The 392,673-nt window shown below is 67.5% G+C and carries 348 protein-coding genes, 18 tRNA genes, 4 other RNA genes and 6 pseudogenes (1 of these 376 cut by a window edge); 125 read left to right on the top strand and 251 right to left on the bottom strand.

From position 1 onward, the window contains the following. The first annotated feature begins 313 nt into the window (after window positions 1–313). Genes D9R12_RS09420 through D9R12_RS09400 form a run of 5 tightly spaced genes read left to right on the top strand, consistent with a single transcriptional unit; the run spans window position 314 to window position 4,393 of the window. Window positions 314–1,105, top strand: a complete 792-nt coding sequence (locus D9R12_RS09420; RefSeq protein ID WP_122229933.1) for a class I SAM-dependent methyltransferase — start codon at window positions 314–316, stop codon at window positions 1,103–1,105. Beyond that, window positions 1,102–1,386: a DUF4190 domain-containing protein gene (locus D9R12_RS09415; protein WP_122229931.1), complete on the top strand. Its 285-nt coding sequence runs from the start codon at window positions 1,102–1,104 to the stop codon at window positions 1,384–1,386. Before D9R12_RS09420 ends, D9R12_RS09415 begins: the two co-directional genes overlap by 4 nt. Window positions 1,387–1,392: 6 nt before the next feature. Continuing rightward, the gene (locus D9R12_RS09410) at window positions 1,393–2,448 is read left to right on the top strand and encodes a quinone-dependent dihydroorotate dehydrogenase (RefSeq protein ID WP_122229929.1); all 1,056 of its coding nucleotides are present in this window, start codon (window positions 1,393–1,395) and stop codon (window positions 2,446–2,448) included. Beyond that, complete coding sequence (gene murB / locus D9R12_RS09405; RefSeq protein WP_122229926.1) at window positions 2,445–3,485, top strand: UDP-N-acetylmuramate dehydrogenase; 1,041 nt, start codon at window positions 2,445–2,447, stop codon at window positions 3,483–3,485. The genes D9R12_RS09410 and murB overlap by 4 nt, the downstream gene beginning before the upstream one ends. Beyond that, window positions 3,479–4,393 (top strand): DMT family transporter, encoded by a 915-nt coding sequence (locus D9R12_RS09400; RefSeq protein ID WP_122229924.1) that lies wholly within the window; start codon window positions 3,479–3,481, stop codon window positions 4,391–4,393. The genes murB and D9R12_RS09400 overlap by 7 nt, the downstream gene beginning before the upstream one ends. 147 nt (window positions 4,394–4,540) lie before the next feature. Here D9R12_RS09400 and D9R12_RS09395 read toward each other — a convergent pair whose 3' ends face one another. The 6 genes from D9R12_RS09395 to D9R12_RS09370 form a co-directional block, all read right to left on the bottom strand. After that, window positions 4,541–13,885 carry a Tle-like phospholipase domain-containing protein gene (locus tag D9R12_RS09395; RefSeq protein ID WP_122229922.1) on the bottom strand — a complete coding sequence of 3,115 codons (9,345 nt, stop codon included), beginning with the start codon at window positions 13,883–13,885 and terminating at the stop codon, window positions 4,541–4,543. A gap of 681 nt (window positions 13,886–14,566) precedes the next feature. Beyond that, window positions 14,567–15,739, bottom strand: a complete 1,173-nt coding sequence (locus tag D9R12_RS09390; RefSeq protein WP_170159208.1) for a hypothetical protein — start codon at window positions 15,737–15,739, stop codon at window positions 14,567–14,569. Between the two features lie 95 nt (window positions 15,740–15,834). After that, a complete protein-coding gene (locus D9R12_RS15585) occupies window positions 15,835–16,431 on the bottom strand; it encodes a hypothetical protein (protein WP_147475071.1) in 597 nt (198 codons plus the stop codon). Window positions 16,432–17,000: 569 nt separating this feature from the next. Next, window positions 17,001–17,966, bottom strand: a complete 966-nt coding sequence (locus D9R12_RS09380; RefSeq protein ID WP_122229916.1) for an IS1595 family transposase — start codon at window positions 17,964–17,966, stop codon at window positions 17,001–17,003. A 548-nt stretch (window positions 17,967–18,514) separates the two neighbouring features. Next, entirely contained in the window at window positions 18,515–19,939 is a 1,425-nt protein-coding gene (locus D9R12_RS09375) for an HlyD family type I secretion periplasmic adaptor subunit (protein ID WP_014161095.1), read from the bottom strand. Beyond that, window positions 19,936–22,110, bottom strand: a complete 2,175-nt coding sequence (locus D9R12_RS09370) for a type I secretion system permease/ATPase (protein ID WP_122229914.1) — start codon at window positions 22,108–22,110, stop codon at window positions 19,936–19,938. The genes D9R12_RS09375 and D9R12_RS09370 overlap by 4 nt, the downstream gene beginning before the upstream one ends. Window positions 22,111–22,545: 435 nt before the next feature. On the opposite strand from D9R12_RS09370, the gene D9R12_RS09365 reads away from it, so the two are divergent. Then, the gene (locus tag D9R12_RS09365; protein WP_122230000.1) at window positions 22,546–23,238 is read left to right on the top strand and encodes an aspartate/glutamate racemase family protein; all 693 of its coding nucleotides are present in this window, start codon (window positions 22,546–22,548) and stop codon (window positions 23,236–23,238) included. A 92-nt stretch (window positions 23,239–23,330) separates the two neighbouring features. On the opposite strand, the gene D9R12_RS09360 is transcribed toward D9R12_RS09365, so the two are convergent. Next, a tRNA-Leu gene (locus D9R12_RS09360) sits at window positions 23,331–23,416 on the bottom strand. Window positions 23,417–23,728: 312 nt separating this feature from the next. Here D9R12_RS09360 and D9R12_RS09355 point away from each other — a divergent pair. Beyond that, window positions 23,729–25,483 carry a vWA domain-containing protein gene (locus D9R12_RS09355; protein WP_122229912.1) on the top strand — a complete coding sequence of 585 codons (1,755 nt, stop codon included), beginning with the start codon at window positions 23,729–23,731 and terminating at the stop codon, window positions 25,481–25,483. Window positions 25,484–25,592: 109 nt separating this feature from the next. On the opposite strand, the gene D9R12_RS09350 is transcribed toward D9R12_RS09355, so the two are convergent. Beyond that, window positions 25,593–28,487, bottom strand: a complete 2,895-nt coding sequence (locus tag D9R12_RS09350; protein WP_122229910.1) for an EAL domain-containing protein — start codon at window positions 28,485–28,487, stop codon at window positions 25,593–25,595. A 245-nt stretch (window positions 28,488–28,732) separates the two neighbouring features. Here D9R12_RS09350 and D9R12_RS09345 point away from each other — a divergent pair, with 245 nt between their 5' ends. The 8 genes from D9R12_RS09345 (at window position 28,733) to D9R12_RS09310 (ending at window position 35,199) form a co-directional block, all read left to right on the top strand. Continuing rightward, window positions 28,733–29,287: an RNA polymerase sigma factor gene (locus D9R12_RS09345; protein WP_122229998.1), complete on the top strand. Its 555-nt coding sequence runs from the start codon at window positions 28,733–28,735 to the stop codon at window positions 29,285–29,287. Next, window positions 29,284–30,372 carry a hypothetical protein gene (locus tag D9R12_RS09340; RefSeq protein WP_122229908.1) on the top strand — a complete coding sequence of 363 codons (1,089 nt, stop codon included), beginning with the start codon at window positions 29,284–29,286 and terminating at the stop codon, window positions 30,370–30,372. Before D9R12_RS09345 ends, D9R12_RS09340 begins: the two co-directional genes overlap by 4 nt. Beyond that, complete coding sequence (locus D9R12_RS09335) at window positions 30,369–30,989, top strand: IMPACT family protein (protein WP_122229906.1); 621 nt, start codon at window positions 30,369–30,371, stop codon at window positions 30,987–30,989. Before D9R12_RS09340 ends, D9R12_RS09335 begins: the two co-directional genes overlap by 4 nt. A 73-nt stretch (window positions 30,990–31,062) precedes the next feature. Beyond that, the gene (locus D9R12_RS09330) at window positions 31,063–32,865 is read left to right on the top strand and encodes an ABC transporter transmembrane domain-containing protein (protein WP_244671942.1); all 1,803 of its coding nucleotides are present in this window, start codon (window positions 31,063–31,065) and stop codon (window positions 32,863–32,865) included. Between the two features lie 64 nt (window positions 32,866–32,929). Continuing rightward, window positions 32,930–33,115: a DUF3606 domain-containing protein gene (locus tag D9R12_RS09325; RefSeq protein ID WP_170159207.1), complete on the top strand. Its 186-nt coding sequence runs from the start codon at window positions 32,930–32,932 to the stop codon at window positions 33,113–33,115. A gap of 65 nt (window positions 33,116–33,180) precedes the next feature. Then, window positions 33,181–33,696, top strand: coding sequence for a histidine phosphatase family protein (locus D9R12_RS09320; RefSeq protein ID WP_122229994.1), 516 nt, complete (start codon window positions 33,181–33,183; stop codon window positions 33,694–33,696). Next, window positions 33,693–34,388: a deoxyribonuclease V gene (gene nfi / locus D9R12_RS09315; RefSeq protein ID WP_122229903.1), complete on the top strand. Its 696-nt coding sequence runs from the start codon at window positions 33,693–33,695 to the stop codon at window positions 34,386–34,388. Before D9R12_RS09320 ends, nfi begins: the two co-directional genes overlap by 4 nt. Window positions 34,389–34,737: 349 nt before the next feature. Further along, window positions 34,738–35,199, top strand: a complete 462-nt coding sequence (locus D9R12_RS09310; protein WP_147475070.1) for a hypothetical protein — start codon at window positions 34,738–34,740, stop codon at window positions 35,197–35,199. 84 nt (window positions 35,200–35,283) lie between these two features. Here the strand turns inward: D9R12_RS09310 and D9R12_RS09305 are convergent, their stop codons facing one another. The 7 genes from D9R12_RS09305 to rlmD form a co-directional block, all read right to left on the bottom strand. Continuing rightward, entirely contained in the window at window positions 35,284–36,138 is an 855-nt protein-coding gene (locus D9R12_RS09305) for a pirin family protein (protein WP_122229899.1), read from the bottom strand. Window positions 36,139–36,460: 322 nt separating this feature from the next. After that, the gene (locus D9R12_RS09300) at window positions 36,461–36,667 is read right to left on the bottom strand and encodes a cold-shock protein (RefSeq protein WP_014161120.1); all 207 of its coding nucleotides are present in this window, start codon (window positions 36,665–36,667) and stop codon (window positions 36,461–36,463) included. A 92-nt stretch (window positions 36,668–36,759) separates the two neighbouring features. Beyond that, window positions 36,760–37,506: an S-methyl-5'-thioinosine phosphorylase gene (locus D9R12_RS09295; protein WP_014161121.1), complete on the bottom strand. Its 747-nt coding sequence runs from the start codon at window positions 37,504–37,506 to the stop codon at window positions 36,760–36,762. Continuing rightward, entirely contained in the window at window positions 37,503–38,069 is a 567-nt protein-coding gene (locus D9R12_RS09290) for a hypoxanthine-guanine phosphoribosyltransferase (RefSeq protein WP_122229898.1), read from the bottom strand. The genes D9R12_RS09295 and D9R12_RS09290 overlap by 4 nt, the downstream gene beginning before the upstream one ends. Beyond that, window positions 38,069–39,070, bottom strand: a complete 1,002-nt coding sequence (gene nagZ / locus D9R12_RS09285) for a beta-N-acetylhexosaminidase (protein ID WP_122229897.1) — start codon at window positions 39,068–39,070, stop codon at window positions 38,069–38,071. Before nagZ ends, D9R12_RS09290 begins: the two co-directional genes overlap by 1 nt. A gap of 13 nt (window positions 39,071–39,083) precedes the next feature. Further along, a complete protein-coding gene (locus D9R12_RS09280) occupies window positions 39,084–39,602 on the bottom strand; it encodes a CYTH domain-containing protein (protein ID WP_122229896.1) in 519 nt (172 codons plus the stop codon). 45 nt (window positions 39,603–39,647) lie between these two features. Then, a complete protein-coding gene (gene rlmD / locus D9R12_RS09275; protein ID WP_244671941.1) occupies window positions 39,648–41,006 on the bottom strand; it encodes a 23S rRNA (uracil(1939)-C(5))-methyltransferase RlmD in 1,359 nt (452 codons plus the stop codon). Between the two features lie 98 nt (window positions 41,007–41,104). Between rlmD and D9R12_RS09270 the strand changes: the two genes are divergently transcribed. Then, complete coding sequence (locus D9R12_RS09270) at window positions 41,105–41,800, top strand: response regulator (RefSeq protein ID WP_122229894.1); 696 nt, start codon at window positions 41,105–41,107, stop codon at window positions 41,798–41,800. A gap of 106 nt (window positions 41,801–41,906) precedes the next feature. On the opposite strand, the gene recO is transcribed toward D9R12_RS09270, so the two are convergent. The 9 genes from recO to rpoE all read right to left on the bottom strand — a co-directional run bounded on the left by recO (window position 41,907) and on the right by rpoE (window position 50,990). Next, entirely contained in the window at window positions 41,907–42,644 is a 738-nt protein-coding gene (gene recO / locus D9R12_RS09265) for a DNA repair protein RecO (RefSeq protein ID WP_122229893.1), read from the bottom strand. Window positions 42,645–42,955: 311 nt separating this feature from the next. Beyond that, complete coding sequence (era, locus tag D9R12_RS09255) at window positions 42,956–43,864, bottom strand: GTPase Era (RefSeq protein ID WP_122229891.1); 909 nt, start codon at window positions 43,862–43,864, stop codon at window positions 42,956–42,958. 10 nt (window positions 43,865–43,874) lie between these two features. Next, entirely contained in the window at window positions 43,875–44,561 is a 687-nt protein-coding gene (gene rnc / locus D9R12_RS09250) for a ribonuclease III (RefSeq protein WP_014161129.1), read from the bottom strand. After that, entirely contained in the window at window positions 44,542–44,925 is a 384-nt protein-coding gene (locus tag D9R12_RS09245) for a DUF4845 domain-containing protein (RefSeq protein ID WP_014161130.1), read from the bottom strand. Before D9R12_RS09245 ends, rnc begins: the two co-directional genes overlap by 20 nt. Before the next feature lie 32 nt (window positions 44,926–44,957). After that, window positions 44,958–45,755, bottom strand: coding sequence for a signal peptidase I (gene lepB / locus D9R12_RS09240; protein ID WP_122229890.1), 798 nt, complete (start codon window positions 45,753–45,755; stop codon window positions 44,958–44,960). Between the two features lie 169 nt (window positions 45,756–45,924). Beyond that, window positions 45,925–47,718, bottom strand: a complete 1,794-nt coding sequence (gene lepA / locus D9R12_RS09235) for a translation elongation factor 4 (RefSeq protein WP_014161132.1) — start codon at window positions 47,716–47,718, stop codon at window positions 45,925–45,927. A 144-nt stretch (window positions 47,719–47,862) separates the two neighbouring features. Beyond that, on the bottom strand, window positions 47,863–49,431 hold the full coding sequence (locus D9R12_RS09230; protein ID WP_122229889.1) for a Do family serine endopeptidase: 1,569 nt from the start codon (window positions 49,429–49,431) through the stop codon (window positions 47,863–47,865). A gap of 75 nt (window positions 49,432–49,506) precedes the next feature. Further along, the gene (locus D9R12_RS09225; RefSeq protein WP_014161134.1) at window positions 49,507–50,376 is read right to left on the bottom strand and encodes a sigma-E factor negative regulatory protein; all 870 of its coding nucleotides are present in this window, start codon (window positions 50,374–50,376) and stop codon (window positions 49,507–49,509) included. Then, window positions 50,373–50,990, bottom strand: coding sequence for an RNA polymerase sigma factor RpoE (gene rpoE, locus D9R12_RS09220; protein WP_122229888.1), 618 nt, complete (start codon window positions 50,988–50,990; stop codon window positions 50,373–50,375). The genes D9R12_RS09225 and rpoE overlap by 4 nt, the downstream gene beginning before the upstream one ends. 233 nt (window positions 50,991–51,223) lie before the next feature. Between rpoE and D9R12_RS09215 the strand changes: the two genes are divergently transcribed. Continuing rightward, window positions 51,224–53,305: a 3-hydroxyacyl-CoA dehydrogenase NAD-binding domain-containing protein gene (locus tag D9R12_RS09215; protein ID WP_122229887.1), complete on the top strand. Its 2,082-nt coding sequence runs from the start codon at window positions 51,224–51,226 to the stop codon at window positions 53,303–53,305. Between the two features lie 94 nt (window positions 53,306–53,399). Next, entirely contained in the window at window positions 53,400–53,573 is a 174-nt protein-coding gene (locus tag D9R12_RS15775; RefSeq protein WP_170159205.1) for a hypothetical protein, read from the top strand. 86 nt (window positions 53,574–53,659) lie between these two features. Here D9R12_RS15775 and D9R12_RS09210 read toward each other — a convergent pair whose 3' ends face one another. The 12 genes from D9R12_RS09210 to D9R12_RS09155 form a co-directional block, all read right to left on the bottom strand. Beyond that, the gene (locus tag D9R12_RS09210) at window positions 53,660–54,007 is read right to left on the bottom strand and encodes a PilZ domain-containing protein (protein ID WP_014161138.1); all 348 of its coding nucleotides are present in this window, start codon (window positions 54,005–54,007) and stop codon (window positions 53,660–53,662) included. Next, entirely contained in the window at window positions 54,004–54,963 is a 960-nt protein-coding gene (locus D9R12_RS09205; RefSeq protein ID WP_122229886.1) for a DNA polymerase III subunit delta', read from the bottom strand. The genes D9R12_RS09210 and D9R12_RS09205 overlap by 4 nt, the downstream gene beginning before the upstream one ends. Next, window positions 54,960–55,607 carry a dTMP kinase gene (tmk, locus tag D9R12_RS09200; protein WP_122229885.1) on the bottom strand — a complete coding sequence of 216 codons (648 nt, stop codon included), beginning with the start codon at window positions 55,605–55,607 and terminating at the stop codon, window positions 54,960–54,962. Before tmk ends, D9R12_RS09205 begins: the two co-directional genes overlap by 4 nt. After that, the gene (gene mltG, locus D9R12_RS09195; protein WP_425479088.1) at window positions 55,604–56,737 is read right to left on the bottom strand and encodes an endolytic transglycosylase MltG; all 1,134 of its coding nucleotides are present in this window, start codon (window positions 56,735–56,737) and stop codon (window positions 55,604–55,606) included. The genes tmk and mltG overlap by 4 nt, the downstream gene beginning before the upstream one ends. Before the next feature lie 55 nt (window positions 56,738–56,792). Next, window positions 56,793–58,163 carry an aminodeoxychorismate synthase component I gene (locus tag D9R12_RS09190; RefSeq protein ID WP_122229884.1) on the bottom strand — a complete coding sequence of 457 codons (1,371 nt, stop codon included), beginning with the start codon at window positions 58,161–58,163 and terminating at the stop codon, window positions 56,793–56,795. Between the two features lie 79 nt (window positions 58,164–58,242). Then, complete coding sequence (gene fabF, locus D9R12_RS09185) at window positions 58,243–59,481, bottom strand: beta-ketoacyl-ACP synthase II (RefSeq protein WP_122229882.1); 1,239 nt, start codon at window positions 59,479–59,481, stop codon at window positions 58,243–58,245. 130 nt (window positions 59,482–59,611) lie between these two features. Then, entirely contained in the window at window positions 59,612–59,851 is a 240-nt protein-coding gene (acpP, locus tag D9R12_RS09180; protein ID WP_014161144.1) for an acyl carrier protein, read from the bottom strand. A gap of 115 nt (window positions 59,852–59,966) precedes the next feature. After that, window positions 59,967–60,716: a 3-oxoacyl-ACP reductase FabG gene (gene fabG, locus D9R12_RS09175; protein ID WP_122229990.1), complete on the bottom strand. Its 750-nt coding sequence runs from the start codon at window positions 60,714–60,716 to the stop codon at window positions 59,967–59,969. Then, entirely contained in the window at window positions 60,713–61,660 is a 948-nt protein-coding gene (gene fabD / locus D9R12_RS09170; RefSeq protein ID WP_122229880.1) for an ACP S-malonyltransferase, read from the bottom strand. Before fabD ends, fabG begins: the two co-directional genes overlap by 4 nt. A gap of 317 nt (window positions 61,661–61,977) precedes the next feature. After that, complete coding sequence (locus D9R12_RS09165) at window positions 61,978–62,973, bottom strand: beta-ketoacyl-ACP synthase III (RefSeq protein WP_122229988.1); 996 nt, start codon at window positions 62,971–62,973, stop codon at window positions 61,978–61,980. 79 nt (window positions 62,974–63,052) lie between these two features. Beyond that, window positions 63,053–63,244 carry a 50S ribosomal protein L32 gene (rpmF, locus tag D9R12_RS09160; RefSeq protein ID WP_014161148.1) on the bottom strand — a complete coding sequence of 64 codons (192 nt, stop codon included), beginning with the start codon at window positions 63,242–63,244 and terminating at the stop codon, window positions 63,053–63,055. A gap of 45 nt (window positions 63,245–63,289) precedes the next feature. Next, window positions 63,290–63,796: a YceD family protein gene (locus tag D9R12_RS09155; RefSeq protein ID WP_014161149.1), complete on the bottom strand. Its 507-nt coding sequence runs from the start codon at window positions 63,794–63,796 to the stop codon at window positions 63,290–63,292. A gap of 117 nt (window positions 63,797–63,913) precedes the next feature. Between D9R12_RS09155 and D9R12_RS09150 the strand changes: the two genes are divergently transcribed. Then, the gene (locus D9R12_RS09150; RefSeq protein WP_014161150.1) at window positions 63,914–64,483 is read left to right on the top strand and encodes a Maf family protein; all 570 of its coding nucleotides are present in this window, start codon (window positions 63,914–63,916) and stop codon (window positions 64,481–64,483) included. 1 nt (window position 64,484) lies between these two features. On the opposite strand, the gene D9R12_RS09145 is transcribed toward D9R12_RS09150, so the two are convergent. Next, on the bottom strand, window positions 64,485–66,353 hold the full coding sequence (locus tag D9R12_RS09145) for an ArnT family glycosyltransferase (RefSeq protein ID WP_122229878.1): 1,869 nt from the start codon (window positions 66,351–66,353) through the stop codon (window positions 64,485–64,487). Window positions 66,354–66,397: 44 nt separating this feature from the next. On the opposite strand from D9R12_RS09145, the gene D9R12_RS09140 reads away from it, so the two are divergent. The 4 genes and pseudogenes from D9R12_RS09140 (at window position 66,398) to D9R12_RS09125 (ending at window position 70,865) form a co-directional block, all read left to right on the top strand. Further along, the gene (locus D9R12_RS09140) at window positions 66,398–67,351 is read left to right on the top strand and encodes an AAA family ATPase (protein WP_122229876.1); all 954 of its coding nucleotides are present in this window, start codon (window positions 66,398–66,400) and stop codon (window positions 67,349–67,351) included. A gap of 3 nt (window positions 67,352–67,354) precedes the next feature. After that, window positions 67,355–68,320, top strand: a complete 966-nt coding sequence (locus D9R12_RS09135) for a DUF58 domain-containing protein (protein WP_170159204.1) — start codon at window positions 67,355–67,357, stop codon at window positions 68,318–68,320. Then, window positions 68,317–70,297: pseudogene (locus D9R12_RS09130) on the top strand (transglutaminase TgpA family protein). The gene D9R12_RS09135 and the pseudogene D9R12_RS09130 overlap by 4 nt, the downstream one beginning before the upstream one ends. 16 nt (window positions 70,298–70,313) lie before the next feature. Continuing rightward, the gene (locus D9R12_RS09125) at window positions 70,314–70,865 is read left to right on the top strand and encodes a Slp family lipoprotein (RefSeq protein ID WP_122229874.1); all 552 of its coding nucleotides are present in this window, start codon (window positions 70,314–70,316) and stop codon (window positions 70,863–70,865) included. A gap of 90 nt (window positions 70,866–70,955) precedes the next feature. On the opposite strand, the gene D9R12_RS09120 is transcribed toward D9R12_RS09125, so the two are convergent. The 4 genes from D9R12_RS09120 to dnaX all read right to left on the bottom strand — a co-directional run bounded on the left by D9R12_RS09120 (window position 70,956) and on the right by dnaX (window position 74,276). Next, window positions 70,956–71,312 (bottom strand): histidine triad nucleotide-binding protein, encoded by a 357-nt coding sequence (locus D9R12_RS09120; protein WP_122229872.1) that lies wholly within the window; start codon window positions 71,310–71,312, stop codon window positions 70,956–70,958. Window positions 71,313–71,377: 65 nt separating this feature from the next. Beyond that, window positions 71,378–71,974, bottom strand: coding sequence for a recombination mediator RecR (gene recR / locus D9R12_RS09115; protein ID WP_014161157.1), 597 nt, complete (start codon window positions 71,972–71,974; stop codon window positions 71,378–71,380). 58 nt (window positions 71,975–72,032) lie between these two features. Then, complete coding sequence (locus D9R12_RS09110) at window positions 72,033–72,353, bottom strand: YbaB/EbfC family nucleoid-associated protein (RefSeq protein WP_122229870.1); 321 nt, start codon at window positions 72,351–72,353, stop codon at window positions 72,033–72,035. A 6-nt stretch (window positions 72,354–72,359) separates the two neighbouring features. After that, window positions 72,360–74,276: a DNA polymerase III subunit gamma/tau gene (dnaX, locus tag D9R12_RS09105; RefSeq protein WP_122229869.1), complete on the bottom strand. Its 1,917-nt coding sequence runs from the start codon at window positions 74,274–74,276 to the stop codon at window positions 72,360–72,362. 141 nt (window positions 74,277–74,417) lie between these two features. Between dnaX and D9R12_RS09100 the strand changes: the two genes are divergently transcribed. Both D9R12_RS09100 and ffs read left to right on the top strand, forming a co-directional pair. Then, window positions 74,418–74,510 (top strand) — tRNA-Ser (locus tag D9R12_RS09100). A 577-nt stretch (window positions 74,511–75,087) separates the two neighbouring features. Next, window positions 75,088–75,184: signal recognition particle sRNA small type (gene ffs / locus D9R12_RS09095), an RNA gene on the top strand. A gap of 270 nt (window positions 75,185–75,454) precedes the next feature. Here ffs and D9R12_RS09090 read toward each other — a convergent pair. From D9R12_RS09090 to D9R12_RS09065, 6 genes are read right to left on the bottom strand one after another with little or no spacing between them, the layout of a single operon-like run. Continuing rightward, entirely contained in the window at window positions 75,455–75,886 is a 432-nt protein-coding gene (locus D9R12_RS09090) for a molybdenum cofactor biosynthesis protein MoaE (RefSeq protein ID WP_014161206.1), read from the bottom strand. Further along, window positions 75,887–76,129: a MoaD/ThiS family protein gene (locus D9R12_RS09085; protein ID WP_014161207.1), complete on the bottom strand. Its 243-nt coding sequence runs from the start codon at window positions 76,127–76,129 to the stop codon at window positions 75,887–75,889. Continuing rightward, window positions 76,126–76,629, bottom strand: a complete 504-nt coding sequence (moaC, locus tag D9R12_RS09080) for a cyclic pyranopterin monophosphate synthase MoaC (RefSeq protein WP_014161208.1) — start codon at window positions 76,627–76,629, stop codon at window positions 76,126–76,128. The genes D9R12_RS09085 and moaC overlap by 4 nt, the downstream gene beginning before the upstream one ends. Then, a complete protein-coding gene (gene moaA / locus D9R12_RS09075) occupies window positions 76,630–77,655 on the bottom strand; it encodes a GTP 3',8-cyclase MoaA (RefSeq protein WP_122229867.1) in 1,026 nt (341 codons plus the stop codon). Continuing rightward, window positions 77,655–78,410, bottom strand: a complete 756-nt coding sequence (locus D9R12_RS09070; protein ID WP_014161210.1) for an MBL fold metallo-hydrolase — start codon at window positions 78,408–78,410, stop codon at window positions 77,655–77,657. The genes moaA and D9R12_RS09070 overlap by 1 nt, the downstream gene beginning before the upstream one ends. Beyond that, complete coding sequence (locus tag D9R12_RS09065) at window positions 78,407–79,156, bottom strand: 3-deoxy-D-manno-octulosonic acid kinase (RefSeq protein WP_014161211.1); 750 nt, start codon at window positions 79,154–79,156, stop codon at window positions 78,407–78,409. Before D9R12_RS09065 ends, D9R12_RS09070 begins: the two co-directional genes overlap by 4 nt. An 18-nt stretch (window positions 79,157–79,174) precedes the next feature. Between D9R12_RS09065 and D9R12_RS09060 the strand changes: the two genes are divergently transcribed. Continuing rightward, complete coding sequence (locus D9R12_RS09060) at window positions 79,175–80,227, top strand: glycosyltransferase family 9 protein (protein ID WP_122229865.1); 1,053 nt, start codon at window positions 79,175–79,177, stop codon at window positions 80,225–80,227. Between the two features lie 58 nt (window positions 80,228–80,285). On the opposite strand, the gene D9R12_RS09055 is transcribed toward D9R12_RS09060, so the two are convergent. The 3 genes from D9R12_RS09055 to D9R12_RS09045 all read right to left on the bottom strand — a co-directional run bounded on the left by D9R12_RS09055 (window position 80,286) and on the right by D9R12_RS09045 (window position 82,555). Next, a complete protein-coding gene (locus D9R12_RS09055) occupies window positions 80,286–80,696 on the bottom strand; it encodes a DUF6165 family protein (RefSeq protein ID WP_014161213.1) in 411 nt (136 codons plus the stop codon). 63 nt (window positions 80,697–80,759) lie between these two features. Next, complete coding sequence (locus D9R12_RS09050; RefSeq protein ID WP_122229863.1) at window positions 80,760–81,572, bottom strand: SDR family NAD(P)-dependent oxidoreductase; 813 nt, start codon at window positions 81,570–81,572, stop codon at window positions 80,760–80,762. Beyond that, complete coding sequence (locus tag D9R12_RS09045; RefSeq protein ID WP_122229981.1) at window positions 81,569–82,555, bottom strand: aldo/keto reductase; 987 nt, start codon at window positions 82,553–82,555, stop codon at window positions 81,569–81,571. Before D9R12_RS09045 ends, D9R12_RS09050 begins: the two co-directional genes overlap by 4 nt. Window positions 82,556–82,952: 397 nt before the next feature. Here D9R12_RS09045 and D9R12_RS09040 point away from each other — a divergent pair, with 397 nt between their 5' ends. Beyond that, entirely contained in the window at window positions 82,953–85,367 is a 2,415-nt protein-coding gene (locus D9R12_RS09040; protein ID WP_122229861.1) for a phosphoketolase family protein, read from the top strand. A 139-nt stretch (window positions 85,368–85,506) separates the two neighbouring features. Here the strand turns inward: D9R12_RS09040 and D9R12_RS09035 are convergent. Beyond that, window positions 85,507–85,596 (bottom strand) — tRNA-Ser (locus D9R12_RS09035). A 253-nt stretch (window positions 85,597–85,849) separates the two neighbouring features. On the opposite strand from D9R12_RS09035, the gene D9R12_RS09030 reads away from it, so the two are divergent. Beyond that, window positions 85,850–86,554 carry a PP2C family protein-serine/threonine phosphatase gene (locus D9R12_RS09030; protein ID WP_014161217.1) on the top strand — a complete coding sequence of 235 codons (705 nt, stop codon included), beginning with the start codon at window positions 85,850–85,852 and terminating at the stop codon, window positions 86,552–86,554. A gap of 22 nt (window positions 86,555–86,576) precedes the next feature. Here D9R12_RS09030 and dnaQ read toward each other — a convergent pair whose 3' ends face one another. From dnaQ to D9R12_RS09015, 3 genes are all read right to left on the bottom strand, one after another. Next, the gene (gene dnaQ / locus D9R12_RS09025; protein WP_014161218.1) at window positions 86,577–87,326 is read right to left on the bottom strand and encodes a DNA polymerase III subunit epsilon; all 750 of its coding nucleotides are present in this window, start codon (window positions 87,324–87,326) and stop codon (window positions 86,577–86,579) included. Between the two features lie 255 nt (window positions 87,327–87,581). After that, on the bottom strand, window positions 87,582–88,040 hold the full coding sequence (gene rnhA, locus D9R12_RS09020) for a ribonuclease HI (protein ID WP_122229859.1): 459 nt from the start codon (window positions 88,038–88,040) through the stop codon (window positions 87,582–87,584). A 16-nt stretch (window positions 88,041–88,056) separates the two neighbouring features. Further along, window positions 88,057–88,695 (bottom strand): class I SAM-dependent methyltransferase, encoded by a 639-nt coding sequence (locus D9R12_RS09015; protein WP_122229857.1) that lies wholly within the window; start codon window positions 88,693–88,695, stop codon window positions 88,057–88,059. A 46-nt stretch (window positions 88,696–88,741) separates the two neighbouring features. Between D9R12_RS09015 and gloB the strand changes: the two genes are divergently transcribed. Both gloB and D9R12_RS09005 read left to right on the top strand, forming a co-directional pair. Then, window positions 88,742–89,518: a hydroxyacylglutathione hydrolase gene (gene gloB / locus D9R12_RS09010; RefSeq protein WP_122229855.1), complete on the top strand. Its 777-nt coding sequence runs from the start codon at window positions 88,742–88,744 to the stop codon at window positions 89,516–89,518. After that, window positions 89,515–90,729: a lytic transglycosylase domain-containing protein gene (locus D9R12_RS09005; protein ID WP_122229853.1), complete on the top strand. Its 1,215-nt coding sequence runs from the start codon at window positions 89,515–89,517 to the stop codon at window positions 90,727–90,729. The genes gloB and D9R12_RS09005 overlap by 4 nt, the downstream gene beginning before the upstream one ends. 371 nt (window positions 90,730–91,100) lie before the next feature. Here D9R12_RS09005 and D9R12_RS09000 read toward each other — a convergent pair whose 3' ends face one another. From D9R12_RS09000 to tig, 9 genes are all read right to left on the bottom strand, one after another. Next, window positions 91,101–93,071, bottom strand: a complete 1,971-nt coding sequence (locus tag D9R12_RS09000; protein WP_122229851.1) for a SurA N-terminal domain-containing protein — start codon at window positions 93,069–93,071, stop codon at window positions 91,101–91,103. 140 nt (window positions 93,072–93,211) lie between these two features. Next, a tRNA-Asp gene (locus D9R12_RS08995) sits at window positions 93,212–93,288 on the bottom strand. Window positions 93,289–93,371: 83 nt separating this feature from the next. Continuing rightward, window positions 93,372–93,448, bottom strand: a tRNA-Asp gene (locus D9R12_RS08990). 24 nt (window positions 93,449–93,472) lie between these two features. After that, window positions 93,473–93,547 (bottom strand) — tRNA-Val (locus D9R12_RS08985). Between the two features lie 11 nt (window positions 93,548–93,558). Beyond that, entirely contained in the window at window positions 93,559–93,975 is a 417-nt protein-coding gene (locus D9R12_RS08980; RefSeq protein WP_158308238.1) for an HU family DNA-binding protein, read from the bottom strand. 65 nt (window positions 93,976–94,040) lie between these two features. Further along, window positions 94,041–96,485, bottom strand: coding sequence for an endopeptidase La (gene lon / locus D9R12_RS08975; protein WP_122229849.1), 2,445 nt, complete (start codon window positions 96,483–96,485; stop codon window positions 94,041–94,043). A 141-nt stretch (window positions 96,486–96,626) separates the two neighbouring features. After that, window positions 96,627–97,913, bottom strand: coding sequence for an ATP-dependent Clp protease ATP-binding subunit ClpX (gene clpX, locus D9R12_RS08970; RefSeq protein WP_014161227.1), 1,287 nt, complete (start codon window positions 97,911–97,913; stop codon window positions 96,627–96,629). Between the two features lie 246 nt (window positions 97,914–98,159). Next, window positions 98,160–98,786 (bottom strand): ATP-dependent Clp endopeptidase proteolytic subunit ClpP, encoded by a 627-nt coding sequence (gene clpP, locus D9R12_RS08965; protein WP_014161228.1) that lies wholly within the window; start codon window positions 98,784–98,786, stop codon window positions 98,160–98,162. 124 nt (window positions 98,787–98,910) lie between these two features. Beyond that, complete coding sequence (gene tig, locus D9R12_RS08960; RefSeq protein ID WP_122229848.1) at window positions 98,911–100,203, bottom strand: trigger factor; 1,293 nt, start codon at window positions 100,201–100,203, stop codon at window positions 98,911–98,913. Between the two features lie 250 nt (window positions 100,204–100,453). On the opposite strand from tig, the gene D9R12_RS08955 reads away from it, so the two are divergent. From D9R12_RS08955 to D9R12_RS08940, 4 genes are all read left to right on the top strand, one after another. Further along, window positions 100,454–100,530 (top strand) — tRNA-Pro (locus D9R12_RS08955). Window positions 100,531–100,579: 49 nt separating this feature from the next. Beyond that, a tRNA-Arg gene (locus D9R12_RS08950) sits at window positions 100,580–100,656 on the top strand. A gap of 38 nt (window positions 100,657–100,694) precedes the next feature. Beyond that, window positions 100,695–100,771: transfer RNA gene (locus tag D9R12_RS08945), tRNA-His, on the top strand. A 72-nt stretch (window positions 100,772–100,843) separates the two neighbouring features. Further along, window positions 100,844–100,919 (top strand) — tRNA-Lys (locus D9R12_RS08940). Between the two features lie 107 nt (window positions 100,920–101,026). Here the strand turns inward: D9R12_RS08940 and D9R12_RS08935 are convergent. The 13 genes from D9R12_RS08935 to grxC all read right to left on the bottom strand — a co-directional run bounded on the left by D9R12_RS08935 (window position 101,027) and on the right by grxC (window position 115,203). Then, window positions 101,027–101,803, bottom strand: a complete 777-nt coding sequence (locus D9R12_RS08935) for a Bax inhibitor-1/YccA family protein (protein ID WP_014161230.1) — start codon at window positions 101,801–101,803, stop codon at window positions 101,027–101,029. 27 nt (window positions 101,804–101,830) lie between these two features. After that, a tRNA-Leu gene (locus D9R12_RS08930) sits at window positions 101,831–101,917 on the bottom strand. A 71-nt stretch (window positions 101,918–101,988) separates the two neighbouring features. Further along, window positions 101,989–103,821 carry a carboxypeptidase regulatory-like domain-containing protein gene (locus D9R12_RS08925; RefSeq protein WP_147475069.1) on the bottom strand — a complete coding sequence of 611 codons (1,833 nt, stop codon included), beginning with the start codon at window positions 103,819–103,821 and terminating at the stop codon, window positions 101,989–101,991. After that, window positions 103,818–105,983: a hypothetical protein gene (locus D9R12_RS08920; protein WP_122229979.1), complete on the bottom strand. Its 2,166-nt coding sequence runs from the start codon at window positions 105,981–105,983 to the stop codon at window positions 103,818–103,820. Before D9R12_RS08920 ends, D9R12_RS08925 begins: the two co-directional genes overlap by 4 nt. Next, window positions 105,980–107,146 (bottom strand): BatA domain-containing protein, encoded by a 1,167-nt coding sequence (locus D9R12_RS08915; RefSeq protein WP_122229844.1) that lies wholly within the window; start codon window positions 107,144–107,146, stop codon window positions 105,980–105,982. The genes D9R12_RS08920 and D9R12_RS08915 overlap by 4 nt, the downstream gene beginning before the upstream one ends. After that, window positions 107,143–108,039 (bottom strand): DUF58 domain-containing protein, encoded by an 897-nt coding sequence (locus D9R12_RS08910; protein ID WP_122229842.1) that lies wholly within the window; start codon window positions 108,037–108,039, stop codon window positions 107,143–107,145. Before D9R12_RS08910 ends, D9R12_RS08915 begins: the two co-directional genes overlap by 4 nt. Before the next feature lie 12 nt (window positions 108,040–108,051). Further along, window positions 108,052–109,044 (bottom strand): AAA family ATPase, encoded by a 993-nt coding sequence (locus D9R12_RS08905; RefSeq protein ID WP_014161235.1) that lies wholly within the window; start codon window positions 109,042–109,044, stop codon window positions 108,052–108,054. A 121-nt stretch (window positions 109,045–109,165) separates the two neighbouring features. Then, window positions 109,166–109,870, bottom strand: a complete 705-nt coding sequence (locus D9R12_RS08900) for a DUF4159 domain-containing protein (RefSeq protein ID WP_122229840.1) — start codon at window positions 109,868–109,870, stop codon at window positions 109,166–109,168. A gap of 55 nt (window positions 109,871–109,925) precedes the next feature. Beyond that, window positions 109,926–111,260: a TldD/PmbA family protein gene (locus D9R12_RS08895; RefSeq protein WP_122229838.1), complete on the bottom strand. Its 1,335-nt coding sequence runs from the start codon at window positions 111,258–111,260 to the stop codon at window positions 109,926–109,928. A gap of 18 nt (window positions 111,261–111,278) precedes the next feature. Continuing rightward, on the bottom strand, window positions 111,279–112,913 hold the full coding sequence (locus tag D9R12_RS08890) for a TldD/PmbA family protein (RefSeq protein WP_122229836.1): 1,635 nt from the start codon (window positions 112,911–112,913) through the stop codon (window positions 111,279–111,281). A gap of 375 nt (window positions 112,914–113,288) precedes the next feature. Further along, window positions 113,289–114,296: an isocitrate dehydrogenase gene (locus D9R12_RS08885; RefSeq protein ID WP_122229834.1), complete on the bottom strand. Its 1,008-nt coding sequence runs from the start codon at window positions 114,294–114,296 to the stop codon at window positions 113,289–113,291. Window positions 114,297–114,538: 242 nt separating this feature from the next. After that, window positions 114,539–114,937 carry a carboxymuconolactone decarboxylase family protein gene (locus tag D9R12_RS08880; RefSeq protein ID WP_122229832.1) on the bottom strand — a complete coding sequence of 133 codons (399 nt, stop codon included), beginning with the start codon at window positions 114,935–114,937 and terminating at the stop codon, window positions 114,539–114,541. After that, entirely contained in the window at window positions 114,934–115,203 is a 270-nt protein-coding gene (gene grxC / locus D9R12_RS08875) for a glutaredoxin 3 (protein ID WP_014161242.1), read from the bottom strand. The genes D9R12_RS08880 and grxC overlap by 4 nt, the downstream gene beginning before the upstream one ends. Window positions 115,204–115,370: 167 nt before the next feature. Between grxC and D9R12_RS08870 the strand changes: the two genes are divergently transcribed. From D9R12_RS08870 to D9R12_RS08840, 7 genes are all read left to right on the top strand, one after another. Further along, entirely contained in the window at window positions 115,371–117,014 is a 1,644-nt protein-coding gene (locus tag D9R12_RS08870; protein WP_170159203.1) for a M48 family metalloprotease, read from the top strand. An 86-nt stretch (window positions 117,015–117,100) separates the two neighbouring features. Continuing rightward, window positions 117,101–117,790: a phosphate regulon transcriptional regulator PhoB gene (phoB, locus tag D9R12_RS08865; protein WP_014161244.1), complete on the top strand. Its 690-nt coding sequence runs from the start codon at window positions 117,101–117,103 to the stop codon at window positions 117,788–117,790. Between the two features lie 149 nt (window positions 117,791–117,939). Continuing rightward, window positions 117,940–119,274, top strand: a complete 1,335-nt coding sequence (gene phoR, locus D9R12_RS08860) for a phosphate regulon sensor histidine kinase PhoR (protein ID WP_122229828.1) — start codon at window positions 117,940–117,942, stop codon at window positions 119,272–119,274. Next, a complete protein-coding gene (gene ppk1, locus D9R12_RS08855) occupies window positions 119,271–121,352 on the top strand; it encodes a polyphosphate kinase 1 (RefSeq protein ID WP_122229826.1) in 2,082 nt (693 codons plus the stop codon). Before phoR ends, ppk1 begins: the two co-directional genes overlap by 4 nt. A gap of 62 nt (window positions 121,353–121,414) precedes the next feature. Beyond that, on the top strand, window positions 121,415–122,935 hold the full coding sequence (gene ppx, locus D9R12_RS08850; protein WP_122229824.1) for an exopolyphosphatase: 1,521 nt from the start codon (window positions 121,415–121,417) through the stop codon (window positions 122,933–122,935). A gap of 163 nt (window positions 122,936–123,098) precedes the next feature. Next, window positions 123,099–124,247 carry a glycosyltransferase family 4 protein gene (locus D9R12_RS08845; RefSeq protein WP_043291273.1) on the top strand — a complete coding sequence of 383 codons (1,149 nt, stop codon included), beginning with the start codon at window positions 123,099–123,101 and terminating at the stop codon, window positions 124,245–124,247. Then, complete coding sequence (locus D9R12_RS08840) at window positions 124,231–124,776, top strand: phosphatase PAP2 family protein (RefSeq protein ID WP_014161249.1); 546 nt, start codon at window positions 124,231–124,233, stop codon at window positions 124,774–124,776. The genes D9R12_RS08845 and D9R12_RS08840 overlap by 17 nt, the downstream gene beginning before the upstream one ends. 28 nt (window positions 124,777–124,804) lie before the next feature. Here the strand turns inward: D9R12_RS08840 and D9R12_RS08835 are convergent, their stop codons facing one another. Together D9R12_RS08835 and creD are read right to left on the bottom strand one after the other, a co-directional pair. Next, entirely contained in the window at window positions 124,805–126,388 is a 1,584-nt protein-coding gene (locus tag D9R12_RS08835) for a M20/M25/M40 family metallo-hydrolase (RefSeq protein WP_122229822.1), read from the bottom strand. A gap of 249 nt (window positions 126,389–126,637) precedes the next feature. Further along, the gene (creD, locus tag D9R12_RS08830; protein ID WP_122229820.1) at window positions 126,638–127,960 is read right to left on the bottom strand and encodes a cell envelope integrity protein CreD; all 1,323 of its coding nucleotides are present in this window, start codon (window positions 127,958–127,960) and stop codon (window positions 126,638–126,640) included. Window positions 127,961–128,091: 131 nt separating this feature from the next. On the opposite strand from creD, the gene D9R12_RS08825 reads away from it, so the two are divergent. From D9R12_RS08825 to pyrC, 3 genes are all read left to right on the top strand, one after another. Further along, a complete protein-coding gene (locus D9R12_RS08825; protein ID WP_122229818.1) occupies window positions 128,092–129,387 on the top strand; it encodes a DUF445 domain-containing protein in 1,296 nt (431 codons plus the stop codon). A gap of 122 nt (window positions 129,388–129,509) precedes the next feature. Beyond that, entirely contained in the window at window positions 129,510–132,182 is a 2,673-nt protein-coding gene (locus D9R12_RS08820) for a M1 family metallopeptidase (RefSeq protein WP_122229816.1), read from the top strand. Between the two features lie 374 nt (window positions 132,183–132,556). Next, a complete protein-coding gene (gene pyrC, locus D9R12_RS08815) occupies window positions 132,557–133,606 on the top strand; it encodes a dihydroorotase (RefSeq protein WP_122229814.1) in 1,050 nt (349 codons plus the stop codon). 39 nt (window positions 133,607–133,645) lie between these two features. Here pyrC and rlmKL read toward each other — a convergent pair whose 3' ends face one another. The 3 genes from rlmKL to D9R12_RS08800 form a co-directional block, all read right to left on the bottom strand. Next, complete coding sequence (gene rlmKL, locus D9R12_RS08810; RefSeq protein ID WP_122229812.1) at window positions 133,646–135,787, bottom strand: bifunctional 23S rRNA (guanine(2069)-N(7))-methyltransferase RlmK/23S rRNA (guanine(2445)-N(2))-methyltransferase RlmL; 2,142 nt, start codon at window positions 135,785–135,787, stop codon at window positions 133,646–133,648. An 82-nt stretch (window positions 135,788–135,869) separates the two neighbouring features. Then, complete coding sequence (locus D9R12_RS08805; protein ID WP_014161259.1) at window positions 135,870–136,397, bottom strand: alpha/beta hydrolase; 528 nt, start codon at window positions 136,395–136,397, stop codon at window positions 135,870–135,872. Further along, complete coding sequence (locus D9R12_RS08800) at window positions 136,394–136,885, bottom strand: MOSC domain-containing protein (protein WP_122229810.1); 492 nt, start codon at window positions 136,883–136,885, stop codon at window positions 136,394–136,396. Before D9R12_RS08800 ends, D9R12_RS08805 begins: the two co-directional genes overlap by 4 nt. An 89-nt stretch (window positions 136,886–136,974) precedes the next feature. Between D9R12_RS08800 and D9R12_RS08795 the strand changes: the two genes are divergently transcribed. Continuing rightward, entirely contained in the window at window positions 136,975–137,562 is a 588-nt protein-coding gene (locus D9R12_RS08795) for an N-acetylmuramoyl-L-alanine amidase (RefSeq protein WP_122229808.1), read from the top strand. Window positions 137,563–137,711: 149 nt separating this feature from the next. Here the strand turns inward: D9R12_RS08795 and hflX are convergent, their stop codons facing one another. The 4 genes from hflX to D9R12_RS08775 form a co-directional block, all read right to left on the bottom strand. Then, on the bottom strand, window positions 137,712–139,070 hold the full coding sequence (gene hflX, locus D9R12_RS08790) for a ribosome rescue GTPase HflX (protein WP_122229977.1): 1,359 nt from the start codon (window positions 139,068–139,070) through the stop codon (window positions 137,712–137,714). Between the two features lie 128 nt (window positions 139,071–139,198). After that, a complete protein-coding gene (gene hfq / locus D9R12_RS08785) occupies window positions 139,199–139,483 on the bottom strand; it encodes an RNA chaperone Hfq (RefSeq protein ID WP_014161263.1) in 285 nt (94 codons plus the stop codon). A gap of 133 nt (window positions 139,484–139,616) precedes the next feature. Further along, window positions 139,617–140,570, bottom strand: a complete 954-nt coding sequence (miaA, locus tag D9R12_RS08780) for a tRNA (adenosine(37)-N6)-dimethylallyltransferase MiaA (RefSeq protein WP_122229806.1) — start codon at window positions 140,568–140,570, stop codon at window positions 139,617–139,619. Window positions 140,571–140,617: 47 nt separating this feature from the next. After that, the gene (locus D9R12_RS08775) at window positions 140,618–142,069 is read right to left on the bottom strand and encodes a bifunctional 2-methylcitrate dehydratase/aconitate hydratase (protein WP_122229804.1); all 1,452 of its coding nucleotides are present in this window, start codon (window positions 142,067–142,069) and stop codon (window positions 140,618–140,620) included. Window positions 142,070–142,222: 153 nt separating this feature from the next. Here D9R12_RS08775 and D9R12_RS08770 point away from each other — a divergent pair, with 153 nt between their 5' ends. The 3 genes from D9R12_RS08770 to D9R12_RS08760 all read left to right on the top strand — a co-directional run bounded on the left by D9R12_RS08770 (window position 142,223) and on the right by D9R12_RS08760 (window position 145,245). Then, on the top strand, window positions 142,223–143,905 hold the full coding sequence (locus D9R12_RS08770; RefSeq protein WP_122229802.1) for an electron transfer flavoprotein-ubiquinone oxidoreductase: 1,683 nt from the start codon (window positions 142,223–142,225) through the stop codon (window positions 143,903–143,905). 273 nt (window positions 143,906–144,178) lie between these two features. Then, window positions 144,179–144,901: a glycosyltransferase family 2 protein gene (locus D9R12_RS08765; protein WP_122229799.1), complete on the top strand. Its 723-nt coding sequence runs from the start codon at window positions 144,179–144,181 to the stop codon at window positions 144,899–144,901. A gap of 2 nt (window positions 144,902–144,903) precedes the next feature. Further along, window positions 144,904–145,245 (top strand): lipid-A-disaccharide synthase N-terminal domain-containing protein, encoded by a 342-nt coding sequence (locus D9R12_RS08760; protein ID WP_122229797.1) that lies wholly within the window; start codon window positions 144,904–144,906, stop codon window positions 145,243–145,245. Between the two features lie 315 nt (window positions 145,246–145,560). Here D9R12_RS08760 and D9R12_RS08755 read toward each other — a convergent pair whose 3' ends face one another. The 23 genes from D9R12_RS08755 to uvrB form a co-directional block, all read right to left on the bottom strand. Next, window positions 145,561–145,893, bottom strand: coding sequence for a killer protein (locus D9R12_RS08755; RefSeq protein WP_147475068.1), 333 nt, complete (start codon window positions 145,891–145,893; stop codon window positions 145,561–145,563). 249 nt (window positions 145,894–146,142) lie between these two features. After that, entirely contained in the window at window positions 146,143–147,513 is a 1,371-nt protein-coding gene (locus tag D9R12_RS08750) for an XVIPCD domain-containing protein (protein ID WP_122229793.1), read from the bottom strand. Between the two features lie 47 nt (window positions 147,514–147,560). Then, window positions 147,561–148,292, bottom strand: coding sequence for a hypothetical protein (locus tag D9R12_RS08745; RefSeq protein ID WP_244919637.1), 732 nt, complete (start codon window positions 148,290–148,292; stop codon window positions 147,561–147,563). 284 nt (window positions 148,293–148,576) lie between these two features. Then, window positions 148,577–148,951: a DUF4189 domain-containing protein gene (locus D9R12_RS16260; RefSeq protein WP_425479087.1), complete on the bottom strand. Its 375-nt coding sequence runs from the start codon at window positions 148,949–148,951 to the stop codon at window positions 148,577–148,579. 419 nt (window positions 148,952–149,370) lie between these two features. Then, window positions 149,371–149,919: a type IV secretion system protein gene (locus D9R12_RS08735; protein WP_425479078.1), complete on the bottom strand. Its 549-nt coding sequence runs from the start codon at window positions 149,917–149,919 to the stop codon at window positions 149,371–149,373. A 173-nt stretch (window positions 149,920–150,092) separates the two neighbouring features. After that, window positions 150,093–150,983: an XVIPCD domain-containing protein gene (locus D9R12_RS15915; RefSeq protein ID WP_122229787.1), complete on the bottom strand. Its 891-nt coding sequence runs from the start codon at window positions 150,981–150,983 to the stop codon at window positions 150,093–150,095. 15 nt (window positions 150,984–150,998) lie between these two features. Then, window positions 150,999–151,751, bottom strand: coding sequence for a hypothetical protein (locus D9R12_RS08725; protein ID WP_147475067.1), 753 nt, complete (start codon window positions 151,749–151,751; stop codon window positions 150,999–151,001). Window positions 151,752–151,815: 64 nt separating this feature from the next. Beyond that, window positions 151,816–152,379: a DUF4189 domain-containing protein gene (locus D9R12_RS08720; RefSeq protein ID WP_170159201.1), complete on the bottom strand. Its 564-nt coding sequence runs from the start codon at window positions 152,377–152,379 to the stop codon at window positions 151,816–151,818. A 20-nt stretch (window positions 152,380–152,399) separates the two neighbouring features. Then, complete coding sequence (locus D9R12_RS08715) at window positions 152,400–153,557, bottom strand: TrbL/VirB6 family protein (RefSeq protein WP_425479076.1); 1,158 nt, start codon at window positions 153,555–153,557, stop codon at window positions 152,400–152,402. Between the two features lie 134 nt (window positions 153,558–153,691). Next, entirely contained in the window at window positions 153,692–154,504 is an 813-nt protein-coding gene (locus D9R12_RS08710; protein WP_122229779.1) for a hypothetical protein, read from the bottom strand. A gap of 105 nt (window positions 154,505–154,609) precedes the next feature. Further along, the gene (locus tag D9R12_RS08705; RefSeq protein WP_122229777.1) at window positions 154,610–157,081 is read right to left on the bottom strand and encodes a VirB4 family type IV secretion/conjugal transfer ATPase; all 2,472 of its coding nucleotides are present in this window, start codon (window positions 157,079–157,081) and stop codon (window positions 154,610–154,612) included. Window positions 157,082–157,251: 170 nt separating this feature from the next. Further along, window positions 157,252–157,566: a VirB3 family type IV secretion system protein gene (locus D9R12_RS08700; protein ID WP_122229775.1), complete on the bottom strand. Its 315-nt coding sequence runs from the start codon at window positions 157,564–157,566 to the stop codon at window positions 157,252–157,254. Window positions 157,567–157,611: 45 nt separating this feature from the next. Further along, complete coding sequence (locus tag D9R12_RS08695) at window positions 157,612–158,034, bottom strand: TrbC/VirB2 family protein (RefSeq protein WP_122229773.1); 423 nt, start codon at window positions 158,032–158,034, stop codon at window positions 157,612–157,614. A 91-nt stretch (window positions 158,035–158,125) separates the two neighbouring features. Further along, on the bottom strand, window positions 158,126–159,010 hold the full coding sequence (locus tag D9R12_RS08690; RefSeq protein ID WP_122229771.1) for a lytic transglycosylase domain-containing protein: 885 nt from the start codon (window positions 159,008–159,010) through the stop codon (window positions 158,126–158,128). Between the two features lie 236 nt (window positions 159,011–159,246). After that, a complete protein-coding gene (virB11, locus tag D9R12_RS08685; RefSeq protein ID WP_244671855.1) occupies window positions 159,247–160,287 on the bottom strand; it encodes a P-type DNA transfer ATPase VirB11 in 1,041 nt (346 codons plus the stop codon). Window positions 160,288–160,346: 59 nt separating this feature from the next. Further along, entirely contained in the window at window positions 160,347–161,588 is a 1,242-nt protein-coding gene (locus tag D9R12_RS08680) for a TrbI/VirB10 family protein (RefSeq protein ID WP_122229767.1), read from the bottom strand. Continuing rightward, a complete protein-coding gene (locus D9R12_RS08675; protein WP_122229765.1) occupies window positions 161,585–162,379 on the bottom strand; it encodes a TrbG/VirB9 family P-type conjugative transfer protein in 795 nt (264 codons plus the stop codon). Before D9R12_RS08675 ends, D9R12_RS08680 begins: the two co-directional genes overlap by 4 nt. Continuing rightward, window positions 162,376–163,257 (bottom strand): VirB8 family type IV secretion system protein, encoded by an 882-nt coding sequence (locus D9R12_RS08670; protein ID WP_122229973.1) that lies wholly within the window; start codon window positions 163,255–163,257, stop codon window positions 162,376–162,378. The genes D9R12_RS08675 and D9R12_RS08670 overlap by 4 nt, the downstream gene beginning before the upstream one ends. Window positions 163,258–163,332: 75 nt before the next feature. Further along, window positions 163,333–163,722 carry a hypothetical protein gene (locus D9R12_RS08665; RefSeq protein ID WP_122229763.1) on the bottom strand — a complete coding sequence of 130 codons (390 nt, stop codon included), beginning with the start codon at window positions 163,720–163,722 and terminating at the stop codon, window positions 163,333–163,335. Window positions 163,723–164,178: 456 nt separating this feature from the next. Continuing rightward, window positions 164,179–165,846 carry a type IV secretory system conjugative DNA transfer family protein gene (locus tag D9R12_RS08660; RefSeq protein WP_425479086.1) on the bottom strand — a complete coding sequence of 556 codons (1,668 nt, stop codon included), beginning with the start codon at window positions 165,844–165,846 and terminating at the stop codon, window positions 164,179–164,181. Window positions 165,847–165,907: 61 nt separating this feature from the next. Then, the gene (locus tag D9R12_RS08655; RefSeq protein ID WP_122229761.1) at window positions 165,908–166,177 is read right to left on the bottom strand and encodes a hypothetical protein; all 270 of its coding nucleotides are present in this window, start codon (window positions 166,175–166,177) and stop codon (window positions 165,908–165,910) included. Window positions 166,178–166,315: 138 nt separating this feature from the next. Further along, a tRNA-Val gene (locus D9R12_RS08650) sits at window positions 166,316–166,390 on the bottom strand. Window positions 166,391–166,501: 111 nt separating this feature from the next. Further along, window positions 166,502–168,520, bottom strand: a complete 2,019-nt coding sequence (gene uvrB, locus D9R12_RS08645) for an excinuclease ABC subunit UvrB (protein ID WP_122229759.1) — start codon at window positions 168,518–168,520, stop codon at window positions 166,502–166,504. Window positions 168,521–168,675: 155 nt separating this feature from the next. Between uvrB and D9R12_RS08640 the strand changes: the two genes are divergently transcribed. The 3 genes from D9R12_RS08640 (at window position 168,676) to D9R12_RS08630 (ending at window position 169,961) form a co-directional block, all read left to right on the top strand. After that, a complete protein-coding gene (locus D9R12_RS08640) occupies window positions 168,676–169,101 on the top strand; it encodes a GspH/FimT family pseudopilin (RefSeq protein WP_122229757.1) in 426 nt (141 codons plus the stop codon). A gap of 2 nt (window positions 169,102–169,103) precedes the next feature. Continuing rightward, window positions 169,104–169,805, top strand: coding sequence for a GspH/FimT family pseudopilin (locus tag D9R12_RS08635; RefSeq protein WP_122229755.1), 702 nt, complete (start codon window positions 169,104–169,106; stop codon window positions 169,803–169,805). Window positions 169,806–169,884: 79 nt separating this feature from the next. Next, window positions 169,885–169,961: transfer RNA gene (locus tag D9R12_RS08630), tRNA-Asn, on the top strand. 54 nt (window positions 169,962–170,015) lie between these two features. On the opposite strand, the gene D9R12_RS08625 is transcribed toward D9R12_RS08630, so the two are convergent. The 6 genes from D9R12_RS08625 to D9R12_RS08600 form a co-directional block, all read right to left on the bottom strand. Further along, window positions 170,016–170,474, bottom strand: coding sequence for a type IV pilin protein (locus tag D9R12_RS08625; protein WP_425479074.1), 459 nt, complete (start codon window positions 170,472–170,474; stop codon window positions 170,016–170,018). After that, complete coding sequence (locus tag D9R12_RS08620) at window positions 170,467–174,195, bottom strand: pilus assembly protein (protein WP_244671856.1); 3,729 nt, start codon at window positions 174,193–174,195, stop codon at window positions 170,467–170,469. Before D9R12_RS08620 ends, D9R12_RS08625 begins: the two co-directional genes overlap by 8 nt. An 8-nt stretch (window positions 174,196–174,203) precedes the next feature. Then, window positions 174,204–174,788 (bottom strand): pilus assembly PilX family protein, encoded by a 585-nt coding sequence (locus tag D9R12_RS08615; RefSeq protein WP_122229751.1) that lies wholly within the window; start codon window positions 174,786–174,788, stop codon window positions 174,204–174,206. Then, a complete protein-coding gene (locus D9R12_RS08610) occupies window positions 174,785–175,810 on the bottom strand; it encodes a PilW family protein (RefSeq protein ID WP_122229749.1) in 1,026 nt (341 codons plus the stop codon). The genes D9R12_RS08615 and D9R12_RS08610 overlap by 4 nt, the downstream gene beginning before the upstream one ends. Further along, window positions 175,807–176,241: a type IV pilus modification PilV family protein gene (locus D9R12_RS08605; protein ID WP_244919635.1), complete on the bottom strand. Its 435-nt coding sequence runs from the start codon at window positions 176,239–176,241 to the stop codon at window positions 175,807–175,809. The genes D9R12_RS08610 and D9R12_RS08605 overlap by 4 nt, the downstream gene beginning before the upstream one ends. An 80-nt stretch (window positions 176,242–176,321) precedes the next feature. Further along, window positions 176,322–176,921 carry a GspH/FimT family pseudopilin gene (locus D9R12_RS08600; RefSeq protein ID WP_122229747.1) on the bottom strand — a complete coding sequence of 200 codons (600 nt, stop codon included), beginning with the start codon at window positions 176,919–176,921 and terminating at the stop codon, window positions 176,322–176,324. A 126-nt stretch (window positions 176,922–177,047) separates the two neighbouring features. Between D9R12_RS08600 and D9R12_RS08595 the strand changes: the two genes are divergently transcribed. Beyond that, window positions 177,048–178,094, top strand: coding sequence for a sensor histidine kinase (locus D9R12_RS08595; RefSeq protein WP_170159200.1), 1,047 nt, complete (start codon window positions 177,048–177,050; stop codon window positions 178,092–178,094). 105 nt (window positions 178,095–178,199) lie between these two features. Here the strand turns inward: D9R12_RS08595 and ppnN are convergent, their stop codons facing one another. From ppnN to grxD, 5 genes are all read right to left on the bottom strand, one after another. Beyond that, on the bottom strand, window positions 178,200–179,582 hold the full coding sequence (ppnN, locus tag D9R12_RS08590; protein ID WP_122229743.1) for a nucleotide 5'-monophosphate nucleosidase PpnN: 1,383 nt from the start codon (window positions 179,580–179,582) through the stop codon (window positions 178,200–178,202). Window positions 179,583–179,723: 141 nt separating this feature from the next. Continuing rightward, the gene (locus D9R12_RS08585; protein ID WP_122229741.1) at window positions 179,724–182,963 is read right to left on the bottom strand and encodes a TonB-dependent receptor; all 3,240 of its coding nucleotides are present in this window, start codon (window positions 182,961–182,963) and stop codon (window positions 179,724–179,726) included. Window positions 182,964–183,393: 430 nt separating this feature from the next. Further along, on the bottom strand, window positions 183,394–183,999 hold the full coding sequence (locus tag D9R12_RS08580) for a MarC family protein (RefSeq protein ID WP_122229739.1): 606 nt from the start codon (window positions 183,997–183,999) through the stop codon (window positions 183,394–183,396). Further along, window positions 183,996–184,742 carry an SDR family NAD(P)-dependent oxidoreductase gene (locus tag D9R12_RS08575; RefSeq protein ID WP_014161283.1) on the bottom strand — a complete coding sequence of 249 codons (747 nt, stop codon included), beginning with the start codon at window positions 184,740–184,742 and terminating at the stop codon, window positions 183,996–183,998. The genes D9R12_RS08580 and D9R12_RS08575 overlap by 4 nt, the downstream gene beginning before the upstream one ends. Then, entirely contained in the window at window positions 184,739–185,059 is a 321-nt protein-coding gene (gene grxD / locus D9R12_RS08570) for a Grx4 family monothiol glutaredoxin (protein ID WP_014161284.1), read from the bottom strand. Before grxD ends, D9R12_RS08575 begins: the two co-directional genes overlap by 4 nt. A 141-nt stretch (window positions 185,060–185,200) precedes the next feature. Here grxD and D9R12_RS08565 point away from each other — a divergent pair, with 141 nt between their 5' ends. Both D9R12_RS08565 and D9R12_RS08560 read left to right on the top strand, forming a co-directional pair. Further along, a complete protein-coding gene (locus D9R12_RS08565) occupies window positions 185,201–185,779 on the top strand; it encodes a superoxide dismutase (protein ID WP_014161285.1) in 579 nt (192 codons plus the stop codon). A 217-nt stretch (window positions 185,780–185,996) separates the two neighbouring features. Continuing rightward, a complete protein-coding gene (locus D9R12_RS08560) occupies window positions 185,997–186,392 on the top strand; it encodes a hypothetical protein (protein ID WP_238527642.1) in 396 nt (131 codons plus the stop codon). 191 nt (window positions 186,393–186,583) lie between these two features. Here D9R12_RS08560 and D9R12_RS08555 read toward each other — a convergent pair whose 3' ends face one another. Next, on the bottom strand, window positions 186,584–187,744 hold the full coding sequence (locus D9R12_RS08555) for a 5-(carboxyamino)imidazole ribonucleotide synthase (protein WP_122229737.1): 1,161 nt from the start codon (window positions 187,742–187,744) through the stop codon (window positions 186,584–186,586). 214 nt (window positions 187,745–187,958) lie between these two features. Then, complete coding sequence (purE, locus tag D9R12_RS08550) at window positions 187,959–188,423, bottom strand: 5-(carboxyamino)imidazole ribonucleotide mutase (RefSeq protein WP_244671863.1); 465 nt, start codon at window positions 188,421–188,423, stop codon at window positions 187,959–187,961. Window positions 188,424–188,531: 108 nt separating this feature from the next. Between purE and D9R12_RS08545 the strand changes: the two genes are divergently transcribed. From D9R12_RS08545 to D9R12_RS08530, 4 genes are all read left to right on the top strand, one after another. Then, on the top strand, window positions 188,532–188,798 hold the full coding sequence (locus tag D9R12_RS08545; RefSeq protein ID WP_122229733.1) for a Trm112 family protein: 267 nt from the start codon (window positions 188,532–188,534) through the stop codon (window positions 188,796–188,798). Then, window positions 188,795–189,649, top strand: coding sequence for a carboxylating nicotinate-nucleotide diphosphorylase (nadC, locus tag D9R12_RS08540; protein WP_122229731.1), 855 nt, complete (start codon window positions 188,795–188,797; stop codon window positions 189,647–189,649). Before D9R12_RS08545 ends, nadC begins: the two co-directional genes overlap by 4 nt. Window positions 189,650–189,720: 71 nt before the next feature. Then, window positions 189,721–190,836: a DUF2272 domain-containing protein gene (locus D9R12_RS08535; RefSeq protein WP_122229729.1), complete on the top strand. Its 1,116-nt coding sequence runs from the start codon at window positions 189,721–189,723 to the stop codon at window positions 190,834–190,836. 58 nt (window positions 190,837–190,894) lie between these two features. After that, window positions 190,895–191,218, top strand: coding sequence for a DUF3301 domain-containing protein (locus D9R12_RS08530; protein ID WP_122229727.1), 324 nt, complete (start codon window positions 190,895–190,897; stop codon window positions 191,216–191,218). A 796-nt stretch (window positions 191,219–192,014) separates the two neighbouring features. Here D9R12_RS08530 and D9R12_RS08525 read toward each other — a convergent pair. The 6 genes from D9R12_RS08525 to D9R12_RS08500 form a co-directional block, all read right to left on the bottom strand. Next, the gene (locus D9R12_RS08525; RefSeq protein ID WP_043290580.1) at window positions 192,015–192,464 is read right to left on the bottom strand and encodes a ClpXP protease specificity-enhancing factor; all 450 of its coding nucleotides are present in this window, start codon (window positions 192,462–192,464) and stop codon (window positions 192,015–192,017) included. A 94-nt stretch (window positions 192,465–192,558) separates the two neighbouring features. After that, the gene (locus tag D9R12_RS08520; protein WP_122229725.1) at window positions 192,559–193,176 is read right to left on the bottom strand and encodes a glutathione S-transferase N-terminal domain-containing protein; all 618 of its coding nucleotides are present in this window, start codon (window positions 193,174–193,176) and stop codon (window positions 192,559–192,561) included. A 169-nt stretch (window positions 193,177–193,345) separates the two neighbouring features. Next, window positions 193,346–194,110: a cytochrome c1 gene (locus tag D9R12_RS08515; RefSeq protein WP_122229723.1), complete on the bottom strand. Its 765-nt coding sequence runs from the start codon at window positions 194,108–194,110 to the stop codon at window positions 193,346–193,348. Continuing rightward, window positions 194,103–195,368: a cytochrome b gene (locus D9R12_RS08510; RefSeq protein ID WP_122229721.1), complete on the bottom strand. Its 1,266-nt coding sequence runs from the start codon at window positions 195,366–195,368 to the stop codon at window positions 194,103–194,105. The genes D9R12_RS08515 and D9R12_RS08510 overlap by 8 nt, the downstream gene beginning before the upstream one ends. Next, window positions 195,368–195,988, bottom strand: coding sequence for a ubiquinol-cytochrome c reductase iron-sulfur subunit (gene petA, locus D9R12_RS08505; protein WP_043290583.1), 621 nt, complete (start codon window positions 195,986–195,988; stop codon window positions 195,368–195,370). Before petA ends, D9R12_RS08510 begins: the two co-directional genes overlap by 1 nt. A gap of 188 nt (window positions 195,989–196,176) precedes the next feature. After that, entirely contained in the window at window positions 196,177–197,079 is a 903-nt protein-coding gene (locus D9R12_RS08500) for a lytic transglycosylase domain-containing protein (protein WP_122229719.1), read from the bottom strand. A 140-nt stretch (window positions 197,080–197,219) separates the two neighbouring features. Here D9R12_RS08500 and miaB point away from each other — a divergent pair, with 140 nt between their 5' ends. The 10 genes and pseudogenes from miaB (at window position 197,220) to D9R12_RS08455 (ending at window position 204,941) form a co-directional block, all read left to right on the top strand. After that, window positions 197,220–198,719, top strand: a complete 1,500-nt coding sequence (gene miaB / locus D9R12_RS08495) for a tRNA (N6-isopentenyl adenosine(37)-C2)-methylthiotransferase MiaB (protein WP_122229717.1) — start codon at window positions 197,220–197,222, stop codon at window positions 198,717–198,719. Next, window positions 198,716–198,907, top strand: coding sequence for a hypothetical protein (locus tag D9R12_RS15910; protein WP_014161300.1), 192 nt, complete (start codon window positions 198,716–198,718; stop codon window positions 198,905–198,907). The genes miaB and D9R12_RS15910 overlap by 4 nt, the downstream gene beginning before the upstream one ends. 57 nt (window positions 198,908–198,964) lie before the next feature. Then, window positions 198,965–199,948, top strand: a complete 984-nt coding sequence (locus D9R12_RS08485; protein WP_122229715.1) for a PhoH family protein — start codon at window positions 198,965–198,967, stop codon at window positions 199,946–199,948. A gap of 12 nt (window positions 199,949–199,960) precedes the next feature. Then, window positions 199,961–200,458: an rRNA maturation RNase YbeY gene (gene ybeY, locus D9R12_RS08480; protein WP_014161302.1), complete on the top strand. Its 498-nt coding sequence runs from the start codon at window positions 199,961–199,963 to the stop codon at window positions 200,456–200,458. Between the two features lie 5 nt (window positions 200,459–200,463). Further along, a complete protein-coding gene (locus D9R12_RS08475; RefSeq protein WP_244671865.1) occupies window positions 200,464–201,072 on the top strand; it encodes a hypothetical protein in 609 nt (202 codons plus the stop codon). 78 nt (window positions 201,073–201,150) lie between these two features. Continuing rightward, a complete protein-coding gene (locus tag D9R12_RS08470) occupies window positions 201,151–202,014 on the top strand; it encodes a CorC family transporter (RefSeq protein WP_043290587.1) in 864 nt (287 codons plus the stop codon). Beyond that, window positions 202,014–203,204, top strand: coding sequence for a lipoprotein N-acyltransferase Lnb domain-containing protein (locus D9R12_RS08465; RefSeq protein ID WP_014161305.1), 1,191 nt, complete (start codon window positions 202,014–202,016; stop codon window positions 203,202–203,204). Before D9R12_RS08470 ends, D9R12_RS08465 begins: the two co-directional genes overlap by 1 nt. 46 nt (window positions 203,205–203,250) lie before the next feature. Then, window positions 203,251–203,439: a hypothetical protein gene (locus D9R12_RS15580; protein WP_147475066.1), complete on the top strand. Its 189-nt coding sequence runs from the start codon at window positions 203,251–203,253 to the stop codon at window positions 203,437–203,439. 11 nt (window positions 203,440–203,450) lie between these two features. Next, window positions 203,451–203,666 (top strand): annotated as a pseudogene (locus D9R12_RS08460) (glycoside hydrolase family 97 C-terminal domain-containing protein); the annotation flags it as partial. Window positions 203,667–204,044: 378 nt separating this feature from the next. Further along, complete coding sequence (locus tag D9R12_RS08455) at window positions 204,045–204,941, top strand: peptidylprolyl isomerase (RefSeq protein WP_425479085.1); 897 nt, start codon at window positions 204,045–204,047, stop codon at window positions 204,939–204,941. Between the two features lie 103 nt (window positions 204,942–205,044). Here the strand turns inward: D9R12_RS08455 and D9R12_RS08450 are convergent, their stop codons facing one another. Together D9R12_RS08450 and D9R12_RS08445 are read right to left on the bottom strand one after the other, a co-directional pair. Next, on the bottom strand, window positions 205,045–206,085 hold the full coding sequence (locus D9R12_RS08450) for a zinc-dependent alcohol dehydrogenase family protein (protein ID WP_122229713.1): 1,041 nt from the start codon (window positions 206,083–206,085) through the stop codon (window positions 205,045–205,047). A gap of 200 nt (window positions 206,086–206,285) precedes the next feature. Beyond that, a complete protein-coding gene (locus D9R12_RS08445; protein WP_244671858.1) occupies window positions 206,286–208,127 on the bottom strand; it encodes an ABC transporter ATP-binding protein in 1,842 nt (613 codons plus the stop codon). Window positions 208,128–208,456: 329 nt separating this feature from the next. Here D9R12_RS08445 and D9R12_RS08440 point away from each other — a divergent pair, with 329 nt between their 5' ends. Both D9R12_RS08440 and D9R12_RS08435 read left to right on the top strand, forming a co-directional pair. After that, entirely contained in the window at window positions 208,457–209,362 is a 906-nt protein-coding gene (locus tag D9R12_RS08440; RefSeq protein ID WP_122229711.1) for a DUF72 domain-containing protein, read from the top strand. A gap of 8 nt (window positions 209,363–209,370) precedes the next feature. Next, on the top strand, window positions 209,371–210,315 hold the full coding sequence (locus tag D9R12_RS08435) for a DMT family transporter (protein ID WP_122229709.1): 945 nt from the start codon (window positions 209,371–209,373) through the stop codon (window positions 210,313–210,315). Window positions 210,316–210,532: 217 nt separating this feature from the next. Here D9R12_RS08435 and D9R12_RS08430 read toward each other — a convergent pair whose 3' ends face one another. Both D9R12_RS08430 and D9R12_RS08425 read right to left on the bottom strand, forming a co-directional pair. Further along, a complete protein-coding gene (locus tag D9R12_RS08430; protein ID WP_122229707.1) occupies window positions 210,533–211,261 on the bottom strand; it encodes a pseudouridine synthase in 729 nt (242 codons plus the stop codon). Between the two features lie 132 nt (window positions 211,262–211,393). Further along, window positions 211,394–213,334 (bottom strand): DEAD/DEAH box helicase, encoded by a 1,941-nt coding sequence (locus D9R12_RS08425; protein WP_122229705.1) that lies wholly within the window; start codon window positions 213,332–213,334, stop codon window positions 211,394–211,396. A 264-nt stretch (window positions 213,335–213,598) separates the two neighbouring features. Between D9R12_RS08425 and D9R12_RS08420 the strand changes: the two genes are divergently transcribed. The 4 genes from D9R12_RS08420 (at window position 213,599) to D9R12_RS08405 (ending at window position 217,458) form a co-directional block, all read left to right on the top strand. Further along, on the top strand, window positions 213,599–213,892 hold the full coding sequence (locus D9R12_RS08420) for an RNA-binding S4 domain-containing protein (protein ID WP_122229703.1): 294 nt from the start codon (window positions 213,599–213,601) through the stop codon (window positions 213,890–213,892). Window positions 213,893–214,068: 176 nt separating this feature from the next. Continuing rightward, on the top strand, window positions 214,069–215,349 hold the full coding sequence (locus tag D9R12_RS08415; RefSeq protein WP_122229701.1) for an alkaline phosphatase family protein: 1,281 nt from the start codon (window positions 214,069–214,071) through the stop codon (window positions 215,347–215,349). Window positions 215,350–215,416: 67 nt separating this feature from the next. Continuing rightward, window positions 215,417–216,928, top strand: coding sequence for a DNA-3-methyladenine glycosylase 2 family protein (locus D9R12_RS08410; protein WP_122229957.1), 1,512 nt, complete (start codon window positions 215,417–215,419; stop codon window positions 216,926–216,928). Beyond that, window positions 216,925–217,458 (top strand): methylated-DNA--[protein]-cysteine S-methyltransferase, encoded by a 534-nt coding sequence (locus tag D9R12_RS08405; protein ID WP_122229699.1) that lies wholly within the window; start codon window positions 216,925–216,927, stop codon window positions 217,456–217,458. The genes D9R12_RS08410 and D9R12_RS08405 overlap by 4 nt, the downstream gene beginning before the upstream one ends. Before the next feature lie 201 nt (window positions 217,459–217,659). Here the strand turns inward: D9R12_RS08405 and D9R12_RS08400 are convergent, their stop codons facing one another. Both D9R12_RS08400 and D9R12_RS08395 read right to left on the bottom strand, forming a co-directional pair. After that, window positions 217,660–217,833 (bottom strand): 30S ribosomal protein THX, encoded by a 174-nt coding sequence (locus tag D9R12_RS08400; protein ID WP_122229955.1) that lies wholly within the window; start codon window positions 217,831–217,833, stop codon window positions 217,660–217,662. Between the two features lie 116 nt (window positions 217,834–217,949). Further along, a pseudogene (locus D9R12_RS08395) lies at window positions 217,950–218,366 on the bottom strand (MerC domain-containing protein); the annotation flags it as partial. Between the two features lie 98 nt (window positions 218,367–218,464). Here D9R12_RS08395 and D9R12_RS08390 point away from each other — a divergent pair. The 3 genes from D9R12_RS08390 (at window position 218,465) to D9R12_RS08375 (ending at window position 222,271) form a co-directional block, all read left to right on the top strand. Continuing rightward, window positions 218,465–220,534 carry a TonB-dependent receptor gene (locus D9R12_RS08390; protein ID WP_122229695.1) on the top strand — a complete coding sequence of 690 codons (2,070 nt, stop codon included), beginning with the start codon at window positions 218,465–218,467 and terminating at the stop codon, window positions 220,532–220,534. A 236-nt stretch (window positions 220,535–220,770) separates the two neighbouring features. Beyond that, window positions 220,771–221,262 (top strand): aromatic-ring-hydroxylating dioxygenase subunit beta, encoded by a 492-nt coding sequence (locus D9R12_RS16190; RefSeq protein WP_122229953.1) that lies wholly within the window; start codon window positions 220,771–220,773, stop codon window positions 221,260–221,262. A 55-nt stretch (window positions 221,263–221,317) separates the two neighbouring features. Continuing rightward, on the top strand, window positions 221,318–222,271 hold the full coding sequence (locus D9R12_RS08375) for a PdxA family dehydrogenase (RefSeq protein ID WP_210538860.1): 954 nt from the start codon (window positions 221,318–221,320) through the stop codon (window positions 222,269–222,271). A 49-nt stretch (window positions 222,272–222,320) separates the two neighbouring features. Here D9R12_RS08375 and D9R12_RS08370 read toward each other — a convergent pair whose 3' ends face one another. Both D9R12_RS08370 and gltX read right to left on the bottom strand, forming a co-directional pair. Continuing rightward, window positions 222,321–222,812, bottom strand: coding sequence for a transcriptional repressor (locus D9R12_RS08370; RefSeq protein ID WP_014161323.1), 492 nt, complete (start codon window positions 222,810–222,812; stop codon window positions 222,321–222,323). Between the two features lie 16 nt (window positions 222,813–222,828). Next, a complete protein-coding gene (gene gltX, locus D9R12_RS08365) occupies window positions 222,829–224,235 on the bottom strand; it encodes a glutamate--tRNA ligase (RefSeq protein ID WP_122229691.1) in 1,407 nt (468 codons plus the stop codon). A gap of 133 nt (window positions 224,236–224,368) precedes the next feature. On the opposite strand from gltX, the gene lpxH reads away from it, so the two are divergent. Then, complete coding sequence (lpxH, locus tag D9R12_RS08360; RefSeq protein ID WP_122229689.1) at window positions 224,369–225,112, top strand: UDP-2,3-diacylglucosamine diphosphatase; 744 nt, start codon at window positions 224,369–224,371, stop codon at window positions 225,110–225,112. Between the two features lie 23 nt (window positions 225,113–225,135). Here lpxH and D9R12_RS08355 read toward each other — a convergent pair whose 3' ends face one another. The 6 genes and pseudogenes from D9R12_RS08355 to D9R12_RS08330 all read right to left on the bottom strand — a co-directional run bounded on the left by D9R12_RS08355 (window position 225,136) and on the right by D9R12_RS08330 (window position 232,878). Next, window positions 225,136–225,957 (bottom strand): ferritin-like domain-containing protein, encoded by an 822-nt coding sequence (locus D9R12_RS08355; RefSeq protein ID WP_122229687.1) that lies wholly within the window; start codon window positions 225,955–225,957, stop codon window positions 225,136–225,138. A 24-nt stretch (window positions 225,958–225,981) separates the two neighbouring features. Beyond that, complete coding sequence (gene purF / locus D9R12_RS08350; RefSeq protein ID WP_014161327.1) at window positions 225,982–227,451, bottom strand: amidophosphoribosyltransferase; 1,470 nt, start codon at window positions 227,449–227,451, stop codon at window positions 225,982–225,984. A 37-nt stretch (window positions 227,452–227,488) separates the two neighbouring features. Continuing rightward, window positions 227,489–228,272, bottom strand: a pseudogene (locus tag D9R12_RS08345) (CvpA family protein). Between the two features lie 92 nt (window positions 228,273–228,364). Further along, a complete protein-coding gene (locus D9R12_RS08340) occupies window positions 228,365–229,390 on the bottom strand; it encodes an SPOR domain-containing protein (RefSeq protein ID WP_043290592.1) in 1,026 nt (341 codons plus the stop codon). 66 nt (window positions 229,391–229,456) lie between these two features. Next, window positions 229,457–230,731 carry a bifunctional tetrahydrofolate synthase/dihydrofolate synthase gene (gene folC / locus D9R12_RS08335; protein ID WP_014161330.1) on the bottom strand — a complete coding sequence of 425 codons (1,275 nt, stop codon included), beginning with the start codon at window positions 230,729–230,731 and terminating at the stop codon, window positions 229,457–229,459. A 77-nt stretch (window positions 230,732–230,808) separates the two neighbouring features. Further along, complete coding sequence (locus tag D9R12_RS08330) at window positions 230,809–232,878, bottom strand: phosphocholine-specific phospholipase C (protein ID WP_122229685.1); 2,070 nt, start codon at window positions 232,876–232,878, stop codon at window positions 230,809–230,811. A gap of 84 nt (window positions 232,879–232,962) precedes the next feature. Here D9R12_RS08330 and D9R12_RS08325 point away from each other — a divergent pair, with 84 nt between their 5' ends. Together D9R12_RS08325 and tdh are read left to right on the top strand one after the other, a co-directional pair. Then, the gene (locus D9R12_RS08325; protein WP_425479071.1) at window positions 232,963–235,377 is read left to right on the top strand and encodes a TonB-dependent receptor family protein; all 2,415 of its coding nucleotides are present in this window, start codon (window positions 232,963–232,965) and stop codon (window positions 235,375–235,377) included. 200 nt (window positions 235,378–235,577) lie between these two features. Further along, entirely contained in the window at window positions 235,578–236,612 is a 1,035-nt protein-coding gene (gene tdh / locus D9R12_RS08320) for an L-threonine 3-dehydrogenase (RefSeq protein ID WP_043290593.1), read from the top strand. Between the two features lie 135 nt (window positions 236,613–236,747). Here the strand turns inward: tdh and D9R12_RS08315 are convergent, their stop codons facing one another. The 5 genes from D9R12_RS08315 to D9R12_RS08295 all read right to left on the bottom strand — a co-directional run bounded on the left by D9R12_RS08315 (window position 236,748) and on the right by D9R12_RS08295 (window position 241,449). After that, entirely contained in the window at window positions 236,748–237,464 is a 717-nt protein-coding gene (locus tag D9R12_RS08315; protein WP_122229681.1) for a TorF family putative porin, read from the bottom strand. 162 nt (window positions 237,465–237,626) lie between these two features. Next, window positions 237,627–238,670, bottom strand: coding sequence for a sulfate/molybdate ABC transporter ATP-binding protein (locus D9R12_RS08310; RefSeq protein WP_122229679.1), 1,044 nt, complete (start codon window positions 238,668–238,670; stop codon window positions 237,627–237,629). Between the two features lie 18 nt (window positions 238,671–238,688). After that, the gene (cysW, locus tag D9R12_RS08305; protein WP_122229677.1) at window positions 238,689–239,603 is read right to left on the bottom strand and encodes a sulfate ABC transporter permease subunit CysW; all 915 of its coding nucleotides are present in this window, start codon (window positions 239,601–239,603) and stop codon (window positions 238,689–238,691) included. Next, window positions 239,603–240,463: a sulfate ABC transporter permease subunit CysT gene (gene cysT, locus D9R12_RS08300; protein WP_122229675.1), complete on the bottom strand. Its 861-nt coding sequence runs from the start codon at window positions 240,461–240,463 to the stop codon at window positions 239,603–239,605. The genes cysW and cysT overlap by 1 nt, the downstream gene beginning before the upstream one ends. Beyond that, window positions 240,460–241,449, bottom strand: coding sequence for a sulfate ABC transporter substrate-binding protein (locus tag D9R12_RS08295; protein WP_170159213.1), 990 nt, complete (start codon window positions 241,447–241,449; stop codon window positions 240,460–240,462). Before D9R12_RS08295 ends, cysT begins: the two co-directional genes overlap by 4 nt. Window positions 241,450–241,689: 240 nt before the next feature. On the opposite strand from D9R12_RS08295, the gene kbl reads away from it, so the two are divergent. Then, the gene (gene kbl / locus D9R12_RS08290; protein ID WP_122229671.1) at window positions 241,690–242,898 is read left to right on the top strand and encodes a glycine C-acetyltransferase; all 1,209 of its coding nucleotides are present in this window, start codon (window positions 241,690–241,692) and stop codon (window positions 242,896–242,898) included. Between the two features lie 85 nt (window positions 242,899–242,983). Here the strand turns inward: kbl and D9R12_RS08285 are convergent, their stop codons facing one another. From D9R12_RS08285 to D9R12_RS08275, 3 genes are all read right to left on the bottom strand, one after another. Then, entirely contained in the window at window positions 242,984–243,742 is a 759-nt protein-coding gene (locus D9R12_RS08285) for a pseudouridine synthase (protein ID WP_014161340.1), read from the bottom strand. 44 nt (window positions 243,743–243,786) lie between these two features. Continuing rightward, window positions 243,787–244,284: a hypothetical protein gene (locus D9R12_RS08280; RefSeq protein ID WP_014161341.1), complete on the bottom strand. Its 498-nt coding sequence runs from the start codon at window positions 244,282–244,284 to the stop codon at window positions 243,787–243,789. A gap of 216 nt (window positions 244,285–244,500) precedes the next feature. Continuing rightward, window positions 244,501–245,580, bottom strand: a complete 1,080-nt coding sequence (locus D9R12_RS08275; RefSeq protein ID WP_122229669.1) for an OmpA family protein — start codon at window positions 245,578–245,580, stop codon at window positions 244,501–244,503. A 405-nt stretch (window positions 245,581–245,985) separates the two neighbouring features. On the opposite strand from D9R12_RS08275, the gene D9R12_RS08270 reads away from it, so the two are divergent. Beyond that, on the top strand, window positions 245,986–248,010 hold the full coding sequence (locus D9R12_RS08270) for an NADPH-dependent 2,4-dienoyl-CoA reductase (protein WP_122229668.1): 2,025 nt from the start codon (window positions 245,986–245,988) through the stop codon (window positions 248,008–248,010). Window positions 248,011–248,323: 313 nt separating this feature from the next. Further along, window positions 248,324–248,788 (top strand): cell wall hydrolase, encoded by a 465-nt coding sequence (locus D9R12_RS08265; RefSeq protein ID WP_014161344.1) that lies wholly within the window; start codon window positions 248,324–248,326, stop codon window positions 248,786–248,788. Window positions 248,789–248,876: 88 nt separating this feature from the next. Here the strand turns inward: D9R12_RS08265 and prpC are convergent, their stop codons facing one another. Together prpC and prpB are read right to left on the bottom strand one after the other, a co-directional pair. Next, window positions 248,877–250,034 (bottom strand): bifunctional 2-methylcitrate synthase/citrate synthase, encoded by a 1,158-nt coding sequence (gene prpC / locus D9R12_RS08260; RefSeq protein WP_122229666.1) that lies wholly within the window; start codon window positions 250,032–250,034, stop codon window positions 248,877–248,879. A gap of 129 nt (window positions 250,035–250,163) precedes the next feature. Then, complete coding sequence (gene prpB, locus D9R12_RS08255; protein ID WP_014161346.1) at window positions 250,164–251,054, bottom strand: methylisocitrate lyase; 891 nt, start codon at window positions 251,052–251,054, stop codon at window positions 250,164–250,166. Window positions 251,055–251,183: 129 nt separating this feature from the next. Here prpB and D9R12_RS08250 point away from each other — a divergent pair, with 129 nt between their 5' ends. Beyond that, complete coding sequence (locus D9R12_RS08250; RefSeq protein WP_244919634.1) at window positions 251,184–252,401, top strand: citrate synthase family protein; 1,218 nt, start codon at window positions 251,184–251,186, stop codon at window positions 252,399–252,401. 195 nt (window positions 252,402–252,596) lie between these two features. Here the strand turns inward: D9R12_RS08250 and prpE are convergent, their stop codons facing one another. The 4 genes from prpE to D9R12_RS08230 all read right to left on the bottom strand — a co-directional run bounded on the left by prpE (window position 252,597) and on the right by D9R12_RS08230 (window position 258,127). Then, on the bottom strand, window positions 252,597–254,498 hold the full coding sequence (gene prpE / locus D9R12_RS08245; RefSeq protein WP_122229662.1) for a propionate--CoA ligase: 1,902 nt from the start codon (window positions 254,496–254,498) through the stop codon (window positions 252,597–252,599). Between the two features lie 86 nt (window positions 254,499–254,584). Continuing rightward, the gene (locus D9R12_RS08240) at window positions 254,585–256,219 is read right to left on the bottom strand and encodes an acyl-CoA synthetase (protein WP_122229660.1); all 1,635 of its coding nucleotides are present in this window, start codon (window positions 256,217–256,219) and stop codon (window positions 254,585–254,587) included. A 144-nt stretch (window positions 256,220–256,363) separates the two neighbouring features. Next, on the bottom strand, window positions 256,364–257,350 hold the full coding sequence (locus D9R12_RS08235; protein WP_014161350.1) for a malate dehydrogenase: 987 nt from the start codon (window positions 257,348–257,350) through the stop codon (window positions 256,364–256,366). Between the two features lie 282 nt (window positions 257,351–257,632). Next, window positions 257,633–258,127 (bottom strand): peptidylprolyl isomerase, encoded by a 495-nt coding sequence (locus D9R12_RS08230; protein WP_014161351.1) that lies wholly within the window; start codon window positions 258,125–258,127, stop codon window positions 257,633–257,635. A 104-nt stretch (window positions 258,128–258,231) separates the two neighbouring features. Here D9R12_RS08230 and typA point away from each other — a divergent pair, with 104 nt between their 5' ends. Further along, window positions 258,232–260,079 carry a translational GTPase TypA gene (typA, locus tag D9R12_RS08225; protein WP_014161352.1) on the top strand — a complete coding sequence of 616 codons (1,848 nt, stop codon included), beginning with the start codon at window positions 258,232–258,234 and terminating at the stop codon, window positions 260,077–260,079. Window positions 260,080–260,249: 170 nt separating this feature from the next. Next, window positions 260,250–261,869 carry an amidase gene (locus tag D9R12_RS08220; RefSeq protein ID WP_122229658.1) on the top strand — a complete coding sequence of 540 codons (1,620 nt, stop codon included), beginning with the start codon at window positions 260,250–260,252 and terminating at the stop codon, window positions 261,867–261,869. Between the two features lie 10 nt (window positions 261,870–261,879). On the opposite strand, the gene D9R12_RS08215 is transcribed toward D9R12_RS08220, so the two are convergent. The 58 genes from D9R12_RS08215 to D9R12_RS07930 all read right to left on the bottom strand — a co-directional run bounded on the left by D9R12_RS08215 (window position 261,880) and on the right by D9R12_RS07930 (window position 307,572). Next, the gene (locus D9R12_RS08215; protein WP_122229656.1) at window positions 261,880–263,028 is read right to left on the bottom strand and encodes a mechanosensitive ion channel family protein; all 1,149 of its coding nucleotides are present in this window, start codon (window positions 263,026–263,028) and stop codon (window positions 261,880–261,882) included. Between the two features lie 71 nt (window positions 263,029–263,099). Next, a complete protein-coding gene (locus D9R12_RS08210; protein ID WP_122229950.1) occupies window positions 263,100–264,494 on the bottom strand; it encodes a class II 3-deoxy-7-phosphoheptulonate synthase in 1,395 nt (464 codons plus the stop codon). Window positions 264,495–264,546: 52 nt separating this feature from the next. After that, window positions 264,547–265,077, bottom strand: coding sequence for a disulfide bond formation protein B (locus tag D9R12_RS08205; RefSeq protein ID WP_043291309.1), 531 nt, complete (start codon window positions 265,075–265,077; stop codon window positions 264,547–264,549). Between the two features lie 146 nt (window positions 265,078–265,223). Continuing rightward, window positions 265,224–265,604 carry a 50S ribosomal protein L17 gene (gene rplQ, locus D9R12_RS08200; protein WP_122229654.1) on the bottom strand — a complete coding sequence of 127 codons (381 nt, stop codon included), beginning with the start codon at window positions 265,602–265,604 and terminating at the stop codon, window positions 265,224–265,226. A 333-nt stretch (window positions 265,605–265,937) separates the two neighbouring features. Further along, entirely contained in the window at window positions 265,938–266,936 is a 999-nt protein-coding gene (locus D9R12_RS08195) for a DNA-directed RNA polymerase subunit alpha (RefSeq protein WP_014161358.1), read from the bottom strand. Between the two features lie 51 nt (window positions 266,937–266,987). Further along, complete coding sequence (gene rpsD, locus D9R12_RS08190) at window positions 266,988–267,617, bottom strand: 30S ribosomal protein S4 (protein ID WP_014161359.1); 630 nt, start codon at window positions 267,615–267,617, stop codon at window positions 266,988–266,990. 14 nt (window positions 267,618–267,631) lie between these two features. Beyond that, a complete protein-coding gene (gene rpsK / locus D9R12_RS08185; RefSeq protein ID WP_014161360.1) occupies window positions 267,632–268,024 on the bottom strand; it encodes a 30S ribosomal protein S11 in 393 nt (130 codons plus the stop codon). 12 nt (window positions 268,025–268,036) lie between these two features. Then, window positions 268,037–268,393 (bottom strand): 30S ribosomal protein S13, encoded by a 357-nt coding sequence (gene rpsM / locus D9R12_RS08180; RefSeq protein ID WP_014161361.1) that lies wholly within the window; start codon window positions 268,391–268,393, stop codon window positions 268,037–268,039. A 514-nt stretch (window positions 268,394–268,907) separates the two neighbouring features. Next, window positions 268,908–270,242: a preprotein translocase subunit SecY gene (gene secY / locus D9R12_RS08175; protein ID WP_122229652.1), complete on the bottom strand. Its 1,335-nt coding sequence runs from the start codon at window positions 270,240–270,242 to the stop codon at window positions 268,908–268,910. Between the two features lie 7 nt (window positions 270,243–270,249). Further along, window positions 270,250–270,693, bottom strand: a complete 444-nt coding sequence (rplO, locus tag D9R12_RS08170; RefSeq protein WP_043290599.1) for a 50S ribosomal protein L15 — start codon at window positions 270,691–270,693, stop codon at window positions 270,250–270,252. Further along, window positions 270,693–270,884 carry a 50S ribosomal protein L30 gene (rpmD, locus tag D9R12_RS08165; protein ID WP_014161364.1) on the bottom strand — a complete coding sequence of 64 codons (192 nt, stop codon included), beginning with the start codon at window positions 270,882–270,884 and terminating at the stop codon, window positions 270,693–270,695. The genes rplO and rpmD overlap by 1 nt, the downstream gene beginning before the upstream one ends. Beyond that, window positions 270,877–271,413, bottom strand: a complete 537-nt coding sequence (gene rpsE, locus D9R12_RS08160; RefSeq protein WP_014161365.1) for a 30S ribosomal protein S5 — start codon at window positions 271,411–271,413, stop codon at window positions 270,877–270,879. The genes rpmD and rpsE overlap by 8 nt, the downstream gene beginning before the upstream one ends. A gap of 273 nt (window positions 271,414–271,686) precedes the next feature. Continuing rightward, a complete protein-coding gene (gene rplR / locus D9R12_RS08155) occupies window positions 271,687–272,043 on the bottom strand; it encodes a 50S ribosomal protein L18 (RefSeq protein WP_014161366.1) in 357 nt (118 codons plus the stop codon). 130 nt (window positions 272,044–272,173) lie between these two features. Further along, on the bottom strand, window positions 272,174–272,701 hold the full coding sequence (gene rplF / locus D9R12_RS08150; protein WP_122229650.1) for a 50S ribosomal protein L6: 528 nt from the start codon (window positions 272,699–272,701) through the stop codon (window positions 272,174–272,176). A gap of 18 nt (window positions 272,702–272,719) precedes the next feature. Next, window positions 272,720–273,118 carry a 30S ribosomal protein S8 gene (rpsH, locus tag D9R12_RS08145; RefSeq protein ID WP_122229648.1) on the bottom strand — a complete coding sequence of 133 codons (399 nt, stop codon included), beginning with the start codon at window positions 273,116–273,118 and terminating at the stop codon, window positions 272,720–272,722. 82 nt (window positions 273,119–273,200) lie between these two features. Beyond that, window positions 273,201–273,506, bottom strand: a complete 306-nt coding sequence (rpsN, locus tag D9R12_RS08140) for a 30S ribosomal protein S14 (protein WP_014161369.1) — start codon at window positions 273,504–273,506, stop codon at window positions 273,201–273,203. Between the two features lie 15 nt (window positions 273,507–273,521). Beyond that, window positions 273,522–274,064, bottom strand: a complete 543-nt coding sequence (gene rplE / locus D9R12_RS08135) for a 50S ribosomal protein L5 (protein ID WP_014161370.1) — start codon at window positions 274,062–274,064, stop codon at window positions 273,522–273,524. Window positions 274,065–274,075: 11 nt separating this feature from the next. Continuing rightward, a complete protein-coding gene (gene rplX / locus D9R12_RS08130; RefSeq protein ID WP_014161371.1) occupies window positions 274,076–274,393 on the bottom strand; it encodes a 50S ribosomal protein L24 in 318 nt (105 codons plus the stop codon). A gap of 133 nt (window positions 274,394–274,526) precedes the next feature. Next, a complete protein-coding gene (gene rplN / locus D9R12_RS08125) occupies window positions 274,527–274,895 on the bottom strand; it encodes a 50S ribosomal protein L14 (protein ID WP_014161372.1) in 369 nt (122 codons plus the stop codon). A gap of 14 nt (window positions 274,896–274,909) precedes the next feature. Continuing rightward, a complete protein-coding gene (gene rpsQ, locus D9R12_RS08120; RefSeq protein WP_014161373.1) occupies window positions 274,910–275,176 on the bottom strand; it encodes a 30S ribosomal protein S17 in 267 nt (88 codons plus the stop codon). Between the two features lie 11 nt (window positions 275,177–275,187). Beyond that, window positions 275,188–275,388: a 50S ribosomal protein L29 gene (gene rpmC / locus D9R12_RS08115; protein ID WP_122229646.1), complete on the bottom strand. Its 201-nt coding sequence runs from the start codon at window positions 275,386–275,388 to the stop codon at window positions 275,188–275,190. Beyond that, entirely contained in the window at window positions 275,388–275,801 is a 414-nt protein-coding gene (rplP, locus tag D9R12_RS08110; protein ID WP_014161375.1) for a 50S ribosomal protein L16, read from the bottom strand. Before rplP ends, rpmC begins: the two co-directional genes overlap by 1 nt. Before the next feature lie 6 nt (window positions 275,802–275,807). After that, window positions 275,808–276,527: a 30S ribosomal protein S3 gene (gene rpsC, locus D9R12_RS08105; protein WP_014161376.1), complete on the bottom strand. Its 720-nt coding sequence runs from the start codon at window positions 276,525–276,527 to the stop codon at window positions 275,808–275,810. A gap of 4 nt (window positions 276,528–276,531) precedes the next feature. Beyond that, on the bottom strand, window positions 276,532–276,873 hold the full coding sequence (gene rplV, locus D9R12_RS08100) for a 50S ribosomal protein L22 (RefSeq protein WP_014161377.1): 342 nt from the start codon (window positions 276,871–276,873) through the stop codon (window positions 276,532–276,534). A 10-nt stretch (window positions 276,874–276,883) separates the two neighbouring features. Continuing rightward, window positions 276,884–277,159: a 30S ribosomal protein S19 gene (gene rpsS / locus D9R12_RS08095; RefSeq protein ID WP_014161378.1), complete on the bottom strand. Its 276-nt coding sequence runs from the start codon at window positions 277,157–277,159 to the stop codon at window positions 276,884–276,886. A 6-nt stretch (window positions 277,160–277,165) separates the two neighbouring features. Further along, a complete protein-coding gene (rplB, locus tag D9R12_RS08090; protein ID WP_014161379.1) occupies window positions 277,166–277,993 on the bottom strand; it encodes a 50S ribosomal protein L2 in 828 nt (275 codons plus the stop codon). An 11-nt stretch (window positions 277,994–278,004) separates the two neighbouring features. Beyond that, the gene (gene rplW, locus D9R12_RS08085; RefSeq protein ID WP_014161380.1) at window positions 278,005–278,307 is read right to left on the bottom strand and encodes a 50S ribosomal protein L23; all 303 of its coding nucleotides are present in this window, start codon (window positions 278,305–278,307) and stop codon (window positions 278,005–278,007) included. Next, window positions 278,304–278,909 carry a 50S ribosomal protein L4 gene (rplD, locus tag D9R12_RS08080; RefSeq protein ID WP_014161381.1) on the bottom strand — a complete coding sequence of 202 codons (606 nt, stop codon included), beginning with the start codon at window positions 278,907–278,909 and terminating at the stop codon, window positions 278,304–278,306. Before rplD ends, rplW begins: the two co-directional genes overlap by 4 nt. A gap of 11 nt (window positions 278,910–278,920) precedes the next feature. Next, window positions 278,921–279,574: a 50S ribosomal protein L3 gene (gene rplC / locus D9R12_RS08075; RefSeq protein WP_014161382.1), complete on the bottom strand. Its 654-nt coding sequence runs from the start codon at window positions 279,572–279,574 to the stop codon at window positions 278,921–278,923. Window positions 279,575–279,585: 11 nt separating this feature from the next. Further along, entirely contained in the window at window positions 279,586–279,897 is a 312-nt protein-coding gene (rpsJ, locus tag D9R12_RS08070; RefSeq protein WP_014161383.1) for a 30S ribosomal protein S10, read from the bottom strand. Between the two features lie 704 nt (window positions 279,898–280,601). Then, window positions 280,602–281,792 carry an elongation factor Tu gene (tuf, locus tag D9R12_RS08065; protein WP_014161384.1) on the bottom strand — a complete coding sequence of 397 codons (1,191 nt, stop codon included), beginning with the start codon at window positions 281,790–281,792 and terminating at the stop codon, window positions 280,602–280,604. A gap of 137 nt (window positions 281,793–281,929) precedes the next feature. Then, window positions 281,930–284,017, bottom strand: coding sequence for an elongation factor G (gene fusA / locus D9R12_RS08060; protein ID WP_014161385.1), 2,088 nt, complete (start codon window positions 284,015–284,017; stop codon window positions 281,930–281,932). Window positions 284,018–284,205: 188 nt separating this feature from the next. Continuing rightward, window positions 284,206–284,673: a 30S ribosomal protein S7 gene (gene rpsG / locus D9R12_RS08055; RefSeq protein ID WP_014161386.1), complete on the bottom strand. Its 468-nt coding sequence runs from the start codon at window positions 284,671–284,673 to the stop codon at window positions 284,206–284,208. A gap of 11 nt (window positions 284,674–284,684) precedes the next feature. Continuing rightward, window positions 284,685–285,059, bottom strand: a complete 375-nt coding sequence (gene rpsL / locus D9R12_RS08050) for a 30S ribosomal protein S12 (RefSeq protein WP_014161387.1) — start codon at window positions 285,057–285,059, stop codon at window positions 284,685–284,687. Window positions 285,060–285,291: 232 nt separating this feature from the next. Continuing rightward, a complete protein-coding gene (gene rpoC / locus D9R12_RS08045; RefSeq protein ID WP_122229644.1) occupies window positions 285,292–289,515 on the bottom strand; it encodes a DNA-directed RNA polymerase subunit beta' in 4,224 nt (1,407 codons plus the stop codon). A 155-nt stretch (window positions 289,516–289,670) separates the two neighbouring features. Beyond that, window positions 289,671–293,828 (bottom strand): DNA-directed RNA polymerase subunit beta, encoded by a 4,158-nt coding sequence (rpoB, locus tag D9R12_RS08040; RefSeq protein WP_014161389.1) that lies wholly within the window; start codon window positions 293,826–293,828, stop codon window positions 289,671–289,673. A 285-nt stretch (window positions 293,829–294,113) separates the two neighbouring features. Beyond that, the gene (gene rplL, locus D9R12_RS08035) at window positions 294,114–294,482 is read right to left on the bottom strand and encodes a 50S ribosomal protein L7/L12 (RefSeq protein ID WP_014161390.1); all 369 of its coding nucleotides are present in this window, start codon (window positions 294,480–294,482) and stop codon (window positions 294,114–294,116) included. Between the two features lie 42 nt (window positions 294,483–294,524). Continuing rightward, entirely contained in the window at window positions 294,525–295,064 is a 540-nt protein-coding gene (gene rplJ / locus D9R12_RS08030; protein ID WP_122229642.1) for a 50S ribosomal protein L10, read from the bottom strand. A gap of 496 nt (window positions 295,065–295,560) precedes the next feature. Next, a complete protein-coding gene (gene rplA, locus D9R12_RS08025; RefSeq protein WP_122229640.1) occupies window positions 295,561–296,259 on the bottom strand; it encodes a 50S ribosomal protein L1 in 699 nt (232 codons plus the stop codon). 3 nt (window positions 296,260–296,262) lie between these two features. Further along, the gene (rplK, locus tag D9R12_RS08020) at window positions 296,263–296,691 is read right to left on the bottom strand and encodes a 50S ribosomal protein L11 (protein ID WP_014161393.1); all 429 of its coding nucleotides are present in this window, start codon (window positions 296,689–296,691) and stop codon (window positions 296,263–296,265) included. A 208-nt stretch (window positions 296,692–296,899) separates the two neighbouring features. Next, window positions 296,900–297,457 (bottom strand): transcription termination/antitermination protein NusG, encoded by a 558-nt coding sequence (nusG, locus tag D9R12_RS08015; protein WP_014161394.1) that lies wholly within the window; start codon window positions 297,455–297,457, stop codon window positions 296,900–296,902. Between the two features lie 13 nt (window positions 297,458–297,470). After that, window positions 297,471–297,863 carry a preprotein translocase subunit SecE gene (secE, locus tag D9R12_RS08010; protein WP_014161395.1) on the bottom strand — a complete coding sequence of 131 codons (393 nt, stop codon included), beginning with the start codon at window positions 297,861–297,863 and terminating at the stop codon, window positions 297,471–297,473. Between the two features lie 63 nt (window positions 297,864–297,926). Next, window positions 297,927–298,002: transfer RNA gene (locus D9R12_RS08005), tRNA-Trp, on the bottom strand. A gap of 222 nt (window positions 298,003–298,224) precedes the next feature. Next, window positions 298,225–299,415, bottom strand: coding sequence for an elongation factor Tu (gene tuf, locus D9R12_RS08000; protein ID WP_014161396.1), 1,191 nt, complete (start codon window positions 299,413–299,415; stop codon window positions 298,225–298,227). Window positions 299,416–299,467: 52 nt separating this feature from the next. Continuing rightward, window positions 299,468–299,543 (bottom strand) — tRNA-Thr (locus tag D9R12_RS07995). Between the two features lie 51 nt (window positions 299,544–299,594). Next, a tRNA-Gly gene (locus D9R12_RS07990) sits at window positions 299,595–299,668 on the bottom strand. Window positions 299,669–299,703: 35 nt separating this feature from the next. Beyond that, window positions 299,704–299,836, bottom strand: a non-coding RNA gene (locus D9R12_RS07985) — RtT sRNA. A 40-nt stretch (window positions 299,837–299,876) separates the two neighbouring features. Next, window positions 299,877–300,009: non-coding RNA, RtT sRNA (locus D9R12_RS07980), on the bottom strand. Between the two features lie 40 nt (window positions 300,010–300,049). Then, window positions 300,050–300,182: non-coding RNA, RtT sRNA (locus D9R12_RS07975), on the bottom strand. A 40-nt stretch (window positions 300,183–300,222) separates the two neighbouring features. Then, window positions 300,223–300,308 (bottom strand) — tRNA-Tyr (locus D9R12_RS07970). A gap of 282 nt (window positions 300,309–300,590) precedes the next feature. After that, window positions 300,591–301,682: a redox-regulated ATPase YchF gene (ychF, locus tag D9R12_RS07965; protein WP_014161397.1), complete on the bottom strand. Its 1,092-nt coding sequence runs from the start codon at window positions 301,680–301,682 to the stop codon at window positions 300,591–300,593. Window positions 301,683–301,802: 120 nt separating this feature from the next. Beyond that, window positions 301,803–302,414 (bottom strand): aminoacyl-tRNA hydrolase, encoded by a 612-nt coding sequence (pth, locus tag D9R12_RS07960; RefSeq protein WP_014161398.1) that lies wholly within the window; start codon window positions 302,412–302,414, stop codon window positions 301,803–301,805. A gap of 57 nt (window positions 302,415–302,471) precedes the next feature. Next, window positions 302,472–303,131, bottom strand: a complete 660-nt coding sequence (locus D9R12_RS07955) for a 50S ribosomal protein L25/general stress protein Ctc (protein ID WP_122229638.1) — start codon at window positions 303,129–303,131, stop codon at window positions 302,472–302,474. A gap of 115 nt (window positions 303,132–303,246) precedes the next feature. Then, window positions 303,247–304,206, bottom strand: a complete 960-nt coding sequence (locus D9R12_RS07950; protein ID WP_122229636.1) for a ribose-phosphate diphosphokinase — start codon at window positions 304,204–304,206, stop codon at window positions 303,247–303,249. A 66-nt stretch (window positions 304,207–304,272) separates the two neighbouring features. Continuing rightward, window positions 304,273–304,350 (bottom strand) — tRNA-Gln (locus D9R12_RS07945). A 5-nt stretch (window positions 304,351–304,355) separates the two neighbouring features. Continuing rightward, window positions 304,356–305,240 carry a 4-(cytidine 5'-diphospho)-2-C-methyl-D-erythritol kinase gene (ispE, locus tag D9R12_RS07940; protein ID WP_122229634.1) on the bottom strand — a complete coding sequence of 295 codons (885 nt, stop codon included), beginning with the start codon at window positions 305,238–305,240 and terminating at the stop codon, window positions 304,356–304,358. Then, window positions 305,237–305,893, bottom strand: a complete 657-nt coding sequence (gene lolB, locus D9R12_RS07935; RefSeq protein WP_122229632.1) for a lipoprotein insertase outer membrane protein LolB — start codon at window positions 305,891–305,893, stop codon at window positions 305,237–305,239. The genes ispE and lolB overlap by 4 nt, the downstream gene beginning before the upstream one ends. Further along, a complete protein-coding gene (locus tag D9R12_RS07930; protein ID WP_170159198.1) occupies window positions 305,890–307,572 on the bottom strand; it encodes a tetratricopeptide repeat protein in 1,683 nt (560 codons plus the stop codon). The genes lolB and D9R12_RS07930 overlap by 4 nt, the downstream gene beginning before the upstream one ends. A gap of 66 nt (window positions 307,573–307,638) precedes the next feature. Here D9R12_RS07930 and hemA point away from each other — a divergent pair, with 66 nt between their 5' ends. From hemA to ppk2, 5 genes are read left to right on the top strand one after another with little or no spacing between them, the layout of a single operon-like run. Next, window positions 307,639–308,919 (top strand): glutamyl-tRNA reductase, encoded by a 1,281-nt coding sequence (gene hemA, locus D9R12_RS07925; RefSeq protein WP_122229629.1) that lies wholly within the window; start codon window positions 307,639–307,641, stop codon window positions 308,917–308,919. Further along, complete coding sequence (gene prfA / locus D9R12_RS07920; RefSeq protein WP_122229627.1) at window positions 308,897–309,979, top strand: peptide chain release factor 1; 1,083 nt, start codon at window positions 308,897–308,899, stop codon at window positions 309,977–309,979. Before hemA ends, prfA begins: the two co-directional genes overlap by 23 nt. A gap of 59 nt (window positions 309,980–310,038) precedes the next feature. Then, on the top strand, window positions 310,039–310,557 hold the full coding sequence (gene moaB, locus D9R12_RS07915) for a molybdenum cofactor biosynthesis protein B (protein ID WP_122229625.1): 519 nt from the start codon (window positions 310,039–310,041) through the stop codon (window positions 310,555–310,557). Window positions 310,558–310,564: 7 nt separating this feature from the next. Beyond that, window positions 310,565–310,924 carry a helix-turn-helix domain-containing protein gene (locus tag D9R12_RS07910; protein ID WP_014161407.1) on the top strand — a complete coding sequence of 120 codons (360 nt, stop codon included), beginning with the start codon at window positions 310,565–310,567 and terminating at the stop codon, window positions 310,922–310,924. Then, the gene (gene ppk2, locus D9R12_RS07905; RefSeq protein ID WP_122229623.1) at window positions 310,921–311,706 is read left to right on the top strand and encodes a polyphosphate kinase 2; all 786 of its coding nucleotides are present in this window, start codon (window positions 310,921–310,923) and stop codon (window positions 311,704–311,706) included. Before D9R12_RS07910 ends, ppk2 begins: the two co-directional genes overlap by 4 nt. 63 nt (window positions 311,707–311,769) lie before the next feature. Here the strand turns inward: ppk2 and D9R12_RS07900 are convergent, their stop codons facing one another. Genes D9R12_RS07900 through D9R12_RS07890 form a run of 3 tightly spaced genes read right to left on the bottom strand, consistent with a single transcriptional unit; the run spans window position 311,770 to window position 313,900 of the window. Beyond that, on the bottom strand, window positions 311,770–312,039 hold the full coding sequence (locus tag D9R12_RS07900) for an acylphosphatase (protein WP_122229620.1): 270 nt from the start codon (window positions 312,037–312,039) through the stop codon (window positions 311,770–311,772). Beyond that, window positions 312,036–312,620, bottom strand: a complete 585-nt coding sequence (locus D9R12_RS07895) for a TlpA family protein disulfide reductase (protein ID WP_122229618.1) — start codon at window positions 312,618–312,620, stop codon at window positions 312,036–312,038. The genes D9R12_RS07900 and D9R12_RS07895 overlap by 4 nt, the downstream gene beginning before the upstream one ends. A 2-nt stretch (window positions 312,621–312,622) precedes the next feature. Then, window positions 312,623–313,900 (bottom strand): YihY family inner membrane protein, encoded by a 1,278-nt coding sequence (locus tag D9R12_RS07890; protein WP_122229616.1) that lies wholly within the window; start codon window positions 313,898–313,900, stop codon window positions 312,623–312,625. Window positions 313,901–313,990: 90 nt separating this feature from the next. Between D9R12_RS07890 and wrbA the strand changes: the two genes are divergently transcribed. The 3 genes from wrbA to D9R12_RS07875 are packed head-to-tail and all read left to right on the top strand — an operon-like array spanning window position 313,991 to window position 315,502. Continuing rightward, complete coding sequence (wrbA, locus tag D9R12_RS07885) at window positions 313,991–314,590, top strand: NAD(P)H:quinone oxidoreductase (protein WP_014161412.1); 600 nt, start codon at window positions 313,991–313,993, stop codon at window positions 314,588–314,590. Next, complete coding sequence (locus tag D9R12_RS07880; RefSeq protein WP_014161413.1) at window positions 314,587–314,985, top strand: DUF2069 domain-containing protein; 399 nt, start codon at window positions 314,587–314,589, stop codon at window positions 314,983–314,985. Before wrbA ends, D9R12_RS07880 begins: the two co-directional genes overlap by 4 nt. 31 nt (window positions 314,986–315,016) lie before the next feature. Then, a complete protein-coding gene (locus tag D9R12_RS07875; RefSeq protein ID WP_122229614.1) occupies window positions 315,017–315,502 on the top strand; it encodes an asparaginase domain-containing protein in 486 nt (161 codons plus the stop codon). A 185-nt stretch (window positions 315,503–315,687) separates the two neighbouring features. Here the strand turns inward: D9R12_RS07875 and D9R12_RS16045 are convergent. The 4 genes and pseudogenes from D9R12_RS16045 to sufT all read right to left on the bottom strand — a co-directional run. Further along, window positions 315,688–315,918 (bottom strand): annotated as a pseudogene (locus D9R12_RS16045) (proprotein convertase P-domain-containing protein); the annotation flags it as partial. A 129-nt stretch (window positions 315,919–316,047) separates the two neighbouring features. Continuing rightward, window positions 316,048–318,042, bottom strand: a pseudogene (locus D9R12_RS07870) (S8 family serine peptidase); the annotation flags it as partial. Between the two features lie 478 nt (window positions 318,043–318,520). After that, a complete protein-coding gene (locus tag D9R12_RS07865) occupies window positions 318,521–319,618 on the bottom strand; it encodes a branched-chain amino acid aminotransferase (RefSeq protein WP_122229610.1) in 1,098 nt (365 codons plus the stop codon). 130 nt (window positions 319,619–319,748) lie between these two features. Then, a complete protein-coding gene (gene sufT, locus D9R12_RS07860) occupies window positions 319,749–320,300 on the bottom strand; it encodes a putative Fe-S cluster assembly protein SufT (protein ID WP_014161417.1) in 552 nt (183 codons plus the stop codon). Window positions 320,301–320,477: 177 nt separating this feature from the next. Here sufT and D9R12_RS07855 point away from each other — a divergent pair, with 177 nt between their 5' ends. Further along, window positions 320,478–320,891: a hypothetical protein gene (locus D9R12_RS07855; RefSeq protein WP_147475065.1), complete on the top strand. Its 414-nt coding sequence runs from the start codon at window positions 320,478–320,480 to the stop codon at window positions 320,889–320,891. A 29-nt stretch (window positions 320,892–320,920) separates the two neighbouring features. Here the strand turns inward: D9R12_RS07855 and D9R12_RS07850 are convergent, their stop codons facing one another. Both D9R12_RS07850 and D9R12_RS07845 read right to left on the bottom strand, forming a co-directional pair. Beyond that, entirely contained in the window at window positions 320,921–322,372 is a 1,452-nt protein-coding gene (locus D9R12_RS07850; protein ID WP_122229606.1) for an NAD(P)(+) transhydrogenase (Re/Si-specific) subunit beta, read from the bottom strand. Continuing rightward, window positions 322,369–322,668: an NAD(P) transhydrogenase subunit alpha part 2 gene (locus D9R12_RS07845; RefSeq protein ID WP_014161420.1), complete on the bottom strand. Its 300-nt coding sequence runs from the start codon at window positions 322,666–322,668 to the stop codon at window positions 322,369–322,371. The genes D9R12_RS07850 and D9R12_RS07845 overlap by 4 nt, the downstream gene beginning before the upstream one ends. Before the next feature lie 136 nt (window positions 322,669–322,804). Here D9R12_RS07845 and D9R12_RS07840 point away from each other — a divergent pair, with 136 nt between their 5' ends. From D9R12_RS07840 to D9R12_RS07830, 3 genes are read left to right on the top strand one after another with little or no spacing between them, the layout of a single operon-like run. After that, on the top strand, window positions 322,805–323,377 hold the full coding sequence (locus tag D9R12_RS07840; protein WP_014161421.1) for an RNA polymerase sigma factor: 573 nt from the start codon (window positions 322,805–322,807) through the stop codon (window positions 323,375–323,377). Then, a complete protein-coding gene (locus D9R12_RS07835) occupies window positions 323,374–323,739 on the top strand; it encodes a hypothetical protein (RefSeq protein ID WP_014161422.1) in 366 nt (121 codons plus the stop codon). The genes D9R12_RS07840 and D9R12_RS07835 overlap by 4 nt, the downstream gene beginning before the upstream one ends. A 5-nt stretch (window positions 323,740–323,744) precedes the next feature. Then, a complete protein-coding gene (locus D9R12_RS07830; protein WP_014161423.1) occupies window positions 323,745–324,209 on the top strand; it encodes a DUF3106 domain-containing protein in 465 nt (154 codons plus the stop codon). Between the two features lie 21 nt (window positions 324,210–324,230). On the opposite strand, the gene D9R12_RS07825 is transcribed toward D9R12_RS07830, so the two are convergent. Both D9R12_RS07825 and D9R12_RS07820 read right to left on the bottom strand, forming a co-directional pair. Beyond that, the gene (locus D9R12_RS07825) at window positions 324,231–325,325 is read right to left on the bottom strand and encodes an NAD(P) transhydrogenase subunit alpha (RefSeq protein ID WP_014161424.1); all 1,095 of its coding nucleotides are present in this window, start codon (window positions 325,323–325,325) and stop codon (window positions 324,231–324,233) included. Window positions 325,326–325,598: 273 nt separating this feature from the next. Next, window positions 325,599–327,974, bottom strand: a complete 2,376-nt coding sequence (locus D9R12_RS07820; RefSeq protein WP_122229604.1) for a DUF1631 domain-containing protein — start codon at window positions 327,972–327,974, stop codon at window positions 325,599–325,601. A 328-nt stretch (window positions 327,975–328,302) separates the two neighbouring features. Between D9R12_RS07820 and D9R12_RS07815 the strand changes: the two genes are divergently transcribed. From D9R12_RS07815 to D9R12_RS07795, 5 genes are all read left to right on the top strand, one after another. Further along, window positions 328,303–328,887 (top strand): nitroreductase family protein, encoded by a 585-nt coding sequence (locus D9R12_RS07815; protein WP_122229602.1) that lies wholly within the window; start codon window positions 328,303–328,305, stop codon window positions 328,885–328,887. A gap of 96 nt (window positions 328,888–328,983) precedes the next feature. Next, entirely contained in the window at window positions 328,984–329,934 is a 951-nt protein-coding gene (locus D9R12_RS07810; RefSeq protein ID WP_122229600.1) for a 5'-3' exonuclease, read from the top strand. Window positions 329,935–329,938: 4 nt separating this feature from the next. After that, on the top strand, window positions 329,939–330,490 hold the full coding sequence (locus D9R12_RS07805) for an NUDIX hydrolase (RefSeq protein WP_014161428.1): 552 nt from the start codon (window positions 329,939–329,941) through the stop codon (window positions 330,488–330,490). After that, the gene (locus D9R12_RS07800) at window positions 330,483–331,259 is read left to right on the top strand and encodes an N-formylglutamate amidohydrolase (protein ID WP_122229598.1); all 777 of its coding nucleotides are present in this window, start codon (window positions 330,483–330,485) and stop codon (window positions 331,257–331,259) included. The genes D9R12_RS07805 and D9R12_RS07800 overlap by 8 nt, the downstream gene beginning before the upstream one ends. A 49-nt stretch (window positions 331,260–331,308) precedes the next feature. Beyond that, the gene (locus tag D9R12_RS07795) at window positions 331,309–332,175 is read left to right on the top strand and encodes a transglutaminase-like domain-containing protein (RefSeq protein ID WP_122229596.1); all 867 of its coding nucleotides are present in this window, start codon (window positions 331,309–331,311) and stop codon (window positions 332,173–332,175) included. A 43-nt stretch (window positions 332,176–332,218) separates the two neighbouring features. On the opposite strand, the gene pip is transcribed toward D9R12_RS07795, so the two are convergent. Beyond that, complete coding sequence (gene pip / locus D9R12_RS07790; RefSeq protein ID WP_122229594.1) at window positions 332,219–333,160, bottom strand: prolyl aminopeptidase; 942 nt, start codon at window positions 333,158–333,160, stop codon at window positions 332,219–332,221. 53 nt (window positions 333,161–333,213) lie between these two features. Beyond that, entirely contained in the window at window positions 333,214–334,062 is an 849-nt protein-coding gene (gene prmC / locus D9R12_RS07785; RefSeq protein WP_122229944.1) for a peptide chain release factor N(5)-glutamine methyltransferase, read from the bottom strand. Window positions 334,063–334,291: 229 nt separating this feature from the next. Here prmC and ahpC point away from each other — a divergent pair, with 229 nt between their 5' ends. From ahpC to D9R12_RS07760, 5 genes are all read left to right on the top strand, one after another. Further along, window positions 334,292–334,852: an alkyl hydroperoxide reductase subunit C gene (gene ahpC / locus D9R12_RS07780; RefSeq protein ID WP_014161433.1), complete on the top strand. Its 561-nt coding sequence runs from the start codon at window positions 334,292–334,294 to the stop codon at window positions 334,850–334,852. 159 nt (window positions 334,853–335,011) lie between these two features. Beyond that, entirely contained in the window at window positions 335,012–336,607 is a 1,596-nt protein-coding gene (gene ahpF, locus D9R12_RS07775; protein ID WP_014161434.1) for an alkyl hydroperoxide reductase subunit F, read from the top strand. Window positions 336,608–336,768: 161 nt separating this feature from the next. After that, a complete protein-coding gene (locus D9R12_RS07770) occupies window positions 336,769–337,734 on the top strand; it encodes a LysR substrate-binding domain-containing protein (RefSeq protein WP_122229592.1) in 966 nt (321 codons plus the stop codon). A gap of 80 nt (window positions 337,735–337,814) precedes the next feature. Then, the gene (locus D9R12_RS07765) at window positions 337,815–338,774 is read left to right on the top strand and encodes a transaldolase (protein WP_122229590.1); all 960 of its coding nucleotides are present in this window, start codon (window positions 337,815–337,817) and stop codon (window positions 338,772–338,774) included. 25 nt (window positions 338,775–338,799) lie between these two features. Beyond that, complete coding sequence (locus D9R12_RS07760) at window positions 338,800–339,192, top strand: REP-associated tyrosine transposase (protein WP_122229588.1); 393 nt, start codon at window positions 338,800–338,802, stop codon at window positions 339,190–339,192. Between the two features lie 417 nt (window positions 339,193–339,609). Here the strand turns inward: D9R12_RS07760 and D9R12_RS07750 are convergent, their stop codons facing one another. The 7 genes from D9R12_RS07750 to gap all read right to left on the bottom strand — a co-directional run bounded on the left by D9R12_RS07750 (window position 339,610) and on the right by gap (window position 349,938). Continuing rightward, the gene (locus D9R12_RS07750) at window positions 339,610–340,614 is read right to left on the bottom strand and encodes a class I fructose-bisphosphate aldolase (protein WP_122229584.1); all 1,005 of its coding nucleotides are present in this window, start codon (window positions 340,612–340,614) and stop codon (window positions 339,610–339,612) included. 121 nt (window positions 340,615–340,735) lie between these two features. Further along, complete coding sequence (gene pyk, locus D9R12_RS07745) at window positions 340,736–342,205, bottom strand: pyruvate kinase (RefSeq protein ID WP_014161439.1); 1,470 nt, start codon at window positions 342,203–342,205, stop codon at window positions 340,736–340,738. A gap of 210 nt (window positions 342,206–342,415) precedes the next feature. Next, the gene (locus D9R12_RS07740) at window positions 342,416–343,057 is read right to left on the bottom strand and encodes an HAD hydrolase-like protein (RefSeq protein WP_122229582.1); all 642 of its coding nucleotides are present in this window, start codon (window positions 343,055–343,057) and stop codon (window positions 342,416–342,418) included. Next, window positions 343,057–344,229, bottom strand: coding sequence for a phosphoglycerate kinase (locus D9R12_RS07735; protein WP_122229580.1), 1,173 nt, complete (start codon window positions 344,227–344,229; stop codon window positions 343,057–343,059). The genes D9R12_RS07740 and D9R12_RS07735 overlap by 1 nt, the downstream gene beginning before the upstream one ends. A 281-nt stretch (window positions 344,230–344,510) precedes the next feature. Continuing rightward, the gene (locus tag D9R12_RS07730) at window positions 344,511–345,860 is read right to left on the bottom strand and encodes a DUF3999 domain-containing protein (RefSeq protein WP_122229578.1); all 1,350 of its coding nucleotides are present in this window, start codon (window positions 345,858–345,860) and stop codon (window positions 344,511–344,513) included. Further along, entirely contained in the window at window positions 345,857–348,553 is a 2,697-nt protein-coding gene (locus tag D9R12_RS07725) for a DUF2339 domain-containing protein (protein WP_122229576.1), read from the bottom strand. Before D9R12_RS07725 ends, D9R12_RS07730 begins: the two co-directional genes overlap by 4 nt. Before the next feature lie 380 nt (window positions 348,554–348,933). Further along, window positions 348,934–349,938 (bottom strand): type I glyceraldehyde-3-phosphate dehydrogenase, encoded by a 1,005-nt coding sequence (gap, locus tag D9R12_RS07720; RefSeq protein ID WP_122229942.1) that lies wholly within the window; start codon window positions 349,936–349,938, stop codon window positions 348,934–348,936. 206 nt (window positions 349,939–350,144) lie between these two features. Here gap and D9R12_RS07715 point away from each other — a divergent pair, with 206 nt between their 5' ends. Together D9R12_RS07715 and D9R12_RS07710 are read left to right on the top strand one after the other, a co-directional pair. After that, window positions 350,145–350,786, top strand: a complete 642-nt coding sequence (locus D9R12_RS07715; protein WP_122229574.1) for an OmpW/AlkL family protein — start codon at window positions 350,145–350,147, stop codon at window positions 350,784–350,786. A gap of 110 nt (window positions 350,787–350,896) precedes the next feature. Next, the gene (locus D9R12_RS07710; RefSeq protein ID WP_122229572.1) at window positions 350,897–351,712 is read left to right on the top strand and encodes a S1/P1 nuclease; all 816 of its coding nucleotides are present in this window, start codon (window positions 350,897–350,899) and stop codon (window positions 351,710–351,712) included. Between the two features lie 52 nt (window positions 351,713–351,764). Here D9R12_RS07710 and trxC read toward each other — a convergent pair whose 3' ends face one another. Together trxC and D9R12_RS07700 are read right to left on the bottom strand one after the other, a co-directional pair. Then, window positions 351,765–352,205 carry a thioredoxin TrxC gene (gene trxC, locus D9R12_RS07705; RefSeq protein ID WP_122229570.1) on the bottom strand — a complete coding sequence of 147 codons (441 nt, stop codon included), beginning with the start codon at window positions 352,203–352,205 and terminating at the stop codon, window positions 351,765–351,767. Then, window positions 352,202–352,681 (bottom strand): OsmC family protein, encoded by a 480-nt coding sequence (locus D9R12_RS07700; RefSeq protein ID WP_122229568.1) that lies wholly within the window; start codon window positions 352,679–352,681, stop codon window positions 352,202–352,204. The genes trxC and D9R12_RS07700 overlap by 4 nt, the downstream gene beginning before the upstream one ends. A gap of 241 nt (window positions 352,682–352,922) precedes the next feature. On the opposite strand from D9R12_RS07700, the gene modA reads away from it, so the two are divergent. The 3 genes from modA to modC are packed head-to-tail and all read left to right on the top strand — an operon-like array spanning window position 352,923 to window position 355,024. Further along, entirely contained in the window at window positions 352,923–353,705 is a 783-nt protein-coding gene (gene modA / locus D9R12_RS07695; protein WP_122229566.1) for a molybdate ABC transporter substrate-binding protein, read from the top strand. A 3-nt stretch (window positions 353,706–353,708) separates the two neighbouring features. After that, on the top strand, window positions 353,709–354,407 hold the full coding sequence (modB, locus tag D9R12_RS07690) for a molybdate ABC transporter permease subunit (RefSeq protein ID WP_014161450.1): 699 nt from the start codon (window positions 353,709–353,711) through the stop codon (window positions 354,405–354,407). Further along, window positions 354,407–355,024, top strand: coding sequence for a molybdenum ABC transporter ATP-binding protein (modC, locus tag D9R12_RS07685; RefSeq protein WP_122229564.1), 618 nt, complete (start codon window positions 354,407–354,409; stop codon window positions 355,022–355,024). The genes modB and modC overlap by 1 nt, the downstream gene beginning before the upstream one ends. Before the next feature lie 126 nt (window positions 355,025–355,150). On the opposite strand, the gene D9R12_RS07680 is transcribed toward modC, so the two are convergent. The 3 genes from D9R12_RS07680 to D9R12_RS07670 all read right to left on the bottom strand — a co-directional run bounded on the left by D9R12_RS07680 (window position 355,151) and on the right by D9R12_RS07670 (window position 359,855). Next, window positions 355,151–356,029 carry an EcsC family protein gene (locus D9R12_RS07680; RefSeq protein ID WP_122229562.1) on the bottom strand — a complete coding sequence of 293 codons (879 nt, stop codon included), beginning with the start codon at window positions 356,027–356,029 and terminating at the stop codon, window positions 355,151–355,153. A 3-nt stretch (window positions 356,030–356,032) separates the two neighbouring features. After that, a complete protein-coding gene (locus D9R12_RS07675; protein ID WP_425479083.1) occupies window positions 356,033–357,439 on the bottom strand; it encodes a hypothetical protein in 1,407 nt (468 codons plus the stop codon). Window positions 357,440–357,716: 277 nt separating this feature from the next. Next, window positions 357,717–359,855: a RelA/SpoT family protein gene (locus tag D9R12_RS07670; RefSeq protein WP_122229560.1), complete on the bottom strand. Its 2,139-nt coding sequence runs from the start codon at window positions 359,853–359,855 to the stop codon at window positions 357,717–357,719. A 72-nt stretch (window positions 359,856–359,927) separates the two neighbouring features. Between D9R12_RS07670 and D9R12_RS07665 the strand changes: the two genes are divergently transcribed. After that, window positions 359,928–360,449, top strand: a complete 522-nt coding sequence (locus D9R12_RS07665) for a hypothetical protein (RefSeq protein WP_043290621.1) — start codon at window positions 359,928–359,930, stop codon at window positions 360,447–360,449. Between the two features lie 15 nt (window positions 360,450–360,464). Here D9R12_RS07665 and hrpA read toward each other — a convergent pair whose 3' ends face one another. After that, window positions 360,465–364,691, bottom strand: coding sequence for an ATP-dependent RNA helicase HrpA (hrpA, locus tag D9R12_RS07660; protein ID WP_122229558.1), 4,227 nt, complete (start codon window positions 364,689–364,691; stop codon window positions 360,465–360,467). Between the two features lie 84 nt (window positions 364,692–364,775). On the opposite strand from hrpA, the gene D9R12_RS07655 reads away from it, so the two are divergent. From D9R12_RS07655 to D9R12_RS07645, 3 genes are all read left to right on the top strand, one after another. Beyond that, the gene (locus D9R12_RS07655) at window positions 364,776–365,330 is read left to right on the top strand and encodes a Dps family protein (protein ID WP_122229556.1); all 555 of its coding nucleotides are present in this window, start codon (window positions 364,776–364,778) and stop codon (window positions 365,328–365,330) included. Window positions 365,331–366,003: 673 nt separating this feature from the next. Continuing rightward, complete coding sequence (gene recQ, locus D9R12_RS07650) at window positions 366,004–367,803, top strand: DNA helicase RecQ (RefSeq protein ID WP_122229554.1); 1,800 nt, start codon at window positions 366,004–366,006, stop codon at window positions 367,801–367,803. 47 nt (window positions 367,804–367,850) lie between these two features. Next, on the top strand, window positions 367,851–368,390 hold the full coding sequence (locus D9R12_RS07645) for a DNA-3-methyladenine glycosylase I (protein ID WP_122229552.1): 540 nt from the start codon (window positions 367,851–367,853) through the stop codon (window positions 368,388–368,390). Between the two features lie 38 nt (window positions 368,391–368,428). Here D9R12_RS07645 and D9R12_RS07640 read toward each other — a convergent pair whose 3' ends face one another. The 8 genes from D9R12_RS07640 to D9R12_RS07605 all read right to left on the bottom strand — a co-directional run bounded on the left by D9R12_RS07640 (window position 368,429) and on the right by D9R12_RS07605 (window position 378,564). Beyond that, window positions 368,429–371,029, bottom strand: a complete 2,601-nt coding sequence (locus tag D9R12_RS07640; protein ID WP_122229550.1) for a heavy metal translocating P-type ATPase — start codon at window positions 371,027–371,029, stop codon at window positions 368,429–368,431. 173 nt (window positions 371,030–371,202) lie between these two features. Next, window positions 371,203–371,847: a hypothetical protein gene (locus D9R12_RS07635; protein ID WP_244919632.1), complete on the bottom strand. Its 645-nt coding sequence runs from the start codon at window positions 371,845–371,847 to the stop codon at window positions 371,203–371,205. Further along, window positions 371,844–372,338 (bottom strand): YybH family protein, encoded by a 495-nt coding sequence (locus D9R12_RS07630; protein ID WP_122229546.1) that lies wholly within the window; start codon window positions 372,336–372,338, stop codon window positions 371,844–371,846. The genes D9R12_RS07635 and D9R12_RS07630 overlap by 4 nt, the downstream gene beginning before the upstream one ends. A gap of 10 nt (window positions 372,339–372,348) precedes the next feature. Further along, window positions 372,349–373,485, bottom strand: a complete 1,137-nt coding sequence (locus tag D9R12_RS07625) for a copper resistance protein B (RefSeq protein ID WP_122229544.1) — start codon at window positions 373,483–373,485, stop codon at window positions 372,349–372,351. Continuing rightward, window positions 373,482–375,326, bottom strand: coding sequence for a copper resistance system multicopper oxidase (locus tag D9R12_RS07620; RefSeq protein ID WP_122229542.1), 1,845 nt, complete (start codon window positions 375,324–375,326; stop codon window positions 373,482–373,484). Before D9R12_RS07620 ends, D9R12_RS07625 begins: the two co-directional genes overlap by 4 nt. A gap of 128 nt (window positions 375,327–375,454) precedes the next feature. Further along, window positions 375,455–375,880, bottom strand: a complete 426-nt coding sequence (locus D9R12_RS07615) for a CopL family metal-binding regulatory protein (protein WP_014161465.1) — start codon at window positions 375,878–375,880, stop codon at window positions 375,455–375,457. Window positions 375,881–376,239: 359 nt separating this feature from the next. Next, window positions 376,240–377,370 carry a PilT/PilU family type 4a pilus ATPase gene (locus D9R12_RS07610; RefSeq protein ID WP_014161466.1) on the bottom strand — a complete coding sequence of 377 codons (1,131 nt, stop codon included), beginning with the start codon at window positions 377,368–377,370 and terminating at the stop codon, window positions 376,240–376,242. Window positions 377,371–377,526: 156 nt separating this feature from the next. Continuing rightward, the gene (locus tag D9R12_RS07605) at window positions 377,527–378,564 is read right to left on the bottom strand and encodes a type IV pilus twitching motility protein PilT (protein ID WP_014161467.1); all 1,038 of its coding nucleotides are present in this window, start codon (window positions 378,562–378,564) and stop codon (window positions 377,527–377,529) included. Between the two features lie 99 nt (window positions 378,565–378,663). Between D9R12_RS07605 and D9R12_RS07600 the strand changes: the two genes are divergently transcribed. Beyond that, window positions 378,664–379,368 carry a YggS family pyridoxal phosphate-dependent enzyme gene (locus D9R12_RS07600; RefSeq protein WP_122229540.1) on the top strand — a complete coding sequence of 235 codons (705 nt, stop codon included), beginning with the start codon at window positions 378,664–378,666 and terminating at the stop codon, window positions 379,366–379,368. A 50-nt stretch (window positions 379,369–379,418) separates the two neighbouring features. Beyond that, window positions 379,419–380,273 carry a pyrroline-5-carboxylate reductase gene (gene proC, locus D9R12_RS07595; RefSeq protein ID WP_122229538.1) on the top strand — a complete coding sequence of 285 codons (855 nt, stop codon included), beginning with the start codon at window positions 379,419–379,421 and terminating at the stop codon, window positions 380,271–380,273. 439 nt (window positions 380,274–380,712) lie between these two features. Here proC and pdxH read toward each other — a convergent pair whose 3' ends face one another. Next, window positions 380,713–381,321 (bottom strand): pyridoxamine 5'-phosphate oxidase, encoded by a 609-nt coding sequence (pdxH, locus tag D9R12_RS07590; RefSeq protein ID WP_122229536.1) that lies wholly within the window; start codon window positions 381,319–381,321, stop codon window positions 380,713–380,715. Between the two features lie 46 nt (window positions 381,322–381,367). Here pdxH and D9R12_RS07585 point away from each other — a divergent pair, with 46 nt between their 5' ends. Next, window positions 381,368–382,189, top strand: coding sequence for a kinase (locus D9R12_RS07585; protein WP_122229534.1), 822 nt, complete (start codon window positions 381,368–381,370; stop codon window positions 382,187–382,189). Between the two features lie 8 nt (window positions 382,190–382,197). On the opposite strand, the gene D9R12_RS07580 is transcribed toward D9R12_RS07585, so the two are convergent. Continuing rightward, window positions 382,198–382,638 carry a hypothetical protein gene (locus D9R12_RS07580; RefSeq protein WP_122229532.1) on the bottom strand — a complete coding sequence of 147 codons (441 nt, stop codon included), beginning with the start codon at window positions 382,636–382,638 and terminating at the stop codon, window positions 382,198–382,200. Then, a complete protein-coding gene (locus D9R12_RS07575) occupies window positions 382,638–382,943 on the bottom strand; it encodes a hypothetical protein (RefSeq protein ID WP_014161474.1) in 306 nt (101 codons plus the stop codon). Before D9R12_RS07575 ends, D9R12_RS07580 begins: the two co-directional genes overlap by 1 nt. Before the next feature lie 208 nt (window positions 382,944–383,151). On the opposite strand from D9R12_RS07575, the gene D9R12_RS07570 reads away from it, so the two are divergent. The 5 genes from D9R12_RS07570 to hemE all read left to right on the top strand — a co-directional run bounded on the left by D9R12_RS07570 (window position 383,152) and on the right by hemE (window position 389,110). Beyond that, complete coding sequence (locus D9R12_RS07570) at window positions 383,152–385,920, top strand: protein kinase domain-containing protein (RefSeq protein ID WP_170159197.1); 2,769 nt, start codon at window positions 383,152–383,154, stop codon at window positions 385,918–385,920. Window positions 385,921–386,042: 122 nt separating this feature from the next. Continuing rightward, on the top strand, window positions 386,043–386,588 hold the full coding sequence (locus D9R12_RS07565; RefSeq protein WP_122229527.1) for a shikimate kinase: 546 nt from the start codon (window positions 386,043–386,045) through the stop codon (window positions 386,586–386,588). 8 nt (window positions 386,589–386,596) lie between these two features. Next, on the top strand, window positions 386,597–387,697 hold the full coding sequence (aroB, locus tag D9R12_RS07560) for a 3-dehydroquinate synthase (RefSeq protein WP_425479068.1): 1,101 nt from the start codon (window positions 386,597–386,599) through the stop codon (window positions 387,695–387,697). Window positions 387,698–387,748: 51 nt separating this feature from the next. Then, window positions 387,749–388,003, top strand: coding sequence for a WGR domain-containing protein (locus D9R12_RS07555; protein WP_014161478.1), 255 nt, complete (start codon window positions 387,749–387,751; stop codon window positions 388,001–388,003). A gap of 36 nt (window positions 388,004–388,039) precedes the next feature. After that, window positions 388,040–389,110 (top strand): uroporphyrinogen decarboxylase, encoded by a 1,071-nt coding sequence (gene hemE / locus D9R12_RS07550; RefSeq protein WP_122229523.1) that lies wholly within the window; start codon window positions 388,040–388,042, stop codon window positions 389,108–389,110. 57 nt (window positions 389,111–389,167) lie between these two features. On the opposite strand, the gene D9R12_RS07545 is transcribed toward hemE, so the two are convergent. Further along, window positions 389,168–392,673, bottom strand: partial view of a sensor histidine kinase gene (locus D9R12_RS07545; RefSeq protein ID WP_244671948.1) — the 3' portion only. The gene runs 25 nt beyond the window's last position; 3,506 of the gene's 3,531 nt are visible here — the last part of the coding sequence; the start codon falls outside the window, past its right edge — the gene reads right to left on this strand; its stop codon occupies window positions 389,168–389,170.

Below are 392,673 nucleotides of genomic sequence, written 5' to 3'. Positions count from 1 at the left end.
ACTGATCGCCGCCATCGACGAGTACCTCGCGCATCACAACACCAAACCCAAGCCGTTCATCTGGACCAGAAGCGCCCGCGACATCCTGCAGAAGGTGATCCGCGCCAATCAGCGCTTAAGTTCCAAACAGAATGGAACACTACACTAGCTTCCAGGTCGGCAGTGGCTGCACGGGTCAGCCCGGGGAAGAGGCCGGATCCATGCCTGCTAAAATCGCCGGCCTGCCGCGCCCGTCAGCGGCCATTGCCGAAAAACGCCTGCCATGCGCCAGCCGCGACAGCCAGCGTCCCGTGCGACACCGAAAGCGTCCGACATGGCGCTGAACTCGACCGAACGCTTCACCACCCGGGTGGCCGACTACGTGCGCTATCGGCCCGATTATCCGGCTGCGCTGGTGGAGTGGCTGCATCGCGAGCTACGGGTGCCGGCCGGCGCACAGGTGGCCGATATCGGTGCCGGCACCGGCATCTCCTCCAGGCTGTTCCTGGATGGCGGCCACCCGGTGAGCGCGGTGGAACCCAACGCGGCCATGCGCGCGGCCGCGGTCCGGTGGCTGGGCGGCGATGCGCGCTTTGCTGCGGTAGCCGGCAGCGCCGAGGCCACCACCCTGGCCGATGCCAGCGTGGACCTGATCGCCGCCGCGCAGGCCTTCCACTGGTTCGACCAGCAGGCGGTCAAGGACGAGTGGCGTCGCATCCTGCGGCCACACGGGCTGGTGGTGGTGTTCTGGAACTCGCGCCGGCTGTCCGGCACGCCGTTCCTGGAAGGCTACGAACAGCTGCTGCTGGACTACGGTCTGGACTACTCCAGCGTGTCCGAGCGCTACAACGACGATGCCTCGATGGCTGCCTGGTTCGAGGGCGGGCTGCGCGGCACGGTCCGCTTCGACCACGGCCAACTGCTGGATTTCGATGCGCTGCGCGGGCGCCTGCTGTCCTCCTCCTACGCCCCGCAGGCTGGCCACCGGCGGCACGCGCCGATGCTGGAGGCGCTGCGCGCCCTGTTCGATGCCAGCGCGGTCGATGGCCGGGTGAGCTTCGACTACGACACCCGGGTCTTTGCCGGTACCCTTGGCGATCGCAACCCCTCAGGAACCCGCCCATGAACACCGTCGCACGTCCCACCAGCAGCCTGGCCGTGGTCTCGCTGGTGTTCGGCATCCTGGGCTGGACCGTGCTGCCGGCCGTCGGCGCCGTGGTCGCGGTGATCACCGGGCACATGGCCCGGGCCGAGATCCGCCGCAGCGCCGGCCAGCTGGAAGGCGACGGCATGGCGGTGGCCGGGCTGGTCCTGGGCTGGCTGGCGATCGGCCTGGCGATCGCCGCGGTGCTGGCCTTCATCCTGTTCTTCGGCGGCATCGCGGCCCTCGCTGCGCTGGATCACTAAAAATCCATGTACGGCCTGGCCCGCCCGTTGCTGTTCGCCCTGGACGCCGAGCGCGCCCACGGCGTCGGCCTGCGGGCACTGGAAGCGGCGTATCGCAGCGGGACCTTGCGCCTGCTCGCGCCCCGGCCCAGGCCGCTGCCGACCAGGGCGTTCGGGCTTGAGTTCCCCAACCCGGTCGGCCTGGCTGCCGGACTGGACAAGAACGGCGCGCACATCGACGCGCTGCTGGCGCTGGGCTTCGGCTTCGTCGAAATCGGCACCGTCACCCCGCGCCCGCAGCCGGGCAATCCGCCGCCGCGCATGTTCCGCCTGCCGCAGCACAAGGCGGTGATCAACCGGCTGGGCTTCAACAACCAGGGCGTGGATGCGCTGGTCCGCAACGTGCAGCGTGCGCGCCGCAAGGGCGGCCTGCTGGGCATCAATATCGGCAAGAACAAGGACACCCCCAACGCCTCGGCGGCCGCCGACTACCTGTTCTGCCTGGAGCGGGTGTATCCGCTGGCCGACTACATCACCGTCAACATCTCATCGCCCAACACCGCCGGCCTGCGCGAGCTGCAGGAGGAACAGGCCCTGCGCCAGTTGGTCGGCACCCTGCGCCAGGCCCAGGAAAAACTCGGCGCCCAGCACGGCAAGCGCGTGCCGATGCTGGTCAAGGTGGCACCGGACCTGTCCGACGAGGACATCGACGCGGTCTGCCGGGTGCTGGGCGACCTGTCGGTGGATGGCGTGATCGCCACCAACACCACGGTGGATCGCAGCGTGGTCCACGCCCATCGTCACGCCGGCCAGGCCGGCGGGCTGTCCGGCGCGCCACTGATGGCCCAGTCGACCCTGGTCCTGCGGCGCATGCGCGCGCGCCTGCCCGATTCGATCCCGCTGATCGGCGTGGGCGGAATCACCTGCGGCGCCGACGCGCTGGCCAAGGTGTCGGCCGGCGCCACCCTGATCCAGCTCTACACCGGGCTGATCTACCAGGGACCGTCGCTGGTGTACGACTGCGTGGAAGCCATCCGCCGCCGCCGCGAGCAGCCCAGCCGCGGCGCCGTGGCGCCGGTATGAGGGCAGGCTGGCGCCTGACGGAACACGCCCCGCTCCGCTCGCGCAACACCCTGGGCGTCGACGCGCAGGCGCGGTTCCTGCTGGAACTGCAGGATCTGGCCGCGCTGCCTGCCGCCCTGGCGCTGGAGCCGCTGCGGCAGCGCCACTGGCTGCCGATCGGCGCCGGCAGCAACCTGCTGCTGGCCGGCGACGTGGACGCGGTGGCGCTGTCCTTCGACGCGCGTGCGATCACCGTGGTGGGCGAGGACGCCGACGTGGTGCTGGTCCGGGCCGAGGCCGGCGTGGCCTGGCACGCGCTGGTGCTGTGGACGCTGGACCACGGCCTGTGCGGCCTGGAAAACCTGGCCCTGATCCCCGGCACCGCCGGTGCCTGCCCGATCCAGAACATCGGCGCCTACGGCGTGGAGGCCGGCGAGCACATCACCAGCGTCGAAGCCTGGGACACCCAGACCAACGCCTGGTGCCGGCTTTCGCGCGCCCAATGCGGCTTCGGCTATCGCGACAGCGTGTTCAAGCGCCAGCCCGGGCGCTGGCTCATCACTGCGGTCACCTTCGCCCTGTCGCGCACCCCGGCCCTGCGCATCGAGTACGCCGGCCTGCGCCACGAGCTGGAGGACATGGGCATCGAGCACCCCGGCCCGCGCGAAGTGGCCGAGGCGGTGATCCGCGTGCGCCGCCGCAAGCTGCCCGACCCGGCGGTGCTGGGCAACGCCGGCAGCTTCTTCAAGAACCCGATCGTGGCGGCCGAAGTGGCCGATCGGCTGCAATCCCGATTGCCGGGCCTGCCGGTGTTCAGCGGTGACGCCGCCGACACCCGCAAGCTCTCGGCCGCCTGGCTGATCGAGCAGGCCGGCTGGAAGGGCCACCGCGCCGGCGATGCCGGCGTCTCGCCGGATCACGCGCTGGTCCTGGTCAACCACGGCCAGGCCAGCGGTGCGCAGCTGCTGGCGCTGGCGCGGCAGATCGCCGCCTCGGTGCAGCAGCGCTTCGGGGTGGCGATCGAACCGGAACCGCGCATCGTCGGGGCCAGCTGGTGAGCGCCGCACCCGTCGCGCCGCTGCGGGCGGCCCTGCTGATGCTGGCCAGCACCCTGTCCTTCGGCCTGATGGCCATCGCCATCCGCCTGGCCTCGCAATCGCTGGAAACCACCGAGGTCGCCTTCTTCCGCAACGCCTTCGGCCTGCTGGCGCTGCTGCCGGTGATCCTGCGCCCGGGCCGGCCGCTGCCACGCACCCGCCACCTGCCGCGCTACCTGGTGCGCACCGTGATCGGGCTGGCCTCGATGCTGTGCGGCTTCTGGGCGATCGGCCACCTGCCGCTGTCGCAGGCGATCTCGCTGTCGTATTCCACGCCGTTGTTCGTGACCATCGCGGCGGTGTTCTGGCTGGGCGAAAAGGTCCACATGCGCCGCTGGCTGGCGGTGGCCGCCGGCTTCCTCGGCGTGCTGGTGATCCTGCGCCCGGGCTCGTCGCAGTTCTCGCCCGGGCTGCTGGTGGCCGTGGCCGCGGCGCTGATCAGCGCACTGGTGGCGATCCAGATCAAGCAGCTCTCGCGCCTGGACCCGCCGGACACGGTGGTGTTCTACACCTACCTGTTCTGGGTGCCGATGTCGCTGCTGCCGGCGTTGTTCCAGTGGCAGTGGCCGCAGGGCATCGCCTGGCTGTGGCTGGTGTGCACCGGCGTGTCCGGCACCGCCGGGCAGCTGCTGTGGACGCGCGCCCTGCGCCTGGGCGAAGTCTCGGCCCTGCAGCCGATCAGCTTCATGCAGCTGCCGGTGGTGATCGTGCTGGGCTGGTGGTTGTTCGACCAACGCCTGGACGCCTGGACCGCGCTCGGCGCCGGCATCATCCTGGCCTCCACCGCCTACATCGCCCACCGCGAAGCCATGCTGGCCCGGCGTGCGGCAACCACCGCACCGGTGGAAGGGGCAAAGCCCGGGGAATGAAACCGTACGAGTGAAACCGTAGGGCGGGTCTCGACCCGCCATTGCAGTGCCCGTCGAACCCAGCGTGGCGGGTCAAGACCCGCCCTATGTACGACCCGGAACGCAGAACCCCTGCCTATCGCTGGGCAGGGGTTCTGTTCCATCGGACTAAACGACCGATGCCGTCAGCAGCGTGCTCTGGGGCCGTTCGTGCACCATCAGGCTTGTCGCCTCGGCCTCGGCCCCGCGAAACACGGCCATCGCCGAGATCAGGTGGTCCAGCTCCGGCGAATGCACCCGGCGTTGCGGCGCCGGCTCCGTCAGGCCGACTCCACCGCGGCGGACCGAGTTGAAGCGATCTTCCGCCTCAAAGCGATCCAGCGACACGCGCCAGTTCCAACGATCCCAGCGGTCGATCTCGTTCCAGACATCGGCGTGACCGCCCAGGACCTTTGCCGGCAGTCCACCGCCTCTCCGCGGCCGGGGCGTTGCGAGCTTCGCCTCGTCGCCGGCCAACGCCTCGAACACCTGCGCCTGCGTCAGCAGAGCGACCCGCGGCGAGACTTTGATCTGCTGCGCACCCGCTGCGGTGTCGGCCACCGCCTGCGCCGAGGTCTCGGTCGTACCCAGCCGCTGCACCGACACGCTCGACGTCTGCGCGAACGAGCCGCCACCCTGGCCCGTCAGGTTCCCCGGCAACGGCGTCAGCTGACCGGCGATCTGCGCCGCCGAGAGGGCATACCCGCTCGCGGGCTGGGCATAGGCAATGGCCGCTTCGCCGCCCAGGAAGTGATCGAGTACGCGGAAGCCCTGCGACAGGTCGCCGTCGACCAGCACCACCAGGTCGTCGCCGTCCTGGTGATAGCTCAGGCGGTTGCTCTCGATGTCGGCGAAGTACAGCCAGTCGGTTCCGCCGCCGGTGTTGTCCACCGTGTCGCTGCCCGAACCGGACGCGTAGTAGTACGTGTCGTCACCGGTCCCGCCGATCAGCATGTCATCCCCATCCTCGCCGACCAGGGTGTCGGCGCCGGCACCACCGATCAGGATGTCGCTGCCCGAACCGCTGAACGAGCCATTGCCGCCGGACAGATAGTCGACACCGTCGCCGCCGACCAGCTTGTCGTCGCCACCGAACCCGAACAGGTCGTCGTCACCGGCCAGGCCATGAATCAGGTCGCGCCCTGAGGTGCCCAGCAACTGTTCGCCGGCCGACGTGCCTTCGACCACGTTCGGGTAGTCGCTGTCGTCGCCTTCGTTGCCGCCATCGCCCGAATCGCCGCCACCGCCGTTGGGATCGGCCAGCGCGTTGATCGCCGCCGTATCCAGCAGGCTCCCGCTTGAAGGCTGGACGAAGTCCAGCGCCGAGTCGCCGCCCAGGAAATGTCCGGTCACCCGGACCAAGCCCGTGGCATTGCCGGCCACGGTGATGACCAGGTCATCGCCATCGCGTGCGAAGGCCAGGTCCCCGGCCGTGATCCCGTCGTTGAAGAACACGCCGTCGTAGCCGCCGCCGGCATTGTCGATCGTGTCCTGGCCCCCGCCATAGGTATAGCCGTCGTCGCCGGCACCACCGATCAGCGTGTTGGCACCGTCCTCGCCCGACAGGGTATCGGCCCCGGCACCGCCCTCCAGGCGATCATCGCCCGAACCGCTGCCATTGCCACTGCCACCGGCCAGGTAATCGTCGCCATCGCCGCCCTGCAGGGTGTCGTTGCCGCCCATGCCAAACACCTGGTCGTCGCCGGCCAGGCCCTTGATCAGGTCCTTGCCACTGCTGCCCGCGAGTTGTTCGCCGGACGCCGTGCCCTCGATGACCTGGTCGTACGCGCCGCCGGTGCCGCCCCCCACCACGATCTGGTTGATCTCGGCGGTGGTGAGGTAATAGCCGCCATCCGGCTGCACGTAGTCGATCGCCGCATCGCCACCGAGGAAATGGCTGAGCACGCGCACCGAGGGGATCGAAGCGACATCGACAAAGATCAGCAGGTCGTCGCCGTCGCGGCTGAAGGACAGTCGCTCACGGGTAATGCCATTGGTGAAGAAGATGCCGTCGAACCCGCCATCGACGTTGTCGACAACATCGCTGCCCGAGCTGGCGTCGAAGGCGTATTTGTCGTCCCCGGCTCCACCGACCAGGGTATCGTCACCACCGCCACCGACGATCGTGTCGTTGCCGCCACCGCTGTGGATCGTGTTGGCGGCCCCATTGCCGGCGATGTAGTTGTCCAGGTCGTTGCCGGCACCATTGATCGCAGCGCTGCCGGTCAGGAACAGGTTCTCGATGTTCGCCGACAGCGCGTACGACGCCGAGGTCTGGACCTGGTCCGTTCCCTCGCCCACAGCTTCGGCCACGACGTCGTCGCTGTGGTCGACGATGTAGTTGTCGTTGCCCACACCGCCTTCCATGTAGTCGATGCCAGCGCCCCCGTCGAGATAATCGTCGCCGGTACCGCCATACAGCGCATCGGTCCCGTTTCCACCGAACAGCGCATCGTCTCCATCCAGCCCATGCAGCACATCGTCTCCGTCCAGGCCAGCGAGGGTGTTGTCGTCGGCGTTGCCGGTGATCGTGTTGTCCAGGCCGTTGCCGTTGCCAGTGGTGATCCCCGCGTCCAGGATCAGGTTCTCGACATTGTTCTCCAGGACCAGGTTGGTCTCGAACACGCGCTCGACGGTGTCGGTGCCCTCGTCGGCGTACTCGTACACGCGGTCGGAGGCCGACACTGCCACGTAGTGGTCGTCACCGGCGCCACCGTACAGCGTATCGGCGCCGGCGCCGCCCTCGATGCGGTCATTGCCGGCATTGCCGCGGATCATGTTGTCGCCGGTGTTGCCGGTGGCATCCAGGTTGGCCGTACCCAGCAGGGTCAGGTTCTCCAGCGTCGCGCCCAGCATGTAGCTGATGCTCGACTCCACCGTATCGGTGCCTTCGCCGGCATTCTCGACCACGACGTCGCCCACGTTGTCGACTACGTAGGTGTCGTTGCCCAGGCCGCCGACCAAAGTATCAGCCCCGGCACCGCCGTCCAGGCGATTGTCGTTGCTGTTGCCTGTCAGCACGTTGTCCAGCGCGTTGCCGGTGCCTTCCACTGCGTCGCCCTGCAGCTCCAGCCGCTCCACATGCCCGCCCAGCGTGTAGCTGTGGCTGCTGCTCTGCACCGTGTCCTCGCCTTCGCCGGCCAGTTCCACGATTTGCTGCGAATCGTCAGTAACCACGTAAGTATCGTCGCCCGTGCCGCCGTACAGGCGGTCACCGTAGCCGACACCGGTCAGCATGTCGCTGCCGTCGCCACCATGCAGGTCGTCGCGATACGCCGTGCCGATCACGGCATCGTCGCCCGGGGTGCCATGCACGACATTCCGCACATTCAACGTCAGTGAGGCGGTGGCCGTCTGGCCCCAGCTGTCGCTCGCAACGATCTGCAGGTACAGGTTCGCACCGCCGTTGGGTGGCGTGCCGGTCAACTCGCCGGTCGCGGGGTCAATACTCAACCACTCAGGCGCACCGCTACCAAGGCTCAGTGTAAGCGCGTCGCCTGCCTCATCGGTGAACATGCCACTGGGCAGGACAGCGGAAAAAACCTGCTCCCCAATAAGCTCATAGGCCACAGAATAAATCTGCGTCTCGGGTGGGTTGTTGGTATAGGGCAACTGGTCAAGATTCCCTTTGCGGATGGTGCCGTCAGCGAAGACGAACTCATCGATCGCCCTAATCAGGATGTACTGGCCTGACGCGTCTTCCCGCCAATAGTTCTCGACAATGAGGCGATCGCTCGGGTCGCTACCAACCTGGATGATCAGGCTAGTACCCTCCTGTGACCAGGTCACGTCATCCGGACCGATCCCAGCACCGAAGACGACCTGGTCGGTATCACGATCGCCATTGACGGAGCGGATATGGTCGGTGCCATCTCCGATCTCGTAGAAGAACCGGTCGCTACCGCCAAATGTACTGCCATACGTCGCCGCCCCACTTGTGCCGACCAAAAGGTCGCTGCCTTTTCCCCCATAGATGTTGGCGCCGTAGACAGATGCATAGATCGTGTCCTCGCCGTCCTCGCCGTAGAGCAAATCCACGCTACTGATATTGCTTTGCACGGAGTCGCCAGGGCCTTTGTAGTAGCCCCGGATGATGTCGTTACCCTCGCCGCCATGGATCTCGTTGGCGCACATATTGCCCACAAGGACATTGTCGCCAGCATCACCCTGCAGGTTGCCGCGCAGCAGCACCGACCCGTACGGGTCCGTGGTGCCGATATCGTGGAGAGTCAGGTTCTCGACATTCGCATAATCAGAGATCGACACCCCCATGCCTGCGCTTGTGAGTTCGTCCCAACCGGCAATCACTACCGTGTCGTTGCCGCCCCCCGCCGACTCGATCACCACATCCTTCCGGGTGACCAGGTAGGTATCGTTCCCACCCAGGCCCGACAACTGGTTGATGCCGGTGACGAGGTGGCCTTCAAGCAGGTTGTCGTCGCTGTTGCCGGTCGCCGCCACGGCCGTCCCGGTGAGCCGGATGTTCTCCAGGTCCAAGCGAGTCTCGATCGAATAGTCCACGGTCGTCTCGACGGTGTCGGTCGAGTCATAGTCCGTCTGCTGCTCGACGATGACGTCGTCGTAGCTGTCAATGACATAGGTATCCTTGCCCGAACTGCCCATCAAGGTGTCCTTGCCACCCTTGCCGTCGAGCCGGAAACTCAGGTCCTGCATATGCGAGGCGCCGGCCGTCCTGATGATCTGGATCACGTTGTCGAGCGCGTTGCCGCCTAGATAGCTGGGCGAGTCCGGCCACCAGTAGTTCGCCGGCGTGTGGACCAGATTCTCGACATTCGCGCCGAGGGTGACATTGTAGAAATTGCTGTACAGCGTGTCGGTGCCGCCACCGGCCTCTTCCTCGATCTCGCTGCCATCGGTGGTGGGCTTGAAGACCGACCAACTGTAGTTGTGGTTGAGGTAGTAGGCGTCATTGCCGCTGCCGCCGATGTAGCGGTCGACGTAATTGCCGTCATAGGCCATGTAGAGGCGGTCATCCCCCCCGCCGCCACGGACGACATCGCCGCCGTCCCCACCATACAGTGTGTCGTTCCCCGCGCCGCCGTCCAGCACGTCATCGCCGGCCCCGCCATCGATGACGTCGTTTCCATCCATGCCGGACAGGGTGTCGTTGCCTCCCAGGCCGGCGAGGACGTCGGGCGCATAGGTCCCAACATAGGTGTCGTCGCCCGAGGTTCCCGTCCATGACCGCTGCTGGAAGTCCACCGCCGAGATCTCGGTGCCTTCCGTGAAACGGACACGATGGTTGCTGTTGGCCAGGAACCCCTCCAGCACGATCATGTTGTCCGCGGTCGCGCCCGGGCTGCCAATGCTTCCGGATACGAAGATCATCAGATCGTTGCCGCTGATCTGGTAGTTCATCACCATGTTCTGGCTGATGCCGACCAGATTGATGATGTCGCGGCCGGCATTGGCGGCATCGAGACTCCCGATCACGTCATAGCCCGATCCCCAGGCGATGTTGTAGGTGTCGTTGCCCGCGCCACCGTCGATCTGGTCCACGCCGTTACCGCCACCGTTGTAGACGAAGTTGATGACGTCGTTGCCGGCACCGCCCAGCACGTAGTCATCGCCCTGCCCGTCGGTCAGCGTGTCATTGCCCTCGCCGCCATCGATGAGGTCGTTGCCACCCAGGCCATCGATGGTGTCGTCACCGCCCAGGCCGTACAGGCGATCGTCGCCCTCCGTTCCCTGCAGAGTCTCGCCGCTGCTGCTGCCGCCGCTGATTGCGCCATAGTAAAGGCCCGAGTCGATCCCCGCCCTGCTGATCCACGATCCGTCCCCCAGTTGTATCCAAGCCGCGGTGTCGGCAGCGAAGTAGCCCGCTACCCGCAGGGAGCTGGCGTCGGCCAACGCCAGGACCAGATCGTCCTGATCCCGGCTGAAGGTGACCTCTTCGGCGGCGATGCCCTGCTGCAGGTAGATCTGGTCCTGGCTGCCGGCGGTCAACTGCACCACGTCCTGGCCGAACTGCCGGTCGAAATAGTAGTGGTTCACGCCAGCGCCACCGACCAGCAGGTCGTTGCCATCGCCGCCGATCAGGTGGTCGTCGCCATCTTCGCCGTAGAGTGCGTCGGCGCCGGCATTGCCTTGCAGGTTGTCGTTGCCGGCGCCGCCGTAGACCTCATCGTTGCCCTCGGCGGCGGTAACGATGTCGTTGCCGTCCTCGGCGTTGATGACATCGTTGCCGAGCCCGCCATAGATACCGTCATTGCCCAAGCCCGCGTACACCACGTCGTCGCCATCGTCGGCATCGATGGTGTCGTCGCCGACGCCGCCGAAGATCCTGTCGTTGCCGGCTTCGCCGTCGAGGATGTCGTTGCCGTCGTCGCCGTGGAGGACGTCGTTGCCATCGCCGCCGGCAAGTGTGTCCAGGCCGTTTCCACCGCTGAGGCGATCATCGCCGGAACCACCGTACAGCTTGTCGTCGTCTTCGCCACCGCTGAGGGAGTCGGTTCCCGCTTCGCCGTAGAGGATATCCTTGCCGACGCCACCGTCGAGGCCGTCATTGCCATCCCCGCCCTGCAGTTCATCGTCGCCGCTGCCGCCCACCAACTGATCGTTGCCACCATTGCCGATAAGCAGGTCGTTTCCTGCGCCGCCGTCAAGGTAGTCATTGCCGTGGTAAGCAGCGGCGAGCGTTTCGTTGGAGGCCTTGTCGCCGACGAGCTGGTCATCGCCGTCGTCGCCGAAGAGCGTGTCGTCCCGGCCGCCGCCGTCGATGATGTCGTTGTCCGCGCCGCCGTGGATCAGATCGCGCCCGTGTAGCGAGCCATCGATGTCCACCGAGTCCCCGGTGAGCGTGTCCGCCCCTGCCCCGCCTTCGATGAGGTCGTCGCCGCCATCGCCGCTCACGAAGTCGCTGCCCGCGCCAGCGTTGATGTTGTCGTTGCCGTGGCGCGTTCCCGCCTGGCTGTTGTCGCCCTGGATGTTGTCGTCGCCGGCTCCGCCGATGATCACGTCGTCGCCGTCATCGCCTGTGAGCTGGTCGTTGTCGGCGCCGCCGTCGATGTAGTCCGCATCGGCGTCGTTCCCGTCAACCGGGCTGGACAGGCCACGGCCCCAGATGCGGTCGTTGCCATCCCCACCCGCCAGAACGTCGTTGCCGCCATTGCCACTGATGCTGTCGTTGCCGCCTCCGCCGTCGATCACGTCGTGGCCATTGCGATTGGCCTGTTCCGACGAACGCCAACCCACTGCGTTCTCAGCGCCCGTCGCGTCGGGATAATCGCCTCTGATGATGTCGTCGTCGGCCTCGCCGAAGATGATGTCGTTGTCCGCGCCACCCAATAGGTGATCCTGACCACTGCCGCCGCGAACGTTGTCGTCGCCATCGCCCGCCACCACGGTATCGTTGCCGCCGCCGGCATCGATCGAATCGCCGCCGCTGGGCGTGCCGTTCGGATCCAGGTTGGCCCAGCCCTGGGCGAAGATCACGTCGGAGATGTACCAGCCCGCGCCGTGGTCATGTACCGCTGCGCCTAGCTCAGCCAATCGCTCGTTGAATTCATCCTGCTCACTCTTGCCGGTATCCGGGTCCGGCGTGGTGCCCAGTTCACGGAAATCCGCCTGCTCATAGCCGTCGTAGATGTAATCGTTCCCTTCGCCACCGATCAGCACGTCGTCGCCGGTGCCGCCGAGAATCAGGTCGTTGCCAGCGCCGCCGTCGAGGCGGTCCTCGCCCGCCCCGCCTTCCAAGCCGTCGTTGCCGGCCAGCGCGCTCACGCTGTCGTCGCCGCTGTTGTTGCCGTTGGAACCAAACAGGTCGTCCTCTGCGGTCATCGTCGTGCCGCTGACCGTCGGGACCTGCCCTGTCAATGTCACACCAAGCTCGCCCGGCCCCCAATCCTGGACACGGATGCTGTCGTGGGTAGCGATGACGTCGATGACCAGCGTGCCACGGCCGCTACCGTTGTCCAGGAAAGTCAGCTTCAGCTTGCCACTTGCGTCATGCCATGCGACTTCGGACAAGCGCGCACCGCCTGCGACCTCGCTGCCATCAAAGACGATTCGTCCCACGCCGTCCTGATCGTGGACAGTCTCGATGGTGATGGCGCTCGTATCATCGCTTTCGAAGAGGTACAGGTCGTCGCCACCGCCGCCGTAGAGAATGTCGTTGCCGGCGCCGCCGATCAACGTGTCGGCCCCAGCGTCGCCATACAGCAGGTCGTCGCCGGAGCCGCCTCGCAGCGTGTCGCCGACGCCACCGCCGATCACCAGATCATCCTGGCCGTCATTGCCACCGTTATAGTCCAGACCGGTCGCGTCTCCACTCTGGAGCACCACTCTGTCCATGCCGGTCAATCCACGCGCGGACTCCCCGTCGCCACTCAGGATGTCCCAGATTCCATTGGAAAGATGCCGCTGGCCGGCATGATCAGTGTCACTGGAGATGCGGGAAAGGTCGAGGCGTATGCCTCCACTGATTGATTCGATGAATGCACTGGCGGAGGAGTCGCCAAACCTGTAGTACTCCGCCAGGACAAGGATTCCGGCATTCAACACGCTCCTGGCTACGGCTCCGCTCGCCCCAATCCCCTGCAAATCCGCGCCGATCGCGTCCAGCTTGCCACTCTGCTGTCCGCTATCGATCGCAAGAAGGTGCTGATTGAACATCAGCGTCATAAAATCCGGCTCATCGAGGTCGGGATTTCGTGCATAGATACTTTCGTTGAAAAATATCTCGATGGCTCTGCGTTGCTGCTCCAGCCCTAGCCTGAACTGCTCAGACATCATCGTCGAATGCAAGAGAACCATCGAGTGAAGGACAACACGTGCATTGAATGTCGCTTCCGGGTCCGGATCGTCGAAAATCGAGGGTGAGCCGACAGAGATGGCCGGCATGGGATTTCCGTCGATGACCGTTCCCGGAAACCTCAAGGCATCCAGCACTTCGCCATCGAGGTGATAACTGGTGACATTCGCCTCCCGTCCGGAAAAGTAGAAGTCGGGACCCGCGGCATAGGTCTCGAATTCGGGAATCACCACGCCGGCTTGCGCCAATGCCTGCTGAAGCAGTTCGATGGTATTCTCGTTGCTGGCAGAAAGTTCGAAAGGAGCAGGATCGAATATCGTTGCCGGTCGGTTGAAGAACACTGCCATCAACGAGGCCAGGCCACCGCCGAGCGAATGTCCCGTGAAGCTCACGGTGGCGCCGGGATTCTCGCTGATGATCCTGGCAGCGAAGATCATCGCCTGCAATATCTGCTCTGAGCCGAGGCCCAGCCCAGCCGGAATATTCGCTGCCACGAAGTCCTTTACCCTGTCCTCATTAGTTCCGGTAAAAGAAATAACGAGTTCATTTCCTCGCAGATAGGCGCCCGCGGAAAATCCCGTATCGGGATCGTCGGTTAGCCATTCGAGTTCTTGCCATCCGCTTACGAGCGGAGTCCTGTTTAAGAGAGAACGGGTGTAGACGCGATTTGCCAGCAGAGCATAGTCGAGTTCACTTGTCATTTTTCGTTCCTTGAAGAGACAGGGAGTAGATCAGCAGTTTGATTTCCAGAGCGGTATTATTCGTATAAAAGGATCCATGGATCTCCGCTTCCGTTCCAACTTCTCTTGCAACGTCACCAAGTGGTCTTCACCGGTGTGACGCGGACCGGTAAGCAGATTGCTTTCCTGCCCGAAATATCCAGCTTCCAGTGGTACCAATACCCACGTGGAACCTTTCTGAGTCCGGTATTCCAGATAGGGTGCGGGCGGCCTCCCCAACGCATACCAGTCCGGGCAGGACGAGACAGTGGCTATCAGCGTCCATCGGTCCTGCTGGGCGTCGTAGTCCAGCAGGAGAGGCACATGAGCCCCCCGCCATGCCGGAGGCGGTACTCGGTTTGGCGCTGCCGCGGGGACACTCAGTGTCATTCCGCTGGATTTCCATCCTCCTGGCCCGCCTATCTCGCCATCCTTCTGACCTATCGCGGTTCGATCAACCACCACCAGATCGCCGCCCGGCAACCGAACCTCCTCCGACCACGCAAGCCGCACGTCCCCAGCATGTGAACCCATGTCACTCAAGCCGCAGCCCGCTATCGACACGACAAATAAATTAATTAAGGACACCAGGAGTACGTAATTAAGTTTTCTTGCCATATCCGGCCCTTTGATGTGGTTATCACTTGCAAGTGGGGTGACGCACTAGCAATTGGTCTTCCAAGATGTCGAGATGGCCTTGAATCTATCGGAAGCTTTGCGTCTGGCCACTTCCTTTTCCACTTCCCGGACCAGAGCAGGTTCACCGGTGGGGCGAATGTGGGTCAGCAGATTTGACCATCTCCCGACCCAACCCGGTTGCAGCGGCACGACCCGCCACGGCTCATCGTGGCGGGAGATGTACTGGACGTAGGGCGATTGCGGTCGCCCCATGTCGTACCAAGTGCTGCAGAACAGGTAGGTGGCCAAGACCGACCACGTCGACGTAGCGGGGTCATAGTCGAGAACGACGGGGATGAGGATGGAACGCCATGCCGGCGGAGCCTGGACGCCCAATCCAGCCTGCGAAATCCGGAGCGTCATTTCCTTCGGTTTCCAGCCGGTTGCCCGCATCGCGATATCGCGTGTGATGGTGCCCTGCGCGGTGCGATCCACCGCAATCAATTGTCCGCTGGACAAGCGCACCTCTTCCTTCCACTTCAAACTCATGCGGCTGCAACCCGCTGCCGTCACAAGGAGCGCACACAGGAGTGCCAGTTGGAAAAGCTTGGCAAAGCCGGAGGTGATACGTGCGATCTTCATGGTGTAAGCCCCATCATCAATAGAATCCGCCGCGGAAGCGCTCACCGCTCCCGCATCCCCTCGCCCAAATACGGCAAATACGGTGTCAGAGACACTTTCATGGGGCACGTCCTCCGCTTGTCTTTTCGGCCTATGCGCAGGACGAACGCCTGCGAAACGCTTCAGTTTGGCATCCACCTGTGCCCGGAAACGGTCGGTACCCAAAGCCCTTTGCTGTTGTAGACAGGCTCGCATTTCGGCCACGACCTCATCCGTCAACACCTCGGCAAACAGTGCGCGGTAGCCGGCCGCCCGATCTGCCGGGTCGTGGCCCAACGCCAGCATGACCGCATGCGGCGTAACCAGTGGATCCGGTTTGCCCAAGGCATTGGCGTGATAGCTCGACCACGGGTGCTCCGATGGGCTACCCACCATCCATGCCCGCACCGGATTGAGTTCGATATAACGGCAACAGGTCAGCACGTAGCTTTCCGAGTCCACCAGGCAGGACTTGTAGCGCCCCTCCCATAGCGTCCCGCTACGCCCATGCCGGCCATTGAACAGGCCCGCATAGTTCCGTGCGAACGTTTGCATCATGCGCGACACCGCACCCGCTGCCGACGGCGTCACCAGCAGATTGCGTAGTCAAGTTCGGTCGTCATTTCTCGTTCCTTGAAGAGACAGGGTATGGATCAGCAGTTTGTTTTCACGAACGGCATTATTTTCACAAAACGTTCCGAGGATCTCCGCTTTCGTTCCGACTTCTCTTGCAACGTCACCAAGCGGTCCTCATCTGTTTGACGCGGGCCGGTAAGTAGATTGCTTTTCTGCCCGAAATATTCCACGTCCAACGGCACCAATGCCCAAGGCGCGCCGTCCTGAGTCACGTACTGGAGATAGGGTGCGGACGGCCTCCCCAGTGCATACCACTGCGGACAGGTCAAGACAGTGGCCAACAACGTCCACCGGTCCTGCTGGGCGTCGTAGTCCAGCAGGACCGGTATGTATGTCCCGTGCCACGGCGGCGGCGCCCGCCGGCCCGGCATCACCGCCGGGATGCGCAGTGTCGTCTCACTGGACAACCACTCAACAGGTCCACCCCAGGCACCACCTGTTCGACCCATCACCACACTATTGGTCACCGCCTGTTCGCCTCCCGGCAACCGGACCTGCTCCGACCACGCAAGCCGCATGTCCCCGGCATGTGAACCCATGTCACTCAAGCCGCAGCCCACTAATGACACGACAAATAAATTAGTAAAAAAATCTCTTAAATAATTAATCTTCATCATCACCCCCATCCGCTTAACCTGACATCAAAATAACGGCTATTGATAAACTTCCATATCCCCATCTACTTTCTTCGCGCTTCGCGGCAAATGTACGGACCGTATATAGATGGCGCCACGAATGGATCAAGCTTTCCCAGCGCATTGACGCGATAGATGGAGCAGATGCCCTGATCTTCATTTCTGAACCCATAAAAGCGGAATTCGCCAAAGCTGCGTCAGATACTCACTCGTATCGATAATTGTCTCTGACACCGTTTTTCACCATCTCCGGAATATTGAGCTATAACTCCAAGCGATGTTTCTATTGACGCGTCATTATCTGCAATTGCCCCTAAACCACTATGTAGCATGCCCTGAACGAAAGACTCCTCGCTCGTTGTGTTCCCTTCACTTCCCGTCTCATATGTACCGGTATCTGGGTTAAATTTAATGACATTTGTTGACCCATCCGGATTTTGGAACGTGATATCTCCCGTGACTTCACTAACTGTGTAGTTCGGGTCCACGGGCTTTATCTGCAATGGCATATTATCATCCTCTTAAGGAAGGCAATTGATCACACCTGATTAGCACGCTATTTCAGCCGAGAAAACCGGGACATCGCGCAAGCGGCGCTCGGGCCATGGCTTGATCCTCGCCGCGGCCACCAGCAGTCGCGGCACCAGGGCCACCAGATCGAAGCGCCGGTTGAACCGCCATTGCGTCTCGGCCAGATAGCGATGGGCATACTTGGTGAACTTGAAGGCGTGGTAGGCCCCATCCAGTGATCGCTTCAGATTGGACAGCACGACGTTGACCCAGCGGGCGTCGTCCTGCTCGCAGCCAGCTCGCCCACCGCCTTCAATCACCGTGTGCGCGTGTTCGGCTTCCAGCGCCCGAAAAGCCCCCAGACCGTCGCTGTAGACATCCGAACGCGGGTGCAGGCGCCGGGCGATCCAGTCCGACAGCGCCGTCTTGGTGAATCCCGGGACCGGGTCGATGACCACATGCCGTGGCCGACCGTCCTGCGTGGTTTCCACGGCGATCACGAAAGGACGCTTGTTCTCCGATCCCCGGCCGGCCTTGCCGCCGTTGCGCTCCCCGCCCAGATAGGCATCATCCAACTGCACCACGCCCCCGAGCTTGCGCCCGGCTTCCCGTTCGTCCATGGCCTGCATCAGCTTGTGCTTCATCCGCCAGGCCGCCGGATAGCTCACGCCAAGATGCCGCATCAACTCCAAAGCAGACAGGTTGGTCTTGCTCTGGCCCAGCAGGTACATCGCCAGCAGCCAGGTCCTCAAGGGCAGCCGGCTGTGCTCGAACACCGTTCCCGAGCGCAGGCTGCTCTGGTGGCGGCACTGCGAACACTGCCAGTAGGCCTGCCGGTGACGGTAGAACTTGCTACATCCCTTGCCGGCGCAGCGGGGACAGACGAACCCATCCGGCCAGCGGGCCGCCTCCAACGCGCGCTCGCACTGACCTTCGCTGCCGTACTCGGCCAGGAAGGCCGGCAGCGACAGCCCTGGTTGGAACTGGACGCGATTCATTGCCATGATCTGACTCCTGCACAAGCGACTTGCCGTCAATGTGCAGGGCTGCTGACTCACAGGCTGCGACCGGGCTGAAGTAGCGTGCTAATCAGGTGATCACAAGAAAGGGAGCATCAGACCTCATTAATACTTCCTCATATCAAGATCCGAGATCCACTCATGGAGCTGTAAACCAAGAAGTGTATGTAAGCACTAAGACCAAACCAAAAATGACAACCCAAAAAATTTCGGTCGCAACTAGGCCAGTCCAAAATCCAATTGAGTCTCTGTGCCGATAGCTGAGAGATGTCGGCTGCGTCCCAGAAACCACTCCTGACTTAATTACGGAAAATGGGTACAAAACTACGAATGAAAACCAAAAAAATAGATTTATTAGAAGTAATATGTTTCTTATCGAACTGGGGCCAATGCGAGAAACGATGATTGCCCCAGACACGCATATCGCAGCAACAAGGAATATGAATGCAATCTTTTTCATCAATACCTATCCAGATCGTATTTCTTGAAGTTTTAGTGGATGACTTCATAGAATAAAATTCAATCTTTTCTCATTATCGTTCCTTAAACGCCTCGGTAGTGTGCTCCTGCAACGGACTGAGCAAGTAATCAATCACCCGCCGCTTGCCGGTCTTGATCTCCACGCTCAGGCTCATGCCAGGCGTCAGCATCACTTTCACCCCGTCGATGACAAGGCTGGCGTTCTGCAACTTCACGCGTGCCGGAAATATCAGCCCCAGGTTCTCGTCCTGTGCGGCGTCATGCGACACTGTCTCAACGATGCCTTCCAAATAGCCGTAGCGGGTGTACGGGAAGCTCTCCACCTTCACCGTCGCCCGCTGGCCCGGCCTGACGAACCCGATGTCCTTGTTCAGCACCGTGGCCTCGACTTCCAGCAATTCCTCGCTGGGCACGATCGCCATCAACGCCTGCGCTGGCGTCACCACGCCGCCGACCGTGTGAATCGCCAGTTGCTGTACCGTGCCCTCCACCGGCGCCCGCAGTTGCATCAACTTGTCGCGCTGCTCGGTCTTGGCGACCTGTGGCGCGTATTGGCCGATTTGCTCGCGTGCCTGCCGCAGCCCGTCATAGGTCTTCTGCCGGGTGTCCGCGATCAGGACGCGAAGCTCTTCCCGCGCTCCGGCAATGGCCGATTGCGACTCCACCAGGGTGGCCTGTTGCGCCGCCAGCAGGCGCTCCATCTCCACCATTTCCTGCTTGCGCGCCAGATACTCGTGCTTGCTGACGTATTGGCTGCCGAGCAGCCGCTCCATGTCCGCCACGCGCTCACGGGCGATGGAGAGGCTGCGCTGCAAGGGATCGATCTGGCTGCGAACCGTCTGCGCCTGCGCCTGCTGCTGTTCGATGGTGGCCTTCAACCGCTGCTGCTGTGCCTGGAAACTGGCGAACTCGCTGCCGGTCAGTTGCCAGGCCGATTGCAGGCGGTCTTCCGCGATGCCCGGTATCGGCAGAGGCGGCGCAGGCAAGCGATCCGTACCCAGAGCCTGGGTCATCGCCGCATGGCGCAGTTCGGCCAGCCGGGCGCTGTCCAGCGCGTCGTCCGCCTGCCGGTAATCCGCGCCGGTGGCGGTGGCGTCCAGCTCGATCAGCAGGTCGCCCCGCCTGACCGTTTGTCCATCCTTGACCCGGATGCTGCGCACCACCGCTGTCTCGGCCGTCTGGATGACCTTGGTGCGGCTGCCGACCACGGTCTTGCCCGGCGCCACGGCCACGATGTCCAGCTTGCCGACGATGGCCCACAGCAAGGCCACGCAGAACAGCGCCATGATGATCCGCGCCGTCCAGCGTGCCGCCGGCGAAGTCGGGCTCTCGACCAGTTCCAGTTGCGCCGGCAGGAATGCCAACTCGTCTTCGGTCCGCTTGGGCGGATCCAACAGATCGCGGATCTTCCACGCCGCGCCGAACGCCTGCCGGTAGCGGCCCAGGAACTCCTTCGCGCCTTCCCAGACGTGCTTCATGCGATCCCCTGTTGCAGCTTGTAGAGGTGTGCGTACTGCCCGCCGGGCCGGTCGACCAATTCCTCGTGCTTGCCGGTCTCGACGATGCGCCCCTTGTCGACAACGACGATCCGGTTCGCCATGCGCACCGTGGACAGGCGGTGGGCGATGATCAGGACCGTACGGCCCTGGCAGATGGCGCGCATGTTCTGCATCACTGCATGCTCGGACTCGTAGTCCAGCGCGCTGGTGGCCTCGTCGAAGATCAGGATGCGCGGGTTGGTGACCAGCGCCCGGGCGATGGCGATGCGCTGGCGCTGCCCGCCGGACAGGCCGGCGCCGTTGTCGCCGACCTTGGTGTCGTAGCCTTCGGGCAGTTGCAGGATGAACTCGTGGGCGCCGGCCAGCTGCGCGGCCTGGATCACCCGCTCCAGCGGCATGCCGGGGTCGCCGAGCGCGATGTTCTCGCGGATGCTGCGGTTGAACAGGAAGTTCTCCTGCAGCACCACGCCCAGTTGCCGGCGCAGCCAGGCCGGGTCGGCCAAGGCCAGGTCGTGGCCGTCGACCAGGACCCGCCCGCCCTGCGGCACGTACAGCCGCTGCACCAGCTTGGTCAGGGTGCTCTTGCCCGAGCCGGAGCGGCCGACGATGCCGATGACCTCGCCCGGGGCGATATCCAGATCGATGCCGGATAGCACGTCGGCCGTGTCGGGGCGATAGCGGAACGTGAGCTGGTCGAACGTGACCCTGCCCTGGATCGGCGGCAGCGCCATGCGGCTGCCGGGCACTTCCGTGCGCGTATTGAGGATGTCGCCCAGCCGCTCGACCGAGATCCCGACCTGCTGGAAGTCCTGCCACACCTGGGCCAGGCGCACGATCGGCGCGGCCACCTGCCCGGACAGCATGTTGAACGCAATCAACTGGCCAACCGAGAGCTTGCCGTCGATGACCAGCCTGGCGCCGAAGAACAGGATGCCGACGCCGACCAGCTTCTGCACCAGTTGCACGCTTTGCTGGCCGATGTTGGCCAGCCGGGTAACGCGGAAGCTGGCGCCGACATAGCCGGCCAGCTGGTTGTCCCAGGTGCGGGCCATGCGTGGATCGACCGCGGTGGCCTTGACCGTGCCGATGCCGCTGACGGTCTCGACCAGGAAGGATTGGTTTTCCGCGCCGCGCGCGAACTTCTCGTCCAGCCGCTTGCGCAGGATCGGGGTGATGCCCGCCGAGATCAGCGCATAGACCGGCAGCGACAGCACCACGATCAGGGTCAGCCAGCCGCTGTAGTAGAACATCACCGCCAGGAACACCCCGGTGAACAGCAGGTCCAGCACCGAGGTCAGCGCCTGCCCGGTCAGGAACGTGCGGATGTTCTCCAGTTCGCGGACGCGGGCAATGGTCTCGCCGACCCGGCGCGATTCGAAGTAGGCCAGCGGCAGGTTGAGGATGTGGCGGAACAGCCGCGCGCCCAGTTCCACGTCGATCTTGCTGGTGGTGTGGGCGAAGACGTAGGTGCGCAGGCCGTTGAGGGCCACGTCGAACAACGCGATGGCGACCAGGCCGACCGCGATGACCTCCAGCGTGGTCATGCCGTGGTGGACCAGCACCTTGTCCATCACCACCTGGAAGAACAGCGGCGTGACCAGCGCGAACAGCTGGATGAACAGTGAGACGACGAAGACTTCCAGCAGGATGCGACGGTACTTCACCACCGCTGGAAGGAACCAGCGGAAATCGAACCTGGCGAGTTCCCCCAGCACCGATGCGCGCGACGCTGCCAGCAACAGGCGCCCCTCGTAGCGCTCTTCGAATTCGGCACGCGACAGCACCTGCGGCCGGCGCAGGCGAAGGTCCTGGATCAACACCTTCTGCTCGCCCAGCTTGGCGACAATGAAGTGCTCGCCATCGCGCCGCCACGCCAACGCGGGCAACGCGACCTTGTCCAGGCGATCGGCGGCGATGGCCAAAAACCCGGCTTTCAGGCCGAGTTGCCTGGCGGCCAGAAGCAACACGCTCTCGTCGAACGGTTCGCCCGCCCGGCCGTGCTGATGCGCCAGTTGCCCGGCGTCGGCGGCGATGCCATGGAATTGCGCCAACAGCACCAATCCGGCCAGACCGAGGTCTTCGGGCAAGGCAGCGGTTGCCCGATCCGGCAACGGTTCGACAACGGCAAGACTTGGCCTTCCTTCTGCCATGCAGGATTCCCCTGATCCTTGAAGCGCTATCCCAACGCTCTCCGGCTCTCCATCCGCTACCAGAGCCGACTGAACCGCCGCCGGATCAGAGCATGCCCACCGGACGGGTGTCAATCACCGATATAAATGGCAATCTTGCAGAATTATGACGCGCAGGAATAAACACCCCTGGCATCCAAATCCCGTTTCATCGCCCATCTTCCATGGACCTGACCGGGCGAAGGTCCGAACAACCGCCATTATCTCCGCGAGGACGGGGATCGAGCGACTTCAATCTGTTGAGATAACAGGCGCTGGATAACCAGCTATGCGGCTGGCGCTCGACGCTCATCAGTCAAGACAGAGCGTCTTTTTTTGCGGTGCAGGAGATTATCCTAAAGTGCCGAAAAACGGTTTTTATAATCATGTGCAGGACGAATGAAGTACATTGACGCGATGCAGACCATTGGCCTGATCGGCGGCATGAGCTGGGAATCCACCCTGCTCTACTACCGGATCATCAACCAGACCGTCCGCGACACGCTCGGCGGGCTGCATTCGGCCAGGCTGCTGCTGCACAGCGTGGATTTCCACGAGATCGAAACGCTGCAGCACGCCGGCCACTGGGATGCCGCCGGTGAGGCCATGGCCGCGGCGGCGCGTTCGCTGCAGGCAGGTGGCGCCGATTTCATCGTGTTGTGCACCAACACCATGCACAAGGTCGCAGACGCGATCACCGAGGCCACGCCGCTGCCGCTGCTGCACATCGCCGATGGCACCGCCGATGCGCTCGCGGCTGCCGGCATCACCCGCGTCGGCCTGCTCGGCACGCGCTTCACGATGGAGCAGGAGTTCTATCGCCAGCGGCTGGAGGCGCGCGGCTTCGAAGTCATCACCCCGAACGCCGACGAGCGCGGGCAGGTGCACCGGATCATCTACGACGAACTGTGCAAGGGCGTGATCGGCGAGGATTCGCGCACGACCTACCGCCAGATCATGGCCGCACTGGCCGAAGCCGGCGCCGAAGGCATCATCCTGGGCTGCACCGAGATCTCGCTGCTGGTGGACCATCGCGATGCGACCGTGCCCCTGCTGGACACCACCGCGCTGCACGCGCGCGCAGCGGCGTTGCGGGCGCTTGGCGGCTGAGCGCCTTCAACACATGCTGGCGCACCGTTTGTCCACGGTGCAGCCGGACAAAGCAAAGGGCTGGGCTGCCAAGCCCAACCCTTTATTTGTACTGGTGCCGAAGGTGGGACTCGAACCCACACGCTTTTAAGGGCGGCGGATTTTGAGTCCGCTGCGTCTACCGTTCCGCCACTTCGGCGCGGCCGGGCAGTATAGCGAGATGCAGGCCGTCGGGGTATGGGACTGCCGACCCCGGTGACGGCAGCGCCCACCGGGTCTGGCACGGCGCCCGGCAGCCGTGCTGGCTCCCCGGCATCCTTGAAAGCGCCTGCGCCGCGCCGCGCCGGCGCGCGCAATGGTCACCTGCGCATGTCGCGGCATGGCCGACTCGGCACCGGCGTGCCAGGCGCCACGGCCTCGGGCGGCGGCGTGGTGAACTTTTTCGGATCAGTTCACCCCGCTGGTCGGGCTCGCGCGTTTGCAGCCTGGGTCCAACACGGGAGTTGCCGCCATGTCGCACCTGTCTCGCCCCTGCCTGACCCTGCTCACCGTCGCCATGCTGGCGGCCTGTTCTTCCGCGCCATCGCCGCAGGCGCTTGCCCCTGCCCCGCCGGAAGCCGCGCGCGCGGACCGCCTGCAAGTGCAGGCCGGAAAAACCGCCAACGAGGCGGCACATCCGAGCGCAACCACCGAACGCCGCATGCGGACCTATACGCCATCCGCCGCGCCCGCGCCCGCGCCGCCCCCACCACCGGCGCCACCGGCAGCCATCGCCGCCTACCCCGCACCTGCCGCGATCGCGCCACCGCCACCGCCGCCGTCGGTCAACACCGAGCGCTATGCCCGGCATGAGGACAACCCGGTCCGGCGCACCGCCGAGCAGCCGCTGTCCACCTTCTCCATCGATGTCGATACCGGCAGCTACGCCAACATGCGGCGCATGGTCAGCCACGGCCAGCGCCCGCCGGCCGATGCGGTGCGCGCGGAGGAGTTCATCAACTACTTCGACTACCACCATCGCGCGCCGGCCACGCGCGACACGCCGTTCCGGGTCACCACCGAACTGGCGCCGGCGCCGTGGAACAACCAGCGCCAGCTGCTGATGATCGGCATCAAGGGCTATGAACTGCCCAGGCGCGATCTGCCGCCGTCCAATCTGGTGTTCCTGCTGGACACCTCCGGTTCGATGGGCGCGCAGGACAAGCTGCCGCTGCTCAAGCGCGCGTTGGCCATGCTGGTGCCGCAGCTGCGCGCGCAGGACCGGGTGTCGATCGTGGTCTACGCCGGCTCGGCCGGACTGGTGCTGCCGCCGACTGCCGGTGACCAGCACGACAAGATCCTGGCCGCGCTGGATCAATTGGAGGCCGGTGGCAGCACCAATGGCGGCGCCGGCATCGGCCTGGCCTACGCGGTGGCGCGGCAGGGCTTCATCAAGGACGGCAGCAACCGGGTGATCCTGGCCACCGATGGCGATTTCAACGTTGGCACGGTCAGCCAGGACGCGCTGGAAACCCTGGTTGGCGATGGGCGCGCCGCCGGCATCGCGCTGACCACGCTGGGCTTGGGCCAGGGCAACTATAACGACGCGCTGGCCGAGCGCCTGGCGGATGTGGGCGATGGCAACCACGCCTACATCGACTCGGACCAGGAAGCGCGCAAGGTGCTGGTCCAGCAGATGCAGGGCACGCTGCTGACCATCGCGCGCGATGTGAAGATCCAGGTGGAATTCAACCCCGCCGCGGTCGCCGAGTACCGCCTGATCGGCTACGAGAACCGCGCCCTGCGCCGCGAGGATTTCGCCAACGACAAGGTCGATGCCGGCGACATCGGCGCCGGCCACGAGGTCACCGCCCTGTACGAACTGACCCCGACCGGCTCGCAGGCCGCGCGCCTGCAGGCCCTGCGCTACGGGCCCAAGTCCATCGCCGGTGGCGATGCGCGCGAAGTGGCCCAGCTGCGCCTGCGCTACAAGCGGCCCGGCCAGCAGACCAGCGCCCTGATCGAGACCCCGATCCTGGCCGACGCGCTCAGGCGCCAGCCCAGCGAAAGTGCGCGCTTTGCCAGTGCGGTGGCCGGCTACGCCGACCTGCTGCGCGGTGGCAGCCGCTTCGATGGCTGGCGCTGGGAGCAGGTGCTGGCCACCGCGCGCGGGGCGCGGGGCGAGGATCGCGACGGCCGGCGTGCCGAGTTCGTCGGCCTGATCGAACAGGCCCGCGGCCTGATCGAGCCGGCGCACGGTGCCGTGGCGCTGGCCCCGCCACGCTGACCAACGCCCTGTGAAACGCGGCGCAGGCCGATCCGCAGACGGGGCGGCCCGCAGCGAGGTCGTTTCCCCACCGGGGCGCCCGGGCCGGGTGCGCCCCCGGACAGAGGCTTCAGAGCACCTTTTCGCCCAGCACCGGTCCGGGCCGCCCCAGCAGGTAGCCCTGCGCGTAATCGCAGCCCAGCCCACGCAGGGCCTGCAGCTGCTCGGAGGTTTCCACCCCTTCGGCCACGGTCTGGATGCCCAGGGTGCCGGCCAGGGCCAGGATCGCGCGCACCAGGCCCACGCTCTCGGGCCGGTACTCGCTGGAGATGCCGGAAATGAAACTGCGGTCGATCTTCAGCGCCGAGATCGGGAAGCGATGCAGGTAGGACAGCGCCGAGAACCCGGTGCCGAAATCGTCCAGCTGGGCCAGCGCGCCGTGTTCGCGCAGCAGCTGCAGCATGTGCAGGGTGCGCGGCGCATCATCCAGCAGCGCCGTCTCGGTGATCTCCACGCGCAACTGGGCCGGGTTGGCGCCGGCGCGCTCGAACAACGCCAGCATGCGCTCGGCGAAGTCGGGCGAACGCAAGTGCCGCGGCGACACGTTCACCGAAACGTAGCCGTCCACGCCGTGGGCGATGCGCTCGGCGACCTGCTCGTACAGCAGCCAGTCGACCTGCTCGATCAGGCCGCTGTCCTCGCCCAGGGCGATGAACTGCGCCGGCAGCAGCAGGCCGCGGTGCTCGTGGTGCCAGCGCAGCAGTGCCTCGTGGCCGATCACCTGGCCATCGCTCAGGCGCACGATCGGCTGGTAGTGCGGGCTGAAGTCGCGGCCCTTGATCGCCCGGCGCAGGTCGGCCTCCAGGTCCAGGCTCTTCATCGCCGCTTCGCGCATGGCCTCATCGAACACCGCACTGCGGTCGCGCCCCTGCGCCTTGGCCCGGTACATCGCCGCGTCGGCGTCGCGCAGCATTTCCTCGCCGCCGGTGTAGCGCGGATGCCAGGTGGCGATGCCGATGCTGGCGGCGGGGAACAGCTCGCGCCCGGCCACCCAGATCGGCCGGTTCAAGGCTTCCAACAGGCGCGCGGCGAACTCGGTCACTTCCAGCGCATCGGTGTGGTAATGGATGACCATCGCGAACTCGTCCCCGCCCAGGCGCGCGACCAGATCGCCATCGCGCACCTGCGAGGTGATGCGGCGCGCCACTTCGATCAGCAGCTCGTCGCCGGCGGCGTGGCCGATCGAATCGTTGACCAGCTTGAACCGGTCCAGGTCCATGAACAGCACCGCGAAATGGCCGCCCTGCCCGGCGCCGGCGCGGGCGATCGCCTCGGCCAGGCTGTCCAGCAGCAGGGCGCGGTTGGGCAGCCCGGTCAGCGCATCGTGGGTGGCCTGGTAGGTCAGGCGCTGCTCGGCGCGCAGGCGCTCGCCGATCTGCGCCATCAGCTTGGCGTTGGCCTCGGCCAGCTCGAAGGTCCGCTCCTCGACCCGCCGCTCCAGCTCCAGGTGCGCGGCGCGCAGCGATTCGCGCGCGCGCTGGCGCGAGAGGCCGTTGCCGATGTGATGGGCGACGAAGGTCAAAAGGTTCTGGTCGTGCGCGGTGTAGCGCACCTGCGGCGAATAACTCTGCACCACCACGCAGCCGCGCGTTTCGTGCCCCTGCAGCAGCGGCACGCCCAGCCAACTGTGCGCCGCAGGCCCGTGCTGGACCGCCTTGCCGCTGCGGGTAAGCGTGGCGATCACCGCCGGGTCGGCCAGCAGTGGCGCGCCGGTTTCGATCACGTATTCGGTCAGGCCGCGGCTGACCTGGCGCGACTGGCGCACCGGGTCGCGTTCGTCGATCGAGTAGGGGAAATGCAGGGCCTGGCCGTCCTCGTCAAGCAGCGCGATGTAGAAGTTGCGGGCCACGATCAGCTCGTCCACCACCGCGTGCACCGCGGCATAGAACTGCTCCAGGGTGGGCGAGGTATTGGCCAGGTCGGTGATGCGGAACAGCGCGCCCTGCAGTTTTTCGGCGCGCTTGCGCTCGATGACCTCGGCCTGCAGCTCGCGGTTGGCCCGCTGCAGCTCGTGGGTGCGTTCCTGGATGCGGTCTTCCAGCTCGTCGTGGGCTTGGCGCCGGTCCACGGCGGTGAGGATGTGCTGGGCCACGTAAACCAGCAGCGCGCGGTCCTCGTCGGTGTAGCTGGCCGGGGTGTCATAGCTCTGCACCACGATCGCGCCGCAGACCCGGCCCTCGCGCAGCATCGGCACGCCCAGCCAGTCCAGGCTGTCCGGGCCGTGGCTGACATCGGGCGCCACCGCCAGGCGCTGGCGCACCACCGGGGACGGCCCACGCAGCGGCTGGCCATGCCGCAGCAGGCCCATGGTCATGCTGTTGTGCATTTCCTCTTCGCTGAACTCGCGATCCGGCTCGGCCACGTACGGATCGATCAGGTCGGCGAAATAGAGAAACCGGAGCGTGCGCCGGACATCGTCGTAGAGCACGATGTAGCAGTTCTCCGCATACATGAGGGTGCCGATCACCGCATGGATCCGCCGCAGCATCTCCTGCATTTCAAGGCCGGCGCTGGCCACGTCGGCGATCTCGTACAGCGCCTGCTGCAGGCGCTTGGATTTTTCCAGCGTGACCACCCGGGCCTGGGCGCGTTCGGATTCCAGGGTCGCACCGATCAACGCGCGGGCGGCATTCTCCCAGGCCAGCAGCTGCGCTGGCGGGACCGCCGCCGGCAGGCTGGCAGCGACCGACATGCGCGCGTTGCCTTCAGGATTGGACCAGGCCCGCACCACGGTCAGCGGGTCCTGGACCTGCGCAGGCTGGCGGTCCCACAGCGCCTGCTCGGCCTGGCCACGCAGCTCCGGACAGGCCTCGGCGGTGACCGCACCGCCGGCGCCGATGGCCCAGTCGCGCCAGCACGCCACCACCTGCGCGCCCTCTGGCAGCAGCGCGCACAGCACCTGCGCCACGGCGTCGCTGGCCATGGCATCGGTCTGCACCTTGGCAGGGACAGGCTGGCCGAGCATTCGTGTTTCCCCTGTAAGCGCGGTCGCACGTGGCGCCCGCAGACGTTGATGGACACCAGCCCTGGACGGTCCGGCCGCGACCTCAACCCCGGACCGAACAGGCGCACGTTTGCACTTCCATGTCTCCAGCCACTTCCTGTCTGGCAGTATACGCAAGCGGCTACCACGGAAATCCGTCGCGGACAAGCTGCCGACGATGGCCAACCAATCCTGCTGCATGCGTCCGGCACCACGGGCCTGGCGTGGTGAACGAGGCGAGTGCCGCCGCCGATGAGGTCCTGATGCTGGCCTACGCCGCCGGCGATGTGCGCGCCTTCGAGCAGCTCTATGCGCGCCATCGCGGGCCGTTGTACCGGTTCCTCATGCGCCAGCTGCGCAATGCGGCGCTGGCCGACGAGGTGTTCCAGGATGTGTGGCAGCGGGTGATCGCCGCGCGCGCCAGCTGGCAGCCGGAGGCGGCGTTCTCCACCTGGTTGTTCCGGATCGCGCACAACCGCCTCAACGATCATTGGCGGGCCCAGCGCCATCGCCCGGCCGCGCCGGAGGACGCCGATCAACGCGTCGCCGGCCTGGCCGATCCCGACACCCCCGAGCGGCAGCTGGCCCAGTTCGAACAGCGCCGCGACCTGCAGCGCGCCCTGGATGCGCTGCCGGACGACCAACGCGAGGTCCTTGTTTTGCGCCTGGAACAGGAACTGACTCTGGAGGAGATCGGCCAGATCACCGGCGTCGGCCGCGAGACGGTGAAGTCGCGCCTGCGCTACGCCATGGACAAGCTGCGCGCGGGGATCGGCGCATGAGCACGCCACGCGAGCCGCTGAGTGCGCAAGAGCGCGCCCTGGCGCAGCGCCTGGCCCGCGCCGCCGGTGCACATGAGCCTGGCCCGGCGCTGGATGCCCGGATCCTGGCCGCAGCCCGAGCGGCGGTGGACGAAGCGGCGCAGGCCGCGGCGCCCGCATCCGAAGTGCCGGTGCCCAGGGCCACGCCCTCGCCGCGGTTGCCGCCGTCGCAGGCCCGGCGCCGCGATCGCAGGCGCTGGACGGTCGGCTTTGGCGTGGCCGCTTCGCTGCTGCTGGCGGTGACCGTGGCCTGGCAGCTGCGCCCGCAGCACACGCGCCGGCTCGTCCACGAATCGGCGCAGGCACCCGCCTCACCGCAGGCGGTGACCGAAGTGCCAGTCCCGGCCGCGGCCGATCGCGCCGAACCGGTGGGCACGGCCAGTGCCCCGGCACCCGGACCGGTGCGGGAGGATCCAGCGGCCAGCGCACCGCGCGCGGCACCGGCCCCGTCGGCCAAGCCCGAGCAGATCGGACTTCCGCCGCCGTCCACACCCAAGGCGCTGTCGCCAGAGCCGGCGCAAAGGCGCGAGCGGTACCCGGCCGGACCGCAAGCCGTTGCGCCAGCCGTGCCCGCCGCACAGCAGGATGCCGTCGCGCCCGCGGCACAGGCCGAGCCGCCACGCGCGGCCAGTCTTGCCCCCCCGCCGGCAGCACCGCCGGCGCCGGTGGTCGAAGCCGGCGCGGCGCCCCCGCCGCCGGCTCCATCCGATCCCATGCCCGCCCTTGAGGGCCCAGTGGACCGCCCCGATGCCCAGCGCGTCATGGCCGAAACCCGGGAGACGGCCCGCGCCGACCACCTCCAGGACGACCCCGGCGCCGGCAACCGCGAATCCGCCCCGGCCCTGGCCACCGGTGGCGACAACCCCGCCGCGCTGCAATCGGCCATCGCCCAGGACCAACGCCTGCCCACCGACGCCTGGCTGCAGCGCATCCGTACCCACCGCCTTGAAGGCAACGGCGCCCTGGCCCGCGCCAGCCTGCAGGCATTCCGGCAGGCGCATCCGGACGCGCCGATCCCCGAAGACCTGCGTGCGCTGCTGCCATGACCGACACGCTGACCGGCTTGCTGCGGCAGGAAACGCTGATCAAGCACAGCCGTTTCATCGTCCAGGCCGGCCCGGTCGCATCGGCCGAAGCAGCCACGGCGTTCGTTTCGGCTGCCAGCCAGGTCGGCGCCACCCACAATTGCTGGGCCTGGCGGGTCGGTGATGCGCTGCGCTCCAGCGACGATGGCGAACCCGGCGGCAGCGCCGGCCGGCCGATCCTGGCGGCCATCGACGGCGCCGGCTTGGACCGGGTCGCGGTGGTGGTCACGCGCTGGTACGGCGGGGTCAAGCTGGGCGTGGGCGGCCTGGTGCGCGCCTACGGCGGCTGCACTGCAAGCGCCCTGCGCGACGCCCCGCGCCTGCCGCTGCGGGCCATGGCCGAACTGGACATCGCCTGCGGCTTTGACGACCTGGGCCGGGTCCATGCCGCGCTGGCCGCCGTCGCCGCCGAAAAAGCCAGCGAAACCTTCGAGGCGACCGGCGTGCGCCTGCGCGTGCGCCTGCCGGCCGATCAGGCCTGCGCCTTGAAAAACCAGCTGCGCGACGCCACCCGGGATCGGGTGCGTTGCGCCGCTGCACCCGGGCCTGCCCAGGCCTGGAGCGGGCCGACCCTGTAGGCTTCCCGACTGGAACCCCCGGTCGCCGCTCGCAGCCGATGCCACGCGCCTTTCCTTATCGCCGGAACCCCCCATGACGCCCCCGCAGGCTTCCACCCTTCCCGCCGCTGGCGTCACCGAGACCACCCCACGCACCAGAGCCAAGCTGGGCAGCCTGCGGGCGCTGTGGCCGTTCGTGCGCCGGCACATGGGCCTGTTCGTGTCGTGGCTGGTCGCACTGGCGGTGGCCTCGGCGGCGACCTTGAGCCTGCCGCACGCGTTCAAGCAGATGATCGACCACGGCTTCTCCAACGCCAGTGGCGCCGATATCGACAAGGCCTTCCTCGGCGTCTTCGCGGTGGTGGTGGTGCTGGCGCTGGCCAGTGCGGCCCGGTTCTTTTTCGTCTCGCTGCTGGGCGAGCGCGTGGTGGCCGACCTGCGTCGCCAGCTCTACGCCCACCTGCTGGACCTGGATGCGCAATTCCACGACCGCAACCGCAGCGGCGAGCTGCTTTCGCGGCTGTCGGCCGACAGCGAACTGCTGCGCAGCGTGGTCGGCAGCGCGATGTCGGTGGCGGTGCGCAGCTCGGTCACCGCGATCGGCTCGGTGGTGATGATGTTCGTGGCCAGTCCACGGATGGCCGCCTTCGCGCTGATTGGCATCCCGGTGGCGGTGATCCCGATCATCCTGGGCGCGCGCAGGCTGGGCAAGATGTCCCGCGCCAGCCAGGACCGGGTCGCCGATGCCAACGCGCTGGCTGGCGAGAGTCTGGGCGCGGTGCGCACGGTACAGGCGCAAGCGCGCGAACCCTACGAGCGCAGCCGCTTCGAATCGGCCGTGGCCATTTCGGTGGACACCGCGCGCCGGCGCATCCGCGCCCAGTCGCTGGTCACCGCCAGTGCCATCACGCTGGTGTTCGGGGCGATCGTGCTGGTGCTGTGGTCGGGCGCACACGATGTCATCGCCGGACAGATGAGCGCCGGCACGCTGGCCCAGTTCGTGCTGTATGCGCTGATCGGCGGTGGCTCGATCGGGTCGCTGGCCGAGGTGTGGAACGAGCTGCAGCGCGCGGCCGGCGGCATGGGCCGGATCGGCGAACTGCTCGACGAGACCCCGCAGGTGCGCGCACCGGCCAAGCCGCTGCCCTTGCCGCTGCCGGTGCGTGGCCAGATCCGCTTCGACCATGTGACCTTCCGGTATCCGAGCCGCCCGGACCTGCCGGCGCTGGAGGATTTCACCCTGTCGATCGAACCGGGCGAAACCGTCGCGCTGGTCGGCCCCTCCGGTGCCGGCAAGAGCACCGTGCTGTCGCTGTTGTTGCGCTTCTACGACGTGCAGGCCGGGGCGATCCGCATCGACGGACTGGACCTGCGCCAGCTGGACCTGGCGGCGCTGCGCGAGCAGATCGCGCTGGTCCCGCAGGCGCCGACGATCTTCGCTGCCAGCGCGGCCGAGAACATCCGCTACGGCAAGCTCGAGGCGACCGAGCAGCAGCTGCACCAGGCTGCGATCGCCGCCGAAGCCGACGGCTTCCTGCGCGAACTGCCGGAAGGCTACGACAGCCAGCTGGGCGAGCGCGGCGCGCGCCTGTCCGGGGGCCAGCAGCAGCGCATCGCCATTGCCAGGGCCTTGCTCAAGGACGCGCCGATCCTGCTGCTGGACGAGGCCACCAGCGCGCTGGACGCGCAGAGCGAGCGCGCCGTGCAGAGCGCGCTGGAACGGCTGATGACCGGGCGCACCACCCTGGCCATCGCCCACCGCCTGGCCACCGTGCTCAGGGCCGACCGGATCGTGGTCATGGATCGCGGCCGGATCGTCGCCCAGGGCACGCACGAGGCGCTGATGGCCCAGGGCGGCCTGTATGCGGAGCTGGCCCGGCTGCAGTTCATCGACTGATCGGTCACGCCGCTTTACGTCGGCCGCTCGCAGTCTGGCAGCAGCCACGTCATACGAATTGACCATGAGCAACGCATCCGAATCCCGCATTCCCAAGGACATCGCCAAGGTCGAGCTGACCGAGGAATGGCAGCTGACCTACTGGACCCGGCAGCTGGGCGTCAGTGAGCAGGACCTGCGCGCGGCGGTGCAGCAAGTCGGCGACTCCAGCGAGCAGGTCAGGCGTCATCTCGAATCGCGGCGGCAGTAACGGCTGCGCCGGCGGACGCAACGATGGCGTGGCCTCGCGCCCTCCACTTGGCGTGTGTGGCGATGATGGGCCTGCTTGCGGCCTGCGCGTCTGCACCGACCAGCCCAGCGGCCGTCCTGCCCGCCCATGCAGATGCCGAGACAGTCTTCATCCTGGTGCCGCATGCGGAAACCGCCGAGGACGACCCGGACGATCCGGCGCTTTCACCCACAGGCCGGGCGCGCGCCCAAGCGCTGGCACGGCAGCTTCGGGATGTGCCGCTGGAGGCGGTCTACGCCGATGAATTCCGCCGCACCCAGCAGACCGTGATGCCGACCCTGCAGGCGCGCGGTGACCTGAAGCTCTCGCGCTATTTTTCGCGCGGCCCGCTGGACCAGACCGCACGCCAGTGGCGCCAGCAACACCGCGGCCAGGTGCTGGTGGCCGGTGAGCCTGAAGCCATCGCCCCGCTGGCCAATGCGCTGTGCAATTGCACGGTCAGGCCGCTGCAGGCCGGCGAAACCGACCGCCTGATCCGCATCACGGCCGTGGCCGGCAGCCCGGTGCGGGTGGAGGACCGGCGCTACGGCGCACCGCCATGAGCCGGTCCGCATTCGGCGACTGGGACGGCAGCATCGAGGGCGCGCGCCGCCTGCAGACCCAGCTGGCTACCCAGCTGCGGCTGGTCGATGAAGCGCCGGCGGCACCGCGCACCATCGCCGGCTTGGATGTCGGTTTCGAGGACCAAGGTGCAACCACCCGCGCCGCCGCGGTGCTGCTGGACGGCACCACGCTGCAGCTGCTGGACAGCGTGGTCGAGCGCGTGCCGACCTCGATGCCGTACGTGCCCGGGCTGCTGAGCTTCCGCGAACTGCCGGCCCTGCTGGCTGCCCTGCAGCGGCTGGCGCAGGTGCCCGAGCTGGTGCTGGTCGATGGTCAGGGCATCGCCCATCCGCGCCGGCTGGGCATCGCCGCGCATTTCGGCCTGGCCACCGGACTGCCGACCATCGGCGTGGCCAAGAAGGTCCTGTGCGGGCGCTTCGAGCCGCCAGGCCCGCAGCCCGGCGCGCACACGCCGCTGGTCCACAACGGCGAGCAGATCGCCTGGATGCTGCGCAGCAAGGCACGCTGCAATCCATTGGTGGTATCCCCGGGCCATCGGGTCTCGATGGACGGCGCGCGCGAACGGGTCATGGCGCTGTTGCGCGGCTACCGCCTGCCCGAACCCACGCGCCTGGCCGACCGCCTGGCCTCGCGCCGCGGCGTCATGCCGGCGCCAGCCGGCCAGCGCTAGGAAAAGGCAGGTGGACAATCGGCGCTTGGCCGGGCTGGCGTGCCGCAGCCGGCCGTTGCGGCAGGATCGGCGCGATCCGACGTTCATCCCATTGCCGGAACATTGAACCAGCGCACAGTCTCAAGGACCGCCCGTCGCGGATTTGTCACGCTGCCCAGGATTGGCTTATGGTGCGGCGCGGGGCAACTGTGCGCCGTGTACCGGCCATCGCTGCCGCCCGAACTCACGCGTCGGCCGGACGGATGCGCAAACGCCTGCAGGGAAACGGGGAAGCAGGCTGTCCCGGACGTTGCGTCCACGATCCATCCCGCCTCGCCTGCCGGCGCGCGGCACACCTGGGGACTGTTCGATGAAGGCACGCCTTGTTTCCGCTACTGGCCTGTTGCTGTTGCTGGCCGCGCCGATGTGCCTGGCCCAGTCCGCCATGACCTGTCCGACCCTGCCGGTGGGAACTGCCCTGCACTGGGAACGCAGTGGCAGCGGCAGCCTGCTGATCTGCAAGGCCCTCGATGCCCAGGGTGCGCAGGCCTTCGGCGTGATGCTGACCAGCAAGGCGCCGGACAAGCCCAGCGGCGCGCGCGAGGAAAAGGGCGTGATCGACGGCCACCAGGCGCGTTGGTACCACGCGCAGATCGCCAACCGACCCGACGCGCAGACCCGCCTGGCGGTGATCGAACTGGACAATGACCGCTACGCCCAGATCTGGATCGATGCCCCCAACCAGGCCGCACTGGAAACCAGCATGGCCACGGTGCGCAACCTGCAGTTCGACCCGAACCGCCCGGTCGCCGACACCCACCGCGTCGACTGACCCCCCGCCGCGTCCAGGCGCAGCAACGAACAAGGCCGCTCGTTCGCGCGGCCTTGTTCGTTCAAGGACATGCTGTGCCGCGGCTCAGAAGCGCCCTTCCCGGAAATCGGCCACCGCCTGCATCAGCTCCTGCCTGGTGTTCATCACGAACGGCCCATGCCGCGCCACTGGCTCGCGCAGCGGACGGCCCGCCACCAGGATCAGGCGCGCGCCCTGCGGGCCGGCACGCAGCGGCAGCCGCTCCCCGCCACCGAGCACCGCCAGGGTATGGCTCTCCAGCGCGCCGGTGGCATCGTCCTCGCCCACCGTGACCGCGCCTTCGTAGGCGTAGGCAAAGGCGTTGTGGCCTTGGGGCAAGGCGTATTCCCAGCCGGCGCCGGCTTCCAGCGCGATGTCCAGGTACAGCGGATCGGTGGCCGGCTGCACGATCGGGCCGACCACCTCGCCCACCGCCCCGGCGATCACCTTGACCATGACCCCGGGCGCCGGCGTGGTCGCCGGGATCTGGTCGGGTGCGAACTCCTGGTACCTGGGGCTGGTCATCTTCTCGCGCGCCGGCAGGTTCACCCACAGCTGGAAGCCGCGCAACCGGCCCGATTCCTGCTCGGGCATTTCCGAATGCACCAGGCCGCGACCGGCCGTCATCCACTGCACGCTGCCGGGCGTGAGCAAACCCTGGTTGCCGTGGTTGTCGCGGTGGCGCATGCGTCCGTCCAGCATGTAGGTCACCGTCTCGAACCCGCGATGCGGATGTTCGGGGAAGCCGGCCAGATAGTCCTGCGGCCGGTCGGTGCCGAACTGGTCCAGCAGCAGGAACGGATCCAGCTCCGGCAGCTGCTCGGTGCCGATCACGCGGGTGAGCTTGACCCCCGCGCCATCGGAGGTCGGCTGGCCGCGCACGGTGCGCAGGATGCGGGCGGAACTGCGTTGGGCGTTCATGCAAGGGCTCCGTTGACTGCCCACAACATGGCACCGGCAGGTCCGCGGGCAAAGCGCAACGCCCTGCAACCCTGCGTTCCAGCAAGGCCCGTGTCACCGCCCGCGCCGGCGATCGAGCTCGGCGAGGCCGGCACGACCGGCAGGGACGGCGCAACAGCCGACTTCCACGCCAGCCTGGCCGATGGGCCGTGATGGAAGGGGCTGCCGAACATGCGCAGGCCAGTGCCCAGCGCCTTCGACGCGATCAGGCCGTGCGCGGCCTTGGCCCGCTACAAAAAACCCCGCCGAAGCGGGGTTCAAGAAATCCCTGTTGGTTGCTTCTTCAGGTGACCGGGGTGATGTTGGACGCCTGTGCGCCCTTCGGTCCCTGTGTCACCTCGTAGCTCACGCGCTGGCCTTCCTGCAGGGTGCGGAAGCCTTTTGCGTTGATCGCGGTGTGATGTGCAAAGACATCGGCGCTGCCATCTTCCGGCGCGATGAATCCGAAGCCTTTCGCATCGTTGAACCACTTGACGGTACCGTACGGCATAGCTGCTTGTTTCCCCAGATTGGATCGATGGTGGTGGCACGGCTGGGCAGCCGTACCAACCCGAGTATGCAAAGCCGCGGCCGGCTTGACAATCACCCGCGCGCCAGTTCGCCCACCAGCTCGGCCATGCCGGCCGAAGCGGCCTGGACGTTGGCCAGCACTTCGGCCATGGTGATCTCCTCGCCGCCGCCGCAGCCGGCGGCCCAGTTGGCCACGATCGCCAGGCAGGCGTAGTCCAGGCCGAGCTCACGCGCCAGGCCCGCTTCGGGCATGCCGGTCATGCCGACCAGGTCGCAGCCATCGCGGCGCAGGCGCGCGATTTCGGCCCGGGTTTCCAGGCGCGGGCCCTGGGTGACGCCGTAGCAGCCGCCGTCGACCACCTTGACGCCGGTGACCCGCGCGGCGGCCAGGATCTTGTGCCGGAGCATCGGGGCGTAGGGTTCGCCGAAATCCACGTGCAGCACCTGGCCACCTTCCTCGCACAGGGTGGAAATGCGGCCCCAGGTGTAGTCGATCAGCTGGTCCGGGCAGGCCAGCGCGCGCGGGCCGAAGCGCTCGGTGATGCCGCCAACGGTGTTGAGCGCCAGCACGCGGGTGGCGCCGAGCGACTTGAGTGCGGCCAGGTTGGCGCGGTAGTTGATCCTGTGCGGCGGCAGCGCGTGGTCTTCGCCATGCCGGGCCAGGAACGCCACGCGCCTGCCCAGCACGGTGCCCACACGGACCGGCCCGGACGGCACGCCGTAGGGCGTGTCGAGGTGGCGGGTTTCCACGTCATCGAGCGTGGCCAGGCTGTAGACGCCGGTGCCGCCGATGATGGCCAGGGCAATGTGCTGACTCATTTGCCCTCCTTCACCGCGTAGATCGCCGGCAGGTTGCGCAGGTGCTCGTGCACGTCCATGCCAAATCCGAACACGTAGCGATCCGGCACTTCGACACCGACATAGTCGGCGCCGACCTCGACCACCGCGCGGCCGTGGCGCTTGCGCGTCAGCACCGCGATGCGCACGTCGGTGGCGCCCTGTTCCAGGCACCACTGGCACACCGCCAAAAGGGTCAGGCCTTCGTCCAGGATGTCATCGACCAGCAGCACCCGGCGCCCGTACAGGGCGGTGGCCGGGCGGTGCTTCCAGACCAGTTCGCCGCCATCGGTCTGGCCGCGGTAGCGGGTGGCATGCAGGTAGTCGTACTGCAGGTCCAGCCCGCGCAGGCCCAGCTCCAGCGACAGCTGGCCGGCGAACGGCAGGCCGCCGTGCATGATGGTCAGGAACACCGGCACCTCGCCGGCGTAGTCACAGGCGATGGCATCGGCCATCCTGACGATGGCCGCGTCGATGGTGGGGCGGTCCACCAGCAGGTCGGCGTTGGCCAGGGCCTGGCGGATGGTGGGGGCGGTATCGGGCATCAGGCGGTTCCCTTGGAAGATGGCAGGCGCGCGAGCGCGGTGTCGTAACGCGTATCGGCCAGCAGGCCTTCCCACGCGCGCGGGCCGCGGCCGATCAGTCCGATCAGCGCGGCGGTATTGAGGCGGCGGCCCTGCACGGCGCGCAGGGCGTCTTCGACCACCTCCGGCTGGCAGGCCAGGACCACGTCGCAGCCGGCATCCAGGTGCCGGGTGACGCGCTGGGCGACGCCGCCAGCCGCATGCGCGGCGGCCATGGAGATGTCGTCGGAAAACACCACCCCGCGAAAGCCCATGTCCTGGCGCAGCAGATGGATCCACCGCGGCGAGCATCCGGCAGGTTCCGGCGCCACGGCCGGATACACCACGTGGGCCATCATCACCGCATCGGCGCCGGCCTGAATGCCCGCGGCAAACGGCACCAGGTCCTCGGCCTGCAGCACCGCCAGCGGGCGCGGATCGATGGCGCTGTCCAAATGGGTATCCTCGGCCACCGTGCCATGCCCGGGAAAATGCTTGAGCGTGGCGGCCATGTCGGCTTCGTGCATGCCGCGCACGTAGGCGCGGGTAAAGGCGGCCACCACCTGCGGATCGGCGTGGAAGGCGCGAGAGCCGATGGCCTTGTTGCCGCGACCCAGGTCCACCACCGGCGCAAAGCTCAGGTCCACGCCACTGGCGCGCACCTGGCTGGCCATCAGCCAGGCATGCTCGCGCGCCAGCTCCAGCGCGCCGGCCGGATCGGTGGCGTACAGGTCGCCGAACACCTGCAGCGGCGGCAGGGTGGCGTAGCCGTCGCCGAAGCGCTGCACGCGCCCGCCCTCCTGGTCCACGCAGATCAGCAGTGGGCGTGGGACGGCGGCGCGGATCGCGGCCGACAGCTCGCTCACCTGCTGGCGCGAGATGAAGTTGCGCGCAAACAGCACCACCCCGGCCACGGCGTCGTGCTGCAGCCAGTGGTGCTCGTGGGCGGCCAGTTCGGTGCCGGCGATGCCGATTGCAAGCATGGGCAGGTGGTCCTTATTCGACGTCGGCCGCGTTGCGCTCGTCTTCGCTCCATTGCGAATACGGCCGCCCGGCCAGGGCGAGATTGTAATAGCGCAGGCGATCGGTGACCTGCCGGCCCAGCCAGGGCGGACGTTCGAAGGCCTCGTCGGCGTGGCCCAGTTCGATCTCGGCCACCACCAGGCCAGCGTTGTCGCCGGTGAACTCGTCGATTTCCCACAGGTGGGCACCGACCTGCACCAGGTGGCGGGTCTTTTCGACCAGGCCGCCCACGCACAGCTCGAGCAGGGCCCGGGCATCGGCCACCGGGATCGGATATTCGAACTCCTGGCGGGTGTGGCCGGCCTGGCGCGACTTGAAGTTCAGCGTGGCGCTCTGCCCTTCGACGCGCACCCGCACCGAGGCCTTCTGCGCGCCGCCTTCCACCACGGCCAGGTCGTTGAGATAGCCCTGGGCCATCGGGATGGCCCGATGCACCGCGGCGCGCCAGCCATCGTTGGCCAGCAGGAACTTGCGCTCGATTTCGATCCCCATGGGCGGTCTCGGGTTGGTGGGTGGAGCGGTGGAAGGCTGCCTGCCTCAGCGCTGGAACAGGGCGATCGACTCCACGTGCGCGGTGTGCGGGAACATGTCCATCACCCCGGCACTGACCAGCCTGAAGCCGCATTCGTTGACCAGGTAGCCGGCATCGCGCGCCAGCGAGCCGGGATGGCAGCTGACGTAGACGATGCGCTCGAACTGCTTCAGCGGCAGCTGCCTGAGCACCTCGATCGCGCCCGAGCGCGGCGGGTCCAGCAACAGCTTGTCCAGGCCCTGTTTCATCCACGGTGCATTGCGCTGGTCCAAGGTCAGGTCGGCGGCGTAAAACTGCGCATTGGCCAGGCCGTTGCGCTGGGCGTTGTCCCTGGCACGGGCGACCAGGCCGGCCTCGCCTTCCACGCCGACCACCTCGCCCACCAGGCGCGCCAGCGGCAGGGTGAAGTTGCCCAGCCCGCAGAACAGGTCCAGCACCCGCTCGCCCGGCTGCGGGTCGAGCAGGCTCAAGGCGTGGGCGATCATCTTCTCGTTGAGCCTGGCGTTGACCTGGATGAAGTCCAGCGGCCGGAACGCCAGTTCCACATCCCACCGCGCCAATCGGAACGACAGCGGCACCTGCGCCGGCCACAGCGGATGCACGGTATGGTTGCCGCCGGGCTGCAGGAAGATGGCGAAGTTCTCGGCCTGGGCGAAGGCGGTGAGCCGGTCCAGGTCCGCCGGCGTCAGTGGATTGAGGTGGCGCACGACCAGGGCGATGGCCTCATCGCCGGCGATGAACTCGATCTGCGGGATATCCGCGCGCCCGTCCAGGCTGTCGACCAGGGCGCCGAGCGCTTGGATCCTGAAACCGATCTGCGGGATCAGCGTATGGCACTGGCGCAGGTCGGCCACAAAGCGCGGATCCTGCTCGCGGAAACCGATCAGGGTCCTGTCCTTCTTCTCCACCCGGCGGACCGAGAACCGGCCCTTGCGGCGGTAGCCCCAGCTGCCCTCTGTCAGCGCCGGCAGCACCGACTCGGGCTTGACGTGGCCGATCCGCTCCAGGTTTTCCAACAGCGTGTGCTGCTTGGCGGCGATCTGCCGGGTCGGGTCCAGGTGCTGCAGCACGCAGCCGCCGCAGGTGCCGAAATGCGGGCAGCGTGGGTCGACGCGGTCGGGCGATGCCTCGAGCACCTTCAGGGTGCGGGCCTGGTCGAACTGGCGGCTGCGCGCGGTCTGTTCGACCAGGACGCGCTCGCCCGGCAGCGCGCCGGAGACGAACACCGCCTTGCCCGATTGGCCCTGCACGGCCGAAGGGCGGCGGCCCACGCCACGGCCGTCGTGGCTGAGGTCGTGGATGGACAGTTCAAAGGGGGTCTTGTCGATGCGCGGGGAACGGGCCACGTGACGCTCTGGCGGCATGCAGGGAATCGGGTATTGTCGCAGATGCATCTGGCGCACGAGGGACCGCGCAGGACGCACGCCAGTGCAGGCACGTCAATTCAGGAAGGAGCACGGCCATGACGCCACGGATCCTGCTGGTCGAAGACGACCCCACCACCCACGAATTCATGCGCCTGGCGCTGGAGGCGCTGCCTGCCACCGTGCTGGGCGCGCGCTCGCAGGCCCAGGCCCTGGCGGTGGCACAGACCTTGGACCTGTGCCTGGTCGATGCCAACCTGCCCGACGGCCGTGGCGAGGAGCTGCTCGGGCGTCTGCGCGCCCGCCAACCGCAGCTGCCGGCACTGGCCCACACCGCCGACCATTCCCCGGCGTTGCACGCGGCGCTGTGCGCCTCGGGCTTTGCCGCGGTGATCGTCAAGCCGGTGAGCGCCGCGGCCCTGGGCCAGGCCGTGCGCAGCGTGCTGGGACTGGACGCGCCGTTGCCGCAGGCGGCGGTGCGCGCCTGCAGCAACGACCTGCCGGTCTGGGACGACGCCCGCGCGCTGGTCGCCCTCGGCGGCAATCCGGCCCACCTGCAGAGCCTGCGCGGGCTGTTCCTGCAGGAGCTGGATGGCCAGGCCGCGGCCATCAACGCGGCCCTGGCCGCTGGCGACTGGGCCGGCGCGCACCAGCAGCTGCACCGACTGCGCGCCAGCAGCGGCCTGGTCGGCGCCGCCCGCCTGCAGGCCGCCGCGCAGACCCTGGACACCAGCCTGCCCGATCTGTCCGGCCAGGCTGAGTTCCACGCCGCCTGGCAGCGGACCCGTTCGTAGAAGCGGCCTTTATCCCCTCTTCGGGGGCACGGCCGCGAGTGGCTTCACCGGGAAAGCCCCATCGCGCCCCAAGGTGCTCCTACGAAAAGCGGGGCATCACCGGAGATCAAGGGGGTGGGCCGGGGCGCGGCGGACGCGGCAGGGTGGCCAGCATTTCCCAGGATTTGAGCCCGCGCGGGCCCAGGTGGTGGGCCAGCAGCAGGCGCATGGCCCGACGCAGGTCGGCCAGGTCCGACGGTGCGGGCAAGGTGTCGTGGGCCAGCGCCAGCAGCGCCTGCCCGGTCGGGGCACACTGGCGCTCGCCGGCGCGTTCGCTCAGCAGTCGGCGCGCGCCGTGTTCGGGATCCAGGCGATAGCGTGCGGCCGGGTCGAGCGGCTCACCATCGCCGTCGGTGTCCAGGCCGACGCCGAAACCCAGCGCATCGAGCAGGTCGCGCTCGAACCGGCGCAACGTCCAGGCCAGCGCCGCGCCATGGGCCAGGCGCGCGCGGACCTTGGCGTAGGCCACATACAGATCGGGCAGCGGGTCCTGGCGCGGGACCAGCCGCAGCATCAGTTCGTTGACGTAGAAGGCGGCCAGCATCGCCTCGCCCTGCAGGCGCGGCGCCGCATCCAGTGCTTCGGCCGACACCAGCCGGCCCAGTTCGCCCCGCAGCTGCACAACGAGCCGGATGTGCTGCAGCGGCTGCAGCGCCGCGCGCAGCACATGCCGCTTGGACCCCTGCACGCCACGCGCGATCAGACCCATGCGGCCGTGGCGATCGCTCAGCACTTCCACCAGCAGGCTGGTCTCGCGCCAGGGCCGGGTGTGCAGGACGAAGGCGGTGAGGTCGTCAGGTTGCATCGGGGGCTCGGGAGAGAGGAACCGGACTCGGGACTGGTGAAGCCGGGACCCGGGACTGGTGAAGCCGGGACCCGGGACCCGGGACTTGGGACTTGGGACTCGGGACTTGGGACTTGGGACTTGGGACTTGGGACTTGGGACCCGGGACTCGGGAAGAATCTCGCACCTTCTTCAAGTCCTTGCCTTCTTCAAGTCCTTCTGTGTGGCGGTAGCAAAAGCCAAGGCCACGAGAGAACCCTGGCGCCGTTGCTTTCCCCGGGTCCCGGGTCCCGGGTCCCGGGTCCCGGGTCCCGGCTTCACTAGTCCCGGCTTCACTCGTACCCGAACGCCTTCAGCGCGGTCTCATCGTCCGACCAGCCTTCGCGCACCCGGACCCAGGTCTCCAGGAACACCTTGCGCCCGAACAGATGCTCCATCTGCTGGCGTGCCTTGCTGCCGATGTCCTTCAGGCGCGCGCCACCCTTGCCGATGACGATCGCCTTCTGGCTTTCGCGCTCGACCCAGATCACCGCGCCGATGCGCAGCATGTTGCCGTCCACGCTGAAGTTCTCGATTTCGGTGGTGGTGGCGTACGGCAGCTCGGCGCCGAGCTGGCGCATCAGCTGCTCGCGCACCAGTTCGCCGGCCAGAAAGCGCTCGCTGCGGTCGGTGATCTCGTCCTGGCCGAACATCGGCGGCGCTTGCGGCAGGTGCGCCAGCAGCTCGCGCACCAGCGCCTCCAGGCCGTTCTTCTTCAATGCCGAGATCGGATGCACCGCGGCGAAGGTGCGACCTTCAGTGACCTGCGCCAGGAACGGCAGCAGTTCGGATTTGTCCTTGAGCCGGTCGACCTTGTTGATCACCAGGATCACCGGGATGCCGGTGTCGCTGAGCACGTTGTAGGCCAGCGTGTCGGCCTCGTCCCAGCGGCCGGCCTCGATCACCAGCAGGCCGGCGTCGACGCCTTCCAACGCCCCGCGCGCGGCGCGGTTCATCACCCGGCTCATGGCCGAGGACGAATACTTGCCCTGCTGCCTGTGCAGGCCGGGCGTATCGACCAGCGCGATCTGCCCTTCGGGAAAGGTCGCGATGCCCAGCAGCCGGTGGCGGGTGGTCTGCGGACGGCTGGAGGTGATGGACACCTTGGCGCCGACCAGCGCGTTGATCAGGGTGGACTTGCCGACGTTGGGACGGCCGATGACCGCCACGCTGCCGCTGCGGTGGGATGCGGGGGTATTCATGGGAACCACTTTACCTGCGTGGCAGCTGACTGATGAGCGCGGCCGCGGCCGCCTGCTCGGCGACCCGGCGCGAATTGCCTTCGCCTTCGGCCGCCAGCGGCGGATCGGCGGTCCTGCAGCGGATCTGGAAATGCCGGGCGTGTTCCTCGCCCGATTCGCCGACCAGCTCATAGCTTGGCAGCGGCTTCTGCTTGCCCTGCAGCCATTCCTGGAGCCGGGTCTTGGGGTCCTTTTCCGGCTTGCCCACCGGCAATGCCGCCAGCGCGCTCTCGAACCACGGCAGGACGCAGGCGCGGCAGGCCTCCAGCCCGGCATCGAGATAGATCGCCGCCACCACCGCTTCCAGGGCATCGGCCAGGATCGAATCGCGACGGTGGCCGCCGGATTTCATCTCGCCCGGGCCCATGGTCAAACGCGTCCCCAGGTCCAGCTCACGGGCGATGGTGGCCAGCGAGGCTTCGCGGACCAGCTCGGCCCGGGCCCGGGTCAGCGCGCCCTCATCGGCCCTGGGCCAGCGCTGGAACAGCACCTCGGCGATCAGCAGGTTGACGATGCCATCGCCCAGGAACTCCAGCCGCTCGTTGTGCGGAGTGCCGGCGCTGCGATGGGTCAGCGCCTGCGCCAGCAGCTTGGGATCGGCGAAACGATGGCCGATGCGGTCGCTGCCGGCGACGGGGTCAGCCTTCGCCACCACCACCCCGGGTGATGTCCTGGGACAGCTCGAACCTGCCGACCACATCCAGGTTGCCGACCATCGGCCTGCGCACCTCGTACTGCACGTGCATGTTCCAGCCGGTATCGATGCGCTTGAAGGTCACATCGGCCGGCTTGATGCTGTCCGAATAGTTGATGTCCAGGCGGCGGAACAGCAGGTCCTGCAGCCTGGATGGATCCATGCTGGCCGAACCCGGCTCCTCGGCCAGCCCCTTGGCCGCCATCTTGAGCGAGTAGTACTCCTGGTACATCGGGAACAGCTTCATCCCGATGTAGGCGGCAAAGCCCACCACCGCCAGGGTGATGACGAAGCCGATCAGCGTGATGCCATCTTGATTGCGTTTCATGACCTTCCCCATTCCCCGTTGAGACATCCCGATCACTCGATGACGCGCCCGATCCGCGAGGGATCGAACCCGTTCTTGCAGAACCACCCCTCGCAATTGAGCCAGATCAGGAACGCCTTTCCCCTGAGGTTCCTTTCCGGCAGGAAGTGGGTGTCCGGCCACAGCCGGCCATCCTCGCTATTATCACGATTGTCGCCCATGACGAAATAGTGGGCGGCAGGCACCGTCCAGGTGCCCTCGCCGGTGTAGCGGTCCAGGTCTTCGTAGAGGGTGTGGGTCTTGCCCGGCAGGTCTTCCTGCAGCAGGGTGACCCGATCGCTGCCCGGCGGCAGGCCGCGGCCCTCGTAGGTGCCCAGCGGCTTGTAGCTCACCGCCTTGCCATTCACCGACAAGGTGTTGCCGGTGAAGCCGATGGTGTCGCCGGGCAGGCCGACGATGCGCTTGACCCAGCTGTTTTCCGGGTCCATCGGCGGCTTGAACACCACCACATCGCCACGCCTGGGCTCGCCCAGCGGCAGGAACTTGGTGTTGGTGATCGGCAGGCGCAGGCCATAGGCGAACTTGTTGACCAGGATGAAGTCGCCGATCAGCAGGTTGGGCATCATCGAGGCCGAGGGAATCTTGTACGGCTCGGCCACGAAGCTGCGCAGGACCAGCACGATCGCCAGCACCGGGAAGAACGCCTTGGAGTAGTCGACGATGACCGGCTCATCCTCCTCCAGCAGCCCGGCCCTGGCCGCGCGGCGCCAGGCCAGGAACAGCTTGTCGACCAGCCACACTGCGCCGGTCAGCAGGGTAAGCACCACCAGGATTGTTTCGAACCAGACCATGGACACTCCATTCAAAAGCCCTGCTCCCGCCGGCGCCCGAAGCAGCGCCCAGTGGAGAAAGGGGTCAGCGGCGAGGATCGGACCCAAGCCCTGGTGCCTGCAGCACACGGACTTGGCCGAACCCTGATCCGCCCTTGGGGGCACCTTCTCCCCACGGAGAAGGCATCAATTACTTGCTGTCCATCTGCAGCACGGCCAGGAAGGCTTCCTGTGGGATCTCCACGCGGCCGACCTGCTTCATGCGCTTCTTGCCTTCCTTCTGCTTTTCCAGAAGTTTCTTCTTGCGGCTGATGTCGCCGCCGTAGCACTTGGCCAGCACGTTCTTGCGCAGCGCCTTGACCGTGGAACGGGCGATGATCTGCGCGCCGACGGCGGCCTGGATGGCCACATCGAACATCTGCCGCGGGATCAGCTCGCGCATCTTCTCGGTCAGTTCGCGGCCGCGCCGGTCGGCCTGGCTGCGGTGCACGATCAGGCTCAAGGCATCGACCTTGTCGCCGTTGATCAGCGTGTCCAGGCGCACGAACGGGCCGGCCTGGAAGCGCAGGAACGCGTAGTCCAGCGATGCATAGCCGCGCGAGACCGACTTGAGCTTGTCGAAGAAATCCAGCACCACCTCGGCCATCGGCAGCTCGTAGCTGATCTGCACCTGGCTGGCCAGGTACTGGATGCCGATCTGCACGCCGCGCTTTTCCTCGCACAGCTTGATGATCGGACCGATGTAGGCTTCGGGGGTGAGGATGTTGGCGCGGATGATGGGCTCGCGCACTTCCGCAATCAGGTTGGCCGGCGGCAGCTTGGCCGGATTGTCCAGCACCATGGTGCTGCCATCGGTCTTAAGGACCTCGTAGACCACCGTCGGTGCGGTGCTGATCAGGTCCAGGTCGTACTCGCGCTCCAGGCGCTCCTGCACGATCTCCATGTGCAGCATGCCCAGGAAGCCGCAGCGGAAGCCAAAGCCCATCGCCTCGGAGCTTTCCGGCTCGAAGCGCAGCGCCGCATCGTTCAGGCGCAGCTTGTCCAGTGCCTCGCGCAGGGCCGGGTAATCCTCGGCGTTGGTCGGGAACAGCCCGGCGAACACCCGCGGCTGCATTTCCTGGAAGCCCGGCAGCGGCTTGGGCGCCGGATCGCTGGCCAGGGTCAGGGTGTCGCCGACCGGCGCGCCGTGCACGTCCTTGATCGAGGCGGTGATCCAGCCCACTTCGCCAGGGCCGAGCCTGGGCAGCTCCTTGCGCTTGGGCGTGAACACGCCGACCTTGTCGACCTCGTGGGTGCGGCCGGTGGACATCACCAGCAGCTTGGTGCGCGGGCCGATTTCGCCCTGCATCACCCGCACCAGCGAGACCACGCCCAGGTAGTTGTCGAACCAGGAGTCGATGATCAGCGCCTGCAGCTTGTCGGTGTCGCGCGGCCGCGGTGGCGGGATGCGCTTGACGATCGCCTCCAGCACCAGGTCCACGTTCAGCCCGGTCTTGGCGCTGACCGCCACCGCGTCCTCGGCGTCGATGCCGATCACCGCCTCGATCTCGGCCTTGGTCTTTTCGATATCGGCGGTCGGCAGGTCGATCTTGTTGAGCACCGGCACCACTTCCAGGCCCTGCTCGATGGCGGTGTAGCAGTTGGCCACCGACTGGGCTTCCACGCCCTGCGCCGCGTCGACCACCAGCAGCGCGCCCTCGCAGGCGGCCAGCGAGCGACTGACCTCATAGGAGAAGTCCACATGGCCCGGGGTATCGATGAAATTCAGCTGGTAGGTCTGCCCATCCTTGGCCGTATACGGCAGCGACACGGACTGGGCCTTGATGGTGATGCCGCGCTCGCGCTCGATCGGATTGGAGTCCAGGACCTGGGCCTCCATCTCACGCGCCTGCAGACCACCGCACAGCTGGATGATGCGGTCGGCCAGGGTGGACTTGCCGTGGTCGACATGGGCGATGATCGAGAAATTGCGGATATTCCGCATCGAGGCGGGTGAGTCAGGCGGCATGGGGGCGGCGGCTCGCGGCCGTCGTAGGGCAAACGCCAATTATCGCATGGCTGCTGCCGGACCGCCGGAATTCGGCGGCCCGGCGTCGGCCGGGGACAGTTCCCGGCGCGGGCGCGCTGCTCAGCCCGCGCCGCCGACGGTCACGGCCACGAACTGCCTGACCCCGCGCGGGCTCTGCACCAGCAGCATCAGGACATCGCCCTTCTTGACCCCGGCCACGGCCTTGTTGAAGTCGGCCACGCTGGATATCTGGCTGCGGTTGACCTGCAGCACGACCAGACCCGGGGCAAGACCGGTCTCGGCGGCCAGCGCGCGGCTGACACTGGAGATGACCACCCCGCCTTCGGGCAGGCCCAGGCGCTGGCGCTGGCTTTCCGGTAACTCCTGGACCGAGAAGCCCAGCGCCCTCTGGGGGACCGCCGGCGAGGCGCCCGGGGTTCCATCGCTGTCGGTTTCATCCTGCAGGCCGCCGGCATCTCCCACGGCCTTCTGCTCGAGCGCAGTCAGGGTCACCTCCACCTTGCGCGGCTTGCCGTCGCGGATCACCGTCAGGCTGACCTTGGTGCCCGGCGGCAGCGGCGCCACCCGCGAAGGCAGGTCCGAATAGTCGATGACCTTCTCGCCATTGAACTCGGTGATCACGTCCATCGGCTTGATCCCGGCCTTGTCCGCGCCACTGCCCGGCTGCACGCTGGTGACCAGCACGCCGTTGGTGTCGGGCAGGCCGAGCTTGCTGGCCATCGCCTCGCTGATTTCAGGGTTCATGGTCACCCCCAGCATCGCGCGGCTGACCTTGCCGGTTTTCTTCAGCTGGTCGGCGGCGCTGATGGCCAGGTCGATCGGGATCGCGAAGCTGATGCCCATGTAGCCGCCGGACTGGGAAAAGATCTGCGAATTGATGCCGACCACCTCGCCGGAGGTATTGAGCAGCGGTCCGCCGGAGTTGCCGGGATTGATCGCCACGTCGGTCTGGATGAAGCGCACGTAGTTTGGCCCGCCCATGCCGGCCCGGGTGCGGCCGGTGGCACTGACCACGCCGGCGGTGACCGAGTGGTCAAGCCCGAACGGCGAGCCGAGCGCCACCACCCACTGCCCGGGCTTGAGGGTGTTGGCTGTGCCCATGCGCAGCGACGGCAGGTTCCTGGCGTCGATCTTCAGCAAAGCCACGTCATACCCCTGATCGGTACCGACCACCTTGGCCTTGAGCGAACGGCCGTCGGAGAGCTTGACCTTGACATTGCTGGAGCCGTCGACCACGTGGTTGTTGGTCAGGATGTAGCCGTCGGGCGAGATGATGAAACCCGAGCCCATTGATTTGCCGCGCGGACGCATCCTGCCGCCCTCACCGTCCATGCCCGGCATCTGCAGGCCGGGGCCGAAGATCTGGCGGAAGATTTCCGGGATCTGCGATTCGTCGATGCCCTGGCTGCCATCAAACTGTGCGCCTGCAGCGCTGTCCTCGTCCGGGCCGCCGATGGTGGCGTCGATGTTGACCACGCCCGGGGCGACCTGTTCGACCAGCCGGGTGAAGTCCGGCAGGCCAGTCACGATCTGCGGCGCACTGCTCTGGGCAATGGTCGGCGCGATCGCGGCGGCGCTGCCGCTGGTGCTGTCCTGCTTGGCGCAGGCGGCCAGCGGCATGGTCAGGGAGATCAGGCCAATCAGGCCGAGACGGACGTGTGCATTCATCGGCTGCTAGCCTCTGCGTCGGGAATAGGGAAGAGCGGCTGGGGGCGCGGCATGGGCCACCTGCCGCGCGCGGGATCACGGTTGCGGTGAAGAGGTCGGCGGCGCCGCGCGGGCTGGCGCCTCGGGCAGGCGCGGCTGGAAGGGCTGGAAAGGGTAATACGGTGCCTGTTCGCTCGCGGCATAGCCGGTGCTGTAGGCGCCACCGGCATGCAGTTGCGGCAGGCTGGTCCGCGGCCAGGGACGCGCGGCAGCCTGGCCCAGGTGGACACCGGCGAACGGGTCCTGGTTGACTGCGGGGATTTCCGCCACCGCGCGGGCCGGCGGCGCCTTGGCCGCGGCCAGGGCCTGCCGGGTGATCGCCGCGGTGGCGCGCGCGGCCTGCTGGTTGCGGGTGGCGCTGCCGCGGCGACTGTCATCGGCCCGATGCGGCAGGCTGGCCACTGCGACCGCGGAGGCCGCCAACGCGGCGCCGGTGCCGGCGTCGTTGCGTGCGGCCGGTGCCGGTGCCGGTGCCGGCGCGGCCGGCATGGCGGCCGCTGGCGCAGGGCGGCTGGCCACCGCTGCCGGCCGCGGCGCGCTGGAAGCGGGCCTGTTCTGCTGGCCGGCCATGAATACCGCCAACAGCGCCACCGAGGCGGCGACCGCGCCACCGCCCCAGCGCAGCAGGCGATTGCCCGGACGAGGCAATTCCTGGTTGGCCGCCGGCTGCAGCGCCTGCACGGCGATCGCCGCCGACACCCGTTCGGCAAAGCCCTGCGGCGCCGGCGCCTGGGCGCGGCCACGCAGCACATCACCACACAGCTGCCAGCGCTCCCAGGTGTCGTTGAGCGCCCGGTCCTCGGCCATGCGCCGCATCAGGAAACGCGCCTGGTCCGGCGCCAGTTCGCCATCCATCAATGCGGACATCTGCTGGCGATAGTGCTGCTGGAACTTGTCGTCGATCATCGGGCGCGCTCCCGGGTGGCGCTGTCGGTTTCGAGCAAGGGACGCAGTTCGGCGTCGATGGCATCTCGGGCACGGAAGATGCGCGAGCGCACCGTGCCGATCGGGCAGCCCATCCTGGCGGCGATCTCCTCGTAGCTCAGGCCCTCGACCTCGCGCAGGGTGATCGCCGCGCGCAGTTCCTCTGGCAGTGCCTGGACCGCGCGCATCACGGCCTGCTCCAGCTGCTGGCGCATGAGTTCGCGCTCGGGCGTGTCGGTGTCGCGCAGGCGCGCACCGGAGTCGTATTGTTCTGCGTCTGACGCATCGACATCGTCGGTGGGCGGACGGCGGTTGTGGGCAACCAGATGGTTCTTGGCGGTGTTCACGGCGATCCTGTGCAGCCAGGTATAAAACTGCGCGTCTCCACGGAAACTTCCAATCGCACGATAGGCGCGCATGAAAGTGTCCTGGGCCACGTCCTGGCACTCGCTCCAGTCGTGCACGTAGCGGCCGATCAACGCCAGGATCCGGTGCTGGTACTTGCGCACCAGCAGGTCGAATGCGGCGCTGTCCCCGCGCTGTACGCGCTTGACCAGCTCGAGATCCAGCTCGACGGGTGGATCAGCGTCGGTCATGCCGGGCCGCACGCCAGTGGGCGCGGTCATGAGCCGCATCCTGTGACCGCGACGGTGGGAAAAAGTTCACCGGCGGCATGGTGGTCCTGCTGCGAGGAGATCGTGGCGGGAAAATAGCGCATCGCGCGTCGGCTGTTTGTCGGCGGTTGGCCGTGGAACATGGGGATTTGACGCAGGCCAAACAACCTGCCGATCATAACGGGCTTCCCATACTGCAACGGATGGTCCACTCCATGACAGCCAGCTTCGATGGGCTCCGATTCAGTCACTGGCGCACGCAGACCCGGCCGGACGGTGTGGTCGTGCTGCATCTGGACCGCGCGAACGCCTCGGTCAACAGCTTCTCGCAGGACGTGCTGATCGAACTGGGCGATCTGGTCGAACGCCTGGCGATCGACCCGCCCCGGGGGGTGGTGATCGCCTCGGGCAAGGCCAACGGCTTCATCGCCGGCGCGGATCTGAAGGAGTTCCAGGAGTACGACCGCAAGGGCACGGTCAACGATGCGATCCGCCGCGGCCAGGCCACCTTCCAGAAGCTGGCCGAGCTGCCATGCCCCACGGTCGCGGCGATCCATGGCTTCTGCATGGGCGGCGGCACCGAGCTGTCGCTGGCCTGCCGCTATCGGCTGGCGTCCAACGACGATTCCACCCGCATCGGCCTGCCGGAAACCAAGCTGGGCATCTTCCCCGGCTGGGGTGGCAGCGCGCGCCTGCCGCGCCTGATCGGCGCGCCGGCGGCGATGGACCTGATGCTCACCGGCCGTACCGTCTCGGCCAGCGCTGCGCGCGCGCTGGGCCTGGTCGACAAGGTCGTGGACAAGGCCGTGCTGATCGAAAGCGCCGCGGCCCTGGCGCTCAAGGGCGCCGTGCGCCCGTTCAAGCAGCGCGCCATGGGCTGGCTCACCAACACCCTGCCCGCCCGCAAGCTGCTGGCGCCGCAGATGACCCGGCAGGTCGCGCGCAAGGCGCGCAAGGAGCATTATCCGGCGCCGTATGCGCTGATCGACACCTGGGAGCGCTTTGGCGGCAAGGACATCAATGCGCGCCTGGAGGCCGAGCGTCGCGCAGTGGTCAAGCTGGCCGCCACGCCCACCGCGCGCAACCTGATCCGGATCTTCTTCCTGACCGAGCGCCTCAAGGGCCTGGGCGGAAAAGATGGCGGCGGCATGCCGCTGCCGGGGATCAGGCACGTGCACGTGATCGGTGCCGGGGTGATGGGCGGCGACATCGCCGCCTGGTCGGCCTACAGGGGCTTCGAGGTGACCCTGCAGGATCGCGAGCAGCGCTACATCGACCATGCCCTGACCCGCGCCCAGGCGCTGTTCGAGAAGAAGGTCAGGGACCCGGCCAGGCGTCCGGCGGTGGCCGCGCGCCTGAAGTCGGACCTGGCCGGCGCCGGTGTGGAAAGCGCGGACCTGCTGATCGAGGCGATCATCGAAGACCCCGAAGCCAAGCGCGAGCTCTACGCCGCAGTCGAGCCACGGCTCAAGCCGGATGCGCTGCTGACCACCAATACCTCCTCGATCCCGCTGGCGGAGCTGCGCACCCACATCGCCCGACCCGCGCAGTTCGGCGGCCTGCACTACTTCAATCCGGTGGCGATGATGCCGCTGGTGGAAGTGGTCCACCACGATGGCATGTCGGCTGAAACGGGCCAGCGTCTGGCCGCGTTCTGCAAGGCACTGGACAAGTATCCGGTGCCGGTGGCCGGCACGCCGGGCTTCCTGGTCAACCGGGTGCTGTTTCCGTACCTGCTCGAGGCGGCCACGGCCTACGCCGAAGGCATTCCCGGGGCGGTGATCGACAAGGCGGCGGTGAAGTTCGGCATGCCGATGGGACCGATCGAACTGATCGACACGGTCGGCCTGGACGTGGCCGCCGGCGTGGGCAAGGAGCTTTCGCCGTTCCTGGGCCTGCAGGTGCCGGCGGCGCTGGCCGCGGTCACCCCGGACAGCCGCGGCAGGAAGGACGGCCAGGGCCTGTACAAGTGGGAGAACGGCAAGGCCGTCAAGCCCGAGGTGCCCAAGGACTACCAGGCGCCGGCCGATCTGGAAGACCGCCTGATCCTGCCGCTGCTCAACGAGGCGGTGGCCTGCCTGCACGACGATGTCGTTGCCGATGCCGACCTGCTCGATGCCGGGGTGATCTTCGGCACCGGCTTCGCGCCGTTCCGCGGCGGCCCGATCCAGCACATCCGCGCGACCGGCGCCGATGCGCTGATCGAGCGCCTGCGCACGCTGCAGGCACGGCATGGCGATCGTTTCGCGCCACGCCCGGGCTGGGACAATCCGGTCCTGCGCGAGCCGATCGCCTGATCTTCGGCCACGCCAATCCGCCCCCGCCGGCAGCAAGCCACGCGGTGGATCGGGCATCATGAGCAGCTTCCGAACCAAGACGAAACCGACCTGCATGTTCCATCTGTCTGCGCCGACTTCCGGCACGTTCTTCCTGGCGCTGCTGCTCGGCGGCCTGGGCGTGGCAGCCAAGCTGCACTACATCCCGGCGCTGGTGCCATATGCGTTCTGGCTGGTCTGCGCCGGGCTGGTGGTACTGCTGCTGGGCAACTTGCTCAAGAGTCTGTAGCCACGCGCCACACCCGCGCGCCACACCACAAAAAACGCAGCCTGTCGGGAGCTGCGTTCTTCTTTGGTGCGATGCGAGCGCGCGGCTTACATCGTGTGCGTAGGCTTGTCCGCGTTGAGCGTGCCAGCCAGCAGGGTTTCGATCCGGTTGCGCACCGTGTCGCCCTCGCTGCCTTCGGTGAACTGCACACCGATGCCAGCCGTGCGCGCGCCCTGCGCGCCCACCGGCGTCACCCAGATCACCCTGCCGGCAACGGGCAGGCGCGCGCTGGATTCGGGCAGGGTCACCAGCACGAACACCTCATCGCCCAGGAAGTAGCGCCTGGGGGTGGGCACGAAGATGCCGCCGTTCTTCACGAAGGGGATGTAGGCGCTGTAGAGCTGCGCCTTGTCTTTCACTGTCAGCGACAGGATCCCGCCCTTTGTTGCATTCATCCCCTTCCTCCCCCGGTCGGCCCGCGCCCACCATCGCGCCAGGCCAGCAGTAGCTCCACGATCGCCAGGTCGGCGCGCACCGTGGTGCGCAACAGGTCGCGGGTGCGATTGGCCGCGTCAAACCATGCAGCCAGCTTGTTCAATCGTGCCGGATCGGTCAAGGCCGGATCAGCGGCCTGGGCCAGCACCAGATCGGCGGCATGACGCAGGCGCAGCGCGGCGTGCTCGTCGCCGGCCCAGCGCTGGGCGGTGTCGACCACGGCCAGCTGGCCGCGTTCGAGCCTGGCCAGGTCGCCGGCCACCTCGCGGCGCAGGGCCATGCCGCCTTCGGCCATCCACGCCAGGGCCAGATTGGGATGGCCGCGCGCGGCGTCCAATGCCTCGGCGGCGGCGCCTTCGGGATAGCCCTGCGCCAGCAGCCAGGCCATCGCCTCGGCGCGCGGTGGCAGGCGGATTTCCAGCTTCTGACAGCGGCTGCGGATGGTCGCCGGCAGGCGTGCCGGCTCGGCGCTGAGCAGCCACAGGTAGCGGCCGGGCTGGGGTTCTTCCAGGGTCTTGAGCAGTGCGTTCCACGCTGCCCGGTTGACCGCATCGGCCGGATCGATGATGACCACCTGGGCGCGCCCGTACTGCGGGGTGAGCGAAAGCTTCTGCGACAGCTCGCGGATCTGCTCGATCACGATCTCGGACCGCAGCTTGGTGCCGTCGCGGGTCGGGATGAACGACACCCGTTGCAGGTCCGGATGCGTCCCGGCATCGATCAACTGGGTATCGCGGTTGCTGCTGCCCGGCGCGCCGCCACTGAGCACATGCCGCGCCAGGCGATCGGCGATCGCGCGCTTGCCCAGCCCGGCAGCGCCGCACAACAGCAGTGCATGGCCCATGCGCCCGGATTGCAGCGCATCCAATGCCTGGTCGTGGGCGCGCTGCTGCCAGGGCGCCAAAGCCGTGCTCATGCCTGCGCCCCCAGCCAGGCGCGCACCGCTTCGGCGACCGCCACGGCCACCGACTGTGGCGACTGCGACGCATCGATCACCCGGAAACGCTGCGGAAAGGCCTGCGCGCGGCGACGGTAGCCTTCGCGCACCCGCTCGAAGAAATCGTCCTGCTCGCGCTCGATCCGGTCCGGCCACAGGTCGCGGCCAGCGGTGCGGGCGCGGCCTTCGCGCACGTCCAGATCCAGCAGCAAGGTCATGGCCGGCGCCACATGCACCACCCGGCGTTCGAGGTCTTCGACCAGGCTGCGATCCAGGCCACGGCCGTGGACCTGGTAGGCATAACTGGAATCGGTGAAGCGGTCGCTGACCACGAATGCACCACCGGCCAGGGCCGGTGCGATCACCCGCTGCACGTGCTGGGCGCGCGCGGCGAACATCAGCAGCAGCTCGGCTTCCGGTGCCAGCGTTTCCTCGGCCGGCTCGAGCAGGATGGCGCGGATGCGCTCGGCCAGCGGCGTGCCGCCCGGCTCGCGGGTGAGCACGACCTGGTGACCGGCCGCCTGCAGGGTGTCGCGGATCGCGGCCAGCGCACTGGTCTTGCCCGCGCCCTCGCCGCCTTCCAGGCTGATGAACCGCGGATGCTCGACCGGTTGCGGACTCATCGCGGGCCGATCCTGGCATCGGGCGCCGGCCCAGCCTGCGCATCGGCCGGCGCAAGCGCGGCTTGTTCCTCCGGCAACGGCGGCCGGCGCATGCGGTCCAGGTACTGGCGCACGGCGGCGTTGTGCTGGGCCAGCGTGGCCGAGAACACGTGCCGGCCACTGCCATCGCCCAGCGCGACGAAATACAACGCATCGCCGGGAGCCGGATGCAGCGCGGCCTGCAGCGCATCGCGACCGGGCATGGCGATCGGCGTGGGTGTCAGGCCGCTGCGCGTGTAGGTGTTGTAGGGCGTGTCGGTGGCCAGGTCGCGGCGGCGGATGTTGCCGTCGTATGCGCTGCCAATGCCGTAGATCACGGTCGGATCGGTCTGCAGCTTCATGCCCAGCCGCAGGCGGCGAATGAACACCCCGGCGATCTGCGCGCGCTCCTCGGCGATGCCGGTTTCCTTTTCCACGATCGAGGCCAGGATCAGCGCCTGGTCGGGCGTGGTCAGCGGCAGCTCGGCAGCGCGTTCGGCCCAGGCCGCGGCCAGGGCCCTGGCCATGGCCTCGTAGGCCCGTGTGAGTACATCCAGGTCGCTGTCGCCACGGACATACAGGTAGGTCTCGGGCAGGAAGCGGCCTTCGGGATGCTGGCCGGCGTGGCCGATCGCGGCCATCAGCGCGGCATCGTCCAGCTGGCGGGTCTGGTGCAGCAGCGGGGTGGCGGCGTCGAGCGCGGCGCGCAGCTGGCGGAAGTTCCAGCCTTCGACGATGGTGAAACGGTACTGGATGATCCGCCCGGCGCGCATGTTCTGCAGCAGCGTGCGCGGGGTGGTACCGGGGTCCAGGGCGTATTCGCCCACTTTCAGCTTGCCGGCCGCATCGAGCTGGCGCGCCAGCAGCTGCCATTCCAGATCGGTGCCGGCGTTGATGCCCTGCGCGCGCAGGCGCGCCAGCACGGCCCGGAAGGAATCGCCCTGCTTGACCTGCACGACCTGGCCGGTGTGCAGGCCCGGCAGCGGCGCGGACTGGAAGCCTTGATAGCGCTGCCAGCCCCACAGCGCCACGGCCGCAATGGCCAGCGCCAGCAGGACGCCAACGAGGACGATGGCGCGCAGTGCGCGCCTGCAACCTGAAGCCACGGCGATCAATCGGCGGTGAGAACGGTCGCGCAGGATACCAGCCGGCCACGGCGCAGGCGGTTCAGGCGCCAGCCACCGGGCCGAGCGCGGCCAGCATGCCGCGCGCCTTGGCGCGGGTTTCCGCAAGCTCGGCGCCCGGGCGTGAATCGATCACGATCCCGGCCCCGGTGCGCAAGCACAGCGTGCTGCCGCCAGCTTCGTCCACCAGCCGCGCGCTGCGGATCAGGATGTTCAGGTCCAGGTCGCCATCGCGGCCCAGCCAGCCGAACGCGCCGGTGTAGGCGCCGCGCGGAGCCTGTTCCAGCTCGGCGATGATCTGCATGCAGCGCACCTTCGGGCAGCCGGTGATGGTGCCCCCGGGGAAGGTCGCGGCGATCACCTGCCCCGGCGTGACCTCGGCGCGCAGCTGGCCGCGTACGTTGCTGACGATGTGGTGCACGTGGGCGTAGCTTTCCACCGTCATCAGCTCGTCGACCTCGACGCTGCCGGGCGTGCACACCCGGCCCAGGTCGTTGCGCTCCAGGTCGATCAGCATCACGTGTTCGGCGCGCTCTTTGGGATGGCCGACCAGCTCGCGAATCCGCGCGGTATCGTCGTCGCCTTCCAAACGCGCACGCGTTCCGGCGATCGGGCGCGTCTGGGCGATCCCGTCGCGCACCGACACCAGCCGCTCGGGCGAGGCACTGACCACCGCCACGCCCTGGTGCCGGAACAACCCGGCAAACGGTGCCGGATTGCAGTGGCGCAATCGTGCATACAGCGCGGCCGGATCCAGCGGCGCATCGAAGCGCGCACGCCAGCCGCGCGAGAGGTTCACCTGGAAGACGTCGCCAGCGGCCAGGTACGCGAGGATACGGCCGACGCCATCGAGGAAGGCCTGCGGATCATCCTCGACCAGCGCCGACGGCGCCGACCACACCGGCGCGGCCAGTGCGGCGCCGGCCTGGACATCGCCTGCGATCACCTCCAGCAGGCCTGCATGCCCGGGCTCGGCGATCGCGATGCATTGGCCGGTTGCGCGGTCGCGCAGCGCCGCCGCCGGGCAGCGCAGGGCCAGCGCGATGGGCATGCCATCGGCGTCCTGCGGGAGCTGCAGCACCGGCTCGACCTGGCCGGCCAGCTCATAGCCCAGCATCAGCGCCCAGCCACCGTGGAACGGCCAGCGCGATTGTTCGCGCAGCGCACGCAGGGGCCGCCACTGCACATCGAGCAACTCCAGGAACGCGCCTTCCAGCACCTGGCCCTGCAGCGTGCGGGTCACGCCCTGCCGGTCCAGGCACAGGCCCTGGCCGTTGCCCATCAGCAGCAGGTCCCAGCGCCCATGCGCGGTGCCCGAGGCCACCGACTCCATCAGCAGCGGATAGCGCGACGGCGCCACCCGCTGCAGCAACAGCAGGTCGAAGTGATCGGGCAGCGGGCGGGTCAGGAGCATGGTGGTCGTTCTCAAACGCACATCGGGAGCGGTTTGCGCCGCTCCCGATGGAGGTGTTGCCGATGGGTAAAGGCGTGGATCAGAGGCGCTTGAACACCAGGGTGCCGTTGGTGCCGCCGAAGCCAAAGCCGTTGGACATGGCCACATCGATCTTCTTCTCGCGCGCCACGTTGGGCACGTAGTCCAGGTCGCAGCCTTCGCCCGGGTTGTCCAGGTTGATGGTCGCCGGGATCACGTTCTCCTGCAGCGCCATCACGGTGAAGATCGCTTCCACGCCGCCGGCAGCGCCCAGCAGGTGGCCGGTCATCGACTTGGTCGAGCTGACCATGACCTTGTAGGCGTGCTCGCCCAGGGCGCGCTTCATCGCCAGGGTTTCGGCCAGATCGCCCAGTGGCGTGGAAGTGCCATGTGCGTTGAGGTATTCGACCTGCTCGGCGCTGACGCCGGCGTCCTTCATGGCCATGGTCATGCAGCGCGCCGGGCCTTCGCCGTTCTCGCTGGGCGCGGTCATGTGCCAGGCATCCTGGCTGGCGCCGAAACCGGCCAGCTCGCAGTAGATGCGCGCGCCGCGGGCCTTGGCGTGCTCGTATTCCTCGATCACCAGGATGCCGGCGCCGTCGCCCATGACGAAGCCATCGCGCTCGGCGTCCCACGGGCGCGAGGCCCGGGTCGGATCGTCGTTGCGGGTGGACATGGCCTTCATCGAACAGAAGCCGGCCATCGAGGTCGGCGAGGAGCCGCGCTCGGCGCCACCGGCGACCATCACCTCGGCATCGCCGTACTGGATGGTGCGCATCGCCATGCCGATCGAATGGTTGGCCGAGGCGCACGCCGACACCGCCGAAAAACCCGGCCCTTTCAGGCCCTTCATGATGCTCAGGTGGCCCGGCAGCATGTTGATGATGGTGCTGGGGATGTAGAACGGGGACACCTTGCGTGCGCCGCCCTCCAGGTATTTCTCGGTCTGCTGTTCGATGCCCAGGATCCCGCCGATACCCGAGCCGATCATCGCCCCGATGCGCTCGGCGTTGGCCTCGGTCACCTCCAGCCCCGAATCCTCCAGCGCCATCAGCGAGGCGGCCATGCCGTAATGGATGAACGCATCCATCTTCCTGGCCTCCTTGGGGCTGATGAACCGGGTGATGTCCAGGTCACGCACTTCGCCGCAGATGCGGGTGGCGAAAGTGGAGGCATCGAACGAGGTCAGCGGGCCGATGCCCGAACGGCCGTTCTTGATGCCATCCCAACTGCTGGCCAGGTCATTGCCCAGCGGCGAGACCATGCCCATGCCGGTAATGACGACGCGACGTCGGCTCATAACGTTCTACTCCGCGATCCTGCTGGCCGGGCGAGGCCGGCCTTGAATTGACTGGAAACCCGGCGCCACGCGCCAGATGCGCACGGGGCCGCAAGCGCGGCCCCGGGGTGACTTGCTTCCATCAGGCCGGTCAGGCCTTGACGTGGGCCTTGACGTAGTCGATGGCCTGCTGGACGGAGGTGATCTTCTCGGCCTCTTCGTCCGGAATTTCGCACTCGAACTCTTCTTCCAGCGCCATGACCAGCTCGACGGTGTCCAGGGAGTCGGCGCCCAGATCGTCCACGAACGATGCGCTGGTGGTGACTTCTTCTTCTTTGACGCCAAGTTGTTCGACAACGATCTTCTTGACGCGTTCTTCAATGCTGCTCATGGATTTCGCTCCAGACGGAGATGGGGTAAAGACGGGATAGTGTAAGGGAAAGCCGGGCTTGCGGACACGATGCCGCAAGCCCCGTTGAATCAGCCACTTAGGGCCGAATCCTGGGTCACGGCATGTACATGCCGCCGTTGACGTGCAAGGTTTCGCCGGTGATGTACCGGGCCTGGGGACCGGCCAGGAACGCCACCGCGGCAGCGATGTCGGCCGGCTCGCCCAGGTGGCCCAAGGCGATCTGGCCGATCAGCGCGGCCTTGGCGTCCTCGGGCAGGGCCCTGGTCATGTCGGTGTCGATAAAGCCAGGCGCCACGACATTGACCGTCACCCCGCGCGAACCGATTTCCTTGGCCAGCGACTTGGAGAAGGCGATGATACCGGCCTTGGCCGCCGCGTAGTTGGTCTGCCCGGGATTGCCGGTCACCCCGACCACCGAGGCGATGTTGATGATGCGGCCCTTGCGCGCCTTCATCATGCCGCGCATGACCGCCTTGCAGGTGCGGAAGACGCTGGACAGGTTGGTGTCCAGGATCGCGTTCCAGTCCTGCTCCTTCATCCGCATCAGCAGGTTGTCGCGGGTGATGCCGGCGTTGTTGACCAGGATCGAGACGGGTCCGAACTCCCTGGCGGTCGCCTCGATCAACGCTTCGACCGCGGCCGCATCGGTGACGTCCAGGGTGCGGCCGTGGCCACCGAGCACTTCCATGCGCTGGGCGATGGCCTGCGCGCCGCTGTCGGTGGTCGCGGTGCCGATCACGGTCGCGCCCTGCGCGGCCAGCGTGTCGGCGATGGCCGCGCCGATGCCGCGGCTGGCGCCGGTGACCAGCGCGATTTCCCCTTCCAGGGGACGGGCGGTGTTCATGCGGCCTTCCATGTTTCCAGGGCGCCCTGGAAGTCGGCCGGCGTGGACAGCGCACGGCTGTCCACGGACTTGTCGATGCGCTTGGCCAGGCCGGTCAGCACCTTGCCGGGGCCGCATTCGGCGATGCGCGTCGCACCCGCGGCGATCAGTGCCTGCACGCAGTCGGTCCAGCGCACCGGCAGATACAGCTGGCGCACCAGCGCCTGGCCGATGGCCTCGATGCTGTCGTGGACCTGCGCGTCGACGTTCTGCACCACCGGCAGGGCTGGCAGCTGCCAGGCGATGCCCTTGATGGTCTCGGCCAGGCGGTTGGCTGCTTCGCGCATCAACGGAGTATGGGAGGGCACGCTCACCGCCAGCTTGACGGTCTTGCGGATGCCGCGGGCGTTGAGTTCGGCAATGGCTGCATCGACCGCTGCGGCATCGCCACCGATCACGATCTGGCCCGGCGCGTTGTAGTTGGCCGGCACCACGACCTTGGTCCCGGAGACCTGCTCGCACACTTGCGCGACCATCGCGTCTTCGGCGCCCAGCACTGCGGCCATCGCGCCGACACCTGCCGGCGCGGCGTCCTGCATCAGCTGCCCGCGGATGCGCACCAGATGCGCGCCATCGTGCAGCGACAGCGCGCCGGCTGCGACCAGCGCGGTGTATTCGCCCAGACTGTGGCCGGCCAGGCGCGCGGGGACGGCGCCGCCCTGCTCCTGCCACAGGCGCCACACCGCGATGCCCGCCGCCAGCAGGGCCGGCTGGGTGTATTCGGTGCGGCCCAGCATTTCTTCCGGCCCGCCCTGGGAGAGCGCCCACAGATCGGCGCCGGCACCGTCGGAAGCTTCATTGAAGGTGTCGCGTACCTGCGGGTGCAGTTCGGCCAGTTCGGCCAGCATGCCCAGGGACTGCGACCCCTGGCCGGGAAACACGAAGGCGAGTGCGGAGTCGGTCACGCGCGAGAAGACCTGAGCTGCAGAAACGAGCGCCGATGATACGGGCGAAACGAGCGAGGCGTCTGTACTGGGGCGTATGCCGCCGCGGCGCGCCCACCTGATGCCGCATCGCCTGACGCCCAGCCTGGGCCGCTTTTCCTGACCATGGATCGGACACGTGCAGGCTTTAGGCCGGCCACCGTCCTGCAGGCGCCGGGCGTGATCGGCAGCACTGCCCCGGGTCAGCCCCGACTGGATTCGCGCAACATCGATCCGCCACCGGCGGAGGAGTCGCCGCCTGGCCAACACCATGGCTGGGCCTCTGGCGCGGGCAGCGCTCAGTAGCGGATCAGCACCGAACCCCAGGTGAAACCGCCACCGAAGGCTTCCAGCAGCAGCAGCTGGCCGCGCTGGATGCGACCGTCGCGCACCGCTTCATCCAGTGCCATCGGCACCGAGGCCGAGGAGGTATTGCCGTGCCGATCGACCGTGACCACGACCTGGTCCATGGACATGTCCAGCCGCTTGGCGGTGGCTTCGATGATGCGCAGGTTGGCCTGGTGCGGCACCAGCCAATCCAGGTCGTGCTTGTCCAGCTGGTTGGCGTTGAGGGCTTCCTCCACGACCGCATCCAAGGCCTTGACCGCGTACTTGAAGACCTCGCCGCCCTTCATCAGGATCCGCGAGCCGTTGTTGGTCTGGTGAGGTTTGAAGCCGGCCGAGACGCCAACCGGATTCCAGAGCAGCTCCTTCTTGCTGCCATCGGCATGCAGATGGGTGCTGAGGATGCCGGCCTGGCTGTCGGCCTTGAGCACCACCGCGCCGGCGCCATCGCCGAACAGCACGCAGGTGGTGCGATCGGTCCAGTCGGTGATGCGGGTCAGGGTCTCGGTGCCGATCACCAGGGCCGTCCTGGCGTCACCGCTGCGGATGAACTTGTCGGCCACCGTCAGCGCATAGATGAAGCCCGAACAGGCCGCGTTGACGTCCATCGCCATGCAGCCTTCGGCGCCCAGCCGGGCCTGGATCAGGCACGACGTGGATGGGAAAACGATGTCCGGCGTGGTGGTGCCCACCACGATCATGTCCAGGTCGGCCGCAGTGACGCCGGCCGCCTCCATCGCACGCAATGCCGCCCGGTAACCCAGGTCGCCACTGGTCTGCCCTTCGGCTGCCATGTGGCGCTCGCGGATGCCGGTGCGGGTCTGGATCCACTCGTCGCTGGTCTCGACGATCCTGCACAGGTCGTCGTTGGTCAGGACCTTGTCCGGCAGATAGCTGCCGGTGCCTGCGATACGCGAGTAGATACGACCGTTGGTCACCGGCTGGCTCATCATGATTCCCGTTGCGCGACCCGCAGGCCAGGCCTGAACAATGCAGCAGTCAGGCGCGCATCACTGCGCGCCGGAAGGCTCACTCTTCGCTGACAGCCGACTTGGTGGCGATGACCTTCTTGCCACGGTAGTAGCCGTCGGCGGTCACGTGATGGCGGATGTGGGTTTCGCCGGTGGTCGGGTCGGTGGCCAGCTGCTTGGCGGTGAGGGCGTCGTGCGAACGGCGCTGGCCGCGGCGGGACGGGGTGACGCGGGATTTCTGAACTGCCATGGTCTTGCTCCAAACGAGTCTTCATTCCAACCGCCGCACAGGCGATCAGTTCTTCTTGAGCGAAGCCAGCGCCGCGAACGGGCTGGCCTGCGCCAGTTCTTCCTGCTGCGGGGAAACATCGAGTTCCACCGCAGGCAAATCCGGATTCATCGGTACCGCGGGCACAGCCAGCACCAGTTCGTCCTCGATCAGGTCCAGCGTCCGCAACATGCCGTCTTCGGGCACCAGCAGCGCCTCGGTCTCCGGCGGCAGGGCCGCTTCGCCGGCTTCGTCCCTGATCAGGCCAAGCCGCTGCACCATCGACACCGGGTACAGGAACCGCTGCAGGCTGCGCTGGCATTCCAGCGGCAGCGCCGTGTCGATCTTCAGTTCCACGTAGGGCACCTGCAGCGCATCGCGATCGAACTGCAGCGCGAACGTCACCTCACCCTCGGCATCGGCCAGCAAACCGTCGAGCCGGCGCAATGCCGCCAGCGGCACCTTGCCTTCGAAGCTGCGTCGTGCCGCGACCATGCGCCAGGCATCAAGGATTTCGGGCACGTGCGCGGGCATAAGCCGCAAAATGGTAGAGAGCCCGGGCATGTGTGTCAAATCGGCTGTGCTCGCCGCCGTTGCGATCCCGGGCCGGCCGGGGCCACACTGCCCGACCCTGCCGCTCCAACCCTGTCGATGACGCTGATCCTGGCTTCCACCTCGGTGTATCGACGCGACCTGCTGAAAAGGCTGCGCCTGCCCTTCCAGGCCGTCGGCCCGGAGGTGGACGAAACCGCGCTGGCGGGCGAATCGCCCCTGGCCATGGTCCAGCGCCTGGCCCGTGCCAAGGCCCGCGCGATCGCGGCCAAGGCACCGGGAAGCTGGGTGATCGGCTCGGATCAGGCCGCCGACCTGGACGGCCTGGCCCTGGGCAAGCCCGGCCATCGGGACGCGGCGATCGCCCAGCTGCAGGCGATGTCGGGCCGCCAGGTCCGGTTCCATACCGCGGTCTGGGTCAGCAACGGCGATCGCGACCTGGCCGCCGTCGACACCACCTGCGTGATCCTGCGCACGCTCGCCGACGCCGAGATCGAACGCTACGTGGACGCCGAGCAGCCGTTCGACTGCGCCGGCAGCTTCAAATGCGAAGGCCTGGGCGTGGTCCTGTTCGAAGCCATCCAGACCTGCGACCCCACCGCCCTGATCGGCCTGCCCCTGATCGCCACCGCCGCGCTGCTGCGCCAGGCCGGGTTCGCCCTGCCCTGAACTACTCGTGGCGGGACAGATCGATGGGTTGCTCGGACCAGGTCTCGATGCTGCCGTCGCTGGCCTGCAGCCGAAGGCCCAGCCAGTGGCGGCCGCTGCGCAGGTTGCGCGCGTCCACCTGGGCGCGGAAGCCGACGTTGGGGTGGTTGGGGTCGTCGGAGATCTTCCAGTAGCTGGCCACGCCCGGGTTCGGCAGGCCGTACTCGGCCTGGGCCACGACCTTGCCATCGAGGGTGACCTCCACGCCCCTGAGGCCGACGCCATCCTTGAATGCCCAGCCGCTGACTTCGAAGCGGCCGGGCACGGTGGCGCCATCGACCGGGACATCGATCCAGGCCATCGCAGGGGCGGTGCATGGCGCATCGGCGCTGGGTTGCGCCGCCGCCTCCTCGCGCCTTGGCAGGTAGAACAGCAAAAAGCGCTGGCGGCCGTGGTCGACGTTGACCACGCGCGGCGGCGGCAACGGCCCCAGCCGCTCGCACAGCGCGTGGTATTGGGCCAGCAGGCCCTTGTACTGGACCTCGCTGGCGCCGACCACCAGCAGCTGGGCGGTCGGGCTGGCGCCGTCGCTGTGCAGGTTCCACAGGCGCAGCTGCGGCGCGCGGCCGTGCTTGATGTTGAGCGGATGGTCCAGCACCGGGATCGCATCGTCGCCAAGGGCGAAGCCCAGCTCGGCGCCGACCTTGAAGTTGTCGGCCAGCATGCCGGTCTGGCCCGGATGGCGCGCCAGCTCCTCGCGCACGGCCTGGGCCAGCACGTCCCAACCGGCGAAGTTGTAGGGATAGACCTTGCTCGAGGCCAGGTCCGCGCGCCAGCGCGGCACCGAAGCGACCAGGTAATAGCCCAGCACCACCGCCAGGCCCGCCCCGCACATCGCCCAGGTCGCGCGCCGCAGCCAGAGCGGCCAACGGCGCAGCAATGCCGGCACGGCCAACAGCAGCGGCAGGTAGCCCGGCATCGTCCAGTGGAAACTGACGCGTTCGACATCGGCGAAAAAGCCCAGCAAGAAGTAACCCAGCGTCGACAATCCACCGAGCAGGCCGAAATACCGCCATTGCGCAGGCATGTCGCTGGCCTTGCCGAACGCGCGGGCGAGCACCTGCAGCAGCGCGAAGAACAGCAGTGGTGTCACCAGCGCTGCCTGGATCACCAGGAACAGCAGGCCGGTGAGCTGGAAGGTCCAGGGATGGCGATCGACCAGCTGGAAGCGCAGGCCGGCATCGGCATTCTCGATGTTCCAGGCGATCAAGGGCGCCCATGCTGCGATACCCAGCGCCAGCGCCACCCACACGCGCACATCCAGCAGCACGCGCCGGCCTTCGGGCAACAGCAGCAGCGCGACAAAGCCCACGCCGATCACCCCGACGAAGCGATAGTGGCTCAGCGCACCGATCACCAGGCCCAGCGCCAGTTCGGCCGCGCCGGCGGCATCGATCTGGCGCAGCAGGCGCGCGCCGGCGTCCAGGCACAGCACCGTGGCAAAGGCCAGCGGCACGTCGGGCACGGCCATGATCCCCAGGCTTCCCGACAACGGCATCAGCAACACCAGCATGCCCGCGCGCCATCCGGCGACGGCGCCAAACCAGCGCGTGCCGATGCCGGCAAGCAACCAGGGCAGGAGCGCGGCCAGCAGCAGGAACGGCATGCGGATGGCCAGCACATGCTGGCCCCCGATCGCGGTGCCCAGGCGGGTCATCCACGCGGTCAGTCCGGGCAGGTCCGAATAGGCAGCGGCCAGATGGCGCCCTTCCTGCCAGTAAAACGCTTCGTCCACGAACAGCGGCAGCCGCGCGGCGATCAGGATCTTGATCACGGTCAGGCACACCCACAGCGTCAGGAACGTGCGCTGCGCGCGCGCCTCTTCGTTCATATTGTCGCTACACTCGATTGGAAGACGCGAAACGGATGTTGACGATGCAGGCCAGTTCCGCAGCACGCACGATGCTACCCGATGACCTGTTGCAGGCGTTGCGGCAGGCCCAGGCGCAGGTCAACGGCCTGGTGCTGGGCAAGCCATTGCAGGTGCGGCTGGCGTTCGTGGCGCTGCTGGCCGATGGCCATCTGCTGATCGAGGACCTGCCCGGCCTGGGCAAGACCACCCTGGCCCATGCGCTTGCGGCGACCCTGGGACTTGGCTTCCAGCGCGTGCAGTTCACCTCGGACCTGTTGCCCGGCGACGTGCTGGGCGTGTCGATCTACGACGCCCAGGCGCGCAGGTTCCAGTTCCACCCCGGCCCGGTGTTCACCAACGTGCTGCTGGCCGACGAGATCAACCGCGCGCCACCGCGCACCCAGAGCGCGCTGCTGGAGGCCATGGCCGAGCATCAGGTCACCCTGGATGGCACCACGCACGTGCTGGACGAGCCGTTCTTCGTCATCGCCACCCAGAACCCGGTGGACCTGTCGGGCACCTACCCGCTGCCCGATTCGCAGCTGGACCGCTTCCTGCTGCGCATGGGCCTGGGCTACCCGGACCGCAAGGACGAACGCGCCCTGCTGGCCGGCAGCGACCGGCGCGAACTGATCGCCCAGGCCAGGCCGCTGCTCGACGTGGCCCGCGTGCTGGCCCTGCGCAAGGCGGTGGCGCAGGTCCATGCCAGCGAGGTGCTGATCGATTACGTGCAGGCCCTGCTGACCCGCAGCCGCCGCCATCCGGGCGTGCGCGTGGGACTCTCGCCCCGCGCCGGCCTGGCGCTGCTCAAGGGCGCACGCGCCCATGCCCTGCTGCTCGGCCGCGACCACGTGCTGCCCGAAGACGTGCAGACCCTGTTCCCGGCCGTGGCCTCGCATCGACTGCTGGCTGACTCGGAAGGCGCCTCGGCCAGCGAACTGACCCACGCCATCCTGCATGCGGTGGCGGTGGACTGAAGGATGCAAGCCGCCTTGCTCCAGCGGCTGCGCGCACGCCTGGCGCTGCTGGCGCGGCCGCGTGCTGCCGAACCCCTGCCGCTGACCCTGGACCGACGCCGGGTGTACGTGTTGCCCACCGCCTTTGGCCTGTTTGCCGGCCTGCTGGTCGGCACCATGCTGCTGGGGGCGCTGAACTACAACAACAACCCGGCACTGCTGCTGGCCCTGTTGCTGGCGGCCACCTTCATGGCCAGCCTGATGGCCGCGCACCTGCAGTTGTCGGGGCTGCGGGTGGACTCGATCGCCGCCGAACCGGTCCACGCCGGCACGCCCCTGCGCCTGCAGCTGGCCCTGTCCATCCACGACCGCCGCCCGCGCATCGGCCTGCGCCTGCGCGCCGGCCAGCAGGATGCGCTGGTGCCGGCGCTGGCCGACCAGCCGGTCACCGCCGAACTGCCCTACCCGACCAGCACCCGCGGCTGGCTGCAGCTCGAGCGCCTGCGCCTGTCCACCACCCAGCCACTGGGCGTGGCGGTGGCCTGGTCCTATGTGTGGCCACAGACGCCGCTGCTGGTCTATCCGGCGACGGAAGTGGACGGCCCGCCGCTGCCCGAGCCGGCCGGCACCTCGCGCCAGACCCGGGTGGACGCCGCCGGCGAGGAGCTGCACCACCTGCGTGCCTACCGGCCCGGCGATCCGCAGCACACCATCGCCTGGAAACCCAGCGCGCGCCGCGAGGTGCTGCTGGTGCGCGAATACGAACAGCCCGTCGGGGTGGAAGTCACCCTAGACTGGACCACCCTGGCCCCGCTCACCCATGAAGCCCGCATCCGCCGCCTGACCCACTGGATCGAACTGGCCGAACGCCAGGCGCGGCGCTATCGCCTGCGCCTGCCCGGACATGCACCGATCGGACCCGCCCTGGGCCCGGCCCACCGCCACCAGTGCCTGCGCGCCCTGGCGCTGCTGCCCAAGGGCCTGGCGTGATCGGCCGTCGCCGCCGCGCCGCATCGCCGGCGCTGGATGCACGCAGCCGGCTGTGGGTATTGGCGGCCGCAGCCTCGGGCCTGTTGCCGCTGCTGCTGCAGCTGCCGGGCACGACCGCGGTCGCGGTGGCGGTGATCGGCGCGCTCAGCGCCCTGGTGTCGTGGAAGCGCCCGATCCCGCTGGTCCTGCGCGTGCTGCTGGCCATCGCGGCCCTGGCCGCGGTGCTGTGGGCGGCTGGGCCGCGCTTTGGCCGCGACACCGGCTGCGCGCTGTTGGCAGCCATGCTGGCGATCAAGCCGACCGAGACCACCGGGCTGCGCGATGGACGCAGCCTGGTCGGGTTTGCGCTGTTTGCGCCCTTTGCCGCCTTCCTGCTGGACCAGGGGCCGATGACCATGGCCCTGGGCCTGGTCGCGGTGCTGTGCGCGCTGGTGGCGATGCTGCGCCTGGCGGCGCTGGAATCGGGCCTGCTCGCCGCCGACAGCACCGGCATCGGGCGCCTGGGTGCCTGGCAGATCGGGCGGCTGGTGCTGATGGGCATTCCGCTGGCGCTGCTGACCTTCTGGCTGTTTCCGCGCCTGGGCAGCCCGCTGTGGGGCCTGCCCGACCGCGCCGTCGCCCGGCCCGGCCTGTCGGACACGATGTCGCCGGGCCAATGGATCGACCTGCTGGCCGACGATACCCCGGCCGCGCGGGTGGTCTTCTTCGGCCCGACGCCGCGGCCTTCGCAGATGTACTGGCGCGGGCCGGTGATGGCCGAGTTCGACGGTCGCACCTGGCGCCGCGCCGACTGGCCAGCTGCGCCCACACCGGCTCCGGTCACCCGCCAGGGCCCGCGCTACGACTACCAGCTCGATTACGAGCCCACCGACCGTCGCCAGCTCATCGCGCTGGAGCTGGCCTGGTCAGCACCGGAAGGGACCACGCTGTCGGCAGACTACGAATTGAGCGCGCAGCGGCCGCTGGCGGCGCTGACCCGCTGGCGGCTGCAGTCACAGGCGGTGGCCACCTTCAATCCGCAGCCGCGTGCGCAGGTGCTGCGCCAGGCGCTGCAGCTGCCGCCGGGGTTCAATCCGCGCACGCTGGCGCTGGGCTCGCAGTGGCGGCGCGAAGCCGGGCCACAGGGCGATGCGGCCATCGTCCAGCGCGCGCTGGCCTGGATCGGCAAGGACTTCGCCTACACCCTGGACGTGCCGCTGCCGGGCCGCGAGATCGCCGATGAGTTCCTGTTCCAGACCAGGCGCGGGTTCTGCGAGCATTTCAGTTCCTCGTTCGTGATCCTGATGCGCGCCGCAGGCATTCCCGCGCGCGTGGTCACCGGCTACGTCGGCGGCGTGCGCAATCCGCTGGGTGGTGGCTACTGGATCGTGCGTCGCCAGGATGCCCATGCCTGGGCCGAGGTCTGGCTGCCGCAGCGCGGCTGGGTGCGGGTGGACCCCCACCGCCGCGGTTGCGCCCGAGCGCATCTACGACACCCTGGAAGACCGCGCCCAGGCCGAGGGAACCGGTGCCGAGGGGCTGATCCACATGAACCGCTACGCCCAGCTCAGCGACTGGCTGCGACGCAACTGGAACGAGGCGGTGCTGGGCTTCAACGCCGACCGCCAGAGCCGGCTGCTCGAATCCTTCGGCGTGGACCGGCTGGACCAGACCAAGCTGGGCTTGCTGTTTGCGCTGGCCTTCGGCACCACCTTGCTGGGCATGGCCTGGCTGCTGGCACGTGGCGAACGTGAAGCCGACCCGCTGCTGCGCCAATGGCATCGCCTGGGCCGGCGCTACCGCCGCTTCGGCCTGCAGCCGGCAGCGTCCGAACCGGCCATCGCCTGGGCCGAGCGGGTGGCCCTGGCGCGCGGGGGCAGTGCCGACAAAAACCAGGAGCTGATTTCACTCAGCCAGCGTTTTGCGCAAGCGCGCTACGCTTGCGCTCCCGCGGACGTCCGAGCGCTGATACGCGACCTTCGCCGGCACCGTCCATGATCACCGCGAGGCTTGCATGAACACCCGCTCTTCGGTTCGCCTGCTGGCTGCTGCAGCCTTGGCGCTGCTGCTCGGCGCCTGTGCCACCGCACCCAAGCCGTTGCGCGGCCAGTTCCCCAGCATCACCCCGCGCGATGCGGTCAGCGGCACCCCGCAGATCGGCGCGCAGGTGCGCTGGGGGGGCCGCATCGCGGAAACCAAACCCGGCCCGCACAGCACCTGCTTCCAGGTGATCTCATCGCCGCTGAGCGCCACCGGCCGGCCGCTGCGCGACGCGCCCGACGCCACCGACGGCCGCTTCATCGCCTGCCGGGCCGGCTTCTACGACCCGGCGATCTTTGCCGAAGGCCGCGAGGTCACTTTCATCGGCCGTATCGAAGGCATGGAGAATGCCCGCATCGGCGACTACGACTATCGCCTGCCGCGGGTGGCCGCCGACGTGGTGTACCTGTGGCCACAGATCCGCGAGGTAGAGGTGCGTCCTTATTATCCCTCGCCGTACTACTACGACCCGTTCTGGGGCCCGGGCTGGTGGGGCCCCGGCTGGGGTCCGCGCTGGGGCTGGTGAGCGGCAGCTTCCCGCCACATCGCCGGGACAGGAAAGGGCCGGAACATTCCGGCCCTTTTCAATTGCAGCTGACACACCAGCGGATCTCGATCAGCGGCCGGGAACACCGAAGTGGCCAAGCGGCGCCCCGGCCAGCAGGTGCAGATGGATGTGGTAGACGGTCTGGCCGGCATCCTCGCGGCAGTTCATCACCACCCGGTAGCCATTTTGCGCGAAACCTTCATCGCGCGCGTACTGCGCCGCGGCCACGACCAGCTTGCCCACCAGCGTGGCCTGGTCGGGGGTGAGATCATCCAGGGTCGGCACGTGCACGGCCTTGGGGATGAACAGCACATGCACCGGCGCCTGCGGCGCGATGTCCTTGAAGCCCAGCACCTCGTCGTCTTCATAGACGATGCTCGCCGGGAGTTCGCGACGGATGATCTTGCCGAAGATAGTGTCGTTCATGGGCTGGCCGAATGCATTGCGGATGAGCGCACAAGCTTAGCTTCCGCGCGATGACTGGCAAGCGCTCAGCCCATCTCGCTGCGCGAGCCGAATGCGTGCGAGAGCGTGCCGCGGTCCACATATTCCAGCTCGCCGCCCAGCGGCACGCCGTGGGCCAGGCGCATCGGACGCACCTTGGCCTGGCGCGCCAGTTGCGCCAGGTAATGGGCGGTGGCCTCGCCTTCCACGGTGGGATTGGTGGCGATGATCAGCTCGCTGACCTCACCTTCGGCCAGGCGCGCGGACAGGCGCTCCAGCCCCAGCTCGCGCGGGCCGATGCCATCCAGCGGCGACAGCCGCCCCTGCAGGACGAAGTACAGGCCGCGATAGCCGGTGGCCTGCTCGATCGCCAAGCGGTCGGCCGGGGTTTCCACCGCGCACAGCTGGTGCCGGTCGCGGCTGGCGCTGGCGCAGATGGCGCACAGCGGGCCTTCGGTGAAGTCGCGGCACTGCGCGCAATGGCCGACGTGCTCCATCGCCTGGGCCAGTGCGGCGGACAGGCGCCGGCCGCCGTCGCGGTCGCGCTCCAGCAGCTGGTAGGCCATGCGCTGGGCGCTCTTGCCGCCGACCCCGGGCAGCACGCGCAGCGCGTCGATCAGTTGTTCCAGCAGCGAGGCACTCATGCGATGGCGGCGCGATGGCCTGCCGGCGCAAGGCCGACAGGCAGGATCCAGGGCAGGCTCAGAACGGCAGCTTCATGCCCGGCGGCAGCTGCATGCCGGCGGTGGCCGCGCCCATCCGGCTCTTGGACTCGACGTCGATCTTGTTGGACGCATCGTTGAAGGCGGCGGCGATCAGGTCTTCCAGCATCTCCGCATCGGACAACAGGGTCGGATCGATGCGCACCTTGCGGCACTCCTTGGCGCCGGTCAGGGTCACGCTGACCATGCCGCCGCCGGCGCTGCCGGTGACTTCCAGCCTGGCCAGTTCTTCCTGCGCCTTCTGCAGGTTTTCCTGCATCTTCTGCGCCTGCTGCATCATCTGGGCGATATTTCCACGCATCTTTTTTTACTCGTCGAAAGGGCGGATGGAATCGGGGACCACGCGCGCGCCCTGCTGCCGGATCAGGCGCTGCACGTCGGGGTGGTTCATGAAGCTTTCCTCGGCCAGGGACCGGCGCGCATCCTGCGCGCGCGCGTTGCGCTGGGCCAGGGTATCGCCGTGGTCGGCCGCGGACTCGAACACGATCCTGGGTGCCTGGCCCAGCGCCGCGGCAAGTGCCTGGGCCAGCTCACCGACCGAACGGTCGGTGCGCAGGTAGTCCAGACCCGGGGCCAGCGACAGCCGCAGCACCGCATCGCCATAGCCGGAAAACGCCGCATGGGCCGCCAGCTCCCTGGACGGGCCGGTGAGCCGGGACGAAGCCACCAGCGCCAGCCAGTGGTCTGCGTCGGCGATCCCTGCCACAGCCGCTGGCACCGGATCATGGACCGGCGCGCGATCAACCTTGCCCGAGGCGGCCACTGGCCGCTTGTCGAGCGCGCCCTGCGGTTCGGGCACTTGCCAGGGCGGCACCTCGTCTTGAACCGGGACAGGTGCGTGCCGTGGTGCGCAAGTCACTGGTACCGCAGCATCCGGCGATGCGACGGTCGCCCTCGGCTCGTTCCAGGGCGGCATCTGCCCGGGCGCGCGGTCTGCAGGCGTGTCCGCGGCAGGCGGCGCCGGCGGCGCAGGCGCATGGGATCGTTCAACCGGCGGTGCGGTCGCCGCTCCCGGTGCGAGCGGCGCCTGGCGCGACGCATCGCTCGGCGCCACGGCCGCGGCCGGCCCGGCCACCGGCGCAACCGCGCCAGCCGAAGCCTTCGCCCGGCCTGGCGCCGCGCCGGCCGGCGCGACATCGCCGGCATTGGCCGGACGGAACGCCAGCATGCGCAGCAGGCTCATTTCAAACCCGGCGCGTGGGCTCGGCGCCAGATACAGGTCGCGACGGCCGTTGAGCGCCATCTGGTACCACAGCTGCACCACTTCCGGCCGCAGCCGCTCGGCGAAGACCTGCGCATCCACGCCATCGGCCTCGATCGCCACGCCAGGCACCAGCTGCCGCACCTGGATGCGGTGCAGCGCCTCGGCCACCGCCTCCAGCACCCCGCCCCAGTCGGGCGAAAATTCGGCCACCGCGGCGATGGTCGCCATCAGCTGCGCGCCATCGCCATCGGCCAGGGCCTGCAACAGCGCCCCGACCTGGGTGCGGTCGACGCTGCCCAGCATCGTGCGCACCGCCGCATCGCCCAGCTCGCCGCCGGTGTAGGCGATGGCCTGGTCCAACAAGGAGAGCCCGTCGCGCAGCGAGCCATCGGCCGCCTTGGCGATCTGGCGCACCGCACCGTCTTCGGCAGGGATTGCCTCGGCGGCCAGGATCCGGCTGATCTGGCCGCCGATCTGCTCCTGGTCCAGGCGCTTGAGGTTGAACTGCAGGCAGCGGCTGAGCACGGTCACCGGCAGCTTCTGCGGGTCGGTGGTGGCCAGCAGGAACTTCACGTGCTCCGGCGGCTCTTCCAGGGTCTTGAGCAGCGCGTTGAACGCCGCCTTGGACAGCATGTGCACTTCGTCGATCAGGTAGACCTTGAACTTGCCGCGCGAGGGCATGTACTGCGCGTTCTCGATCACCTCGCGCACGTCGTCCACGCCGGTGTTGGAGGCCGCGTCGATTTCCAGCAGGTCGATGTAGCGGCCCGCATCGATGTCCAGGCAGGCCGGACACTGGCCGCACGGGTCGGCGCTGGTGCCGGTCTGGCAGTTCAGCGACTTGGCGAAGATGCGCGCGATGGTGGTCTTGCCGACGCCGCGGGTGCCGGTGAACAGGAAGGCATGGTGGATGCGGCCGCTATCCAGGGCGTTGGACAGGGCGCGGACCACGTGCTCCTGCCCGACCAGCTCGGCAAAACGCTTGGGGCGCCACTTGCGGGCCAGGACGAGATAGGACATGGCCACATTGTGCCACGCACCCGCCGCAAGTCCTGGCGATCGGCGCCAGTTGAACAGCAGCGAACGGGCCGCTCGCAATAAACCCGCGCCGCGGCTAGAATCTGCGCCCCTGGGCACGGCCGCCGGCCGTGTTCAGGTCCCGGAGAGGTGTCCGAGCGGTTGAAGGAGCACGCCTGGAAAGTGTGTAAGCGTCTAAACCGCGCTTCGGGGGTTCGAATCCCCCTCTCTCCGCCAGTTTTGAAAGTGTTGAGTAGGCTCCAGACGCGTGAGTTTCGCCGGCGTCTTGGTGAGGGGGTGAGAACCCCCGGTTCGACGAATCAGCAGGAGCTGATTCGCACGGCGAAGCCGCCCGCAGGGCGAGGCACAGGGACGTGCCGAGTGAATCCCCCCTCTCTCCGCCAGTTTTGAAAGTGTTGAGTAGGCTCCAGACGCGTGAGTTTCGCCGGCGTCTTGGTGAGGGGGTGAGAACCCCCGGTTCGACGAATCAGCAGGAGCTGATTCGCACGGCGAAGCCGCCCGCAGGGCGAGGCACAGGGACGTGCCGAGTGAATCCCCCCTCTCTCCGCCAGTTTTGAAAGTGTTGAGTAGGCTCCAGACGCGTGAGTTTCGCCGGCGTCTTGGTGAGGGGGTGAGAACCCCCGGTTCGACGAATCAGCAGGAGCTGATTCGCACGGCGAAGCCGCCCGCAGGGCGAGGCACAGGGACGTGCCGAGTGAATCCCCCTCTCTCCGCCAGTTTTGGTCATTGCTTTCCACAATGATGCAGCAAACCCGGGCCGCGCCTTAAGGTGCGGCCCGCGTCCATGGTGGCCCCGTCGGCCCCTCGCGACGCTAGGTCGAAAACTCCGCCAGGGCCGGAAGGCAGCAACGGTATTGACTGATGCGGGCGCCGAGGTCAGCCGGCGGGGCCGCCACCTTTTTTGGGATTGGTCGTTTTGGCCACGGCAAGCGCAGCCCTGTCTCTGCGGGCTGCTCCTGCGCGCCCGGCAGACGATGCCTCGCGCGTTGATTTTGATTTTGCTGTTGCCTGTCAGCTTCACCTGACCGAGCCGTCAAGCGAGCCGAGCAGTGAAGTCGCGCCGCGAAGCGGCGTAGCTTTCAACGGCAAAGCCGGTCGAGCCTTTGATCCGACTTCAGGGAAGCGCGCGAACCATCCAGGCGACTCAGGAGCGAGTCGGATCAATCCACGCCCGGCCCCGGCGGATGCAGCCATTGGTCGGCGCCACTGCTGTAGTGCTCCTGCTTCCAGATCGGTACCCGCGCCTTGGTCTGATCGATGATCCAGCGACAGGCGGCAAAGGCGCCATCGCGGTGCCCAGCCGACACCCCGACCCACACCGCCATCTCGCCGATCGCCAGCGCGCCGGTGCGGTGCACGCAGCGCGCATCGAGGATGTCGAACTTCGCCAGTGCCTCTTCGATGACCTTCTCGCCCTCGGCCTGGGCCAGTGCGGCATAGGCCTGGTACTGCAGCCCGCGCACGGACTGACCCTGGTTGTGGTCGCGCACCCAGCCTTCGAAGCTGGCGAAGGCACCGGCGCGCGCATCCAGCAACTGACCGCGCAGCGAAGCGGTCTCGATCGGATCGGCGGTGAGGGAAAAACGCGGCATTCAGCCTCCGCTGACCGGCGGGATGAAGGCGACCTGCGCGCCTTCGGCGAGCGCATCGTCCCAGCGCGCAAACGCGCCGTCCACCGCCACGCGCAGATGCGGCATCTCCCAGTTGAAGCCGTGGCGCGCGCGCAGCTCTGCATACAACCCGGCCAGGTCGGCCGCGGTGGTCTGCACGGCTTCGGCGTCCACGCCGGCGGCCTGGCGCAGGCTGGCGAAATACAGCACCTGCACGCCGGTCACGCGCCCACTCCGAAATCGCGCTTGCCGCCGTGCTTGCCCAGCAACTGCGCAGGCCCGACCACGATGGCGTGCGAGAGCGCCTTGCACATGTCGTAGACGGTCAGCGCGGCCACGGTCGCCCCGGTCATCGCCTCCATTTCCACGCCGGTGCGGTGGGTGGTGCGCACGCTGCATTCGATCCGCAGGGTGTCATCGCCGTGCCAGTCGATCGCCAGCCGGCAACCATCGATGGGCAGCGGATGGCAGAACGGGATCAGTTCGTGGGTGCGCTTGACCGCCATCGTCCCGGCGATCACGGCGGTCTCGACGATACCGCCCTTGGCGCTGCGCAAGGCGTCGCGCCGCAGCTGGGCGGCCACCTCCGTGGGAAACACCACCAGGCACTGCGCCGTGGCCTGGCGCGCGCTCACGGCCTTGTCCGACACATCGACCATCGCCGGCTGCCCGGCGGCGTCCAGATGGGTCAATCCACCGACCAGACGTGCTTGCTCAACCATCATTCAACCCCCGATCAGGAACATTTCCACGCGCTTGCGCGGTGGCTGCGCGGCCTGGCCGCGGATTTCGCTGTAGCGGTCGCCGCGCCGCGACCACAGGCCGGACAGGCGCTGCGCTAGGGCGCTCTCGCCCTGGGCCAGCGCCGGGCGCAGGTCGGTGCCGGTGCCGGAGAACAGGCAGGTGTACAGATGTCCGTCGGCCGACACGCGCGCCCGGTGACAATCCCCGCAGAACGGCGCGGTCACCGAACTGACAAAGCCGATCTCCCCTGCCCCGTCGTGGAAGGCATGGCGTTCGGCCACTTCACCGCGATAGTGCGCATCCAAGGCATGCAGCGGCCAGCGTGCGTGGATGCGCGCGTGCAGTTCCCGCGAGGGCACCACCTGGTCGGCGCGCCAGGCGTTGCAGGTCCCCACATCCATGAACTCGATGAAGCGCAGCACGTGGCCACTGCTGCGGAAGTGCTCGACCAGCGGCAGCACCTGGTCCTCGTTGGCCCCGCGCTGGACCACGCAGTTGAGCTTGAGCGAGGAGAACCCCGCGCGCTCGGCCGCGGCGATGCCATGCAGGACCGGCTCGATGTCACCGCGCCCGCCGGACATGGCCTGGAAGCGCGCCGGTTCCAGCGCATCCAGGCTGATGGTGAGGCGACGCAGGCCGGCATCGCGCAGCGCCTGGGCGTGATGGTCCAGCAGCGAACCATTGGTGGTCATGGCCAGGTCGTCGATGCCTTCGATCCGTGCCAGCCGTTCGACCAGCCTGGGCAGATCCTTGCGCAGCAGCGGCTCGCCGCCGGTCAGGCGCAGCTTGTTGACGCCCACCCGCGCAAAGCCGCGGACCAGGGTCTCGATCTGGTCGAAGGACAGGCGCGACGCCGCATCCAGCCCGTAGTCGTCGGGCACCCTGTCGGCCGGCATGCAATAGCCGCAGCGGAAGTTGCAGGCTTCGATCACCGACAGGCGCAGGTCGCGCAGCGGCCGGCCGCGCTGGTCCAGCGGCAGTTCGGGCATGCGCACGATGGCGTTCATCAGCTGGAAGTATGGGGCGTCATCGGATTGGGCAACGCTAGCAGCTGGCCCGGCAAGGCCACGTGGTGGCCGCGTGCAGCCAGGGCCTGGGCGTCGCGCATGCTGGCGTGGTGGTACAGCACGCAGCGGGCCAGCAGCTGCGGGGGGTATTCGCGTTCCAGATCGTCGATGCCGCTGTGCGAGGGATTGCCGTGCACGGCGCAGTCGTGGGCGATCACCTCGTCGGCATCGGCATAGCAGGCCAGCATCTCCGGAATCGGCCGGGTGTCTCCGGTCCACACCAGCGAGCCGGGCAGGCGCAGGCCGAAGGCGGTCTGCGGCCAGTGATGGCGCACCGGGAACACCTCCAGCCGCACCCGGTCATGCCAGAACGCCTCGCCCACCGGCACCAGCCGGAACGCATCCCAGAAGTTCCCCCCGCCTTCGGCCAGCACGTTGGGATACTCGGCCACGCGCTGGTGCAGCAGCGGCACGATCGGCGCCGGCACGTACAGCGGCAGCTGCCCGCGCCGGGCCGGGTCGAAGTAGACGCTGCCAAACAACCGTTCGAACCCGCCGACATGGTCCAGATGGGCATGGGTGACGAACACCGCCGATGGCACCTGTCCATAGTGGGCGATGAACGCATCCAGCCCCGCGTTGCCGCAGTCGATGGTCAGCCACGGCGCACCGTCGCGCTCGATCGTGGCCATCGCCGAGCCCAGCGCCACCGCCGAGGCATTGCCCACGCCCTGGAACCGCAGCGCCCAGCTCAAAAGCCCCGCTCCCAGGCCTGGTCGTAGGCCCGGCGCAGGCGGGCGTAATCGGCTTCCACGTCCTGCACGCTGCGCTGGCCGCGCAGCTTGAGCAGCGAACGCTTGAGCCGGGCCAGATTGGCCTGGCGCCAGCGCGTGGCCGGGATGCGCAGCACGCCGCGGTCGAAATCGATCAGCCAGCCGCGGCCCTGCGCGTCGAACAGGATGTTGTGCGCGTTGAGGTCGGCATGGTCCAGGCCGGCGCGATGAAAGCGCGCGATGAGCCGGCCAGTTTCCTCCAGCGGCGCGTCGCTGCCGGCCACCTGCACACGGTCGGCCAGCGAGCGCACTTCGGACAACCGCTCCACCAGGATCGCAGCGCGGTAGCCCAGGCCTGAGTGCAGGTAGCTGGCCACGTACGGACGCGGCACCGGCAGGCCCTTGGCCAGCAGCGCGCGGGTCAGGCGGAATTCGGCAAAACTGCGGGTGCGGTTGGCACCGCGCCACAGGTAGCGGTCGGTGCTGACGCGGGCGGCCAGGCCGCCGCGCTTGTACAGGCGCAGCAGGCTGGGACCGAACGGCGCATCGATGAACCACGCGCCACCGCGCCCGCCACTGTCCACCGGACGCGCGCGTTCGCCCCAGTAGCCGGGGTCCATCCATTGCGCCTCGGCTTGCCGAAGGCGCTGGCGGTCGAACAGAATCGCCCCGTCGCCGCCCTGATCGGCGTACGGCACCAGCACTTCCGTCGCGTCAAAAGCGGCCATCGCGCGAGTCTAACAACTTTGTCCAACGCCCCTGAGTCCCTGTGTCTGCTGCGCCTGTCGGCGCTGGGCGATGTCACCCACGTGGTGCCGCTGGTACATACCCTTCAGCGCGCGTGGCCAACGCTGGACCTGCACTGGATCATCGACGGCGCCGGCCACAGGCTGCTCGATGGCCTGCCCGGCGTGCACTTTCACCCCTATGACAAGCGCACCGGCCTGGCCGGTATGCGCGCGCTGCGCCGCACGCTGCCCGGACGCTTCGATGCGCTGCTGCAGATGCAGGTGGCATTGCGCGCCAATGTGCTGTCGGCGTTCGTGCCGGCGCGGCGCCGGATCGGCTACGACCGCAGCCGCGCCAAGGACCTGCACGGGCTTTTCATCAACGAACGCATCCCCGATCGCCCCGGCATCCATGTGCTCGATGCGATCGGCAGCTTCTGCGAGCCGCTGGGCCTGAAGCAGGACACGGTGCACTGGGACCTGCCGGTGCCGCAGGCCGCGTTCGACTGGGCCGGCGCGCAATGGCCCGACGATGGTCGGCCGGTGCTGATGATCTCGCCATGCTCCAGCCACGTGCACCGCAACTGGTATCCGGACCGCTACGCCGCCCTGGCCGACCACGCCGCCGCGCGAGGCTGGCGCATCGTGCTGTGCGGCGGGCGCAGCGCGCTGGAGCGCCACAGCGCCGATGCCATCGCCGCGCAGATGCGCGCCCCGGTGCTGGACCTGGTCGGCAAGGACACGCTCAAGCAGCTGCCCGCACTGCTGGCCCGCGCCACCCTGGTGGTCACCCCGGATTCTGGCCCGATGCACATCGCCAATGCGATGGGCACCAAGGTGTTGGGCCTGCATGCGGCCAGCAATCCGCGGCGCAGCGGGCCGTATTCGGACCTGCGCTATTGCGTGGACCGCTACGACGCGGCCGCGCGCAGGTTCCTGCGCAAGCCGGCGACCGAGCTCAAGTGGGGCACCAAGATCGAATTGGACGGAGTCATGGCCCTGGTGACCACCGAGGATGCCATCGCCGCATTCGAGCGCTATCGGGCCGACCATCCCGCGCTGAGCTGGTGATTCCTGGAAAGCGAGAAGGAGCGCAGCGGCGGCCTTTCAGGATTGACCGCTGGATCGATCAGGGACTTGCAGCCTCGGATGAATAATCCTCGTAGGATTTTTCTTCCACATACGCCGAGCCCAGCGCCAGGTTGATGTCCTTCTTGATCCGCGCGCGGGTGTCGTTTTCGAAGTACACGCTGCGGGCCAGACCGATGAATTCCTCGTCGAAGGCCTGGGCCTTCTCCTTGCGGCGGATGTCATCCTCGATCACCCACAGGCGCTCGTTGACCGCCTTCAACTCGGCGCGCAGCCTGGCCACGTCCTTGACTGCGGCCGGGTGGGCCATCCAGGTCTGTTCCAACGCCGACAGTTCCCTGCGCACGTTGGCCAGCTTGGCCGCATCGGTGATGCGCTCGGACTTGATCTGCAGGATGGAGATCTTGTCCAGCAATTCGCCAAAGGATACGGGGATCAGGATCTCGGACATGGTGCGCGCCGACGGTGAGAAGGCATCCAGTTTAACCGGCGATCCGGCGGCACCATGCCCGGCTCAGGTGATGGACCAGCCTGCCTGGTCCCATGCCGCACTGGCGGCCTCGGCCTCGGGCAGGTCGGTCTTCCAGCGGGAGGCGTCCAGCCGGCGTCCGGTCACTCCGTCCGAGTCCTGCGAGGCAAGCCAGAGCAGCGGCCGGACCATGATCGCCGGATCGAGCAGGCCGGCCCGCGCCGCTTGCGGCAGGCCTTGCGGAATCATGCCGGTGGCCGTCGCGCCGCCCGGCAGCAGTGCGTTCACCGTCACCCCCGTGCCGTCCAGGTCCTGGGCCCAGATGATGGTCTCCGATTCCAGTGCCGCCTTGGACGGGCCGTAGGGCGAGAAGCCGCGCCGGCGCATGGTGGCGTGGTTCATCGTAATGTTGACGATGCGTCCGCGGCCTGCCGCGATCATCATCGGCACCGCCGCCCGCGCCATCAGGAAGGGTCCGTTGACGTTGGTGTCGATCACCATGCGCCACACGTCCGGGTCGGTTTCCCAGAACCGCGTCGGCTCGGTCAGGAAGCGCTCGCTGACATACTTCATTCCGCGACCGGCGTTGTTGACCAGGATGTCCAGGCGGCCAAAGCGATCAGCCGCCATGGCCGCCACGCGCGCGCAGTCCTGCTCGCGCGTGACATCAGCCAGAACTGGAATCACCCGCTCGTTCCCTGCCTGGCGGGCCACGGCCTCCACTTCGCTGGACTCGCGCGATGCGGTGGTGATGACCTGCGCACCTTCTGCCGCAAGGCCCAGCACCATGGCCCGGCCCAGGCCGCGCCCGCCGCCAGTGACGATGGCGACCTTGCCCTCCAGCCGCCGGCCGCTCAACGGTTCAGCGCCTGCATCTGAGGGGCGGCATAGCGCGTGCCTGCGGCGGCACCGGGCGGCAGGATCGCATCGATCCGGGCGCGGTCCTCGGCGGTGATCTGCACTTGGAGCGCCCCGACGTTTTCCTCCAGCCGGGCACGTTTCTTGGTTCCAGGGATCGGCACGATGTCCTCACCCTGGGCAAGGAGCCAGGCCAGCGCCAGCTGAGCCGGCGTGCAACCCTTCTCCTGCGCCATCTTTTCGATCTCGCTCACCAGATCCAGGTTCTTCTGGAAGTTCTCGCCCTGAAAGCGCGGCGAGTGCCGGCGATAGTCATCCTCGGCCAGGTCCTCGATGCGGCGGATCTGTCCGGTGAGAAAACCGCGCCCGAGCGGGCTGTAGGCGACATAGCCGATGCCCAGTTCGCGCACCGTGGGCAGGATCTGTTCTTCAGGCTCGCGGCTCCAGAGCGAATATTCGGTCTGCAGCGCCGAGATCGGGTGAACGGCATGGGCGCGGCGGATGGTGTCCGGCGCGGCCTCGGACAGCCCCAGGTAGCGCACCTTGCCGGCCTTCACCAGCTCGGCCATGGCGCCCACCGTTTCCTCGATCGGCGTGTTCGGGTCGACCCGATGCTGGTAATACAGATCGATGTGATCGACCCCGAGCCGCTTGAGCGAGGCGTCGCAGGCCTGACGCACGTACGGCGCATCGCCGCGAATGCCCAGATATTCACCCTTCTCGCTGCGGACATTGGCGAATTTTGTCGCAAGCACGACCTGGTCGCGGCGATCGGCGATCGCCTTGCCGACCAGAACCTCGTTGGTGAACGGCCCATACATGTCGGCGGTGTCCAGGAAGGTGACACCCAGCTCGAGCGCGCGGTGGATCGTCGCAATCGCCTCGGCCTCGTCGCGGCCGCTGTAAAAGTCCGACATGCCCATGCAGCCAAGGCCCAATGCCGAAACCTGTAGCCCCTGCGAGCCCAGCTTGCGTGTTTGAATCTGCATCACGTACTCCTCAGAACCTGTCCGCCTTGTGACGGGGCAAGGCGCCCCTTTTTTGATGTGGCCCCCGCTGCGATACGGTCCGTCAGCGGCCATGCCAGACGATGGATCCACGGTCGTATGACTGGATCAGCCTGCAGCCGAGCGGGACCCCGAGAATTTTCGCGCGCCGGGTGTTAAGGCACGGCGTTTGCCGTCGCAGCATTTGTCCGCTGCGTCCGCCAGCGGCAGCGCTGCCGGTTGACTGAGGTCAACGCATCCTGATCACGGGCTTGCGACAATCATCGCGGCAGCTGCGCTGGCGGTGCACTACGCGCCATCGCCCACGGCGTTTTGCCAGCTCGCAAGGCAGTCCATCGTTCCCGTACAAGCCGCAAGCCTCCAGGAGCCCACCATGGCCAGCAACCTCGCCGCACCGCGTGAACCCGACCGACTGCCGGAACAGGAACTGCGTCGGCTCGATGCCTGGTGGCGGGCCGCCAACTACCTCACCGTCGGCCAGATCTACCTGCTCGACAATCCGCTGCTGCGCGAGCCGCTGCGCATCGAGCACGTCAAGCCCAGGTTGCTGGGGCATTGGGGCACATCGCCCGGGCTGAGCTTCATCTATGCCCATCTGAACCGGGTCATCCGGATGCAGGACGCGAACCTCATCTATGTCTGTGGGCCCGGCCACGGCGGTCCGGCAATGGTCGCCAACACCTACCTGGAAGGCACCTACAGTGAGTTGAACCCGGAGGTTTCGCTGGACGAGGACGGGATGCGCAAGCTGTTCCGGCAATTCTCGTTTCCCGGCGGCATTCCCAGCCACGCCGCGCCCGACGTGCCCGGCTCGATCCACGAAGGTGGCGAGCTGGGCTACGCGCTGGCGCATGCATTCGGCGCGGCCTTCGACAACCCCGACCTGGTCGTGGCCTGCGTGGTCGGCGACGGCGAAGCCGAGACCGGCCCCCTGGCCACGGCCTGGCACTCCAACAAGTTCCTGAACCCCAGCCGCGATGGCGCGGTGTTGCCGATCCTGCATCTGAACGGCTACAAGATCGCCAACCCCACGATCCTGGCGCGCATTCCCGACGCGGAGCTGCGCGCACTGTTCATCGGCTATGGCTACGAGCCGCTGCTGGTGGAAGGCCACGAGCCGGACGCCATGCACCAGCGCATGGCCACCGTGCTGGACCAGGCCATGGCGCAGATCCGCAACATCCAGGCCGCCGCCCGTGCGCAGCAGCCTGCTGCGCAGGCGCGTCCGCGCTGGCCGATGATCATTCTGCGCAGCCCCAAGGGCTGGACCGGGCCCAAACAGGTCGATGGTCTGAAGACCGAAGGGTTCTGGCGTTCGCACCAGGTCCCGCTGTCCGGCCTGGCTGACAACCCCGAGCACCTGAAACTGCTGGAGGACTGGCTGCGCAGCTATCGGCCGCACGAGCTGTTCGACGCGGCCGGTGCGCCGGTGGCCGAGATCCGCGCCACCGCCCCGGTTGGTGCGCGGCGCATGAGCGCCAGTCCGCATGCCAACGGCGGCCTGCTGCGCAAGGCGCTGCAGATGCCCGAACTGGGCGAACATGCAGTGGCCTTTTCGCAGCCCGGTACAGTCAAGGCCGAGGCCACCCGCGTGATGGGCGATTTCCTGCGCGCGGTGATGCAGGCCAATGCCCAGGCGCGCAACTTCCGCATCGTCGGCCCGGACGAGACCGCATCAAACCGGCTGCAGGATGTGTTCAAGGCCACCGGGCGGGCGTGGATGGAGACGATCCTGGAGGAGGACACCTTCCTGGCCCGCGATGGCCGGGTGCTTGAAATCCTGTCCGAACACACCTGCCAGGGCTGGCTGGAAGGCTACCTGCTCACCGGCAGGCACGGCCTGTTCTCCTGCTACGAAGCCTTCATCCACATCATCGACTCGATGTTCAATCAGCATGCCAAATGGCTGGACGCCAGCCGCGAAATCCCCTGGCGGCAGCCGATCGCCTCGCTCAACTACCTGCTGACCAGCCACGTCTGGCATCAGGAACACAACGGCTTCAGCCACCAGGACCCGGGTTTCATCGATGTGGCACTCAACAAGAAAGCCGACATCGTGCGGGTCTACCTGCCGCCGGACGCCAACACCCTGCTGTGGGTGACCGACCACGTGCTCCGGACCTGGGACCGCATCAACATCATCGTCGCCGGCAAGCCGCCGCTGTGGCAGTGGCTGCCGATGGAACAGGCCGCGCGCCACTGCCAGGCCGGGCTGGGCGTGTGGGAGTGGGCCTCCAACTGCGGCGACAGCGAGCCTGACGTGGTGATGGCCTGCGCCGGCGACGCGCCGACCCTGGAAACGCTGGCCGCCGTGGCCCTGCTGCGCCAGCACCTGCCGCAACTGAAGGTGCGCGTGGTCAACGTGGTCGATCTGATGGCCCTGCAGCCCAGCCAGATCCATCCGCATGGCGTGTCCGACGCCCGGTTCGATGCGCTGTTCACCATCGACAAGCCGGTCATCTTTGCCTACCACGGCTACCCGTGGACGATCCACCGGCTGAGCTACCGCCGCACCAATCACCGCAACATCCACGTGCGGGGTTACAACGAGGAAGGCACCACGACCACGCCATTCGACATGACCGTGCTCAACGGGCTGGACCGGTTCCATCTGGTGCAGAGCGTGATCGAGTGGGTGCCGCAGGTCGGGGCCGCGGGCGCGGCGCTGCACCGGATGATGCAGGACAAGCTCGCCGAACACAGCGCCTACGTCCGGGTCCACGGTCAGGACATGCCGGAGATCCGCGACTGGCGCTGGAACGCCATCGACCAGGGCGCACTGGAATAGCGGGCCTCGCTTGTGCCGGCGCCGGCACCGCGTTTTCATCACCTCCCGCGGCGCGCCCCGGCGCCAAGGGGGCCATGGGCCGCAGCCATGAACAGGGGGCCTGCGCTTGCACGCAGACCCCTGTTCTCAATATCAAAACTGGCGGAGAGGGTGGGATTCGAACCCACGGTACGCTTGCACGTACGCCTGATTTCGAGTCAGGTACATTCGACCACTCTGCCACCTCTCCGGGTGTCGCACCGCCACTGAGGGCGATCCCGCGGGTCGTTACGGGGCTGGGCATGATACGGGCCACGCCAGCTGCGGACAAGCGCCGGCTATCGCCATCCCGGGTGCGCGCAACGGTCCGCTCCAACACAGGCAACCGATCACAGCATCGCGCTCGCCGCTGCCCGATCGATGCGCCGTTGCTTGTGGGCTGTCCGCTTGGACGTGATCATGCCGTTTTTCAAAGAGCGAAACAGGCCATGTTAGGGTCGCCCATGATCGAGTTTGGACACCTCAGCCATGTTGGCTTGCGGCGCGCCCTCAACGAAGACACGTACTACGGCGACAGCGAGCTGGGCCTGTGGCTGGTGGCTGACGGGATGGGCGGGCATGCCTGTGGCGAGGTCGCCAGTGCACTGGCCCGCGAGACCATCGTCCGCGAGATCCTCGCCGGCACCTCGCTCGGCCAGGCCATCCGCCTGGCCGACGAGGAAATCATCCGCAGCTCGCGCCGGCGCAACGACTCGCTGCCAATGGGTACCACCGTGGTGGCCGCGCGCGTGCAGGGCAACCGCTTCGAGGTGGCCTGGGTCGGCGACAGCCGCGCCTATCTGTGGCGCGATGGCCAGCTGGCCCAGCTCAGCCAGGACCACAGCTATGTTCAGGAATTGATTGCCCAGGGCGCGCTGACCAGCGAACAGGCCCGCTCGCATCCGCATCGCAACGTCGTCACCCAGGCGCTGGGCGTGACCGATCCCAACCAGCTCAATGTCGAGACCCTCACCGGCGAACTGCGCCCTGGCATGCAGCTGCTGTTGTGCAGCGATGGCCTGACCGAGGAAGTGGATGACCGCGACATCGCCGCGGCCCTGCGCCAGGAGGACTGCAGCGCGCAGGAAACGGTCGACACACTGATCGCCGCAGCCCTGGACGGCGGCGGCTCGGACAACGTCACCGCGATCCTGGTGCGCTGCAGCTGAGCCGTCCCGGTCCGCCTGCGGGTCAGGCGCTCGCGGCTTCTTCCACCGGCGCCGGCGGCGTCTCCACCAGGTCCCACAGGCAGCTGCCGCCGCTGTTGGAACGCAGCTTTTCCAGGCGCCTGGCGTGGGCTTCAAGCTCGCCCGGCGTGGGCAGCACGCGTGCGCGCAGGCCGAGGTTGCTGGCATCGAAGGCATGGCGCACGCTGCCGGTCGCGCTGCCGTTGTCTTCCATCGCGCCAAAGCCGATCTCTTCCTGGCCCGAGGTCAGGGCGATATAGACATCGGCCAGGATCTGCGCATCGAGCAGGCCGCCGTGCAGGTGGCGATGGGTGTTGTCCACGCCCAGGCGCCTGCACAGCGCGTCGAGCGAATTGCGCTGACCGGGGAAGCGCACCCGCGCCATGGCCAGGGTGTCGATGACCGTGCAGTGGTCGGCCAGGCGGCCATAGTGATCGCCAAGACGCGCCAGCTCGCTGTCCAGAAAGCCCACGTCGAAGGCCGCGTTGTGGATGATCACCTCGGCGCCGCGGATGTACGCCAGGAACTCCTCCACCACCTCCTCGAAGCCCGGCTTGTCGGCCAGGAACTCCAGGGTCAGGCCGGTGACTTCCTGCGCGCCGGCCTCGAACTCGCAGTCCGGCTTGAGGTACCTGTGGAAGTTGCGGCCGCTGGGACGGCGCTCGATCAGCTCCACGCAGCCGATCTCGACCACGCGGTTGCCCTTCTTCCACTCCAGGCCGGTGGTTTCGGTGTCCAGGATGATCTGGCGCATGGCTTTCAGGCGTCCTTGTGCAAATTCGGGGGAAAACGAGCTGCGGGGCGTGCTCGACACCAGGGGCGTGGTCATTGTCTCAAACCCCGGGCCCCTGGCCAGCACCGCCTCGGATGCGCGGTGGCGGGATTCGAATGATGTCGGGGTGCAGCGCCGCCAGCATCAGCGCCGCCTCGCGGTCGCGGTCGCGGTCGCTGGCAGTGGCAACACCATTCCAGACGCGACGTGCACGGCGCAATGCTCGCCCGGCCTGGCTCATGCCACTGGGGCCGGGGCGCCGTTGCGCACCGCGATTGCCTGATCGCGGGCCAGCAGGTCCACCCGTTCGTTGTCCGGATCGCCCGAGTGCCCCCTGACCCAGCGCCAGTCGATCTGGTGGCGCAGCGTGGCCGCCTGCAGCCGCTCCCACAGCTCGCGGTTCTTGACCGCGCCGCCGCCGGCGGTCCTCCAGTTCTTGCGGATCCAGCCGGGCAGCCATTCGCTGATGCCCTGGCGCACGTACTGCGAGTCGCTGATCAGGGTGACCTGGCAGGGTTCGGTCAGGGCCTCCAGCGCCATGATGGCGGCCATCAGTTCCATGCGGTTGTTGGTGGTGTGGGCTTCGCCGCCGGAGAGCTCGCGCTCGATCGCGCCGTAGCGCAGCAACGCCGCCCAGCCGCCGGGCCCGGGGTTGCCCAGGCAGGAGCCGTCGGCATGGATGGTGATCTGTTTCATGGAGTCCTGAAGCGGGTCATGCGGGAACGGCGCCGCCCTGCCATCGGGCCGGGCGCGCGGGAATGAGGGTCAGGTCGGGGCCACGCTTGCTGGCCTGCAGCAGGCAGATCGCGCGCATCATCTCCGGGCCGCGGCCGGCGGCGCTGCGCCAGGCCGGACCGAGCCATTGCGGGGGGTGTTCGCTGCAGTCCAGGCCGGCGTCCTGCAGATGCCGGCGCCAGCGCCCCGGGCCGCGGATCGACAGCCCGGTGCGCCGCCAGCGCAGCCGGTAGGGGCTGACCGGATTGAGCGCAAACAGCCACAGCCTGCCGCCTGGTTCGAGTACCCGCGCGCACTCGGCCAGCAGTGCGCGGCCGCCGTTTTCCGGCACATGCTGCAGCACCACCGCGCTGAAGCTGTCCGAGGCCAGCGGCAGCGCCGGGCCGCAGCGCAGGGGCCCGTCGAAACCGCTTGCGCTGGCCCGCAGCGCCACGTCGGCGGCGACCACCGACACGCCTGCGCCAGCGCCCGGATGCAGCCACAGCGTGGGCGCAGCGGCCCGCGCGGCCAGGATCTGGGCGATGTATGCGCGCTCGGCCGCCAGCACGCGCTGGCCATCGGCGGTCCCGAACCATGCCAGCGGCTCGGGTTGACGGTTGGAGGCGGCGGCAGGCATGGTTGGGAATTGTAGAGGACACTCCCGCGTCTGCCGACCGAACTTCATGACAAGCCTTTCCGCACTGACCGCCTTCGACGACAACTACATCTGGGTGCTGACCAGCGACGAAGGCGAGGCGGTGATCGTGGACCCTGGCGATGCCGCACCCGTCCTGGCTGCCGCCCGTGACGGCCTCAGGCCCGCCGCGATCCTGCTGACCCATCACCACGACGACCACATCGGCGGGGTGGCCGGCCTGCTGGCGCAGTGGCCGCACCTGCCGGTGATCAGCGCCGACGACGCGCGCATCACCGCCGCCACCCACAAGGTGGCTGACGGCGAGGCGTTCGAGGTGGCCGGGATGGCGTTCAGGGCCATCTTCGTCCCCGGCCACACCCGCAGCCACGTGGCCTTCCACCGCCAGGCGCCCAGGGGCGAGCTGTTCTCGGGCGATACCCTGTTCAGCCTGGGCTGCGGACGCCTGTTCGAAGGCACCCCGGCGCAGATGCTGGCCTCGCTGGATGCCCTGTCCGCGCTGCCCGACGACACGCCGGTGTGCTGCGGCCACGAATACACCCAGTCCAATGCCGCCTTCGCCCTGACGGTGGAACCGGACAACCGGGCCCTGCAGCAGCGCGCCGCACAGGTGCGAGGCTTGCGCGCCGACGGTCTTGCGACCGTCCCGGTGGACCTGGCCACCGAGCGGGCGACCAACCCGTTCCTGCGCGTGGGGGTGCCCGAAGTGGCCCGTTCGGTCGATACCTGGCTGGGCCATGCCGCCGCGGACCGGGTCGAGGCCTTCGCGGCCCTGCGCCGCTGGAAGGACGGCTTCCGCGCATGACCCGCATCACGCCGGCGCTGTGCCTGCTGGCCCTGGCCGGCGCCATGGCCACGGGGCGAGCGCAGGCCGAAGTGACCCTCGCCCCAGCCCTGGACAGCCCGGCCGCGCAGCCTGCCGCGGCGCCCGGTTCGCTGGCAGCGCCGCCGACGCTGCCGCCGGACATGCGCGACGGCGTGGAGATCTACCAGCAGTTCCGCGACGGCCTGGCCGACCCCGACTGCCAGCCGCAGGCCACAGACGCGCGATGGCAGCGTCAGTTCAGCCATGCGCCTGCACGCCTGGCCGACCGCGAAGACGACATCCTGCCGCTGTTCGGCTATGTGGTCGGCGCGATCCGCGATGCCGGGCTGCCGACCGAGTTCGCGCTGATCCCGTTCGTGGAAAGCGGCTACCGTCCGGCCGCCAGCAACCGCGCCGGTCCGGCCGGACTGTGGCAGTTCGTCCCGCTGACCGCACGCAACCACGGTGTGCGCATGCGCAGCGGCTACGACGGGCGCCTGTCGCCGGTGGACTCGACCCAGGCTGCCGTGCGCTACCTCAAGACCTTGCATGGCATGTTCGGCGGCGACTGGCGGCTGGCGGTGATGGCCTACAACACCGGCGAGAACCGCGTGCTGCAGGCCGTGCGCAGGGGCGGCGCCGGCACGGCAGACGCGCACCCATCGCGGCTGCCTGGGCTCTCGCGCGCCACCTACACCTATGTGCAGAAGCTGCACGCCCTGGCCTGCAGCCTGGAGCAGGCCGGCGAGCGTCCCGACTGGCTGGCCAGCCTGGACCGTCCGGTACCCCGCCTGCAGCCGCTGCAACTGCCGTCCGATTTTGGCGACCTCTCGTCCTGGGCGCTGCGCGAAGGCCACGACGCTGACCAGCTGGCCGGCCTGAACCCTGCGCTGGCCCCGCTGCACGGCGCCCCGGCCGGCGGTCCGCTGTGGGTGTTGGCACCGGCCGCCGAAGGCGCCAGCCTTCCGATCGGCGCCGCCGATCTGATCCCCTCCAACGACGATCCCGCCCGGTTCCTCACCCGCCGCAACGACGAGGGCCGCGACCAGAACCTGGCCACCTCCTACACCGTGGCACGCGGCGACACGCTCTGGTCCATCGCCAGGCGCCATGGCACGCGCACCGCGCAGCTGCAGCGCTGGAACAAGCTGGGCACGCGCAGCACGCTCAAGCCTGGCATGGTGCTGCAGTTGGTCGATCCGGCGCCCTGACGGCCGCGTCCCCACGCCTGGCTGCATGTGCGATGGCACATGTGTTTGGGCTGATCCACCCGGCAGCAAGGCGCCCCGATAGAGGTCTCTGCACGGCAGGCGCGCGCCGACTGCCGGTATCGCCTCGAACCGTTCCACCCTGGGGCCATCGCCGAAGCGACCTCTGGCGACGGCGCCGAACGTGCTGGTCCATGCGATCGGCTTCCCGTGCTCGACCTGGCCGCCGCCATCACCGGCGAGATCGCCTGCCTCGGCGCCGGCTACAACGGCGGGCATGACCGCCATCGGCGCCGACTGGGCAGGATGGTCATGGGTCCCGAAGAAGAACCACCCCATCCCAGCGCGGTTCTTCTTCGGGCCACGGCCTGCGATTAGAGCCGGTCTTCGTGCACGTCCACCTTGAACTGCTTGCGCGTGCGGGTCACGTAATCCTGCACGTCGGCGCTGGCGTAGACCTGGGCCAACTGCTGGCGGAACTGCTCGCGCTGGGTTTCGGGCATCTTGCTCGCGTCGCCCGGATTGATCTTGTCCACGGTGAACACCACCAGGGTGCCGTCTTCCAGCTTGACCTTGCCCACGGCGACCTTGCCCTTGGCCGGCGCCGGCAGGGCGAACAGCGCGGCATTGCCCTTCTGCGAGGGCAGTGGCGCACCGCGCGGCAGGGCCGGGATCTGCACGGACTGCAAGGTCTCCGCGTCGGCGATGGCCTTGAGCCCCTCGCCCTTGTTGACGCGCGCCACGATCGCATCGCCCCGGGCCGCGGCGGCCTTTTCGGCGCGGTCGGCCCGCACCGCGGCGATGACCTGTTCCTTCACCGCTTGCAGCGGCTGGTCCTGCGCCGGGCTGTGGTCGGTGACGCGCACGATGAGGCTGTGTGTGTCGTCGATCTTGATCAGCGGGCTGGCGGTGCGATCGGCGACCTGCTGTTCGTCGAACACATTGCGCAGCGCCGCCGGATTGGCCAGCAGGCCCGGTGCGGTCCGCGCCGAGAACGGGCCGGCCTTCTGCACCTGCAGCCCGGCCGCCTGCGCGGCGGCGGCGAGCGAGTCGGGATTGTCCAGCGTGGCGCTGACCAGCTTGCCGGCGATGTCGTTGTAGTGGCGGGTTGCCGCTTCCCTGTTGGCTTCATTGGCCAGCTGTTCGCGGACCTCTTCGAACGACTTGCCAGCCTGGCCCTTGATCTGGTTCAACCTGATCACGTGATAGCCAAACTCGGTCCTGATCGGGCCGACCACATCGCCGGGTTTGGCGATGGCAAACAGCGCATCCTCGAACGGACCGACCATCATTCCGCGGCTGACCCAGCCCAGCTCGCCGCCATTGGCAGCCGAGCCGGGATCCTTGGAATGGACCCTGGCCAAGGCGGCAAAGTCGGCGCCTGGCGCCCTGGCCTGCGCGGCCAGCCTGGCGGCCTGCGCCTGGGCCGCCTGCTGCGCGGCCACATCGGCGCCTGCCACCAGCGGGATCAGGATGTGCGAAGCCAGGCGCTGCTCGGTGGAGAAACGGCCCTTGTCGGCTTCGTAGCGCTTGCGCAGTTCGGCCTCGTCCACCGTGGCCGGCGGGGGCAGCCTGCTGGCATCGACCTCCACGTATTCGACGCTGACCTGCTCGGGCTTGCGAAAATCGCTGCGGTGCGCCTGGTACCAGGCCTGGGCCTGGGCATCGGTGACCGGCGCGGTGTCCGGCGCCGGGCGCGGCAGCATGGCCAGGGTGACATCGCGGGTTTCGAAGATGGCGCTGACGACCTGTTCGAACTCCTTGTCGGTGACGAATTCGGCCTGAGCCAGGCCCTGCGGCACCAGTGCGATGGTCATGTCCTCGCGCAGTCGCTGCTGGTAGGTCGTCGGCGTCAGGCCTTGCTGGCGCAACAGCGCCGAATAGGTGGCGCCGTCGAACTTGCCGTTGACCTGGAAGCTCGGATCCGAGGCAATCGCCTCGCGCAACGCTTCGTCGCTCACCGCCACACCACTGCGCCTGGCGGCCAGTTCAACCACCTTGCGATCGATCAGGTCCTCGAGCACCTTGCGCTTGTTGTCGATCGCATCGAACTGGCGCGCATCGAACGCCTCGCCCTGCCGCGCCTGCTGGCTCTGACGCTCGTTGCGCAGTGCCATCTGGAAATCCTGCACGCTGATTTCCTCGTGCTGCCAGGCCATCGACACCGGCCACCATGCCGGCGCCGACGCCCACCAGCGAGGCGGCGCCTTGACCGTGGCCACCGAGGTGGCCGGGCCGCCGCTCATGTATTCGTTCACGCCTACGAAGGCGAACGGAATGATCAACAGGCCCATCACCACGGTAGCGATCCAGCCTGAAGTCTTTTCGCGAAGTGTCTGCAGCATCGAGTCGTTGGGTCTGGTTCGGCAAGCCGCGCAGTTTAGCGCAGGTTCCACGCCCGATTCGATGCCGGTGCTGCGTGCGGCACATGACGGCAATGCCAAAAAAAAGCCCGCCGGCAGGGCCGACGGGCGTCTTGAACAATTGGCGGAGTGGACGGGACTCGAACCCGCGACCTCCGGCGTGACAGGCCAGCATTCTAACCGACTGAACTACCACTCCGCATTTTGGAACACGTTGCAAAACTTGTGCTTTCTCCGTTGGGGGAAAGCAAAGCCCCTGATTTCTCAGGGGCTTGGTGACACTGGCGGAGCGGACGGGACTCGAACCCGCGACCTCCGGCGTGACAGGCCAGCATTCTAACCGACTGAACTACCGCTCCGCACTGAACCGTTGCGCTGGTGCATGGTGGGTGCTGAGGGTTTCGAACCCCCGACCCTCTCCGTGTAAAGGAGACGCTCTACCGCTGAGCTAAGCACCCTAGCGAGCAAATTAGTTTACGGCGTCCTTCAGGGCTTTACCAGCCTTGAATGCAGGATTCTTCGAGGCAGCGATGTCGATGTTCTCGCCGGTTTTCGGGTTGCGGCCGGTACGCGCAGCGCGGCCGCGCACCTGGAAGGTGCCGAAGCCCACGATGGTGACCGAGTCACCGCCCTTGAGGGCCTCGGTGATGCTGGCGATGACGGCGTCGACGGCGCGGGTGGAATCAGCCTTGCTCAGGTCGGAACGGCCGGCAACGGCCTCGATCAATTCGGCTTTGTTCATTGAATAACTCCGTGTGCGGTCTGCAACCGCTGAATGAGTGACCGGCCCGGGGCTTGCGCCACTTCGGGCCGGCTGGATCCCGCACACGGCACCTTGGCAAGTGCCCGCGGGGGTGCGGCTTTTATACCAGCCACACCCCCGCATCGCAACCAAAAACCCAATAACGGCGCGGGTTTCAGCGTTTTTTGGGGTTCATGAACCTCACCCGATCAATGTTTGACATCAGGCTGAGTGGCGGTCTTGGAAGATTTGGGCACGGCCACTTTCTTGCCACCGTCCCCCTCGCCCACCGGCCCGACCGGACGCTCCAGCGCCAGGTCCAGCACCTCATCGATCCACTTGACCGGGACGATCTTCATGCCCTTGGTGACGGCTTCTGGGATCTCAGCCAGGTCCTTGCGATTCTCCTCGGGAATGATCACGGTGGTGATGCCGCCGCGCATGGCCGCCAGCAGCTTTTCCTTCAGGCCGCCGATGGCCGAGACGCGACCACGCAAGGTGATTTCGCCGGTCATCGCCACCTCTGCCTTGACCGGGTTGCGGGTCAGGGTCGAGACCAGTGCGGTGACCATCGCGATACCGGCGCTGGGACCATCCTTGGGGGTGGCACCATCGGGGACGTGCAGGTGCACGTCCTGCTTCTGCAGGAAGTTGGTGTCGATGCCCAGGCTCTCGGCGCGCGCGCGCACCACCGACAGCGCGGCCGATGCCGATTCCTTCATCACATCGCCCAGCTGCCCGGTCAGGGTCATGCCGCCCTTGCCCGGGACCAGGGTGACTTCGATCTGCAGCAGGTCACCGCCGACTTCGGTCCAGGCCAGGCCGGTGACCAGGCCGATCTCGTTGGCTTCCTCGGCACGGCCGTAGTCGAAGCGACGCACGCCCTGGTACTTCTCCAGGTTCTTCTCGCTCACGACCACGCGCGCAGCGCCGTTCCTGCCCTTCTTCCTTTCCGGCTGCGGACCGGCCAGGGCGATCTCCTTGACGACCTTGCGGCAGATCTTGGCGATCTCGCGTTCCAGGTTGCGCACTCCGGATTCGCGCGTGTAGTAGCGCACGATGTCGCGCACCGCGCTTTCCTCGATCTTCAGCTCATCGGGCTTGAGCCCGTTGGCCTTGAGCTGCTTGGGAACCAGATACCGCTGGGCGATGTTGAGCTTTTCCTCCTCGGTGTAGCCGGGAATGCGGATGACTTCCATGCGGTCCAGCAGCGGGCCGGGGATGTTGAGCGAGTTGGAGGTCGCCACGAACATCACGTCGGACAGGTCCAGGTCCACTTCCAGGTAGTGGTCGTTGAAGGTGTGGTTCTGCTCGGGGTCCAGCACTTCCAGCAGCGCCGAGGACGGATCGCCGCGGAAGTCCATCGACATCTTGTCGATCTCATCCAGCACGAACAGCGGGTTGCGGGTACCGACCTTGTTGAGGTTCTGCACGATCCGCCCCGGCATCGAACCGACATAGGTACGGCGATGGCCACGGATCTCGGCCTCGTCGCGCACCCCGCCCAGCGACATGCGCACGAACTTGCGGTTGGTCGCCTTGGCGATGGACTGGCCCAGTGAGGTCTTGCCCACGCCGGGCGGGCCGACCAGGCACAGGATCGGGCCCTTCATCTGCTTGACCCGCGACTGCACCGCCAGGTATTCCAGGATGCGCTCCTTGACCTTCTCCAGACCGTAATGGTCGGCATCCAGGGTTTCCTGGGCGACCTTGAGGTCCTTGCGCACCTTGCTGCGCTTGTTCCACGGCACGCCCAGCAGCCAGTCCAGGTAGTTGCGCACCACCGCGGCCTCGGCCGACATCGGCGACATCTGCTTGAGCTTGTTGAGTTCGTTCTTCGCCTTGGTTTCCACCGGCTTGGGCATGCCCGCCTCGGCGATCTTGCGCGCAAGGTCCTCCAGTTCGTTGGGCGCATCATCCATCTCGCCCAGCTCCTTCTGGATCGCCTTCATCTGTTCGTTGAGGTAGTACTCGCGCTGGCTTTTTTCCATCTGCGACTTGACCCGGCCGCGGATGCGCTTTTCCAGCTGCTGGACGTCGATCTCGCCGTCGACCAGGCCCACCAGCAGCTCCAGGCGCTCGCCCACGGGGATGGTTTCCAGCAGCTTCTGCTTGTCGCTCAGGCGCACGCCCAGGTGTGCGGCGATGGTATCGGCCAGACGGCCGGGCTCATCGATGCCCGACAGGGTCTGCAGCAGTTCCGGCGGCAGCTTGCGGTTGGTCTTGACGTACTGCTCGAACAGGCTCATCAGCGAGCGCGCCACCGCCTCGATCTCGCGCGATTCGGCGGCCTCGTCCACGTCGATTTCCTCACCCTGGCCGTACAGCGCGTTCTCGCGGTCGACAATGTCGGTCACGTTGACGCGCGAGACACCTTCCACCAGCACCTTGATGGTGCCGTCGGGCAACTTCAGCAGCTGCAGGACCTGGGCCAGCGTGCCGATCTGGTAGAGGTCGGCGGAGGCGGGATCGTCGGTCTCGGCCGACTTCTGCGCGACCAGCAGGATGCGCTTGTCGGCCACCATTGCCTGCTCGAGCGCGCGCATCGACTTGTCGCGGCCGACAAACAGCGGGATGACCATGTGCGGGAAGACGACCACGTCGCGCAGGGGCAGGACGGGCAGGTTCAGGATCTGGGGTTCGGAACGGGCCATGGGGGGCTCCAGGAAGCGTACGGGAGGGCAAATCTTCTGGACACCAGATGATGTCGCAAGAACGCCAATGGCCCCGTTATGGGGCCATTGGCGGGGCGATGCAAGCAGGAAACTGAACCTCTCGCGATCAGGATCCTGTCCTCATTCGGCCGAGGCGACCTTCGGCGGTGCAGGCGGATTCTGGTAGATCAGGTAGGGCTCGGACTTGTGCTCGATCACCGACTCGTCCACCACCACCTTGCCGACGTTTTCCAGCGACGGCAGGTCATACATGGTGTCCAGCAGCACCGCCTCGACGATGGTGCGCAGGCCACGGGCACCGGTCTTGCGCTTGAGCGCCTTCCTGGCGATGGCCGACAGCGCGTCGGGACGGAATTCCAGCTCCACCCCTTCCATGTCGAACAGGCGCTTGAACTGCTTGGTGATGGCGTTCCTGGGCTCGGTCAGGATCCTGATCAGGGCCGGCTCGTCCAGCTCCTCCAGCGTTGCCACCACCGGCAGGCGACCGACGAACTCGGGAATCAGGCCGAACTTGATCAGGTCCTCGGGCTCGACCTCGGACAACACCTTGCCGATTTCCGGCTTCTTGGCCGAGGACTTCACCTTGGCGCCGAAGCCAATGCCGCTCTGCTCGGTGGACCGGGCCTGGATGATCTTGTCCAGCCCGGCGAACGCACCACCGCAGATGAACAGGATGTTCCTGGTGTCCACCTGCAGGAATTCCTGCTGCGGATGCTTGCGCCCGCCCTGCGGCGGGACGCTGGCCACGGTGCCTTCAATCAGCTTCAGCAGGGCCTGCTGTACGCCTTCACCGGAGACATCGCGGGTGATCGAGGGGTTTTCGCTCTTGCGCGAGATCTTGTCGATCTCGTCGATGTAGACGATGCCCTGCTGGGCCTTGTCCACGTCGTAGTCGCACTTCTGCAGCAGCTTCTGGATGATGTTTTCCACGTCCTCGCCCACATAGCCGGCCTCGGTCAGCGTGGTGGCATCGGCAATGGTGAACGGCACGTTCAGCAGGCGTGCGAGGGTCTCGGCCAGCAGCGTCTTGCCCGACCCGGTGGGGCCGACCAGCAGGATGTTGGACTTGGCCAGTTCGACGTCGTCGCTCTTCTGCCGGCTCTCGATGCGCTTGTAGTGGTTGTAGACGGCCACCGCGAGGGTGCGCTTGGCGCGCTGCTGGCCGATCACGTACTGGTCGAGCACCTCGAGGATCTCGCGCGGCTTGGGCAGCGAACTGCGCGCCGACTGCGCTTTTTCCTCGAGTTCCTCACGGATGATGTCGTTGCACAGCTCCACGCACTCATCGCAGATGAACACGCTTGGCCCTGCGATCAGCTTGCGGACCTCGTGCTGGCTTTTGCCGCAGAACGAGCAGTACAGGATCTTGTTACTGTCGCCCGAACGGCCTTGGCGGTCTTCGCTCATGCTTGTTTTACCCACTCACTGCGGCCCCCGCGGGGGCATTCGATTTCGAGAATAACACCGGTTCGGCGCCGATGGCGCCCAGCCGCCGGGACGCTGGAGGATGACAGCGGAACGCTGGCCAGCAACCATGCACGCGCCCGGCGGACAAGCACCTGGACGCCGGTCACGCCTGAACCACAGCGCGCCTGGACGTTGCCGCCCGGCGCCTGCACGCCGGCGGGACCGACCGCAGCCGCCCCGCCACGTTCAGGCCGACTGGATCGACTCGTCCGGACGGCGCTCGAGCACCTCATCCACCAGGCCGTAGGCCTTGGAGTCGAACGCGCTCTTGAAGTTGTCGCGTTCGGTATCACGGGCGATGGTTTCCAGCGTCTGCCCGGTGTGCCTGGCCAGGATCTCGTTGAGCTTGTGGCGCAGGGTCAGGATTTCACGGGCGTGGATGTCGATGTCGGTGGCCTGGCCCTGGAAGCCGCCCAGAGGCTGGTGGATCATCACCCGCGAGTTGGGCAGCGCGTAACGCTTGCCGGCCGCGCCGGCGGCCAGCAGCAGCGCACCCATCGAGGCGGCCTGGCCGATGCAGATGGTGCTCACGTCCGGCTTGATGTACTGCATGGTGTCGTAGATGGCCATGCCGGCGGTGACCACGCCGCCGGGCGAGTTGATGTACAGGCTGATGTCCTTCTCGGGGTTTTCGGCCTCCAGGAACAGCATCTGCGCCACGATCACGTTGGCCACATGGTCATCGACGCCGCCCACCAGGAAGATGACCCGTTCCTTGAGCAGGCGGGAGTAGATGTCGTAGGCGCGCTCGCCGCGGCTGGTCTGCTCGACCACCATCGGAACGAGGTTCAAGGCCTTGGTCTGGTTATCCATGGAATGAGGCACCTTTTTTGTTGTTGGATCCGCACCGAAAGTGCGTGGTAATGCGCTGGATCCCGCCTCATCTCACTGGTCCGGCCCCGTGGCGGGACCGGAGCGATGGCGAAACCATACGCCGTTATTGCCGGATGGCGTCCTGGAAGGACAGTGCCTGTTCCTGGTGCTGGGCGCGCTCGGCGATCCAGTCGATCACCTGCTCCTCCATCACGCGGGACTGCAGCCCGGACATCATCTGGGGATCGTTGCGGTACAACTCAATGACCTGCTCGGGCTCTTCATAGGTCGAGGCGATCAGGCGCAGGGTGTCCTGCACGCGCTTGGGGTCCAGGCGCAACTGGTTGCGGCGGGCGACCTCGCCCACCAGCAGCCCGACCAGCACGCGCTTGCGGGCGGCATCCATGAACGCCTGGTGCGCACCTTCCGGCGGCTGAACATCCTGGCCCTGGCGCCGGGCCTGGTCGACCTGCTGGGCCAGCATGGCGCGGGCTTCATTCTCGACCAGGCGCTCGGGCATCTCCACCGATGCGTAGGCGGCGATCAGCTGCTCGCCCACTTCGCGGCGCAGACGATTGGCCAGCGCGCCCTTGAGCTCACGCTCCAGGTTGATGCGGATGTCGGCGCGGAACTGGCCTTCGTCCCCGGTCTTGACGCCGAAGCTCTTGATGAAGTCCTTGTCCACCGGCGGCAACACCGGCTCGGACACCTCGGTGACCTTCAGGTGCACCTGGGCACGCTGGCCAGCCAGTTGCGGCACGCGCCAGGTGGCCGGGAAATCGACGGTGATTTCCTTCTCCTCGCCCGTGGTCATGCCGACCAGGGCCTGTTCGATCCCGGCGAACATCACGCCCGAACCGATCAGGGTGGCGCCGGTCTCGATGCCCTCGGCGGGCAGACGCGCCTCGCCGGCCTGCGACCAGGTTTCCAGGGTCACCCGGTCGCCCTCGGCGGCGGCGCGCTCGACCGGCTGGAAGGTGCGCCGCTGCAGGCGCAGGTTCTCGATCATCTGGTCGACGTCGGCGTCGGTCACTTCGGCGGTGTGACGGACGACGCTGAGCCCGGACACGTCGATGTCGCCAAAGTCCGGCACCACTTCAAAGGTGGCCACCCACTCCAGCTCGCCCTCGCCGACCGGCTCCAGGCGCGGGGTGCCGGCCAGTTGCAGGGCCTGCTCGCGCACGGCCGAATCGAAGGTCTCGCGCAGCAGGCCATCCAGGGCCTCGGCGCGGACCTGCTTGCCGAAACGCTGCTCGATCACCTTGGGCGGCACCTTGCCGGGGCGGAAGCCCTTGATCCGCACGGTGCGGCTGAGCTCGCGCAGGCGGCCACCGATGTGGCTGTCCAGGCGTTCGGCCGGCAGCGAGAAACTCATGCGGCGCTCGAGGCTGCCGGTCGATTCGACGGAAACGTTCATGTCACTGGCTCCTGCAACCGCGGCGCTCGAGGCCGCGGGTCATCGTTGAGAAAGGGATTGGCTTGCGTGCGGGGCGTCCAGAAGCCGCCTTCACCCTTGCCGAACGCGCTAGTTTGGCCGATCAGCCACGGTTTGACCACTGAAGCGACGGTTTTCGTTGACAGTTCGACCCGCGATCCAGACAATACCCATCCTTTCCGGCGCCAGCCGTCGGCAAGGACCGGCGATTTGCCGGCCCGCTCAAGGTTTCCGGGGTATAGCGCAGTCTGGTAGCGCGCCTGCTTTGGGAGCAGGATGTCGGGGGTTCGAATCCCTCTACCCCGACCATCGATCGCAGTGGGCCAGACAGGTCAGGTCCGGGTGCAGTTCCAGCCGGGCGCCCGTAGCTCAACTGGATAGAGCACCGGCCTTCTAAGCCGGCGGTTACAGGTTCGATTCCTGTCGGGCGCGCCAATCCAGTGGCGGCAAGGCTGGTGTAGTGCGGTTCACTGGTGGCTGTAGCTCAGTTGGTTAGAGTACTGGATTGTGATTCCAGATGTCGGGGGTTCGAGTCCCCTCAGCCACCCCAATCCGCGTAGATTTGCCCCATATGGGGTTTGCAAATCCGAAGCCCTCGCGTACACTGCGCGACCAGTTTTCGGGGCCGTTAGCTCAGTTGGTAGAGCAGTTGACTCTTAATCAATAGGTCCAAGGTTCGAATCCTTGACGGCCCACCAAACAAAAAGGCACCCAGCGATGGGTGCCTTTTTTATGCTTGAATCGGTGCCGCATGCCGACGCCGGAGCTCGCCTGCGCCGTGCATCCGGCGCAGGCGGCAGCTTCTTCAGTTGCGCGACTGCAGCTTGGACAGCAGGCGCAGGAACTCGATGTACAGCCACACCAGCGTGACCATCAGGCCGAAGGCGCCATACCACTCCATGTACTTGGGTGCGCCCTGCTCGATTCCATTCTCGATGAAGTCGAAATCCAGCACCAGATTGAGCGCGGCGATGACCACCACGAACAGGCTGAAGCCGATGCCGACCAGGCCGGATTCATGGATGAAGGGGATATTCACATTGAAGAAGCCCAGGATCATCGTCGCCAGGTAGACCAGGAAGATGCCGCCGGTCGCCGCCGCCACCCCCAGCTTGAAGTTCTCGGTGGCGCGGATCAGACCGCTGCGGTAGGCGAACAGCAGCGCGAACAGCGTGCCGAAGGTCAGCAGCACAGCCTGAAACACGATGCCGTTGAAGCGGAACTCGTACATGGCCGAGATCGAGCCCAGGAAAAAGCCCTCCACTAGCGCATACAGCGGCGCCGTGATCGGCGCCCAGGTCTTCTTGAAAATGGTGATCAACGCCAGGATGAAGCCGCCGATGGCGCCGCCGATCATGTAACCGGCCACGCCCTGGGCGATCGCCGCCTGGCCGTCGGCGCCAGTGACGATGGACTGGCTCCAGGCAAAGGCCGCGGTAAGCACCGTGAGCAGCAACAGCAAGCCGGTCTTGTTGACGGTTCCGCTGAGGGTCATGGCGCCCGCGTCGCGTGCGACCACCGCGCCGGAGCTCAGGTCGAGGAAGGTGGACTGCTTGAGAGCAGGATTGCCGCTACGAACCATGGATGTGTCCCGTCGTTGTTGAGATGCTGGTGCGAAAGGCGGGACTCGAACCCGCACGAACTTGCGTCCGCTGGAACCTAAATCCAGTGCGTCTACCAGTTCCGCCACTCTCGCAAGGTGAGCCATTCTAGCCGGCTGGATGCCGGACCGCGATGAGGGCCGCCCGGCTTGCAGGCGCCGGAGCGCTAGCGTGCAGCAGGATCTGGAAGGTGCAGGCGGGCGCGCTCCAGCCACCACAGCGCCGCTGCGCAGGCCAGCAGGCCCAGCAGCCACGGCCAGGCACGCCCGCGCCTGGCCGGCACCGTCTCCGCCGGGGGCCGGGAGCCGGCGGCGCCCGCAAACATCGCCAGTTGCCGGGTCGCCAGCGCCTGTCCGGCGGCCTTCAAGGCCCGTCCTTGCGCTGCCTGATGGACGTGGAAGGGCTGGGCGCCGCCTGCGTGGGCCAACTGGTGCCAACCGGGCTGGCGTGGCCAGTAGCCGGCGCAGTGACCGGCCCGCGGGTCCGGGACCAGGGAGGTCGGCTGGCCATCGGGCGCGGCCACCTGCGCAGGACCGGTCAGGCCGCACAGGGTGATGCGCTCGCCCGGCCAGGCATGGGCGTCAACGGTCGCCAGAGCCTGGCCAGGGCGGGCCAGGATCGCCAGCGCCCTGCTCCACATCTGCGCATGCAGGTCCGGATGCCCGGCCAGGACCAGGCGGAAGCTGTCCAGTGGCGTCCACAGGCCGACGCGACCGCGACCGTGGGCGCGCCAGACCGCAAGCAGCTGGCCGCCCTGGGCGTTCAACAGCGGCGCCGCATCGAGCCCTGCCAGCCCGAGCTTGCGGTAGCTGACGTCCGGCGACTTCGATGCCTGCGCCGGGGGTTGGGCAGCGCCGGGGGCAGCGCTCGCCGACGCCGTGGCTTCGCCCAGGTCCGGGCGCGGGGAGGCCACCGCGGCCGTGCCGACCTCGCGCCCGGCCTGTCGCAGCTGGAAGCCGAGCCTGCGCAGGTCCGCGCGCAGCGCGGCATCCGGTGCGGTGTCGGCGCGCAGCAGCACGCCCAGGCCGCCGCGGACTGCTTCCAGCAAGGCCTGCCGCTGCCCGGCGCCCAACCCGGACCATGCGCGGGCGTCGAGGATCACCACGTCCAGCTGGCCCAGGTCGGCGGCCGTGAGCGAAGCCGGACCGGACCGCAGCTGCACGCCGCCGCCGATGCCGATGCGCGCATCGGCCTGCATGTCGGCGTCGGCGATCCAGCGCCGCAGGTATTTCAGTTCCGGGCCCGCAGCGCCGGCCAGGACCAGCACCCGCGGCGGCCGGGTCTGCGCGATCCACACCGGCACCGCCAGCTGCTCGACCCGACCCCCGGCCGCATCCAGCAGCTGCAGCGAAAACTGCACCGTCCCGGGCACGCGTACGCTGCCGGCCAGCTGGAATCGGCCCGAAGCCGGCAGGCTCTGCGCGTCCACACGCAGCCCGGCCGGATCGCGCAGCTCCACCCGCCCCCCTGGCACGCCATTGGCACGTCCGTGCACCGCGAACGCGCCACCGGCAGGCACCTGCGCCGGGCTGGCCAGCTGCACGATGCCGCGCGGGAGATCGGCGGCGACAAAATCCACCGGCAGCGCGCCGGCCGCGTCCTGGTCGCGCCCGACCAGCCCGGCGCCGACCACACGCAGGCCGCTGGTGCCGGGGCGCTGACGCAGGGCGGTGGCCAGGTCGGGAACGCGCACGGCCGACGGCAGCGGCGGCGCCTCCGGCAGGGCAACCAGGCTGCCGCCGGCGCTGCGGCGAAGTTGGCTTTCCGTGGCGTCTGCCGTGGCCACCACCAGCGTGTCGGCCTTCCCGGGAAGCGGCGGCGGCAGCATCGTCAGGTACAGCAGCCCGGCAAGCGCTGGCTGTCCGATCAGCTGCAGGACCAGGCGCCAGCGTGGTCCGCGCGCTTCGGCGGTCAGGCGCCGCTGCCGCCACAGCAGGCGCACGATCGCCAGCAGCGTGGCGATGCCCAGGATCACGGCCACCGAGGTTGCAGGATTCATGGCCGCGCCTCGCGCGCCGCTTCGAGCGCGTCCAGGTAGCGTTGCCCGACCTGATCGGCGGGCGGCCGCCGCTGCACCTGCGCCGGTGGGCGCGCGAGCGCGGTCCACAGCAACGCCCGCAGGTGCCCCCGGCAGGCTGCGCAGGCAGGTTCATTGCGGACCCGGTCAAGCGCTGCGGCGAAGGCGAGCGGGTCCTCGACCTCCATCGGGTGATCGCCCAGCCAGCGCTGCAGCTGCTGCAGCAGGTCCGCATCGGCGGTGGCGCCCGGATGGTCGCCCAGCGCCTGCCAGGCGCGCAGCGGGGCTGGATCCGGCGCGGTCGCCGCCGAGACCTTGATCTGGGCGGGGCTCAGGCCGGTGCGGTCGCCACGCAGGCGGCGGCCGGGATCGATCGGCGGCAGCTCCGGCCCGACGCGCGCCAGGTACACGCGTTCTGCCTGCTGCACCTGCTTGATCAATTCCAGCGCCTTGTACGCGAAGGGCAGCGCCAGCTCCGGCTGGCCCTGGCGCAGGTGCAGCTCCGACTGCCACATCTGGTCCAGCGCGGCCTTCAGGGTGGCGCGTGTCTGCGGGTCCAGCAGCGTGGCCGCCTCGGCTTGGTCGTGGGTGTGGCCAAACTCGGCCAGCACATCGGCCTGGCGACCAAGGCCGGCCGCGGGTGCGGCCGGTTCGCCGGCGTGATCGTCGTGCGCCTGCCGGTCGGAGGCAGCCGCCGTGGCGGGTGCGGAACTGTCGGCCGTGGCGGAGGTCGGCGCCGGGGGCGGCTTGGGCGCACCTTCGGCCTCCTCACCCAGGAATTGCCCGTAGCGCAGCCGCAGGATGCGCTGGTCCACGCCAATCGCGTCCGAGCGCGTGACGAAGCCCTGCGCCGGCAGTCGCCGCTTCTGCTCCAGCAGTGCCTGGGCATCGATGATGATCTGGCGCTGGCTGCGGAAGTAGGCCGGCAGCGCCTTCTTGACGATGCCGTCCAGCCCGCCCGCCTGGCTGCCAAGGTCCGGGGGCCAGCGCAGGATCAGGCTGGCGCTGCGTGCCTGCTGCGGGACGGGGCGGCGGTTGTCGCACACGATCAGCTGCACGATCAGGTCATCACCCACTGCCATGCCCAGCGCGAGCGGATCGAGCGTCCGGCCGAAGCGCCGGGCGCTGGCCGGGCCGCTGCCGGTCAGGGTCAGCAAGCTCTCCCTGAAGGCGATGTTCTCGCCACTGCCCTGGGCCAGGACCACGCGCAATTGGGCGGCGGCAGCCACGCCGTAGTCGTCGTGCACGGCGAACGCCAGCGGCCATCGCGTCTGCCCTTCCTGCAGCAGGGTCAGGCTTTGCTCGGGCTGCAGCACGCGCACCTGCGGCGGGCGATCGGCGATCGCGTCCAGCCGATGGGCCCGGCGCTGCTGCAGCGGCGGCGCGTCTTCGAGCGCGATCCGGTACAGCGCCGAGTGCTGCAGGACATGGCTGCCGCGCCAGTCCTCACCCTCGCGCCGCAACGCCACCCGGCGCCCATCGTGGAACACCAGCGCTGCGCCGCGCGGCTGCGGAGCGAAGCGCAGCGTCCATTGCAGTTGCGTCCCCACCGCAGCGCGGGCATCCAGCGCTGGAGTCTCGCGCGCAGCCTGCCCGGTGTAGGCCGGTGGGCGCAGCTGCAGGCGCTGGGCGCTGATGACCGTGAACCCGGCCGGTTGTGCGCGCGGCGATTGCACCGTTGCCGGGCGGACCGTGGCCGCCGGCCGCGCCGGCCACCACACCAACGCCGCACCCGCCGCCGCAGCCAACAGCAACGACGCCAGCAGCCGTGGCCAGCGCCACGGCAGCGCCAGCCGGGGTGCAGACGCGCACAGCCGTTGCTGCAGCCGAGCCTGCTGCAGACGCTGCAGCGGCGTCAGGCCCTGCGGCAGGGCGAACAGCAGATCGGCGCTGTCCTCCATGTCCGCGCGCGCGTCGAGCCGACCAACCACCCACGCCCGGTCCAACGATCTGCTCGCCGAAGCGGCCGCCACGGCCATCGCGACGATCGCGATGGCCAGGACCGCCAGCGCCGCCGCCGCACCGGCCAGTCGCCAGGTCAGCGCACAGGCCACCGCCGCCCACGGCGCCAGCAGGACCAGCCATTCCAGCAAGCGCTGGGTGCGTGCGCGTTGCCACGCCTTGTGCAGGACCCCGGTGCTCATGCAGCCACCTTCCGGCGCGGCGAGGTGGCCAGCCAGCGCTCGCACAGGAACAGCAAGGCGATGGCCAGCTGCAGCCAGGGCTGCAGCTGGCGCGGGCTCGGCGCCCACGCCGGCGCACCGGCCTGTGGGGCATGGTCGGGAGCAAGGCCGCGGGAAGGCGGCGGCGGTGGCCGCTCCAGCAGCGCTCGCAGCCGCTGCGGGAAATCGGCCTGGAGCAGCTGCGGCATCTGCGCCGGCGCCAGCGCGCGGGTGAAGCGCAGCACTCGGCCCTGGCCGTGGGCCACCCCTTCCACCAGCGCCTCGCCGCGGTCATCGCTCCACAGCGGCGACATCGGCGACTGGGGGGTCCAGGGGCTGCGCGCGTCGAGCAGGGCGGTGCCGCCCGCCGCGACCCACCGCTGCGCCGCCGACGGCAGCGGCTCCGGCGCCAGCCACACCAGGGTCTGGGCCGCGCCCAGTGGAGCCAACGCCTGTCCGTCGGGCGCGGTTGGCAACGGCGCTGCAGCGCCGCCGGACCACGCCACATGCGCAGCGCGCAGATAGCGCAGGGCCGGCGCGCTGTCGGCTGCATGGTGCACGACCAGCTGCGGCGCAGGCCGTGCCGCAACGGCGGCCGGTCCCGCCGCTGCGCCGGCAAGCACATGCCAGGCCACCGTGCGCGAAAGCCGCACGCGCTGCGCGTCCAGGCCGTCGAGTTGCGCCGGCGCGACCACCGTCAATGTCGCGCCCGCGGGCAGTTCGGCATCGAGCTCGCGCAGCAGGCTGGACACCGGCACCGGGCCGCGGGGTGCCGGCTGCTCCACGGCCGGGAAGCCGGGCGCCAGCCAGTGCCATCGGGCATCGGGGGCCTCCACCACCCCGCGCGCCGCCTGCACCGGCACCCCCGGCACCAGCGCCACCCATGGCGTGTCGGCGGCCGCGCCGTACAGCGCCGGCCGCGCCAGCAGCAGCGCCAGCAGTGCCAGCAGTGCCAGCCGCAGCAACAACAGCGGCCATTCATCCAAGCGCACCCGGCTGCGGGGCCTGGGCCGTGCACGCAGCCAGCGCAGTGCGGCAAACGGGGTAGGACGCTGCTCGCTGCGCCGCGCCAGGTGGATCAACAACGGCAGCAGCAAGGCCGCCAGTGCGGCCAGCCCCGCCGGCAGGAGCAGCACCAGGTTCATCGCGCGCCGGCTGGTGCTTGCAGCAGCTGGCGCAGCGATGCATCCAGCGGCTGGTCGAGGTAGTGCACGGCCTGGCGGATGCCGGCCGCCTGCAGCCGCGCTGCCAGCGCCTGTTGGGCGGCGCCGAAACGCGCCAGGTACTGGCCGCGCAACGCGGCGCCATCGCCCAGCAGTTCCTCGCCGGTTTCCGGATCGACAAAGCGGTGCCCGCCGCGGAACGGAAAGTCGCGTTCCTCGGTGGTCAACACCTGCAGGTGCAGGACCTCGCGGCGCGCGGCGGCGAGCTGTTCGGCCAGGGCGATGCCGGCTTCATCGAAGCCGTCGCCGATCATCAGCACCAGGTCGTTGGCCGCCACGCGTTCCCACAGCGGGCGCAGGCCCTGCAGCGGCGGCCAGGCCCCGCCGGCGTCCAGCGCATGCAGCTCCAGCCACAGGCGGTCACGCTGGCGGGCGCCGATGGCGGCCGGCATCAGCCGCAGGCGGCCGCCCTGGACGGCGACCATGCCGAACGCATCGCCCTGGCGCAGCGCAAGTTCGGCCACGCACGCGGCCAGGGCCTTGATCGCATCCAGCCGCGAGCCGCCGGTGCCGTCACCATCGGCCTGGCCGGCCGACGCGGTGGCGTCGAGCAGCAGCCACACTGTCAGCGGGCTTTCGCGCTCGGATTCGCGCACGAAGAAACGGTCGCTGCGCGCGTACAGCTTCCAGTCCACCTGGCGCAATTCGTCACCCTGCTCGTAACTGCGGTACTGGGCGAATTCCATGCCGGCGCCGCGGCTGCGGCTGGCGTGCAGGCCGATGCCGCGTGCGCCGGTGGAGCGCCGCGACAACAGCTGCAGCCCGCGCAGCCGGCTGCGCACGTCCGCCGGGATCGGGTCGAAGGCCGCGCCCATCCGTGCAGCCGCTCAGCCAGCCAGCGGCACGCGCTGCAGCAGCACAGCCACCACCTCGTCGGCACCCTTCTGCTCGGCTTCGGCGGCGAAGGACAGCAGCAGGCGATGGCGCATGACCGGGGCGGCCAGGGCGGCGACGTCCTCGCGGGTGGCGGCCAGGCGCCCGTGCAGCAGTGCGCGTGCCTTGCACGCCAGCACCAGCGACTGCCCGGCGCGTGGTCCGGCGCCCCACTTGACCCATTGCCGGATCTGCGCCGGCGCGTGTTCGCCCGGGCGGCTGGCGCGTACCAGCCGGGTGATCCAGGCCAGCAGGTCTTGGCCCAGGTGGACTTGGCGCACGCGTGCCTGCAGCGCCAACACCTGGGCTGCGTCCATCACTGGCGGCACTTCGCCGAGGTGGGTGCCGGTGGTCTGGGCCAGGATGTCGCGCTCCTCCTGCTCGCTGGGGTAATCCACCCGCACGTGCAGCAGGAAGCGGTCCAGCTGCGCCTCGGGCAGAGGATAGGTGCCGGCCTGTTCGATCGGGTTCTGGGTGGCCAGCACGAAGAACGGCGCCGGCAGCGAATAGGTGGTGCCGGCGTAGCTGACGGTGCGTTCCTGCATCGCCTCCAGCAGCGCGGCCTGGGTCTTGGGCGGGGTGCGGTTGAGTTCGTCGGCCAGCAGCAGGTTGGTGAAGATCGGACCGGGTTGGAAGCGGAAGCGGCGGTGGCCGGTGCCGTGGTCTTCCTCCAGCAGCTCGGTGCCCAGGATGTCGCTGGGCATCAGGTCCGGGGTGAACTGCACGCGCCGGAACTGCAGTTCCAGCGCCTGTCCCAGCGACCGTACCAGCAGGGTCTTGCCCAGCCCGGGCGCGCCTTCCAGCAGGCAATGGCCGCCGGCCAGCAGGCCGATCAGCAGCTGTTCGACCACATCGTGCTGACCGACCACGGCCTGGGCCAGCGCGCGGCGCAATTGGTCCAGCCTGGCCAGTTCGGTCTGCACGTCGGTTTCGGTGAGGGTGTTCATGGGGGCAGGCCAATGCAATGGGGCGAAACGGATGTGGACGGGGCGGGTTTCGACGCCCCACCGGGATTCCCGCGGGCCTGCGCAAGGCGGGTCGAGACCCGCCCTACGTTGAAAGCGGTGGTCATGAGGTCAACGCATACATGACGATGTTGACCGCGAACCGGGTATTGTCCTCGGCCAGGAAGCGCTTGTTGCGCCAGTCGTAGTCCCATTCGCAGCCATAGTCCTTGTTGCTGTACAGCAGGCCCAGCCGGCCGTCGATCTCGATCCCGCTCAGCCATTCGTGCACCAGGTCGTCGCCCCAGCCATTCAACTCGAACGCGGTGGCCGGCGGTCCGTCCGGGAACTGGAAGAAGCTGCGGTACAGCCGGTGGTCGTTGCCCAGCCTGTTCAGTGCCCGGGGTCCGAAAATGGCCGCCATCTGTGCCTCGAATGACTTGGCGAACAGGCCGTCGATGTCGTGGTTGCAGTCGTCCACCAGCACGAAGCCGCCATTGCGCACGTAGCGCTCGAAGTGGCGGCGTTCGAGCGGGTTGAATTCGACCAGCTTGTGCCCGGCCAGGTAGCAGAACGGGGCGGTGAGCATCGCCGGGTCCGACAGCGCCAGCACGTGCTCCTTCGGGTCCACGCGCAGGTTGGTGTAGTCGATCAGTGCGGTAATCAGGTTCGACGGCATGCGCGCGTCCACGTCCCAGTCGCCGGAGTCGTAACGCAACCGCGTGAACCAGAAGTCGTAGTCGGCCGTGGCGCCGCGTGCAGCGCGCCATGGCAGCAGCGCGCCGGCCGCGGCGCCCAGCATCAGGCGCAGGAACGCGTTGCGGTTCATCGCTCGCGCGGGCAGGCGCCCGACAGCGCGGCCGGCGCGTCCACCCTGGCCATGCCTACACTGCGTCCGACAGCGAGGTGAAGGTGAAATCGCGCAGTTTCAGCGGCGGGATCAGCATCGATCCGGAAAGCTCGTCGCCGCTCAGCAGCACCGGCTTGCCGATCTCGTCGATGTTGTTGAGCATGATCACCGGCGATTCATTGAAACGGAAGTTCTTCACCGGGTAGCGGATCTGCCCGTTCTCGATGTAGAACGTGCCATCGCGCGTCAGCCCGGTCAGCAGCACCGTCTGCGGGTCGACCATGCGGATGTACCAGGTCCGCGTGACCAGGATGCCCTTCTGGGTCTCGCGCACCAGGTCGGCGGTGCTCTTGCCGCTGCCGGCCATGATCAGGTTGCCGGGCGCGGCCTGTGCGGCCTTGCCGTTCTTCTGCGCCCAGTAGCGCGAATAGTCCAGCGCCTGAACCTTGCCGTCCTTGACGTACTCCAGCTTGCCGCGCGGCAGGCCCTGGTCGTCCCACGGCAGGGCCGGGGCCTCCGGATGGGCGGGATCGGCATAGATGTGCACGCGCGGGTCGTAGACCTGCTCGCCCAGCTTGTTGCCGCCGCCCTTCCTGGACAGGAAACTGCGGCCTTCATCGGCCTGGCGCGCATCGAACATGCGCATCATGAAGCCGATCAGGCCGGCGGCAGCCGCCGGCTCCAGGATCACCGTGTACTTGCCCGGTTCCAGCGCCCTGGCAGCGGCCGAGTCACGCGCCTTCTGCATGGCCACGCGCACCTCCCGCCCGGCGTCGAAGGCACTGGCGTCGGCCAGCGTGCGACCCACCCAGCCCGACCCGCGACCATCGTCGGTGCGCACGGTGCAGGTGTAGTTGAAGCCGGTGGCCTGCTGGTAGCCGAAATTGCCGTTGCTGTTGGCGATCGCAGCAAAGCTGTGGCCGTCCTGCAGGAAGCCGGCGGCAACCATGTTTGCCGCCTTGCACGGGGCGATGGAATCGGCCGCGGCCTTGGCCCTGAACTCCGGGGTGATCGCCGCCGTGGCCGCGTTGAAGGTGGGCGTGGCGGTGTAGGCCTGCTTGCCCACGGCCGGCACGAATTCGGGGTTCTCCGGCGCCAGCCGCGCCAGGTCCTCGGCCCGGCGCACCACCCGCTCGAGCGCGGCATCGTCGAACTCGTTGATGGTGGCGGTACCCACGCGCTTGCCAAAGGCGACCTGCACCGCAAGCTCGGCATTGTTGACGATGCCGCTGGTGGAGATGTCGTTCAGCGCGAAACGGATGTTGCCCTCGCGCGCGCCGGTGAGGCTGGCACTGCATTCATCGGCCTTGCTCAGGGCGATGACCTTGTCGAGGATGGCTCTGGCCTGCGGTTCGGTGAAGATGGTCATTGCAGATCTCCTTGCCGGTCAGCCGAGGCTGCGCGCGGTGTTGATGACGTTGATGCCGTCGAAGCGCGCGGTCGATGACCCATGCGACACCGCCGAGATCTGTGGCGGCTGGCCCTTGCCGTCGAAGAACGAGCCCCCCATGCGATAGTCGCTGCTGTCGGCCATGGCGCTGCACGCGTTCCAGAACTCCGGCGTGCGGATCTGGTAGGCCACGTCTTCCAGCATGCGGGTGATCCGGCCCTGCTTGATCTCGTAGAACAGCTGCCCGCCAAACTGCGCGTTGTAGCGTTGCTGGTCGATCGAGAACGAGCCGTCGCCGATGATGTAGATGCCGTTGTCCACGTCCTTGATCAGCTCGGCCACGCTCAGCGGGGTCTTGCCCGGGGCCAGCGACACGTTGGCCATGCGCTGGAACTGCACGCTTGACCAGGAATCGGCATAGCAGCAGCCATCCGACTCCTGCTTGCCCAGGATATGGGCCTGGTCACGGATGGCCTGGTAGTCCACCAGGATGCCGTCCCGGATCAGGTCCCACTGCTTGGTCTTGACCCCTTCGTCGTCGTAGGCGACTGCGCCCAGGCTGCCCGGCTGCACCTTGTCGGCGAAGATGCTGACCTTGTCGCTGCCGTACTGGAAGCCCGACTGGCGCTTGTCCAGCGTGGCAAAGCTGGTGCCAGCATAGTTGGCCTCGTAGCCCAGCACGCGGTCCAGCTCGGTGGCGTGGCCCACCGACTCGTGGATGGTGAGCCAGGTGTGCGAGGGATCCAGCACCAGATCGTACTTGCCGGGCTTGACCGAAGGCGCCTTGAGCTTTTCCTGCGCCTGTCTGGCCGCCGCGATGGCGTCCTCGCGCATGTCATAGGACAGGCCGTAGTTGACCACCCCGTTGGGCGAGACGAACTTGCCCGAGGCATCGCCGTCCAGATATTCGAAGCCCAGCCCCATCGGCGCCGACAGCCCGTCGCGGGTGCGGAACTTGCCGCTGGCCTTGTCGATGGCGGTGACCGTGAACGGTGCCCAGATGCGGTGAACGTCCTGGTCGATGTAGGAACCATCGGTGGAGGCGAAGTACTTCTGCTCGTTGACCGAGAACAACATGGACCGCACGAAGTCGGCCCCGGCATTGATGGCCGCTGCGTTCACCCCCAGCAGCAGGTCCACCTTGTCCTTGACCGGCACCTCCATCGCGTTCTTCCTGATCGGCGTGCGCCAGCTGACTTCGCCGGCGCCGGGCGCGGGCGCCAGTTGTACCGGTGCGCTCTGGTTGCCGGCGTTGGCCTTGGCGATGGCCGCGGCCTGGCGCGCGGCAGTGGCGACGCTGTCGGCGGCCAGTTCGTTGGTGGCGGCAAAACCCCAGGCACCGTTGACGATGACCCGCACGCCGACCCCGGAGGATTCGGTGTTGACCACGTTCTGCACCTTGTCCTCGCGGGTGGTGATGAACTGGCGCAGGTAGCGGCCGATGCGGACATCGCAGTAGCTGGCGCCGGCCTGACGCGCGGCGGCCAGGGCGACATCGGCCAGGCGTTTCTTCAACCCGGTGTCCATTGCCGACTGCAGTTGCTCGGCGGCGATGGCCTTGCCGAAGAAAGCGGGCAACATCAGGCCGCCCAGGCTCAGGCCGCTGGCGGCCAGGAAATCACGTCGATGCATGGCTGTCCTTCCCCGGCCGCACGGCGCAGGGGCCGCCGGCGTGCTGTGGCGATGAGGCTTGCACCGAAGGCGCAGGCACGCCCGATTCTTGCCTCAGCGGCAAGCCAGGGTCAAGAATGACCTTTGGCACAGATGCCGCGCGCGCGGCAACGACGGTGCCCGGACCGGGGCGGGCATCGGCGACGACCGGCCTGGCCAGACGGTCTGGCCGCTAGCAGCCTGTCGGGCTTTGGTGGTCGAGGCGAGAATTCGGCTGTGCGAGGTCAGATTTTCGACGGTTCGCCGGCCCATAGTGGTGCTATGGGCCAAGAAGCGGCGGAAAGATGGACCGCACAGGCGGATTCGCAGCCCGGCCGGCCAAAGTCCGACAGACTGCTAGACCCGGCTGGCGATCGCCTTGGCAAAGCCCATGGTATTGCCGGTGCCGCCCAAGTCCGGGGTGACCGAATCCCGGGCCTCAAGGGTGGCCACGATGGCCTTGCGCAGGCGGGTGGCGTTGTCCGGCTGGCCAAGGTGGTCCAGCATCTGCGCGGCGGCCAGCAGCAGCGCGCACGGATTGGCCTTGCCCTGGCCGGCGATGTCCGGGGCCGAGCCGTGCACCGCTTCGAAGATCGCAGCCTCGGTGCCGATGTTGGCGCCCGGGGCCAGGCCCAGGCCGCCGACCAGGCCGGCGCACAGGTCGGACAGGATGTCGCCGAACAGATTGGTGGTCACGATGATGTCGAATTGCTCCGGGCGCATCACCAGCTGCATGCAGGCGTTGTCCACGATCATCTCGTTGCATTCGATGTCCGGGTACTGCGCGGCCACTTCGCGACCGACCTTGAGGAACAGGCCCGAGGTCGACTTGATGATGTTGGCCTTGTGCACCAGGGTGACCTTCTTGCGGCCGGTGGCGCGGGCCAGGTCGAAGGCATAGCGGACGATGCGCTCGGACCCCTTGCGGGTCACCCGGGTCATCGAAATGGCGGTCTCGCCGTCGGCCGACACTTCCTGGCCTTCGCTCAGGTAGGCCCCTTCGGTGTTCTCGCGCACCGTGATCAGGTCCACCCCGGTGCCGAAGCGCGATTTGGTGTTGGGGAAGGAGATCGCCGGACGCACGTTGGCGTACAGGTCGAAATGGCGGCGCATGGTCACATTGATCGAGGTGAAGCCCTCACCCACCGGCGTGGTCAGCGGGCTCTTGAGTGCGACCTTGTTCTTCTTGATCGAGGCAAGCGTCTGGGCGGGCAGCAGGTCGCCGTGCTTTTCCAGCGCGACCAGGCCGGCGTCGGCTTCCTCGTAGACCAGTCCGGCCTTGAGGGCATCGAGCACATAGAGGGTGGCGTCCATGATTTCCGGGCCGATGCCGTCGCCGCGGATGACCGTGATCGTTTGCGTCATGAGTGTGTCCAAAACTGGGGCGCAGCGCCGCAACGGCATGCGCGAAGGGGAGGAGGTGGTCGGGCAAGTATGCCCGATCCGACCAGGGACTCCCAGGCGGCCTGCGGGCCAGGATGCATGAACCGCGGAAAAAGCCATGCAAGATCTGCGATCTTGCAGTTAAATTTCAATGAAACGGCAGTACGTACATTCAGGTATGCATGAAGAAGACATACCCGGCCGCGGCCCCCGCGGCGCGCGGATCAGTCATGCGCGTGTTGCGCCGGTGCCGCGGCACCGGCTTCCAGCTGGTCCAGGAAATCCACCGCCCGGCGCAGGTGGGGGATCACGATCGACCCACCCACCACCAGCCCGACCGAGAAGGTCTCGAACAACTCCTCGCGGGTCACGCCGACCTCCTTGCACTGGGCCACGTGGTAACTGACACAGTCATCGCAGCGCAGCACCAGTGAGGCCACCAGGCCCAGCAGTTCCTTGGTCTTCACCTCCAGCGCGCCGGCCTGGTAGGTCTGCGTGTCCAGGGCGAAGAAACGGCGCACGACCTGGTTGGGCTCGGCCAGGATCCGTTGGTTCATGCGCTGGCGGAAGTCGGTGAAGGCCTTGACCCGGTCCTGTTCGGTCTCGGCGCCGGGCTGGCTCACGCGGCGCCACCTTGCAACAGCGGCTCCAGGCCGCCGGCGCGGTGCAGGGCCATCAGGTCGTCATAGCCACCGACGTGGGTGTCGCCGATGAAGATCTGCGGCACGCTGGTGCGGCGGGTCCTGGCCATCATCTTCTCGCGCTCGGCCGGATCGGTGTCGATGCGCACTTCGGTCCAGGTCTGGCCCCTGGACTTGAGGAAATTCTTGGCGGCCACGCAGTACGGGCACACGGCGGTGGAATAAATGGTGATCTGGGCTGTGCTCATGGGGAATTCTCTGCACCTTGGATGGTCTGAGATGCATCATGGTGGCATGGTCGCGGGGAACCAGAGGTCGTAATGCAACGCTGCGGATTAACCACCGATTCACCCGCTGGCCAGCGCGCCCGGCGATGCTGCGCCGGTTTGCCCCTCGGCCCGGATCGATCCTGCGCGTGCGCCTGACCCTGCTTGCCACTGCCCTGACCCTGCTGGTCGCCGCGCCGCCTGCCTGCGCGCAGGCCGATCGCCTGCCCGACATCGGCTCCTCGGCCGGCGAGCTGCTCAACCCGGTCAAGCAGCAGCTCTACGGGGCGATGACCAAGCGCGAGCTGCGCAACTACGGCTACCTGCTGGACGATCCGCTGATCGACGACTGGCTCGACCGGGTCGGCCAGGGGCTGGCCGCCAACAGCGACACGCCGAGCCAGCCGTTCACCTTCTTCATGCTGCGCGACCGGCAGATCAACGCCTTCGCCACCCTGGGCGGTTATATCGCGGTCAACTCCGGACTGGTGCTGACCGCCGAGCGCGAGGACGAAGTGGCCGCGGTGGTGTCCCACGAAATCGCACACGTCACCCAGCAGCACGTGCTGCGTGCGGTGGAGCGCGCCCAGCGCGACCAGATGCCGATCCTGCTGGGCATCCTGGGCGCGATCGTGGCGGCGCAGGCGGCCGGCGGCAGTTCCAGTGGCGACGCCTCGCAGGCAGCGCTGATCAGCGGCATGGGCTTGATGCAGCAGCGCCAGATCGACTACACCCGCTCCAACGAAAGCGAAGCCGACCGCATCGGCATCCATACCCTGGCGCGGGCCGGCTACGACCCCGACGCCATGGCCGGCTTCTTCAACCGCATGGACCAGGTGATGCGCGCCAACCGCGGCGGCGAACGCGAACGCACGCCCGATTACCTGCAGACCCACCCGGTCACCACCTCGCGCATCAGTGAGGCGCACGAGCGCGCCGAGCGCATCAAGCGCGAGAACAACGTGGTCACCACCGTGTCCACCCCCACCGGCAAGGTGACCGAAAGCACCCCGCGCGAGGGCAACTACGCCGCCGGCCTGCGCAGCAACAACCCGCTGCTGCCCTTTCAGGTGAACCTGCCGGCCTCGAGCCTGGACAATGGCGCCACCGGCCTGTTCCTGTGGGCGCGCGAACGCCTGCGCGTGCTCAGCGCCAACACCGCCGACGAAGCGGTCCGCGAATATGAAAGCATCCGCCGCAGCACCGGCGAGCTCACGCCCCCCCAGCGCTACGGCCTGGCCCTGGCCCAGATGCGCGGCACCCAGCCGGCGGTGGCCGCCAACGCCTTCGCCCAGCTGCTGCAGGAACTGCCCGGCAACCTGTGGCTGGAACTGGCCCTGGCCCAGGCGCAGGCGCGCATCGGCGATGTGGCCCAGTCCAGGGCCCGGCTGCAGGCGCTGCTCAAGCGCACCCCCAACAGCCGCCCGGTCGTCCTGAGCTTCGCCCAGGTGCTCAACGACCAGGGCAGCAAGGCCGCCGGCCAGCAGGCGCGCCAGGTGCTGCAGCCGCTGCTGGGCGCCAGCGGCGATGACCCCGTGTTCCAGCAGGCCTACGCCCGCGCCTGCGAACTGGCCGGCGACAGCGTCAAGGCCGGCGAGGCCTACGCGCAGGTAGCCTATCTGAATGGGCGGCCCGAACAGGCCCTGACCCAGCTGCAGAACCTCAAGCGCGACCAGGCCCTGGATTACTACGCCCGCGCCCGGGTCGAGGCCAGGATCACCGCCATCACCCCGGAAGTGCTGGAACTGCGCGATGCCGGCGTGCGCGACCCGGACCTGGACAGCAACCGCTGAGCCAGCCGCCCGCCCTCGGCGGGTGTCACAATCTAGCCATAAAATTGTCGTCTACTGGGCACTGTCTCCATCGTCCGGCCAGACCCGTGCAAAAACGCATCCTCATCGTCGACGACGAGCCGGCCATCCGCGACATGGTCGCCTTTGCCCTGCGCAAGGGCGAGTTCGAGCCGATCCACGCCGGTGACGCACGCGAAGCCCAGGGCGCCATCGCCGACAAGGTGCCTGACCTGATCCTGCTGGACTGGATGCTGCCGGGCACCAGCGGCCTGGACCTGGCCCGGCGCTGGCGCAGGGACGCCCTGACCCGCGAGGTGCCGATCATCATGCTCACCGCCCGCGGCGAGGAGAACGACCGGGTCGGCGGCCTGGAGGCCGGCGTCGACGACTACGTGGTCAAGCCGTTTTCCTCACGCGAACTGCTGGCGCGCATCCGCGCGGTCATGCGCCGGACCCGCGAGGACGAGGAAGACGGCAGCATCTCGGTGGGCGCACTGCGCATCGACGGCGCCGCCCACCGCGTGTTCGCCCAAGACCAGCCGGTGCCGATCGGCCCGACCGAATACCGCCTGCTGCATTTCTTCATGACCCACCCCGAACGCGTCTACAGCCGCACCCAGCTGCTGGACCACGTGTGGGGCGGCAGCGTGTACGTTGAGGAGCGCACCGTGGATGTCCACATCCGCCGCCTGCGCAAGACCCTGGAGCCACACAACGTGGACAACATGGTCCAGACTGTGCGCGGCTCCGGCTACCGGTTCTCGGTGTCCACCTGAGCCGCGCCGCGGCCCGGCCCGACATCCTGCGGATCGCTTCCCGCCACACACCGGTCATGCCGGTGTCGTGGGATGGTCGTTTTCCCGACGCCTGCCCGCCACGTGCCGTTCCGTACCCTGGCCGGCAACCGCTCTGACACAATCGCCTCATGCCCAAACACCTGCGCTCGGCCTGGAACCGCACCCTGTTCCGCCTCGCCACCCTGCTCGTCATTGCCGCGCTCGGAGGCTGGCTAGTGGGCGCGTTCTGGCAGGTGCTGGCGATCGGCGCGCTGTGCGTGGTGGCCTGGCAGTTCTGGCGCCTGCGCGCGGTATTGCGCCGGCTGACCGCACGCGCGCGCCTGCAGCCGGCCCAGGGCGATGGCGTGTGGAACGAGCTTGACCGTCTGCTGCACCGCGGCCAGCTGGGCATGCGCACCCGCAAGCGCAGGCTGCTGGCGATGCTGCGCGCCTATCGCGCCGCGACCGCTGCCCTGCCCGACGCGTTGGTGGTGATCGACCGCAGCACCCAGTGCGTGCAATGGTTCAACAAGGCAGCCACCACGCTGCTGGGACTGCGCCACCCGACCGACCTCAATGCGCCGGTGAACCAGTGCCTGCAGCCGCTGCCCATGTCGCACTGGCTCAGTGCCGGACGCAACGCCGAGCCGATGCTCGATGCGACCTCGCCCGCCAACCCGGACCTGCGCCTGAACCTGCGCCTGATCCCGTATTCGGACCAGTACTGGCTGCTGGTGGCGCGCGATGTCAGCAAGCTGCTGCGCCTGGAAGAGATGCGCCGCGACTTCGTGGCCAACGTCTCGCACGAACTGCGCACGCCACTGACCGTGGTCCACGGCTACCTGGACATGCTCGATGCCGACGAATTCCCGGAGTGGAAGCCGATCCTGGAGGAGATGCAGAAGCAGTCCAACCGCATGACCCAGCTGGTCGAGGACCTGCTCACGCTCTCGCGCCTGGAGGTGCAGGACAGCCTGACCGACGAGCACATCGCGATGGGCTCGATGCTGGCCACCCTGCGGCGCGAGGCCGAGGCGCTGAGCCGCAAGCGCCAGACCATCCTGGTGGAGGACTGCGGCGACATCGACCTGTGGGGATCGAACAAGGAACTGCACAGCGCGTTTTCCAACCTGGTCAGCAACGCGGTGCGCTACACGCCGGTTGGTGGCACCATCACCATTGCCTTCGCCCGCGAAGGCGATGGCGCCGTGCTCAGTGTGCGCGACACCGGCTATGGCATTCCCGCCTCGCACCTGCCGCGCATCACCGAGCGCTTCTACCGGGTCTCCACCAGCCGCTCGCGCGAAAGCGGCGGCACCGGGCTTGGGCTGTCCATCGTCAAGCACGTGCTGAACCTGCACCAGGCGCGCCTGGAGATCGACAGCGCCGTCGGCCAGGGCAGCACGTTCTCGGTGCACTTCGGCCCGGCGCGGGTCCATCGGCGCGAATCCGCCCTTCCGCTTCCGCAGAGCCTGACCGCATGAATGCCGCCGCCGACCTCACCTCCGATCCTGTCGATCCGCTGCGTGAGCCGGCGCTGTACTTCAACCGCGAGCTGTCCCAGCTGGACTTCAACTTCCGGGTGCTGGCCCAGGCGCAGGACGCCTCGGTGCCGTTGCTGGAACGGCTGCGCTTCTTGTGCATCAGCTGCACCAACCTGGACGAGTTCTTCGAGATCCGCGCGGCCACCGTGCGCCACGCACAGGACTTCGGCCTGCCGCCCGGCCCGGACGGATTGACCCCGGCCACGGTGCTCACGCGCATCCACGACCGTGCCGCCGAACTGGTCGAGGCCCAGTACAGGTGCTGGAACCAGGTCCTGCGTCCGGCCATGGACGCGGCCGGCGTGCGCGTATTGAGCCAGTCGGTGTGGAACGCGCGCCAGCGGCGCTGGCTGCGCGCCTACTTCCGCAACGAGATCGTGCCGGTGCTCTCGCCACTGGGCCTGGACCCGTCGCACCCGTTCCCGCAGATCCTCAACAAGTCGCTCAACGTGGTGGTGGTACTGAAGGGCAAGGACGCCTTCGGCCGGGCCGGGCACCTGGCAATCGTGCGCGCGCCGCGTTCGCTCTCGCGCATCATCCACATACCCCAGCGCGTATCCGGCGGCGAGGACGACTATGTGCTGTTGTCCAGTGTGCTGACCGCGTTCGTCGATGACCTGTTCCCGGGCATGGAGGTCAAGGGCGCCTACCAGTTCCGGGTGACCCGCAACTCCGAGCTGGTGCTGGACGAGGAGGAAGTGGAAAATCTCGCCCTGGCCCTGCGCGACGAGCTGGCCGGTCGCGGCTATCGTCCGGCGGTGCGCCTGGAGATCGCCCACGACTGCCCCAAGGCCATCGTCGGCACGCTGCTGGACAATTTCGACCTGACCGAGAATGCGGTGTATCGGATCGAAGGCGCGGTCAATCTCAACCGGGTCAGCCAGATCTACGACCTGGTCCAGCGCCCGGAACTGAAGTACCCGCCGTTCACCCCGCGTCTGCTGCGCGATGGCGACGCGATGTTCGAGACCGTCGCCGACGGCGACGTGCTGCTGAGCCATCCCTTCGATGCGTTCACCCCGGTGCTGGAGCTGCTCAGGCAGGCGGCCACCGATCCCAATGTGCTGGCGATCAAGCAGACCCTGTACCGCACCGGCAAGGACTCGGCGATCGTTGACGCGCTGGTGCTGGCCGCGCGCAACGGCAAGGACGTCACCGTGGTGGTCGAGTTGCGCGCGCGCTTCGACGAGGAAGCCAACCTTGGCCAGGCCGATCGCCTGCAGGCCGCCGGCGTGCAGGTGGTGTACGGCGTGGTCGGCTTCAAGACCCACGCCAAGATGCTGCTGATCGTGCGCCGCGAGGGCAAGAAGCTGCGCCGCTACGTGCACCTGGGCACCGGCAACTACCACGCCGGCACCGCGCGCGCGTACACCGATCTGGGCCTGATCACCGCCAACCAGGACATCGGCAACGACGTGCACCTGCTGTTCCAGCAGCTCTCCGGGCTGGCGCCCACGACCAAGCTCAAGTGCCTGCTGCAGGCGCCCTTCACCCTGCATCCGGCCCTGATCAAGAAGATCGAACGCGAGGCGCGCCTGGCCCGTACCGGCCGCCCGGCACGGATCATCGTCAAGGTCAACGCGATCAACGAGCCGCGCGTGATCCGGGCGCTCTACGCGGCCTCTCGGGATGGCGTGCAGATCGATCTGATCGTGCGCGGCGCCTGCACCCTGCGGCCCGGCGTGCCGGGCGTGTCCGAGAACATCCGGGTGCGCTCGATCGTCGGCCGCTTCCTGGAACACAGCCGCGTGTACTGGTTCGGCAACGACGGCGACCCGGAGCTGTACTGCGCCAGCGCCGACTGGCTCGAACGCAACCTGCTGCACCGGGTGGAAACCTGCTTCCCGATCCTGGACGATAAGCTGGCCGCGCGCGTGTTCCGCGACCACCTGCAGAACTACCTGGACGACAACTGCAACGCCTGGGAACTGGACAGCGAAGGGCGCTACCACAAGCTGCTGCCGGGCCCGGAAGAGCTGCCGCACTCGGCGCAGGGGACGCTGCTGGCCAGGCTGTGAGGCGGGCCTGTCGGCACCGGCGCAACGGGCGCTGAATGCGGCTTCGGATATCATCGCGCACCATGCCCCAGACCTTCTCCCTGCCGCTGCAGGACAACGACCAGCTGGCAGCGGTGGACCTGGGATCCAACAGCTTCCACATGGTCGTGGCCCGCTACACCATGGGCCAGCTGCGCGTGATCGACCGCCTGCGCGAAACCGTGCGCATGGCCGATGGCCTGGACGAGCGCGGCGGACTGTCCGCAGAAGCCCACGCCCGCGCGATCGACTGCCTGGCCCGTTTTGGCCAGCGCATCCGCGACCTTCCGGACTCGCGCGTGCGCGCGCTGGCCACCAATACCGTGCGCCAGCTGGCACTGCCGCGCAACTTCCTGGTCCCGGCCGAAGCCGCGCTCGGCCATGGCATCGAAGTGGTCGCCGGCCGCGAGGAGGCACGCCTGATCTACCTGGGTGTGGCCCACGCGCAGCCGCCCAAGCCCGGCACGCGCCGGCTGGTGATCGACATCGGCGGCGGCTCGACCGAATTCATCATTGGCAGCGGCCTGCAGACGCTGGAGCGCGAAAGCGTCCAGGTCGGCTGCATCGCCAGCACCCGGCGCTTCTTCGCCGGCGGCAAGCTGTCCAGGAAGCGCTGGAATTCGGCGCTGACCGAGGTCACCGCCGAGCTGCAGCAGTTCGCCAAGCCGTACCGCGCGCTGGGCTGGCAGGAGGCGATCGGCTCGTCCGGCACGGCCAAGGCCATCGGCGAGATCTGCGCGGCGATGAAGCTCAGCAAGGGCGCCATCACCGCCGAAGCCCTGCCGCAGGTGCGCGATCGGCTGCTGCAGGCAGAGAGGATCGAGGACATCAGCCTGCCCGGCCTCAGCAAGGACCGCCAGCCGATCATCGCCGGCGGGGTGCTGGTGATGGAGGCCGCGTTCCAGGCGCTGGGCATCGAGCGGATGATGGTGAGCAAGGCGGCCATGCGCGAGGGCATCCTCTACGACATGCTGGGCCGCCGCGGCGGCGACGACCCGCGCGAGCAGTCGGTGGCGATCATGATGCAGCGCTACGGCGTGGACCCGGCCCAGGCCGAGCGCGTGGAGCAGACCGCGCAGCGCCTGTTCGACCAGGTCGCCGATGCCTGGCAGCTGGAAGCCGACGACGCACGCGTGCTGTCCTGGGCCGCGCGCCTGCACGAGATCGGCCTGACCGTGGCGCACAGCCAGTACCACGTGCACGGCGCCTACCTGCTTGAGTATTCGGACATCGCCGGCTTCTCGCGCCAGGAACAGCTGATGCTGGCCGCGCTGGTGCGCACCCATCGCCGCGGGATCCCCAGGACCGCCTTCGACGCCCTGCCCGACCGCCGCATCCCGGCCGCCAAGCACATCGCCGCCCTGCTGCGCCTGGCCGTGCTGCTGCACCGCGCCCATGACGCCGAACCGATCCCGACCCTGGAGCTGATGGCCCAGAACGAAGAACTGCACCTCCTGCTGGACAAGGAGTGGATCGACGCGCGCCCGCTGCTGCGCGCCGACCTGATCGGCGAAGCCAATGACATGCCAGGCCTGGGCATCGCGTTCAAGCCATTCGTGACCTGAGCAGAAAGCCGGGAACGGGGATCCAGGCACGTAGGGCGGGTCTTGACCCGCCCTACGTTTCTGATCGCGATTCGAGCGGCAATCGGCTTCATCAAACTGCCATCGCACTGACATGCGCGCTGCATCGCGCGCGCCCACGCTGTCGCAAACGTGGGAGTCCGACATGCGCTACGCGATCGTCACCGAGACCTACCCGCCGGACATCAACGGCGTCGCCCTGACGGTCCAGGGGCTGGAAGAGGGCCTGCGCCAGCGTGGCCATGAAATCAGTCTGGTACGCCCGCACCAGCCCAGCGACACGCACGCCCCGGCCCGTCACGACACCCTGCTGGTGCGTGGCGTACGGCTGCCGCACTATCCTGGCCTGCGCTTCGGCCTGCCGGCGCCCCTGGCCTTGCGCGAACACTTGCGCCATTTCGCGCCCGATGCGATCTACGTGGCCACCGAAGGCCCCTTGGGCTGGTCGGCGCTGCGCGCGGCCAGGCGCCTGGGCATCCCGGTGGCAACCGGCTTCCATACCCGTTTCGATCACTACATGGGCGACTACGGCATGCCGTGGCTGCGCCCGGTGGCGCTGCGCTGGATGCGGCGCTTCCACAACGGCGGCGATGCCACGCTGGTGCCCACGCGCGAGCTGGCCGACTGGCTGGGACAGACGGCCTTCGCAAAGGTCCAGCGGCTGGCGCGCGCGGTGGATACCAGCCAGTTCCATCCCCGCTTCCGCGACCAGGCCCTGCGCCAGCAATGGCAGGCCGGTGAGCAGGCGCCGGCGCTGCTGTCGGTGGGCCGCATCGCCGCCGAAAAGAACCTGCGCCTGGCGGTCCAATCCTTCCGCCGCCTGCAGCAGCAGTGCCCGCAGGCGCGCATGGTGTGGGTGGGCGACGGTCCCGAGCGCGCGGCGCTGCAGGCAGCCAATCCCGACTTCATCTTCTGCGGCATGCAGCGTGGCGAAGACCTGGCCCGGCATTACGCCAGCGCCGACCTGTTCGTGTTTCCCAGCCGCAGCGAGACCTTCGGCAATGTGACCCTGGAAGCGATGGCCAGCGGCCTGGCCACGGTGGCGTTCGATTCCGGCGCCGCGCGCGAGCACCTGCGCAGCGGCCTGCACGGTGCCGCAGTGGCAGACGATGCCGGGTTCATCGAGGCGGTCGTCGATCTTGGCGGCGATGGACCGCGGCGCCGGGCCATGGGCGCCAGCGCGCACCTTGCCGTCCAGGCGCTGCAGCCGGCCCAGGTCGCGGCCGACTTCGACGTGCTGCTGTCCCGACTGGCCCAGCAACGCAAGGAACCTGCCCATGCCATCCCGGCGTGAAATGCCGCTGCCCCGGGAATCCCGGGTCTGCCTGTTTGCCAACCGCTTCGGCCGGCGCCATGACCTGCGCCGGTTCTTCGCGCTGGTCAGCCGCCTGGGCGATGGGGTGTTCTGGTACGTGCTGATGGCCGCGATGATCGTGTTCGACGGCTGGCAGGGCCTGGCCGCCGCCGCGCACCTGGCTGCCACCGGTGCAGTGGCCCTGGTGCTCTACAAGGGCCTCAAGCGCTGGACCCGGCGGCCGCGCCCATTCGCCTCGGATGTGCGCATCCAGGCGTGGATCGCGCCGCTGGACGAGTTCTCCTTCCCCTCCGGCCATACCCTGCATGCGGTGGCCTTCACCCTGGTGGCGCTGGCGCACTACCCGGCCCTGGCGCCCTTGTTGCTGCCCTTCACCGCCTGCGTGGCAGCTTCGCGGGTGGTGCTGGGGCTGCACTATCCCAGCGACGTGCTGGCGGCGACGGTGATCGGGTCTGGACTGGCGGGGATGGCGGTGTGGGGCGTGCCGGGGGTGAGCTTGCTGGGGTGAGCGGCGGTTGCACTCGCACGACCGCGGCTCAATCCTGCAGCACGTCCTTCCTCGGCAGGGCCTGGTCCCGCATCGCGGCCTGGTAGGCGAATGCGGCGATGATCGCCGCCGCCTGCTTCAGGTCATCCGGTGATGCGTGATCGTAGGTATCCAGGTCGCTGTGATGCACCTGGGTGCCATAGTCCAGGCGATCCTGGACAAACTGGAAACCCGGCAGCCCGACCCGGTCGAACGGGATGTGGTCGGTGCTGCCGGTGTTGCGGCTGGTGACGATGCTCGCACCCAGATCGTTGAACGGCGCCAGCCAGGCCTTGAAGATCGGCATCACCGCCTGGTTTTCCTGCGCATAGATGCCGCGGATCCTGCCCGAGCCGTTGTCCAGGTTGAAGTACGCCGAGAACCTGCCGTAGTCCCTGGTTTTCTGCAGCGCGCCGGTGGCATCACGCAGGTAGGGCGGCAACGCCTTCTGCGCCGGGTCGGTCGGCTCGGGATAGGTGGCGAAGTGGCGCGAGACGTAATCGGTCGAGCCGACCAGGCCCTGCTCCTCGCCGCTCCACAGCGCCACGCGGATGGTGCGCCTGGGTTTGGCGCCGACCGCCTTGAGGATGCGCATGGCTTCCATCATCACCGCCACGCCCGCGCCATTGTCCGAGGCGCCGGTGCCGGCGTGCCAGGAGTCCATGTGCGCGCCCAGCATCACCACTTCGTCGGCCTTGCCGCTGCCCTTGAGCTCGGCGATGGTGTTGTAGCCCGGGTCGTTGGCCTGGCTGGTGAAGCGCGCATCGGAATTGACGCGCAGGCGCACGATCTGCTTGCGGTCCAGCGCGCGCAGCAGCGGGTTGTAGTGCTCGGCCGCGACCACCAGCTCGGGCACGCCGACCGCTTCACCGACCTTGCGCGAGCCGCCACCCCCGACCCGCAGGATGCCGTCATCCCAGCCGCTGATGCTCAGCGCGGCCACCGCACCTTCGTCGATGAGGAACTGGTTGGTGGCCTTGGCCAGCTCGGTGCGCTCGCGGTATTCCTTGACCCGCTTGGCCTTTGCCTCGGCGCCCCCTGCGGGCATGGGGAAATTGAGCAGCTCGCCCAGGCCGGCCTGGTCATAGCGCCTGGAGGACGGCTCGGTGCCCGGCTTGTATTCGCGCGCCTCGCTCAGCAGCACGATCTTGCCGCGCAGCTTGCCCTTGTACTTGTCCAGGTCGGCCTTGGTCTTGAGGGTGAGCGCGATGGCTTCGCCCTCGACCGGGCCGCCGGTGCCCGGCGTCCAGGCCTTGGGCACCGCATGCAACGGCGCGGTGCGCGGGGTCAGCAGCTCCAGGCTGGCACTGTTGAATTCCCAGCCGCGGCCGAAGTCGGCGAACGCCTCGTCATGCACGTTGGCCAGGCCCCATTCGGTGAACCTGGCCTTGGTCCAGGCGTTGGCCTTGGCCATGTTGGGCGAGTTGGTCAGGCGCGGACCGATCTGCTCGGTCAGGTGCTGCAAGGTGTCGGCCACCTGCGAGCGATGGAACGCTTCCTGCCGGATCTTGCCGACCATCACCAGATCGACCGCTTCCTCGGCCTGTGCCGACAAGGCCAGGCCCAGGCCTGCGACCAGCGCAGCCCACTTCATCCGCCTCATGCGTGCTTCCCCATCGTGATGGATCGAGGTATCGAGTCTGCCAGTGCAATGTGCGGCTGCAGCAGGCCATCGGTCATGGCTTGAGATGACAGAATCGTCATTTTTGAGCGGCACCAGCCGCGCGCGCGGTCGCCGCAGCAGCGGCGACGGGGGGCCACTTCATCCACGCCGTACGCGCCGGCGCGTACGGCAGCCGGCGTGCGGCATGGCGCTCGCGCCCCGCCCCACCCTGCTGCTGCATCAGCGCAGCTCCGCCGACAACGCGTACCAGTCCACGCGCCGGGTCACCCACATGATCAGCGCCAGGACGCCGAACAGCAGCAGCGCGCCCATCAGCAGCGCGTTGTCTTCGGAAACCAGCAGGCCGTACAGCGCGCCATAGAGTGCGCTCAGGCCGGCCGCGAAACCCGCCGCACGTGCCCAGCTGCGCAGCACGCCGGACAGGTACACCAACTGCACGCCGATGCACGCCAGCGCCGACACCACGTACGCGATCCAGAACGCCACGTGCTCACTCAGGCTGAGCAGCAACAGGAAGAACATCGCCAGCGCCAGCCCGACCAGCAGGTACTGCAGCGGATGGATCGGCAGGCGCCTGATCAGCTCGAACAGGCCAAAGCCGACGAAGGTCAGCACCACGAACAGGATCCCGTACTTGCTGGCGCGGTCGGCCAGCGTGTAGACATCGACCGGATCGATCAGCTCCACCCGCAGCGCATCCAGCCGCGTGTCGGCGGCCTTGAGCTGCTGCAGCTGGGTCTGCGCCTGGCTGGCCAGCGAGGACACCGCCCACTGCGCATCGAACCCGTCCGCGCGCACGCTGCGCTGCACCGGCAGGAAATCGCCGGTGAAGCTTGGATGCGGCCAGGCCGAGGCGATCTGCACCCGTGTGTCGTCGGCCACCGGCACCACCTCCAGTCCCTGCGTGCCGGCCAGGGTGAAGGACAGCTGCACCCTGCGTCCCGGGATGACCTCACCTGCGATTGCCGGCAGCGACGCGCTGACCCCGGCCAGGCGTCCGTTGAAGGCGCGTGTGCCCGGCTGGAAGCGCAACGGCTGCCCATCGACCTGCAGCTGCGGCACGCCCAGCAGGCCACGCACGTCGCTCAGGCCCAGCACCAGGTACGGCACGCCGTAGCGGCGCGTGTTGCCGGCCGGCACCGCGGGCAGCGCCGTGCCGAAGCGCGCGGCCAGCCTGGCATCCCACTTGTAGGTGGGCACTTCGAACAGGCCGACCTTGCGCAGCTCCGGCGTGAGCCGGCCATGCACTTCCAGCGCCAGCGGGGTCTGCAGCAGCACGCCTTCCTCGCGCACCTCGCGGGTGCGGGACACGCCGGTGTCGTCGACCCACGCCTCCTGGCGCAGATCGAGATAAGGCACCGCGCGCAGCGGACCGACCAGCCGCTGCGCCCCGGCGGTGCTGCGCGCGATGCGCTGCACGGCCTGCTCGCGAAAAGCCGCGCGCTCGGCGATCTTGCCGCCGATCATGCTCAAGGGAATCAGCAGCGCCAGCACCAACGCGCCGACGATGGCAAAACGCAACGCCAGTTTCAGGGATTTCATGGACCGCTCCATCGCAGTGATGGCATCCAGCCTGCGCGGCCTGCGTGGGCGGAGTTTGCGCCCTGTTTGAAGCCAAGGTGAAGTGCGCGCCGATGCGGCTGCCTCACCTGGGCTGGGTAGACTTGCAGGCCATGCAGACCTCGCCCCAGCCCATCGACCCCCGCCGCCTGCGCCTGCGCCGCATGAAACTGGCCGCCTCCGGCCTGCTGGTGCTGATGCTGGCCGGCTTCGCGCTGAGCCATGCGATGGGCCTGCGCGGCGGCTGGGCCTGGCTGGCCGCGTTCTGCGAGGCCGCCGCGGTCGGCGCCCTGGCCGACTGGTTCGCGGTGGTGGCGCTGTTCCGCCGGCCGCTGGGCCTACCGATCCCGCACACGGCGATCGTGCCGCGCAGCAAGGACCGCCTGGCCAACAGCCTGGCGGTGTTCGTGCGCGACCATTTCCTGGCCCCCGAGTCGCTGCTGGAAAAGCTGCGCGTGTTCGACCCCGCCGCGCGCCTGGGCCAATGGCTGGCCGAGCCCGAACAGGCCCGTAGGCTGGCCGGCATGGCCCGCGGCTGGGCGCTGCAGGCGCTGGACCTGCTGGATGAATCGGCCGTGCGGGTGGCAATCCAGCAGTTCGTGGTGGGGCGCCTGCGCAGCTGGAACGCGGCCGGCACCGCCGGCGAAGTGCTCGGCATCCTCACCGCCGACGGCCGCCACCAGGAACTGCTGGATGAAGCGCTCAAGCGCATCGGCCGCTGGCTGGACAACCCCGCGGTCAAGGCCCGCGCCTCGGCGCTGATCGTGCGCTACGCGCGGCGCGAGTGGCCCAAGCTGATGGGCACGGTGGACCTGATCAAGCCGGTGGAGGAGATCGGCGATTCGCTGGCCCAGCGCATCGCCGCCGCGGCGCTGGAAGAACTGCAGCTGGTGCTGTCCACGCCCGGCCATCCGCTGCGCAAGGATTACGAAGAGTGGTTATCCGGCTATGTGGTGCGCCTGCGCAGCGATCCGGACCTGGCCGCGCGCGTGGAGGAGATCAAGCAGAACCTGATCGACCACCCCGCCGTGCAGGACTACGTGCGCGGGCTGTGGGACCAGGTCCATGCCACGCTGCGCACCAACCTGGAGACGCCCGATTCCACCCTGGCCCGGCACCTGGAGCGCTCGCTGCAGGCACTGGGCGAAGCGCTCGGCCGTGATCCATCCCTGCGCGAGGCCCTCAACACCCACCTGACCAGCGCCGCCGAAAGCCTCACCACCCGCCTGCGCAGCGGGGTCACCGACCACATCGCCCAGACCATGAAGAACTGGGACGAGCGCCAACTCACCGAGATCGTCGAACTGGCCGTCGGCCGCGACCTGCAGTACATCCGCTTCAACGGCACCCTGGTCGGCGGGTTGATCGGGCTGGTGCTGCATGCGCTGGTGGTGCTGACCCCGCTGTAGAGCAGCCGACGGGGGTCGGGTCGAGCCGGCGCACCTCGCCCATGCCTTGTGGCACTGGCCGGGCGGCCTGGGCCGGGGGCACCTTACCCCCATCACATCCACGCCACCGGAGAGCCGCCCCGATGCCCCGTCTTGCCCGCCCGTTGCTGACCCTGGCGCTGGCTGCCTGCTGCGCCAGCGCCCATGCCGCCGAACAAACCCCGACCGGCCGCCTGCCCACCTGGGCCCAGCCGCAGGATTACGCGCTGGACCTGAAGATCGACCCGGCGCAGGACACCTTCAGCGGCACCACCACGATCAAGGTCAAGCTGACCCAGGCCAGCGACCACCTGTGGATCGACGGCAAGGAGCTGACCGTCGACAAGGTCACCGTGGCCGCCGGCGGCGGCAGGCCCAAGCCGGCCAGGTACGTGCAGGCCGATGAAAAGACTGGCGTGGCCCGGATCGATTTCGGCACCACCCTGCAGCCGCAGGACCTGGTGTTGACCATTGCCTACAGCGCGCCGTTCAACGGCGAGCTGGAAGGGCTCTACAAGGTCACCTACGAAGGCAAGCCCTACGCGATGACGCAGATGGAACCGATCAGCGCGCGCTTTGCCTTCCCCAGCTTCGACGAGCCCTCGTTCAAGACCCCCTACGACATCAGGCTGACCATTCCGGCCGACCTGCAGGGCGTGGCCAATACCGCCCAGATCAAGCAAACCCCGGCCGGCAAGGGCTTCAAGACGCTGACCTTCTCGCGCACCCTGCCGCTGCCGACCTACCTGGTCGCCTTTGCGGTGGGCCCGTGGGATGTGGTGGACGGCCCCGGCATCACCGCCACCCCACAGCGCGCCGGCACCCTGCCGCTGCGCGGCGTCGCCCCGCATGGCAAGGGTCCGCGCATGAAGATCGCCCTGGATTCGACCCCGGTGATCATCCACACGCTCGAGGACTACTACGACTTCGGCTACCCGTGGGACAAGCTGGACCAGCTGGCCGCGCCGGACTTCTCGGCCGGCGCGATGGAAAACGCAGGGCTTGTGACCTATCGCGACTTCCTGCTGCTGCTGGATGAAGACTCGGCCACCCGCTACAAGCGCGCCTCGTTCAACGTGATCGCCCACGAGCTGGCCCACCAGTGGACCGGCGACACGGTGACCATGGCCTGGTGGGACGACCTGTGGCTCAACGAGTCCTTCGCCACCTGGATGCAGCAGAAGGTCACCATGAAGGTGCACCCGGAGTACCGCGCCGACCTGGACCGCGTGCTGGGTGCGCAGGGCGCCATGTCCGGCGACGGGCTGGTGGCCACGCGCAAGATCCGCCAGGAGATCACCGGCAACGGCGACATCGAGAACGCCTTCGACGGCATCACTTACCAGAAGGGCGCCTCGGTGCTGGGCATGTTCGAGTCCTATGTGGGCCAGGACGTGTTCCAGAAAGGCATGCGCCAGTACATCCAGGACCACAAGTTCGCCAATGCCACCGCCGACGATCTGGTCAGCGCGATCGCCACGGCCGCAGGCAAGGGACCAGAGTTCACTGCCGCGTTCAACAGCTTCCTGGACCAGCCGGGCGTGCCCTACGTGCACACCGAAGTCACCGATGCCAAGGGCCAGGTCGTGCTGAAGCTGACCCAGAAGCGCTACCTGCCGCTGGGCAGCACCGGCGACCCGGCCAAGACCTGGGGCGTGCCGGTGTGCGTGCGTTACCAGACCACCGCCGGCAGCGACAACGCCTGCACCCTGCTGACCGCCGCCAGCGGTCAGCTGGCCCTGCCCGGCGCCCAAAAGGGCGGCTGGGTGATGCCCAACGCCGGCGCTGCCGGTTACTACCGCATCGGCCTGGACGCCACGGCGCTCAAGACCCTCACCGCCAACCTGCCCCAGCTCAGCGACACCGAGCAGCTGGCCTACAACGATGGCGTGGACGCCTCCTTCCGCCTGGGCGAGATCAACCCGGCCCAGCTGCTGGCCGCGCTCAAGCCGCTGACCGCGTCCAAGGTCCCGGAAGTGGCCGACAAGCCGATCGGCAACGTGAGCTGGCTCTATCACTCCCTGGCCAGGACCGACGCCCAGCGCGCCGCGCTGAGCACCTGGGCGCAGCAGGCCTACCTGCCGCGCATGCAGCAGCTGGGCTACGTGCGCAAGGATGGCGAGGAAGGCAGCGACGCCCTGCAACGCGCCGAATTGGCCGGGTTTCTGGGCCTGACCATGAAGGTGCCTGCAGTGCGTGCCGAACTGCTCAAGCAGGGTGACGCGGTCCTGGCCGGCGGCAAGACGCTGGCCTTCGACCAGCCCAATCCGGACCTGCTGCAGAGCGCGCTGGGCGTGAGCGTGCAGGAACACGGCGCCGCGGCCGTGGACCAGCTGATGGCCGCCCTGCCCGGCGTGATCGACCCGGCCCACCGCAATGCCATGCTCGGCGCACTGGCCAGCGTCGAGGACCCGGCCCTGGCGGCCAAGGTGCGCAGTTTCGGTTTGAGCAAGGACGTCAAGGTGGGCGAAATGCGCTACGTGCTGACCGCCGGCGAGCGCGCCACCCTCGCCGACCGCGACGCCCAGTGGAACTGGTTCACCGCCAACTACCAGGCCATCCACGACCGCATCGGCGCCTTTGCCGGCGGCTCGCTGCCGCGCATCGCCGCCGCCGGCGCCTGCACCCCGGCCGAGTCCGAGCGTCTGCAGGCGTTCTTCGAGCCGCGCCTGAAGGACCTGCCCGGCGCCGTGCGCGGCCTGCAGCAGGCGCGCGAAAGCATCGCCCTGTGCAGCGCCCTGACCGCCAGGCAGGATCCGGCCACGCTGGTGAAGTGATCGCAGCGCCATTGCCTGTACCCGACGCCGCCGCAGGCAACTGCGGCGGCGTCATTGTGTGCGGCGCCACGCCGACTGACCGACGGATCTTCAGGCGAGCGCAGCTGCAACCGAAGTCTGCCTGCGGCTGCCGACGGTGCCGGCCAGGGTTGCAGGCGAAGTCGCTCTCAAGGGCCTTGGCGATCCGATCGGGCCGGTTCGCGCGGCCCGGCGCTCGCCGCTGCATCGGTTGCGGCACCAAGGTGCCCGGAGCGCGATGGGATACGATGTCGCCCCGCCGCGCGCCGACAGATGGCACGCCAGCCGTGCCGCCCGGCGCTTGCTGACTTGCCTGGTGCGGTCCTGCACCGGCCGATGACCCCAACCTGCCCCTCATGACCCCCACGCGCATCGACCTCACTGCCCCCGACGACTGGCATCTGCATCTTCGCGATGGCGAGGCGCTGGCGTCGGTGATCGGCCATACCGCCGAGCGCTTTGCCCGCGCCATCGTCATGCCCAACCTCAAGCCGCCGGTGGCCACCGTGGCCCAGGCAGAGGCCTACCGCCAGCGGATCCTGGCGTGCCTGCCGTCCGGCGCGCGCTTTCAGCCCCTGATGACGCTGTACCTCACCGAACAGACCTCGCCCGCGGAGATTGCCCTGGCCAAGGCCAGCGACAGCGTGCTGGCGGTGAAGTACTACCCGGCCGGCGCCACCACCAACTCGCAGTCCGGAGTGCGCGACCTGGCCCGCGTGCATGCCGTGCTCGAGGCCATGGAACGGCATGAACTGCCGCTGCTGCTGCATGGCGAGGTGACCGATCCGGACATCGATATCTTCGACCGCGAGCGGGTCTTCATCGAGCGGCACCTGCTGCCGTTGCAGGCCAGGTTCCCCGCGCTGCGCATGGTGCTCGAGCACATCACCACCGCCGATGCGGTGGCGTTCATCACCGGCGCGCCGGCGCACGTGGCCGCCACCATCACCGCCCACCACCTGCTGCTCAACCGCAACGCGCTGTTCGAAGGTGGCATCCGCCCGCACCACTACTGCGCGCCGATCCTCAAGCGGCAGACCCACCGCGCCGCGCTGCTGCAGGCGGCGACCAGCGGCGACAGCCATTTTTTCCTCGGCACCGACAGCGCCCCGCATGCGCGGGAAACCAAGGAGACCGCGTGCGGCTGCGCCGGCCTCTATACCGCCCACGCCGCCATCGAACTGTACGCCGAGGCCTTCGAGCAGGTCGGCCGGCTGGATCGGCTGGAAGCCTTCGCCAGCTTCCACGGCCCGGACTTCTACCGCCTGCCCCGCAATCAGGAGCGCATCACCCTGGAACGCACGCCGTGGGTGGTCCCGCCCAGCTATCGGCTGGCCACCTCGACCTGCGTCCCGATGCGTGCAGGCGAGTCGGTCGCCTGGTCGCTGGTTCGGCAGGACTCCTGACGCGGCGGCAGCGCATCTGCGAAGGCGGTGCCGGATGCACTAAGCGCGGGTCAGCCGCCAGGCGCGGTGGATGCGCGTGTTGCGCTCGAAATCCGGCGGGATGGTCTGGGCGCTGATCTCCTCGCATACGGCGAATTCGGCCACCCGTTCGGCGTCCAGCCTGAAGCGTCGGAAGTTGTTGGAAAAATACAGCACGCCGCCCTGCGACAGCCGCGCGATGCACGCGCGCAGCAGGCGCACGTGATCGCGCTGCACCTCGAAATCCTCCGCGCGCGCCGAGTTGGAGAACGTCGGCGGGTCGCAGAAGATCAGGTCGTACTGGCCGCGGTCGGCTTCCAGCCAGGCCAGCGCATCGGCCTGCACCAGCTGGTGCTGCTGACCGCCCAGGCCGTTTTCCTGCAGGTTGTCCTGGCACCACTGCAGGTAGGTGCCCGACAGGTCGACGCTGGTGGTGCTGGCCGCGCCGGCCACCGCCGCTTCCACACTGGCCACGCCGGTGTAGCTGAAAAGGTTGAGGAAGCGCCGGCCGCGCGCAGCGTGCGCCATCTGCCCGCGCAGCGGGCGGTGGTCCAGGAACAGGCCGGTATCCAGGTAATCGAACAGGTTCACGCGCAGGCGTGCGCCGTGTTCGCGCACCACGATCACCTCGCTGCCCGCGCCCAGGCGGCCGTACTTGCTGCCGCCCTTGCCGCGCGCACGCGACTTGATCGCCACCTGCTCGTGCGGCACGGCAAACACATTGCGCACCGCAGCCAGCAGCTCGTTGAAACGGCGCAGCGTGTCGGCCTCGGGGATGCTGGCCGGGGCGGCATATTCCTGCACGTGCAGGAAGGTGCGGCGCGCGCCGTCGGCTTCTTCGTACACGTCCACCGCGGCGGCGTACTCGGGCAGGTCGGCATCGTAGACGCGGTAGCAGCTCACGTCCTCGCGCTGGCGCCAGCTCTTGAACTTCCTGATGTTCTTGCGCAGGCGGTTGGCCACCATCTGTGCCCCGACGTTCAATTCAGCGGGCGCATCGGGCACCACGCGCTGCGGCGGCGCGATCGGATCGACGAAGATCAGCGCGCACTCGATGGCGCCGTTGAACAGCTGGTATTTCTTCTGCGCGCGCAGGCCGGTGGCCATGGCCAGCTCGGCGCTTCCGCACAAAAGGCTCGCCCGCCAGTCCGGCACCGCCCGACGCAGGCCATCGCCCAGCGCCCGGTACAGCGCCGCATCGGCGGCCAGGCGCTCGTCGTAGGGCGGGTTGCAGACCACCACGCCACGGCGGATCGGCGGCGCCGGCAACTTGGCCACATCGCAGACCTGCAGGAAGATGGCGTGCTCCACGCCGGCTTCGCGCGCGCTTTCGCGGGCGGCCTCGATCGCGCGCGGATCGATGTCGCTGCCGAAGGCGACCTGCGCCGGCAACGCGGCGCGGCCGGCGGCTTCGCGCTCGCGCGCCTGCTCGCGCAGGGCTTGCCAGTGGGACATATCGAAGCCCAGCCAGCGCGTCGGCGGCAGGCTGCCGTGGCGCTGCAGCCCTGGCGCCACATCGGCGGCCATCAACACCCCTTCGATCAGCAGGGTGCCGCTGCCGCACATCGGATCGAGCAGGCCGCCACCGCCGGCGTAGGACTGGCTCCAGCCGCCGCGCATCAAGACCGCGGCGGCCAGGTTTTCCTTCAGCGGCGCATCGTTGCGCACCCGGCGCCAGCCACGGCGATGCAGCGGCCCGCCACCGAGGTCGATCGAGAGCGTGGCCCGGCCCTTGCGCAGCGAAAAGTTGATGCGCACGTCCGGATCGTCCACGTCCACCGACGGGCGCTCCAAGCCATGGCTGCGCAGGTGATCGACCACCGCGTCCTTGACCCGCTGCGCGGCAAAGCGCGCGTGGGTGATGACCTCGCCGGACACGTGCGCGTCCACCGCCAGGGTGTGTTCGGGCTTCAGGTGCCCGGTCCACGGCAGCGCATGAACGCCCTCGTAGAGCGCGTCCTGGTCCGGGCACTCGAACGCGCCGATCGGCCACAGCACGCGGCTGGCCAGGCGCGACCACAACACCAGGCGCTGGGCATCGTGCAGGCTGCCTTCGACATTCACGCCGGACACGGTGGCCGTGGCGCTTGCGGCGCCCAGCGCCAGCACCTCCTCGACCAGCAGGTACTCCAGGCCCTTGGCGCAGGAAACGTAGAACTTCACTTGAAACCTCGAATGGAAATGACGCCTGCGCGGGTGCGCAAGCGCGATGGCAGCACGCCGGCGCAACCGGCGCCGGCTGCAATTACAGCCCGGCCAGCAGCTGGGCGAAGGCCTGCGCGGCCGCGTCGACGTGATGGGACAGGCGATGGTCGTCATCGACCAGCAGCAGCCGCGCCCGACGCGCCTGCGCCCAGTCGATGACGTGCCTGACCGGGATCAGTTCGTCGTCCCAGCCGTGGATGATCGAGACCGGCACCTGCGCGGCGTCCAGCGCCGGCAGCGAGCCCATCGCCGTGGGCGGGGCCATCAGGAACAGGGCGTGCACCGGCACCAGCAGCGAGACCTGGGCCGAGATGTAGGCGCCCAGGCTGGAACCGGCCAGCACCAGCGGGCCCTTCCTGGCTGCGGCCTCGGCCAGGGTGCGCAGGCGCATCAGGCGCGCGCCGACATCGCCCAGCTGGCCGACCCCGGTCATGGCGTCCAGGTCGGTGTAGTCCGGGCGCTCGTGGCTCCAGCCGGCGGCCTGGGCCACCTGCGCCAGGGCGGTGACCTTGGTCGCTTCCGGGCCGCTTTCGAAGCCGTGCGAGAGGATCACGTGGCCGCGGATCACAGCGGTACCACCGCATCGCCGACGGCAAAGGTGCCGCCCTGGATGATCCGTGCGCACAGCCCGCCGTGGCCGCGCATGGCGTTGTAGCCGCCGGCGCCCAACGCGGTTTCCATGCGCGAGCATGGATCGCAGGGGTCGGTGCCTTCCAGCACGACATCGCCGATGCAGAAGCGGCGCTGCTTCAGCGCGATCAGCGCAATGCCCGAAACCACCACGTTGCGGCGCAGGGTTGCGGCGCTGACCGCCTCCAGCCCGGCCAGGGCGGCGATCACCGGCAGGTGCTCGGCCTGGATCAGGGTCAGCCCGCGCTTGCCGCTGCCGCCCTGGTAGCGGTCACCGGTCAGCCCGGCGCCGGCCTTGGCCTGCACGCGCTCGGCGGCGACCATCGGCACCTCGCGCGCGGGCCGCACGCCGATCCATTCCACCGCGCCCGCGCGCGGCAGGGTGGCCATCAGCCGGGCCAGCGGCGACTCGGGGTTCAAGGGCATGGGCGGCACACGACGACGGCGCGGAACGCCGGGGCACGCAGTTTACCGCGCGCCCGCCCTGCGCCCGCGGCGCGTGTAGCATCGCCGGCATGTCGCACCCATCCCGGACCACGCCGCCGGCACCCCTGCAGGTCAAGGCCGCCCCGCTGCCCTACGTGTCCCTGCTGGAGCATCGTCTGCTGACGCAGATCGACCTGGTGGTCATCCACTGCACCGAGCTGCCGGACCTGGCGATGGCGCGGGAATTTGCCGAAACCGTCCGCTATGCCTCGGGCACCGGCAACAGCGGCCACTGGTACGTCGACCGCGATGGCCACACCCAGGCGTGGGTCCCGCCCGAGCGCATCGCCCACCACGTGCGTGGCTGGAACCTGCGCAGCGTCGGCATCGAACTGGTCAACCGCGGCCGCCATCCGCACTGGCTGCATGCCAGACACCAGGCAATGGACGTGCCCTACCCGGATGCGCAGATCGCCGCGCTGGTGGCCCTGCTGCAGGACCTGCAGGCGCGGCTGCCGGCGCTGCGCTTGATCGCCGGGCACCAGGACCTGGATACCGAGCAGGTGCCGGCCGAGGATGATCCCGGCGTGCTGGTTGCCCGCAAGCAGGATCCGGGGCCGCTGTTTCCGTGGGAGAGGGTGCTGGCGCAGGTGGGGTTGGAGCGGCTGGTCCCGTGATTCATCGTTTGCTACGCACGCCTGTGCGTAGCCAGACCCGGCACGACAAAACAACGGCTGCCGGGCCGCAAAGCAGGGCCAAAGCCTGTGTTTTCATCGATTCACAGAGCGCACCGCAGTCCCGATAAAGACGACGAAGAACAGAAGGCCTACGCCTCCCAGTGCTCCACTTCCACCGCCGGCAGCAGCACCCGCAGCGCATCGCCGCCTGGCTGCGACAGCAGCTTCTCGGCATCGGTGCGGGCCATGTCCAGGGTCAGGCGCCAGCCGGCCTCGTCGTGTCCTTCGCTGCGCACGGCTTCCAGCGCATGCAGGCGCGCGCGCAGGCGGCCGGCGGTCGGCGGCAACACCACCTCACCGCGGATGCGCTGCAAGCCAAGGCGCCGGGCCAGGGCTTCCTGCAGCAGGTCCAGGCCGACGCCGTCGCGGGCGGAAATCCACACCCGCTCGCGCGCCAGGCCCAACGTGCCGGGCTCGGTGTCGCCGTCCAGATCGCCTTCCGGTGCGTCGTGGCGCGGCTGCGCGCCTTCGATGCGGTCGATCTTGTTGAACACCAGCAGCTGCGGGATGTCGCCGGCGCCGATCTCGGCCAGGACCAGGTCGACCTGGGCGATGCGTTCGGCATGCAGCGGGTCGGCCGCATCGACCACGTGCAGCAGCAGGTCGGCCTCGCGCGCCTCGGACAACGTCGAGCGGAAAGCGGCCACCAGCTCATGCGGCAAGTCGCGCACGAAGCCGACCGTGTCGGCCAGCACCACGTGGCCCCCGGCCAGGTTCACCCGGCGCACGGTCGGGTCCAGGGTGGCGAACAGCTGGTCGGCCGCATAGGCCTGGGCGCCGGTGAGGGCGTTGAACAGGGTCGACTTGCCGGCATTGGTGTAGCCCACCAGGGCCACCCGCGGCAGCTCGCTGCGCACGCGCGCGCGGCGCATCTGGGTGTGCTGCACCTCGACCTTCTCCAGCCGCTTCTGCAGCTGGTCCACACGCTTTTGCAGCAGCCGGCGGTCGGTTTCCAGCTGGGTTTCACCCGGACCGCGCAGGCCGATGGAACCGCCGCGCTGGCGCTCCAGGTGGGTCCAGCCGCGGACCAGGCGGGTGGCCATGTGCCGCAGCTGGGCCAGTTCGACCTGCAGCTTGCCCTCATGGCTGCGGGCGCGCTGGGCGAAGATGTCCAGGATCAGCCCGGTGCGGTCCAGCACGCGCCGCTCCAGGGCTTTTTCCAGGTTGCGTTCCTGGCCCGGGGTCAGCGCATGATTGACCAGGATCAGATCGGCGCCGGTGGCGTCGGCCGCGGCCTTGACCTCGTCCAGCTTGCCGCTGCCGATGAAGGTCGACGGGCTGGGCTTGTCGGTCCGGGCGGTGACCAGCGCGGCGATGCTCGCACCGGCGGAGCGGGCAAGCTCGGTGAACTCCTCGGCGGCGTCCTCATCGCCGGTCACGGCGGCGGCGCCACCGCGCACGGGCTGGATCAGCAAGGCGTGCTCACCCTTGCGGGAACGTTCGAACAACTCGGTCGGCATCTTTCACGGGGTCGGTAAATACGTCCCACCAGCATGGTGACGGCAAGACCCGGGTTCAACCGCCCGGCCGCGGAAAAACGCAACCAATGGGCGTTTGCGCGCGCCGGCAGCGACGCTCAGTCGTCGTCTTCGGCCTCGTCAGGGCCGCTTTCACCGCCATCGGCGTTCTGGACATAGCCGCCGCCCGGGCCCACGCGCACGTTGCGCGCCGGGACCACGGTGGAAATGGCGTGCTTGTAGACCATCTGGCTGACGGTATTGCGCAGCAGCACCACGAACTGGTCGAACGACTCGATCGTGCCCTGCAGCTTGATGCCGTTGACCAGGTAGACCGAGACCGGCACCCGCTCGCGCCGCAGCGCGTTGAGGAAAGGATCCTGCAGGGATTGCCCCTTGGACATGCAAAAACTCCTGCCCATTCTTCGATGGGACTGTTCTTCTAATGGGCCGGCGCGGCCACCGTTTCCCCGAACCGCGCCGGTGAACCGATATTACACAAGCAACGCGGATTGACCAGCCACGCCGTCGCGGTTTTCAGCGGCCCAGGAACAGCGCCAGCGCCTGCTCCAGTCCGGCGCGCTGGCTGACGGGGTCGAACCAGCGCAGATCGGGCCGCCCGCGCAGCCAGGTCAGCTGGCGCTTGGCCAGCTGGCGGGTGGCGGCGATGGCGCGCTCGCGAAAGGCCGCCGCATCGCCCTGCCCGTCCAGCCATTCCCAGGCCTGCCGGTAGCCGACCGCGCGCACGGCGGGCAGGTCCAGCGGCGCGGCCACCGCCTGCATCTGCGGCATCGCGCGCAGCGCCCGCACTTCATCCAGAAAGCCAGCGGCGAGCATCGCCTCGAAACGTCGGGCGATGCGTTGGTGCAGCACCGCGCGGTCGGCCGGCGCCAGCACCAGCTTGAGCAGCCGCACCGGCAGGCGCTGGCGCAGCGGCGCGCGTTGCCAGGCGCTGATGGGACGGCCGCTGAGCCGGAACACTTCCAGCGCGCGCTGGATGCGCTGCGGGTCGGTCGGCTTGATCCTGGCCGCGGCCACCGGATCGACCCGGGCCAGCTCGGCATGCAGCGCCGGCCAGCCGCGCACGGCGGCATTGGCGGTGATTTCGGCACGCAGGCCGGGATCGGCTTCTGGCATCTCGGCCAAGCCCTGGCTCAGCGCCTGGAAATACAGGCCGGTGCCGCCGGCCAGGATCGGGATGCGGCCGCGGGCAAGGATCTGTTCGATGGCCAGGCGCGCGGCGGCGGCGAATTCGGCCGCCGAATAGACCTGCCACGGATCGCGCACGTCGATCAGATGATGTGGCACCTGCGCCAGTTCATCGCGCGAGGGCTTGGCCGCGCCGATGTCCAGGTGCCGGTAGACCAGGGCCGAATCGACGCTGACGATCTCCCCGCCCAGGCGCTGGGCCCATTCCAGCGCCAGCGCGGACTTGCCCGAGGCGGTGGGCCCGAGCAGGGCAATGGCCGGCGGCAACAGCAGGTTGGACATGGCGGCAGTGTGGCCGCCGCTGCATCTGCCGCCAAGCGCGGCAGGTCCTACGGCACGTACAGATCCACGTAATCGTGCACGGCCATGGCTTCCAGCGCAGGCCGGTCCAGCGACGCATCCAGGATCTTCTGCTGCTGCTCGCGGCCAAAGCGCCGCGCCAGATTGGCCTTGAACTTCTCCACCAGCAGCGGCATGCCTTCGGCACGGCGGCGGCGATGACCGATCGGGTACTCGACCACCACCTCGTCCAGCCGGCTGCCATCGTTGAACACCACCATCAGCGCGTTGGGAATGCTGCGCTTGTCCGGGTCGTGGTAGTCGGCGGTGAACTGCGGATCTTCGACGCAGGTGATCTTCGCCCGCAGCGCGTCGATGCGCGGGTCGGCCGCCACCGCGTCTTCGTAGTCGGCCGCGGTCAGCCGGCCGAAGATCAACGGCACGGCGACCATGTACTGGACACAGTGGTCGCGATCGGCCGGATTGTTCAGCGGCCCCTGCTTGTCGATGATGCGGATGCAGGCGGCGTGGGTGCGGATGGTGATCGCGGCGATGTCCTCCACGCTGCGCCCCAGCGCGGCCAGCTGCGCATGCAGCGTCATCGCCGCCTCCACGGCGGTCTGGGCGTGGAATTCGGCCGGAAAGCTGATCTTGAACAGCACGTTCTCCATCACGTAACTGCCATAGGGCCGCTGGAAGCGGAACGGCTGGCCCTTGAAGGAGACATCGTAAAAACCCCAGGTCTTGGCGGTCAGCGCCGACGGATAGCCCATCTCGCCGGTGGCGGCGATCAGCGCCAACCGCACCCCGCGGCTGGTGGCATCGCCGGCGGCCCAGCTCTTGCGGCTGCCGGTATTGGGCGCATGCCGATAGGTGCGCAGGCTTTGCCCGTCCACCCAGACCAGCGAGATGGCATTGATGAGCTGCGCGCGGTCCAGGCCCAGCAGCTGGCCCACCACCGCCGTGGTGGCGGCCTTGACCAGCACCACGTGGTCCAGGCCGACCTGGTTGAAGGAATTCTCCAGCGCGATGCAGCCCTGGATCTCGTGCGCCTTGATCATTGCATTCAGCACCGCACGCATGGGCAGCGGCGGCCGGCCCTGGGCCACGGCCGTGCGGCTGAGCCAGTCGGCGGTGGCCAGGATGCCACCCAGGTTGTCGGAGGGATGGCCCCATTCGGCCGCCAGCCAGGTATCGTTGAAATCCAGCCAGCGGATCATCGCGCCCAGGTTGAAGGCGGCCTGGACCGGGTCCAGCTGGTAGGGGGTGCCTGGCACCCTGGCCCCGTTGGGCACCACGGTGCCGGGCACGATCGGCCCGAGCAGCTTGGTACAGGCCGGATACTCCAGCGCCTCCAGCCCGCAGCCGAGGGTATCGATCAGGCAGTAACTGGCGGTCTCGAACGCCAGGGCCGAGTCGATCTGGTAGTCGAGCACGTAATCGGCAATGTCGACCATGACCTGGTCCGGCGCCGGACGGACGTTGGTGATGTGCTGGGACACGGGCGGCCCTGATGCTGCAGAGGGGCCTGAAATGCTAGCGCCGCACCGCGCCGGCCATGTCAACCCGACGTGAGCGCCTGCGCCGACCTGGCCCATACGGCGCCGTCCGGTATCATGGAATGCCCTTCTGTTACCCCATCGCGGAGCCAGCCCATGACCCCGGAAGCGCTGTTGAACCAATACGGCCCTCGTGAATCGATGGAGTACGACGTGGTGGTGGTGGGCGCCGGCCCGGGCGGCCTGGCCAGCGCCATCCGCCTCAAGCAGCTGGCCGCCGGGGCCGGTCGCGAGGTGTCGGTGTGCGTGCTGGAGAAGGGCTCCGAGCCCGGCGCGCACATCCTGTCCGGGGCGATCATGGATCCGCGCGCGCTGACCGAGCTGTTCCCCGATTGGAAGGAACTCGGCGCCCCGCTCAAGCAGGCCGTGACCGAAGATCAGTTCCTGTTCCTGAGCGAAACCGGCGCCAGGGCGACCCCGCATGTATTGCTGCCCGAGTGCTTCCAGAACCACGGCAACTACATCATCAGCCTGGGCGCGCTGACCCGCTGGCTGGCGCAGCAGGCCGAAAGCCTGGGCGTGGAGATCTTCCCGGGCTTTGCCGCGGCCGAGCTTCTGTATTCGGACACCGGTGCGGTGCGCGGGGTGGCCACCGGCAACCTGGGCCTAGGCAAGGACGGCGAGCCGACCGCCGAGTTCCAGCTGGGCATGGAGCTGCACGCCAAATACACGCTCTTCGCCGAAGGCTCGCGCGGCCAGCTCGGTCGCCAGCTCGTCGCCAAGTATTCGCTGGATGCCGGCAAGGATCCGCAGGCCTACGGCCTGGGGATCAAGGAGCTGTGGCAGGCCGATCCGGCCAGGCATCAGCCTGGCCTGGTGGTGCACACCGCCGGCTGGCCGCTGGATGACGATACCTACGGTGGCTCGTTCATCTACCACGCCGAGGACGGCAAGATCGCCATCGGCCTGGTCGTGGGGCTGGATTACAGGAACCCCTGGCTGAGCCCGTTCGAGGAATTCCAGCGCTTCAAGACCCATCCGGCCATCCGCAAGCATCTGGAAGGCGGCACGCGCATCGGTTACGGCGCCCGTTCGATCACCGCCGGCGGCCTGCTCTCGCTGCCCAAGCTGGTCTTCCCCGGCGGGGCGCTGGTTGGCTGCGAGGCCGGCACGCTCAACGCCAGCCGGATCAAGGGCAGCCATGCCGCGATCAAGACCGGCATGCTGGCAGCCGAGGCCGCCTTCCAGGCCCTGGGCGAGGGCCGCAGCGGCGACGAGCTCACTGCCTACCCCGCCGCATTCGAAGCCAGCTGGCTGCACGCCGAGCTCGAGCAATCCAAGAACTTCAAGCAGTGGTTCAAGAAGGGCCGCCGCCTGGCCACGCTGATGACCGGCATCGAGCAATGGCTGCTGCCCAAGCTGGGCATGCGCAATCCGCCCTGGACGATCCACCGCACCACGCCGGATCATGCCTGCCTGGAGCCGGCCGACCGGCACCAGAAGATCGCCTACCCCAAGCCGGACGGGCAGCTGACCTTCGACCGGCTGTCCTCGGTATTCCTGTCCAGCACCAACCACGCCGAAGACCAGCCGGCGCACCTGACCCTCAAGGACCCGTCGGTGCCGGTGAACATCAACCTGGCCACCTACGCCGGGCCCGAGGCGCGCTACTGCCCGGCCGGGGTGTACGAGTTCATCGGCGAAGGCCAGGCCACGCGCCTGCAGATCAATGCCCAGAACTGCGTGCACTGCAAGACCTGCGACATCAAGGACCCCACCCAGAACATCGTCTGGGTGGCCCCGCAGGGCGGCGGCGGGCCGAACTACGCGGGGATGTGACGCCACGCTGTTGATGCAGCGGGCATTGGCTGATGCAGCGGGCATTGGCTGCCGGCTTGCGCTGGCGAGCCAGCCGACGCCGACTTCACCCGGCGCCGGCTGGCAGGCAGCATCAGCGCCTCCGGCCGGCCTCCTACGACATTCCGACCCCGACCCCGGCCCAATGCCGAGGTTTTTGTCGTGCCAGCGAGGACTCCCACGCGGAGTGATCGGCGACTCCACATCTGGCTTGCCCTCGTTCACCTGAACCGAAACATCGGATAATGCGCGCCTATGCAGAACCCAGCCCTGTCCGTTGTCGTCCCGGTCTTCAACGAGCGTGACAATGTCGCCCCCCTGATTTCCGAGATCCTCGCCGCCCTGCGGGGGGTGACGGCCTTCGAAATCGTCTACGTCGATGACCAGTCGCGCGATGACACCGCCGCCGTCCTGCAGTCGCTCAAGGCCGCCACCCCGGAGTTGCGCATCCTCCAGCACGCGATCCAAAGCGGGCAGAGCACCGCCATCCGCACCGGCGTCAAGGCCGCGCGCGGTGCATGGATTGCCACCCTCGATGGCGACGGCCAGAACGACCCGGCCGACCTGCCCAGGTTGTTGACAGCCCGCGACAGTGCCGATCCATCGGTCAAACTGTATGCGGGCTGGCGCGTCAACCGCCAGGACAGCGGCAGCAAGCGCTGGGCCTCCAAGTGCGCCAACGCCATCCGCGCCCGCATGCTCCACGATGACACGCCCGATACCGGCTGCGGCACCAAGCTGTTCGAACGCGAGGCGTTCCTGGACCTGCCTTATTTCGACCACATGCATCGCTACCTGCCGGCGCTGATGCAGCGCTCGGGCTGGAAGACGATCAGCATCCCGGTCAACCATCGCCCGCGTGGCGCCGGAGTGTCCAAGTACAACAACCTGCAGCGCGCCCTGGTCGGCATCCGCGACCTGATGGGCGTGGCCTGGCTGATCGTGCGCAGCAAGCGCACGGCAGTGCGGGAGCTTTGAGCATGGAGATCCACTGGCTGGACCAGCCGATCGAAGCACTGTACTGGACCGGCCTGCATGTCACCGGCTGGAAGATTATCGGCTACACCGGCGCGCTGATGTTCGGCGGCCGCTGGCTGGTCCAGTTCGTGGCTTCCAAACGCGCCGGCAAGCCGGTGATCCCGCGCCTGTTCTGGTACATGAGCGTCATCGGCAGCGCCATGACCCTCAGCTATTTCGTGTTCTCGGCCAAACAGGACTCCGTCGGCGTCCTGCAAAACCTCTTCCCCGCCTTCACCGCCGCCTACAGCCTGTACCTTGACATCAAGCACCGCGGCTGGAAGCGGGACCGGGCCGAACACTGAACTCGCCCGGGGAACACATGTCTGCACGAGCGCGCCATCAAAGGCGGAAAGAGCCGATGGGCAGTCCCGCCGCCGGCAGCCGTGAGCCAGCTTCAACTACAGCAATCGGCGCGCGAGCCCCGCTGAAGAAGTAAATGACGAGGCGGGCAGTGCGCGCCCTCCCGCACGCATTCCACCCCATGCAGCAATCGCCGACCATACGTCGCGCTAAAAAAGTAGCGCCAGCGCAACGACGCGACTTCGTTATCGGCCAGAGCAGAGATGTCACGGCATTGAATCTTCGCTTCAAAAAATCGCGGGCCACCGAGTCCATGCTCAAGGCCCGGAAAACCACCTCCCGTACATTGCGTTGACCATCTCCTTCTGCCCTAGCTGTTCCGTGGCACATCCCTGCAGATACGCCATCCTGGCCGCAGATGTCGCGCCTGGGTCATAATGGGGATCGAATACCCTGATATTGAAGTAGGCCTGCTCCGCCGGCACACAGCCCGGCCCGCCATCGCCACCTTCCATTTTCCCCGCCAGGCACAGCACCGCCACGCAGGGCCCAGCGACGTCCTGCGCGCACGCAGAACCGACGCCGAAAAGCCCCGTCGCGGCCACTAGTCCGGCGATCAAACCCTTCTGAATTGCAAACCCTTCTTTCATGTCCGTCTCCATTTGTCGAGATACGCGAAAAATGTTTCGTTTTTATCACGCAACTTGAAGCATTATCCTGCCGAGCCAGTGACCCAACCCGGCGGACCTGCAGGACGTAGATGCCCGAAAGCAGACAGGTCAGCTCCAGTCCAGACAGGACGGACCATGGCCGATCCTGCGCCCGCACGCCGCATCCGGCGCGACGGCGGACATCCCGCCTGCTGCACCCCGGCATCCTCATGCTCCTGATGTCCCGGCTCAGCGCGTCGGCTGCTGGGCTTGGGCTTGGGCTTGGGCCTGGGCCAGCACCGGGTCCTGCACTTGCGCCAGCGCCTCCAGCTGCCGGGTGCTGGCCTGAACGTCCTGGCCCACCGCCTGCGCCCGGTCCACGTACACCCGCTGCGCGGCCGGGTCCCCCAGTTGCCCCTGCACCGCGAACAGGCCCTGGCCGTCCGGCCGCGCCAGCACGCTGTCCACCTGCCTCATGCCCGAGACCCTGGACTCGAACACCACCTGCCCGGCCGCGTTCTCCAGCTGCTGGCGGTCGGCAAACAGCGCCGGCAATCCGCCCTGATTGCGCTGCTGTTCCAGGGTCTGCAGCTTCTCCAGCACGTCGCGGTAGCGGGCATGGTCCGGATGCCCCGGGTCGGCCATGCTCGGCGCTGCGGGTGTGTCGGCCATGGTGGCCGGCTCTCTGGCCTGCACCGCCGCCGCCAGCGCTTCCAGGGTCTTCGGCCCGGCCTTGCCGTCCACCGTCAGCCCTTGGTCGCGCTGGAACTGTTCCACCGCCTGCCGCGTGCTTGGGCCGAAGTCGCCGTCCGTAACCAGTGGCTTGCCGTCCGTGCCGACGTAACCCAGACCGGACAGCTTTTCCTGCATCGACTTGACCGCTTGGCCGTGCTCCTTCTGCACCAGCATGCCGTCGGCCATGGGGTTGCGTACCGGGGCCGTTGGCCCACCGGCACTCAAGGTACCGCTGGGGAGTCCCTGCACCGCCTCCTGGGCATAGGGCTCGTACTGATTCATCTTCTCGCCCATTGCCGCATAGGCCTGCGCGATGGTCCTGCTTCCATCCCCATAGAGCGCGGGGTTCCCGGAAATCACCCTGTCGCTCAGCACACTGCCCACGCGCGCATCCGGATTGTCGCGCAATGCCTCCAGGAACCTGGGCCCGTCGCCAGTGCCCAGGTTGTGCATCGCATAGACATTGGCCGCCACGTCACTGCCGCCGATCTGCGACGCGCGCGCAATGTTCTCGCGCGTGAACTCAGCCAGCATCGCCGCCTGCAGGCGCGTGTCCTGGCGAAGTTCTGGCGCATTGGCCTGAGTGCGGGTCATGTCTGCCGCTCCCGCTACGTCATACTTCTCCCCATACCTGTTGATCATCTCCTGCCAGGTGCCATCCAGAAACTGGCCGTACCCGTAAGCCGAAGACACCGCCATCGTCCCGTCAAACTGCCGCACCGTATTGTTCTCGGGATGGCTCACCGCGATCGGCCGGGCGCCAGGGTTGAAGCCGGATTCGAACCCCGCGATCTTGACCATGACGCCCACGTCGATGCCCGCCGTTCGCGCGGCAGCCTCCAACTCTTCGCGGTGCCCATTCCAGCGCTCGTCAATCCTTGCCATGTGCTTGTTCCCTTAAGTCCAGAAGTCCAGTGAGTGGGGCCGTGGTCTCACGGCCTCCATGGATAGGTACCGGTCCCGGCGTCAAACATCACGGTTCTGGTCTCCACCACGGCATCGCCGCGCTTGCGGGTCACCCTCAATGGGTACATGCCCGCCACAGCATTACCCTGACGGTCTACGTCGATGATGTTGATCTCGTCCTGTTTTCCTTCCGTGATCCTTGGAATTCTCGAAACATTACGAAACACTCCATACACAGGAACCTGGATCACATAATTCTGGACAGCCACCCCCTGCCAGACGCCGCCTTCGGTCGACACCCAGCCATATCGGGATGGACCCACCTGGAGAAGACGGGCATCGCGGCAGGCACAATCCCCAGACTGCCCCGCATCGATGGCCGGACTGGAAGCCAGGACTGCCCAGCTGCCATCGGTCTTCAGTGATGCCGCCAGCAATCCCATCAGCCCCGGATCGACCTGCGAATACACCCCGGCATCCGGATCGCTGTAGGCCAGCACATAGACTTGCGGGCCGTCTTCGCTGGCGACCACCTGCGGGGATGCAGGCTTCATGCAGTAGTCAAGCGTATCGTTGGGCGTCTCGAACGAGAGCATCCAGCATGCCCGGTCGGCATCGTAATGCGCCGCGCCGTACGCGGCATTCATCAACCCATTGATTGCCGCCTGCACGGCGGGGGAATCAGCAGCCGGCAGCGGCTGTGTCGTCTTGTCCGGCGTGCTGGTCTGTGCCGCAACCGGTGATCCGCCGTCGCTCACCGCAACCGGCTCCGCCGTTCCATCGGAAGGGGACTGATTGCACCCAGCCAACAGTGCCAGTCCACAAGCCCCGGCAAGCCAGTATCGGCTTCGGCGCACTACCTTTTTTGTTCTATCCATCGCCATTTCCTCACTGCATCCTGCACGGCCAACCCGGGCTCAGCCTGCAACCTGCCATCAGTAATGCCTGAAGATCGGGTCGCTGCAGTCGGAGTAGATGATTTTGCAGGCGGCTCCGCCATTGACGTCACTGCATGATTTTAACGCGACCTCTTTAGCCAGCTCTATCGCCCCCCAGGTCTTTCCAATGGGAGAACAGCACGCGCGAAGTACGGGAGGCTGCAGGCGGAGTAGACGATTCGGCAAGTACCGGCAGAATTTCTCTCATTGCACACATTTTTAGCCCGCTCTTCCGCCAGCCCTATAGAATCCGCCGTTGCCCTACCTCCCGGGTGAGCCAAGGCAACGCACTGATTGGAATATGTGAAAATTAACTTGCAGTTCATTCCTCCCCCTCGGGTGCATTGACTCACCGCCTCATTCTCCGCGGTCACCCTGAAAAGCTGCCCTTCCGCAACACCACCCAGTCCGTTGGTTCCCTGCGCGATCGCCCCCCAGTTCGTGACCCACCCTCCTGTGAGGCGTGGCGGGGGCGGCATCTGCTGCTGCCTCGCGCCCCCGCCATAACCAGGATCACCCGGCAACGGTCCGTTGCCTCCAGGACGCTGCTGGCCCAGCGCATCGCCTGCACCAGCAGCTAGCAACACGGATATCAATGCCATCCGCAATTTCATGGAACCTCCGCTCAGGTTGCCTGACACGTTCATCCCCTGATCCGAAGTTCCCCTCATCCCCTGTTCGGCTTGTTTGCTGCACCGAACGTGCCCTGACCTTCGGAGGCGCTGGGATTCGCCGGAACACCCAATATTCTCGCCCCACCCGCTGAGTCTGTCCTGATCCCTGGCCCAGCCACATCCCTTCCTGGCTGCTGCTGTGCATACCCGCCACCCACATTGCCCGGGTGCCCGCCCGGCGCGTCGCCGCCCCCTTGCTGGGCCAGGTGCGGGCCCATCGTCGATTACGCTGCAAACTGCCCCAGCGTCCCCTGGAAGAACATCGCTGCCATCGGCGGGGCGGTGATGATCAACGTCGTCAGCAGCAGTCCCAGCCCGCCCTGCTGCATCGCCTGGCTGCTGATGCCGTCCACTGCATCCATGTCCAGGAAGCTGCCCACCAGCGCAGCACCCCAGAACGCCTCGGACACCGCCGTCATCATCTTCAGCGCGATGCTCGTCATCGCCGCCAGTACCGCCATCGAGAACATCGTCCCGAGCCCATAGAACAGCCACTTCTGGAACAGCGACTTGGTGACGTCGAACAGCAGGCACAGGATGAACAACGGGCCCAGGCCCACGAACAAAGCGATCGCCACTTGGTACAGCAACAGCATCGCTCCGGCCACCAGCGCCGGACCGCCGGTCCCGATCCCGGCGAAGATCATCGCCCGGGTCTTCTCATCGGCCAGCGTCGGGTTGTCCACCACGTCCACCGCGTTGATCGTCGTCAGCGCCACCGACATCCACGCCATGTTCTCGTCGATCTGATCGGCCGCCGACCAACGCCACATCGCACACCGACGACAGGACCTGCCGCGGGCATGAACTGGCCGGCAGCCGCGCACCGTCGGGGCAGAACGGTACATGGCCGATCCTGCGCCCGCACGCCGCATTCGGCGCGACCGCCGACATTTGGCCTGTGGCACCCATGTCCCTGCCATCTTCATCGTCCTGATGTCCTCGCTCAGCGCGTCGGCTGCTGGGCTTGGGCTTGGGCTTGCGCTTGGGCCAGCACCGGGTCCTGCACTTGCGCCAGCGCCTCCAGCTGCCGGGTGCTGGCCTGCACGTCCTGGCCCACCGCCTGCGCCCGGTCCACGTACACCCGCTGCGAAGCCGGGTCCCCCAGTTGCCCTTGCACCGCAAACAAGCCCTGGCCGTCCGGGCGCGCCAGCACGCTGTCCACCTGCCTCATCCCCGTGGGGTTGCGCACATTGCTCCCCAGCGTCGCAAGCTGCTCCAGCGTCACCCTGCCGGTCCGCACGTCTTCGACCAGTTCCGGCGTGATCGTCCCGATCCAGTCCCGCGAAGCCGCCACGCGCGCATCCTTGCCGTTGTCACCGCCATTGATGATGCGTCCGGCTGCCACCGGATCCGTCCGGCTGGCCTCCGGCACCCGATCCTGCCAATAGGCGACGGCCAACCGGGCCGCGGTCTGCGGATCGGCTGCCAAGTCAGGATTATTGGCAAGATCCACGCCAAAACGCTCGCCATAGCGCTCGTAGTTATCCCGACCGGTGTACTGCAAATAGCCGCGGCCGTGGAACCTCCAACCGTCCCCCAGCTCGGCATTTCCAAGATCTGCACGATTCTCGTACATCACTTTGGCAATCTGCTTGGGGTCCCCGCTGGCCACCGCCGCCTCGACCTCTTGCCACGTGAAACGGTCATCGGCAGACGCAACCGCCGCAATCACATTGTCAGCCGACGAATAGGCAAAGCTCTCGTGCATGCGCCGGAAGCGCCCTGTTTCCACCGTCGCGTTCCCCATGAGGTTGGCCAACTCCTCCGGCGAGCAGATTCCCGAGTCCACTGCCGTCGTGAACAACAACGCAGAGCTTTCATTGAATTGCGGCATTGCGCTTTCTCCTGTTCACTCCATGATCTTCCTGTTCTTCGCGAACGCCTCTTCGAGGGCGTCAGGATCGAACAGGTCCAGTGTCGTCCAGCCAACATCCTTTGGATAACTCACGGCCTCGCGCACAAGATCGACCTTGTCAGCGGCCTCGTTGTACTGTGGATACGAATTGATTGCCTCGCTGAGAAACCATGCCTGCTTGGCCTGGTCATAATCGAATCGGTAGATTGAAGTCCCTTTTTCACGCTGGTTGCTGTAGATGATCTCCCCTCGGGCTACCTTTAAATTGTCTTGCAAGCTCGCGGCATTGCGGGCCACAGTGTTGTAGAGGCACTCAACGACATGGCCGCTTCGGGCGGAAACAGCCAGTCGCCCCGCTTGGCGCTGCAAGACGAGCAACTCGCACGGATTGGCTCCGCTCTCGGTGGATTGGTGACGCACGATGAGAACTGCATCGACGGCTCCGTCGCCATCCAGATCCTCATTGGCTTGCGCCACCACCTGATCGTCCTGGGCAACCAAGCCTGCCACTTCCTGCGGCGCCACGCTTGTCCCTTCCGCAAGTCCGCTTCGACTGTCCACTGCTTTCGGCGGCGATGGCGCCGTGGCGCCGTCTTGCTCCGAGGTTGCCGAACCGGCCGAAGCCGGCGCCACAGTATGTTCTCCAGCAGCTTCGGAGCCAACCTGCCGTCCGCACCCGCCCAGTATCACCAGCACATACAGGCCGGCAAGCCAGCACCAGCATCGGCGCACTACCTTTACTGCCATGTCCAACGCCTCCTCACTCACTGCATCCTGCACGGCCAACCCGAGCTCGGCCTACAACCTACCATCAGTAATGCCTGAAGATCGGGTCGCTGCAGGCGGAGTAAATGATTTTGCAGGTGGCTCCGCCATTGACGTCACTGCATGCCTTTAACGCGACCTGTTTAGCCAGGTCGGGTGAGGATGCGGACGCTGCTCTGCCATTTGATGAACCAGCGTTGGGAACTGCACCCGCGGCGCACTGATTTTGATAGACCAACGTCGGCTTGCAGCCCCCACCCCCCCAGGTGAGGCACTGTCGCACTGCTTCTGCCTCAGCTTCTTTCTTTGTGAGCTTGCCTATGGCAACACCACCATCGCCTTTATCGTTCGCCGCAATCGCCCCCCATGTCTTGATCCACTTTCCCGTGGGGCGTGGCGGGGGCGGCAGCTGCTGCTGCGCTGCCGCTGCATAAGCATCCTGCTGTGCCTGATAGCCTCGACGCGTCTGCTCCAGTTGCCACTGCTGTTGCTGCAGGTTCCGCTGGGCCTGGTTCTGCGCCAACCCCCAATCACTGCTCAGCAACAGCCCGCACGCCAATGCCATTCGCAATTTCATGGAACCTCCACTCAGGTTGGCTGACACGTTCATCCCCTTATCCGAAGTTTCCATCATCCCCTGTCCAGCTTGTTTGCTGCACCGAATGTGCCTTGACCTTCGGAAGCGCTGGGAGTCGCTGGGGCACCTGCAATTCGGCTCGGTATTGCGCCAACTCCCGGACCAGTCGTATTTCGTTCCGGCTGCTGTGCATACCCGCCACCCACATTGCCCGGGTGCCCGCCCGGCGCGCCGCCGCCCCCTTGCTGGGCCAGGTGCGGGCCCATCGTCGAGTACGCTGCAAACTGCCCCAGCGTCCCCTGGAAGAACATCGCTGCCATCGGCGGGGCGGTGATGATCAACGTCGTCAGCAGCAGTCCCAGCCCGCCCTGCTGCATCGCCTGGCTGCTGATGCCGTCCACTGCATCCATGTCCAGGAAGCTGCCCACCAGCGCAGCACCCCAGAACGCCTCGGACACCGCCGTCACCATCTTCAGCGCGATGCTCGTCATCGCCGCCAGTACCGCCATCGAGAACATCGTCCCGAGCCCATAGAACAGCCACTTCTGGAACAGCGACTTGGTGACGTCGAACAGCAGGCACAGGATGAACAACGGGCCCAGGCCCACGAACAAAGCGATCGCCACCTGGTACAGCAACAGCATCGCTCCGGCCACCAGCGCCGGACCGCCGGTCCCGATCCCGGCGAAGATCATCGCCCGGGTCTTCTCATCGGCCAGCGTCGGGTTGTCCACCACGTCCACCGCGTTGATCGTCGTCAGCGCCACCGACATCCACGCCATGTTCTCGTCGATCTGATCGGCCGCCGACTCGTCCTCGCCCGTCACCTGCGCGGTGATCTCGTCCGGTAGCTTCTGGGTCAGCCACTGGTGCATGTCCGCGCCAAAAATCCCCATCGACACCGCCACCGACACGATCAGCGTCGCCTTGGCTGCGTTGGCCACCAGCACCATCATCGAATCGCGCGACTGGCCGGTCACGATGCGGAAGCCTTGAATCAGCACCCAGAGCGTCAACAGGGTCAGGACGATCGCGCCCACCCAATCCATCATCCGCCCCATCATGCCGTAGCCGAAATCGCTGATCGCCTCGGTCAGGTAATCGAGGATCGCATGGAAAAAGTAGAACTCCCCCAGCGACGCCTGGGGACGGAACCAACTCCCAAGTCCGTCCAACACACCCATTGTCGCGAAAGTCAGCATGTCAATCATTCCCTCGGGTTGTTCCCTTGGTGCGGCTCCGGCCTGCGTTCGAGGCAGGCGGTCACCCCGCCACCGCTTCCTGGTTCTTCATAGATCTGGCCAGCCAACCCACGCCGATCACCCCGAGGCCTCAGGTTTTCCGATTACTTGTTGTAGTGCAAAGCGGCCTCGAGTGCGGCGCTCTGCACCACCACGCCGATGACCTCGCCAGTGATGCTCTTGCTTTTCCCTCGCATCAGCTGCTGGGCGAGAATGACTTGCCGATCGTTCAGCGCCGAGATCAGGGCATTGTATTGGTCCTGCCGGGAACGAAACTCTTCGATCTTCTTCTGGGTGTCGGCATCGATGGCCGGCGTGTCGGTCTGGTGCTGATCCTGGGCGCCGGGAGTCTCGCCCTTACCCTTGATGCTGGCTATCAACTCTTTCATGGTGTTCTGGATCGATGGCATCGTCTCATTCATGAAATCGACCGACTCGTTGTACTTGCGGTTCTGCATGGTGACGCGCATGGCGCAGATTGTCTTCTGCTCATCCAGTCCACTCTCCTCACCGATCCCCAGCGCCTTGGTCAAATTCTGGAATGAAAACAGGTCCGTAATTCCGGTGCTGATATTGCAGGCGCTGGCAACGCCCGCGCTTTCGTCGACTTTTTCGAGCTTCTGCCCAGAGGGCAGACCGAGGCCGTTGAGATTTTCTGTGAGACTGGTCAGGTCACTGATCGTGCTGGTATAGCGCTCCAATTGCTTCTGATACTCCTCGACTTGCCGCATGTAGCGGTCGGCGGTCTCGGCGTATTCCCCAAGCTCCCCTGCGAAGCTGCTGGTGGTAGCGTCCTCCGTCACGGGGTCCGACACGATCACTTGCGCACTGGCAGCGGGGGCGAGCGTCGCCAAGGACGCCAGGAGCAGCAAGAGGAGGGGCTTGCGATCCAGCCGCTTTGTATCTTTGATGTTCACGGTTGACTTTCCTTCATGTCTTCAATGAATTCCGGATTTGCGTGATGACGAACCGGAACGTCTCGACCCGAACAGCCCCAAGGCGGCCGCTGCACAGGTGCTTGCCTACGAGGCCATCCTCACCGACGCCCCCCCACGGCGGCCAGAAGACTTCAACCCGCCTTTGCCCGAGCCCTTGCGGTTCTCGTAGAAGGCGTCCAGCCACTGCTCGGGGGTCAGCTCGCTCTGCGCCACGCCGTGGATGGCGGCCTGCTCCTCCAGGACGCGATGCATGATCTCGATGTTGTCGGTGGACGCAGAGATGACCGACAGGGCATCGTCCAGACCGCGCAAGTTGAGCTGACACACGACTGAGCCATGGCCCTGCTTGACCAGGAAGCAGCGCGAGCGCTCGTCGAGGCTGACGACCACTTGGTATTCAGCTTCGGTCAGTTTGAGGCCTTGCATGTAGTCCTCGCGGCTGGCGTTGGGATTGGGTAGCAGAATCAAGGTGGCGGTTTGCTCGATGAGCGCGGCCGAAATATCGCTGGACAGCGCATCCTCGGGGCTCTGGGTGGCGAAGATACCCAGGCCATTCTGCTTGCGGATGGTCTTTTGCTTGTTCTTGGCAAACTCCTTCAAACCGCCAGCACCGTCGAGGATCTTCCAGAACTCATCCATCACATAGATCAGCGGGCGGCCATCGATCAATTCCTCCAGGCGATGCAGGAGGTAGTTTATGACAGGAGCCCGCACCTCGGCATTGTCGATCAAGTCGGTGTAGTCGAACCCGATGATGTTGGCCTTCTGCAGGTCGATGATGTCCATGGGGTTATCGAACACCCAGCCCAGGGAATTGCCCGCAGTCCACTTCCGTATGCGCGCGTACAGCCCGTCATCACCCATATTGGGCAGGCTTCTCTGGAAATTGGTCATGGTGCGCAGGTGCGGCGGGGTATCCAGGATGTTTTCCACCGCACGAAAAATATCTTCCTCCTCGCGCGCCGTGTAAAAGCGCTTGGCCGCAAGCAGCTTGACCAACTCGGCCAGAAACTGGATGTTGCCCTCGCTGCGCTCGCACTGGAAGGGGTTGAAGCCGGTCGGGCGGCCATTTTCCAGCGCCAGATAGTTGCCCCCGCAGGCGCGCACGAAGATCTCCGCACCGCGGTCCTTGTCGAAGAAAAAAATGGTGGGTGACGGCTCGAACTTCTGCACCTGACTGAGCAGGAAGTTGATCAACGCGGTCTTGCCCGTGCCCGACTTGCCGATGACCATGGTATTGGCAATGGCCTTCTCACCCAGCGAGTTTTCCGCCGGGTGGGTGGCGTGAAAATTGAAATAGTAGGGCTGCCCGTTGGTGGTCTGCAGGGTCGTGACGCATTCACCCCAGGGGTTGTTTTCCTTCTTGCCGGTAGCAAAATTGTGCAGGGGCGAAAGGCCCAGGAAGTTCAGCGAACTCACGTTCGCCTGGCGGGTGCGGAACTTCCAGTTGGCGGGCAACTGGGAATAGAACGAGGCCGCGACGGCCAGGTCCTCCTTGGCCGAGACGAAGCCGGCGTTGGACAGTTCCGCGCGGGCAATGGCGATGTGCTGCTGCAGCTGGGGCTGGCTGTCGGCGTACAGGGCGATGATGAAGTGGTATTCGCCCAGGACAAAGTTGCCGGAGGACAGCTGGTCCATCGCGTAATCGAGTTCAACGATCTGGCTGACCGCCTTGTCGCCGGAAGAGATCATCATGCCCTTGGTGCGGTCGAGCACGCGCAATGCGTCCTGGCGCCCCATCGGACTGAACGAATGGGTCACGACGTATTCGAAATCCAGGTATTTCAACCCATTGAGAATGCCGGGGTAGGTGCCCTCCGGATACTCCTTGATGTTGAGAATGGCACCGTAGTGGTTGATACCGTCGGGCGTGGTGATCAGGTAGTCGCCGGTCTTGGACGAGAACGTGTGCTTGCTCACCGGCAAATAGGCGTTGACCGAGGCGGGCAGTACCGGGACCGGCTCATTGACGCGGTTGAGCAGGTAGCCCAGGAACTCCAGGGTTTCTGAAAAGACCACGCCATTGGCGGCCTCGTACATTCCCAGTCGATAAGGGGCGTAGTCCTTGAGCACGGCCTCCACATTGCTCGCAAGCTCCAGCACCTTGGCCACCGCCTGGTCCTGCATGAGCTTGAGGCGGTCGGTATTGGCCGTCTTCTCCACGAAGGCCTTGCCGCCCACGACCGGTCGGTAGACCAATGTCAGGTACAACTCGTTCCGCATGATCTTCTGCGAAGACAACTGCCCGAAATAGCCGTCGGACAACTCCTGGTTGAAGCGATGCTTGAACTTGCTATGCGTGCCGATGCGGCCGCGACGCCGCACGTCATGCACCCAGAAAGCGACATTGACGAAATCCGGAGCCCGCAAGGTTTGCAGCATGCGGTTGAATGTGTTGTGCTTGTGCTCGAGCTCCCACTCCTCGCGACCGACGAACGGCAGTCCTTCCAGATGCCAGATCAGCATGTAATCGCCGCCGGTCGTTTTGACCACGGAGCTCGCAACATGGCTTGAATAGGGCACAAATTCGCCAATGGCAGTGTCGGGAGTGAACATAACGTCTCGCTAGGATTGAACCGTCCGGCATAGCCCGGGATGCCGGCCATGCTTTGGCTCTGGTGTGGCCAGAGCAAGCGAACGCGCTGCTCTGTGCGCACCGCTTGACAGCCCGGCCACTCAGTCCCGGGTGGCCGTTGAGCGACCAGGGCGCCATGCGCGGAAGCCCATCATTTTCTGGCCCTCCCGGCAGGCTTACTGCGGTAGGAATTGGGAGTGAAGACCCATGCCCCTCGGTGCTCCCTCAGATTGCGAACCCGCAGGCGCATCTGCAGGCGCAATCCCAGGAGCCGGAAGATCATTTCGTCGCGCCTGGCCATCTGCCGCATGATGCCGATGACAACAGGCATCAGCAGCAGGTAAAACAGGTTGGTGTACATCGCAAGCAACAAGCACCCACCCGCCCCGATGAAGAACGGAACATAGGGCACGCCCATGAACATCGCCGGGCGAGTACAACCACGGAACATGACGTTCTTGTTCATGTGCGCACCCTACGCCCTGTTGCCTATGACGCGACGCACCAACGATTACGTCAGCCAAGGCACAAAAAGAACGAGGCCTGCCGGCGCGTCGGCGCCTGTTGAACCGCAAGACTCCCCCTCATCTCCCAGCAGCATCCGCGCAATCTGGCCTGCAGCCCCGATCAACACTCCTCCGATCAAGATGGTGGCCACTTCGCCGACACGCTTGTGGTTGAACGCAATCTGATAGCCGGAAAATATCACTGCGATCGTCACCACGGCGATGGATGCGATATTGAGCAGACCATTTACGTTTTCAAAGAATCCGCAAACCGTCTCACCAGTCGCGGTGAAATCCCCGCCTTCACTCTGGGCCAAGGCCAGCCCAGGTAGTAACAATGCACCGACAAACGTTACTGCCATACCCATGCCGGAAACCAGTGTCCTGGCCTGGCCAGCCCGTTCCTGCGAATAAAATCGATTTTTCATGGGTCGTTTCCTCGATCAAATGATGCGGCAGGACGGTCCAGGGACCGGGCGCTGCGCACGATGGGTTTAAACAACTCGTCGGACCGCCTTCTTAAAACACGAACGCCTGATCCACCGCCGGCGGAGAAGGCGGTGATGCAGAACTTTCCACCTCGGCTTTACTTTCAATGGCTTCAGACCGAGGTAATGACTTTGCGGGCACCGCAGCAGCGAGAACCACTGGGCCATCATCCCGTGTGCCCGCAACCGACCCGGAGGCGACGCCATCAGTACCCGCGTTGCCAGACGGGGGTGGATACACCGGATCGGCGGGGACCCGATCCGAGTTCGGCAGCGCGGGCGTGGCCGTCTGAGACAATGCGGGACCCGTAACCGCCGCACCGACAAACGCTGGATCGATGAGGCGCTCGACCTCCTGAGAGGTCAGGTCCGCTTCGGAGACCGACTCCTTCTTGCTGATCGCACGGGAATCTTGCCGATCCGGGCGTCGGGGCGGCGGGGCCATGGCAATGGCCAGTCCTGCGCCAGTGGGCGAGCGATTGTCCGCTTGCATGGACGCGAAAACCTTGTCCACGTATCCGTTCTGATAGCCGGTGCTGAAGTTTCCGGAGTAGTAGCAACTGAATGCCTTGCCCCAATCGCCGGAGGCGCGGCTATGACACTCCGCGAGGATCCGGGTACCGGCCCGAAGATTGGAGCATACGGAAAACGCCTGCTCGTAGGATGACAGGCCATATTTGACCAGATTATGACGGTTGACCTGCGCCAGCCCCACGGAAAAGTTGTAACCGCGCTGCTCCAGATCCCTTGCCGTCGCGACCGCCTCGGCAAGGTTTTCAGGCTGGCGAACGAGCGCGCCACCCACGACGCCGATGGCATACGGATTGAAGGATGACTCCACTTCCACGACATGTCGCATCACCTGGATGGGAACTTCCAGATTCGGGCACTGCGCCATTTCAATTGCTGACAGCATTGAAAATGCTCCCTGTCGCTGGTCCCTAGTTGAACCGTGAAGGCGTTACGCGCTACGCCGGATTCCGGTCCGGCAAGATCATAGTTGGTGACTCGGCTGGCATTGTCAATTCGTTCATGAGGAATTACGTCACATTTTCGCCGCATCGCACAACGGAGCCGCTGGATTGAACCCAAGCGCCAGCGGGAGGACAGCGCGCGAGTACGACCTGAAGGCCGGAGAGGCTGTACGTCGGCTCACTCTTGAAAACTTCTATCGGGCGTGAAGTCAATGCCCGTGATGTAGCGGCTGCCGGCGTGCGCCTTGATATGCACCACGATGTCGATCGTCATCATCAGCAGACGCTTGATGACGGAGAACTCCAGACCAGCCCCTTCAGCCGAGGCCTTGACCATCAATGCCAGCTGATCCCAGGTCTGGTTGATGTTCCCGGCGTGGCAGCTGGTAATGGATCCCGGATGACCAGAAGCGCAATTGCGGATGAAATAGAAGGACTCGTCACCACGCAACTCCGCCAGGATGATGCGATCAGGCTTCATACGCAGGCACGCTTCCATGCAGGTCTTGGCAGTGACATTGCTCATGCTTTGGCCGCCCTTGGAATACAGCAGATGCACCACGTTGGGCTGTTCAATGAACAGTTCGCGTGCATCCTCGATGGTCACCAGCCGTTCGTCGCGCGGGATGTGGTGAACCAGGGATTTCATGAAAGTGGTCTTGCCGCTGCCCGTGGCGCCCGCCACGACGACATTCTTTTTGTATAACACGGCCTTTCGAAAGAACTCGGCGTACTCGCGCTTGCTGCGAAGCTCCAACAATTCCTCATCATGCGGCGTCAGCGCCTGGTTCTCCTCCAGTATCTGGGCAAAAAAGCCCTCCTGCTGATACTGGTCGAGCGTTCGCGTCTGGTGCGACGGCAAGCGAATGGTGATCGAGACTTTGCCTGGATCGCAAGCCGGCGGGATCACGAACTGCGCGCGCTGGCCAGTCGGGAAGGTCAGCGACACCATCGGATCCGCGTCGGTGATCCGTTGCCCGGTGTTGCTCTCGTTCACCACCGCGGTACAGAACTGGCGAGCACGCTCGAAGCTCAACGACGGCACTTCAACCCGGCGCCAGCCTCCCCGACCTTCCAGGTACAACTCACCCGGGCGGTTGACGCAGATTTCCGTCACCTCCGTCGAGCTCATGTATTCCCGAATGCCCAGCACGTCGTACTGGTAGTTCAGGAAGTCGTCCGAGATGTCGGCAACAGAGGAATCGTCGATCACTGTCAAGCGTGGCCTGGTCATTGGCATCCTTTCGGTCCAGAAGCGGGTCCGTTCAGCAGCAGCGCCTATTGGCCCGGCAGCACTGCCGAGAAGTCCACATCCTTGGCAACGTAAACATTCAACACCGTCCCCTGATTGATCGTGACCGTCGGTGGACGACTCATGGCCTGCTCCAATGCCCGGTTCGCCAGGCGTTCCATGGTTCTGGCGGTCGCACTCTCATAGGGCTCGGTGACGACGGTTCCAGAGTAGCTGATGGAAGTGGATTCCGGACCGTTCTCGGCGGCCGCGTACTTGAAGGCGTCAGCCAGCAGGCTGATCATCAACGAGGACGCGATGCGGCTGCCCCAATGAGCGCTGTAATCGCCGGGATGTCCAGCCCCGCCAAGGTTATCCACACCAGGGCTGGACATCGTGATGTCCAAGCCCGTGGGCGTGGTGATACGATCCCACACCACGGCCACGCGGGGACCGTTGGTGCCGCCGCCATACGTACCGGAAAGCTTGGAGCCCTTGGGTAGCAGCAATCGCTTGCCGTTGACCGAATAGACTGGCTCGGTGACCACGCAAGAAGTGAAGCCAGGAACATCGGTCACGATGTGAGTCTCCAGGACACACCGCAGGTAGGTGCCACGCAGCAGCAGGGTGTCAGGCTTGCGCAAGTAGGACGCCAGCGTCGTTGGTGCCATCTGGAGTTCGCCGGGAGCACTATTGTCGTCACTGTTCCCCTGCCCGAGCAACAACTGTTGCTGCTGCTGTTTCATCTGGTTTCGCCTGGCGTAGGCAGCCGCCATCTCCGGTGACTGCTCAGCGGCACCCGATCCTCCCATACCACCCACGCTGCCCATGCGGCGCTCCATCAGCGAGGGGCCACGTGGTGCGCCGTCGCGCTGGCTTGGCCCTTGCTGAGGGAGAGGAGGTGTCGGTAACGTGGGGATCGGCGCCGCGGCCGGGGTGCTTGCGGTCTGCTCAGGAGGCGGTAGCGGAGCGGAAGGCAATCCACCGGGCACATCCGGCACATAGGGCTTCTCCTCCCTCGGCGCCTTGGCACGGGGAGCGTCGTCCGAACGCAGCTTTGCCAGCAGCATCACCCCCATCAGGATCACCAATACCACGATGGCAGCAAGGAACAACAGTGCCTTGCGGTTGACTCTCTGGGATTCCTCGTCGCGCAACTCGGGTGCCCCGGCATCCAGATCAGGCGCGCCGCCCAGGCTGTTGTAGTAGGGATTCGGATTCGGATTCGAATCCGGATTGGAGTGGTCAGCCCGCGGGTCGCCGTTCTCGGGGGGGATGTTCTGGCTCATTTCTGCTGGTTCCTCCGCAACCCGACGACGTTCTCTCCATGACGCAGCACCAAATACGGGTAGGTGCCGTGCACCACGATGGTGTTCTGCTCCACGGTCGTATTGACGACGAAGTCCTCACCACGCTCCCTCTGGCGCCCGTAGATCGTGGGAAAGTTTCCCGTAGGGAAACTGATCCCGTCGTTCAGCTTCACGTAGGTGAACTGACCATCATCGTACACAGTCGCCGGAATCAGCCATTGCGCCTTGCTCCGCGTCGCGTATGAATAGTCGTAGTAGTAGCGCCTGTTCTTGTCGAAGGAGGTATCCAACTGGGCAGGCACTGAAGGCTTTCCGGGTGCGGCCGGCGTGGCTTGTTGCTTATCCTGCGCCGTCGAGAACTGCGCATCAGGCGGATAACTGAAAGTTACCTTGTACTGCACCCCCGCCGCCCTGGCCTGGCTAAGAGAACGCCAGTCCGTGGCCACGACCTTCAATTCAAAGATGTAGGAATGGGTCTCCGTGCGCACCATCATGTTGGTGTCCACGTCGACATTCTTGGGCTTCAGATAAAAAACGCTTCCACGCCTGGTCAGCTCCCAGCCACTGGAAAATCCCGTGCTGTAGTCAAGAATATGCTCGTTCGGATCAAGCTCGATCTGGGTGGTAATACCCAGTCCTGTGCGAATCTGGTAGATCGCATCTTCCGCATACTGATAGCGATCCACCGCCTGCTCCACAGCGGGCGCGCGCGCCACGCAAACCGCCAGCAGTACCACTGCCAACACGAGGTTGCGGACTTCAACTTTCATTTCTGGCTTTCTCCATTGCCGCCGGAATTGGACTCGCCATCAACGGGTGGTGCGGAAGATGCTGGACCCGGCACACCAGCGGGCGCTGTTGCCGGCACCCCTCCCGCAGACTCCGTCCCTGCGGCGTCCATAGGTATCGACCGCGGCGAAGCCACATAATCGTTGTCCACCTTGTAACTGACCACCTGGAACCCAAGGGGATTTATTACTCTCTGCTCGTCATTAAGACGCAGATTATCGTTGTATCTGAAAGTCAGCGTCGCTATTTTGTTGTCAAGGAAATTGACTTTGCCGCTTGGCTTGTTGAAGAGCGAACGCTGGAAGCGCACGGTGGCAGTACCGGTATTCCTACCGCGTCCACTACCGATGATGGTGGTACTCAGTATCTGTATTCGGACGGCATCGGTCTTGCCATAGAGATTGATTGGACTGTCCGGATTTTTGCGGTCGTATTCCTCACGCATCTGGACTCCAACGGCGGAACTGGACATCAGATAAGCGGTTTGCCAATCACCATAGCGGCGTCCGAGCGTGTCCCAGTCATAGGATTCGCGAGCAAGCACGAAGCGCTGCACATTGGCGCGAGTCACCGCCTCGCTCTTGGTGATGGTCTGATCTAGCACGCTCGGCACCAGCCGACTGGTCTGGACGTTTCCAGAATAGGGATCAACCAACACCAGGAAAGGCGTTCGTTCCTTCAATGGAAGAAGGAAGAAATACCCCCCTGCCAGCACTCCGCATAGCACCAGGGCGCCAACTGCAACCTGCCACGCGCGCTTTTCGCTGCGCTTGGCCATGTCGGCGATCGTCAGCTCGTAATTCACCCCCTTGGCGATCGCCCCCTTCACCTTGGGCGTCTCTTCTTTATTGCGCAACATCATGCGTACTTGGCCGGTAAGGTCGGAAGAAGATCATTATTTGCCAAAAATCCCGTGGTTTCTGCCAACTGATTTTCAAAGCGACGCGCTGGCGGGTCGGGAAACTGCAGGAGCAACAATGATTTTCTTGCCCTGCACGGTCACCGCCACACCCTGCGCGGCGTAAGCCGAAGTCAGTTGCGACGTCGCATCCTGGATGCTGGTGGTATCAATCTTCGAGACCGCGCCATAAAGCGTGAAGTCAGAGCCGAACCGATAGTCCAATGACATATTCGAGTCCTTCGCCCAGCGTGTAAGCATCGTTTTCAACGTGCCATCCATCGGCGAGGCCTGGAAGATGTATGCGGTCGCCAAGGGAATCTCGATCGGCGTCTCCGAGTAATTGTTGACTGGCCGCCATTTTCCACCGTAATCCGGCGGCGGCGTGGTGCCGCAGGCGGACAGCAACGCGCCCAGCGCGAGCATCAAGGATGTGTTGACGATGTTCGGCTGACTCACGCGCCACTGCTCCTTCAGAAAATCAAAAAAAGCTACCCGCAGGCGACATGCCCCTGCCTGCTGAACTAGCGTTATTCGAAACTTGGCTGGTCGGCCGCCGGCGGCTGCCGGAAAACTGAAGCAGGCCCCGAGCGGACACACGGGCCACGCGCGCGATTGCCGACGACGAATTGATGTCGAGCCACTTCGCGGCTTGATGAGGCTGCCCACCTGCTGTTTTCTCAAGCGTTGACGCCCTCCTGGCTGGCACACTTCCTGCTCGACCTGCATCTTTCTGTGACTGGCCATGCGCGACGAGAACATGATCGAGCGCGGTCGTTACAAACCTACCGCGCTGCGCCAAGTTCGGTCAAGCATTCAGCGCCGGGTCACGAATCTTAATTGTTCACTACTGCTCGACCAGAAGCAGGTGCGCGCACCCCGTCACATTTTCCCTGAGACCGAGATGGGTCTGATTTCAGCCTTGGGTAATAGGCGTGCAGTGAAGTAGCGCTCCTTGTAGTACTTGATCTTTTCGCACTTCACCGGGTGTGCGATGCCCTCATAGAGAAAGACTTCCTGGTCGAAGCCCATGGCCTTGAGTTCCTGGGGCAGCATCAGGGCGCGTCGTTCTTCGGAGATGCTGCGGGTCACGTCCCTGCCCCGCGTGACGTTGCGCCTCTTGAAGGTGGTGTAGCCCAGCATCTCCGAGTAGTCGTTGGCGTCCTGCTGCTCGCGCGGGGCGTAGATGACCTGCAGGGCGTGGTTGGTGATGATGGTGCGCGAGACATCCTTGCCGTAAGTGGCATCAAGTTGGGCCATCGACTGGATGATCGGCAACAGGCGGATGTTGTAGCCGGCCATGTAGGACACGGCCGAAGCGATGATGTCGACCTTGCCGATGGCGGTGAACTCGTCCATCAGCAGCAGGCACTGGTACTTCAACTCTGGGTTGGTCCTGGGCAGCTCACGCGTGTTGAGGTTGATGACCTGGCTGAAGAACAGGTTGATGATCAACCGACTCTCTGCCAGCTTGTTGGGCTGGATGCCGACGTAGATGCTCATCTTCTTCTTGCGCAGGTCGGTCAGCAGGAAGTCGTCCGCCGAGGTGGCCGCATCCAGCACCGGGTTGATCCATGCGTTCAATGGCTCCTTCAGCGTCCCCATGATCGAAGCGAATGTCTCATCGGCCTGGGAGAGCAAGTTGGAGAAGGCCGATCGCGCGTTGTCGCTGAGGAATTTGCGCGAGGCCAGGCCGCGCAGATACACCTTCAGCTCGGTGCCGTCGCCGGAGGACAGGCGGTAGATCTTGCCCAGGGTCGGCGCGCCCGAGGAGAACGGAAAGCCGGTCTTGACCTCGTCGTCTCGGTTCTCGAACAGGAACAGCGCGAAAGCCATGAACGCGTTGCGCGCCTGGCTGACCCAGAACTTCTGGTCGTCCGAGCCATCCGGGTACAGCATCGCGGCGATGCTCATGAGGTCGGACACGCGGAAGGCCGGATCGGTCGAGACGTAGCTCAGCGGATTCCAGCGATGGGTGCGGCGGTCTTCGGCAAATGGATTGAACAGGAAAACCTCCTGTCCCTGCGATTTGCGCCAGCCGCTGGTGAGCTCGAAGTTTTCCTGCTTGATGTCCAGCGCCACCACCGACTCGGCGTATTCGAGCAGGTTGGGAATCACGATGCCCACGCCCTTGCCCGAGCGGGTCGGCGCGGCCAGGATCACGAACTGCTGCCCCGGCAGGCGCACCAGCTTGCCGCCGAACTTGCCGACGATGATGCCGTCGTTGGCCGGCTTGAGCATGTTGTGCTTGTTGAGGTCACCCGCGGTGGCAAAGCGCGCATCACCGTGCAGGGATTTCTTCTTGGGCTTGAGTATCAGCGCCGTCAGCAGGATGTAGACCACCAGAACCACGCCAAAGCCGATGAAGCCGCCCGCCTTGATCTTCTTGGCGAATGGCACATACCGTGGATCGCCTAGCGCCCGGACATAATCGAGGTAGAGGTCCCAGTGCAACGGCGCCTTCACCCCGAGCAGCGCCATCGTCGAATAGCCGGACAGGTACAGCCCTGCCACCAGCGCCAACACCGTCACAACGAAGACGAACGCAATCTTCCCCTTGGTCAAGCGCATTCCTCCCTGAAGCCGCGCCAAGTCGGGCGCGAGGCGAACATCAACGGATCAGTTTGGCCGTCTTGGGGCGGACCGACTTGCGGCGACGTGGCCGCGTATCGTCATTGCGGGTGGGCTGCTCGTCTTCCAGCAGCTGCTCCATGTACAGGCGCGCCTCTTCCAGCGAGGGTTCCTCGCGCAGCTTGGCCCCCGAATTGGTGATCACCGCATAGCCGATGACTTCGTCGGGCGCGTAAGCCGGATCCGAATCGCGGGTCAGAGCCACGACCTGATAACCGTGCTTCTGCAGGAGGGTATGGCGGTACTCCATGGCGGCGCATCCTCACCGATCAGGCCCTGATCGTAAGCCAAACACCGGTCACCGGCCATCGCACAGACAGAACCAATTGCACAGAATGCAGAAACAATCGGGAACAGATCCACCGGCCCGGCCTTGCCGGAAACCGCGTGGTGGGCGGTACAGGGTTCGAACCTGTGACCCCTACCATGTCAAGGTAGTGCTCTACCGCTGAGCTAACCGCCCGAAGCAACTGAGGTTGCCGCGCCCTCGATGAGGGGCGCGCATCATACCATCCGGATCGGCCGGCGGGAACTCACCCGGCGGCTCTTTTCCTGCCGGTCGGTGCGGCCCCGGTCAGACCACCAGGGCGGCGGTCTTCAGCTTGTGGATCTCGTCGCGCAGGCGCGCGGCGTCCTCGAACTCCAGGTCGCGCGCGTGCTGGTACATGCGCGTTTCCAGGGCCTTGAGCCTGGCCGCGATCTGCGCCTGGCTCAGGCTGCGGTAATCCTCGACCGGCTCGGCGACGCGGCGGCCCTTGCCGCGCCTGGTTGGCTCGTCGTTGGCGGCGTCACGCGCGCCTTCCAGGATGTCCACGATCGGCCGCACGGTGGACCGGGGCACGATGCCGTGTTCGGCGTTGTATTCGACCTGCTTGGCGCGGCGGCGGTCGGTTTCCTCGATGGCTGCCTTCATCGAACGGGTCACCCGGTCGGCATACAGGATCGCCTTGCCGCGCAGGTTGCGGGCGGCGCGGCCAATGGTCTGGATCAGCGAGCCGGTCGAACGCAGGAAGCCCTCCTTGTCCGCATCCAGGATCGCCACCAGCGACACCTCGGGCATGTCCAGGCCCTCGCGCAGCAGGTTGATGCCCACCAGCACGTCGAACTTGCCCAGGCGCAGGTCGCGAATGATCTCCACCCGCTCCACGGTGTCCACGTCCGAATGCAGGTAGCGCACCTTGACGCCGTGCTCGCCCAGGTATTCGGTCAGGTTCTCGGCCATGCGCTTGGTCAGGGTGGTGACCAGCACGCGGTCGCCCCAGGCCACCCGTTCGTTGATCTGCGACAGCAGGTCATCGACCTGGGTGGCGACCGGCCGGATCTCGATGTCCGGGTCGATCAGGCCGGTGGGGCGCACCACCAGCTCGATGATCTCGCCACCGGACTCGCGCAGTTCGTACGGGCCCGGCGTGGCCGAGACGTAGATGCTGCGCGGCGAACGTGCCTCCCATTCCTCGAAGCGCAGCGGCCGGTTGTCCAGCGCCGAAGGCAGGCGGAAACCGAATTCCACCAGCGTCTCCTTGCGCGAGCGATCGCCCTTGTACATCGCCCCGATCTGCGGAATGGTCACGTGCGATTCGTCGACCACCAGCAGTGCATCGGCGGGCAGGTAGTCGAACAGGGTCGGCGGCGGCTCGCCCGGCGCCTTGCCGGTCAGGTGCCGCGAGTAGTTCTCGATGCCCGAGCAGAACCCCACCTCGGCCATCATTTCCAGGTCGAACTGGGTGCGCTGGGCCAGGCGCTGGGCTTCGACCAGCTTGTTCTGCTGGTACAGCTGCTCCAGCCGTTCCTTCAGCTCGATCTTGATCGAGTCCACCGCGCTCAACGTGCGCTCGCGGGTGGTGGCGTAATGGGTCTTGGGATAGACGGTGAAGCGCGGCACCTTGCGCAGGGTCTCACCGGTGAGCGGGTCGAACAGGGTCAGGTTTTCGACCTCGCCATCGAACAGCTCGATGCGCAACGCTTCCACGTCGCTTTCGGCCGGGTGCACGTCGATCACCTCGCCGCGCACGCGGAAGGCGCCGCGCTGCAGCTCGTATTCGTTGCGCGTGTACTGCAGGTCGGTGAGGTGGCGGATCAGCTGGCGCTGGTCGATGTGCTCGCCGCGCGAGAGGATCAGGCGCAGCGACAGGTAGTCCTCCGGCGCGCCCAGGCCGTAGATCGCCGACACGGTGGCCACCACGATCGCATCGCGCCGCGACAGCAGGGTCTTGGTCGCGGCCAGGCGCATCTGCTCGATGTGCTCGTTGATCGAGCTGTCCTTCTCGATGAAGGTGTCCGAAGCGGCCACGTAGGCCTCGGGCTGGTAGTAGTCGTAATAGCTGACGAAGTACTCGACCGCGTTGTGCGGGAAGAACGCCTTGAACTCGCCATACAGCTGCGCGGCCAGGGTCTTGTTCGGCGCCATCACCAGGGTCGGCTTCTGGATGCGCTCGATCACGTTGGCGATGGTGTAGGTCTTGCCCGAGCCGGTCACCCCCAGCAGGGTCTGCTTGGCCAGCCCCGACTCGAAATTCCCGATCAGCCTTTCGATCGCGGCCGGCTGGTCGCCCGAGGGCGAATACGGCGAAACAAGCTGGAAGCGTTCAGTCATGGCACCTGCCTGGAAAGCACAAAAAAGTATAGCCCCGGCGCGCAGGACGGCCGGTGCAGAGAATTCCTACGGCGCGGCGCGGCGGCCGCCGATGTCGCCGGGCCGGGCCAACGCCCACGCTGTCGGCACACCTGACCCGGACAAAGGAATGCCCGATGGACACCCGCCCTGCCCGCTCGAACCGCCGCATTTGCCCGCGCCGCGCCGGCGGCTTCAGCCTGATCGAGGCCACCGTGGCCATGGCCGTGGTCAGCATCGGGCTGGCGATCGGCCTGCCGTCCTACACGAGCGTTCTCCAGCACCAGCGCGAAAGCGCCGCCACCCACCTGCCCAGCGCGTTCATGGCTTCGGCGCGCAGCACCGCCATCACCGACCGCAAGCCGACCGTGGTCTGCCCCAACGACGGCCACAACCAATGTCGGGACGACAGCGACTGGACACAAGGCTGGATCATGTTCCAAGACGGGGACGGCAACCATCGCCCGGACAACGCCGATGACCTGCTGCGCGTGGAGGCGGCTCCCCGCGATGCGGACCGCCCCAAGAAGCATGAATATAAGTTAAACATTACGGCTTCGTAGGTATGGCCGCGCCTTCGACGGGAAAATTCCTACACGCGGATGCAGACCCATCCGATAGCGCAACCACAAACGGCCGGCCGAGACTGTCTTTGCCGACTAAATCGAGGAGATGCTCAATGGCAAGGACGCCAGCGTCAGCGTTGTCGAAAAATTTGCGCCTGTGCCCCTCCCGGTCACGAGGTGTCACGCTCATTGAGATGATGGTGGCAATGTTGGTAACGGCCATCCTGGCGGCGATCGCGGTGCCATCCCTCGAGGTGCTGTCGAAGCGGAGCCGAGTGGACACCGCGCTGTATCTGTTGACGTCCCATTTCGCGTTCGCCCGCATCGCAGCAGTCACGCACAACGTCCCTGTCGTCATCTGCCCCAGCCGGGACGATGGCCTGTGTCGACAAGACAGCGACTGGAGTGATCACTGGCTGACCTTCCGGGATCCTGACGGTAACAATCAGCCTGATGGGGCGATCGATATCTACAGGAATGAGCAAGCGCCCAGCAGCGCACAATTACGCATCCTGTCCACTACGGGTCGCCGCCAGTTGCGCTATCTACCAAGTGGCTACAGCTCGGGCAGTAATCTGACGGTCCGGATCTGCTACGACGGGGAAATAAGTGGCCTGGTCGTGGTCAATAACGCTGGCCGCGTCCGGAGCGCGCGTCCCATCGGCTCAGAGCCCTGTGACGATGGTCCGACGGACCTTTGAATGCAGTCGTTACGAATGGGGTCTGGATCGGCCAGACGACTTGCTCTGATCCCGGACTCGCCGCTACAATGCGCTCCACGCCCGAATAGCTCAGCCGGTTAGAGCACTTGACTGTTAATCAGGGGGTCGTTGGTTCGAGTCCAACTTCGGGCGCCAGACGAGAGCAAAAAACCCTGCGCCAGAATGCGTGGGGTTTTTTGCTGGCCTCTATCACCAGCACTGATCAGCAGCCGTGGCCGTACCGCCTTCTCCACGGACGCCTTGCTGGTTGATCGACAAGGTGCCGCACAGGGTGTCCTTGGATGCTTGCGCACCGGTCGGAACGATCTGCAACGTGTAGGTTTTCGCCGCAGGTGTCCCGACAAAGTCTGGTTGCGCATAGTGCGCGCGGACATCAGCATCGCAATCCGGGCGCGGTGCGTTGGCGTAGGACAGGTTGATCGTGTAGTAACGTTCCATGAACTGCGCACCCTGCTGCAGGCACGACGCCGCAGCTGCGCGTCGTGACTTGACTACTTGTGATTGATAACTCGCCAAGGCGATCGCGGCGAGGATGGCAATGATGGCCACGACGATCATTAATTCGATCAAGGTAAATCCTGCAACATGGCCATGTCTTCTAACCGGGCAGCGATGTTTCATGTCTGTGTTCTCCTTGGCATCAATCACCCACCACTTCGCGCCAAGACACACGTGCCGGCGCCAGAACGGAGGAGTTGGTCTTGATGATATTGGTTTCCGCACTGTCCATGTTCGTAAGCATGACATTGCCCACGAAGATCGGATTGTTGGGGCCGCTGGGCAGCCCTAGTCCTGAGACAACCTCGCCATCAGATAGGTCACTGTTGTTGAAGTTGCCATCATTGTTCAGGTCGAAGAACGTCGAGTTCAGCCGCCCACCGGTGAACGGATTGATCGCCATGACCCAGCCGCGGCCACTCGGGTCACATACGCTCGTGTTATCCGGAATACGCGTCGTGCCGACCAGTGCAAGGCCCTGGAAGAAGTTGGGCACCACCATTCGCTCGCCCTCCGCCCCCCTCACCGGCGAGATCAAATCGATATACCAACCGTTGACGCTCGGCGTGGTCACGGAGTTAATCACGCGCGCACCAAGCCCATTGGCCAGCGTCTCCTCTCCGGTAATCGCCACATGCTGCAGCGCGCTCCTTCCGCTGATCGTCGTGCCGCGGTCGATCAGGCCATACCAGGTCTGCACGCTGGTGTCGGACAGGTCTGCCTCATTGACATACTTGCCGGTGCCGAAATACACCCAGGTGTCGTTATTACTCGGATTGCGCGCCACCAGAGGCGCCGCCGTGATGGGCTGGGCCGTGGCACCGTCGGTAGCCTGGAATATTGATGTGGCCGTCGCGGAGCCGGCTAGGTTGGTGAACTTCCACAGGTTGCCGCGCAGATCTCCAGCATAGACCGTATCCACAAAATCGGTTGTGCCGGTGTTCCATACATTCGGGCCGGACAAGCCGTTGTCACCGGCTACGCCTGTACTCATCGTTGTCACGGCGCCATTGTTCAGACGAATCGTGACCAGCTGGGCAATGCCACCGCTACTGTTGGGACCGTTGCCAATGAAGACCCGCCAGTCGCCGTCCGCTACCTGCGCGATGACTGGCTTGCCCAGCGCGTTGCCCATGCCGGATATATCGGTGGCCGTCTTCTCCCACAGCAGCTGGACGTCGGTCGGATCGGTCACATCCAGTGCATAAACGCCACGTCCACCACGACCCAGGGTGCCAACCAGAATCGTGCGCCACCGGCCACCCCAATACGCGTCGGCCACCGTGATCTCGCCATCCACATAGTATTGGTGGACGTAATTGGGGTCGGCCAGCGCGGCCAGGCGCGGAACGACCTGCGACGGGATGAAGGCGAAGGTCTCCGCGCCCGTCGTGGCATTGAAGCCATGCAACATTCCATCGTTGGCCCCGACGTAGATCACAGGTGTGCGCGCCGCGTTCGCGGCAGCGAACGCCGGATAACCACCGGCACCAGTAAACTCGGTGCCATAGAACAGGCGCGGATTGGGCCTTCCAACGTAGACGGGCTGCGAATTCACGATGTCGCCCAGCACGCTCTGGCGGGTACGCAGGGTGCCCGCCGGCATCTCGTTACCACGGTCTCCGCGGATATAATCGACCACCGATTGCGAGCCCAGCGCCGTCGCCTGGGACAGCTGGGTAAATCGCTGCAACACGCCGGCGTTATTGATGTAAATTTTCCGGTCAGCATAGTTGGCGGGGAACTGCGAACCTGCCGTCCACGCCTGGGTCAGGGCACCCGTGCTCTGGTTCACGTTGTAGCCAACCAGCTCGCCACGCCAGGCGCCGCTGTAAAACTGCGCCTGGTAGGTCATGGCGCCAGTCTCCAGCTTGGTGGTGTTCGATGCGAACGAACCACCCGAGCCGCGCATGTCCTGGACGATCTTGGCAAAGGCCTGTTTGAGGCTTTCCACCATCTTGGCAGCTTCAGCGGCGACGTAGAAGTTGGCTGGACGCTTGAAGGTCGTGTCACCGTTGACGTACTGGTTGGTCGCCCACCATTGCGAGTCGGCCAGCGCAGCAACATTGGTGTCCGGATCATATCCGGCCGGTACTGTGAAGCCGCCATATTTTGCCGCCAGCCAGTACTGGTTGGTAAGTGGCGTCTTGTAGTCCCTGTTTTCCACGACGTCTACCCAATAGGTGGAGACAGTCTGTTTGCCGGCAACCGGATTTGGACCTGTGCCAGGCCGGATGTCACGCGTATGCGCATCGTATGCGAGCGCAGCGATGTAGGCGGAGTTGTACCGCGAATTTCCATTGAAGTAGCTGGGTGCGGAAGCCGCCGTGGCGGCGGCGTCGGTTTTGCCCTCCATGCGCCAGATCTTCTTCAATGTTTCGACGACGTCCACTGAAGTATCCGCCGCAACTTCGGCGGGCTTGGTCGTATTCTCGCCGACCGTGCTGGTGGGACCCGGCAGATTCTTGTCGCGCCAGGTGTTGGTGTCGCCCACTCCAAGGATAACGTTGGTCTGGCACGAATAGCGGATCGGATCATCCCAGTCGGTGATGACGGGGAAGCCGTCGGCCAGCTGGCGGTCACCATTCACGACCGAATACGATGGTACGTTGCCCTGTCGTTTGAAATAGCGCACCGCCGTATAGTAGAGCTCGCTGACGTTGTCGTAGGACTTTGCGTTGCGGCCCGTTTCCATCTGTCCAAACTTGTTGAGATAATTGATGACGCCACTGTCGATGATATTGGCGTTGGTGTTGGTCGCGTCGGTCTCGTCCGGGTTTTGATACAGGATTCCGGTCACCGGGTCCCATTCCTTATTGGGATTTCCCTGCGCTCCGGATTCGGGGAAGTTGCTGGCCGGCCCAACGAACTTCTGCCGCGCGCGCATCACACCTCCGTCGGGCTCGGTATTACCACCGTTGTTGAGATAGCCGAAGATGCTGTAGCGGATGCTGTTCGCGTATTGCTGGATCAAGCCTTCCGGCTTGGCGACACCGCTGTAGTTGGCGTTGCAGTTGCTTTCCAACATTCCCGCGACGCAGACCGCGACCCGCACACTGACCTCGAACACCACGCTGGCCTGGCTGACCTGGGCACCGTTGACCGTGATGCTGGTATCGTTGAGCGAATGAACTTCCGGATTGTATGCGACGGGCTGCCCCGTCCCGGGATTATCAGTCGCAAGCGCAGTGGCATTGGCGCCACTGGTGAAGCGCATTTTGTTGCCCAGTCCGTCGATGCGCGTGCGAATCGTGCCCCAACTAGCTGCGGTCGCTGCATTCACTGCGGCCGGGTCCGAACTGCCGGGATACGTACGGCGGGGGAAGTTGGCCGTCGTACTCTCGCCGCCGTCACGGTCGGCCTTTGCCTTCTCCAGCCATGTCTGGGTGGTCGTATCACGGACGCGGTAACCACCGGTCAGCGCCGAGCGGAAGGGATCGATGGTCTGGGTCGCTGCCCAGTTCATGTAGTTACCGCTCCACAGCGCCCCTGCACAGCTGTGCGCAGCGCCCACACGCGAGTGGGGGGCGAAGTGTCGCTCACTCTCAGTGGCGCTGTAGACGTATTGATAGCACTTGTCCGCGTCGAAATAGCCCACATACGTATTGGCGGGCACGTAATCGCCGAAGTTGGCAACACTGATCAGGGTCGGGAATTCCACCGACGGCACCAGCGCCAGGTTACCCGGGACGTCGCGACCAATCGACAGCGGCTTCTGGGAAATGTCCACCGAACCCGCTGGGAACACGCTCGCCGCGGCCACCATGCCAATGAGCACCGAGATGGCGCGATCCCTGATCTTGCGCAAGGTCGGCCGTGTGAGGGGCATTCGGCCGTAGGTCGACTTGGAACGGGTTGGTTCAGGCGTCATCACGCACCTCACTTGACTACGACGTTGGACTGCAGGACCACGACGGCGCGGTCGTTTGCGGAGGGATCATGGCTACGCCCGGTGATGCGATAGAAATGCTGCAAGGGCACGCCCCCGCCCCCCCCGTACTGCGCATTGTTTGCGCTGCTGCCCTGGGCCAGCTCATCCTCGTTGGTGTACTCACCCATGTACTCGATGTAGTACTGCGGAGCGCCTGCGCCCGCCGCCAGCGTCTGTACGTTGGTGGTGGCGTTGGTCCAGCAATTCTGTCCGCCAGAGCACCCCGCCGTGCCCGTCAGCGCATTCACAGGGATTGAAGGGCAGATGACTCCCGCCGCCGAGCAGTCAAACCCGAGGATGGAGCCAGTCAACTCCGCCGCCTGAATGGCGGCCTCGGCATCGCGCAGGGCAGTTTCAGCCGATTGGAAGGACAGACTGCGGTCATACAAATTAGCGCTCATGCGCTCGTCCAGCAGCGTGGTGCGCAGTACGGCCAAGCCAAGCAGGGTCATGATCAGGAGCAGGATGAGCACGACCACCAGGGACGCACCTTGCTGGCGCAGCAACTGCAGATTGAATGCAGTCTGCTTCATGAGTTGCGATTCCTGATAGTGACCGTGTGCGCGATCGTGCGCACGACGGGCGCGCCATCGATGCGTTCATTGCTCTGCATGGTCAGGACCACGCGGACCGCCGTGACCCGCCCCCAATTGGCAACCGCGGTAGCGTCCTGATAGTCGGTGCCGCCCATGGACAGGTACTGCAATTGCATGTCCTGCACGCCTTCCGCCACTTCCTGGACGGTCGATGCGGGTGTCGCCCCGCTACTGGTCAGCATCACCTGGTACAGGGACCGACGCGACGGGTCGCTGCTACTCACGCCAACGTACCAGGCCGTCGCCTTGAGCTTGGCGATCACCGAGTTCGGGCCATATGTGTAGAAGTACCCGGAAGGATTCACCACGCACGGGACCAGCCGCGGATACTTCAAAGACTTGGTGCAATTGCCTGGCGTGCCGGTGCCAGTGTTGTGAACGATTGTCACGTTGGACGAGTTCGCGTTGGTGACCTGGAAAATGGCGGCTTGGATGAAATCGCAGACCATGACGATGTCGCCGTCCGCCAGCCCATGGGCATTGGTATTGACCTTGAATTGCGCCGAATTTGGCGTGTGATCCACGACGGTCACATCGCCGCTGGCGCCCGAACGCAGCTCAACTGCGTCGGTACCTGCGATGCGTTGGCGTGCCGCCGTACCGGTGGTCACTGATGGCAGCGCCTGGCCCGCCTGCCCATCGTAGCCACGGATACCATCGCCCCAGTCCGTACCCCAGGCGGTTGTATTGTTCAACACGTTGACAACGGGCGCGCTGGCCGAACAAGGCGAACCTGCCGTCTGCCGCAGTTCCCGCGCCAGCAGCTCAAAGGCCACACGGCCGTTCTCCTGGACGAAACTGAGATTGTCCGTGGCACGAAATACCTGACGGTTGGAAAGGAAGATGCCGATCGCCGCGCCGACCACCAGCAGGCCCAACACCAGGGCGATCATCAGCTCGATCAGGCTGAAGCCGCGGGAAGCACGCGCGCCGCAGGGAAAAGAACGTGCAGGTTTCATAGACGTACCGCCGTGATGACCCTATTGCGCGCCGCAACGCCATCCTGAACGGTGGCGGGGACGGTCTCGGTGTTGTCGCTGGCACGGGAATCGTCCCAGTCGACGGTGATCACGAACTGGTTGCCGTTCCTCGCGATGCTTGCGCACGCCGTATTACCCATGGAATGGGAGTTTTGCATGTCTGCAAACCAGGCGTGGATGTCTTTTAGCGCGAGCGTCGCCCCCGTCGCTGGGACCGCACACGTACGTGCAACGTCGTAGTCACCCGCCAACGCGCGCTGCCGGTTCGCGCGCATTGCATCCAGGATCGAGTAAGTCTGGATGGTTGCCTGGGTACGCTCCAGGGCGCTCTGATTATTGCGCAATGCAGTGGCCTGCATGGCTGCCACGCCCAACATGCCAATACCCATGATGAGCACGGCGATCAGCACCTCAATGAGTCCGGCGCCCTGTTGGGAACGGGGGCTACGGAGACACAATTTCACCACATCACATGGTTCCATCTTCAACCTCATGGACAGGCACCGTTGCCCGCCGGCGTGGTGACGGCCACACGGCTTCCACCTGCCAGCGTGACCGACCGTTTGTTCTGGGCGGGTCGGCTGGTGGGGATACAGACATTGAACGTGTTTTCGACCAGCGCACCCGAAGCGTTGTTGCGCGCCATGCCATCGGCGCGGAAGGTCAGCGCCTGATTCGTGCTCGTTACTTGCAATGGCGTTTTAACGCTGCTGGAGCGCAATAAGGTCTCGCCTCCATCCACAGTTCCGTTGCGGTTTGCGTCTACGAAGCTGATCCAGCGCATCCATGGAGCACCTGCGGCTGTATTGCAGGTCGCACCATCGGTACTCCGGCAAACGGTTACCCGTCGATTACTGCGTAGCGCCTCCAGGCGGGCTTCCTGCAGTCCTGCCACCATCTCGTTGGACTGCGCGGCGAGCCGGTTGGAGTTGATAAGCGCCGTGAAGCTAGGTATTGCCAGCGCTACCAATACTGCCAGGACTGTCAACGCGGTCAGCAACTCGATTAGGGAGAAGCCCCAAGACCCACTCACGACACGACTTGGCGCGAGCGCCCTTCCTGCTCTCGTAGTTGGGTTCCCCGAACGCATGCGCGACACCCCTTTGTCCCATTGAATACGCTAAGGCACGCTGGCGCGTCCAGCCAGGGGTTACCGATGGACGGCCCGAGCGGGAGCGCCAGCGGCAGCTGGCTGCGTTCGCGACTGTGTCAATGCATGATGCGTGCAGATTTCGCCCCCAGCCCCTCCATGCCATCTTTCCGCCAGAACTCCCCTCTTGATGCCCTTTGGCAGACTTCGGTCGTCGTGTGGGTGCTATTGGCCGGCGAAGGACTGGCTGCGGTTCTGGCGCTGGCGCCCGCCGGCGATGGCAACCGCTGGATCCATTTCGGCATCGCTTCACTAGCCATCCAATGGATCCTGTTGATCACGTTAGGCCTGCTGTACGCGCTGCGACGGCCTCTGTCGGCATGGCGCGCGACCAGCGTCGCCTACGCCGCCCTGCTGCTGCTTGTCCTCTCCACCTGGATGGTCTCCGGCACAGGCGCCTGGCTGCTGGCGGACCTGTGGCCGATGGACGCTCCGGAGCGCACGCGCTGGCTCGTTCGGCTAACGGCGTTAGCCGTGACAGTGGGCGCCCTAGGGCTCGCAGCCTTTCAGAACCACTGGCGTACCCGACAGCTGGCGGTATTGGCCAAGCAATCCGAACTGGAAGCGCTGCAGGCGCGGATCCGCCCACATTTCCTGTTCAACACGCTCAACACCGGCGCGATGCTGGTGCACCTGCGCCCGGGTGATGCGGAGCAGCTGCTGCTGGACCTGGCCGACCTGTTTCGCGCAGCGCTTGCCGGGCCGCATGAAATTGCGCTGGCCGACGAAATCGAACTGACCCGGCGCTATCTGGAGATCGAGGCGCTGCGCTTCGGCGCGCGCCTGCGTGTGGACTGGCAATTGCCCGAGCCCTTGCCGATGGCGATGGTCCCGGCGTTGTCGGTGCAGCCGCTGGTGGAGAACGCGATCCGCCACGGGATCGAACCGAATCCAACCGGTGGCTGCATCGCGATCGAGGTGACCCAGGTCAACGGCTGGATCGAGATCGGCATCCGCAACGCGGTGCCCGATGCCTCCACACGCACGCCAGGCCATCAGGTCGGACAGCATTCGGTGCGCGCGCGGATCCAGGCACTGACCCAAGGCCACGGCGAACTGGAAACGCGGATCGTGGACGGGCACTACCTGGCGACGATCCGGCTTCCACTGTAGCCGCGCCGCGGGCCGCGACCGGGGCTTTGCCGCCCAACGGATGCTTGCGCGGGTGAACCGGCGATCGCGGCATGCGCCGCACCGCAGCGCAGCGCCGTGGGCCGCTCAAGTCACCACCCGATAGCAAGGCCTGTAGTCCCCGGCGATCTTCATCCGGCGCTGGGCGACGAAGGCCTGCAGCAGGGCATCCAGGGCGGCCATGATGTCGGGGTCGCCGTTGATTTCGAACGGGCCGAACTGCTCGATCCGGCGCATGCCCTCTTCCTTCACGTTGCCGGCGACGATGCCGGAGAAGGCGCGGCGCAGGTCGGCGGCGATGGCATGTGGGGCGCGGCCGTGGTGCAGGTCCAGTTGGGCCATGGCCTCATGCGTGGGCTGGAACGGCTGCTGGAAGGCCAGCGGGATGTCGATGGACCAATTGAAGTAGTAGGCGTCCTTGGCCGCCTTGCGATGCTCGCGCACCTGGCCGATGCCGGCCTTCATGGCCTTGGCCACGGCCAGCGGGTCGCCGATGATGATCTGGTAGCGCGCGGCGGCCGCCTGGCCCAGGGTCATGCGGATGAAGTGATCGATCTGCTCGAAGTACGGCGCGGCCACGACTGGCCCGGTGAGGATCAGCGGGAACGGCAGGTGGGCGTTTTCCTCGCGCAGCAGGATGCCGAGCAGGTACAGGATTTCCTCGGCCGTGCCCACGCCGCCGGGGAACACGATGATGCCGTGGCCGATGCGGACGAAGGCCTCCAGGCGCTTCTCGATGTCCGGCATGATCACCAGATGGTTGACGATCGGGTTGGGCGACTCGGCGGCGATGATGCCCGGCTCGGTCACCCCGATGTAGCGCACCTGCTTCTGGCGCTGCTTGGCATGGCCGATGGTGGCGCCCTTCATCGGGCCCTTCATCGCGCCCGGGCCGCAGCCGGTGCAGATGTCCAGGCCGCGCAGGCCCAGCTCGTAGCCCACCTCCTTGGTGTAGAGGTACTCCTCGCGCGAGATCGAATGCCCGCCCCAGCACACCACCAGGTTGGGCTCCTGCGGCTTGATCAGGCGCGCGTTGCGCAGCTGGCCGAACACCGCATCGGTGATGCCGGCCGAGGTTTCCAGGTCGGCCGCGTATTGCGGGCCAAGCTCGATGGCCATGTAGGCCAGGTCGCGGACCACGGCGAACAGCAGTTCGGCCACGCCGCGGATGATCTCGCCATCGACGAAGGCCATCGCCGGCGCATTGACCAGCTCGATGCGCAGGCCACGGTCGCGCTGCAGCACCTGGATGTCGAAATCCGGATACAGGTCGCGTGCCGCACGCGGGTCATCGGAGGCGCTGCCGCTGGTCATCACCGCCAGCGCGCAGCGGCGCAGCAGGTCGTGCATGCCGCCGGCCGAGGCATCGCGCAGGCGCGCCACTTCGTTGCGCGACAGCACATCCAGGCCGCCGCGTGGATAGATGCGGGTGCTGACCACTGGCAACGCCCTGGTTACCACTTCACTCATCACTTCTTCCTGCTCGTCCGTCAACTTGACCGCAGACTGTAGCGCAGCTGGCGTGGCCGGGGCATGCCGACGCATGGACAAAAAGCAAACGGCCGGGTTGCCCCGGCCGTTGGTGTTGCCTCCTGCGTGGATCAACCGCGATCAAAAATCGTAGCGGAACCCCAGGTTGAGCGACCACTGCGACACGCCAACGTTGAAGCCGTCGGCATCGGCGTTCGCCGGGGTCGGCTCGCTGGTGTAGCTGTAGTTGTAGACGTACTTGCCCTGATAGATGCCCTGCAGCGTCGCCACCGACGCATCCGCGTAGAAGCCGTAGTCGTAGATGTGGCCCCAGTCCTCGTTGATCAGGTTGCCCACGTTCTGGACGTCAAGCCAGATCTCGGACTTGTGGCCCTTCATGAAGCCCGGCAGCTGCTGGCTGATGCGGACGTCAAAGGTGTTGATGAAGTCGCTGCGGAAGCCATTGGCCGGGGCGTAGCTGCCAGCATAACGGGCAACTTCCGGGTTGGCCTTGAGCCAGTCGAAAAATGCCGTTTCGGCTGCCGCATTGGGAGTGAAGACGCCGGCGGAGTTGAGGGTACCGAACAGCACCTCGCCCGGTGCCTTGGGCACATACAGCAGGTCGTTGTAGCTACGGCCGTCGCCATTGGCATCGCCAACATAGACATAGCTGTACGGACGGCCGCTGCGGCCTTCATAGAACAGGCCCACGTGGGTTTCGTAATCGCCAAAGAAGGCGTGCTTCCAGTTCAAGGAGCCGGAGATGCGGTCCTTGATCTCGTAGCGCGAGGTGTTTTCGGTCTCGCTGTTGGCGTTGAAGGTGTACTGGTAGCCCCAGCCCGAGCTGGCGGTGGAGCTGGTCAGCGGGCCCACTTCGGTGGCGTGGGTGTAGGTGTAGCCCAGGTCCCACGACCAGTCGCTGGTTTCGCTCCAGGGCTTGCTCAGGCTGACGGTGAACTGCTGGGTCTTGCCCTTGTCGGTGTTCTCGATCAGGTAGACGTCGCCGTAGGCGAAATCGCGATTGAACCGATTGTTGCCAGTTGCCCAGGCGCGGCCGGTCTGCGCTGGGTTCCAATACAGCGCGCGACCATCCGGGCCGTAGTAGGCAGGCGCCGGATCTTCTCCAGGCGCATTGATCTTGCCGATGTTCAGGCTCTTGTAATACAGGCCATCCTTGACCTTGGTGACCAGCAATTCGGCCGATGCGACGATGCCGTACCAGGGCAGCTCATGATCGAAAGCGATGTTGGCCTTCCACAGCGACGGCAACTTGAAGTCGTTGCCGACGAAATTCGGAGACTGGGTCGCCGAGCCGGGAGTAGTGGGAACCGGCTGGTTGCTGCCGTCAGCGCTGAACGGCAGGTCCGGACGATAGGAGGTGAAGCTGTAAGCCGTATAATTCAGGCCGGTGTTGGAATAGCTGTTGCCGATCCACACCTGCGGCGCATCACCCTGGAACAGGCCCACGCCGCCACGCAACTGAGTCGGGCGCTCGCGATCGAAGGTGTAGTTGAAGCCGAAGCGCGGCTGGATCAGGAACTCGCTTTCGAACACCTCGCTGTTGTCATAGCCGAACTTGGCAGAGGCGGTGGGGTTGTAGGTCGGATCCGGGCTGACATCCGGGCGATCGCCACGCACGCCCAGGGTCAAGGTCAGTTGCGGGGTGGCATACCAGGTGTCCTGCACAAACAGGCCCAGGTTGTTGTTCTCGTAATCGGCGGCAATGGAACCCGGCGCGTTTTCCTTGCTGAGCTGATAGCTGGAATAGATGCCGTTCTGGAAATTTTCCAGGCCGTAGAACGTGTAAACGCCCCAGGTGTTGCGGCCGTACAGGTTGTAGATCTCGTTGTTGCTGTAGTCCACGCCGAACTTCAGGTCGTGGTCGCCCAGCGTCCAGGTGCCCGCCGCGTAATAGTTCCAGGTCTTGGTCTCGAGGATGTTGCCCTGCGAGTTGGTCTCGGTGCCCAGATACAGCACGTCGCCACTCGGAGCAGCCCGGGAGCCACCGAAGTAGATGGCGATGCTGGGTGCGTTGGTTGGCACGACGCGCACAGCCGAATAGTCGCGGTAGGACGCCTTGAACTCGGTGGAGAAGTTGTCGGTCCAGTCGGAGAACAGCTGGCCGACATAGCTTTCCACCGTCTTCTCGTGCTGGTACCAGTACGAGCTCAGCGAAGCCTGGTTGGAGTTGCCGGCGCCGTTGATGCGCAGCTTGGACTGGTCCAACTTGCTGTAGCGCAAGCTGGCGCGGTGGGCGTCGGTGATGTTCCAGTCCAGCTTCAGCGCGTATTCTTCCAGATCGGTGTTGCCGTCGCTTTCCAGGCCGCCGGCGTCGAACCCATAGCCCTGCGCGATCTGCTGGGCACGCGCGACCTCATTCATGCCGTACAACGCATTGGGCTTGCCCAGTGCGGTACTGGCGATGTCCACGCCCGGCGCCTCCTGCTTGAACTTCTCGTAGTTGGCGAAGAAGAACAACTTGTCCTTGATGATCGGGCCGCCGATGGTGGCGCCGTAGGTCTCTTCCTTGGTAAAGCCGTTGAACTCGTTGCCTTCCGGATCATCACCAAACCAGTCACCGTCACGCATGTAGCCGTAGACCGAGCCATGAAACTCATTGGTACCGGACTTGGTCACCGCGTTGACGGTGGCGCCCGCGGCACTGGCCATGCTGGCGTCGTAGTTGGACAGGTTGATATCGATTGCGGCGATGGCCTCCATGGACACCGGCTGGCGGCGGGTCGGCATGTTGTTGCCTTCCAGGCCGAAGGTGTCACTGGCTGAGACGCCGTCGATGGCGATGGAGTTGTAGCGGGGGTTCTGACCGCCGGCCGAAATGGTGCCCGAGGCCCGGTCAATGAACGTTATACGCGGGTCAAGGCGCATGTAGTCCTGGATGTTGCCGTTGACCGAGGGCAGATCTTCGATCTTCTGCTGGTCGATGCTGGTGCCCGAGCCCATCTTGGTGGCGCTGAACACTTCCGAACCGCCGCTGTAGCCGATGGCCTGCACCTGACCCAGATTGGTCACGTCGCCGGTCAGGGCGGCATCGACGGTGTTGACCTGATTCAGGGTGAGGTAGACGCCGTCCTCGGTCTTGGTGCCTTCGCCGGGCTTGGTAATGGTGATGGTGTACGGGCCACCCACGCGCAGGCCGCGTGCGGTGTAGCGACCGGACGCGTCGGTGGTGGCGCGGCTGACGGTGCCGGATTCGACGTGGGTGATGGTCACTTCGGCGCCGGAAACCGGCGCGCCGCCCGAGCCGATCACGGTGCCGCCGACACCGGCGGAGGTGCTCTGCGCCATGGCGGGAGCGGCGGCCAGTGCGGCCAGGAGGCCCAGGGCCAGTTTGGAAGTCCGGATACGGCGGTGTTGGGTCATTGCGTCTGCCTCGAGGTTGGGCGGTCAGAAAAAAACCGTGCTGGCCGGCCGCGCTTCATGCGCGACTCTCATGGACTTGCTAAGAAGATGTGCCCCTGGAACCCAGACGAGCACGACCGCCGTGGGTTAACGACAGGTTAACACGGTAGATGCGCTTTGTGACGGGACCGTGACGATTTTCTCGCGATGCAGCACGCGGTACATTACACCGGAATAAAATCAATATTGATCAATCACTTGCAAGATTTTTTTGCCACCCAGGCCAGCCTTGCAACAGGGCCCGCGCAACCGCTGTCACCCGCTTTGTGACAGCGGCGCCCTGGCCCTCACGCCGGCGGATGGGTCACTGCAAACCCCTGCCTGCCACTGTGAAGCGACCACGACCGTGCGTACGCGCGGCTTCCGTCGCGGTCACGGCCCTCCCCGGCGCTCAGATGCCGCGCGGCGGCAGCGCACCCAGGTAAGTGCCGATGCCATCGAGCAGCATCTGCACCGAGATGGCCACCAGCAACATGCCCATCAGGCGCTCGACCGCGGTCAGGGTGCGCATGCCCAGCCACTTGTAGACCAGGGTGGCCGAAAACAGGATCACCGCGGTGCCCAGCCAGGCGATGCCCAGCGCCAGGCTCCAGCCGAGCAGGCGCTCGGGTTCGTTGCTGCCCATCAGCATCACCGCGGCCATGCCGGAGGGTCCTGCGACCAGTGGAATGGCCAGCGGCACGATGAACGGCTCGCCGCCGGGGATCTCGCCCATCAGGCCTTCAGGCCTGGGGAAGATCATGCGGATGCCGATCAGGAACAGGACCAAGCCGCCAGCGATCTGCACCGACTCCTGGCGCAGGTGCATCCACTCCAGGAAAAACTTGCCGCCCCACAGGAACCCCATCAGCACGGCCAGCGCGATCAGCATCTCGCGCAGCAGCACGATGCGCTGGCGCTGGGGCGGCAGCGGCCGCAGCACCGACAGGAACACCGGGATGTTGCCCAGCGGATCCAGGATCAGGAACAGCAGCAGCGCCGCAGACAGGATGGTCATGGGCCGGGATTCCAGACCTGTCCGCGCCGGTCGGCACCGGCAGGCGACAGCAGGCTGACGCAATGGCGTGCGTACTCGGACGCATCGGCCAGCGACGGATCGGGGTCTTCGGCGTAGGCGCGTGCGCGCAGCGTGGTGCGCATCGGCCCGGGCTGCAGCGCGCTGACCCGGACCGAGGTGCTGGCAAGTTCGGCATGCAGCATGTGCACCAGCGCCCGCAGCCCGTGCTGGGCCACGCCGTAGCCGCCCCAGTACGGCTGGCCGACACGCTGCGGGTCATCCAGCGTGAACACCAGCGCGCCGTCGGTTGCGGCTTTGAGTAATGGCAGGCAGGCCTGGCTGAGCCACCAGGCGGCGGTGAGGTTGACGTGCAGGGCGCGCGCGAACGCTGCCGGGTCGGTGTGTTCCAGCGGGGTCAGGCCGCGGAAGTCGGCCGCGCAGTGCAGCAGGCCGTCCAGGCGCCCCACCTCGGTGCCGATGCGCCGGGCCAGCTCGGCATAGTCATCCGGCGCGGCGCCTTCCAGGTCCAGCGGGTAGAGCAAGGGTTCTGGTCCGAGCCTGGCACAGGCGTCGTAAACGCGGTTGAGCCTGGCCGGCCGACGGCCCAGCAACACCACCGTGGCGCCAGCCTGTGCGCAGGCGCGGGCACTGGCTTGGCCCAGGCCGCCGTGGGCGCCGCTGACCAACACCACCCGCGCGGCCAGCGATTGCGGCGCGCGCGCGGGGACCTGCAGCAGGCTCACTTCGGCAGGGCCTCGGCCACGATCCGCGCCAGCTCGCCCGATTCGTGCAGTTCCAGCGTGATGTCGCAGCCGCCGATCAGCTCGCCATGGATGAAAAGCTGCGGGAAGGTCGGCCAGTTGGAAAAGCGCGGCAGATTGGCGCGGATCTCCGGCTCTTCCAGCACGTTGATCGCGCGCAGGCCGTCGGCGCCGGCTGCAAGCAGGGCGTGCACGGCCTGGCTGGAATAGCCGCACATCGGATATTCCGGCGTGCCCTTCATGAAGAGCACCATCGGATGGGCGTCCAGTTCAGCTTGGATACGTTCCAGCACCAACATGTTGCGTTCTCCTGCCTTGACGGGATGCAAACCGTCGTCGAGTAAACTTCCGGCGCTCTCCATCGCCGCCGGCAACGCGCAATTGTAAAGCTTCGCGCCGCTGCGCCGGCACCGACATCACGCCAAGCCCGAGGAATTGCCATGGCCATCGAACTGCCCGCCCTGCCCTACGACCGCACCGCACTGGAACCGCACATCTCCGGCGAGACCATCGATTACCACTACGGCAAGCACCACAAGACCTACGTGGACAACCTCAACAAGCTGATCGAGGGCACCGAGTTCGCCGCGCTGTCGCTGGAGGAGATCATCAGGAAGTCCCAGGGTGGCATGTTCAACAACGCCGCCCAGGTCTGGAACCACACCTTCTACTGGAACGGCCTTTCGCCCAAGGGCGGCGGTGCGCCGACCGGCAAGCTGGCCGAGCTGATCAACGCCGCCTTCGGCGATTTCGACAAGTTCAAGGAAGAGTTCACCAAGACCGCCGTCGGCACCTTCGGCTCGGGCTGGGGCTGGCTGGTGCAGAAGAAGGACGGCAGCCTGGGCCTGGTGAGCACCTCCAACGCCGCCACCCCGCTGACCGGCGAGGACACCCCGCTGCTGACCATCGACGTGTGGGAGCACGCCTACTACATCGATTACCGCAACGCCCGGCCGAAGTACGTCGAGTCCTTCTGGTCGCTGGTCAACTGGGACTTCGTGGCCAAGAACCTGGCCTGATCTTCCACGCAGGCGCGCAAAAGAGGTCGGCGCAAGCCGGCCTTTTTTGTTGCTCGTCCGATCGAGCGCTCGTCCATTGGGTGGCTGACTTTCAGCCGAACGAAAGCGACCCGACAGGGCAAGGCCGGGGCCACCAATGGGGCGGTCCGTGGCATCTTGACGTCCGAGCCCACCCCCGGAGTCCGCTATGCACAAAGCCGCACGCTGGATCGTACCCATGCTGCTGCCTGCCTTGGTCGTCACCGGCAATGTCGCAGCCCAGCACCGCGATCGGGACCACAACCGTCCTGGCCCCGCTGGCGGGCCAGGCACCAACTGGGAAAATCCGCCGGGCTGGCGCGGCGGCCCCGGCGCCTCGCCCGACCGACGCTACTACCGCCACGACGGCGTGCGTTACGAGTTCAAGATCGTCGATGGCGGCTATTACTACAGCCCCCGCTACGGCTACTGGCATCCACGTTACGGCCTGTGGAACCAGGCGCGCCGCTGCTGGATGGATATCGACGACAACCCACCGGGCCCTGCCGGAAGCCGCGGCACCAACTGGGAAAATCCGCCTGGCTGGCGCGGCGGCCCTGGTGCCTCGCCGGACCGGTTCGGGCGCTGCCCCTGAAGATCCTGGCCTCGGCCGGTACCTGTAAAAACGGGGCCTGGCGGCCCCGTTTCCTCTTAACCTGACGCACCCAGCGAACGCCAGGCACGTTTGCCTGGATCGGCAGGCGCCACGCCGCTTTCTCGTGCCGCGCCGCTGGCCATCGCCGGCAAGGGCCGCGCACGGTTTCACCGGCAAGAAGTTTCACCAGGTCAATCGCCGCCGACCCCGTTTTCATTCAAGCGGGCGATCACCGGCTGCACCTGATCCGGCCGCGACAGCGCCGCCCCCACGTCGGCCAACGCGCAGGACAGCGCCGTCGCCTCCTCAGCCCGCAGGGTGGCGTGGCCGACCTTGCGCCCGGCGCGCGCGGATTTGCCGTAGTCGTGCCAATGTCCGCCGGCCTGCGACAGCACGGCCGTCGCATCGGGCATCTGGCCCAGCCAGTTGAGCATGCAGGCCATGCCGCGCATGGCCGGTTCGCCCAGCGGCAGCCCGAGCACGGCACGCAGGTGGTTCTCGAACTGCGAAATCTCCGCCCCTTCGATGGTCCAATGCCCGGAGTTGTGCACGCGCGGGGCCATTTCGTTGGCCAGCAGCGTTTGACCCTGGCAGAACAGCTCCAGCGCGAACACGCCGACATAGTCGGTTGCTTCGGCCACGCGACGTGCGTAGTCGATCGCCTGGGCCCGCAGCGCCTGCGAAGCCCGCGCCGGCGCCAGGCTGGCCGAGAGCACGCCGTCGACATGCCAGTTTTCGGTCAGCGGGAAGGCCTTGAACTGCCCATCGCGGCTGCGTGCGGCCACCACCGAGAGTTCGCGGTCGAAGGCGACGAAACCTTCGACGATCAGACCTACCGAGGCGGCCTGCGCGCCCAGCGCGTCCCAGGCCGCCTCGGCATCGGCCAGCGACCTGATCCGGAACTGGCCCTTGCCGTCGTAGCCGAAGCGGCGGGTCTTCATGATGCAGGGCACGCCGATCCTGGCCAGCGCGGCATCGAGCTGCGCGCGGGTGGACACGGCTTGGAACGCCGGCACCGGGATGCCCAGCTCGCCGAACAGCGACTTCTCCGACAGGCGGTCCTGGGCGATGGCCAGCGCGCGCGGACCGGGAAACACCGGCACGCGCTGCGCCAGCCACTGCGCGCTGGCGGCCGGCACGTTCTCGAAATCGAAGGTCACCACGTCCACCTGGTCGGCAAAACGCGCCAGTGCGGCCTGGTCATCGAACGCGCCGACCTGCAGCGGTGCACACTGGCCGGCGCAGGCGTCTGCCGACGGGTCCAGCACCAGAAACCGCAGCCCCAGCGGCACACCGGCCAAGGCCAGCATGCGGGCCAGTTGACCGCCGCCCAAAATACCGACGGTGGTCATGCCCCGGCCTGCTCCGCAAACGCGTCGTGCCCGCCAGCACAAACCCGCATGGCACCAGCTGGCCCTCTCCCGCCTGCGGGGTGAGGGCAACCTGCTTGCGCGGCATTGCCGCACAGGTTGACCGAACGCCCGGCGCGCTGCGCCGGGCCGGGGCGTGGATGCGGTGAGGGAGCCAGGCCTGCGCCCAACGCAGGCTTGCCGATACCGGCCGTGGTCATTGGCGCGGATCGTCCCGGTCCATCACCTCCCGGGTCTGCCGGGCGCGGAACTCACCCAGCGCCGCAGCGATGGCCGGATCGCCCAGGGCCAGCATCGCCGCGGCGAACAGCGCCGCATTGGCCGCACCGGCATTGCCGATGGCGAAGGTGGCCACCGGAATGCCCGCCGGCATCTGCACGATCGACAGCAGCGAATCCATGCCGTTGAGCGCCTTGGACTGGACCGGCACGCCGAGCACCGGCACCGCGGTCTTGGCGGCGATCATCCCCGGCAGGTGGGCCGCGCCGCCGGCGCCAGCGATGATCGCGCGCAGGCCGCGGCCGAGGGCCTGTTCGGCATAGGCAAACAGCACGTCGGGCGTGCGATGGGCCGAGACGACCTTGACTTCGTAGGCCACGCCCAGGGCGTCGAGCTTCTGCGCGGCGTGCTGCATGGTCTCCCAGTCGGAGCGCGAGCCCATCACGATGCCCACGCACGGGGTTTGGAGATTGGCGGTCACTGGCCGTCCCTAGAGCGTGCTCTTGCACAAAACGATATTCTAGCGATCTTGATTGCCAACGGACCTTCCATGGACCGCAAACTGCTCGACATCCTGTGCTGCCCGGTCTCGCGCCAGCCGCTTGGGCCGCTGGAGGCCCGCGGCCTGGAGGCGCTCAACCGTGCCATCGCCGCCGGCACGCTCAAGCGCGTCGACGACACCGTGCAGGTCGAGCCGCTCAAGGAAGCCCTGGTAACCCGCGACCGCAAGATCGTCTACCGCATCGATGACGGCATCCCGGTACTGCTGGCCGAAGAAGGCATTGCCACCGTGCAGGTCGCCGACTTCCCGACGTGACCAGCGCCCCCCTGCCGCCGGCATCGGCCGTGCGCGAGGACGTGCACCGCGCCCTGGCCGAGGACATCGGCAGCGGCGATGTCAGCGCAGCCCTGCTGCCGGACGTGGCCGACACCGCCTACCTGCTGTGCAAGCAGGATCAGGTGGTGGTGTGCGGGCGGCCGTGGTTCGACGCCTGCCACCGGGCCCTGGACCCGGAGGTGGCCATCGACTGGCGGGTGAGCGAAGGCCAGCGCGTGGGCGCCGGCACCGTGCTGGCCACCCTGTCCGGGCGCGCCCGCAGCCTGGTCAGCGCCGAGCGTACCTCGCTCAATTTCCTGCAGACCCTGAGCGGTACGGCCACCATCACCGCCGCCTACGTCCAGGCCGTGCGCGGCACCGGCGCGCGGATCCTGGATACGCGCAAGACCCTGCCCGGCCTGCGCCTGGCGCAGAAGTACGCGGTGCGCTGCGGCGGCGGCGAAAATCACCGCATCGGCCTGTTCGACATGGTTTTGCTCAAGGAAAACCATATCCGCGCCGCCGGCGGCATCGCCGCGGCGATGGCTGCCGCACGGGCGCTGCATCCCGAGCTGCCGCTGGTGGTGGAAGTGGAAACCCTGGACGAACTGCGCCAGGCGCTGGCGCTGGATTGCACCCGGATCATGCTCGACAACTTCGACCCGGTGATGCGCCGGGAAGCCGCGCGCATCGCCGCCGGCCGGGTGCCGCTGGAGGTTTCCGGCATGGTCGATCTGTCCAGCGTGCGCGCGGTGGCCGAGGACGGCGTGGCCTGCATCTCCATCGGCGCGCTGACCAAGCACGTGCACGCGGTGGACGTCTCGCTCAAGCTGGGCGCGCCGCCAGGCTGATTTCACGGGCCCTGGCCGCCGGCTCTGCCAGCGTGCAACCCTGTCCTTGCCCCCACAGGAACACGCTGCAGATGCCGATCCGCTGGTTGTTCGCCCTCGGGGTGGCGTTGTCGAGCCTGGCCTTCAAGGCCCACGCCATCGAGGTCTGCGATGCGCCGCCGCGCTTTGGCCTGAGCCCGGCCGCCATCGCCATCGTGCGCACTGCCTGCGAAGAACACCGGCAATGGATGCGGCCTTTCATCGACCGACGCGGCCGCCTGGCCAGCCTGCGGGTGACCGAGGCCGAAAGCGGCAACCTGGCCGACCACGGCCTGGTGCCCTGGCAGCGGGTGGCCATGTACTGGCGCGACAGCGGGACGCTGGTCATGGTCGGGGACGAACCCGGCGCCAGCAGCTGCCTGGTGCCACCGGGCAATCGCTACACCGACAGCGACTGCCGCGCCTTCATCATTGATACCCCATGGTCGGCCGCGTTCGTCTCGTGGGTGATGGCCAGGGCGGGCATCGTGGGTTTCCAGCGTTCGCCGCGGCACATCGACTACATCCGCGCGGCCTGGAAGGACGGCGGCAACGGCGGTCCCTATCGCTACGCCGACCCTGCGGTGGAAAAGCCCGCACCGGGCGACCTGCTCTGCTACATCCGCAACCGCGACCAGGTGCTGGGCCATGCGGGGCTGACGTCGAGCCTGACCGGATCGGGCCGCATCCCGAAAGAGTCGCACTGCGACATCGTGGTGGCCGCCAACGTCGGTGGCGATCGCACCCTGCATCTGATCGGCGGCAACGTGCTCAATGCGGTGACCATGCGCCAGCTGGACCTGGACCGCAGCGGCCACGTGCTGCTGCCGGTTCCCAGCGCCCTCGCAGAGGAGGGGCAAGATGGCAATGACCCGGGGCGCGAGTGCACGCCGGCGCAGCAGGACCTGTGCGATTTCAACCGCCAGGACTGGGCCGTGCTGCTGAAACTGCAGGCGACCGGGCCGCTGCCGGCGTTGCCCGCGGCACCGGCACCGCCGATCGGTGTGCCTGCGCCGGGACTGCCGCCGATGCCGGCTGCGTTGACGCCAACGCCTTCCGGCACCGGCTTGCAGCCCCCAGCGCCAACACAGGTGCCTGTGCCCCTGCCAGCTGCCGAGGCCGCCGTGCCAGCCGAGTCCGGCGCCGCCCCGCCCCGCCCAGGGCCTTGAAAAGGCACAGGCGCATCCACGCCTGCCGCCCCGCCGCGCTTGCCGCTACAGTCGCACCATGACTCCGATCCTGCTCCTGATTGCCGGCGCCGCCGTGTTCTTCTGGTGGAACGCCGCCCGTGCCGCGGCCGAACGTGCGACCCAGCTCGGCCGCAACGCCTGCGAGGCAGCCGGCGTGATCTGGCTGGACCAGAGCGTGCAGGCCACCGGCCTGCGCCTGCGCCGCGATGACCAGGGCCGGTTGGGTTTCGAGCGCAGCTTCCGCTTCGACTATTCCTACGATGGCGTCCAGCGCCATACCGGCAAGCTGGTCCTGCACGGTGCACGGCTGGTGTCCCTGGCCGGACCGACCAGGCCGGACCCGATCGTTTCGCTGCACTGATGCCGCTTGCGCCCTGTCGCAGGAGGATTACGGGGTCACAGGAGGACTGCGCGGCACGGCGCTGCTCCTTCCCCCCCGCTTGCGGGGGAGAAGGGGACACAGCCGCGCGCCTTGTCGCAGGAGGACTGCGGCGCACGGCGCCGCTCCTTCTCCCCCGCTTGCGGGGGAGAAGTGACCCGAAGAGCCTGCCCCGGACTCGATCCGGGGGTCGATGAGGGGGAACGAGCGCAGCGAGTGTGCCGTTGCTGTTGCCTGGCCAGGCTGGGTTGGCCGCGCCGGCCGTGCTTTCTTTGAAGCGCAAAGCCCCCCTCATCTGCCCTTGCGCAAAGCCCCCTCATCTGCCCTTCGGGCATCTTCTCCCCCGGGTGCGGGGGAGAAGGGGACACAGCTGCCAAGCGCGCGTCATGCTCACGTGCTCGCTTTGCGATGGCGCCCGGTCACTGCCCTGCGGGCCGGCATCTTCTCCCCGCACGCGGGGGAGAAGAGGACACAGCTGCGCGTCTTGTCGCAGCAAGACTGCCGGGCGCTGGGCTGCTCCTTCTCCCCCGCTTGCGGGGGAGAAGTGACCCGAAGGGTCGATGAGGGGGAACGCGCGCAGCGAGTGTGCCGTTGCTGTTGCCTGGCCAGGCTGGGTTGGCCGCCGGCCGTGCTTCCTTGAAGCGCAAAGCCCCCCTCATCTGCCCTTCGGGCATCTTCTCCCCCGTACGCGGGGGAGAAGAGGACACAGCCGCCAAGCACGAGTCCTGCTCACATGCTCGCTGTGCGATGGCGCCCGGTCACTACGGGGCGAGGGCGCCTACTTCACCACCCGCAGGTGCGGGCGCCTGGACGGCGGCGGCGCGGGTTCGTGCGGGGTCGGGGCGTCGGGCGAAGGCGGCTCGTTGTCGTCATGCGGACCGGGGCCCGTGCCGGTCCCGATGTCTTCCGGCAGGGCCATGCCCTGCCCAGTCTCGCGCGCGTAGATCGCCAGCACCGCCGAGATCGGCACGTTGACCGGGTAGCTGACCCCGCCGAAGCGGGCGCTGAAACTCACCGTCAGGTTGTCGATCACCAGGTGGGCCACCGCGCGGGTGGCGATGTTCAGCACCACCCGGCCTTCCTTGACCGCGCTGGCCGGGACCTGCACCCCGGCCTGGGTGGCGTCCACCAGCAGGTGCGGGGTCATGTCGTTGTCGGCGATCCATTCGGCCAGCGCCCGCAGCAGGTACGGGCGGTGGCTGGTCATCGGTGGCACGTCATCTGTCATGTGTGCCAGTCTAACCGGCCGGCGCAGCTGGCGGCCGTGCATTGGCTGAAGGCCAATGCCGGCTTGCCCGCACCAGCCCGGCCCTGCAACAGGCTCAGGCCGGCAGCTCGCGCAGCTTCTTTTCCTGCTCGGTCAGGCTGCGCACGAAGCCCGGGTTGCGGAAGATGCGGTTGCCGTAGTCCTCGATCGACTTGCCGTCCTTGGGCAGGCCCACGTCCAGCCATTGCAGGCGCCAGATGATCGGAGCCATGGCGCAGTCGGCCAGGCTCATCTCGGGATTGAGGAAAAACTTGCTGGCCTTGAACAATGGCACCGAGGCAGTCAGCAGCTCCTTCAGGCGCTTGCGGCCGGCATCGGCCTGGGCCTTGTTGCCCAGCTGGATGGCTTGGACCTGCGGCACCCAGTCCACCTCGATGCGCAGCATCGCCAGGCGCAGGCGTGCACGGGAAAGCGGATCGACCGGCATCAGTGGCGGATGCGGGTAGCGCTCGTCCAGATATTCGCTGACCACCGAGGCCGCATACAGGGTCAGGTCGCGCTCCACCAGGGTGGGCACCGAATGGTAGGGGTTGAGATCGATCAGGTCTTCCGGCGGATTCTGCGGATCGACCGGCACCAGGTCATAGCTGACGCCCTTGGCGGCGAGCACCAGCCGCACGCGGTGGCACAGCACATCGTCAACGGAAGAAAACAGCGTCAGGGTGTTTCGCATGCGGGCACTCGTCACCTTATCGGTCTGATCAAGCAACCGGGGCCTGCCGGTTGCGCCAACTCGCACAGGCCTCTGGCCTGGCCGCCATGTGGGCTAGATGAACAGGGCGGCGAGGATGAACATAGCAGCTGGCCGCCGCTTTGCGCACCCCTGCCGGAGGTCACCTGGGTCAGTGAACGTCCTTCCAGAACTCTTTTTTCAGCAGGAACGCCAGGAAGGTGAAAAACGCCAGGAACAGCAGCACCCACACGCCCATGCTCTGACGCTTGAGCGCGGCCGGTTCGCTGGCGTACTCGAGGAAATTGGTGATGTCGCGCACCGAGCGGTCGAACTCGACCGGGCTCTCGGCGCCGGGCGTGGCCAGCTTGAGCGCAGCGACGGTCTTGTCCTTGGTTGCCGGGTCCGGCGGGCCGTATTCGGCGTGCTGCAGGCCCTGCAGCTCCCACAGCGGATTGGGCATGGACGCATTGGGAAACAGGGTGTTGTTCCAGCCCACCGGCCGCGTCTCGTCCAGGTAGAACGACTTCAGGTAGGTATAGATCCAGTCCGGGCCGCGCACGCGCGCGATCAGGCTCAGGTCCGGGGGTGCCTTGCCAAACCACTTGGTGGCCGCCTCGTCCGGCATCGCCACCTGGATCTGCTCGCCCACCGCCGCGCCGGTGAAGTTGAGGTTGGCCATGACGTCTTCTTCGCTCAGACCCAGGTCTTCGGCCATGCGTGAATAACGCAGGTACTTGAGCGAATGGCAACCCGAGCAGTAGCCCATGAACAGCTTGGCGCCGCGCTGCAGCGAAGCCTTGTCCGACAGGTCGTTGCCCGCCTGCAGGATGGCGCCACCTTCGGCCGCCTGCAGGGACCCACTCAGGATCAGCCCGGCGGCGAACACGGCCAGGCGCGGCAGCACGCACCTGATGGAAGACAGGCGCTTAGTCATGCGTGCTCACCCGCTCGGGCACCGGCTTGGTGCGTTCCAGTCCGAAGAACGTATAGACCCACAGGAAGACGAAGAACCCGAAGTAGCAGACCGTCAGCACACGGCCGATGTAGGTCTCGGTCTGGTCGGTGCCCGGGCCCGAGCCGATCTTGCCCAGGTAGATGAAGCTGAAGGCAAAGATGCCCAGCGCGATCTTGTAGCTCAGCCCGCGGTACTTGATCGAGCGCACCTTGCCGCGGTCCAGCCACGGCACGGTGAACAGCACCGCGATCGCCGAGAACATCACCAGCACGCCACCGAGCTTGTCGGGCACCACCCGCAACATCGCGTAGTACGGGGTGTAGTACCAGACCGGCTTGATGTGCGCGGGCGTCACCAGGCGGTTGGCCTCGGTGAAGTTGTCGTGCTCCAGGAACAGCCCGCCGAAGGCCGGCGCGAAGAAGATCACGAACGCCCCGATGATCAACAGGAAGCCCACGCCCACCAGGTCCTTGACCGTGTAGTACGGGTGGAACGGGATGGTATCGGCCGGCGCGGTCTTGCTCCAGCGGTTGCCCTTGGGCCCGCGCTTGGTGTCCACGCCTTCGGGATTGTTGGAACCGACCTCGTGTAGCGCCCCCAGGTGCAGCACCACCAGCAGCAGCAGCACCAGCGGCAGCGCGATCACGTGCAGGGCGAAGAAGCGGTTGAGGGTGGCGTCGCTGGGCAGGTAGTCGCCCATGATCCACTCGGTCAGCCCCTGCCCGATCACCGGGATTGCACCGAACAGGGAGATGATCACCTTGGCGCCCCAGAAGGACATCTGGCCCCAGGGCAGCACGTAACCCATGAAGGCCTCGGCCATCAGCACCAGGTAGATCAGCATGCCGAGGATCCACACCAGCTCGCGCGGCTTCTGGTAGCTGCCGTACATCAGGCCGCGGAACATGTGCAGGTAGACCACGATGAAGAACAGCGAGGCGCCGGTGCTGTGCATGTACCGGATCAGCCAGCCCCATTCCACGTCGCGCATGATGTACTCGACCGAGGCGAAGGCCTCGGCCGCGCTGGTCTTGTAGTTCATCGTCAGGAAGATGCCGGTGACGATCTGGTTGACCAGGACCAGCAGGGCCAGCGAGCCCATGTAGTACCAGAAGTTGAAATTCTTCGGCGCGTAGTACTCGCTCATGTGCTTGCGGTACATGGGCATCAGGCCCGGCGCACGCGCATTGAGCCAATCGAAGGCGCCGGTCGCGGCGCGGGTGATCACGTTCGACATCAGGCAGCCCCTTCCGGATCGACGCCGATGATGATGGTGTTGTCATCCTGGTAATGGTGCGGCGGCACCAGCAGGTTGGTTGGCGCCGGCACGCCCTGGAACACCCGTCCGGACATGTCGAAGCGCGACTTGTGGCAAGGGCAGAAGTAGCCGCCCTTCCACTCCGGATCGAACGGCTCGGGCCGGATCTCGGCGACGATTTCCGGCGAACAGCCCAAGTGCGTGCACAGCCCGACCAGCACCGAGATCTCCGGCTTGATCGAGCGCAGCTCCGGGTTGCCCTTGAGCACGTAGGCCGGCTGCTGGTCCTCGTTCTCGCTGTTGGGGTCGCGCAGGCGGCCATCCAGGCTGGGCAGGGCGTCGAGGATCGCCTTGGAGCGCTTGACCACCCAGATCGGTTGTCCGCGCCATTCCAGCACCAGGCGCTGGCCTTCCTGCAATCCGGTGATGTCCGCAGTGACCGGGGCACCGGCCAGCTTGGCACGGGTGCTGGGATTCCAGGACTTGATGAACGGGACAGCCAGGAAGCCTGCACCCACGGCACCGACAACTGCGGTGGTGGCCGTCAGGAACCGGCGGCGCCCCGCATCCACGGGCATTGTGACCTCGTCATTGGCCATCCGTAACTCCGCTGGGACATCTTGAGGTAGCTGCATGGCTGCCTGGGCGGCCCCTGTAAGCGGGGCTCACCCTTGAGCGCACGGCCGAGTCTAACTGAATAAAATTTTTCACCACAACAATCCCTTTTCGATCAATGGGTTGCAGATCGATGGGAGGGTCGTTTCCGGTATTGCAGTGCAGCATCGGTTCAGCGAGCACCGATTGCCCCGACGCTGGCGCGGTAGCGCTCGGCCAGCACCCCCACGCGCTGCACGTAGCGCTGGGTTTCGGCGTAGGGTGGCACGCCGCCATTGCGGTCCACGGCGCCTTCGCCGGCGTTGTAGCCGGCTGCGGCCAGGGTCAGGTCGCCTTGGTAGCGCTTGAGCAGAAATGCCAGGTACTGCACGCCACCGCGGATGTTCTGGGCCGCGTCATAGGCATCGGCCACGCCGAAGCGGCGCGCGGTGGCCGGCATCAGCTGCATCAGGCCCATCGCCCCGGCGCGGGACAGCGCGACCGGGTTGTACGAGGATTCGGCATGGATGATGGCGCGGACGATGGCTTCCTCGACGCCGAATTCGCGCGCGGCCGCGGCAATTTCGCTTCCGTAGGCCAGCGTGTTCAGGCGCACCGCGCCGAAGTTCAGCTTGGGATTTCCGCACGCGAAGCAGGTCTGGAGATAGCTGTACTTGATGGTGCGCACGCTGGCCACGTCCATGCCGCGCGGCCGTACGCTGGTGTAGTTGCGCACCCCGTCCTTGATGAAGGAATAAACCTGGCCACTGACCACCCGCCGTGGCGGTGATGCGACCGGCCCGGGCGTGGGCAAGGCAACTGCGGCGGCCGGGGAGACCGCGCTGATGGGACGCTTTTCGGCCACCGCCACGGTCTGCGGCGGAGCCGCCGCTGCCGGTGCGAGCGGCGGGTGGGCCGGGCGGCGGCTGGGGGCAGGCCTGTAGCGGCTCACCACCGAACAGCTGGCGCCTGGCAGGCGCTTGCTGACATAGGCGGTGACGGCATCGGCGCCCACGCACTTGTACAGCGTGCCGGCGCTGGCCGGCAGCGCGACCAGCGTTGCGGCGAACATCCCCAGTCGCAGCAGCCCCTTCATTGGCGCCCAGTGTCCCAGCTTGTCAATGGCTTAACAAGCAAGCCCCGGGATGCTCGCGGGTCCGGCAGACCCCGCCCCTGCGCCTGACGGACCGGCTAAACTGGTCGACCCTTCCCGCCCACCCGACTGGATTAAGCGCCATGACCGGGACGCCAGATACCATCACGCCCGCCCCGGGCGAGCTCCCCGTTGTGCCCCTGCCCGTGGCGGGCCAAGCGCCCGGCCAGGCCCGTGGCAAGCCCGGCGCAGGCTTGCCTGCGCGCGGAAAGCTCTACATCAAGACCCACGGTTGCCAGATGAACGAGTACGACTCGGCCAAGATGGCCGACGTGCTGGCCGCCAGCGACGGGCTGGAGCTGACCGACAACCCCGAAGAGGCCGACGTGGTCCTGGTCAATACCTGCTCGATCCGCGAGAAGGCACAGGAAAAGGTCTTCAGCCAGCTCGGCCGCTGGCGCGTGCTCAAGGAAAGCAGGCTCAAGGGCCAGGGCCGTGAGGTGATCATCGGCGTCGGCGGTTGCGTGGCTTCGCAGGAAGGTGAGGCCATCATCAAGCGCGCCCCGTATGTGGACCTGGTGTTTGGCCCGCAGACCCTGCACCGGCTGCCCGAGCTGATCCGCGCCCGGCGTGAACAGAACAGGCCGCAGGTGGACATCAGCTTCCCGGAGATCGAGAAGTTCGACCGCCTGCCCGAACCGCGTGCCGAAGGCCCGTCTGCGTTCGTGTCGATCATGGAAGGCTGCAGCAAGTACTGCAGCTTCTGCGTGGTGCCCTACACCCGCGGCACCGAGGTCAGCCGGCCGTTCGAGGACGTGCTGGTGGAAGTGGCGCAACTGGCTGCCCAGGGTGTGCGCGAGATCAACCTGCTCGGCCAGAACGTCAACGCCTATCGCGGTCCCATCGCGCCGGTTGAAGGGACAGACGAGGAAGGTGAATTCGCCGACCTGGGCATGCTGATCCGCGCCATCGCCCAGATCCAGGGCGTGGGCCGGATCCGCTTCACCACCTCGCACCCGCTGGAATTTTCCGACTCGCTGATCGATGCCTACCGCGACGTGCCGCAGCTGGCCCACTACCTGCATCTGCCGGTCCAGTCCGGCAGCGACCGCATCCTCAGCGCGATGAAGCGCGGCTACACCGCGCTGGAGTTCAAGTCCAGGATCCGCAAGCTGCGCAGCGTCCGGCCGGACATCTCGATCAGCTCGGACTTCATCGTCGGCTTCCCCGGCGAGACCGATGCGGACTTTGACAAGACCATGAAGCTGATCCAGGACGTGGGCTTTGACCAGAGCTTTTCCTTCATCTACTCGCGCCGCCCGGGCACCCCGGCGGCAGACCTGCCCGACCACACCCCCGCCGCGGTCAAGCATGCCCGCCTGGAACGCCTGCAGGCCCAGATCAACGCCCATGCCGCCGGCATCTCGCAGCGGATGGTCGGCAGCGTGCAGACCGTGCTGGTCGAAGGCCCTTCGCGCAAGAATCCCGACGAGCTGACCGGCAAGACCGAGAACATGCGCTCGGTGAACTTCCCCGGATCCAAACGCATGATCGGTCAGTTCGTGGACGTGCTGATCACCCAGGCCCTGACCAACTCGCTGCGCGGCCGGCTGGCCGTGGCCGGCGATGCGCCCGCCGCATGAGCCTGCGCATCAGCCGCGACACCCGCCTGTGCATGTCGCTGTCGGGGCGGCCGGGCAACTTCGGCACGCGCTTCCAGAATCGCTGCTGGCTGGCAGCGGGCTGGCCACCGACACCGAGGTGGCCCTGCGCAGCAGCGGCGGCATGGCCAAGGCTGATCGCGCGCGCCACCGCCGATGCGCTGGCCTGAATCCCGTTCGGCGCCGACACGGCCGGTTGCCGATCGGCGCGCTACCCTCCAGCGTCTATGACCACCTCCCCCCATCACGATTTCACCCTGGATCCCTACGACACCGAGAAGCTGGCCAATCTGGCTGGGCCGTTCGACGCGCACCTGCGCCAGATCGAACTGAAACTTGGCGTGGAGATCTCCAACCGCGGCAACATCTTCCGCGTGCAGGGCCCGGCCCGGGCCGCGGCGGCCACCGAGCAGCTGCTGCGTGCGCTGTACGAGGAGGCGGCCAGCGAAGTGTTCGATGCCGATGCGATCCACCTGCGCCTGAACGAGGCCAACATCGAGCACCTGGCCGGCGATGGCTATGCGCCGCAGGAGGTGGCGATCAAGGTCAAGCGCGGCACCGTGCGCGGCCGCGGCCCCAACCAGGCGGCCTACCTGCACGCGATCGCCACGCACGACATCAACTTCGGCATCGGCCCGGCCGGTACCGGCAAGACCTTCCTGGCCGTGGCCATGGCCGTGGACGCCCTGAACGAAGCACGCGTGCAGCGCCTGATCCTGGTGCGCCCGGCGGTGGAAGCCGGCGAAAAACTGGGCTTTCTGCCCGGTGACCTGAGCCAGAAGGTCGACCCGTACCTGCGCCCGCTCTACGACGCGCTGTACGAGATGCTGGGGGTGGAGAAGGTCGCCAGGCTGCTGGAGAAGAACGTCATCGAGATCGCGCCGCTGGCCTACATGCGCGGGCGCACGCTCAACGATGCCTTCGTGATCCTGGACGAGGCGCAGAACACCACCGTGGAGCAGATGAAGATGTTCCTGACCCGGATCGGCTTTGGCAGCACCGCGGTGGTCACCGGCGACATGAGCCAGACCGACCTGCCCAAGCACATCCGCTCGGGCCTGACCGACGCGCTGGAGGTCTTGCGCGGCGTGGACGGGATTTCCTTCAGCTTCTTCGGCGCCCGCGACGTGGTCCGCCATCCGCTGGTGGCGCGCATCGTGCGGGCCTACGATGCGCGCGATGACCAGGCCGCCGATGCCAAGCCGGCGTAAGCTGGGTTCGACATGACCCAGGGTCCCATCCATCTGCAGGTCGCGGTGAGCTATGCGCTGCCGCGGGTCGGGCTGCCGGCGGCGGTGAGTTTCCGCAAGTGGGTGGCGGCCGCGCTCAAGGGCCGGATCCGCGAGGCGGACCTGGCCATCCGCCTGGTCGATGCCAAGGAAGGCCGCGCGCTCAACCGGCATTACCGCGGCAAGGACGATGCGACCAACGTGCTGTCCTTCCCCGGCCAGCTGGACCAGACGATCAAGCTGCCCAGGGGGGTGACCATGCCGCTGCTGGGCGATCTGGTGATCTGCGCGCCGGTGGTCGCGCGCGAGGCCAGGGACCAGGACAAGGCGCTGGCCGCACATTACGCGCACCTGACCGTGCACGGCACCCTGCATCTGCTGGGTTGGGACCACGCCGACGACAAGGAGGCCGAGGCGATGGAACAACTGGAGCGCCAGATCCTTTCCGAGCTGGGCATCGACGATCCCTACGCGGCCGAGCGGCCGGCATGAGGCAGATGTTGCGCGCAGCGGCAGGCATCGCCGCATCGGCCTGCATCGCAACGGCCGCTGCGCAGGCGCCGGCCGAGGCGAACAAGGCCACCGCCAAGGGCGCTGCGCCGAGCGCGCCGCCGGATCTGGCCGCGCTGATCGAATGCCGCAAGGAGGTGCCCGATTTCCTGGCCCTGCAGCCGGCCGTGCGCGACCCGCTCAAGGCCGTGGCCCTGGGCTGGAAGCCGCTGCCGCAGGCCAACCCGTTCATGACCGAATTCGCGCTGGTCGAGCCGATCAGCGTGTTTGGCCACGCCAGCTCGCACATCGCCTTTGCCGGGGACAGCATCATGGCCATCCTGGACCTGCCCGACCCGCGCCCGCTGGCCCACCGGCTGGACCTGGAAACCGGCATCGACACGCCGGCAAAAGCCATCTTCGGCAAGCAGTTGCGCCAGACCGAGCAGACCGATCCGGCCAGCGGCCAGACCCTGATCCAGGCCATCATCCTCAACGTGTCCAACGTGGCCAGCCACCCGGGCAAGACTCTGGTCGGCTGCAGCTACAACCTGGACACCGAAGATCCCGCGCCGGCGCCCACCGCGTCTGCCACCACGGCCGCCACCGCGCCCTGATCCCCTGGCAGAGCCTGCGAAAACGTTCTGCTAGACTGCCGGCCACGCCCGCGATCGCCGGGTGCCGCTCACCGCCCGATGTCAGAAGACGACAGTACAACCGCGTCGGAACTGCCCGAGAAACGCCGCAGCTGGTTGGAACGCCTGAGCCATGCGTTCTCCGGTGAACCCGAATCGCGCGAAGACCTGCTCGCGCTGCTGCGCGACGCCCAGCACAACGGGCTGCTCGAACCGGACACGCTCAAGATGATGGAAGGAGCCATGTCGGTGGCCGAGCTCACCGTGGGTGATGTCATGATCTCGCGATCGCAGATGGTCTCGCTGCCGGCGGACACCCCGTTCCTGGAGCTGATGCGGCAGGTGGTCGAATCGGGCCATTCGCGCTTTCCGGTGCATGGCGAGAACAAGGACGAGATCCTGGGCATTTTGCTGGCCAAGGACCTGCTGCGCGGGGTGGTCGCTGACCAGGGCCCGGGCACGGTGCGCGAACTGCTGCGTCCGGCGGTGCTGATCCCGGAATCGAAGAAGCTCAACGTCCTGCTCAAGGAGTTCCGTCTCTCGCGCAACCACATGGCGCTGGTGGTGGACGAATATGGCGGCGTGGCCGGCCTTGTCACCATCGAGGACGTGCTGGAGCAGATCGTCGGCGAGATCGACGACGAGCACGACGAGGCCGACGACGAAGCCAACCTGATCGCCGCCCAGGCCGATGGCCAGTACGTGGTCGATGCACTGACGCCGATCGAGGATTTCAACGCGCGTTTCGGCGCCGATTTTCCGGATGACGAATACGACACCGTCGGCGGCCTGGTGACCGATGCGATGGGGCACCTGCCCGAGACCGGCGAGGAGCTGACCCTGGGGCGCTTCGCCTTCCGCGTGGCGCGTGCCGATGGGCGCCGGGTGCATGCCTTCCACGTCGGCGTGCTGTCCGACAGCTGATGCCGCGCCTGTCCTGCCTGCTGGCGCGCGCCGGGTGCGCGCTGCTGCTCTCGCTGCTCGCCTGCGCGGCCACCGCCGCGCCGCGCATCGGGGTGATGACCATGCAGCCGGGCCAGGTGTTCTTCGAGCGCTTCGGCCATGACGCGATCGTGGTGGCCGATCCGGACTCCGGCCAGGCGACCTCGTACAACTTCGGCTTCTTCGATCCGGACGAGCCTGATTTCATGGGCCGCTTCATCGACGGCAAGATGCTGTATTACCTGGTCGCCCTGCCCGTGCAACAGGACCTGGAAAGCTATCGCGCCGAAGGCCGCGGCGTGTCGATCCAATGGCTGGACCTGACCGCACCGCAGGCGCAGGCGCTGGCCGATGCGCTGGCCTTGCGCGCGCGCCCGGAAAACGCACGCTATCCCTACGACTACTTCACCAACAACTGCGCCACCCAGGTCCGCGATGCGCTCGACGCGGCATTGGGCGGCACGCTGAAGAAGCAGCTGGCCGGCCGCTCGCGCGGCAACACCTATCGCAGCGAATCGGTGCGCCTGGCCTCGCCGGCGTGGTGGATGTGGATCGGTTTCGATCTGGGCTTCGGCCCGTATGCCGACCAGCAGCTCTCGCGCTGGGAGGAATCCTTCGTGCCGATGCGCCTGGCCGAGGCACTGGCGGAGGTGGACAACACCCAGGGCCGCCCGCTGGTCCAGCAGACCCAGCAACTCTTGCCGCACCGCATCGCACCGGAGCCGCCAGAGACCGCGCGCCGGTGGTGGCCGTGGCTGCTGGCCGGCATGGGGATCGCCCTGGCCCTGGTGTGGATCGGTGCGCGCCGGCGGCGGGTGGTCGCAGCCGTGGCGCTGCTGTTCTGGATCGTGTGCACACTGGCTGGCGCGCTGATGCTGTTCATCTGGTTCGGCACCAGCCACATCGCCGGCTGGGCCAACCGCAACCTGTTGCTGCTCGATCCGCTGTGCGTGCTGCTGCTGCCGGCCGCGGTGCGGGCGCTGCGCGGACGGACGCTGAAGGCCTGGTCACGCTGGCTGCTGCGCGGCGTGGCGGCGCTGGCGCTGCTGGCGTGGATGCTGCACTGGTTCCCGTTCAACGTGCAGGCCAACATGGCCTGGGTCGCGCTGCTGGTGCCGGTGCATCTGGCGCTTGCATACGTATTCACCGTGCAGCGCAGCTTGTCGCGCTGATCATCGCGGGTGAGCATGCCGGTCATCTCCGGCTGGACCACCCCGCATGCTGCGTCTGCTCACTGCTGTCTTCCTGATCTGTACGCCGCTGGCTGCGCGTGCTGCGCCGTTGCGCGTCGATTCGCCAGGTAAGGTGCTGTCGGTGGAGCTGGAGACCGATCCGCACGGGCGCCCGAGCTATCGGGTGTTGCGCAACGCAAGCCGGTCATTGCGTCCTCGCGGCTGGGTTTCATGATGGCCGATGTCACCGACGCGCAGCCACGCACGCTGCAGGCCAGGCTGGATTTCCTGACGCCCGGCAGGCGCTACACCGCGCAGATCTATCGCGATGCCGACGATGCGCACTGGGCCAGCAACCCCGAAGCGGTGACGATCCAGTCGCGCCAGGTCACCAGCGCCGACACGCTGACCCTGAAACTGGCCCCCGGCGGCGGCCAGGCGATCCGCTTCGTCGCGCACTAAACGGTGAACACCGCGCCGGCCCTGACCCAGCCTGCAAGACAGCCATCGCCGTTGCGCCCTCCCTTGCGCAGCAGGGGAAGTTGGGAAGCGTGCTGTTGAGCCCTCCCTTGCGCAGCAGGGGAGGGTTGGGAGGGGTGCTGTTGCTGTTGCTTCGGGCAAGCGCGTACAAGCAACCCCTCCCCCGGCCCTCCCCTTCGCAAAAGCGCGAAAGGGAGGGGGCAGAGGCGGGCCGGCGGATTGCTGGCTGGCCACACGCGAGTCGCAACCCATGCCCGCGAGCAGCGCTGCTGGCGCCCCGGGAAACCTGCCCTCAGAATCAAGCGCTCGCTCCTGAATGCCGAGCCCCGCATGCCGACGACCGCGCGCCTGACCCTTGTCCTGCTGTCCGTGTTCGCGGCCGCGGCCGGCGCTGCCCTGCCGGCCGCCGAAAGGCGGCCCTACCGCAGCAGCCAGCAGATCCTGGAGGCCTCGCCGGCCAGCCACTGGCGCATGCTCGACCCGGATCGCACGCTGTACCTGGAGCTGGCCAGTGGCCGGGTGGTGATCGAACTGGCGCCGCAGTTCGCGCCCGAGCACGTGGCCAACATCACGACCCTCGCCCGCGAGCATTTCTGGGACGGCACCAGCATCTACCGCGCGCAGGACAACTTCGTGGTCCAGTTTGGCGATGCCGATGGCGAGGACCCGGCCAAGGCCAAGCCGCTGGGCACGGCCAGGACCCACCTGCCGGCCGAGTTTCATCGCAGCGCGAAGGGACTGGATTTCCAGAAGATCCCCGACAGCGACGGCTGGGCCCCGCAGGTCGGCTTCGTCGACGGCTTCCCGGCCGCGCGCGATGGCGCCCATGGCAAGGCCTGGCTGGCTCACTGCTACGGCACGCTGGGCGCGGGCCGCAACAACGCCGATGACAGCAGCATCGGCGCCGAGCTGTACGTGACCATCGGCCAGTCGCCGCGCCAGCTGGACGACAACATCACCGTGGTCGGTCGCGTGGTCAAGGGCATGGAACTGCTGAGCACGATCAGGCGCGGCCCGGACCCGATGGGCTTCTACCCAGATCCTGCGCTGCGCACACCGATCCGCTCGATTCGCCTGGCCAGCGAGCTGCCGGTGGCCGAGCGCACCCCGCTGGAACTGCTGCGGACCGACAGCCAGACCTTCCGCGATGTGGCCGAGTCCAAGCGCAACCGCGTGGATGATTTCTACAAGCGTCCGGCCGGGCACATCGACCTGTGCAACGTGCCGCTGCCGGTGCGCACCCCGGCCGCTGGCTGAGCCTGCGGTCGCCTCGCGCCGGCGCCGCTCAGCCAGCAGCATCGTGCAAATGCACATCGGCATCCATGCCAATGTGCGCGAACCAGGAACAGGCCAGGCCGGCTCAGCCCGCCTTCAGCACCACCTTCATCGCCTTCTCGCGTGCGGCGTTGCCGAACACCTCGTAGGCCTGGATCACATCGTCGAGCGCGAAGCGGTGGGTCACCAGCTGTTCGGGCTTCACCTTGCCCGAGGCCACCGTCTGCAGCAGCATCGGCGTGCTGTGGGTACAGACCAGGCCGGTGGTCAGGGTGATGTTCTTGATCCACAGCTTTTCCAGGTGCAGTTCCACCGGCTTGCCGTGGACGCCGACATTGGCGATGTGACCGCCCGGGGCGATGATCGACTGGCAGGTGTCGAACGTGGCCGGGATGCCGACCGCCTCGACCGCCACGTCCACGCCCTTGCCGCCGGTCAGGGCCATCACCGCCTCGACGGCCTTGCCGTCACTGGCATCGACGGTGTCGGTGGCACCGAACCTGCGCGAAACCTCCAGCCGCGCCGGGTCGGTATCGACCATGATGATGCGCGAGGGCGAATAGAATTGCGCGGTCAGCAGCACCGCCATGCCGATCGGGCCGGCGCCGACGATGGCCACCGTGTCGCTGGGCTGCACCTGGCCGTAGAGCACGCCGATCTCGAAGCCGGTGGGCAGGATGTCGCTGAGCATCACCAGCGCTTCCGGGTCCACGCCTTCGGGCGCCGGATAGAGGCTGTTGTCCGCATGCGGGATGCGCACGTATTCGGCCTGGGTGCCATCGATCAGGTGACCCAGGATCCAGCCGCCGTCGGTGCAGTGCGCGTAGAGGCGTTTCTTGCAGTATTCGCAGCGGCCGCATGAGGTGATGCAGGAGATCAGCACCCGGTCGCCCTTCTTGAAATTGCCCACCGCCTCGCCGACTTCCTCGATCACGCCCACCCCCTCATGGCCGAGGGTGCGTCCGGCTTCGACCTCCGGCACGTCACCCTTGAGGATATGCAGGTCGGTGCCGCAGATGGTGGTGTGGGTGATGCGGACGATCGCGTCGGTGGACTTGAGCAGCGCAGGCTTTGCCTTTTCGGCCCATTCCTTCTTGCCGGGGCCCCGATAGATCAACGCTTTCATGGACCTTCTCCTATGAATGTCTTATCGAGTATAGCCAGGCCGGTGCAAACGCCATTGACGCAAATCAATGGCCGGCGCCCCACCCGGGGGCCGCGCTACCGGGGCTGTCGCCTCCGACCTTCCATCGCCAGCCCGATCCGCGCCAGCAGCGGCCAGAGCGCACTGCAACGGAGACAATGCACCCTCAACCGGACAACCGATCACGACACCGCTTCGGCGGCGACGAAGCCGCCGGTCTGGCGCTGCCACAGGCGCGCGTACAGGCCGCCGCGGGCGACCAGTTCGGCATGGGTGCCGGTTTCCACGATCCGGCCGGCATCCATCACCACCAGCCGGTCCATGCGCGCGATGGTCGAAAGCCGGTGGGCGATGGCGATCACCGTCTTGCCCTGCATCAAGGTGTCCAGGCTGTCCTGGATGGCTGCTTCCACCTCCGAATCCAGGGCCGAGGTGGCCTCGTCCAGCAGCAGGATCGGCGCGTCCTTGAGCAGCACCCGGGCGATGGCGATGCGCTGGCGCTGGCCGCCGGACAGCTTGACCCCGCGTTCGCCCACGTGCGCGTCCAGGCCGGTGCGGCCCTCGCCGTCGACCAGGGTCCGGATGAAATCCTCGGCCCGGGCCTGGGCGATGGCCGCGGCGATCTGCCCGGGCGTGGCGTCGGGGCGGCCGTAGCGCAGGTTGTCCAGGATCGAGCGGTGCAGCAGCGAGGTGTCCTGGGTGACCACGCCGATCTGGCTGCGCAGGCTGGCCTGGGTCACCCCGGCGATGTCCTGGCCGTCGATCAGGATGCGTCCGGCCTCCAGGTCGTACAGCCGCAGCAACACGTTGACCAGGGTGGACTTGCCGGCGCCGGAGGGGCCGACCAGGCCGATCTTCTCGCCCGGGCGCACCTCCAGGTCCAGCCCGGCGATCACCCCGCCGCGCTTGCCGTAATGGAAATGAATACCTTCGAACCTTATCGCGCCGCGGGTGACCTGCAGCGGCCTGGCGCCTGGCGCATCGGTCACCGTGTGCGGCCTGGCCACCGTCTGCATGCCGTCCTGGACCGTGCCGATGTCCTCGAACAGGCCGTTGACCACCCACATGATCCAGCCGGACATGTTCTCGATGCGGATCACCAGCCCGGTGGACAGGGCGATGGCGCCGATCGTGATCGAGCCGCGCTGCCACAGCCACAACCCCAGGCCGGCGGTGCCGGCGATCATCAGGCCGTTGAGCACGGCGATGGTGACGTCCATGGACGTGGTCAGGCGGGTCATGCGCCGGACCTTGTCCAGGTTCTCGCGCACGGCCTGGGCCACGTAGTCGTCCTCGCGCCGCTCGTGCGGGAACAGCTTGAGCGTGGCGATGTTGGTGTAGCCGTCCACCACCCGGCCCATCAGCTGCGACTTGGACTCCGAGGCCCGCCAGGAACGCTCCTTCACCCGTGGCACGAACACCGCCAGGGTCGCGATGTAGGCCAGCAGCCAGCCGGTCAGCGGCAGCATCAGGCGCCAGTCGGCCTGGGCGAACAGGAACAGCGCGCTGCCGGTGTAGACGGCCACGTACCACAGCGCATCGACCAGCTGCACCGCCGATTCGCGCAGCGACGCGCCGGTCTGCATGATCCGGTTGGCGATCCGCCCGGCGTAGTCGTTCTGGAAGAAGGACAGGCTCTGGCGCACCACGTGGCGGTGCTGCTGCCAGCGGATGCGCGCGGTCAGCGCCGGGGTCACGGCCTGGTGCATCAGCAGGTCGCCCAGGGCCATCAGCAGCGGGCGCAGGATGATGGCCACCGCCGCCATCCCCAGCAGCTGCGGGCCATGCCGGTCGAAGAAGCCGGCCGCCGCCTCGGCCTTGGCCAGGTCCACCAGCTTGCCGAGGAAACCGAACAGCGCCACTTCCACCAGCGCCACTGCAAAGCCGACCACGAACATCGAGGCCAGCACCCAGCGCCCGCGCCGCAGGTAGTGGGCGTAGAAGCGCAGCAGGTTGTCCGGCGGGGTCCCGTGGTCGGGACGATCGAACACATCGATCAGGTTTTCGAACCAGCGGAAGATCATCGGGATGCTGCGTGCGGCGGGCTTGGGCAGTATCTCATTGCCGCGTTGGCGTCCTGTTTCGATGGACCATGACTTGCAGCGCGCTACTGCGGGTGAGATTCGGCAATTCATCTGCCCTGGCACGGCAGCGCCGCCAGTACCGTAGCCCGGAGATAACGGAACATGGTGAAAGTGGTGGATTCAAGTCCAGGGCAAGGCGCAAGCCGCCGCCAAGGCTGGCCGCCTTGGCAAGGCTTGCAACGCCGCCCTGGGCTTGAAGACGCGCTTTCACGTTTCGATATCTTCGGGTTGCGGTACTAGGCTGCCACGCCACCCCAGGACCCCGTCACATGACCCGCACCCGCCCCGCACCGCCTGCCACGACCAAGCCGTTGGCCGCCGACACCAGCACGCCGCCGGGGATCCGGGTCGGCATCGGCGGCTGGGTGTACCCGCCGTGGCGCGGCACTTTCTATCCGCCCGGGCTGGCGCAGCGGCTGGAACTGGAATATGCCAGCAGCCACCTCAGCGCGCTCGAGATCAACGGCACCTATTACCGCACCCAGCCGCCGGCGACCTACGCCAAATGGCGCGATGCCACGCCGGACCGGTTCGTGTTCTCGGCCAAGGCACCCAGGCGCATCACCCAGGCGCGCAGGCTGGCCGGCACCGGCGCGCAGGTGGAGGATTTCATCGGCGGCATCGCCACGCTGGGCGACAAGCTGGGGCCGCTGGTGTGGCAATTCGACGCCGGGCGCAGGCTCGATGGCGAGGATTTTGCCGCCTTCCTCGACCTGCTGCCGAAAAAGGCCGGATCACGCCCGCTGCGCCACGTGCTGGACGTGCGCGATGCGGCCTTCATCACCCCCGACTTGCTGGCGCTGGCGCGCAGCCACGGCATGGGCACGGTGTTTTCCGAATCGGAGCGGTATCCCTCGTTCGCCGACATCACCAGCGACCTGGTCTACGCCCGGCTGATGGCCAGCCGCAGCAGCGAGCCCTGCGGCTATCCGGCCGCCGAACTCGACGCCTGGGCCCGACGCGCCAGGATCTGGCAGGCCGGCGGTGATCCGCAGGAACTGCCGCATGTGGACCCGACCCCGGCACCGAAACAACCGCGCGAGGTGTTCGTGTTCTTCATCGCTGCGGCCAAGGAACGCAATCCGGCCGCGGCGATGGCGCTGCTGCAGCGCCTGCGAGGCGAGCCCCGGCCCAGCCCGGCGCAAGGGGACGCGGCCGGCGTGCAGCGGCGATAATGCGCGCAATGAACGCCCCGGTCCCTGCCAAAGCCCATCTCCAGGTTCATGTCTGCGTGCTGCTGTGGGGCTTCACCGCCATCCTGGGCAAGCTGATCACCCTGCCCGCCCTGCCGCTGGTGTGGTGGCGCATGCTGCTCGTGGTGCTCGCCCTGGCCCTGCTGCCTGCGGTGTGGCGCGGCCTGGGGGCGATGCCCGCACGCCGGCGCTGGGCCTATGCCGGGATCGGCGCGCTGGTGTCCCTGCACTGGCTGACCTTCTACGGCGCGATCAAGCTGGCCAACGCCTCGGTGGCCGCGACCTGCATCGCGCTCTCGCCGGCATTCACCGCGCTGATCGAACCGTGGCTGGCCAGGCGCCCCTTCGACCTGCGCGAGCTGCTGTTCGGCCTGGCCACCCTGCCCGGGGTAGCGCTGGTGGTGGGCGGCGTGCCGCACGCGATGCGCGCCGGGGTCGCGGTCGGCGCGCTGTCGGCACTGCTGGTGGCGGTGTTCGGCTCGCTCAACAAGCGCATGGTCGAAGGCGGCCAGCCGCTGACCGTCACCGCCCTGGAACTGGGCGCCGGCACCGTGCTGCTGACCGCGCTGGCGCCGCTGATGGCGCTGGTCCCCGGCTTCGGCGGCAGCCTGCTGGTGATGCCCGGCCTGCACGACGGTGCGCTGCTGCTGGTGCTGGCGCTGGCCTGCACCCTGCTGCCCTTTGCCATGGCCTTGGCCGCGCTGCGCCATGTCAGCGCCTATGGCATGCAGCTGGCGACCAACCTGGAGCCGGTCTACGCGATCGTGCTGGCGATGCTGCTGCTGGGGGAGCAGCGCCAGCTCACCGGACAGTTCTACCTCGGCGTGGCCATCATCCTGCTGGCGGTGTTCGCCCAACCCCTGTTCGCCCGGCGCAGGCCGGTGGTGCATCCGGAACTGCTGGCCACTTCCGAAGCCAAGGGCGTGGCGGACTGATCCTCCCGACCGGGGCTCGTGGAGCCACCGCGCGGACAACGTGGGCGGCCCTTGGAGCCGCCAGCCCGGCACGGTCGCGATCGCGGATGCATGCAAGGAAGGTGATCGGCAAAGCCAAGCGCGCCGACGCGCAGCCGCCAATGCAAAAGCATTCCCTCGCGTGGGGGATTGGCGGGTCAAGACCCGCCCTACGCTGACCCGACGGAAGATGTCCCTGTTACCAGTGCTGCATGTCCGGCAGCAGGCCGCGCAGCTCGGCGTCGGTCAGGTTACGCCAGCGGCCGGGCTTGAGCGGCCCCAGCCGGATGTTGTCAATGCGTACCCGGCGCAGCTGGGTGACGCGGTAGCCGAAAGCCGCCGACATCAGCCGGATCTGCCGGTTCAGGCCCTGGGTCAGGGTGATCCGGAAACCGAACCTGGCCAGGCGCGAGGTGCGGCACGGCAGGGTCATCTGGTCGTGGATGCGCACGCCCCTGGCCATGCCGCGCAGGAACTCCTCGGTGACCGGGCGGTTGACCTCCACCAGGTATTCCTTTTCGTGGCGGTTTTCGGCGCGCAGGATCTGGTTGACGATCTCGCCGTTGCTGGTCAGCAGGATCAACCCTTCCGAGTCCTTGTCCAGCCGGCCAACCGGGAAGATGCGCTGCTCGTGGCCGACGAAGTCGACGATGTTGCCCTTGACCGTGCGCTCGGTGGTGCAGGTGATGCCCACCGGCTTGTTGAGCATGATGTACACGTGGCGCCGGCCGCCGGTCCTGACCGTGGCCCGTGCGCGCAGCGGCTGGCCATCGATCAGGACCACGTCGCCTTCGCCGACCACCGCGCCGGTGCCGGCCGGATGGCCGTTGACGGTGACCCGGCGCTCGCCGATCAGGCGGTCGGCCTCACGGCGCGAACAGAACCCGGTCTGGGCGATGTGCTTGTTGAGGCGGGTGGCTTCGGTCATTGCGCCATTATCGGGCAGGCCAAGCGGCGCGCACGAAAGCGCCGCGCCGCGCTTTGGGCCTCTTCTCCCCGCGCGCGCCATGCCGGCAGGTCTGTGCCCAGGAGCGCAACCTCTCCCCCACGCGGCGGCGCTTCACGACGGCTTTGGCGGGCCCTTGCGGTGTGGCTTGGCCGGGGCCTTGGGCGCGGACTTGAAGCTGCGCGGGCGCGCGTCGGTGCGCGCGGCGGCCGGCTTGAACTTGCGCGGCGCCTGCTCGCCGGCATCCTCGCCCAGCTTGTGGATGCGCAGCTGCTGGCCGGACACCCAGACCTTCTTCAGGTGCATCAGCAGCTCGCGCGGCATGCCTTCGGGCAGGTCCAGCACCGAATGGTCCTCCTGGATGTCGATGCGGCCGATGTAGCGGCTTTCCAGTCCGGCCTCGTTGGCGATGGCGCCGACGATGTTGGCCGGCTTGACGCCGTGGGCGTGGCCGACCTCGATGCGGTAGCGCTCCATGCCGACCTCGGCCTCGCCGGCCGGGGCGGACGGCGCGCGGCGCGCACGCTCGGCGGCGGCCGGCAACGACGCATCGGCAGGCTGCGGCGCAGTGCGCGGCCCACGCTCGGCGCGCGGGTGCTCGCTGCGCTGGGCACGCGCCGGGGCCGCGCCGAACGGGCCGCTGCGCTCGCCTTCGTAGCGCGCACGGTCGGCACGCGGGTTGCGCTCGCCGAGGGCCTCGGCGCTGCTGCGCGCCTGGCTGCGTTCGGCCGACAGCAGCAGCGGCGTATCGCCCTGCAGCAGGCGCGCCAGCGCGGCGGCGATGTCCACCGCCGGCACGTTGTGCTCGCGCTCGTAGCCTTCGATCAGCGCGCGGTACTGGCCCGCCTCGCCGCTGGCCAGGGTGTCGGTGATCCGGGCCAGGAACCTGGCCACGCGCCGGTCGTTGACGTCGTCCACGCTGGGCAGCTGCATCTCGGTGATCGGCTGGCGGGTGGCCCGCTCGATCGCGCGCAGCATCGATTTCTCGCGCGGGGTCACGAACAGGATCGCGTCGCCGGCGCGGCCGGCGCGGCCGGTGCGGCCGATGCGGTGCACGTAGCTTTCGGTGTCGTAGGGAATGTCGTAGTTCAGCACGTGGCTCACGCGCTCCACGTCCAGGCCGCGCGCGGCCACGTCGGTGGCCACCAGGATGTCCAGCTTGCCGTCCTTGAGCTGGGCGATGGTCTTTTCGCGCGCGGCCTGCTGCATGTCGCCGTTGATCGCGGCCGCGGCCAGGCCGCGGGCCTGCAGCTTCTGGGCCAGTTCTTCGGTGGCCGCCTTGGTGCGCACGAAGATGATCATGCCGTCGAACGGTTCGGCTTCCAGGATCCGGGTCAGCGCGTCGAGCTTGTGCAGGCCCGAGACGAACCAGTAGCGCTGGGTGATGTTGGCCGAGGTCGTGGTCCTGGCCGCGATGTTCACCTCGACCGGATCCTTCAGGTAGGTCTGGGCGATGCGGCGGATGGCCGGCGGCATGGTCGCCGAGAACAACGCCACCTGGCGCGTTTCCGGGGTCTTCTTCAGCACCGTCTCGACATCGTCGATGAAGCCCATGCGCAGCATTTCGTCGGCTTCGTCCAGGACCAGGGTGGCAAGACCGGACAGGTCCAGCGAGCCGCGCTCGAGGTGGTCGATCACCCGGCCGGGCGTCCCGACCACCACGTGCACGCCGCGTTTGAGCGCCTGCAGCTGCGGCGCGTAGGCCTGGCCGCCGTAGATCGGCAGCACATGGAACCCGGGGATCGAGGCGGCGTACTTCTGGAAGGCCTCGGCGACCTGGATGGCCAGCTCGCGGGTCGGCGCCAGGACCAGCGCCTGCGGCTTGCCGGCGGCCAGGTCCAGGTTGGAGAGCACCGGCAAGGCGAAGGCCGCGGTCTTGCCGGTCCCGGTCTGCGCGGTGCCCAGCACGTCGCGTCCGGCCAGCAGCGCCGGGATGGTCGCGGCCTGGATCGGCGATGGCGATTCGTAGCCGACGGTGGCCAGGGCGGCCATGACCGGCGCGGACAGGCCAAGGGCGGAGAACGGCACCGCGGCTGCGGCGTTTTCGGAAGACATGATGCAACTCGGACAGCGTCTGTGGCCGCCTATTGTGCGCCCTGGCGGCCTGTCCTGCCCAAAACGGCGCGCAAAAGCGCAGGCCTGGCGCAGCCGGCGGTTCAGTCCGGCGCCACCCCGGTGCCAGGCGCCCTCGGCTGGCAAGGGCGCTCCACGACAGCGTCATCGGCGCCAGTCTGCGCCAGCGCCTGCCGGAGCAGATCGAGCGCTTTGCCTGCGAGCAGGACGCGCGATACTTCCCCCTTTCCAGCTGCGCGACGTTCCATGCAGATCCTCCAATTCGATCTCGACGGCGAGTACGTCGAACTCCACATCCTGCTCAAGCTGTGCGGCCTGGCCGACAGCGGCGGCATGGGCAAGCAGATCGTCGCCAGCGGCGTGGTCCTGGTGGACGGCGCGCAGGAACTGCGCAAGACCGCCAAGATCCGCGCCGGCCAGGTGGTGCGCATCGAGGACCAGATCGAGATCCAGGTGCTGGCGCGTAGGAGCACACCGCAAGGGTGCGATGGGGCTTTCCCAACGAAGCCTCTCGCGGCCATGCCCCCGAAGCGGGAATAAAGGTTTCCCCTACGCCCAGGGCGCGGAAACGTCGATCACCCCGTAGGAGCGGGCGGAGAAGGGCCTGATCGCCCCGCAAGGCAGCCACGGTCCCGGAGGCAGAAGCGAGGGCGCCATGCAGCGGTCATGCCGTTCTGCCAAGCTTTGGGCAGTCCTTCTGCTACCCCATTGACCGCATGCGCCTGCCCACGTTCCGCGCCGCATGGCTGGCCAGCCTGTTGTTGCTGTCCGCCTGCGCCACCGATCACCCCGCTCCGGCCACCGCCTCCAGCGCCCATGCCACCGCCGCGCCGGCGCCGGTCCTGCTGATTTCCATCGATGGCATGGGCGCAGGCTATCTCGGTCGCGGCGATACGCCACGCCTGGATGCGCTGGCCGCCGGCGGCGTCCGCGCGCAGTGGATGAATCCGTCCTACCCGGCGGTGACCTTTCCCAACCACTACACGCTGGTGACCGGGCTACGTCCGGACCGTCACGGAATTGTCCACAACTCCATGCGCGACCCGGAACTGGGCCTGTTCAGGCTCTCCGACGCCAAGGCCACCGGTGACAGCCGCTGGTGGGACCAGGCCACGCCGATCTGGGTCACTGCCGAGCAGCATGGGCGCAGGACCGCGATCTGGGCTTGGCCCGGCAGCGGCGCGCCGATCCAGGGCGTGCGCCCCAGCCAGTACCGGCTGTTCGACGGCCAGATCCCCTTCTCCACGCGCGCGGCCGAAGTGGCCGGCTGGCTGACCGGCCCGCTCGCGCAACGCCCGGCCCTGGCCGCGCTGTACGTGGAAGACGTGGACGAACAAGGCCATGGCTTCGGCCCGGGTTCGCCGCAGGTGCGCGCCGCGCTGCAGCGGGTCGACGCGGTGCTCGGCAGCCTGTTCGACACGCTCCAGGCCCACGGCCAGCTGGAACGCACCAACATCGTGATCGTCTCCGACCACGGCATGGCCCAGGTCATGCCCGGGCAGGTGATCGCCGTGGAGGACATGGTCAGCGTGGAGGAAGCGGCGATCGTCTCGGTCGGCCAGGTGATCGGGGTGTCACCCAATCCCGGGTTCGAAACGATCCTCGACCAGCGCCTGCCAGGCCGCCACGACCACTACGCCTGCTGGCGCAAGGGCGAGCTGCCGGCCCGCTGGCACTACGGCAGCAACACGCGGATCCCGCCGATCGTGTGCCAGATGGACGAAGGCTGGGACGCCCTGCCGGCCGCGCACGCGGCGCAGCGGCGCCAGCTGGGCCAGGTCCGCGGCTCGCACGGCTACGATCCGGCGTTGGCCTCGATGCATGCAAGCTTCATCGCCCACGGCCCGGCCTTCCGGCCCGGCACCGTGTTGCCGGCGTTCGACAACGTGGACGTCTACCCGCTGCTGGCGCACCTGCTGCAGCTGCCGCCGGAACCGAACCAGGGCACCCTGGCAACGCTGCAGCCAGCCTTGAAGGAACCGGTCGCCGCGCCCTGAGGATGGGCGGACATCGATGTCCGAAAAGGGCCAGTCCGGCCCGCGGCGCGGTGCTAGCCTGCGCCGCATGCCTGCTGCCTGCCTGCCCGACCACCGCACCTGCGAACAGGCCCGCCTGAGCCGCGACGCGCGCTTCGACGGGCTGTTTTTCACCGCGGTGTCCAGCACCGGCATCTACTGCCGCCCGGTCTGCCCGGCGCCCCCAGCCAAAGCGGGCAACGTCACCTACTACGCCGCAGCTGCGGCCGCCGAAGCGGCCGGCTTTCGCCCGTGCCTGCGCTGCCGGCCGGAACTGGCCCCCGGTGCCGGCACCTGGCGTCGCGGCGATGAGGTGCTCGCCCGCGCCCTGAAGCTGATCGACACCGGCCTGCTGGCCGAGCAGCCGTTGTCCGCGCTGGCCGGGCGCCTGGCGGTGGGCGAACGCCAGCTGCGGCGCCTGTTCGCCCAGCGCCTGGGCACCTCGCCGATCGGCGTGCATGGCACCCGCCGGCTGCTGTTCGCCAAGCAGCTGCTGACCGAAACCGGCCTGCCGATCACCGAGGTGGCCCTGGCCGCCGGATTCGGCAGCCTGCGTCGCTTCAACACGGTGTTCAAGGACAGCTACCGGATGGCGCCGCGCGAGCTGCGCAAGCGCGAGCTGCACCAGAGCGCCGGCGACACCCTGGTGCTGCGCCTGGGTTACCGGCCGCCGTACGACTTCAGCGCGATGCTCGACTTCCTGCGCGGGCGGGCACTGCCGGGCGTGGAGCATGTCGATGCGACCTCCTATGCCCGCGTGGTCGGCCCGGCTGCCTCGCCCGGCTGGCTGCGGGTCAGCGCCTGGCCCGGCGGCGAACATGCGCTGCGCCTTCAGCTGCGCAACATCGCCGCGAGCGGGCTGCTGGCCGTGGTCCAGCGCCTGCGCCGGATGTTCGACCTGGATGCCGACCCACGCGCCATCGCCGACGCGCTGAATGACGATCCGCGCCTGCGCCCGCTGCTGGGCAAGCGGCCTGGCCTGCGCATCCCCAGCGGCTGGGACGGCTTTGAAATCGCGATCCGCGCGGTGATCGGCCAGCAGGTCAGCGTGGCCGCCGCACGCACGCTCACCGCGCGCCTGGCCCGGGCCTTTGGCGAACCGCTCGCCGGCCCGCTGCACAGTGACCTGCACACCCATCTGTTCCCCACCCCGCAGGCGCTGGCCGAAGCCGACCTGGCCGCGATCGGCCTGACCAGGGCGCGCGCGGCCACGCTGCGCACGGTGGCCCGGGCGGTGCTGGAGGGACGGGTCGATTTTGATCCCGGCACTGCCCTGGACACCTTCGTCGAGCGCTGGACTGCCCTGCCCGGCATCGGCCCCTGGACCGCTCACTACCTGGCGCTGCGCGGGCTCGGTCATCCCGATGCCTTTCCCGCCGAAGACCTGGTGTTGCAAAGAGCGCTGGCCAACGACGGCACGCGCCTGCGCGCCGGCCAGCTGCGGCAGCACGCGCAGGCCTGGCGTCCCTGGCGCGGCTACGCCGTGCTGCATCTGTGGAAGGACGCCATGCCGGCCGCCTCATCCCCATCGCCCACCGCCTCCAGGGAAGCCTTGCCATGACCATCTTCGAACGCAGCGTGCCCAGTCCGGTCGGCCCGCTGCGCGTGGCCGCCAGCGACGCCGGCCTGCACGCCATCGAATTCCCCGGCAACAGCCATCCGGTGAAGCAGCGCACCCCGTGGCAGCCCGGCGAGCATCCGCTGCTGCGCCAGACCCAGGCGCAGCTGGATGCGTATTTTGCCGGGCGCCTGCAGGTGTTCGACCTGCCCCTGGCACCGCACGGCACCGCGTTCCAGTGCCAGGTGTGGCAGGCACTGGCGCAGATCCCGTTCGGCCAGACCTGGAGCTACCTGCAGCTGGCCCAGCGCGTGGGCCGCCCGGCCGCCGCGCGCGCGGTCGGTGCAGCCAACGGGCGCAATCCGCTGCCGATCGTGCTGCCCTGCCACCGGGTGATCGGCGCCAACGGCGCGCTGACCGGGTTCGGCGGCGGACTGCCGACCAAGGCCTTCCTGCTGACCCTCGAAGGCGCGCTGCCGCGGCAGGCCGGGGCCGGCGCGCTTTTCACCCAAGACGCAGCGGCCTGGTCATGATCGCGCGGTGCGAGGTCCTCGCATCCGATTGCCTGCGCGACCCCCGTCTGTCACCACCGGAGGCGTTCTGCGTCGTGGTTGCGCCGATGGCCGCGGCCACGGCTGCAATTCGGGCGCCCTCCCTGCCAAGTCGCAGGCCGTAAAAAAACGCGGCGCCCGGATGCGGCGCCGCGTTCGGTCGGTCCAGCGTTGGCAGGCAGATCAGCCGGCCTTGGCGACCGTCTTCTTGGCCACGGCCTTCTTGGCCGGTGCCTTGGTCACCGACTTGCTGGCCACCGGCGCCACGACGCCCGCAACCGAAGCGTGCTTGCGCACGTTGCCGTAGCTGGAGTTGTAGCGCTTGCCCTTGGCGGTTTTGCGATCACCCTTGCCCATGTTCGTCATTCCTCGATGTTGGTGGCCCGCCCGTTTTGCGGGTGCGCTGCCGGCAGGTCGCCCGCGCGCAGGACCGCAGAGGCTATCACAGCGGCCCGGCCGGCCGGCAACGGCCGATGCGCGCAGCTGGGGCCGTGCACGTGGCCATGGTTCAGACGCAGGTTCAGCACGTGGGCCAGCCCGACCAGGGTGCCGCCGAAGGTCATCGCCAGCGCATGCGGGACCACGCTGTGGTGCAGCGGCGGATACAGCACCGCCGTCCACAGCACCACCAGTCCGGTCAGCAGCATGCCCAGCGCGCGCAGTGCCCGGTGCCGGCGATAGCTGCTGGCCAGGCTGAACAGGCCAAGCAATGTCGCGAACACCACGAAGGCCTGCTCGACACCTTCGCCCAGCCAGCCCGACAGGCCCAGCGCCGGCAGCAGCGCGATCAGCAGCGGCAGCACCGCGCAATGCGCAGCGCACACCAGCGAGCCAGTGGCGCCGAGGTGGTCGAGCCAGGCGCGCAAGCGGGAGGGAGGCGAGGACGGCATGGGCAACAATGACTTTCGGGAGGGGACTTGACCGTGGTTGGATATATTATAACGTTTTGCGGCAACTGTCTTTCCCCCCAACGCCGGACGCCCCACTCATGGAATCCCCCGCTCATCACCTCGCCGGCCCGGCCGTCCGGGCGCGCACGTCGCTTGCCGCCGCCCTGGTCCTGGCCCTGGGCGCCTTCACCGCCCAGGCCCAGGACGCGCCCGCCGCCAACGTTCCTCCGGACAGCGATCCGCGCCACCCCGATCAGGCCGAAGATCCGCACGTCAGGGACCTGGACGCGGTCAGGGTCAGCGCCAGCCTGTTCGGCAGCACCGCCGACCAGCTCAGCCGCCCGGTCGAAGTGCTCTCCGGCGAGAAGCTCGATGAAGTCCGCGCCGCCAGCCTGGGCGAGACCGTGGCCGGCCTGCCCGGCGTGCAGAGCTCCAACTTCGGCCCCGGCGTGGGCCGGCCGATCATCCGCGGCATGGACGGCCCGCGCGTGGCGGTGATGTCCAATGGCCTGTCCAGCGCCGATGTGTCCACCGTCAGCCAGGACCACGCGCCGGCGATCGAGCCGTTCCTGGCCGATCAGATCGAGGTGCTCAAGGGGCCGTCCACCCTGCTCTACGGCAGCGGCGCCATCGGTGGCGCGGTCAACGTGGTCGATGGCCGCATTGCCGAAACCCCGATCGAAGGCGTCACCGGCCGCGCCGAGACCCGGATCGATGTCGGCGACAAGGACGGCCAGACCAGCATGGCGCGCCTGGACGCCGGCAATGGCGGCCTGTCGATCCATGCCGACGGCGTGTACCGCAATGCAAACGACTACGACACACCGCGCGGCAGGCAGGCCAATTCGTTCATCGATACCAAGTCCGGCGCGTTCGGCGCCTCGCTGGCCGGCGACTGGGGCTTCATCGGCGTGTCGGTGGCGCGTTTCAACGACCGCTACGGCAACCCGGGCGAACCGGGCGATCCGGCCGCGGGCGAGCCGGGCGTGCACCTGGAGATGCACCAGGACCGCTTCGAGATGAAGGGCGGCCTGAACGAGCCGTGGGGCCAAGGCAGCGGCCTGCGCTACAGCTTCGGCCACACCCGCTATGACCACACCGAATACGAAGGCAGCCAGGCCGGCACCATGTTCAAGAAGAACGCCAACGAGGGCCGCGTGGAAGCCACCTTCGCCGCCGCCAACGGCTGGAAAACCGCAGTCGGCCTGCAGGGCAGCGATTCGACCTTCCAGGCCATCGGCGAGGAAGCCTTCGTGCCGCGCACCGACACCACATCGGTCGGCGTGTTCGCCGTGGCGCAGAACGCGTGGGGCCGGTTTTCCACCGACCTGGGCGCGCGCGTGGACCAGGTCCGCTACGACACCGACACCGGCCTGTCGCCGGATTTCACGCCACTGAGCCTGTCGACCAGCTTCGGCTTCAGGCTCGACGAGCACTGGCGCCTGACCGCCAACCTGGACCACGCCCAACGTGCTCCGGCCGAAGAGGAGCTGTTCGCCGACGGTCCGCACATCGCCACCCTGGCCTATGAAATCGGCGGCGCCGGGCTGGACAAGGAAAAGGCCAACCAGGCCGAGCTGGGCCTGAGCTACCGCAATGACCGGGTCGATGCGAAGGTCTCGGCGTACTACAACCGCTATGACAAGTTCATCTACCTGGCCGACACCGGCGCGCAGTGGTCTTTCGAGGAGCAAGGCCGGTCCCTGCCGATCCGCCAGTGGACCCAGGGCGATGCGGTCTTCCACGGCTTGGAGGGCGAGGCCACCTGGCACCTGGCCGACAGCGACAGCACCGGCGCCTGGGACCTGCATGTGTTCGGCGACACCGTGCGCGCCCGCCTGAAGGACGGCGGCAACCTGCCGCGCATCGCCCCGGGCCGCTTTGGTGGCGAACTGCGCTGGCAAGCCAGCGCCTGGCGCGCCTCGCTCGGCGCCACCCGCTACATGCGGCAGGACAAGGTGGCGACGGACGAAACCGAGACGGCCGGCTACACGCTGGTCGATGCGCACCTGGCCTATCACCTCGATGCCGGCCCGACCTCGTGGGAGGTGTTCCTGGATGGCAGCAACCTGGCCGACCAGGACGCGCGCGTGCATACCTCCTTCCTCAAGGACAGGGTGATGCTGCCGGGGCGCAGCGCGAGCTTCGGCGTGCGGATGTTCTTCTGATTCAAATCGAAGGTGCGCCCCAGGTTGCGGCGGTGTGCATGCCCCGCGTTCGCCGCGGCATTGGGCGCCAGCCTGCGATCGCGGGCCGGATGACATTCCTCGGTCATCCGGCCCGCTTGTTCATGTGCGGCCTTTGGTGCAACCAGGCGTTGCCGCCAACGCGCCTCTGGCCGTGGCGCTGACAAAGGACGCGGCCCTGTGCAGTTTCGAAACCTCACCGGCGCAGGGGCTGGCGCATGAAAAGCGCAATTTTCATGTCGCGATGCATTCGGCCGACAACCTCGAAGGGCAACAGGCATACCCGAACAAACGCGTCCCGGTGTTCACCTCCACGTCAAACCAACAATGGGCGAGCAAAAGCGCTGCGGCACCCTGGCGCATTGGCGGCGCTGGTGGTCCACATGCCAGCGTTCACGCGCCCGGGCTGCATCTGCGCGTTCGCGGCTTCAAGCGCTGGGCTCACATGGCCATCATGTCCTCCTGCCCGCATGGCTTATCCCTTGGTAGGTCTGTCCCAACTACTGGGCGTGAGGCGCATGGACGACGGTGACCTGCAGGTCCACAGCAACTGGACCGCATCAACCGGGATCGAGAACCGCGCCACCACGTATTTCGGCAATGCGCACTACCGGCTGCGGCACCTCGACGGTGCATGGCGGATCGCGAAGAAAAAAACTGTCATCCTCAACGACATGATCCATGAAGTCGTCGACTTCTATCACCTCTGACGTCCCTGCCGAAAAAGGTCTCCCAGTGAACAATCAACCAGCGTCCCGCCCGATAGTGGGCATCACCATCGGCGACCCGTGTGGCATCGGCCCGGAAGTGATCGCCAAGGCGTGGGCCGACGAAAAGCTCCACCAGACCTGCAACCCGGTGTTGATCGGGAGCGTGGGGGTGATGGGCGATGCGGTGAGGATCGCAGGCCTGCACGCCCAGGTGCGCGCGGTGCCACGCGCCAGCCAGGTGACCCACAGCCACACGATCGATGTGATCGAACCGGTGGAGTTCGACATGGCCTGGGTTCGCTACGGGCAGGATGTGGAGCGTGCCGGCTGGGCCAGCGGTGCCTGGCTGGACCATGCCGACCGGCTGGCACGGCAGGGAGCGCTGGCCGCATCGGTCATGGGGCCGATCAGTTCGGGCTCGATGAAGATGGCGGGAACGCTCGGCAGCATCGCAACCAACCGCGACAGCGGCGCATATCTTCTGCTGCACTCCGGTCCGCTGACGATCGCCCACCTGAGCGATCACGTGCCGTTGGCGTCGGTGTCCTCGCTCATCACCACCGAGGCCCTGCTGGCGTTGCTGCGTTCGCTCGATGACTGGATGAAGCAAGCAGGCTTGCAGTCGCGGCGCATCGCCGTGGCCGGTTTCAATCCCCATGCCGAAGGCCGCGAGGAAAGGGAGCAGATCGACCCGGCCATTGTCATTGCCAGAAGCGAAGGCCTGGATGTGGCCGGGCCAATCAGTCCCGATTCGGTGTTCCGCCACTGCATCGAGGGCCGCTACGACGTGGTGGTGGCCATGTACCACGACCAGGGCCACATCGCCATGAAGACCTGGGGCTTTTCCGGCAACAGCGTTGCCATGATCGGGCCGCCCTACATCCACATGACCGTCGCACACGGGGTGGCGCACGAGATCGCAGGCCTGGGCAAGGCCGACCACACCATGATCCTCAACGCCATCCTCAATGCAGCGACCCTGGCCTGCGGCCAGGGTTTCTACGACTGATCCACTGGCAGTTACAGCGCTTCAATCGAGGCTGCACAGCAGCGCCTTCTCATTGCACCTGCGCGCAGCGCGCGCACAGGCCATGCACTTCCAGCGTCTGCGCCTGCGGCTGGAAGCCCAGCGCCTTGGCCCGCGCCTCCAGCTGGCCGACCACGGCGTGGTCTTCCAGCTCGACGGCCGAGTGGCAGCGATCGCAGATCAGGAATGGCACCGAATGGGTGGCGCTGTTGGGGTGGTGGCAGGCCACGAACGCATTGACCGATTCGAGCTTGTGCACAAAGCCATTGGCCATCAGGAAATCCAGCGCCCGGTACACCGTCGGCGGTGCGTCGGCGCCCACGCCCTTGGAAGCACGGACCAGATCCAGCAGCTCGTAGGCCTTGACCGGCTTGCCCGCCTCGGCGATCAGCCGCAGCACCCGCGTGCGGATCGGCGTCAGTCGCAGGCCGCGTTCGGCGCAGGCGTGTTCGACCGCGTGCACGAACGCATCGGCGCCGTGCACATGGTGGTCAGGCGCGATGCAGGCAAGCTTGCTGGACATGGGCGTGCTCCTGGAATCAGGCCGCGTTGGCAGCCTTGATGAGTGCGGCGTCGATGCGTTTCAAGGCTTGCTCGCGCCCGGCCAGGTACACGGTCTGGGCGATGTCCGGGCTGACCTGGGTGCCGGTGATGGCCACGCGCAGCGGCTGGGCGACCTTGCCCATGCCCAGCTCCAGCGCAGCGGCGGTCGCGTGCAGGGCCTCGGAGACGCTGTCCACGGTCCACTGGCTCGATGCCGCCAGCAGCTCGCGCGCCTTGGCCAGCGGCGCGACCGCGGCCGGCTTGAGATGCTTGGCCACGGCGGCAGCGTCGTACTCGGTCAGCGGCTGGTACCAGACCAGGGCTTTCTCGGCCATCTCCTTCAGGGTCTGCACGCGCTCGCGCAGGGCCAGGACCACCTCGGCCGGCGCCGGGCCGGCGGACAGGTCGACGCCAAGCCTTTCCAGCTGGTAGACCAGATGCGGGGCGATGGTGGCCGGGTCGTCGGTCTTCAGATAGTGCTGGTTGACCCAGCCCAGCTTGGCCATGTCGATGCGCGCGGCCTTGGAGTTGACGTTCCTGACGTCGAACAGCTCGATCAGTTCGGTGCGCGAAAACAGCTCCTGGTCACCATGCGACCAGCCCAGCCGCGCCAGGTAGTTGATCAGCGCATGCGGCAGGTAGCCAGCCTCCCTGTATTGCATGACATCGGCCGCGCCGGTGCGCTTGGACAGCTTGGCGCCGTGCTCGTCCAGGATCATCGGCATGTGCGCGAACTTCGGCACCGGCGCGCCCAGTGCTTCATAGATGTTGATCTGGCGCGGGGTGTTGTTGATGTGGTCATCGCCGCGGATCACCTCGGTGATGGCCATGTCCCAATCGTCCACCACCACCGCGAAGTTGTAGGTGGGATAACCGTCCGGGCGCAGGATCACCATGTCGTCCAGTTCGCTGTTGGCGATCTCGATCCGGCCCTTGATCAGGTCATCGAACACCACCGTGCCGGCAATCGGATTCTTGAACCGGATCACCCGGTTGGGATCATCGCGATACGGCAGCTGCTGCTCGCGCGCGGCGCCGTTGTAGCGCGGTTTTTCATGCCGGGCCATGGCCGCCTCGCGCATGGCGTCCAGCTCCTGGCGCGTTTCATAGGCGTAGTAGGCCTTGCCGTCGGCCACCAGTTGCGCTGCCACTTCGCGGTAGCGGGCCAGGCGCTGGGTCTGGAAGATCGGGCCTTCGTCGTAGTCCAGGCCCAGCCAGTCCATCGCCGCGATGATCGCGTCGATCGCGCCCTGGGTGCTGCGCTCGCGGTCGGTATCCTCGATCCGCAGCACGAACTGCCCGCCGCGATGACGCGCCTCCAGCCAGCAGTACAGCGCAGTGCGCGCGCCACCGATGTGCAGGTAGCCGGTGGGACTGGGGGCAAAACGGGTACGGCAGGTCATGGATGGCCCGACAAGCAAGAAGATGGAAGCGGCCGATTTTACCCGTTGCGGCCAGGCCAGGCCGCCAGCCGGCCAACCAGCGAGGTCCGCACGACACGCCGGCCACGGCCCTTGCGCCCGCTATCATTTGCCCATGACCACGCTGTTCATCTCCGACCTGCATCTGGACGCCACGCGCCCAGCCATCACCACCCTGTTCCTGGAATTCCTTCGGCACCAGGCCATCCACGCCCAGGCGCTGTACATCCTGGGCGATCTGTTCGAGGCCTGGGTCGGCGATGACGATCCGTCCGAGCTGGCCGCCGAGGTCGCCGCGGGCATCCGCGCGGTCAGCGATGCCGGCGTGCCGGTGTCGTTCATCCGCGGCAACCGCGACTTCCTGCTGGGCACCGACTATGCCCGGCGCTGCGGCATGCGGATCCTGCCCGACCCGGCCGTGGTGATGCTGTACGGCACCCCGACCCTGATCGGCCACGGCGATGCGCTGTGCACCTCGGATACGGCCTATCAGGCGGTGCGCGCGCAGACCCGCGACCCGGCCTGGCAGGCGCACATGCTGGCCCAGCCGCTGGCTGCGCGCATCGCCTTTGCCGCGCAGGCGCGCGCCGCCAGCGCCGCGCACCAGGGCGGGCTGAAGGCCGACAACGCCAGGTTCGAAACGCTCACCGATGTGACCCCGGCCGAAGTGGAGGCCACCTTCGTGCGCTACGGCATCGACCGCATGATCCACGGCCACACCCATCGCCCGGCGGTGCATGAACTCACCGTCGGCGGCAGGGCGTGCACGCGCATCGTGCTGGGCGACTGGTACGAGCAGGGCTCGGTGCTGCGGGTGACGGCCGAAGGATTAGAGCTGCAGGCCTTGCCGCTGGCGTAAGGGCAAGGGCGTGGCCCGCGGTTTCAGCGCGGTTGTGATCGCGGCGGCTCCAGCGCGTGCAGGGCGTCGATTTCCTCCTGGTCGAATCCGGCCAGCAGCCGCGCCTGGGTGTTGAACGGGCCGCGCAGGTACGGGCCGGCATACTCGCCCAGCAGCTGCAGGAATCTGGACCGCGGCTCGACGCCTGCGCGCGCGCAGTACCAGCGGTACCAGCGCGAACCGGCGGCCACGTGAGCCACTTCCTCGCGCAGGATCAGCTCCAGGACCTCCACGGTCTGCACATCGCCCAGCGCGGTGAGCCTGTCGATCATCGCCGGGGTCACATCCAGGCCGCGCGCCTCCAGCACCCGCGGCACCAGCGCCATGCGCGCCAGGCCGTCGTGCGCGGTCCTCTGGCACATGTCCCACAGGCCGTTGTGCGCGTTGAAGTCGCCGTAGTGGTAACCCAGCGCCTGCAGCCGCGTGCGCAGCAGCACGAAGTGGCGCGACTCGTCGTGCGCGCAGCTGATCCAGTCGGCCTGGTACGGCGCCGGTGCATCGCGAAAGCGATAGACCGCATCCCAGGCCAGGTCGATCGCGTTGAGCTCGATGTGGGCGATGGCATGGATGAAGGCCGCGCGCCCTTCCACGCTGCCCAGGCCGCGCTTGGGCAGCGCGCGCGGGTGAACCAGATGCGGCCTGTCCGGGCGGCCGGGCATGCGGATCGGCTCCGGCGGCGGCGCATCTGCCGGCACGGCCAGCTGGCCACGCGCGAACGCGGCCGCATAGCGCTGGGTCAGGGCGACTTTTTCTGCCGGATCGGTGGCAGCCAGACACTGGCGCGCGGCCTGGTACACCGAGGTCATGGCGTCAGCCTGCGTGCGCGCCGTTCAGACCGCGCGGCGGATGCGCTTGGCCTCGTCCGAGCGCGACTGCTGGATGCGCTCGAAATAGCCCGGGTCGATGCCGGTCACGTAGTGGCCGTCGAAGCAGGAGGAATCGAAATGCTCCAGGTTGCGGTTGCCTTCGCGCACGGCCGCCTTGAGGTCCTCCAGGTCCTGGTAGATCAGCCAGTCCACGCCGAGGAACTGCTCGATCTGCTCCACGCTGCGGCCATGTGCGACCAGCTCGTCCACCGCCGGCATGTCGATGCCGTAGATGTTGGGATGGCGCACCGGCGGCGCGGCACTGGCCAAGTAGACCTTGCGCGCGCCGGCATCGCGGGCCATCTGCACGATCTGCTGGCTGGTGGTGCCGCGCACGATCGAGTCGTCCACCAGCAGCACCACGCGGTTGCGGAACTCCAGGTTGATCGGATTGAGCTTGCGGCGCACCGATTTCACCCGCTCGCCCTGGCCGGGCATGATGAAGGTGCGGCCGACGTAGCGGTTCTTGATGAAGCCTTCGCGGTACTTCACGCCCAGGGTGTTGGAGATCTCCAGCGCCGCATCGCGCGAGGTGTCCGGGATCGGGATGATCGTGTCGATGTCGTGGTCCGGACGCAGGCGCAGGATCTTCTCGCCCAGCTTGATGCCCATGCGCATGCGCGCCTTGTGCACCGAGACGTTGTCGATCATCGAGTCGGGACGGGCGAAGTACACGTATTCGAAGATGCACGGCGCGTGCTGCTGCGGCTCGGCGCAGGCCTGGGCGAACAGCTCGCCGCGGGCGGTGATCACGATACCCTCGCCCGGGGCCACGTCGCGCAGGCGGGTGAAGCCCAGGATGTCCAGCGCCGCCGATTCGGAGGCCACGATGTATTCGGTGCCTTCGTTGTGCTCGCGCTTGCCCAGCACCAGCGGACGGATCCCGTGCGGGTCGCGGAAGGCCACCAGGCCCAGCCCCAGGACCACGCTGACCACCGCGTAGCCGCCCTTGCAGCGGCGGTGGACGCCGGCCACCGCGCGCAGCGCGGTCTCCGGCGAGAGCGTGCGCTGGGTGTCCAGCTCGTGGGCGAAGATGTTGAGCAGGACCTCGCTGTCCGAGTCGGTGTTGATGTTGCGCCGGTCCTGGGCGAACACGTCCTGGCGCAGCGCCTCGGCATTGATCAGGTTGCCGTTGTGGGCCAGGGCGATGCCGTAAGGGGAGTTGACGTAGAACGGCTGGGCCTCGTCCATGCCTTCCGAACCGGCGGTCGGATAGCGGCAGTGGGCGATGCCCACGCGCCCTTCCAGCACGCTCATGGCCTTGGGGCTGAACACATCGCGGACCAGGCCGTTGTCCTTGTGCAGGCGCAGGCGGGTGCCGTCGGCGGTGGCAATGCCCGCGGCATCCTGGCCCCGGTGCTGCAGGACCGTCAGGCCGTCATAGAGCTGGCCGGCGACATTCTGGTTGCCGACGATTCCGACGATGCCGCACATGGCGTTTCTCCGCTGTTTCGCTGGGTGTTGCGTGGCTTCAGAGCGGTCGCTCCTGGCCTGATGGGGTTGCCACGACCCGCGCCGGGTCGCTTTCATCGGGGTGCACCCTGGCCGGGGTCGCCCTGTGGCGCGGCCGGGTCGCTCAGGGGCTTGGGCAGACCGCTGGAGGTCTGTCCGCGTGCCCTGCCCAGTGCCTCGGACACCGTCTGTCCGAGTTGCGGCAGCTGCGCGGCTACCTGCTGGAAATCGTCGCTTAGGGCGCCATTATCGCCTGACAAGGGCAGCTTGTTGAGCTCCATGTTGCGCAGCCGGTCCATGTTCATGTCCGGCATCTGCGGCATGGACGGCACCTGCGGCATGGAGACCTCAGGCAGCTGGGCCCGCATCCAGGCTGCGCCGGGTTCCAGCACCGGCAGCACGCGCGAGGTGTGCCAGCTGCTTTCTCCGGTCAGCGGGGTGAAGGACATCAGCAATACCAGCACGCAGGCGAAGAACCCGCCGCGCACCAGCCCCAGGCCGCCGCCGGCCAGCCGGTCCACGCCGGACAGGCGCGTGTTGCGCACCGAGGCCTTGATGACCATGCCGATCAGGGCCACCACCAGCATCACCCCGACGAAGGTCAGCGCGTAGCCGCCCAGGTAGTCGGTCATGCCGGGGCGGCCGTTACCGGCGAACCTGGCCGCCGCATCGCCGCCGAACATGAAGGCCGCCCAGCCGGCCAGCAGCCAGGACAGGGTGCCAACGAGGATCCCAACGAAGCCGCGCAGCAGCCCCAGCAGGGTGGACACCACGATCACCGTGCCCAGGACCAGGTCGATCATGCGCGGCTCCGCGCGCGGTGCCGGGCGGGTGCGGGATTGACTTCAGGCATCGTGGACATGGGTGTTCTCCTTTCCCTGGACGAACGCTCGGTTTACGGATGCGGGCGCACGATCCCGGTCAGGCCATTGCGCGCGGCCACCTGGGCCTTGAGCTGGTCGGCCTCGGCGCGGGTGGACACCGGCCCTACCCGGACCCGGAACAGGCGGCCACTGTCGGTGTTCACCGGCTCGACGAACGAACTGAAGCCGTTGCCGCGCAGCTTGTCGCGCAGCGCGTTGGCGTCGGTTTCCTTGCCGAACGCGCCCACCTGCAGGGCAAAGCCCACCCCGGTCGCAGCCGGCTCGGGCACCGCCGCCACCGGCGGCCTGGCCGGTTCGGCGGCCGGCTTGGGCGCAGCCGGGGTCGAAGGGGGCGCGGCACCTTCAGGCTTGGCCGGCGCCGGCGCGGCCGGCGGCGCCTGCGAGGCCAGTTGCGCAGCGTCGGGATTGGGCGCGCTGGCCGCAGGCGCGGCCGGGGTCGGCGTGGCGGCGCTGGCCGGCGCCTCGGCCGTGGCGTCCAGGGAAATCACCTCGGCCTTCACGTCGCTGCGCACCTTGAGCGCGGCGATGCGGGCGATCTCGGCCTGCGACCGGGCGGCATACGGCCCCACGCGCACCCGCCAGGCCGGCTTGCCACCGATGGTCGCCTCCTGGCGGAAGGCATCCAGTCCGGACTGGCGCAGGCGGTCGATCACGATGTCGGCATCAGCCGCACTGGCATAGGCACCAAAGGTCACCGCGTAGTCGCCGCCGGCGGTGGCCAGCGGCAGGCCCTGGGCGTTGGTTTGCGGCTTGGCCGCCTCGGCCGGGGTCAGGGTTTCGGTGGCCGGCTTGGGCTGGCCTGGCTGGGCCGGCTGGCTGGGCATGCCGGTGGCGCCGTTGGCGCCGGGCTGGCCGGGCGTGACCAGCGGCAGTTCGCGGGTCTCGAACTGGCCCGCAGGCGCATCCGGCACGTCGGTGGACACGTCGGTGACACCGCTATCGCTGGCCGGGCCCTTGACCAGCATCGGCAGGAAGATGACGGCCAGCGCCAGAAGGACGATGGCGCCGATGATGCGGTTTCTCAAAGCGGTATCCATCGTCGTGGGCGACGGTGTGAGATGAAGAAGTTGCAAATTATAAGCGCGGCCGCCGCCCTGCTCTCCTCATCGGGCTGAATCCAGCACCGCCAGCGCCTGGGCCGCGGTGTGGAAGGAGCCGAACACCAGCACCCGCTCGCCGGCCGCGGCTTGCGCCAGCGCCGCCGCCAACGCCTCGGCCACCGTCTCGAACCTGGCCCCCTGCGCCGCTTCGGTCCCGGCCAGTGCAGCCGCCAGGGTGGCCGCGTCCTGGCCGCGCGGCGCGCCGGGCTCCAGCCCGGCCAGCGACCAGCGGACGATCCTTCCAGCCAGCGCCTGGACCACCCCAGTCACGTCCTTGTCCGCCAGCGCGGCGAAGACCGCGTGGGTCGGCCGCGGCTGGCGATCGAGGAAGGCCGCCAGCTCGCGCGCGGCCTGCGGGTTGTGGGCCACGTCCACGCGGATCTCCACGCCGCCGCGTTGGAAACGCTGCAAGCGCCCGGGCAACCGGGCGTTGGCGATGCCGGTGGCGAAGGCGGACTGCGGCAGTTCCTCCGGCAGCGCGCGCAGCGCGGCCACGGCGGTGGCGGCATTGGCGCGTTGGGCGGGCGCATCCAGCGCTGGCGCGGGCAGGACCAGCTCGGTGCCGACCTCGCGCCAGCGCCAGCGGCCGTGCTGGTCTTCGATGGAATCGTGAAAGAAGTCATTGCCCAGCTGGATCACCCCGGCGCCGATGGCGTAGGCATGGGCCAGCACGCTGGACGGCGCGGCCACCTCGCCCAGCACCAGCGGCTTCCAGGCCCGGGCGATGCCGGCCTTCTCCCTGCCGATGGTCTGGCGGTCGGGGCCGAGCCAGTCGGTGTGGTCGATATCCACGGTGGTGATCACCGCCACGTCCGGATCGACCAGGTTGACCGCGTCCAGGCGCCCACCCAGGCCGACTTCCAGGATCGCCAGGTCCAGCCCGGCACGCTGGAACAGCCACAGCGCGGCCAGCGTGCCGTATTCGAAATAGGTCAGCGGCGTGTCGCCGCGCGCGGCCTCCACCGCCGCCAATCCCGCCACCAGCGCCGCGTCGTGCGCATCGACGCCATCGATGCGCACCCGCTCGTTGTAGCGCAGCAGGTGCGGTGAGGTGTAGGCGCCCACTTTCCAGCCGCCGGCCCGGGCGATGGCCTCGATGAACGCCACCGTGGAGCCCTTGCCGTTGGTCCCGCCGACGGTGATCACCTGCCGCGCCGGCCGTTCCAGCCCCAGCGCAGCGGCGACGGCGCGCACGCGCTCCAGGCCCAGTTCGATGGCATGGGGGTGCTGGGCCTGGATGAAGTCCAGCCAGGCGGACAAGCTGTCGGGACGGGACATCGACGGGACTGCGCTGCAGCGGTGTGCCTATTGTGCAGGCAGCACCTGCCGGGCGACATCCCCGACGCGGACCTTGCTCAGCCCTGCGCGCGCCCGATCGCCGGATCGCTGCGACTGGGATGGCCGGTTTCCAGATGGCCGGCCAGGCGGCGGCGGAAAGGGGAGCCGGGCAGCTCCACCTGCAGGTCGTACCAGTGGTCGCTGGCCTCCAGTGCCAACACCATGCGCTCGCTCTGGCCCGCACCCAGAGTCACCGCGCGCGGGCTGGGATCGCCGTAATCCAGCGCGCGCGCCTGCACGATCACGGCCTCCACGCCGGGATTGCGCAGCTGCAGAAGCAACTGGCCACCCGCCGCCGAGGCCGATACCTCAGGGACGCGTTTGCCGGCCACCGTCGTGCCTTCGAATTCGCGCAGAAAGCCATTGGGCCCGTGCACCGCCAGCGCGTAATCGCCCGCAGGCAATCCATGCGGCGCATCGATGATCTGGCTGCGCGGCAGCACCGTGTAGTACCAGGGGCCGGCCGTGGTGCCGTAGGCGTAAACGTTGAACACCACCGCCGCGTCGCCGTCGTTGACGAAGGTCAGCCGCAGGCCGTCTTCGGCATGTTGGGCATGGACCTGCAGCGCGTATGGCAAGGCGCGTGCGGGACGCTGGCCAGGCTCCTGCTTCGGCTGCTGCGGATGTACCGGCACCACCGGTGCAGGCAGCCTGGCGCTGGCCGCCATGCGCGCCAGGTAATCGGCCGTGGACGGCAGCGCCAGCAGCGCCGAGTCATCGGGCGTGCGGAAGTCGAACACCGTGCTCAGGTCGCCGGTGACCGCGCGGCGCCACGGGCTGATGTTCGGCTCGGCCACGCCGAAGCGCTGCTCCAGCAGGCGCAGCACCGAGGTGTGGTCGAACACCTGCGAGTTCACCCAGCCGCCGCGCGTCCACGGCGACACCACGAGCAGCGGCACGCGCACCCCCAGCCCGACCGGCACGCCGTGGTAGTCCTCGCCGCGCACGTCCACCTGGCTGCTGCCCATGCTGGCATCCAGTGCCGGCAGCGGCGCGGGCATATGGTCGAAGAAGCCGTCGTTCTCGTCGTAGTTGATGATCACGCACGACTTGCCCCAGACCTCGGGGTTGGCGGTCAGCGCATCGATCAGGCGCGCGATCAGCGACTCGCCGTGCGCGGGCGTGGCTTCGGGATGTTCGCTGTAGGCATAGGGCGCCACGATCCACGACACCTGCGGCAAGCTGCCGGCCTGCACATCGGCGGCGAAGGCATCCACCAGATGCTGGGCGGTGCTCTGCCTGGCGTTGTCCGCCGTGGAACCGGCGACGATCGAGCGTCCGCGTTTGTAGAGTTCGCTGGCGGTGTCCATGTTGCGGAAGCGCGCGAACGAGGACAGCGGGTTGTCGCCGTAGTTGTCGAACTCCTGGTACACCCGCCAGCTGATGCCGGCCTGCTGCAGGCGTTCGGCGTAGGTGGTCCATTGCATGCCGACAAAGCCGGGCTTGTCGCGCGCCATGTCCGCAGTCCAGTTGCCGTCGTCGGCGTTGTCGATCGACTGCGCGCCGAAGTTGCCCACGCTCATGCCGCTGGTGCCGCTGAAAAAGAACATGCGGTTGGGATTGGTCGGCCCGTGCAGCGAGCAGTAATAGCCATCGCAGATGGTGAAGGCATCGGCCAGCGCGTGGTAATACGGGATGTCGGCGCGGCTGAAGTGGCCCATCGCCAGTTCGCTCTTGTACGGCACCCAGACATCGTAGTCCTGCCAGCGTTTGGGGTCCTGGCCATGGCCGCCTTTCCATGAATGGTCCAGGCTGGCCATCATCGGCGCGTTGCTGGTTTTCGAGTCCAGCGCAAACGGCAGGCGCGTGCTGCCATCGCCCGCCGGCTGCTGCCATACCGGGTTGCCGTCGCGCAATTTCAATGGACGCGGATCGTCGAACCCGCGCACCCCGCGCAGCGTGCCGAAGTAGTGATCGAACGAGCGGTTTTCCTGCATCACGATGACGAAATGCTCCACGTCCCGTAGCGTGCCGCTGCGCGCGGTGGCCGGCAGCGCCAGCGCGCGGGCGATGGACGCCGGCATCACCCCGGCAGCGGAGAGCGCGGCCACCCGCGCAAGGAAGTCTCGACGGGACAGCGTGGGCATGCGGGGAGCAATCCTGATGTGGGCGATGACCGGCGACGCATCGTTATAGAAGGCCGGCGCTGCAGCTTGAAGACAACCACGCGCATGATCGTGCTGTCATCGCAACTTCATCTGCCGTTGCCAGCCTGTGCGCCGAAGCGGCGCTTTGCGTCCCGTCTCTCCCCTCCCCTGCATCAGGCTGTCATCCCCATGCTGAAATCCCTGCCCTGCCTGCGCCCGACGGCGCTTGCGATCGCCCTTGCCTGCGCCTTCCCCACGATGGCCGCAGCGCTTGAGCCCGCCGCCGAAAACGATGCCGCTCCCGCCGACAGCACCGCCAAGCAGCTCGATGCAGTGTCGGTGGTGGCCCGCGGCGCCACCCGCCAGGTGCAGCGCATCAACCAGCAGGACATCGAACGACTGCCTGCCGGCAGCAGCCCGCTGAAAGCCATCGAGAAGCTGCCCGGCGTGCAGTTCCAGTCGGCCGATGCCACCGGCGCCTACGAATGGTCGACCGCGGTCTACCTGCACGGCTTTGACCAGAGCCGCCTGGGCTTCACCCTGGATGGCGTGCCGCTGGGCAACATGGCCTACGGGGTGACCAATGGCCTGTCGATCACCCGCGCGATCCTGTCCGAGAACATCGCCTCGACCGAGCTGGCCCAGGGCGCCGGCGCACTCGGCACCGCCTCCAACAGCAACCTGGGCGGCACCCTGCAGTTCTATTCGGCCGACCCGGAGATGGACTTCGGTGCGCGCCTGGCCCAGACCTTCGGTTCGGACAGCGCCCAGCGCACCTTCGTGCGCGTGGACAGCGGCGACCATGGCGGCTTCTCCGCCTACGGGGCCTATGCCGCCTCGGACATGGACAAGTGGAAGGGCGATGGCCCGCAGAAGTACGAGCAGTTCAACGCCAAGGCGCTCTATAGCTGGGGCGAGGGCAACCGGATCAGCCTGTTCGTGGACAAGTCGCGGCGCAAGGAACAGGACTACATGGACCTGTCGCTGACCAGCCAGAAGGCGCTGGGCTGGGACTTCGACTACCTGGCCCCGGACTGGGCCACTGCCGCGCAGATGGCGCGCGCCTACCAGTCCACCGGCGCCTACGCCGGGGTGGCCAACGGCTACCCGGCCTCGCTGGCGGCGCTGCCGGCCGACTATGACTGGCTGGATTCCACCTACTACTGGGGCTCGGGCCTGCGCAACGACACCCTGTCCGCGCTGGCCGGCAGCTTCAACCTGGGCGGTGTGGCCACCCTGGACCTGACCGGCTACTACCACGACAACCGCGGTGAAGGCCAGTGGGTCACCCCGTACGTGCCGTCCTCGGCGCAGGTCCCGCTGTCGATGCGCACCACCGACTACGGTCTGGACCGTTTTGGTGGTACCGGCGCGCTGAAGTTCACCCTCGGCATGCACGAGATCGAACTCGGCGGCTGGGCCGAGAACAGCCAGAACACGCAGGAGCGCAACTACTTCCTGCTGGATGCGCCGCTGACCACGCTCTACAACTTCTACGAGGTGAGCGATCCGTTTTTCCGCCAGTTCCTGCAGAAGTACCACACCCAGACGCGCATGGCCTACGCGCAGGACACCGTGCGCCTGATGGACCAGCGCCTGACCCTGAACTTCGGGGCCAAGGCGGTCAGCACGAAGACCAACGCGCGTTCGCTGGTGGCCAGCAGCTCCTACGCCCAGGGCAGCATCGAGGCCGACGACAGCTTCCTGCCGCAGGTCGGCGCCAGCTACGCGCTGGATGAACACCAGGACCTCTACCTGTCCTACAGCAAGAACATCGCCGCCTTCGACTACAGCCCCTTCGCCACCGGCCAGGCCACCTTCGACAGCATCCGCGACACGCTCGAGCCGGAGCAATCGCAGACCGTGCAGCTGGGCTACCGCACCAGCGGCGAGGGCTACCAGGCTTCGGTCGGCGCCTACTACACCAAGTTCAAGAACCGCCTGCTGGTCACCTCGCCGTGCAGTGCCATCCAGACCTGCTCGGCGATCCTGAGCAACGTCGGCGATGTGGAAAGCACCGGCCTGGACCTGGCGCTGATCGTCAAGCCGGCCCAGGGCCTGGACTGGCTCAACACCGTCTCCCTGGACCGTTCCAAGTACCAGGACGACTACCTCAACAACGGCGTGGTCGAAACCGGCGGCAAGTACGTGGTCGGCGTGCCCTCGCTGATGTTCACCTCCAGCCTGAACTACCACAGGGATGGCTGGAGGGTGTCGCTGGACGGCAAGTACACCGGCCGCCGCTACATCAGCTACCTCAACGACTCCCAGGTGCCCGAGTACTGGGTGTTCAACGCCGGCGCCGGCTACGACTTCGGCAAGGTCGGCGTGTTCTCCAACATCGGCCTGTCGCTCAACGTCACCAACCTGGCCGACAAGCGCTATTTCGCCACCACCGGCACCGGCGGCTATGTCGCCTCCGACCGGCAGGGCTACAACCAGACCCTGATGGCCGGCGCGCCGCGCCAGGCGTTCTTCACCCTCGACGCCCGCTTCTGAGCCAGGTCCTGTGGGAGCCGCCACGGCGGCGATGAGGCCTTGCCGACAAAGCCTTAGCGCCGCTATAGCGGCTCCCACACAGGGGAGCCCTCCACGCCCCATGAAGGCGGCCTCCGGGCCCGCCTGCTGCACCGCCGCACACGGTGGCTGCATCGGAAACTCTATACTCGGCGCCCTTATGGGCTTGGGTTTTTCGCACCATGGCGGACACGATGAAGGCGCTGGTCAAGCGCCAGGCCGGCAAGGGCATCTGGATGGAACAGGTGCCCAGGCCGGCGCCGGGGCCCAACGAGGTGCTGGTCAAGCTGGAGAAGACCGCCATCTGCGGCACCGACCTGCACATCTACCTGTGGGATGAGTGGAGCCAGCGCACCATCCGCCCGGGCCTGATCATTGGCCACGAGTTCGTCGGCCGCATCGCCCAGCTCGGCGCGGCCGTCACCGGCTATGAGGTCGGCCAGCGGGTCTCGGCCGAGGGCCACATCGTCTGCGGCCACTGTCGCAACTGTCGCGGCGGCCGTCCGCACCTGTGTCCCAACACGGTGGGCATCGGCGTGAACGTCAATGGCGCCTTCGCCCAATACCTGGTGATCCCCGCCAGCAACCTGTGGCCGATTCCGGACCAGATCCCGTCCGAGCTGGCGGCGTTCTTCGACCCCTACGGCAACGCCGCGCACTGCGCGCTGGAGTTCGACGTGACCGGCGAGGACGTGCTGATCACCGGCGCCGGCCCGATCGGCATCATCGCCGCCGGCATCTGCAAGTACATCGGCGCGCGCAACGTGGTGGTCACCGATGTCAACGACTTCCGCCTCAAGCTGGCCGCCGACATGGGCGCCACCCGCGTGGTGAATGTGGCCAACACCTCGCTCAAGGCGGTGATGGCCGACCTGCACATGGAGGGCTTCGATGTGGGCCTGGAGATGAGCGGCAACCCGCGCGCCTTCAACGACATGCTCCAGTGCATGTACCACGGCGGCAAGATCGCGATGCTGGGCATCATGCCCAGGGGCGCCGGCTGCGACTGGGACAGGATCATCTTCAAGGGCCTGACCGTGCAGGGCATCTACGGGCGCAGGATGTACGAGACCTGGTACAAGATGACCCAGCTGGTGCTGAGCGGCTTTCCGCTGGGCAAGGTGCTGACCCACCAGCTGCCGATCGACGACTTCCAGAAGGGCTTTGACCTGATGGAACAAGGCAGGGCCGGCAAGGTGGTGCTGAGCTGGAATTGAAGACGCCATTGCCGGCCCGGTGCCTGTGCGCAAGGAGGGCCTGTCGGCTAAAACCCGTGGAAGCGCCACTTTTCCAGAGGCCGGAAACACACAAGGCGCCTTGCGGCGCCCTGTGTCGGACCAGCAGCTCTGCGCTTAGTTGGCGACCGTGACGCTGACCACCAGGCGACTGTCGGCGATGTCGCCGTAGGCGTCGCGGCCATCGCCGTCGGTGCCGATGTAGGCCGCGGTCAGTGTGGCCGGGCCGAAGGCCTTGGACAGACTGACCGACCAGTCCTTGTAGTCGCGGCCGACGGTGCCGTCCTCGAATTCGGTCACGCCGCCGGTGGCCGCGACGCTGAAATCCTGCGGCAGGTCCCAGCTGATGCCGCCCTGGTAGTACCAGCTGTCGGTGTCGGACTTGAACACATCGTTGGTGTAGCCCACCAGCACGGTGAAGTGCTCGGCCATGGTCGCCTTGCCGATGTATTCGTTGTAGTTGCCCGAACCGGCATCAGGGTAGTTGTAGCGGTTGACCATGAAATCCAGGTTGAGCCAGTCGTTGGCGTCGATGTTGTAGCCAACGAAGGTATCCACTTCGTAATCCGGATCGCCTTCGCCGAAGTCCACGTTGGAGGCCCACACGCCGGCATAGATGCCGATCGGAGTGGTGTAGGTCAGGCCGGGCTGGAAAGCCGGACCGACATCGGTCTGCGACAGGCCACGGAAACGGTAGTCGGTGGTGGCCGTCAGCGACCAGGCCCAGGGGGAGGGGGACTCGGCTTCTTCCTCGGCGACAGCCTCTTGGGCGGACGATGCAAACGGCAAGGCGGCCAGGGCAACAATCAGGGCATAGCGCAATTTCTTTGACATCCTCGGACTCTCCTGCAGGGTGGGGGGGGCGGAGCCTGCCATGGCGCGCTGGAGAAGCATGCTGCGACGCGCTTTGCAGTTTTACTTTTTTTTAACTGCCCCCAATATTGCGGTGCGGTGACGGCCGCCGTCAATCCCATGTTTTCATTGCTTTTGTAACGGTCAGCCCGTCTGGAACACCCCAAACCGCGACGCCTGCACATGCACCTGCGAACCGACCGGCGCCACCTGCGTGGCGGCCGGAAGTTCCAGCTCCAGCGGCGTGCCATCGGCCAGCTGCGCGTGCAGGCGCACATGCGGCCCGCTGCGCGGCACGTCGACCACCGTGGCCATCCAGCCCGGCTGGTCCGCTTCCACCAGGCGCAGGTCCTGTGGCCGCACGAACAACTCCACCGGCCCGTCCGATAGGCTGACGCCGGCCGGGAGCGGCAGCCACTGGCCATGCACCTGCAGCTGTGTGCCGACCTTGGTGCCGGCCAGCCGATTGGCCTGGCCGACAAAGCCATACACGAACGGCGAGGCCGGCTGGTCATAGACCTGTGCCGGGGTGCCGAGCTGTTCGATCCGGCCCTTGTTGAGGATGGCCACCCGATCGGCCAGCTCCAGCGCCTCTTCCTGATCGTGGGTGACGAAGACCGTGGTCACACCGGTGGCCTGATGCACCTGGCGCAGCCAGCGGCGCAGGTCGCGGCGCACCTGGGCATCGAGCGCGCCGAAGGGTTCGTCCAGCAGCAGCAGCTTGGGTTCGATCGCCAGCGCGCGGGCCAGCGCCACACGCTGGCGCTGGCCGCCGGACAACTGCGCCGGGTAGCGCTTTTCCAGGCCTTCCAGCTGTACCAGCGAGAGCAGCTCGCGCACCCGCGCATCGATCCTGGCCCTGGGCCAGCGCGCCTTGCCGCGGCGCACCTTGAGGCCGAAGGCGATGTTTTGGTCCACCCGCATGTGCTTGAACAACGCATAGTGCTGAAACACGAATCCCACCCCGCGCTGCTGCACCGGCAGCGCGGTGGCGTCGCCGCCTTCGAACAGCACCCGGCCGCCATCGGCATGCTCCAGGCCGGCGATCACCCGCAGCAGCGTGGTCTTGCCCGACCCGGACGGGCCCAGCAGCGCCAGCAGCTCGCCCTGGCGGATCTCCAGGGTGATGTCATCCAGCGCGGTGAACGCGCCGAAGCGCTTGTACAGGTGTTCGACGGTGATGCCCATGGGTGCTGCGAACCTTCGTCAGTATCGGTGGCTGGCGGCCAGCGCTTCGCCGTGGCGCCATTCCAGCCAGGTCTTGAGCACCAGGGTGACCAGCGCGCTCAGCGCCAGCAGCGAGGCCGCCGCGAAGGCCGCGCCGTAGGCGTATTCGTTGTAGAGGATTTCCACGTGCAACGGCAGGGTGTTGGTGCGCCCGCGGATATGGCCGGAAACCACCGACACCGCGCCGAACTCGCCCATCGCCCGCGCACTGCACAGCAGCACCCCATACAGCAGCGCCCAGCGGATGTTGGGGACGGTCACCCGCCAGAAGGTCTGCCAGCCATTGGCACCCAGGCTCAGCGCAGCCAGCTCCTCCTCGCTGCCCTGCTGCTCCATCAGCGGCATCAGCTCGCGGGCGATGAAGGGAAAGGTCACGAAGGTCGTGGCCAGCACGATGCCCGGCAACGCAAACACGATCCTGGGCAGCTGGACCAGGATCTCGCCCAGCAGGGGCAGGTGCACGCGCCAGCCTGGGTCGATCAACGGCCAGGCCCAGCCCTGGCGGCCGAAGATCAGCACGAACACCAGCCCGGCCACCACCGGCGAGACCGCAAACGGCAGGTCCACCAGGCTCACCAGGATGCGCTTGCCGGGGAACGCGTGCTTGCTCACCGCCCAGGCCGCGGCCACGCCGAAGACCAGGTTCAGCGGCACCACGATCGCGGTGACCACGAAGGTCAGGCGGATCGCGGCCAGCGCATCGGGGTCGCTGATCGCGGCCAGGAATGCGGCCACCCCGCCGCGCAGCGCTTCGGCAAACACCAGCACCAACGGCAACAGCAGGAAGGACAGCAGGAACAGCAACGCCAGCACCACCAGCGACCACTTCACCCAGGCCGGTTCGGCGGTGGGTGCATGCAGGCGCGTGGCGCGCGGCAGCCAGGCAACGGCCATCAGACCAGCGCCTTCATGCCGCGCCGCGCCAGGTGCGCCTGCAGCGTATTGATGACCAGTAGCAGCGCGAAGGACAGCAGCAGCATGGCCGCGGCGATCGCGGTGGCGCCGGCGTAATCGAATTCTTCCAGCTTGATGGTGATCAGCAGCGGCGCGATTTCCGATACGCCCGGCAGGTTGCCGGCGATGAAGATCACCGAGCCGTATTCGCCCACCCCGCGCGCGAACGCCAGCGCGAACCCGGACAGCACCGCCGGCCACACTGCCGGCAGCACCACCGAGGCCACCGTGCGCAGGCGGCCGGCGCCCAGGCTGGCGGCGGCTTCTTCCAGCTCGGCTTCCGATTCGGCCAGCACCGGCTGGACCATGCGCACCACGAACGGCAGGCCGATGAAGACCAGTGCCACGGTAATGCCCAGCGGCGTGTAGGCGACCTTGATGCCGCCGGCCTCCAGCCAGCGCCCGATCCAGCCGGTCGGCCCATAGAGCTGGGTCAGGGCGATGCCGGCCACCGCGGTCGGCAGGGCGAACGGCAGGTCGATCATCGCGTCGAACAGCCGCTTGCCGGGGAAGTCGTAGCGCACCAGCACCCAGGCCACCAGCGTGCCGGCCAGCGCATTGAATGCCGCCGCCGCCAGCGCAGTGCCGAAGCTGATCCGCAGCGCGGCCAGCACGCGCGGATCGGCCCACACCGCCCACAGGCCGTGCCAGCCCAGCCCGGCCGATTTGATGAACAGGCCGGCCAGCGGCAGCAACACGATCAGCCCCAGCCACAGCAACGTGATGCCCAGGCTGAGACCGAAACCGGGAATCACCCGTCTTCGGCGCTGCCGCGGCGCGGCGACGCTGGAGGTGCTCAACGCTTCTTGCCCGCCAGCATCTTGTCGAACTCGCCGCCGTCGGCGAAGTGCGTGGCCTGGGCCTTGGCCCAGCCGCCGAAGGCCTGGTCGATGGTCACCAGCTTCACCTTCGGGAAGCGGGCGATGTCGGCCGGCTCGGCGAACTCGGGATGGCGCGGGCGGTAGTAGTGCTGGGCGATGATCTTCTGCGCCTGCGGGGTGTAGAGGAACTCCAGGTAGGCCTGGGCCTCGGCCCGGGTGCCGTGCTTGTCCACGTTTTTGTCCACCAGCGCCACCGGCGGCTCGGCCAGGATCGACAGCCTGGGCACCACGATGTCGAACTTGTCCGGGCCCAGCTCTTCCTGCGACAGGAAGGCCTCGTTCTCCCAGGCCAGCAGCACATCGCCGATGCCGCGCTGGACGAAAGTCGTGGTCGCGCCGCGGGCGCCGGTATCGAGCACCGGCACGTTGTTGTACAGCGCGGTGACCATGCGCCGGGTCTTGGCCTCATCGTCCTTGAAGATGTACTGGCCGTAGGCCCAGGCGGCCAGGTAGTTCCAGCGCGCGCCGCCGGAAGTCTTCGGATTGGGCGTGATCACCTGCACACCGGACTTGAGCAGGTCCGGCCAGTCCCTGATCTGCTTCGGGTTGCCCTTGCGCACCAGGAATACGATGGTCGAGGTGTAGGGCGTGCTGTTGTCGGGCAGACGCTTCTGCCAGTCGGTGGGCAGCAACTTGGCCTTCTCGGCGATGGAGTCGATGTCGTAGGCCAGGGCCAGGGTCACCACGTCGGCCTCCAGGCCATCGATCACCGCGCGCGCCTGCTTGCCCGAACCGCCGTGCGAGGTTTCCACCTGGATCGGCGTGCCGTGCTCGGCCTGCCATTGCCTGGAGAAGGCGGCATTGAGGTTGCGGTAGAGCTCGCGGGTGGGGTCGTAGGAGACATTCAGCAGCCGCTTCTGCTGGGCCATGGCGCCGGCGGCCAGGGTCAGCACGCAGGCGGCCATGGCCACGGCAAGGACACGGCGCAGGCGGCTGGTTCGAAAGAGGGACATGACACACCTCGGGGGCAGGGGCGGCCAGGCCGCGTTCAGTCAATCTCATGCTGCACAGGCATGAGTGTGCCGCGAAATAATGAAAGCGCGCATGCTCATCTCCAACGGCAATCAGCATGATGCCATGGCAGGTACGATCCACCCGGCCGGGTAACATGGCCGCCCCCGTCCAGCCGCACAGGCCTTCGTCCGATGACCGACGCCCGCCCCGCTCTGACCCATCGCTATGCCGAGGAACTGGAGGACATCCGCGCCGCCGGCCTGTTCAAGTCCGAGCGCATCATCACCGGCCCGCAGTCGGCGCAAATCACGCTCGAAGACGGCCACACGGTGCTGAATTTCTGCGCCAACAACTACCTGGGCCTGGCCGACCACCCGGACATCATCCAGGCAGCCAAACAGGCACTGGACACGCACGGTTTCGGCATGGCCTCGGTGCGCTTCATCTGCGGCACCCAGGACCTGCACAAGCGGCTGGAAGCCAGGATCGCCCGCTTTTTCGGCAAGCAGGACACGATCCTCTACGCGGCCTGCTTCGATGCCAACGGCGGGCTGTTCGAGCCACTGCTGGGCGAGGATGATGCGGTCATCTCCGACAGCCTCAACCATGCCTCGATCATCGACGGCATCCGCCTGTGCAAGGCCAGGCGCCTGCGCTACGCCAACTGCGACATGGCCGACCTGGAAGCGCAGCTGCAGGCCGCCGATGCTGCCGGCTGCAGAACCAAGCTGATCACCACCGACGGGGTGTTCTCGATGGACGGCTTCATCGCCCCGCTGGATGAAATCACCACACTGGCCGCACGATACGGCGCGCTGGTCCACATCGACGAATGCCACGCCACCGGGTTCCTCGGCGAAACGGGGCGCGGCTCGGCCGAAGTGAAAGGCGTGCTGGACAGGATCGACATCATCACCGGCACCCTGGGCAAGGCCATGGGCGGCGCGGTGGGGGGCTTCACCACTGCCAGCGCCGAAGTGATCGAACTGCTGCGCCAGCGCTCGCGCCCGTACCTGTTCTCCAATTCGCTGCCGCCACACGTGGTGGCTTCCGGCATCACCGCCTTCGACATGCTCGATGCCGCAGGCGAGCTGCGCGCGCAGCTGCAGGAAAACACCACGTACTTCCGCGGGCAGATGACCGCCGCCGGGTTCGACCTGAAGCCGGGCGTGCATCCGATTACCCCGGTGATGCTTTACGACGCGCCGCTGGCCCAGCGCTTTGCCCAGCGCCTGCTGGAAGAAGGCATCTATGCGATCGGCTTCTTCTTTCCGGTCGTGCCCAAGGGCCAGGCGCGCATCCGCGTCCAGATCAGCGCCGCGCATACGCGCACGCACCTGGACATGGCAATCGACGCCTTCACCCGGATCGGCCACGAGCTGGGCGTGCTGAAAGGCTGATCGGCAGCGCGCCAGGTGCAAGGCACGCCGCCATCGAAGTGCTGAGCGCGCTGCCTGCAGTGCACCTGCCGCGTTGCCACGCCGCCTAATCGCTGATCGCTGGCGGCGCCAGCGCGCGGACTTCCTCTGGTGTCAGTTCGCGCCAGGCACCCTTGGCCAGAGCGCCCAGCGCAAGCGGACCGATCGCCACGCGCACCAGCCGCAGTGTTGCCAGGTCGAAGGCCTGCAGCAGCCGGCGGATCTGCCGGTTGCGGCCTTCATCCAGGATGATCTCCAGCCACGCATTGCGCGTACCGGTGCGCAACAGCCGCGCCGACGCCGCGCGCAGCGCCTGGCCATCGAGCTGCCGGCCCTGCTCCAGGGCGGACAGCAGCGCCGCATCGGGAATCGCATCGACCTGCACGTGGTAGGTCTTGTCCGGGCCGCTCGCCGGAGCGGTGATCGCCGCGGCCCAGGCCGGGTCATTGCTCATCAGCAGCAGGCCTTCGCTGGCCTTGTCCAGCCGCCCGACCGGTGCCAGCCAAGGCAGCCCCGCGTCCTGCAGGCAGCGGTAGATGGTGTCCCGCCCGCGTTCGTCGGCGGTGCTGGTCACCAGCCCGCGCGGCTTGTTGAGCATCACGTAGCGGCGCGCGGCGGCGGCTTCGGCCAACCCGGCCACCTCGATATGCGAACGCCCGGCGATGGTCGGAAACTCCGGATCTCGCACGATCCGCCCATCCACGCGCACGCGGCCGGCCGCGACCCAGCGCGCGGCCTCGGTGCGCGAGCACAGGCCGAGCCTGGACAGCGCGCGCGCCAACCCATGCCGGGGCGCCGAATCGCGAACCGGTCCGCGGGCCGGCATCTATCCTGGACGTTGCGGAGCAGGCCGGCGGGTGCCGGCCGTGCTCACTTCTGCATGACCGGCACGACGGCGGCCGCCGGCTCGGCCAGGGCCGGCGCGGACGCGGCCGGCCTGGCCTTGACCACGCGCACGCCACGCGACTTCATCCACGCGTCGAACTCGTCGGCGGTCATGCGCTTGCCGCCCTGGTTCATGTCGAACCGCCACGGCGAATTGTCGAACTGGGTCTTTGGCTTGTAGGCCGCCGGATCGTTGGCCTTGACCGCAGGCGTGGCCAGGGCCAGTTCGCGGCAGCCATCCGCCTTCAGGCGCAGCAGCACCCGGTCCACGGACCGGGTCTCGTCGTAGGACTGGGCCAGCACGCCACTGGGCGCACCGAGCTGGGTGGTGTTGGCGAACAATTCCGCCGCCACCGGCGGCAGGATCGTGGCGCGCTGCGGCAGCGGCTGGGGGCTGAACCCGTTGCAGCTCTGCGGCTGCAGGGCGTGTGCGAACGGAGCGGCGGCAAGCAGCGACAGGAACGCGAGAGGGCGCACACGCATGGGCGGGTCCTGATGACGGAAGGAGTGTGGCGAGTGTAGGCAAGCAGGTGGAGCGCATCAACCGTTTTACGCGATGTTTTGTCCGCAAATGATTGAAAAAAAAGAGTGAATACGAGCCGGGCGACGCGCAGAAACAGAAAACCCGGCGCAAGGCCGGGTTTCTTGATGCCAGGCAAGCGCGGCCAGAGGCCGCGACTTGCCAGGAGTGCCGCCAGATCAGTTCTGGACGTTCAGCTCGGTGCGACGGTTCTTCGCACGGCCTTCGGCAGTCTCGTTGGTGTCGATCGGACGGCTCTCGCCGTAACCGACCGGGCCCTGCAGACGCGATGCGTCAACGCCGTTGCTGGTCAGGTAGTCATACACGGCCTTGGCGCGACGCTCGGACAGCCCCTGATTGTAGGCATCGGTACCGACCGAGTCGGTGTGGCCGGCGACTTCAACCTTCAGGTCCGGGTAGCGCTGCAGGATCTGCACGGCTTCGGACAGGATAGACACGGCGTCAGGACGCAGGGTCGCCTTGTCGAAGTCGAAGTTCACACCCTTCAGGTCGATGGTGACCGGAGCCGGGCAGCCGTCCGGACCAATGGTCTGGCCAGCCTGCGAGCCGGGGCACTTGTCATCGCAATTGTTGACACCGTCACCGTCGTCATCCAGGTCGGCGCAGGTCTGAGCCGGCGGCGGCGGCGGCGGCGGTGCAACCGGCTCGGCCTTGGTGCCCAGCGGGATCACCACGCCGACCGAAGCCAGCACGTCGCCGAAATAGTCCTCGTCCGGAGCACGATGGCTTTCGTCGTTGAAGTCGGCGCGATAGGCGACTTCAGCGCGCACGGCGACCCGCTTGTCAAAGGTGGTCTGCAGACCGAGGCCGACCTTGGCGGCGAAGTAACCTTCATCGTTGTCGCCCGGGGAATCCGGGTTCGGGAAGGCGTCGTACTCTTCTTCGGACTGCTGGTAGCCCAGGCCCATCAGCACGTACGGGTTCCAGCCGCGGCCTTCCTGGATGAAGTGGCGACGCAGGTCGAACGAAATGCCGTACTGGCTCCAGTTCAGGTTGTCTTCCGGATCAAGGCTGGGGTTCTGGTAGTTGAGTTCGCCATCCAGCGACCAGTTCGGGCTGATGAACTTGCCCAGGCCGATCGAGGCGAACGGCGCGTCGTCGGTCTCGCGCGAGCTGTCCTGGAAGTTGTAACCAACTGCACCGGTCAGGTACCAACGGTCATCAAATTCCTGAGCCGAAGCGGCCTGCGCCACGCCCAGTCCGGCCAACATCGCGGCACAGAGAAGTTTCTTGTTCATTTGCGACTCCTTGAGAATCAGGTTTTTTGAAAAACCGTTTGCATGGGAGCGGGAGACATCCCCGAGCCTAACTGCATCCAGTCGAAGGTTTGAACAGCGTTCAGCCGTCAACACCGGCGCAGATTATGCAGGGACTCGTGAAGATCGCGTTAACGACAGGCTAACAAGTCGCCCGACGTCCTGCTCGGCGCCGGGCTCTTTATACGGGCGCAAAAGCGCACGTCGTGTGAAAGCGATGCAGGCAAAACGTATCCGAATCGTTGACTGGCAAACATTGCACTCACCTGGATCCAACAAGCGCCGGTGGCATCGCTTGCCGGCCACAGCGCTTTGCGGCAAGGTGCGCGCAACTTTTCCGTACGCACGCGTATTGAGATGCCCAGCCCCGTCCTGCACCAAGCCCCGATGGATCCCCAGACGCCCTACCCGCACCTGCTGCAACCACTGGATCTGGGATTTACCCGGCTGCGCAACCGGGTCCTGATGGGCTCGATGCATACCGGCCTGGAGGACCGTGCCGCGGACTTTCCCAGGCTGGCGGCCTACGTGGCCGAACGGGCCGAAGGCGAGGTCGGGCTGATCGTCACTGGCGGCTTCGCGCCCAACCTGGTCGGCTGGCTCAAGCCGTTCGGCGGCAAGCTGTCATGGCCGTGGGAAGCGCGCCCGCACCGGCTGGTGACCCAGGCCGCGCACGCGCACGGCGCCAGGATCTGCGCGCAACTGCTGCACGCCGGGCGTTACGCCTATCACCCGCTGTCGGTGGCGCCGTCGAAGCTGAAGGCGCCGATCAGCCCGTTCACCCCGCGCGCGTTGAGCGCACGCGGGGTCGAACGCCAGATCGATGCCTATGCGCACGCCGCGCGCATGGCGCGCGAGGCCGGCTACGACGGCGTGGAAGTGATGGGCTCGGAGGGGTACCTGATCAACCAGTTCACCGCCGCGCGCACCAACCACCGCAGCGATGCCTGGGGCGGCGATGCGCAGCGACGCATGCGCTTTGCGGTGGAGATCGTGCGCCGCGTGCGCGAAGCCTGCGGCCAGGACTTCATCGTGATCTATCGCCTCTCGCTGATGGACCTGGTCGAACAGGGCAATGCCTGGCCGGAGATCGCCGCGCAGGCGCGCGCGGTGCAAGCCGCTGGCGCGACCCTGATCAACTCCGGCATCGGCTGGCACGAGGCGCGCATTCCCACCATCGTGAGCTCGGTGCCGCGCGCGGCCTTCGTCGATGTCACAGCCAAGTTGAAGGCGGAGGTAGAGGTGCCGGTGATCGCCACCAACCGCATCAATATGCCGCAGGTGGCCGAGCAGATCCTCGCGTCGGGCAAGGCGGACATGGTGTCGCTGGCGCGACCGCTGCTGGCCGATCCGCAATGGGTGCGCAAGGCGCGCCTGGGCCGGGCCGAACGCATCAATACCTGCATCGCCTGCAACCAGGCGTGCCTGGACCACGTGTTCCAGAACAAGCGTGCCAGCTGCCTGGTCAATCCGCGCGCGTGCGCCGAGACCGAGCTGCTCTATGCCAGGACGCGCACGTCCAGGCGCATCGCCGTGGTCGGCGCCGGTCCTGCAGGGCTTGCCTGCGCGACAGTGGCGGCAGAACGGGGCCATGCGGTGACGCTGTTCGAAGGCAGCGACGAGATCGGCGGTCAGTTCAACTACGCCAAGCGCATCCCGGGCAAGGAGGAATTCCACGAGACGCTGCGCTACTTCCGCACGCGCCTGGAAGACACCGGTGTGACCTTGCGGCTGTCCACGCCGGCCGATCCGATGGCGTTGCAAGGCTTCGATGAAGTCGTACTGGCCACCGGCATCACGCCACGCGCAGTGGATCTGCCTGGCGCGGACCATGCCAAGGTCGTGGGGTACGTCGATGTGCTGTCCGGTCGGGTGGTGCCGGGCAAGCGGGTGGCGTTGATCGGCGCCGGCGGCATCGGCTTCGATGTCGCCGAATTCCTCGTGCAGGAAGGCGCATCACCCAGCCTGGACCGCCATCGCTGGATGGCCGAATGGGGCGTGGATCCGCACTTCGACACCTGCGGCAGCCTGGTGCCCGCGCAGCCCGAACCACCGGCACGCGAAGTGTGGCTGCTGCAGCGCTCGCCCGGCCGTCCAGGCACAAGGCTCGGCAAGACCTCCGGCTGGGTACACCGGGCCGCGTTGAAGGCCAAGGGCGTGCACATGCTCGGCAGCGTGGAATATCTCGGCGTGGACGAAGAAGGCCTGCACATCCGCGTCGAAGGCCACACCCAGACCCTGCCGGTGGACACGATCGTGATCTGCGCAGGGCAGGAGCCGCGACGCGACCTGCTGAAGCCATTGCAGGATGCAGGCATCACCCCGCACCTGATTGGCGGTGCCGATGTCGCTGCCGAACTGGATGCAAAGCGCGCGATCGACCAGGCCAGCAGGCTTGCCGCAGCGTTGTGAATCACGCCTCTGGATGTTGCAAAGCGCCATCGCCGAGCGCCTGAAAACAAAGCCTGCCTAGCGGGTCAGCGGGGTGAATGCAAGCGGTGATATTCAGGTGAGGTTTTGAATTTGGCCCATACCTTGCGCCGACTTTCCGACCCCGCCACCCAGTCCAGGCGGGTTCTTCTGGCCGACCTTTGGTTCAGGCCAGACCCGGGCAGCCCGCCAGACGGCTGCCTCCCCATGACGCTCAACTGCAGGGCTCGGCCGTCTTCCCACGCAACATGGGGGGACGACCAGGAACCTGCGGCCAAACGGAGCAAGGAGTCCCATGAAACTGGCCTGGATTTTATGGCTGTCGCAGAACATGTTGCCGCAGCCGGCCGCAGATTCGCTGTGCCTGTCGGCCACCGTCTACCTGGAAGCCCGCGATCAGAGCGTGCGTGGACAGGAAGCAGTCGCTGAGGTGGCGCTACGTCGTCGCGACAGTGGCCTGTGGGGCGATTCGCTGTGCGATGTGGTGACTGCGCGCCACCAGTTCGCCCCCGGCATCATGCCCGCCTCCACCCGTCTGCGGAACGGCGACGCCTGGGCCAAGTCGGTGTCGGTGGCGCTGGATGCGGAGCGCAACTGGTCGCTGCCGCGCGGCGCGCGGCGCGAGATCGTGCCCGGCGCCAGCCACTTCGCCGCCCATGCGATCGCCACGCCGACCTGGAGCAATGCCTACACGGTGGCCACCATTGGCGACCACACCTTTTACCGCGTGCAGTCGCTCAAGCCGGCGCCGCGCTCCTGATGGCCATTGATGTGATGCATAACAAGAAGGGCCGGCTTGATCGCCGGCCCTTCTTGGGTCCACGCGATGCGCATCGCGCAGCGATGGATCACGCGCGTTTTTTCAGCGGCACGAACTCCAGTTCCTCCGGGCCGGTGTAGTTCGCGCTGGGGCGGATGATCTTGCCGTCGATGCGCTGCTCGATGACGTGCGCGCTCCAGCCTGCGGTGCGGGCGATGACGAACAGCGGCGTGAACATCGCCGTGGGTACGCCCATCATGTGGTAGCTGACCGCGCTGAACCAGTCCAGGTTGGGGAACATCTTCTTGATGTCCCACATCACCTGTTCCAGGCGCTCGGCGATGTCGTACATCTTGGTGCTGCCCTGGGCCTTGGACAGGTCGTGGGCGACCTGCTTGATGATCTTGTTGCGCGGGTCGCTGACGGTATAGACCGGGTGGCCGAAGCCGATCACCACTTCCTTGCGCTCCACGCGCGCCTTGATGTCGGCTTCGGCTTCATCGGGGCTGTCGTAGCGCTTCTGGATCTCGAAGGCCACTTCATTGGCGCCGCCGTGCTTGGGCCCGCGCAGCGCGCCGATGCCGCCGACGATGGCGCTGTACATGTCGCTGCCGGTGCCGGCGATCACACGACAAGTGAAGGTCGAGGCATTGAACTCGTGCTCGGCATACAGCACCAGCGAGGTATGCATCGCTTTGACCCACGCAGCGCTGGGTTCTTCGCCATGCAACAAGTGCAGGAAGTGGCCGCCGATCGAATCGTCGTCGGTTTCCACCTCGATGCGCTTGCCGTTGAAGGCGAAGTGGTACCAGTACAGCAGCATCGAACCCAGCGAGGCCATCAGCCGGTCGGCGATGTCGCGTGCGCCGGGATGGTTGTGGTCATCCTTCTCCGGCAGCACGCAGCCCAGGACCGATACGCCGGTGCGCATGACGTCCATCGGATGGGTCCCCGGCGGCAGCTGTTCCAGCGCGGCCTTCAATGGGGCCGGCAGGCCGCGCAGCATCTTCAGCCTGGCCTTGTAGCCGCGCAGCTCCGCTTCGTTCGGCAGCTTGCCGTGCACCAGCAGGTAGGCAATCTCCTCGAACTCGCTGTTGGCCAGGTCCATGATGTCGTAGCCGCGGTAATGCAGGTCGTTGCCGGTGCGGCCGACGGTACACAGCGCGGTGTTGCCCGCAGGCGTGCCCGAAAGCGCGACGGATTTCTTGGGCTTGAAGCCGGGTGTGGCGGGGGCCGATTCGCTCATGTGATTACTCGCTCTTCTGCTCTGGGAATATCGATCTGGATGGAAGATGCCGCTGCTGCTGGCGCGGCGCCGCTGGACTGGCCCGATTGCCGCTGCGGCATCTGAAGGCTGCAGGCCGACCGCGCGGTTTCAGCCGGCCTTGTTCCTGGAGAACAATGCATCGAGCTTGTTCTCGAAGGCGTGATAACCGATGCGGTCATACAGCTCCTCGCGGGTCTGCATGGTGTCGAGCACCGCTTTCTGATGGCCGTCGCGGCGGATGGCGGTATAGACGTTTTCCGCGGCCTTGTTCATGGCGCGGAACGCCGACAGCGGATAGAGCTGGATGGCCACCCCGACGCTGGCCAGCTCGTCGCGGGTGAACAGCGGCGTGGCGCCGAACTCGGTGATGTTGGCCAGCACCGGCACCTTGACCGCCTCGACGAAGCGCTTGTAGGTGCCCAGGTCGTAGGAGGCCTCGGCGAAGATGCCGTCGGCACCGGCCTCGACGCAGGCGATGGCGCGTTCGATCGCCCTGTCCACACCCTCGACCTGGATCGCATCGGTGCGCGCAATCAGGAAGAAGTCCGCATCGGTCTTGGCGTCGGCGGCGGCCTTGACCCGGTCGGCCATCTCGCTCTGCGAGACGATTTCCTTGCCCGGCCGATGACCGCAGCGCTTGGCGCCGACCTGGTCCTCGATGTGGCACGCCGCCGCGCCAGCCTTGATCAGCGACTTGATGGTGCGCTCGATATTGAAGGCGCTGGCGCCAAAGCCGGTATCGATGTCCACCAGCAGCGGCAGGTCGCACACGTCGGTGATGCGGCGGGTATCGACCAGCACGTCTTCCAGCGTGTTGATGCCCAGGTCCGGCATGCCCAGCGAGCCGGCCGCCACGCCGCCGCCGGACAGGTACACCGCCCGGTAGCCGGCGCGCTTGGCCAGCAGGGCGTGGTTGGCGTTGATCGCGCCGATCACCTGCAGCGGGGATTCGGCGGCCAGGGCCGCGCGGAAGCGGGCGCCGGGGGTCGATGAGGGCATGGTCGGACTCCTTGGGTAGGTAGGGCATGTGCCAGGCGGTGGCCGAAGCGGCGCGCGGCACTCGCAGGACGAGGCGCAATCTGGCACTCTCCAATGCATTGATCAATCTTGATCGCATCAATCAACCTGTTGAGCCTCCACGCCCAGATGGACGACGACCTCATCCCCGCCGCCCAGGCCTGCCAACTGCTGGGCATCAGTGCGGCCACGCTGTACGCCTACGTCAGCCGCGGCCGGCTGGTGTCCCGGCCCGGCACCGACCATCGCAGCCGCATGTATCGCCGCCAGGACGTGGAGCGCCTGGCCCGCAACAAGCGCGCCGGCCGCGGCGCCGCGCGCGGAGCGGCGCAAAGCCTGGACCGCGGCCTGCCGGTGCTGGAAACCCGGATCTCGCTGATCCAGCCCGACGGGCCTTACTACCGCGGGCAGTCGGCGGTGGCCGCGGTCCGCGCTGGCGCCACCCTGGAGGACGCCGCCCGGCTGCTGTGGGATTGCGGAGCGCACGACCCGTTCGCCGCCACGCCCGCGCCCTGGCCCGAGACACTGGCAGGCCTGGCCGACAACGCCGCCCTGCCCCCGCTGGAACGCACCCTGGCCTGCATGCCGTTGCTGGCCCTGGAGGTGCGCCACTCCTTCAACCTGGCCCTGCCGCTGCGCCACGACCTGGCTGCGCTGCTGCTGCGCCAGAACGCCGCGCTGCTGACTGCCGGCCATCCCAGTGCGGCTCCGGTCCACCAGCAGCTGGCCGACCACTGGGCGCCCGGCAACGCAGAACTGGCCGAGCTGGTCCGGGCCGCACTGGTGCTGTGCGCCGACCACGAACTGAACGTGTCGGCCTTTGCCGCGCGCGTGGTGGCCTCCACCGGTGCCCACCTGCACGCCACGGTGTGCAGCGGCCTGGCCGCGCTGTCCGGCCCACGTCACGGCGGCGCGACCGCCCGCGCCCATGCACTGCTGGAAGCGGGCGCCGACGAGGTCATCGCCCGCTGGAACCATGGCGACGATCTTCCCGGCTTCGGCCATGCGCTGTATCCGCACGGCGATCCGCGCGCGGCCGAACTGCTGGCCATGCTGCGCCAACGCGCCGCCGGCACGCCACGGCTGGCGCAGGCGGAAACGGTGATCGCGCGTGCGCACGAAGTCAGCGGCCTGCGCCCGAACGTGGACCTGATGCTGGCCACGCTCTGCTATGTCCATGGCCTGCCCGCCCCGGCCGCGCTGGTGCTGTTCGCCTGCGGGCGCCTGGCCGGGTGGCTGGCGCACGTGCTGGAGCAGCAGACCCTGGGCAAGCTCATCCGCCCGCGCGCGCAATACACCGGCGTGGCGCCGGCGCGCGTCGAGCCGTAGGGCGGGTCTCGACCCGCCACCGCACACCGACGCGCGTCCAGCCGTAGGGCGGGTCTCGACCCGCCACCGCCACACCGGTGATCCATGCATGGCCGGTCAAGACCGCCACCGCCACACCGGTTGAACCATGCATGGCCGGTCAAGACCGCCACCGCGACACCGGCTGAACCCACGCATGGCGGGTCAAGACCCGCCCTACGCGCCCGAATCCGGCCCGCGGCTCAGCGCGCGCCGCACTTCCTCCAGCGCGTTGGGATCATCCAGGGTGGACAGGTCGCCCGGGTCGGCGCCCTGGGCCAGCGCCTGGATCGAGCGTCGCAGCAGCTTGCCCGAGCGGGTCTTGGGCAGGCTGCTGACGATGTAGACACGCGCCGGCCGTGCCAGCGCACCCAGGTCGGTTTCCACCATCTTGCGCATGCCGTCGGCCGCCAGGTGGCGGGCCTCGGTTTCCTCGGTGTTCTGCCGCAGGGTGGCGAACACCACCGGCACCTGCCCCTTGAGCGGGTCGGCCACGCCAACCACGGCCGCTTCGGCCACCGCGTTGAAACCGGACACTGATTCCTCGATCTCGCGGGTGCCCAGGCGATGACCGGCTACGTTGATCACATCGTCGGTGCGGCCCTGGATGAAGATGTAGCCGTCCTCGTCCTTGATCGCCCAGTCCAGTGAGCTGTACAGCAGTTCCTTGAAGTGGCTGAAGTAGCTGTCCAGGAAGCGCTGGTCGTCCTTCCAGATGGTGGTCATGCAGCCCGGCGGCAGCGGCGGCTCGATCACCAGCACGCCCTTGGTGTTGGGCGGCACTTCGGCACCGGTGGACTCGTCGATGATCTTCATCTTGTAGCCCAGGTTGGGGAAGCCCGGCGAGCCGAACCGCAGCGGTTTCATGTCCAGGCCCGGCAGCAGGGTCAGCGCCGGCCAGCCGGTTTCGGTCTGCCAGTAGTTGTCGATCACCGGCTTGCGCAGCGCATCGGTGATCCAGTGCGCGGTGGGCTCGTCCAGGGGTTCGCCGGCCAGGAACAGGTACTTCAGCTGCGACAGGTCGTGGCGACGGATGAAGTCCACGTCGTGCTTCTTCAGCACCCGAATCGCGGTGGGCGATGAGAACATGGTGCGCACGCCGTACTGCTCGCACAGCGCCCACCAGATGCCCGGGTCGGGATTGGTCGGCAGGCCTTCGTAGAGGATCGCGGTGCAACCGCCGATCAGCGGGCCATACACGTTGTAGGAATGGCCCACCGCCCAGCCCACATCCGAGGTGCACAGCATCACCTGGCCCGGCGCGCAGTCGAAGATCGTGCGCATCGATTGCGCCATCGCCACCGCATAGCCGCCGACATCGCGCTGCACGCCCTTGGGCTTGCCAGTGGTGCCGGAGGTGTAGAGCAGGTAGCTGGGTTCGTTGGCTTCCAGCCATTCCACCGGCACCTGGGCATTGCCCACCTGCGCGCGCAGTGTGGCGTAATCCTGGTCGCGTCCGGGCACTTTCGGTTCGGCCGGATCCAGCCCACGCGAGACGATCAGGACCTTGGGCGGCGGGAATTGCGCCTCGGCGCAGGCCGTATCGATCAACGACTTGTACGGAATCAGCTTGCCGCCGCGAATGCCGGCATCGGCGGCAATCAGCAACTTGGGCTGGGCGTCGTCGATGCGCAGGGCCAGGTTGTGCGCGGCGAAGCCACCGAACACCACCGAGTGGATCGCGCCGATGCGCGCGCAGGCCAGCATCGCGAACACCGCCTCGGCCATGTTCGGCATGTACACCACCACCCGGTCGCCGCGCGCCACACCCAGGCCCAGCAACACCGCAGCAAAGGCATTCACCTCGGCGTGCAGTTCCCGGTAGGTGATCTCGCGGGTGACGTTGGTCTCGGTGGACACCGCCACCAGCGCGAGCTGGTCGCCGCGTTCGTCCAGGTGGCGGTCGATCGCGTTGTAGCAGAGGTTGGTCTGGCCGCCGACGAACCACTTGCGGAACGGCGGGTTGGAGTAGTCCAGGATCTTCTGCGGCGGGACGTGCCAGTGGATCGCCTTGGCCTCTTCGGCCCAGAAGGCCTCGGGCTGTTCGATCGAACGGCGGTAGACCTCTTCATACGACATTGCAATCTCTCCAGGAACATGTCGTCGAGCATAGAGGGGGCCCGCCGGCCGCACCTCACGACCTTGGTCGAAGCTGCAGGTCCGCGTCAGCTGCCCGACAGGTCGCGCGCGCGCTCGCGCAGCAGGAATTTCTGCACCTTGCCGGTCGAGGTGCGCGGCAGCTCGCCGAACACGAAGGCGCGCGGCACCTTGAAGCCGGCCAGGTGGGTGCGGCAATACTGCTGCAGGGCGTCGGCTGGCAGCGGCTCGCTGCCGGCCTTGAGTTCAATGAAGGCGCATGGGGTTTCGCCCCATTTTTCGTCCGGCCGCGCCACCACCGCCGCGGCCATGACCGCAGGATGACGACACAGCGCGTCTTCGACCTCGATGGAGGAGATGTTCTCGCCGCCGGAGATGATCACGTCCTTGGAACGGTCGCGGATCTTGACGTAACCGTCCGGATCCACCACTGCCAGGTCGCCGGTATGGAACCAGCCGCCCTCGAACGCCCGCGCGGTGGCGTCCGGATTCTTCAGATAGCCCTTCATGGTGATGTTGCCGCGGAACATGATCTCGCCGATGGTCTGGCCATCCCACGGCACCGGCTGCAGGGTCTGGGGATCGAGCACCTGCATGTCCTCCTGCAGCAGGCAGGCCACGCCCTGACGGCTGTTGAGGTCGGCGCGGGTCTGGATATCGAGCGCGCTCCATTCTTCTTTTTGCTGGCACAGCGAGGCCGGGCCGTAGGTTTCGGTCAGTCCGTAGACGTGGGTGATGTGGAAACCCATGCGCTCCATGCCTTCGATCACCGCTGCCGGCGGCGCCGCGCCGGCCACCTGCGCGTGCACACCGCTGATGCCGTGCTTCCACTCCTCCGGGGCAGCCACCAGCGCGCTGTGCACGATCGGCGCGCCGCAGTAATGGGTCACGCGGTGTTCGCGCATCAACTCGAGCACGTGCCTGGGCTCGAACCTGCGCAGGCACACCTGGGTGCCGGCCACCGCCGCCATCGTCCACGGGAAGCACCAGCCGTTGCAGTGGAACATCGGCAGCGTCCACAGGTACACCGGATGCGGTGGCATGGACCAGTCGATGATGTTGGCCACCGCGTTCAAGTACGCGCCGCGATGATGGTAGACCACGCCCTTCGGGTCGCCGGTGGTGCCGGAGGTGTAGTTGAGCGAAATCGCATCCCACTCATCGTCCGGCAAGGCCATCTCCAAGGCCGCATCACCGCCGGCGATGAAGGCCTCGTATTCGATCTCGCCGACGAAGTCGCCTGCAGTCACTTCCGCATCGTCCACGTCGACCACCCGCGGCGGCTGCCTGCACAGCTTCAGCGCCTGGGCGATGACCGGCGCGAACTCGCGGTCGACCAACAGCACCTTGGCTTCGGCGTAGTCCAGCATGAAGGCGATCGTGGGCGCATCCAGGCGGGTGTTGAGCGTGTTGAGCACCGCGCCCAGCATCGCCGGCCCATAATGCAGCTCGAACATGGCCGGCGTATTGGGCAGCATCGCCGCCACCGTATCGCCACGACCCACGCCCCAGCGCTGCAGCGCGGACGCCAGCTGGCGGCAACGTCGGTACTCCTCGCCCCAGGTCAGGCGGCGCGCACCATGGATCAGCGCCACCCGCTGCGGATGCAGCAGCGCCGCCTTGCGCAGGAAGCTCAGCGGCGACAACGGCGTGTAGTTGGCCTGGTTGCGTTCCAGCCCCTGTGTGTAAGCCTCGTGCGACATTGAAATCCTCCCGGTTGCGGGCCGATGGAACGGCTTGAAGCGTAGTGCGTCCAGACCGCGCCCGCGTTTCGACCTTGGTCTTTAGTCACTGGCAACGCCGGACCTTGCGGCCCGGCGTTTTCATGACACCGGCGTCAGCGTGGATCAGCCGAGCAGATGGGCCACGCCCGAACGCTCTTCTTCCAGCTCGGCCAGGGTCTTGTCGATGTACTTCTGGCTGAAGTCGTCGATCGGCAGGTCCCTGACCAGGGTGTACTCACCGTTGGCCGTGGTCACCGGGAAGCCGAAGATCAGCCCTTCCGGGATCCCGTAGGCGCCATCGGAGGGCACGCCCATGGTCACCCACTTGCCGTTGCTGCCCAGCACCCAGTCGCGCATGTGGTCGATGGCCGCATTGGCGGCCGAGGCGGCCGAGGACGAGCCGCGCGCCTCGATGATCGCCGCACCGCGCTTGCCCACGGTCGGGATGAACGTGTTGGCGTTCCACTCCTGGTCGTTGATCGCCTCGCCGATCGAGACGCCATCAGCGGTGGCGAAGCGGTAGTCCGGGTACATGGTCGGGCTGTGGTTGCCCCACACCACCAGCTTCTCCATGCCGGCCACCGGCTTGCCGAGCTTGAGCGAGAGCTGGCTCAGGGCGCGATTGTGGTCCAGGCGCAGCATCGCGGTGAAGTTCCTGGCTGGCAGGTCCGGGGCGGACTTCATGGCGATGTAGGCGTTGGTGTTGGCCGGGTTGCCGACCACCAGCACCTTGACCTTGCGGCTGGCGACCTTGTTCAGCGCCGCGCCCTGGGCGGTGAAGATCTTGGCGTTTTCCAGCAGCAGGTCCTTGCGCTCCATGCCCGGGCCGCGCGGCCGCGCGCCGACCAGCAGCGCGTAGTCGGCGTCCTTGAATGCCACTTCGGCCTCATCGGTGCCGACCATGCCGGCCAGCAGCGGGAAGGCACAGTCCTCCAGCTCCATCATCACGCCCTTCAGCGCGGCCTGGGCTTTCTCCATCGGCAGCTCCAGCAGCTGCAGGATGACCGGCTGGTCCTTGCCCAGCATTTCGCCGGAGGCGATGCGGAACAGCAGGGCATAGCCGATCTGGCCGGCAGCGCCGGTGACGGCAACTCGGACGGGTTGTTTCATGGTCAGGATTTCCTCGAAGCATCGTGGGCGGGCCACGGCCCGCCGCGTGGGAGAAGGCGCGCTAGCGGCGCCGGACGGTGGAGGGGAATGCGAAGGCGGCGGCGCGGCGGGAGCCGGCATGGGCCAGACACGGGGCGGCGCGGGGCGGCTTCAAGACTGCAACACCTCTTGGGTGGATCTGGCGCCGCAGCGATTTTTGCGGCGCGGCATTTTACCACGCAGGCCGCTGTCGGCCGGTGTCAGGTGCTTGCGACCAGCGCCGGCCACCCCTGCAGCCCTGGGTTAGGCGGCCAGGTGCTTGTTCCACTCGGCCACCCGATCGGCCCGGGCGGCCAACGCAGCGTCGGCATCGCCCTCGATCACCACCGTGTCGATGGTGTCACCCTGCTTGACCGCGTCGACCACTTCCAGGCCGGAAACGACCTTGCCGAACACGGTGTGCTTGCCGTCCAGCCACGGGGTGGCCACGTGGGTGATGAAGAACTGGCTGCCGTTGGTGTTGGGGCCGGCATTGGCCATGGACAGCACCCCGCGCTCATGGCCCAGGCCGTTGTTGGTTTCGTCCTCGAAGCGATAGCCCGGGCCGCCGCGGCCGGAGCCTTCCGGGCAACCGCCCTGGATCATGAAATCGGGGATGACCCGGTGGAAGCTCAGGCCGTCGTAGAACCCGCGTTTGGCCAGATTGACGAAATTGGCCACCGTCAGCGGCGCCTTGTCGGGATAGAGCTCGACCTGAATGGGGCCGCGGGAGGTGTTGAACGTGGCAGTCAGGGACATTGATTTAACTCCTGGAGAGCAAGCAGCCCGGAGCCGGGCGGTAACCGGCTATAATACGCGCTTCCCTCCCCAGCCCTGCGTGCATCCTGCGCGCCCGCCGACGCATGTCCATCGAGAACCTCCGCAATATCGCCATCGTCGCCCACGTCGACCACGGCAAGACCACCCTGGTCGATCAACTGCTCAAGCAGTCCGGCACCCTGTCCGAGCGCACCGTGCTGGCCGATCGGGTGATGGACAGCAACGACCAGGAAAAGGAACGTGGCATCACGATCCTGGCCAAGAACACGGCCATCACCTGGGAAGACAAGCGCACCGGCGTCAAGAACCGGATCAACATCGTTGACACCCCCGGCCACGCCGACTTTGGCGGCGAGGTCGAGCGCGTGCTGTCGATGGTGGACACCGTGCTGATCCTGGTGGACGCCATGGACGGGCCGATGCCGCAGACCCGCTTCGTCACCCAGAAGGCCTTCGCGATGGGCTTCAAGCCGATCGTGGTGGTCAACAAGGTCGACCGCCCCGGCGCACGTCCCGAATGGGTCGTGGAGCAGGTGTGGGACCTGTTCGACCGCCTCGGCGCCACCCCCGAGCAGATGGACTTCCCGATCGTCTACGCCTCGGCCCTCAATGGCTACGCCGGTCTGGAAGACACCGTGCGCGAAGGCGACATGACCCCCCTGTACGAGGCGATCATGCAGCACGCGCCCAAGCCGGAAGTGGATCCGGACGGCCCGTTCCAGATGCGCATCAGCCAGCTGGACTACAACAATTTCGTCGGCGTGATCGGCATCGGCCGGATCCAGCGCGGCACGTTGCGCAAGAACATGCCGGTGGCGGTGATCGACCGCGAGGGCAAGAAGCGCCAGGGCAAGGTCCTGCAGGTGCTGGGCTTTCTGGGCCTGGAGCGGATCGAGCAGGACAGCGCGCAGGCCGGTGACATCGTGGCCATCTCCGGCATCCAGGAGCTGACCATCTCCGACACCATCTGCGCGCTGGACACGCCCGAGGCGCTGCCGGCGCTGACCGTGGACGAGCCGACCATCTCGATGACCTTCCAGGTCAACAACTCGCCGTTCGCCGGCAACAAGGACCTGTCCGGTGGCAAGTTCCTGACCAGCCGCCAGCTCAAGGAGCGCCTGGAGCGCGAGACCGTGCACAACGTGGCGCTCAAGGTCGAGCAGCTGGAAGACGCGGACAAGTTCCTGGTCTCCGGCCGCGGCGAGCTGCACCTGTCGGTGCTGATCGAGAACATGCGCCGGGAAGGCTACGAGCTGGCCGTCTCGCGTCCGGAGGTGATCATCAAGGAGATCGATGGCCAGCTGATGGAGCCGATCGAACAGCTGGTGGTGGACGTGGAAGAAGTGCACCAGGGCGGGGTCATGGAAAAGCTGGGCATGCGCAAGGGCCAGCTGAAGAACATGGAGTCCGATGGCAAGGGCCGGGTGCGCCTGGACTATGAAATCCCGGCGCGCGGCCTGATCGGCTTCCAGAACGAATTCAAGACCCTGACCCAGGGTTCGGGCCTGCTGTTCCACGTGTTCGACCATTACGGCCCCAAGGAACAGGGCGCCATCGCCAAGCGTCCCAACGGGGTGATGATTGCCAATGCACCGGGCGCCACCCCGGCCTATTCGCTGGGGCCGCTGCAGGAGCGCGGCAAGCTGTTCGCCGCCGAGGGCGACCACGTGTACGAAGGCCAGCTGATCGGGATCCATTCCAAGGACAACGACCTGACCGTCAACGCGATCAAGACCAAGCCGCTGACCAACATGCGTGCTTCGGGCAAGGACGATGCAATCGCGCTGACCCCGGCGATCAAGTTCTCGCTGGAACAGGCCCTGGATTTCATCGACGATGACGAGCTGGTGGAAATCACGCCCAAGGAAATCCGCCTGCGCAAGAAGTTCCTGACCGAAAGCGACCGCAAGCGCGCTTCCCGCGCGGCCTGATCTGGCCCGCCACGGGCCTGCTGGCCCTGATTGCCTGCGCCAGTGTGGACGTGGCGGCCTCGGACTCAATCCGCCGCTCCACCCGATGATCGCCTGGTTCAACCTGGACGATGTTGCGCGCCCTGTCGCCTGCGTTTAGCCTGCGGCCTTCCCCCATGCGGAAATCACCGATGCGTGCCTGGCCTGCGCTGACCCTGTCGTGCCCGATGCTGCTGGCGCTGGTCGTGGCCGGCTGCTCGGCCCCGGCCACCGCGTCCAGGGACGCCGCTGCCGCGCCGACGCAGTTCCTTTATGCCGAGCAAACCATCGCCCAGCTGCAGCAGCGCATGCAGGCCGGCGAGCTGGACAGCCGAACCTTGACCCGCGCCTATCTGGACCGCATCGCCCAGATCGACCGCGCCGGGCCCAGGCTCAACGCGGTCATCCAGCTCAATCCGCAGGCCATGACCGAAGCGGCCCTGCGCGACCGCGAACGCGCCGGCGGCGCGGCCCGCGGCCCGCTGCAGGGCATCCCGATCCTGCTCAAGGACAACATCGACGCCACGCCGATGGCCACCACCGCCGGCTCGCTGGCGCTGAAGGACTTCCGGCCCAGGCAGGACGCTTTTTTGGTCAAGCGCCTGCGCGAAGCCGGCGCGGTGATCCTGGGCAAGGCCAACCTGAGCGAATGGGCCAACTTCCGCGCCAGCGATTCGATCTCCGGCTGGAGCGCCGTGGGCGGCCAGACCCGCAATCCCTACGTGCTGGACCGCAACCCCTGCGGCTCCAGCGCCGGCAGCGGCGTGGCTGCTTCGGCCAACCTGGCCGCGGCTACGGTCGGCACCGAGACCGACGGCAGCATCATCTGCCCGGCCGCGGTCAATGGCGTGGTCGGCCTGAAGCCCACTGTCGGCCTGGTCAGCCGCGATGGCATCGTGCCGATCTCCTGGAGCCAGGACACTGCCGGCCCGATAACCCGCACCGTTGCCGATGCCGCCATCCTGCTGTCGGTGATGGCTGGTCGCGATGCCGCCGACGCCAGTACCGCCCATGCCGCGCTCAACGCCCCGCTGGACTACCAGGCACGCCTGCGTCCAGGTGGCCTGAAGGGCGCGCGCATTGGCGTGATCCGCAGCAGTTTCAGCTTCGGTCCGGACGTGGCCAAGGCGATGGAAGGCGCGGTCGCCACCCTGCGCGCGGCCGGGGCCACCGTGGTCGATGCCGAGATTCCGACCGCCGGCCAATGGGACGATGACGAGCTGCTGGTGCTCAAGACCGAGTTCAAGAACGGCCTGGCGCGCTACCTCACCACCCACGATGCGCCACTGTCCTCACTGCAGCAGCTGATCGGCTTCAACCAGCAGCACGCGCGCGAGGAGCTGGGCCTGTTTGGCCAGGATCTGTTCGAGCAGTCGGCGGCGATGGGAGGGCTCAACGATCCGGTCTACATCCAGGCTCGTTCGCGGATCAGACGCCTGGCCGGCCCGGAAGGCATCGACGCCGCGCTCAAGGCCCAGCACCTGGACGCGCTGGTGTCGGCCGCGACCGGCCCGGCCTGGCGCACCGATCCAGCGTTCAAGGACCCCTTCCCCGGCGCCGGCTATGGCGCGGCGGCGGTAGCCGGCTACCCGAGCCTGACCATTCCGATGGGCAGCAGCCAGGGGCTGCCGCTGGGAATCCTGTTCATGGGCACGGCCTGGAGCGAGGCCAGGCTGATCGAGCTGGGTTACGACTACGAACAGCGCACCCAGGCGCGGACACCGCCGCAGTACCTGCCCACCTTGCCAGGCGCGCCCGCCGCCTCGAAATAGGCCGGCCGCCTCAGCCTGCCGGCAGATCAGGCGACGCGACCGACGGCGGCCCGTCCTCGGGGCTGGGCGAGACGGTCTGATGCACGCTGGGCACGATCTGCGGGGTGTCCGGTGGCGTGTGCTCGCGGGTGAGTTCGTTGCGCTGACGCGGCAGTGCGTAGGGATGTTCGCGCGCCAGGAAATCCAGGACCCGCTCGCGCACCACGCAGCGCAGGTCGAAGGCATCGCCGGAATTGCGCGCGCTCACCAGCAGGCGGACCTGCATCGCGGTTTCCGAGGTCTCGGTCACCTGGGCGATGCAGACCCTTCCGTCCCAACGTGGGTCGCTCCGGCAGACCCGCTCGGTTTCGGCCCGCACCTGGGCCATCGGCGTGCGGTAGTCCAACCACAGGAACACCGTGCCCAGCATGTCGGCCTCGCGCCGGGTCCAGTTCTGGAAAGGGTTCTCGATGAACCAGTTCAGCGGCACCACCATCCGGCGCTGGTCCCAGATGTGCACCACCACAAATGCGCTGGTGATCTCCTCCACGCGGCCCCACTCACCTTCCACGATCACCACGTCATCTATCCGGATCGGCTGCGACAACGCGATCTGCAGGCCGGCAATGAGGTTGCCGAACACCGGCTTGGCCGCGATGCCCGCCACCAGTCCCAGGATGCCGGCCGACGCCAGCAGCGTCCTGCCCAGCTGGCGCACGCCGTCAAACTGCAGCAGCACCATGGACGCGCCGAGCACGATCACCAGCCCTGTGGCCACCCGTCCCAGGACCCGCGTCTGGGTATGGATCTGACGCGCAGCCAGGTTGTCGGCCACCTCAATCGGGTGTTCGCGCAGGATCGAGGCGACGATCCCGTTGACCACCCGCACCGCCAGCCAGGTCACGCAACCGACGACACCGACATACAGGCTCAGCTTCAACAGCGCCAGCTGTGCATCCTTCAGCGGTGTGGAGTCCAGACCGACGCGCAGGAACAGCAGCGGCAGCAACAATGCCAGCGGCGGGCTCAGCATGCTGGTGATGCGTGCGCGCCGGTAATCCTTGCCGCGCGCGCGATGCGCCAGCCAGGCGAACAATGCCCAGGCCAGCACGCCCAGCAGCGCCGAGATGCCCAGCGGAACCGCATACGGGCTGATGTCATTCCAGTGGAGGTCACTCATTGGCGAGCGAGACTGCCAAAGCCGGCGTGCATGCGGTGTCGGCGCGCGATCTCGCCGGTTGATCTCCGGTTTTAGGAGCCGGGCCGCCGGCCCTGGCGCTGCTTGCGCACGATCAGCATCGCGATCTCCAGCGACTGCTCGTAGTTCAACCGCGGATCGACGCTCGAACGGTACGCGCGCTCCAGGTCGATGTCGGTCAGTTCGCGCGCCCCGCCGGTGCATTCGGTGACGTCCTCGCCGGTCAGCTCCAGGTGCACACCGCCCAGGCGCGTCCCGGCGGCCGCGTGCAGCTCGAAGGACTGCTCCACCTCGCTGCGGATGTTGTCGAAGCGCCGGGTCTTGAAGCCATTGGAGGTGCTTTCGGTATTGCCGTGCATCGCATCGCAGACCCACAGCACGCAGCGACCGTCGCGCTTGACCGCCTCCAGCAGCGCCGGCAGCTTGTCGGCGATCTGCGCCGCGCCCATGCGATGGATGAAGCTCAGCCGGCCCGGCTCGTCGTCCGGGTTGAGCACGTCGATCAGGCGCAGCAACTGGTCCGGCTGCACCGAGGGCCCGATCTTGATCGCGATCGGGTTGCGCACCCCGCGCAGGTACTCCACGTGCGCGCCGTCCAGCGCCGCGGTGCGCATGCCGATCCACGGGTAGTGCGTGGACAGGTTGAACCAGCCCCACTGGCGCGGCACCTGCCGGGTCAGCGCCTGTTCGTAGGGCAGCAGCAGCGCCTCGTGCGAAGTGTAGAAGTCAATGCGGTTGAGGTTGTGCACTTCCACCCCGGCCAGGGTTTCCATGAAGCGCACCGCGCCACCGATGTCGGAGACCATCTGCTGGTATTCGGCCGCCAACGGCGAATAGCCAACCCAGTTGAGGTTCCAGTACTCGGGATGGTGCAGGTCGGCGAAGCCACCATCGATCAATGCGCGCACGAAGTTCATGGTCATGGCCGAACGCGAATGCGCCCGGATCATGCGCTGCGGGTCGGCCACCCGCGCGGCGGCACTGAATTCCGGACCGTTGACCAGGTCGCCGCGGTAACTGGGCAAGGTGACCTCGCCGCGGGTCTCCATGTCCGTGGAACGTGGCTTGGCATACTGCCCGGCGAAGCGCCCCACCCTCACCACCGGCAACTGCAGCCCGTGCACCAGCACCAGGCTCATCTGCAGCAGCACCTTCAGGCGATTGGAGATCAGCCCGGATTGGCAATCGGAGAAACTCTCCGCGCAGTCGCCACCCTGCAGCAGGAAACGCTTGCCTTCCTGCGCCTGGGCCAGTTGCCTCTTCAGCGCGAAGATCTCCCACGAGGTCACCAGCGGCGGCAGCCGAGCCAGTTCGTCCAGCGCTGCCTTCAGCGCGGCCGCATCGGGATAGGTCGGCATCTGCAACGCCGGGCGCCCACGCCAGCTATCGGGCGCCCAGTCCTTGGGCAGGCACCCAGCCGAGGGAGGAAGATCAGCAGCAGCATTCATGGCCATGGCATCCGCGGCGCCGGGCGCCGCACGGGAAACGACGCGGGACGCGTCAGGAGCGCAGATCGCGCAGCAGGTCAGGCTTGCGGCTCCGGAAGGCGGCCGCCAGCAGCCACACCGTCAGCACCGCGAACCACAGCAGGCTCCACTCGGGCATCGACAGGCCCAACAACCGCCAGGTGACCTCGGCGCACTCACCAGACCCGGTCAGCACCTGACGCAGCATCGCGCCCAGCGGGAAGGCTTCCATCATGTAGGCCAGGTCCGGGCCGCAGGCCGGCACCTGCTCCGGCGGCAGGTACTGCAGCCACACGTGGCGAGCGGCAATGCCAAGGCCGATCAATGCCGGGATCAGCGCCAACATCCCGTACGCCGCCCGACCGCCAGGCTTGCGCGGCGCGTGCAGGCCGCCGATCAGGAACATCGTGCCCAGCAGCGCGAATGCGCCGCGCTGGAAGGTGCACAGCGGGCATGGAATCTGGTTCTGGTAATACTGCGTATACAGGGCCGCACCAAGCAGCGCCACGCACACCACAAAGCCGGACAGGAACTGCGCGCGGAACGACCAACGGAAAGGATTCATGGGCAGCAGCATGTGGAAGGTGCCCGCATTATCTCCATCCCCGCCTCTGCCGGCCAATGCGAAAGTCGCCGCTCGCCCTGTCCATAAATGCAAGACCCCGACATCGAGCCGGGGTCTGCGTGGGCGGCATCTGGGCGCCGGGTCGATTAATCGTCGGCCGCGGCCGCGTCCGGACGGTCGACCAGTTCCACGTAGGCCATCGGCGCGTTGTCGCCCGCGCGGAACCCGCACTTGAGGATGCGCAGATAGCCACCCGGGCGCGACACGTAGCGCGGGCCCAGCGTGGTGAACAGGGTGCCGACCGCTTCCTTGTCGCGCAGGCGCGAGAAGGCCAGGCGGCGATTGGCCACGCCGTCGACCTTGGCCAGGGTGATCAGCGGCTCGGCGACACGGCGCAGTTCCTTGGCCTTGGGCAGGGTGGTCTTGATCAGGCCGTGCTTGATCAGCGAGGCGGCCATGTTGGAGAACATCGCGGCGCGATGCGAGCTGGTGCGGTTGAACTTACGACCGGCTTTCTGGTGGCGCATGACAGTGGTTCCTGGAAAATGTTGTGTCTGTTGAGGTTCGCTGTCGCCATCGTGGCGTTATTGCATGGACTGCGGTTGGTCCTGGATCCGGTCATCCTGTCCGGACGACATCGCGGGCCTTTGCGGCGCGTCGATGCGTGGGTGTTGCTTGCTTCTAAGTGATCGAGACTTTCATCACCGCCATCGGTGGCGCAACAGCACGGACTTCGGAACGTCCGGCCCGGCCATCCTTGGCCGGGCGTCTCGTTTCAAGAGGGCTGGGACAACGCCCCGGCCCGGCGCAGCGCGGATGGTGCTCGACGGCGCGCGAACCCGTGCTTCGCAAACGCTATCTCACCCCAGCATGCCGTGCTGGGAGACGCCGGCCGGCGGCCAGTTCTCCAGCTTCATGCCCAGCGACAGGCCACGCTGGGCCAGCACTTCCTTGATCTCGGTCAGCGACTTCTTGCCCAGGTTCGGGGTCTTGAGCAGTTCGACTTCGGTCTTCTGGATCAGGTCGCCGATGTAGTAGATGCTCTCGGCCTTGAGACAGTTGGCCGAACGCACGGTCAGCTCCAGGTCGTCGATCGGACGCAGCAGGACCGGATCCACCCCGCCGGTCTGCGGCTTGGGCGCACCGCGGTCGCGGTGGGTGAAGTCACCGAACACCGACAGCTGATCGCTCAGGATGTCGGCGGCGGTGCGCACGGCTTCCTCCGCGTCAATGGTGCCGTTGGTCTCGATGTCCAGGACCAGCTTGTCCAGGTCGGTGCGCTGCTCGACACGCGCGGACTCGACCGCGTAGGCCACGCGGCGGACCGGCGAGAACGAGGCATCCAGAACCAGGCGGCCGATGGCGCGGTTTTCTTCGTCCGGACGACGACGGGCGGAGGCCGGCTGGTAGCCGAAACCACGCTCGATCTTCAGGCGCAGGTTGATTGCGATGTCCTTGGTCAGGTGCGCGATCACGTGGTCGGGATTGAGGATCTCGACGTTGTGGTCGGTCTTGATGTCACCTGCGGTGACCACGCCCGGGCCCTGCTTGGTCAGGCTCAGGGTGGCGTTGTCGCCGGTATGGATGCGGATGGCCACATCCTTGAGGTTCAGCAGGACTTCCAGCACGTCCTCCTGCAACCCCTCGATGGTGCTGTACTCGTGCAGCACGCCGTCGATCTCGACCTCGGTGATGGCGAAGCCGGGGATGGACGACAGCAGCACGCGGCGCAGCGCATTGCCCAGCGTGTGACCATAACCCCGCTCCAGCGGTTCGATGACCACCTTGGCGCGGTTCTCGGTCAGGCGCTCGATCTGCGGGCCGCGGGGGCGCAGCACTTGCTGAGTGATACCCGTCATGTTGCTATGTCTCCTGCAAACACCCCTGCCAGGGCAGGGGTGCGAATGTGATTACTTCGAGTAAAGCTCGACGATCAGCGCTTCGTTGATGTCGGCGGGCAGATCCGAACGGACCGGCACGGCCTTGAACACGCCTGCGAACTTCTTCGAATCCACTTCCACCCACGACGGACTCAGGTCCAGCTGTTCGGCCACGGTCAGGGATTCCTGCACGCGCAGCTGCTTCTGGGCCTTCTCCGACAGCTCGATGGCGTCGCCGGCCTTGACCTGGTAGGACGGCAGGTTGACCGACTTGCCGTTGACCAGCACGCCGCGATGGGAGACCAGCTGGCGGGCGGCCGGACGGGTGACCGCAAACCCCATGCGGTAGATCACGTTGTCCAGGCGGGTTTCCAGCAGCTGCAGCAGGTTCTCGCCGGTGTTGCCCTTCTTGGTCGAGGCCTTCTTGTAGTAGTTGCGGAACTGGCGCTCCAGCAGGCCGTAGATCCGCTTGACCTTCTGCTTTTCACGCAGCTGGGTGGCGTAGTCGGACAGCTTGCCCTTGCGGGCGGTGGCGCCGTGCTGGCCGGGCTTCTGTTCCAGCTTGCACTTGGAGTCCAGCGCGCGCGCCGGGCTCTTGAGGGACAGGTCTGCGCCTTCGCGGCGGGCGAGCTTGCAGGTAGGACCGATGTAACGAGCCATTTGTTATCGCTCCCTTAGACGCGACGCTTCTTCGGCGGACGGCACCCGTTGTGCGGGATTGGCGTCACGTCGATGATGTTGGTGATCTTGTAGCCGACGTTGTTGAGCGAACGTACGGCCGACTCACGGCCCGGACCCGGACCCTTGATGCGCACTTCCAGCGACTTCAGGCCGTAGTCCAGTGCTGCACGGCCGGCCTTCTCGGCGGCGACCTGTGCGGCGAACGGAGTGGACTTGCGCGAACCGCGGAAGCCTGCACCGCCGGAGGTGGCCCACGAGAGCGCATTGCCCTGGCGGTCGGTGATGGTGACGATGGTGTTGTTGAACGAAGCGTGGACGTGGGCAACGCCGTCGGTGACGACGCGCTTGATCTTCTTCTTCGGTGCCTTTGCAGCTGGCTTGGCCATGATGTGCGCCCCTTACTTCTTGATGGCTTTGCGCGGACCCTTGCGGGTACGGGCATTGGTACGGGTGCGCTGGCCGCGCAGCGGCAGGCCACGGCGATGGCGCAGGCCGCGGTAGCAGCCCAGGTCCATCAGGCGCTTGATCGCCATACCTACTTCGCGACGCAGGTCGCCTTCGACGATGTACTTGCCGATCTCGGCGCGCAGGCGCTCGACCTCGGGTTCGGACAGGTCACGGATTTTGGTGGTCACCGTCACGCCTGCGGCTTCGCAGACCTTCTTGGACCGGGTACGGCCAATGCCGTAGATGCTCTGCAGCCCCACCCAGACGTGCTTCTGGGCAGGCAGGTTGACACCTGCAATACGCGCCATGACGCGATTCTCCAAACTGTTTGATGGCCGGCGAGCGCCTACCCGGTCGACGGACAGACGCGCTTGTGGCGTAGTGAACTGGAAATGATAGCAAGGTCTCGGGTTACTTGGAAGCCCATGGAACCTTTCGGTTCCACGGACCCGGCATGGGGAGTGTGCCCATGCTCCGGCGCCGGAAACGGCCTGGCGGTCCGGCCCGGGGGCCGTTCCGCCGCCCCGCGCTACTCCGGCGCAGGGACTGGACGCTTCACACCCGCGCGCGAGACCGCCGCACGAGCCGCCCATTTTGAAAGTCCGGCCGATGGCCGGGCTCGATGGCGGATGGGACCGCCTGTGTTCTTCCGCCGGGCTTCCTGCCCACGTCATGCCTGGTGGAGGAGACCCGGCGCAAAAAAGCAAGTTACTCCGGGGAACTTCCTGCCGCCATCCATGGCGCGCCATGGCCGGCTTGCGGGCCGTCCGGCCCGGCCATCCGTGGCCGGGCCGGACGGCAGCACGGCGCGGCAGTGCCGCGCTAGCGCGTGCCGCCTCGCCCCTTCAGGTTGGCCTTCTTCAACAGGCTTTCATATTGGTGCGACATCAGGTGCGCCTGGATTTGGGCAATGAAGTCCATCACCACCACGACCACAATCAACAGCGAGGTGCCACCGAAGTAGAACGAGGTGCCCAGCTGGGTGCGCATCACTTCCGGCAGCAGGCACACCGCCACCAGATACAACGCACCGGCGGCCGTCAGCCGGGTCAGCACCGCGTCGACGTAGTCGGCGGTCGCCTTGCCCGGACGGATGCCCGGGATCAGCGCCCCGGACTTCTTCAGGTTTTCGGCCGTCTCCTGCGAATTGAACACCAGCGCGGTGTAGAAGAACGCGAAGCCGATGATCATCGCCGCGAACACGATCATGTGCAGCGGCTCGCCCGGGGCCAGTGCCTGCGAGATGCGCTGCAGGGTCAGCGCGGCCGGGGACTGGCCGGACCACATCGCCAGCGTCGCCGGAAAAGCCAGGATCGAGGAGGCGAAGATCGGCGGGATCACCCCTGCCATGTTCAGCTTGAGCGGCAGGAACGAGGTCTGGTTCATGTACGCGTTGCGGCCGCCCTGGCGGCGGGCGTAGTTCACCGTGATCCGCCGCTGCCCGCGTTCGACGAACACCACGAACCAGGTGAAGGCAAACACCACCACGGCCACGATGATCAGCGCGATCGGGCTCATCGTCCCGTCATTGACTGCACCGAAGGTCTGGATCACCGCAGCCGGCAAGCCGGCGACGATGCCCGCGAAAATGATCAGTGACACGCCGTTGCCGACGCCGCGCTCGGTCACCTGTTCACCCACCCACATCAGGAAGATGGTGCCGGCGGTCAGCGCAACGATGGCGGTCAACACGAAGCCGGCGCCCGGCATGTACACCACCGGCGCGCCACCCGGCGCGGTCTGGTTCTGCAGGGCCAGGGCGATGCTGCCGCCCTGCACCACCGCCAGCAGCACCGCGCCGATGCGTGAGTACTGGGTGATCTTGCGCCGGCCGGACTCGCCTTCCTTCTGCAGCGCCTTGAGCGCCGGAAAGATATGAGCGCCCAGCTGGATCACGATCGATGCCGAGATATACGGCATCACGTTCAGCGCAAAGATGCTGAAGCGATGCAGGGCGCCACCGGAGAACATGTTGAACATGTCCACGATGCTGCCGCCCTGCTGCTGCATGAGCGCAAGCATGGCATCGGGATTCACACCCGGCACCGGGACGAAGCAGCCGATCCGGTACACGATCAAGGCCCCGAGCACGAACAGCAAACGCTGCCGCAGCTCGGTGAACTTGCCCAGACCCCCTGCAATGCCCTGTTGCGCCATGCCTCGCTTACTCCTGGATGCTGCCGCCGGCGGCTTCGATCGCCGCCTTGGCGCCGGCCGTGGTGGCTACACCCTTGAGGGTGAAAGCCTTGCTGAGGTCACCCTTCTTCACGATCTTGGCACGCTTGGCGGTGCTGGGCACCAGCCCGGCGGCGCGCAGCGCAGCGAAGTCGATCTCACCGGCTTCCAGCTTGTCCAGCTGGTAGGACAGCACTTCGGCGCACTCCTTCTTCAGCTTGGAGCGGAAACCGACCTTCGGCAAACGCTTGACCAGCGGCATCTGGCCGCCTTCGAACTTCGCCTTGATCTTGCCCTTGCCCGAACGGGCGAAGGAACCCTTGTGGCCGCGGCCGGCAGTCTTGCCCAGGCCCGAACCGATACCGCGACCGACGCGCTTGCGGTCGGTACGGGCGCCATCGACGGGCGCGAGAGTGTTGAGACGCATGTTGATTACTCCTCGACGCGGACGAGGTAGTGAACCTTGGCGATCAGGCCGCGCACCTGCGGGCTGTCCTTCAGTTCACGCACATCGTTGAGCTTGTTCAGGCCCAGCGCCTTCACCGACAGGCGGTGACGCGACTGGGAACCACGCAGGCCGCGCACCAGGCGGACCTTGACCGTCTTGTTGGACTCATTAGCCATGGGTAAGTTCCTCTACCGACTTGCCACGCTTGGCCGCGATGTGCGCCGGCGACTGCATGTCTTCCAGCCCTCGCAGGGTGGCGCGGACCAGGTTGATCGGATTGCGCGAACCGACCGCCTTGGCCAGCACGTTCTTGACCCCGACCGCTTCGAGCACGGCGCGCATCGCGCCGCCGGCGATCACGCCGGTACCTTCCGAAGCCGGCTGCATGAACACGCGCGCCGCACCATGACCGGCCTTGACCGGGTGCCACAGGGTGCCGTTGTTGAGGTTCACGCTGAGCATGCCCTTGCGGGCATATTCCATCGACTTCTGGATGGCGACCGGCACTTCACGCGCCTTGCCATAGCCGAAACCGATGCGGCCGTTGCCATCGCCCACCACCGTCAGTGCGGTGAAGGTGAACTGGCGACCACCCTTGACGGTCTTGCTGACGCGATTGACCGCGATCAGCTTCTCGATCATGCCGTCGTCGACTTTCTCTTCGCGGTTGCGGTCGCGTCCGCGCGAGCGTTGTTCTTCTGCCATGTGAATATTCCTGTTGAAAGGGTCTGTACGGCTTGGCCGCTTATGGTTGTGGTCTGGAGCGGTAACGCGTGGCCGAATGCAGAAGAAACGGTACGCCCGGTGCAGCCCGCACCGGCAGGGAGAGTCAAGGCGTGCGCGGCGCGCCGCCGGTCCGGCATGCCGGACCACCTTGGCGAACGCCCGGTCGTCATGGATGACCGGGCCGGAGTCTCACCGCGCGGAGATGCTACGCCAAGGATGGCCGCAGCAGAACCGCCAACACGCCGTCAACGCCTAGAACTGCAGGCCGCCTTCGCGGGCTGCATCGGCCAACGCCTTGACGCGACCATGGTAGCGGTAGCCGGAACGGTCGAAGGCGACCTTCTCCACCCCTGCGGCCCTGGCGCGCTCGGCGATCAGCTTGCCGATCTTGGCGGCGGCGTCGCTGTTCTTGCCGTTCTTCAGGCCTTCCTTGACGTCGGCCTGCAGGGTGTTGGCTGAAGCCACCACCTTGGAGCCATCGGCGGTGAAGACCTGCGCGTACAGGTGTTGGCCGGTACGCAGCACGGTCAGGCGATGCACGCCGAGCACCCGGATGTGCGAACGGGTGGATTTGGCGCGGCGCAGGCGGGCGGTATTCTTGATGCTCATATTCAGTGACCTCACAGAAGCGGATCGGCGTTGAGCGAGGAGTGAGCGGGGAACAGTGAGGAGTGAGCGAAAGCCTGGCAGTCTGCCTTTTCTTCCCCACTTCTCACTGCTCGACCCTCTCCGCTCGCCTTTAGGCCTTCTTGGCTTCCTTGCGAATGATGGTTTCGTCGGAGTACTTCACGCCCTTGCCCTTGTACGGCTCCGGCGGACGGAAACTGCGGATCTTGGCCGCGACTTCACCGACGCGCTGCTTGTCTGCGCCCTGCACCAGGATTTCGGTCTGGCTCGGGGCCGCCAAGGTGATGCCTTCGGGGGCCTTGAACAGGATCGGGTGCGAGAATCCAAGCGCCAGGCTCAGGTCCGCGCCCTGCATGGTGGCGCGGTAACCCACGCCGACCAGATCCAGCTTGCGCTGGAAGCCTTCGGACACGCCCTGGACCATGTTGGCCAGAATCGCGCGAATGGTGCCGGTGATGGCGTCGTCGCCCGGGGCAACAGAGGAGAGGTTCAGCACGCCGTTTTCCAGGGTGATCTCGACGCCGGCCGGCTTGGCCAACGACAGGGTGCCCTTGGGGCCCTTGACGGTCAGCGTGTCACTCTCGTTCTTGTATTCAACACCCTTGGCCAGGGTGATCGGCTTCTTGGCTACGCGGGACATGGTCGCAAGCTCCTTCGCTTAGGCCACGAAGCACAGGACTTCACCGCCGACGCCCTGCTGGCGCGCCTGCGAATCGGTCATGATGCCCTTGGAGGTGGAGATGATGGCGATGCCCAGGCCGTTGAGGACCTTCGGCAGTTCGTCCTTGCCCCGGTAGTGGCGCAGGCCCGAACGCGATACGCGCTTGAGCGTATCGATGACCGGCTTGCCCTCGAAGTACTTGAGGACGATTTCCAGCTCGGCCTTGTTGTTCTCGATCTTGGTGACGCGCGAGTCGGCGATGTAGCCCTCGGCCTTCAGCACGCCGGCAATGGCGACCTTGATGGTGGAGGACGGCATTTTCACCGTCTGCTTGCCAACGGCGGTCGCATTCTTGATGCGGACCAGCATGTCGGCGATGGGATCAGTCATGCTCATTGTTATGGAACCTTTGAGTGCACCGATATCCGCGGGATGCGAATTTCGTTCGATTGACCCGGGTCCCGGGTCCCGGCACTTTCTACCAGCTGGCCTTGCGCAGGCCAGGCACGTCGCCACGCATGGTGGCTTCGCGCAGCTTGTTTCGACCCAGGCCGAACTTGCTGTAGACGCCACGCGGGCGGCCGGACAGCTCGCACCGGGTGCGGAAACGGCTCGGCGACGAATCGCGTGGCAGCTTCTGCAGCTTGGTCGACGCGTCGATCCTTTCCTCGTAGGACGCATCCTGGCTGGAAATGATCTTCTTCAGTGCTTCGCGCTTGACCGCGTACTTCTTGGCCAGCTTCGCCCGCTTGATGTCGCGGTTGACCATGGAGGTCTTTGCCATGCGTGTCTCCTCGACTTAGTTGCGGAACGGGAACTTGAACGCTTCGAGCAACGCCTTGGCTTCGGCATCGGTCTTGGCGGTGGTGGTGATGGCGATATCCATGCCGCGGACCGCGTCGACCTGGTCGAAGTCGATTTCCGGGAAGATGATCTGCTCCTTCACGCCCATGTTGTAGTTGCCACGGCCATCGAAGGAGCGACCGGATACGCCGCGGAAGTCGCGCACACGCGGCAGGGCGATGCTCACCAGGCGATCGAGGAATTCGTACATGCGGGCGCGGCGCAGGGTGACCTTGCAGCCAATCGGCCAGCCGTCACGGATCTTGAACGAGGCCACCGACACGCGTGACTTGGTCGTGATCGGCTTCTGGCCGGAGATCTTGGCCAGGTCGGCGACGGCGTTTTCCAAGATCTTCTTGTTGGCCGCCGCTTCACCCACACCCATGTTGATGGTGATCTTGGTGATCTTGGGCACTTCCATCGGATTGGTGTAGCCGAACTTCTTGGTCAGGTTCGGAACGACCTCTTCCTTGTAGATTTTTTCGAGACGGGTGGTCATGACCTCATTCCTCAGGCGTCGAGCGCCTCACCGCTGGAGCGGAACACACGCAGTTTGCGTCCATCCTCCAGCACCTTGAAGCCAATGCGCTCGCCCTTGCCGGTAGCGGCGTTGAACGGAGCGACATTGGAGATATGGATCGAGGCTTCGCGCTCGACGACGCCACCAGCAACACCAGCCTGGGGGTTCGGCTTGGTATGGCGCTTGACGATGTTGACGTTGGACACGACCACGCGGTCGCCTTCCACACGCAGCACATCGCCCTGCTTGCCCTTGTCCTTGCCGGTCAGGACGACCACGCGGTCGCCTTTCTTGATTCGGTTAGCCATTGTAGTTTCTCTGGTTGGAAAGCCGCTGCCATCCCTGGCGTCACTTCACCACTTCGGATCGCCCTGCCCGGCCATCCTGGCCGGGCGTTCGCCGGGGCAGTGCGGCATAGGCCGCGCCCGGCTCACCCTCCGCTCACAGCACTTCGGGTGCGAGCGAGACGATCTTCATGAACTTCTCGGAGCGCAGTTCACGGGTCACCGGTCCGAAGATACGGGTCCCGATCGGCTCCTGCTTGTTGTTGAGCAGCACCGCGGCGTTGCCGTCGAAGCGGATCAGCGAACCGTCGGCGCGACGCACACCCTTGCGGGTCCGCACCACGACCGCGTCGTAGACCTCACCCTTCTTGACCTTGCCGCGCGGGATCGCATCCTTCACGGTGACCTTGATGATGTCACCGATGCCGGCATAGCGACGCTTGGAACCGCCCAGCACCTTGATGCACATCAGCTCCTTGGCGCCGGAGTTGTCGGCCGCGTCGAGATAGCTCTGCATCTGGATCATGATTCAGACTCCTCTTATTCGGCCGCGCGGGCGACGATCTCGACCACGCGCCAGTTCTTGGTCTTGGACAGCGGCGCGATCTCCACGATCCGGACCAGGTCGCCTTCGTTGCAGGCATTGTCGGCGTCGTGGGCGTGCAGCTTGGTCGAGCGCTTGATGTACTTGCCGTACAGGGCGTGCTTGACCTGACGCTCCACCAGAATGGTGACCGTCTTGTCCATCTTGTTGCTCACGACACGGCCTTCGACCGTGCGCTGCGTTTTCTGTTCGTTGTCACTCATGTCGGCGGTCCTTACTTCTGCTTGCTCGATTGCGGCCGGCCGAGCAGGGTCTTGACGCGAGCGATCTCGCGGCGGACCCGGCGGGTTTCGTGGGTCTTCGGCAGCTGGCCGGTGGCCTTCTGCATGCGCAGGGAAAACTGCTCCTTGCGCAGCTCGCCCAAATGGGCGTTGAGCTCGTCAGCAGACTTCTCGCGGAGTTCGTTGATGGCCATTAGCGCACCGTCCGGGCAACAAAGGTGGTGGTGACCGAAAGCTTGGCGGCAGCCAGGCGGAACGCCTCGCGTGCCGTTGCCTCATCCACGCCTTCGATTTCATAGATCATGCGGCCCGGCTGAATCTGGGCGACCCAGTACTCCACGTTGCCCTTGCCGGAGCCCATGCGCACTTCGATCGGCTTCTTGGTGATGGGCTTGTCGGGGAACACGCGGATCCACATCTTGCCGCCGCGCTTGACATAGCGACTGATGGAACGCCGCGCAGCCTCGATCTGACGCGCGGTCAGCTGGCCGTGCGCCGTGGCCTTCAGGCCGTACTCGCCGAATGAGACGAGGTTTCCGCTCCAGCTCAGGCCCGAATTGCGGCCCTTGTGCATCTTGCGGTATTTGGTTCGCTTGGGTTGCAACATTGCCGGTTACCTCGCATCACGATCGCGGGACGGGCGCGACGGACGTTCACTGCGCTCGGGGCGCGAATCGTCCTGCTTTTCCTGACCCACCTGGCTGAAGTCGAACACTTCGCCCTTGTAGACCCACACCTTGATACCGATGATTCCGTAGGTGGTCTTGGCTTCGGCAAAGCCGTAGTCGATGTCCGCGCGCAGGGTGTGCAGCGGCACACGACCCTCGCGGTACCACTCGGAACGGGCGATCTCGGCACCGTTCAGACGGCCAGCCACGTTCACCTTGATGCCCAGGGCACCGAGGCGGATCGCGTTACCGACCGCGCGCTTCATCGCGCGGCGGAACATGATGCGCCGCTCCAGCTGCTGGGCGATGGACTCGGCCACCAGCTGGGCGTCCAGCTCGGGCTTGCGCACTTCGGTGACGTTGATGTGCGCCGGAACGCCCATCATCTCGCTCACTTCCTTGCGCAGCTTCTCGATGTCCTCGCCGCGCTTGCCGATCACCACGCCCGGACGGGCGGTGTGAATGGTCACGCGGGCGGTCTTGGCCGGACGCTCGATCAGGATCCTGCTGATGCCGGCCTGGGCAAGCTTCTTGCGCAGCATCTCGCGAACCTTGAGGTCGGCGGCCAGATAGCTGGCGTAGTCGCCCTTGTTGGCGAACCACTTGGAATTCCAGTCCTTGGAGATGCCAAGGCGGATACCGGTCGGATGTACTTTATGGCCCATAGTCTTATTTGCCCTTGCCTTCGCCAACCACCACGGTGATATGGCTGGTGCGCTTGAGGATGCGCGTGCCGCGGCCCTTGGCGCGGGCCATGAAACGCTTCAGCGTCGGGCCTTCGTCGACCATGATGGTCGTGACCTTCAGCTCGTCGACGTCGGCGCCCTGGTTGTTCTCGGCATTGGCGATGGCCGACTCGACCACCTTCTTGATCAGGGCCGCAGCCTTCTTGTCCGAGAACTTCAGCAGGTTGACGGCGCGCTCGGCCGACAGACCGCGCACCTGGTCGGCGACCAGGCGGGCCTTCTGCGGGGAGATGCGCGCGGTGCGCAGGATGGCTTTCGCTTCCATTGTCATCTCCTCAGCGCTTGCCGGCCGACTTCTTGTCGCCACCGTGACCCTTGAAGGTCCGGGTGACGGCAAATTCGCCGAGCTTGTGGCCGACCATGTTCTCGTTGACCAGCACCGGAACGTGGTTCTTGCCGTTGTGCACGGCGATGGTGAAACCCACCATTTCCGGCAGGATCATGGAACGACGCGACCAGGTCTTGATCGGACGCTTGCTACCGGCCGCAGCCTCCACCTTCTTGATCAGGTGGTGATCGACGAACGGGCCTTTCTTGAGTGAACGTGCCATGGTCGATTAGCCCCTACGATCGCGGACGATGAATTGCTGGGTGCGCTTGTTGTGGCGCGTCTTGTAACCCTTGGTCGGTACGCCCCAGGGCGTGACCGGATGCGGGTTGCCCTGGCCCGCCTTGGCCTCACCACCGCCGTGCGGATGGTCGACCGGGTTCATGGCTGCGCCGCGGACGGTCGGCTTGACACCCCGCCAGCGCTTGGCGCCTGCCTTGCCCAGCTTCTCGAGGCTGTGCTCGTCGTTGCCGACTTCACCGACGGTGGCGCAGCACTCGGCTGGCACCTTGCGCATTTCGCCAGAGCGAAGACGCAGGGTGGCAAAGCCCTGCTCGCGGGCCACCAGCTGCACCGCGGCACCGGCAGCGCGGGCGATCTGCGCGCCCTTGCCGACCTTCAGCTCGATGCAGTGGACCGTCGTACCGACCGGGATGTTCAGCAGCGGCAGGGTGTTGCCGGCGCGGATCGGGGCGTCACGGCCGGCGATTACCTGGTCACCGGCCTTCAGGCCCTTGGGCGCGATGATGTAACGGCGCTCACCGTCGACATAGCACAGCAACGCGATGTGCGCGGTGCGGTTGGGATCGTATTCGATCCGCTCGACACGGGCGGGAATGCCGACCTTGTCGCGCTTGAAATCGATGATGCGGTAATGCTGCTTGTGGCCACCGCCGATGTGGCGGGTGGTGATGCGGCCATGGTGGTTGCGACCGCCGGTCTTGCTCTGCTTCTCCAGCAGCGCAGCATGCGGGGCACCCTTGTGCAGGTCCGGCGTCACCACGCGCACGGCCGAACGACGGCCGGGGGAAGTGGGTTTGAATTTCATCAATGGCATGTGGGTCTACCTCAGGCCGTGGCCGACACGTCGATGGCCTGGCCATCGGCCAGACGCACATACGCCTTCTTCCAGTCGCCGCGGCGGCCGCTGCGGTTACGGAAGGACTTGTTCTTGCCCTTGACGTTCACCACGTTGACAGCCTCGACCTTGACGTCGAACAACTGCTCGACCGCGGCCTTGATATCAGCCTTGGTGGAATCGTTCGAGACTTCGAAGACATACTGATTGGATACTTCCTGCAGCCGTGCCGTCTTTTCAGACACGCGCGGCGCGCGCAGCACACTGAAGATTTTTTCGTTACTGATGCTCATGCCAGCCACTCCTCGATCTTCTTCACCGCCTCAGCGGTGATCACGACCGTGTCGGCCCCGACCAGCGATGCCGGGTCCAGACCCTGCACGTCACGCACCTGGACGTAGCGCAGGTTGCGGGCCGACAGGTACAGGTGCTCGGAAGCGTCTTCGGTCACGATCAGCGGACGCGTGCCGACGTTCAGGCCCTGGAGCTTGGAAATCAGGCTCTTGGTGCTGGTCGCCTCGACGTCGAAGGTATCGACGACGGTCAGGCGGTCCTGGCGAGCCAGCTCGCTCAGGATGGCCTTCATCGCCGCCCGGTACATCTTGCGGTTGACCTTCTGCTCGAAGCTGCGCGGCTTGGCCGCAAAGGTCACGCCGCCGCCAACGAAGATCGGAGCCGTCAGCGCGCCGTGACGCGCACCGCCGCCCTTCTGCTTCTTGGACTTCTTGGTGGTGCCGTTGACTTCCGAACGGGTCTTCTGGGCCTTGGTGCCCGCGCGACCTGCGTTGCGGTAGGCCACGACGACCTGGTGGACCAAGTCCTGACTGAATTGGCGGCCAAACACTTCGTCGGAGACCGACAGGGTGTTGGCGCTGCCGTTAATGGCAAGTTCCATCATCGTTCTCCTTAGCCCTTGCTCGCCGGCCGCACGATCACGTCGCCACCCGGCGCGCCCGGCACGGCACCGCGAATGGCGATCAGGCCACGCTCGAGGTCCACGCGGACGACTTCAAGGTTCTGCGTGCTCTGCTGCACGGCACCCATGTGGCCGGACATCTTCTTGCCCGGAAACACACGACCCGGGGTCTGGCGCTGACCGAGCGAACCCGGTGCGCGATGCGACAGCGAGTTGCCGTGGGTGGCGTCACCCATCCGGAAGTTGTAGCGCTTGATCGTGCCCTGGAAGCCCTTGCCCTTGGTCACACCCTGGACGTCGACCTTCTGGCCCACTTCAAAGATGTCGGCCTTGATCTCGCCGCCAATGCTGAAGTCGCCGATCCTGTCGGGCTCCACGCGCAGCTCCCACAGGCCGCGACCTGGCTCGACCTTGGCCTTGGCCAGGTGACCGGAAATCGGCTTGTTGATCAGACCCGCACGACGCGTTCCCACGGCAACCTGCACGGCGCTGTAGCCGTCGGTCTCGGTGGTCTTGATCTGGGTGATGCGATTGGGGGTGGCTTCGATCAGGGTGACCGGGATGGACTTGCCATCTTCGGTGAACACCCGGGTCATGCCGGCCTTGCGGCCAACGATGCCCAACGAAAATTTCTTCGCAGTCATGGTCGTTTGCCTCAGGTCAACTTGATCTGGACGTCAACGCCAGCCGCCAGCTCGAGCTTCATCAGCGCGTCGACGGTCTTGTCGTTGGGATCCACGATATCCAGCACACGCTTGTGGGTGCGGGTCTCGTACTGATCGCGCGCATCCTTGTCGGCGTGCGGCGACACCAGAATGGTGTAGCGCTCGATCTTGGTGGGAAGCGGGATCGGGCCGCGCACTTGCGCGCCGGTCCGCTTGGCCGTTTCGACGATCTCGCTTGCCGATCGGTCGATCAGGCGATGATCGTAGGCTTTGAGCCTGATACGGATCTTCTGGTCCGCCATGACGATTTCCTGTGTTGAAAGAGCGACGGGCGCGGCCTCTGGGATGCCTTGCCCCGGTAATGGTTCACGTGCTTTTTTGAAGGTCCCTGCGCCGTGTGCTGCCTGATCCAGGCTGCGCGCCGGGGCCGTCAAAGGCCCGGGAATCTTCCTGACAAACAAGGCAGACCGATGAACGGCCTGCCCAGACGGGGAAGTATAGAACGCATGAACTACGGCCGTCAACTACTCGGGCGCAATACCAGCGCGAAAAGTTGCCTTTTCACGCCATCGATTCACACGTCAACGTCCTGTCTGGCGAACACGAGGCACTTCCTGCGCCTCTTTTCGCGGTAGGCCGGTCGCATCTCCCAGGATGGACCGGCGGTCACTGCAGTACTTACTGGCGGGGATGGGAAACCCAAGTCCTGCCGAGCCCCTGGATCCCCGATTGAAGCATTCGGGGATGACGATCTGACAAAGCCCTGCGCGTCCTTTGGATCCCCGATTGAAGCATTCGGGGATGACGATCTGACAAAGCCCCGCGCGTCCTTTGGATCCCGCCTGCGCGGGGATGATGTTCCGGCAAAGGCCTGCGCGTCCTTTGGATCCCCGCCTGCGCGGGGATGATGTTCTGGCGAAACCCTGCGCGTCCTTTGGATCCCCGCCTGCGCGGGGATGATGTTCCGGCAAAGGCGTTCGCGCGGGTGCGCGAACGCGCCGTCACATCACTTGATGATCTTGGCTACGACGCCGGCGCCGACGGTGCGGCCGCCTTCGCGGATCGCAAAGCGCAGGCCTTCGTCCATCGCCACCGGGTTGATCAGGGTCACGGTCATCTTCACGTTGTCGCCCGGCATCACCATCTCGGTGCCTTCCGGCAGCGTCACCGCACCGGTGATGTCGGTGGTGCGGAAGTAGAACTGCGGACGGTAGCCCTTGAAGAACGGGGTGTGGCGGCCGCCTTCGTCCTTGCTCAGCACGTAGACCTCGGCCTCGAACTCGGTGTGCGGCTTGATCGAACCGGGCTTGGCCAGTACCTGGCCGCGCTCGACGTCGTCGCGCTTGGTGCCGCGCAGCAGCAGGCCGGCATTGTCGCCTGCCTGGCCCTGGTCCAGCAGCTTGCGGAACATCTCCACGCCGGTCACGGTGGTCTTCTGCACCGGACGGATGCCGACGATCTCGATTTCGTCGCCAACCTTGATCACGCCGCGCTCGATTCGGCCGGTCACCACGGTGCCACGGCCGGAAATCGAGAACACGTCTTCGACCGGCATCAGGAACGCCTTGTCGATGTCGCGCTGCGGTTCGGGAATGAACGTATCCAGCGCATCGACCAGCTTCAGGATCGAGGGCACGCCGATCTCGCTCTGGTCTCCTTCCAGCGCCAGGCGGGCCGAGCCGTGGATGATCGGGGTGTCATCGCCGGGGAAGTCGTACTTGCTCAGCAGCTCGCGCACTTCCATCTCGACCAGCTCGAGCAGCTCGGCGTCATCGACCATGTCAGCCTTGTTCAGGTAGACCACGATGTGCGGCACGCCGACCTGGCGCGACAGCAGGATGTGCTCGCGGGTCTGCGGCATCGGGCCGTCGGCGGCCGAGCACACCAGGATCGCCCCGTCCATCTGCGCCGCACCGGTGATCATGTTCTTGACATAGTCGGCGTGGCCCGGGCAGTCCACGTGCGCGTAGTGGCGGTTGGGCGATTCGTATTCCACGTGCGCGGTGGAGATCGTGATCCCGCGCGCCTTCTCTTCCGGCGCCGCGTCGATCGCGTCATAGGCCTTGAACTCGCCACCGAACCGCTCGGCACCGACCTTGGTCAGTGCAGCGGTCAGCGTGGTCTTGCCATGGTCCACATGACCGATGGTGCCCACGTTCACGTGCGGCTTGGTGCGCTCGAACTTACCCTTTGCCATTGTCGTAATACCCTGCTGATAGTTTTCCGGAATTTTGGTCCCGGGACCCGGGACCGGCGACCGGCGACCCGAAGAAGCAAAAGCGCCATGGCTCTTGATCTTCCGGGTCCCCGGTCCCGGGCCCCGAATCCCGGCTCTTATTTCTTGGTGACCGCTTCGGCGATGTTGGCCGGCGCTTCGGCGTAATGGTCGAACTCCATCGAGAAGGTCGCCCGGCCCTGCGACATCGAGCGCAGCGTGGTGGCGTAACCGAACATCTCGCCCAGCGGCACCATCGCCTTGATCACCTTGCCCGAGGGTGTGTCATCCTGGCCCTGCAGGATGCCGCGACGACGACTGACATCGCCCATCACGTCGCCCAGGTAATCCTCGGGGGTGACGATCTCGACCTTCATGATCGGCTCCAGCAGGACCGGACTGGCCTTGCTGAAGGCCTCCTTGAACGCCATGGAGCCGGCGACCTTGAACGCCATTTCGTTGGAGTCCACGTCGTGGAACGAACCATCGACGGCCTTGATGGACACATCGACCACCGGGAAGCCGGCGAGCACGCCGTTCTTCAGTGCGTCCTCGATGCCCTTGCCGGCCGCAGCGACGTATTCCTTCGGCACCACGCCACCGACGATCGCGCTCTCGTAGGAGAAGCCCGCGCCGCGCTCGGCCGGCTCCATCTCGATGACGATGTGGCCGTACTGGCCGCGGCCACCGGACTGGCGCACGAACTTGCCTTCCTGCCTGACCGCCTTGCGGATGGTCTCGCGGTAGGCCACCTGCGGCTTGCCGACGTTGGCTTCAACGTTGAACTCGCGCTTCATGCGGTCGACGATGATTTCCAAGTGCAGCTCGCCCATGCCGGCGATGATGGTCTGGCCGGATTCCTCATCGGTACGGACACGGAAGGACGGGTCTTCCTGCGCCAGGCGACCCAGCGCCACGCCCATCTTTTCCTGGTCCGACTTGGTCTTGGGCTCGACCGCCATCGAGATCACCGGCTCCGGGAACACCATCCGCTCCAGGGTAATGATCTTGTCCTGCGCGCACAGCGTGTCACCGGTGGTGACGTCCTTCAGGCCCACCGCGGCAGCGATGTCGCCTGCGCGCACTTCCTTGATTTCCTCGCGATTGTTGGAATGCATCTGCAGGATGCGACCCACCCGCTCCTTCTTCGACTTGACCGGGTTGTACACCGCGTCGCCAGAGTTCAGCACGCCCGAGTAGACGCGGAAGAAGGTCAGCGAACCCACGAACGGGTCGGTCATGATCTTGAACGCCAGCGCCGAGAAGGGCTCGCTGTCGCTGGCCTTGCGGGTGTCTTCCTTCTCGTTCTCGTCGATGCCCTGCACCGGCGGACGATCGGTTGGCGAGGGCAGCAGCTGGATCACGCCGTCGAGCATGGCCTGCACGCCCTTGTTCTTGAAGGCGGTGCCGCAGTACACCGGCACCACTTCCACGCGCAGGGTGCGCTCACGCAGACCCGACAGGATCTCTTCCTCGGACAGCTCGCCCTCGTTGAGGTACTTGTCCATCAGCGTTTCGCTGGCTTCGGCCGCGGCTTCGACCATGAAGCTGCGCGCGGCTTCGGCCTCTTCCCGCAGATCGGCCGGGATGTCGCGGTACTCGAACACGGTGCCCTGGGAGGCGGTATCCCAGTGGATTGCCTTCATCTTGATCAGGTCGACCACGCCCTCGAAGCCGTCCTCGGCGCCGATCGGCACCTGCATCGGCACTGCATAGGCTCCCAGGCGGGTCTTGAGCTGCTCGACCACCTTGTTGAAGTTGGCACCGGTGCGGTCCATCTTGTTGACGAACGCAAGCCGCGGCACCGCGTACTTGTTGGCCTGGCGCCACACGGTCTCGGACTGCGGCTGCACGCCGCCGACCGCGCACAGCACGAACACCGCGCCATCAAGCACGCGCAGCGAGCGCTCCACTTCGATGGTGAAGTCCACGTGCCCGGGGGTGTCGATGATGTTGAAGCGGTGTTGCGGCATGGACTTGTCCATGCCCGACCAGAACGCGGTGGTCGCAGCGGAGGTGATGGTGATGCCACGCTCCTGCTCCTGCTCCATCCAGTCCATCGTGGCGGCGCCATCGTGCACTTCACCAATCTTGTGGCTGACGCCGGTGTAGAACAGGATGCGCTCCGACGTGGTGGTCTTGCCCGCGTCGATGTGGGCCATGATGCCGAAGTTGCGGTAACGCTCGATGGGAGTGGTGCGAGCCACGAGGAGTCTCTCTTGTTTGTTGATAGAACGCCGCGCGCTGAGCGTGCGGACGGGGGCGGAGGATCACCGGTTTCCTAAAGACCGAACGCCGCCCGAGGGCGGCTTTCGTCGTCTTGGCGCGGTGATCACCGCAGCGTGGCGCCTGAATGGCGCCTGGGGGCCGTTGAATCAAGCCCCCGGCATGGCTGTTACCAGCGGTAGTGCGCGAACGCCTTGTTGGCTTCGGCCATGCGGTGGGTTTCTTCCCGCTTCTTGACGGCGCCGCCACGATTTTCCGAGGCGTCCAGCAGTTCGGCGGCCAGCTTCCTTGGCATGGTGTTTTCACCACGCTTGCGGGCCGACTCGATCAGCCAGCGCATGGCCAGGGCCAGGCGGCGCGAGGCGCGCACTTCGACCGGCACCTGGTAGGTGGCACCACCGACGCGGCGCGACTTGACCTCGACCGCCGGGGAGATATTTTCCAACGCCTTCTCGACCAGCTCGAGGGGGTTGGGATTCTTCTCGCCAATGACGTCCATGGCGCCGTAGACGATCTTCTCGGCGACGGACTTCTTGCCGCTCAGCATCACCATGTTGATGAAGCGGGCGATGGTCTGCGACCCGTGCTTGGGGTCAGGCAGAACAGTGCGCTGCGGCGCGGAACCTTTACGTGACATGTCTTATTCCCTTAGCTCTTCGGGCGCTTGGCGCCGTACTTGGAACGGCCCTGGCGACGCTTGGCAACGCCGGCGGCGTCCAGCGAACCGCGCACGGTGTGGTAGCGAACACCCGGCAGGTCCTTGACGCGACCGCCGCGGATGAGCACCACCGAGTGCTCCTGCAGGTTGTGCCCTTCGCCACCGATGTAGCTGATGACTTCTTCCTGGTTGGTCAGGCGCACCTTGGCCACCTTGCGCAGTGCCGAGTTCGGCTTCTTGGGCGTGGTGGTATAGACGCGGGTGCAGACGCCACGGCGCTGCGGGCAGTTGTCCAGCGCGGGCGACTGGCTCTTGTACGTGGGTGCCTGCCGCGGCTTGCGGACCAGCTGGTTGATCGTTGCCATCTTTGGATTCTTCGAATGAAGGCGCCGGAGAAGCCGGGCCTTGAGCGTGAAAACGACGGCAGGCCGTAAAAGCGGCCCGCCGAGACAGGAGAGTATAGCGGGCTATCGAATTTGTCGTCAACCGATCAAATCCATCCAGCCGTCTGGTCGATCCCCGACCGGGAGACGGGGCACCTCCTGCGCCCCTTTCCACCTGGCCCGGCCAGCCCTGGCAAGGGCCGGCCGGTCTTGCTTACTGCCCGGCGCCGCTTTCGGACTCGGCATCGCCGCCTTCGGCGATCGCTTCGGTGCTGGCCGGACCGGACAGGGCTGCCATTTCCGACTCGGTCAGGCCCGCGGCGTTGCGCCGGCGGCCGGCGTGGTAGGTCAGACCCGTGCCTGCAGGAATCAGCCGGCCGACGATCACGTTTTCCTTCAGGCCGCGCAGGTTGTCGCGGGTGCCGCGCACGGCGGCCTCGGTCAGGACCCGGGTGGTTTCCTGGAAGGACGCCGCCGAGATGAACGACTCGGTGGCCAGGGACGCCTTGGTGATGCCCAGCAGGACCGGATCGGCCTGGGCCGGCAGCTCGTTGCGGGCCACCAGCTTGGCGTTCTCCTCGATCATGCGTTGCTTCTCGACCTGCTCGCCGGCCAGGAACTTGCTGTTGCCGGGGTCGGTGATTTCCACCTTGCGCAGCATCTGGCGGGTGATCACTTCGATGTGCTTGTCGTTGATCTTCACGCCCTGCAGGCGGTAGACATCCTGGATTTCCTTGACCAGATAGGCCGCCAGCGGCTCGACACCCAGCAGGCGCAGGATGTCCTGCGGGCTCGGCTCGCCGTCCACGATGGTTTCGCCCTTGGCCACGTGCTCGCCTTCGAACACGATGATCTGACGGAACTTGGGAATCAGCTCCTCGTGCTCGGTGCCGTCGGTGTCCTTGATGATCAGGCGCTGCTTGCCCTTGGTGTCCTTGCCGAAGCTGACCACGCCCGATCGCTCGGCCAGGATCGCAGGATCCTTGGGCTTGCGCGCTTCGAACAGGTCGGCCACGCGCGGCAGACCGCCGGTGATGTCGCGGGTCTTGGACGCTTCCTGCGGCACCTTGGTGACCACGTCGCCCACGCCGACGGCGGCGCCGTCCTGCAGGTTGACGACCGAACGCGGCGGCAGCAGGTACTGCGCCGGCAGGTCGGTGCCCGGGATGTTCAGGTCATTGCCGTCGGCGTCGACGATGCGCACCAGCGGACGCAGGTCCTTGCCCTGCGAGCCACGACGCTTCGGATCGGTGATCTCGCGCGAGGCCAGGCCGGTCAGCTCGTCGGTCTTCTCGATGACGGTGATGCCGTCGACGAAGTCCACGAAGCGCACGAACCCGGCCACTTCCGACACGATCGGGTGGTTGTGCGGATCCCAGTTGGCCACGGTCTGGCCAGCCTTGACCGGATCGCCGTCCTTGACATTGATGGTCGCGCCGTAGGTCAGCTTGTAGCGCTCGCGCTCACGGCCGTGAGCGTCCAGCACCGACAGTTCGCCCGAGCGCGACACGGCCACCAGGTTGCCGCTGGCGTGTTCGACCGACTTGAGGTTGTTGAACTTGACCGAGCCGGTGGTCTTGACCGTGATGTTGTCCACCGCTGCCGCACGCGAGGCCGCGCCACCGATGTGGAACGTGCGCATGGTCAGCTGGGTGCCGGGCTCACCGATCGACTGGGCGGCGATCACGCCGACCGCTTCGCCGATGTTGACGGTGTGGCCGCGGGCCAGGTCGCGCCCGTAGCACAGCGCGCACACGCCGAACTCCGAAGTGCAGGTGATGGTCGAGCGGACCTTCAGTGCCTGCACGCTGGCGTCCTCGAGCTTCTGCACCCACGCTTCGTCCAGCAGCGTGTTGCGGGTGACGATCGGATCCTCGTCGTTGCCCGGCAGGAACACGTCCTCGGCCACGATCCGGCCCAGCACGCGCTCGCGCAGCGGCTCGACCACATCGCCGCCTTCCACGATCGGGGTCATGGTCAGACCTTCCGAGGTGCCGCAATCGACTTCGGTGATCACCACGTCCTGGGCCACGTCGACTAGGCGACGGGTCAGGTAACCGGAGTTGGCGGTCTTCAGCGCGGTATCGGCCAGGCCCTTGCGGGCACCGTGGGTGGAGTTGAAGTACTCCTGCACGTTCAGGCCTTCGCGGAAGTTGGCCTTGATCGGCGTCTCGATGATCGAGCCATCGGGACGGGCCATCAGGCCGCGCATGCCGGCCAGCTGGCGGATCTGGGCCTGGCTGCCGCGGGCACCGGAGTCGGCCATGATGTACAGCGAGTTCATCGACTTCTCGTTGATGGTCTCGCCCTTGGCGTTGACCACCTTCTCGGTGCCGATGGTGTCCATCATCGCCTTGGCGATGCGCTCGTTGGTCCGCGACCAGATGTCCACGACCTTGTTGTAGCGCTCGCCGGCGGTCACCAGGCCGGACTGGTACTGTTCCTGGATCTCCAGCACTTCCTGCTCGGCCTCGCTCAGGATGCTCTTCTTCTCCTCGGGGATGACCATGTCGTTGATGCCGATCGACACGCCGGCGCGGGTGGCGTAGGCAAAGCCGGTGTACATCAGCTTGTCGGCGAACACCACCGTGTCCTTCAGGCCCAGCTGGCGGTAGCTGGAGTTGATCAGGCGCGAGATGTTCTTCTTGGTCAGGTCGGTGTTGGCCAGCGCAAACGGCAGGCCATCGGGCAGGATTTCGGCCAGCAGCGCACGCCCGATCGTGGTCTCCACGATCGCGGTCTTCTTCTCCCGGCTGCCGTCCTCGCCGATCACCGTCTCGGTGATGCGGACCTTGACCTTGGCATGCAGTTCCACCACCCGGTTGTCGTAGGCGCGCTTGACTTCGGCGATGTTGGCAAAGGCCATGCCCTCGCCCTTCTTGTTTTCCAGCGCGCGGGTCATGTAGTACAGGCCCAGCACCACGTCCTGCGAGGGCACGATGATCGGCTCGCCATTGGCCGGCGACAGGATGTTGTTGGAGGACATCATCAGCGCACGCGCTTCGAGCTGGGCTTCCAGCGAGAGCGGCACGTGCACGGCCATCTGGTCACCGTCGAAGTCGGCGTTGAACGCGGTGCAGACCAGCGGATGCAGCTGGATGGCCTTGCCTTCGATCAGCACCGGCTCGAACGCCTGGATGCCCAGGCGATGCAGGGTCGGTGCACGATTCAGCAGCACCGGATGCTCGCGGATGACTTCTTCCAGGATGTCCCAGACTTCGCCTTCCTCGCGCTCGACCAGCTTCTTGGCCGCCTTGATGGTGGTGGCCAGGCCGCGACGCTGCAGCTTGGCAAACACGAACGGCTTGAACAGCTCAAGCGCCATCTTCTTGGGCAGGCCGCACTGGTGCAGCTTCAGGTACGGACCGACCACGATGACCGAACGGCCCGAGTAGTCCACACGCTTGCCCAGCAGGTTCTGGCGGAAGCGGCCCTGCTTGCCCTTGATCATGTCGGCCAGCGACTTGAGCGGGCGCTTGTTGGTGCCGGTGATGGCGCGGCCGCGGCGGCCGTTGTCCATCAGCGCGTCAACCGACTCCTGCAGCATGCGCTTTTCGTTGCGCACGATGATGTCCGGCGCATTGAGCTCCAGCAGCCGGCGCAGGCGGTTGTTGCGGTTGATGACGCGCCGGTACAGGTCGTTCAGGTCCGAGGTCGCGAAGCGGCCGCCATCCAGCGGCACCAGCGGACGCAGGTCCGGCGGCAGCACCGGCAGCACGGTCATGACCATCCATTCCGGACGATTGCCCGACTCGAGGAAGGCTTCGACCAGCTTGATCCGCTTGGTCAGGCGCTTGAGCTTGGTTTCCGAACCGGTGCTGGCGATTTCCTCGCGCAGCTTGACCATCTCGGCCTGCAGGTCGATGCCGCGCAGCAACTCGAACACCGCTTCGGCGCCCATGGCGGCATCGAAGTCGTCGCCGTGCTCCTGGCGCGCAATCATGTACTGCTCTTCGTTGAGCAGCTGGCGGCTTTCCAGCGGGGTCAGGCCCGGCTCGGTCACCACGTAGGCTTCGAAGTACAGCACCCGCTCGATGTCGCGCAGGGTCATGTCCAGCATCAGGCCGATGCGCGAGGGCAGCGACTTGAGGAACCAGATGTGCGCGACCGGCGAGGCCAGGTCGATGTGGCCCATGCGCTCGCGGCGCACCTTGGCCAGGGTGACCTCGGTGCCGCACTTCTCGCAGACCACGCCGCGGTGCTTCATGCGCTTGTACTTGCCGCACAGGCACTCGTAGTCCTTGATCGGCCCGAAGATGGCGGCGCAGAACAGGCCGTCGCGCTCGGGCTTGAAGGTCCGGTAGTTGATGGTTTCCGGCTTCTTCACTTCGCCGAAGGACCACGAGCGGATCAGGTCCGGGGAGGCCAGCGCGATCTTGATCGCGTCGAAGTCCAGGGTCTGGCGCTGCTGGTTGAAGAGGTTGAGCAGGTCTTTCATTGGGGTTTCTCCAGGTCGGAGGAATTCGTATCAAAGATGGGCTGAAAGGCTGTTCGTCGGGACCCGGGACCGGGGACCGGGGACCCGGAAAGTCAAAAGCACCTGGCTCCTGACTTTCCCGGGTCCCGGGTCCCCGGTCCCGAATCCCGGCTACATCAGTTGTCTTCCAGCTCCATGTTGATGGCCAGCGAGCGGATTTCTTTCACCAACACGTTGAAGGACTCCGGCATGCCCGCGACCATCTCGTGTTCGCCATCGACGATGTTCTTGTACATCTGGTTGCGGCCCTGCACGTCGTCGGACTTGACCGTGAGCATTTCCTGCAGGGTGTGCGCCGCGCCGTAGGCTTCCAGCGCCCAGACTTCCATTTCGCCGAAGCGCTGGCCACCGAACTGCGCCTTGCCGCCCAGCGGCTGCTGGGTGACCAGCGAGTACGGGCCGGTCGAACGGGCGTGCATCTTGTCGTCGACCAGGTGGTTCAGCTTGAGCATGTGCATGTAGCCCACGGTGGTGTGGCGATCGAATGCCTCGCCGGTGCGCCCGTCATACAGCTGGGTCTGGCCACTGGTGGGCAGGTCGGCCAGCTCGAGCATGTGCTTGATCTCGCTTTCCGCCGCGCCGTCGAACACCGGGGTGGCCATCGGCACGCCATCGGTGAGGTTCTTGGCCAGGGCGATCAGCTCGGCGTCACTGAACTGCGACAGGTCCACGCGGTCCTCGCCCAGCTTCTGGTCGTGGTTGTAGATCTGGGCCAGGAAGGCACGCAGGTCGCTCACCGCAGCCTGGGCCTCGAGCATGCCCTGGATCTTGCGACCCAGGCCCTTGGCGGCCCAGCCCAGATGCACTTCCAGGACCTGGCCGATGTTCATGCGCGAAGGCACGCCCAGCGGGTTCAGCACGATGTCCACGGTCTCGCCGTTGGCCATGTACGGCATGTCCTCCACCGGCACGATGGTCGACACCACGCCCTTGTTGCCATGACGGCCGGCCATCTTGTCGCCCGGCTGGATCCGCCGCTTCACGGCCAGGAACACCTTGACCATCTTCAGTACGCCCGGGGCCAGGTCGTCGCCGGCGGTGATCTTGCCGCGCTTGTCGGCGAAGCGACGCTCGAACTCCTTCTCGTGCGCCTGGATCTGCTTCTGGGCGCGCTCGATGGCGTCGGCAGCGTCGTCGTCCTTCATGCGGATCGCGAACCAGTCGGCCTTCTTCAGGCCGTCCAGGTAGGCGTCAGTGATGGTGTCGCCCTTCTTCAGGTTGGTGCCACCGTTGGCGACCTTGCCCACCAGCTGCCCGCGAAGACGCGCGAAGATCGCGTTCTCCAGGATCCGGAACTGGTCGTCGAAGTCCTTCTTGACCCGCTTGATCTCCGATTCCTCGATCTGGCGCGCGCGCTTGTCCTTCTCGATGCCGTCACGGGTGAAGACCTGCACGTCGATGACCACCCCGTCCATGCCCGGGGGCACGCGCAGCGAGCTGTCCTTCACGTCCGAAGCCTTCTCGCCGAAGATCGCGCGCAGCAGCTTCTCTTCCGGGGTCAGCTGGCTCTCGCCCTTGGGCGTGACCTTGCCGACCAGGATGTCGCCAGCGCGCACTTCGGCGCCGATGTACACCACGCCGGATTCGTCCAGGCGGTTCAGTGCGCTCTCGGACACGTTGGGAATGTCGGCCGAGATCTCCTCCGGACCCAGCTTGGTGTCGCGCGCTTGGACGGTGAGTTCCTCGATGTGGATGGTGGTGTAGCGATCCTCTTCCACCACGCGCTCGGACAGCAGGATGGAGTCTTCGAAGTTGTAGCCGTTCCACGGCATGAACGCGATCAGCATGTTCTGGCCCAGGGCCAGTTCGCCGATGTCGGTGGACGGGCCGTCGGCCAGCACGTCGCCACGGGCCACCACGTCACCCACGTTCACCAGCGGGGTCTGGTTGATGCAGGTGTTCTGGTTGGAGCGGGTGTACTTGATCAGCGAATAGATATCCACGCCGGCATCGTGCTCGCCGGAGATCTCCTCCTCGTTGACCTTGACCACGATGCGCGCCGCATCGATCTGCACCACCTCGCCGCCGCGACGGGCGTTGACGGTCACACCGGAGTCGCGCGCCACGGCGCGCTCGATGCCGGTGCCGACCAGCGGCTTCTGCGAACGCAGCGTCGGCACGGCCTGGCGCTGCATGTTGGCGCCCATCAGCGCGCGGTTGGCGTCATCGTGCTCCAGGAACGGCACCAGCGCGGCGGCGATGGACACGGTCTGCATGGGCGAGACGTCCATGAAGTCCACTTCCGCCGGCGGCTTGAGCAGCGATTCGCCCTGGAAGCGGCACGGCACGAACTGCTCGGTCAGACGGCTCTTGGCATCGTGCAGCGCATTGGCCTGGGCGATGACGTACTCGTTCTCCTCGATCGCCGAGAGGTATTCGATCTCGTCGGTGATCTGGCCGTCCACGACCTTGCGGTACGGCGTCTCGAGGAAGCCATAGGCGTTGGTGCGGGCATACACGGCCAGCGAGTTGATCAGGCCGATGTTCGGGCCTTCCGGGGTCTCGATGGTGCAGACCCGGCCGTAATGGGTCGGATGCACGTCGCGCACTTCGAAGCCGGCGCGCTCGCGGGTCAGGCCGCCCGGGCCAAGGGCCGAGACGCGACGCTTGTGGGTGACTTCCGACAGCGGGTTGTTCTGGTCCATGAACTGGGACAGCTGCGAGGAACCGAAGAATTCCTTGATCGCCGCGGCCACCGGCTTGGCGTTGATCAGCTCCTGCGGGGTCAGGCCCTCGGACTCGGCCATCGACAGGCGCTCCTTGACCGCACGCTCGACCCGGACCAGGCCCACGCGGAACACGTTCTCGGCCATTTCGCCGACCGAACGCACGCGCCGGTTGCCCAGGTGATCGATGTCGTCCACCACGCCGCGGCCGTTGCGGATCTCGGTCAGGGTCTGGATCACTTCCAGGATGTCCGAGGTATCGCCATTGGTGGCGACCAGACGCTTGGATTCCTCGTCGTTGCGGGCGCTGAAGTACTTGTGGTCGTACAGGACCGACTCGCCGGTGGTTTCCTTGCGGCCCACGCGGCGGTTGAACTTCATGCGGCCGACGCTGGACAGGTCATAGCGCTCGAAGGTGAAGAACAGGTTGTGGAACAGGTTCTGCGCGGCGTCCTTGGTCGGCGGCTCGCCCGGACGCATCATCCGGTAGATCTCCACCAGCGCTTCGAGCTGGGTCCTGGTCGGATCGATGCGCAGGGTGTTGGACAGGTAGGCGCCACGGTCCAGGTCGTTCACCCACAGGGTGCCGACCGTTTCCACGCCGGCCTTGCGGAACGCGGCCAGCTGCTCTTCGGTGATCTCATCGTTGGCACTGGCCAGCAGTTCGCCGGTCGCCGGATCGACCACGTCGTGCGACAAGATGCGGGTGATCAGGTATTCGTCCGGCACGGCCAGGGCGGCCACGCCAGCGGCCTCGAGCTGCTTGACATGGCGGGCGGTGATGCGCTTGCCGGCCTCGACGATGACCTTGTCGCCATCGGCCAGGTCGAAGTTCAGCGTTTCGCCGCGCAGGCGCTCGGGCACCAGCTCAAGCTGCACGCCTTCCTTGGGGTCGATGTGGAAGGTGTTGATCTCGAAGAAATGGTTGAGCATCTCCTCGTTGTTGTAGCCCAGCGCGCGCAGCAGGATCGACACCGGCAGCTTGCGGCGACGGTCGATGCGGGTGAACAGCGCGTCCTTGGGGTCGAACTCGAAGTCCAGCCAGGAGCCGCGGTAGGGAATGATGCGGGCGCTGTACAGCAGCTTGCCCGAGCTGTGGGTCTTGCCCCGGTCGTGGTCGAAGAACACGCCCGGCGAACGATGCAGCTGGGAGACGATCACCCGCTCGGTGCCATTGACGATGAAGGTGCCGTTGTCGGTCATCAGCGGGATTTCGCCCAGATAGACCTCCTGCTCCTTCACGTACTTGATGGCCTTGGTCGAGGACTCACGGTCGTAGATCACCAGGCGCACGGTCACCCGCAGCGGGGCGCCGTAGCTCATGCCGCGCTGGCGGCACTCGCGCTCGTCGAACGCCGGCTCGCCCAGCTTGTAGCCGACATATTCCAGCGCGGCGTTGCCGGAGTAGCTGGAAATCGGGAACACCGACTTCAGCGCGGCGTGCAGGCCGCGGTCCTGGCGCTTGGCGGGGTCAACGCGCTCCTGCAGGAAGTCGCGGTAGGAATCGACCTGAATGGCGAGCAGGAACGGGACCTCCAGGATCGACCGCTGCTTGCCGAAGTCCTTGCGGATGCGCTTTTTTTCCGTGAACGAGTATGTCGTCGACATGGGGACATTGCCTCTGGCATCTGAGGAGCCACGCGTCCGCGGCCCCAGGGGGAACATTCTTTCGAATGGGAAGAACTGTCAGTTGGAAGTCGCTGGTATTGCCGGCACCAGCACGCCATCTCCCGCTACTTCCAACTACCAACTCGTGGGTTTTCTCGGCCGCGTCCGCGGCCCACTGCACCTGCGCTGCGGTCCTTGCGAGCGCCTTTCAACAACGACCGAAGGCCAGGGGCTTTCGCCCCCGGCCTGTGGGTGTCGCCGATGCAACCTGGCGACGAATTGCGGTTACTTCACTTCGACGGTCGCGCCTGCGGCCTCGAGGTCCTTCTTCATCTTTTCTGCGTCTTCCTTCGACACGCCTTCCTTGAGCACGCCACCGGCCTCGGTGAGGTCCTTGGCTTCCTTCAGACCCAGGCCGGTGATGACACGGACAGCCTTGATGACGTCGACCTTCTTGGCGCCAGCTTCCTTGAGGATGACGTTGAACTCGGTCTGCTCTTCAACCACGGCAGCGGCGGCGGCCGGGCCAGCAGCAACAACCGGGGCGGCGGCGGACACGCCAAACTTCTCTTCGATCGCCTTGACCAGCTCCATGACTTCCATGAGGGTCTTTTCGGCGATGGCGTCGACGATCTGTTCGTTGGACAGGGACATTGTAATTACCTTCGGTCAATATTCTGGAATGGGATACGGAAATTAAGCCGTTTCAGCCGGGGCTTGCGCCTCGACCGACGCTGCCTGGTCACCACCGCCCTGCTTGTCGGCCACGGCCTTGACGGCGCGGGCGAACATGGCGGCAGGTTCAGCCAGGACGCGGGCGAGCATGGCCAGGGCCTGATCGCGGGTCGGCAGCGAAGCCAGGACGTCGACGTGGCTGGCCGGGTACAGCTGGCCACCGACGGCGACCACCTTGGGCTGCAGCTTGTCGTTGCTCTTGGCGAATTCCTTGATCAGGCGACCGGCAGCGCCGGGCTCCTCGGTCGAGAACGCGTACAGCAGCGGGCCGACCAACGAGTCCTTGGTGCACTCGTACTCGGTACCTTCCACTGCACGGGCGGCCAAGGTGTTCTTGACGACCCGCAGGTACACGCCGGACTCACGCGCCTGCTTGCGCATCGCGGTCATCTGACTGACCGTGGTGCCTGCGTACTCGGCGGCGATCAAGGAGTGCGCCTTGGCGGCGACCTCTGCCAGCTCGGCGACAACTTCTTGCTTCTGGGACAGATTGAGAGCCATTAATCACTCCTCTTGTGAACTCCGCTCACGGCTCCTGCCGCTTGCGGTCCAGGGCAGCGTCCATCCTGGACGCCGGGGATGCGATGCACCCCATCTGGTGGCCTTATCAACTGGCGCCCGAACCGGGAAACCAGAACAAACCGATGAAGGCGGCACCATCTGCGCGGGCTGGCCATCAGGCCAATCAAGCAGTCCCGCTAGCGCCGACGCCGAATCCCTGCCAGGACCGAGCTTCCCTGCCCGTCGTCGGAGCGCGCTGACCGCACCTGCGGTCTTTGACGGCTGTCGCTTTTGGCCAATGAAGCCTTTCACGACCGCCCCCAAACTTTTCACCGTCATCCCCGCGGCTCTTAACAGCCGGATGGCTGGTCAAGCGGAGAGCCCGGCGACTTGAATCTTTCCGGCGACCCGAAGCGTTGCTTCAAGTCGCTGGATCCCCGCCTTCGCGGGGATGACGATTTGACAAAGCCGCGCGCAAGGCGCGCGGGTCAAATCGTCACTTCAGGCTCAGCGAGGACTGGTCCACGGTCACGCCGGGGCCCATGGTCGAGCTGAGCGAGATCTTCTGCAGGTACTGGCCCTTGGCGGTGGACGGCTTGGCCTTGACCAGGTCAGCCAGCAGTGCCTGCAAGTTGTCTTTCAGCGCTTCGTCCTCGAAGGAGGCCTTGCCGATGGTGCAGTGGATGATGCCGCCCTTGTCGGTGCGGTAGCGGACCTGGCCCGACTTGGCATTCCTCACCGCCTCACCCGGGTTCGGCGAGACCGTGCCGACCTTGGGGTTGGGCATCAGGCCGCGCGGGCCGAGGAGCTGGCCCAGCTTGCCGACCACGCGCATGGCGTCCGGGGTGGCGATGACCACGTCGTAGTTCAGGTCGCCGGCCTGCATCTTCTCGGCCAGATCGTCCATGCCGACCGCTTCGGCGCCAGCGGCCAGGGCTTCGTCAGCCTTGGCGCCGGCCGGGGCGAATACCGCCACCCGCACCGACTTGCCGGTACCGGCCGGCAGCACGGTCGAACCGCGCACCTGCTGGTCGGACTTCTTGGCGTCCACGCCCAGGCGCACGGCCACGTCAATGGATTCGACGAACTTGGACCTGGTGGCGCCCTTGAGGATCTTCACGGCCTCGTCAAAGGCATATGCCTTGCCGGGGGTTACGGCGGCCTGGATGGCCTTCTGTCGCTTGCTCAATGCCATCTCTCAGCCCTCCACCGTCAGACCCATGGAACGGGCCGAGCCCGCAATCGTACGCACCGCTGCTTCCAGTTCGGCGGCCGTCAGGTCGGCCTGCTTGGCAGTGGCGATTTCTTCCAGCTGCTTGCGGGTGACCTTGCCCACCTTTTCGGTGTTCGGGCGCTTGGAACCGGAGGCGACGCCAGCGGCCTTCTTCAGCAAGACCGAAGCCGGGGTCGACTTGGTGACGAAGGTGAAGGTACGATCCGAGTAGGCCGTGATGATGACCGGGGTCGGCAGACCCGGCTCGAGCTTCTGCGTGGCGGCGTTGAACGCCTTGCAGAACTCCATGATGTTCAGGCCGCGCTGACCCAGCGCAGGGCCGACCGGCGGCGAGGGATTGGCCTGGCCGGCCTTCACCTGCAGCTTGATGTAACCGACAACTTTCTTTGCCATTTCAATGCTCTCCGGGTACTAGCGCCTGGGCTTCAGGCTCCCCATCGGATCGGGAAAATCACGCGTCCCGACATCGCGTATCGCTTGCGACAAAGGCCACCTGCGAGGGTGGCCATTGGCTTGCCCGGCTCGACCGGACAGGGAGCCGCGCACTATATCAGGTTTTTTGCCACCCGGCGCGCGCGTGGGCGGCGCCGGGCGACCCGGATCAGGCCTTCTCGACCTGGCCGAATTCGAGCTCCACCGGGGTGGAGCGGCCAAAGATGAGCACGGCCACGCGCAGGCGGCTCTTCTCGTAGTTGACCTCTTCGACCACGCCGTTGAAGTCGTTGAACGGGCCATCGACCACCCGGACCAGCTCGCCCGGCTCGAACAGCACCTTGGGACGGGGCTTTTCCACGCCTTCCTGAACACGATCCAGGATGGCGGCCGCCTCTTCGTCTCGGATCGGCAACGGACGGTCGGCGGTGCCACCGATGAAACCCAGGACCTTGCCGGTTTCCTTCACCAGGTGCCAGGACTCGTTGTCGATGCGCGGGATCCCGCCTTCCTCGTGGGTCTCGATCTGGACCAGCACGTAGCCGGGGAAGAACTTGCGCTCGGAGCGCCGCTTCTGGCCGGCGCGCATCTCCACGACCTCCTCGGTCGGCACCAGCACGTCACCGAAGCGCTCCTCCATGCCGTTGCGGACGATGCGATCGCGCAGCGCCTGCGCCACCGACTTCTCGAAGCCCGAATAGGCATGTACCACGTACCAACGCTTCACAGCTCAATTCTCCTCAACGACCCATCGTGAACAGTTTTTCGATCATCCACTGGATGCCGAAATCGAAGCCAGCCAGGATCAGGCTGAGGATCAACACCACCACCATCACCACCCAGGTCATGCGCAGCGATTCCTGGCGCGTGGGCCAGACCACCTTGCGCAGCTCGAAGCGGGATTCGGACAGGAACTCGAGCGTGTCCTTGCCCTTGGCCGTGGAAATGAACACCGCAGCACCAGCCACCAGGCCCGCCACGACCGCCAGTGCACGCAGCGGCGTGGCCCACTGACCGGCAAACCACCACCACACCACCAGGCCTGCCACCACCAGTGCCGCGGCCGCCACATACTTGGCCATGTCGGCGCCGGAGGTGCCTGCCGCCTTGGATTGCTGGATCTTGCTGTTCATTGAACTCGAATGTGCCGCCTTGCACTGCACCGGCGCCGGTCGGCGACGGGACGAACGGGACAGTGGCACGCCAGGAGGGACTCGAACCCCCAACCTGCGGTTTTGGAGACCGCTGCTCTGCCAATTGAGCTACTGGCGTATTAACTGCAAAGGCACAGGCGAATCAGAGCTCGCCTGTGCCGGTTCTGGATCCCCGCCTGCGCGGGGATGATGTTCCGGCAAAGCCTTCGCGTCCACCTGGATCCCCGCCTGCGCGGGGATGATGTTCCGGCAAAGCCTTCGCGTCCACCTGGATCCCCGCCTGCGCGGGGATGATGTTCCGGCAAAGGCGTTCGCGCGGGTGCGCGAACGCGCCGTCACATCACTTGATGATCTTGGACACGACGCCGGCGCCGACGGTGCGGCCGCCTTCGCGGATCGCAAAGCGCAGGCCCTCGTCCATCGCCACCGGGTTGATCAGCGCCACCACCATCTTCACATTGTCGCCCGGCATCACCATCTCGGTGCCTTCCGGCAGCTGCACCGCACCAGTGATGTCGGTGGTGCGGAAGTAGAACTGCGGACGGTAGCCCTTGAAGAACGGGGTGTGGCGGCCGCCCTCGTCCTTGCTCAGCACGTAGACCTCGGCCTCGAACTCGGTGTGCGGCTTGATCGAACCGGGCTTGCACAGGACCTGACCACGCTCGACGTCGTCGCGCTTGGTGCCGCGCAGCAGCAGACCGGCATTGTCGCCTGCCTGGCCCTGGTCCAGCAGCTTGCGGAACATCTCCACGCCGGTCACGGTGGTCTTCTGAGTCGGGCGGATGCCCACGATCTCGATTTCGTCGCCGACCTTGATCACGCCGCGCTCGATCCGGCCGGTCACCACCGTGCCGCGGCCGGAAATCGAGAACACGTCTTCGACCGGCATCAGGAACGCCTTGTCCACGTCGCGCTCGGGCAGCGGGATCCAGGTGTCCAGCGCCTCGACCAGCTTCAGGATCGACGGCACCCCGATCTCGCTCTGGTCGCCGTCCAGCGCCAAACGGGCCGAGCCGGTGACGATGGGCGTGTCATCGCCGGGGAAGTCGTACTTGCTCAGCAGCTCGCGCACTTCCATCTCGACCAGCTCGAGCAGCTCGGCATCGTCGACCAGGTCGGCCTTGTTCAGGTAGACCACGATGTACGGCACGCCCACCTGGCGGGCCAGCAGGATGTGCTCGCGGGTCTGCGGCATCGGGCCGTCCGCGGCCGAGCACACCAGGATCGCCCCGTCCATCTGCGCCGCACCGGTGATCATGTTCTTGACATAGTCGGCGTGGCCCGGGCAATCCACGTGCGCGTAGTGGCGGTTGGCCGATTCGTATTCCACGTGCGCGGTGGAGATCGTGATCCCGCGTGCCTTCTCTTCCGGCGCCGCGTCGATCGCGTCATAGGCCTTGAACTCGCCACCGAAACGCTCGGCGCTGACCTTGGTCAGTGCGGCGGTCAGCGTGGTCTTGCCATGGTCCACATGACCGATGGTGCCCACGTTCACGTGCGGCTTGGTGCGCTCGAACTTACCCTTTGCCATGGCTGCGTATTCTCGGATCGTTAGATAAGAGGGTGAAACGGGACTGCTTGGATGGTGCTCACGAAAGGAATCGAACCTTCGACCTCCTCCTTACCAAGGAGGTGCTCTACCGACTGAGCTACGTGAGCGTGAAACCCTTGGTGTCGCTGCGGCGCAAGCTGACGACGATGGAAGCTCAATGGAGCGGGAGACGGGAATCGAACCCGCACCATCAGCTTGGAAGGCTGAGGTTCTACCGTTGAACTACTCCCGCGCCGGGATACCGCAACAACGAAAAACTGATGAAATTGGTGGAGGGAGGTGGATGACTCGGGACTTCGTCCCTCGCCCTCCGGGCCGCACCTCCGGTGCGTTCAGAAGCCCCTTCGGGACTTCTGTCGAACCACTCGGCGGTTCTCACCCACCTCGCGCTCCGCTTGTCCGAACATCGCCAGCAACTGCCACATCCGGATCCTGCAATTTGGTGGAGGGAGGTGGATGACTCGGGACTTCGTCCCTCGCCCTCCGGGCCGCACCTCCGGTGCGTTCAGAAGCCCCTTCGGGACTTCTGTCGAACCACTCGGCGGTTCTCACCCACCTCGCGCTCCGCTTGTCCGAACATCGCCAGCAACTGCCACATCCGGATCCTGCAATTTGGTGGAGGGAGGTGGATGACTCGGGACTTCGTCCCTCGCCCTCCGGGCCGCACCTCCGGTGCGTTCAGAAGCCCCTTCGGGACTTCTGTCGAACCACTCGGCGGTTCTCACCCACCTCGCGCTCCGCTTGTCCGAACATCGCCAGCAACTGCCACATCCGGATCCTGCAATTTGGTGGAGGGAGGTGGATTCGAACCACCGAAGGCGTAAGCCAGCAGATTTACAGTCTGCCCCCGTTGGCCGCTTGGGTATCCCTCCGATCCTGCCTGGGGTCCCGACCTGGTGGGGCCGGGGTGAAACAGCCGGAGATTCTGGCGCCAGATCCATGCCCTGTCAACGACAAATCACCGATTTCCTGCCCGAGACGGCCGGCGCGCCGGATCTGGCACCCGCCCGCTGCAAGGACCGCCCGCGGCGGTGCGATCGCAGGGCGCGCATTGTGGCAGGCATGTGCGGTCACGGGAAGCACCCGGGCTTTGTTCCAACGCACACCGCACCCGCGCCGCCGGCCACGCGGGTCCTGCGCGCCTCAGAATTCGCTCACACGTTGAAGCGGAAATGCAGGATGTCACCTTCCTGCACCTTGTAGTCCTTGCCTTCCAGGCGCAGGCGCCCGGCTTCCTTGCAGCCGGCTTCACCCTTGTACTTGATGAAATCGTCGTAGCTCATCGTCTCGGCGCGGATGAAGCCCTTCTCGAAGTCGGTATGGATCACCGCTGCCGCCTTGGGCGCGGTCGAGCCGGCCTTGACCGTCCACGCGCGCACCTCCTGCACTCCGGCGGTGAAGTAGGTCTGCAGGCCCAGCAGCTGGTAGGCGGCGTAGATCACCCGGTTCAGGCCGGGCTCTTCCAGCCCCAGGTCGGCCAGGAAGGCATCGCGGTCGGCGTCGTCCAGCTGCGCCAGCTCTTCCTCGATCGCGGCCGAGACCGGGACCACGCGCGCGCCTTCCTGCTCGGCGCGGGCGCGCACGGCATCCAGGTGCGGGTTGTTCTCGAAGCCGTCCTCGAGCACGTTGGCGATGTACATCACCGGCTTGAGGGTCAGCAGGAACAGATCGCGCACCAGCGCCCTTTGTTCCTCGTCCAGGCCCGCGCGGCGGGCGGGGATGCCGTCGTTGAGCGCGGCCTGCAGCCTGGCCAGCACCGGCTTGCGTGCGGCCGCTTCCTTGTCCCCGCCCTTGGCGCTGCGTTCGGCGCGGTTGAGCGCCTTTTCCACGCTGTCAAGGTCGGCCAGGGCCAGCTCGGTATCGATGGTCTCGATGTCCGAGATCGGGTCGACCTTGTTATTGACGTGGATCACGTCGTCGTTCTCGAAGCAGCGCACCACGTGGGCGATCGCATCGACTTCGCGGATATGCGAGAGGAACTTGTTGCCCAGGCCCTCGCCGCTGGCCGCGCCGGCCACCAGGCCGGCAATGTCGACGAACTCCACTGCCGTGGGCACCACCCTGTGCGGCTTGACGATCTCGGCCAGCGCCTTCAGCCGCGGATCGGGCACCGGCACGATGCCCACGTTGGGTTCGATGGTGCAGAACGGGAAGTTGGCCGCGGCGATGCCGGCCTTGGTCAGCGCGTTGAAGAGGGTCGACTTGCCGACGTTCGGCAGGCCCACGATGCCGCATTTAATTCCCATGACGGTCTCCGGGACTCGGGACCCGGGACCCGGGACTTGCCAAACCACGGCGCTCTTGCACGTTCATTCGCAGCAATCCTATGTTCAAAGTAAAACCGGGTGACAGCACACGCCCAGGGTTCATCTCTTCCCAGTGCCGAGTCCCGAGCCCAGAGTCCCGGCTGTATGCAGCCGTTTCATCGCCTCGTTGAAATCACCCGAGACCGCCAGCGGCAGCACCTCCAGTGCCGACTCGATCGCGCGCCCGATCAGGATCTCGTCCTCGGCGCCCGGACGGCCCAGCACCCAGCCGGTGACCTTGTCCTTGTGGCCGGGATGGCCGATGCCGATGCGCAGGCGCCCAAAGCGCCCATGCCCCAGCAGCTGCATGGTGTCGCGCAGGCCATTCTGGCCGCCGTGTCCGCCATCGAATTTCAACCGGGCCACGCCCGCGGGCAGGTCCAGTTCGTCGTGTGCCAGCAGCGCCTGTTCGGGCTGGAGCTTCCAGAACCGCAGCGCGGCGGCGACCGACTTGCCCGACAGGTTCATGTAGGTCGACGGCTTGAGCAGTCGTACCGTCTGGCCGTTGATGCCGACTTGCGCGGTTTCGCCGAACACCTTGGCCTCCGGCGCAAACCGTGCGCCTTGCTGCAGGGCCAGGGCGTCCACAAAACGGAACCCGGCGTTATGCCGGGTCCGCGCGTATTCGGGTCCAGGATTGCCCAGCCCGACGATGAGGCGTACGCCTTCCATGCAAGCGGTTGGATCCGACTCCCCCGCGCCGACATCAGCCAGCGCGGAGGGGCTGGATCACTTCTGGCTCTCGTCCTTGGCCACCTTGGCGGCCGGGACTTCGGCGATGCCGCCTTCGGCTTCCGGCTCTTCCTCGACCTTGGCGAACTTGGCGATGACCACGGCCGTATCGTGTTCCTTGCCCAGCTTCAGCTCAGGAATCTCCACGCCCTTGGGCAGCTTCAGCTCGGACAGGTGGATCACATCGCCCTGGGCCATGTTGCCCAGGTCGACCTCGATGAACTCGGGCAGGTCGGCCGGCAGGCATTCGACCACCACTTCGTTCAGTTCGTGGGTGATGACCACCTCGGACGACTTGCCGGCCGGCGAGGTTTCCTGGTTCAGGAAGTGCAGCGGCACGGCGGTGCGCAGGGTTTCCCTGTCGTTCACGCGCTGGAAGTCCAGGTGCAGGATCTGCTGCTTGAACGGATGGCGCTGCATGTCACGCAGCAGCACCTTCTGCACGTCGCCATTGAGGCTCAGGTCCAGGATCGACGAGTAGAACCAGTCGTGCTGGCTGGCGGTCCAGACTTCGTTGTGGTTGAGCTGGATACTGACCGGCTTGAGTTCGCCACCGTAGACGATGGCGGGGACGCTACCGGCGCGACGCAGGCGGCGGCTCGCACCCTTCCCCTCGTCTGCGCGGCGCTCCACCTTGATTTGATGTGTCTTGGCCATTTTTTTCACTTCTTTGGTTGAGTAAAACCGCCTCGCGGCGGCGATGCGACTCTTCCGCGACCAGAAGAGCCGTGCCGGGTGCTCGCCGACCTGGCGACCACCCGAAAACGCATGATCAATCCACGTACAGCGAGCTGACCGATTCGCCGAAGGCGATGCGGCGGATGGTCTCGGCCAGCATTCCGGCCACCGACAGCTGGCGGATCGTGGCGCAGGCCGCGGCGGCCGGCGACAGCGGGATCGTGTCGGTGACCACCAGCTCGTCCAGCGCGGACCTGTTGAGGTTGTCCACGGCCGGGCCGGACAGCACCGGATGGGTGCAGTAGGCGGCCACCTTGGTCGCCCCGCGCTCCTTCAGTGCCGCGGCCGCGGCGCACAGGGTGCCGGCGGTATCGACGATATCGTCCACCAGCACGCAGGCCTTGCCTTCCACGTCACCGATGATGTTCATCACCGTGGCCACGTTGGCGCGCGGGCGGCGCTTGTCGATGATCGCCAGGTCCGCATCGTCCAGGCGCTTGGCCACCGCCCGGGCCCGGACCACGCCGCCCACGTCCGGCGAGACCACCACCATGTTCTCGGTGCCGTAGGCGCGCCAGATGTCGGCCAGCAGCAGCGGCGAGGCATACACGTTGTCGACCGGGATATCGAAGAACCCCTGGATCTGGTCGGCGTGCAGGTCCACGGTCAGCACCCGGTCGGCATTGACCGCGCTGAACATCTTGGCCGCGACCTTGGCCGTGATCGGCACCCGCGAGGAACGCAGCCGGCGGTCCTGGCGCGAGTAGCCGAAGTACGGCACCACCGCGGTCACGCTGGCGGCGCTGGCACGCTTGAGCGCGTCGATGATCACCAGCAGTTCCATCAGGTGCTCGGCCGACGGTGCACAGGTCGGCTGGATCACGAACACCTCCTGGCGGCGGACGTTCTCCTCGATCTCCACCTGGACTTCGCCGTCGGAGAAATGCGAGACCATCGCCTTGCCTGGACGCACGCCGAGTTCACGGCAGATGCTCTGGGCCAGGGGCTTGTTGGCGTTGCCGGAAAAGACCAGCAGGCTGCGTTCGTCTTGCACGTGGGGAATCTCGATGGACTGCTGTGGGCTGAACGCTACGCGGGTCCTTTCGCGCACGGAGGGGACTGGCTGGGGCGGCAGGATTCGAACCTGCGAAATGCCGGGATCAAAACCCGGTGCCTTAGGCCGCTTGGCGACGCCCCAGTGAATCAGTTGGTGTGCTGCGCCTTCCCTTCCAGGGCCTCGAGCAGGGGCGAACGGGCCGCACCTGCCACCACCCAGCCGCGCAGGTCCGCAGGCAGCAGCGCCAATCCGGCCTGGGCGGCCTGAAGGCTTGCGAACTCCACGAAACAACCGCTACCGGTCCCCGTCAGCCGTGGCGTCCCGATGCGCGAGAGTGTGGCCAACGCCGCTTCGATGGCAGGCTCACGACGTCGCAGCACCGGCTCGAACACGTTGTCGGGCACCGATCCAGAAAGGAAGTCGGCTATTTTCACGGGTGCGGCAGTGCGCGTCAAATCCGGCGAGGCAAACAGGCGGGCGGTGGCCACGTGGATACCGGGGTCGACCAGCACATACCAGGCCGGCGGCAGGTCCAGCGGGGTGAGCCGTTCGCCCACGCCCTCGGCCCAGGCGTTGCGGCCGCGCACGAACACCGGCACGTCCGCGCCCAGCGCCAGGCCCAGCCCGGCCAGGGCGTCTTCGCCAAGCTCCAGGCCCCACAGCCGGTCCAGCACGCGCAGGACGGTGGCCGCATTGGACGAGCCGCCACCGAGGCCGCCGCCGGCCGGGATCCGTTTTTCGACGCAGATGTCCGCACCTTGGGCGACGTTTGCATGCTCCTGAAGTAGCAACGCGGCCCGAACCAGCAGGTCGTCGGCCTCGGCAACACCGGCCACCGAGGTGCCGACGCGGCTGACCACGCCATCGGCACGCACCCGGATGCCCACCCGATCCCCCCAGTCCAGCAGGCGAAAGGCGCTCTGCAGGTCGTGATAGCCGTCCGCGCGGCGGCCGATGATGCGCAGGCACAGGTTCAGTTTGGCCGGTGCCGGCCACCATGACCAGGCGCCGGGCATCGACGGGCCGCTCATGGCGCCGCGCCGGTCCGCCAGCCGTCGATGATCAGGCGCACGCGCGAATCGCCACGTTCGGCCTCGACCCGCGCCGGCATCGCCGGCACCTCGCCGGCGGCAGGCCGCCAGTCGGTGTAGGTGATGCGCCAACCGCCCTGGCGCAGCGCAGACAAGTAGCCGTCCGCGCCATATTCAATGATGGCTTGTTCAATGATGGCTTGCGGCAGCCCCGGCGCGGCCTGGCCGCGCACCCAGAAAGCCAGTGCCTGCACCGGGATTTCCCAGCCGGTGGCCTCCAGCAGCAACTGACCGGCGTCGGCGCCGCGACGCGGACCGCCATCCAGACCCTCCAGCACCACCTCGGCGGCATCGCCGGTCAGACGCCAGCTCTGGCGGGTGACCGGCGCGCTGAGCGAGACCTCGAAACAATCCCCGCGCTGGGTCCAGTCCAGGCGCCCGCTGCCGCCCTTGTCCGCGCGCCGGATCGCCACCCGACCCTGCAGCGACCAGTCGCGATGCGCGTCCAGCCATTGGACCCGTGCAGCCTGGGCCTGCGCGGCGGTCGCGACATCGACCGCCGACGGCAGGGGCTTGCGCACCGAAGTCCCGACGCAGCCCGCCAGCAGGACCACGGCCAGCAGCGCGAGCGCCCGACCCAGGCAACGGTTCATGCGCCGGTCTGTTCCAGCGCGCGGCGCAGCGAGCGGTTCTCCGGATCCAGCTTGCGCGCCTGATCAAAGTAGCGACGCGCCTCGTCCTTGTGGCCCTGCTCCCACAGCACCTGGCCCAGGTGGGCGGCGATCTCCGGGTCCTTCATCAGGGTGAAGGCGCGGCGCAGCTGGACCAGCGCCTCTTCCTTGCGGCCCATCCGGTAGAGCACCCAGCCATAGCTGTCCAGGATCGCAGGTTCATCCGGCGCGGCGGCGCGGGCACGCTCGATCAGCTCCAGCGCCTCGGTGTAGCGGTCGGTGCGGTCGGCCAGGGTGTAGCCCAGCGCGTTGAGCGCGGCGGTATTGGTCGGATCGGTCACCAGCACCCGGCGCAGGTCGGCCTCGGCGCGGTCGATGCGGTCGCGCCGTTCCCAGGCCAGGCCACGCGCATACAACAGGGCGTTGTCGTCCGGATAGGCGGCCAGACCACGGGCCAGGGCGTCCAGTTCGCCGGGATCGTCGTCATTCTTGCGGCGCAGGTCGGCCTCGAGCAGGTAGGCGTCGCGACGGGCGTCGTCATCGACGCTGGCGTCGGCCTGCAGGGCGTGGACCAGCTCAAAAGCCTCCGGCTTGCGGTCCAGCTGGAACAGCACGTTGGCCGCACGCAGGCGTGCTTCGACCCGGTGCTCGTCGCCGGCGACACCCTGATACCAGTCCAGCGCGTCCTTGAAGCGCTTGAGGTATTCGGCGATCTGGCCCAGCAGCAGGCGCCGGGCCGGATCCTGGCCGGCCGCACTGGCCGCCTTGACCTCGTCGTAGAGCCGGGCCAGGGCGGCGCTGTCGTCGGCCTTGGCCAGCAGCGAGGCGCGCAGGCCGTAGCTGCGGGTGTCCTGCGGACCCTGGGCCAACACCTGGGCAGCCTGTACCGGCAGGCCCAGCGCGTCGAACTCGGCGGCCGTGCCCAGGCGCACGTTGGGATCAGCGGCAGCCTGCCGTTGCAGGCTTTCCAGCACCTGACGGGCCTGCTCGGTCTTGCCGGCCTGGCGCAGCTGGCTGGCGTGCAGCAGCGACACGCGCGGATTGACCGGGAAGCTCTGGATGACCTCGCCGACGATGCGTTCGGCCAACGCCGGCTGGTCCAGCGACTGGGCCAGGCCGCCGAACGCCAGCCACACGTTGAGGTCGTTGGGCAGCGCATTGTCGTCCAGCAGCTGGCCCAACAGCTTGGCCGAGCGGGCCGGGTCGCGGCCGCCACTGCCCAGCGCGATCAGTGCGTAACGCCAGGCCTGCGGATCAGGGTCGCGCAGCAGCGATTCCAGTTCGCGCCGGGCCACGCGCTCGCGCCCCTGACGCAGCGCCAGGGTCGCCTGGGCGGCACGCATGGCCAGCGATTCGGGGGCGCGCTGCTTCCATAGCTGCAGCGCGCGGGTGGCATTGTCGTCCTGGTTGGCCAGCAGCGAAATGCGGGTGGCCAGTTCGGCCAGGCCCACGTCCTGGCCGGCTTCGGCCGCCTGCAGGTACAGGCGCGAGGCTTCTGCCAGCTTGCCGGCCTGCAGGGAAAATTCGCCGGCCATGACCGGTTCAAGGATGCCGCCGGTCCCCACCCGGGCCGATGGTTGCCGGGCCAGGACCCCTGCAGATGACGCGAAACCGGCCACGATCAGCAACAACAACGGGGCAAAACGCATCTTTGCAGGCATTAGGGGGAACCGGGCCGTAAAATGGCGGGCAACAGACAGCCAGCAGCTTAGCGCAAGCCCCGAAAAATGACGTTGTGGGTCCTCGGACTGAACCACCAGACCGCGCCGGTCAGCCTGCGCGAACGGGTGGCCTTTGCCGGCGAAGCGCTGCCGCAGGCGCTTGGCGCCCTGCGCGCCCTGCCGCAGGTGAGCGAAGCGGCGCTGCTGTCCACCTGCAACCGCACCGAGCTGTATGCGGTGGCCGAGGACGCCGCCCCGCTGGTGCAGTGGCTGGCCACCCATGGCGAAGGCCTGGACACCTATCTGTATCGCCACCGCGATGCCGAAGCCGTACGCCACCTGTTCCGCGTGGCGACGGGGCTGGATTCGATGGTGCTGGGCGAACCGCAGATCCTGGGCCAGGTGAAGGATGCCTGGGTGCTGGCGCGCCGGCACCAGGCGCTGGGCAACCGGCTGGACCGGTTGTTCCAGCAGGCCTTCGCCGTGGCCAAGCGTGTCCGCACCGATACCCGCGTAGGCGCCAACCCGGTCTCGGTGGCGTCCACCGCGGTGCGGCTGGCGCAGAATGCGTTCGCCCGGCTGAGTGACTCGACCGTGCTGCTGGTTGGCGCCGGCGAGACCATCGAGCTGGCCGCCCGCCACCTGAGCCAGGCCAAGGTCCGGCGCCTGCTGGTGGCCAACCGCACCCTGAGCCATGCCCAGGCGCTGGCTAGCCGCCACGGCGGGGTGGCCCTGCCGTTGACCGAACTGGACCGCCACCTGGCCGAGGCCGATGTGGTGTTCTCGGCCACCGCCGCGCGCGAACCGGTCATCGCCTGTGCCCAGGTCGCCCAGGCCCTCAAGCGCCGCCGGCACAAGCCGATGATGCTGTTCGACCTGGCCGTGCCGCGCGACATCGAGGCCAGCGTGGCCGAGCTGGACGATGCCTATCTGTATACGGTCGACGACCTGGAGCGGGCAGTGGAGGACAACCGCCGCAGCCGGCGCGAAGCGGCCGACGAGGCCGAGACCCTCATCGACCTGCAGGTCGCCCGTTTCGTGGACGTCCTGCAGGCCGGCAGCCGCCAGGAGCCGCTCAAGCGCCTGCGTGCCTATGGCGATGCCGCCCGCCAGGAGGTGCTGGGCAAGGCCCAGGCCCAGCTGGCCAACGGCCGCGACCCGGCCCAGGTGCTGGAATTCCTGGCCCACACCCTGACCAACCGGCTGCTGCACCCGCCCACCTCCGCACTGCGCGAGGCAGCCCTGTCCGGCGATGCCGAACTGGCCCGGGCGGCGGATCGGATGTTTCCGGCCAGGGCGCCCTACTCCCATCCCAAGCTGCCCGATGACGCCGACCCTGCGCCGTAAGCTGGAGGCGCTGGCCGAGCGTCGCGAAGAACTCGAACGCCTGCTTGCAGATCCGGCGGTGGTGGCCGACAACACCCGCTTCCGCGAGCTGTCGCGCGAATTTTCCCAACTCGGGCCGGTGGCCAACGCCATGGCCGAGGAAGGCCGCGCCCGCGCCGACCTGGCTGCCGCCCAGGCCATGCGCGAAGACCCGGAGCTGCGCGAACTGGCCGAGGAGGAGGTCACCGCCGCGCAGGCGCGCCTGGCCGAACTGGACCAGGCGCTGTCGCTGCTGCTGATCCCGCGCGATCGGCGCGATGAGGGCAACCTGTTCCTGGAAGTGCGCGCCGGCACCGGCGGCGACGAGGCCGCACTGTTCGCCGGCGACCTGTTCCGCATGTACGCCCGCTACGCCGAACGCCAGGGCTGGAAGGTCGAGGTCGAATCCGATTCGCCCGGCGAGCACGGCGGATACAAGGAAGTGGTCGCGCGCGTGGTCGGGCGCGGCGCGTATTCGAAGCTGAAGTTCGAATCGGGCACACACCGGGTGCAGCGCGTGCCGGCGACCGAATCGCAGGGCCGCATCCACACCTCGGCCGCGACCGTGGCAATCATCCCCGAGACCGACGAGGTCGAGGAGATCGTGATCAATCCGGCCGACCTGAAGGTCGACACCTTCCGCTCCTCCGGCGCCGGTGGCCAGCACGTCAACAAGACCGACTCGGCCATCCGCATCACCCACCTGCCGACCGGCACGGTGGTCGAATGCCAGACCGAGCGCAGCCAGCACGCCAACCGCGACAAGGCGATGAAGCGGCTCAAGGCGCAGCTGCTCGATGCCGAGCGCAGCAGGCAGGCCGCGGCCGAGGCGCAGACGCGCAAGCTGCAGGTCGGCAGCGGCGACCGCAGCCAGCGCATCCGCACCTACAACTTCCCGCAGGGCCGCATCACCGACCACCGCGTCGACGGCCTGACCCTGTACGACCTGCCCAACATCCTCGAAGGCGGCATGGACGAGTTGATCGGCCGGCTGATGCACGAGCACCAGGTCGACGAACTGGCGCGCCTGGCCGAGGGTTGATCCACCACGTTTCACCCGGTGCGTTGAAGCCTCACGGCCCAGCGCTTAGGCTGGCCGACATGAGCCATGCCGACACCCTGATTCCCCTGCGCCTGTGCGTGCTGACCGTCTCCGATACCCGCACCCTGGCCAATGACGGTTCCGGTGACTATCTGGTCCAGGCCGCCACCGCCGCCGGCCATCTGATCCACGAACGCCTGCTGGTCCGCGACGACATCTACGCGATGCGCGCGATCGTCTCGCGCTGGATCGCCGATGGCGTGGTGGACGGCATCCTGGTCACCGGCGGCACCGGCTTTACCGGGCGCGATTCCACGCCCGAGGCGCTGCTGCCGCTGCTGGACAAGCAGATGCCCGGCTTCGGCGAGTTGTTCCGCGCGCTCAGCGTCGATGAGATCGGCACCTCGGCCCTGCAGTCGCGCGCCTTCGCCGGGCTGGCCAACCAGACCTTCATCTTTTGCCTGCCCGGTTCGACCTCGGCCTGCCGCACCGGCTGGGACAAGATCATCGCCGCCCAGCTCGACGCCCGCACCGGCCCGTGCAACCTGGCCACCTTGCGGCCACGGCTGAAGGCCTAGCCGCAGCGTGGCGCTGGACACCACCCTGCGCCTGCTGGCGCGCACCAGTGGCCGCAGCGCCGCCGACCTGGCCGCTGCGATTCCGCGCGTCGGTGCAGCCACCGTGCGCGCCTGGATGGCCGGGGAAAAACTCCCCGGCCGCGAACAGCTCATCGCCCTGGCCCGCGCCCTGGGGATCCCCGCCGGCGCGCTGCTGTCCGAACTGGCCACCCAGCTGGACCCGGCCCGCACCCGCGGCGAGTCGGACCTGCTCAGCGCCTATCGCGGCCTGAGCCCGCGCCAGCAGGGGGCGCTGATCGAAGTCGCGCGCGGCATGGCCGCTACCCGCCAGCGACGCCGCCGCCCTGCTTCCAAGGAACCCAGGTGAGCAAGAAACTCAAGCGCAAGGACTATGAAGCCCAGCTGGAACCGCTGCAGCTGCAGCTGCTGTCGATGGCGCGCTGGCTGGCCTGCACCGGCAAGCGCGTGGTGGTGATCTTCGAGGGCCGCGACACCGCCGGCAAGGGCGGCAGCATCGACGCGATCCGCCGCCACATCAACCCACGCCAGTGCAGGGTGCTGGCCCTGCCCAAGCCCAGCGACCACGAAGCCACCCAGTGGTATTTCCAGCGCTACGTGCCGCACCTGCCCGCAGCCGGCGAACTGCTGCTGATGGACCGCAGCTGGTACAACCGCGCCGGGGTGGAGAAGGTCATGGGCTACTGCACGCCCGAACAGTACGCCGCCTTCCTGCAGCAGGCGCCGATCTTCGAGCAGCTGCTGGTGGATGACGGCATCCTGCTGTTCAAGTACTGGCTGACGGTGGACCAGAAGCAGCAGGAAGCGCGTTTCGCCGAGCGCCTGGCCGATCCGCTCAAACGCTGGAAGCTTTCGCCGGTGGACCTGCAGGCGCGCGAGAAATACGCCGAATACACCCAGGCCCGCGAAGTGATGTTGGCCGCCACCCACAGCCACTACGCGCCGTGGACGCTGGTGGACTTCAACGACCAAAGGCGCGGCCGCCTGACCCTGATCCGCGACCTGCTCTTGCGTCTGCCCGACACCGCCGTGCCCGAGTCGACGCTGACGCTGAAGAAGCTCGGGCACCCACCCTTGCATGAGGAATTCGGGCTGCTGCGGCCGATCCCTGACGGTTCCGAGGCCGACTGAAGCGCGGGCGCGCGGCCGGCGCTGAACAAGCCGGGGGCACACGCCGCGTCATCCGTGCGTCGCCTAGGCGACGCTGAAGCCCGCTTCCACCGGCGCCAGCCACCGCTCGCGCCTGATCCGCTCGACCCGCGCATTCGGTGGCCCGTGCTGCAACCATTGGGCCAGCGTGTCGATGGCCGCCGCCTCGCCGTGCACGATCACCTCCACCCGGCCGTCCTCGAGATTGCGGGCGATCCCATCCAGCCCCTGCGCCTGCGCCTGTTGCCGCGTGCCGGCGCGAAAAGACACGCCCTGCACCCGGCCGCTGACCAGAAAGCGCGCGGCCGTCTTCATGGCAACCGGCCGTCCCTGGCGCCGTCGACCACCTGTTCGATGTCGTGGGCGGTCACCGGGCCAACGAAGCGCCCGGCGATCCTGCCCTGCCGATCCAGCAGATAGGTCGTCGGCAGCCCGGTGGGAGCCTCGAACGCCTTGGGCGGGTCGTCCACATCCACCTGCGCGATCGGGTAACTCACCGGATGGGCGGCGAGGAAGGCCTTCAGCTCGGCCGGGCTGATGTCGTCGTAGGCCAGGCCGAGCACGCCCAGGTCGGCGCGACGCTGGTCCAGCTGCGACAGCTCGGGCATCTCGGCCAGGCACGGATGGCACCAGGTCGCCCAGAAATTCACCACCAGCCAGCTGCCGCGGTGGGCGACCGCGTCGAAGGTGCCACCGTCCACCGTGGCCAGCTTCAGCGCCACCGGGGCCTTGCCATCGGGTGCAGCCGGCATCGGCACAGGTTCTGACCGGTTCGTCGCCGTGGCCGCCGGGGTCTGCGACATCGCCGCGGCGCCGTCCGCACCCGCGCAGGCCGCCAGCAGGCCCGCGCCGCCCAGCAGCGCGATGCAGCTCAACGCACGCAGGGGCGATGGCATGTTCAAGGCAGGGATTCCGGCAAGGGCGCAAAGACCTCGCCGGCGCGGTGGCGCAGCAGCTCGCGCACCGGCAGGCGCAGGCGGTCCAGCGCCTGCCGCGCGACCACGCCCAGCGCATCGTCCTGGCAGGGCAGGTGGGCTTCGGCGATGGGAATGCGCAGCTGGCAGGCCTCGTAAAGCTCGGCCAGCGAGGTGTTGCCCAGGTCGCGGGCCAGGATCCACTCGCCGCTCTCGGTACAGCGCAGCAGGTTGATGCGCGAAAGCCTGTCCAGGAATTCCTGGACCAGCGAGTCGGTCAGCATCGGCTCCAGCTCCAGGATCCGGTCGTCACTGAGGCCGCCGCCGTGCGCGCGCGCCTGATGGAAACGGCCCAGCAGCCGCAACAGGCCATAGAGCTCAAAGCCCGGCGGCAATCGCATCGACTCGGGCTGATACCGGAATGCCGACATCGAGGCGGCCAGCGACGCGCCCAGCAGCATCGAGGTCCAGCTCAGGTAGATCCACAGCATCAGGATCGGGGCCACCGCGACCGCGCCATACACCCGCGTGTACGAGCCGAAGCTACCCAGGTACACGCCCATGCCCCACTTGATCGCCTCCAGCCCCACAGTGGCCAGCAGCGCGCCGGAAAACGCATAGCGCCAGTGGATCGAGCGATGCGGCACCACCCGGTAGATCACCGTGATCGCGCACAGCTCGATCAGCACCGGTGCCAGCGACAGCGCCAGCGAGGCGACCTGGCGGACTTCGGCGGTCTTGAACAACGGCAGCGCGAAGACCTTGGCGGTGATCGCCAGCGAGGCCGCCGACAGCAGCGCGCCCAGGGTCAGCACCGCCCAGTACACGATGAAGCGCCCGAACCGCGGGCGCGAACTGGGCACGCGCCAGATCCGGTTGAACGCACCTTCCACGCTGTTGAGCGTGATCAGCAGCGAGATCACCAGCGCGATCACCCCAGCGGCGGTCAAATCGCGCGCGCTCCTGGAAAATTCGAGCAGATAGCCCTGTGCCGCGCGCGCGGCGCTGGGCACGAAGTTGGAGAAGATGTAGTCGCTCAGCGAATCGCTCCACTGGTTGAACCCAGGGAACGCCGACAACACCCCGAACACCACCATCGCCAGCGGCACCAGCGCGAACATCGTGGTGTAGGCCAGGGCCGCGGCGGTCTGGAACAGGCGGTCGTCCCAGAAACGCTTGAGCAGGAACTGCGCGAACGCCGCCACCCGCGCGCGGTCGCGCACATGTTCGTGCCAGCGCTGGAAGGTGGTGGCCAGTGACATCGACGCAAGGGTAACCCAAGCGTCACGGGGCGACAGGCCTGCGTCCAGGCCCGATACTGGCGCCCTTGCACCTGCCGGACGATGTTGCCGATGCCCGAAATCCTGGTCCTCTACTACAGCCGCGGCGGTTCGGTGGCCAGGCTGGCGCGACAGATTGCGCGCGGCATCGGCGAAGTGGACGGCATGTCCGCGCGGCTGCGCAGCGTGCCGCCGGTGGCTGCGGTCACCGAGCGCAGCGCACCGCCGGTGCCCGAGGACGGCGCGCCGTATGTGGATACCCGGGACCTGGCCGAGTGCGTCGGCCTGGCGCTCGGCAGCCCGACCCGCTTTGGCAACATGGCCGCGCCGATGAAGTTCTTCATCGATTCGCTCGGCGCCGAATGGGCCAGCGGCACCCTGGCGGGCAAGCCGGCGGCGGTGTTCACGTCCACCGCCACCCAGCACGGCGGCCAGGAAGCCACGCTGCTGTCCATGCACGTGCCATTGCTGCACCACGGCTGCCTGATCGTGGGCATTCCCTATACCGAGCCGTTGCTCAGCACCACCCGCACTGGCGGTACGCCCTACGGCGCCAGCCACGTGGCCGGCGGCCAGGACGATCCGCAGCCCAGCGACGAGGAAGCCGCCCTGGCCCGCGCCCTGGGCCGGCGCCTGGCCGATCTGGCCCGGCGCCTGGTGGCCACGCCATGAGCGCCGCGCGCACGCCCCGACTGCTGCTGGCGATCACCTTGCTGGCGCTGTCGGCGCTGTTTGCCTGGTGGTTTCGCGATGATCGCCATTACCTGGCCACGCTGGTGGTGTTCACCCTGCCGCCGCTGGTGCTGGCCATCGGCGCGCGGCTGGGCTCGCCGCTGGCGGCGTTCTGGTCCGGCGTGCTGGCGCTGGGCTGGTTCAGCCATGGCGTGATGACGGCCTGGTCGCATCCACAGGACCGGCGATATGGCTGGCTCGAGCTGGTCCTGGCCCTGGTGGTGGTGTTCGCTTCCAACTGGGACGGCCTGCGCGCGCGCCTGGGCCGCAAGGCCAGGGCTGGGGATGCGGCCGGCACGCAGGTAACATCGGCGCCCGACGATCCGGCGCCCTGATGGACTTTTCGTGAACACCCAAGCCGCACCCATGGAAGACCTGCTGGTGGTCACCACCGGCGGCACGATCGACAAGATCTACTTCGACGACAAGTCCGACTACCAGGTCGGCGAGCCGCAGATCGGCGGCATCCTCAAGGCGCTGGGCGTGGCGTTTGGCTTCACCGTGATCCCGCTCATCCGCAAGGACTCGCTGCACATCACCGATGCCGACCGCGCGCTGCTGCGCGCCACCATCGCCGCCCAGCCGACCCGGCACGTGCTGATCACCCACGGCACCGACTCGATGGTCCAGACCGCGCAGGCGCTGGCCTCGCTGCAGGGCCGCACCATCGTGCTGACCGGTGCGCTCAACCCGGCCGGGTTTCGCGGCTCGGATGCCGAGTTCAACATCGGCTGTGCGGTCGGCGCGGTGCAGACGGCGCCCAACGGCGTGTGGATCGCGATGAATGGCCGTATCTGGGACCCGCGCAAGGTGCGCAAGAACGTGGCCGCCAACCGTTTCGAAGTGGCCTGATCCGGCCTTGGGATCTCGCGCAAGGCCCCGCGCGAGCGGGGCGTTTTCATTGCACGACTTCCCAGCCAAAAGCAAACGACCGGCCAGGCGTCCTGCCTGACCGGTCGTGGACCCCGTTCATCCATGAGGCAAGGCGGGCGTTGCGTGCCCGGCGCATCCAGCGCGACCTTGCGCAGGTGCCTGGCTCAGAAGGTGATGCTCCAGCTGTTGATATAGCCGGTGTCGCCGCCGGCGTTGTCGTTGACCCGCAGCGCCCAGGCGCCGTTGAGCGCCTCGCTGGACAGGTTCAGCGTGTAGGTCTTGACGATGTTGTCGGCACTGCCGCCGGCGCGGTTGCTGAGCACGTAGACGCTGCCATCGGGCGCGATCAGATCGACCTTGAGATCGCCGATGTAGGTGTGCACGATGTTGACCGCCACCGGCACGCTGCTGCCTGCGTTGCCGCTGCGGCCGGACACGTTGATGGTGCTGCTGACCGTGGCGTTGTCGCCGATGGTCACGTCGGTGGTGTTGCTGTAGGTCTGGCTGGTGCCGCCACCGGTGCTGTAGCTGCCGGTCAGGCTCAGGCCGGCGAAGGTCGAATACGCCTTCAGGCGCACGTAGTAGGTCCCGGCCACCGGACTGGCGATGGTGCAGGTTTCGGCATTGCCCGACGTGTACGGACGGCAGTCGTAGGAGGTGTCGGTCGGCGCGCTGCCGGCCTTGACATACAGGTCTGCATCGCCGGTGCCGCCGGAGGTGGCGATCACCAGGTTGGAGGCGCCGGCCGGCACCGCGATGGTGAAGTTGAGCGAGGTGCCGGTCGCCGCACCCAGCCCGGTCTTGGGCACCCCGTTGGTCAGCACCGTGCTGTCGCCGCCGCTTGAGGCCACCGTGACCGAGGCGGTCTTGGTATTGGTGGCCCCGGCGTTGTCGGTCACCGTCAGCGAGACGGTGTAGGTGCCGGCGGCGCTGTAGGTCTTGGACGGGTTGGCCGCGGTCGAGGTGGTGCCATCGCCGAAGCTCCAGCTGCGCGAGGCGATCGAACCATCGCTGTCGGTGGAGGTGTCGGTGAAGGCCACCGTCAGCCCGTTGACGCTGGAGCTGAAGTTGGCCACTGGCGCGACATTGGCGCCCCCTCCGCCGCCGGCCGCGTCCACTGCCGCGCGCGCCTGCAGGATGCCGGCGCCGATCGGCTGCGAAGGTGTGGACGGGAAGGCGCGTGCGCTGCTCTTGAGGGTCGACTCGACCTGCGCCGGGGTCAGCGGCGTGGCGGCCACCGACTGCATCAACGCCACGACTGCAGCCACGTGCGGGGTGGCCATCGAGGTGCCGCTGTAGGACGCGTAGCTTTCCGAACCCGGAGTGGTGGTGCCGGAATTGAGCGTGGACAGGATGCCCGAGCCCGGCGCGGCGAGGTCCACCAGCGATCCATAGTTGGAATAGCTGGCGCGCGCGCCGGTGTTGGTGGTGGCGCCGACCGCGACCACGTTGTTGCAGTTGGCCGGGCTGGCGTTGGAGACGTTGGTGTTGTCATTGCCCGCGGCGATCACCAGGGTCGTGCCGCGCGAGACCGCACCGTTGATCGCCGCCTGGGTCGTGCTGCCGCAGGCGCCGCTGCCACCCAGGCTCAGGTTGATCGCCTCGGCCGGATTGGAATTGGCCGGTACGCCGCTGACCGTGCCCCCGGAGGCCCAGATGATCGCGTCGGCGATGTCCGAGTCGTAGCCGCCGCACTTGCCCAGCACGCGCACCGGCACGACCTTGGCGCCATAGGCGATGCCGGCCACGCCTTTGCTGTTGTTGGTGACCGCGGCGACGGTGCCGGCCACGTGGGTGCCATGCCAGCTGGAGTCCGATGCGCCGATGCCGCTGCCGCATTCGTTGGCCGCATATGCATCGCCCGGGTCGGATGCATCGGCGTCGCGTCCGTTGCCATCGTTGGACACGAACGTATCAACGATGAAGTCGTAGCCCGGCAGCACGTTGGCGTTGAGGTCCGAGTGCGAGGTGATGCCGGTATCGAGCACGGCCACCACCGTGCCGCTGCCGTTGGTCACATCCCATGCGGTGGTTGCGTACATGCCACCTGCCCCGGTCCCCAGGTCCCACTGCTGGGAGAAATTGGTGTCGTTGGGCGTCAGGTAGGCATGGTTGAGCTTGTCGACCTCGACATAGTCCACATTGGGGTCGGCCGCGATCTGGCGCATCAGGGTCTCGGCTTCCACCCGGTCCAGCTTGCGGTCGGCCACCACCACATCCGAGCCGACCGCGGTGCGGCGCAACCGCTGCACGCCCAGCGCGCGTCCCTGCGCGCTGGGCACCACGCGCGCCGCAGAGGCCAGGGACTGGCTCAGCGCCGTGGCGTTGGCGTGCGGCGCGCTGTTGTCCAGGTACTTCACGATGAAACGGTCGAAGCTGTGCTGCTCGGGAGATTGCAGACCGCTCAGGTCCACGCGCCCTGCGGCCATGGCCGGGGCTGCACTCAGCGCGGACAACGCGACCACCGTGGCGGCGGCCAGCGAATGCAGGCGCAAACGACGCTTGGAAACATCGGACATCTCGACTTCACCTCTGGATGGTGTGACCCCGCTTCATGCGGGAAGACCCGGAAATCGCCCACGACATGGCGTCGGGGGACGGTCTGGTTGTTGTGCGGCTGCGATCTCCGGGGGATGCGGTCCGGCGTTGCACCGAACCTGACCAGAACTTAACCGAACGAATCAAAGCCCGGACACGGTCCCATGTCAGTTTGTGACCAAGGACGTCACAAGATTCCAGATTAGTGACGAACATCACCAATGGTGCCGCATTCGGGCTGGTCGCCGCGGCGCACGAGCCCAGCTCACCCATTTTTATCCCGCAGTCCCCCGAGTGCCATCGCCGCAAGGACCCCCCTGTCAGGTCACCCACACGCGTTTCAGACACTCCGAGGAGCGGACAAGCGCCCTGCAGCAATCCGGGCGAAACAGGAATGCCCGGCCTTGAAGCCGGGCGGGAGCCATCCACGCCACGCGCTGGAAGCCAGCGCCGGCGGCCTCAACCGTCCAGGCGCACCAGCCAGCCGTGGCGATCGGGCAGACGGCCGTACTGGATGTCGGTCAGCTCCTTGCGCAGGGCCATGGTCACCTCGCCCACAGGCGCGCCCAGATCGCCAACCGCGAAGCCCTCGCCCTTCAGCTGGCCGATCGGGGTGATCACCGCCGCAGTGCCGCAGGCGAAGGCCTCGGCGATCTGGCCCGAGGCCACCCCGTCCTTCCATTCCTCGATGGCGATCTTGCGTTCCTGCACCTGCATGCCGCGGTCGCGGGCCAGTTGCAGGATGCTCTCGCGGGTGATGCCTTCCAGGATGCTGCCCGACAGCGCCGGAGTCACCAGGGTGCCGTCCTGGTAGACCAGGAACACGTTCATGCCGCCCAGCTCCTCGATGTATTTGCCTTCGACCGGGTCCAGGAACAGCACCTGCGAGCAGCCGTGCTCGGCGGCAATCTGCTGGGGCAGCAGCGAGGCGGCGTAGTTGCCACCGCACTTGGCCGCGCCGGTGCCGCCCTTGGCTGCGCGCGCATAGTCGGTGGACAGCCAGATCGACACTGGCGCCACGCCCTTGGCAAAGTATGGGCCGGCCGGGCTGGCGATCACGTAGTACGAGGCCTTCTGCGCCGCGCGCACGCCCAGGAAGGCCTCATCGGCAATCATGAACGGGCGCAAGTACAGGCTGGTCTCCGGCGCCGAGGGCACCCAGGGGCCATCCACGGCGATCAGCTGGCGCAGCGATTCGACGAACAGCGCCACTGGCAGCTCCGGCAGCGCCAGGCGCCTGGCCGAACGCTGCAGGCGCGCGCCATTGGCGTCGGGGCGGAAGGTCCAAATCGAGCCATCCTCGTGGCGATAGGCCTTGATGCCTTCGAAGACCTCCTGGCCGTAGTGCAGGACTGCCGCTGCCGGATCCAGCTGCAGCGGGCCATAGGGCCGGACCTGGGCGTCATGCCAGCCGTGGTCGCGGTCCCAGGTGATGGCCACCATGTGGTCGGTGAAGCGCGTGCCGAACCCCGGCGCGGAGAGGATCCGTTCGCGTTCGGCGCTGCTGCGGGGATTGCCGGAGGGCTGGACGGTGAAAACCAAGGACGAGGAGGACATGGACCGCATACCTGCATGAATGACAAAACCCGGCAAGGATAGCGCCCAGCGGCGTGCGGTTCACCCAGTTCGACCGCGGCGTAGCGCGCGCCTGTGCGCACGTGGCGCATCGGCGGGGCCTGCGGCTTTTTCAGAGCATGCCCGTTTCCAGACGCGCCGCTTCGGACATCATGCGCGGGCTCCATGGCGGATCGAACACCAGCTCGACGTCGGCCTGGGCGATGGTGGGGATCATCTCCAGCTTGCTGCGCACGTCATCGACCAGGATCTCGCCCATGCCGCAGCCCGGCGCGGTCAGTGTCATCTTCACCCCCACCCGGCGCTGGCCGTCGTCGCGGTGGTCCATGTCCACCTCGTACACCAGGCCCAGATCGACGATGTTGAACGGGATCTCCGGATCGAAGCAGGTGCGCAGCTGTTGCCAGACCAGCTCCTCGACCTGTGCATCGCTGGCGTTCTCGTCCAGCGCCAGCGGCTCGGCCGGCTCCTTGCCCAGGGCATCGGCATCCTTGCCCGCGATCCGGAACAGGTTGCCTTCCACGAACACGGTGTAGCTGCCGCCCAGGGCCTGGGTGATGTAGCCGTAAGTGCCGGCCGGCAGGTTCACGCTGACACCGGCGGGCACCATGACGGCGGCGCAATCACGCTCGAACTGGACCGGTTCGCTGCTGCTTGAGTACATGGGCAAGAGATGGGGACGCGCGGAGGCAAGGCAAGCGCGCATTCTACCGGGCCCACCGGCCCGCCGCCGCCCATGCAGCGCCCCACAGCGTTGCAGCTGGCGCTGCGACATGACCTGGGCACCAATGCGCCCGGCCTGGGGCGGTATCCTTGTCCGATTGTCCCCCGTTTGCCGCCGATGCCCGCGACCTCCCCCCGATTCCCCCCCCTCAGCGCGCTGTCCCTGTTCGTCCTGCTGGGCCTGCTGCAGTCCCTGATCTGGATCCGGCTGGCCTTTTATCTGGGCTCGCAGTGCGCGTGGATGGCGCTGGTGCTGGGGGTGACAGCGGCACTGTCGCTGCGCCTGGGCGGCATGGCCCGCGGCACCGCCCGCATGCTGTGGGCCGTGGCGTTCACCGCCATCGGCGTGGCTTGGGCCAACTGGGGGATCGTGGTGCTGCAGATGGGCGCCACCATGGGTGTGACGCCGCAGGAATCAGCGGTGAAGCTGGGCGCCCACCTGGCTCTGACCCTGCTCGGCCTGGCCACCGCGCCGCTGGACTACGTGCTGCTGGCGCTTGGGTTGGTTGTCGCGGCCATTGCTGCGCGCTGAAGGTCGCAGGTGGCGGGTCAAGACCCGCCCTACGCTGCGTCCAGGGCCTTGAGTTCGCTGACCAGCGCGCCGGCCATCTCGGCCCCGTCGCCGTACAGCATGTGGGTGTTGTCGGCGTAGAACAGGGCGTTTTCGATGCCGGCAAAACCGGTGCCCTTGCCACGCTTGATCACGATGGTGTTCTTGCTGTTCACAACGTCCAGGATCGGCATGCCATAGATCGGGCTGCCCGGATCGGTCCTGGCGACCGGGTTGACCACATCGTTGGCGCCGATCACCAGCGACACGTCGGTATTGGCGAACTCAGGATTGATGTCGTCCATGTCGGCGATCAGGTCGTACGGCACGCCCGCTTCGGCCAGCAGCACGTTCATGTGGCCGGGCATGCGCCCGGCGACCGGGTGAATGGCAAACTTCACCTTGACCCCGCGCTCGATCAGGCGTTGGGCCAGCTCCCAGATCTTGTGCTGGGCCTGGGCCACGGCCATGCCGTAGCCGGGCACGATCACCACGCGCTCGGCATAGGCCATCATCGCAGCCGCATCGCCGGCCTCGATCGGTTTCTGCGACCCGCTGATCTGCGCCGCGGTGCCGCCACCGCCGAAGTTGGAGAACAGCACGCCGGTGACCGGGCGGTTCATCGCCTTGGCCATCAGCCGGGTCAGCAGGATGCCGGCCGCGCCGACCATCATGCCGGCGATGATCAGCGCCTGGTTGCCCAGCACGTAGCCTTCGAAGGACACCGCCAGGCCGGTGAAGGCGTTGTACAGCGAGATCACCACCGGCATGTCCGCACCCCCGATCGGCAGGGTCATCAGCACGCCCAGGGCCAGCGCCACGACGAAGAACGCCACGATCGCCACCGGGTCAAGCGACACCGCCGCCCAGATGCCCAGCACGACCAACGCCGCCGCCACAGCCAGGTTGAACAGCTGCTGGCCGGGGAAGGTCACCCGCCTGTCCAGGCGCCCGTCCAGCTTGGCCCAGGCGATCACCGAGCCGGACAGCGACACCGCGCCGATGGCCGAGCCGATCACCGCCAGCGCCAGGGTGATCGCGCCGGGATGGCGCGCGGCCAGGGCGGCGATCGCGGCCTGGCTCCAGTTGCTGGTGTCGCGATTGAGCAGGAACGACAACCGCAGCAGTTCCACTGCGCCAATCGCCGCGGCCGAGCCGCCGCCCATGCCGTTGTACAGGGCCACCATCTGCGGCATGTCGGTGATGGCAACCCGTCTGGCCGACACCCAGGCCGCGCCGACGCCGATCACGATGGCCACCAGAATCAGCGCGATGTTGTCCAGCCCCGGCAGGAAGAAGGTGGCCACGGTCGCCACCAGCATGCCGGCGCCGGCCCAGCCAATGCCGCTGCGCGCGGTCCTGGGCGAGGCCATGCGCTGCAGGCCCAGCAGGAACAGCGTGGCAGCCACCAGGTAGCTGGCGCTGACCAGCCAATCCAGCAGTTGCACGGTGGTCAGGTTCACTTGTGTGCCTCCGGCTTCTTGCTGGACTTGAACATCTCCAGCATCCGCTCGGTCACCACGTAGCCGCCGGCGGCGTTGCCGGCGCCCAGCAGCACCGCGATGAAGCCCAGGGCCTTTTCCACCGTCGTGTCGGCATGGCCAAGCACCACCATCGCACCGATCAGCACGATGCCGTGGATGAAATTGGAACCGGACATCAGTGGCGTATGCAGGATCACCGGCACCCGCGAGATGATGACGTGGCCGGCGATGGCCGCCAGCATGAAGATATACAGCGCAACGAAGCCGTCGTTCATGGACCTGTTTCCCTGTGCAAAGCCGGTGCGGACCCGGGGCGGCATCATAACCGCGGCCTGACTGGCTTGAGACCGGGGTCAACCGTGGCTCCACTGGTGCGTTTGCAGCAGTCTTCCCCTTTGTCATGGCTAAGCTGTGCTGGTGAGTCCGCTCCTGCCTGATCCGCCGCATGACCCCGACACCACTGCCGCCGCCGTGCCCGCGTCGATGGAGGCGTTCCTGGCCGGTGTCTCCACGCGCGCATTCCGCTTCGCCGAAGCTGGCCTGCGCAGCCGCGAAGATGCACTGGATGCGGTCCAGGACGCGATGATCAGGATGCTGGGCTATGCCGGCAAACCGGCCGCGGAGTGGACGCCGCTGTTCTGGCGCATCCTGCGCCGGCGGATCATCGACCTGCAACGGCGCGGCAATTTCCGGCTGCGCTGGATGCTGCAAGCCGGCGAACGCAACCAGGACAGCCTGCTCGACTGGGCCGATACCGCGCCGGGCCCGTCCGGCCGCCACGACCAGCGCGAAGCCTACGGCAAGCTGGTCCAGGCCCTGCGCGGCCTGCCCGCCCGCCAGCGCGAGGCCTTTAGCTTGCGCGTGCTGGAGGAGCTGGACGTGGCCCAGACCGCTCTGGCGATGGGCTGTTCGCAAGGCTCGGTCAAGACCCATCTTTCGCGCGCGCGCGATGCCCTGCAAAAACAGCTGGAGGATTTCCGGTGAGCTCCCCATCCGATTTCGACCGCCACGCCCGCCAGCTGCACGCGGCATCGCTGGCCTCGCTCTCGCCGCAGACCCTGGCGCGGCTGCGCAATGCGCGCCAGGCCTCGGGCCAGGGCGCGCGCCGCAGCCGCAGCTTGACCTGGCTGGGCGCGACGGCCTGCACCATGCTGCTGGCGGTGCTGGCCGCCAGCCAGCTGCTGCCGCCGCGCCAGCACGGCGCGCCGGCAGGCCAGATGCCGACCATCGCCGCGCTGCCGCGCGCCGATGAGGCCGATGCCTTCGTCAGCACCGCCGAGGTGCTGGACCAGAACCCCGACCTTTACCTCTGGCTGGGCTCGGATGCCTGGCTGGCGATGGAATGACCCCCATGCGCGCCTCTTGCCGACTGATCGTGCCGGTGCTGCTCGCCGCCCTGGCCTGGCCCGCGTGGGCGCAGCAGCAGCGTCCGCAAGCACCGCCACAAGTGCCCGACCGGCAAGCGCAGTGGCCGGCGTGGGATCAGCTCAGCCCCGCGCAGCGCGAGCTGCTGGTCGCCCCGTTGCGCGAGCGCTGGAACGCCGATCCCGGCCAGCGTGCACGGATCATGGAGCACGCCCAGCGCTGGCATGAGATGACCCCGCAGCAACGCACGCAGGCCCGCCAGGGCGTGCACCGCTACCAGGGCATGAGCCCGCAACAGCGCCAGCAAGCCCGCGCCTTGTTCGACCACATGCACACGCTGCCGCCGTCGCAGCGCAAGCAGCTGCGCGATGCCTGGAAGAACATGACCCCGCAGCAGCGCCAGGAGTGGGTGCGCACGCACCCGCCGATGAAGGACGACGACCCGGATTGAACCCCGGGCCGCGCTGCCGGATCAGGCGGCGGCGTCGGCCTGCCAGCGGGTCCTGGCCAGCAGTTCGTCTTCCCAGTCGAAGGACAGCGCGCCGTCCTTGAGGAACAGCACGACGAAGTTGTAGACGTTGCGCGCGAACATCTCGCTGGCGTGGACCGCGCCCATGCTGGCCAGATTGAGCGGACCGGCCAGGGTGACGCCGTTGGCCGAGGTGATGGTCTGGCCCGGCTGGGTCAGTTCGCAGTTGCCGCCGGTTTCGGCGGCCAGGTCCACGATCACGCTGCCGGGCTTCATCCCGGCCACCATCGCGGCGGTGATGATCTTCGGTGCCGGCCGGCCCGGTACCGCGGCGGTGCAGACGATGGTGTCCACGCCCTTGAGGTGCTCGGCCAGACGCCGCTGCTGTTCGGCACGCTCATCCTCGGTCAGGGCGCGCGCATAGCCGCCCTCGCCCACCGCGCTCACGCCCAGGTCCAGGAACCTGCCGCCCAGCGATTCGATCTGCTCGCGCGTCTCCGGGCGCACGTCGAAGCCCTCGACCTGCGCGCCCAGGCGCTTGGCCGTGGCCACCGCCTGCAGGCCGGCCACGCCGGCGCCGACGATCAACACCCTGGACGGACGGATGGTACCGGCCGCGGTGGTCAGCATCGGAAAGAACCGCGGGGTCAGTTCGGCGGCGATTAGTACCGCCTTGTAACCGGTCATGGCGGCCTGCGAGCTGAGCACGTCCATCGCCTGCGCCCGGGTCGTGCGCGGCAGGCGTTCCAGTGGAAAGGCCACCACCCCGGCCGCGGTCAGTGCCTGCGCGCGGGCGGCGTCGGCCTGCGGATGCAGGCTGCCGACCAGCACGGTGCCGGCCGGGTACCCGGCCAACGCTGCGGCGGGTGGGCACTGCACGCACAACACCAGGCCACCGGCCACCGGCGTGGCCGGCGCGACGATGCTGGCACCGGCATCCAGATAGGCCTGGTCGGTGAAGCCGGCCGCGGCGCCCGCCCCGGCTTCCACCTGGACGGCGGCACCGGCGGCCATGAGCTTTTTCACGGTTTCCGGAACGGCGGCCACGCGGCGCTCGCCTGCTGCCGTTTCCCGCACCACCCGCACCTCGACCGTCATGCCCGATCCGCCTGCTATCCAAACAGCGGCGATGCTAGCAGCCTGTCGGGCTTTGGTGGTCGAGGCGAGAATTCGGCTGTGCGAGGTCAGATTTTCGACGGTTCGCCGGCCCATAGTGGTGCTATGGGCCAAGAAGCGGCGGAAAGATGGACCGCACAGGCGGATTCGCAGCCCGGCCGACCAAAGTCCGACAGACTGCTAGCAAACAGAACCGGCTGCCGGGCCCACTCCAGCGCGGCCGGCGGGGGCCGCACGCGCGATGACGAGAACCCTTCACCCGTCCGACAACGGCGTGGCCGGCGGCCGGTTGATCCCGTCCAGGCGATCGATGACGCCCTGCATGGCGCTGTCGAAGGCGTCCTCGTGCCGATGCCGGCGCAGTCGGCCCAGCCGCACCATGACCGCCAGCTCCTCGGCCGAGGCCACGCAGAAGCGCACGCCGCGCCGGTTGACGAACAGCAGCCGCGAGGAGATCGGGCTCACCCACGACAGCTTGCCGGCCTGGACCTTGTTGTCCTTGTCCACGAAATCCAGCCAGGTGCCGATCGGCAGCGTGCGGAAATGCTCGGCATCGGCGCTGTCGAAATCCAGCGCATCGGTGCCGCCGATCAGTTCCAGGTTCGGCGCCTGCGCGGCGGCGGCCCGGGCGGCCGGTTCGGCCACCGGCGGCAAATCCGGAAGCGCGCGTTCCAGGTCCGGTCGCGAAACCGACACCGCCTGCAGGGTGTCGTGCAGCGCGTCGATCGCCGCACCGGCGGCCTCGCCGCCCATCCCGACGCTGCTGAAGACCTTGATCAGGCCGTGCCGCCATTCCTGCAGCCACGGCTTGCCCACGATCTGCCGCTGCGCCTCGGCCAGCTCCTGCAGCACGCCATCGGCCAGGGCCAGTGCGCTGGCCGCCATCTGGCTGTCCTCGCCTTCGCGCAGCAGCGCCATGGTCAGGTGGTGGGCCCAGGGCTGGCGCAGGAAATCCTCGATGGTCTGCGGCACGCGCCGCCCTTCCAGGCGCCTGGACAGCTCGACCGCGGCGCGTGCGCGGGCCGCCTCCAGCCGCTCCTGGCCGCGCTGCAGCTCGGTGGCGCGGCGTTCGGCGATCTCGATGCGGCGCTTGTGCTGGTTGAGGAAATCCCGGAATTCCTCCTCCAGGGTCAGGAAGATCGCCAGGTTCTCGTTGAACTCGGCCACCAGCCGGTCGACGACTTCCTCGACCTTGGCCATCAGCACGCGCTCGGCCGCACTTTCGCCGGTGTTGCCCTCGCACGCCTCGGCCAGCACGTTGAGCAGGCGCCGCGCCGGATGGGTCTTCTGCACGAACATGCGCCGGTCCAGCAGCGCGACCTTGACGAAGGGCACCACCAGCTTGCCCATCAACTCGCGCGAATGCATTTCAAGATCGCGCTCGTCGAGCATCACATCAAACAACATGCCGACCAGGTCGATGGCGTCCTCGTCCACCGGCGAGAGCCTGGTGGTACCCGGCTCCATGCCCAGCTGGCCGGCGCTGTTGAGCACTTCGCTCTTCAGGCGCTGGGCCAGGGATTCGTCGCTGCTGCCCACCGCGGCGCGCTGCAGGGTGGCGCTGGGCGTGGCCTGCAGCATCGACAGCACCGAGAGCATCTCGCGCTTTGACAGCGAACGCGCATCGCCCTGCCCGCCGCCGCGATCCTGGCCTTCGCCGTAGCCGCCGGCCGGTTCGCCGCGATGGCCGCGCGATTCCTGCAGCAGGTGATGGAGCGCTTCAAGCAGCACGCCCTGGGCGTTGGCGCCCAGCGCAGGATCGTAGCCGGCGCCCGCATAGCCACCGGCATCGGCGTTGCCCTGCCAGGCGTTGCCGCCCAGGCGCTCGGCGAAGCGCGCCATCCAGGCCGGCATGCCGGTCTCGTCGTTGCCGGCCGGCAGACCCATGTCCGGCGCGCGTCGGCTTTCGACCGCTTCCAGACCGGGGATCTGTGCCGGCGGTGCGCTCGGTCGCTGCGGCACCACCCGGCGCGCGGCCGGCAATTCGCCGATCACCCCGGCCTGGACCAGCATCCGGTCCAGGCTTTCGTAGATGCGCGCCAGCTGCGGCACCAGCTCGCGCTCACCCAGCTTGATCACCGTCAGGCGCACTTCCAGGGTGAAGTCGCAGCCGGAGAACGCCTCATGCATGGCCACGCCGACGTGCTCGGGACCAATCGGGTTGTGGTCGGCATCCAGGTCGCCCACCGCGGCGATGATGCCCAGGCGGCGGTCAAGGTGGCTCAGCACCTGGCGGCAGTCGCGGCCGACCACGCTGGCCAGGTTGCGCGCGGCCAGGCGCGATTCCAGCTCGGCTTCCGACAACAGGCTCAGGCCGGTGACGTTGGGATCGGTCAGCGCGGTGTCCACCGACAGCGGCTTGCCGTCTTCCAGCGCGCGCCAGGCCTTTTCCAGGTGCTGGCGGAAGCGCGCAGTTGCCGGTTCGCGCTGGCGGCGCAATTCGCGCATGCCGTCAAGAAACGCCATCTGGGCCGGGCCTGCGCGCTCGGCACGGTCGAACAGCGCGTCGTCGAACTTGCCCAGCGCATCGCCGAACGCGGTGACCAGCGCAGGCAGCACAGCGCTGCGGGCCTGTTCGAGCAGACGCAGATTGCGGCCCTGGCCGCGCTGGAGATCGACGAATGAGGACATACCGGCGAGCGCGTCCGTGGCTGTTCAAACGGGGAAAATGCGGCCCCTAGGTTCCGCGGATTCATCGTAGTGAATCGCGCGGTCCATGAACCGTGACGAAATTGGCAGTCCCCCTCGCCTGGCCGAAACAACGCGGGTGAACGTTCCGTGCGAGCGCTCATCATAGGGATATCGCGCTGGCTGGCTGGACCACCACGCCAGCTTGAGCCTCGCAACGCCACAGTGGCAGCGCTGCGCACGGCGCCTGCGCGCGTAGCGGCATGATCCCGAGCCTGCGTGCCCAGCGTGACGGCCTCAAATGATGTGCCAAGCAGCTAAACTGCGGGGCATGCCCACCCCCACCTTGCTGCAAGCCCTCGACCAGCGTCGTTCGGTGCCCTCCAGGCAGCTGCGCGAGCCAGGCCCGGACACCTCCACCCTGCTGCAGATGCTGCGCAGCGCCAGCCGGGTGCCGGACCACGGCAGGCTGGTGCCGTTCCGGTTCATCCGCATCCAGGGCGATGCCCGCGCGGCGATGGGTGAGCTGCTGGCCAGGCGCACCCTGCAGAAGGATCCGTCCGCGTCGGCTTCGGCCGTGGAGAAGGAGCGCGGCCGCTTTGCCAGCGCACCGGTCATCGTGGCCGTGGTCGCGCGCCTGCAGCCAGGCCACAAGGTGCCGCTGGAAGAGCAATGGCTCACTGTTGGCAGCGTGTGCTTCGCCCTGCTCCAGGCTGCGCAGGCCTGCGGCTTCGGTGCGCAGTGGCTGACCGGCTGGGCCGCCACCGACCCGGTGGTGTGCACCGAACTGGGCCTGGGGCCGGACGAACGCATCGCCGGCTTCATCCACATCGGTACCGCGGCGATGCAGATGCCCGAGCGCGAGCGCCCGGATCCGGCCGCGCTGCTGAGCGACTGGGTGGGTGGCGGTGCCTAGGCGCCTGTCGGACTTTGGCCGGCCGGGCTGCAAGAGCCAACCCAGCGTGCCTTCGGGGCGTGGCGTGACACCCACCGGCGGCGGTCGGCACAGGCCATGAAGGACCTCTATCTGGTGGACGCCAGCCTGTACGTGTTCCGCGCCTGGCACTCGATGCCCGACCAGTTCCACGACGCCCAGGGCTGGCCGACCAACGCGGTGCACGGCTTTGCCCGGTTCCTGGTGGAGCTGGCCGAGCGCGAACGTCCCAGCCACATCGTGGTGGCCTTCGACGAGGCGCTGGACAGCTGCTTCCGCCACACGCTCTACCCGGCCTACAAGGGCAACCGTGAACCGGCGCCGGCCGAGCTGCGGCGCCAGTTCGCCCATTGCAAGGCGCTGTGCGCGGCACTGGGCTTCAACGTGCTGGGCCACCGGCATTACGAAGCCGACGACCTGATCGGCAGCGCGCTGCATGCGGCGCGGCCGCTGGGCCTGCGCGGGGTGATCGTCTCGGCCGACAAGGATCTCTCGCAGCTGTTGTGGGAACACGACGAGCAGTGGGATTTCGCCCGCGGCGTGCGCTGGGGCATGACCGGGGTCAAGGGCCGGCACGGCGTGGAGGCGCACCAGATCGCCGACTACCTGGCGCTGTGCGGCGATGCGATCGACAACATCCCCGGCATCACCGGCATCGGCGCCAAGACCGCGGCGATCCTGCTGGCCCATTTCGGCAGCCTGGATGCCCTGCTGGCGCGCTGCGATGAAGTCGCGTTCCTGCGCATGCGCGGGGCGGCGCAGGTGGCCAGGCGCCTGCGCGAACAGCGCGAACACGCGCTGCTGTGGCGCCAGCTGACCACCATCGCCCTGGATGCGCCGCTGGATGGCAGCGTGCCGGGCTTCGCCCGCGCGCCGGCCGATGGCGACATGCTCGATGCATTGGCCGAAGCGGTGCGCCTGGGCCCCACGCTGCGCCGGCGCCTGCGCACCGCGGCCGGGCTGGAACAACCCTGGGCCCCGCCGCAGGACGACGACGCGCCGCATTTCCCTTCCTACCAACCGGCCTGATCCCATGAGCTCCAAGACCGAACCCGTTGAAGTCATGTACGACGGCAAGTACCTGCGCATGATCCGCCGCGGCACCTGGGAATACACCGAGCGCGCCCATGCCGGCGGCCTGGCGGCGATCATCCTGGCAGTCACCCCGCAGGACAACATCGTCTTCGTCGAGCAGTTCCGCGTGCCGCTGCAGGCCAACACCATCGAGATGCCAGCCGGGCTGGTCGGCGACATCCACGCGGACGAATCGATCGAGCTGTCGGCGGTCCGCGAGCTGGAGGAAGAAACCGGCTGGACCGCCGAGCACGCCGAAGTGCTGCTGATCGGGCCGGTGTCCTCCGGCTCGAGCAGCGAGCGGGTGGCCTTCGTGCGGGTCACCGGCCTGACCAAGGTCGGCCAGGGCGGCGGCGATGGCGATGAGGACATCACCGTGCACGAAGTCCCGCGCGCCAAGGCCGCGGCATGGCTGGTGCAAAAGCTGGGCGAGGGCTATCAGCTCGACGCCAAGCTGTGGGCGGGCCTGTGGATGATCGAGCACCACCTGGACGGGACCCCACGTGTCTGAAACACGACGGCTGCTGGGGCCGGACGATCCGGCCCCGTTCACCCTGATCGGCCCTGGCGCGCCTTCGCCGTTCCTGCTGATCGCCGACCACGCCGGCCAGGCCGTGCCCGCCGCACTGGACCGGCTGGGCCTGACCCAGGCCGAGCTGGACCGCCACATCGGCTGGGACATCGGCGTTGCCGGCACCACGCGCAAGCTGGCCGCGCTGCTGGATGCCACCGCCGTGCTGCAGACCTATTCGCGCCTGGTGATCGACTGCAACCGGCCCTTGACCGCGCCCAGCTCGATCGCCGCGGTCAGCGACGGCACCGAGATCGCGGCGAACGTGGCCGCAAGTGGCGCCCAGCGCGCGCAGCGCGTGGCGGAGATCTTCGCCCCGTACCACGAGGCGATCGGCGCCCAGCTCGATGCGCGCGCCGCGCGCGGCCAACCCACGCTGCTGATCGCCCTGCACAGCTTCACCCCGGCGTTCGCCGGAACCGCGCGGCCCTGGCACGCCGGGGTGCTGTACCAGCACGACAACCGTCTGGCGATGGCGCTCAAGCCGCTGCTGGAGGCCGATGGCCTGACCGTGGGCGACAACGAACCCTACTCGGTCAGTGACGCCACCGACTACGCGATCCCGGTTCACGGCGAGGCCCGCGGCCTGCCGCACCTGGAGCTGGAAATCCGCCAGGACCTGATCGCCGACGACGCCGGCCAGAGCGCCTGGGCGCAGCGCCTGGCCACCCTGTTCATGCAACTGGCGCCGCACTTCACGCAGCGCTAGGTTTGCCGGGTGGTATACCGGTGGCACCTTCCCGCACCGTGGCGAGACCATGTTGATCCGCCTGGGTTACGAGATCGCCTTCCGGCTGCCGCAGCCCACGCCGATGCTGGTGACCCTGAACATCCACGATTCGCGCCGCACCGACATCGTCATCGGCCAGGAACTGCGCGCCCTGCCGGGGGTGCCGATGCGCCAGTACCGCGACAGCTTCGGCAACACCTGTACGCGCCTGACCGCCCCCACGGGCGTGTTCACCCTGTACACCGATGCTGTGGTGGAGGACAGCGGGGTGCAGGACCTGACCATGCCACTGGCGCGCGAGGTGCCGGTGGATCAGCTGCCGGACCAGGCCCTGGTGTTCCTGCTGGGCAGCCGCTATTGCGAGACCGACCAGCTGGTGGGCATGGCCTGGGACCTGTTCGGCAGCGCGCCGAACGGCTGGAACCGGGTCCAGGCAATCTGCGACTACGTGCATTCGCAGATCGAGTTCGGCTACCCCCACGCCAACCCGACCAAGGGCGCGGTCCAGGCCCTGCGCGAAGGCCGCGGGGTGTGCCGCGACTTCGCCCATTCGGCCATCGCCCTGTGCCGCTGCATGAACATCCCGGCGCGCTACTGCACCGGCTACCTGGGCGACATCGGGGTACCGCCAGTGGATGCGCCGATGGACTTCTCGGCCTGGTTCGAAGCCTACCTGGACGGCCAGTGGTACACCTTCGATGCGCGCCACAATGTCCCGCGCATCGGCCGGGTCCTGATCGCCCGCGGCCGCGATGCGGCCGACGCGGCGATCAGCAACAGCTTCGGCGCCCACACCCTGGAGAAGTTCCTGGTGTGGACCGACCAGACCGACGACCCGACCCTCTCACCGCGGCCGCAGGCCACGCCCGCCGGGTCGCTGTCGCCGCTGGCCTGAGGCAGGCCATGCCGAGCTGGCGCGCCGGCCTGGATCGCTGCGCTCAGGCGAACGCGTCGGTGGCGCGGACCAGCGCATCGATGTTTTCAAGCTCGAACGCCGAATGCCCCGAGGTCGGGCTGATCTGCAGCCGCGCCTTCGGCCAGGCCTTGTGCAGGTCCCAGGCGTTGGCAACCGGGCACACCACATCGTAGCGACCGTGCACGATCACGCCGGGGATGTCGGCGATCCTGGGTGCATCGCGCAGCAGCTGGTCCTCCACTTCGAAGAAGCCGCCATTGACGAAGTAGTGGTTTTCGATGCGGGCGAAGGCCAGCGCAAATTCCGCATCCTCGTGACCGCTGACGAAGTTCTCGTCCACCCGCAGGAAGCTGGTCGCCCCTTCCCACACCGACCACGCGCGCGCCGCGGCCAGCCGGGTCTGCGCATCATTGCTGGTCAGGCGGCGGTGGAAGGCCGAGATCAGGTCCGCCCGCTCCACCTGCGGGATTGCATGGATGTAATGCTCCCACGCGTCGGGGAACAGGCGGCTGGCGCCTTCCTGGTAGAACCATTCCAGCTCCCAACGACGCAGCATGAAGATGCCGCGCAGGACCAGCTCGGTGACACGGCGCGGATGGGTCTGGGCGTAGGCCAAGGCCAGGGTCGAGCCCCAGCTGCCGCCGAAGACCTGCCAAGCATGGATGCCCAGATGCGCGCGCAACGTTTCGATATCGGCCACCAGGTGCCAGGTGGTGTTGTCGACCAGGTCGGCGTGTGGACGCGAGCGCCCCGAGCCACGCTGGTCGAACAGCACGATCCGGTATTTGGCCGGATCATGGAAGCAGCGCATCTTCGGGCTGCAGCCCGCGCCCGGTCCGCCATGCAGCATCACCACCGGCTTGCCGTCCTGGTTGCCGCACTGCTCGTAATACAGCACGTGGCGGTCATCGACCCGCAGGTGGCCGGCGTCGAAGGGTTCGATGGCGGGATACAGGGTGCGCATGAAAGCTGACGGTGAGGGACGAGCGGTCAGTCTAACCCGGCCCCTCACCGACCTCAGGCGATGCGTGCCAGCGTCACCCGATCGCGCTGTTCGATGTCCTGCGCAGTGTGGACCGCATCGAAGCCGGCCTGCATCAGCAGTGCACGTACCGCCTGGCCCTGCTCCAAGCCGTGCTCCAGCAGCAGCCAGCCGCCTGGCAGCAGATGCGCCGGGGCCTGTGCAATGATTCGGCGGATGTCATCCAGGCCATCGCCGCCGGCCACCAATGCCGTGGCCGGCTCGAAGCGCAGATCGCCCTGCGCCAGGTGCACATCGCCAGCGGCGATGTAGGGCGGATTGCTGGCGATGAGGTCGAAGCGCCGGCCTTGCAGCGGCGCCAACCAGTCACCGCAGGCGAAGTCCACGTTCTCCAGCGCGTGCGCCCTGGCGTTGGCCCGGGCAACGGCCAGCGCCTGGGCGCTGGCATCGGTGGCCAGCACCTGCGCCTGCGGGCGTTCGCTGGCGATGGCCAGGGCGATCGCGCCAGTGCCGGTGCCCAGGTCGGCCACCTGCAGCGCACGCCCAGGCGGCAGCCGCTCCAGCGCCAGTTCGACCAGGCGCTCGGTGTCGGCCCGCGGGATCAGCGTGGCCGGCGTGACCTGCAGATCCAGCGTCCAGAAGCCGCGCTGGCCGGTGATGTAGGCCAGCGGTTCGCCGCGCCGGCGCCGCTCCAGCAGCGCCGCGAACCCGGCCTGCACGGCGGCCTCGGCCGGATCGGCGCCATGCGCGAACAGCCAGGCGCGCTGGCGCCCCAACACATGCAGCAGCAGGTGCTCGGCCTCCAGGCGCGCTTCCGGCGTGGACAGCTGCGTTGCGCCCTGGCGCAGCAGCGCATCCAGACGCGGGGGTGGCTGCGTTTCCATCGGTCCATGGTAGCGGTTGCGCGGCCGCGCCCGGTCCGGCGTGGTCAAGACCCGGGCCTTGCCACTGGCCCGTGATGTTCTCGCAACAGGCGCTGCATTAGCATTGCGCCAAACCGGCCATTGATAGCCTGTCGCTATAGACTCCATTTCGTTAATCGATTTGAGTAATCATCGATGGCTGCTTAGGCTGGTCGCCAACGCTCCACCCATCCACCAAGAGGAAGAACCGATGTCCGTGATCAACACCGAAATCCTGCCGTTCAAGGCCACTGCCTACAAGAATGGCGAGTTCATCGAGGTCTCCGATGCCGACCTGAAGGGCAAGTGGTCCGTGGTCGCCTTCTACCCGGCCGACTTCACCTTCGTCTGCCCGACCGAACTTGAGGACCTGGCCGACCATTACGCCGAATTCCAGAAGCTTGGCGTGGAGGTCTATTCGGTCTCCACCGACACCCACTTTTCGCACAAGGCCTGGCACGACACCTCCGCGGCGATCGGCAAGATCAAGTACGCCATGATCGGTGATCCGACCCATCAGATCTCGAAGAACTTCGACGTCCTGCGGCCGGCCGGGCTGGCCGACCGTGGCACCTTCATCATCGACCCGCAGGGCGTGATCCAGGGTGTGGAAATCACCGCCGAGGGCATTGGCCGCGATGCGTCCGAGACGCTGCGCAAGGTCAAGGCCGCGCTGTACGTGGCCTCCCATCCGGGTGAGGTGTGCCCGGCCAAGTGGAAGGAAGGTGCCAAGACCCTGGCGCCCTCGCTGGACCTGGTCGGCAAGATCTAATCCACTGCCCGACCGCCTTCCCCGCCGCGTGCGGGGAAGGCAGCGGCGGCAAACCGGAATCCGCTTCGTTCGCGCACGCCCAAGTGGCTTGCGGTTTGCTTCTCGCATCGTTCTGCCCATCGGGCAGGCCTGTCTGTTCCCGAAATCAGGAGACGCCACATGTTGGACGACACCCTCAAGACCCAGCTCAAGACCTATCTGCAGCGCGTGACCCGACCAGTGGAAATCGTGGCCTCGGTGGACGATTCGGCCACCTCCAGGGAAATGCTGGAACTGCTGGAGGACATCTTGCAGCTGTCCGACCAGGTCTCACTGGTCCAGCAGCGCAATGCCGATCCGCACACGCCTTCGTTCGCACTGAATTCGCCGGGCCAGGACATCCACCTGCGCTTTGCCGGCCTGCCGATGGGCCACGAGTTCACCTCGCTGGTGCTGGCCCTGCTGCAGGTCGGCGGTTATCCGTCCAAGGCCGCGCCGGACACGATCGAGCAGATCCAGGGCCTGGACGGCGACTACCGGTTCGAGACCTATTTCTCGCAGAGCTGCCAGAACTGCCCGGACGTGGTCCAGGCCCTGAACCTGATGGCGGTCCTGAATCCACGCATCCAGCACGTGGCCATCGACGGGGCGGTGTTCCCGGAAGAGGTCGAGCAGCGCCAGGTGATGTCGGTGCCCACCGTCTACCTCAACGGCGAGGTCTTCGGTCAGGGCCGCATGACCCTGGAAGAGATCGTCGGGCGGCTGGACGCTGGTGCGGCCAGGCGCGAGGCCAAGAAGCTCTCGGCCAAGGACCCGTTCGAGGTGCTGGTGGTCGGCGGCGGCCCGGCTGGCGCGGCCGCGGCGATCTACGCCGCGCGCAAGGGCATCCGCACCGGGGTGGTGGCCGAGCGCTTCGGCGGCCAGGTCCTGGACACCATGGCGATCGAGAACTTCATCTCGGTCCAGGAGACCGAAGGGCCGAAGATGGCCGCGGCACTGGAAGCCCACGTGCGCCAGTACGAGGTGGACATCATGAACCTGCAGCGCGCCGAAAAGCTGGTGCCGGCCGGTGACGACGGCCTGATCTCGATCGAGCTGGCCAACGGCGCCACGCTCAAGGGCAAGACCGTGATCCTGTCCACTGGCGCGCGCTGGAGGCAGATGAACGTGCCCGGCGAGGACCAGTACCGGAACAAGGGCGTGGCCTACTGCCCGCATTGCGACGGTCCGCTGTTCAAGGGCAAGCGCGTGGCGGTGATCGGCGGCGGCAATTCGGGGGTGGAAGCGGCCATCGATCTTGCCGGCGTGGTCAGGCACGTCACCCTGATCGAGTTCGATCACAAGCTGCGCGCCGACGAGGTCCTGCAACGCAAGCTGCGCAGCCTGCCCAACGTGACCATCCTGCTGTCGGCGTTGAGCACGCAGGTGCATGGCGACGGCAGCAAGGTCACCGGCCTGTCCTATACCGACCGCACCAACGACACCGGCCACACCATCGAGCTGGAAGGCATCTTCGTGCAGATCGGCCTGCTGCCCAACACCGAATGGCTCAAGGGCACGGTTGAACTGTCCCCACGTGGGGAGATCGTGATCGACGAGCGCGGTCAGACTTCGGTCCCGGGTGTGTTCGCTGCCGGCGATGCCACCACGGTGCCCTACAAGCAGATCGTGATCGCCATGGGCGAAGGCGCCAAGGCTGCGCTGAGCGCCTTCGACCACCTGATCCGCCACAGTGCGCCGGCCCAGGCGCCGGTGGCCGAGGCGCAAGCGGCCTGATCCATCGCCGGCTTCTTCCACGATGTCGATCCACGCCCGTCGGTGTCCCCGGCGGGCGTTTTTTCCGGACGCCGACCTTTGTCGATTGATGCGCCGGCGCAAGGGGCGTTGAATGCATCGAGGGCCCCGATGACCCACAACCTGCAGGCGGATCCGCGCACGTGAACCTGCGTGACCTCAAATACCTGGTCGCTCTGGCCGATCACATGCACTTCGGCCGGGCCGCGGCGGCCAGCTTCGTCAGCCAGCCCACCCTGTCCACCCAGATCAAGAAGCTCGAGGACGAGCTGGGCGTGCCGCTGGTCGAACGTGCCCCGCGCAAGGTGATGCTGACCCCGGCCGGGCGCGAGGCAGCCGAACGGGCGCGCCGGATCGTGGCCGAGGTCGAACAGCTGAAGGAAGCCGCCCGTCGCAGCCAGGACCCGGAAGCCGGCACGGTCAAGCTGGGCATCTTCCCCACCCTGGGCCCGTACCTGTTGCCGCACGTGGTACCGGCGATCCGCACGCGCTTCCCGCGACTGGAACTGCTGCTGGTGGAGGAAAAGAGCGATGTGCTGCTGCAGCGCCTGCGCGAAGGCAAGCTGGACGCCAGCCTGCTGGCGCTGCCGGTGGACGAGGAGCAGATGCATGTGGAATTCCTGTTCGAGGAACCCTTCGTGTTGGCCGCGCCCGAGCACCATCCGCTGGCCAAGCGCACCGGCCTGACCCTGGCCGAATTGAACGACCAGAAGCTGCTGCTGCTGGAAGACGGCCACTGCCTGCGCGAACAGGCGCTGGAGGTCTGCCGCCTGGCCGGCGCCAACGAAAAATCCGAATTCCGCGCCACCAGCCTGGAAACCCTGCGCCAGATGGTCGCCGCCGAGGTCGGCATGACCCTGCTGCCGCTGCTGGCGGTCCAGCCGCCGGTGGCGCGCTCGGAGAACATTCACCTGCTGGGCTTCAGCGACTCCCATCCCAGCCGGCGCATCGCCATGGTCTGGCGCAAAAGCTCGGCCATGGACGCGTTCTTGATCCAGATGGCGCAAGTGTTCGCCGAGCTGCCCGCCGACCTGCTCGACCCCGCCACGCTTGGCCTGCCAGTGCCTGTCCGCAAGAAGGCTTCCACCGCCTCGCAACGGCGCGCGTGAGAGGCTTTCGGCCTAGGAGCCTATCGGGCTTTGGCCGACAGACTCCTAGCCGACACGCACAACGAAACGGATCAAATGCCATGACCTCCCCAAGCAAACTCCAGCAACTGCGCGAACTGTCCGTGATCGTGGCCGACACCGGCGACGTGGAGGCGATCAAGCGGCTCAAGCCAGTCGACTGCACCACCAATCCCACCCTGGTGAAGAAGGCGCTGGACCTGCCGGTCTACGCCGAGCTGATCGATGAGCAGACCGCCTGGGCCAAGGCCCAGGGCAAGGTGAACGAGGAACGGTTGGCCGAAGTCGTCGACCGCCTGACCATCGGCGTGGGCACCAGGCTGGCCGGCCTGATCCAGGGCCGCGTGTCCACCGAAGTCGATGCCGACCTGGCCCATGACACCGCCGCCACCGTGGCCAAGGCCAGGAAGTTCATCGCCATGTACGCCGAACAGGGCGTGCCCAGGGAGCGCATCCTGATCAAGGTCGCCGCGACCTGGGAAGGTGTGGAAGCCTGCCGCCAGCTGCAGGCCGAAGGCATCGACTGCAACTGCACGCTGATCTTCAACCCGACCCAGGCCCTGGCCTGTGCCGAGGCCGGCGCGTTTTTGATCTCGCCGTTCGTGGGTCGCATCCTCGACTGGTACAAGGCCCACGGCCAAGCCCCGGCCAGCATCGACCAGGACCAGGGCGTGAAGTTCGTGCGCGGCGTCTACGACACCTTCAAGCGCCGCGGCATCAAGACCGTGGTGATGGGCGCCTCGTTCCGCTCCACCGCGCAGATCGAAGCGCTGGCCGGATGTGACCGCCTGACCATCTCGCCGGACCTGCTCGACCAGCTCGATGCCGACCATGGCCCGCTGCCGCGCAAGTTGTTTCCGGCCCAGGCGCAGGTCGGCAGCCACCCGCCGGTGGACGCGGCCCGGTTCAAGGCCGACGTCCAAGCCGACCCAATGGCCAGAGAAAAACTGGCCGACGGCATCCGCGTCTTCGCCGAGGATCTCAAGTCCCTGCGCAAGACCATCGCCGATCGGCTGGCCTGAAATTCTCGCGACCAATAAAAGCCTCTTGACGGCAACGACGCTGCACCGCCGGCCACTGTTCGCCGATCCCCGCGCTGCGCAGGCGGCGTGCCGGTCCTTCATCTCACGCCGATGCCTGGGCGATGCCCGTCTGCTCGCCTGGGTGCTGATGCCCGATCACGCGCATTGGTTGCTGGCACTGGGCCAGGACAAGCCGTTGGCCAAGGTGGTGGAATCGCTCAAGTCCTTCAGCGCACGCGAGGCGAATCTGGCGACCGGGCGCACGGGTCCGGTCTGGGCACGGGCTTACCACGATCATGCCTTGCGGCGGGCGCAGGACCTGCAGCAGATCGCCCGGTACATCGTGGCCAATCCGCTGCGCGCAGGGCTTGTCCAGCGCGTTGGCGATTATCCGTACTGGAACGCGGTCTGGCTGTAGGAGCGCATCGCAGGGGCGCGATGATCGGGCGCGCCGAGATGCCAAGGGAGAGCATCGCGCCCCTTCGGGGCGCTCCTACGGGAAAGCCCATCGCGGCCATGGCCCTACGGCCACATCCCTGGGATTTTGCCCCCTATCCCCCGCTCGCGGGGGGGCGAGAAGGCACGGCTTGCGCGCCACTGGCGCGCGTGCCTTGGAGCGCCCGCGCCGCTGGCGCGGGCCGGGGTGCGAAGCAGGGGGTCGGGGTGAGGGGGATAGGGGTGACGGCCATGCCGACGACGACACATCAACGTTCCGGAGCCGGCTGCGGTTTACTGGCCTTAAAGCAAAAGCCCCCCTCACCCCAGCCCTCTCCCCCGCACGCGAGGGAGAGGGGGCACGAACGCGTCGAGCAGACAGTTGCTCCTACACACGGGCCTAGCCTTCCCACTGCCCCAGCGCTGCCAGGCTGTTGGCGCGGGCGCGCTCGAACACGATCGACTGGGCCTTGGCGAAATTGCGGTCCGGGTCCTTGGCCCAGTGCGCCAGCGCGGCCTGCTGCATGGCCCGGCCGTAGGAGAAGCTCAGCGGCCAGGGCAGGTTGCCCAGGCGGTTCATGGCATCAAGGTGGGCGGTGGCGTCCTGGTCGGACTGGCCGCCGGACAGGAACACGATGCCCGGCAGGATCGCCGGCACGGCGGTCTTCAGGCACATCACGGTGGATTCGGCCACTTCTTCCACATCGACCTGGTCGGCGCAGCGGCTGCCCGGCAGGACCATCGAGGCCTTGAGGATGGTGCCTTCCAGCAGGACGTTCTGCTCGTACAGGGCGCCGAACACCGAGCGCAGGGTTGCCTCGGTCACCTCATAGCAGGTCTGGATGTCGTGGTCGCCCTCCATCAGCACCTCCGGCTCGATGATCGGCACGATGCCCTGCTCCTGGCACAGCGCGGCGTAGCGGGCCAGCGCGTGGGCGTTGACCTCGATGCAGGTGCCGGAGGGGATGTCCTCGCCGATGTTGATCACCGCGCGCCACTTGGCAAAGCGCGCGCCCAGCTTGTAGTACGCCTGCAGGCGCGTGCGCAGGCCGTCCAGGCCCTCGGTCACCAGCTCGCCGGGGCAGCCGGCCAGCGGCTGGGTGCCAAGATCGACCTTGATGCCCGGGATCATGCCGTGGTCGGTCATGTACTTGGGAAACGGCACCGCGTCCCGGGTCTTCTGGCCGATGGTCTCCTCGTGGAGGATCGCGCCGGAGATGTGGTTGGCCAGCCGGGGCGTGGTGATCAGCAGCTCGCGGTAGCGGCGACGATGTTCTTCGGTGTTGTCGAGGCCCACCCCGGCAAAACGCTTGCCGATGGTGGCGATGGATTCGTCGATGGCGATGATGCCCTTGCCGGGGGCGACCAGGGCCTGGGCGGTTTCGGCGAGCTGTTCGATGCTCATGGGGACTCGGGGGGCGGACGGCGGAGCCGGGAATTATAGCCGGCGCCGCCCTGCCCCTTGCCGGTCATGCCGCAAGCGCGCGGCGGCCCTGCGCCGCCGGTGCGCGCCGGCGGCCGGGCCGTTACAGCTCGCCCAGGCCGCTGGCGCGGCCGTCCTGACCCACTTCCAGCAGGCGCAGGGTGTTGGTGGCGCCGTGCTGTTCCATGTGCTCGCCGCTGGTGAACACCACCCGGTCGCCCGGCTTGAGCATTTCGGCCTGGACCAGCATCTGGATGCTGGCGCGGGCCGCTTCGCGCGCGGCCATGCCGCGGCTGTCGAAGGCCACCGGAGTCACCCCGCGCATCATCGCCATGCGCCGGCGGGCGCCGTCATCGCGCGAGAACGCGTACACCGGCACCGAGGAGCGGAAGCGCGAGAGAAAGCCGGCGGTGCCGCCCGATTCGGTCAGCGCCACCACCCCGCCCAGGCTGATGTGCTCGGACAGGAACATGGTCGCCATGGCGATGGCATGGTCGGCGCGCTGCAGGTTGCGCTGGGCGGCTTCGAAATCGGTCTCCATGCCGAACGAGCGCTCGGCGCCGACGCAGATGCGGGCCATCGCCTCGACCGCGCGCACCGGGTAATGGCCGGCCGCGGTTTCGCCGGACAGCATCACCGCATCGGTGCCGTCGATCACCGCGTTGGCCACGTCCATGACCTCGGCGCGGGTGGGCAGCGGGCTGTCGACCATCGACTGCAGCATCTGGGTGGCAGTGATGACGATCCTGTTCTGCTCGATGGACTCGCGAATGATCTGCTTCTGAAGGCCGGGCAGTTCGGCATCGCCCACTTCCACCCCCAGGTCGCCGCGGGCGACCATGACCACGTCGCTGGCGGCGACGATTTCCTTGAGGTTGGCGATGGCCTCGGAGCGCTCGATCTTGGACACCAGGTAGGCCTGGCATCCGTGCTTGCGGGCGCTGGCGCGGGCCTCCTCCATGTCCGCCGCATTGCGGCAGAACGAGACGGCGATGAAGTCCACGCCGATGCTGGCGGCCACTTCGATCAACGCATGGTCGTACGGGGTGAGCGCGCCCAGCGACAGGCCGCCGCCCTGTTTGTTCAGGCCCTTGCGGTCGCTCAGGGTGGCGTCGTTGAGGACCTCGGTGATGATGCGCTGGCCCTGGACCTGGGCCACGCGCAGCTGCAGCATGCCATCGTCCAGCAGCAACGTGTCGCCCGGCGCCACGTCCCCCGGCAGGCCCAGGTAGCTGACCGCGACCTGGTGCGCGTCGCCCGGCGGCGCATCGTCCTCGGCGACCAGGTCGAAGCGCGCGCCGGCCTTGAGCTGCACCTTGCCGGCGGCGAAGCGCTCGATGCGGATCTTCGGGCCGGGCAGGTCGGCCAGGATGCCCACTTCGGCCCCGAGTCTGGCGGCGGCCGCACGCACGGCCAGGGCGCGCTGGCGCTGGCCATCGGGCGAACCATGCGAAAAGTTGAGCCGGACCACGTTCACGCCGGCGCGGATCAGCGCCTCCAGGACACCCGGCGGATCGGTCGCCGGGCCCAACGTGGCAATGATCTTGGTACGGCGCTGATGGGTGCTGGTCATGGACTCCTCCGAAGCTGCAAACGCTACCACAGGCATGGTGGTGGTCCGCTTGTGCGATGCCACCCAGCCTGGGGCTGGGGCGCGCCTGCGGCGGAAGAATCCACCCAACCTGTTGATTCATAACAAATCCATTCAGTGCCGTGGGTCGGACACTGCGCCGGAAACTGGTATTTTACTGGTATCTCCATGCGCAGACGGCCGCGCGGGACATCAGGCCAGGATGGCCCGCAGTGCCTCGGGTGAGGCGACCACTTCACCGGCACCGGCGGTGACCAGTTCGGCGCGGTCGCCGAAGCCCCAGAGCACGCCGATGCTGCGCATGTGGTGGTGCACGGCACCTTCGATGTCCATGCGCCGGTCGCCGATCATCACGCAGTGGCCGGCCTGCGCCGACAGGCGCCGCAGCGCCTCGGCGATCAGGTCGGGCTTGAACCGGCGGCTGCCGTCGTCGCTGGCGCCGACGATCTGTTCGAAACACGCACCGAAGGGCAGGCCGGCCAGGATCTGCCGGGCCGAGCGCTCGTTCTTGGAGGTCACCACCGCCAGCCGGCGGCCGCCGGCATGCAGATCGGTCACCAGCTCGGCAATGCCCGGGTACACGCTCAGCTCGGTCCAGCCGAGGGTGTCGTAGCGCTGGCGGTAGAGCGCCAGCGCCTGGGCCAGGCGGTCTTCTTCAGGAAACACGGACTGGAAGCTGTCGCGCATCGGCGGCCCGATCCAGGCCCGCAGCGCGGCGGCATCGGGCAGCGGCTGGGCCATTGCCGCAAACACGTGCCCGATGCTGTTGACGATGCCCGGCTCCGAATCGATCAGGGTGCCGTCCAGGTCAAACAACAGCGTGGCCTGGTTCATCAAGCGCGCGCTTCCAGGGCGGCCACGGCCGGCAGGGTCTTGCCTTCCAGGAATTCCAGGAACGCGCCGCCGCCGGTGGAGATGTAGCTCAGCCGGTCGGCGACCCCGTATTTGTCCACCGCCGCCAGGGTGTCGCCGCCGCCGGCGATGGAAAACGCCGGCGAGGCGGCGATCGCCCGCGCCAGGGTCTCGGTGCCCTTGCTGAAGGCCTCAAACTCGAACACCCCGACCGGCCCGTTCCAGACCACGGTGCCAGCCCTGGCGATGCGCGCGGCGTAGGCCGCCGCCGTGTCCGGGCCGATGTCCAGGATCAGGTCGTCTGCGTCCACCGCATCGACCTTCTTCACCGCGGCCGGTGCATCTGGCAGGAACTGCTTGGCCACCACCACGTCGGTGGGCAGCGGGATCTCGGCACCGCGCGCCTTGGCATCGGCCACGATCCTGCGCGCGGTGTCCAGCAGGTCCGGCTCGCACAGCGACTTGCCCACGCGGTGGCCAGCGGCGGCGATGAAGGTGTTGGCGATGCCGCCGCCGACGATGAGCTGGTCGACCTTGCCCACCAGGCTGGAGAGCAGCTCCAGCTTGGTCGAGACCTTGCTGCCGGCGACGATGGCCAGCAGTGGCCGCGCCGGCGCGGCCAAGGCCTTGTGCAGGGCGTCCAGCTCGGCCATCAGCAGCGGGCCGCCGGCGGCGACCGGGGCGAACCTGATCACGCCATGGGTGGAGGCCTGGGCGCGGTGCGCGGTGCCGAAGGCATCCATGACGAACACATCGCACAGCGCGGCGTATTTCCTGGCAAGTGTCTCGTCATCCTTGCCCTCGCCCACGTTCATGCGGCAGTTCTCCAGCAGCACGATCTGGCCCGGCTCGACCTGCACGCCGTCGACCCAGTCGCGCACCAGCGGCACCGGCACGTGCAGCAGTTCGGACAGGCGCTTGGCCACCGGCTGCAGGGAATGCTCCTCGCTCCAGACGCCTTCCTCCGGGCGCCCCAGGTGCGAGATCACCATCACCGCCGCGCCCTGCTCCAGGGCCATCTTCAGTGTCGGCAGGGAGGCGATGATGCGCTGCTCGGAGGTGATCCGGCCGTTGTCGATCGGCACGTTCAGATCCTGGCGGATCAGCACGCGCTTGCCGGAGAGGTCCAGATCGGTCATGCGGATGATGGTCATGGGGCTTCAGCTCGTGGGGTCAGGGAAAGGAACAACGGCCCGGGCCATGGGGCACAGGGCGCAAGGCCGGAAAAGACGCTCGCCCCTGCATGCCGCCGATGGCAGCACACCGCCACGCAAGGCGGGTTGAAAGGCGGCCGGAGCGGGGAGATGCCGTCCCGCCTGATGGGAACCGGCTGGCTGCGACGCAGGTGCGGCATGCGGCGTTGCTTCGATCAGGACGGGCGCCCATTGTCCGGGCTGGCCGCCGATGCCGCAAACCGCGGCCAGGCGAGGGGCAATCAGGGTGCCTGGGTCGCGCGCCTGTCGCGCAGCAGGCTGAAGGCGAAGCCGCCGACCGCAAGCGCCCCGCAGACGAGCAGGGCCCACAGCAGCAGCTGCTTCCAGTCGCGCGCGGCCGGCTGCAGCGCGTGCTCGCCGGCCAGGACCTGCGCATCGGTGCCCAGGGTGGCGGTGGCCGGCTGCCATTGCGCGCCGCGCTGCTGGCGCAATGCGGCGATCATCGCGGGCAGCGGCGCTTGCTGGCGATGCGCACGCGCGCTGCCCACGGCCAGCGCGTACGGCGGCGCGCCCTGGGCCAGGAACACCAGCACCTCGGGCCGGTAGCCCAGCTGCAACTGCGGCGGCGCGAGGCCTTCGACGCTGCCGGCACTGGCCAGCAGGCGCCAGTAACGGTCGCGGCTGGTCTGCGCCAGCGCCTGCGGCGGCGAGCGCTGCCGCTCGGCGCCGACCTGGTAGGCCAGCCAGGGGCCGACGCGATGGATCCAGGGCGCATCGGCCGCGTCGCGGCTCTGCACGCTCCAGGTGACGGCCTGGTTGCCGCTGGCCACCACATCGACCTGCGCGACCGGAAAGCGGCCGGGAGACACGAATTGGAATCCGCCATCGACCGCCTTGCCGTCCAGCCGCAGCGTCTGCCACGGCAGCGGCGCGGCCGGCACGGCAATTTCGGCCTCGACCGACTGCAGCGCCGGCAGCGCACCGGCGCGCGGCAGCAACCGCAGGTAGCGCGCCCCGGCGGTCAGGGCGATGCGACGCCGGGCCAGGCGCTGGCGTCCGTTGTCCAGTTCGACCACGGTGACCTGCGGGTCGATGACGAACCAGCCACGCAGGTCGTGGCTGCCCTCCAGCCGCAGTTCGGCCTGCAGCTGCGGCGGGTCCTGCCACTGCAGCCACAACGCCTGCAGCGGTGCTTCCAGCGCGCTGGCATCGAGCAGCCAGCCGCCGCCTTGCCGGTGGCCTGCGTTGGCATCGGCAGGCAGCCGGGTTTCCACGCGCGTCACCGCACCTTGCGCATCGCGCTCGGCGATCAGCTGCAGGTCACCGGAGGCGTCGGGCGGCATCGGCGGCAACTGGAAGAGCGGCAACGCCTGGCGCCGCGGCGGCCCGGCCAGCGGCGCATCAGGACCGAGCAGACTGGCAGGCAAGGGCTGGCCATCGGCATCGAGCGGCTGGACATCGCCCAGCGTTGGCGACTGCGCGCCGCGATAGACCGCCTCGCTCAGCGTCACCCGATACGCGCCGGCCTCCGCCGTGGACAGCTGCAGCGGCCATTGCTGCACGTAATCCTCGCGCGGTCCGGCCGCATGTGCGGCGATCGGCACCAGCAACAACAGGGCCAGGCACTTCATGCGTCCACCTCCAGGTCCGCGGCAACGGCGCGCGGCGGCGCCGGCGCGAAATATCCCACCACCGTGCACAGCAAGCCGTAGGCGATGAACGAGCCGATGCCCAGCAGGTTGCCCAGGTGCTGGCGATCGATCAGCATCAGCTTGGCCAGCACCAGGCCCATCAGCAGCGCACCGCCGAGCCACAGCCCACGCTGGCCACGCCGCGATCCCATCACCCAGCCGATCACGCCCAGCACGCTCCAGACCACGGTCAGGCTGGTCTGGGCGATGCCGGTGGACCACAACCCTGCGTCCCACGGCACCTGCGCCCAGTGATGCACGGTATGCAGGGTGGAGCTGGTCGCCAGCACCAGCCCGGCACCGGCCATCAGCATGCCGCGACGCGGCGCCCAGGCAGCAGGCACGGCGCCGCGCCACAGCCAGTGCGCGAGCAGCACGATCACCGCCAGCTGGGCCAGTTCCGCCGGATTGAACAAGGGCAGCCACGGCAGCGGTGCAGCGCCGAGCCGGGCGAACAAGCTCGCCACCCAGCCCACCGTCAGCACGGCGAAGACCGTGCCCTGCAGCGCCAACCGGCCAGGATCCAGCGCCGCGCCGCGCGGCCAGGCCAGCCAATGCCAGCGCTGCAGCGACAGCGCGGCCAGCAGCAGCCACGGCCAGGCCAGCAGCGCCCAGCCCCAGCCTTCGGCCAGGTGCAGTTCGCCGGCCAGCCACTGTCCCGCCAACGACAGCAGCAGCGGCCACACCAGCCACCAGATCAATTGCGCTGCCTGCGCAGCGCGCCCTTCCGCGCCGCGCAGGCACCACCGGGCGCGCACGCCCAGCACAGCGAAGACCGCCCATGCCGCGGCGCCTGCGCCAGCGAAGGGCTGCCCGTGCGCATCCACCTGCCACAGCGTCACCGGCATGGCCAGGGCGAAGCCACCCGTCGTGGTCCAGGCCAGCGCGGCATCGGGATGGCGCCGCTGCACTTCGGCGGCAAGCCAGGCGGTCAGCGCCAGCCCCGCCAGCACCAGGTCCGGCTGCTGTGGCGCGGAGGCGAAACGCAGGATCTCGTGCAGCCCCGCGCCGCTCCACCAGCCCAGCGCCCACAGGTAAGACAGCAGCGCCAGCACACGCCGTTGCACCCGCAGCGCCCAGGCGCTGGCAAAGCCGCCCAGCGCGATCAGCAGCGCGCTCATGCAGGTCGGATTGGCCAGCACCGTTGCATCGCGCGAAGTGGCCTCCAGGCCGATCACGAACGCCACCGCTGCGGCCAGCTGCAGCAGCACGCCGCTGACCACCGGCAGCCGGCGCTGCTGGCGCAGGCCCAGCCAGACCAGGCCGGCGCCTTCCAGCGCGAACACGCCGGCCGTGGCGCGTGCCGACAACGCCAGCGGCACCGCCAGGGTGGCAAAGCCCACCGCCAGCAGCGCATGGCCGTACCCCAGCAAAGCGGTGCGCGCATCGCGCAACAGCCAGGCGGCCAGGCCGGTATAGACCGCCGCAAGCGCCAGTGCGCACAGCGCCAGCGGCAGGCCGTCGCCCTGCAGCAACCCGGCCTGCAGGCAGAAGGCCACCAGTGGCGTGCCGAACAACAGGCTGCCATCGACCACCCTGGCCCGATCGTCGCCGCGCCGCGCATGCAGCACCGGGATCAGCAGGTAGAAGGCGAAGAACAGCAGCAGGAACGGCTCGGTGCTGGCGAACTTGTCCGGCCGGTAATCCAGCACGCCCCAGACCGTGCCGATGCCGAAGGTGAAGACAAATCCAAGCAGGTTCAGCACCCGCCACGACCGCACCCAGGCGATGGCGAACACCCCGGCATTGAGCAGCGCGTAGTAGGAAAACAGCGCCACGTGGTTGCCGCTGCCGGTGGACAGCCAGATCGGCGCCAGGAATCCGGCCAGCGTGGCCAGCACTGCCAGCGTGCGCGATTCCTGCAGCACCGCCAGCACGCACATGCCGGCCACCAGCACCACGCTGAGCGCAAACGCCGCAGCGGCCGGGATCAATCCCGACACCTTGAATGCCGCGAACACGGTCAGCAACAGCACCCCGATCGCGCCGCCCTGCAGGGCCAGCGCAAAGCCGCGGCGCGGCGCGCGCTGGCGCCAGCCGAACACCAGCCCGCCCAGCGCCGCCGCCGCGATGCCCGCGTAACGCAACTCGATCGGCAGGCGCAACCAGCCCTGGTCGCCCGCGTATTTCAACAATGCCGCCACCCCGGCCAGCAGCACCAGCATGCCGACCTTGACCGGCACGTTGCCTTCGGTGAACCAGCGCCTGGCCGCAGCCAGCAGGGTGATGATCGGGTCCGGACGCGAAGGCGCGGGCGCGGGCTGGAACGCAGGCCTCGGCGGCGATTCGGGCAGTGGCGGAGGCGTGGACGGCCCCGGCGATGGCGGCGCGGCGGTTTCAGGCGCGCGCGGCGGTGGCGCGGCATCTTCAGGCGTACGCGGCGGCGTAGCGGCGGCCGCCCTGGGTGCCTGCGCAACCGGCGCCGGTGCCGGGCCGGCATCGGCCTGCGGCCGCACGCTGTCGCGCTCGGTCACCCACGGCGTGGCGCCGCGCGCCGGGCGCCAGACCGAGGCCAGATCCTGCTCCAGCTGCTCGATCCGCCTGCGCAATCCCCGGATCGACACCAGTGCCACCACCAGCAGCACCGGCACCGCCAGCACGACCAGCCCCAACAGCACGATCAATGCCTGCAAATGCCCACTCCCTGTCAGCGTCACCGGCCGCCCCGCCGCCGTGCACGCATGCTACCGGAGTGGCGCCTGCACCAGTCGCGGTGCCTGGCGCCAGCCCAAGCCAGGCATCGCGACACGGTGCGGCCGGCGCCTCGACCAGCCTGCAGTGCAGTGCAGTGAATGCCCCGGGCTGCCTCAGCCGGACCCACGGGCCCGGCGCAATCGCCGGGCCCGTGGGTCGATGCGGGTCGGCGCCTTGAAGAATCGATGCCCTCTTCTTTGGCGTTCATCCACGCCGGCGGCGCCCTGTTCCCTGGTCCTGCGTGCACGCCGCCGCCTTGCGCTGCACGCCACGAACAAGGGCGCCTGCGCGGCGCCCTGTTTCAAGCCGATCCGGCGGCTTACTTCGCCGCCACCACGCGCACCATTTCCAGGCACTTGTTGGAATAGCCCCACTCGTTGTCGTACCAGGACACCAGCTTGACGAAGGTCGCATCCAGGGCGATGCCGGCGTCGGCGTCGAACACCGAGGTGCGGGTCTCGCCGCGGAAGTCGGTGGCCACCACCTTGTCCTCGGTGTAGCCCAGCACGCCCTTGAGCGCGCCTTCGCTCTGGGCCTTCATCTCGGCGCAGATCTCGGCGTAGGTGGCCGGCTTTTCCAGCTCGCAGGTCAGGTCGACGACCGACACGTCCGAAGTCGGCACCCGAAAGCTCATGCCGGTGAGCTTCTTGTTGAGTTCCGGGATCACCACGCCCACGGCCTTGGCCGCGCCGGTGGACGAGGGAATGATGTTTTCCAGGATGCCGCGCCCGCCGCGCCAGTCCTTGTTGGACGGGCCGTCGACGGTCTTCTGGGTGGCGGTGGCCGCGTGCACGGTGGTCATCAGGCCACGCTTGATGCCCCACTTGTCGTGGACGACCTTGGCCAGCGGGGCCAGGCAGTTGGTGGTGCACGAGGCGTTGGAGATGATCGCCTCGCCCTTGTAGGTCTTGTGGTTGACGCCGAACACGAACATCGGCGTGTCGTCCTTGGACGGGGCCGACAGGATCACCTTGCTGGCGCCGGCGTCCAGGTGCTTCTGCGCGCCTTCCTTGGTCAGGAAGATGCCGGTGGATTCGATCACCACTTCGGCGCCGACCTCGCCCCACTTCAATGCAGCCGGATCGCGCTCGGCGGTCAGGCGGATCTTGTTGCCATTGACGATCAGGGTGGTGCCGTCCACTTCGATGGTGCCCTTGAAGCCGCCGTGCACCGAGTCGTACTGGAGCATGTAGGCCAGGTAGTCCGGCTCCAGCAGATCGTTGATGGCGACGATCTCGATATCGCCGTCGAAATTCTGCACCGCCGAACGCAAGACGTTGCGGCCGATGCGCCCGAACCCGTTGATGCCGACCTTGATTGCCATGTTCACAAGCTCCTGCAGCCCCGCGGGGCTGCCAGTGGAAAGGGGCCTGGATTCTAGCAGGGGGCCCGGCCGGGGCCCGGTGAGTGACCGGTGACTGGAACGCGCGGTGCGCGGTATGCCGCCGCAGGGGCGCATTGATCCGGATCAAGGCGGCTGCGTCGAAGAGGCGAAAGACTGCGCCCATTCCATCGATACCGAGAACCCTCATGCGCAAGACATCTGCTCTCCTGCTGTGCACCCTGGCTGCGGCGCTTTCCGCCGCTGCCCCGGCGATGGCCCAGTCCAAGGGCGACTGGACCCTGGGTCTGGGCGTGGGCGTGGTCGATCCCAAGTCCGACGCCGGCGACCTCAATGGCGCCGCGCTGGGCCTGGGCAAGCTGCCGACCGAAGTGGACAGCGACACCAAGCCGACCGTCACCTTCGAATACTTCGTGGCCGACAACATCGGTGTGGAAGTGCTGGCCGCGCTGCCGTTCAAGCACGAGATCAGCATCAAGGGCGTTGGCAAGGTCGGCGAAACCAAGCAGCTGCCGCCGGTGGTCTCGCTGCAGTACCACTTCGTCAACGACACCAAGGCCACCCCGTTCGTCGGCCTGGGCGTGAACTACACCACGTTCTTCAGCACCGACGCCAAGGGCGCGCTGGCCGGCACCAACCTGGACCTGGATGATTCCTGGGGCGTGGCCGCGCACGTCGGCCTAGACTATGCGATCAACGACACCAGTGCGGTGCGGGTGGACCTGCGCTGGGCCGACATCGACACCGATGTCAAGGTCAACGGCGCCGAGCTGGGCAGTGCCGAGATCGATCCGCTGGTGTACGGCCTGGCCTACGTCCTCAAGTTCTGACCGGGCGCGCGGCAACGCGCGTGACCGCTGATGCGGCTCGCGTCATCCGGCAATCGGTGACGCGGCCGCGTGCGGCGAAGTGACCACCCGCGCTTGCTAGAATCGCGGCGATGAACAGAACCGCCGTTTTTGCATCGCTGGCTGCGCTGGCGCTGCTTTTGCACATTCCCCAGGCGCTGGCCTGGGGCCTGACCGGCCACAGGCTGGTGGCCGAACTGGCCGAACCCGATCTGACCCCCGCCACGCGCGTGCAGCTGGACAGGCTGCTGGCCAGCGAACCCGGCGCCACCCTGCCCGGGATCGCCACCTGGGCCGACGAGCTGCGCAAGCAGGATGCCGAGCTGGGCAAGCGCAGCGCCAGGTGGCACTACGTCAACCTGGGCGAATCGGATTGCCACTACGACCCGCCGCGCGACTGCCGCAACGGCGACTGCAACGTGGAAGCGATCAAGACCCAGACGGCGATCCTGGCCGACCGTTCGCTGCCTGATGCCCAGCGCCTGCAGGCATTGAAGTTCGTCGTGCATCTGGTCGGCGATGCCCACCAGCCGCTGCATGCCGGTTACGCCGGCGACAAGGGCGGCAACGACCGACAGGTCAACGTGGACGGCAAGGGCAGCAACCTGCATGCGCTGTGGGACAGCGGCCTGCTGCGCCACACCGGCCTGGACGAGGATGCGCTGCTGGCGCAGATCCGCGCGCTGCCGGCGCCGGCAGAGGCCGAACAGCCCATGCCCCTGCCGCCGCCTGCGGCCGCGTGGGCGCAGGCGGCATGTCGTATCGCGTTGGCGCCGGGGCTGTATCCGCCTGGCGCGAAGATCGACCAGGCTTATTTCGACACCTGGACCCCGGTTGCGCAACGCCAGTTGCGCCTGGCCGGCGCACGCCTGGCCCAGGTCCTGAACGCAGCGCTGGACAATTCCTGAGTCGGGCGGACGCTGCGGCACGCAAGGATCGCGCCCCTGGGATTTGAAGCGATCACAGGCCCGCGGTGGCGCGCGCCCAGCGCACGATGTCGGCCTGCTGCATTGCGCCGGATTGGCGTCCCAGCTCACGCCCGTGCAGGAACACGGCCATGGTCGGAATGCTGCGGATGCCGAAGCGCGCGCCCAGTGCCGGGTGGGCCTCGGTATCGACCTTGGCCAGGCGCAGCTGCGGCTCCAGCTGGGCGGCGGCGGCCTCGAAATGAGGCGCCATCATCTTGCACGGCCCGCACCACGGCGCCCAGAAATCCACCAGCAACGGCAGGTCGCTGTCGCGGGCATGGGTGTCGAAATGGGCAGCGTCCAGGGCCAGCGGATGCGCAGTGAACAGGGCTTGGTGACAGCGGCCACAGACCGGGCCCTGGCCCAGGCGCTGTTCCGGCACGCGGTTGCGTGCATGGCAATGCGGGCAGGCGATCAGCAGCGGCTCGCTCATGCACCGGCCTCGATGCTCTTGTCGCCACGCAGCACATGGCCGGCGGCGTCGGTGACGCTGACCTGGACATCGATGCCTTCGCGCACGCTCTGGGTGACCAGGCAATACTCCTCGAAGGTGTCCAGGACCCGCTCCAGGTTCTGGTAGGCGGCGTTGGCCTCGGGCAACTGCAGGGCCACCTCCACCCGGGGCACGCGCCAGCGACCTTCGGCATTGCGCACCGGGATGGCGGTGATCGAAGCGCGCAGCTTGCCGGGCGTGTTCCTGTGCTTGCGCAGGGCAAACAGCAGGCTGGCCGCCAGGCAGTTGGCGATGCCGGCCAGCAGCAACCGCAAGGGATTGGGACCGGCATCGTGGCCCAGCGGCGCGGCCTCGTCGGACAGCACATCGGGCACGTCCAGCCCCTGGAAGCGGATGCGGAAGGAGAAGTCCTGTTCCTGCTCGAGCAGGACGGTGATCGGGTCTTGGATGGCCATGGAAATCTCGTGGGTGGGTAATGCTGCCAGCGTACGCCTGCCCTTCGTTGCCTGCGCGTGCAGCCAGGGGCGATCCGGTGGGCAGGCCGCCCCGACGCCGGCGCTCGGCTAAGCTACCCGCGAACGCTTGTCCGGAGCCGTCATGCACCCTTGCCTGCTGGCTGCTGCCGTGCCGTGCGCAATGCCGACAGGCCGCCACGACCGAAAGCAGCACCTTCGCCGACTTCAGGAAGTCCTTCCAATGACAGGTTTCGTTTCGCGCCTGCTGCGCACCGCGGCGTTGCTGCTGGCGGCCGCGGCCGTTTTCGCCGCGCAGGCGGCCGAACCAGCGCCGCTCACCGTGTTCGCTGCGGCCAGCCTCAAGGAATCGATGGACCAGATCGCCGCGCTGTACCACCAGACCACCGGCACGCCGGTGGTCGTCTCCTACGCGGCCAGTTCCACCCTGGCCAAGCAGATCGAACACGGCGCGCCGGCCGATGTCTTCATGTCCGCCGACCTGGAGTGGATGGATGCGCTGCAGGCACGCGCGCTGATCGACCGGGCCAGCCGCCGCAACCTGCTCGGCAACACGCTGGTGCTGATCGCGCCCGCGGCCAGCACGGCCAGGGTCACGCTCAGCCAGCCCGACACGCTGGCCAGGGCCCTGGGCGAGGGGCGCCTGGCGGTGGGCCAGGTCAACGCGGTGCCGGCCGGCAAATATGCCAAGGCTGCGCTGCAGTCGCTGAAGCTGTGGGAGCCGGTGCAGGACCGGCTGGCCGAATCGGACAGCGTGCGTTCGGCACTGCTGCTGGTCTCGCGCGGCGAGGCGCCGCTGGGCATCGTCTATGGCTCCGACGCGGCGGCCGACCCCGGCGTGCGCGTGGTCGATACATTCCCCGAGTGGAGCCATCGGCCGATCGTCTATCCGGTGGCCACGGTCCGCACCGGCACTTCGCCCGCGCGCGCGGCCTTCGTGCAGTGGCTGGGCAGCGCGCCGGCCAGGGCGATCTTCGAAAAGCGCGGCTTTGCCGTGCTCGAGTAACGCATGCTGCATTTCTCGCCTGACGAGCTCACCGCCATCGGCCTGAGCGTGAAAGTGGCCGCGGTGGCCGCCATCGCCAGCCTGCTGCCGGCCATCGCGGTGGCCTGGCTGCTGGCGCGCCGGCGCTTTTTCGGGCGCACCCTGCTCGATGCCCTCGTCCACCTGCCGCTGGTGCTGCCGCCGGTGGTGATCGGCTATGCACTGCTGGTGACGATGGGCACCCGCGGGGTGGTCGGCGCCTGGCTGCTGGAGCAGTGGGGCATCCGCCTTGCCTTTCGCTGGAGCGGCGCGGCGCTGGCCTGCGCGGTGATGGGCTTTCCGCTGATGGTGCGCGCGATCCGCCTGTCGATCGAGCAGGTCGACCGCCGCCTGGAACACGCCGCCGCCACCCTGGGCGCGCCGCCGTGGAAGGTGTTCCTGACCATCACCCTGCCGCTGGCCTGGCCGGGCCTGGTCGCCGGCGCGGTGCTGGCCTTCGCCAAGGCGCTGGGCGAATTCGGCGCCACCATCACCTTCGTCTCCAACATCCCCGGCCAGACCCAGACCATGTCCGCGGCGATCTACAGCCTGCTGCAGGTGCCCGGCGGCGAGCACGGCATCTGGCGCCTGGCCGCCGTCTCGCTGGGCATCTCGCTGGGCGCGCTGGTGTTGTCCGAATGGCTGGTGCGCCGCCAGCGCGGGCGCGAGGCCGAGGTGCTGTGATGCTGGCGCTGGACGTGCAGTTGCAGCGCGGCCGCTTCACCCGCCAGGTGCGGATCGAAAGCCAGGCCCGGGTGCTGGCGCTGACCGGCCCGTCCGGGGCCGGCAAGACCAGCGTGCTCAATGCAATCGCCGGCCTGCTGCGGCCGCAATCCGGGCGCATCGCCATCGATGGCCAGGTGCTGTTCGACAGCGCCCGGCGCATCGACCTGCCGCCGCACCGGCGCCGCATCGGCTACGTGTTCCAGGAAGCGCGCCTGTTCCCGCACCTGGACGTGCGCGGCAACCTGGTCTATGGCCGCCACGGGCGCAGCGGCCAGGCGCAGTTCGGCTTCGATGCAGTGGTGGCGCTGCTGGGCATCGCGCCGCTGTTGCAGCGCCGGCCGCGCAATCTCTCCGGCGGTGAAGCCCAGCGCGTGGCGATCGGCCGCGCGCTGCTCTCGCAACCGGCGCTGTTGCTGCTGGACGAACCGCTGTCGGCGCTGGATGCCGGGCGCCGCGGCGAGCTGATCCCCTACCTGCGCCGGGTCTGCACCGAAACCGGCCTGCCGATGCTCTACGTCAGCCACCAGCCCGACGAAGTGCAGCAGCTGGCCGATGCGGTGCACGTGCTGGACTGACAGGCTGGGCGGCAATGTCATGCCATGGACCGGCACACATGGCCACGAAATCCCGTCATCGCGGCTGGCCCGGGCGACCGCAGGGCAATCGCCGCCCTTGCCCTCATCGCGCCGTGCGCCTGGGCCTCATTCTGCCAGCAGCCTCGCCAGCGCCTGGTAGGCGCGGCGCACGGTGTCCTGGCCGTGCACGGCTTCGAGCCGGCGCACGATGAAGTGTCCGCGCGCCATGCTCTGGAAGTGGTCCATGAACACCGAGTTGACCGTCGCCCCGCCCAGCGCGCCCAGCACCGGCATCCACTGCGCGGCGGCCTTTTCGCTGACCTGGATCGAATAGCGCTCGGCGATCGCCTTGACCAGGCCGACCAGCACCGGCGCGCCTTGCTTGTGCAGGCCGTGGCGCGCCAGATGGGTGGTCGCGTCGGACACCATCCGGCTCATGGCCTCGCGCGCGGCGTAGTAGCCCACTTCAGCCGCGTCGTCGCTGGCGGCGTTGCCGCCCAGGGCCAGCACCCGCACGCATTCCAGGCGCACCGCCGGATCGCTCAGATCCGCGCCTTCGCTGCGGGCGATGTCGGCGATGGAGCGCAGCATGATCGTGGTGGTCAGCGGCAGTTCCAGCGCCAGCGCGGTCAGGCCGAACGCGCCGCCGAGCGCACCGGTGGCCGCGGTGGCGCCCAGGTGCCACCAGTCCGAGGACTTGCGCACGCCCTCGGGTCTGGTGCGCGAGTCCAGGGTGGTCAGCGCGACCCGCAACGCCGCACCGATGGCCTTGCGCGCGGCGAAGCCGATCACCGCGTTGGCCCGGCGCGGCAGGAACCGGATCAGCTTCTCCACCGGCGTGCCGGCCAGGCTGGCCAGGCGTGCGCCGAAGCTGGGATGTTCCAGCCGCTGCACCGCCTGGCGCAGCAGTTCCAGGTCCTGCGGGCCGAGCGTGTGCACGCTGCCGGCGCGAATCAGTTCGCCGGCCAGCGGCGGCGGGGTGGCGCGGCGGTCGCCGGTGGCCATGGGTCAGCCTCCCCCGGCGCGCGCATGCACGACCCGGGCGGCGAACGCATCCAGTCCCGGCGCACTGCGATCCAGCCCACGCGCGCGCTGCAGGGCCTCGTTGGCTGCGCCCAGCTCGCCGGCGCCCAGGCGTTCGTTGCCGATATCGATCCAGCGCATCGCCAGCTGCCGGCGCGCAGTGCGCAGGTCGGAGTCGCCCGGCGCAAGCGCCTGCCAGGCATCCAGGCAGGCCTGCGCGGCACGCACCCGGTTGGCCGACAGTTCCTCACTCACGCAGCGCTGCACCTGCGGCACCAGGCGCTGGGCGGCGCGGCGCACCGTCGGCTCGTCCGGCGCCAGGGCCTGGGCCGCGCGCAGTTTGTCGAAGGCGCTTTCGCCGGGCGGTTCGATCCATTGGCCGCGCGCCTGGGCGCGCTGGGCATCGGCCAGCAGCGCCTGGATGCGGCGCTGGCGCTGCGCGGAGGCCGGCGCCGCCGCCTCCAGCCGCGCCTGGCTGCGGTGCGCACGCGCGATGGCGCCGCTGGCCTCGCTGACCGCACGGGACTGCGGCGCCAGCGCGCGCGCCTGCGCAAGGTCGGCGCTGGCCGCGTCGAAATCGAAATCCCCGGCCGCGCGTCGGGCGCGCTGCGCGTACTGCGTGGCGACGTCCTGCAGGCCCAGGGCCGCGGCCGCATCGCCCGGCGCGGCGGCCAGCACGGCTTGGTAGCTGGCCACGGCGCGCTCCAGGCGACCGCGGCGCAGCTCGGCGTCGGCCAGCCTGCGCTGGCGATCCAGCGCGCGCGCCAGTTCGGCCGTGGCGTCGGGCAGGTCGTAGTGGCCGGGGTCCAGTTCGCGCACCCGCCCGATGCGCCGGGCGCCGTCGGCCAGCTGTCCGGCCTGCAGTGCCCGGCGGGCCTGCGCCAGCTGGTCGGAGAGCAGGTCCTCGCGGGCTTCCAGGGCGATGGTGTTGTCCGGCTGCAATGCCAGCACCCGCTGCAACAGTGGCAGCGCCGCGTCGGGATCGCCATCGAGACGACCGGCATCGCGTGCGGCCACGGCCCGGGCGATCAGGGTGCCGACCCCGGCGGCAGTGGCCTGGCGCTTGCGCAGGTCGGCGGCGACCGCATCGGACTGCGCCCGTGGCACCTGCAGCTGGCGCGCCAGCTGCAGCGCCTGGCGCGCGGCATCGAGATCGTTGGCGTTCAGCGCGGCCCGGGCCTGGGCGATGGCGGCCGCGCCGACCCGGGCCAGGCCCTGGCGCGCCTCGCTGCGGTCGTTGTCCAGGGCCAGGGCGGCTTCGAACCGCTGCCGCGCACCGCTGCCATCGGCCGCGGTGAGCTTGCCCTGGGCGATCGCTTCCTCGCCCTGGTCCAGCAGTGCCTGGACCCGGGTGCCCTGCCACATCCGGTCGGCGATCGGCTTGCGCAGCATGATGGCGGTCGCCAGGCCGGCCAACGCCACCAGGCCCAGCAGCCACGGCCAGCGTGGCGGTGTGGCGCGCGCAGGCACGTCACGCGCGCGCTGTTGATCCTCGCCTGGCCCGCTGTGCCAGTCGATGTGCGGTTCGATCCTGCCCTCGGGCAGCTGGTCGGGCCTGGGATTCACGCGCCGCAGTATCCGCCAGCGCAGGTGACAAGCCGGTGCGGTGGCTGAACGCGTGGAGGCGGCACGGGGCTAGGCGCCTGTCGGACTTTGGCCCGACAGACTCCTAGCCGGCGCGGCGCGCGTCCTGCACGCCGGGCAATGCGTCCAGCTTGCCCAGCAGGGTGGACAGCTGGCCGTAGTCGGAGACCTTCAGCCGCAGCCGCAGGCGCACCCGGCCGGCGCGGCCGCTGTCGCTGTGGATGTCCAGCACGTGCGCGTCTTCCTGGGCGATCAGGGTCATGATGTCCTTGAGCAGCCACCTGCGGTCGATAGCCTCGATCAGTGCATCGACCTCGTAACCGCCCCCGGCCACGCCCCATTCCACCGGCAGCACGCGCTGCGGATGCTGGGCGGCCAGCCGCTGCAGCGCGGCGCAGTCGCGCCGGTGCACGGTGACCCCGCGGCCGCGGGTGAGATAGCCGGCGATCGGCTCGCCGGCCACCGGCTGGCAGCATCTGCCCAGCTGGACCAGCAGGTTGCCCACGCCCTGCACGGTGAAGTGCGACTTTTCCGCACCCGGCGCGCGCTGCACCGGGCGGCGGATCGGGTTCTGCAGCGGCAGCGGCGCATCGCCGGACTGGGCACGCTGGTCTTCCTGCAGGACGCGGGCGACCTGGCTGGGGCCGATGTCGCCGAGTGCAACCTGGATGTACAGCTCCTCGGCCGACTCGGCCCGGAACTTCTTCAGCGCCGGCCCCAGGTCCAGCTGGTGCAGGTGCAGGCGCTTGAGTTCGCGCTCCAGCAGCTCCTTGCCGGCGGCGATGTTGCCGGCCCGGTCGAGCTTGTGGAAATACGCACGCACCTTGTCGCGCGAGCGCGCACTGGCCAGAAAGCCGTTGGAGGCCTGCAGCCAGTCGCGCCTGGGCGCGCCGGTCCTGGCGGTCAGGATCTCCACGCGGTCGCCGCTGCGCAGCACATGGCTCAGCGGCACGATCCGGCCGTTGACCTTGGCCCCGCGGGTGCGGTGCCCGACCATGGTGTGCACGTGGTAGGCAAAATCCAGCACCGTGCCGCCACGCGGCAGGTCGATCACCTCGCCCTTGGGCGTGAGCGTGTAGATCCGGTCCTCGGCCAGTTCCGCGGAAAATTCGCCGCTGAGGCTTTCGCCCTCGGCGGTATTTTCCAGCAGCTGGCGCATCCAGGCGACCTTGCGATCGAAGGCGGCATCGCCGCCGCCTTCCTTGTAGCGCCAGTGCGCGGCCACGCCCAGTTCGGCCTGGGCATGCATCTCGTAGGTGCGGATCTGCACCTCCAGCGCGCGCCCTTCCGGGCCGACCACGGCGGTGTGCAGCGAGCGGTAGCCGTTGGCCTTGGGCCGGGCGATGTAGTCGTCGAACTCGGAGGGGATCGGCGTCCACAGCGCATGGACCACGCCCAGCGCGGCGTAGCACTGGGCCACGTCGCTGACCGTGATGCGCACCGCACGCAGGTCGAACAATTCATCCAGCGCGACCTGCTTGCGCTGCATCTTCTTCCAGATGCTGTAGATGTGCTTGGGCCGGCCACTGACCTCGGCGGCGATGTGGTGCTCGGCCAGGGTGGCGCGCAAGGTGGCCTTGACCTTCTCGATGTAGCGCTCGCGGCCGGCGCGGTTGTCGTCCAGCTGGGCGGCGATGGCGCGGTAGGTATCCGGCTGCAGATAGCGGAACGCCAGGTCCTCCAGCTCCCACTTCAGCTGCCAGATGCCCAGCCGGTTGGCCAGGGGCGCGTGGATGTCGCGGGTCAGCAGGGCCAGCGCGCGGCGCTGGTCTTCCGGCAACGCGCTGGCGGCGCGCATGCGGGCCAGCTGGCGGGCCAGCAGGATCGGCACCACGCGCAGGTCATGGACGATGGCCAGCAACAGCCGGCGCAGGCCTTCGGTATTGCGGCTGCTGCCCTGCTCGGCATGCAGGGCCCACACCTGCGCGGCCGCGTTCTGCCCGTCCAGCAGGGCGGCGATGCCCGGGTGCCTGGCCAACGCCGGCGCGGCCGCGGCCTGCAGGGCGGGCAGGCCGAACAGCAGCACGGCGGCGTTGGTTTCGCCATCGGCGGCCAGGCCGGCCAGGATCTCCAGCGTTTCGGCCACCACCGGCAGCGGGTCGGGCGCCCCATCCAGTGCGCAGGGCGCGGCTGCGGCCGGCTCGAGCGCCACATACAGGTCCTCGGGCAGTCCGGCCTGGTGTGCACGCTCGAGCAGGGTGGCGGGTGAATCCGGGGGCGTCATGGACACGATGGGCCGATCGGTGCGGCCGGGCTGCGACTACACTAACGGCCCGTGCACCCTGGGAACAACCACATGATCCACCTTCGTGCCGCATTGCTCGTCGTGGCCCTGGCCATGCCGCTGTCGGCGCTGGCGCAGGGCACCGCCGCACCGGTCAAGCTTGAGCAGCAGATGAGCGCGGGCGAGTTCAAGGCCGCCGGCCTGGACAAGCTCAGTGCCGCTGAACTGGCCGCGTTGAACGCATGGCTCAACCGCGCCGTGGGCGTGGAAACGGCCAAGGTCGCCGCCCAGGTGCGCGAACAGGCACGCGAGGAAGGCCGCAAGGAAGTGGTGGAGAAGAACCGCGGGTTCCTGGACTTCGGTTCTTCCGAACCGATCGTGTCCAGCATCCAGGGCACCTTCCGCGGCTTCGGCAAGGGCAGGCGTTACACCCTGGCCAATGGCCAGGTGTGGGAGCAGACCGACGATGCCACCCTGGCCGGGGTCAACCGGACCGAGCCGAAGGTCAGCATCAAGCCGGGCATGGTGGGCGAAAGCTGGTACCTGCGCATCGACGGGTTCAACACCTCGGCCAAGGTCAAGCGGGTCAAGTAGCCGGCCACGCGCAGCTCAGCGGCGCAGGGTCGCCAGCCGCTGGGCCAGCTTCTTCGGACTCACCCCCGGGCGCGCACCCAGCTCCTGGGCGAACAGCGACACGCGCAGTTCCTCGATATCCCAGCGCAGCGCCTGCCAGTCCTCTGAGTGCGCCTGGCCCAGCGCCTTGGCCTCCTCCAGCGCCTGCACGAACGGCGCCAGTTCCAGCATCCGCTGCTGGTCGCGGCTGGGATCGCGCTTGGCCCGTTCGGCGCGCAGCTTCATCGCCTTGAGGTAGCGCGGAAACCGGGCCAGGGCCTGGGCTGGCGTTTGACGCAGGAAGCCCGGATGCACCAGCGCGGCCAGCTGCGCGTGCAGGTCGTCCAGGTTGGCGCGCGCCCAGCCCATCAGCGGCGCTTCCAGCTCCGGCTTGAGTTCGGCGACCGCGCCGACAATGGCCTCGGCCAGCTTGAGCCGCTCCATCGCCTCGCCAAACAGGGCCCTGCCGGCCGCCTCGCGTCGCTGGGCGAAGCGGCCCGGGTCGCGGATCTCGCCAAGGCCTTCGGCCAGCACCGCATTCAATGCGGCATCGACGATGTCCCCGCGCAGGCGGTCCTGCCGCCTGGAGGCCTTGGCCTCCAGGCCAGCATCAAACTCGTGCAGCGCCGCGTACAGCAGGCCGGTCCTGGGCGAGACCGGCAGCTGCTTGCGCGCCTGCTTGACCTTGTCGGCCAGGGCGATCTCCAGCAGCCGGCGCACGCCTGCCGGATGCGCGCAGGCGGCCTGGGCGGGATCGGCGAAGATCCGCAGCGCCGCGCTGTCGCCTTCGTCCACCAGTGCCGGATAGGCGGGCACGCCGGCTTCGCCCGGGACCTGCAACGGGATCGGATCACGGGGGAAGCTGTGCAGGCCTTCGCTGGCAAGGGCGCGCCCGGCACGGGCAGAGAAGGCATGACCGGCGCGGGCGCCGAAGCGTTCGCGCAGGTCATCCAGATTGCGCGAGGACGCCAGCACCTTGCCGTCCTCGGCGCGCAGGCGCAGGTGCATGCGCAGGTGCGGTTCCAGCGCGGCTTCGTCGAAATCCAGCGCACTCACCGTCACCCCGGTGGCCTTGGCCAGGAACCGCGCCAGCTCGCCGCGCAGGTCATCGGCCGAAGGCGTGGAAAACGCCTCGTAGAACGCGCGCCCGAAATCCGGCGCCGGCACGAAGTTGCGACGCTGCGCCTTGGGCAGCGTGCGGATCAGGGCGGCGGCCTTGTCGGCGACAAAGCCCGGCGCCAGCCACGACAGCCGCGCCGGATCCAGGGCGTTGAGCAGGTGCAGCGGGATGTCCAGGGTCACCCCGTCATCTTCGGCGCCGGGCTCGAACTTGTAGTGCAGCGGCAGGCGCGCATCGCCCAGCGCGAAATACTTCGGATAGCGGTCGGCCTGGCTGCCTTCGCCGGGCAACAGGTCGGCCAGCGACCAGCGCAGGGCCTGGCGCTTGTCTTCGGACAGGGTCTTCCACCACCCATCCAGGCCGGCGGCCGAGTGGATCTGCGCGGGGATGCGGTCCAGGTACCAGCGTGCCTGCCAATCCTCGTCGGCGACGATGCCGGCGCGGCGCAGCTTGGCCTCTTCCTCGTGCGCGCGGGCCAGCACCTTGCCGTTGTCGGCCACGAACGCGGCGCGGGTGTTGATCTCGCCCGGCACCAGACCCTGGCGCACGAACAGCTCATGCGCCTCACCGGGTGCGATGCGGCCGTAGTGCACCGGTTTCCTCGCCGCCAGCACCAGGCCGAACAGGCTGATCTGCTCGTATGCCAGCACCTGGCCCTGCGCGCGCGACCAGTGCGGATCGAAATGCCTGCGCGCCAGCAGCTGCGGCACCTCGGCGATCACCCAGTCCGGCTCGATCGCGGCATTGGTCAGGCCCCACACGCGCTGGGTGTCCAGCAGGGTGGCGGCCAGCACCCAGGCCGGCGGCTTGCCGGCCAGCGCCGAACCGGGAAACAGCTGAAAGCGACGCTGGCGCGCAGACAGGAAGTCGCCCTTCTCGGTGCGATGGCCCACCTGCGTGGGCAGGCCGGCGATCAGCGCCCGATGCAGCGACTGGTAGGCGGCGCTGCGTTGGCGTGAAGCAAAACCGGGGTCAGAGTCGACTTTCCCCACGCCTACACCGGGCCCGGCGGCGCTGCACGGGAAAGTCGACTCTGACCCCGGTTTTGCTTTTCCTTCGCGCGCCAGGCGCGCGGCACGGTGCAGTTCGCCGCGCGTGGGCCGCGCGGACGGCTTGCCTTGGTGGCCGACCGGCGCCGCCGGCGAGCCGGCCAGCAGCGGCTCCATCGACGCTGGCGCCGGCTCTTCGGCCCAGCCCAGCTCCTCGCACAGCAGGCGCAACTGGCGATGCAGCTCGCGCCACTCGCGCATGCGCAGGAAGCTCAGGAAATGCCGCTGGCACCAGTCGCGTAGCCTGGATTGGGTCAGCTCCTCGTGCGCCACCCGGTAGCCATCCCACAGCCGCAGGATGCCGACGAATTCCGAACGCGCATCGGCGAACCTGGCGTGCGCGTTGTCGGCCGCCGCACGCGCTTCCGGCGGGCGCTCGCGCGGATCCTGGACCCCCAGGAACGCGGCGATCACCAGCATCGGCCGCAAACAGCCGTGCGCCTGCGCGGCCACCAGCATCCGCGCCAGCTTCACATCCACCGGCAGTCGCGCCATCCTGCGGCCCACTTCGGTCAGCTGGCGCAGGCCGTGGCGGTCGGCCTCGGTGACCGCGCCCAGCTCGACCAGCTGCTGCCAGCCATCGGCCACCGCGCGCTCGTCGGGGGCTTCCAGAAAGGGGAAGTCTTCGATCCGCCCCAGCCCCAGCTGCAGCATCCGCAGGATCACCCCGGCCAGCGACGAACGCCGGATTTCCGGATCGGTATAGCGCGGGCGCGCCTGGAAATCGGCCTGCGAAAACAGCCGGATGCAGACACCTGCGGCCACGCGCCCGCAGCGGCCCATGCGCTGGTTGGCGCTGGCCTGGCTGATCGGCTCGATGTGCAGGCGGTCCAGCTTCTGCCGCGGGCTGTAGCGCTTGACCCGGGCCAGGCCCGGGTCGATCACGTAGCGGATCCGCGGCACGGTCAGCGAGGTCTCGGCGACATTGGTGGCCAGCACGATCCGGCGCTGCGAACCGGGATTGAACACCGCGTCCTGGTCGCTGGCCGAGAGCCGCGCGTACAGCGGCAGCACCTCGGTGTGGCGATACTTGCGCCGCTCCAGCGCCTGGTGCGCATCGCGGATCTCGCGTTCGCCGGGCAGGAAGATCAGCACGTCGCCGCGCGGGTCCTCGCCGGTGATTTCGTCCACGGCCGCGACGATGGCCTCGTTGGTCGTCAGGCCGGGACTGGGGGCTGGCGACTGGGAACCAGAAGAAGCGCCAGATTCCGAAAATTCCTCGCTTTCTGCTGTTGCGAATGCCGAGTCCGCAGTCCCGGGGGCCGGTTCCAACGGCCGGTACCGTACTTCCACCGGATAGGTGCGCCCTTCCACGCTGACCACCGGGGCATCGCTGAAATGCGCGGCAAAGCGGGCGGTGTCGATGGTGGCCGAGGTGACGATCACCTTCAGGTCCTGGCGCCTGGCCAACAGCTGCTTCAGATACCCCAGCAGGAAGTCGATGTTGAGGCTGCGTTCGTGGGCCTCGTCGACGATGATCGTGTCGTAGTTGGACAGCCAGCGGTCACTGGCGATTTCCGCCAGCAGGATGCCGTCGGTCATGAACTTGATGCGGGTGTCCTGGCCGAGGTTGTCGTTGAAGCGCACCTGATAGCCGACTGCCCCGCCCATCGGCACGGCCAGTTCCTCGGCCACGCGCCTGGCCACCGCACGCGCGGCGATCCGGCGCGGCTGGGTGCAGCCGATCATCCCGGCCACCCCGCGCCCGGCCGCCAGGCACAGCTTGGGCAGCTGGGTGGTCTTGCCCGAACCGGTTTCGCCGGCAATCACCACCACCTGGTGGCTGCGGATCAGCGCGACGATCTGCTCGCCTTCGCGGGCGATCGGCAGCGATGGGTCCAGCGTGATCGCGGGCAGCGAGGCGGCGCGCTGTTCGAAGGCCTGGACCGAGGCCTGCAGCGCCTGGCCGAAGCGTTCACGCAGCTGCTCATCGTCGGGCCTGGCCTTCCAGCGCGCCCACAGGCCATGCAGGCGGCCACGGTCGCGGCTGAGCGCGCCATCGATGGCACGCCGGGCGGCGTCGGGATGTTGGGGGAGGACTGCGATTGGATGCATGAATCGATTGATCGGGATCTTTTGATTACCAAACTTCATCCACAGCGTTTATTGTCACCCATCGCCACTGACCAGGAGCCCGACATGGCCAAGACCAAGACCAAGACCAAGACCCCGTCCAAGAAGCAGTCCACCCCGCTGGCCGCGGCTGCTCCCAGTGCGCCGAACGTGGATATCGGCATCACCGCCGGCGCCCGCAAGGAGATCGCCCAGGCCCTGTCGCACTTTCTGGCCGACGCCTACACGCTGTACCTGAAGACCCACAACTTCCACTGGAATGTCACCGGGCCGATGTTCAACTCGCTGCACCTGATGTTCGAGACCCAGTACACCGAGCAGTGGGGCGCCCTGGACGAGGTGGCCGAGCGCATCCGCGCGCTGGGTTTCAACGCGCCGGGCTCGTACCGCGAGTTCGTCGCCCTGACCTCGATCCCGGAAGAGCCTGGCCTGTCCGACAGCGCCGACTGGAAGGAAATGGTCCGCCAGCTGGTGGTTGGCAACGAGGCGGTGTGCCGCACCGCCCGGGCCACGCTCAAGACCGCCGACAACGGCAGCGACGACCCGACCGTGGACCTGATGACCCAGCGCCTGAACACCCACGAAAAGTACGCCTGGATGCTGCGCTCGCTGCTGCAGTAGGCTTCGGCGCGGCGGAGGCGCTGCCGTGCCCCTTCTCCCCCGCCCGCGGGGGAGAAGATGCCCGCAGGGCAGATGAGGGGGGCTTTCGCGCATGCCGCAATGGCGGGTCCGGCGATGGTGGGTCAAGACCCACCCTACGTTGCGGCCGTGCCCCTTCTCCCCCGCCTGCGGGGGAGAAGATGCCCGCAGGGCAGATGAGGGGGCTTTTCGCGCGTGCCGCGATGGTGGGGTCCGGCGGTGATGGGTCAAGACCCACCCTACGTTGCTGCCGTGCCCCTTCTCCCCCGCCCGCGGGGGGAGAAGATGCCCGCAGGGCAGATGAGGGGGGCCTTTCGCGCGTGCCGCGATGGTGGGTCCGGCGATGGTGGGTCAAGACCCACCCTACGTTGCTGCCTTGACCCTTCTCCCCCGCCCGTGGGGGAGAAGATGCCCGCAGGGCAGATGAGGGGGGCTTTTCGCGCGTGCCGCGATGGTGGGTCCGGCGATGGTGGGTCAAGACCCACCCTACGTTGCGGCCGTGCCCCTTCTCCCCCGCCTGCGGGGGAGAAGATGCCCGCAGGGCAGATGAGGGGGGCTTTTCGCGCATGCCGCGATGGTGGGGTCCGGCGATGGTGGGTCAAGACCCACCCTACCGGGTCCGGCGGCCTTGCCGATGGCCCGGTATCCTGTGCGCATGCAAGCACGTGCGTTGGAAATCCTGCACCGGGTCTTTGGACACCCGGGTTTTCGCGGTGAACAGGCCGCCATCGTCGAGCATGTCGCCAGCGGCCACGACGCCCTGGTGCTGATGCCCACCGGCGGCGGCAAGTCGCTGTGCTACCAGGTCCCGGCGCTGCTGCGCGAAGGCGCCGCGATCGTGGTCTCGCCGCTGATCGCGCTGATGCAGGACCAGGTCGAAGCGCTGCGCCAGCTCGGCGTGCGCGCCGAGTTCCTCAATTCCTCGCTCGAATCGGGGGAAGCGGCGCGGGTGGAGCGCGAACTGCTGGCCGGGCAGATCGACCTGCTCTACGTGGCGCCCGAGCGCTTGCTCACGCCGCGCTTGCTGTCGCTGCTGGACCGCGCCCGGATCAGCCTGTTCGCCATCGACGAGGCGCACTGCGTGTCGCAGTGGGGGCACGACTTCCGCCCCGAATACCGCCAGCTGACCGTGCTGCACGAGCGCTGGCCCAACATCCCGCGCATCGCCCTGACCGCCACCGCCGATCCGCCGACCCAGGCCGAGATCGCCGAACGCCTGCAGCTGCAGGGCGCGCGCCGCTTCGTCAGCTCCTTCGACCGGCCCAACATCCGCTACACCGTGGTCCAGAAGGACAACGGCCGCCGCCAGCTGCAGGACTTCCTGCAGGACCACAAGGGTTCGGCCGGCATCGTCTACTGCATGTCGCGCAGGAAGGTCGAGCAGACCGCCCAGTTCCTGTGCGAGAAGGGCTTCAATGCCCTGCCCTATCACGCCGGGCTGGACGCGCAGGTGCGGGCCAGCAACCAGCGCCGGTTCCTGCGCGAGGACGGCATCGTCATGTGCGCCACGATCGCCTTCGGCATGGGCATCGACAAGCCGGACGTGCGCTTCGTCGCCCATACCGACCTGCCCAAGTCGCTGGAGGGCTACTACCAGGAAACCGGCCGCGCCGGCCGCGATGGCGAACCCGCGCAGGCCTGGCTGGCCTACGGCCTGGGCGATGTGGTCCTGCTCAAGCAGATGATCGAACAGGGCGAGGCGTCCGAGGAGCGCAAGCGCCTGGAACGGCGCAAGCTGGACCAGCTGCTGGGCTACTGCGAATCGATGCAATGCCGGCGCCAGGTGCTGCTGGCCGGGTTCGGCGAGAACTATCCAAAGCCGTGCGGCAACTGCGACAACTGCCTGACTCCTGCGGCCAGCTGGGATGCGACCGATGCGGCGCGCAAGGCGCTGAGCTGCGTCTACCGCAGCGGCCAGCGTTTCGGTGCCGCGCACCTGATCGAGGTGCTGCGCGGCGCCGACACCGAGCGCATCCGCCAGCTCGGCCACGACAAGCTCTCCACCTACGGCATCGGCGCGGACCTGGACGCGGGGATGTGGCGCGGCGTATTCCGCCAGCTGGTCGCCGCCAGCGTGCTGGAGGTCGATGCCGAAGGCTACGGCGGCCTGCGCCTGACCGCGGCCAGCAAGCCGATCCTGCAGGGCCAGCAGACGGTCATGCTGCGCAAGGATTCGCCCCGGCTGCGCCAGCGCGAACGTGGCGGCAGCCCGGTCGCGGCGGAAGTGGCCGAGCTCGACCTGCCGCTGTTCCAGGCCCTGCGCCAGCTGCGCGCGCAACTGGCCAAGGAACAGAACGTGCCGGCCTACGTGATCTTCCACGATGCCACCCTGCGCAACATCGCCCAGCAGCGCCCGGCCGACCTGCGCGCCCTGGCCAGGGTCGGCGGCGTCGGCGGCAGCAAGCTGGAGCGCTACGGCCCGGCGCTGCTGGACGTGGTCCGCCAGGCGGGTTGAGCAAGCGGCCGGACTGTTTTGAACCCCACCCTTTCCGGAGCTGACGCTTGAGCGGCTACTGCGCCATCGCCCCCGGCCACCCGGTCCACGGCCCTTACCACGACACCGAATACGGCTTCCCGCAGCGCGAGGAAGCGGTGTTGTTCGAACGCCTGCTGCTGGAGATCAACCAGGCCGGGCTGAGCTGGGAAACCATCCTGAAAAAGCGCGAAGGTTTGCGCGCCGCATACGGCGGCTTCGAGGTGGACACCGTCGCCGGCTACGGCCAGGCCGACATCGCCCGGCTGATGGGCGATGCCGGCATCATCCGCAACCGGCTCAAGGTGCTGGCGGCGATCCACAACGCCCAGGTCATCCAGACCCTGCGCGCCTCGCACGGCGGCTTCGCCGGGTGGCTGGATGCGCACCATCCGCTGGAAAAGGCCGACTGGGTGAAGCTGTTCAAGCAAACCTTCCGCTTCACCGGCGGTCAGATCACCGGCGAGTTCCTGATGAGCCTGGGCTATCTGCCGGGGGCACATCATCAAGGGTGTCCTGCGTTCGCCCTGGTCGCACGCCGGCAGCCGGCCTGGATGCAGGCGCGCTGACGCCTCCGTCCGGCCGCGCTGCCCGCCGGCACCCGCCTTCAGACCCGGCTGCGCCGCAGGCGCAGCGAATTGCCAACCACCGAGGCCGAGCTCAGGCTCATGGCCAGTGCCGCGATCATCGGCGAGAGCAGCCAGCCGGTGAACGGGTACAGCACCCCGGCGGCCAGGGGGATGCCCAGCCCGTTGTAGAGGAAGGCGAACATCAGGTTCTGCTTCATGTTCCGGACCGTCCCCACTGACAGCGCGCGCGCGGTGGCGATACCGCGCAGGTCGCCCTTGACCAGGGTGATCTGGGCGCTGTTCATCGCCACGTCGGTGCCGGTGCCCATGGCGATGCCGACATCGGCCCGGGCCAGCGCCGGGGCATCGTTGATGCCATCGCCGGCCATGGCCACCACCCGCCCTTCGCGCTGCAGGCGCTCGATCAGGGCCAGCTTGTCGGCCGGCTTGACCTCGCCGTGGACCTCGTCGATGCCCAGCCGCGTGCCCACCGCCTGCGCGGTGGTCAGGCCATCGCCGGTGGCCATGATCACGCGCAGGCCGGCGGCCTTGAGCGCGGCCAGCGCCTCGGGCGTGCTCGCCTTCACCGGGTCGGAGACCGCCAGCAGGCCGGCCAGTTGGCCGTCCACCGCCAGGTACATCACGCTTGCCCCTTGGCCGCGCAGGGACTCGGCCTGCGCCACCAGCGGCTGGACCGTGACCCCTGCCTGTTCCATCAAGGCGGTGTTGCCCAGGGCCAGCTGGTGGCCGGCCACCTGCCCGCGCACGCCGACGCCGGAGCCGGACTCGAAGTTCTCCGGCTTGTCCAGCGCCAGCCCCTGGGCGCGCGCGGCCTGCACGATGGCATCGGCCAGCGGATGTTCGCTGCCCTGGTCCAGGCTGGCCGCCAGGCGCAGCACATCGGCCTCGCTGAAGCCTGTGACCGGCACTGCGCGCTCGAACGTCGGCCGTCCTTCGGTCAGCGTCCCGGTCTTGTCGATCACCAGGGTATCGACCTTGCGCAGGTTCTCGATCGCCGCCGCGTCACGGAACAGCACGCCCTGGGTCGCCCCGCGGCCGGTGGCGACCATGATCGACATCGGCGTGGCCAGCCCCAGCGCGCACGGGCAGGCGATGATCAGCACCGACACGGCGTTGATCAGGCCGTAGACCCAGGAGGGCGCCGGGCCGAACAGGCCCCAGGCAAGGAAACTGGCGATCGCCACGGCGACCACGATGATCACGAAATAACCCGCCACCACGTCGGCCATGCGCTGCATCGGGGCCTTGGAACGCTGGGCCTGGACCACCATCTGCACGATCTGCGAGAGCACGGTGTCCGCGCCGATGCGCTCGGAGCGCATGACCAGCGCGCCGCTGGTGTTGAGCGTGGCGCCGATGACCTTGTCGCCCTGGCGCTTGCCGACCGGCAGCGGCTCGCCGGTCAGCATCGACTCGTCCACCGAGCTTGTGCCCTCGACCACCACCCCGTCGACCGGCACTTTTTCGCCCGGGCGGATGCGCAGCAGGTCGCCGACGTGGACATGGGTCAGCGGCACGTCTTCCTCGCCACCGTCGGCGCGGATGCGGCGGGCGGTCTTGGGCGCCAGGCCCAGCAGTGACTTGATCGCCGCCGAGGTCTGCGAACGCGCCTTGAGTTCCAGCAATTGCCCCAGCAGGGTCAGCGAGATGATGACCGCGGCGGCCTCGAAGTAGACGCCAACCCGGCCCATCGACACGAACGAGGCGGGAAACACCCCCGGCGCGACGGTCGCCACCACGCTGTAGACAAAAGCCGCGCCGGTGCCCAGGCTGATCAGCGTCCACATGTTCGGACTGCGGTGCAGCAGCGAGCGCCAGCCGCGCACGAAGAACGGCCAGCCGGCCCACAGCACGATCGGCAGGGACAGCACCAGCTCCACCCAGCTCTGGGTGGCCATGTCCATCAGTTGCAGGCGTTCACCGAACATGGCCAGGGCGAGCACCACCAGGGTCAGCGGCAAGGTCCACCAGAACCGCCGGGTGAAGTCGCGCAGTTCCGGGTTGTCTTCCTCCAGGTCCGGCAGCAGCGGCTCCAGGCTCATGCCGCACTTGGGACAGCTGCCGGGGTGATCCTGGCGGATTTCCGGATGCATCGGGCAGGTGTAGATCGTGCCGGCGGGCGCGGCCTGGGCCGGGCTCGCCGCCGCTGCCGACTCGGTCTGCCCGTGGTCGTGCCCCTGGTGCTGGTCGTGGCCGGGCACTGTGCCGCCGCCGGCCGATGCCTGGTCGTGCGTCTGCCCCGCGGGCACCGGCTCGAGTGCCATGTTGCACTTGGGACAGCGACCGGGGTGATCCTGGCGGATTTCCGGATGCATCGGGCAGCTGTAGACAGGGCCGGCCGAAGCCTGCGGCCCGGCCGACTCGGCACTGGCGTAGCGGGCCGGGTCGGCCTCGAACCTGGCCTTGCAGCCTGCGCTGCAGAACGCATAGGTCCGCCCCTGGTAGGAGGCCCGGTGCGCCGCGTCCGGGCCGACCCGCATGCCGCAGACCGGATCGGTCAGCGCGGCGCCGGCCGGCGCGGCCGGGGCCTGCCCGTGCCGGTCATGATCGTCGCCCGATGCTGGCGCTGGCTGCCGGGGCTGATCCGGTGCGGACGGTGTTGCCGGTGGCTGATGCATGGTCTATCTCCGAATGCTTGGGGGCAGGCATGACATTGGCGATGCGCGAACCGGCACACTCTTCGCCGTTGCGCTCGCGCATGCCAACCGGGCCTTATCCGCCGCGGCGGCGCCGATGATGGTCGCCGCCGCCGCGCCTGCCCGGCCCGTGGTCAGGGTTTACGTCGCTGCCTTCACTTGGCTGGTGTGGCCGGCAGGCGGTCCATCATCATCTGCATCATGGTTTCCATCATCTCCATGCGCTTGGCCATCATCTGGTGATGGGCCGCCATGTCCGAGGGCATCTTGCCGTTCATGCCGCCCTTGCCGGCTCCACCCATGCCGCCCATGCCAGCCATGCCGCCCTTGCCGGCTCCACCCATGCCGCCCATGCCAGCCATGCCGCTCATGCTGCTCATCATCGCCATGCCGTCCTGCATGGTTTTCATGTGTTCGGCCATGAGCGCCTGGCGCGCTTCGGGTGTCTTGGCGTCCATCATCTTCTGGTGCATCTGGCGCATGGCCGCGATCTGCGCGTCCATGCGCTGGCTGTTGTCCCCGGCCGTCGCGGCGCCGGTGGCGGAGTCGGGGGTGGCGTTGGCCGGGGTCGTCTGGGTGGGAGCGGGATTGGCTTGCGCGGCCGGCTGGGCGGCCCAGGTGGTGGCGCCGGTGAGGGCGGCGGTCGAAGCCAGGACGAGGGAATGAAGGAATTTCATGATGTAGGTCCTCTCAAGGATTGAAGTTGAACCGGTCACCGACTCGGCGATCCGGCGTGACTGACGCATTCCCCGGTTGCTGCCTGGCCGGCGGCAGCCGGTCGAGCTGGCGGCCTCCTTCACCGCCTGGGTCTGGATGACCAGTGGATGTGGACGATGCGCCAGCCGTCCGCGGTGCGTCGCAGCACCATGGTTTCGGTGGCCAGCAGGGTCAGCGGCTTGCCGTCCCGGGTCAGGTGGACCTCGCTCTCGCTGCCAACCCAGGCCAGATCGCCCGATGCACGGGCCGTGCGCTGCTTCGGCTGGACCTGCGCGTCCTTGAGGAACTGCGCGTCGTGCCTGGCGTGGCCTTGCAGGTATTGGGCCTTGGAGCGCTCGGCGCCGCCGCTTTCCAGGACCAGCACGTCATCGGCCAACCAGCGACCGGCAGCGCTCAGGTCGCCGGCCTGCAGCGCAGCGGAAAAGGCATCGACGGCATCGACGGCCGGCTGGGCTGCAACCGCGACGGCAGGGGCAGCTGCCCCGGCAGGCGGCGCCGGAGCCTGTCCCTGCGAAGCCAGCGCCAGCCATAGCAGGCCGAAAAACACGATTGGACGCAGGATCGGGGTTGCCATCAGTGCTTCCTCAGAACCAGGTGCGCAGGCCGACGACGATGCGGGTGTCATCGCGCGGTTCGGCTGCGTCGCGACGCAGCTCGGCGGTATTGCCGAAGGCGCGCTCGTGGACCAGGCCAACGTAGGGGGCGAACCTGCGGGTGAATTCGTAGCGCAGGCGCAGGCCCAGCTCGGCCGTGGCCAGGCCCGAGCCGATGCCGCGGGAGGCATCGCCCTTGCCCCAGGCAGTGACTTCCAGGCGCGGCTGCAGGATCAGCCGGTTGCTGAACAATAGCTCGTACTCGCCCTCCACCCGGGCCGCGCTCTGGCCCCGTTCGCCAAGATAGGCCGTGGCCCGCACCTCGAACTTCTGCGGCGCCAGGCCCTGCACGCCGATGGCGGCAAAGTTCTGCGACTGGCCGGGCTTGAAGTCGTGGCGCAGCCCGCCGACCAGGTCCCACCACCTGCTCACGCTGCGGCCGTAGAGCAGCTCCAGATCGGCACTTTCGGTGCGCCCATCGCTGCGCTCGCCCTCGGTACGCCACCAGAAGCGGTCCAGATCGGTCCCGATCCAGCCTTCGCCCTCCCACGCCAGCGCCGTGCCGGGATCGGCATCCCAGGCTTCCAGGCGGTTGAGCAAGCTGTAGCTGTGGATCGCATTGTCGGTGGTGGCATGGACCATCGAAGGCGGCACGGCGGCGGCGCGATCGGCCTCGCTCAGCGCCGGGATCGGCGTGCGCGGCGCGGCGGGCGCCATCGACATGCCGGCGTGGCCGGGCTGCGGGTGGTCGCTGCCTGCCATCGGCTGCGGCGCGCGACCGGGCACGGTGCCCATGTCGTGTCCCATCGCCGAATGGTCCATGCCCTGCATCGGCGCATCGTGGCCCATGGCGGCGTGGTCAACCGCTGGCGCGGACGATCCTGATCCTGCAGGCCGCTGGTGTCCGGCATGCGAAGGTGTCGCCGCTGGCCCGGCCTGTTCCTTCGGCGCGGCGGGCCTGGCGTCGGTGGGCGTTTCCACCGCAGGCGTCTGCGCCCCGGGCGGCGGCATGTCCATCGGCATGGACATCTTCGAATGGTCCATTTGCTGTGCCATCGCCACGGGCAGGGCCGAACCCAATGCCAGGGCCAGCATCCCGATCCGCACCGGCAGGACGCTCATGCTCATGACTTGCCCTCCTCGACCTGCACCGCCCGCATCATCCCGGCTTCCATGTGCATCAACAGGTGGCAGTGGTAGGCCCAGCGGCCCAGCGCATCGGCGCGCACCCGATAGCTGCGCCTGCTGCCCGGCGGCATGTCCAGCGTGTGCTTGCGCAGCATGAAGCGGCCGTGGTCGTCTTCCAGGTCACTCCACATGCCATGCAGATGGATCGGGTGGGCCATCATCGTGTCGTTGACCAGCACGATGCGCACCCGTTCGCCGTAGCTGAGCCGGATCGGTTCGGCCGCGGAGAACTTCACGCCATTGAACGACCAGGCGAACTTCTCCATGTGCCCGGTCAGGTGCAGTTCCAGGTCGCGGGACGGGTCGCGCCCGTCCGGATCCTCGAACAGGCTGCGCAGCATCGAATAGCTGAGCACCTGGCGGCCGTTGCCGCGCAGGCCGTTGCCCGGGTCGTCCAGCCGCGAGCGCGGTGACATCGCCTGGTTGTCCACCAGGGGATTGCCCCGTTCGCTGGCCGGGTGCGCCTGCATGCCGCCGCCGGCGTCCATGCCGGGCATGCCCATGCCCGGCATCTCGTGGCCGGCATGTCCGTCGGCCGGCCGGCCGTGCTCCATCCCGGCCGTGCCCTGGACCGCGCCGGCGTCATGGCCGTCGTGGCCGCTGCCGGGCTGGTCGTGGTCCATGCCCATGTCGACCATGGTCAGGATGGGCCGCGGATCGACCGGCGGAACCGGCGCGCGCAGTCCCTCGCGCACCGCCAGCGTGCCACTGACGTAGCCGGTGCGCGCGGCGTCCTGGGCGAAGAGGGTGAAGGCGTCCTGCCCCGACGGCTGAACGATCACATCGAAGGTTTCGGCGACCGCAATCCGGAACTCCTCGACCGTCACCGGATGCACGTACTGGCCATCGACGGCGACCACGGTCATCTTCAGGCCGGGGATGCGGACATCGAAGTAGGTCATGGCGGCACTGTTGATGAAGCGCAGGCGCAGCTTCTCGCCCGGCCTGAACAGCGCGGTCCAGTTGCCCAGCGCGGTCGTGCCATTGATCAGGTAGGTGTAGGTGTGGGCATTGACGTCGGACAGGTCGGTTGGCGACATCCGCATCGCACCCCACATCCGGCGGTCGGCCAGGGTCGCCTTCAGGCCGTCCTCGCGCACGTCCTGAAGGAAGTCACCGACGGTACGCTTGTAGTAGTTGTCATGGCTGGACATCTTCTTCAGCCGCGCAAACAGCGCCTGGCCGCTCAGATCGGTCCAGTCCGAGAGCTGCACCACGTAGTCGCGGTCGTAGGCGAATGGCTCAGGCTCGATCGGATCGATGATCAGCGCCCCGTACAGCCCGTCCTGCTCCTGGAACCCGGAGTGGCTGTGGTACCAGTAGGTGCCGGCCTGGCGGACGTGGAAGCGGTACAGATAACGCTCGCCACGGCCGATGCCGTTGAAGCTCATCCCCGGCACGCCGTCCATGTTGGCCGGCAGCAACACGCCATGCCAGTGGATCGAGGTCTCCGCGCCATGGATCGAACCGGCCGGCAGCGCGTTGGAGACGCGAAGGTTGACCGTGCTGCCTTCGCGCCAGCGCAGGATCGGCGCCGGCAGCGAGCCGTTGACGGTGATCGCAGGCCGGGTGCGGCCAGTGAAATTCACCGGGGTTTGGCCGATGACCAGGTCGAACTCGGTCCCGGCCAGGACGTTGGCGTTGCCGGGGCCCTTCAGCGCCCAACTGGGCCTGGGCCACAGCCCCAGACCCAGCGCCGTACCGCCGGCGGCCAGGCCCTGCACGAAACGGCGTCGCGACAGCCCGCCCGGGGCGCCGAAGCCGAAGGAATCGGATGACATGCAAACTCCATTGAAAGCGTCAACAACGGCCGGCGCAAGGATGCCGGCCCTGGCCGATGCCCTGACACGGCCAAGGCCGTTGGTCGGGCACGGGAAGATCGGCATCGCAGGGACGCCGATGGGGACGCTTAGCCGATGGGAGGTCGAATCAGATGCGGCACGGCCGGGTTGGGATGCCCGACCGCCAGGGCGCCGATGCCGGGCGCAAGCAGCCCCACCACCGGAGCCTGGGACCGCAGCGGCAAGGCGGCACAAGGGCCTTGCGCGCAGCCGCAGTGGCAGGCACCGGACTTGCAGCAATCGGCGCCGTCCGCGGCTTTGTCCTTGTCCGGCGCCTGCGGCACGGCAGCGCCGGGTTCGCTGCCCGCGCCATGCATGGATGCCATCGCCTCATGGCAGGAGGCATCAGCGGCGGCGGCCATTGGCTGCCCGTCCATGGCCGCCATCTCCTGACCCGTCGCATGGACCAACGCCGCCGCCGACCCCGCCCCGTTGAAGACCAGGGCAAGGATCAGGAACAGTCGCAGCAGGACGGATCCGGTGGGCATGCGCATACTCTACTCCGTCGGCCACCGCGCAGGTAACGCACACTGGCGCCGGCGGCACCAAGTCCCAGAACCATCGGCAACCGGGGAGTCACTCCCCCCGGTACCGGTGCGGCCGATGGTTGAACATCGACACCAGACCCGGCACCACCGCACCCGGCGCCGAAGACCGCGGCGCCATGTGCGTGTCGTCGGCCCAGCGCCGCAGCAGGGAGCACGCCTGGGAGCCGATGCACTGCCCAGGCGATGCGGGCATCGCCGGCAAGGCCGGGGAATCGCGGCCGCAACGGTCCCGGCAAGATGCCGGTCCGCCCCGCGCGCGCCGCCGGTCGGCGGCTTTTGTCTGGACCTGACGATGCGGCGCTCGATCAGCGCATTTCGGCCACTTCGACCCCGTCCAGGCCCTGCGCCAGGGTGCGGGCATCGCCGCCCTGGGCCAGCTTGATGCGCAGGCGCACCTCGTTCTGCGAGTCGGCATGGCGCAGCGCGTCCTCGTAGGAGATCTCGCCGGCCTGGTAGAGCTCGAACAGGCTCTGGTCGAAGGTCTTCATGCCCAAGTTGGTCGATTCCTTCATGACCTCCTTGAGCTTGTGGATCTCCCCTTCGCGGATGTAGTCCTGGATCAGCGGCGTGCCCAGCATGATCTCCATCGCCACCCGGCGGCCCTTGCCGTCCGGCGTGGGCACCAGCTGCTGGGCGACCACGCCCTTGAGGTTCAGCGACAGGTCCATCAGCAGCTGGTTGCGGCGGTCTTCGGGGAAGAAATTGATGATCCGGTCCATCGCCTGGTTGGCGTTGTTGGCATGCAGCGTGCACAGCACCAGGTGGCCGGTTTCGGCGAAGGAGATCGCATGGTCCATGCCTTCGCGGGTGCGCACCTCGCCGATCATGATCACGTCCGGCGCCTGGCGCAGGGTGTTCTTCAGCGCGTTCTCCCAGCTGTCGGTATCGATGCCGACCTCGCGCTGGGTGATGATGCAGCCCTCGTGCTTGTGCACGAATTCGATCGGGTCCTCGATGGTGATGATGTGGCCGGTCGAGTTCTGGTTGCGGTAGCCGATCATCGCCGCCAGCGAGGTCGACTTGCCGGTGCCGGTGGCGCCCACGAACAGGATGATGCCGCGCTTGGTCATGGCCAGGGTCTTGACCACCGGCGGCAGGTTCAGCTCGTCGATGCTGGGGATCCTGGTCTCGATCCGGCGCAGCACCATGCCGACCTGGTTGCGCTGGTAGAAGCAGCTGACGCGGAAGCGGCCGACGCCGGCCACGCCGATGGCGAAGTTGCACTCGTGGGTCTTTTCGAACTCCTCGCGCTGGGCCGGGGTCATCACGTTGAGCACCAGGTCGCGCGACTGCTGCGGGGTCAGCGGCGTCTGGGTGATCGGCGAGAGCTTGCCGTGCACCTTGATCGAGGGCGGCATGCCCGAGGTGATGAACAGGTCCGACGCCTTCTGGTGCGCCATCAGCTTGAGGAACGAGGTGAAGTCGATGGTGCTCATCTGGGAGTCTCCGGGACCCGGGACCCGGGACCCGGGACCCGGCTCAGCCACAGCTGACACCGCTCTCGGATCCGGGATCATCCTCGTCCCTGTCGTGTGGGAAATCTCGCAAAAATCCGTTGGTCGCCTTTGCCGGTCGCAGGTCCACGCCCGGCCTCACTCGAACAACCGCTTGTCCTTGGCGTATTCCCTGGCCTGGTTGCGGGTGACTTGGCTGCGCTTGACCAGGTCCTGCAGGTGCTGGTCCAGGGTCATCATGCCGTACTGCTGGCCGGTCTGGATCGCCGAATACATCTGCGCCACCTTGTCCTCGCGGATCAGGTTACGGATCGCCGGGGTGCCGACCATGATCTCCCAGGCCGCGGTGCGGCCGCCGCCGACCTTCTTCAGCAGCGCCTGGGAGATCACCGAGCGCAGCGACTCGGACAGCATCGAGCGGACCATCGGTTTTTCGCCGGCAGGAAAGACGTCGATGATGCGGTCGATGGTCTTGGCCGCCGACGAGGTGTGCAAGGTGCCGAACACCAGGTGGCCGGTTTCGGCGGCGGTCAGCGCCAGGCGGATGGTCTCCAGGTCGCGCAGCTCGCCGACCAGGATGTAGTCGGGGTCCTCGCGCAGGGCCGAGCGCAGCGCCTCGTTGAAGCCGTGGGTGTCGCGATGCACCTCGCGCTGGTTGATCAGGCACTTCTGCGAGGTGTGGACGAATTCGATCGGGTCCTCGACGGTGAGGATGTGGCCGTATTCGTTCTTGTTGATGAAGTCGATCATCGCCGCCAGCGTGGTCGACTTGCCCGAACCGGTCGGGCCGGTGACCAGGATCAGGCCCTGCGGCTGCTGGATCATCTCGCGGAACAGCGGCGGGCAGCCGAGGTCCTCCAGGCTCAGCACCTCGGAGGGGATGGTCCGGAACACCGCGCCGGCGCCGCGGTTCTGGTTGAACGCGTTGACCCGGAAGCGGGCCAGCGAGGGAATCTCGAAGGAAAAGTCGACCTCGAGGAACTCTTCATAATCGCGGCGCTGCTTGTCGGACATGATGTCGTAGACAAGGGCGTGGACCTGCTTGTGGTCCAGCGCGGGGATGTTGATGCGGCGGACGTCGCCGTCCACCCGGATCATCGGTGGCAGGCCGGCGGACAGATGCAGGTCCGAGGCCTTGTTCTTGACCGAGAAGGCCAGTAGTTCGGCGATATCCATGCGCTGGGTATTCCCCCTGAAAGGTGCTGCCAACTGGAACCGTACATCCCCAAAAGGCAGTATAGCCTCCTTCCCGCAGCTGCCAACGGCCCTGTTTACGTGCTATCCCAGCGTCTTGCCGACATCCGCAACGCACTGCGCAAGGCCGCCGCCGCGGCCGGCCGGCCCATGCCCACGCTGGTGGCGGTGTCCAAGTTCCAGCCGGCCGCGGCCGTGGCCGAGCTGGCCGATGCCGGGCAACGGGTTTTTGCAGAGAACTACGTCCAGGAAGCGCAGGCCAAGCGGGCCGAACTGGACAGGCCGGGACTGGAGTGGCACCTGATCGGCCACCTGCAGTCGAACAAGGCCGCGCTGGCCGCCGAGCTGTTCGACTGGGTGCAGAGCGTGGACCGGCCCAAGCTGGTGGACGCGCTGGCCGCGGCCCGCCCGCCCGGGCGCGCCCCGCTGAACGTGCTGCTCCAGGTCAACATCGATGACGAAGCCGGCAAACACGGCTGCGCGCCGGACCAGATCCAGGCGCTGGCGGCATGGGTGGCGGCCCGACCGACCCTGGCCCTGCGCGGGCTGATGGCCATTCCCGCCCCGCATGCAGATCCGGCGCTGCGGCGCGCGGCCTTTGCCCGCATGAAGGCGCTGTTCGACGCGCTGGCGGCCGCGCATCCGGGCGTGGACACCTTGTCGATGGGCATGAGCGGGGACTTCGCCCTGGCCGTGGCCGAAGGCGCGACGATGGTCCGCATCGGCACGGCGTTGTTCGGAAGCCGCCCGGCGCCGGGGAGCCGGGACCGGGCCAACGCCGGGTAATCCGCTGCCGCCTGCTATTTTTGCCCACCCCTTAGCCGCTGCAGATCGCCATGACCGCCCCGAGTCCCCCATCCCCGGTCCCCGCGCGCGAGTCCACGATCGCCTTCATCGGCGGCGGCAACATGGCCCGCAGCCTGATCGGCGGACTGATCGCGCGCGGCACCGACCCGGCCACGATCCGGGTGGCCGAACCGGTGGCCGAGCTGCGCCAGGCACTGGCCGGCCAGTTCGGCGTGCAGGTGTTCGATGGGGCGGCCGAGGCAGTGCAAGGCGCGGGGCTGTGGCTGTTCGCGGTCAAGCCGCAGGTGATGCGCGCGGTGTGCCAGGCGCTGGCTTGGGCAGCATCGCAGGACAGGCCGCTGGTGGTGTCGATCGCCGCCGGGATCACCGCCGCCCAGCTCACGCGCTGGCTGGGCGGCCAGGCGGCGGTGGTGCGGGCCATGCCCAATACGCCGGCCATGCTGGGCGCGGGCGTGACCGGGCTGTTCGCCACCGCGCAGGTGGACCAGGCCGGCCGTGCGCGCACCGAGGCGCTGCTGTCCAGCGTCGGCGAGACGGTATGGATCGAGCAGGAGGCACAGATGGACGCGGTCACCGCCGTGTCCGGCAGTGGCCCGGCCTACGTGTTCCTGCTGGCCGAGGCGATGGAGGCGGCCGGCATCGCCCAGGGCCTGCCGGCCGAAGCCGCGCGCGCCCTGACCCTGCAGACGGTGCTCGGCGCGGCGCGGATGCTGACCGAATCGGGCCAGGCCCCGGCCGAACTGCGCCGCCAGGTCACCTCGCCGGGCGGCACCACCCAGGCCGCGATCGAGGTGTTCCAGGCCGGCGGTTTCGAAACGCTCACCGCTGCGGCCATCGCCGCGGCCACCGCCCGCGGCAGGGCGCTGTCGGCGGCCAACGATTGAGGCCATGGCCGCGTGCGATGGCGCATGGGCGGGTGGCCCGCCGCGCTTGCCATCCGGGTGCTGCTGGTCGGGTGTTCAGTCCATACGCGCGCGGTGATGTACCGCGATGGCGGGTCAAGACCCGCCCTATGGTTTTCCTGCGAGGTGGGGTGGGATCCCGTGTCGACGCCGTTGCACGCGGCAGTGCGGCCATACCGAACCGTCGCCACGCCCGGGGCACCGTTTTCGCTGGCTTCGATCCGTGGGTGCGTGGGGAGCCGGCTCGGCGCCGGCGCCTAGGAGCCTGTCGGACTTTGGCCGGCCGGGCTGCAAATTCGGCTGTGCGGTCCATATTTCCGTCGCTTCTTGCCCCATAGAACCACTATGGGGCGGCGAATCGGCGAAAATCTGTCCTCGCACAGCCGAATTTTCGCCTCGACCGCCAAAGCCCGACAGACTCCTAGGGAAACAGCATCCGCTTGGACCAGGCGCCGTCCGGGGCGCGTTCGTAGCGCCAGCGCTGGTGCAGGCGGAACCTGGCGCCGTACCAGAACTCGAAACTGTCCGGCACCACGCGAAATCCGGTCCAGCCGTCCGGGCGCGGCACCTGCATGCCGGCGAACTCGGCCTCGACCTGGGCCAGGCGCTTGTGGAAATCCTCGATGTGCTCCAGCGTGTGCGACTGCGCCGAGGCCCAGGTGCCGAGCTGGCTTTCGCGCGGCCGGGTGGCGAAGTAGGCATCGGCCTCGGCGTCGCTGACCTGCTGCACCGCGCCTTCGACCCGCACCTGGACACCGGCCTCGCGCAAGGTGCGCCACAGCAGCAGCAAGGCCGCGCGCGGATTGGCCTGCAACTCGCGGCCCTTCTGGCTGTCCAGGTGGCTGTAGAAGACCAGGCCGCGGGCGTCATGCGACTTCAGCAGCACCGTGCGCAGCGAAGGATGGCCGGCCAGGGTCGCGGTGGCCAGGCTCATCGCGTTGTATTCGGGCTCGGCCGTGCTGCGGCTGGCTTCCTCGTACAGCGCGGAGAAGGTGGCCAGGGCTTCGGCGTACAGATCGACGTCGGTCATCGGTGGATGCGCAAGGCGCCCGCGGGCGGTGCGCTATTGTCGCCCGATGGGCACACCCGCGCAGCAACCGCGCCCCGGCTTTCCGCAAACCCTGGTCCAGGAGGCGCTGGCCTGCGCCCGCGCGCTGCCGCAGGCGGTGCCGGTGTGGGGCCTGTCGGCGCTGCAGGGCACCGGCAAGTCCACCTTCGCCGCGCAGCTGGCCCAGGCCGCGCAGGACGCCGGGCTGCCTGCGGCGGTGTTGTCGCTGGACGATTTCTACCTGACCGGCGATGCGCGCCGAACGCTGGCCCGGCAGGTGCATCCGCTGCTGGAAACCCGCGGCCCGCCCGGCACCCATGACCTGCCGCTGGCACTGGCGACGCTGGATGCGCTGGCTGCCGGTGAACCGGTCAAGCTGCCGCGCTTTGACAAGCTGGCCGACGAGCGCGTGCCCGAGTCGCAGTGGCCCACGCTGGACGCGCCGGCGCGGCTGGTGATCTTCGAGGGCTGGTGCCTGGGCACACCGGCCCAGGAGCCGGGCGAGCTGGCACTGCCGATCAACACGCTGGAGCGCGAGGAAGACCCCGACGGCACCTGGCGCACCTTCTGCAACGACGCGCTGGCGCGCGACTACCCCGCGCTGTGGAACACCTGCCACGCACTCTGGTTCATCCAGCCGCCGGGGTTCGAGAACGTGCTGGCCTGGCGCTGGCAGGCCGAGCAGCAGCTCCAGGCCGCCCATCCCGGCCGCACCGGCATGAGCTGGCCGCAGCTGGAGCGCTTCGTCCAGCACTACGAACGGGTCAGCCGCCAGGCGCTGCGGACCCTGCCCGCGCTGGCCGACCGGGTGGTGCGCGTGGATGCGCAGCGTCGGCTGCTGGCAGATTGAAGCCGGCCTCAGCGGCACCTGCGATACGGCGAGCCGTCGACCAGGGCGCGGTACTGCGCGGGCAGCCTCGGCCCGCCGGGATAGTCGTAATCGTGGGCCTGGATGGTGACCTCGCCGGGTTTTTCGTCGGCATTGAAGACCACCGAGATCGGATCCTGGCCCTGGCCCTGGAACCAGGGCGCGAACCACACCGCGATGCCGCTGTAGCCGTCACCGAAGTAGCTGGCGCCATATTCGGGGCGGTCGGCCAGCAGGGGGCCGCCGGGCAGCTCGAAACGCATCCCCGCCCGGTCCACGGTGAACTGCGGATGGCGCGCGCATTGCCCGCCCGGCGCGTAGGTCCCGAACAGCGCGGGAAACTCGCTCATGCCCGTCAGGGTCACCGCACCGGCACCAGCCGCTGCCGGCAACGCCAGCACCAGCAGCAGGCGCAGGCCAACAGCACGCATCAGCCCGGCACCACCAGTGATGCCCCACCGGAGGTGAACTCCCGGTAGGCACCGTCGATCACCTTGAGGTTGGCGCGCGCTTTCCACTGCACCCAGCCGGCGATGGCCAGCATCGGCAACCCGACGAACGCGCCGATCACTGAGATGGTCATGATCGCCCCGATGACCAGGAAGGCCAGCGAGCCCAGCTTGAGCGGCTGTTGTTGCTGGATCAGTTGCTGGCGGCGCGATTCCAGGACCTGCGGGTCCTGGCTGGCCAAGGCCTTGAGCTGGCCGATGACGAAGTCGTGGGTGACGGTCAGCATTGCGGACTCCTGGTGGGAATGAAGGGACCGCCGCGCCTGCTGGCGCGGCTTGAATCGCTGTCAGCATGGCCGGGGCGGCAGTGAAGGTCCTCACCGAATGCTCAAGAAACCTTCAAGGATCATCCACGGCCGGCGGTCGCTGCGACGCACAGGCTGCTGCGAGGTGTCCTGACCTATGATTCAGGCCCACACCCCGCATGTCACCGGCATGAGCCTGCCCCTTTATCGCTGGCGTTTTGGTCTGGTCGAGTACAACGAAGCCCGGCGCGAACTGCGCGTGGCCGGGCTGGTGGTGGAGGTGGAGAACCGGCCGCTGGATGTGCTCTCGCTGCTGCTGCGCCACGCCGGCCAGGTGGTGACCAAGCAGCAGCTGTTCGACCAGGTCTGGGCCGGACGGATCACCGTGGACCACGTCCTGGCCACCGCCGTGGGCAAGCTGCGCAAGGCCCTGGACGCGGCCGGGGAAAGCCGGATCGTCACCGTGCCCCGGCTGGGCTACCGCTTCGACGGACCGGTCGAACGCAGCGCGGCCGGCGGCCTTGACGACCATCGGCTGGCGCTGAAGCCGGGGCAGCCGGTGCCTGGGCGCCCCCGGATGCTGCTCGAACAGCAGCTCGGGCGCACCCTGGGCAGCGAGGTATGGCTGGCCCGGCATCCGCGCAGCGGCCAGCTGCGGGTGTTCAAGTTTGCCCTGGACAGCGACTGCGTGGCGGCGATCAAGCGCGAGGCCACCTTGTCGCGGGTGCTGCGCGACAGCCTGGGCGAACGCCCCGATTTGGTCCGGGTGACCGACTGGAACTTCGAATCGGCGCCGTTCTTCCTGGAATGCGAATACGGCGGCCAGGCGATGCCCGCATGGGCCGCCGCGGCGCTGGAGCGGCTCGACCGCGCGGCCCGGATCGACCTGTTCCTGCAGGTGGCCGAGGTGGTGGACGCAGCGCACGGCGTGGGCGTGCTGCATCGCGACTTGAAGCCCTCCAACATCCTGCTGTCGGCGCGGGCCGATGGCTGGCAGGTTCGCCTGACCGACTTCGGCAGTAGCCGCCTGCTGCAGCCCGAACAGCTGGCAGCCCCGGACATCAGTCTGCTTGGCTTCACCCGACCAGACCAGACGGCCGACAGCGCCGGCACGCTGCTGTACCTGGCGCCGGAACTGCTGGCTGGGCATGCCTCCACCGTGCGCAGCGACCTGTATGCGCTGGGCCTGCTGCTGTACCAGCTGCTGGTGGGCGACCTGCAACGTCCGCTCGCACCGGGCTGGGAGCGCGAGGTGGGCGACCCGCTGCTGTGCGAGGACATCGCCCTGGCCACCGACACCGATCCGGCGCGGCGCCTGGCCACCGCCGGCGAGCTGGCCACGCGCCTGCGCAGCCTGCAGGCACGCCGCGCGGCGCTGGCCGAACGCCAGGCGGCCGAACGGGCCACGGCGGCACTGCACCGATCGCTGGACCGCGCCCAGGCCCGCCGCCCCTGGATGATCGCCGCCGTCGCGGTGCTGGCTTGCGGCGCGGTGGCCTGCGCAGGCCTGTGGTACCGCAGCGAGCACCAGCGGCAGGCCGCCCTGCGCCAGGCTGCGCGGGCCGAGGCGGTGGTGCGGTTCCTCAGTGACGACCTGATCGGCGGGCTGAGCCCGGGCGGCGGTGGCTTCGAGCGCAACCCCAGCATCCGCGACATGCTCCAGTACGCCTCCGAACACCTGGACGCGCGCTTCGGCGACGATCCGGCCACCCGCGGCAGCGTCGAGGCGGCATTGGGAAGCGCCTGGCGCACGCTGGGCCAGTACGACCGCGCCACCTTCCATCTGCGCCGGGCCGTGGCCGAGGACACACGCGCCTTCGGCGCCGACGACCCGCTGACGCTCAAGACCCGCTACAGCCTGGTCCGCAGCCTGGCCTACGCCGGCAGCGCCGATGCCTTCCAGGAAGCTGCGCGCCTGATTGATGCCACCGACAGGGCCGCGGCCGCGCACCTGCAGGCCGAGGACGAGATCGCCCTGTATGCGGCCATCGCCCGCGGCCAGTTCCATTTCCAGCAGCTGCAGATCGCGCCGGCGCTGCAGGCCTTTGCCCAAGCCGACCGCCTGCAGCGCCGCTGGCGGCCGCAGGACGGACAGATGGCCGGGGTCATCCGCGCCAGCATCGCCGATGCCACCCTGCGCCAGGGCAAAGTCCAGCAGGGCATCGGCCAGCTGAAGGCCCTGCTGGCCGATCCACTGCTGGCGCCCGCCCGGATCGGCGAAGCAACCGTGGCAGGCTACCAGGCAACGTTGGCCCGCGCCCTGCGCAACGATGCGCGCTACGCCCAGGCACTACCCCTGGCGCAGCAAGCCGTGGCCACCAGCGCGCGCGTGCTGGGCCAGGACGATTACCTCACGCTCACCCGGCTCTCGATCGTGGCCAGCATCCAGGACCTGGCCGGCGACTGCGCCGGTTCGCTGGCTACCATGCGCACGGTGCGCGCGCGCATGGCCGCTCGTTACGGCGCCGAGCGCCAGTTCACCCTGGTGGAAACCGGCAACCTGGGGCTGAAGGAATACGACTGCGGCGACCGCGCCGCTGGCCTGGCCTACCTGGAGCAGGCCGAGCGCGAACTGCGGGCGCGCTATGGCCAGGGCAACGTGGCCGCGCACAGTTTCCGCTATGCCCTGGCCGGGGCGCTGGCCGACCAGGGCCGCTACCGGCAGGCCCTGGACATGGTCGATGGCCTGGACCTGGCGGCACTGGTGGCAGGGGATTCCTCGCCCGCCTGGTCCGACCGCATCAGCGCACTCAGAGGCCGGGTCCTGGTGCTGTCCGGACAGGTCGAACCGGGCCGCGCCCTGCTGCGCCAAGCACTTCCCCGCCTGGCCACCTCCGGCACCGAACCTGCGGACCAGCTGCGCCGCCTGCAGGCCCTGGCCGGCCTGGAACCGCAACCAGCCGCGCCTGCGCCAACCCCGGCCACCCTGATCGCCGGCCAGCAGCGCCCGACACCCTGAACGCTTGCGCCGCCGCCTGCTGCCAGGCCACGGCAAACCCCTGGCGTGCCCGCATGCTGCGGGCCGTTGCGCCTGCAACCGCGTTGGCGGCGTGCGAGCGCGCACGGCTATCATCGGCGGCGATGAATCCCGCTCCCAATCTCGTGATGGTCGGCCCGATGGGCGCCGGCAAGACCTCCATCGGCCGTCGCATCGCCGAGCGCTTCAGCCTGAAGTTCGCCGATGTCGATCAGGCGGTGGTCCAGACCTGCGGGATCAGCATTCCGGCCATTTTCGAGCAGGTCGGCGAAGCCGGGTTCCGCGAACGCGAGCGCGCCGCGCTGGCCACGCTGCTGGCTGGCGAGGGCCAGGTGGTGGCCAGCGGCGGCGGCGCGGTGCTCGATGCCGACAACCGTGCGCTGGTGAAGGCACGCGGCTTTGTGATCTACCTGAAGGTGGACGTGGAAACCCAGCTCAGACGGGTGGCCCGCGACCGCAACCGTCCGCTGCTGCTGACCGGCGACCGCCGCCAGGTCCTGACCGAGCTGATGGAGGTGCGCGAGCCCCTGTACCTGGAGGTGGCCGACCTGGTCCTGCAAGCCGATGAGCTGACCCCGGGCGAGGCGACCGCCGCGCTGGTCGGCCGGCTGGCCCGGCAATGGCAGCGCAGCGGGGTCAGCGCGGCATGAGCCAGGCGATGCAGACCGTCCATGTTGGCGGCGACACCCCCTACCAGATCCGCATCGGCGCCGGCCTGCTCGGCGATGGCGCGGCGCTGGCCGCGCACGTGCGCGGCCGCCACGTGCTGCTGGTCAGCGATGCGCATGTCGCCCCGCTCTACGCCGACACGGTCGAGCAGGCGCTGCGCGCGGCCAGGCCGCAGATCGAGCTGGCGCGCCTGGTGCTGCCGGCCGGCGAGCAGTCCAAGACCCTGGCCAGCTTCGGCGCCGCGATCGAGGCGCTGGCCACGCTGGGCGCCAGCCGCGATGCCTGCGTGTTCGCCCTGGGCGGTGGCGTGGTCGGTGACCTGGCCGGTTTCGCCGCGGCCTGCTGGATGCGCGGGGTGGATGTGGTGCAGCTGCCGACCACGCTGCTGTCGATGGTCGATTCCTCGGTCGGCGGCAAGACCGCGGTGGACATCCCGCAGGGCAAGAACCTGGTCGGCGCGTTCCACCCGCCGCGCGCGGTGTTCGCCGATACCGCCGTGCTGGCCACGCTGCCGCCGCGCGAGCTGCGCGCCGGGCTGGCCGAGGTGATCAAGTACGGCGCGCTGGGCGACCGGCTGTTCTTCGAGTGGCTCCAAACCCAGCACCAGCCGCTGCTGGCCGGCGACGCGCACGCCCTGACCACGGCCATCGCCCGCAGCTGCGAGGCCAAGGCCGCCATCGTCGCGCGCGATCCATTGGAAAAAGGCGAGCGCGCGCTGCTCAACTTCGGCCATACCTTCGGCCACGCCATCGAGACCGAACAGGGCTATGCCGCGGTGGCCAATGACAACCTCAACCACGGTGAAGCGGTGGCCGTGGGCATGGTCCTGGCCGCGCGGCTGTCCGCGCGCCTGGGCCTGAACGCGGCGCAGGACACCCAGCGCCTGATCGACCTGCTGGACGCCTGCGGCCTGCCCACGCAACTGCCCGCCGGCCTGTCGCCGCATGCCCTGTTGGGGCGCATGCGCCTGGACAAGAAGAACCTCGCCGGCCGCCTGCGCCTGGTGCTGTGGCGCGGCATCGGCCAGGCCGAAGTGGTGCCCGACGTGGATGAAGCGCAGGTGCTGCAGGTACTGGCCGATATGCCCTGAGCGCATGGGCGGGACGCGGGCGCCACACCGGGCTGGGATAAACTTCCGGCCATGCGCCTGTTCCTGCAACAACATCCCAGCGCCGGCGAACCGCCCCGCTACCTGCAGCTGACCCTGCAACCGGACCTGTTCGGCGGTTGGGAGCTGCTGCGCGAGACCGGCCAGATCGGCGGCCGCGGCCAGCTGCGCCGCGAGCAGTACCCGGCCCAGCCCGAGGCGACCGCGGCATTCGAGAAAGTCCGCGACGCGCACCTCAAGCGCGGCTTCCAGGTGATGTTCGTGCGCGGCGCCGACGCCCCGCGCTGAGCTGCGCGCTTCCCTTCCTTACCCTCGAAACCTGCCATGACTGCGCTCAAGAACGATCGCCTGCTGCGCGCGCTGCGCCGCCAGCCCACCGACCGCACGCCGGTGTGGCTGATGCGCCAGGCTGGCCGCTACCTGCCCGAATACCGCGCCACCCGGGCCCGGGCCGGCAGCTTCCTGGGCATGGCCAAGAACCCCGAAATCGCCTGCGAGGTGACCCTGCAGCCGCTGGCGCGCTTCCCGCTGGATGCGGCGATCCTGTTCTCCGACATCCTGACCATCCCCGATGCGATGGGCCTGGGGCTGTATTTCGTCGATGGGGAAGGCCCCAGGTTCCGCCACACCGTGCGCAGCGCGGCCGAGGCGGCCAGGCTGGCGGTGCCGGACATGGAAACCGAGCTGCGCTATGTGATGGACGCGGTGCGCCTGATCCGCCGCGAGCTGGACGGCAGCGTGCCGCTGATCGGCTTTTCCGGCAGCCCGTGGACCCTGGCCTGCTACATGGTCGAAGGCGGCGGCAGCAAGGACTTCGCCCGGATCAAGGCGATGGCGCTCAACGATCCGGACACACTGCACGCGCTGCTGAAGGTCAACACCGACGCGGTGATCGCGTACCTGTCGGCGCAGCGCGCCGCCGGCGTGCAGGCGCTGCAGGTGTTCGACACCTGGGGCGGCGTGCTGAGCCCGGCGATGTACCGCGCCTTCTCGCTGCCCTACCTGGAGCGCATCGCGCGCGAGCTGGAGCGTGGTGATGGCGACGATCGCACGCCGCTGATCCTGTTCGGCAAGGGCAACGCGGCGCACCTGGAAGCCCTGGCCGCCACCGGCACCGACGCGGTCGGCGTGGACTGGCTGGTGGAGCTGTCCGATGCCGCGCGCCGCACCGGCGGCCAGGTTGCCCTGCAGGGCAACCTGGATCCGGCGGTGCTGTACGGCTCGCCGGCGGCCGTCGATGCGCAGGTCAGGCAGGTGCTGGACAGCTACGCCCGCGGCACCGGTGGCAGCCGCGAGGGACACGTGTTCAACCTGGGCCACGGGATGTCGCCGGACATGGATCCGGACCACGTCGCCGCGCTGGTCGAGGCGGTGCATCGCCACAGCGCGCGCTGAGCGTCGAAACACGCGTGCTCCAGCGGCATGCGCAGGCCTTTGGGCCGGCGCCGCGTTTCAGGCCTGGCGCTGTTGCGCGGCGGCGATCGTCGCGGTGATCGCCTCGGCCAGCATCTGGCCGGTGACCGGCTTGCGCAGGAAGCCGTCGAAGCCGGCCGCATGCGCCAGCGCCTCGGCATCGCCATCGGCGCGGGCGGTCACCGCAAGCATCGGCAAGGTCAGGCCCTGGGCGCGCAGCTGGCGGGCCAGCGCCAGGCCATCGATGCCCGGCAGGTCCAGGTCCAGCAGGGCGATGTCGAAGTGTTCCAATGCCAGGGCCGTCAGCGCGGCCAGCCCGTGCGACACCGCCTGCACCGCATGTCCGCGTGCCTGCAGCAGGCCGGCCACCACCTCGGCGATGGTGGCATCGTCCTCCACCAGCAGCACCGACAGGGGCGAGCCTTCGCCTGGGGCCGGCGCGCTCGGCAACGCTGGAACGGCGCCGTTGCCGGCCGGCAACGGCAGCGATACCAGAAAGCGCGTGCCCTGCCCCGGGGTGCTTTCCACGCTGATCGTGCCGCCCATGGCCACGGCCAGTTCCTGGCAGATCGCCAGGCCCAGGCCGCTGCCGCCATAACGCGAGGCGGTGCGTGCACCTTCGGCCTGCTCGAAGCGCTGGAACAGCCTTGCCTGCTGCTCGGCATTCATGCCCGGGCCGGTGTCGCTGACCACCAGCATCACGCCTGCCTCGGCCAGCGGCAGCGCCTGCAGGCGCACCGCGCCGCGCTCGGTGAACTTGACCGCGTTGCCCAGCAGATTGAGCACGATCTGACGGATCCGCAGCGGGTCGCCACGCAGGGCAGGCGGCACGCCGTCGGCGACGTGGCACGAGAACGCCAGCCCGCGCCGCTGCGCACTCGGCGCGATCAGCGCGGCCACGCCATCGAGCAGCTCGCGCAGATCGAAGTCCTGCGCGTCCATTTCAAGTCGGCCAGCCTCGATGCGGGCCAGGTCCAGGGCATCGTTGACCAGCCGCAGCAGGTGGCTGCCGGCGTTCTGGATCGCGCGAGTGTAGCGGCGCTGGCGCTCGTCCAGCGGCGTGGCCAGCAGCAGTTCGCTCATGCCCAGCACGCCGGTCATCGGCGTGCGCACCTCGTGGCCGAGCGTGGCCAGGAAGTGGGTCTTGGCCTGCGAGGCCTGTTCGGCCAACTCGCGCTTGTGCTGGGCCAGCTGCCAGGCGCTGCGGCGGCGCAGCCGCAGGCGGTACAGGTGCAGCGATCCACCGGTCAGCAGCAATGCCAGCAACGCCCACGACGCCAGCCCCCAGGGGCTGCGCCACCACGGTGGCAACACGCGAAAGTGCAGGGTCTTGACCGGCGACCACACCCCGTCGCTGCTGCGGCCCTGGACCTCCAGTGCGTAGCGTCCGGCCGGCAGGCGCGAGAACAACCGCTCGCCGCTCACGCCCACCTCCACCCAGTCCGGGTCGTAGCCGCCCAGTCGGAAGCGATAACTGCTGTCGTCCGCGCCGGAAAATGACAGCAGCCGCGCCGCCACGTGCAGGTCGCGGTCCTGGCTGTCCAGCACCGGCTCTGCAAGGTGGGTCAGGTCCAGGCCATCGTCGCCGCGACGCACGCCGACAAATTCGATCTGCAGCGCCGGTTGCCGCCTGGACGGCGTCAGCAGCCCCGGGTCGAACAGCACCAGTCCGTCGGGGGTGGCGCCGGAGATCTGCCCGGTGCTGGCCTGGACCAGGCTGTGCTCGCGGATCTCCGGGCTTGGCAGGCCATCACGCACGCCATACTGGCGCAGCTGCCGGCTTTTGGGATCGGTGCGCGTCAGGCCGCGCGAGGAGCCGGTCCAGACGATGCCCTGGCGGTCGACCAGCAGACTGGTGGGCGCGGTGGCAGGGAAATCCTGATCGGCACCGATCCGCTGCAGCAGGCGCAGACGCTGGCCATCCCAGCGGTAATGCCGGAGCTGGCCCATCGCGCCCAGCCAGAGGCCATGGTCACCATCGAAGGCCATCGAGAACAACGCATCGCCCGAAGCGCCCGGGATGGGTTCGACCCGTTGCTCCTGTTCGCGCCACCGCATCAACCCGCGGTCGGTCACCAGCCATGGCTGTCCGTCCGGACCACACTGCAGCTCCTGCACGAAGACGTCTCGGGGAAAGGCCGGAGAACCTGCCGGCACGCGCCGCACCACGTGGCCGTCCAGGTCGCGCACCTGCAGGCCCACCGTGCGCACGTAGAGCCACAGCTGCGCGCCACAGGCCCTGGCCAGAGACACGCCGCCCGGGTCGACCGCATCGACCGCATCCTTCTCGCTCCAGCGCAGGAGCTGGCCATTGGCCGGGTCGTAGCGGTAGAGCAGGCCGTTGAGCCCGATCCAGACCCGGCCCTGGTCGTCCTCGGTCATGCTCTGCGGCCAGAACACGGGGTCGATCACCTTGAGGTGGTGCTTGACCTGGCCGGTGGCCGGGTCCAGCCAGTCCAGCGCACCGCGGGTGCCGGCCAGCCACAGGCCGCCCTGGCTGGAAGGGGCGGTGGCCAGCACGTAGGGGTTGCGCATCGTGGCCGGGTCGCTGTCGTCGTTGCTCAGCACCGCGAACTGCCGCCAGTTGGCAGGCAGGTGCCACAGGTTGGCGTTCATGCTGGCAAACCACAGTCCGCCGTCGCGATCCTGGTAGGCGGTGACCCAGTTGGGCTTGACCAGGCCATGGGCCGAGACGCTGTACAGCGGCACATTGCGGACAGTGGCCTGGTCCTGGTAGCCCAGGCCCGAGGCGGTGTCGAGCCAGTAGGTGCCGGCGCTGTCGTGCAGCAGGGTCTGCAGCACCGGGATCGCAGAGGCGCTGCGCCAGGGCTGGTTGACGAAGCTGCCATCGGGCTTGCGCAACACCGCGCCCAGGTTGGTGGCAATCCACAGGCCGCCATCGGGTTCGGGCGTGAGCCGGTTGACGTCGACGCGCTGCAGGGCCTGGTTGGGCGCCCGTTCGAAGTCATGGCCGGTCCAGCGTGCGAGTCCGCGCTTGGTGCCGATCCACAGGCTGCCGTCGGCGGTGGTGGCCATGTGCACCACGCTGCTGTTGGGCAGGCTGCGCGGATCGCCTGCGATGGGCATGTAGCGCTGGAAATGCCCGTCGGCAAACCGCCGGGTCAGGCCGCCGCCGGCGGTGCCAAACCACAGGCTGCCGTCGGCCGTGGCGGCGATCGACCAGATCGTGTCGCTGCCCAGCGCCGGCGTGTTGCGGCGGTTGTAGAAGGTAAAGCTCTTGCGGTTGGCGTCCATCACCGCGACGCCGGCGTTCTCCGTGCCAACCCACAGCCGGTTGTCCGCATCCACGTACAGCGCCCAGGTCAGGTTGTCGCGCAGACCATCTTCGGTCCGCCAGATCCGGAACCCGCGGCCGTCATAGCGGGCCAGGCCATCGTAAGTGGCCATCCATAGATACCCCAACCTGTCTTCGGCAAAGGCGTTGACCCGGCCGCTGGGCAGACCGTCGGCCACGCCCATCTGGCGGGGCTGCGGGGTCAGCGGCACGGCCGCCGCGGCCAGGCCGGTCCAGCCCAGCAGGCTCC

It is taken from the genome of Pseudoxanthomonas spadix, from assembly GCF_003703395.1.
Taxonomy (GTDB): domain Bacteria; phylum Pseudomonadota; class Gammaproteobacteria; order Xanthomonadales; family Xanthomonadaceae; genus Pseudoxanthomonas_A; species Pseudoxanthomonas_A spadix.
The sequence above is the reverse complement of the archived record's forward strand: the minus strand, read 5'-3'. Positions and strand labels throughout refer to the sequence as shown.

Coding starts and splice junctions, on each gene's coding strand:
- D9R12_RS09420 (WP_122229933.1), top strand. CDS start 314: ATGGCGCTGAACTCGACCGAACGCTTCACCACCCGGGTGGCCGACTAC.
- D9R12_RS09415 (WP_122229931.1), top strand. CDS start 1,102: ATGAACACCGTCGCACGTCCCACCAGCAGCCTGGCCGTGGTCTCGCTG.
- D9R12_RS09410 (WP_122229929.1), top strand. CDS start 1,393: ATGTACGGCCTGGCCCGCCCGTTGCTGTTCGCCCTGGACGCCGAGCGC.
- murB (WP_122229926.1), top strand. CDS start 2,445: ATGAGGGCAGGCTGGCGCCTGACGGAACACGCCCCGCTCCGCTCGCGC.
- D9R12_RS09395 (WP_122229922.1), bottom strand. CDS start 13,885: ATGACAAGTGAACTCGACTATGCTCTGCTGGCAAATCGCGTCTACACC.
- D9R12_RS09390 (WP_170159208.1), bottom strand. CDS start 15,739: ATGATGCAAACGTTCGCACGGAACTATGCGGGCCTGTTCAATGGCCGG.
- D9R12_RS15585 (WP_147475071.1), bottom strand. CDS start 16,431: ATGAAGATTAATTATTTAAGAGATTTTTTTACTAATTTATTTGTCGTG.
- D9R12_RS09380 (WP_122229916.1), bottom strand. CDS start 17,966: ATGGCAATGAATCGCGTCCAGTTCCAACCAGGGCTGTCGCTGCCGGCC.
- D9R12_RS09375 (WP_014161095.1), bottom strand. CDS start 19,939: ATGAAGCACGTCTGGGAAGGCGCGAAGGAGTTCCTGGGCCGCTACCGG.
- D9R12_RS09370 (WP_122229914.1), bottom strand. CDS start 22,110: ATGGCAGAAGGAAGGCCAAGTCTTGCCGTTGTCGAACCGTTGCCGGAT.
- D9R12_RS09365 (WP_122230000.1), top strand. CDS start 22,546: ATGCAGACCATTGGCCTGATCGGCGGCATGAGCTGGGAATCCACCCTG.
- D9R12_RS09355 (WP_122229912.1), top strand. CDS start 23,729: ATGTCGCACCTGTCTCGCCCCTGCCTGACCCTGCTCACCGTCGCCATG.
- D9R12_RS09350 (WP_122229910.1), bottom strand. CDS start 28,487: ATGCTCGGCCAGCCTGTCCCTGCCAAGGTGCAGACCGATGCCATGGCC.
- D9R12_RS09340 (WP_122229908.1), top strand. CDS start 29,284: ATGAGCACGCCACGCGAGCCGCTGAGTGCGCAAGAGCGCGCCCTGGCG.
- D9R12_RS09335 (WP_122229906.1), top strand. CDS start 30,369: ATGACCGACACGCTGACCGGCTTGCTGCGGCAGGAAACGCTGATCAAG.
- D9R12_RS09330 (WP_244671942.1), top strand. CDS start 31,063: ATGACGCCCCCGCAGGCTTCCACCCTTCCCGCCGCTGGCGTCACCGAG.
- D9R12_RS09325 (WP_170159207.1), top strand. CDS start 32,930: ATGAGCAACGCATCCGAATCCCGCATTCCCAAGGACATCGCCAAGGTC.
- D9R12_RS09320 (WP_122229994.1), top strand. CDS start 33,181: ATGGGCCTGCTTGCGGCCTGCGCGTCTGCACCGACCAGCCCAGCGGCC.
- nfi (WP_122229903.1), top strand. CDS start 33,693: ATGAGCCGGTCCGCATTCGGCGACTGGGACGGCAGCATCGAGGGCGCG.
- D9R12_RS09310 (WP_147475070.1), top strand. CDS start 34,738: ATGAAGGCACGCCTTGTTTCCGCTACTGGCCTGTTGCTGTTGCTGGCC.
- D9R12_RS09305 (WP_122229899.1), bottom strand. CDS start 36,138: ATGAACGCCCAACGCAGTTCCGCCCGCATCCTGCGCACCGTGCGCGGC.
- D9R12_RS09300 (WP_014161120.1), bottom strand. CDS start 36,667: ATGCCGTACGGTACCGTCAAGTGGTTCAACGATGCGAAAGGCTTCGGA.
- D9R12_RS09295 (WP_014161121.1), bottom strand. CDS start 37,506: ATGAGTCAGCACATTGCCCTGGCCATCATCGGCGGCACCGGCGTCTAC.
- D9R12_RS09290 (WP_122229898.1), bottom strand. CDS start 38,069: ATGCCCGATACCGCCCCCACCATCCGCCAGGCCCTGGCCAACGCCGAC.
- nagZ (WP_122229897.1), bottom strand. CDS start 39,070: ATGCTTGCAATCGGCATCGCCGGCACCGAACTGGCCGCCCACGAGCAC.
- D9R12_RS09280 (WP_122229896.1), bottom strand. CDS start 39,602: ATGGGGATCGAAATCGAGCGCAAGTTCCTGCTGGCCAACGATGGCTGG.
- rlmD (WP_244671941.1), bottom strand. CDS start 41,006: ATGCCGCCAGAGCGTCACGTGGCCCGTTCCCCGCGCATCGACAAGACC.
- D9R12_RS09270 (WP_122229894.1), top strand. CDS start 41,105: ATGACGCCACGGATCCTGCTGGTCGAAGACGACCCCACCACCCACGAA.
- recO (WP_122229893.1), bottom strand. CDS start 42,644: ATGCAACCTGACGACCTCACCGCCTTCGTCCTGCACACCCGGCCCTGG.
- era (WP_122229891.1), bottom strand. CDS start 43,864: ATGAATACCCCCGCATCCCACCGCAGCGGCAGCGTGGCGGTCATCGGC.
- D9R12_RS09245 (WP_014161130.1), bottom strand. CDS start 44,925: ATGAAACGCAATCAAGATGGCATCACGCTGATCGGCTTCGTCATCACC.
- lepB (WP_122229890.1), bottom strand. CDS start 45,755: ATGGTCTGGTTCGAAACAATCCTGGTGGTGCTTACCCTGCTGACCGGC.
- lepA (WP_014161132.1), bottom strand. CDS start 47,718: ATGCGGAATATCCGCAATTTCTCGATCATCGCCCATGTCGACCACGGC.
- D9R12_RS09230 (WP_122229889.1), bottom strand. CDS start 49,431: ATGAATGCACACGTCCGTCTCGGCCTGATTGGCCTGATCTCCCTGACC.
- D9R12_RS09225 (WP_014161134.1), bottom strand. CDS start 50,376: ATGATCGACGACAAGTTCCAGCAGCACTATCGCCAGCAGATGTCCGCA.
- rpoE (WP_122229888.1), bottom strand. CDS start 50,990: ATGACCGACGCTGATCCACCCGTCGAGCTGGATCTCGAGCTGGTCAAG.
- D9R12_RS09215 (WP_122229887.1), top strand. CDS start 51,224: ATGACAGCCAGCTTCGATGGGCTCCGATTCAGTCACTGGCGCACGCAG.
- D9R12_RS15775 (WP_170159205.1), top strand. CDS start 53,400: ATGTTCCATCTGTCTGCGCCGACTTCCGGCACGTTCTTCCTGGCGCTG.
- D9R12_RS09210 (WP_014161138.1), bottom strand. CDS start 54,007: ATGAATGCAACAAAGGGCGGGATCCTGTCGCTGACAGTGAAAGACAAG.
- D9R12_RS09205 (WP_122229886.1), bottom strand. CDS start 54,963: ATGAGCACGGCTTTGGCGCCCTGGCAGCAGCGCGCCCACGACCAGGCA.
- tmk (WP_122229885.1), bottom strand. CDS start 55,607: ATGAGTCCGCAACCGGTCGAGCATCCGCGGTTCATCAGCCTGGAAGGC.
- D9R12_RS09190 (WP_122229884.1), bottom strand. CDS start 58,163: ATGCTCCTGACCCGCCCGCTGCCCGATCACTTCGACCTGCTGTTGCTG.
- fabF (WP_122229882.1), bottom strand. CDS start 59,481: ATGAGCCGACGTCGCGTCGTCATTACCGGCATGGGCATGGTCTCGCCG.
- acpP (WP_014161144.1), bottom strand. CDS start 59,851: ATGAGCAGCATTGAAGAACGCGTCAAGAAGATCGTTGTCGAACAACTT.
- fabG (WP_122229990.1), bottom strand. CDS start 60,716: ATGAACACCGCCCGTCCCCTGGAAGGGGAAATCGCGCTGGTCACCGGC.
- D9R12_RS09165 (WP_122229988.1), bottom strand. CDS start 62,973: ATGAGCCAGCCGGTGACCAACGGTCGTATCTACTCGCGTATCGCAGGC.
- rpmF (WP_014161148.1), bottom strand. CDS start 63,244: ATGGCAGTTCAGAAATCCCGCGTCACCCCGTCCCGCCGCGGCCAGCGC.
- D9R12_RS09155 (WP_014161149.1), bottom strand. CDS start 63,796: ATGCCCGCGCACGTGCCCGAAATCCTTGATGCCTGGCGCATGGTCGCG.
- D9R12_RS09150 (WP_014161150.1), top strand. CDS start 63,914: ATGACGCTGATCCTGGCTTCCACCTCGGTGTATCGACGCGACCTGCTG.
- D9R12_RS09145 (WP_122229878.1), bottom strand. CDS start 66,353: ATGAACGAAGAGGCGCGCGCGCAGCGCACGTTCCTGACGCTGTGGGTG.
- D9R12_RS09140 (WP_122229876.1), top strand. CDS start 66,398: ATGCAGGCCAGTTCCGCAGCACGCACGATGCTACCCGATGACCTGTTG.
- D9R12_RS09135 (WP_170159204.1), top strand. CDS start 67,355: ATGCAAGCCGCCTTGCTCCAGCGGCTGCGCGCACGCCTGGCGCTGCTG.
- D9R12_RS09125 (WP_122229874.1), top strand. CDS start 70,314: ATGAACACCCGCTCTTCGGTTCGCCTGCTGGCTGCTGCAGCCTTGGCG.
- D9R12_RS09120 (WP_122229872.1), bottom strand. CDS start 71,312: ATGAACGACACTATCTTCGGCAAGATCATCCGTCGCGAACTCCCGGCG.
- recR (WP_014161157.1), bottom strand. CDS start 71,974: ATGAGTGCCTCGCTGCTGGAACAACTGATCGACGCGCTGCGCGTGCTG.
- D9R12_RS09110 (WP_122229870.1), bottom strand. CDS start 72,353: ATGCGTGGAAATATCGCCCAGATGATGCAGCAGGCGCAGAAGATGCAG.
- dnaX (WP_122229869.1), bottom strand. CDS start 74,276: ATGTCCTATCTCGTCCTGGCCCGCAAGTGGCGCCCCAAGCGTTTTGCC.
- D9R12_RS09090 (WP_014161206.1), bottom strand. CDS start 75,886: ATGCCGCGTTTTTCCCTCACCGCCGATCCGATCGAGACCGCTTCGCTG.
- moaC (WP_014161208.1), bottom strand. CDS start 76,629: ATGATGGTTGAGCAAGCACGTCTGGTCGGTGGATTGACCCATCTGGAC.
- moaA (WP_122229867.1), bottom strand. CDS start 77,655: ATGAACGCCATCGTGCGCATGCCCGAACTGCCGCTGGACCAGCGCGGC.
- D9R12_RS09065 (WP_014161211.1), bottom strand. CDS start 79,156: ATGGCCGCTTTTGACGCGACGGAAGTGCTGGTGCCGTACGCCGATCAG.
- D9R12_RS09055 (WP_014161213.1), bottom strand. CDS start 80,696: ATGTCCGAGATCCTGATCCCCGTATCCTTTGGCGAATTGCTGGACAAG.
- D9R12_RS09040 (WP_122229861.1), top strand. CDS start 82,953: ATGGCCAGCAACCTCGCCGCACCGCGTGAACCCGACCGACTGCCGGAA.
- D9R12_RS09030 (WP_014161217.1), top strand. CDS start 85,850: ATGATCGAGTTTGGACACCTCAGCCATGTTGGCTTGCGGCGCGCCCTC.
- dnaQ (WP_014161218.1), bottom strand. CDS start 87,326: ATGCGCCAGATCATCCTGGACACCGAAACCACCGGCCTGGAGTGGAAG.
- rnhA (WP_122229859.1), bottom strand. CDS start 88,040: ATGAAACAGATCACCATCCATGCCGACGGCTCCTGCCTGGGCAACCCC.
- D9R12_RS09015 (WP_122229857.1), bottom strand. CDS start 88,695: ATGCCTGCCGCCGCCTCCAACCGTCAACCCGAGCCGCTGGCATGGTTC.
- gloB (WP_122229855.1), top strand. CDS start 88,742: ATGACAAGCCTTTCCGCACTGACCGCCTTCGACGACAACTACATCTGG.
- D9R12_RS09005 (WP_122229853.1), top strand. CDS start 89,515: ATGACCCGCATCACGCCGGCGCTGTGCCTGCTGGCCCTGGCCGGCGCC.
- D9R12_RS09000 (WP_122229851.1), bottom strand. CDS start 93,071: ATGCTGCAGACACTTCGCGAAAAGACTTCAGGCTGGATCGCTACCGTG.
- D9R12_RS08980 (WP_158308238.1), bottom strand. CDS start 93,975: ATGCGGGGGTGTGGCTGGTATAAAAGCCGCACCCCCGCGGGCACTTGC.
- lon (WP_122229849.1), bottom strand. CDS start 96,485: ATGGCCCGTTCCGAACCCCAGATCCTGAACCTGCCCGTCCTGCCCCTG.
- clpX (WP_014161227.1), bottom strand. CDS start 97,913: ATGAGCGAAGACCGCCAAGGCCGTTCGGGCGACAGTAACAAGATCCTG.
- clpP (WP_014161228.1), bottom strand. CDS start 98,786: ATGGATAACCAGACCAAGGCCTTGAACCTCGTTCCGATGGTGGTCGAG.
- tig (WP_122229848.1), bottom strand. CDS start 100,203: ATGAACGTTTCCGTCGAATCGACCGGCAGCCTCGAGCGCCGCATGAGT.
- D9R12_RS08935 (WP_014161230.1), bottom strand. CDS start 101,803: ATGGTTCGTAGCGGCAATCCTGCTCTCAAGCAGTCCACCTTCCTCGAC.
- D9R12_RS08925 (WP_147475069.1), bottom strand. CDS start 103,821: ATGAATCCTGCAACCTCGGTGGCCGTGATCCTGGGCATCGCCACGCTG.
- D9R12_RS08920 (WP_122229979.1), bottom strand. CDS start 105,983: ATGAGCACCGGGGTCCTGCACAAGGCGTGGCAACGCGCACGCACCCAG.
- D9R12_RS08915 (WP_122229844.1), bottom strand. CDS start 107,146: ATGAACCTGGTGCTGCTCCTGCCGGCGGGGCTGGCCGCACTGGCGGCC.
- D9R12_RS08910 (WP_122229842.1), bottom strand. CDS start 108,039: ATGGGCGCGGCCTTCGACCCGATCCCGGCGGACGTGCGCAGCCGGCTG.
- D9R12_RS08905 (WP_014161235.1), bottom strand. CDS start 109,044: ATGAACACCCTCACCGAAACCGACGTGCAGACCGAACTGGCCAGGCTG.
- D9R12_RS08900 (WP_122229840.1), bottom strand. CDS start 109,870: ATGAACCGCAACGCGTTCCTGCGCCTGATGCTGGGCGCCGCGGCCGGC.
- D9R12_RS08895 (WP_122229838.1), bottom strand. CDS start 111,260: ATGACCATCTTCACCGAACCGCAGGCCAGAGCCATCCTCGACAAGGTC.
- D9R12_RS08890 (WP_122229836.1), bottom strand. CDS start 112,913: ATGCATCGACGTGATTTCCTGGCCGCCAGCGGCCTGAGCCTGGGCGGC.
- D9R12_RS08885 (WP_122229834.1), bottom strand. CDS start 114,296: ATGACGCAAACGATCACGGTCATCCGCGGCGACGGCATCGGCCCGGAA.
- grxC (WP_014161242.1), bottom strand. CDS start 115,203: ATGAGCACAGCCCAGATCACCATTTATTCCACCGCCGTGTGCCCGTAC.
- phoR (WP_122229828.1), top strand. CDS start 117,940: ATGCCCAAACACCTGCGCTCGGCCTGGAACCGCACCCTGTTCCGCCTC.
- ppk1 (WP_122229826.1), top strand. CDS start 119,271: ATGAATGCCGCCGCCGACCTCACCTCCGATCCTGTCGATCCGCTGCGT.
- ppx (WP_122229824.1), top strand. CDS start 121,415: ATGCCCCAGACCTTCTCCCTGCCGCTGCAGGACAACGACCAGCTGGCA.
- D9R12_RS08845 (WP_043291273.1), top strand. CDS start 123,099: ATGCGCTACGCGATCGTCACCGAGACCTACCCGCCGGACATCAACGGC.
- D9R12_RS08840 (WP_014161249.1), top strand. CDS start 124,231: ATGCCATCCCGGCGTGAAATGCCGCTGCCCCGGGAATCCCGGGTCTGC.
- D9R12_RS08835 (WP_122229822.1), bottom strand. CDS start 126,388: ATGAAGTGGGCTGCGCTGGTCGCAGGCCTGGGCCTGGCCTTGTCGGCA.
- creD (WP_122229820.1), bottom strand. CDS start 127,960: ATGAAATCCCTGAAACTGGCGTTGCGTTTTGCCATCGTCGGCGCGTTG.
- D9R12_RS08825 (WP_122229818.1), top strand. CDS start 128,092: ATGCAGACCTCGCCCCAGCCCATCGACCCCCGCCGCCTGCGCCTGCGC.
- D9R12_RS08820 (WP_122229816.1), top strand. CDS start 129,510: ATGCCCCGTCTTGCCCGCCCGTTGCTGACCCTGGCGCTGGCTGCCTGC.
- pyrC (WP_122229814.1), top strand. CDS start 132,557: ATGACCCCCACGCGCATCGACCTCACTGCCCCCGACGACTGGCATCTG.
- D9R12_RS08800 (WP_122229810.1), bottom strand. CDS start 136,885: ATGCCCTTGAACCCCGAGTCGCCGCTGGCCCGGCTGATGGCCACCCTG.
- D9R12_RS08795 (WP_122229808.1), top strand. CDS start 136,975: ATGTCGCACCCATCCCGGACCACGCCGCCGGCACCCCTGCAGGTCAAG.
- hfq (WP_014161263.1), bottom strand. CDS start 139,483: ATGTCCAAGGGGCAATCCCTGCAGGATCCTTTCCTCAACGCGCTGCGG.
- miaA (WP_122229806.1), bottom strand. CDS start 140,570: ATGTCCAACCTGCTGTTGCCGCCGGCCATTGCCCTGCTCGGGCCCACC.
- D9R12_RS08770 (WP_122229802.1), top strand. CDS start 142,223: ATGACCCCGGAAGCGCTGTTGAACCAATACGGCCCTCGTGAATCGATG.
- D9R12_RS08765 (WP_122229799.1), top strand. CDS start 144,179: ATGCAGAACCCAGCCCTGTCCGTTGTCGTCCCGGTCTTCAACGAGCGT.
- D9R12_RS08760 (WP_122229797.1), top strand. CDS start 144,904: ATGGAGATCCACTGGCTGGACCAGCCGATCGAAGCACTGTACTGGACC.
- D9R12_RS08755 (WP_147475068.1), bottom strand. CDS start 145,893: ATGAAAGAAGGGTTTGCAATTCAGAAGGGTTTGATCGCCGGACTAGTG.
- D9R12_RS08750 (WP_122229793.1), bottom strand. CDS start 147,513: ATGGCAAGGATTGACGAGCGCTGGAATGGGCACCGCGAAGAGTTGGAG.
- D9R12_RS16260 (WP_425479087.1), bottom strand. CDS start 148,951: ATGCCGCCCCCGCCACGCCTCACAGGAGGGTGGGTCACGAACTGGGGG.
- D9R12_RS08735 (WP_425479078.1), bottom strand. CDS start 149,919: ATGTGGCGTTGGTCGGCGGCCGATCAGATCGACGAGAACATGGCGTGG.
- D9R12_RS15915 (WP_122229787.1), bottom strand. CDS start 150,983: ATGCCGCAATTCAATGAAAGCTCTGCGTTGTTGTTCACGACGGCAGTG.
- D9R12_RS08725 (WP_147475067.1), bottom strand. CDS start 151,751: ATGGCAGTAAAGGTAGTGCGCCGATGCTGGTGCTGGCTTGCCGGCCTG.
- D9R12_RS08720 (WP_170159201.1), bottom strand. CDS start 152,379: ATGAACGTGTCAGCCAACCTGAGTGGAGGTTCCATGAAATTGCGAATG.
- D9R12_RS08715 (WP_425479076.1), bottom strand. CDS start 153,557: ATGATTGACATGCTGACTTTCGCGACAATGGGTGTGTTGGACGGACTT.
- D9R12_RS08705 (WP_122229777.1), bottom strand. CDS start 157,081: ATGTTCACTCCCGACACTGCCATTGGCGAATTTGTGCCCTATTCAAGC.
- D9R12_RS08700 (WP_122229775.1), bottom strand. CDS start 157,566: ATGAACAAGAACGTCATGTTCCGTGGTTGTACTCGCCCGGCGATGTTC.
- D9R12_RS08695 (WP_122229773.1), bottom strand. CDS start 158,034: ATGAAAAATCGATTTTATTCGCAGGAACGGGCTGGCCAGGCCAGGACA.
- D9R12_RS08690 (WP_122229771.1), bottom strand. CDS start 159,010: ATGCTGTCAGCAATTGAAATGGCGCAGTGCCCGAATCTGGAAGTTCCC.
- D9R12_RS08680 (WP_122229767.1), bottom strand. CDS start 161,588: ATGAGCCAGAACATCCCCCCCGAGAACGGCGACCCGCGGGCTGACCAC.
- D9R12_RS08675 (WP_122229765.1), bottom strand. CDS start 162,379: ATGAAAGTTGAAGTCCGCAACCTCGTGTTGGCAGTGGTACTGCTGGCG.
- D9R12_RS08670 (WP_122229973.1), bottom strand. CDS start 163,257: ATGTTGCGCAATAAAGAAGAGACGCCCAAGGTGAAGGGGGCGATCGCC.
- D9R12_RS08665 (WP_122229763.1), bottom strand. CDS start 163,722: ATGCTCGCGCTGGGCGCGTTGCTGTCCGCCTGCGGCACCACGCCGCCG.
- D9R12_RS08655 (WP_122229761.1), bottom strand. CDS start 166,177: ATGGAGTACCGCCATACCCTCCTGCAGAAGCACGGTTATCAGGTCGTG.
- uvrB (WP_122229759.1), bottom strand. CDS start 168,520: ATGACTGAACGCTTCCAGCTTGTTTCGCCGTATTCGCCCTCGGGCGAC.
- D9R12_RS08640 (WP_122229757.1), top strand. CDS start 168,676: ATGGACACCCGCCCTGCCCGCTCGAACCGCCGCATTTGCCCGCGCCGC.
- D9R12_RS08635 (WP_122229755.1), top strand. CDS start 169,104: ATGGCCGCGCCTTCGACGGGAAAATTCCTACACGCGGATGCAGACCCA.
- D9R12_RS08620 (WP_244671856.1), bottom strand. CDS start 174,195: ATGACGCCTGAACCAACCCGTTCCAAGTCGACCTACGGCCGAATGCCC.
- D9R12_RS08615 (WP_122229751.1), bottom strand. CDS start 174,788: ATGAAGCAGACTGCATTCAATCTGCAGTTGCTGCGCCAGCAAGGTGCG.
- D9R12_RS08610 (WP_122229749.1), bottom strand. CDS start 175,810: ATGAAACCTGCACGTTCTTTTCCCTGCGGCGCGCGTGCTTCCCGCGGC.
- D9R12_RS08600 (WP_122229747.1), bottom strand. CDS start 176,921: ATGCGTTCGGGGAACCCAACTACGAGAGCAGGAAGGGCGCTCGCGCCA.
- D9R12_RS08595 (WP_170159200.1), top strand. CDS start 177,048: ATGATGCGTGCAGATTTCGCCCCCAGCCCCTCCATGCCATCTTTCCGC.
- ppnN (WP_122229743.1), bottom strand. CDS start 179,582: ATGAGTGAAGTGGTAACCAGGGCGTTGCCAGTGGTCAGCACCCGCATC.
- D9R12_RS08585 (WP_122229741.1), bottom strand. CDS start 182,963: ATGACCCAACACCGCCGTATCCGGACTTCCAAACTGGCCCTGGGCCTC.
- D9R12_RS08580 (WP_122229739.1), bottom strand. CDS start 183,999: ATGACCATCCTGTCTGCGGCGCTGCTGCTGTTCCTGATCCTGGATCCG.
- grxD (WP_014161284.1), bottom strand. CDS start 185,059: ATGTTGGTGCTGGAACGTATCCAAGCTGAACTGGACGCCCATCCGATG.
- D9R12_RS08565 (WP_014161285.1), top strand. CDS start 185,201: ATGGCCATCGAACTGCCCGCCCTGCCCTACGACCGCACCGCACTGGAA.
- D9R12_RS08560 (WP_238527642.1), top strand. CDS start 185,997: ATGCTGCTGCCTGCCTTGGTCGTCACCGGCAATGTCGCAGCCCAGCAC.
- D9R12_RS08555 (WP_122229737.1), bottom strand. CDS start 187,744: ATGACCACCGTCGGTATTTTGGGCGGCGGTCAACTGGCCCGCATGCTG.
- purE (WP_244671863.1), bottom strand. CDS start 188,423: ATGGGCTCGCGCTCCGACTGGGAGACCATGCAGCACGCCGCGCAGAAG.
- D9R12_RS08545 (WP_122229733.1), top strand. CDS start 188,532: ATGGACCGCAAACTGCTCGACATCCTGTGCTGCCCGGTCTCGCGCCAG.
- D9R12_RS08535 (WP_122229729.1), top strand. CDS start 189,721: ATGCCGATCCGCTGGTTGTTCGCCCTCGGGGTGGCGTTGTCGAGCCTG.
- D9R12_RS08530 (WP_122229727.1), top strand. CDS start 190,895: ATGACTCCGATCCTGCTCCTGATTGCCGGCGCCGCCGTGTTCTTCTGG.
- D9R12_RS08525 (WP_043290580.1), bottom strand. CDS start 192,464: ATGACAGATGACGTGCCACCGATGACCAGCCACCGCCCGTACCTGCTG.
- D9R12_RS08520 (WP_122229725.1), bottom strand. CDS start 193,176: ATGCGAAACACCCTGACGCTGTTTTCTTCCGTTGACGATGTGCTGTGC.
- D9R12_RS08515 (WP_122229723.1), bottom strand. CDS start 194,110: ATGACTAAGCGCCTGTCTTCCATCAGGTGCGTGCTGCCGCGCCTGGCC.
- D9R12_RS08510 (WP_122229721.1), bottom strand. CDS start 195,368: ATGTCGAACGTGATCACCCGCGCCGCGACCGGCGCCTTCGATTGGCTC.
- petA (WP_043290583.1), bottom strand. CDS start 195,988: ATGGCCAATGACGAGGTCACAATGCCCGTGGATGCGGGGCGCCGCCGG.
- D9R12_RS08500 (WP_122229719.1), bottom strand. CDS start 197,079: ATGAAGGGGCTGCTGCGACTGGGGATGTTCGCCGCAACGCTGGTCGCG.
- miaB (WP_122229717.1), top strand. CDS start 197,220: ATGACCGGGACGCCAGATACCATCACGCCCGCCCCGGGCGAGCTCCCC.
- D9R12_RS15910 (WP_014161300.1), top strand. CDS start 198,716: ATGAGCCTGCGCATCAGCCGCGACACCCGCCTGTGCATGTCGCTGTCG.
- D9R12_RS08485 (WP_122229715.1), top strand. CDS start 198,965: ATGACCACCTCCCCCCATCACGATTTCACCCTGGATCCCTACGACACC.
- ybeY (WP_014161302.1), top strand. CDS start 199,961: ATGACCCAGGGTCCCATCCATCTGCAGGTCGCGGTGAGCTATGCGCTG.
- D9R12_RS08475 (WP_244671865.1), top strand. CDS start 200,464: ATGTTGCGCGCAGCGGCAGGCATCGCCGCATCGGCCTGCATCGCAACG.
- D9R12_RS08470 (WP_043290587.1), top strand. CDS start 201,151: ATGTCAGAAGACGACAGTACAACCGCGTCGGAACTGCCCGAGAAACGC.
- D9R12_RS08465 (WP_014161305.1), top strand. CDS start 202,014: ATGCCGCGCCTGTCCTGCCTGCTGGCGCGCGCCGGGTGCGCGCTGCTG.
- D9R12_RS15580 (WP_147475066.1), top strand. CDS start 203,251: ATGCTGCGTCTGCTCACTGCTGTCTTCCTGATCTGTACGCCGCTGGCT.
- D9R12_RS08450 (WP_122229713.1), bottom strand. CDS start 206,085: ATGAAAGCGTTGATCTATCGGGGCCCCGGCAAGAAGGAATGGGCCGAA.
- D9R12_RS08445 (WP_244671858.1), bottom strand. CDS start 208,127: ATGATCTTCCGCTGGTTCGAAAACCTGATCGATGTGTTCGATCGTCCC.
- D9R12_RS08440 (WP_122229711.1), top strand. CDS start 208,457: ATGACCCGCACCCGCCCCGCACCGCCTGCCACGACCAAGCCGTTGGCC.
- D9R12_RS08435 (WP_122229709.1), top strand. CDS start 209,371: ATGAACGCCCCGGTCCCTGCCAAAGCCCATCTCCAGGTTCATGTCTGC.
- D9R12_RS08430 (WP_122229707.1), bottom strand. CDS start 211,261: ATGACCGAAGCCACCCGCCTCAACAAGCACATCGCCCAGACCGGGTTC.
- D9R12_RS08425 (WP_122229705.1), bottom strand. CDS start 213,334: ATGTCTTCCGAAAACGCCGCAGCCGCGGTGCCGTTCTCCGCCCTTGGC.
- D9R12_RS08420 (WP_122229703.1), top strand. CDS start 213,599: ATGCAGATCCTCCAATTCGATCTCGACGGCGAGTACGTCGAACTCCAC.
- D9R12_RS08415 (WP_122229701.1), top strand. CDS start 214,069: ATGCGCCTGCCCACGTTCCGCGCCGCATGGCTGGCCAGCCTGTTGTTG.
- D9R12_RS08410 (WP_122229957.1), top strand. CDS start 215,417: ATGCCTGCTGCCTGCCTGCCCGACCACCGCACCTGCGAACAGGCCCGC.
- D9R12_RS08405 (WP_122229699.1), top strand. CDS start 216,925: ATGACCATCTTCGAACGCAGCGTGCCCAGTCCGGTCGGCCCGCTGCGC.
- D9R12_RS08400 (WP_122229955.1), bottom strand. CDS start 217,833: ATGGGCAAGGGTGATCGCAAAACCGCCAAGGGCAAGCGCTACAACTCC.
- D9R12_RS08390 (WP_122229695.1), top strand. CDS start 218,465: ATGGAATCCCCCGCTCATCACCTCGCCGGCCCGGCCGTCCGGGCGCGC.
- D9R12_RS16190 (WP_122229953.1), top strand. CDS start 220,771: ATGAAAAGCGCAATTTTCATGTCGCGATGCATTCGGCCGACAACCTCG.
- D9R12_RS08370 (WP_014161323.1), bottom strand. CDS start 222,812: ATGTCCAGCAAGCTTGCCTGCATCGCGCCTGACCACCATGTGCACGGC.
- gltX (WP_122229691.1), bottom strand. CDS start 224,235: ATGACCTGCCGTACCCGTTTTGCCCCCAGTCCCACCGGCTACCTGCAC.
- lpxH (WP_122229689.1), top strand. CDS start 224,369: ATGACCACGCTGTTCATCTCCGACCTGCATCTGGACGCCACGCGCCCA.
- D9R12_RS08355 (WP_122229687.1), bottom strand. CDS start 225,957: ATGACCTCGGTGTACCAGGCCGCGCGCCAGTGTCTGGCTGCCACCGAT.
- purF (WP_014161327.1), bottom strand. CDS start 227,451: ATGTGCGGCATCGTCGGAATCGTCGGCAACCAGAATGTCGCCGGCCAG.
- D9R12_RS08340 (WP_043290592.1), bottom strand. CDS start 229,390: ATGGATACCGCTTTGAGAAACCGCATCATCGGCGCCATCGTCCTTCTG.
- folC (WP_014161330.1), bottom strand. CDS start 230,731: ATGTCCCGTCCCGACAGCTTGTCCGCCTGGCTGGACTTCATCCAGGCC.
- D9R12_RS08330 (WP_122229685.1), bottom strand. CDS start 232,878: ATGCCCACGCTGTCCCGTCGAGACTTCCTTGCGCGGGTGGCCGCGCTC.
- D9R12_RS08325 (WP_425479071.1), top strand. CDS start 232,963: ATGATCGTGCTGTCATCGCAACTTCATCTGCCGTTGCCAGCCTGTGCG.
- tdh (WP_043290593.1), top strand. CDS start 235,578: ATGGCGGACACGATGAAGGCGCTGGTCAAGCGCCAGGCCGGCAAGGGC.
- D9R12_RS08315 (WP_122229681.1), bottom strand. CDS start 237,464: ATGTCAAAGAAATTGCGCTATGCCCTGATTGTTGCCCTGGCCGCCTTG.
- D9R12_RS08310 (WP_122229679.1), bottom strand. CDS start 238,670: ATGGGCATCACCGTCGAACACCTGTACAAGCGCTTCGGCGCGTTCACC.
- cysW (WP_122229677.1), bottom strand. CDS start 239,603: ATGGCCGTTGCCTGGCTGCCGCGCGCCACGCGCCTGCATGCACCCACC.
- D9R12_RS08295 (WP_170159213.1), bottom strand. CDS start 241,449: ATGGCCGCCTGCGTGCTGACCCTGGCCGCCGGCGCCATGGCCCAGCAG.
- kbl (WP_122229671.1), top strand. CDS start 241,690: ATGACCGACGCCCGCCCCGCTCTGACCCATCGCTATGCCGAGGAACTG.
- D9R12_RS08285 (WP_014161340.1), bottom strand. CDS start 243,742: ATGCCGGCCCGCGGACCGGTTCGCGATTCGGCGCCCCGGCATGGGTTG.
- D9R12_RS08280 (WP_014161341.1), bottom strand. CDS start 244,284: ATGCGTGTGCGCCCTCTCGCGTTCCTGTCGCTGCTTGCCGCCGCTCCG.
- D9R12_RS08275 (WP_122229669.1), bottom strand. CDS start 245,580: ATGAACAAGAAACTTCTCTGTGCCGCGATGTTGGCCGGACTGGGCGTG.
- D9R12_RS08270 (WP_122229668.1), top strand. CDS start 245,986: ATGGATCCCCAGACGCCCTACCCGCACCTGCTGCAACCACTGGATCTG.
- D9R12_RS08265 (WP_014161344.1), top strand. CDS start 248,324: ATGAAACTGGCCTGGATTTTATGGCTGTCGCAGAACATGTTGCCGCAG.
- prpC (WP_122229666.1), bottom strand. CDS start 250,034: ATGAGCGAATCGGCCCCCGCCACACCCGGCTTCAAGCCCAAGAAATCC.
- prpB (WP_014161346.1), bottom strand. CDS start 251,054: ATGCCCTCATCGACCCCCGGCGCCCGCTTCCGCGCGGCCCTGGCCGCC.
- prpE (WP_122229662.1), bottom strand. CDS start 254,498: ATGTCGTATGAAGAGGTCTACCGCCGTTCGATCGAACAGCCCGAGGCC.
- D9R12_RS08240 (WP_122229660.1), bottom strand. CDS start 256,219: ATGTCGCACGAGGCTTACACACAGGGGCTGGAACGCAACCAGGCCAAC.
- D9R12_RS08235 (WP_014161350.1), bottom strand. CDS start 257,350: ATGAAACAACCCGTCCGAGTTGCCGTCACCGGCGCTGCCGGCCAGATC.
- D9R12_RS08230 (WP_014161351.1), bottom strand. CDS start 258,127: ATGTCCCTGACTGCCACGTTCAACACCTCCCGCGGCCCCATTCAGGTC.
- typA (WP_014161352.1), top strand. CDS start 258,232: ATGTCCATCGAGAACCTCCGCAATATCGCCATCGTCGCCCACGTCGAC.
- D9R12_RS08220 (WP_122229658.1), top strand. CDS start 260,250: ATGCGTGCCTGGCCTGCGCTGACCCTGTCGTGCCCGATGCTGCTGGCG.
- D9R12_RS08215 (WP_122229656.1), bottom strand. CDS start 263,028: ATGAGTGACCTCCACTGGAATGACATCAGCCCGTATGCGGTTCCGCTG.
- D9R12_RS08210 (WP_122229950.1), bottom strand. CDS start 264,494: ATGAATGCTGCTGCTGATCTTCCTCCCTCGGCTGGGTGCCTGCCCAAG.
- D9R12_RS08205 (WP_043291309.1), bottom strand. CDS start 265,077: ATGAATCCTTTCCGTTGGTCGTTCCGCGCGCAGTTCCTGTCCGGCTTT.
- rplQ (WP_122229654.1), bottom strand. CDS start 265,604: ATGCGCCACCAGAAAGCCGGTCGTAAGTTCAACCGCACCAGCTCGCAT.
- D9R12_RS08195 (WP_014161358.1), bottom strand. CDS start 266,936: ATGACGGGTATCACTCAGCAAGTGCTGCGCCCCCGCGGCCCGCAGATC.
- rpsD (WP_014161359.1), bottom strand. CDS start 267,617: ATGGCTCGTTACATCGGTCCTACCTGCAAGCTCGCCCGCCGCGAAGGC.
- rpsK (WP_014161360.1), bottom strand. CDS start 268,024: ATGGCCAAGCCAGCTGCAAAGGCACCGAAGAAGAAGATCAAGCGCGTC.
- rpsM (WP_014161361.1), bottom strand. CDS start 268,393: ATGGCGCGTATTGCAGGTGTCAACCTGCCTGCCCAGAAGCACGTCTGG.
- secY (WP_122229652.1), bottom strand. CDS start 270,242: ATGGCGCAACAGGGCATTGCAGGGGGTCTGGGCAAGTTCACCGAGCTG.
- rpmD (WP_014161364.1), bottom strand. CDS start 270,884: ATGGCTAATGAGTCCAACAAGACGGTCAAGGTCCGCCTGGTGCGCGGC.
- rpsE (WP_014161365.1), bottom strand. CDS start 271,413: ATGGCAGAAGAACAACGCTCGCGCGGACGCGACCGCAACCGCGAAGAG.
- rplR (WP_014161366.1), bottom strand. CDS start 272,043: ATGAGCATCAAGAATACCGCCCGCCTGCGCCGCGCCAAATCCACCCGT.
- rplF (WP_122229650.1), bottom strand. CDS start 272,701: ATGTCCCGCGTAGCCAAGAAGCCGATCACCCTGGCCAAGGGTGTTGAA.
- rpsH (WP_122229648.1), bottom strand. CDS start 273,118: ATGAGCATGACTGATCCCATCGCCGACATGCTGGTCCGCATCAAGAAT.
- rpsN (WP_014161369.1), bottom strand. CDS start 273,506: ATGGCAAAGACCTCCATGGTCAACCGCGACATCAAGCGGGCGAAGCTG.
- rplE (WP_014161370.1), bottom strand. CDS start 274,064: ATGACCACCCGTCTCGAAAAAATCTACAAGGAAGAGGTCGTTCCGAAC.
- rplX (WP_014161371.1), bottom strand. CDS start 274,393: ATGGCTAACCGAATCAAGAAAGGCGACCGCGTGGTCGTCCTGACCGGC.
- rplN (WP_014161372.1), bottom strand. CDS start 274,895: ATGATCCAGATGCAGAGCTATCTCGACGCGGCCGACAACTCCGGCGCC.
- rpsQ (WP_014161373.1), bottom strand. CDS start 275,176: ATGAGTGACAACGAACAGAAAACGCAGCGCACGGTCGAAGGCCGTGTC.
- rpmC (WP_122229646.1), bottom strand. CDS start 275,388: ATGGCCATCAACGAACTCCGCGAGAAGTCTGCTGACGAGCTCAACGCC.
- rplP (WP_014161375.1), bottom strand. CDS start 275,801: ATGTTGCAACCCAAGCGAACCAAATACCGCAAGATGCACAAGGGCCGC.
- rpsC (WP_014161376.1), bottom strand. CDS start 276,527: ATGGGCCATAAAGTACATCCGACCGGTATCCGCCTTGGCATCTCCAAG.
- rplV (WP_014161377.1), bottom strand. CDS start 276,873: ATGGAAGCGAAAGCCATCCTGCGCACCGCGCGCATCTCCCCGCAGAAG.
- rpsS (WP_014161378.1), bottom strand. CDS start 277,159: ATGGCACGTTCACTCAAGAAAGGCCCGTTCGTCGATCACCACCTGATC.
- rplB (WP_014161379.1), bottom strand. CDS start 277,993: ATGCCATTGATGAAATTCAAACCCACTTCCCCCGGCCGTCGTTCGGCC.
- rplW (WP_014161380.1), bottom strand. CDS start 278,307: ATGAGCATCAGTAACGAAAAAATCTTCAGTGTGCTGCGCGCGCCGCGC.
- rplD (WP_014161381.1), bottom strand. CDS start 278,909: ATGGAACTTGCCATTAACGGCAGCGCCAACACCCTGTCGGTCTCCGAC.
- rplC (WP_014161382.1), bottom strand. CDS start 279,574: ATGACTGCGAAGAAATTTTCGTTGGGCATCGTTGGCCGCAAGGCCGGC.
- rpsJ (WP_014161383.1), bottom strand. CDS start 279,897: ATGGCGGACCAGAAGATCCGTATCAGGCTCAAAGCCTACGATCATCGC.
- tuf (WP_014161384.1), bottom strand. CDS start 281,792: ATGGCAAAGGGTAAGTTCGAGCGCACCAAGCCGCACGTGAACGTGGGC.
- rpsG (WP_014161386.1), bottom strand. CDS start 284,673: ATGTCACGTAAAGGTTCCGCGCCGCAGCGCACTGTTCTGCCTGACCCC.
- rpsL (WP_014161387.1), bottom strand. CDS start 285,059: ATGGCAACGATCAACCAGCTGGTCCGCAAGCCGCGGCAGGCACCCACG.
- rpoC (WP_122229644.1), bottom strand. CDS start 289,515: ATGAAAGACCTGCTCAACCTCTTCAACCAGCAGCGCCAGACCCTGGAC.
- rpoB (WP_014161389.1), bottom strand. CDS start 293,828: ATGTCGACGACATACTCGTTCACGGAAAAAAAGCGCATCCGCAAGGAC.
- rplL (WP_014161390.1), bottom strand. CDS start 294,482: ATGTCCCTGTCCAACGAACAGATCGTCGACGCCATCGCCGAAAAGACC.
- rplJ (WP_122229642.1), bottom strand. CDS start 295,064: ATGGCTCTCAATCTGTCCCAGAAGCAAGAAGTTGTCGCCGAGCTGGCA.
- rplA (WP_122229640.1), bottom strand. CDS start 296,259: ATGGCATTGAGCAAGCGACAGAAGGCCATCCAGGCCGCCGTAACCCCC.
- rplK (WP_014161393.1), bottom strand. CDS start 296,691: ATGGCAAAGAAAGTTGTCGGTTACATCAAGCTGCAGGTGAAGGCCGGC.
- secE (WP_014161395.1), bottom strand. CDS start 297,863: ATGAACAGCAAGATCCAGCAATCCAAGGCGGCAGGCACCTCCGGCGCC.
- tuf (WP_014161396.1), bottom strand. CDS start 299,415: ATGGCAAAGGGTAAGTTCGAGCGCACCAAGCCGCACGTGAACGTGGGC.
- ychF (WP_014161397.1), bottom strand. CDS start 301,682: ATGGGAATTAAATGCGGCATCGTGGGCCTGCCGAACGTCGGCAAGTCG.
- pth (WP_014161398.1), bottom strand. CDS start 302,414: ATGGAAGGCGTACGCCTCATCGTCGGGCTGGGCAATCCTGGACCCGAA.
- D9R12_RS07955 (WP_122229638.1), bottom strand. CDS start 303,131: ATGGCCAAGACACATCAAATCAAGGTGGAGCGCCGCGCAGACGAGGGG.
- ispE (WP_122229634.1), bottom strand. CDS start 305,240: ATGAGCGGCCCGTCGATGCCCGGCGCCTGGTCATGGTGGCCGGCACCG.
- lolB (WP_122229632.1), bottom strand. CDS start 305,893: ATGAACCGTTGCCTGGGTCGGGCGCTCGCGCTGCTGGCCGTGGTCCTG.
- D9R12_RS07930 (WP_170159198.1), bottom strand. CDS start 307,572: ATGCCTGCAAAGATGCGTTTTGCCCCGTTGTTGTTGCTGATCGTGGCC.
- hemA (WP_122229629.1), top strand. CDS start 307,639: ATGACGTTGTGGGTCCTCGGACTGAACCACCAGACCGCGCCGGTCAGC.
- prfA (WP_122229627.1), top strand. CDS start 308,897: ATGACGCCGACCCTGCGCCGTAAGCTGGAGGCGCTGGCCGAGCGTCGC.
- moaB (WP_122229625.1), top strand. CDS start 310,039: ATGAGCCATGCCGACACCCTGATTCCCCTGCGCCTGTGCGTGCTGACC.
- D9R12_RS07900 (WP_122229620.1), bottom strand. CDS start 312,039: ATGAAGACGGCCGCGCGCTTTCTGGTCAGCGGCCGGGTGCAGGGCGTG.
- D9R12_RS07895 (WP_122229618.1), bottom strand. CDS start 312,620: ATGCCATCGCCCCTGCGTGCGTTGAGCTGCATCGCGCTGCTGGGCGGC.
- D9R12_RS07890 (WP_122229616.1), bottom strand. CDS start 313,900: ATGTCACTGGCCACCACCTTCCAGCGCTGGCACGAACATGTGCGCGAC.
- wrbA (WP_014161412.1), top strand. CDS start 313,991: ATGCCCGAAATCCTGGTCCTCTACTACAGCCGCGGCGGTTCGGTGGCC.
- D9R12_RS07880 (WP_014161413.1), top strand. CDS start 314,587: ATGAGCGCCGCGCGCACGCCCCGACTGCTGCTGGCGATCACCTTGCTG.
- D9R12_RS07875 (WP_122229614.1), top strand. CDS start 315,017: ATGGAAGACCTGCTGGTGGTCACCACCGGCGGCACGATCGACAAGATC.
- D9R12_RS07865 (WP_122229610.1), bottom strand. CDS start 319,618: ATGTCCTCCTCGTCCTTGGTTTTCACCGTCCAGCCCTCCGGCAATCCC.
- sufT (WP_014161417.1), bottom strand. CDS start 320,300: ATGTACTCAAGCAGCAGCGAACCGGTCCAGTTCGAGCGTGATTGCGCC.
- D9R12_RS07855 (WP_147475065.1), top strand. CDS start 320,478: ATGCCCGCGACCTCCCCCCGATTCCCCCCCCTCAGCGCGCTGTCCCTG.
- D9R12_RS07845 (WP_014161420.1), bottom strand. CDS start 322,668: ATGAACGACGGCTTCGTTGCGCTGTATATCTTCATGCTGGCGGCCATC.
- D9R12_RS07830 (WP_014161423.1), top strand. CDS start 323,745: ATGCGCGCCTCTTGCCGACTGATCGTGCCGGTGCTGCTCGCCGCCCTG.
- D9R12_RS07825 (WP_014161424.1), bottom strand. CDS start 325,325: ATGACGGTCGAGGTGCGGGTGGTGCGGGAAACGGCAGCAGGCGAGCGC.
- D9R12_RS07820 (WP_122229604.1), bottom strand. CDS start 327,974: ATGTCCTCATTCGTCGATCTCCAGCGCGGCCAGGGCCGCAATCTGCGT.
- D9R12_RS07815 (WP_122229602.1), top strand. CDS start 328,303: ATGCCCACCCCCACCTTGCTGCAAGCCCTCGACCAGCGTCGTTCGGTG.
- D9R12_RS07810 (WP_122229600.1), top strand. CDS start 328,984: ATGAAGGACCTCTATCTGGTGGACGCCAGCCTGTACGTGTTCCGCGCC.
- D9R12_RS07805 (WP_014161428.1), top strand. CDS start 329,939: ATGAGCTCCAAGACCGAACCCGTTGAAGTCATGTACGACGGCAAGTAC.
- D9R12_RS07795 (WP_122229596.1), top strand. CDS start 331,309: ATGTTGATCCGCCTGGGTTACGAGATCGCCTTCCGGCTGCCGCAGCCC.
- pip (WP_122229594.1), bottom strand. CDS start 333,160: ATGCGCACCCTGTATCCCGCCATCGAACCCTTCGACGCCGGCCACCTG.
- prmC (WP_122229944.1), bottom strand. CDS start 334,062: ATGGAAACGCAGCCACCCCCGCGTCTGGATGCGCTGCTGCGCCAGGGC.
- ahpC (WP_014161433.1), top strand. CDS start 334,292: ATGTCCGTGATCAACACCGAAATCCTGCCGTTCAAGGCCACTGCCTAC.
- ahpF (WP_014161434.1), top strand. CDS start 335,012: ATGTTGGACGACACCCTCAAGACCCAGCTCAAGACCTATCTGCAGCGC.
- D9R12_RS07765 (WP_122229590.1), top strand. CDS start 337,815: ATGACCTCCCCAAGCAAACTCCAGCAACTGCGCGAACTGTCCGTGATC.
- D9R12_RS07750 (WP_122229584.1), bottom strand. CDS start 340,614: ATGAGCATCGAACAGCTCGCCGAAACCGCCCAGGCCCTGGTCGCCCCC.
- pyk (WP_014161439.1), bottom strand. CDS start 342,205: ATGACCAGCACCCATCAGCGCCGTACCAAGATCATTGCCACGTTGGGC.
- D9R12_RS07740 (WP_122229582.1), bottom strand. CDS start 343,057: ATGAACCAGGCCACGCTGTTGTTTGACCTGGACGGCACCCTGATCGAT.
- D9R12_RS07735 (WP_122229580.1), bottom strand. CDS start 344,229: ATGACCATCATCCGCATGACCGATCTGGACCTCTCCGGCAAGCGCGTG.
- D9R12_RS07730 (WP_122229578.1), bottom strand. CDS start 345,860: ATGAAGTGCCTGGCCCTGTTGTTGCTGGTGCCGATCGCCGCACATGCG.
- gap (WP_122229942.1), bottom strand. CDS start 349,938: ATGGCAATCAAGGTCGGCATCAACGGGTTCGGGCGCATCGGCCGCAAC.
- D9R12_RS07715 (WP_122229574.1), top strand. CDS start 350,145: ATGCGCAAGACATCTGCTCTCCTGCTGTGCACCCTGGCTGCGGCGCTT.
- D9R12_RS07710 (WP_122229572.1), top strand. CDS start 350,897: ATGAACAGAACCGCCGTTTTTGCATCGCTGGCTGCGCTGGCGCTGCTT.
- trxC (WP_122229570.1), bottom strand. CDS start 352,205: ATGAGCGAGCCGCTGCTGATCGCCTGCCCGCATTGCCATGCACGCAAC.
- D9R12_RS07700 (WP_122229568.1), bottom strand. CDS start 352,681: ATGGCCATCCAAGACCCGATCACCGTCCTGCTCGAGCAGGAACAGGAC.
- modA (WP_122229566.1), top strand. CDS start 352,923: ATGACAGGTTTCGTTTCGCGCCTGCTGCGCACCGCGGCGTTGCTGCTG.
- modB (WP_014161450.1), top strand. CDS start 353,709: ATGCTGCATTTCTCGCCTGACGAGCTCACCGCCATCGGCCTGAGCGTG.
- modC (WP_122229564.1), top strand. CDS start 354,407: ATGCTGGCGCTGGACGTGCAGTTGCAGCGCGGCCGCTTCACCCGCCAG.
- D9R12_RS07680 (WP_122229562.1), bottom strand. CDS start 356,029: ATGGCCACCGGCGACCGCCGCGCCACCCCGCCGCCGCTGGCCGGCGAA.
- D9R12_RS07675 (WP_425479083.1), bottom strand. CDS start 357,439: ATGCTGCGCAAGCCGATCGCCGACCGGATGTGGCAGGGCACCCGGGTC.
- D9R12_RS07670 (WP_122229560.1), bottom strand. CDS start 359,855: ATGACGCCCCCGGATTCACCCGCCACCCTGCTCGAGCGTGCACACCAG.
- D9R12_RS07665 (WP_043290621.1), top strand. CDS start 359,928: ATGATCCACCTTCGTGCCGCATTGCTCGTCGTGGCCCTGGCCATGCCG.
- hrpA (WP_122229558.1), bottom strand. CDS start 364,691: ATGCATCCAATCGCAGTCCTCCCCCAACATCCCGACGCCGCCCGGCGT.
- D9R12_RS07655 (WP_122229556.1), top strand. CDS start 364,776: ATGGCCAAGACCAAGACCAAGACCAAGACCCCGTCCAAGAAGCAGTCC.
- recQ (WP_122229554.1), top strand. CDS start 366,004: ATGCAAGCACGTGCGTTGGAAATCCTGCACCGGGTCTTTGGACACCCG.
- D9R12_RS07640 (WP_122229550.1), bottom strand. CDS start 371,029: ATGCATCAGCCACCGGCAACACCGTCCGCACCGGATCAGCCCCGGCAG.
- D9R12_RS07630 (WP_122229546.1), bottom strand. CDS start 372,338: ATGGCAACCCCGATCCTGCGTCCAATCGTGTTTTTCGGCCTGCTATGG.
- D9R12_RS07625 (WP_122229544.1), bottom strand. CDS start 373,485: ATGAGCATGAGCGTCCTGCCGGTGCGGATCGGGATGCTGGCCCTGGCA.
- D9R12_RS07620 (WP_122229542.1), bottom strand. CDS start 375,326: ATGTCATCCGATTCCTTCGGCTTCGGCGCCCCGGGCGGGCTGTCGCGA.
- D9R12_RS07615 (WP_014161465.1), bottom strand. CDS start 375,880: ATGCGCATGCCCACCGGATCCGTCCTGCTGCGACTGTTCCTGATCCTT.
- D9R12_RS07610 (WP_014161466.1), bottom strand. CDS start 377,370: ATGAGCACCATCGACTTCACCTCGTTCCTCAAGCTGATGGCGCACCAG.
- D9R12_RS07605 (WP_014161467.1), bottom strand. CDS start 378,564: ATGGATATCGCCGAACTACTGGCCTTCTCGGTCAAGAACAAGGCCTCG.
- proC (WP_122229538.1), top strand. CDS start 379,419: ATGACCGCCCCGAGTCCCCCATCCCCGGTCCCCGCGCGCGAGTCCACG.
- pdxH (WP_122229536.1), bottom strand. CDS start 381,321: ATGACCGACGTCGATCTGTACGCCGAAGCCCTGGCCACCTTCTCCGCG.
- D9R12_RS07585 (WP_122229534.1), top strand. CDS start 381,368: ATGGGCACACCCGCGCAGCAACCGCGCCCCGGCTTTCCGCAAACCCTG.
- D9R12_RS07580 (WP_122229532.1), bottom strand. CDS start 382,638: ATGCGTGCTGTTGGCCTGCGCCTGCTGCTGGTGCTGGCGTTGCCGGCA.
- D9R12_RS07575 (WP_014161474.1), bottom strand. CDS start 382,943: ATGCTGACCGTCACCCACGACTTCGTCATCGGCCAGCTCAAGGCCTTG.
- D9R12_RS07570 (WP_170159197.1), top strand. CDS start 383,152: ATGAGCCTGCCCCTTTATCGCTGGCGTTTTGGTCTGGTCGAGTACAAC.
- D9R12_RS07565 (WP_122229527.1), top strand. CDS start 386,043: ATGAATCCCGCTCCCAATCTCGTGATGGTCGGCCCGATGGGCGCCGGC.
- aroB (WP_425479068.1), top strand. CDS start 386,597: ATGCAGACCGTCCATGTTGGCGGCGACACCCCCTACCAGATCCGCATC.
- D9R12_RS07555 (WP_014161478.1), top strand. CDS start 387,749: ATGCGCCTGTTCCTGCAACAACATCCCAGCGCCGGCGAACCGCCCCGC.
- hemE (WP_122229523.1), top strand. CDS start 388,040: ATGACTGCGCTCAAGAACGATCGCCTGCTGCGCGCGCTGCGCCGCCAG.